The organism is Rouxiella sp. WC2420 (assembly GCF_041200025.1).
GTDB lineage: Bacteria > Pseudomonadota > Gammaproteobacteria > Enterobacterales > Enterobacteriaceae > Rouxiella.
Genome location: NZ_CP165628.1, coordinates 2185181 through 2646553, shown reverse-complemented (window position 1 = coordinate 2646553; position 461373 = coordinate 2185181). Strand labels below are relative to the sequence as shown.

Here is a 461373-nt window from a genome sequence, read left to right as displayed (position 1 = left end):
GAAGTGTTAATTGTGTTGTTCTCGGCGCCATTGATTCATCGTTTCGGCAAACGCCCGCTGCTGCTGGTGGGGGTGCTGAGTGCCGTAGTTTTTTATGCCGGTATGGCGCTGGTTGATTCACCGCTGGCTTTGATGGCAATACAGATTTTTAACGCATTGTTTATTGGTATCGTTGGCGGAATGGGCATGCTTTATATGCAAGATTTATTGCCCGCGGCCCCTGGTTCTGCCAGCACGCTCTACAGCAACAGCGTTTCCACCGGCGCTATTATTGCCGGACTGCTTCAGGGGCTGGTGAGTGAGAATCTCGGACATCAGCCCGTATATTGGGTGGCAATGGTGATTTCACTGTTGGCGTTGGGTATGGCGTTGAGGGTTAAAAAGGCATAACGACCGTTATAGGGTCTGAAAAATAGAGAGGCTGTCTGGACCTGTGCTAAATATGTTATTTTATTGAATGCCTTTAAATCATCAGACAGACCCATGGACAATATAGAAAATCTCACCGCAATGGTGGTCTTTGCCCGCGTGGTTGAAACGCTAAGCTTTACCGAAGCCGCTAAATCCCTGCGGCTGTCGAAGTCTTCCGTAAGCCGTGAAATTGCCAGCCTCGAAGTTCGCCTTGGCGCGCAGCTACTTAATCGCACCACGCGCAAAATTGCCGTGACTGAAGTCGGGCTGAGCTATTACCAGTATTGCCATCGCATACTCAATGAAATCAAAGGGGCGGAGCACTTCATCCGCCATTTTCATGAGGAGCCGATGGGCAATCTGCGACTGATTGCGCCAGTAACCTTTGGCTGTCAGTGCATCGTGCCAGTGCTGAATACTTTTATTAACAACAATATACACGTCAATGTGGATCTCGACTTGACCGATCGCCCGGTTAATATGGCCGACGATCTGTATGATATTGCGATTGTCATCACTCGCGACAAACCGGACAGCGCACAGCTCAAGCCTTTGATCCCTATTACCTGGGGGCTTTACGCCGCACCGAATTACGTGGCCAGACTGGCCAAAATCAATAAACCGGAAGACTTGCCACGCTACGACTACATACTGTTTCGCGGTCCGGCGCATACCATTTCGCTGCCGTTCTACAAGGACAAGCAAAAGCTGGATATCGAAGTGCACAGTCGTTTTCGCATGAACAACAGCGTGGCTTTGATGAGTTCGGCGATTTCTGGCGGTGGCATTGCTTACTTGCCTGATTACATTGCTCAGGAGTCAGTAAAAGAAGGAAAACTGGTTCGCCTGTTACCCGACTGGCAGATGGATACTTATCATTCGTGGGTAATGTTTAAATCCGAGAATCGTTTGTCGGCGCGAGTGCGGTTGTTTGTCGATGATTTAGAGAAAAAACTGCGTAAGAATTATATGAGCTGAAAACCTAAGTCAGCCCTAATTTCAAGCCTGACTAAGACGAACTCAGATAAATATCAGGTGCATTAACATAAAAAACGGGTGCCACTTAGGCACCCGTTTTGCTGTCTGGCAATGCATTGCGGCTTGGCAATGACAGGACTTAGTAGTAATTACCTTGACGGTAATCCCAAGTCAGGAAAATATCAGACATGATTGACATGATTTTATCAACGTCCAGACCTTTACGGATCAGGATAGGGCATGGAGTCACGCTGCGTTGACCCTTCTGCTCAGGTACCAGAGTACCGTTCTCGTCGACCATGGAAACCATTACACCTTGCTCGTAACGAGTTTTCTCGCTTTCGTTTGGCTGAATTGAAGTCACGTATTCGTTAGCTTCAATGATCAGGTCAGCGTGAGATTCGATACGCTCGCCGATACCTTCAACTTTGCCGCGGTTGCCTTTACCAGATGGATTGGCAGAGCTGGCGAAAGAGAATTTACCGTGGTTTTCCCACAGTTCTTTAGCCAAAATTTCACCCGGCTTACCAAACTTGATAACGAAGCAGCTGGTGTCACGCTTGTCCATCATCATGGTTTTAGAACCATCATCAGGAATACGAGCCTTGGCTTCTTCTTTCCACGGCAGGATACAGCCCAGCAAAATATCTTTGTCCCAGTGCTGCTGGTACATCGCTTCGATTTCTGGATTCAGCTGAGCCAGTGATTTCAGCTGCTCCAAAGAGCCACACAGCACAACGCCCGGCTTGTTGCGGTTACGTTCTTTGGCTTCGAATTTACGGTCAAGACCTTTTGCATCGGAAGTCATGATGATATAGCCAACTTTAGTCGGGCAGACGATCATACCGCCGTCTTTAGACAGGATCTCTACCGCTTCAGGCTGTAAGGCACCATTCCATTGAATTGTTTTGTTAGACATATCTCATACCTTTCGATTGCATTGATTAAGGATATTCGGTGTTCCGAATCAGTGAATTCATCCTACCGTATTTTTTCAAAACCGCGAGCATACAAAGCGAAAATAAGTGATTGTTCCAGTGCTGCAACAAAAGGTACAACAGGAAAGGTAATTTAAATATTGATTGAGAGGGTAAAGTAGAGAGAGCCAGCCCTCTGACTGAGGGCTGGGCAGGTATCTTAAACGGTTGGCCGGTAACCTTTGCAACCGTACCAGGCAATATAGATGTAGCACACCAGTGGAACCACAAACGACACCAGCAGCGAAGCGTGATCGGCAACGGTCGCTTGAATGATTGGCATGATGGCACCACCAACGATACCCATGCACAGCACGCCAGAAGCACGCCCGGTCAAACCACCCAGCCTGTTCAGCGCCAGTGAGAAGATTGTCGGGAACATTATCGAGTTGAACAGGCCTACAGACAGAATCGCCCACATGCTGAACGTGCCCTTGGTGATGATTGCCGCAGCCAGTAATAACACAACAATAGTGGCGTTAAATGCCAGCAGGCGGTTGGCCTTGATACGGGTCATCAACATGCTGCCGAGGAAGCGACCTACCATCGCGCCACCCCAGTAAAGAGAAAGTTTCTGACTGGCATCAACCGCCGACAGTGCAGCGACTTCCGGGCGTTCAAGCAGGCTAATCAAGTAGCTGCCAATCGAAACTTCAGCACCGACGTAGGCAAAAATGCCGATAACGCCCAGCACCAAGTGTTTTCTCTTCCACAGGCTGTGCTCTTTACCATCGTCTTGTTCGATTTCGTTTGTTAACACCGGCAGCTTGCTGAACTTGATGACCAAGGAGATAAGCACCAGTAATGCAGTCAGCACCAGGTAAGGAGTTTGCACAGAGGCAGACTCGCTGGCCAGATAATGTTGAACTTCACCGGCAGGCAGTTGGCTTATTTGATCGGCACTAAGTACCGCCGTCGATAGAATAAACATCCCGCCGAGGATGGGGCCTAAAGTTGTTCCCAGCGAGTTAAATGCCTGAGTCAGATTCAAACGGCTGGCCGCAGTCTCCGCAGTTCCCAGCGAATTGACATAAGGGTTTGCGGCAACCTGCAATAAGGTCAGGCCGGAAGCCAGAATAAACAGAGAGAGTAAAAACAGCGGGTATGAACGCAGAGAAGCCGATGGGTAAAACAGCACGCAGCCAATGGCGGCTACTAATAATCCGATGATAATACCTGACTTATAGCCAAATTTGCTGACCACTTTACCGGCCGGATAAGACATCACAAAGTAGGCGAAGAAAAAGCAGAATTGGACTAATGAGGCCTGAACATAGCTCAATTCAAACAGCGATTTTAAATGCGGGACCAAAATGTCATTAAGAGAAGTAATTAATCCCCACATAAAGAAGAGTGCGGTTAATAGAGCCAAAGGCCCTTTGTAACTTATGGTTTTGTTGTTCATGAAAATTCCTGAAACCTCTGGCTGCCAGATTATTCGCCTCAAGAGGCGCCTCTGGCTTAACGATAAAATGCCGATGCCTGGCTGAGCATCGTTATCCGACCCTGATGACATCTATGTTGTGCCGATCAAAAAAGTGACCTGACGTACATTTTTAGCGTGCGAAAGATTACATAAACTTGAAACGAAGACAAGGGTCTGCAACCCTGGTTAACACTTTTAGACGCGGTGGCCTTTTGACGATAAATCTTTTAAAAAGATAGAGTTACTACGTGGCTGGTGATAATCGGGCGACTGAGCCACAGAGATTAGTACAATATTTGTGATCTAGATCTCACAAAGCCCTCATTTCATGATAATTAACGACATAATAATTATTTAGGCGTATTGTTTGAAAGCTGACTTATGTCAAATATTCCTCATTGTTGAAGCCACTGCCAACTTCAATTTTTTGCCAGATTGCCTCTCTCGATAACCGGTCCTTAAGGACGTGATGCAGAATCGCCAAGTTAGCCGAGTTTTTATATTAATCCTGTGGGTTACAATTATTTTTTTGTCGGGATCAACCTTTGCCTTAAATAACGCTGACTATGCCCGCACCACTGATACTTTTATGGCACACATTCCTTTTATGAACCCGTATATTCCGCTTGCGTGGCAAATGAAAGTGCACTTTCAGCCGATAGGGCAGCTGTTCGAGTTCAGCGTTTACAGCATCATGCTCTATCTCTATGCCAGTATTATTTCATTACTAACCTCATGGTTTGACCTGATGTTAATGGCCTCAATGCTAAAGTTCATCTATCTGCTAGAGCTGTTTGCATTGAGCAAAATATTTTTTGACTATAGTCGTAAGTCACATTATTTTATTTTTACATTGTTCATCATTCCATTGTTTTCTTCATCTATCCTCAGTTTTATAGCTTCCTTCTATCAGGATTCAATCGTTGTCTTCACTTTGCCAATACTGTGTTATGTCCTTTGCAAACCAGTTAAGTACAGTGCTGGTGTGTTGTTTCTACTTGCCAGTGCGATAGCTTGCACAAAAACGCAATACTTTTACCTTCCCTTGGTTATTTTGGTCGGCTTGTGGGTTTTTAATGAAAAAGTAGACAAGAAAAAATATATTGCGTTGTTTTTGTCATTTGTAATGGCATTGATCGTTGTCTCTCATTCCAATAAAACCGTGCCTTTGAATAAATACAATTCGAACTATTTTGGGGCTTATTTATATCAGACGCTGAATCACATTGAATTAGATAGCAGTGTTGAAGCTGAATGTGTTGGCATAGATCCGTGGAATCAAAAATACGATTTCAATTTGGGTAGTGTGGTAAATCCGAAACCAAAAATAGGCTGCTATGCACGTCATCACTCAGATGCAAGTTTTAGTAAAAGTTTTGCTGTCTTCTTTAAAAGACCTGCAAACTTATTAACTCTGCCATTCGATCCCTCTATACAACGACAAATGAAAGAAGAATACTTCAGTTTAGCTTATGCCAATAAATACTTTTCAAGTCATGATCGGTTCATTTCAAAAGTGACAGAGTTGAAAGATGACATCTATGGCCCGTGGCGATATTCAATCGCGGTACTCATTGTCTTATTGTCATTTTTCTTGAAAAGTAATCCTCAAGCAAAACTTATGTTTATTCTTGGCGTCTTCTCTAGTTCTCAACTCTATATTGCTTTCTTTGGTGAAGGCTATCGCGATATGTCGAGACACCTTTTTGCCATGAACTTCTCTTTCGACCTACTCATCTTCATCTGCATGATGATGCTAGCCCAAGCCCTGTTTAAAAGGTGGCAAAACAGGGCGGTTGTATCAATCAAATAGGAATTGGGTAAAGTTTAGGTTAGAGCTTGCGTCGGGTCTTTGATAAGATTTTGCCCTACGGTTGCAACAGATAACCGACGCCGATGAACCCTTTACCCTGATAATGGAATAAATATGTCAATAAAACTGATTGCGGTGGATATGGACGGGACTTTTCTCAACGATGAAAAGAGTTACGACAAATCCCGTTTTCTGGAACAGTACACCAGACTCAAACAGCGCGGCATCCATTTCGTGGTGGCGAGCGGCAATCAGTATTACCAGCTGGTGCATTATTTTCCTGAAATTCATAAGGAAATAGGTTTTGTAGCGGAAAATGGCGCTTACGTGGTCGATGCTGGAGAAGAGATCCACTGTGGTCAATTTGCCAAGGCAGAGATCGCAAGAATTCTAGCGGTGCTTGCGGATGTTCCCGATATCCAGCTGGTTGTCTGCGGAAAAAACAGTGCCTACGCGCATGACTCGATGCCGCACGCGGTAGTCGAGAAAATGTCCAACCATTATCGCCGCCTTAAAAAAGTCGCCGATTTTACTGACGTTGAAGACATTATTTTTAAATTCTCACTGGGTGTGAAAAATGAAGCTATTCCTGCGCTGTTGCAGAAGCTGTCTATTGAGGTCGGTGACATCTCTCAGCCCGTTGGCAGCGGTTTTGGATTTATCGACCTGATCATTCCAGGCCTGCATAAAGCCAACGGCATCAGCCTGTTACAGGCCCGGTGGGGAGTAAAAGATAGTGAAGTGGTGGCTATCGGCGATAGCGACAACGATATCGAAATGCTGCGCCATGCCGGATTCGGCTTTGCGATGGCCAATGCCAGCCCAACGGTGAAGGAAGTTGCCGGTTACTCTACCGAAAGCAACAACTGCCAGGGTGCGTTGAACGTGATATCTCGCGTTCTGGAACAACAAACGCCGTTTTAGTCCAGAGAAAAGTTTTCGATACTAATATTCTGAATTGGTTATATAACAATACTAATTCAAAATAATTATTTTTTCACAATATCGAATTACCCGCCGCGATGAATCATTGCGGCCTTTGGAGAAAGGTCAGATGGAGAAGGGCACAACAATCATTCCTCAGTTACAACAAATCCTGGCTTCGGATCAGTTGTTAATCAGTGAAAATGACAAAGCGTATTACACTAAAGGATTTCGCGTCGGCCAGGGGCAGGCGCTGGCAGTTGCCATTCCCGATTCTCTGCTCCAACTCTGGGAAGTACTAAAAGTCTGCGTAGCCTGTGACAAGATTATTTTGATGCAGGCTGCAAATACTGGGGTAACAGGCGGCTCTACGCCAGACGGTAATAATTATGACCGCGATGTCATCATTATTAGTACACGCCGTCTTAAAGGTGTGCAAGTTATTGACAATGCTCAGCAGGTAATTGCCTTCCCCGGCAGCACGCTCACCGAACTGGAAAAAGCGCTGTATCCCCATCATAAAGAGCCTCATTCGGTTATTGGATCCTCATGTATTGGTGCATCAGTAGTCGGCGGTGTATGCAATAACTCTGGCGGGTCTTTAATTCGACGCGGTCCGGCATTTACCGAGAAATCTCTGTTTGCCCAGATAAACGATGACGGCACACTTTCGCTGATCAATCATTTAGGTATTTTCCTTGGTAATACGCCCGAAGAAATGATCGCTCGCCTTGAGAGCCAGAATTATACTACCGGCAGCGAGCCAGACTGGGAGGGAAGGATCTGGGCTGACGATTATGCACAAGTGATTCGGGATGTTGACGCCGACAGCCCGACCCGTTTCAACGGCAATGTGCAATATCTGCACGACAGCTCAGGCAGCGCAGGCAAAGTTGCGGTATTTGCGGTACGTCTCTCAACCTTTGATCGTGGTGATAACACCCACACCTTTTACATCGGCACCAACGATGAAGTTGAACTTATTGATTTGCGACGCTATTTGCTGAGAAATCTGCAAGAGTTGCCCCAACAGGCGGAATATATTCATCGTAATGCCTTCGACCTGACAGTGCGCTATTCCAAACATGTTTATTGGGCGATTGACAGACTGGGTCCGCAAGCGCTTCCTTCATTGATGGCGAAAAAGGCGCGCTGGGACGTGCGGGTGAAAAAGGCCGGTTTCCTGCCGCTAAATCTGGTAGATAAAGTTTTGCAGAGCGTGAATAATCTGACGCCAAAACGTGTCGCGAAACGCATTCTTGATTATCGTGATCGTTTTGAACATCATCTGATGATCAAGACCGAATCTCGGTATTCTGCCGATTTATTGCGATTGCTAACTGAATTTTTCTCCAACAGAAGTGGAGAGTTTTTTGCCTGTAATGAACGCGAGGAAAAGGATGCATTTTTAGTTCGCTTTGGCGTGGGCGGGTGTACCGTTTCTTATTGCGATTATATGGGAATAGATACCAATCAGCGACTGATGGCTTTCGATGTTGCGTTACGACGCAATGACAGTGAGTGGCGAATTGTATTACCCGCGCATCTTCAGGCACAGGTTCTGGAAGATTCATGCTGCGGGCACTTTTTCTGTTTTGTTAATCACCAGGACTATATCCTCAAACCTGGTGTCGATCCGTTGGCCTTCAAACATGAGGTGCTCGAATACCTCGACAAGCGTGGCGCGAAATATCCCGCTGAGCACAATGTCGGCCACTTGTATCATGCTTCGCCTGAATATGAACAGCATCTGCGGCAGCTTGACCCAACCAATACTTATAATCCAGGCATTGGTAAAACCAGCAAAAATAAACACTGGTCGTAAGCCTTTAAAGCCTGCTGGTTACACGGTCAGCAGGCTTGATGCTTTTACGGCGGATAAAACCGTCTTATATAAAACCTGCCCGTGGATCAAAAGCCTTCTTTTTGCTTCGCTAAAATCTGGTAGGCAGCTTTAACCCGTGCTTCATTGGGATACGATTTATTGGCCAGAATAATAATTGCCATTTTCTTGACCGGCACAAACATCGCATAGGTCGAGAAGCCATTGGTAGAACCGGTTTTATTGTAGATTGCCTGTTCGAGCGGCGGCTGCGGCGGATTGATGGCCTTGGTCGGTTGAGCGTCGGTAATGATCTGCGAGCCGTTATTTTTTAACAGCAGCTCCAGCGGCGAAGGATAGGCATAATTTTCCCACATCAAATCCTGAGTAAATCCGGCAACTCGATAATAACCTCGGTGGGTGGCATCAACCGCGACTTGCCAGCTTGCATCAATGGGCTGTTCATGCAGGTTAATGTCGAGATAGCGAATTAAATCGGCCGAGCTAGATTTCAAGCCATAGGCCTCGGCATCGACAGGGCCGGGCCCGACGCGAACGGGCTTATCCTGCTTGTTGTAACCCTGCGCATACTCGGCCATCTTATCGGCAGGCACTTTAATAAAGGTATTGTACATCCCAAGTTTCGGCAGCAGCTGTTGTTGCATGACATCAATAAACGGCTGATTGAGACTTTTGGCGGCAATAATTCCCAGCAGCCCAATCCCCATGTTGGAATAAACTCGGACACTGCCAACCGGTTGTGTCGGTTTCCATTGCTTATACCAGTCCATCAGTTGTTGCGGAGTATTTACACCCTCGGGTTCGAACAGCGGCAGGCCAGACGTATGAGTCGCCAGATTTAGCAGGCTGACATTATCAAAGGCGCTGTGTTTTAACTGGGGAAGATATTGACTGGCCGCATCGTTAAACGAGATTTTCCCCTGCTGCTGAGCCCAGCTGGCGAGAGTCGCGGTAAAAGTTTTGCTCAACGATCCAATTTCAAACAGTGTGCTGTTAGTTATTGGCTGGCGTGACTGTCTGGAGGCGACTCCGTAATTATAAAACGTTGTTTCGCCATCGATGCTAACGGCAATAGCCATGCCTGGAATTTGATATTGCTGCATTAATGGCTTAATAATTTGGTCAACTTTTTCCTGCTCAGAGGATTTTGCCTGAGCCGTAGAGGCAAAAATCAAACCTATAAGTGTTGCGGTAACAGCCTGTAATTTCATCCTGTTGAAGTCCTTTTAAAATCGGGGGATTAAAGTCTGAGCGGGAAAAAGAGGAACACAAATTCAGGGTTTATACTGCGATCGTAAGCAAAAAATAATGAAATATCAGATAAAAATCAGGAAAACACTTGAGATCTTCCTGATCAAATTAAGACAGAAGGGGCTTTATTGCGATGCTTTTTGCTGTTCGGTAAAGCGTTTAAAAGCTTCAAGAGTTTCATCGCTAACGTGATGCTCAACACCTTCAGAGTCTAAGCGCGCCGTTTCCGGACTAATGCCAAGCGCGACGAAAAATTCTTCAACAATGTTGTGGCGCTCGCGATTTTCTGCTGCCAGTTTTTCACCTTCCGGCGTTAAGAATGTGCCGCGGTAGGGTAACTGCCTGACCAGTCCGGCGCTAGCCAATCTTTTCAGCGTTTTGGCAACGGTAGGCTGGGAAACGCCCAATCTTGCCGCTAAATCTACCTGTCGAGCTTCCCCAAATTCTTGAATCAAATCAGAAATCAGCTCAACGTAATCTTCCATCAATTCCCGACGATGCGCCTCGCGCACCTGTAAAAAACCCTGAGCGTGATCTTCCACATCCAGCAATGGACTAACTTTCTTATTTTTCACTACGCCCACCTTTTTTCTTGCTCAATGGCTTTTTACTTCTCTTCCTTAAGCCACATACTTCGCGACAATGGGGGCATTGTAAACCAAGTATCACCAACCACCAATTTTTGCTGACTTTGCTATGGCTAACTAATATAGCCTGTGCTATACCTGTATAATAAACCTTCACGAATGCGTGGGTATGAAGCAGGAGTCAATTATGGAACAGAGCCTGAGTTTTTGGAAAGTGTATGGCCGTTCACCGTTACGTTTACGGCTCTTTTTGCTGCATATGATCCAGTCCTGGCTGGTGGAGAAACGCCATCCCGAAGAGAAGGGCAAGGCGACTGAACCCGACAATAAGGCCTAATGATGTTTGCCGCTGCGCAAAACGTCGAATCTGCTAAAGATTTTAGGTGATATATTTTCAAGAATGGCGCTTATACTTTAAGCCCTTCAACCCGTGCCGTTTCGCGACAATTCGCTGCCAGCCTGACCTCTTCATGCACGCGCCGGGCCAACGGCCCAGCGGCTTATTCCTCATTTATCTCTTCATAACTGCCTTGACTGCTATCCATAAGTTATCGGTATTACCTTCCGTCAGCTCGTTGCCGCTATTGTGAATTAGCACTCTAATTTGCTGTTAATCAATGATTTTAGCAGCTTGTTTTAGAGTGAATAATGACTTTGTATGCATCAGCCGGGGGAATAATGAAGAAAGTTTCGCTGTTGTTTTTATTGATGGCCGCCAGCAGCAATGTGATGTCTGCACCTGCTGAACTTAGGTTGGGCATAGACCCGACATTTCCTCCTTTTGAATCGAAAAATCCACAGGGGAAAATTGTTGGTTTCGACGCTGATTTAGGGCGGGCGATTTGCGAAAAAATGCAGGTGAAATGTGTGTTCGTTGAAAACACTTTTGATGGACTAATTCCCGCGCTCAAAGCCAAAAAATTCGATGCGATACTTTCTTCGTTATCCATAAACGATGAACGTAGAAAATCCATCGACTTCTCAACGGCACTATTTACCACTCCGGTGTACCTCATCACCCATAAAAACTCGGGGCTAACGGCCACCGCCGAATCACTCAAAGGAAAAAGAGTCGGGGTGCAGCAAGGCTCGGTATTTGAAACCTACGCTAACCAATATTGGCGTGATAAAGGCGTTGATGTGGTGTCGTACGCCTCGCCGGATCAGGTTTATGCCGATCTGGCATTAGGGCGACTAGACGCCACTTTGGATGATGCAGCTTCGGCAACGGCATCATTTTTGGATAAGCCGCAGGGCGCAGATTTTCAGTTAAACGGCAAAGAAGTTTACGACAAAACTTTATTTGGCAAAGGCACCGGATTGGGGTTGCGCAAAGGGGACGACCAGCTCAAAGCTTCGGTCGATCAGGCCATCGCTGAAATCAAATCAGATGGCACTTTCAGTAAGTTGAATAAGCAGTATTTTACCTTTAACGTTTCGCCGAAAAGTTAGGGTTTAATGGGGCTAATAAACGGCAAATAGCCGAAGATCTCTACAGATAATGATCTCTTCGGCTATGATTTCTGACCGCATGTCAAACTATGTTGCATAGCGTCAACACGGGCTCATGCCCCTGCGAGCAACGAATTAGTGCGCCACCACGTCCAGCGCTTTCAGATTTTGTGGCTGCCATGACAGCATCACTTCGCTACCCGCTTTCCAGCCAGGTTGAACCTGAGTGGCCGGCATTTTCACCATAAAATTACCTTGCCCGGCAACTTCAGTCAGCATACGCACGTGATCGCCAAGATAGACAAACTGCTGGATCCGCGCGCTGACTTTTTCACATCCCACAGTCGGATTATTGACGCTGATATGTTCAGGGCGAATGCACAGCATGATTTTTTTGCCCGGCGAGCTAGGGCGTACTTTCAGGGAGGAGAGCAGGGTGCCATCGTCCAAAGAGGTGCTGTAATAATCGCCCTCGGCCTTAACGTTAGTTGCCAGCAAGCTATTATTTTCGCCGATAAACTGTGCAACAAACGAATTAGTGGGCTGCTCGTAAATCTTGCTCGGCGTGTCAAGCTGCTGAATGACTCCATCATTAAACACCGCCACGCGATCTGACATGGTCATCGCCTCGCTTTGATCGTGTGTTACGTAAACGATAGTCAAGTTCAGCATCTCATGTAACTGTTTGATTTCCATCTGCATATGTTCACGAAGCTGCTTGTCCAATGCACCCAGTGGTTCATCCATCAACACCAGTTTTGGCTCAAACACCAGTGCGCGAGCCAAGGCAACCCGCTGTTGCTGGCCGCCGGACATTTGCGCCGGGTAGCGATCGGCCAAGGGTTTAAGTTTTACGATATCCAAAATGCGTTCCACTTTGGCGCGGATATCTGCCTTGCTGAGACGGCGAATCTTAAGCGGGAAAGCCAAGTTTTCTGCGACGGTCATGTGCGGAAAAAGGGCATAGTTTTGGAAAACCATGCCGATATCTCTTTGATGCGGCGGGAGATTGTGCAGCGGTTTGCCACGCAATAAAATCTCTCCCTGGGTCGGCGTTTCAAACCCTGCCAGCATCATCAGACTCGTGGTTTTGCCTGAACCAGAAGGGCCGAGCATGGTTAAAAATTCCCCCTCGTGAACCTCGAGATTGAGATTTTTAACCACCAGTTTTTCACCGTCGTAGCTCTTGACAATATTTTTAAAACTTACGTAGCTCTGCATCAACTTCACTCCCGCTTAATGACTTGTCCCGTTGGATTTATCGATCCGGCAAAATTTGCTCTGCAACCTGGCGATTGATATCGGCATGATTCATGCATGTTGGGTGCTATCGAACACCTCAAGTTGGCGCTATTTAAAATCAGTACCATCTGGAAAAGTGTTCTGGCAAGTTTTTTTTGACAAATTTAAAGCCTGAGAGGAAGCTCGCAGGTTAATGTTTTCTATTGTCTTTTTTATTATTCTGCAACTTTTTAGCGGCTGGCAGTTTCGGCCAAAGAGTCGTAGAAACCCTTCGACCGCTGTTGCACCATAAACTTTCAACCTGCCCTAAGTTGGGATTTCAGGGCGCTTTTCAGGCATGAGACCAGCACGGCGAACGCCGATTCCATGCGCGGAAGCTCAACGCATCCGTACCCCAGAATCAGGCCTCTGCGTTGAGTGTTGCGCATGTAGTACGCTGATAATGCACGGGTTAGCACGCCTTTTTGCTCCAGCTCCGCGCTCAGGGCAACGTCGTCAATTGAGTCTGGCAGTGATAAAATCAGGTGCAGACCTGCATTGCTGTATTCACATAAAAATTCTTTCCCCAACTCCTGTTCGATCATCCTCGCCAGCGCGTTTCGCCGCTTTCCGTAGGCCAAACGCATGCGGCGAATATGTGCGCCGTAATGACCTTCACGAATAAACTCGGCCAGAGTCAACTGGGCTAATCCGTTGCCGCCGCGATACAGTTCGGAATGAGCAATCTTCAGTTTTGCCGCCAGCGCGCGCGGTAACACCACGTAGCTGATGCGCATTCCGGGATACAGCGTTTTGCTGAAAGTACCGATGTAAATTACCGGCGCATCGGGCAGCAGGCCTTGCAGTGCAGGGATCGGGCTGCCGGAATAGCGGAATTCACTGTCGTAGTCATCCTCGATAATCCAGCTACCGTGTTGCACCGCCAGTGACAAAATACGCTGACGTCTGGCCAGGCTCATCACCGATCCCAGCGGATACTGGTGGGAGGGCGTCACGCAAATGATTCGCGGCGGCGTCTCGTCCTGCTCGATGTCAGGCGGGTCCATGCCATTTTCGTCGACGCCAATCGGCTTCATCTCAAGGCCGTTGATGGAGAGAATATTACGGATCCCCCAATAACTCGGTTCCTCAATCCACGCGGTATCACCCTGATCGCAAAGCACTTTTGCCAACAAATCTATTGCCTCGTGAGTCCCTGCGGTGATCAAAATCTGCTCCGGCGTGCAGCTTACCGAGCGCGCAATACGCAGATAATCCGTCAGCACCTGTTGCAGCGGCAAACAACCGCCGTGACGGGAATAGGTCAGAAACTGCGGGTCCAATTTTCGATTTAAACGGTTTTGCAGTTTGCGCCAGATGTCATGGGGAAAACGCGTGACGTCCGGTACGCCGGGCATAAACGCGCCCCACTGGTGCGGTGCGGCTCCGGTGCGACCCAGCAGGCGTGTCCCGCGTTTTGACAGCTGCACCATGCCGCGAACTGGCATTTTGGCTGGGCGCGAGGCGTCAGAGCGGATGCCGTCCTCCGGCAAATCTGCATTGACGAAGGTGCCACTGCCGGTCCGGGTTTGAATATATCCTTCGGCCTGCAACTGTTCGTAGGCTGCGAGCACGGTATTGCGCGAAATGCCCAGCTCCTTGGCCAAATCTCGGCTGGCGGGCAATCTGCTGCTCGGCGAGATGCTGGCATCAAGGATTGCGGTCCTCAGTGACTGGTACAGCCGCTTGTTGAGGTTGCTTCCGGTGGCAGAGTCAAGCCGATGCAAAATCAAATCTGAAAGTAGCGATCTCAATTGGTACCTCAAAATAAATGAAACTGGCTCTGGATTATAGAACCGGTTTAGCGCTAAAAAGCAAGGAGGAAGATTGATGCCGTATTGGTTTTTTAATCATTGAATGATTTAACGCACAGATGAGCCGGAGTAAAAATGGATCACAACGAATTAGAACAACGCCGTAAAGCCGCGACGCCGCGTGGCGTATCAGTGATGTATGACTTCTACGCCAGCAAAGCGGAAAACGCCACGCTGTGGGATGAGCAAGGGCGCGAGTTTATTGATTTTACCGCCGGGATTGCGGTGTTAAATACCGGCCATCGCCATCCTCAAGTCGTGGCAGCCGTGCAAAAACAGCTGGCCGCTTTCACCCATACGGCTTATCAAGTGGTACCTTACGCGAGCTACATTACCCTCGCCGAGCGTATCAATGCGTTGGCTCCCGTACAGGGTGCGGCTAAAACGACGTTTTTCACTACCGGTGCCGAAGCCGTTGAAAACGCGGTAAAAATTGCTCGTGCTGCCACCGGTCGCCCTGGAATTATCACTTTCTCTGGCGCATTTCACGGCCGTACTCTGTTAACCATGGCGCTGACCGGTAAGGTTTTACCGTACAAAAAGGGCTTCGGGCCTTTCCCTGGCTCAGTTTTCCATGCGCGCTATCCTAATGCGCAACAGGGCATCAGTGTAGAAGAATCCCTTGAAAGCATTGAGTATTTATTCCGCAGCGATATCAGCCCGCAGGATGTTGCGGCGATCGTTTTCGAGCCAATTCAGGGCGAGGGCGGTTTTAATATCGCACCAGAAGCATTTGTTAATGGCCTGCGCGCGTTGTGCGACCGTCATGGCATCTTGCTGGTTGCCGACGAAGTGCAAAGCGGTTTTGCGCGTACTGGCAAAATGTTTGCTATGGAATATTACCCGCAGGCGAAAGCAGACTTGATAACCATGGCTAAAAGTCTCGGTGGCGGATTACCGATTTCCGGCGTCACCGGACGCGCCGAAATCATGGATGCGCCTGAACCGGGCGGTTTGGGCGGAACTTACGCCGGTAACCCTTTGGCGGTGGCGGCTTCGCTGGCGGTGCTGGATATCATCGAGCAAGAGCAGCTGTGCTGTCGGGCGCAAACGCTGGGTGCCGAGCTGGTGGAAGTGTTGCAACAGTCAAGGATTCACTGCCCGGCGATTGCCGATATCCGCATGCGCGGTTCGATGGTCGCGGTGGAATTTGACGATCCGGCTACTCAAAAACCCGATGCCAAGTTTACCCGTTTGGTGCAGCGCAAGGCGCTCGATGCCGGTTTAATGCTACTCAGCTGTGGCATTCACGGCAATGTGATCCGTTTCCTGTATCCACTGACTATACCCAATGCACAGTTCAAGCAGGCGCTGGAAATCCTGGCTCAGGCTTTAAAATCATAACCAAAATTAAATGATCACTTTTCTCTTTTCAATTTCAGGAGTCACAGCATGTTCAAAAAAATTGCATTGACCACACTGCTTGCCGGATTGGTATTTCAGGCTCAGGCCGAAACGCTGACTGTGGTTTCCTTTGGCGGCACCAACAAAGACGCGCAAGACAAGGCATTTTATAAACCGTTTGAAGCCGCCGGGCTGGGCACTATCGACTCTGGCGAATATAACGGCGAGATGGCGCGGATCAGGGCGATGGTTCAAACCGGTCAGGTTGGTTGGGACGTGGTCGAAGTCGAAGGCCCGGAACTGGTTCGCGGTTGTGATGAAGGGCTTTTTGAATCGCTGGACTGGAGCAAGCTGGGCGATAAAAACAACTATTTGCCTTCTGCGGTTACCGAATGTGGTGCCGGGATTTTCGTCTGGTCAACCGTGTTGACCTACGATGCGAAGAAGTTGTCAAAAGCGCCGACCAGCTGGGCGGATTTTTGGAATGTGAAAGAATTTCCGGGCAAGCGCGGGCTGCGTAAAAGCGCCAAATACACGCTGGAAATTGCTTTGCTGGCCGACGGGGTAAAACGTGAAGACGTTTATAAAGTATTGGCAACGCCACAAGGTGTTGATCGCGCGTTCAAAAAGCTTGATCAGCTTAAACCGTATATCCAGTGGTGGGAATCTGGCGCGCAGCCTTTGCAGTGGCTGGTATCTGGCGACGTGGTGATGTCCTCGGCCTATAACGGCCGCGTTAGCGCTGCGAACAAAGAAGGCCACGATTTCAAAATGGTCTGGAACGATAGCCTCTATGATCTTGATAATTGGGCAATTGTAAAAGGTTCTAAACACAAAGCGTTGGCCGAACAGTTTATCGCGTTTGCCAACAAGCCTGAAAATCAGAAGGTTTATGCTGAAAACATCCCTTATGGCCCGACGGAGAAATCAGCCACCAGCATGATTGATGCGAAAGATGCGGTTGATTTACCTACTGCGCCGCAAAACATGGCGGATGCTATCCCGGTAAACACTCAGTTCTGGGTCGATCACGGTGAAGATCTTGAACAGCGCTTCAATGCCTGGGCATCGCGATAATCGTTGAGCGCACAGAGAAAGCCGATAACGATCAATAGAAAAAGCAGGAAGAATGCCATGAGCCAGACCGAAATGTTGCCCCGTTCACTTACCGAGCCCAGCGCGAATGACAACGCAACGCTGCGCCAGCAACTGCGCAAGGTGCAATCAGCCTACACGCGGCGATCGCTGCTGCTGATTGCGCCGCTGCTGCTGTTTGTGGTGGTCAGTTTTATTTTCCCCATCGCCTCAATCTTGATGAAAAGCGTCCAGAACCCGGAAATCGGGCAGGCAATGCCGCAAACGGTAAGTAAACTCGCGCACTGGGACGGTAGATCGGTACCCGACGAGGCAACATTTTCGGCTCTGGTTGCCGACCTGCGTGAGGCGCGCAACAGCGGCAAACTGTTTTCCGTCGCCAAACGTCTGAGCTACGAAGACGACAGTTATAGCAGCCTGATATTGAGCACCTTGCGCCACACCCCTGCGGGCAATGTTGCCGTGAAAGAAAAGCTGATTGCAACCATGCCACTGTGGGGGCAGGTCAGCACTTGGCAAAGCCTGCAACGGGCGGCAAAACCGTGGACTTCTTATTACCTGCTGGCGTCCTTTGACCGCAAAGTTAATATCGACAACGGCAAGATTCAGGCTTTACCGGCGGGTCAGGCTCTGTATGTCGATGTGCTGCTGCGAACGCTGTGGATGGCGCTGGTGGTGACCGTGTTCTGCGTTTTACTGGGTTATCCATTGGCCTACTGGTTGGCAAAACAACCAGCAGGGCGCGCCAACCTGTTGATGATTATGGTACTGCTGCCGTTTTGGACCTCGCTTATCGTGCGTACCGCCAGCTGGATTGTGCTGTTGCAGTCCGGCGGCCTGATTAACCGCAGTCTGATGGCAACCGGTATTATCGACCACCCGCTGGTATTGGTGTTTAATCGACTCGGCGTTTATATCTCGATGACTCACATCATGCTGCCATTTATTGTTCTTCCTTTATATGCAGTGATGAAAGGCATTTCACCCGGTTATGTTCGTGCCGCTATTTCACTGGGCGCACATCCTTTCAGCGCGTTTTGGCGAGTTTATGTGCCGCAAACCTACGCGGGCGTCACCGCAGGCGCGCTGCTGGTATTTATGATGGCGATTGGTTACTACATTACGCCTGCATTACTGGGCGGACCGGGCGATCAAATGGTCAGCTATTTTGTTGCCTACTTTACCAACACCACGATGAACTGGGGAATGGCTGCGGCGCTGGGCGCACAGTTGCTGGTGATCGTTATCCTGCTTTATGTGGTTTATGCCCGCGTAACGCGCACCAAAGCCGAAGCTGCGGCCCACTAATTGTAAGGAACTAAACCATGACGACTCATAAAACCCAGGGTTCGACCTTACTGCGACTGTGGCGCTGGGCCTTTAACTGCTATAGCTGGGCGACTTTGCTGTTCCTGATTATCCCGATTTTGGTCATTGTGCCGCTGTCTTTCAATTCCAGCTCATTTCTTAGCTATCCGCTGAGCGGTTTTTCATTGCGCTGGTATCAGAACTTTTTCCATTCCAGTGAATGGTTAGGCTCACTGGGCAACAGCCTCTTAATTGCACCGTTGGCGACTTTACTGGCCACCGTGCTGGGAGTGTTGGCCTCGATGGGGCTGGTGCGCGGCGAATTTCGCGGAAAATCAGTGGTGATGGCCATCATTATTTCGCCGATGATTGCACCGGTTGTGATCATCGCCGTTGGGATGTTCTTCTTCTTTGCCCGAGTGTCGCTGTTAAACAGTTATGTCGGCCTGGTATTGGCACACGCCTTGCTGGGCGTGCCTTTTGTCGTGGTCACCGTCACGGCGGTATTAAAAAGCTATGACAAGAATCTGTCTCGCGCGGCAGCCAATCTTGGTGCAAATCCGTGGTATACCTTCCGCACGGTAACCTTGCCGCTGATCGGCCCGGGCGTGTTTTCTGGGGCGCTGTTTGCTTTTGCGGCCTCTTTCGATGAAGTCGTCGTGACGCTGTTCCTATCAAGCCCCGGCCAGCGCACCTTACCGATTCAGATGTTTGCAGGGATTCGCGAAAACCTCGATCCGACTATCGCCGCCGCCGCGTCAATTATGATTGCTGCTTCGCTTATCCTTTTGATCGTGATGGAGCTATTGCGCCGTCGCGGCGAGCGTCTCAGGCAGTCTATGCCAGCGCATTAAAAACCAGGAGGGCCTGATGGTCCTCTTTCTTAGCCTCATATTTTGGCTGCTTTTTTAATCCGCGTACAATTCTTAAGTACGTACCTAACCTATAACTACGTACCTAACCTATAAATAGGTGCCAGGGACATGGGCTGGCATAGACTAATGCTTTATAAAGTTATTATTCAGATCTGGGGTAATATAATAAATGCAACACCGAGGGAAGTTTATTGCTGAACGTGTTGCACTTGTTAGGCTAATCTAAAGATATTTTTAGTTTCATGTAAGATTAGCTACTCCCTCACCAATATTTCGTTTGTCTCTATTTTTATCTTTGAGCGTTTATATCATAATTAAAGCAAAGTTGCTCACCCGACTTTATATCTCTCATTGAAGAAAAAGCTAAAATTTGCAATTGTTCTTTATCTGATACTCGTTCGACGCGGGCATGATAACAATCTAAATTATTTCTTTCATGATCCATCACCACGCCATAGGTGCCTATTTTTGTCGCTGTATTTAACTTCATGGATATGTCCATTCCTTCAATAAAAGACGTATTTTTGTCGTCACATGAAACTTTGCGGGTGTAATATTTATCGCAGCCTACCAGTTTCCTAATCTTCTCATCATTTTCTTTATCTATTTTTTCGTCCAGAAGCATTCCGCCGAATAGAAAGACTGTGGTATTACTTTTGATATCATTAAGAGCAAAAACGCCTTCTTGGCCAATAAGAACACTTTCATGAGCAGGAACATCTTCTTCTTTAATGGTTCTTACGCATAAGTTTGATTGTGTCCATTTCTTGTGACTTTGATAATCATCAATGATTTTTATTACATCATCGTTAAAAAAAAATTCCTTACTGTCGTCCATGCCTGCGTAAACCCAACAATGTCCGATTGTTTCAATTTCGACTGGTTTCCCTTGTTCATCTATAAGTGGCGATGTCGTTAAAGTATCGGGGTTGTATTGTGTCAGTAAGGTAAATAGTTTTTTATTACTATCGAGGGATAGCTTTTTAGGGATTGTACAATTTTTTAACTTGTGAATTAATGTAGATGAAGTCTCATTCCGTATAGCCTCAAAAAAAACATCAATTTTTTTATTTTTATCATTAATTAACCCTGACTTTGTGCACTCTGCAAGGAATGCGCGATTTTTCGATGGAAGATCTTCCAGCCTATTTTTAAATGCTGAAGTTTCAGGTAGTGCCAACTTTGCATCGTCGGTAAATGTGCTTTCTTTAAGTTGAATATTAGGTTGAATTAAGGTGTTGCTGACATTATCGATCTTTGTCGTATTCGGATTGTTTGTCTTCGAATCATTTGTATTTCTTAATAAGGTACTTCCTTTTACAGCATCTGTAATTTTGGGCATCAGATTCTTCTCCTTTATCTGATTAATCAATGGATGTTGGAAGTAGGGTACTATTTTTGGATATCACTTTATCGATTACTTTGCCAAATTGAGAGGGAAGTCAAAGATAAATCAAAGGCGGGTTTGATAAACGGTTCTATAAGGGGATTTTTATTGTCTGATAATGTGAGCCGGAGAGGGGCGGGAGCTTCTCGTTAAATATAAATGCCAGATTGTCCGTTTTCATACGTGAACCGATGCAACTATCATCTATCAACCAACTATCAGTTATCAGCTATCAGCAACTTTTTAGAAACCTTTCTTCCACTCTCTCGATTTTGATACCTCGCACGGCCATGCACCAATTTTGTGCGCTATGCCACAAATAATAAAATCCGTTACCCCTGCTATCAGGCCTTATTCAATCTGTTAAAAATCCCCTTAAAATCATCCGCCCTTTATTGGTGCGAATGCTGATTCCTTATGGTTATTTTGCACCAAAACAAACAATTAAGTTTGCATTATTCTGCTGAGGTCATAAGAAAATTGAATGGAAAAGATTTTTGCCATTAATAATGTTATCTACATCACAAAACAAACACTCATAAAATTATCTAAACCAATGATTTTAAAAGATTTATAAATTTCAGTGAACGATATATTTAGAGCCTCATAATAATTAAAGTTCGACTGATTTGACCGTTTGGTTTAGAAAAAAAACATTGAACATTTAATTTTTAAAATGATAAAACATTCTCATTCGATAATTGTTTTTCATTTTTAATCCCTACAGAAGGTCTGAGAAAATGGCATTAGAAACCGCAGAAGTTCGTATTGCAGAACGTTGGAAGCGCCCGTCAAGAGAGTGGCTTGATGCTTTTGCTCCTTTCCCGGTTGCCAATATTGGTGACGCCATGGAGCGATTGAGCATGTGTGATGCCGGCATTATTCCATTGACCGCCGACAGCGCTTTCATCGGCTTTGCCTTTCCGGTTCAGGTAACCGCGGGAGACAACGCGGCGGTGATCATTGCCCTGGACTATATCGAAGAGGGCGATGTGATGATGATTAATGGCATGGGGCATGTTGATCGCGCACTGGTTGGCGAGCAGTTAACTCAGCGTTTTCAAAATGCCGGCGCTCGTGGGCAAGTTATCGACGGTGCGGTGCGTGACAAGAAAATTATTGAATCAACCGCGTTTCCAACCTTCTCTCGTGGCACGAGTCCTGCAGGGCCTTACAAGAATGGTCCGGGGGTGATTGGCGAACCGGTGGCCATCGGCGGCGTGGTTTGCTGTGCCGGTGACATTGTGGTTGCCGATCAGGACGGCATCATCATCATTCCTTTCTGGAGAGCAGCAGACGTACTGGAGAAAGTCAAAGAAGTGGCACGACGTGAAGCCGAGATGACCGCAGAAGTCACCGGCCAATACCGCTAAATCACAGCGCACATGACCGGCCCAGTGGCATAAAGGGCCGGATTTCAACACTACTTTAGCAGGGCAGAACAATGAATAAATCTCAGGTTGCATCGATGGACTACGCTTTGCCGGCAAAAGACTCAACACAGAATAATGTGGTCAAACGCGCCTCTCTGGCGGGCGGCGTGGGTTCCTTTGTTGAATGGTACGATTACGGCATTTACGGTTTGCTGGTCAGCACGCTGGTGCTGGTATTTTCCGCCAACGACATGAACACCACCGACGCAGGCCTGATGCTTACGTATCTGGGCTTTACCGTCAGCTTCGTTGTTCGCCCTTTTGGTGGCGTAATTTGTGGGTACCTGGGCGATAAAATGGGCCGCCAGAAATTACTCGCCATCCTGTTATTGATCATCTCTTTGGCGACCGCCGGTATTGGCCTGCTGCCAAGCTATGAAAGCATCGGCTGGGCCGCACCAGCGTTACTGATTTCACTGCGCATTGTGCAAGGTTTTTCTGCTGGTGGCGAAGTTTCCGGTGCCGGATCGTTTGTTGCCGAATACGCCGAGGATCATCGCCGTGCAGTAGTGATGTCGCCGCTGGTGATGGGGTCATTTATTGCATTATTGTTCGGTAGCCTGCTGATTAGCGGCCTGATTAATATCTACGGTGCTGAAGCGATGAGAGCCTGGGTATGGCGCGTGCCGTTCCTGCTGGCTATCCCGATGGCACTGATCGGGGTTTACATTCGTACTCGTATTCAAGACACCCCGCATTTCCAGATGGTAAAACAGAATAAGTCAGTGGTGCGTAATCCAATCCGCGAAGTGCTGACCTCAAAACGTCATCTGAAAGCTATCGCGCTGGCAGTGACCTTACCGGCGGTCAACGGCCCTGGCTACTACGTACTGTTTGTTTACATGCCAACTTATTTGAACAAAGTCATGCATTTCGCTCAGGTACAAAGCCTGATGGTGACCGCTTGCGGCCTGCTGACCATCATCGGCGCCATTCCAATGATGGCCTGGCTTTCCGACCGTCTGGGGCGTAAACCGCTGCTGATTTCCTCGGCGATTGCCATGGCTGTATTGGCCTATCCATGCTTCTGGCTGCTGACGCTGGGCATGATGCCTCTGGCCTGCATGGCCGCCATCTTGCTGGCCTTTGCCTTTGCCGGACACGCCGCGGTTATTCAGTCCACGCTGGCGGAAATGTTCCCGACCAACGTGCGCTACAGCGCCTACAGTATTGGTTTTAACCTTTCTACCGTAATTTTTGGTGGCTCAGCGCCGCTGCTGATGACCTGGCTAATCGGCCTGACCGGTATTGCCAGCATCCCAAGCTATATGGTGATTTTGACCGCCATGCTGACCCTGATTAGCACCTTATTTCTTAAAGAAACAGCCGGTAAGCCGCTGCGTGCGGAATAACCGAACCCTGAATGCGTTCATCGAGCTACTGAAAATCTGTCGAGGGAATTATGAAAAACGCGTCAACATGGCGAATGGGATTTGATATTGGCGGCACCTTTACTGACCTGGTGCTGCTCAACGATGAAACAGGCGTTGCGCTTCGTCATAAAACGTTGACCACGCCGCACGATCCTTCTGAAGGTGCTTATACCGGCCTGACTCAGTTGGTGGAAATGGCGGGGCTGGAAGCCAGTGATATTCACACCATTACTCACGGCACGACCTTGGCAATCAATGCCTTACTGGAAAGACGCGGCGCAAAAACCGCCTTTGTAGTGACCAAAGGTTTCCGCGACGTGCTGGTGCTGGGACGTGAGTATCGTTACGACATCTATGATCTCAACGGTGCACCCGCGGCACCGTTGATCCCTCGCTCGCAGGCTTATGAAATCAATGAGCGCGTGACCAGCAAGGGTGACATTGTCACGCCACTGGAAGAAGGCGAGGTTGTGGATCTGGCCGCGAAGCTGCGAGCTGAAGGCTATGAGGCCGTCGCGGTGCTGTGTATGCATGCTTATGCGTGGCCTGAGCATGAAAATCGTATCGAGGCCATTTTCAGTCGCGAGTTGCCGGGTGTCTCAATCTCGGTTTCACATAAAGTTTCCCGCGAAATTCGTGAATACGATCGCGGCGTGCTGACCGCCATGAATGCCTTTGTCCAGCCCAAAGCCCGACACTATATGGCACGTCTCGAGCATAAATTACGCGAAGGTGGCTTTACCTGCGACTGGCTGGTGATGGGGTCCAACGGCGGGTTGATGGCACCGCAAGTTGCTGCCGATTACCCAACGCGCATCATCGAATCTGGTCCGGCGGGCGGCATTGTAGCCACCGCAGCCTTTGCCCGTAAAAACGGCCATGCTCAGGTGCTGGCGTTTGATATGGGCGGCACCACCGCGAAAGCCTGTGTGGTGCGCGATGGTCAACCTTCGATTACCACTGACTATGAGGTCGGTCGCGCCGATCGCCTGCTGAAAGGCAGTGGTTTGCCGGTAAAACTGCCGGTGGTAGACATGATTGAAATCGGTGCCGGTGGCGGCAGTATCGCTCGCGTTGACTCCCTCGGCCTGCTTGAAATCGGTCCCGAGAGTGCCAGCGCCTATCCTGGCCCAGCCTGTTACGGCCGCGGCGGTGAACTGCCAACCGTGACCGATGCCAACCTGGTTCTCGGCTTGCTGGACCCCGATGCGTTTCTTGGCGGTCGCATGACTCTCGACGTAGAGGCCGCGCGCAGAGCTGTCTCGCGCATTGCCGAACCGCTGGGGTTGAGTATTGAAGACGCTGCCTGGGGCATCCATGAAGTCGCCAACAGCAAAATGGCTGAAGCGCTGCGCACTCACTCAGTTGAGAAAAACGTCAGCCCGCACCAGATGACTATGCTGGCGTTTGGCGGCGCGGGTCCGAGCCATGCCTGGTCGCTGGCCAAGATCCTGTCGGTGAAGAAAGTGTATTTCCCGAACGGTGCCGGGGTGTATTCCGCCTTTGGTTTGCTGACTGCACCGCCAAGTGCCGACTTCGTGCGCAGCGACCGCTGCCGCTTGCAGCCAGGCATTGATATGGCGGCGGTACACAGAAACTTTGCTGAAGGTTTCGACGAAGCTTTTACCACTCTCGCCGCTGCCAATGTCGACTCGGCCACTGCCAGCACGCAGAAACTCGCCGACGTGCGCTATGTGGGTCAGGGGTCGGAACTCACCGTAACACTGCCAACCGCCTTTATCGAAAACGGCGATGTCGCCACGCTGATTGCCGCCTTTGAAGAAGCACACTTTGCCCGTTTTGGTCGCATCCTCAAAGGTCAGGGCGTGGAAGTGGTCAACTGGCGCGGTCGCGTACAAACCACGCCACCGCTGATGAACACCAGCGACAGGCAAGGCATACCGGATGAAGGCGCGCAGGAGAAAACGCTGGCGGTTTATCTTGGGCGCGACAGCGGTTTCAGTGACTGCCGCGTAGTGCCGCGCAGCCTGATGGTCACTGGCGAATGGATTGCCGGACCCGCGTTATTGCAGGAAAAAGAGTGTGCAATTTATGTCGGACCGGGTGCGTCCGCCATGCTTGATGAACAAGGCAACATCCTGATGGAGCTGAAATAATGACAACCTCAACCCCTGACAATCTTCGTTTTCTTAATGATCCGATAAGCCTGCGGATCACCTGGGACCGTCTGGTCAGTATTTCTGAAGAAGCCGCCGCGACGCTGGTCAACATGGCGTTTTCCAGCATTATTCGCGAGGTGGGTGACTATTCCTGTCTGCTGATGGATGCCAAAGGCAACTCTCTGGCCCAGCCGAAAACCAGTGTACCGGTGTTTATCGGCACTTTACCGGCCACTGTGCGCCATTTGCTGGCTAAATATCCGGCTGAAACCTTGAAACCCGGCGATAGCCTGATAACCAATGACCCTTGGCTGGGAACCGGTCACCTTAACGACGTCACTATCGTCACGCCGGTATTCCGTGATGGACAACTGGTCGCCTTTACCGGCTCGGCGGCGCATATGTCTGATATCGGCGGCTCGCTAAACATGGGTTCGTCTCGTGACATGTTCGAGGAAGGGTTCCTGATCCCGCCAAGCAAGCTGATGCTGGAAGGTGAAGTAAACCAACAGCTGCTCGACCTGCTGCTGGCCAACGTTCGCTCGCCGGACCAGGTTGAAGGCGACCTGCACGCCATGCTGGCTGCCAATCAGATCGGTGCCAACGGTCTGCTGGGCCTGATGGATGACCTGAAAATTACCTCGGTAGAGCCGCTGGCCGAGAAGATCCATTCTCTGACTGAAAATGCCATGCGCAAGGCGATTGAAGCCGTGCCGGATGGCCGCTATGAAGCATCGGTGGATATTGGCGATTACGAGGGCGACATTCACCTCAACGTGGCGGTTATCGTTGAAGGCAGCAATATTGTTATCGACTATGCCGGTTCCTCTGCCGAATCACTGTTTGGCAGCAACTGCCCGATGTCGTTTACCTACGCCTACAGCGTGTACCCGCTGAAGTGTTTGCTGGAACCGAACCTGCCGAATAACGAAGGCTGCTTTAAATCGATTACTGTGACTGCGCCGGTCGGCTCAATCGCCAATGCGCGCCCACCTTGTGCGGTAGAAATGCGTAACCGCGTTGGCCACATGGCACACGCCGCAATCTTTACTGCGCTGTCAGAAATTATGCCAGAGCGCGTGATGGGCCACTCAGGCAGCGCGCCAGTGACCTGTGACGTATTCGCCGGGCAGTTCGACGACGGCCGCCGCTTTGTTGAAAGCCTGTGCGTTAACGGCGGCACTGGCGCGCGTCCTTCCGCCGACGGCATCGTGACCGGATTCCCGGGCAATATGTCATCTACGCCGGTTGAACTGATGGAGTCCGCGACACCGTTGCTGTTTACCGAAAAATCCATCGTGCCGGATTCTGGTGGTGCAGGTCGCTATCGTGGCGGCGTGGCCCAGCGCATGGTTATCCGCAACACCAGCAAATTCCCGCTTTCGCACAGTATGTTCTATTCACGGCAGAAGCATCCCGCGCAGGGCGTGCTCGGCGGCGAAGCGGGTGCACCAAACTACATCGCCATCAACGGCAAACCGCTGGAGAAACCGGTGGGTCGTCACGACGTGTTCCCCGGTGATGAAGTCACTATTCAGATGCCAGGCGGCGGCGGTAAAAGCCCGGTTGGCGAGCGCAGCAAAGCGGCCATTCTGTTTGATTTGCAGGAAGGCTATATCACCGAAGAAGGCGCAGTGCGCGACTACGGTGTTTCACTTGAAGATTTAAGAGGTTAGGCATGGATACTTTACAAGGAAAAGTCGTCATCGTTACCGGTGCCGGCAGTGGTATCGGCAAGTGTTCGGCAGAACTGCTGGCCGCTCGCGGGGCGAAGGTAGTACTGGTTGGTCGTCGTAAAGCAGTGCTCGATGAAGTGGCTGCGGGAATTGTGCAGCAGGGTGGTCAGGCGTGGAGCTGCGCCACGCATATCGAGAATAAAGAAGAAGTTCAGGCTCTGGTCAGCTGGGTCAATGCTGAACTCGGCCCGGTTGATATTCTGGTCAACAATGCAGGCAGTGCCAGCAAAACGCTGAACGCGCGCTGGATCGAAGAGGAAGAATGGCAGCAAGTACAGGATGTCAACCTCAAGGCAGTGTTTCTGCTGACTCAGGCGGTATTGCCAGACATGCTGGCCAGCAAGAATGGCACCATTATTACTGTTTCTTCGCTGGCGGCGCTGCGTCCTAATCTTTTGGGCGGTGCAGCCTATGGCGCGGCCAAGGCAGGTGTTCGCAACTTTATGACTTACCTGCATAACACCTTCCGTAACGACGGCATTCGTTCGACCTGCATTCTGCCAGGTGAAGTCAACACGCCGATTATGGATAACCGCGCCAATCCGCCAAGTCAGACTATCCGCGACAACATGGTACAGCCGGAAGATGTCGCCGAGGCGGTGCTGCTGTGTGCTGGTTTGCCGGCCCGCACAGTGATTGAGGAACTGATCGTCGCGCCGACCGTGATGCGTGATATCTCCGGCGACCTCGAAGTCAGTCGCTGGAAGGGCGCGCCAGAAAGCCTGATGGCAGAAAGAGAACGCTCTTGACGGTTACCGTAGCGCTAAATCCTTGTTGATGATTGACCCGAATTAAGGTGAAACATGTCTTCTTTAAATAAAAAGTTTATTGCGGCTGAAGCCGTATTGCGGATTGAACGTACTTCACTGCGCGTGCAGCAACCGGCCTCCAGCGGTGATATGGTTTCGTTGGCGATGGGCGAACCTGATTTTGATACTCCGCCGCGCATTGTTCAGGCTGCGGCTGATGCACTGAAAAATGGCTTCACTCATTACGCGCCACTGCTGGGTGACAAACTGCTGTGCGAAGCGCTGGCCGAAGAGCTTGCCGAGCAGTCCGGTTTCCCGGTCAAACAGGGTGAAGTGCTGGTTACTCATGGTGGTACGGCAGGTCTGGCGGCGGCAATTTTGTCCATAGTTAATCCCGGCGACCGTGTCGTGATCCCTGATCCAACCTATTCACTGTATGCCGATCTGGTTAACATGGCCGGCGGAATTTGTGTGCCGATGCCGTGTAAAGCCGACCTGCATTGGGATCTCGACCGCCTTGCCAACAGCCTGGAAGACGCGAGGCTGTTTGTGTTCTGTAACCCCGGCAATCCCACCGGTATTGTGCATACCCGTGAAGAAATTGAAACACTGGGCCGTCTGGTGAATCAGCATGATGTGCTGGTTATTGCCGATGAGGCCTATAGCGATCTCGTCTTTAACGGTAAACCGTTTACCAGCGTACTTGGCGTGCCGGCTTTTCGCGGGCGTACGCTATTTTGCCAAACCTTTTCAAAGAGCTATGCTATGACAGGCTGGCGCGTGGGTTATCTTGCCGGACCGGCGGAGATGATTGCCGCCGCGGCCCGTGTGCACAACACGGTAAACGGCTCGGTAAACACCGCGGTGCAGCGTGCCGCAGTGGTCGCATTGAAGGAGTGCAAAGATGACGTCAAACGTATGTATGATGTTTATAAAGAACGTCGCATTCTGATGATGGAAGGGCTGTTGTCGATTCCTGGGTTGAAACTCAACGAACCTGAAGGGGCGTTCTACTGCTTCCCGTCCTATTCGTTGCCTATCCCGGCCATTGATATGGTGGCGCTGCTGCGCGAGCAGGGCATTGCAGTGCGTCCGGGGAGTGAGTTTGGCGCGGCGGGAGAAGGGCATCTACGCCTGTCTTACGCGGCAAGCAAAGAGTCGATCGCTGAGGGTGTCAAACGTCTGAAACGCGGTCTGGCTTCGTTGGGCTAGCCAAATTCGGTCAGGTGCATTATTGGAAATTCCAGTAATGCACCTTTTAAAACGTAGCGGATTTCAACAGCGCACCACAGGGTTAATCCTGCGCTACAGAAACAAATTATAGGCAGAGAAACAATGGCAAAAACGATGCGAAGTGATACCGAAAGGAACCGCAAAAACCTGATTCAGGCTGCTGCGCGGCTGTTTGAAGTCGCCGAAGACCCTATCAGTATGACGGAAATCGCCAATGAAGCCGGTGTTTCTGTCGCCACCGCCTACCGTCAGTTTGCCTCGGTTGAAGAGGTTTTAAACACTTACCGTCAGGAAGTCGGCCAACTATTGTTGGAATACAGTGAAAAGCAGACCGGCAGCGGCCTTGAGAAGCTGGAAAAAGTCAGCCGCTACTGGATAAAACTGGTGCGTCAGCGCGGCGCGGCGATGGTGCCAATGCGTAATCGCCGCGGGTATCTCGAACGTTTATGGGAAGGCGCCGAGTATCTGCTGGTGCAGGCCAACGCGGTGCGTCCGCCCCTGCGCGAGGCAATGCAGGAGATGAGTCTTCCTGATATCGGCGACAAGGCAGTGTTTCTGTGGAATATCTTGTTTGACCCGCGTGAGATTTTTGACCTGATCGACACCGTTGGCCTGAGTGAGAAACAGGTCGGCGGGCAGCTAATGTCGGTGCTGTTGGGTGGTCTGCAAGGTTTTGCCCACGTTAATGCGTTCACTGTCGAAGACTTTCGGGTGAAGTAAACGTTTGCCGCTGGCCTTATTAATCTGGCGGCAATATTCTTCCCGACCTAATTAACTCTTATTTATCACCCCCCGGTGAGGAATTTCTTCGCCTAAAATCAGAGGTTTAATAATGACTGCGCTATCTTATGTTTCGGATGAAGCCGATTCGGCCTGGGCGACTTATCTCGCTCAGGTTGAGCGTGTATTGCCTTATCTGGGGGACTTGACCCGTTGGGCAGATACGCTGCGACACCCTAAACGCGCCCTGATCGTCGATATTCCGCTAGAGATGGATGATGGCACCATCCGCCACTTTGAGGGCTTTCGCGTGCAACACAATCTTTCTCGCGGACCGGGAAAAGGCGGTGTGCGTTTTCACCCCGATGTGACGTTGCAAGAAGTGATGGCGCTGTCTGCGTGGATGACCATTAAAAGCGCCGCGCTTAACCTGCCGTTTGGTGGCGCAAAGGGCGGGGTGCGGGTCGATCCGCGTGAATTGTCGATAAAAGAACTTGAACGCCTGACCCGTCGTTATACCAGCGAAATAGGCAACATTATCGGCCCGCAGCAAGATATTCCAGCCCCGGACGTTGGAACCAACGCGCAGGTGATGGCGTGGATGATGGATACCTATTCGATGAATGTTGGCGCAACCACCACGGGTGTGGTGACGGGCAAGCCGGTTCATCTTGGCGGATCTCTCGGGCGTGTCAAGGCCACCGGGCGCGGAGTGTATGTCACGGGCGTGGCGGCGGCTCAACGTATTGGACTGGAAGTGAAGAACAGTCGCGTGGCGGTGCAGGGATTAGGCAACGTTGGCAGTGTGTCTGCCGAGCTTTTCTATCAGGCAGGTGCAAAAGTAGTTGCAGTTCAAGACCATAGCGGCAGCCTGTATCGCGAAGACGGAATCGATATTCCGGCGCTGCTGGCCTGGCAGGTTGAGCACGGCAGCATTGCCGGTTTTGCGCAGGCAACGGGCATTCGTGATGATGAATTTTGGCTTAAATCTTTTGATATTTTGATTCCGGCGGCGCTGGAAGGGCAAATCACCGAACAACGCGCCGGAGCGTTGAGCTGCAAACTGATACTGGAAGGCGCCAACGGCCCGACCTTACCTGCTGCCGACGATATTCTGCGTCAGCGTCAGATTACTGTTGTGCCGGACGTAATTTGTAACGCCGGTGGTGTGACCGTCAGCTATTTCGAATGGGTGCAGGACTTCTCGAGTTTTTACTGGCGTGAAGAAGAGATCAACCAGCGTTTAGACAGCATCATGCAGGATGCGCTGAGCGCGGTATGGAGTAAAGCCGAGACCCTGAACGTGACCTTGCGTACCGCCGCCTATGCGGTAGCCTGCGAGCGAATTTTATTGGCACGTAAAGATCGCGGACTTTATCCATAACAGTATCAATCTATTTATCACTTCCTTTGCTGGCAATATTGCGCTTTCTGTTAATTGCGTAAGACTCACAGCGGAGGCATAACCGAATACTAATAATAATAAATCTGTCTCCTCCCCAGCAGATATCGTCGTATTTTCACCCGCTTGATGGCGGGTTTTTTTGCTTTTTTATGCATAAACAGAGGATGCGCATTTCTCAATTATCTTGAGGTGGAAAGCTTCGCTGTGTATCTCCCAAGGCGTTTAGGGGTATATAGAATTAAATATATTCTGATTGCTATGGAAATAATATGCCTGGTTACGGATATAAAGCTCTGAAAGGGCTGGTTATGTCTAAAAAAGTGTTAAAACCTAAATCTCTGGGGCCAGAACAGACTTCCTCAGCTGTTAATTCGCCCGATAAGCAGTCTCAATTGAGCCACACTCCTCAATACAATACATTTCCCGCTTTTAAAGCAGAAGTCGATTCTATGGCCAAGAAAGCTCTTAACCCTAAGGAAAGAGGATTAACAAATAACAGAATGCTTGATTATGCGAGTTTTGAGAGGATTTCAAAAGTCAATGAAGCACAAGGTGCTTCAAATGTGGCAGAGCAGGAAGATGAAGATATTATTAGAAAATATAGCAAAAGTGCTCATACTACCAATGCGTATTTGAATACGAAATTCTATATTGAGACGGATGAAAAAACGCCCTTGTCGAGTATAAAGACTTTCATGGAAAAAAGAGTTAAAGACTCAGGCGAAAATATTAAAAATATAATTGCACTGGATGCAGCATTAGATGTTTTGCCTGATTATACACTAAAAACCTATCGTGGAGACCGAGCAGGAATTGATGTTTGGACAGGGAAAATTAAAGTTGGCGATCATATTACAAATAATGCATTCCTCTCTACATCGGCATCGAGAGTAGTGGCACAGCAGTTTATTAATGATTCCAAAGTTTCTAAAACTCAGGAACATATTATGTTTAGCGTCATGGGGCGTTCAGGCAAAAATATTAGCCCTGAGTCTCGATTTAAGGGTGATGAAGGTGAATCCGAGGTTCTTTTCAGGCGAGATACGGTTTTCAAAGTACTCTATATTGAAAAAAGAGGCTCGATTCGGTACGTAATCATAAGCGAAATTCCTGAGACCGCTCCAACTCCTGATTCCGTAAAGTATATTTACAACGGCGCATCCATTAATCCGTCTATCTGGCCCGAAGAACAAGCGGCCAGAAAATTCACCAGAAAAGACACTTTAACAAGGCGCGGGCGACAAAAAGCCCTGCTGGAGCAAGGCCTGGAAACAGACCGACTCAATGAAGCTGCAACTCCTAAAGTTAACCTTTAGATCTGGCTGGTTTAACCCACACCTCAACCTGGTGCTGATGCCCATCGTCTTTAATCGGGATCATCATGTCTGGCAAGTTCTGACCATCAAGCATTACGCAACTCTCCAGTTCGGCACGTTTTACGGTTATCTGATACTGGCTGCTACCTTGCTGATAGGTCAGGCTAACCTGCGGCCAATCGGCGGGCAGGCGGGTGTTAATTGAGATAAATTCACCATGACGTTTGATGCCGAGCAACGATTCAGTAATCAGTCGATAAGCCCAACCTGCCGAACCGGTATACCAGCTCCAGCCACCACGGCCAATGTGTGGTGAAACACTATAAATATCAGCAGTCATTACGTAAGGCTCCACTTTATAGCGCTCGACTGCTTCGGGATTCAGACTGTGATTTACCGGATTGATTGCCGCCAGCAGTTGCCAGGCGCGCTCGGTTTCACCCATTTCGGCGAAAGCCATTACCGCCCAAATTGCGCCGTGGGTATATTGCCCACCGTTCTCTCGCACTCCGGGCAAATATCCGCGAATATAACCGGGATTCGGGCCACGATCGTTGAAAGGTGGGGTAAGCAGTTTGATAAGACCAGCACTTTCATCCACTAAATGACTATCCAGCGAGGCCATAGCCTGGCGCGTGCGCTCTGGATCTTCAGCCTCGGCCAACACCGCCCAACTTTGGGCGATGGCGTCAATCTGACATTCTGCATTAAGATGCGATCCCAGCGTTTCTCCGCTATCAAAAAAGCCGCGCAAATACCATCCGCCGTCCCACGCGTTGTCGTGCAGATTTTGTTTTAAGGTCTTGGCCTGCTGGTGGCATAAGGTCGCTATTTCAGGGCGTTGCAGATTTTCTGCCAGGACGGCAAATCGCTGTAAAACATTTAACAGGAAGAAACCGAGCCAGACGCTTTCACCTTTACCCTTAATGCCGACATTGTTCATGCCATCATTCCAGTCCCCGCTACCCATCAGGGGTAATCCGTGTTCACCAAATTTAAGCCCGTGCCTGATGGCGCGCAAGCAGTGCTCGAACAGCGATTCACTGATTGAACTTGGCAGCGGCTGCCCATAGAAAGACTCTTCCTCCGGAGCCAGCAGTCGCGTTTCAATATACGTGACCTGCTGCATGGCAACCTCAGTATCGCCAGTGACGTCTATGTAGTGACACAGCGCCAGCGGCAGCCACAGATAATCGTCCGAACAGCGGGTTCGGACCCCCCGCCCGGTTGGCGGATGCCACCAGTGCTGAACGTCACCTTCAACAAACTGATGGCACGCACAAAGCAGGATCTGTTCGCGCATGCGTTCCGGAGCCGCGTGTGCCAGCGCAAGGGTATCTTGCAGCTGATCGCGAAAACCAAAGGCACCGCCCGACTGATAGTAACCACTGCGGGCCATGATACGGCTGGCGAGGGTCTGATAAATCAGCCAGCCGTTAACCAGCAGATTGACAGCCGGTTCGGGGGTAGTGATTTGGATCTTGTCGAGCTTTTGATGCCAGAAACGGTGCACGTTATCGAGTTCTGCACGTGCGGCCTGCTCGTGCATAAACTGCGCAATCAGCTGCTCGGCCTCATTGGCGTTGTTGCCGACCCCCAGCGCGAAGATAAAAGTGCGCTGATCGCCATCAATGAGTTTGGTGGCTGACTGCACGGCTGCGCAAGAGTCCAGCGCGGCACCGGTTTTATTCGATAGCCGTTCTTGTAACAAAGCGGCAGGTGAGGCTGGAGAACCGTTGCGCCCGAGAAACTCTTTTCGGTCGCCGGTCACTGAGCAGTGAACGCCGGTAACGCCAAAGAAAGCGGTGCGTTCGCTGCCATTGTTGCCGTAATAGTTGGTGGCCAGTACGCCACAGCCTGCGCTGACCTGTGCGGCAGAGGTAGTCACATGCAGGCTTGATTTCGAGCGCAGATCACTGAGCACCCATTCCACGTAACCCGTTGCCGAAAGCTTGCGCGTGCGTCCGGACTGGTTACTCAACGTCAGAATAAACAGTTTTACGGCTGCCTGTTCGGCAACCAATATCGTCAGTTCGCTGTCGATACCTTGATAGCGATGTTCAAATACGCTGTAACCAAAGCCGTGGCGGCAAAGATAATCCTCATCATTGCGGATAGGCAACGGCATTGGCGACCAGACATCTCCGCTTTCTTCATCGCGCAGATAAAATGCCTCGCCGCTGCTGTCGCTTACGGGGTCGTTTTCCCACGGAGTTAGTCGAAATTCGTGGGCATTTTCAAACCAGGTGTAGGCCTGACCGCTTTCTGAAACCACGCTACCAAAGTTGTCATTAGCCAGCACGTTGGCCCAGGGTGCCGGAGTATTTTTTCCTTTGCCCAGCAAAATCTGGTATTCACGGCCGTCTGCGGAGAAACCGCCAAAGCCGTTGAAAAAGCGCAGACTCTGAGTATCAAAAATTCGTGAAGAGGGATTAGGCGGTTGCAGATTGGGCTGAGTCACCAGTCGTGGCAAAACACTTTGCGACGGCTGCATTTTTTTATTCAGCTGATCGATAAGCTCGCCGTTGCGATCGTCTACAGTGACCGCCGCGACGCTCATCAGCAGAGTCAGGTCTTCTGCGGTGATATGTTCACTGGTGCGGACAAAAATACCGCCGTTTTTATCCATCAGGCTGGATTCCGCCCCGGCCGCAACGCGATTGAGGATCTCATTGTGCAGTTCTTGCTGATAACCCTCGTGCGAGTCATTGAGTATCAACAGGTCAACCAGCAGGCCTTTCATCCGCCAGTAGCTGTGGGCCTGAATCAGGGTTGTCACCAGCGCAATACTGTCGTTGCGGGTGATCGAGAGCAGCACGATAGGCAGATCACCAGAAATCGAATGACTCCACAGGGAAGACTGGCCGCGTCGATTGCGGGAAAGAATTTGCGGACAGGGGCGCATTTCCGCACCCGGGAAGATAATGGATCCGGCCAGCTGATTAAATATGTTGGCCTGCTCCTCATTGGCGTTGATTTGTCTTAACGCCACCTGACTGTGGGAACGGGCGATGGTAAATACGCGATCGGCGATATTATGGTCACGATATTTTTCCATCATTTGCAGGCTTTGTTCGCGATGGGAAGAGATGCCATACACCAGATCAATAACCAGCGGCGTGCCGGGTTTGAGTTCGACTAGCTGGCGGATTGCCATGATAGGATCCAGCACCGGACCGGCGTGATTATCCAGTGCGCCGCCGTTTTGCATTGCCTGTGAGTCGGAAATAGTGCGCCCGCGGCCAATAAAACTCGCGCGATCGGTGGCAAATGAGGTTTTCCGCTCTGTTTGTCCATGAATGGCGGTCATGTGGAATAACCACGGGCATTCTTCGTTTTCTTCACGCGGGCGGCGATGGCAAAGAATACCTTCGCTTTCCACTACCAGCTCGGTTTGTACAAACAAATTGCTGAATGCCCGGTGAGCCATGTCATTGGCAAGCGGAGCCAGGACGACTTCAGCGTAGGTGGTTATCTCAATCACGCGCGGCTGGCGTCCGCGATGAGTTAAGGTTAATCGCCGAATTTCAACATCATCTTCTGGCGAAACCACGATTTTAGTCTGTATGCTCAGCGATCCTTCAATGCGCATAAACTCGGCGGCGGCGTCGGTAAATATCGCCTGATAATGTCCACTTTTGCTGCTCAAAGGTTGCAGGGTGTTGCTCAGCACCTGGCCAGTTTGCCCGTCGGCAATAAAGCAAAATGTGCCGTAGTTGTCGCGGGTTGCATCGGCTCGCCAGCGAGTTAATGCCAAATTACGCCAGGTACTGTATCCGCCGCCGGTCTGGGTCAGCATCAGATGATACTGCGTATTGGACAGCAGCTGCACTTCAGGGGTTGGCCCCTCTGCGCGGTTAAACAACCGCAGCTCGACATTCACCGGTTGCAGCGCGTCAACGGTGTCAAACTGGCGGCGCGGACTATACATCGTCGGGGCATCCGGCACCCGTTCCTGCAACAGCGGCAGCGCCGACTGCAACCAGGGATTCGCCACAAACCGCTCGACCATCGGCGCGTTAAGCAAGGTATGCGACAGCGCCAACAGGCTCATTCCCTGATGATGCGCCATGTAGGTGCGCACCAGCGAGAAAATCTCGCCATGATTAAGTCTGGAGCGTGAATAGTCCAACGCCTCGTAAAAACCGTATTTTCCGCGTGCGCCCAGAGAGTCAAGCCGCTCAAGATTGGCTAAAGCGCGCTGAGGTTCAACGACCAGCGCCATCACGGTGGCGTAAGGTGCGATCACCATATCTTCGCCCAACCCGCGTTTTAGCCCTAAACCCGGCACGCCAAATGCACGGTATTGGTAATTTTGGCCCTGATCAAAAGCGGCATACGCCGATTCCGAAACTCCCCACGGCACACCATTCTCTTTGCCCCATGAAATTTGGCGGTCGACGGCTGCCCGACTCATTTGCACCAGTAGTGTGTCAGGATAGGTCGGCATCACTAACTGCGGCATCAGGTATTCAAACATCGAGCCGCTCCACGACATCAGCGACGGCTGATTACCGACCATCGTGAAAAGTCGCCCCAGGGCAAACCAGCTTTTCAACGGCAGCTGGTTCGTTGCGATGGCAAAATAGCTGGTCAGGCGAATCTCCGATGGCAACAGATCATAGCTGCCAACGTCCAGTTTGTTGGTTTCACAGTTGAAGCCGACAGAGAGTAACTGGGTAGTTTTTCGAAACAGGAAGCCAAAATCCATCCGCGCATGTTCTTTAATTCGTTGCTCAAGTTCGTTGATAACCTTCAGCCGCTGTTGGGCGGCGCTGGCACTGCGCGCGATTTTTTGCTGTTCTAGCTCCGGTAATTTGTGCTCAAGACGTGATAAACACAGCAGCGAGGGCAGAACTTTGGTGGAGGGTTCGTGGCTCAGCCAGCCAAACAGCAGAGACCATTCCTGAATGAAGTCTTGCAGCTGGGCGTCAAGCTCTCTCAACCAGCGGCTGGAGGTGGCGAAATGTTCAATAAGCTCATTGTTAATCGGCTGCATGAGGGCAAGTTCATCAACGACCTGATGCAGCGGGGCTTCACTCGCGCGCACCCAGGCTTGCCGCAGTTTGTTTAATCCATCCCCCATCGGCGAGGTCGCTTCTGCTTCGGCTAGCATTAACGTGTCATCAAGGCCGGTTAACAACTGTTTGATATCCATCGCCGGCTGACTGCGTAACTGCGCAATACCGCTGCCCAGAACCAGTAAGTGACCAGCGAGATTGCCACTGTCCACACTGGAAATATAGCGGGGATTCAACGGCATCAGCGTGCGGGTGTCATACCAGTTATAGAGGTGGCCGCGATAATGTTCGAGCTTGTCCAGCGTATCCAAAGTTTGCGAAGTGCGTTGCAATAACCCGCCCTGAGTGAGGTAACCAAAATCCATCGCCGTCATATTGGCCAATAGCGACAGGCCAATATTGGTGGGCGATGTGCGGTGAGCAATCTTGGGTTCGGGAATTTCCTGATAGTTATCCGGCGGCAGCCAGTTTTCTTGCTGATTAACGAAGGTTGAGAAATAGGACCAGGTCTCACGGCTGGTACGCCGCAAAAACAGGCACTGGGTCGTGTCAATCTCAGGCTGTGGCAGGTCAGGTGTTTTACTCATCCAACCAATAATTAGCGGCGCGATGAGCCAAAGCAGCCCCAACGGCGCGGCAACTGCCAGATATTGCGGATTTTGCTGGTCGGTCAGCACAATCACCAGCAACCCGGCAAGCGGATTTGCCCACATCACTCGATAAAGATTCGTTTTCGACAATGAAAAATGCGGTTTATTCAACTCCGCACTGCTGACCCACTCATGTAAATGTTTATGGCTAACGTTGAGACGCCACAGGGTAATGAAGATGGCATGAAGCGTATAGGCGCTATGATGTGGCAGAGTGGCCAGATACAAACCAATGCGCGCAAGGCGATCCAACAGGCCACAGGCGACACATTTTATATGCGGAAATACGTTGACCTGTGCATCTTTGTTAAACAGATTCAGTATCAGCGCCGCGACAGAGGGCAATACTAAAAGTGTCACAATAAACAGTAGCCAATACAGAGGATTAGGCACCAGTAGCAGGGCGCTGAACAGTGCTATCATTAGTGAGGGCGCGGCAAGACTGCGACGTAGGTTATCAAGCAGTTTCCAGCGAGAAAGCATGCTCAGCGGATTTGGGCAGCGCGTGTCATCAGCCTGCCTGACCCTAAGCCGCAGCCAGTTCAATAGCTGCCAGTCACCGCGGATCCAGCGAGTTCTACGCGCGACATCGACCAGATAATTGGCCGGATATTGTTCATACAGCACCACGTCGCTGAGGCCGCCGGACCTGGCATAGCAGCCTTCGAGCAGGTCGTGGCTCAGCACCAGATTTTCCGGGCAGGTGTTATCGTTGGCGAGGGTAAAGGTATCAACATCATAAATCCCTTTCCCCACAAAAGAGCCTTCGCCAAAAATGTCTTGATAAATATCGGAAGACATTGAGGAATAAGGGTCAGTGCCCGGCAGGCTACTGCTAATGGCAGCATAGCGGCTTTGGCCATTGCGCGGAATTTCTTCTGCCAGCCGAGGCTGTAGAATACCGTAGCCTTTGGTGACTCTTTTCAGCGCGGGATCATAGAAGGGGTGATTCAGCGGATGTGCCAGCGTAGCCACCAGCTGGTGGGCGTGGTCGCGTGGCAAAACGGTGTCGCTGTCGAGTGTAATAACATATTTAGTGCCAGACAGTTGCTGCTGTGAGGCACCAACGCAGGTCGTAAAGGTATTTTTATCGCCGCGCAGCCAGCGATTCAGGGCACTCAGCTTGCCACGTTTGCGCTCGTAGCCCATCCATACTCCCTGTGACGGATTGAGCAAACTTTCGCGGTGCAGCAGGGTAAAACGGGAGGGCGCCGAGTCATTTTCTGCGCCATGGCGGCGGTTTAACTGGATAATTTTACTGCTGGCATAGTCGAGCAGGAGATCACTGCTCTCAGAATGGGCGGTATCGCTATCAATAAAATCAGCCACCAGCGAAAAATAAAGGTATTGGTGGGTATTGCCGAGGTAGCAAACCTCAAGGCTGTTGATCAGTTTATCAATGCTGCTGCGGCTGGTTAACAAGCAGGGAATGGCAACCAAAGTGGTTGAGTTTTCAGGAATACCCTGCGAAAAATCCATTCGGGGAAGCGAACGAGGTGTACGACTGCGGCTAGCGGTTTCATTGAGCAGATCCATCACAAACTGGCTACACATAATAATAATCGGCAGCAATAAGAGCCACATTACCCAGTTCATGCCGCTGTCGTGGGTCTCAAACATCAGGTTGGCGGTGAGTGCGGTAGTCAGCAGACTCAGACTGCCCAGCCAGGAAAGTAGCGGCGTTTTATTCATCTGATGGCGAAAATAATTGAGCGGCGAATAGTGGATATCCAACACTCTTTCCAGCTCGCTGCGGCCGGTATCCACCAGGAAATAACCCACGTGGCGCTGCTGACTCTCTGCGGGTGAAGCCGCACTCATGGCGATAACACGGCTGGCAATGTCTTGCTCGGTAAACTGGCAATTGCGCGCCAGTTTCTCAATAACGTGGCGATAGTTATCTCGCGTGGCAAACGACATCGCCGGATACACGCCAGCCGGGTCTTGATGCAGTATTTTCTCGACCTCGCTGACGCTCTCGGCAAAGTCTGCCCAGTTCATCTCATTCAGCTTGCGCAAACCGGCAATGCTGTTGCTCACCGACAGCTGGTTAAGTGCCAGTTGCTGGTTAAAACGGCTGATCAGTTCGGCTGAACTCAATCCTACATCGGCCAGACGCTGCTCAATCCAGGTCAGTGGCAGCGCCAGCATTGAACCGTGGCCCTGTAATCTTCGCACCAATTCTGCGACAAACGCGCTGGTGCGCGGCGGGTTGGTACGCGCCATGTCGGCAATAACGATAATCAGGTTAGCGGGGTCATTTTCGGCGCTGTCCTGGATTTTATTAGCCCAGCTCTCGGCCAGATTACGTTCCTGCTGAGCCTTGGTGACCTCGATACTGATGCGACGCAAATTTTCAATCAACGCTAGGCGCAGCATCCCTGGAAAGGCCCAGAGTTCACCGAGTTTAAGCGGAGTAACTCGCTGATAAGCAGTGATAAAACGCACCAGCGTGTTGGCATCCCAATGGCCGTCACTGTGGGCGATGGCTTCTGCGGCGATGTCATAAATACGTGGGCAACTTTGCGGCTCTATTAGCGTCGGCAGACCTTTACCAAAGTTTTTTGGCAGCAGTTGCCGCACCAGCCTGATGTGTTCTTCAATCAGATAAAAGTTGTCGAGCAGCCATTCGCCAGCCGGAGCAATGCTTTTATCGCCACCGGCACTGAGAATGTTGCAGTTATCCGACAGCAGCTTCTCGCTCTCGGTAAGGCGATTTAACAAATAGTAGGGCGCTTTGCGTGTAGACAGCTTGTGCGATTGGGCGAGTCTTTCACCGTAGCGCTCCATTTGGTCCACGGAAAAAATCTCGGCGGCAATAGGCACTACCTGATGGGTGTCCTTATTAGTCCTGGTTATTGTTCCCTGTGAGGCTTGGGGGTCCTTTAAGTTCTTAATCCATTGAACGAAAGCCATTTTCACGAATAGAAGTCCTCGTGCGTACGCAAGAGGAAGGGCATAAAACGTAAAGAGTACGCACTTAAAGGTTAAATGAGCGCCAGCGATCTGGGTTTCATCGGGCGGCCAGTCTAAAAAATAGCCAGATAGACTAAGTTTAGCAGGGAAAACAGTTTAACCACGGCTTTACGGCGACTGTGGACTCTTCAGTTTGTCTGAAAATGGCTCATAGGCTGAACCAGAATGTTGATAACAGTTTCAGCGTAATTTAAGAACGATAGAGGGATGCGTTAATCGTTAATTTTTCGAAGTTGTTGACGGATAACCTCAGCAAGCTTGATCACCGCTGCAATAATCTGTTGATCGCTAAAACCGCCCAGCCCAAGGATCAGACCGGGGCGGGCAAGGTGCGGGCTAAACATTGGCGAAACCGCACGTACGGAAATACCGGCGGCAATAGCATGATTTACCACCTTTTTATCGTCCAATGCCGGGTTAAGCCATAACACCATGTGCATTCCCTGGTCTCCCGGTTGCAGCCATGCCAGCTCAGGCTCGAAAAATTGCCTGATTGCAGTAATCATCACAGCCCGTTTTTCAGCATAGACACTGCGCATGCGGCGGATATGCCTGTCGAGATGGCCTTCCTCCATAAAAGCAGCGAGCACATATTGGTCGGCAATCGGCGCGTGTCGGTCAATCAACATGCGGGCTCCACAGTAAGCATCTACCAACTTTTCGGGCACGACGACATAACCTATACGCAGCGACGGAAACAGAATCTTGCTGAAAGTACCCAGATAGACCACTCGCTCGGGAGCCAGACCCTGCAATGACGGAAAAGGGTGACCTTCGTAACGCAGCTCGCTGTCATAATCGTCTTCAACAATCCATGACTGCTGAGCTTTAGACCAGTCAATCAACGCCAGCCGCCGTGACATACTCATTGGCATACCCACCGGATACTGATGCGAAGGCGTGACAAATGCGGCTTTCGCAGCCGCAAACAGCTCAATGCCCCGATTCACATCGAGACCTTCTTCATCAAGCGGGACGCGGATCATCTGCGTGCTCCGCCCGGTGCTTTCAAAAATTGAAGTAATGCCATGATAGGCAGGATCCTCTACCCAGGCTTTATCGGCGGAATCGAGCAATACTTGCGTTGAAAGATACAGTCCCTGCTGAGTACCCGCCGTAACAATGACCTGTTGCGCCGAGCAATGCACCGATCGCGACTTTCTGACATATTCCGCGATGGCCTCACGTAAAGGCAGCGCGCCCGCCGGAATGTGGTATCCCGAGGGCGCGCCAGGTCCTTTGGCCCTGATTCTGTTACCGATACGCCGCCAGATATCATCAGGCAGTGTTGGGCCGGCAGGCACTGAGACCGCAAACGGCACGGGTTGCAGAGTGGTTATCCGACTTGCAGCATGAGCATAACGTTCGGCCTGGGCGGAAAGGGGGGGCGCATCGTTTTTATCTCGACTTTCTGAATCGGGCTGGTGGATTTCACCCGCAGGAAGCTGCACAGCCACTCGCGTGCCGGAGCCGCGCACGGCGTCGAAAAAACCTTCAGCGGTCAGCTGTTCAAAGGCTTCAATTACTGTACCTCTCGCCAGCTTAAGCGCTGCGGACAGCGTGCGGGTTGAAGGCAGCAGATCGCCAGACTTGAGTTCCCCGCGCTGTATGGCCTTTTTTAGGGCTTTAGCCAACTGCAGGCTCAGCTGTCCAGCCGGCCTGTCTAATTCTCCGATGGCAGGAATCTCAACAATTTTCGCTTTTCTGGGCATTTTCAGTCTTCTGATTTATAGGAAGATTGACAAAAGTGGCTTATCAATTTTTCATGAAAGTGGCACTTAACATTAAACCACTAACGGCATAATTTACAGCACTGACTGACCCTTTAAATCGATAGCAACAATCACTGGAGACAGACGATGTATATTGCCGCTGCGTTCAAAGAAACGCGCCCTGAAGTGCTGTTTGAACTCATTGAACAATATCCACTGGGGACCTTAATGACTCAGGGGCAGGGTGAGCTCGATGCCATCCATATTCCTTTTGAGGTTGTCAGCCAGCAGCAGGGAGAGACTCGCCTGCGTGGCCATATTGCCCGTGCTAATCCACTTTGGCAGCAGGTTGAACAGGATGCCGACGTGCTGGTGGTTTTTCACGGTGGCGACGCCTATATCTCGCCAAACTGGTACCCAAGCAAGCAGCACACCCATCGTCAGGTGCCGACCTGGAATTACCGCGTGGTTCACGCCCGTGGAAAGATTGCCTTTCATCACGATGCGCAGTTTCTGCGTGAAATATTGGCTGGTCTCACTCATCAGCACGAGGCTTCACAGGCGAATCCATGGAAGATGACTGATTCACCTGACGATTTTATTAACAGCATGCTTAAAGGCGTGGTGGGCATCGAGATTATCATTAAAGACATTATTGGTGCGTTTAAACTCGGACAAAATAAACCGGCTGAAGATCTACAAGGCGCGGGCGAAAACTTGCTTAAGACGGGGAACGAAACTGTAGGGAAGGCGATGCTTAGGCATTTAAAATAAAGCTGGTTATTTATACGAGCTAATGACAAAGCTTAAAACCTGATTAGCTTTTTTAAAAAATACATATAAAAATTAACTTATTTAACTCTGTGAAATTTAATGCATTATAAATAACCCCGCCATTATCTGTTATTTATTTTTACTAATTAACAGGTTATAAGTATTTGGTTAAAATAACGATGCTTTTTTTGACATAATTAAAGGCTGCACTATTATTAGTTTCGAGCATCATGCTCTTAATATAGGCTTATAACAGGATGTTACTTTGCAAATGGAAAGCCTTTAAAAGGACAGAACTTATCCGTTAGGAGGATATTATGGCCGAGCATCGTGGTGGTACCGGTAATGCTGCAGATAATCATGATAAATCTACAGAACCGGACAAAAAAGGCGGTAACAAACATGGCAAAGGGAATTTTGCCGATGACCGTGAGCGTGCCAGTGAAGCAGGTAAAAAAGGTGGCAAAAATAGTCATGGTAGTCACTAATCCAAAATCTATTTGGATAAGTGATTTATGAATTATTGCTATCCGGCCCACGGCACTGTCTGTGGGCCTCGTTATTTTTAAGTCGATGCTAATTTTAAGTCGATAATTTAATGTAATGGTTAAATAATTCACTTAGGTAGGTTTTTAAAACAAGCTCTTTAAATAGATTTGTTTAGAAAGCCATGTTTCTAAAAACAGTTTTTTAAGTAGACATGTTAAGTAGGCTTTTAAATAACATTATGAGACGAGATACGACTTAAGGAGGAGTAAATAAAAATGTGCAAGAATAGCGATCTAGACAAGGCTAATGAAGATTTCAAACGCGTGAAGGATAATCCACAGCCGGATTATGCGAAAGATGACCCGTCTAAAATGCCAGAACCAGGTCAAAAATCGTAAGCGCCTTTAGCCAATTTGTTTTGCGCGCCCAGCCAGCACGGATAACACCATCTGTGACAGGCTAATGGCAAGCAACGCGAACAGCGGCAGTGTCCAGTTGCCGCTGAACTGGTGCAGCATGCCAAAAATCAGCGGGCCAAGAGCCGCAATACCATAACCAACACATTGCCCCATGCCTGAAAGCTGGGCAGCCTGATGGTGATCCGCAGCGCGCAGATTGAACAATGACAGGCAGGTCACCATTGAAGCTCCCGCGCCCAAACCCGCAATAATCAGCCATAGCAGAGCATAATGTGGGGCGAGATAAAGCCCGCCGAGGCCGATAAAAATGGCCAGCGAAGCGCTAAATCCAATCAGCCGCTGATCTTTCATTCTCTTCAACGCTTTCATGCAGGCCAGATTGGCAACAATAGAAATTGCCTGGTAAATAAACAGCAACCATCCCGCAGAAATCTGGCTAAAACCGTTTGCCTGTGCGTAAGGGGTAAACCAGTCAATCAAGGTGTAGAACACCATAGATTGTGCCGCCATAAATAGCGAAACTTGCCAACCTAGTGCCGAACGCCACGGAGATTTCAGCATTTTGCTGGTGGCTGTTTGCGCCGTATGAACATAGGGAAACGTCTTTAGCAGCGGTAACCAAACCAGAGTCGCGACAATCGCAGGAATAATCCAGACCCCCACTGAAAGATGCCAGCCGAGAGAGGTTACCTGTGCCAGAGGTACGGCAATGCCCGATGCCAGACTGGCAGTAATCGCCATGGTTGAGGCATAAAGGCCAATATATTTCGCGGTATGTTGTTTAAAATCACGCTTGATTAAGGGCGGTAACAGCACGTTGGCCGCGGCAATCCCGCCACTCAGCAGCGTAGTTCCCAGCCATAAACCCGATTCACCCAGCGCGATACGCAGTATCGACCCTAATGTAATCAGGCAAACTGCACCAAAGAGACTCTTCTCCAGACCGATTCTATAACTTAGCCATGAGGCGACAGGCGCTACAACCGCGAACATCATCAAAGGAATAAAATTCAGCAATCCTGCCGCTGAGGCACTCAGGCCAAAGGTCACGCGAATATTTTCCAGAATCGGGCCGGGCGCAGTGATCGGTGTACGGAGGTTTGCAGCGGTAATCAAAACGATAAATAGAAAGAAACCGGGGCTGGAAATAACAGAGGAACGTGCAAAAGAAGGTTGGGGCTGAGTCATAAAATCACCGCACAATAAGCAGATCAAGCCTGCAAATGGTGCGTTGGTTAACGTTAACGCTTACGCAAAAGGGTGATTTCCCTGATGTCTGGCCGGGATACTACCGAGTTGTTTATGCTCTGTAAAGTCCCGCCCTTTGAGAAAATGACTCAAGTCAGAAGGTTGGCAATGAGTTAATCAGCTGCTGAGTCCACGGGTGTGCCGGGCGATAAAACACGTTATCAACCTGACCTTGCTCAACCACCACGCCGTCTTTCATTACCGCCACGTGGTCGGCAATATGATGAACCACGCCGAGATCGTGAGAGATAAACAGCAGGGCGGTATGATGTTCAGCCTGCATTTCTGCCAGCAAATCCAGTACTTGTGCCTGTACTGATACGTCCAGTGCGCTCACCGGTTCATCGGCTATCAGCAATGCCGGGTTTGGCGCAAAAGCGCGGGCAATGGCAATACGTTGGCGCTGACCACCGGATAACTCTCGAGGATAGCGGCTCATAAAGCCAGGCCCAAGCTGCACCTCATCCAACAGTTGTCGAATGCGGCGTTTACGCTCGTCGCCGTAAATCTCTACACTGTCGAGGCTTTCACCAATGATTTTTTCCACGTTATAGCGCGGATCGAACGAACTTAGCGGGTCTTGGGCGATTAACTGGATCCCGCGGCGGCGCAGACGACGTTCCGACTCCGGCACCTGGCTCCAGCGCTGGCCCTGAATGCTAATCGTCCCGCTGCCTGGCTCAATTAATCCCATCACCATTTTGGCGACGGTAGATTTCCCTGAGCCAGATTCGCCGACAATCCCTAACGTTTCTCCCGCAGAAAGGGTGAAGCTAACCTGATTAACCACCGTTTTTTTGGCGTATTGTTTAAACAGCCCGCTGGCTTCCAGCACGGGGTCAGCGGTAGAAATCGTTTTTGCCGGTAATGGCTGCCCAGGCTCTCCAGAAAGTTTAAAGCCACGCGTTGCCGGACTGGGTATTGCGGCGAGCAACTGTTTTGTATAAGGATGCTGTGGGGAACGCAGCAGGATTTGCCCATTGCCTTCCTCTACCACCTCGCCGTCTTTCATCACCAGAATACGGTCAGCCAGCTGTCCAACCACGGACAAATCGTGGCTAATCAGCAGCAGGCTTTGCCCGTTATCGCGTCGTTTTTGCAGCAAATCGAGGATCTGCTTTTGTACCGTCATGTCCAGCGCGGTAGTGGGCTCATCGGCAATTAGCAGGCTGGGCTTGCCAGCCAACGCGGTCGCGATTAATGCCCTTTGACGCAGGCCGCCCGACAGTTGGTGCGGATAGGCGCTCAATCGAGCTTCGGCATCGGGCATACCCACCGATTTTAGTAACGCCACTGACTGTGCACGCAGAAAACCGCGCGCGATACTTTGGCTGGCAGTCAGGGCATCACCGAGCTGCTGACCAATCTGGCGCAGCGGATCGAGTGACACCAATGCATCCTGCAACACGTAACCTATTTGTTTGCCGCGAATTTTACGCCAGCGACGTTGGCTGGCCCCAAGCATGTCTTCACCGTTAATCAGAAATCGATCGGCGGTGATACTGGCTTTGGCATCCTGCAAGCCCAACAGGCTGCGTGCCGTTACCGTTTTACCTGAACCGGATTCGCCGACAAAGGCGACGGACTCGCCGTGTTTCAATTGCAGATTTAGCCCCCCGATCACCGTTTTATCGCCAAAGCGAATCCGCAGGTTTTGGATGTCGATAAACAGTTCCTGGCTCATGATTGTTTTCCTTCAAAAGCAGCCTGCCAGTAACGGCCCAGCGTGTTGACCGAAATTACGGTCAGGGTAATGGCGACGCCGGGGAAAGCGGCAATCCACCAGGCATTTCGTAAATAGTTTCTGCCTTCTGCCAGCATCAGACCCCATTCCGCCGTGGGTGGCTGAGGCCCCATTCCTAAAAAGCTCAGGCCGGCAGTGCCAATAATCGCGGTGCCTAACCCTAATGTTGCCAATGCCGGTACGTGAGCGATGGCATGCGGCAGAACGTGTCTCCAGATAAGCACGCGGCGTTTTAGACCAAAGGTGCGTGCCTGTTCAACGTAACCTGATGACATAACAACAAACGTTTGTGCTCTTACTACGCGGGTAAAGCGTGGAATGGAAGCGACGCCGAGAGCAAAAATCAGGTTAATCGTTCCAGGCCCTGTAAAGGCAATCAGCATCAGGGCCAGCAGCAGGTCGGGGAAGGCGGAGATAACATCCACTGTGCGGCTGATAAACTCGTCTACCGGACCTTTTCCCAGACCGGCCAACAGCCCGAGCATGGTGCCAATCGTGACAGCAATCGCCATCGCCGCGAGGCTAATCAGCATCGAATAACGGCTGCCATAAATAATGCGGGTCAGCACGTCACGGCCCAGTTGGTCAGTGCCAAGCAAGTGTTGCCAGGAAGGGGGCAGCATGGAGTTAAGCGGATCGGCACTGAGTGGGTCGTAATGACTGATCAATCCAGGCAACGCCACGGCCAGTAACACTAAAAAGAGATAAAATACGGCCAGACCGTAGCCAAGGGAATATTGACGTTTTACGCCAACGCCAGAAAGAGTCTGGCTCATGACTTTTCCTCGCCTGGAGCATCGCCTTCGCGCAGGCGTGGGTCGATTAGCAGGTAAAGAATGTCGACCAGCGTACTCATCGCGACATACACAAAGGCAGAAAAAATAGCCACGGCCAGCACCACCGGCAGGTCTTTGCCTAACACGGCATCGACGGTGATTTTCCCTAAACCGGGACGGCCAAAGACTTGCTCGGTGATAACCGCACCGCTAAGCAGGCCACCAATCAGCCAGCCCGTCAGAGTTACCGCAGGCAAAGCCGCGTGGCGCAATGCATGACGCAGGCGAATGGTGAGATTGCCAATTCCCCATGCGCGCAGCGTCAGGGCAAAAGGTTCATCGAGTGCGTCTTCCAGCCCGCGACGCAATACTTGTGCAATCACCGCGCCCTGAGCCAGTCCTAAAGACAGTGCCGGAAGCACCAGCGAAGAGAAGCTGCGATCACCGGCTACCGGGAACCAGCGCAGGGTAAAGCTGAAGATAAACAGCAGCACAATCCCCAGCCAGAACGACGGCGTTGAAGCCAGTAACAGCTCCAACGACCCGGCAATGCGACGACCCCAGCGGCGGTGAGCGGTGGCGACTGCCATAATGACGGCAAATACAATGCTTACCACCAGTGCCAGTCCGGTGAGTTTTAACGTTGGCCAAAGTTGGCTTAAAATCAGCCCGGTAACGTCGGTGTTAAGCAAGTAAGAACGACCAAAGTCGCCATGCAGGATGCGCCATAGATAGTGAAAATATTGCATATACAGCGGCTGTGTCAGACCCCATTCGGCGCGAATTGCTGCTTCAATTTCCGGGGTACGAACCTGCTCGCCAATCAACAGACTGACAATATCTCCAGGTGCCAAATAGACGCTAATAAAGGACAGCGTTACCGCCGCCCACAGCACCAGCGCACCGCTCAGAATTCGTTTGGCGATACGGTTTACTAACACAGACTGCCTGCGTGGCTTACGCTCGGACTGCTGCTCGGTCGTGAGCGTGCTGTCAACTGACATTATATAAATCCTCGTGCTGACTTCGTTTATTGCCGATCAATGCCTGTTTTTACTGATCAATGCTGGCTGACCCAAACGTCATAGGTATTTTCCGGCATCTGTTTGAATGGGCGGAAACCAATACCGTGAACGTAGCTGGCGGCGGCAATCTCGTCTTCTGGCTCATAGAGCGGGATAGCCAGCGCCTGCTGGGCAATAGCAAAATTTTGTAATTGCCCGTACAAGGCTTTACGTTTTGCGTTGTCGAGGGTCTGCCAGGCGGCGCGCAGCAATGGTAATATTTCCGGAGCATCGGTACGGCTGTAGTTGATTGATCCGCCTGCATTAATCGGCAGATAATGGTTTTCAATATCGATACCGTCAGTCGGCGTATTGGAGTTGGCAATCGAGCCAAATTTACCGTTTTGACGTACTTCGGTATAGGTGCCGGAATCGACATAGCGAATCTTCAGGTCAATGCCCAGCTTTTGTCTGGCATCGGCCTGCAAGGCCTGTAGCAGCACATCACGCTGGTCGCGGACAGTAGCCTGCGCCTGAATAATTTCTATCGTTAGCGCTTTCCCGTCTTTGGTACGAATGCCGCTGCTGTCTCTTTTCGTCCAACCCGCCTCATCAAGCAGTTTGTTGGCAAGCTGAGGATTATTGCCGTATTTGCCTTCCAGACTGTTGTCATAGAAAGGGTCCAGCGGCGAGGTAATACCCCACACGCGAGTACGATTGCCGCGATAAATCGATTTCAGAATCTGGCCGATATCTAATCCCTGTAATATCGCCTGACGCACTTTCAGCTCCTGAGTGGGGCCATATTTAACATTCAGAAACAGGGAATAAGGAGTGCCGGTGTTTAAAGCATGTTGATAGGTGAAATCGGCATTATTTTCAAACTCGGCTGCGTCATTGCCAGAAATACCTTCAATAACATCAACCTGACCCGACAATAGCGCGCCAGTTCTTACCGAGGATTCAGGCAGGAAACGATAAGTCACGCTATTGAGCCAGGCTGGCCCCTGATGCGCGGCATAAGCTGGAGCCCAGTGATAATCAGGATTGCGCACGAACCGGATTTGCTGACCTTTTTGGTAGCTTTTAAGAATAAATGGACCGGTACCGATGATTTCTGGGCCACCGGATTTTAGCTGCGATGATTTCCACGATGACGGTGACAGCAACCTTAGATAGCTAGAGAATGAAAGGAACGGGCTGTAAACCTCTTTCAAGGTAATGACGACGGTATGGTCATCGGGAGTAGCGATATTGGCAATGCGCGCGCCAAATACGCTTAAACTAGAACCCGCGGTATAAGACGGGTCCTGCAAATGGCGAAAGTTTTCGGCTACCGCCTCGGCATCGAACTTTTCGCCGTTAGAGAATTTGACGTCATCGCGCAGAGTAAAGGTGTAAGTTTTGCCATCGTCGGAGACTTTATAAGCTTTTGCCAACCAGGGAATATAGCTGCCGTCGGGTTTGCGCGCTAGTAGGGACTCGTAGGATTCTCTGAGTAACAGCTCGGTTTTATCTTGTCCGTTTAGCTGCGGATTTAACGTACTTGGCTCAACTTCTACGCCCCAGGTTAAATCGCCGCCCTGTTGTGGTTTTTCAGCAGCATAAAGCGGGTGCGATACAGAAAGTATTAATAGTGTCAGGGCAGAAAAAGAGTGAATCGCGGTAGAAGTCTTCATAAATTTCCCATCGTGGTAAGAATAATTGAAAGCAAAAAATAAAAGCATCCTGCGCCTTCATAAGGTAGAGCGAGACGATTATTAATGGAGGGTTGCGGGGATGTAAAATCACTTTAGTTGCTTAATAATGGAGGGAAATGACTTAGGCCGTTAACGGATGTCGGTTATCTTTTTTATCGCTAATCTATGCTCAAAAATTTGTTTCATCTTCGTCAATTTCTACGGTTTACTCAATTTGGCAGCGGTAATAGCTTCAGATTTTCCTGACATTGATTCTTTAGACACAGCAATATCTTTAGACACAGTAATAGCTGAAAAACGATATGACAAAGAGGGTTCAAAATTAAGGGCATTGATTGCCTTTATTTTGAACCTTTTTTATTGCGTTCTTTTTTAAATAATAAAACAGTAAAAGGAAATCGCCTGATGTCTCTTTATTCTTTGCAACAAGAAGCCAATGAATTACCTCAAGCGTGGCGTTCGCGCGTATTAGGCCGTGTCGGCCACGCTAATATTAAAGTGTTACGGATGGATGAGCGTTCGGTAATTGAAGAGGTCCATGATTATGATGAAGGTTTATTGGTTATCAACGGGCGTCTGCAGCTCGGCATTGCGGGTGAAAAATTCATCGTGGAGGCAGGTGAGCTGTATGTGGCCAAAGCGGGCATTCCTCACACGGTGGAGTCTGGCAGCTTTGGCACACTGGTGATTATCGATTTACCCGAATCGATTTACCCTACGACTAGGACGCTCAAGGCCTAAGTGACCGCGTAACGTATCAGCCTGATACTCACTCCTGAATACGCCTCTTTCCTGTAGGATCGGCACCACTTTGGTAAAGAAATCATCCGAAGCGCCGGGCACATAAGGAGGCATAATCACAAAACCATCCACCGCGCGCTCTTGATACCAGGTAGCGATGCGCTCAGCCAGAGATTCAGCAGTACCCGCCACGATAAAGCCAGAACGAGCGACCCATTTTGCAAACTGACGCAGGGTCATACCGTTTTCACGAGCATGATTTAGCATCGGCTCAAAGCGCTCGCGACGACCCAGCTGGGCAGCAATATCCGGCACGGCCTCGTCCAGCTTATGCTGTCCCCAGTCGTAGTTCATGGTATTGGAAAGGTGACTCAGCGTCGCCAGCGGATGATGTAACTGCGTCAATTCATTCAACAAATCATCAGCTTCTTTTTGAGTCGCACCTATAATCGGTTGCAGACCCGGCAACACTTTGAGGCTGTCCGGCGATCGACCCTGCTCGGCAACCTGTTTTTTCAACTGGGCATAATACTGCTGGGCAGAGGCCAAATTTGGTTTTTCGGCGGCAAAAATAGCGTCAGCCTTACGTGCGGCCAGGGCGGTAAAGGCGCCTGAACCTCCAGCCTGAATAGTCACCGGATGGCCCTGCGGCGAGCGCGGCACGTTTAACGGGCCTTTAACCTTGAACCAGTCATTATCGATATCGGCGTAGCGAATGCGTTCCCCAATGGCGTAAACGCCGTTTTCACGATCGCCGATAATGGCGTTATCGTCCCAGGTATCCCAGAGAGTGCGCACGGCATCAATAAAAGCTTCGGCTTTCAGATAACGCTGGTCATGGCTTAACAACTGTTGTCCAAAATTGCTGGCTTCGGCATCGCTGGTCGAGGTTACAACATTCCACGCTGCGCGCCCGCCGGTAAGATGGTCAAGCGTCGCTAAGGTTCGCGCGGCGGCAAAGGGCTGAATAAACGAACTGGAGACCGTGCCGGCGAGGCCAATTTTTTCTGTTACGGCGCCTAAAGCAGAAAGCACTGAAAAGGGTTCCGGACGCTCTGTAATGCGATGATGGACGGCATCGGCAAAGCTGCGGTTATAGATATCGTCAATTGATAACTTGTCAGCCATAAAGACCATATCAAATTTGGCGGCCTCAGCTTTCAGGGTTAAATCTTTTAACACCGACCATTCAGAGGCTTGTGGGACTTTTTTGGCCGAGGGCATGCGCCAGCCGGCATAGTGGCAGCCGGTAGGGTCAAGAAACAGGGCAAGGTGTAGCGAAGACATGACGATTATCCTTTCGTTGAGCTGGTAGTAGTCGTGGTAGTGGCAGTTACATTGGTAGTGACGGGAGCGGTTGTAGCAGGCGGAGCTGAACTGTTTGAAGGTTTCACACTCAGGTCGCGGTCAAACCACTTTTCAGAAATTTTGCTCAGCGTCCCATCGGCGCGAAGCTGCTCCAGCGCGACATCCACTTTTTTACGCAATGCTTCACCACGCGGATCTTTACGGAATGGCAGAGCCACCTGTTTAACACCAAACGGTTCGCCCACCACTTTTAGCGGAAGGTGGCTGTGCTTGATGCGGCCAAGCAATATCACTTGCCCTGAAACATAGGCATCAACCTTGCCCTGCGCCACGGCGTTAAGCACCACGTCTTGCCCCTCGAAATTCACCAGCTTTATTTGATTTTGCGGGTCGTATTCTTTCAGTACGTTGGCATAGTTAGAACCCAGATCGGCGGCCACGGTTTTACCTTTCATATCCTGCAAGCCGTGGATAGTCTTGTTATTAATGCTGACCGCCAGCTGTGCCGCGCTGTAGTAATAGGGATTGCTAAAGTCATACTTTTGGCGACGCTCCGGCGTATCGGCAAAGTTTCCCACAGTATCTACTTTTCCCGTTTCCAGAGAGCCGAGCACGCCGACCCAGTCCGAGGTGACCCACTGGATTTTATAATGAATTTTATCGCCAATCGCGTTGAGGATATCCACGCTAAAGCCTTTGACCTGACCATTCTCGACAAAATAGTGTGGATAACCGTCTGGAGAAGTACCGACACGTAGTACTGGCGTGTTATCGACCTCTGCCTGAGACGCGGGTTTATCGCAGGCATTAAGCAGAAGTACTGAGCTGGCGATGATCGCCATTTTTAGCAGCTTCATTATCGTATTCCTTGATTAATTTATTAGTGTCTTAGTCTTATTAATGTCTTTTTTATCAATGTCTTTGTCTTATCAATGAAGATAGGGCTTATTCACGAACCTTTCGAGGCGACGCTGTAATTCGCTCAGAATAATGGTCATTGCCCAGTAAATAAGGCCCACCGCAAAGTAGGCTTCAAAATATTTAAGTGATTCGGTGGCGGCTAATTTCCCGGCGGCCAATAGTTCTGTCACGCCAAGCGTAAAGGCCAGCGATGAGTTCTTTATGAGTCCGATATAAACATTTCCCGTAGCCGGTATGGCATTGCGGCAGGCCTGTGGGAAAACGATGCGCCATGAGGCTTGAAACACAGTAAGTCCTGATGCCAGAGAGGCCTCTAGCTGGCCTTTGTCAACGGAATCGATAGCCGCGCGAAATATTTCCGCCAAATACGCCGAGGTGTTCAGGCTAAGGCCAAGCACCACTGCATTAAGCGCGCTCATTGAGTTCAACGCGGGAAATAACTGTGGCAAGCCGAAATAGATAATTAATAGCTGGACTAATACTGGTGTTCCACGAAAGAAAGAAATATACAGATGGGCAAAGGCAGGCAGGAGTTTTAAAACCCCTGAGTGATTTTTGAAACGCAGCAGCAGGGCGAAAATAATCCCCAACACCGTCGCCAGTAGAATAGATAAAAAAGAAATCAGTAGCGTTACCGGCAAATAGCCGAGGATTTGCGGAATAATGCTCAGCATATAGCGAAAATCAAAATTCATGGCAGGACTTTCCGTAAACGATAGATTATAAGATTTGGCAAGCAGATGTAGATTCTTTGCAAACAAGGGTTAGGCTTTGTAAAAAATAATAACCTGGCTCAGGCAAAATCATGCAGAAATGCGCGGGTACGATTCTCGGCAGAAGCGGTAAATATCTGCGAAGGCTTTCCCTGTTCAATGATTTTCCCGTGTTCCATAAAGAATATGCGGTCGGAAACGTCGCGGGCAAAGCTCATCTCATGCGTCACAATCATCATGGTCAAATTACGTTCGGCAAGCCCGGCAATCAGATTAAGCACGTCACGGCGCATCTCGGGGTCGAGAGAAGAGGTCGGTTCATCTAGCAGGATAACCTGGGGATCGACGCTCAGGGCACGGGCAATACCCACACGCTGTTGCTGACCGCCGGAAAGCGTCACCGGATACGCATCGGCTTTATGCGCCAGACCCACCTGTGATAGCAGGTCCATTCCACGCTCGCGTGCCTGTGCTTTATTCAGCTTGTGGGTGCAAGTCAAAATTTCGGTAATGTTTTCAAGCGCAGTTTTATTTTTGAACAGATTGTAATGCTGGAAAACCATTGAGGTTTGACGACGGAAATCGGCGGTTTGTTTACGCGTCAGCGTTTCTGCATTGATCTGCCGATCGCCAATTTGTAGCGTTCCGGTATCGGGTTTGACCAATAAATTGAGGGAGCGCAGCAAAGTCGATTTCCCTGAGCCGGAAGGCCCGATAACTGAAACGACTTCACTGCGTTGTACCGAAAAATTAACGTCCGCGAGGGCGGCGTATTGATTAAAGCTTTTATTTAACCCACTGACATTAATCATGTTGGCTCCGAAGAATTAACGTTTGCTAATCAACGGATTATTATCTGCCTGTTCTTTAACTACAAATGCTTAAAACAGCTTATGTTATGTGATTTTTTAGTCTTTAAAACAGTGGACCAAACGCTCGATAACTTTCACTAATTCAGACTGCGGCAGGGCAAAGTTTAAACGCATAAAACCTTCACCGTTAGCGCCAAATTTCAGCCCATTGTTGAGCAATAGACCGGCTTGTTTAATCAATCGCTGTTGCAGCTCAGCCTGAGTCAGGCCCGTTTTTCGAAAATCCAGCCACGCCAGATAACTCCCTTCAGTGTTAAATAATGTCACGTTAGCCACATTGCGCAGCCCCTCGTCCAGTAGCGCATAATTGACGCGAAGAGTTTCAATCAACGCATCTAGCCAGACTGCACCGTGGCGATAGGCTGCGTCACAGGCAATCATTCCCAGCATGTTCGGCTTGTGGACACTGAACTCTTCAAGCTCACGACCGAGCAGCTCTCTGATCTCGGCATTTTTAATCACCAGATGCGTTATCGGTAATCCGCCAAGGTTGAAGGGTTTACAGGGCGAGGTAAAGGTAAGAGTAAAGTCGGCAAACTGTTGGTCAATTCCCGCAACCGGCGTATAAGGAACCTCTCCAATAGCCAGGTCCTGATGCACATCATCAGACAGCAGCAATAATCCGTGGCGCTGGCAAAACTCGGCAATCTGCGTTAATTCTTCACGGTTCCAGACTTTACCAATCGGATTATGCGGATTACACAACACCAGCATTCGGCTGCGCAGTGTTATGCTCGCTTCAAGGCGGGTAATATCCAGCGAATAATGGCGCTGATTCTCAGTCAATGGCACGTTAATGACTCGGCGACCTGCATGCTTGATGATGCGATTAAACGTCCCGAAACCCGGGGAGAGAATAATGATTTCATCGTCGGGCTGACTGTAGGCGCGAATAATGATGTCCATGGCGCTTATCACTGACTCACAGGGCAATACCCACTGTGGGTCGATAGCCCAGCCGTGCCGCGTTTCCTGCCATTGACAATAAAGCTCGAAGAAATCCTCAGACCATTCACTGTAGCCAAAAATACCGTGCTCGACCGCCTGCTGCAAAGCCTCGCGCACAGCGGGTGGCGATTTGAAATCCATATCGGCAATCCATAGAGGGATAGTTGGCCCGAATGGACTATCCGAGAATTCACTAACCTCCAGCCACTTGGTGGAATGATGAGACTGGCGTTCAATGACCGATTCAAAGTCAAACTTGCTGGTGGCGGCGATAGTCAATTTTTTGTTCCTGTTCTGAGATGTATCTTAGGGCTTGATTCTATCGCAACAGTGTATCAGCAATAATGCTTATACGACTTTTGGAAAGTTGAGTTGAGTCATCGTCATAGATAGTTAGCGGCCTGTAACAACTTTTGTGATTAACAACCTGACGCATCATCTATGTAAGGAAAGTCTGCTGTGTGCCCAGCCTTTGCCAACAGCGGACATTACAAATATAAGTTGTGTCGAAAAGCAGGCGGCAGATCATAACCTTAAAAGTTACTCGTAAAAAGCCGGAGAAAGACGTAACGAGGCCCACTGATCCGTATCATGTCCATAAACTACAAACGCCGCATTTTCTCTTCCTGCAATGTCTGCAATTTTTTGCGTACTTCGCCTGATTCCTGGCTCATCATCCATATCAGTGACAAATATTTGACGCGTAGCAGCATCTGCCATTGAATGATGCATAACAGCGTCAGCGGCAAGTACTACGGCTCCTGTTTCAGAAAGTCGTACTAAAAGAGACTGGTGACCAGGAACATGCCCGCTGGTTTCAAGCAATACGACTCCCGGTAAAAGCTCGTAATCCCCTTCAATCAGACGATAACGTAGAGAGGGATGGTCCCATGTCTCCCGATTGACTTTGAAACGTGGATGCCCACTTTTGGCCAGCTCGTTTCATTCCTTCATGTGTCTGAATCAAATATCCCGGTACAGGTATATCACCAGGCTGCATAGTCCCCAAGTAAAGTAAGTATAAGCGCATTACATTTCCTCATATTTTTAACAGTATTATAAAAATAGATGAGTATATGGCCGCTCACAATACCCACGAATCTCCTTACCTGTTCAGATCTAACTTCCGCTTCACGCTCAAAGCTGCCTGTCAAAGCGGTCAAGCTCTAGCACAGCTCAGAGGTACAAAAAACCACCTTGACGTACAATAATTTTCGATATCCAAACCGACCCCAGTTAATTACTTATCCTCTAAGCCTCGGTTAAGCTATGCCCGATTTAACGACAACAACAAATAAAGCCTCCCTGCAGAGGCTTTATTTGTTGAATAAATGATATATTTTCAAGTGTATCCAGCAAAAAAGTACAAGCAATCCGCACTTCACTCTCGCGAGAAATAAATAAATTTACGATGTTATTGCTTAGTAAATATCATAAAGCAACCCTGTGTTAATAATTCTCTATTGAGAATCGTAGAAACTTGTGGGAGTATTTCACTGTTCTTTATCTAAGTATCATTATTAAAATAAGGTGAATCAAGTTTTTTGCTTTGCGCTATGGTTTGATTGATATATTACTAGCTTGATATTTATTGGTAATCAATGGAAGCTTTAATTATTAAAGGAAAGGTAATGGAAAATATTAACACCGCTCAAGAATCTTCATCTTTTAAACTTATTAATCAGAGCCAGGCTGCAAACGATTTGTCACCAGTAAGTTCTGTTGCTAATTATTTAACCTCAGAGAGACTTACGGCTGTGGGGAATGACTTAAATAGAATCGAGCTTTGGGATACTGAGTCTATGCAACTTGCGCCATTTCTCGCCGTATTTCTCCCGTCAATGGCAATGACTTCGATAGAAATTGAAGATCAAAATGGTCAAAATTTATTGTCAGTTAGCTCTAACTCCCAGGAGGCAGAGAAAAAACTATCTATCCAGATGTATCGCAATGACAATGGGCTTGCTATTTTTAGACCAAGAGTTGGCGATCAATTCGAAAATATACCGGTAGAACAATATGGTGATAGTTTTGTCATTGCTTTAATGTGTAGCCAATATCAGTGTCTTCCTTCAGAGATATCAACCCGAGATATTATTTATTTTCGGCAAGATTTGAGCAGTGCCCTTGAGGAGCCAGATTGTCTGGATTTTATTAACAATCAATTTCAACCGTGGCTGATTCCAGATGAAATGCGAAATGTATTACCTCGCGGTAGAAACGACAGCACTGAAACAGCACTGGTTAATGAGGGATATACTTTTATTGCTCGTGGGCAGGATGTGTATAATCAGTTCCCACAACTTAGAGAATCATTAACTTTAATTGATAATGTACTAACTGATTTATTCAATAATAGTGCAACTTCTCATCAAACAATAAATTACGTTATTGCGGCTCAATTAGGTATCGATATTCATGGCGTTAGTCAACAGATGCTAGATTTAACGCTAGAACGAATGACGGATTATCATACTACGGTGAGGCGTTATCTCAATGAAGATGCGAGTCAGTTTTTACTGTCAAGACCCATTAAACATGGGCCTGGTATCTATGCACAGGCCTTCCCGGACGATGTTAATAGCAGGGTAATGTTCACCACCAATATCCTTAAAACTCCGCAAGTAAAAATTATGCAGACTGTAGCGCATGAAATCAGTCACATGATACCAAAAGGCTGGGGAACTCATGATTACTATTACGTATTAGGATTGGGAATACCTGATGATATCAGGACCAGCTCAGGTCTATTATCTGCGATGATTAATGAAGCTAATCAAGCCACCTCTGCTTTTGGTTTAGAGGAAATGCTATTATCAAACATCATTGACTCTATGAGTCAAACACTTGAGCCTCCAAGTGCGGATATGAGTAAAAACCAACTGACTGCATTAATTGAAGGCGTAAAGTACAATGTCTTGGATGAAGAGAATTGGCAGCGATTTATCGCCAGTTCCTCTACAGAAGGGGTTCCCCTTGAATGGCTAAATGAAATAAAAGATAAAATCGTGAATAAGAGCGTCTGGGGATTTGTTCGTTGGGCCGTTCAAAATAAAAATTTGTCACCAGCACAGTTAGTTGAGGCATTGAGAAATGACAAGCTTGCGATGTTGAGGGTCATTTTATTTAATGCTGATACATTCGTCTTAAATTTATTGGCAACGTCTGAAAGCGAGGTTAACCGTTTTTTTAAACTTCACGGTCTGAAAATGCTTAATCCAGCTCAGTCTGAAGCCAGTGTCGATACGGGCTCACAGGTTAGCTCTACCCCAGAAATCAATTACCTAAGTCTTGCAAATCCTGATCAACTAAGCTCTTATCAAGGCTACCAGGCTCTTGAAGATCTCGCCTATGCACTATCACGCAGTTTAAGAACCGGAGCTAATACCCCTGACTCGGCAGATATCGTTACGCTCAGAAATTTTCTAGCAGATTTTGGTGGCTCAATAGCTAATGGCTTTGGCATTAACGGAAATCATCTCCCTATAAGTTTTACTCTTTATCTGGGTACGCTAAAAAATTTGTTAAGTATTAATCCACAGTATTATCTCAACATTTTAAGTTTAATTGTTCCTGCAAAAGAAAATGATGCAAAGGGGATTCTTGATGAAATGGGCGACAGGTTTTGGGTTGACGGTAAACTTATTGCCTGGCAACAGTTGCTGCACTCTTGTCTGGTGCTCTGTAGCCCAGAAGAGAAAAAGCAATTTTTGCCTCTCTTTACTTCGACACCTGCAGCAGAACGTTTTTTTAATTCTCTCTCGCAACAAATCAATGATCCCACAAGAGCAATTTGTCCGCTAACCAGCTATGCATTAAAAATCATGGTTGATGATGGATTAATACCATCAAATCATCCGATATTTAACATCATAAATAGTCTTAATAATCCTGTTCATGAACCTCGGCAAACAGGATTAGAGGACATTTTAACCTATGCGCAAAACAATCAACTGCAATTTGCCGGGCAATATATTAACAGTCTGAGCCGGGCAGAGTTTCTTTGCAGACTGGCGAGGCAAATGCAAGAGTATATTGTGAGTGAAAATGACGAGCACGATACTGAATTTTATTTTGACCCCGATGGGAATAGTGTTTTAAGTAATCAGCCTGAATTGTCAGGTAATCAAACGGTTATTCTATTAAGAAATAATCAGTTAGCATTGTGGCGGCAAATGGAAACTCGCTTTGAAGTCACGGCCACACATGAATTGGCTACAACCGAAAATATGGAGATTCTTGAAGCCGCTGCACGACTGATTCATGGGGTCGTGCCGGACAGTAATTATAGGTCTACTCTAATTAATGAGTTTGTTAATGTTGCACATAGTGATTTTGTTGAGAATGAGTCTCCTGCACAATCAAGACATTCAACCTCTGAATCTGAAAATAAAAAAGTGTCTGAAAAAATCGCTAATAATACGGGGGAAATTCGTAATCAACTCGATAAGCTTTACCTGAGCCTAACTCAGGATAAAACAACTTTTTTTAATACGCTGAAATCCTCACCGTTGAATAAGATAAAAAACACACTGGTTAGGTTGAACGATCAAAGTAGTGACGTTTTAGACTTTGCGTCTAACTCCGATATTGCATCAATAGTCGGACATGTAAGAAATATAGAAAGCAATATTAGCAGGATTAATAGTAATGCTTCAATCAACGATCAACTGAGTTTATTTTCCTCTTTACCTAATAATTTTCATTTGATTCGTGAACACGCAGGGAACTTAAAACAAAGCATCCATGCTCAAAGAACGGTTAATAGGAAGCGTCGTCATGAAGGCGGTGATACCCGTCAGCTTAAAAAGTTGAGAAAAGCAGCAGAGCAGGGGCTACGGACCACGTTAAGAGCAAAAGGAAAAATACACTCACTGACTAGTAGCTCGATTGACAGACATATAGCGGCTAGTCAAATTAGAGTTATTAGTCAGCAGTTTATGCCTGAACCTGAACCTTCTACTCCCATAGCAACAGGGTTCGGCGCTTTTTTAGCCGCGGGAGCAGCAATGGCTGTTGGATCAGCGATGTTTAACGAAGAGCGTAACTTTGAATATGCGCAAAGAGATGAGATTAAAGCGAGAGAATATCAGGAGCAGTTAGCCGAAAAATATGCCGACCGTGAACAGACAATGGTAGAGAATATTGAAATGTCGCATTATTTGAATATTCTGTTAGAGGAGGATAGGCAAAGGAGTAAAGCTGAAAAAGCAATGCAGGCGAGGGTGATTTATCCTTCTTTGGAAAATGTCAGTGCAGAGGCGGGTAATGAGGCGGTTAACTTAATACCGGCACATCATCTCGACCAGGAGATAACAAAGCCAGTGGATAATGGTGTGGTCGTTCAGGGTGATAATTACGTTGAAGGATCATCAGAAATTGAAGAGCCACACTATGAATATGTTCAGCCAGAGTCAGAATATGTTTACCCAATTTCGACAGGGCGAGGGTATTGTAAGCATACCTGTTTTAGTTCCACGCACTTTTTGAGAGTTCCGGTTTTTCAGCTATCAGCCGGTATTCTTCCGGCGTCAGGTTATTCAGGGATTCATGAGGCCGCTCGCTGTTGTATTCCGTCAGCCAGCGCTCTGTGATTTCCCGTGCTTCATTCAGCGTTCTGAACAGATAAAAATCCAGTATTTCGGTCCGGTACGTTCGGTTAAACCTTTCTATAAACGCGTTCTGTGTTGGCTTACCCGGCTTGATAAATTCCAGCATCACGCCATGCTCTTCGGCCCATTGCGCCAGAGCCAGTGATATCAGTTCCGGTCCGTTATCCATTCGCATCTTCAGCGGATATCCACGATTTGCCGCTATCCTGTCCAGCACCCGCACGACACGCTGTGCCGGGATATTCAGGTCAATTTCGATAGCCAGAGCTTCACGGTTAAAATCATCGACGACATTGAAAGTCCGAAAACGTCGGCCACATGTCAGCGCGTCGTGCATAAAATCGATGGACCAGCTTTGATTGAGCGCTTCCGGCGTTGCCAGCGGAGCCGGATTGCGCACCGGCAGGCGTTGTTTACCCTTGCGACGAAAATTCAGTTTTAACAGACAGTAAATCCGGTGTACCCGCTTGTGATTCCAGACGTGCCCCTGCCTGCGAAGCACCTGAAAAAGCTTCTTAAATCCGTAGCGAGGGTAGCGTTCAGCCGCCTCAGTCAGGCTCTGGATCACTGCTTCATCACGTCGTGTATCCGGTTGATAACGAAACACCGTCCTGCTCAGCGATAACGTCCTGCATGCCTGGCGTAAGCTCATCGAAAACTGCGCGGTCAGATAGTTGACGAGCTCACGCTTTACCGCTGGTTTTAAAGCTTTTTTTCGATGACGTCTTTCAGCGCCCGGCATTCCAGACTCAGATCGGCAAACATCTGCTTCAGACGACGATTCTCGTCTTCAAGATCTTTGATCTTTTTGATATCAGCGGCTTCCATCCCGCCATATTTCGCCTTCCAGTTGTAATAGCTGGCTTCTGAAATAGCGGCCTCGCGGCAGACATCTTTGACGGTTCGTCCGGCTTCGACAGACTTAAGAACGGCGATGATCTGGTGTTCGGTGAATCGAATCTTACGCATGGCGATCTCCTCAGGGGACATAATCAGTATGCCGGAAGATCTCTAAAAGTGAATGGTTCGGTTAAGAGGGATGCTTACAGTATGTAATAAACGATAATGGCAATGGTTCAGTGACCATGACTTTACCGCCGGAAACTTTGCGCGCCAGGGATTTCACGAGAGGGTCGAATTATAGAAGCACTCAAACACCAGTAGAAAGTCATAGTCACCGCGAAAGTAATGCCAATCCAAGAGTTATGACATTATCCGATTTATCTCTTCGGGACGAGGCTGCGGAGGAACGCCGTAGGAGAGAGCAATTCGACCCTAATAGCAGATTTAGGACTGCCGCAGATTTCCAGTTTTTAGAAAGTACATATCATGGTCGAAGCGCAACTGAAAATCCCAGATTTATGACCGCTTCAGACTTGATAGCTCGTGAAAGAGATAAAGTGAAAAAAGAGAGAGAAGATCGAGATATTAATCGATTGGAAACATTGCGGATTACTCCATATAGCTATAGGGAAGACCCTGCCGATCGTCCACGCATTGCACCAGCGCCAATTTCTAGTATTCCGCTGCCATCAACTTCGCGGCTGGCCTTCTCTGCCGAGAACCGTTTAGGCTCAGTAATCAGACCTGCGGATAAATGGCAATCGCCGTCTTCCTCTAAAACTGATGCTTCCAGCCTTGCCCATCAGTCAATGGTTATCCTATCTCAAAGACGAGCGATACACTCGACTCCTGATCAACCCTCTGAATTCAGGCAACGAATTAATGAACAATTAGAAAACATCAGGTCATCCTCGTTAGAACGATCCAGCAATCAAACTGAAAATAACCAAACTCAGCGAATGCAACGAGGGGCATTTATGGCAGAGCAAAGGCAAAAAGAGTTGGCTTCGAAGTTTGGTAAGCACAACAATCAAAAATAGCTTTACAAACCCCTGTCTATTTTTAAGTCTTGTCTTTTAGACGGCAATTTTTCACTACTTTTTTTGTGTAATTGTTTATAAAAGCAAGGCTTATGTGATTATTTAATCACTAAAACAGCTGCCTAAACGCTCGATAACGTTAATCAGTTCCGACCTTGGCAGGGCAAAATTAAGCCGCATAAAGCCTTCACCGTTAATCCCAAATTTGAGCCCGCTGTTAGGTAACAGATCGGCCTTTTTAATCAAAATATTCTGCAGTTCGGAATGAGATAAACCACTTTTTCGAAAATCTATCCACGCCAGATAGCTTCCTTCAGTGCGAAATAGCGTCAAGTTGGGAATTTTCTTTAACCCCTCTTCGAGCAGCGTATAGTTGGCGCGAAGCGTTTCAAGTAGCGCATCAAGCCAAGGGCCGCCGTGGCGATAGGCTGCGTCGCAGGCAATCATGCCTAACATATTCGGTTTATGAACGCTAAGCTCCTCAAGTTCATGGCTCAGCGTTTGTCTAAGCGCATCATTTTTAATGACTAGCTGGGTAATAGGCAACCCGCTGAGATTAAAAGGTTTGCACGGCGAGGTAAACGTGATGGTGAAATCGGCATACTGCGGATCCAGGCTGGCAATCGGGGTATAAGGCTCCTCACCGATAATCAAGTCCTGATGCACATCATCTGAAAGCAATAATAAATTGTGGCGCTTGCACAGCTCGGCAATCTGCCTTAACTCTGTTTTTCTCCAGACTTTACCTATTGGGTTATGTGGATTACACAGGATGATTATCCGGCTGCGTGGCGTAATACTGCCTTCCAGCAGGGCGATATCTAGCGAATAGGTGCATTCGTTCTCGACCAGCGGCACGTCAACAATGCGGCGACCGGTATGATTAATAATGCGGTTAAAGGTGCCGAACCCGGGTGAGAAAATAATCACCTCGTCTTCAGGTTGGCTGTGGGCGCGAATGATTAATTCCATGGAGCTGATTACCGATTCGCAGGGTAATACCCACTGTGGGTCGATTGCCCAGTTGTGTCGCGTAGCTTGCCATTGGCAAAACACTTCAAAAAAGTCCAAGGGCCATTCGCAGTAGCCAAAGATGCCGTGTTCGACGGCTCGCTGTAGTGCCTCAATCACCGCAGGCGGTGATTTGAAATCCATATCGGCTATCCACAATGGAATTATCGGCCCGAGTGGGCTGTCTGCTAATTCGGCGACCTCCAACCATTTTGTGGAGCGCTGTGTGCGGCGATCAATGATTGTTTTAAAGTCGAACTTTTTGGTGGTGGTAGTCAAGGCTCTATTCCTGTACGAATCTAAAATCTCTTGCAACAGTGTAACAGCAATAATGTTTACCCGGCTTTATGGTTGAAAGCGTACCTGGTTATTTTCAAACGCAGCAAAAAGCGCCGGATTGTTCCCGTTCTGAAAATGTTGCCTTAGGCGAGTGACGCTAGTGTCATAATCCGAGACGTAAAACTTGATACCCGCCATGCCAGCGTTTTCCAGGCTGGAGATATATTTCCCCAAGGCTTTATCAATATGTTGAAGTTCGAGTTTCTGCCCGGTCTGGTCGGCAACTCTGTGCACATATTCCAGAAATGGTTTTACATCGCGATTTAGTGCCTGACCACTGGATGAAGGACAAAATGTTACCTCGCAGTCACTTTTTGAATTAAGTGTACATTTTAAAACACCTTCCATCTTAACGACATGATGGCCTGCCGTCAGATGCTGATGAACCTGTATCAACATGTCCTATCCTGATTTATCAGCAACCATTAAATAGATACCGTTGGCCTGTTTAATGTCGTTTACCGGCCTGCCGCGAATCAGCATGCAGTCGGACAGCTCAGAGGCGGCAGCTTCTTGCCCTTCAAGAGGTGAGGGGGGATCAATAGATAAAACGATGCTTGCACCACGAAACTTATCATCGACTGCCAGTGGTGTCGGTCCTGAATTTTGATTGAGGTAAGCCTGCTCGCTGGTAAATGACAGGACGTTTTTTTCGACTTTATCACGAAACTCATTGCGGGACTGCCTGTAGCCGTTTTGTTGGTAGTCCACGTCTATCATTCGCCAATGAATATCGCTATAGCCTGCCTTTTTAAGTTGCTGATTAATAAATTTTTCAGTCAGCAACCCGCCTGATCCCATAGAGACCAATGTCAGCGGGGTGTTTCTTTGTGGAATATTTTCGATAACGTATGAGATGAGTTGATTAATAAACTCGATTCGGCCTGTTAGTGAAGCCACATTTTGGTTTTCTATCCATGAAAGTTCTCCCTTACGCCTGATATTTACCTCCTGCCCGGTGTCGAGATAAGTATCTCGTAGCAGGCTTCGTATTTTCAGCGGTGGCAACACATTAACGGGCTGTTCATCAGTCGATAAACTACCTTTGAGCGCGGTTATGGCTGGGATCATGACTTTTGCTCCGTATGAAAGCGTGAGAACGAATTCGTGGAGCTCAGTCTAGAGTCAATAGAGATAATCAGTCTGAGATTTAATGCCGTTTTGCGAGGCCTCTCGCTGCAATAGATTTTTAGGAGTTGATGGCAGTCAATCAGCGATTTTGTAGAGTATTTTTAATTAAATCTTTAGCAGTTAAGCCGAGTGACGTGAAAACGATTCAATTGTTGGAGACTAAATCCCCTTCGAGTGACTCTACCCGAAGGGGATTAGGCTTAACTCACAAGGTGTTTTAACACTCTTATCGGCAACGATTTATAAGAAGGCGTACCGCTTTCTTTATCAATGTAGTTTAGTGGAATCAATACGTTAGCCTCTGGGTAATAGGCTCCTACTGAACCCGGGGCGATGTTGTAGGCAATGACGGTAATATTTTCCAGTCTCTGATGACTACCCGCGACCAATGTTTCAATATCCACTAAATCGCCATGCTCCAGCCCGCGTGATTCAAGATCCACATCATTCATAAACAGGATATCCCGACGGCCAAATACTCCGCGATAACGGTCATCCATGGCATAAATCGTCGTATTGTACTGGTCGTGACTACGCAAAGTAATCATCCGTAGCATTTCAGGGTCATCAATAGAGATATCTTCTGTGATGCCGTCAAACACAGAGAAAATTGCCTTACCTGTTGGTGTTGGCCACTTGCGCTCTGTCGGAGGCAGAGGCATGCGAAATCCATTGGGCGCTTCGATACGTTGATTGTATTTATCAAAACCCGGAATCGTTTTTTCGATCAAATCACGGATTAGACGATAATCCCCGGCCAGCTCAATCCACTGCACTTTAGTTTGAGGCAGGGTAGCCTTGGCCATGCGCGCGACGATAGCGGGTTCTGAAAGCAGCCATTCAGAGGCGGGTTTTAGCTTACCGGAAGATGCATGGACCATCGACATTGAGTCTTCAACAGTAATTGACTGACGGCCGCTGTCCTGCAAATCCAGTTCGGTACGACCCAAGCACGGGAAAACATAGGTTTCTTTGGCGACTAACAGGTGCGAACGATTAAGCTTGGTGCCTATGTGTACGCTCAAATCGAGATTCTGCATGGCGGGGAAGCATTTTTCCGGGTCGGGAAGCGCAACGGCAAAATTGCCACCCAGACAAATCAGTGCTTTTGCGGTGCCATCGACCATTGCCTCCATCGCTTTAACGGCGTCGTGTCCGTGCTCTTTCGGAGGGGTAAAGCCAAATACTTGCTGAATTTTTTCCAGAAACGCGGCAGACGGTTTTTCGGTAATGCCCACGGTGCGATTGCCCTGAACGTTGGAATGACCACGCAACGGGCAAATTCCCGCACCGGGTTTACCGAAGTTACCTCTTAACAGCAGTAGATCGGCAATTAAGCGAACATTTGCAGTGCCCTTGTTATGCTGAGTAACGCCCATGCCGTAGGTCACAATTGTGGCCTTTGATTTGGCATACAGCGCTGCGACTTTTTGCAAATCATCTCGAGTCAGGCCAGCTTCTTTCTCAATATCATCCCAACGGGTTGCTGCCATATCGGCGGCCAGCAAGTCAAAACCTTGCGTGTGCTCGGCGATAAAATCTTGATCGAGAATATTGCCAATTTCACCCTCTAGCTCTAGCAGAGCTTTAATAATGCCTTTCAATGCCGCAGCATCGCCACCGGCTTTTACCTGATAATAGGTTGAGGCAATATTCGTTGAGCTGTAAGTCGCCATCTCGATAATACTTTGCGGATCGGCAAAACGCTCAAGCGCTCTTTCGCGCAGTGGATTAAACACAATGATGGGCACATTGCGTCTTGCCGCTTCATGCAAAGTACCCATCATGCGAGGGTGGTTAGTGCCAGGGTTGTGGCCAATAGAAATAATCAGATCAGTTTCGTCAAAGTCATCCAATGAAACGGTGCCTTTGCCGATACCGATAGACTGCGGCAGGCCCACACTGGTGGCTTCGTGGCACATGTTGGAACAGTCCGGGAAATTATTGGTGCCAAATTCGCGGGCAAATAACTGGAACAGGTAAGCTGCTTCATTAGAGGCGCGGCCTGAAGTGTAAAATTCGGCCTCATCGGGGGAGTCTAGCCCACGAAGGATTTCTCCAATGCGATTAAACGCCACGTCCCATTCGACTGGGCGCAGGGTGTCGCTATCTCGATCATAAACCATTGGATGAGTTATACGTCCATAGCCTTCCAATTCAAAGTCAGATCTTTCAAGCAATGAGCTAACCGTATTTTGTGCAAAAAACTCCGGTGTCACACGTTTGCTGGTTGCTTCCCAGGTCACGGCTTTAGCGCCATTTTCACAAAACTGGAAGGTTGAATGTTTCTCTTTATCTGGCCATGCGCAGCCAGGACAGTCGAAACCATCTGGCTGGTTAGTGCGTAAAAGCGTAGCGGGAGCTGTCAGATTATCCATTTGAGTACGAACAGCAATCGCCGTGGCTTTGAGAGCCCCCCAGCCGCCTGCGGGGCCATCATAGGGGTGAATGCCAGGCACTGAGCGTCTTTTTGTGGTCATGTTAACTCCTGATTGATAAAAATCACCTTGTAATCAATAAGTGTAATCACTGATGCGCTGGTTGCCGTGGAATTCACCATTAATAATGTAAAAGGGTATATTTAGTTACAACATACAATGTGCCTTTATTAACTACGGCGCACTATTCAAGAATCAATAACGCTTTAATTATGGATATTCTATTATTTAAAGCAGTGTATTTGGGTTTATATTCAATGGGTTAGGTTTATGGCTATTGGTAGAGGACAAAGTAGTGGGAATATTATGGGGCGGCGATAAAAATCCTACAGCACCAATAAAAAAGCCGAAAACAGTTAACTATTTTCGGCCTTTGTTACGTTAAAGCAGAGTATGAAATTAAGCGTTCAGCAACTGCTGTGCGGTCTTGTCTACCAATGCCAACAGAAGCTTGATGTCTTCCAGCGTAACGGTAGGGTTCAACAAAGTCATTTTCAGGCAAGTCACACCGTTAGACTCGGTTACACCCAGGTTAGCGCGGCCAGAGTCCAGCAACGCATCACCAATTTTCTGGTTGAACAGGGCAACAGCAGCATCGCCGCTATTTGCCAACGCTTCAGGACGATAGCGGAACAACACGCTGGCCAGCTGTGGCTGCATGACAAGCTCAAGCTGAGGCTGTTCGCCAACGTACTGGGCAACTTCTTGCGCCAATGTCACGCCGTGGTCAATGATTGCAGCGTATTGCTTCTGACCCAATGCCTCCAGGCCCATCCACAGTTTCAACGCGTCGAAACGGCGAGTCGTCTGCAGAGACTTGGATACCAGGTTTGGCACGCCCTGAGCTTCATCAAACTCTGAGTTCAGGTAGGCCGCCTGATAACGCATCAGCTCATAATGACGTGATTCTTTTAGCAAGAACGCGCCACAGCTGATGGTCTGGAAGAATTGCTTATGGAAGTCCAGAGTGATGGAGTCGACCAGTTCAATTCCGTCCAGATAATCGCGATACTTCTCAGACAGCAACAGCGCGCCGCCCCATGCAGCATCGACATGTACCCAGATCTGGTGTTCTGCGGCCAGAGCGGCAATTTCACGTAGCGGGTCGATTGCGCCAGCATCGGTAGTACCTGCTGTAGCAACGATCGCCAAAATTTGCTCGCCGTTAGCTTTAGCCAACGCCAATTTCTCGGTCAGATCGTTGAGATCCATACGAGCGAAGCGATCGGTTTTGACCAGCGTCACGGACTGATAACCCAGGCCCATCAAAGCCATGTTCTTTTGCACAGAAAAGTGCGCATTTTCAGAACAGAAGACTTTAATCTTTTTCAGGTCGCCAGTCAGGCCATCTTGCTGCACAGAATGTCCCTGGCGCGCGAAGAAGGCGTCACGTGCCAGCATCAGGCCCATCAGATTGCTCTGAGTACCGCCGCTGGTGAATACACCGGCGTCGCCAGGCTGGTAGCCAACCTGAGTACGCAGCCATTCAATCAGCTTGATCTCGATGATGGTCGCTGAAGGGCTTTGGTCCCAGGAGTCCATGCTCTGGTTGGTTGCGTTAATCAACACTTCCGCAGCCTGGCTTATTACAAGACTAGGGCAGTGAAGGTGCGCAACGCACTGTGGGTGATGTACCGACAGGCTATCTTTTAAAAAGTATTCAATCGCACGTTCAATCGCAGCCTGGTTGCCCAGGCCTTGAGGATTGAAGTCCAAAGTAATACGCTCACGCAGTTCAGCAACGCTTTTCCCCTGATACATCTCGGGTTGTTGCAGCCACTGAACAACGGCTGCACTACTTTGGGCGATCGCCTGCTGATAAGCCTCAGTGCTCTGCGCCGAGGCGGCAAGGATCGGGTTTAACTTCGACATCCGGTCTTTAACTCCACTCAAACAGGTTTGATGCCAGCGGCAAGGAACGCCTGCTCAAATTTATCCAGGAAAATACCCAGCTCTTCGTTGGTGATCAGCAGAGAAGGCAACAGGCGCAGTACACAACCGTTACGACCGCCACGTTCGAGAATCAGACCCGCTTCGAAGCATTTTTTCTGCAGCAAAGCAGAAAGCTGGCCATCGGCAGGGTAGCAACCCATGTGATCCTGTGCTTCGTTTGGTTTAACGATCTCGATACCGATCATCAAGCCCAGACCGCGAATGTTACCTATTACTGGATAACGTTTCTGCAGATCTGCCAGTTTGCCTTTCAGCCATTCGCCCTGTGCCGCAACTTTATCTGCAAGATTGTTATCTTTCATATATTGCAGAGTCGTCAGGCCGGTTGCCATAGCCAATTGGTTACCACGGAAAGTACCGGTATGGTGGCCAGGTTCCCACGCATCAAACCGTTTCTTGATACCCAGAACTGCCAGTGGCAAGCCGCCGCCAACTGCTTTGGACATCACGATAATGTCTGGCTCGATACCTGCATGTTCGAAGGCAAAAAGTTTGCCGGTACGGCAGAAACCAGCCTGAACTTCGTCGACAATCAACAGAATGCCGTGTTCCTGAGTCACTTTACGAATGCGCTGTAACCACTCGACAGGAGCCGGGTTAACACCACCTTCGCCCTGAACGGCTTCCAGAATAACAGCCGCAGGTTTACGAACGCCGCTTTCAACGTCGTTGATCAGGTTTTCGAAGTAGTAAGTCAGCGCTTTTACGCCAGCTTCGCCGCCAATGCCCAGCGGGCAGCGGTAAAGATGTGGGTAAGGCATAAACTGTACTTCTGGCATCATCCCGTTGACTGCTTCTTTCGGAGACAGGTTGCCTGTGACCGCCAAAGCACCGTGAGTCATACCGTGATAGCCGCCAGAGAAGCTGATCACGCCAGAACGACCGGTGTATTTCTTCGCCAGCTTCAGTGCAGCTTCAACAGCATCGGCACCAGAAGGGCCGGTGAACTGCAGGCAGTACTCTTTGCCTTTACCCGGCAAAATAGACAGCAAATAGTCTGAAAACTTGTCTTTCAACGGCGTCGTCAGATCAAGCGTATGTAACGGCAAGCCGCTAGTAATGACATTTTGGATGCTTTGAAGAATGTCCGGATGGTTGTGTCCAAGAGCCAGCGTTCCCGCACCGGCCAGGCAGTCAAGATATTGATTATTCTCAACGTCGGTAATCCACACACCCAATGCTTTAGCGATCGCTAAAGGAAGTTTGCGCGGATAACTCCTAACATTCGATTCAAATTCAGCTTGTCTCGCCAAATAGGTTTCATTGTTTTCAGTAAATGAATTAGCACCTAAAGTATCAATACGGACTTTATCCGTCATCATATCTCTCCTACAACCGGGGTTATCACTAACGTCCCAATTGAATAAATGAATTTAAAAGTAATAGCTCTAGTTAAAGCGCGGCCAATATAGGACTTTTTGCGCTATAGCTCAATAATTTATTTTGTGTATAGATGTTTACATTTTCCGGCATGTTATCAATATGTTGTTGATTATATAGATGTTAGCCTTAGAAAAATTGTTATACGTAAAAATTGAGCGGTAACGGGTACTAAAGATTCTCAGATTTTACGTAGCGCAATCAGTTTAGCTCAAAAAACGACCTACTTCCTGGGGTTATTTTCTAATCCATCAGTAAAGGTCTGTCAGGAAAGGTGTGCTTTTCGCGGATTTACTGTGCAATCAAAGGATTTACCCAATGCAGCCTATACAAATGAGGATGTTAAGAAGAGTCATAGTTAAACGAAGACAGGGTGGGATAACCGCAGATTGACTACACAAGGGCCGAAGTCTTATTAACCTGGGCAGGTTAACTTGATACTCGACCCTAAAAAATGCTGGATTTACCAGGCTTTAATAGCATCGCCTTTGTAAACTTCTTTGGCTTTTTCTGCAACTTCAGGGGTCTGGAAAGCTTCTGTCAGCTCATGAAGTTTCTTAGTGTCTTTGTCATCGGCGCGTGCTACCAATGCATTCACGTAAGGTGAGGCTGCACCTTCCATAAACAGGCCATCACGAGAGGCGGAAAGGCCTACCTGTGAGGAGAAGTTAGTGTTGATAATGGATAGGGTGACGTTAGGGTCATCCAGCGTGCGGGTCAACTGAGGGGTATCAACTTCAACCAGTTTAAGTTTCTTGGGGTTCTCGGTAATGTCCAAAGTGGTCGGCAAATAGCCTACGCCATCTTTGAGTTTAATCAGACCCTGGGCTTGCAATAGCAACAGGCTGCGGCCTAATGTGGTTGCCTCGTTAGAGATAGTAATGGTTGCGCCATCAGGTAAATCTTTAACATTTTTGATTTTTTTAGAGTAAGCAGCAATTGGGAAAATAAAGGTCTTGGTCAGAATAGCGAAATGATATCCCCGTTCCTTAGACTGTGCCTCAAGGTAAGGCAGGCTTTGGAATGCATTGGCATCAACATCTTTGCTATTTAAAGACTCGTTCGGCAGAACGTAGTCATTGAAAGGAATGACCTCTACGTTCAGATTATATTTATCTTTAGCCACTTTTTGTACTACCTGCCAGATAGCCTGGTCTGGACCGGTATTGATAGCCACTTTGACATCATTGTCGTCGCCTTGTTTACAGGCAGACAGCATCAAAACCGAGGTGGTTACCAAGGCAGATAACAGCAATTTTTTCATAATTACACTTCTCTATAATTTAAGCTTATATATTCGCTAGAACCCAATTACTACTATACAGAGTTTGATTGCAGCTTATCCATTGATATGTAGTGAAATATGTTCATCTAAATTGATTGTGGAGCACGCCAGTCCATAAGAACTTCCTATGCTTGGCTGATGATAATTCAGCTTGCTTGCGGCATGGATTTTTTTGCTCTAGGGTTTAGTGAATTACCGCGAGGAATCAACAACAATTTATGACATACATCAAGTGGATCGGCCTGGGTTATCTCTGCATTTTGCTTATTTCATTTGGCTACAGTTATGCAAAAGCGTCTCAAACTAAAGAAGATCCGATTGGCCATAATTGGGCAACTACCCGCCGGGATTCGGCATCTCTGGCTCCAGATCCGATTAAGTTCCGTAATACAGCGATCGTTCAAATCTATACTGCGCCCACCTACGGCTGGCGTGGTTTATTTGCCGTACATCCGTGGATTATTTTCAAAAGAGTAGGGGAAACACAGTACACCCGCTATGACGTTATTGGCTGGGGCAGTGGAAATGTTGTCCGTCAAAATTATGCTGTGCCCGATGGCTATTGGTTCGGTTCTAAACCTCGAATTCTGGTTGACCATCGTGGGCCGGAGGCCGAGGCAATGATCCCAGAGATTGAAGCAGCCATTAAAAGTTATCCATTCCCACGCACTTATCATGCTTATCCAGGCCCGAATAGTAATACCTTTATGGCACATATCGGCCGCGCGGTTCCTGAGCTAGGACTCGATTTACCTTCAAATGCAATAGGTAAAGATTACCGCCCGTTGACACGCCCAATCGGGTTACCACCATCCGGAAAGGGAGTGCAAGTTTCACTGCTCGGATTATTAGGATTCACGGTAGGCGCGCAGGAGGGAATTGAGTTCAATATTTTGGGATTAAATCTTGGCGTTGAGTTTACATCACCGGCGCTGCGTTTACCGTTTATTGGCCGAGTGGGTTACGACAGCCACTCAGGTGTCGCGGTTAAAGATATTTAGTAGTCAAGTGCTGGGTCATAGCTCTGGCCCAGCGGAAAACAAACTCTGGTTTCCGTTCATCAAATCTCCGCAGTTTGATAAAGCAGTTTGCACGATATCAGATGGGTAAGGGAGCACATTCCTAATCTAGATATCTCATTTAACATAATATACATTATGCGCACCAAGGTATCGTTACGTGGATTCTGAGGTTTTGGGCTTTATCATGGGCAATATCGTTTCTCTTCGGCATTGCCTTGGTGCACCTAATAGTTGAAATGTCTTGCGGCCTTTATCAAACGACCTATATTGTTGTTGTCTCTCTTAAGGACTCGATTTAAATGAAACGATTAATCATTACCTCGGCTGCGCTGGCATGCCTTGCTCTTCCTGTGCTTGCAATGGCAGAGAACATCGTTTGTCGTGATGGCTGGAACATTGAACGGCATGTAACCGGAGATGCTGACAGTGGCTTTATGAGCTATGGAAAAGATGCTGGTATTATCAAGCTCTTTCATCATGGCAAGTTGATTTCAGAAAAAAGAATTCAGGATGCTATGCAGTCCGTATATCAGACTAACGGCTCCCCACTTGTTAATTATGAATTTGATGTTAGCAAGGATAGCTTCTACATTTTGGCGCTGGATATGAGTACTCAGGGTGCATCAGGTGGTGAGCCAACGATAACACTTTGGGGCGGCGATGCGATGGGTGTTGAATGCATATTACAACAAAGCTCCGAATGAAGCCGTCAAGTCCCCTTGCATTTTCGACTCATAATCCAAAATCATTTAAATAATCAATCAAAGGAATGACGTAATGAAAAAAGAAGTTTTCGCCCTGTCTGTGATTTGTTTGTTTTTCACTGGTCAATCTTTGGCTCAGAGTCAGCCCTCGGCAAGAATCAATGCCATGTGTAATTCCTATGCAAACATGGCAAGAATTGCAAATCCTGACGTTGTTTATAAAGAATGTCTTTATGGTGCCAGGGATGCCAAGTTAAAAGGTGGCGCTATCTGTGAACATAAAAAACAGCAATTTAATGCTCAAGCATCCTCTCTAAATGGAATGAATCGAGCTGAGTTTGTTGAAATTGGTCAAGCTTATCGTGTCGGTTGTAATGCTGGGCGATAACGACTAGGAATTATGAACTTGCTGCACGAGATGCGTTGAGTTGCAGTGCACTGTCATGAGTGCCCTGCGCCTCTATCAAACAACAAACAAGGACGCCAATAGTGAAAACTGCCTATTTAACAAAACTAATCTTAAGAACCCTATTGACAGCTAATATAATTATAACCGTGTTAGTTTGGTTCTATTTTATTGCTGAAAATAGCCTCAATCAGCATGACTTGTTGAATGTTTTTGCTCCTACCGATACCAATAAAATAGTTGCAACAATCCTATGTATTGCATACTTACTAATAAGCATTGTGATGTATGAATTTGTAATTGTTCAGTTCGACCAAGCTGATACCCTTAAGGAAATTCTTAAGGAACTGAAGCTCTCAAGGGAGTTAAAGAAAATGGATGATATGGAATCAGCTAAAGAAGATGCAAGGATAGACTTCAGTAAAGTAAGATAGTAATCATTATTAAATGGGCCTTCACCTCTGTGGAGGTTCTTTTACTTTAATGTTTTATTTGATTTGTTCTTTGTAAGCTCTAGCCGCATGGCTCTCCTGCGGAGGGCTTAAAAGAAGATAAAGTTTATATAAGATTACATAAAGCTTAATCCATCACATAAGACTCAGAGAACGGTACATCATGAGTGAGTCTATCAAGGGATATTAGGGGGATAGAGAATACATAAATAAAGACTAGAAACCCGCAAACCAGTTCGGCGATGCTAGCATGGATATTTATAGCTGTAAATTTATTTTTTTACTTTATCGTATTCAGTGCCCTATCGGGTAAATGCAGTGCCAAGCACGCATCAGACCCAATGCACAGAACGCACACTACACAACTAAATGACACGGGGCAATGCAAAGATATGGCTTACGGCAAAAGCCGCTCAGAGCCACATACAGCGACAACACGGTCACTTAGTAATGAAATTACACGATACTGTATAAATAGCCAGCGGTGCGTTTCCGAGGCACCTGGCCCTTATGCAAGCCATAAGCCCCCTGTCTCTGGCCCTCATTGTGCATAGGAGGCATTTTAAGGGCCCTTTCCCGCATTGCCTTGTACTACAGCGAATTATATTTAGTGTCGCCTGTGGTGCGATATAGACCATATTTTCTTTATTGTCACATTGCCCGACACTTTCTTTTATGCCCGATTAAAACAACACGGTTTTATAATTATTTATTTTAAATAATTTTTTAAATTACATCTCCACGCAGTGAACGCTTGACTGAAGGTCGAAATAAAAAGAGGACCCGCCCCGATTCTTTTTCCCCTTTCCTTCTTTAAGGCCATCACTCAGGAGATATACCATGACGCATTACAATAGTAATATTCGTAACAAACGATAAATACTGTGGCGTAGGATATATTGGAAAGGGTAAGCACTCGATGCTGGAAAATGGACGCTCCCATCAGCGAACAAGGTCTTTCATTCTCTGGCATAACATGCTGGCAAGATGCTACACAATAAATAGTAGAGGCAAGCCATTTTTTAGTGCATATAAAGGGGTAGTGGTTTGTGAACGCTGGCATAATTTCCAGTATTTCTGTGATGACCTGCCATCTTTACATGGATATACACGATGGGTAAACAATCCAGGGGAATATGAGCTGGATAAAGATTACTCTTACCGCCGTATTTATTCACCAGATACAGTTTCCTTCATTAGTACCTCAGAAAATGCCAAGGAGGCAAGACTAAGAAATTCAGCAATAAAAATTCAGCATGAGAATTACCGAAAAATTAACAATGCAAGAGGGAAAATATTTAAGGAGGCAGAAAGTGAATTGAAAAGAAATGAGATAATGTACGAGGTTATTCTTCATGGGAATACAAAGTTAATCATATCTGATACGCCCTATGGAACAGCAGCATTCTGGCCTTTAACGAACAAGATTCTTCGGCATGGTTATATAACCAATGGAGATGTATTCGTTTACCTTCGCTATCTTAATTGGCTCAGACTACAGTGGCAAAGTAGAAACCCCCACATAGATTATATTGCTGCAACCTCATGATAGTGCTATAAAACGTCCAACAGCAGGTAATTCGCATTGCCTGTAAGTTTACTGCTCAAGGCTAAATGACCGCACTACGTGCAGCCATTTAACATGTTCAACACATTATGCGCACCAAGGTATCGTTACGTGGATTCTGAGGTTTTGGGCTTTACTGGGCCCAATATCTGTTATCTTCAGTTTAGGCACTTTTGCTGAACGTTCTCCTTTATCGCGCTTATCCACCTAAAACCCAGTCATTCACTGCTGGCCGCTGGCGTACCCTGATGAAATCGCATTTGCCATTTTTCATCCTCACTGCTCTGTTGCCAGATTGATGTCCGTAATGTTTGCCGTATCTTGCTGCCCGCTTCATCCAAATAGAAACTTTTATAAGTCAGCAACGCCACATTTTCTTCAATCAGACTCAATTTAAAATCAGTGCTGTAAATTTCTGGCTGCTCAGTTTGCTGCTCCAGACTTTTTATCACCGTATGTCTGTCGTAACGGATTCCCGAACGACCAATCTCAATAAACTCCGGGTGCAGCAACCCATTGAGCAACTTGGCGTTTCGCTGGACTTCACGAAGATGCAGTTTTTTTTCCAGCTCGATAATTTTATCCGCCAGCTTTTGCCTATTCATCCATGCTCCTTTTTGACCGCGCTACATGAATCTTACTACATCTTAAGCCATGTCAATTTGCTGTCATTTTGATCAGCTAATATCGAGATTCAAGCGCGCTTATGGGTACCGAAATCAATTTCCCGATTTCTAATTTTCTAATGGAGTTACAATGTCACTTGCAGCCATTATCCCCGCCAAACTTGGGCAAACCGTTATCAACACCAGCGTTCGTATGCGGGAAACGCATATCGGCCGACAGTGCGAAATCCTCGCACACAGTTATCTCGAGTACTGCTCGCTGGGAGATTTTTCTTACGTTGGCGAACACTGTTGTATTGCAGATACCGAAATAGGTCGCTTTACCGCTATCGCTAACCAGGTTCGTATTGGCGCACCGAATCATCCTATGGATCGTGCGTCACAGCATCGTTTTACCTATTGCCCTGAATATTACGATCCTGAAGCCAAGCGCGACCATGGATTTTTTGCTGAACGAAGAGAGGCTCGCGTGGTTATTGGCAATGATGTCTGGATTGGTCACGGAGTTATTGTTCTACCCGGTGTCACGATTGGCGATGGCGCGGTGCTGGCCGCAGGGGCCGTGGTGACGAAAAACGTTGCTCCCTACTCTATCGTTGGCGGCGTTCCGGCTAAACTACTGCGCTCCCGCTTTAGTCCGCAAATCGCAGAAAAGTTGCAACAGATTGCCTGGTGGAACTGGCCATTAGATAAATTGATGGCAAATCTGGCTGATTTCCAGTCAGATAATATCGAGCAATTCTGTAATCGACACGGAAAATAAAAAGCGCTCGTGATTAATGCGATAAAATAAATATTGGATCACTTTTCAAGGTAAGGGATTATGAAAGCATCAGGAGTTACAGCAGTTAATAACAGCGCTAACCATTTTAATCAACAAAATTCAGCATTGCCGACATTAAAACCTCAAGATAGCTATGAACAAAATATCATAAAAGATAATGACGGAAAGCTGTTAATTCGCGGGTTGAATAATTTCACGCCGCAATCAAGAAATAAAATCAATGAAGCCGTAAGTATTGCTCAATATTGGCTTGATGGCGCAATGAACGTACTAAATTCAAGGGCTTCTGATGTCGTGGGATTGGCTGAATTCAATAGTAAAGAACGAAGGTATGAGAAAAAGCAGGTATTTGAACTCTACACCGGTATGTCCGAACTCCTTGATCCTGCTTTCACGCTGTTTAAAATTGATTGTTCCAGCAAAAACTTCATTGTTGCAAGAGTTGATAAACTAGATCCGCAGAAAAGAATATTCATAAACATAGAAGCTTTGGATTCAAGAAGTTCTACCGAAATGGCTATAACAATCATGCATGAACTTTCTCACATTTTTTGTAATACCATGGACTATTTTTATATTAATTTGCCAGAAGATAACGCTGAAGTTATAGCAAAAAAAGCTATAAATTATCTCAACAGTTCTACTGCATCTATTAAGCACATAATAGACACCGATAACGAGATTAATACATCAGAATCCATAATCGAAAATTCTTTAGCAGGCGTAGGCAATGGGTTTAACAGCCATGATGAATTTTTAAGCACGTGGGAAAATGAACGTTACAAAATACTTTTAAATACTGCTGATTATCTTGTCGCCAGGGCAATATATTTAGCCGGGCAAGATACATGCCCATAACACTCAATTAAATTTCCGAATATTAATGCCTCATCAAACCCCCTGCCTAGAACTACAGGGGGTTGCCAACAGATAACACACTGATCCTTAAAGGCTAGGCGCCGTTGGAACCGTGTCTGTCGAAGGTGTCGCAGTCGATGAGCCTGTGCTGCTGGATGGCGTTGTTGTTGTTGTTGTTGTGGAAGGCGTTGTTGTGGTTGACGGTGACGTAGTCGTTGAACCTGACGTTGTGTTTGTGCTGGTAGATGGCGTCGTGGTTGTGGTCGAAGAAGACGTTGCTGTTGACGGCGTCGCGGTGGTGGAAGCTGCTGCCGGAGCTGTGGTTGTCGCTGGGGCTGTGGCCGTTGGAGTCGCGGTTGCTGGCGTCGTCGTGGCCGCTGGCGTTGTCACCGCAGGCGCTGTAACTGCCGGTGCTGCCACTGGCGCTGGTGCTGGCGCGGCAACTGGGGCGACGACAACTTTAGGCGTTGCTGGACGCACGGTAAATGCTGGTGAAGTATTGGTCACCGCATATTGAACATGCTGGTCAGAGTGAGTGCTGGTAGTGACCTCAACCGGCGAAAGCGTGACTCGACCAATCAATGAGCGCGCGTAGCCGCCAACCTTATGCTTACCCGCTTCCACATGCAGTGACACGGTTTGCCCCATGGCAAGAATTCCCGCATCTGTGCCGTCAATGGTGACATACAGCGGCTCGCCGTCGTCACCCAGGGTCGCAACATGTTTCACGGTAACCAAAGTTGGACCGCTAGAAAAATCTGGCGTGTTTGGCAGAGTTGGTATCAGAACAGAGTTTGCGGCAGATTTAGCAGCTGAACCGGCAGCAGTAATCTTGGCACATCCGGTCAACGCAAACGCTGCTGTGAATACAACAAGTGTGAAACGCTTAATCATGTGGCGACGTCTTCCTATCAATTGTTTTGTGACATATCTGACAATATAACTGAAATCAGGTTCAAGATGAATGTCATGCTTATGATATGAAACAAATCACGACTCTCCAAAGAGTCAAAAATCGATCTAATTCCAGACCTGCCGCACCCTTCCAGGCCGATATCAGGCGTATATTCTAATACTGAAAAGCCGTATTACTGTGTAAACAATCTTAAGAGGATATGAGAAATGAACTTTGATCCGAAGACAGATCTCAAGCTGGAGAAAATCCTGGAGGTTCCTCGTTCGTTGATTTGGCAATGCTGGACAACGCCCCGGCACATCAAGAATTTCTTTGTTCCCAGACCGCATAAAGTCACTGAATGCGAAATCAATCTCACCCCCGGCGGGCGTTTTAACACCACTTTTGAGGTGGATGGCAAGGTAATGAACAATAATGGCGTCTATCTGGAAATTATCGAAAATGAAAAACTGGTATTTACTGATGCTTTCAGCGAAGGATGGAAGCCCAGCGAGAACCCATTTATGACAGCGATTCTTCTGCTGGAAGATGCGGGAGAAAACAGCACTAAATACACCGCCGTTGCGCGGCATCGCAGTGCAGAATCTCGCCAGGCTCATGAAGATATGGGATTTTATGTCGGCTGGGGAATTGTCACCGACCAATTGGTTGAATACGCTAAAAAATTGTAATGCGAATAAATGCACACACCAACCATGAAAAAGGCTCCCGAAAGAGAGCCTTTTGATTTTTCTTGAATGAAAGCAACAGTCTTAAAGCGCTAAATCTACCACAATGCGCCCTTCAATTTTGCCGGCATGCATACGGGCAAAGATATCATTGATATTGCTCAGCGGTTCGACGGCAATATTGGCAGCGACCTTGTGGCGACCGGCAAAATCTAACGCCTCTTGCAGATCCTTACGTGTGCCGACAATTGACCCACGAACAGTGATGCCATCGAGCACCATATCAAAAATAGACAGGTCAAATTTACCCGGTGGCAGGCCATTTAACACCATGGTTCCACCGCGACGCATCGTACCAATCGCCTGCTCAAATGCCTTTGGCGATACCGCCGTGACCAGCACGCCGTGAGCCCCGCCAAACTCCTCCTGAAACACTTTGGCCGGATCGACATTTTTGGCGTTGGCCACTACGCTGGCGCCAAGACGTTTGGCAAAAGCGAGTTTGTCATCGTCGATGTCTACCGCGGCAACATTCAGCCCCATCGCAACCGCATACTGAATTGCCATATGGCCAAGGCCGCCAATTCCGGAAACCACGACCCAGTCGCCCGGTTTGGTATCCGTCATTTTCAGACCTTTATAAACCGTAACGCCAGCGCAGAGTATCGGCGCAATTTCATTAAAACCGATATTATCTGGCAAGATGCCGACATAATTAGCGTCTGCCAGGCAATATTCTGCAAAACTGCCGTTAACGGAATAGCCAGAGTTTTGCTGCGAAAGGCACAGGGTTTCCCAATTTTCCAGACAATGATCGCAATGGCCACAGGCGGAGTATAGCCACGGCACGCCGACGCGATCCCCCTCCTGAATATGCTTTACGCCATCACCTACTGCCACCACGTAACCCGCGCCCTCGTGTCCCGGAATAAACGGCGGCTGCGGTTTTATCGGCCAGTCGCCTTCTGCGGCGTGAAGGTCGGTATGACATACACCGGTAGCAACAATTTTCACCAGTACCTGGCCCGGCCCGACTTCAGGGATTGGCACCTGCTCAATCACTAATGGCTCACCAAAGGCTTTAACTACTGCGGCTTTCATCGTTTTCATCTTTATTTTCCTTACAGGTAAAGAGAGTCTTAGAAAAGACCTAACGGTGTAATGTCGTAGCTGACCAACAGGTTTTTAATCTGCTGATATTGGCTTAGCGCCATTTTGTGGGTTTCGCGTCCCACGCCTGACTGCTTGTAGCCACCAAAGGCTGCATGAGCCGGATACATGTGATAGCAGTTGGTCCAGACACGACCCGCTTTTATGTTGCGGCCCATGCGATAAGCCAGGTTAGTGTCACGAGTCCACACCCCTGCGCCGAGACCAAACTGTGTCTGATTAGCGATTTCCAACGCTTCCGCCTCGTCTTTAAAGGTGGTAACGCCGATAACTGGCCCAAATATTTCCTCCTGGAAGGAACGCATCTGGTTTTCGCCCTTGATGAGAGTCGGCTGGATGTAGAAACCGTTGTCGAATCCTGCACCAATCGAGGCGCGTTCACCGCCGGTAAGAATATGACCGCCCTCTTCTTTGGCAATATCAATATAGGAGAGGATTTTGTCGAACTGCTGGCGGGATGCCTGAGCGCCAATCATCGTGTCGGTATCCAGCGGGTCACCACGGCGAATATTTGCCACCTTGGCAATCACGCGCTCCATAAACTCTTCGTAAATAGACTCCTGAATCAGCGCGCGTGAAGGACAGGTACAGACCTCGCCCTGATTGAAGAAGCCCAGCACCAGCCCTTCAACCGCTTTCTCGATAAACTCGGGTTCGGCGTTCATCACGTCGGCAAAGTAGATATTCGGTGATTTACCACCCAGTTCGACGGTGCACGGAATAATATTTTCCGCGGCACAGGCCATGATGTGTCGTCCCACCGGAGTTGAGCCGGTGAAAGCAATTTTGGCGATACGTTTACTGGTTGCCAGCGCTTCGCCTGCCTCTTTACCGTAACCTTGTACTACGTTCAGCACGCCTGCGGGGAACAGATCACCGGCCAATTCGAGCAGCAAGGTAATGCCCAGCGGCGTTTGCTCTGCGGGTTTAAGCACCACACAGTTACCCGCAGCCAGCGCCGGGGCCAGTTTCCACGCAGCCATTAACAGTGGGAAGTTCCAAGGAATGATCTGCCCCACAACCCCCAGCGGTTCATGGAAATGATAAGCAACTGTTTTTTCGTCAATTTCTGCAGCACTGCCTTCTTGCGCACGCAGGCAACCAGCGAAATAGCGGAAATGATCCACCGCCAGTGGCAAGTCAGCATTGAGGGTTTCACGGATAGGCTTACCGTTATCCCAACTTTCCGCCACCGCCAGATATTCAAGGTTTTCTTCAATACGATCGGCTAACTGTAAAAGCAGATTGGAACGATGTTGAACACTGGTTTTCCCCCAGGCGTCAGCGGCTTGATGAGCAGCATCGAGAGCAGCATCAATGTCTTTGGCATCGGAGCGCGGGAACTGACCAATATCACTGCCATCAACGGGTGAAGTGTTCATAAAGTATTGACCGCTTTGCGGTTCTACGAATTTGCCACCGATGTAATTGCCATAGGTTGCTTTGAGAGTAACCAAAGCATCCGGTTTTCCGGGATGTGCGTAACGCATCGCAAACTCCTTGTTTTATGTAGGGTACTACTTTCTGAGATTGGCCATCAGCGCTGCAAACACTCTACAAATTCGCGATGGCATGATGTGTGTAGCATCCATCGTGCCAACAATGATCTAAAGCTGAATTCAATTAAAAGCTGATATAAATCAATAAAATAAATTCATCACTAATTTTCAGATTTTTTCAAGAATAGAAAGTTTTCGTATCTGTGTTGCAAATCGCAACACTTAAAAAACTCATTGGCTACACTATTGAAACACTTTCGATACAAGCATGAGGTTGCCAATGCAGGGAAATTCGTCAGTTGCCAATACCACCGCTCAGGACGCCAATCCGCTGCTCAGTGAATCCTGGTTCCGCAGCCAACTCTATGGCATCGACCGTTTGGCCGACGATTTTCCGCGCATTCAACAAGGTGAACTCGCTGACCTGCTGGCCAATAATGCCGCCTTGCAACGCGTGGCCCAACCCGGCGTAAAAGCGCTGGCCGAAAAGACTGCAGATAAGCAGTCGGTAGTGGTTCTTTCTGATGCCAGCGGGCTGGTGCTAAACACTTTTGGCGATATGCAAGCAATGCAAAAAGCCCAGCGTTTTGCTCTGGAACCCGGAAATTTGTGGAGCGAAGGTGGACGAGGAACCAATGCAATTGGCACTGCGCTGGCCATTGACGATAGCTGCGAAATCTATGCCGATCAGCATTATCTGACCAGTAATCAAGGGCTGTACTGTGCTGCGATGACCCTGCAATCACCCGACGGTCAAATTGCCGGAGTGCTGGATATCTCGGGACCGGCCAACTTTCCCCATCCCAACACGCTGGCCTGGGTGAAAGAAGCGGCGAAACATATTGAATATCTGTGGATGAAACAGAGTTTGCACACTGACCAGTGGCTAATGAGTCTGCACCCGCAGGTGCAAGGTATTGATAATGCTGACGAGATGCTGCTAATTTTTTCAGACAATATTCTAATGGCCGCAAACCGTATGGCGATGAGGGAGCTGAGTCTATGTAGAGAAAATTTTGGCAACACCACTTTCCAGCAACTTTTTCCGCATAATATTCAAAGCGCCAACAGCGTTGCTCAACCGCTCATCACACACAACCTGCAACGCTATTATTTTCGCTTACGCGCACCAACCCGCGTCTATCAGCCATCCAGCGCCACTAACCCCCCCGATTATTCGTACTCGCTGCGCAATGAAAATCAGAAATTGGTGCGTTTGCTAAATGCCGGGATCTCACTGTGTATTTTAGGTGAAACAGGCAGCGGTAAAGAGTATGTCAGTCGCGCTTTGTATCAGCAGAGTCAATGGCATCAAGGGAAGTTTGTGGCGATAAACTGCGCGGCCATTCCCGAGTCATTGATTGAATCTGAGCTGTTCGGCTATCAGGCAGGTGCGTTTACCGGGGCCAGTAAAAATGGCTATGTCGGCAAAATTCGGGAAGCCGACGGCGGCGTGCTGTTTCTCGATGAAATTGGTGATATGCCACTGGCACTGCAAACCCGATTGCTGCGTGTGTTGCAGGAAAAAGAGGTCGCACCGCTGGGATCGAGCCATAGCTGGCCGGTTAATTTTGCCGTGATCTGCGCGACCCACCGTAATCTGACTCAACTGGTTGAGGAAGGTAAATTCCGTGAAGACCTGTTCTATCGGCTGCAAGAATTTTCAATCACTATTCCCCCACTGCGCGAATGGCCTTCGCTACAGTCGTTTATTTTGCAGCTGTGGCGTGAGTTGGGCAGCGAGCAGAGAGATATTCAGCTCGCACCGGCCTTGATAAACCGGCTGGCGAAACACCCATGGCCGGGAAATGTGCGCCAATTGCGTAGCCTGCTTAAGGTACTGATGGCACTGGCTGATGATGGACAACTTCTTGACTGCGACAGCCTGCCCGGTAAATATCAGCTTGAAGACACTGCGCCGCATTCGGCCCTGCAACAACATGATGACCAGTTCATCGCTGAAACCTTGCAGGGTTGCAACGGTAATATTTCCCAGGCGGCGAAAGTACTGGGTGTTGCGCGCAGCACGCTTTATCGCCGTGCGGCACGAGAAAGGCAAGCTGGGTGATTATACAAGTGTACAAAAGAGTGACTTCGACGTTAGTGCAGCCGAGCCTCCTCTCATAATCCAATTAAAAATCAATGGAAAAGCGCCCTATTTCCAACCCCCGATATTGTTCAACAAGCACCGTTAAAAGAAAGTCATAAACCTCACTGGTCCTGTGGGGGGCGAGCCTGTGTGCGATATTAAATATTTTTATTAAATAGAGGCTCTCGACAGCTCAGTGTTCACGGTAATTTTATAAAACATCTTTAAATTAGCATCACGGTGTTAAGTGACTATTCTGAATGTAGGGTTACTGGAAACAGTTAAAAAACACAGCTATCGATAATTAACTATTTGATTTAGAAATTGTTGAGGATTAATGGATGTCGAGTGACAATGTAACGGAAGATCAAGCTCCGGCAGGAACAAAATTGCTGGCACTGGGCGCATTGGGTGTCGTGTTCGGGGATATCGGCACTAGCCCGCTTTATACTTTGAAAACAGTCTTGTATTTGTCAGGTGGCGGCTCCTCCCATGAGGTGGTTCTCGGATTATTATCATTAATAATCTGGACATTAGTGATTGTGACTACATTAAAATATGCCATGTTCGCCATGCGTATGAGCAATAATGGTGAAGGCGGAATACTGGCACTTATGTCTTTGCTGTTTACGCAAAAGAAAAATCGGCCATTGGTTGTTTTCGCCGGCATATTTGGTGCTGCGCTGATTTACGGCGATGGTGCCATCACCCCGGCGATATCTGTCCTCTCAGCCATTGAGGGGGTCAATATAGTCTTGCCGGAATCAAAATCTTATATTGTGCCAGTGACCGTTGCGATTCTAATCGCCCTATTTGCTATCCAAGCAATGGGTACGGCGAAGATTGGCAAACTTTTTGGTCCAATAATGGCGCTGTGGTTTGTGGTCATTGCCGGGCTTGGTATCTGGGGGATTGTGCAGCATCCAGCGGTGTTAGCCGCGGTTAATCCATATTACGCCTTCAAATTTTTATTCTCCCATGGCCTAAGCAGCTTTTTAGTATTAGGAGGCGTATTCCTTTGTGTGACCGGAGCAGAAGCCTTATATGCCGATATGGGCCATTTTGGTAAACGCCCTGTTTGGCTTGCATGGTTTGCTTTGGTTTTCCCCAGCCTACTGCTCAACTACGCCGGGCAATCGGCGTTGATTTTATCCGGCGCTGATGTCACTCAGAATATCTTCTATCGCCTCTGCCCGCCCGGCATGCTTATTCCGCTGGTGATATTAGCCACACTTGCCACTATTATTGCCAGCCAGGCAATTATCAGTGGGGCCTTTTCCATGACTCGACAGGCAATGCAGCTTGGTTGGTTACCACGGCTAAGAATAAAACAGACTTCTGAAGAAAGTTACGGGCAAATATATATTGGCTCGATTAACTGGTTACTCATGATTGCGACCGTTTTCCTCACTATTTTCTTCCAGTCTTCCGACCGCCTGGCCGCTGCCTATGGGATTGCCGTCTCCTTTACCATGATTATGACCAGTGGATTAATCTATGTTTCGATGCGTGAAGTATGGCGCTGGGGAATAGTCATCAGCGGATTGATTGCCGGTTTATTCTTTATCGTAGATTTGAGCTTTTTAACCGCTAACCTGGTCAAGATACTCGAAGGGGGGTATGTTCCACTGCTTATGGCGTTGGCACTTTATAGCGTAATGATGATTTGGCATCATGGCGTCAGAATTGCCACTCTGGTGGTTCGTGAAAAAACCATGCCGGTTAAAGAATTTCTGACTGACATTGAAACTCATCAAATTCCACGGGTACCCGGTACTGCAGTATTTTTAACGCGATCCACGGAGACACCCACTATTATGCGTTGGCACGTCACTCGCAATGGTTCACTGCATGCTCAGGTTATTTCATTGAACATCCAGATTGAAAATATTCCGAGGGTTTCAGCCAAAGAGCGATTAGAGATCGAGGAAATTGCGCCTAACTTTTGGCACGTCATTGCCCACTATGGATTTATCGAAGAACCTAATATTGCGCAATTGCTGGGATATAAGGAGATTGCCGATCTCGACGTCGACAGAGAAAATCTGACCTTCTATGTTGGACATGAAAACATTGTCCGTGGTGAAGGCCGCAAACGCCTGCCTTCGTGGCAGCGGCATATTTTCTCACTTATGGTTCGCAATAACATTCATATTACTGACCATTATCGCCTGCCCAGCGATCGGGTTGTGGAAATCAGCCGTCAGGTTGCGCTATAAAAAAGCCCGGAAAGGCAGCGATATTTTATCGCATGATTTCCGGGCTCCAACTCTTTCAGCAATATTACGTTAACTTCAACTGTTAATAGTCTGGCGGTACGCTTTGATTATCTTGTGGATAATAATCTGGCGGCGCACCTTCACTCTGCTGATTATAATCCGGCGGTACGCCTGCATCAGAAGATTGAGACTGATAGGATTGATTAAATCCTGCTGGCATTGGCACCTTTTCCCCTTTGGCATACATACATTGGACATAAACGTCATTATAACGTTCCTGTATGTCGTCATAGCTGCCCATCGAGGAATCATTACCCATCGCGCTACCGACTAACAAGCCGCTACCCGCACCAATCAGTGCGCCAGAACCGCCATGACCAGAAGCCGCACCTAACAATGCGCCGCCTGCAGCCCCGATTACCGTAGCGGCTGCCGCAGTGTTGACCGCATTATTATTTGCCCGTTGAGAATCCCCATTAACGTTGCCACGAGCATAGCTTTGGCAGGTTGAATCATCTGCCATAAACTGCTCATAAGATTTACCGCTTCCCGGCATCGCTCGGACATCGGGTCCGGATGGCGGGCTGACGCAGCCAGACAGCATGACTGCACCCAGAACAACAGCCACAGGCGCGTAGGCAAAAATTTTCATGTTAACTTGACCTCAAATTGCCGAAATTCTCGTAATGAGTCTTATCTTGGCGCTAATTTTTGCCAGCCTGTCGGACAGCGTGGCACCTGTGGATAATAACCAACCGGATTGTGGCAATAATAACTGGCACTCGCCGTCTGCTTTTCGACATAAACCTGCGGCGCAGGTGGCGTCACATAAACTACCGGCGGCGGAGCATAATAAGGTTGCGGGCCCCAATAGTAAGGATCCGGTCCCCAATAAGGTCCTACGCCAACAAATACGTGTGGGCCGCCCCAACCACCATGATGATAGCCGCCGTGATAACCGCCACCGCCGTGATAACCACCAGGGCCGCCGCCGTGGAAGCCACCGCCGCCTCCATGAGGATAAGGTGCTGCCTGGGAAACGGCAGTTGCGCCTAATCCCACCAACAACGTTGCACAGAGACTCAACAGAGTTAACTTTTTCATCACAAACCTTCAAATGGAGATGAGAAAAATGATTAGTACTAATATACGCCTGCTTAGGCCAAGTGTTATCAGTGGAGGACGTAAAACATTCGTAAAGTTGAGGTGTAAATAATGGAGAGATTGTTTGAAATGATGTCACTTTATAAATGAGTGCCTGCTGCTTTAATTTCTCCACAGGCACTCTTAACACTATTGGCAAGTCACTCAATATAAGGTCTTTGAACAAGCGTGGTTCAGATAAACTTTATAGCTTAATTTATTGACTGTCGGCACCGGTTACCCGCCAGACCGCATTACCTGCATCGTCAGCAATCAGCAGAGCGCCCTGCTTGTCCATTGCCAAACCTACCGGCAATCCACGCACCTGTTTTTGATCATCCGTCAAAAATCCTGTGACCACCGGTTTTGGCTGGCCAACGGGTTTGCCGTCTTTAAACGCCACATAAACTACCTGATAACCGTTGAGCGGTTTGCGATTCCAGCTACCGTGCTCGCTAATAAACGCGCCACCGCGGTATTCAGCCGGGAGATTGGTTCCGGTGTAGAACCACAGGCCCAGAGGTGCGACGTGTGAACTCAGCGCATAGTCCGGTTTGATAGCTTTTTCAACCAAATCAGGCCGCTGCGGCCGCACGCGTTGATCGACATGTTGCCCGTAATAGCTGTATGGCCAGCCATAAAAAGCGTGTTCCTGAACCGAAGTCATATAATCCGGCACCAGATCGGCACCGATTTCGTCACGTTCATTGACCACCGCCCACAGTTTACCGCTTTGCGGCTCCCATTGGAGTCCGGTCGGATTACGCAGGCCGCTGGCAAAAATACGGCTTGCACCGGTCGCTACATCAACCTCAAGAATATCTGCCCGACGATATTCTGCGCCAATGCCATTCTCGGTGATATTACTGTTCGAACCGACGCCAACGTACAACTTAGTACCGTCCGGGCTGGCCAACAGGGACTTGGTCCAGTGATGGTTGATAGGACCACCGGGTAAATCAGCAATTTCAGTGCCCGGAGCAGTTATTTTAGTGTCACCCGTCTGATAGCGATAGCGCATCAGGCCATCGGCATTGGCGACATAGAGTTGGTCGCCGATTAACTGTACGCCGAAAGGCGAATGCAGGTTTTCGAGGAAAATATGTTTCTCCCACGTTTTGCCGTCTCCGTTGGCATTTCTCAGCAGAGTAATTCGGTTGCCGCCCGGCCCACCTTTACCAGAAGCTTTCTGCACCATACCCATAATCACTTCTTTTGGTTTACTGGTAACGCCAGCGGGGCTGTTGGCTTCAACCACCAGCACATCGCCGTTAGGTAATACAGTAATCTGGCGCGGATGCATAAAGCCATCGGCGACTTTCGAAATCTTCAATCCTGCGGCGACCTTTGGCGTTTCTCCATCTTTCCACGGGGTGCCGCTCGGCACTTGCATCGGCGGTAGCAGGAAATTTTTTGCCGCAGGTAATACCGGGTCGCTGCCGGTTTGCTGCTCGGGAGAGATTTTTGCCGCCTCGTCGCAGCCGGTCAGCAATAGCGGCAAAGTTAACGCTAAAATTGATAATCCATAGATATTTTTCATTGTCACTCCTCCTTAAGCCAGGCGTTCGCGCAGCGCGAGTTGCAGATTGGCGAACAACAGTAACAGCACCACGACAGTGGATAAGGTTACGCCAGCGGGAACCACGGCGAAGGCATCGCGGCTGTGAATAAATGCATTGAAAATAGATAAGACGATGGCTAGCGCGCTGGCCCAAAAATGCACTTTTACCGGCGAGCCTTGCGGATATCCAGTGCCGACCCAGACCTGTATCAGGTTGATAATACGGGGGATAATGGCAATAAACAGTCCGAAGACAATCAGCCAGCTTGCGGCCTGAGTCCAGGCAATTTCTGTACTGTAGATATAAATGATATCGAATATCCAGGCTGCGGCGAAAAAGCCGATCGGCAGCGGGTCAAGAAGCGCCACAATACCTACGGCTAACGCCGAATTCTTTGGGGATCGCAGAGAGGTCATTCACAAGCTCCTTATGCAAATAAAAAATCAATGCACCAAAAATGATGCACAATGCAGGATGCACTTGTGAAATATTAGTTAAAATTATGAGTTTATGTGGCTAAGTGTGATAATAAGTTTCTATAACCCGAATTTTAACGCTGCTCAGCACAGCCGTTTTGCAAAACAAACCGCTTCGGCACGGCCATGATAAATGCCGTAATTGTCGATGATTTGGTAACCGTTTGAGAGATAGAAATTTACAGCTCCCTGGTTGATTCGCCTCGTTTCAAGTTGAATCGTTGTATAACCCAGCCCACCCGCTTGCCGTTCTAATTCAGCCAGCAGCTGCCCACCAATCCCTTTGCCTTTCTCAATAGAAAACATGCGTTTGATTTCACAAGTTTGGCGATCAACTGGCCTAAAACCTCCGCAGGCAACGGCATTTTCATCACGCAGGCCAATAACAAACAATGCTCTATGATGCTCAAAATCGGTGAGCACGGCATTTTTACTGCCGCTGGCACCCGTGATGACTTCCAGCGACTGATTCAAATCGTCAATCAACGCCGTTACACGCAGATCTTCTGCAGGATTCTTGATAACAATAAAATTTAAATCCCCTAACTTGTTGTTCATCATCCCTTCAAATACCCAAGCTGTAAAAAAATAAAGTATAAAAGCAAATAAAATAATCTTCAGCAAAACTCACAGCCTGCCCCAACGCACCAGTGTTTTCCCCCATTCTCATCTTACTTTCCAAAGGGCCTCATCATTCCTATATTTATGAGGTTGGTCACTTGGATTATGCATTAGATCTAAAGCACCTATATGGTACAGAAAATGAAATTGCAGCAGTAAGCTCAGTCACGACATATCATATAAAGGGGGCACGTACTTATTTATCCATCAATCAAATACCTAGACCTCAGGGATTTATCACTAATCCAAACTATATTTTATGAGCTATGACTTAAGCGAAATGAGACTGGTTTTCTGTCTCATTTTTTCTCACTACAAGCTACCCGTTATTGTTTAAAGAAATTCCTGAATTCTTTTGCAATGGCCTCTGGTTGCTCTTCCTGAAGAAAATGCCCGCTGTTCTCAATCATAACTCCTTCGACATTTTCAAAGTATGGCCGCAACGGGGTTGCCATATCAGCAATTGAACCCTGTTCAGCGCTGAAAGCCAGAACCGGGGTTGTCAATTTCCCCAAAGTTTTAAAATGTGCATTTTGCCTAGACGATAACCCCAACGCACGGTAATAGGCCATCCCGGCACGAACCGCACCGCTTTGAGTAAAAATACGCAGATATTCGTTAATATCCTCCTCGGTAAAAGCATCGGGAGCAGCGGTTTTTCTTCTCAGGAACCAATTAAGATAAATACGTTCTTTACCGGCAATCAATTCTTCAGGCAAATCAGCAATAGCATGAAACGCAAAATGCCAGGTACGCCAGCTTTTATCACTAGAATGTGGCAGCGCATCAGGTAAAGTTATTCCTGGTATCCCCGCATCCAGAATGGCCAGTTTCTTGATTTCATCACCAAACAACACCGCATAGGGATAAGCTACCCAAGCCCCCACATCATGGGCTGCAAGGTAATAATCTTTCACATCAAGTTGTTGCAACAGGGAATGAACCGCAGTTGCCAGTGATTGAGTGTCATAACCTTCCAGCGGTTTATCTGAATCGCCCTGACCCGGCAAATCAGGGGCAATAATCCAATAGTGATCGGCTAAGGCTGGCATAATTTTGCGCCATGAATACCAGCTTTCAGGAAATCCAGCCAACAGAACCAGCGTTTCCCCATGGGGATTTCCTCCCGCGACATAATGAATTCTTACACCATCAACCACGCGGTAAAAATGGGAGAAACCTTTGGGAGCCAAAGCGTTGGAGATGGAAAAGGTTTGATTTTGCATGGTCATTAAAACCTTATAAGTAATTAGGAAGTGTTCATTTCCTAATTTAACGATAGAATGACCAAAAAGCCACCCATGGTTAACAAAAAATTTATCGATAAGATTTTTACAATCAAAAATGGAGCCGAACCCGACATGACCGGAGAAACTGTTGCCTAGTTATGGGTCCTGTTTCAGGACGAACGCTATGGAGATTGAAGAAAAGCTTAAATGCAAATGAAATAGCCCTCAGCAAAACTCACAACCAACACGCACTAACCTGCTGATAAAAGTTATATTTCTTTAATAAGCTAAACCCGCTCACTGTGTTATTACTCTATTCTCTAATCAGTTGGAGATAGCGAGTGGAAAATTACTGTAAATTGTTGGGGTGCGCTTATTTATTTAAAAATGGCAACCCCGAGCTTCGAGGGTTTATCGCTAATCCAAACTATATTCTATGAGCTGTAATTTATAGAGGCTGAGTAAACGAGGCAAGTCTCCCGCCTCATATATGTCCATTCTCTAAACGAAAAGCTGGCTTTAATTGTTTTTAATTACATTAATTAAATGAATGAGTAATTATAAACAGCATCATTATTTATTTTCGAAAATGTTAAATCAAAAAGGATATTTTTTATGAAAGTTAAATACTTGGCAAGTGTAATAGCATTCACATTAACCTCATCACTGGTAATTGTACCCGTCAGTGCCAAAGTGAATGTTTTCCTCGATGGGAGTACCTTAAAAAATGATTTGAATGGCACACTATCCGGCAGTGTGAAATTTGCTCAAACGCATACCATCAATGCAAAAAACAACAGCCAGCAGGAGATGCCTAGACTAACCAGCACTCGGGACACTCTGGTCATGCTTATCCCTACAGGCGATAGCGTGAAGTCACTGCTTTTACTCGCTAAAAATAAAACTGGAACACTGCTCGGATCGATGTATATGCTTTCTCCGCAACAGCTCCCTCGTGCCGATCGTCCCAGCAACAGTCCAAATCCGGATGTGGTTGATAGCGATAAAGCGTGGAGTCAAATTCTTCCAGCAGACTGGGTGCAGCCTGGGCTGACGCTCGAGTTTGTAACATCAGGCCAACGATCCGGGAAATTAAATACTATTGATATTGGTGGCGAAACACAGGTTGTTTTGCAAAATATTCGTATCGGTATGCTCACAGCCCCTGGCCCAGTGGATAAAAATCCTCTGGAGAAAGAGTCTTTTAAACTCGCGAAAGATTATTATCAGAAGATCCCGGTATCTGAACTTATTGTCGGTAACTATTCAGCTATAACATTAGACCAGGTCATTCTCTCTTCCGGAAAAAAATACACCTACAGTAGTGATGACACTGGCGGTGTTTATAAGGGTGATCTGCGCGAAAATATTGGCAAAGGTATTATTTCAATGGGGATTGATAATGCCAACTTCGGCATTAACTCCTCTAAAGGCGAACAGCAGTGGCAGCCCGGATTATTTCACCAGGTGGCAGTACATCAATCCTGGGGGCGCTATAGTAATGGCGTTGTTCGACATGGTCTTAGTGGCGGTAATGGTATGGCGACGCTCTACGATACTGTTGGCAATGAATTCAGCCATGAACTCGGCCACGGTTATAATATGGGACATTATCCCGGCGGCGGTAAATGGGCTACCCATAATCGTAATTCCGGCTGGGGCTGGGACAGCTTTCAGAATCGTTTTATTGCCAATTTCTTCTGGAATAAGGGAGGTAATAATGAAACCCAAGGCTATGTTACGCCCCCTTTCCTCGGTATTTACCAGTTTAATAATGACACCATGGGGGGCGGTGGACCTAGCTCGCCGCTTTCTAAATATACACTGCATACCGGCTACACCCAAAAACGTATTCAACAATGGCTGGAAGCAAAGGCAGTCATTGCACCGCATTCACCTTCAGGCTATTTGATCTGGAATGAACAGCAGAGAAAAATGATCGAACCAAAAGGCGTGGTATATCGTAAGCCCGATGCTTTTGGTGTCCCTGTGGTGACGCTCGTGGGATATTACGACCCGCGTGGAGAACTGGAAAGTTACATTTATCCGGCACTGCACGGTAGCTATGGTTACACCTATAAGCCACGGCCGCTGAAAACGGGCCAATGCAGGGCGGAGATTAACTATGCCAATGGCAATACCGATAAATTCGGCCTTGATGGCGTGCGTCTGCAAGCGGGACATATGAATAAATTCCATATCAACGTTCTCGAAAGTAAACAGCCAAAATCTGTGCGTATTACTTGCCCACAAAGAGATATGGATGCTGCTTTTACCCAATGGAAACTTAAGAAATTTGCCGTGAATAAGTTTTACGATTGGGGTGATAAAAACGAGCAGCTGGGCTCTATATATTATTACCCAAGTCATGAATTTTATTTCAGCCTGAAAAGCAAACCGTTTGGGTATTTCCCGACCACTCCAGTGGATAACAAGTTCTGGACCTACCTGACTGACGAATCGTCGCTCAGACAAGATTACCAAAACCAGCCGTTGGTACCAGGCAGTGAGTATATTCTGGTTAAGCGGGATATCAAATCTGCCACTGTTGCACCGAGAGCAGCAGCTAAAATAGGCCACTTGTATCTGCCAATTAAAATTAAGAGCGATAGAGTTGTTGCCGCGTGGAATTATCCTCTATCCAAACAGGAATTTTTAAGGCGTGTAGAGGCAACTTCTTTGGAGGGGGCTGTATTTATTGATATGACTGATGATAAATACCTCTCATTATACAAATTACCAGGCCGATATGACGTCCCATTGAAGGCAGGTAGCTATGGTGTAAAAATCATACTTGAAGTAATCAAAGACCCTATTCCACCACTATGAATAGTGGAATTGTATTATCTGCTCTGGCATATTTGACATACCCTAACTAGCATTTTACTGTTTCGCCTAGAAACTAATTTCAAGCCACAACTTTTGAGATAACCATGAAAAACATCACTTTTTTCTCCCGCTTCGAAGCCGACATTCTTGCCGGTCGCAAAACCATTACTCTGCGTGAAAAAAGTGATGCCGATTATCTGGCTGGCGATAAAGTCAGCGTTGCTCGTTACGAAGACAATCATTTCTTTTGCCACCTAAAGGTTATCAGCGTCACCCCAATAATGTATGACCAATTAACTGACGCTGAAGCCCGGCAGGAAAATATGACACTTGCGGAGTTGAAAGCGGTGATCGCCGAAATTTATCCTGGGATCACCGAACTCTACAAGATTGAATTTACGCTTTGCCAATCATCGTCGTAATCATCCCGGTTATGACGGCCAATGAGAGCCACGGATAATCGAGCAGAAATTACCCTTATCAAAATCGGGCTGTTTATCGGCAATCACGTCGGCTTTCACATTACCAAAAGTGGTCTGTGGTTTATCTTTAACGCCCTGATAAAAAGCGTTGATAATATCTTCTTTAAACTGCGGAGTGCGCGGATGCGCTTTGACCACCGCCTCCCGTTCTTGCGAAGAATAGCCTTCATAGTCAATCCCTAATACGTCCATCTCAACCCCCGCCGTTACCAGTGCAATCACCGGGTCCATAAACTCGGGGATCCCTGGCGTGGTGTGCAAAGCAATTGCCGTCCAAACCTTATCAATATCAGCCTGATTAATTTGATGTTGGCGCAGGAAGTCGCGCGCGGCGTTGGCTCCATCAACTTCAAAACGTTTGTCACAGCTGCAGTGATCGTGGGTCAGCCCCATATCATGAAACATACAGCCGATATAAAGCAGCTCGTGATCGACTTTCAACCCGCGCTGTTGACCCGCCAACGCCCCCCAGTAGTAGACGCGGCTCGAGTGATTAAACAACAGTTCTGACTCTGTATCGCGAACCAGTTCCGTTGCCTGGTGCGCCATCTGACTATCCGGTATCTGAATGCCTTTAATGTTAAATGTCATGATTTTTCCCGCGTGTTAAAAGTGATGTTTACTGTTCTGGCATTAACAATAAATCTTGCACCGACTGTCTTCAATCGTAGTATTATGACGATTAGAGACATAATGACGAACTCAGACACCGGAGCATACGAATGATCAAAACTATCCAGATTCTGGCGATCCCAGGCGTGCAACTGCTCGATGTCTCTGGCCCGCTGGACGTATTTGCCGAGGTTAATCAGCAAATGGGGCGTAAAATTTATCAGTTGGAAGTTGTTGCGCTTGAAGAGTTGAAGATTGTCACCTCCTCAGGAATTTGCCTGTTGGCCGAGAAGTGTCTTGAGCAGCCACCACAGCTGGCCATCGATACCTTTTTGGTTGCGGGTGCGCCGGATATGGCAGAGTTTTCCCCCTCCGCATCGCTGTTAATGTCAATTACCGATCGAGCGTTGAACAGCCGCCGTTTTGGTTCAGTGTGCACGGGTGCCCTGCTGCTTGCTGCTACAGGGCTGCTTGAAGGGCATCGCGTGACCACTCATTGGGCGGTGGCGGAAACCTTGGCCAGCCGTTATCCGGGAATTCAGGTCGATGCCGACGCGATTTATATCGCCGAAGGACCATTACGTACCGCGGCTGGCGTGACCTCGGGCCTGGATTTGGCATTAATGATGGTGGAAGAGGATCTAGGCCGTGAAGTTGCGATGGACGTTGCCGCGCAGTTGGTGATGTTCTTCAAGCGCCCCGGCGGGCAGATGCAATTCAGTCGCTCGGGGAAGACTTCACTCAGTGGCCGTTCGGCATTGCAGGATTTACAGCGCTGGGCGACGGGTAATCTGGAAAGTATCAATTCAATCAAGTCTTTGGCGGAGCATTTAGGTGTTAGTACTCGCCACCTTACTCGGATATTTACTCAGGAAATAGGTCTTACGCCAGGGGATTGGCTGGAGCAGGAGAAAATTAATCAGGCGCGCTATCTGCTGGAGTCTTCCGAGCTGTCACCAAAACAGATTGCGGCGAAATGCGGTTATAGCAGTATTGATATACTACGGCGAGCGTTTCAACGGCAGCTTAAAGTTAGCCCTGCTCAGTATCGCAGCTATTTCAAAAACAAAGCTGACTAATGGGTTCCGCATTTATTTCAAAGCTTACGATATTTCCCTTGCTCAAACAGCGTTCATTTAAAATAGACAACAAAGCGCCGATGCCCGCCCGTATCCTTTATTTTCGGGTCACAAAAATAATGATCGTAGCGGGAATGCCAAGCGGTGGAACAGTATTGCTAATTAAGAACAGTAATCAAGTTTGCTTTCAAATCATCAAGCAAAACATAGCGCTTGCGATATTCAGACCTTTTCTTGCTGGTTACCTCTTCAATATCTTTTCTTTTGATCTCAAGCGGTAATTCATAGTCATTTTTAGCATTGCGGTGGCCAGATAATGATTCCCAAAAGCCGTCGTAATCCGCCAGCATCAGGCTCGATTTTCTTTTCTTATAGCGGCCGCTTTGGAAAATGTGTGTTTTATTGCTCACTGCCAGTATTTTTGAACACTCGAACTTGTTGGCGAGAAAACACACTATTTCAATCAATATCCTCTTCGGGAACAGCCCATAGCAAGACTTGGTGGCCTCTTTTATCAGCTCCGGCGTACACAGCTTTTCGCCACCTTGCATAGCGCCGATGAACAAACACGGCATGTCATTCTCAAACACAAAACCAAAAGCACAAGAGGCAAGCGTGATTCCTTCGCTATTTCTTAGATTAAGTACCAGTTCTCCTTCTCGGCTAAACTTATTTTCCATTCCCATCTTGATGGTGTAATCGCCGTTTTTTCCTTCTATTTTCGCCAGCTGTAAACCATCACTCGAGTATATTTTTTTATAAACCGAACTCTCAAGACTTGTGAATATCAGGCGAGACCCTTCACAGATTGACTTGATTTTATCTTTTGTCTTTAAATTGGCCCGCAAATAAGGGCGATGAACCTTGTAAGGCAACGAAGGTTGTCTTGCCATAAGGCGCTTGGCATCTGGATTAGTCGCCAGAAAACCAAGGACTTTGAAGGTTGATTTTGGCATCAGCAAACTGCGAATAATGTATTTCGCTCTATTTGATTTTGAATCCCAATATCTATCGTGCATGACTTCATTCATGACTAATTTTTTAAAAAAAATAGCCTCTGAAATAAGTAAGCTTTCACTGGTGTTCATAATGCCACTTGCCTCAAATGAAAATCGCTACCATGAAAATGGTAAAATTATTCGTCTCATATATGTCTTAAGGTTATTTTAAGTATGGCACCGGAAAATTCTTAACTTTTATTGCTCACGCAGGGAACTTTCCCCGAGTTTTATAAACAAAACCACAACAAAGCATTGAATTGGGTAAAAAATGAGCAGATTTATGACGGCTGTGTGAAATTTTCATGATTTAACGGGGAACTAAAATCAGAAAGTCAGAATGAGGGCTACAGATGACGACGAAAACAGTCAGGATGATGGCTGTTGATAAGTCCGGTCGCTTCCATCCAGGCATAGACAATCACCGGGCCTACAAAGCTGAAACCGCGTTTTTTCAATTGCTTGGAGATATCCTGTGAAAGCTCGCTTTGAGTGGGTATTGGACCGAGATGCTGAATGGGTTTGCCGCCGACTTTTGACCAAATCCATTGTGAAAAATCTTCCCCCTGCTCCTGCATTCGTAGATACGCCCGGGCGTTCTTAATCACCGCGTTAATTTTGGCTCGTGAACGAACAATTTCAGGATTAGTCACCAGACGCTCGACATCTTGTTCAGTGAATTCAGCGACTTTGTAAGGGTCAAATCCGCAAAAAGCCTTTCTGAAAGCGTCTCGCTTATTGAGAATTGTGCGCCATGACAGCCCGGCCTGAAATCCGTCGAGCATGAGCTTTTCCCACAAAGCGCGGCTGTCATATACCGGCACGCCCCATTCGCGGTCGTGATATTGCTGCATGAGAGGATCGTTTTCGCCCCATGCACAGCGTACCGGTTCTTTCATGTGTTTTATCCTTTACGCAGGCGCTGCGGGCGGTAAGGCTCTAACTCAGCGGCGGGTTTGCCTTTGATTTCCTGGGTCACCAGGCGCGCCAGTAAAGGTGACAGCGTCACACCACTGTGAGTCACCACGGTGTAATAACCCGCTAAACCAGGCGTTGGGCCAACAATAGGATATCCATCGACCGGCAAGGCGCGAATACCCATGCGAGCTTTATACTGCTCCGGCCTGATAGCCGCCAGCCTTGGCCAAACCTCGGCAGCCTTGAGGATAATGTCTGCCGCCAGCTCATCAATCCGCGACTGCGGGGTCGATTCATCAATATCGTAAACCCCTTCATTTGGGCAAAGCAGCGTTACACCTTCGCCATCGGGGCGGCAATGAAACATCGGCGTTGCCAAAACGTGGTTAACAGGCACGTATTCGGCAGGAACGCGAATGAGTATCCCGGTCGTCGGCGCAAGCTGGGTAGCTTGCTGGCCAAGATAAGGCGGTTTGTCTGACCAGCGACCACTGGCATTAATGGTGAGACTGGCGCGGTGCAAGGTGCCATCAGCGGTTTTAACTCCAGTGACAGTGTCACCGTCCTGCAAGATTTCCATAACTTTGCTGCCGGTGACGATTTTTGCCCCCTCTGCTGCGCTGGCCTGCAAAAGCAGATGAATATACTGCTGGGTATCAACCCATCCTTCCGACGAGAACCAGCCAATGGCTCCTTGAGTGCCGTCAAGATGCATTTCTGGTTCATGCTGTTGCAACTGCCCTGCGCTGATCCATTCGGCCGGATAATCATAGCTTTGCAAACGTGCGACGTTGTCTTTCATCGCCTGTTGCTCTGCTGGCGCTTGCCATTCAAGACAGCCGGTGAGATTCAGCCATGGAGCCTGTCCAAAACGTTTAGCCAGGTCACGATGGGCTTGCATACCCGAGGCGTTCAGGCGGTGATAGGCTTCGGGTGGCTTGCCGTGAGAGTTAATCCAGGCAAAAGAATTCGCGCTGGTGCCTTTGCCCGCCTCGCTCGCGTCTAGCAGCGTAACCGTAAAACCCGCCTCGGTCAGTTCCCAGGTCAGAGACGCGCCGATCATTCCGGCGCCAATAACGATTATTTTCATTAAAACTCCAGAAAGTGATAGGTCAGAAACGCCAAGTGCCCGATTTAAAAGGCAGATTCACAATTTAATCGTTAACTTAATCAATAAAGTAGCCAACCGTCCTGCTAGGTGCAAGGCTTTTATCCCACCGTTCACCTGCAATCGCACCGTCATATTGGCGTAATAAATCATCATTAGTCTGGCCGAATCAATAAATCCCAAAGAGGATAGCTCCCATGAAACAGCCAGCCAACCGGCCGGTGGTGCCTGCGCGCCTCCATAATTTTGAAACTGTAAAATCAGCAAAAACGCGGGGTGCTTCATGTGCTCTGCGCTAACTGTTCTCCCGCCCGCAATCCAGGTTAAACACGTTACTCATCATTTTGCAGCCAATCGAGTGCTTGACGATATCTGCCTGCAAGTGCCAAAAGGGACCATTATGGCGCTGCTTGGCCCGTCCGGCTGCGGTAAAAGCACCCTTCTTAAACTGCTGGCCGGGCTGTTACACCCCGAGGCAGGCCAAGTGTTTTTTGGTCAGCAAAAGGTGGTAGATGGTCGATTTAGTCTGCCGCCGGAAAAACGTGATTTGGGGATGGTGTTTCAAGACTACGCCCTGTGGCCGCACATGACCGTCGGCCAGAATGTATCGTTTCCGCTGCAAATGCGCAGTGTGCCGGCCAAAGCCCGTCAGCAGCGGGTATTGACGGCGCTTGACCGCGTGGGGCTGGCAGATTTTACTCATCGTCGCCCCTCCGAACTCTCAGGCGGGCAGCAACAGCGCGTGGCTTTGGCCCGTGCCATTGTCGCCGAGCCACAAATTCTGTTATTCGATGAGCCACTATCCAACCTTGACCGCAACCTGCGTGAAACTCTGTGCGAGGAAATGGCCTTACTGCTGCGCCAGCTCGGAACCACTGCAGTGTATGTCACCCATGACCCGCATGAAGCCGAGGCTTTGGCCCACTGTATTGCGCGCATGGAACAAGGTGCCATCAGGCGCATTGACAGCCTCGATTCTTCTGCTCCTGCCATTCTTTCCCGCGTTTCTCCTTTTGTTGCCTAATCGGTGGTGGATTTTAAAAAATGCGTAATTCGAACAGCGTTTCTGTAATCAAAACAGGTTTATTAACTGCAATGACTCTCTCTTTTGCTCTGACAACCGGCGCTGCACAGGCACTGACCGTGTACACTGCCGGCCCCGGCTCGCTGGCTAAAAAACTGGCGGCGGGCTATGAAAAACAGACCGGCGTCAAGGTCGATATTTTTCAGGCGACAACCGGCAAAGTGATGGCGCGTCTCGATGCGGAACAGGCTAACCCGCGCGCCGACGTACTGATTTCTGCTTCATGGGACACGGCAACCAGCCTCGCAAAACGCGACTGGCTGCTGGCATATCAAAGCCCCAATGCTTCCCACGTCCCGGCTGAATTCAAAAATCCTTACTATGTTGCTCAGGGTATTTCGGCGCTGGGTATTGTCTGGAATACTAAAAGCGGCACTCCAGAACCACACGACTGGCAGGACTTGGCACTACCGGCATTCAAAGACAAAGTGACCACGCCGGACCCTTCACTCTCCGGCGCTTCGCTGGATTTGCTGATCGGTCTGCAAAATGCTTATGGCGATCAGGCCTGGAAGCTGTTTGATAATCTTAAGGCTAACGGCATGATAGTCGCCGGTCCTAACGCTCAGGCACTCACCCCAGTATTGCAAGGCGCCAAGGCCGCCGTCTTTGGCGCGGTGGATTATGTTTCGTACAACAGCGTCGAGGCGGGGGAAGCGGTAAAAGTGATTTTCCCAACCAGCGGTACAGTGATTGCGCCACGTCCGATGATGATCCTCAAAAGCAGCAAAGAGCCTGCTCAGGCCAAAGCTTTTGTTGATTATGTTCTGTCGCCGGAGGGTCAGAAACTGGTCGCCGATGCCTGGCTGATGCCCGCGCGCGAAGACATTGACGCCAAACGCCCGCTTTTTAAAACATTAAAAGTTTTACCCGCCGAGACTGCCGGTTCCGTCGATCGTAAACAGGTACTGGACAAGTTTGCGGCCCTGTTTGCAGCACAGTAATGGTGAAAACCTGATCATCGCCCGACAGGGAAACTTGTCGGGCCACGGAGTTTGTGATGAATAAAAATTCCTGGCTACCGATGTTTACCGGTGGCGCGCTGCTGCTTTTGGTGGCAGTGCCGGTCAGTTTTGTACTGTTACAGGCGATTTTTCCACACTTTGCCAGTGGCGTATTTTCTGCACCGTTCAGCACCTTTGGTCGACTGTTGCACGATGCCCAGTTTTCAACCGAGTTGGGCGGAACAGTCAAGCTGGGGTTAGGTGTGGCATTTGGCAGTGCGCTGATCGGCATTCCATTGGGAACATTGCGCGGATTGTTTGTTTTACCCGCCGCTGCGTTTTGGGATGCATTGTTTCTGATCCCTTTCCTTTTCCCCCCTTATCTTGCCGCCCTTTCCTGGATGTTGGCGCTGCAATCTCACGGCTACCTGCAGCAGCTTGTAGGCCTGGATTTAAATAACCTCCTGTTTTCGCTGCCGGGAATGGTGTTCGTCATGACGCTGAACGTCTTCCCGGTGGTCTATTTTGCCGTATCGCGGAGCATGGCCGCCAGCGGGAGCCGCCTCGCCGAGGTGGCAAGAGTTCACGGGGCCGGTCCGTGGCGGGCCTTTGGGCGAATTACTTTACCCCTGGCGCTGCCGTCAATGGCTTCAAGCCTACTGTTGGCCTTTACGCTGGCAATTGAGGAGTACGGCGTTCCTGCAGCTTTGGGGACCCGCAGCGGTATCGCCGTGTTGACCACCGGAATCGAACAGCGGCTGGCGGACTGGCCTATCGATATGCCGGGCGCGGCGGGCATTTCCGTGGTGTTGGTTGCTATCGCCTGTTGTGCCTTCTGTGTGCAGCGGGCCATCACCCAGGGTAAAAATGTTGCAACCACCTCGGGTAAACCGATTGCCGTGGCCCCTCGTCAGCTGGGGATTTGGCGTTTGCCGGTTATGGTAATTTTTTGCTTGATAGCGCTGATTGCCGTGGGCGTTCCTTTAGCGTCAATGCTGGCGACCGCGTTTAGCCGCACGCTCTCTGGCGGGCTGAGCATGAACAATCTGACCTGGCGTCATTTCAATGCATTGTTTGACCTACAGGGCGATGCGGTGAGCGCGCTAACGACCAGTCTTGGTTTGGCGCTCGCCACTGCGCTGATTGTCGGAACGATCGGTTTGCTGGCGTCGTGGCTGGTTGTCTCACAGCGAGTGCGCTTTGCGGCGTGGATTGATGCGTTGTCGCTATTTCCAGCAGCATTACCCGGCATTGTCGTTGGCGTAGGGCTGATTCTGGCGTGGAACCGCAGCTTTTGGCCGGTCACACCTTATAATACCGTGGGGATTTTACTGTTGGCCTATTGCTGTCTGCTGATGCCTTATCCGGTGCGATACGTCAGTGCGGCCATCAAGCAGATTGGCGAAAATCTTCAGTCAGCGGCAAGAGTTCACGGGGCCAGCGCGGCACAGGCGTTGCGGCTGATTCTGCTGCCGCTGGTCTGGCCCAGCCTGCTCGCCTCGATGATGATGGTGTTTGCGGTTGCTTCGCGCGAGTTGGTGACCTCGCTATTGCTTGCTCCCGCCGGAGTGGAAACCGTGTCGGTATTTGTCTGGCGGCAGTTTGAACAGGGTTCGGTGGGCGACGGAATGGCAATGGCCAGCCTGGCGGTGTTACTGACTCTGGCAGTGATGCTGTTGGCTGTCAGGCTGCAAAATCGCCAACTGAATTGAATTATTTATAAACTTCACGATCCACAGTGTCATAGGCCAAGTTCTGCCCGGAAGAGCGCTTTAGCAAGGCCAAAACGTTGGCTTTATCGTGTTCAGTCGCCGGGTTATAGACCACCATGCTGAGATTGGGATTACCATCCACGGCAAATGACGAGTAGTCGAGAGCGATAATGCCGACCTCAGGATGCTGAATCTTCTTGGTGCCTTCGCCGTGATTGCGAACATTTTGATCAAGCCAAAGCGCCTGAAACTCAGGGCTGGCTGCGCTAAGCTCGTCTATCAGCAGGCGAGCCGTGTCACTCATTCCGGCGCGAGCCGTTTCGGCTCTGAAATTTGCCACCAGAAAACCGGCAATATTTTCCCACTCCGGCATCAGCCTGCGCTTTTCCGTATTCAGAAACACCATACGCAACACATTACGCTGCTTAAGCGGCATGGCCGAGTAATCCGCAAGAACGGTAATTGCTGCCCGATTCCAGGCCACCACGGTCCAATCGGCGGTTTTAATAAATGCGGGGATGGTCTCCATCGCGTCGAGCAACCTTTGCAACTGCGGTGATACCGTTGATTCTGGAGGATGCTGCAAGGCTGGCGGCCGATTCTGTGCCAGCAAAAATAAGTATTCGCGCTCAATTTCCGACAACACCAGCGCACGGGCCAAACGCTCCAGCACTTCGCTCGATGGCGCTCCTTCGCGGCCCTGCTCCAACCAGGTGTACCAGGTAGTGCTAACGTTTGCGCGCAGAGCCACCTCTTCGCGGCGCAGTCCCGGCGTGCGCCTTCTTGACGGCGGATACCCCAGGCTGGCGGCATCCAACCGGCTACGACGGTCTTTAAGATAATTGCCGAGCCTGTTTTGGTCTGAACGATTGTCTTCTGACATAACCTTTCGCCTGCACGTTGATCAACGTTTCTGAATAAAGTTTATCTTAGCGCTATTTCACACTGAATACCGAACCGACTTTTGATTTCCAATGCCCGCCGCCGAAAATTTAGATTTCTGACTTGCCTGCTTCTGCACCAGCAGAATATTCAGCAAAATGCGCTACCAACAGATTCATTAATGCCCTTGTACGCAGGCTTAAATGGCGGCGGCTGGGATACAAAAACCAGAAATTGATCTCCCCGTCAATCTGTTCCCCCAGAGAAATCAACCTGCCCGTTTTAACGTCATCGCCAATCATGATAATGGGCAACAAAGCCGCGCCAACACCGTCTAAAACCGCGTCATAAATCATTGCCGGTGATGACAGGCGGATAACTTCACGGGTCGCAATCTGGCTAACCTCGCCATTTAGGATTATTGGTATATGTTGATCACGATAAAGATTGCCCAAAGCGATAAACGGTAAAGGCTCGCCGCTGATTTCAGGCTTGCAGACTAACAGAACGCGGTCGCTGAATACTTTCTTACCCATCAACTCTTCATCATTGGCGGGCTGCGCGCGCAGCACGGCGTCGTAACCTTCGCGGATCGGGTCAACTCGCCGGTCTTCTGCCACCACCTCAAGCTGTACGTCGGGATAAAGGCGGGCGTAGCGGGCCGCCACTGCGCCAAAAGACGAGGTCACCATCAGGGTCGGCACGCTGATTCTAAGTTTGCCGGAAGGTTTTTGCCGACGAGTGCCCAGCGCCTCGGCCAAGTCATTCAGTTCATCGAGCAACGGCTGGGCTTTTTCCAGCATAAAACTGCCCTCTTCAGTTAGCCGAAAGCCGGTTTGCGTGCGTTCCAGCAATCGTACATCGAGCTGGTCTTCAAGCTGACTGACATGACGCGAAAGACTGGATTTAGCCATCCCGGTCTGGCGGCTGGCAGCACCAAATCCGCCCGCCGCCGCGACGGCAATAAAGCTTTTTAATCCGTTGAGATCCATAAAGTGGTCCATTTTTGGAACGACATGTGCCAATCTTGCCATCTATCAAACCATTTTTAAAACCATTATCGTAGCTTTCAACTTAACGGGAGAACAAAAAATGACTATTTCCAATCAGGCAGTGCGTTTCCATCAATACGGTAATCAGCAGGTGGTTAAAATTGAAGATGTCGCCATCCCGGAGGCCACAGGTTCTCAAGTGGTGGTCCGAGTTATCAGTGCGGGGGTTAATCCGGTTGATATGAAGGTTCGCAGCGGATTTTTAAGTGAATTCTTCCCGCTGAAATTCCCCGTCACCTCGGGTAGCGAGTTTATGGGCGTTGTTGATTCAGTTCCTGCCGGATCAACCACGTTTCAAATAGGCGACCGCGTAATGGGTTTGACTGGAAACCATGGCGCTTTTGCACAGTTTATTCTTGTCGAATCAGCCCAGTTGGTTCGAGTGCCAGCCGGAGTCACTGACGAAACAGCCAGCGCGTTGCCAGTAAGCGGGACCACCGCCTGGCAGGGATTATTCGAACAAGGGCAACTTAAAGCAGGCCAGCGGGTGCTTATCCACGGTGCGGCGGGCGGCGTTGGGGCTCTAGCGGTACAGTTGGCGCATCAGGCCGGTGCCGAAATCATTGCCACCGCCTCGGCCAAAAATCACGACTATTTAAGCCATCTCGGAGCCAATAAGGTTATCGATTATCATCATCCGCAAGAATTTGCGTCTATTAAAAACGTTGATTTATTGCTTGATTTGGCCGGTGCGGGTTATGAAAATCTGAGCCCGATGCTAAAACCGCTTGCGCGCGTGGTCAGTGCGGTCAGACCCGATATTGCTGCGTTGATCAGCACGGCTTCTGAGCCAGTATTCCTGCAAATGCATCCTGACAACGCGCTGCTGGAAACACTGGTGCAGCAGCTTGCCGACGGCTTGCTCATGCTGAAAATCGGTAAAGTTTACGAGTTCGCTCAGGCCGCCGAAGCGATTGAGCAACAGCATGGCGGAGTGACCGGACGCGCAATCCTGAAGATTGGCAATGCGAACTAAGCGGTTTATGCCGTCAACTCGGGGCGTTGCGGCAGGTCAGGCGATAATGGCTCATCGCCTGACTCTTTCTAGCGGCCTTCACCCGCCGTGGAATAGGCAGCAATAAACTCTCCGGCGATAGCCACCGCTATTTCTGCCGGAAGTTTACCTTTGACATCGGGTAATCCTACCGGGCAGCGCATCCGTGCCAGACTTTCTTCACTTATTCCCTTGCCAGCAAGCCGATAGTCAAAGCGTTTGCGTTTGGTCTCGGAGCCAATCAGGCCAAAATAGCTGAAATCATTGCGTTTAAGGATTTTTTCGCTCAACGCCAGATCCAGCTGATGGTCGTGAGTCAGCACGATAAAATAACTGTTGGCAGGCATTTGCTGCACCGTCTCTTCTGGATCTTCATCGACCAGGCAGTTTATTTCCGGGCTAACGGTGGCTGGAAACTCACTGGCACGCGAATCTACCCAGCTAATGCGGCACGGCAAGGTTGACAAAATAGCCACCAGAGCGCGTCCGACGTGCCCCGCGCCGTAAACCACCACGTGAGGCTGCTGCTGGCAAAGCGGCTCCAGCAATACCGTCGCCACGCCACCGCAGCACTGCCCCAGTCTGGCTCCGAGATTAAAACGCTCAAGACGACTTTCCTGCGCGCCTTGCTGGATCATTTCCCGTGCGATCGCCGTGGCCTGAAACTCCAGATTGCCGCCACCAAGAGTAAAATACTGATTATCGGCAGTCACCAACATCTTACAGCCGCTGTTACGCGGCGTTGAGCCATGATGTTCGATCAGCGTCAGCATCACGCAGGATTCTTTACGCTGTTGCAACTGACTGAGCTGGGTTATCCAATCATCGGTGCGCATAAGGCCTCCAGAATCAGCGATTGGCGGTTGAAGCCGTGGTTTGGGTAGCTGAAATCAGTGACCCTTGAGTGACAACGTCACTGGAAAGCGCCATCTGATCTTGCAGCAGGGTTACGCCGCGCAGCACGCGTTCTGGAGTCGCTGGCGCATCAAGCTGCGGATGCAGCCGATAATCTGCCACGCTGGCAATAGCGTCTTTCAGCGCGCACCAGACCGAGATCCCCAGCATAAACGGCGGTTCGCCCACGGCTTTGGAATGGAAAACGGTATCCTCGGGATTTTTGCGATTTTCCACCAGTTTAACTCGCAAATCCTGTGGCACGTCGGCAATAGCCGGGATTTTATAGCTGGCCGGGCCGCTGGTTTCCAGCCGCCCTTTGCCGCTCCATACCAATTCTTCACAGGTAAGCCAGCCCATACCCTGCACAAATCCGCCCTCGACCTGCCCAATATCAATGGCCGGATTCAACGAATCACCCACGTCATGCAGAATATCGGCACGCAACAGCTTGTATTCACCGGTTAGGGTATCGATCAACACTTCCGAACAGGCCGCGCCATAAGAAAAGTAATAGAACGGATGCCCGGCCGCCTTGCTGCGATCGTAGAAAATCTTCGGCGTTTTATAAAAGCCTGTGCTCGACAGCGAAACCTGATTCAGCCAGGCTTCCTGTACCACCTGCTGGAAAGTGAAATACTGCTCTTTAACCCTGACTTGGCCATTACTAAAGGCGATTTCCTGCTCTTGCGCCTGATAGTTGCGCATCAGCATTTCAGTCAGGCGGCCTTTAATAATTTCCGCTGCATTTTGCGCGGCCTTACCGTTGAGATCTGCCCCGGAAGAAGCCGCTGTCGGGGAAGTATTCGGCACTTTACCGGTATCGGTGGCGGTGATTTGAATCTGCGACAGCGGAACCTGAAAGACTTCGGCCACCACCTGCGCGACTTTAGTGTTAAGACCCTGACCCATTTCAGTGCCGCCGTGATTGAGCTGAATACTGCCGTCGGTATACACCAGCACCAGCGCTCCGGCCTGATTGAGGAAACTGGCAGTAAACGAGATGCCAAATTTCACCGGCGTGAGTGCCAGCCCTTTCTTCAGATACGGGCTGCGGGCGTTAAATTCTCGAATCGCTTCACGGCGGGCGGCATAGTCGGCGCTTTGTTCGAGATCGGCGGTCATCTCCTGCAACAGATTTTGCTCGACGGTCTGATAATAATGAGTGACGTTACGATCGTGGGTGCCGTAATAGTTCAGTTTGCGCACCGTCAGCGGGTCAAGACCTCGTTCACGGGCAATGTGATCGACAATATGCTCGATTGCCACCATGCCTTGCGGTCCGCCAAAACCGCGATAGGCGGTGTTCGAGGCAATATTGGTTTTGCAGCGATAGCCGGTGATGGTCGCGTCGCCGAGATAATAGGCGTTGTCGGCGTGAAACATGGCACGGTCGATAATCGATCCGGACAAATCCAGTGAATAACCGCAGTTGCCCGCCAGTTTGATTTCGATGCCTTGAATCAATCCTTGATGATTATATCCAACGTCATAGCTGACATAAAACGGATGGCGTTTGCCGGTGATCATCATGTCATCCTGCCGTGACAGGCGCATTTTAACCGGTCGCCCAGTGAGATGCGCCGCCAGCGCCGCCAGACAAGCCGTGCCCGCTGCCTGAGTTTCTTTGCCGCCAAAACCGCCTCCCATGCGACGCATATCCACCACCACTTTATGCATCGGCAGGCCAAGCACCGAAGCGACCAGTTTCTGCACCTCGGTCGGGTGTTGCGTCGAGCTATAGACCAGCATCGCCCCGTCTTCACCAGGCATTACGGTGGCAATTTGCGTCTCGAGATAAAAGTGTTCCTGACCGCCGATTTCCAGTTCGCCCTGCAACCGATGCTCGGCGTTGAGCAGCGCCGTAGCTGAATCTCCGCGCTTGTGAACGTGCGGTTCTTCAACCCAATGCTGCTCCGCCAGAGCCTGCTTAACACTTAATACGGCTTCGAGTTCACGATATTCAATAATTGCCGCTGCCGCCGCCTGACGTGCCGCTTCCTGTGAGGTGGCCGCCACGGCCAGCAGGATTTGCCCGTAATATTCAATCCGATCTTTAGCCAGTAAAGGGTCACCCTCGGTCAAAGGCGCAATATCCAGCTCGCCGGGCACATCGGCGGCAGTGATGACTTTAACCACGCCGGGAATGGCGTAACAAGGTTCGATGTCAATACGCAGAATTTCGGCATGCGCGACGTCACTCAGACGCGGAACGAGATGCAGCTGGTTGGGGAACTCCAGCCGGTCGTCAATGTAAATTGCCTCGCCGCTGACGTGTTTGTCGGCGCTTTCGTGTTTCATGCTCTTGCCGGTGCCGCTGGCCAGACCGGCGCGGAACAGCTCGGCCAGAGTTTCCTGAGTTGGGATAGGTGATGATTTAGACATATTGCGTCACCCGCATCAAAGTTTCAGAAGAGGTCGTTTCGATCAGGCAGCGGCGCAGCAGGTTTTTTGCCACCTGCATGCGGTACTCCTGACTGGCGCGAAAATCGCTAATAGGCTGATAATCGACGGCTAATGCCTGACAGGCCCGCTCAACGGTAGTGCTTTGCCAAACCTGGCCAACCAGTTGCTGCTCACAGTGTGAGGCGCGTTTGGCAATCGCCGCCATGCCGCCATAGGCAATCGAGGCGTGGATCACGATGCCCTCCCGCACTTCAATGTGGAACGCGCCGCACACTGCCGAAATGTCATCGTCGAGGCGTTTGGAAACTTTGTAGACTTTGAGTGTTCTGCTCGAATCCGCCGCCACGCGAGGGATAATAATCTGCTCGATGAACTCACCGGCCTGCAAAGCAGTTTGCTTATAGCCCAGATAAAACTGTTCCAGCGGCAATGTTCGCTGCTCTTTTCCACGGCGCAAAACCAGAGAAGCACCCAGCGCCAACAGCACCGGTCCGCCGTCGCCAATCGGTGAAGCGTTGGCGATATTTCCGCCAAAGGTGCCCTGATTACGAATTTGCTGTGAGGCAAAACGCTCAAGCAGCGCGCCAAAATCCGGAAATTCGTGCTCCAATAGCGGCAAACAGCTGCTCAGCGTCGCTGCTGCGCCAATCAGCAGGCTGTCCGGGGTCACGCTAATCGCCTGAAGTTCGGGGATGTGGCTTAGGGCGATAAGCTGGGTTAAACGCTGATGTCGCTGCGTCACTTCCAACGCCAAATCGGTGCCACCGGCAACCAGTCTAGCCTGTGGATTCGCCAGATAAGCCGCCGCCAGCTCATCAATTGATGACGGCAGCAGGCTGACATCATCCTGCTCACGAGTAACCTGACCGGCAATCGGCGCGATCGCCCTGAGACGTTGCAGGGTCACTTTTTCGCCGCGATCGAACTGATCTTCAGCCTGCAATTCACAAGCGGAATGTGCCGCATCGACAATAGGCCGATAGCCGGTGCAGCGGCAAAGGTTACCCGACAGCGCCTGCAATATTTCTTCGCGCTGTGCGCCACGGCTCGCCAATGCGGCAGATTGCATTTTTTTTTGCGCACTCTTTTGCAGCGCAAACATCGACATGACAAAGCCAGGGGTACAAAAGCCGCACTGCGAGGCGTGGTTGTCTACCATCGCCTGCTGCACACTGTGCAGCTCACCCCGGTGTTTCAGATCTTCTACGGTAATCAGTTGCTTACCCTGCAAGGCCGACATAAATGTCAGGCAGGCGTTGATCGGCGTGTAACGCAGCGTCTCACCCTGCGGTTCAGCAATTACCACCGTACAGGCGCCACAGTCACCCGACGCGCAACCCTCTTTGGTTCCGCACCGTCCTGCATCGCGCCGTAAATACTGTAAAACCGTGGTGTCTGGCGGCAAGGTTGTCTCCTGCTGCAAACGGTCATTCAACAAAAACTGGATCATGGTCGTACCCTGTTCTGATTATCGCTGCCAACAAACCAATCGATTTGTACAACTGGTCAAATTTATAGATAAAACCAAGCAATATTGATGCCAACAATATTGTTAAGGGTATCTATTGATGGGGTTTATTCGCGCTGCTGAAATACCAAGATAGTTTAAGGATAGACCGAAAATGCGAGGGGTTGGGCAAGCCAGGTTACCCAACTGTTTACTCGAAAGAAAACCTAAACGGCGCAACCGCGCAGGATAAGGGTGGTGACTTCATCAATGATGTGTTCGCGATTTTGCTGACTGCTGCTGATATCCCGATACATATGGTTCACCTGTACCGCAAAATCGGCGTAATACTGCGTCACGGCCCAGATATTCATGATAAACAAACGGGCATCAAGCGGGCGGATTAACTTATCGGCAATCCACTGATTGATAAGATTTTCTTTGCAGATAATCTTGTCGATTGCCCCTGGCCAATACTTGTTCAGGTAATGGCCGCCGCTCAACACTTCGCTGGTAAAAATGCGCGACAATTCCGGCTGTTCAAAGGAGAAATTCAGCTTGTTTCTGATATAGCGACTCAGCACCGCTTCGGGTTCAACCAGGCTATCGTCGAACTGAATAATCTCGGCCCAAACGCGAAGTACCTTTTGCAGCAGCTCTTCATATAGCTCTTCTTTACCGGCGATATAATAATGCAGCTGGGTTTTTTTCATCCCTGCTCGCTGCGCAATCGCTTGCGTGGTGGCGCCTTGTAAACCCTTTTCACTGAATTCGGCGATTGCCGCAGCATGGATACTTTCCATGGTACGTTCGCGAGCGAGGCGAACACGACTATTGCTGGTTTCACTGTTCATCATTGGTGCATCTTTCCCGAGTTTTTGCCCTGTTATGGCGCGAGACGGTGATTAAGCCAGAGGTTAAATACTGATCAAATCTTCGCAGAGGATGCCCTTTTCAGCACCCCCTGATATTTATACAGTAGTTTTTAATGAGTACGCTGATAAACCACTTTTCCATCCACCAAAGTGCGATAAATGTTGCGGTCATCACCCAATGTCATCAAAACAAACAACTTTTCAGCCAACGTTTTACTATTACTGCTGCGCAACTGCTGCAACGCCGTGGCTCCAGGGTCGAGCACCACCATATCCGCCTCTTTACCGCTGTCGAAATTACCAATCTTGTCATCAAGATGCAGCGCGCGCGCGCCGCCCAGCGTTGCATGATAAAAGGCTTCAAACGCCGACAATCGATAACGTTGTAGCTGCCCGACCTTATAAGCTTCACCCAGCGTTTGCAGCATATTAAAGGTAGTCCCTGCACCAACGTCAGTCCCCATGCCGAGCCGCACTTTCTTCTCCCACGAAGCCTTGAGATTAAATAATCCGCTGCCTAAAAACAGATTGGACGTCGGGCAAAATGCAATGCTCGAATCAGTCTCGCCGAGACAGTCCCACTCTTCGTCTTCCAGATGCAAACAATGGGCGAACACACAGCGCGAGCCGGTTAAACCGTGATGATGATAAACATCCAGATAGCGTTCATGGGCCGGATACAGAGACTTAACCCACGAAATTTCATCAAGATTTTCGCTGAGATGAGTTTGCAGATAAATATCTGGATAATCATCTTTTATAAGTTTGACCTTATCTAGCAGCTCGGCGGATGAAGTCGGCACAAAGCGCGGGGTCAGGGCGTAGCTCAGGCGTTTATGGTTATGCCAGCGTTTAATCAGGGTCCGAGTGTCGCGCTCGCTGTCTTCAGGTGTTTCGAGCAGTGCCTCGGGCGCGTGTTTATCCATCATGACTTTGCCGGCAATCAGGCGCATGTTCAGCGCTGCGGCGACGGTAAACAGCGCATCGACCGACTGTGGGTGAACGGTACCAAACACCAGTGCGGTAGTGGTGCCGTTATTCAGCAGTTGATCGATAAAGAATTTCGACATTTTCTGAGCATATTCAATGTCATGGTATTGCGCTTCTGTCGGGAAAGTATAGTTGTTCAACCACTCCAGCAGCTGTTCGCCATAGGCACCGATCATCTCGGTTTGCGGGTAATGGATATGGGTATCGATGAATCCGGGCACGATAAGCCTGTCGCTGTAATCATCCAATGGCACGGGGTATGGGGTGTCCAGCAGGCGCTGTTCCCCTTCTTCTCGGCTGCCGAGCCAGCTGATTTTACCGTCGCTCAGAAACATCATGCCATCTTCAATATAACGAGCCATGGACTCAATTTCGGCTGGAGCCTGGGCAATCCCAGTGATATCGAAGAAGTTTCCTCGAATGGCGCGCGTAATACTCTGGTTCATAAATTTACCTGTTTAATGGCAATACCCAGCGTTTGCAACACTGGGGTTATTAATAGGAAGTTTTATAATCTTAAGAGTATAAGCAAGGCTTGTGCCATTAGTTTGACCAATCGGTCAAACCGGAAGGATTTTTTTTGACGTCTATTTTAGCAACACTTCATACTGTGGGTTAAATTCGTCGAAGATGGGTAAAGCAGCCGCGCCGAGTGCCGCGGTGTCCGCGCCGGTCATGCCAAGTCGCAGGCGCATGCTGTCGGGGTAACGGCTGCGCACCGAGCGATACAGCGGTTTGAGTTTTTTCATCAGCCTTTCAACCAGCTGTTGCGGCATCATGCCGCCAATAATCACGCACTGGGCATCAAAGACGCATTCAATAATATTGATCGCCTGACAAGCCGGTTCGATAGCGGTCTCAAGCCATTGATCGAACAGGGCTTCGTCTACCATCAACAGGTCTTCCGGCACCGCTGAAATCGGGTCTAATCCGCAGCCTTCATAAGCCGCCTGCAAAGACAGATATCGTTCGAGGCAGCCATTATTACCGCAGTAACAGGCTCGTCCGCCGGGTTGCACCACCATATGCCCCACTTCGCCCGCGTTGTGTGCATGGCCGGTGTAAATTCGCCCATCGGTAAATATACCCGCGCCTAACCCGGTGCCAATATAAAGATAAACAAATGAGTTAAGCTGCTTGGCGACGCCGTGAAAACGCTCGCCGATGGCTGCCACGGTCGCGTCATTTTCCAACGTTACTGGCCAGCCGGTCATGGCGCCCAAATGGCTTTCGACGTCGATATTGTCCCAGCCGTGCAAAGTGGTTGGCCCTAGAGAGGAAATGCCTTCAACACCAAACGGACCCGGCATCACAATGCCAATCCCCAGCATCTTGCGCCAATCGATTTTATTATTTTCGCCCCCCAATTCTTGGCGCATTTCTTGCAATATCTGCTCAATGCATTGGAAGGTCGGCTCGGGCTGCGGTTTTTGAACTTTAACTAATCGACGAAAGCGCACCCTGCCGGTTAAATCGACCAACACCACCAACAGCGACTGATGATCGAGATGAATGCCAATCGAATAAGCGCTGTCTGGATTGAGGGTCAACGGAGTGGCGGGCTGGCCTCTTCCCCCGACTCGGCGCGGCAGATGGGATGACAGTATCCCGGCCTGTTCCAGCTCGGTGGCAATGTTGGAAACGGTTTGCGGAGTCAGCGAGGTCATGCGCGCCAATTCTGCTCGAGTCAGTTCACCGTTTAGACGAATAGCTTCAATCACCACCCGACGATTGTGCGCTCGCGCATGTTCGAGATTAGTTCCAGAAGTTGTCATAACTGCCTATGCACCAAGGAAAATCGTTAATGCAGTATGCTGCCGGCAATTAAAGCAATCAAATTGATTTTATTAATGGCGCTTGTATCACAACACTTGATGTTAAAAGCATGTTAACTATGCAGCTCTACCCGATTGACCCAGAATTTGTAAAGCAGGCAGCGCAGGGACGCTCGAGGAGATAGCGGACTATTTTTTTATCCGCTATTAAAGCAATCAAATTGATTTAATCACTTAATCACTTAATCACTTAATCACTACCGAGCCTTTACCGGAGAAAGATGATGAGCAAAAGATTACGCCCCGCTACCACCTTATGTGTGTTGTCTGCCCTCGCCTTTGGCTATTCCGCCAATGCCCTGGCCGAAACCACGCTGAGCGCGCTGTTTATGACTCAGGCCGCATACAGTGAAAGTGATATCCGCGCCATGACTGCCGACTTCACCAAGGCGCATCCAGATATCAAAGTGAATCTCGAGTTTGTGCCCTACGAAGCTTTGCATGACAAGATTGTTGCGGCGCGCGGTGCCGGTGACAAAGGCTATGACGTGGTGCTGTTCGACGCCATCTGGCCCGCCGAATTTACCAAGTTTGGCTTACTGCAAGACGTAACCTCACGTATCAGCAGCGACGAAGCAGGCAAAATATTCAACGGCGCAATTTCAACCGTGACTTATAAAGACAAACGTTGGGGTATGCCGTGGATCCTCGATACCAAATACCTGTATTACAACAAAGCAATGCTAGCCAAAGCCGGGATCACCGCCCCGCCAACGACCTGGCAGGAGCTTGAGAAACAGGCTGAGATCCTCAAACAGAAGAACATTGTTAAATATCCGCTGGTGTGGAGTTGGTCGCAGTCAGAGGCGCTAATTTGTGACTACACCACGCTGGTTTCGGCTTTCAAAGGGGATTTTTATCAGGGCGGCAAGCTTAATTTCACTAATCCTGGGGCGATGAAAGCCATGGATTATATGAAAGACACGCTGGATAAAGGCCTGACCAACCCAAATTCCCGTGAATACCTCGAAGAAGACGTGCGTAAGTCATTCTCCAACGGCGACGCGGCTTTTGCTCTTAACTGGACCTACATGTACAACATGGCCAACGATCCCAAGCAGAGCAAAGTGGCTGGCGACGTGGGCGTAGTGCCGGCTCCGGGTGATGTTGCAGGTCAGGCTTCTGGCGTTAACGGCTCGATGGGGCTTGGTATCGCCAAGGCCAGCGCTCATCCAGACCAGGCGTGGGAATACATTACTTACATAACTTCACAGCCGGTTCAGGATAAATACGCCAAACTGAGCCTGCCAATCTGGAAGTCATCTTACGACGATCCGGCAGTGCAAAAAGGCCAGGAAGCGCTGATCGCTGCGGCGAAAACATCATTAAACGTGATGCTGTCACGTCCGGTAACGCCTTCATATTCGCAGCTTTCCACTATTTTGCAGCAAAACGTGCAGAGCGTTTTACAGGGTAAAGCTTCAGCCAAAGATGCGATGGCTGCTGCAACCCAAAGCGCCGATCGTTTACGTTAAGGAATGACTATGCTCAGTTTGCCGCAACGTGAGCGTCGTCAGGCATGGGTGCTGCTGGCACCCATACTGGTGATGATGTTTGTTCTGACCGCCTGGCCATTGGTACGCACTTTTTGGCTCAGCTTTACCGATGCCGGCTTGATTGGCGACGGTACCGCGCCAGCGTGGGTCGGAGCAGATAATTTTCTCTACGCCCTCACCGATCCTGATTTTCGCGCCGCGCTGTGGCGAACTTTATATTTCACCTTTGTGTCGGTGATCAGCGAGGGAATTATCGGCGTGCTGGTCGCCCTGTTGCTTAACCAGCAATTCTGGGGGCGCACCGTGTTACGCGTGCTGGTGATCCTGCCCTGGGCGCTGCCGACCATTGTGAATGCTACGATGTGGCGTCTGAATTTTAATCCTGATTATGGCAGCATCAACGCCCTGCTCACCCAAATTGGCCTGATCGACCACTATCGCAGCTGGCTCGGCTCGCCCGATTCGGCTATTAACGCGGTGATGTTCGCCGATATCTGGAAAAATTATCCACTGGTGACCTTGCTGACGCTGGCGGCGTTACAAACCATTCCGGAAGATTTGTTCGAGGCGGCGCGTCTGGATGGCGCTTCGGCATGGCGACGTTTTCGCGCGATTACCTTTCCGGCCATAGCCGCACCCCTGGCGGTGGCGCTTATTCTTCGCACCATCGATGCCTTCAAGGTGTTTGATATCATCTACGTGATGACCCGCGGTGGCCCGCTGGACAGCACCAAAACCGTGAGCTTTTTTGTCTATCAAGAATCCTTTAGTTACCTGCGTGCCGGCAGCGGCGCAGCCTACGCGGTGTTGATGACCATAATCTGCGCGCTGCTGATTGGCATTTATATGCTGCTGTTGCTGCGTCAGCGCAAACAGGGAGTCAGCGAATGAAACAGCGAATTCGACTGCTATTACGCTATTTTGCCGCGCTGCTGGTTGCGGTATCAATTTTGGCACCCATGCTGTGGCTGTTTTTGATGAGCGTCAGTTCGGCTGGCGATCTGGCGCAAATTCCGCTGCGCTGGTTGCCACGGCACTGGGACTTTAGCCGCTATGCCAGTCTGCTGACTTTACAGCCCGGGCAGCCGGGCGCGCTGTTCTTGCACGCGCTGGCGAACAGCCTTTTGGTGGCCTGCGGTGCGACGATTATCTCGCTATTGCTGGCAATTCCGGCGGCTTACAGCTTCTCGCGCTACCCAGGCCGTGAAGGATGGCTGTATGGCAGTCTGGCAATTTACATGGTGCCGCCGGTCGCGTTCGTACTGCCGCTGTATTTTATCCTCGAGCAAGTCAGCCTGCTTAACACCCATCTAGGGCTAATCCTGGTCTACTGTTCGATGATCCTGCCATTCCTGACCTGGATGCTAAAAAATCAATTCGATGCCCTGCCGCTGGATATCGAGCAAGCTGCGCGACTTGATGGATTGCGTTACTGGCAGGTGTTATTGCGCATTACTCTGCCGCTGGCCAAACCGGCGCTGGGTGCATCGGCGATGTTTGGCTGGCTGCTGGCGTGGGACGAGTTTTTTTATGCCTTGTTGTTTACCAACAATATTGATGCCCAAACCTTGCCGGTGACCATCGCCGGATTTACCGCAGGTCGCGCCACCGACGACGGGTTGATTGCCGCCGTGGGGATCCTGGCCGCCGTCCCGCCGCTCTTTATTGCTCTGTGGCTTCAGAAAACGCTGGTGAGTGGTTTAACCAGCGGAGGAAGCAAAGGCTAAGATCATCCGTACAGGAATAGCAAATAAAATGAAAAAACCTGAAACTCAGGCCCGACTTTACGTGGTGGGAAACCTGAACGTGGATTTAATTATGAGCACCCTTGACCAGTGGCCAGAGAAAGGCACCGAGGCCATGCTCGAAACCAGTTCGCTGCGCCCTGGCGGCTCGGCGGGCAATTGCGCGCTGGCGTTGCAGGCCCTCGGTACGCCTTATCGACTGGTGGCAAATCAGGGCAACGATCAGTTCACTCCCTGGCTCGCCGGGCTATTTACGGGTAGCGCGGCGCACTGGCCGCAGTATGCCTGCGAAACCTCGCTGACTTTTGGCGTGACGCATCCTGACCACGAGCGCACCTTTTTCAGCAATCAGGGACATATTGTTCGCCTGACAATGGCTGATGTACTGAACCAATTGCCGGAGCTGGCAACGCCCGGTGACTGGGTATTGCTGTGCGGTACTTTCCTGTGTACCGCGCTGTATGCCGATTATCCCGCGCTGCTGCAAACGTTGAAACATCGCGGGTATCAGGTTGCGGTTGACAGCGGCTGGCCACCTCAGGGTTGGAGTCTCGAGTTGCGCGAAAAGATCCCCCAGTGGCTGCAATACTGTGATGCTTTGCTGCTGAACGAGGTCGAAACTCAGGGTCTCGGCGACGGCGAAGATTTACAGGCTGCAGCGCAAACTTTATTGGCTTTGATGCCTGTAGAGGGGCGCTGCATCGTGAAATGCGGGCCTAACGGCGCTCACTGCTGGAGCACGTCCCAGCATCGACATATTGCAGCACAGGACATCGAGGTGGTCGATACCATCGGGGCCGGTGACAGTTTTAACGCCGGATATTTATCGGCGCTGCTCTATGGGCAAGACGAGCAAACTGCGCTGCGTTGGGGAGTTCGCGTCGCCAGCGCCGCCATTGGCAGTTCGCCGCGGGTATATCCTACCTGGCAAGCCCTTGTCGCCGATCCTACGTTGGCAAATAATCAGGAGACTCAATAAATGGCACGCGTTGAATTGGTAAAAGTGGCCAAAAGCTATGGCAAACAGCAGGTGCTCAAACCTCTGGACCTGACTATTCAGGACGGCAGTTTTACCGTACTCGTTGGCCCTTCCGGCTGCGGTAAATCCACCTTGCTTCGCCTGTTGGCCGGTCTTGAGTCGGTGTCGGAGGGAGAAATTCTGCTCGACCAGAAACAAATCAACAATCACGATCCGGCCGATCGCGATATTGCCATGGTATTTCAAAGCTATGCGCTTTATCCGCACCTTACAGTGGCCGAAAATATGGCCTTTCACATGCAGGTAAAACGTGTTCCGAAAGCAGAGCAGCAAAGCAAAGTATTGCAGGCCGCCAAAGTGCTGGGTATTGATCACCTGCTGAAACGTTTGCCGAAAGACCTGTCCGGCGGCCAACGTCAGCGCGTTGCCATGGGCCGTGCGCTGGTGCGCAGTCCGAAAGTTTTTCTGTTTGATGAACCGCTGTCTAACCTTGACGCCCAGTTGCGTATGGAGCTTCGCGCCGAGATAAAGTCGGTACACCAGCAGTTTCGAACCACCACGGTGTACGTTACTCACGACCAGATTGAAGCGATGACGCTAGCGGACTGTATTGTGGTAATGAAAGACGGGTTTATCGTGCAGCAAGGCGATCCGCTGGAGATTTATGACCGGCCGGCCAACACTTTTGTGGCGCGTTTTATTGGCTCACCGCCGATGAATCTCTTTAACGGTGTGTTCAGTGAGAGAGCGGGCCTGCCAGGCGTACAGTGTGATGAGCTGTGGTTTCCGTTGCCGAAAAAATGGCATCCAGGCGCGCAAAATTGCGCCGGAAAACCTGTAACCCTGGGTTTGCGACCGCACGATATTTCGCTAACTGACCCCGGCACGCAGCCCGCCGCAACGTTGCGCCTGCTGGAGGTGACCGGTGAAAGCAGTCTGATGCATATTGACTGGTGTGGATTCCCGCTGCACGTACAGTGCGCAGGCCGCGTGAGTGCACACGTCGATACGCCAGTTTATCTCCAGGCACGCAGTGAAGGTATTCATCTGTTTGATGCTCAAAGCGGGCAGCGATTAGCAGAAAGCGACAGTTAATAGATTAATAAATGTGTTGGATTGGTTATTATACTTAACAACAGGCAATACTCTGCCGGGTATTGCCTGAGCGGCATTTTATTGAATCACATCCTTGGGCACTCGCTGATGCAATGACCTTTTTTGAAAGGCCAAAATAATCCTTTTCTCAATCAATGAATAGAATATACAGGCGGCAATCACTGAAACCATTGAAAATATAATGCCATATAAATCATGATTGATATTCATATGGGAGAATAAAATCAGCGCGCAAACTTGAGTGAAGAAATGCGTAATATAAATGCTGTACGAAGCATTGCCTAAATAAACCAGCAAACGGTAAGACCGAGAGCCTGATGCATCCATAAGACTAAATATAATCACTATTGCCATCGCCGGAAGTCCAAAAGAGACAAATCGGGCGATTCCCTTCTCATTTAACCACATCCCAAGTATGAAAAAGGCCAGAATCATAATAGTGGCTAATGGTATTGATATTTTAACCTGATGCAGTTTATTGAAGCATTGGGCATAAAGACAGCCCATTGCAAAGTTGATCATCAGCGGATCGCCTATCATGTAGGAGAAGTTCGACGCCCCTAATTCCGGGCCTTGCAGCGAGAAGCCGTCTATGGTGACGACCATCAATACCAAGAATCCTACAGAAAAAATGACTAGCTGTTTTTTATTTCTTACCAGCATCATGACAACCGCATAGATAATATAAAAAAACATTTCGTAAACCAGCGACCACGAAGGTCCAATAAGCATATGATAGCTTGGATTACTGGTAAAAGACGGTAGCAGGAAAATGTTGCCTATAATTTCATAAATTCTTGCAGGGTGCGTTTGCTTAAGATAAAGCAGCATAAAAGGAATTAATATGATTAAAAAAATTGGATAGATCCTTTCAATTCTCTTTTTTAGAAAATCAATCCCCGTGCTCAATCCCAGCCGTGAATCTTCACGTGTTTTATAACACATGATAAACCCGCTAAGAATAAAGAAGGCATCTACGCCGAAATTACCTATAATATTAAGCCCTAAACTCTGGGTAATTGTTGTGTCGTATTCTCCCCACAAATGGTTTACCACCACAAAGACAGCGGCAAAAGCACGCAGCACCTGCAACGACTCAATTTTGGATTTCATCTTTTGGCTACCGACAAGCAAATAAAGGTTATTTTTTCCTTCGGTATACAAATTAATGAGCCAAACCTATGGCCCGCTGGCTAAAAAATTGATTAATTAATTGATCGATTGATCGGGCTGGCGTTGTGAACTCCCAATATCTGCCTTAACTTTAATGGCGCAATTAGGTAACAAAATTTACACACAATTTTGCAGTTGATCGCCCACCCGAATCGGCTATGCTCAGAGGCAGACTGGCTGTTAATTGCCAGGCCAAATATGAGCTTGCTAATCTATATGCCTGCACTTTACGGCACTTTCCGCTTTGCAAAAACAGGCATAAACTAAGCTAATTTATTGCTTTTATTCAGGGACTTATTGATGTTCAGCACAAGGAACTTCCTTTATATTCAGGCACTATGCCAATGAAAAAACTTACACTTCCATCAGGTTCTGCGCTCCCACTGCTGGTGGCTGGCGCGATGTTTATGGAAAATCTCGATGCCACGGTTATCGTCACTGCTTTGCCAAAAATGGCGCAAGCGTTTGGGGTTCACCCTATCGACCTCAACATTGGCGTTTCTGCCTATATTTTGACTTTAACGGTGTTTATCCCGGCCAGTGGCTGGATAGCCAACCGCTTCGGCACGCGAACTATTTTCTCTTCCGCTATTGTGCTGTTTACCCTGGCGTCAATCCTGTGCGCAATGAGTGTCAGCTTGCCTTCATTTACCGCAGCCCGCATGCTGCAAGGGTTTGCTGGTGCATTAATGGTCCCCGTTGGCAGGCTGGTGGTGCTACGTAATACCGCCAAGGCCGATCTGATAAAAGCCATTGCAACCATTACCTGGCCCGCGCTGGTTGCCCCGATACTCGGACCTCCGCTCGGCGGTTTCATTACGACCTATGCCTCGTGGCACTGGATTTTCATCCTGAATGTCCCATTGGGAGTGATTGCGCTGTTGCTGAGTATAAAGCTTATTCCCAACGAAACAGGTCCAAAGGGCGTGCCTTTCGACATTTTAGGATTTGTGCTGACCGGGGTCGCCTGTCTGGGGCTGATGTTTGGTCTAGACTGGTTTAATAAAGGGGGAGCCTCTTTGTGGCAGCCGACACTGTGTGTGATCGGCAGTTTATTGGTCGGCGCGTTGGCAGTGACTCATTCGTTAAAAACGCCTCATCCCCTGCTGCCAATGATTGCAATGAAGATAAAAAGTTACAATGTCACGGTTATTGGCGGGTCGCTGTTTCGTATCGCAATCGGTGCGTTACCCTTTTTACTGCCGCTGCTGTTCCAGCTTGGCTACGGCATGAACGCCTTTGATGCCGGTTTGCTTGTGCTATCGGTGTTTGCCGGTAATCTGGCGATGAAACCTTTTACCTCGGCAATTTTATTCCGTTTTCCGTTTCGATCCATTCTGGTGGTTAACGGCTTTCTGAATGCACTGACTATTTTTGCCTGTGCCTTTCTCACTCCGGCCGTGCCGACGCCGTTAACCTTTATATTGCTGTTTGTCAGCGGTATGACGCGCTCGATGCAGTTTACCGCCGTGAATACTCTGGCGTTTTCACAGGTGCCGAGTCCGATGATGGGGGGCGCCAACACATTATTTAACACCGCCCAGCAGCTCTCTTCCGGACTCGGTATTGCCATTGGCGCGCTGGCGCTGCGTGTTGCCGAACATTTTGCACCGCTAAGCAGCAACGGCATCTCGCTGGGCAGTTTCCGACTGGCATTTATTATTGTCGGCTGCATCGCTATTTTTGGCATGTTCGATAGTATGACCCTGAGCATCACCGACGGCGACGAGATCCGCCAGAAGAAAAAGAAAGCGGCGGCAAACTCAGTCGAATCCGCAAAGCCAACAGAAAAAACGCCACAAATTTAGAAGATTAACATCCGCTACTAACTACCTATCAATGCAAATCACAGGTAAGGAGACACAAGATGGAATATCGTCAACTTGGCCGTTCAGGACTCAAAGTTTCAAAGCTGAGTCTCGGGACCATGACCTTCGGTGGTCAGGGTAAATTTGCTAAAACCGGTCAGACCGATGTCGCGAATGCGCGACGCCAGATTACGCTCTGTCGCGACGCCGGTATTAACCTGTTTGATACTGCTGATGTTTATTCGGGCGGTATGTCCGAAGAAATTCTTGGCGAGGCCTTGGGCAAGCAGCGAAACGACGTGCTGATCGCGACCAAGGCGCGGTTCCCGATGGGTGAAGGTGTGAATAACGCCGGTTCATCACGCCATCATATTTTGCGCGCATGCGAGGCCAGCCTTAAGCGCCTGAATAGCGATCATATTGATCTTTACCAATTACATCAATGGGATGGCCTGACGCCGTTGGAAGAAACGCTACGCGCGCTGGAAGACTTGGTGAGCAGTGGCAAAGTGCGCTATGTCGGCCTGTCCAACTTTTCGGCCTGGCATCTGATGAAAACGCTGGGCGTGAGTGAAGCCAATCATTGGGTGCGCCCGATTAGCCAGCAAATTCACTACACCCTGCAGGCGCGTGAAGCCGAGTATGAGCTGCTGCCGGTGAGTCACGATCAGGGGCTGGGCGTGCTGGTATGGAGCCCACTGGCGGGCGGTTTACTGTCAGGGAAATATCGCCGCAATCAGCCGCAGCCGGAGGGGACTCGTCATCTGGCTGAATGGGGTGAACCACCCGTGCGTGATGAAGATAAACTCTATGATATTGTTGATGTATTAGTTGAAATCGCCGAGGCGCGAGGTGTTTCGGCAGCGCAGATTTCACTGGCCTGGCTGCTTTCAAAACCGCTGGTGAGTTCGGTGATTGTCGGAGCGCGCAGTGAGCAACAGCTGGAAGATAACCTGAAAGCGGCGCATCTGGAATTGAGCACCGAGGAGCTTGAGCGACTGAATCAGGTCAGCCAGCCTCCGCTGCTTTATCCTTACTGGCATCAGGCGCAGACTGCTTCCGATCGCCTGTCGGATGCCGATTTGTCACTGATTGCGCCCTATTTGAAGCACAACAAATAAGCTCGCGCACGATCGCTCTAGCCGCCTTAGTTAACAATGTGTTATTAGTAAACCCAGCAATTTTTATGGCCTAAACTTTTCCCTGCTCGCAGGGCTTATTATTTTAAGGAACGCAAAGATGATCATTTTCGTAACCGGCGCTACAGCCGGATTTGGCGCCGCTATTGCCCGTAAATTCGTTAGCGCCGGACACCAGGTTATTGCCACCGGTCGTCGTAAAGAACGTCTGGATGATTTGAAAGCCGAACTCGGTGACGCACTGCATGTTGCTCAGCTGGATGTCACCGATCGCGCCTCTATCGAGCAAGCGATGGCTTCACTGCCTGCTGAATGGAAAAAAATTGACGTTCTGGTGAACAACGCTGGTCTGGCACTGGGTATTGAAACGGCTGACAAGGCTTCTTTGGACGACTGGGAAACCATGATCGATACCAATACCAAAGGTTTAGTGTATGTGACCCGCGCCGTTCTGCCGGGGCTGGTTGAGCGCAATACCGGGCACGTCATCAATATCGGCTCTATCGCCGGTAACTGGCCTTATCAGGGCGGTAACGTTTATGGCGCGACCAAGGCGTTTGTACGCCAGTTCAGTCTTAATCTGCGAACCGACCTGTTTGGTACGAAAGTGCGCGTAACCAACATCGAGCCGGGCCTGTGCGGCGGCACTGAGTTCTCTAACGTGCGCTTCAAAGGAGACGACCAGAAAGTTAACCAGACCTATGATAAAACTGATCCGCTCACTGCTGAAGACGTCGCTGAATCCGTGTTCTGGGCAGCAACTTTGCCTGCGCACGTCAACATCAACTCTATTGAGATGATGCCGGTTAATCAGTCCTTCGCCGGTCTGCGCGTTAACCGCGACGAGTAATCGTTAAGCAAACAAGTCACAAAATTTACTCAGGGCATCGCGAAAACGACGCCCTTTTTCATGCCCGAGGCGTATCAGTAAGACTTCCAGCCAGAAATGATAATCAGCATGCCGGCCAGTGCAACCAGTGCACCAATCCAGTCGGTAATCGCCAGTTTTGCGCCGTCTACAAAATGCAGCCACAGCAGCGCAGTCAGGACGTAAACCCCGCCATAAGCGGCATAAACGCGCCCGCTTGCCGCAGGATGCAGGGTGAGCAGCCAGACAAACAGCGCCAGACTTGCAGCCGCAGGAACCAACAACAGGACGCTTCCACCCTTGCGCAGCCAAAGGTAAGGCAGGAAACAGCCGATAATTTCGGCCAGCGCGGTGACAAAGAATAGCAGCGTTGTTTTTAACATTGAGGCGGAGAAACTCCCTAAAATTTTACTATCTAGTTGAATCAAATCTAAACCATCAGCCTGTCATTAGGTGACGTATGCGGTCAGGGTGGTATAATTTTACTAATCGCGTTTGCGATGTGTAAACCTATAAGGAAGAGCTAATGAATACAATAGTGAAGTCTCGACTGCTCCGCCGGATGCTACCAGTCGCCCTGCTGGTTCTTTCAGGCACCTGGCAGATCGCTGCCCATGCTGAAACCAACTGCGCTGGCGGAACTTGCGTATTTGGCGGTAGCGGCAATAACTCCCTGAGCAACGAACAGGCTCAGCAAAGTAAAGAGCAATGGAACGCGACTCGAACACTGCGCCAACAGAGAATCGAAATTCAAGAAAGAGACAACGCCAAGTACGCCAACGCGGAACAGCTGCGCGACAGATGCAACGCCAGCCGCAATCTCAATGCCTATTGGGAACCGACAACCTCGCGCTGCCTTGACCGTCGCACTGGCAATCAGCTGCTGGCACCTTAATCATCAGGTCTTAATCGACCGGTTAGCGTAAACAAAATTTTTGCTCGTTGTTATTGATAACTCAGAACAGACCTACAAACCCAGCTCGATAGATTGTAGTTAGCTGCTAAACTTGGCATACAAGCTATTCATTAAAGGACGAAAATATGAAAAAGACTCTGATGGTTTGCCTGGCTCTAATGACCCTGTCTCCACTGGCTGCAATGGCCTCTTGCGACAGCGTAAAAGCGGATATTTCCAAGAAAATCGTGGCTAATGGCTTACCTGAGTCAGGCTTCAAACTGGATATCGTCGCGAACGATCAGGCAGATCAGGCCGGTGGTCAGGTGGTGGGTCACTGTGATAACGACACACAGAAAATTGTTTACAGCAAGACTTCTGGCGGTGGCGATGACACGACTGCAAGTCCGAAAACTGGAACCAGTCAGGATGCCACAGCACAGTAAGGTGTTGTTAATCCAATGAGTTAAGGCTTAAGCGGGCAACTGTTTAAGCCTTTTTTGTTTTCTCGGCGGATGGTTGCCGGATGCCGTCCATACCGTAACAAGTTCTTTTCCAGTGTTCATCTGGACGATTGGTAAAGCCGATAATTTCCGTTACCGCCGACTCGCCAAAATGCGCGCCCTGCGCATCAACCATGACCTCATTCCAGTTTGCCGAGCAGTGCAGGTAATCTTTGCCGAGTAATGTTAGCTCGTCGTTGCTAAATTCGGCATTTTTTTGTCCATGCCAGACGGCATCTCCCATCGCCAGCGCTTTGCTGAGTAAGGGCGTCAATTCAGGAGGTAACAGTAATTCTTGCTGGGTATCGCTGATAGGATCAAATAAAACCCCCGCCTTTTTCGCTGCATCAACCATGACTCTCAAGACCACTCTTGACCAATCATTTTTAATGATTCGCTCAGGCAAAGCCAACGCCGAGAAACTAAATTTTTGCTCGTTATTATACCGATCCCGCTGATAAGAAATTTTAGACCAGCTTTCGACCAGCACTTTTTGATTGCGTAATATTGGCGTAAGTGTTGGCGCAGACTCTATCGTCTTGCGTTGAGCTAAAGTTTGGCGATATACCCGTGTTTCTGAATCAAGTTGTTGCTTATTGACAGGCTGGCTATAGGGCCTGGTCAGAAAGACATTTTCTTTTTCCAACGGTAAATAGCCACCGCCGATGTCAGAGTGACTGCCAGGCAGCGTGAGTTCGGGCCATGACGGTTGAACACTGTTAAGGGCGAAGTTAAAACGACATTCGTGCTGAGCCGTGATGTGGAATACCTTTTCCGCGACTCCAGGCCGAAGTCTAATATCTACACTGCCAGTATTGGAGCTGTGAGGATTCAAACCATTTGCCACCTCACCTATTGCAGTTACTGTATCGAAAATGCCAATAAATCGTGTTTTTCCGCACGGCTCGCCATGATATTCCAGACAGCCAACTCCGCCTTTTACTGCTTGTATAAGGGCGGGATCTTTATTAAATACTCGGTTGGAAAAATGGCGAGCCGAAGCCGCACCGCGACTAAAACCAAATATATCGAACTGAAGGGATTTAATAATAAAGTTATCTGTGGCCAACACTTTTTTTATCGCAACTATTTCTTGCTGTATAGCTAATGAAATCATGTTTATAGCTACATCTGTCTTGGCAATAATACCCGTTCCTGCAACCCCCAGCGCTGAGCCTAACAAGCTGTCAGGCTTCTCCGATTCAGTTCCAATCCCCTGAATATATAGAGATTTTTGAAAATAATTGTTCGGCGCCGAATAAGTTTGCTTATAGAGATAACTTAACCAGTACACATTCGAGTAATAATTCGTATAACTTAAAGCATGGTTACCCATCAGTTTTTTATGTGTTACGGCATGCTGCCAGAGAAGGGTTTTTGCCTCGAGTGAATACACATTAAAATTATCGTTTTTACAGTCATCAAGCATGTTCCCGACATTAATAGCATTATTTCCGGTGCCGTCGAAAAATAGACCTACTGTCAGGATGATCTCTTGTTGATTTTTATTCATTACTGCACTCACAGGTCAAAAGTAAAATTACGCGTAAAATATCACGCCGAAAATCACCTTTAGACCTGCGAGATCTTATAATAATGTTATTTAAGGACTTTCCTTCTTGGCAGGCCGTTGGCCTTTGGGAATCAAAAACACCGCCGCTAATGCCAGAAATGAAATTACCGCTGCGAGGATAAACACCCAATGCAGCGAAGCTGAAACCTGTGCAATCACCTGGCTTAGCCTGTCATCAGATAAATGTTGTCTTAAGGGTTTGTCCATCAACGTTTGCACCGGATCGTTCATCCCCGGCAGGCGACTTTGCAGATTGAGATTCAGCGTCGCGCCAAGCACCGCAGTTCCCAACGCCGAGCCGAGCATGCGGGTAAAAAGCGTTGACGCGGTGGCAATCCCGCGAATCGACACTGCAACCGAGTTTTGTACCGATACGATGAAGGTGGTGTTACACAATCCCATCCCAACCCCAATCATAAATGCTGCCACGCGCGCCCACCACAGGCCCGATCCCGGAGTTAACAACAGCAAGACCAGACTGCCCAAAATCAGTGAAAGCGTGCCCAGCAAAACGGTAAATCGATAAGACGTGGCCTGCATTAAATTACCGCTGAGGGTACTCGCCAACGGCCAACCGAGTGACATTAAAGCTAATGTTGCCCCCGCCTGCAGCGGGGAACCGCCGAGAACGCCCTGAATATAAGTCGGTAAAAAAGCGCTGATGCCCATCATGCTGGCACCCAGCACCAATCCCCCTATATTGGCGGCAATAACCACGTTATTTTGCCACAGCGACAGCGGGAACAAAGGCTCTGGCGCCCTGCGCTCCTGATAAACCAACAGCAAAATTGCGATAATCGCCGCGCCAAGCAGCAGAAATGAATAATAGCCCAGCTCTTCTGCCTGCAATAATGCCAGCAACAGCGCCGCGACGCCAAAAGACAACAATGCCGTTCCGGCCAGGTCAAGCGCGTGGTTTTTCTTCGCCGCGTCTGGCGGTAAATATCGCGCCAGAATAATCATTGCAACCACGCCAATTGGCAGGTTTATCCAGAACACGATTGACCAGTGGAAATGCTGAACGATAAATGCACCAAGTAATGGCCCAATAATTGCCGAAACGCCCCACACGCTGGCCAGATACCCCTGAGCTTTGGCCCGTTCGTGAGGTCCGTAAATATTGGCGATTAAAGTCGTGGCGACCGGCGTAATCGCTCCTGCTCCCAGACCTTGCAGTGCACGAAAAGCGATCATCCACACCAGTGAAGGTGCAAAGCCGCACAGCACCGACCCGGTCAGAAATAACAGGGTGCCGATGAAAAACATTCGTCGACAGCCATACAAATCGGCCAAACGCCCATAAATAGGTACAGTAATCGCCTGAGTCAGCAAATAAATCGCAAACACCCAACCTAAAAGACTGAAGCCTCCTAAATCGGCAATGATTGTTGGCATGGCGGTAGCAACAATGGTCACTTCAACGGCGGCCATAAACATTGAAAGCATGCAGGCCGTCAACACCAGTGGGCGATGGCGGCTGTCGACGTGGACGTCGGGTAAAGTATTGGTAGCGATATCGATTCTCCTCTACTGGCAGTTGCCCAGTATATCAGCCACTTTACCAACGCATTCTGCTTATCGTAACAATTTGCGAGGCGTATCCAGGCAAAATTATCAGCGTTTCATTTTAACAAATAATCAACATGTGACGCCGTCACTTATGGTTTTCACTATCTCGTGCGGTTTAGCGTTATTATTGAAACCACGGCCACGGGGAGTCTGCTGTAACTTTTAACCTTAAGCCATAGAAATGGCTTCAAGTAAATCGAGGTCAAGAAACTGCGCCATTTCACGCGATTCTGCGCGGGGTAAATAAGGAATCTCGCCTAACAAAGGAGCTGTAATATTCAATTTAATCACTTCAATGGTTTCAGCATAATGCGCCAGACAGGGGTTAATTCGATTCGCTATCCAGCCCAATAATGGCACACCATCATTGATAATTGATTGCGCGGTCATTAGTGCCTGACTGACGCACCCTTGCTGTATCCCGACCACCATAATAACCGGCATATCGCTCTCAATGACCCAATCGGCATACGGCCGTTGTGAAGTTACCAACGTTCGCCATCCGTCACAGCCTTCGACCACAACAATGTCAGCCTCCTGTTGCAGGAAATACAGCCCTTCGCTCATTTGCTCAAAAATATCAACTGGCAGATCGCAGGTGAAAATATCCTCATCAGATAAAGCAAAAGGGGTTATTTTAGCCAGTGGATAAGCCAGCGAGGATGACTTTTGCAGAGTTTCAGCATCTTTATTTTGGACGCCATCGGCTAAATCCTGATTGCCGGTTGCGATAGGTTTATATCCCAACACAATTTTTCCCTGCGCCGCCATGGCCTGTAATAATGCGCGAGAAACAATGGTCTTACCTACACGGGAATCCGATCCCGTTACAAAAATGTGCGTCAACATATGCAGTTCACTCCCGAAAAATTCCATTTAATTCAAATCTCTGTGATAAACACGGAGAGTTGACCACTAAAACGGGTCAAATACGCAATAAGTGTAGGGGAATGAAATGGTCAGTAACTTGCGTTAGCGCAATTTTTCGTCCAACTCTTTAACACCGCTGTTACTATCGGCATACGCATTTTGGAAAGCCGGACGTAACTGCCAGCGCTGCCAGAAGGCATCAAGATGCTCAAAACGCTCATCCAATGGCAAAGCATTAACAGGAAACTTAGAGAAGGCAATGGCGGTTGCCAGCGTGATGTCTGAAAACGTTGGCTGGTCGCCACCCAGTAACCACTGCCGACCGTCGGACAAATGTTGGTTCACCAGCCCGGCATGAGCCAATGCTTCCTTGCGACAGTGTTCACCCCAACCAGGGTTGGTGGTGAGTTCCAGTTTAGGCCCCAGCCCTTGGTACAGAACGTGAAACGCAGTCACAATGCGGTAAAGAATATGCACCCAGATGCGGTTGTCCCACATATTATCCAGCCCCTGCTGCAAAGGCGTTTCTCCCATGATTTTGCGTCCTGGATAAGCCTGATCGAGGTAACGAACGATCGCCGCCGTTTCCGAAATAAAGCTGCCATCTTCTAATTGCAATGTCGGGGTTTCACCCCACGGATTCATTTTCAGATGCGGCCATTGACGCTGTTCGCCAACGGGTGACATATCATAAACGTGTTCTTCAAACTGATCGGCTATCCCCTTCTCGTGCAGGAAAATACGCAGGCGCTGTGGGTTGGGAAAAGCTGATGGCGAAGTAAATAGGCGTAATTTAGTGTTCATCGTATAGGTTCCTAAAATTGAGTAATCTTTCGGCATGCCTTGTTGAAAGCTTCCGCTTAAAGAGTCAGGTAATCCATGGTGAAGGCAAAAGCACAAGACTACCTATCACTTGGTAGGTTTAAGTTAGAGGCAATTGTTTAGAGTGTCAATCAAAAAATCTACCTTCCACTTGGTAGGTTTTAACTTTGCAGATATAATGTGCAGATTATTAGTGTTATGGACAGAATGATGGGAAATCAGAGCAAGACCAATTCTCGGGAAAATATCCTTGAAGCCGCACGAGGTGTGGCGCAGGCGCGTGGTTACGGCGGTTTGAACTTTCGCGATCTTGCCGAGCTGGTCGGTATAAAATCAGCCAGTATGTATCATCATTTTCCCAGTAAGGCTGACCTGGGTGCCGCGGTGGCGAGGCGCTATTGGGAAGGTTCGGCGGCTGATCTCCAGGCCATGTGGTCAGAATCGCAAGACCCATTGAACGGGCTTCGTCAGTACCCGGAGATATTTCGCCGATCGTTGGAAAACGATAATCGGCTGTGTCTCGGCAGCTATATGGCAGCAGAATACAATGAGCTTCCCGAAGCAGTAAAAAAAGAGGTTCAAGCCTATGCCGATGTGCATGTTGCATGGCTCAGCAAGGTATTACTCGCTGCGGGAATAGTCAGTGCAGAACAAAGCGAAAAGCGTGCCCGGGCAATTTACGCCGCAGTGGCAGGCGCCCAGCTCTTGGCAAGAAGTCGTTCTGATCTCGCCTTATTTGATGAATTAATTGAAAATTATCGGGCCGCAGGCCTACTGCCAGCTTAATTACCCCTGCAACAGTTTGACCAGCAAAGAGCCATTATAAAGTGCATCTTTAACCAGTGCGGCACCCGGCATGGTGCCGTGATTGGAAAATAGCGTGGATTCGAGCTGGATATGCTCACTGTAAGCCGGAAGGGATTGCTGCTGGATACAAGACATAATGGCCGGATGCAAGATAGCCTGAGCCTGATTCAACGGCGAGCCAATCAAGATTTTCTCTGGATTAAACAAATTAACCATAATAGCCAAAATTCGCCCGACGTTTTGTCCAACGCCAACAATCACATCTTTTGCCAGCGCGTCACCACGATTGGCGGCGTCACAGAGATTCTCAACGGTAATCTGCTGACCGTTGAGCAACGAATTATTCGCCACGCACAAACGCTGCCTCACCAGCTCAAGAATATTCTCGATGCTGGCCAGTGTTTCCAGGCATCCATGATTGCCGCAATAACAACGTTTGCCGTAGGGATCAACCTGAGTATGACCAATTTCAACAACACTGCTGCTGCTGCCGTGGAGAACCTGCCCGCTGGTGATGACCCCGGCGCCGACATTGTCATCAATCACCACTTGAATCACATTGCGAAAACCACGTGAAGCGCCGTACAGCGATTCGGCTTTAGTCCAGGCGGCGATATCGTGCTGTACGAAAACCGGCAAACCGCTGCGTTCTGCCAGCGCACTGCCCAGCGGAACATCTTCTACCGGATAAAACGGCATTTTTTGAATCACGCCACGGGTGGCGTCGATCATGCCCGGCAATGTAATGGCCATCGCCGTTAGGCGTTCAAGTTTTTGCTGGTGCCTAATGAAGAATTGATCAATATGCGCGATAACGCGCTCAAGGAATGGCACGGCGTCTTCTGCAGGCAGCGGCACCACGTCTTCGGCGACCAGTTTGCTGCTGAGGTCGCGCAGGGTAAGAGTCAAGGTCCCAAGGCTGATGCGCGCAGAAAGATAGTGCCAGGCCTGGGTATCGAGGAGCAGTCCGATTGCAGGACGACCGCGCATGCCCGGTTCCTGATACTCGGTTTCCTGAACCAAATGTGCCTGCACGAGTTCACGGACAATCTTGGTGATACTTGCCGGAGCCAACTGTGCTTTTTTAGACAATTCGATGCGGGAAATTGGACCAAACTGATCTATCAGACGGTAGACCGCACCGGCATTAATTTGCTTGATTTGATCGATATGTCCCGGCTGTCCTTCCACTATCACTCAACTTGCCTCGCTATTTTTTCACGCCTCAAAATAAATAGTAAATCTTATCTGCCTACTTTTGTCAGATATCATCAACTATTTGATTCGATATGTGATTTAGTGCACATATTGCAGTTAATACCTAAGCAAGTTAGCGGTTTTTACCGATTAATCATCTTCTTCCATCATCATTTTTGCCAGCGCCAAAGCAGGTGCCGACAGCGGTCGATGTCGATGGCTAACCAGCCAGACCTCGGTATTGGCCTGCTGATCTTTAAAAGAAAGATACTTCACGCCGTCTACCTGAATCCGCTGATAGGAAGACGGTAAAATGGAAACCCCCAGGCCTGCCGAGATAAGCCCGATGATGGTCAATGCCTCTCCGACTTCCTGGGTAATAAACGGTGTAATTCCAGCCTCGGCCAGACGATTAAGAATATCGTCATAAAGCGAGGTGCCGACATCTTTGGAAAAAAATACGAAGGGCTGATCGGCCAGATGACGGTAAGTAAGCTCGCCGGGAGGCAGTTGGGTAAGTGGATGATTAGAGGGGACCACGGCAATCAGCGGCTCGGAACGCAATAGATGATGCTGTAAAGCATCTGGCAACACGCCATTACGCATAACCCCTAAATCAAGCTTTCCCTCAACCAAAGGGTTCATCTGCTGTTGGCTGTTTAGTTCTTCAATACGGATATTTACCAGCGGATGCGCGGTGCGAAAACGCCGTAATACGCGAGAAACTTTTTTAAGAAAAGGGGCTGACGAGGTTAAACCGATGGTCAATTTGCCCTCTTCTCCCCGATGAATTCGCGCGGCTTGCTGTGAAATATCCTCAACTTTGCCGATAATACTTTTGGCTTCTTTAAGAAACATTTCCCCCGCCTGAGTCAGGTGCACAGTACGGTTGTTCCGATACAATAAAACTGCGCCAATTTGAGCTTCAAGCGACTGAATCTGTTGGCTTAAAGGGGGTTGTGAAATATTGAGCCTCTCCGCAGCACGGCCAAAATGCAGCTCTTCGGCAACGGCAATAAAATAGCGCAAATGTCTTAGTTCTACATTGAGCATTAAACCTCCATTCATATGTTTAAAGTATCAAACCATAGGAATTAATATATTAGAAAAAGTCTGTAAACCTGAGTAAAATTTTTAAACATTCCCATATTTGTCATATTAATTTAATTAAGGATTTCACGTGAATACCACGCGTCGGCAGCCAGCTTCCCACTCGGCAGGCCAATCGGTAAACGATGACGAACTGCACGCTTCCACATCGCAAGTCTCACCGCAGGTTAAAGGTATCTATATCAAGCGCGGCACGCCGCAGTTTATTCGCGTTACGCTGGCGCTGTTCTCTGCCGGTCTGGCGACTTTCGCCCTGCTTTATTGCGTTCAACCGATCATGCCGGTGCTGTCGCAAGATTTCGGCGTTTCTCCGGCGGCAAGCAGTTTGTCACTTTCGGCAGCGACCGGTCTGTTAGCCATTGGATTGCTGTTTACCGGACCCATTTCCGATGCCGTGGGGCGTAAAAACGTGATGGTAGTTGGCCTGATGCTGGCCGCTATTTGCACCCTGATTTGCTCGGTGATGACCAGTTGGCACGCAATTCTGGTGATGCGCGCCTTGGTGGGCCTGTCTTTGAGCGGCGTTGCAGCCGTGGCGATGACCTATCTCAGCGAAGAAATTCACCCAAGTGTCGTGGCGTTCTCGATGGGATTGTATATCAGCGGCAACTCGATTGGCGGCATGAGTGGGCGTCTATTAACCGGTGTGTTAACCGATTTTGTGTCATGGCGTACTGCGGTAGCGGTGATTGGCGTTTTTGCGCTGCTTTCTGCGGCGATGTTCTGGAAAATCCTGCCCGCTTCTGCCCATTTTCGCGCCAGCTCCTTGAGCCCACGCAAGCTATTAATTAATTTCAAACTTCACTGGCGTGACAGCGGTTTGCCGCTGCTGTTTGCCGAAGGTTTCCTGATTATGGGGAGCTTTGTAACCATGTTTAACTACATTGGTTATCGCCTGCTCGGTGCTCCTTACCATCTTAGTCAGGCGATTGTCGGTATTTTATCGATAGCCTACTTGATGGGAACTTATAGCTCTCCGAAAGCCGGTGCCCTCACCGCGGTTTATGGACGTGGACCGGTGCTGATTGGCTCACTGCTGCTGATGCTGGTTGGGATTTTGATCACTGCGCTTTCGCCGGTTTGGCTGGTGTTTATCGGTATGGCGATGGTGACCGGTGGCTTCTTTGCTGCCCACTCGGTCGCCAGCGGCTGGATCGGCAAACGCGCAAGACGCGCTAAAGGACAGGCTTCTTCACTCTATTTATTTAGCTATTATGCCGGTTCCAGCGTTGCCGGGACACTAGGCGGCTTTTTCTGGAACAAGTTTGCCTGGGGTGGGATCACCGCTTACATTTGTGTGATGCTGGCTATAGCGATTGGGATTGGTTATCGACTCATGCGTCTGGCTGAATCGCGCGTTGTACGCAATTAAATCGCAGTGAGATTTACCGGCAAGATTCGTTGCTCTTAGGCTTCGCAATGGAACTGTGTTGAGGTATAGTTCCGCCTTTTGCGGAAAAGATCATGCTGACTCCATCCTCCATTCGTCTGAACAAATACATTAGCGAGAGCGGTATCTGCTCTCGCCGTGATGCCGACCGTTATGTTGAACAGGGCAACGTTTTTATTAACGGTAAGCGCGCCGCCGTTGGCGATCAGGTATTTGCCGGTGATGTGGTCAAAGTTAATGGTCAGCTTATTGAGCCGCGTGACGAAGAAGATTTGGTGCTTATCGCGCTAAATAAGCCGGTAGGCATTATTACCACGATGGAAGAAGGCGAAAAAGACAACATCAGCGATTTCGTCAACCATAGTAAGCGTGTTTTCCCCATTGGCCGCCTGGATAAAGACTCTCAAGGACTTATTTTCCTCACTAATCACGGCGATCTGGTTAATAAAATTCTTCGCGCCGGAAATAATCACGAAAAAGAATACTTAGTGACTGTAAATAAGCCTATCACCGATGAGTTTATTCACGGTATGGGGGCCGGTGTTCCGATGCTTGGCACAGTGACTAAAAAATGCAAAGTGAAGAAAGAAGCACCGTTTGTGTTCCGCATTACGCTGGTGCAAGGGCTAAATCGCCAGATCCGTCGTATGACCAAGCATTTTGGCTTTGAAGTTACCAAACTGGAACGCACACGCATTATGAACGTCAATCTGAAAGGATTGCCGCTGGGTGAATGGCGTGATCTGACCGATGATGAGCTGATCGAGTTATTTAAACTGATTGAAAACTCAAGTTCGGAAGATGCAAAACCAGCGAAAAAAGCGCCTGCCAAAACTTCTGCAGTGAAAAAGCCTATGATTTCAGGCGTAAAAAAACCTGAAAAAACTGACAATAACGCTTCCTCTCGTAAACGCTTTGCCCAGGCTGGGCGTAAAAAGAAAGGCCGTTAAGCCCTCTTTAATATTGAAAACTTCTCAAGGTTGAGAAGCTGCCTTTAGGACGTCATAGACGTAATGTCTGTAGCTGTTATAAAGCGATTTGTCCGCACATTCACTCAGAGCGCCATGGCACAGATGGCGCATGTCGATATTGGCCTGATAAAATGGGGACACCTTCAGCTGCGCATGTTCGAGTAACATCCCTCCCAGAAAGGCAATATCCGTCACCGGACCAAGGTCTGAAACCGAAGGCGTGCTCATGTTATCCCGCAGACTGAACTGCGTCAGGTGCATGGCATCCGCCGAAGAGGACGCATAGCCGTTCTCCCAGCTGATATTTGGCTGATGGTCACCAAAATGCATAAACATCGTGGGTCTTTGGCGCAGGGCGACAAACTGGAAAAAATCTTCAAGCGCCGTTTCAGATGTTTTGATTTTCTCCAAGTAATGGCTGAACTTACCGGCAGATTCTGCATTTTTCACTACCGCGCCTAACTGATAGTCATCGTTATGCTGGCTGTCGTAAGGTCCATGTTCATACATGGTCAACGCGTAGATAAATAACGGTTTGTCAGTGTACGTGGCCAAGACTTCTTTAACATAACCCAGCATATCGGCAGTAGTAATATGCCAAAGGTTATCCTGCAGGCTTCCTGGATAACCTAACTCCTGAGGCTGGATAATTTTATCGACCCCCATCATCTTATAGGCATGGCCCGCATTATAAGCTGACTTATTAAACGGTGTGATGATTACGGTATAATAACCATTGGCTTTCATTTGTTTAAACAGGCTGTCATTAACGTGGTCTATGACCGAATAAAACACCGCATTTTTCATTGCGCCAAAATCATCGCTGCGCAATCCAGTCAGTGCCGAAAACTCCGATAACCAGGTTCCTCCGCCAAAGGTTTGAACTCGCATTAGCGTATGTGCCTTCACCGCTTCTCCTTGTTCAAACATCGAGAAACGTGGCAGCAACGTTGGATCAGGCAGCTTGTAAAGTGTCGGATCAACCGTTGACTCTTGCAGTAGCAAAACAATATCAGGATGCACTCCCGCGGATGACTGAGTCTTCTTGCCAAGAGCAGTGGCGCTGAAGGTAAAATATTCTGCGCTATCAGCGAAAGACGGCGAATCGTAGCGTGCCTTGCTACCTGACATCACCAGGTTAGATAAAACACCTGTCCCTCCCGGTAAACTACCAGCCCACGCGTGCTGATAGCGATTAATACTTTGAGTTAGCAATACACCATTGGCCACCATCACTCCCAGAGCAATGATCAAAGGAATAAAACCTGGTCGCCGGGGTATTGCACGCCATCCGATAATTAGCGTTAAGACAACGAATATAATCAATCCGACGATAGCAAGCCCGGCAGATGGATAATGAATCAGCGTGCCCGCATTTGATAAATCTGACATCAAATAGATGTCGGAAAGGAGTAGCTTATCTTTATAAAAATGCACCTTGAGCTGATTAACAAACTGCAACACGATAACCAGCATACTGCTAACAGTAATGGCAAACATAGCCTTCGCCGTGAGTAAATACATCATCGCGCAGCAAAAGATATAGGCGCTGGCGGCAGTGACGAGAGGATAAACATCACGAGGTGAATTGCTCATTAGAATGATAAAAGCCGCAACTATTAACACTAAAAAATAAATATAGCTTTTAGGCGCATTAACATACTGCGCCAATATGGACGGGTGTTTTTTATCTCTCATGATATGTATTGCCTTATTTATAAGTTATTATTTTTCAAATATCCTGTTCAGGATGTTGTAAAAGAATCAATATGTTGAGCAGTTATCTAAGACAACACACATATTGATTTATGACACCTTTGGAAATTTATTTTCACCCTTCTATTCTTGGCAAATAAACCAGAATCACATGGCATCATGCAGATTAAAATGGACGTTATGCGTGCACGATTTTACCCTTGCGCCCTGATGAGAGATTTTAAATTCCATTAAACACTGCTGAAATTAAAAAACTTCCGCAGCTGATGTGTGCACTGTGAAGGTTAATGAGTTATATTGTATGTTGTAACTAAATGGAGGAGTGATGGCACATTACGATCTAAAATTGCGGATGGGCGAATGTTTCAGAGAATTGGAGCTTTCGACGGCGGACTTAACCCGCTTTCTAGACCAGCTGGAACTCATTGAAGCAAAAGTGTTCTGCTTGCCAGAAATCGAAAAAGGCACCGAGCACAATCCTGCGTCTATCATCGAAGTGACTCCACAGCAGGGAGAAACCGCCCACCAGCTGGCAATGGAACATTTTCAGAAACTTTTTATCCATCACAACGGCCTAAATGCCAGCAGTAAGGCCGCGGTCAGGCTTCCAGGTGCGCTTTGTTATGCCGTCGATCAAGCGGAATATCAGGCAGCTCAGTTGCTTATTCAAGAGGTTAACAAGCTCAAAAGCGAGCTTGAACACATTGTTACCGTTGAGTCGGGCCTGCCCTCTGAGCAGCGTTTTGATTTTGTGCACAGCCAGCTGCGAGGTCTTATCACCCTCAACGCATATCGCTCGATCAATTATCTTTTACAGCCTGACTCCGTGCGCTTTGGCTGGGCCAACAAACACATTATTAAGAACCTGACTCGAGAAGAGTTATTGCAAAAGCTCGAGAAAAGCCTCGTTGCCGGTCGCGCGGTCCCTCCTTTCAGCCGTGAACAGTGGATTGATAACGTGAATCGCGAAATCATGGATGTGAAAAAACTCCCTGCTCACGCGATACTGAAAATTAAACGCCCGGTAAAGGTACAACCCATTGCGCGCGTTTGGTATCGCAATAGCCAAAAGCAAGTGCAGCATCCCTGCCCGTCACCATTTATTACTTTGTGCCCGCGAGAACCCCTTTTACAAACTCCAAAATTGGGCGAGCTCGGTAATTACGATGCCAGTACAGTCAAACATAAGTACAAACCAGAATCTCAGCAGCTTCATTTGTTGATTAAACGCCTGCATTTGTATACCGATCAGCCGGTGTAATTTATCCCGCATTAAATTCCAGGAGAAAACTTGCCTAAGTAATGGCAAGCTTTTCCTGTAGCCGCACATCGATTAGTCACAGGGAAGTTCATCAAACGACAGTTTAAAGCATAAAATTTTTAATGGGATTTAACATAAACTAATTGCTTATATCCTAACCGCCTCCCATTGATAATAAATATATAATTAACTTTTATTATATTACACCAAGAAATAACCCCAGCAAATAAATGCACTGGCTAAAGATTGCTAATCGCTTAACTTATGAGTGTCAAACACTATAGTTTTTAGTGGAAAATATTTCCCTGCGGTTTTTTATCTCTAAAACAGCAATAGGTTACTTATTTTTTTAAATACCCTTTAATAAAAACAAAGTTTGATTCACCTCTCGCCATATTACTCTAAAATAGAGTAAGCTATTCTTTGATAGCTCATTATCTTACTGAGGATATTCCGTATGGATACAAATTCTATAATTCTCCCAAAAATGTTAACGCATACTCTCAATCAGTTACCAACCCCGTTCTGGATTCGAGATAAAAGCACTCGATATATTTATGCCAACATGGCCATGGCAAAGTTAGCCGGATTAAAATCACCTGATTCGATAATAGGTAGGCTCGACAATGAAATTCCCGCTGCCCTCTTTGAGAATGATGACATCGCGAAATTATGGCAGCAACAGGTCCATCACGTTATAAACACTCAGGAAAAATTCACTTTACTTGAAGTGCATCCTGAATCTGTCGATTATCCTTACATTACCAAAAAGACGCCATTTTATAATGAAGATAATGAGTGTGTAGGCATGGCAGTATCCGCAAGATACCTCGAAGTATTCAGTCCTAATGATTTCATCAGAGGAAAGTTGCCAGGCTCGTTGCTGCTAAGTAAGCCTGATGATTTCTTTACCGAGAAAGAGTGTGAAATTATATTTTTTAAGCTTCAAGGCATGAGCAGCAAGGACATCGGTAATGTATTACATCTTTCTCCCAGAACAATTGAAAATAGATTATCAATTATGTATATAAGAGCAGGTGTCAATCATCTCGATGACTTTCGGGACTTTTGCGAAAAACGCAATCTTCATCGTTATCTTCCAAGTAAGTTATTATCAAGTAAAAGAATAGGTTACGAAGGAGATTTCGACGAGGGGATAATGGAATAAAGTTGTCAGCTTGGTTAGAACATTATTTATTTCTGCCAGTTGTTTTTCATATAAATTCATTGTGCCGCTCACTGCAAGGCAAACATTAACCGTTAACTATTATAGTAATTTAGTATTATTAATTAAAATAGCGTATTGGTTATGTGGAGCAATGAGTAATAACTACTCTTTGCCTTGCCTGGTTTGTAGTTTCCTGAAGAATAATAAAGACATCTGAGTTGTTGAAGTACGCACCTCTAATTTAAGTAGCTTGTATGTTGTAACTATAAAGGCCAGCCAGTTAGTTATCCAATCGCGGATAAGGCGCAGTATCTTCGGCACTAACTAATTGCCAAGTTATTACGGCACAAATCGCACTGATGGCAGCAGCCCAAATAAACAGTTGTTGATAACCGGCAGCAAAACTGGCGACGGCAACACGATGCAAAGAGTTGTCATGATTAAACGAAGACAGATTTCCCGCGGCAACATTTCTCGCTATTCCACGCACGCTGTCGAGGTTCAAAGCTGGTAAATCATTGATGAGAGAATGATAAATCTGGCTATAGAGAATCACGCCAAGCGCCGCGAAACCAATCACCATACCACTGAAACGAATCGTTGCCGAGGCACCCGACGCCATTCCGGCCCGCTCAGGAGGCACCACGCTCATCGCCGATTTAGCCGTTTCTCCGTTGAGTATCCCCGCGCCACAGCCTATCAAAAGCAAACCCGCCAGCATCGATAGATAATTTATCCGCGTCGCGGTGATTGCCAGGTAACACAATCCGAGGCTCACGATCAGTAACCCCACGGTCAACAGCGCGCGTCCGCTGTAGCGCGGCGCCAGCAACATGACGACCCCTCGAGGGACGATAAAAAGCGGGAGCGCTACCGGTAACATCAGTAATCCAGCCGATTGCGGGTCCAGACCCAGTGCGGTTTGAAAATACAAAGGCAGGTACGCCAGCATAGTCAGCAGTGTGCAGGCATAGGCCAGCCCAGCAATGCTAGCGCCAATATAGGTTCTATTGTTTAAAAGACGTAAATCCAGCATCGGATGTTCGAGGTTCAGTTCGATAACAATGAACAGGACAAATAACATGAGTGCCGACGATAATTCTGTAACGATAGTAAAACTGTTCCAGCCAAGGTGATTACCTGAAATCAGCGCCAGAGTGAGCATAAGCAGGCTGCTGCTAAAGGTGATGAATCCCCATTTATCGAGGCGACCCGCATGAGGGTTACGCGACTCTTCAGCGACCCGTGCTGTCAGCATGATCATTCCCAGCCCCACTGGCACATTAATATAAAATGCCCATTGCCAGCCAAAATGCTGGGTAATGAATCCGCCAACCACGGGCCCTAAAGTGATAGCAATACCGATTACCGATCCCCAAAACGCAAATGCCTTAGCTCGTTGAGCTCCGCGAAAGGTATGCGAAAGCGTGGCCAACGCAGCGCTGAGCTGCAATGCCCCGCCGATGCCTTGAAACCCACGACAGATATTTAGCAGCAGTACCTGGTGAGATAATCCGCACAGCAAAGAGGCCAGTGTGAATATCGCCAACCCAATCATTAATATGCGCTTTCTGCCAAATCGGTCTGCCAGGGCTCCCGCGGGCATAAGTAACGCCGCAAAAGTTAACGTATAGGCGCTAACCACCCACTCAATATCGGCGAATTCGGCATGTAAGCTCGAAGCGATAGAGGAAAGCGATACCGCGATGATATTGGAGTCAAGGCTTATCATAAATGAGGGAACAGAGACACAAAGCAGGATCAACAATTGTCGTGTTCCGCTAGCGGGTAAGGCAATGGCTGGGGTTGTCATAAAACACCTTATAAATATAACTGAGTCAGTTACATTTTTATCTAAAAAAAATCAACGCACCTTGTCAAGCAAATCGGCGAGCGTTGTTTGGCCTAGTGAAGCAATAACCGCGCTATTTGCAGCATCAAAAATGGGGTCCAGCGACCCCTTCATGCTACGAGCAACCGGGCATCTTTCATTATTCTGTTCGCGCTGGGAGAAAAGCCCCTGCTCCGTTTCTAAAGCCTGATAAACCTGCGCTAAAGTAATATCTTCAACATCGTGAGCCAGCTCTACCCCGCCGTTTCTGCCCTGACGAAGATAGACCAGACCTTGCTGCTCCATGAGTTTCAGAAGCTTGCGCACTACCACAGGATTAGTTTTCAGACTTTTAGCAATCGCTTCCGAATGGGTACTTTGTTCATCGACGTAAGCGATAAAGCACAGGATCTGAATGGCGCTGGCCATTTTCGTATTCATTGTCATAAACAACACCGTATCAGTTACATTATCGAAGTACAAGCTCTGGTCAAATTATTAAGCTGATCGAGCAAGACAAAATCAAGGCATAAAAAAACTCTGCCCGCGAACGAACAGAGTTTGAAGTCAGTCTTTTCCTCTAAAATGGAAAATTAACGACTTATTTTTTCATGCTGCCAACCATGTCTTCCGGACGAACCCACTCATCGAACTGAGTTTCGGTCAGGTAACCCAGTTTCAACGCTGAAGCTTTCAACGTCAGGCCCTCTTTGTGGGCTTTTTTAGCAATTTCGGCTGCTTTATCGTAGCCAATATGGGTGTTCAACGCGGTCACCAGCATTAGGGAATCATTAAGCAACTGTGTAATTCGATCACGGTTTGGCTCAATACCTACCGCACAATGCTCGTTGAAACCTTGCATACCATCGGCCAACAGGCGAATAGATTGCAGATAGTTGTGAATAACCAGCGGACGGAACACGTTCAGCTCGAAGTTACCCGATGCACCGCCGATATTCACGGCAACATCATTACCCATTACCTGAGCACAAAGCATCGTCATCGCTTCACACTGCGTTGGGTTAACTTTACCAGGCATGATCGAGCTGCCCGGTTCATTTTCGGGAATAGAAAGTTCGCCGATGCCGCTGCGTGGGCCGGAAGACAACCAGCGCACGTCGTTGGCAATTTTCATCAGTGACGCAGCCAGACCTTTCAAGGCTCCGTGCCCATGAACCAGTGCATCACAGGTAGCCAGAGATTCAAATTTGTTTGGCGCAGTAACGAACGGCTGACCAGTCAACGCGGCAATTTCTTTTGCTACGCGAACCGCATATTCCGGATGAGTATTCAGGCCGGTGCCCACGGCCGTGCCGCCCAATGCCAGTTCGGCAATGTGAGGCAGGCTCGCTTCAATGTGTACCAGACTGTGAGCCAGCATCGCCGCCCAGCCAGAAATTTCCTGTCCCAGAGTCAGCGGAGTTGCATCCTGCAAATGGGTGCGGCCAATCTTGACGATGTCTTTAAACGCTTCAGCCTTTGAGGTCAGCGTCTTGTGCAACACTTTCAATTCAGGGATCAGGTGTTCGCGAACAGAAACCACCGCTGCAACGTGCATTGCCGTAGGGAATACATCGTTGGAGCTCTGGCTCTTGTTAACGTCATCGTTAGGGTGAATCAAACGACCTTCGCCACGCTCGCCGCCGAGGATTTCACTGCCGCGGTTTGCCAGCACTTCGTTCATGTTCATGTTGGTCTGGGTACCAGAACCGGTCTGCCAGATAGAAAGTGGGAATTCGGTGGCGTGCTTGTCGGCCAATACTTCATCTGCGGCGGCAATGATAGCGTTACCACGGTCGGCCGGGAGCAGGCCTAAATCCATATTTACGCGAGCGGCTGCACGTTTGGTCTGAGCGAGGGCATGAATGAGCGCGGTGGGCATTTTTTCATTGGAAATACGAAAATGCTCTAGTGAACGCTCGGTCTGTGCTCCCCAAAGCTTATCAGCCGGTACTTCTATCGGCCCCATTGAGTCTTTTTCAATGCGATGAGCTGCCATTACTGTCTCCTTACGCGGTTTCTTAAATAAAATTATAAGTTGCAGGGTACCGACGACGCTCCCAATGCCTGTGCCGACGGATAGGCAATTATAACCATAAGGTTAAAGAGTTGTTGTAGGAATTTCTGGATTTGTCTCCCACCGCACTTTTTATTCATTACCCGTTGCTAAACACATGAGACTCGGTGTCTACTTATCAGCAAATTTTCTGTCATTTCAGGATTAATCAATGAAAAAGATGCATAACAATGTACAAAATTATGCCTGGGGTAGCGTTGACGCGCTAACTAACCTGTACGGAATCGAAAATCCACAGCATCAACCCATGGCTGAATTGTGGATGGGGGCGCATCCGAAAAGCAGTTCTTCTGTTGAAGATGAAAGCGGGAATACCGTTTCGCTGCGTGAACTGATCAGTCAGGATTTAACGGCAAATCTGGGTGCAAAAGTCGCCAATCGTTTTGGTGAGCTGCCGTTTCTGTTCAAAGTGCTGTGTGCCGATCAGCCGCTTTCGATTCAGGTACATCCAAGTAAAAGCAATGCGGTTATTGGTTTCGAAAAGGAAAATCAGGCCGGGATCCCGCTTGATGCTGCCGAACGAAACTATAAAGACGCCAACCACAAGCCAGAACTGGTTTTTGCCTTGACGCCATTTGCGGCGATGAACGGTTTTCGCGAGCTGGGCGAGATTCAATCACTGTTACAGCCGGTGTCAGGCGCGCATCCTGATATCGCACATTTTCTGATTAATCCAGACTTTGAACATCTAAAAAACCTGTTTGCCGCCCTGCTTGGTCTTAAGGGAGAGGAAAAATCGCTGGCGCTGGATATTCTTAAAAATGCCTTGCACACCCAGCACGGTGAGCCTTGGGCCACAATCAGCAGTATTGCGCAGCATTATCCCGATGACAGCGGGCTGTTCTCACCTCTATTGCTAAACGTCATCGAGCTTAAGCCGGGCGAAGCCATGTTTCTTTACGCTGAAACGCCCCATGCCTATCTCAAGGGCGTTGCCCTTGAAGTCATGGCTAACTCAGATAACGTTTTGCGTGCAGGGCTGACCCCGAAATACATTGATATTCCCGAGCTGTTTGCCAATCTCAAGTTTGAGGCCAAACCTCATGCTTCTTTGCTGACAACCGGGCAACAGCGCGGCGGCGAACTGAGCTTCCCTATTCCCGTCGAAGATTTTGCCTTCTCGTTGCACGACCTGGGGTCTGCACCACAAACGTTGGCGCAGGACAGCGCGGCAATTATTTTCTGTGTTGAAGGCCAGACGGTGCTTGAAAAAGCACAGCAGCAGGTGGTTTTGCATCCGGGAGAATCCTGTTATATCGCAGCCAGCGAATCACCGGTTGAAGTCAGCGGCAACGGGCGGATTGCTCGGGTGTATAACCAGCTGGCGTAATCTGCGGCGGCAATTCAGCCAGCATTAGTAAACAAACCGACAAAATGATGTTTAAAAACGGCCAATTTTCCTAAATGTATGCCTATTGGCCGTTTTTTCCACCACAATGGAAGCACTAACCCGTTAAGTTTGATAGCTTTAGCTATCTGTAGTTAAGCTGTCTTAAAGATAGTTGTTAAAAGGATGAACAGAACTATGAAAAAATCTTTAGTCGCTGTAAGCGTCATTGTGGTACTGGGTGCAGCCTGGACAGGCGCCTCCTGGTACACCGGGAAACAGCTTGAAGACAACATGGGCGCAGCTATTGACGCGGCAAATGCGCAGATACAAGCGCACTACCCGAATAGCGGAGCGAAAGTTGTTTATCAGGACTATCAGCGCGGGTTATTCAGCAGCCACGTGCGCTTTGTGGTACAGCCTTCCGGCAACTCCACTGAAAATTTACTGAAACCGGGTGAAGAAATTTCCCTGATTGAGACAATCGATCATGGTCCATTCCCCCTTGCGCAGCTTAAAAAGTTCAATCTGATCCCGAGCGCCGCGTCAGTGCATTCCGAATTGGAAAATACGCCAACGGTAAAAAATCTCTTCGACCTGACTCAGGGCAAATCACCGGTTAGCGCCGATACCCGCGTAGGGTATAGCGGAGATACGGCTTCGGTGATTAACGTTCTGCCATTGAGTTACGAGAAAAATAACAGCAAGCTGGAGTTTGCTGGCGGCACCATTAATCTCGACGTCGCCAACGAGATGAAAAAAGTAAATATTGACACTAAAATCGGCAATCTGGCGTTTACCTCGCCTAATCAGCTGGGCCAGCTGGAGAAAGTGGCTATTTCCGGTATTAATGTGAAAAGCGAAACGCATCTCGGACAGTCGCAGCTTTATATCGGTGATGGTGACCTGAGTACCGATAACATTAACGTCAATATTGATGGTAAAGACGCAGCGCAACTTGTCGGCATGAAAGTTCACAGCAACTTTAACGAAGAGCAGCAAAATCTGAAAGGTCAGCTGGATTACAGCGTCGATGCCTTGAAAATTCAGGGCGCGGATTTTGGCTCCGGCAAACTGACCGTCAAGCTTGATAAGCTTAACGAGCAGGCGCTGAAGCAGTTCACAGACACCTACAATCAGCAAGCGATGCAACTGATGCAACAGGCAGACAAGCTGACTCCGGAGATTTACCAGCAGCAGGCCGTAGCACTGTTGGTTTCCAATCTGCCGATTCTGCTCAAAGGCAGTCCGAGCATCACAATTGACCCGCTGAGCTGGAAAAACAGCAAGGGCGAGAGCACCTTCACGCTTAAGCTTGACCTGAAAGACCCGGCGGCAGGCAACGGGCAAGCGCAGACTGAAGACCAGTTGATTTCCCAGCTAGTCAACAATGTTGACGCCAAGTTGACCATTCCTTTGGATATGGCCACTGAAATGACCACTCAAACCGCCAAGGTTGAAGGTTACAGCGGCGATGACGCCGAGAAGCTGGCTAAACAGCAGGTTCAGGGACTGGCAGCTATGGGCCAGATGTTCAAAATCACCACCCTGCAAGACAACGCGATTACCAGCAGCTTCCATTACGCTGACAATCAGGTTGATCTTAATGGCCAGAAAATGACGCTGCAACAGTTTGCCGGTTTGTTTGGCGTGTTCGGTGGACCGCAGATCCCGGCTGAAAATGCACCTGCACAGCCAGAAACACAGGCACAACCAGATGCGCCAATGCCTCCAGTAGTCCCTGCCCAGCCTGCGCAATGATTAATAATTCATAAGTTGTAAGTTGGCCCAAGGGCGTAAAGTGCAGACTTTGCGCCCTTTTTATTTGACCACCTGGTTTACTTAATCAGCAGTCAAACCAACACTCAGTGCCAACGCGGGCCGAAGACGCTATAATACTTTGCACTTTATTGATAATAAAAACAGGTGCTGCCAATGATTGACTCTCGACTTCCTCTTACTGATATTCACCGCCATCTCGACGGCAACATTCGCGCCCAAACCATCCTGGACTTAGGTCGCCAATTTAATATCACTCTGCCTGCCAACGAGCTGGAAGCCTTGCGCCCACACGTTCAGGTAACCAAAACCGAGCCTGATTTAGTGAGTTTCCTGCAGAAACTTGACTGGGGCGTCGCCGTGCTGGGCTCTTTGGACGCCTGTCATCGCATTGCGCAAGAAAACGTCGCCGATGCGGCCAGAGCCGGTATTCATTACGCCGAGCTGCGATTTTCACCTTATTACATGGCAATGAACCATAAGCTGCCCATCGCCGGCGTGGTAGAGGCGGTGATTGATGGCGTGCGTCGCGGCTGTCGCGATCACGATATTGATGTAAACCTCATCGGCATTCTTAGCCGTACCTTCGGTGAGGATGCGTGTCTGCAAGAGCTTGATGGCCTGCTGGCACATAAAGAAGGCATCACGGCGCTGGACTTGGCCGGCGACGAGCTTGGCTTCCCGGGGAGTCTGTTCCTCGATCATTTCAATCGCGGACGTGACGCGGGCTGGCGCATTACTGTACACGCGGGTGAAGCCGCAGGTCCGGAAAGCATTTGGCAGGCCATTCGTGAGCTGGGAGCCGAACGTATCGGTCACGGCGTAAAAGCCGCTGAAGACCCTGAGTTGATGGATTTCCTGGCCAGGCATCAGATTGGTATCGAGTCGTGCCTGACCTCAAATATTCAGACCAGCACCGTTTCTGCGTTGGATAAACACCCGCTGGCAACCTTCTTGCGCCACGGCGTGCTGGCATCGATCAATACCGATGACCCGGCGGTTCAGGGCATCGAGATTGCCCACGAGTACAACGTCGCCGCTCCGGCAGCAGGTTTGACGCCGGCTGAAATTCGTCAGGCACAGGAAAACGGCCTTAAGATGGCTTTCATTAGCGACGCCGACAAACAGCGTATTCGCGTAAAGGTTCAAGGGTAATTCGGGTTTAAAAACGTCAAAGGCCAGAAATTGTCTGGCCTTTTTTATTGCGCAACGGGGCGTTATTTTTTGGCAACCGGCAGCGTTTTTTGCTGCTGTGCAGACTCAATACCCAGTTCAATAAGCTCCATAACGCGGATTGCATGCTCGGCGGTCACCGGATTCGGCCCTAATCCATTAATCGCATCGCGAACCCCGGCGTAATAGGCGGGATAGTTACCCGGGATCGTCAGCAGGCTTTTTTCAGCCAGCACGCCATCATGACTGAGTGTGACGACCCCATCACGCATGTCGTAACCCCAATCCGGCTGCGGCAGGCGTTCACCCGCCTTGAGACGATCTTCCTGCGGATCAAGCCCGTATTTAACGTAGCTGCCCTTTTCACCCTGCAAGATATAACGCGCAGTTTCCGCAGCGGCATAAACCGTGCTGTGCAGCACTACGCGCAGACGCGGATAAGTTAAGACAGTGTTGAAATAGTCAACCGCCCTGGCTCCAGGACGTACCAAGGCCTGATCAGACTGAATCGCCTCTGGCATACCGAACAAATCAAGCGCCTGATCCAGCAAGTGTGAACCCAGGTCATACCAAATACCGCTCCCCAACTCCGCCGATTCACGCCAGCGAGTTTGTACTTCTGGGCGATAACGATCGTAATGGGATTCGAAATAAACGATTTCGCCCAGCGAACCTTCTTTGATCAAGGCTTTCAGAGTCAGGAAGTCGGCGTCCCAGCGGCGGTTATGAAACACCGATAATAGCTTGCCTTGTTCTTCTGCAAGGATGTTTAGCGAGCGTGCTTCACCCAAAGTCACAGTGAAAGGCTTGTCGACAACGACGTGCTTTCCGGCCTCGAGGGCCTGCTGTGCCAGAGGAAAATGCGTAGTGTTAGGCGTTGGAATAACCACCAGATCAATAGTTGGATCGTTGAACACTTGCTCGGGAGAATCGACGACCTTAACCGATGGCCAGTCAGCCTGAACTTTTGCAGCATCGCTGCTAGATATGACGGCCAATTCAAGACCTGAAGTCCCGGAAATCAGCGGCGAATGGAAAGTCTTGCTGGCGAAACCATAACCGATAAGCCCAACGCGTAAGGAGGTTGTCATATTTTTTCCTAAGCTCTGCAAAAAGACGTGCAAAGAGTTTAGCTCAAAAAGAGACTTATCATGCACTTAAATAGCATAAACGGCTGATGTAAAATGACTTGATGAACCTGGCTTTGACTTGTTGCACCTGCTGGCGTTACAGGCTGCGACACAATAACCCCGGCTACTGATTGAGTCAGTTGCCGGGGTTTTGAGTACATTGACGAACAATGCTGCAATTAGAAGCTGTAGGCGGGAGTCACCTCATTTTCCGGCCAGGGATGCGAGCGATAAGGCTTGGCAGGATAGTTAATTTCAAGACTGCGGCGACGAAAATCGCTTGGACTTACCCCGACACGTTTGCGAAATACTCTAGAGAAATACAATTGATCGTCATAGCCAACAACACGGCCAATAGTCGCAATCGACTCCTGAGTGGTTTGCAGCAAAAGCTTGGCGCGGATCACTCGCTGGTCCTCTCGCCAGCGCAAAATATTTATCCCAACCTGCTCACGGAACAGGTGCGCCAGGCGAGACGGAGACAGACAAACGTGGCGTGCAACCTCATCAATGCGCAGTTCACCCGCCAGATTGCCGGTAATAAACTGGCAGGCTTCAATGACTCGCGGATCCATGATTTTTTGCGGGCTCTGCGGATCTTCCTCCATTGCACGCAACAGCAGTCTTTCCAGCAGGTTCATTCCCAGCTCTTCACCAAAGCGGCGTCCCGATTTTTGCGTTTGTTCGATATTCGCAAACATACGGTCAAACTCGAGTAGCAAGGTATTGTTAGGTAACGACAAACGGCCTACTTCACGCGTTTTGCTATGCCACTCCAGCCAGTCAGCCCAGTAAGCCCGCGGGCGGAAATAGACCCAGCGGTGATACCAGCAGTCACTGTTGCTCGAACGGGCATAAAGATGGCGCGCTTTAGGTGGGAACAGCAGCAGATCGCCGGGATTACAGTAAAAGGTATCGTCGCCGTCGAAAACTTTGCCCTGTCCTTTGACAGTAAGATTCAGGATAAAGCCCTTCATGCCGCCGGGCCTGTCGATTGAAAAGTCTAGCGGCCCATCGGCTAAAATGGGGGTCATTCCTGCAACCAGATAGGCATTGAAGCTATATCCGGGAAGTAACGGATTAGACTGCTGATCCTGAATCATGCGGTGATACATCGGGCCTCCTGAATTCATCACGCTGGTCTTACCATTCTATCGGGCCATGGAAATCTTGCCGAATTGTGTTAAAGAAATGTGAAGGAAATACACTTTTCTGGCAATTTTTGCTGTGAAAGGCCCGTTTAAAAAGTTGGAATCGTTTACACCGCCCGCTTGGCCTTCTGTTTGTAACGATCGAAAATCACCGCTGCCAGCAGGATTAACCCACGCACTACGTACTGCGAGAACGGGGAAATGTTCAGCAGGTTCATGGCATTCTCCACGGTGCCCAGAATCAGCACTCCGGCAACCACGTAGGAAATCTTGCCTATGCCGCCTTTCAGTGAAACACCGCCCAGTACACAGGCCGAGATAACGATGAGCTCATAGCCGAGTGAAGTCATCGGCTGGCCGCTGGTCATACGGGAAGCGAGAATAATTCCTGCCGCCGCCGACACCAGCCCCGAGAGTACAAAAATAATAATTTTGGTTCGCACCACCGGCACGCCTGCAAGCCTTGCCGCTTCTTCATTACCGCCGATTGCCAGCGTATTGCGGCCAAAAGTGGTTTTATTGAGCAACAGGCCAAAGGCAATCAGACAGCCGATGGTTATCCAGATAGGCGCAGGCAGACCAAACCAGTTGGCGTAGCCCAGCGCAAAGAAGCGCTCGTCATCGATGCCCACCGCTTTACCATCAGAAATGATGTAAGCCAGTCCGCGAACGATTTGCATGGTTGCAAGGGTAGTGATTAACGCATTGATTTTCAGACGAGCGATCACAAACCCGTTGACCAGCCCCGAAAGCGCGCCCAGCAACAGCCCGGCACCGACGCCAATCCACAGGCTTTCGGTCATGTTGATAACCACCGCGGTGGTAACACCGGCACAGGCAATTACCGAAGCGACTGACAGATCGAAATCGCCGGAGGCCAGGCAGAACAGCATCCCACAGGCCACCATGCCTGACATGGAAATCGCTAACAGCAAACCCTTCATATTAATGAAAGAGCTAAAGTTAGGCACAAAAATAGAACAGGCGATAAACAGCGCGGCGAACACCACCAGCATGCCGTAGCTGTCCCAAATACGCATCAGACTTTGCCCACCGCGTGCGGCAACATTGGGCTGGTCGGGTTTGGTTGAATTAGTGGTCATACTGGACATCGTTAAACTCCTGCTCTGGTCCGCCCACGGGCGGCATACGGGGTTATTTTCAACTTACTTTCGGGGTACGCAGCATCGCCATTGCCAATGTTTTTTCTTCTGTTGCCTGCTCGTGTGTCATCTCGCCGGTTATCTCCCCTTCGCGCATCACCAGGATCCTGTCGGCCAGACCCAGCACCTCGGGCAGGTCGCTGGAAGCGAACAGCACCGCAATCCCCCGATGCGCGAGGGCATAAATCACATTATAAATTTCATGCTTGGCCCCAACGTCAATTCCACGGGTTGGCTCATCGAGCAAAATGACTTTCATCTCTTCTGACAGCCAGCGACCCAGAATGGCCTTTTGCTGATTGCCCCCCGACAGATTCATGATTAATTGTTCTGGCCCGGGGGTTTTAATATTTAACGCCTTGATCTGATGACTTGCGTTTTGCGCCTCCCAGCGATTATTAATCAAGCAACCGGCTTTGATACTCTTGCGACGGGCGCTGATGTTGATGTTGTCGCGCACCGAATGCACTGGAATGATGCCGTCGGCTTTACGGTCTTCCGGGCACAGCATGATCCCCGCGCTTATCGCGTCGATAGGTGAGGTGATTTTTACCTGTTCACCGTCGAGCCACACCTGCCCGCCGGTAATTTTGGTGCCGCCAAACAGCCCTTTCATCAGCTCACTGCGCCCGGCTCCTACCAGCCCGAACAGGCCAACGATTTCGCCCTGCCGCACCGTGAGACTGATGGGCGTTTTCACCCCCGGCGCTTGCACCGCATCCAGCCGCAGGCGCACGTCACCCATCGGCCTGGGTTGATAACCGTAGACATCACCGAGATTACGCCCCACCATCGCCTGCACCAGAATGTCGTGATCAACCTGCTGCATCTCATTAAATGTGCGCACATAGCGGCCATCTTTAAACACCGTGATCGCATCGCTGAGGGCAAAAATTTCCTCCATGCGGTGAGACACGTAAATGATGACCCGACCTTCGGCACGCAGCTCGCGGATCACCCGAAATAGCTGTTCAATTTCACGGGCCGACAGCGAACTGGTCGGTTCATCAAAGGCGATCACCTTGGCGTTGCGCGCCAGCGCTTTGGCGATTTCCACCATTTGCCATTGCCCAATCGACAGATATTTCAGCGGCGTGTCGGGGTCGATATCCAACCCCAGATGCTCCAGCTGCAGTTTGGCTTCATAGTGCAAAAGCTTGCGATCGACCCAGCCACGCTTGCTGGGCAACTGGCCCAGATAGATATTTTCGGCCACTGTCATCTCAGGCACCAAATGCAGTTCCTGATAAATAATGGCGATCCCGGCGTCCAGCGCATCAGTGGTTTGACTGAACACCACCGGCTGACCTTTCACCAGAATCTGCCCTTGAGTTGGTTTGTAGTTACCGCTGAGGATTTTGAGCAGGGTCGATTTCCCTGCACCATTTTCCCCCATCAGGGCGTGAATTTGACCGGCATAGCAGTCGAAACTAATACCATCCAGCGCCTTGACCCCAGGGAAGGTTTTACCAATCTCCTGAAAAGTTAAATACGGCTGGCTGGGATCGAACGCCTCCAGCGAAGGCTCGATCACGGCTGACGATGTAAGAGCTAGCGAAGACATAGCGGTACCTTTATCCAAAATCATGCATTAAAAAACGCGTGGCGTTCAGCGGCGGGCTTATTTACCCCCCAACCCTTTTTTATCCAGTTCGACTTTGAAATTGTCACGAGTGATCAGCACCACGTCGGTGACTTCGGTAAACTTCGGCGGCTCAACGCCTTTGGTCACCCAGTCATTGAGCATCTGAATACTTTTATAGCCGTGTACGTCCGGGCTTGGCAGCAACGAACCGTAGAAACCGGTCTGCTCTTTTTTCGACAATTCGTTTACCGCGTCAACACCGTTAATGCCGATACCAATGACGTTTGGCGCTTTGAAGCCCTGGCCTTCAGTGGCGCGTACACCACCAAGCACAGTGTTATCGTTCATACCGAGGATCAGCCAGTTTTTAACGCCGGGATGCTGCACCAGCAGCGAGTTACCGGCATCGAGTGCCCCAGGAATATCATTGGATTTCGTCGGCACCTGATAAATCTGCGCTGCCGGGAAACCTGCGGCTTTCAGCGCGTCCATTGCGCCAGTGGTGCGGCGACGGGCAGTGTCCAGCTCATCGGCAGTGATTGCCATCACGCCGGTATCTGCCACTTTCCAACCGCGTTTTTGCATCTCTTTATAAAGCTCCTGCCCCTGACGTTCACCGATTTTGCTGGCTGCCATCATCACCAGCGGCACCTCTTCCATCGGTTTACCCTTGGCGTTCACAAATTGGTCGTCAACGGCAATAACCTTCAGGCCATAGCTTTTGGCTTTCGCCATGATAGCCGGCCCCAAACGCGGATCTGGCGTACAGATAACAAAACCCTTGGCCCCGTTGGCCGCCAGACTATCGATAGCATTCAAGGTTTTTTCCCCATCAGGTACGGCAATCTTGATCACCTGGAAGTCATGATCTTTGCCAGCCTTGTCGGCAAATCTCCATTCAGTCTGGAACCACGGTTCTTCCGGCTGCTTGACCAGGAACCCCAGTTTTTCAGTGTCCGCCATAGCCGAATGTGACATAACGGCTGCCAGTGCCACCGCCGTTAGCGCCTTAGTGAATATATGCATGATGCTCTCCGACTTTTTATTGTTGTTACCCGGCTAAATTCACGGTGATCGGGAATATTCGCCAAAGGCATGAAAACGTTATCAGTAGGGGTTTTCCAAAAAAATCCATTAACAAACCCAGCTTTATGGGCAATGCATTAATGGATTGAGATAAGACGAGGTAAGTTTTAGCTGGAATAGTTTCCGAATATGTAGAGCGCTATCACAGTTTAAAATTGCAGCCAATTCGTGCATATATTCAGCAAATTTAACCAACCCTTAACTTTATGACCAGCTTCACACATCCGCGCCAGGAAGCAGAAAAGTACATACTTCCAGCAAATGCCTCCTCACAGAATTAACGCCACTGCTCCTATGGTTGAGTTATCAGCAGCAAGAGTTACCAACAGTAAAAGTAAGCCACGCCGCATCGCTGGCTCATTCAGTTAACTTCAGGGGAGAAAACCATGGCGCAAGGCGCGATTGCTCTTGGTCTGGATTTTGGTAGCGACTCGGTCCGAGTGCTGGCCGTGGACTGCCATAGCGGCAAAGAGATTGATACTGATGTGGTTTATTATCCGCGCTGGCAGCAGGGCCAGTACTGTAACGCGGCTAAAAATCGCTTTCGCCATCACCCACTCGACTATATAGAAGCAATGGAAAGTGCAATTCAAAATTTGGTGCACAGATTAGGGCCAGAACAGAGTGCCAGAATTATCGGTATCGGTGTTGACTCGACGGGTTCTACCCCGGCACCGATTGATAGTCAGGGCCAGGTGCTGGCGTTGCGCCCCGAATTTGCCGATAACCCCAACGCGATGTTTGTTCTATGGAAAGACCACACCGCCATTAACGAAGCCGAAGAAATTAACCGCCTGTGTCGCAGTGGGGATTTTCCTGATTACAGCAAATACATTGGCGGCGTTTATTCTTCGGAATGGTTCTGGGCCAAGATCCTCCACGTCACGCGGGAAGACAGCGCGGTGCGAGCCGCGGCGGCTTCATGGGTTGAGCTGTGTGACTGGGTGCCCGCCCTGCTTTCCGGCACTACCGCACCAGACGCCATCGCGCGCGGGCGTTGCAGCACCGGTCATAAAATGCTCTGGCACCCTTCCTGGGGCGGCTTCCCTCCCCGTGATTTCTTCGCGGCACTGGACCCGTGCCTGATTGAAAATCTGCCTTACCCGCTGTTTCGCGACACACAAACCGCCGAGAAACCGGTAGGCCTGCTGAGTCAGGAATGGGCCGAGCGGCTAGGATTATCCAGCAAAGTGGTAATTTCTGGCGGTGCGTTCGACTGTCATATGGGCGCGGTCGGCGCTGGAGCCCAGCCGTATACGCTGGTTAAGGTGATTGGCACCTCGACCTGCGACATTCTGATTGCAGACAAAGAACGCGTCGGTGACCGCGCGATCGCCGGAATTTGCGGTCAGGTTGACGGCAGCGTAGTGCCCGAAATGGTGGGTATGGAGGCCGGTCAGTCGGCTTTTGGCGATATGTATGCCTGGTTTAGCCAACTGTTGAGCTGGCCATTGGAGCAACTCAGCCTGAATCATCCCGAGCTAAAACCGCAACTCGGCGCGATGAAAAAATCGCTGCTTTCAGACCTTACCGTCGCCTGGGCCAAGGAACCCAATATCGACAGCCTGCCGCTGGTGCTTGACTGGTTTAACGGTCGCCGCACGCCATTTGCCAACCAGCGACTGAAAGGCGTGATTACAGACATCAATCTTGGTACCCGTGCGCCGGAGCTGTTTGGCGGATTTATCGCGGCTACCGCCTTTGGTGCTCGCGCAATTATGGAATGTTTTGAGCAGCAAGATATTCCGGTCGAAAATGTGCTGACCCTCGGCGGTATCGCGCGTAAATCGCCGGTCATCATGCAGGTCTGTGCCGACGTGATGAACCGCCCGCTGCAGATTGTTGCGTCGGATCAGTGCTGTGCGCTGGGCGCGGCAATTTTTGCTGCCTGCGCCGCCGGTGAATTTGCCACCATTCCACAAGCCCAGCAATCGATGGCCTGCCATATTGAAAAAACCCTGTTGCCGGACCCGCAGCGCGCCGAACAGTTCCAGCGACTTTATGAACGCTACCAGCAATGGTGCCAGGCATCAGAACCTTTATTTGGCATTGCTGAGGTTTCTTGAATTTCGCGCTGGTCTCATCTGGCCAGGCGCTTATCGCTAATCGTGCAGGAGTAGAGAAATGGACGTATTTAAACCACTAGAAGTCTGGTTTGTTATCGGCAGTCAGCATCTTTATGGCGAGCAAACGCTGCGTCAGGTGAAAGAAAACGCAGAAAACGTCGTCAACGGACTGAATAATTCTGCCGGACTGCCGGTCAGGCTGGTGTTGAAACCGCTGGCCACCACGCCCGATGAAATAACCACCGTGTGCCGCGAAGCTAACTATCACAAGGACTGTATTGGCATTATCACTTGGCTACACACCTTCTCACCGGCCAAAATGTGGATTGCCGGACTGAGTATTCTGCATAAACCGCTGATGCAGTTTCATACCCAGTTCAACGCCACCATTCCCTGGGATACCATGGACATGGACTTTATGAATCTCAATCAGACCGCACACGGTGGCCGTGAATTCGGCTTTATCGGCGCTCGCATGCGCCAGCAGCACTCGGTGGTTACCGGTCATTGGGAAGATAAAGAAAGTCATCGCCGCATTGCCCAGTGGATGCGCGTGGCGGCGGCCAAAAATGAAAGCCAGCAGCTAAAAGTGGCGCGCTTCGGCGATAATATGCGCCAGGTAGCGGTCACCGAAGGGGATAAAGTCGCGGCACAAATGAAATTCGGCTACACCGTCAGCGCCTTTGGCGTGGGCGATCTCGCAAGTGTGATAGACGAAGTCAGCCGTGGCGATGTTGATACATTAATAGAAGAATACGAGTCCAGCTATCAACTGACCGATGCGGTAAAAATGCACGGCGATAAACGTGAAAACCTGATTGACGCCGCGCGCATTGAGCTCGGCATGACTCGCTTTCTGGAGCAAGGCGGTTTCAAAGCCTTTACCACAAACTTTGAAAATCTTTATGGCATCAAGCAGTTGCCGGGTCTGGCAGTACAACGTTTAATGCAAAAAGGCTATGGGTTTGGCGGTGAAGGCGACTGGAAAACCTCGGCACTGCTGCGCATTTTAAAAGTCATGGCCAGCGGACTCCATGGCGGCACCTCTTTTATGGAGGACTACACCTATAACTTTGAGCAAGGCAACGATCTGGTGGTTGGCTCTCACATGCTGGAAGTCTGCCCGAGTATCGCCAACGATCAGAAGCCGATTCTCGATGCGCAATTCCTCGGCATAGGCGGCAAGGCCGACCCGGCGCGGCTGATTTTTTCAACCCCTGCTGGCCCGGCGGTCAACGTTACGGTTATCGATATGGGCGATCGCTTCCGCATGATGGTGAATCTTGTCGATACTATCGAGCAGCCGAAACCCTTGCCGAAACTGCCGGTCGCCCGCGCCATCTGGAAAACTCAGCCTTCACTGGCTACGGCTGCAGAAGCCTGGATCCTCGGCGGCGGCGCGCACCACACCGTGTTCTCTCAGGCCCTGGACATCGATTACCTGCGCCTTTACGCTGAGCTGCACAACATTGAGCTAGTGGTAATAGATAACCAGACCACGCTTGCCGACTTCAAAAATCAGCTGCGCTGGAATGAAGTTTATTACAAGCTGTGCGCGAGCTAACTGTTTGATCTGTATCGTTGCTTTTATCACACGTTTCCCCCGCTAAAAAAAGTGGGGGAAACGCCAATCAGAGATTTATCCTCACGCGTTTTCCATTCAGCAGGCCCTTTGCTCATAACAATCTTCTGCCTAAACAACCTTCTGCCCGCTAATTGACTAACTAACCAGCACCTTTGCTGATTTTTTTACAAAAAGTGATATTTTTTACGCTGTTGCACCGCAATCACATGATCACGATAGCGACGAATCCTTTCACGCGTTAAGCTATCGCGCCTTGAAGGTCTAAATCTGTTTACGATCACTGGGTCTATGCCCGCTTGAGCGTTTATGGATTGTCATCAACTTGATTAAAATAAGGTTTTTTATGTCTGTAACTTCTGGCTATCAGCGAATTGGCGGCTGGCTACTGGCCCCGTTGGCGTACCTGATCGTCAATTTGGTGAGTGTATTTCTAACGTTGATGCTGTTTTCCATGGCTATTTTTGAACCGGAATCGCGTCATTACCTCATCACCAATTCTCAGGCATTCACCTTGCAGTGGTATTTTTCGGTAGCCACCACTTTGGCGATGGGCGTTTTTACCCTGGTCGTGCTGTGGCAATTTTGTCGTCGAGTTAACATGCTGCCCAAACTTTATATTGTCTGGTTATTAGTGACAGTGTTGCTGGCGGTTAAAGCCTTTGCATTTTCACCAGTTACCGACAATTTAGCGGTACGCAATCTTTTATCGCATCTCTTGGCAACGGCACTTTTGGTGCCTTATTTTAAGCGTTCTCGTCGAGTTAAAGAGACTTTTACACAATAGTTAGGCACCAACATCATGACTTCATACCTCTTACTGTTTATTGGTACCGTACTGGTAAACAATTTTGTTTTGGTCAAGTTTCTTGGGCTTTGCCCCTTTATGGGCGTATCCAAAAAACTGGAATCTGCTATTGGCATGGGATTAGCCACTACCTTCGTCATTACGCTGTCCAATATTTGCTCGTGGATTGTGAACACCTTTGTCCTGATGCCGCTGGGCCTGGTGTATCTGCGTACCATGGCATTTATATTGGTGATAGCCGTGGTGGTGCAGTTCACCGAGATGGTAGTGCGTAAAACCAGCCCGTCACTTTATCGCCTGCTTGGCATCTTTTTGCCGCTTATCACCACCAACTGTGCCGTATTGGGCGTGGCGCTGCTGAACATTAACCAACAGCTGAACTTTATGCAGTCCGCGCTTTATGGCTTCTCGGCTTCGCTCGGTTTTTCACTGGTCATGGTGTTGTTTGCCGCCATTCGTGAACGCCTGGTTGTCGCCAATGTGCCCGCACCGTTCCGTGGTTCCTCCATTGCGTTGGTGACCGCCGGTCTGATGTCTCTGGCCTTTATGGGCTTTACCGGGCTGGTGAAATTCTAATGTTTGAATTGTGGGTTGCTATTGCTGCACTCAGCGCGATGGCGCTGGTGTTCGGTTTACTGCTGGGCTACGCCTCGCGCCGTTTTGCGGTCGAGGGGAATCCAGTTATTGATCAGATTGACGATATCCTGCCGCAAAGCCAGTGTGCACAGTGCGGCTATCCCGGCTGTAAACCTTATGCCGAGGCAGTGGCCAACGGCGACAAGATCAACAAATGCGTACCCGGCGGTGAAGCAGTGATGCTCAAGCTGGCCACGCTGCTCAACGTCGAGCCGCAGCCGATGGGCGAAGAAGTTGAAGTCGTGCCGGTGCGTCGCATTGCCTACATCGATGAGAGCAACTGTATCGGTTGTACCAAATGTATTCAGGCCTGTCCGGTCGATGCCATCGTTGGCGCAACGCGCGCGGTGCATACCGTGGTTACTGACCTGTGTACCGGCTGTGACCTGTGCGTCGCGCCCTGCCCAACCGACTGCATTGAAATGCTGCCGATTAAAACCACCACCGCGAACTGGAAATGGGACATGAACACCATTCCTGTGCAAATTATTCATGCGGAGTAACATGTTCAATCTGTTTGCTACGCTCAAGAAAGAGAAGATTTGGGACTTCGACGGAGGCATTCATCCTCCTGAAATGAAGACTCAGTCGAGCCTGGTGCCTCTGCGCCGGATGCCGCTTCCTGAGCGCTTTATTATTCCTTTACAGCAGCATCTTGGCCCTGAAGGCGAGCTGTGCGTTAAATCCGGTGATCGGGTTGCAAAAGGTCAGCCGCTGACCACCGGGCGCGGCCGCACTGTGCCCGTTCACGCGCCAACTTCAGGCGTGATAAGCGCCATCGAGCCGCACATCACCGCGCATCCTTCAGGTTTGAAAGAGCTGTGTGTGATTATTGACGCCGACGGTGAAGACCGCTGGTGTGAACGCCAGTGGGTTGAAGATTATACCCAGCTTGACGCAGATGCTCTTAACCAGCTGATTCATCAGGCTGGTATTGCCGGTTTGGGTGGTGCAGGTTTCCCGACTGCCAGCAAAATTCAAGGGAGTCTGGATCACACCAAGATTCTTATCCTCAACGCCGCCGAGTGTGAGCCGTACATCACCGCCGATGACCGCCTGATGCAAGAGCACGCGGCTGAAATTTTGCAAGGCACGCGTATTCTCTGCCACATGCTGCATCCTGAGCAGGTCATGATCGGCATTGAAGACAACAAACCGCAAGCCATCGCCGCGCTGAAAAAAGCCATTAAAAACGAAAATCATCCGGGCGTGAAAATTGAGCTGCGCGTCGTGCCGACCAAGTATCCTTCCGGCGGTGCCAAGCAGCTAACTCGCATCCTTACCGGTCGCGAAGTGCCAAAAGGTAAACACTCTTCGGCTATTGGCGTGCTGATGCAAAACGTCGGCACAATATTTGCCATCAAGCGCGCGATTATCGATGCCGAACCACTGATCGAACGCGTGGTGACGTTAACCGGCGAAGCCGTTAAAAAGCCAGGTAACGTGTGGGCAAGATTAGGCACGCCTGTTGCGTACCTGATGCGTGAAGGCGAGTTTCAGCCGCAGAATCAGCAAAAGATGGTGATCATGGGCGGCCCGCTGATGGGCTTTACCCTGCCGTCTCTAGATGTCCCTGTCGTAAAAATCAGCAACTGCCTGCTGGCACCTTCGGTCAGCGAGATGGGCGAACCCGAGCCGGAAGAAGCCTGCATTCGCTGCAGCCTGTGCGCCGACGCTTGCCCGGCGGGTCTGTTACCGCAGCAGTTATACTGGTTTAGTCGTGGTCAGGAACACGAAAAGGCCCGTAATCATAACCTGTTCGACTGTATCGAATGTGGTGCCTGCGCCTATGTTTGCCCAAGCAATATTCCGCTGGTGCAATATTATCGTCAGGAAAAAGCCGAGATCCGCGCGATAGATCTTGAGGCAACCCGCGCCACGGAAGCCAAAGCTCGTTTCGAAGCTAAACAGTTGCGTATGGAACGTGAAAAGCTGGCGCGTGAAGAGAAACACAGTAAATCTGCGGTTAAACTCAGCGATGAAGAGACCGCTGCGCTTAATCCTCGCGTTAGTGCAGCAGCCAAGGCTGAACAGCCGCAAGAGGCCGAAGCGGCAGTCGATCCGCGTCAGGCGGCTCTGGCCGCGGCAATTGCGCGCGCCAAGGCTAAAAAAGCTGCCGTGGTGGCTGATGTTGAAGCCGTACCGGTATCAAATGAGCCGATTAGCACCTTAGCCGACATGCCAATTGAGGGTGACAGCAGAAAAGCCGCCGTCGCTGCCGCCATTGCCCGCGCAAAAGCCAAGAAAGCCGCGGGTGAAGGTGAAGTTAAGGCCGAAGCTGCGGGTGAAGGTGAAAATCCTGCCAAGCCAGACGTTAAAACTGCAACGCCTGTCGCCAGCGAAGAAGCTGCGCCAGAAGCGCCTGAAGATAAACGCAAAGCCGCCGTGGCTGCCGCCATTGCCCGCGCAAAGGCCAAGAAAGCCGCGGGTGAAGGTGAAACTCCTGCCAAGCCAGCAGCAGCCCGCGTTGCAAGCCCCGAGCCAGAGGTTAAAGACCAGCAATCAGTGACACCGTCACCGCAGGCTGCGAAAGAAAAAGAAGTATCACAATCAGAAGGCGATCCACGCAAAGCTGCGGTTGCAGCAGCGATTGCCCGCGTTAAGGCCCGTAAAGCCGCTCAAGCTCACACGTTGTCGAGCGAAATGTCGAACGAGGAATAAATGGCTTTTAGAATCGCGAGTTCTCCTTTTACCCACAATCGGCAGAGCACCAGCTCGATTATGCTGATGGTTGTGTTGGCCTGTATTCCAGGAATAGCAGCCCAAGTCTGGTATTTTGGTTATGGCACATTGGTGCAGATTGCTTTGGCGATAATCATTTCCTTGCTCGCCGAAGGTGCGGTGTTACAGCTGCGAAAAATGCCGGTTGCCAAACGTCTCGGCGATAATACCGCCCTGCTCACGGCAGTCCTGCTGGGCGTCAGCCTGCCACCGCTGGCTCCGTGGTGGATGATAGTAATCGGTATGATTTTTGCCATTATCATTGCCAAACAGCTTTATGGCGGTCTGGGTCAGAACCCTTTCAACCCAGCCATGGTGGGTTATGTCGTGCTGCTGATTTCTTTCCCGGTGCAGATGACTACCTGGCTGCCGCCGGATGCCTTGCAGGCGCATCACATCGGCTTTACCGATACACTGATGACCATTTTTGGCGGTCACGATTCGCAAAATATGACTGCCTACCAGCTGCAACAAAATGTGGACGGCATCACTCAAGCCACCCCGCTTGACGGCTTTAAAACGGGTTTACGCGCGGGTCATACCGCCAGACAAGTACTCGACGGGCCGATGTTCAGCGGTGTGCTTGCCGGTTTGGGCTGGCAGTGGGTTAATCTCAGCTTCCTGGTCGGGGGCCTTTATCTGATGTGGCGACGTATTATCAGCTGGCACATCCCGGTGAGCATGCTGGTCATGATGACCTTCTGCGGCACGCTGGCATGGTGGCTCGCGCCGGGAAGTTACTCGCCGCCGCTGATTGGCCTGTTCTCGGGTGCAACAATGCTTGGCGCGTTCTTTATTGCCACTGACCCGGTTACCGCGTCCACTACGCCGAAAGGCCGCCTTATCTTTGGCGCACTTATTGGCCTGCTGGTTTGGCTGATCCGCGCTTACGGTGGTTATCCTGATGGCGTGGCTTTTGCCGTACTGCTGGCGAATATCACGGTCCCATTGATTGACCATTACACCCAGCCACGCGTTTACGGACATCGTTAAGGAATGAGTATGTTTGCAACAATGCGCCGCTATGGACTGACGCTGGCTTTTTTTGGCGTGCTCATGACCGGTATGACTGCCTTGGTGAATCTGTTGACCAAGCCGACGATTGCCCATCAGGCAATGCTTTCGCAAAAGTCGCTGTTTGATCAGGTTATTCCCGCTAGCGTGTATGACAACATCATGCAGCAAGAGTGTTACAACGTCACCAATGAATCGCTGGGCACCGAGACACCGCATCGCATGTATCTGGCGCGAAAAAATGGCCAGCCGGTGGCGGCAGTGGTTGAAACCACCGCGCCAGACGGCTACTCAGGGGCGATTCAGCTATTGGTTGCCGCCGATTTCCATGGCAAGGTATACGGTACGCGCGTACTGGAACAGCATGAAACGCCGGGCCTCGGTGACAAAATTGAAGTGCGAATTTCCGACTGGATCAAAAGCTTCGCCAATCAAACCATTAACGGTGCCAACGATACTCGCTGGGCGGTTAAAAAAGATGGCGGCATGTTTGACCAATTTACCGGTGCGACTATTACACCTCGGGCCGTGGTCCGCTCTGTAAAACGCACCGCACTGTTTATCGAAACTGTGCCTGCGCAGCTTTCCCACCTCACCCCTTGTGGAGCACGTGATGAGTGAAGCAAAAACATTAATCGTTAACGGGCTGTGGAAAAACAACTCCGCCCTGGTTCAATTACTCGGCCTCTGCCCTTTGCTGGCGGTCACCTCGACGGCAACCAACGCCCTGGGTCTGGGTCTGGCAACCACCATGGTGCTGACCTGCACCAACGCGATGATCTCGGCGTTCCGTCGCTGGGTACCCAACGAGATCCGCATCCCGATTTACGTGCTGATTATCGCCTCGGTAGTCAGTACCGTGCAGATGCTGATCAACGCTTACGCTTTTGCCCTGTACGAAGCGCTGGGGATTTTCATTCCGCTTATTGTCACCAACTGCATTGTGGTGGGCCGTGCCGAAGCGGTGGCGGCCAATAGTCCGATACATTTGGCCGCACTTGACGGCATGATGACCGGCCTTGGTGCCACCGGAGCCATGTTTGTTCTCGGTTCGATGCGTGAAATTCTCGGCTCTGGCGTGCTGTTCAACGGTGCTGACCTGTTGCTTGGCCCGTGGGCCAAAGTGCTGCGCGTTCAGGTTATCCATCTCGATAACCCCTTCTTGCTGGCGATGCTGCCACCGGGGGCGTTTATCGGTCTGGGAATGCTATTGGCAGGAAAATACCTGATCGACCAGCGCATGAAAGCCCGTGCCGAAGCGCGTGCTGCGCATCAGCTTCCGCAAGGCAATACCGAGAAGGCTTGATGAACAAAGAAAAACGCATCAGCATTCTTGAACGTTTGCGCGAAAACAATCCCCATCCGACAACCGAGCTGGTTTATACCACGCCCTTCGAGCTGTTGATTGCGGTGCTGTTATCGGCTCAGGCCACTGACGTCAGTGTCAACAAGGCCACCGCTAAACTGTATCCGGTGGCCAATACGCCGCAGACCCTTTGGGACCTCGGCGTCGACGGTGTTAAGGAATATATCAAGACTATCGGCCTGTTTAATTCCAAAGCCGAGAATGTGATTAAAACCTGCCGTATTCTGCTCGACCAGCACCAAGGGATCGTTCCCGAAGACCGCGCGGCGCTTGAAGCGCTGCCTGGCGTTGGGCGCAAAACTGCAAACGTGGTTTTGAACACGGCATTTGGCTGGCCGACGATTGCCGTCGATACCCACATTTTCCGCGTCTGTAACCGCACGCGTTTTGCTCCCGGCGAAACGGTCGAGAAAGTAGAAGATCGACTGCTGAAAGTGGTTCCCACTGAATTTAAACTCGACTGTCATCACTGGTTTATCTTGCACGGCCGCTATACCTGCGTCGCGCGCAAGCCGCGCTGCGGGTCCTGCATTATTGAGGATTTGTGCGAGAGTAAAGAAAAGGTTTATCCGGAAGGTTAATGCAAACAATTTAGGGCGCACACTGTACGCCCTTTTAACATCGACTAATTGAAATTACAGGAAAGATTTCGCCTGTTTAAGCACCACGTTGCAGGCTTTGGTTTTCACCTTCTCTTTGATCTGCGATAACCCGGCAGTTCCGCCACCTAAACTATTTAAATCCACGTTTTGACCCGTGCCGGTGTGCAAAATACCGTTAATACCGTCCTGATAATCTGCTTTCTGTGTCGTCGAACTATCCTGGATACCGAGTTTGCTTACCAGCTTGTCTTTGACTGATGTCGCACTGGTTGCTGACAGGACATTATTCTGTACGCAATATTGCAGTACGCCAGCCGCATTGGTGCTGCTCTTGGAGGTCAAATTACTGCTGCTACCGTTTAGCAGTGAAGTAAGTTGCCCCATCGAATAACCGCTGCCGCTTGTGCTGCTGCCACTGTTACCGCTGAGTTGCTGAGTCGCGGCGTCAGACAGCTGCCCAAGAAGATTACTAGCCGCCTGCGCGCCCCCTGCAATGAGAAGTCCACCTGCTGCCAGGGCGAGTATGCTGGTATGAAATGCTTTCATCTTTTGCTCCATCCATTTTGCGTTTATTGGGAAACATTTAACTTAATCGAATTTAGCTTGTCGCGAATGCCGGGCTTGCGCAATAGGAATCGACCGCATCATGAGGCTCAAATTCAACGACCTGTGAAATCGACACTTTGCGTTGCCAGCCACTGACTGGCGGCACCAAAGAAGTGCTGGGCCAACGGCGTCGCCCTTCCGGCTTCTGCCACCACCAGCGCGGCGTGGCGGCTCATCGGGGCTATATCAAGAGCGCAACGTTTTAGCGCCGGGGTCATGTCATCAATCAAATGTCCACGAGGCACCAGCGCACAGCCCAGCCCAACAAATACGCCCTGCATCAGTTGGAAAATCGAGCTACTCTCAAGGATCGGATGCAGTTCAAGACCGTTAGTGCGGAAGAAATTGTCGAGATAGCGCCGAAAATAGCGGCTCGGTTCCGAAAGACACAAAGGCAGCTCGGCGACCTGCTGCGCACTCATCTGGCTAAACGCTTGAAGCTGCGGGAAGTGTTCAGGATGATAAATCAGATCCACGCCGCCGTCTTGCAATGGGAAAAGCTGAAATTTCAATTCATTGAGCGTCGAAAACTCAAAAAAACCAATGCCAATATCTACTGAGTGGCTGCTCAACGCCTCAATCAGCTGGTCGGCACTGACCTCAGAAACGCGATATTCAAGCCCGGAATGTTGCTGACCAATACCTTTAAGCAGCGCAGCAAGGGAAATGCTGCACTGAGGCATCACACCAATGCGCAAGGTCCCGCTCAGCCCCTGCTTTAGCGAAGCCACTTCCAGCTTCAATCCTTCATAGACAGAAACAATCTCGCGCGCCCAGCTCAATACTCTGACGCCCTCGGCAGTAAAACCTTCGAAATTATTGCCGCGGTTGATTAAATTAAGATCTAATTCTTTCTCAAGATTCTTTAATCGCATCGACAAGGTGGGCTGGCTGACAAAACTGGCTTCGGCAGCACGTCCAAAATGCTTTTCTCTTTCTAAATTACATAGATATTGAAGTTGCTTTATGTCCATAAAACCGTCAGGCCCATAAGAATTATTGATGAAAGTATATCAGGTATGAAAAATGAGAAAAGTTTATCGCTGAACAGTAAGGACGATCTTTACTTAACTACGTTATAGAGTTAACTTTCAAGTTCCCCTTTTGAGAGTGGTGGAATATGACTACTAACATTAAGCATATTATATTAGGCACATTGCTCATTTCATTTAGCTCTCTTCAGGTTGCACAAGCGGACGATGCGTTAGACAGAACCATCGTTCCCGCTCAGGGAGAGCAAGTCGCAACCGTAACACCAACGATTGGAGATATTTATCGCCAATGTTTTAATGGTGCTGAGTATGTAGGAACCAAAGCTGCCGATGCGCAAAGAGAACTGTGTATTGGATTTATGGCTGCGGCGACACAATCAGCTTCAAATAACGGCAATGGCGTTTGCCCTCCGTTATCATACCGACAAATTCTGGCAGAGGTGAATACTAGAATAGAGAACAATGATGAGTGGAAAAAGCCCGCGCTGCCGTTCCTGGTAGCCTCATTACAGGTTCTTGGCTGTAAAAAGGAAAAATTGCCAGATAATCAACAGGGAGATAAATAACCTGCACTTCAGTACAGGTTATTTATCATTTTGATCAGTTAGATCTTCAACTTGATATAATCGATAGCGCGGCTAACAATGCCGCCTTTTGGCAAATCTTCCAACGCAACCAATGGCACTGTCTTAACGATTTTGCCGTTATCGACAATATTAATGGTCCCTACGTCTTGCCCCTTGGTCAGCGGTGCATCAATCTGTTGATTGTTCAGCACGTACTGCGCTTTAACCTTCTCGCTGTCTGCCTGAGGGATATTTAGATAAACATCACTAAGGCTGCCGACTTTAATCTGTGGTTTATCACCGAACCAGACCTTCTCGGTGGACACGCTCTGACCGGCTTTAAACACCTGCATGCTGGTGAATTCGCGGAAGCCCCAGGTCAGTAGTTTGCGCGCCTGCTCTTCACGCCCTTTCGAGCTTTTGCCGCCCATGACCACCGCGATTAAACGACGGTTGCCTTCGGTCGCAGAGGCAATAATGTTGAAACCTGCAGTTTCGGTATGGCCGGTTTTCAAACCATCGACGTTGAGGCTTTTGTCCCACAGCAGACCATTACGGTTCTGTTGAGTGATATTGTCATAGGTCAGGGATTTCTCGTCATACATATGATATTCCTCAGGTTCTCCGCCGATAATGGCGCGCGAGAGCTTGGCTAGATCGTATGACGTGGTGAACTGACCCGGAGCATCAAGACCGTGAACGGTTTCGAAATGCGAGTTGGTCAAACCGAGTTTTTGCACGTACTGGTTCATGATACCCACGAAAGCATCCTGACTTCCGGCAACATAGTCGGCCATCGCTACGCAGGCATCGTTACCAGAATCGATGATAATGCCCTGAATCAGGTTGCGAACAGTGACGCGATCGCCAGGTTTGAGGAACATCAGTGAAGAACCCGCGAGGACTTTATTACCGGCAACCCAGGCTTCCTGAGGAACGGTAACCACGTCATCCATGGTGATTTTGTGCTGATCCAGAGCACGGTCGATGACATATCCTGTCATCAATTTAGTCAGGCTCGCAGGGTTGCGGCGTTCGTCAGGATTTCCGGAAGCCAGTACATCGCCGGTAGCATAATCCATAAGAACAAAAGAAGCAGCATCAATGCTGGGTGGCACTACCTGAAAATCTATCGGTGCAACAGCCCACGCATTACTGGCAGAGACACAGATTACTCCGGACAAAATACTCAATACTAAACGCTTCACTTAATCATCCTCAAACGCACTTATAATGTCAGCCAAACCCGAATCATTGGGGCAGCCGGGCAAGGTCGAATTGTACCTTTCGCGGCATAGGTTGCATCAAATAATCGAGAAGCTAAACAATAAGACCTTTGCTGAAAGTTTCACAATGAAACCATTTGCTTACAATTTCAGAATTCCCCATTAAAAATAAGCCCATCATTGATGCGCTCTATCCCACTATCACAACATTCGATTAGACGAGTTCTCAAATCGCTCATAAAATTGTGACATAAAATTAACAATCTCAAGTTTAGTGCTGGATGGGATTGTCAGACACTCACCTGCGAAGACCTAATATGAAATTCAAATCCGAGATTAAACCTTATACCGGCGCGGCTGGTGGCTGGGGTTCATTGGAAGCTACCACGCGTTACGTTTTCGACAGTAAAAAAGTCCTTGGCAACCTGCGCAACCTGTTGCGTGTCAACAAAGGTCGCGGCTTCGACTGCCCTGGCTGTGCGTGGGGTGACGATAATCACAGCACCTTCAGTTTCTGCGAAAACGGTGCCAAAGCCGTGAGTTGGGAAGCCACTCGCAAAGCCGTTGAACCCGAGTTTTTTGCCCGGCACAGCGTTGCTACCCTGCGCGAGCAAAGCGACTATTTCCTCGAGTATCAAGGCCGCCTGACGCATCCAATGCGTTATAACCGCACCACCGACCATTACGAACCCATTACCTGGGACGCAGCATTCTCACTGATTGCCAGCCATTTAAACGGACTCGAAAGCCCAAATCAGGCCGATTTTTACACTTCTGGCCGTGCAAGTAATGAAGCTTCATATCTTTATCAGGTCTTTGGCCGCATGTTTGGCACGAATAATTTTCCCGATTGCTCCAATATGTGCCACGAGGCCAGCGGCGTTGGCCTGAAGCAAAGCATCGGTATCGGTAAAGGCACCATTCGTCTTGACGATTTCGAAAAGGCCGACGCCATTTTTGTTTTTGGCCAGAATCCAGGCACTAACCATCCTCGCATGCTGCACAGCCTGCGCCACGCTGCCGATCGCGGCGCAAAAGTGGTGAGCTTCAATACCCTGCGTGAGCGCGGTCTCGAACGTTTTGCCGATCCGCAAAAACCGCTGGAAGTCGTCACACCGAAAGCCGGTCGTATCAGCTCAGCCTACTACCAGCCGAATCTGGGCGGCGATATGGCCGCAGTGCGCGGTATGGTCAAAGTGCTGTTGCAGACTCATCGTCAACGAATTGCTTCCGGGGAGCCTTCCCTGTTTGATCAAGAATTTATTGATGCCAACTGCCACGGCATGGATGAGTATCTGGAGATTGTCGATCAGACCAGCTGGGAACAAATCACCCAGCAGTCTGGGCTGAGTGAGTTCGAAATTCGCGAAGCGGCCACCATTTATATGAACGCTGAACGGGTTATTTGCACCTGGGCCATGGGCATTACGCAGCATAAGCATTCGGTGCCAACCGTGCGCGAAATTACCAACCTGCAACTGCTGTTTGGGCAACTGGGTAAGCCGGGCGCAGGTTTGTGTCCGGTACGTGGCCACAGCAACGTGCAAGGCAACCGCACCATGGGTATCGATGAGAAAGCGCCAAAGCCGCTACTCGATAGCCTGGAGCATCATTTCAAATTTACGCCTCCGCGCGAGCCGGGTCATAACACCGTAGAAGCGTTGGAAGCCATGCTGCGCGGTGACGTTAAAATACTGATTGCACTGGGTGGCAATCTGGCCGCCGCCGCACCGGATACTCCACGTACCGAGCAAGCTCTGAGTAACTGCGATCTGACTGTACAAATCAGCACCAAGCTTAATCGCAGTCATTTGACGCCGGGGCATGAAGCGCTGATATTGCCTACTCTGGGTCGCACCGAGCTCGATATGCAAGCCACCGGCTCACAGTTCATTACCGTTGAGGATTCTTTCAGCATGGTGCACGCCTCGGAGGGTGTAGGCATTCCTCTGTCGAAAGAACAGCGTTCTGAAACTGCTATTGTCTGCGGTATCGCTGACGCCGTTCTCGGCAAGCGCTATCTCGACTTTATGGCGCTGGCGGATGATTACAATCTGATCCGCAATCATATCGAGGCCACCATCCCTGGCTTTAACGATTTCAATAAACGCTGCGATATTAAAGGCGGTTTTTATCTTGGCAATGCGGCGGCGGACCTGAGCTTTAATACGCCAAGCAGAAAAGCTAATTTCAGCGCGGCCCCATTGCCTGAACGGGTGATCCCGATGGAAAATGACGACGCACCGTTTACTCTGCAAACGCTGCGCTCACATGACCAGTACAACACCACTATTTACGGCCTTGATGACCGATATCGCGGTGTCTATGGTCAGCGTGAGGTGTTATTTATCCATCCTCAGGACTTGGCCGATCTCGGCATGAAAGACGGCGATTTGGTTGAGATAGAAACGCTGTGGAGCGACGGTATCGAACGTAAAGTTTCTGGTTTCAAGCTGGTTAGCTACGATATTCCACGCGGTAATCTGGCGGCTTATTATCCGGAAACCAACCCACTGGTTCCGCTGTCGAGCTTTGGCGATCAGACTCATACGCCAACCTCGAAATCTATCCCTGTGGCAATTCGCCGCTGTGAAGCGATTGTCGATACCCGCCGTATTGCCTGAATTTTATCTCAATAACGCGTTAAAACTTCTGACAATTTCCCTGACTCGCAGGCCTACTCTGTGAGTCAGGGAATATACGGCGTAAGATTGCCATAGCGAATGCAGCGATAAACATCGAACTCATTCGCAGCTTCTCCGGGCCAGCCAAGCGGATAACTTATGATGCTGTTATCCGTTCTATCGTCCAAAGCTTGTAGTAAAGAGGTGATTTTACTACCGTGTAGATCGATAATTTCAACTTGCGTTATTGGCGTTATCATCTCTTGCGCATGATATCTTCCTGCTATTCTGCGAATAAACTCATCAGTCTGTGTTAGATAAACCTCATCACGACGATAGATTGTGTAATATAATTCAATACGCTTTCTTTCTTCCCGCCTCATTGATTCAGACGCATTCACATAATTTTGAATTTCATTTTTAAGCATTTTATTATTTTCGAGCAAGTAATGCTGATTAAGATCAACGCTCAAACGCCCGCTAAGCACATCCATTAAGGTGACGCTAATCAGCTGATTATTAATTACATAGCTAAATACCGGTTGTAGAAAATCCTGACGCGCGAAACCATAACGGATCATACGACTGTTAAAAAACAGCTCGGCGGGTAACGTGAAGTATGGCGTAACCAGGGATTTCACCCTGTCGATACCCAACCCTGAAAAAGTATTTTGCTCAATATTGGTATCCCTTTCAGCCATTCTCTGCTCTGCTGAAGCATTAAAATATTGATGCAGTAAAATACAAACATCAGCCGGCGTTTCTGATGAAAACATTAATAGCTTGTTTTTCCTTAGCCATAAAACATCTTCCTGCATCTTTAAAAACAACTCTGCCAACGTCATGACGGTAACATTAAAAGGAGAAAAACCAATCAGCGTTACCTCTAGAAAATTAATATTAATACTTTTGAAATCCTCAAGGTAATAGCGCAGATTCTCTATGCTAAAATTCAAATACTCTTTATTAGTCAACCTTAAAAACTGTATTCGATGCACCCTATTGTATTCATTTACATAGTCAGCAACGGTAGCATTACGATATATTTCAATTAAACACTGAATTTGCCTGTCAATAGAGTTAGGGTAAACTATTTTTATGTTTTTATTTTTATACTTACTAATGGCCTCAATAAGGGGTAAAGTTTCGGCTATATCTCCCGACGATTCATCAGCTAAATTATATTGAGCATTCGACTTCACCGGCCCACAGCGTACTGTGGTATTTTTCAGATCATCATTAAGTTCATGTTTGAAAATAAGTAAGTCTAGAAAATCATTACTCTCCAGAGATAGAGTCCTAAAGTAGTTTACAGCAACAGCAGGTCGTTCAACTGTCAACTCTCGAGCTAATGAGAGAGAAGGCATCTTGCGGTTTGGAAACGGCAACCCTTTCAGCAGACTATTCATAACGATTTTATTAAAGTCTACCGCCAAGCGTGTTTGCTTTCTAAGTACATTGGTATTTATTTTTTCTTCTTTTGGTAAACTTATTAGACCATTCCTCCTTACCTTTCTAGCTTCTTCTGCCGAAAGGGGTATATTATGTGTAACAGTAGAGGCTTTATCCTTGCCATTTTGGTGTATTTCCAATTGAAGCTTTATTTTATCAACAAATTTGAGCTTGAAATCAATAATATTAGTATCTTGATATCCACCATGTTTAGCTTCATTATAAAGTGCGAGAATTGCAGTTTTAAAAACCTCAATGATGGCAATCACCAAAATAGAATAGGCTACCGCTTTAGCTCCACTTTGTGTGGTAACCAGATGAGGAATATTGGCTAACAGTTCATTTGCCGTTTCTCCAAGAATGTTCACTGTTGCATGTATTGACTGCTTTTGCCTGTCTCTGATGCGCCCCTTCATCATATCGAGAAACTGTTTAATATCTTCTTCTTGATCAAAAATTTCATTCTCATTAGGATATTCTTCAAGCCTGTTCATCGTAATACGCCCCGCAAGACTCTCATACGAGCTTGATAAGTCGCTCATACTCGCAGAGCTTTCCAATGCACGGACTGGCGAAGCAGGATTATCCATTAATACTGGGCCGGTTCTTCCAAAATAATATACTGAATCGCTGGAAGAGGAATAGCTGCTGAAAGATTCAACGCTCGATCCGTGTAAACAGGCGATCATTCGCGAAGCTGAAGTTTCTCCCCTTATTCCAGGTAATTCGATTGGCGCTTCGGTGGATAAAATGATCCTCTTGTCTGGAGAAATAAGCAGCGTTCGCGAAGAACTTGTTGTTTGCGTCAAATCAGAGAACAGGTCCTGCGGCCTAAAATAGAGCGTACTCTTAACTGTTTTTATTAACTCGACACTTTTATGTGCCAACAATGACAATGTGGGAACTTCTACACTACAACCAACAAACTTTTCTATTTTATCAAGCTGTGGATTGCCAAGCCCTTCGTAACATCCCCAAAGCGGAATAAAAGAGGCAGCAGACAGCTCATTGTACCAATCTTGCATTCTTGTGAAGAACGTGTTGCCTACCAGCTTATTTTTCCTCGGGGTACTCAGCGCTATTTGATCAACAAAGCTAACGGCTGCCGGTGTAAAGTCGCTATCGAGAGTAAAAGTATCTACATCATCGAGTAAAAGTGTTATACCACCGTCGATTTCACTAAAATTATGTCCTGTTTTCTCAAAAAAAACCTGTTGGATATCATCTTTTTTAAAAAAGATTTTATTATCAAGCAGTGACCTTTTAGCGTCCTCTTCATTTACTCCCAAATAAGAACACTCTGCAGAGTCATCAATATAGAAGAAATATTTATTTTTATTAAACTCAAAAGCAACCACTCCTCCCTGATAAATATCTTTGTTTTTTATTCTTCGGGATACTCCCTTTACCCAACAAGTGTAGTAAATGCTCTGCACGTAAAGCTTGACCTGTTTTATACTCGATTGATAAAACCAGTTTTTCATAATAAACTGTAATGTCAGCTCAACAGCAGTAATCAACGATTGTCTTATAACGTCCACTCTTTGAGTTTTTGACAACTGGTTGTCATTTTTATAAAAAGCATAGAATTGGTCCACTACGGTATAGCTACTAACGGCCAAGAATTTATAGCGCTCAGTGGCTGCCTTATTAAACTCAGACAGTATTTTGATAATTTCTTCATTGTTATCACCAATTAATCTTTCATGTAAAATATCCAGCCCCATGAGCTCTATTAGAAAGCAAATTGGAGGATGAGTTAGCAATCGCATAAATCTCTGCCTGTCAACGGTGGTTACCGAACTACTAGTCATGATGAATATAAACTCATTTATTTTTTCAAGTGGCCTCCCCCTGCTATTTTCCGGGAAATATTGCTCCAGTAACAAACCCAACATTAATTTCCAACCCTGCATTTCGTGAGTGTAATGCCCCATACCCACTACTGCATTAAACGGAAACCCCAACTTGGCGATTATTCTTATCATATGAATATCAATGTATTTACTGCCTGAATCTACTTTTATAAAACGCCCCAACTTACCAGCCAGAGAGAGGTCGAACGGATGAAAGCTATTAAGTAAAGAATAAATCTCCGCAAAATCTTTCGTATCAAAAACACGTTCAACCTTTAACAAATAGAGTATGTATTTTACAAAGCCATTGACTATTAATGCCCGTGACTGTTGGCTCATGTCTAGACTGGCACAGAAATAATAATGGCTTATCGATAACGGGATATTTATTATCTCATCACTTAGCAAATAAGAACGGGTGTTTTCATCGAGCATTTTTTCTACCAGCCTTATCATCGTAAAGCCGGGCTTGTTTTCGTCAAATAGTGGCTGATAACGACGAGTAATCGCGTCGTAGGTATACTCATCAGGAAATATTTGTTCAATATTGGGATTACGATTGAGTTTTGTTTTCTCTGCCTGCTCGCTTCTTTGCTTACGCGCTCGCCAGTCAAATGTTGTTTTTAGCACTGTAGGCTCGCCGTTTACCGTGCGAAAAAAACTCATCATGCCATCAATATCAATCAGCCCTTTCCTAAGCGTTTCAGTCAATGTCTGCGGGGGATTATTGTTTTCGATCACGGCATCGTCGTGGTTTGGCGGCGTCAAATTGCAGTCTGGTGCAACTGCCCATCCCTGCATCGCCCTGGCAAAGGGTATCGATAATGCGTCAATTTTCACCCGTGTCGGGTCAATCGAAAAGTCAGGAAAATGCCCCACTGCTTGCTCACGAGTCTCTATCGCGATACCGCGTAAACCGGTATTAAGGATGTAAACGACTTGATGAGTCTCGGGGAAAACTCGCCCCCAGCCACTGGCACCCGCAAAACTTTTGGCCATGCCGGTGCCGTTTTTCTGCAGGGGTTCTGGGCAATGTCCTTGCGGTAACTGGCGGTAAAATCCTTTAAACGCCGCGCAAGAGTTTGGTGAAATCCAATAATGAACATCTTGTAAAGGCACCCCATTTTTCGGAAACGATAAACCATAGTAAAGAGTGGTGCCCGGCAGTGTTATCGATAGCGAATCGGCAAGATAGTCATCAGTAAACGGTTGTTGGATTGATTCGGCTGTGGATGCCAAGAGCGGGGGATATTTACTGCCACAAGGAAACAATATCAGCACTGGGTTGCAGGTGCCTATATGGTACAACGCCGTGCCTAACCCGGCTTGAAGTAGATCGACGTGTTTTATGAAAGGTAATAGCAAACTTATCAACCACTCGCCGGTAAGATAACGCCCATCACACTGCGAGGATAAAAATTGCAGAATTAGCTTGTCGCGTTGACTTGTCGCATCAGAGATCAATGCTCCGGCTCGGCCTAATATTTTGATTAACTCATTGAGTACCCAAGGGTTTACCTCGGCAGGAATACCCATCGACGACAATCCTGCAAACGCCAGCAATTTGGAGACTTCAAGTTCCATCCTCTGTGGTTGGCTTTCAGGAGGGGGGAAAGGTGATGGGGTATATAATTGCTCCAGCAGCTGTTTATTTTCCGCAATTTGCAAAACAAGCTGTGCTTTCGACTTGTCGAGAACCGTTGCCAGGCGCTTCTCATCAACATTAACAGGGATGTAGCATTTAATAAGTTGCTCAATCCCGTGCCGGGAGGCATTCAGCACATGTGCAATAGTTAAACTGACATGATTCATGCCGTGAATATTATTCACGCCACATATTGAAATCAGCCTTACCGGGGCATTTCTAACCTCGTCGATAAACTGCGTGAATTGGTTGTAGAAAGATAACGCGTCAACAAGCCCGTTTTCAGACCTGCCTTTAACACCAACAGCATTTTGGAGATTCACTAAAGACATGGTTCATACCTCACATGGGAATCTGATATTCCTGGATTTAAGTGAAGTGTTTTTAAACGCTGATTTTTTTCCGCGCTATCATATTACGCTCAACGATTAATTATCAGCCCATGATTCGGGGAGGCTCTCATTTAGACGCTCTCAATAAAGCCAAAATAGACAGATGCTGCTTGCCCACAGTGCCTGATTCGCGTAAAACTGTCTGCCGCTAATCGAACAACTCTAACCTCATTCTCTGGACGATATGTTTCAAGATAACCCGCTGCTCGCACAGCTAAAACAGCAACTTCACTCTCAGACGCCACGTGTCGAAGGCATCGTAAAAGGTACTGAGAAAGGCTTTGGCTTTCTTGAAGTAGACGGTCAAAAGAGCTATTTCATTCCGCCGCCGTACATGAAAAAAGTCATGCATGGCGACCGTGTTATTGCCTCGGTACAGACAGAAAAAGAGCGAGAAATCGTTCAGCCGGAAACGCTGGTCGAACCTTTCCTGAGCCGTTTTGTCGGCCGCGTGATTAAAAAAGACGATCGTCTTTCCATCATGCCTGACCATCCATTACTGCGTGAGGCTATTCAGTGCCGCACCGGTCGTAACTTCAATCATGAAGTTAACGAGGGTGACTGGTGTGTGGCTGAAATGCGTCGCCACCCGTTAAAAGAAGGCGATCGCGGCTTTCAGGCTGAGCTGACAGAGTGGATAACCACTGGCAGCGACGACCTGGCTCCGTGGTGGGTTACGCTGGCACGTCATAATCTGGATCGTGAAGCTCCACAATTTGACGTAACAGAGCTTTTGGAACAAGGCCTTACGCGTGAAGACCTGACCGCCCTGCCTTTCGTAACCATCGACAGCGCCAGCACCAAAGACATGGACGATGCGCTCTATGTTAAAGATAACGGTGATGGCACGCTGCAGTTGAACATCGCGATTGCCGACCCAACGGCTTATGTGACTGAAGGCAGTGATGCCGACAACCTGGCTCGTAAACGCGCTTTCACCAACTACCTTCCGGGCTTCAATATCCCGATGCTGCCCCGCGAGCTGTCTGACAACCTGTGTTCTCTGTTGCCAAACGAACGTCGCCCTGTGCTTGCTTGCAGCGTGACTTTGTCTGCTGACGGTGCGCTGGGTGATGATATTCGTTTCTATGCCGCGTGGATCGAGTCCAATGCCAAACTGGTTTATGACGAAGTTTCCGACTGGCTGGAAGATACTGGCCATTGGCAGCCACAAAACGACACCATTGCTGAACAAATTCGCCTGCTGAAACGCGTTTGCGACCTTCGCAGCGGATGGCGCACCGAGAACGCGTTAGTGTTCAAAGATCGCCCTGACTTCCGCTTCGTGCTTGGTGAGAAAGGCAACGTACTGGAAATTATTGCCGAGCACCGCCGTATCGCCAACCGCATCGTTGAAGAGTGCATGATTGCCGCGAACGTCTGTGCCGCGATTGCCCTGCGCGATAACATTGGTTTTGGCGTGTACAACGTACACAATGGCTTCGACCCGCTGCTGGTTGAAAACGCCGTTGCAGTTCTGCAAGCCAACGATGTTGAAGCCGATGGCGAAACACTGCTGACGCTGCCTGGCTTCTGCGCATTGCGCCGCAAGCTTGACGCGATGCCAACTCAGTTCCTCGACAGCCGTATTCGCCGTTTCCAGACCTTTGCTGAAATCAGCACTGTTCCTGGCCCGCACTTTGGTCTTGGACTGGAAGCTTACGCCACCTGGACGTCACCGATTCGTAAATACGGTGACATGGTCAACCATCGCCTGCTTAAAGCGATGATAACTAACCAGAATGCCGAGAAGCCGCACGACGACATGACGGTTCAGCTGGCTGAACGCCGCCGTCTTGGCCGCATGGCCGAACGCGATGTGGGTGATTGGCTGTATGCCCGCTATCTCGAAGATAAAGTGGGCACTGACGTTAAGTTCAGCGCCGAGATTATCGATGTGACTCGTGGTGGTCTGCGCGTTCGTCTGCAAGATATCGGCGCGGTTGCCTTTATCCCGGCTCCTTTCCTGCACGCGGTTCGTGATGAACTGGTTTGCAGCGTGGATACCGGCACGGTGCTTATCAAAGGCGAAGAAGCCTACCGTCAGAGCGATATTATTGACGTGAACATTGCTGAAGTCCGTATGGAAAACCGCAATGTAATAGCCAAGCCTGCTACCTAATCCTCGACGATAGATAGCAGCAATAAAAAACCTGCCGGTTAACGCCCGCAGGTTTTTTTATGCGCTTATTTCGAATGAAAGTCAGGCTGCGCGATCGTTGGCACGTTCTCCCGTTTTGATAATCCTCTGTTGACTGTCACGGTCAAACAACTGCATACGAGAAGCATCTAATCGCACCCACACTCTGCCGCCCGGTCCTGCCCCCGATCGCACCATGCTATAAACACTCACCGCCTCACCGGCAATTTTGCCGTGGATCAGTTCGCTAAGACCGGTCGGTTCAATAAGCGTTATGTCTAGCGGCAGCGCGCCCGATTCGTTGTGCTGGCAAAGTTCCAGCGCCTCGGGGCGAATACCGTAGGTGACATCGCGTCCCGCAGCTAAATCCCCGTACTGCTCATCCACTGGCAACAACAACTGGTTATTGATCCGCACTCCGCAGCCCTTTTCATGGCGCTCAAGTTCTCCGTCGATGAAATTCATTGCTGGCGATCCGATAAAGCTGGCGACAAAACGATTGGCCGGTGTGTCGTAAAGCTCCAGCGGCGTACCCACCTGTTGTATCAGCCCGTGGTTTAATACCACGATTCGATCCGCTAAGGTCATGGCTTCGACCTGATCGTGAGTCACGTAAACAATGGTGTTTTTCATTCGCTGATGCAGGCTTTTGATTTCGATACGCATCTGTCCGCGCAGCTGGGCATCAAGATTCGATAATGGCTCATCAAACAAAAACACCTGAGGCTCTCGAACAATAGCGCGCCCCATTGCTACTCGCTGTCTTTGTCCTCCCGAAAGCTCCTTGGGCCGCCGCTGTAGCAACGCCGTCAGCCCGAGGATTTCGGCCGCTTTGTTCACCGCAGCGTCAATCTCTGCCTTAGGCTTTTTTTGCACCTCGAGACTGAACCCCATATTACGCGCCACGGTCATATGCGGGTATAACGCGTAGCTTTGAAACACCATCGAGATGTCTCGATCCTTAGGCGCAACCTGATTCATCAGGCGGCTACCAATGTGGATATCGCCGGAGCTCGCGGTTTCCAGTCCGGCAATGGTGCGCAGCAGGGTCGATTTACCGCAGCCTGAGGGCCCCACCAGCACCACAAATTCGCCGTCATGGATTGTCAAATTGATATGGCGCAGCACCTCGACGTTATCGTAACGTTTTTGAAGATCGGTAATTTTTATTTGAGCCATGAGATCATCCTTTCACTGCACCGGCGGTTAAGCCCTGCACTAAATAACGTTGTATAAACGCAAAGAAAACACAGGCGGGGATCATCGCCATGACGGCTGCGGCCATCATGTCTCCCCAGGAAACGGCAAATTTCGAAACAAAACTCAATAACCCAACAGGGAAAGTCATCACTTCGTTTTTGTTAATCAGCATTAGCGAAAACAGCAATTCGCTCCAGGCCGAAGTAAAAACAAAACCTAGCGTTGCCGCCATGCCCGGTAAAGTCAGAGGCACAATAACCTTGCGCAGCGCCATAAATCGGCTGCATCCCTCCAGCATCGCCGACTCCTCGAGATCTTTCGGAATACTGTCAAAAAACGACTGCATCAAAAATGTCGCAAACGGCACGTTGAAGGCGGTATAAATCAGGATCAACCCCAGCAGGCTGTTGGTTAAGCCAAGCGGCGCCATGACCTTATAGATAGGAGCCAGTATCATCACTAGCGGGAACATCTGGGTGAATAACAGCAATGCCGCCATTACAGTTTTGCCGCGAAAGCTGAAACGCGAAAAAGCGAAACCCGCTGCGGCGGCAATCAGCGTCGATAATGCCGCTGTACCGAGTGAAACCACCATGCTGTTAAAGAAATAGAGCGGAAAGTCGCTTTCGCTAAACACGCGTTGAAAATGCACCAACGTCAGCTGGCTGGGCCACATTCTGACCCCCTCGCTGTATAAGAGTTTGTCCGGTGTGACCGAAATTTTAATTAGCCAGTAGACAGGAAACAGCGCAAACAACAGATAGAGCAAAATACCCAACCGATGGCCGCCCTTTCTTAATAATAGGTTCATGGTCGCGCTCCTATTTCAAAAGCTGATGGCGAATGCGCAGCAGCACTAGCGCATAAAGTGTCATTAACACCAGCAGGAAAACCGCCATTGCCGAGGCGTAGCCAAAATCCAGCTTTCGATAGGCGGTAGTGAAGATAAAACTCGACAGTATCGAGGTTGAATTCGCCGGGCCGCCGTCCGTCATTACCACAATCAAATCGGCAAAGTTAGCAATCCAGATAGTGCGCAGCATCACAGTGATAGCGATCATCGGTGCCAGAAACGGCAAAGTCACTTTCCTGAACTGTTGCCAGCCGCTGGCACCGTCCATCGACGCTGCCTCATACAAATCCTTGGGAATAGACTGCAAGGCAGCCAGCAGCGTGATGGCAAAAAAGGGGATTCCAAACCAGACATTGGCCAACACTGGCCCGTACAGCGCCAACTGAGGGTCGGAAAGAATATTATAAGGCTGGCTGATGATATGCAGGCTGGCCATCCAATGCGGCAGAATGCCGATCACTGGATTAAGCAGCCAGGCCCAAGTCAGTCCAGACAAAAAAGCCGGCACTGCCCAAGGCAAAAACACCAGCGCCTGTACCCAGCGTCGCATCGGGAATTCTCGATTCAGCAGCAGCGCCAGCCCTAATCCCAATGCAAACTGTAATACCAGCGAGGTCAGTGTCCAATTGAAAGTATGGCGCAATGCCGCATAGAAATGCCTGTCGGCAAACATAGTGCGAAAGTTATCCAGCCCGACCCAACCGGTATCAAATGGATTCAGCAGCTGAATATTTTGGAAGGCATAAGAAATGCCGATAGCCATGGGCACAAAGATAAACAGGCCGATCAGTATCAGGGTTGGCGTTAAATAAACCCAAGGTTCAAGCAGCGCGCGTAATCGAGGAAAGCGCGGCTCGGCAACAGTGACAGCGGGCGAAGCTTCTAACATCATGACGCATCTCCGTTATTATGAGGCAGCCCCTGCCTGTGAAAGCAGGGGTCGCAGTCAGATCACTTATTTTGATCGGCAAGCCAGGATTTTTGTTCTTTGGTCAGATATTTTGCCCAGTCGGCGACCATGCTTTGGGTATCGTTTTCACCCAAAAGCGTTTCCTGCGAGCTTTCCTTTACGATAACCGAGTTAAAATAACCCCAGCCTTTTAGATGAGTCGGCATGGTCAGTGGCACATAGTCAGGGCTGTTGAGCTCCTGGAACCAACCGGCAAACTGCGGCGCATGGTAGTAAGCGTCCTGTTCGGCGCCCTTATAGATAGGCAAGGTGCCAACAAACTTGGACCAGGTCAGGTTATTTTCTTTATCGCTAAGGAATGAAATAAGCGACCACCCGGCATCCTGATTTTTGCTTTGCTTAAACATCGACCATCCGGTGTAACCTATCGTCGGGAAGGCTTTACCGCTTGGCCCGACCGGCATAGGTGCGACGGCAAAATCGTCTGGATTCATGCTGTTCCGGATGGCGATCAGCGCATCGGGGTCCTGATCGAGCATTGCGCATTTACCGGAGTAGAAGCTGGAGACGATTTCGTTGAAGCCCCAGTTGACGCTATCTTTTGAGGTGTAGCCCTTCTTGTACATATCAACCAGGAACTGCGCACCTTTGACCGCGTTTGGTTGAGTCAGCGTGCTATTACCTTGTTTATCAAAGAATTCCGGCGAGCCGTTCATTGCCGCCATAAACATCATCCAGGCATTTGTGCCACCCACGCCACCGCGCATGCAGTAGCCTGTAATGCCGTTGCCCAGTGCACTGATTTTCTGCGAATCGGCCATAAATTCGTCCATGGTTTTTGGCGCTTCGCTCAGTCCTGCTTCCTTGAACAGTTTTTTGTTCCAAAACATGGCGCGCAAATAAAAACCATAGGGGATCATGGTCGCCGTCCCGCCGGAAGAACGCGCCATGGTTAACGCTTTATCCGTGAGCTCAGGCGTACTGCTCCAGCTTTTTAACCGAGGCTCGAGATTAACCAGCATGCCGTTGCTGGCATACAGTCCCTGCCAGGTGTCAGGCATTTCAACGACATCAGGAATTTGGCCACTCTGGATCATAGTGCCAAGTTTTTCAAACGCCTGTCCCCAGGGCAAAGAAATGACCTCGATAGAAACGTCAGGATGCTGGGTCTTATAAGCGGTTAACATTTTTTGCAGCATTTCAGTCCTGGCCGGACTGGTTATCACTTCGACCAGCGTTAGTTTCGTAGCAGCAAAGCTTGTGGCTGAAAAAAGTGCCAGGCTCAGCGCCAACAAGGTCAATTTCGGGTGTCGCATAATCGTTATTCTCCACTCAAAAAACGGCAAAAGTCAGGGCGAAATATTAAGTATCAGAACGAGTCTTAACGCGCAGATTCGATGGCGTGAGTCAAATCTCGCCACAGGTCGGCAGTCTCTTCCAGGCCCACAGAGATACGGATCACTCGAGGCCCAACGCCAAAGTCGATAGCAGAGTTAAATTCACCGGATTGATTGAGCACAGAAATTGCCGGCATCACCAGACTTTCGAATCCTCCCCAACTGACCCCCATTCGAAACAGCTGTAAGTGATTACAGAAAGTTGGGATATCAACTGCATCATGCAGTTCGAATGAAAACAGGCCGCTATAACCGGTGAGACTGGAATCGCTGAACGGGTGTAAACCCGGATGATTCACCTTGGTGACATAAGGATAATCTTGCAGTTTTTTCGCCAGGGACAGCGCGCTTTCATGATGCTGGCGCATGCGCAATGGCAGTGTTCGTAACCCCCGCAGCAATAGCCAGGCTTCGTTAGCCGACAGTTTGCCCCCAAGGAACGGGCTGATATTGCGACTAATTGTGCTGATACGTTCCTGAGTCGAAATCACTAATCCAGCCACTACATCGCTGTGCCCGCTGATATATTTCGAGGCGGAGTGGATCACCACGTCAATACCATCGTTAAGCGGCTTTTGAAACAGTGGTGAAGCCCAGCTGTTGTCAATCAGCGTGATAACCCCAGCCTGTTTGGCCATTTTGGCAATTGCTTTAAGATTTTGTTCGCCCATCACCCAGCTGTTAGGGCTTTCAAGGTAAAGCATTTTCGCACCGATTATCGCTTGCTCTACGGCCTGCAGGCTGCCGCCGTCAACGAACTCGACGTGAATATTAAAACGGGTACAGAAACCACGTAGAAAACGATAAGTGTCTGGATAGACGTGATTAATACATACCACTTTATCGCCCGGTAAAACGACGCCGAGGATCGCATTGCTGATAGCCGCCATGCCACTGCCAAAAGCCAGGCAAGCTTCACCCCCTTCCAGCTCAGCGACCTTTTTCTGCAGCTCGACCACCGTAGGATTATCGACTCTCGAATATAAAGCATGGTCACTTTCACCACGAAAACGAGAAATCATACTGTCGTAATCGGTAAAGCTAAACAGCGACGATTGATAGATAGGCGGCGAAATTGCGCCACGATCGTGACGGGCATCGTGCACTAACCGGGTCCGCTCACTAAAATCGTTGGGGCCAAAATCTGACTTGGGTGAACCATTCTCATTATTTTCTGGCAGCATTGATTACTTCCTTCATGTCGCGTTCAGTGATATTCAAAATTTCATGGCTGATACGGCGTGCGGTTTCAGGCTCGCGTCTGACAATGGCGTCAAATAACAGGCGGTGCAGAGGAAAAGAGTCGCTAAAAAGCGCTTGCTCGGGTGGTGATTCGAAAAAAGCATGCAGTAAATGGATAATGCCGCCGACCATTTGCAGCAACAATGGATTGTTGGCGGCCTGATAGATTGACGAATGAAAGGCCCAATCCTCAGCGCCGGCTGACCCTTGGCGAAGATGAACCCTTTCCATTTGATCGAGTTTTTGTTCGATATTGCCAAGGTCTTCTGTGGTTGCACGTATCGCCGCAAGTGCAGAAGACTCGCATTCGATAATGCGTCGCACCTCGAGGGCATGCCACATGGTAGCCGAGTCATTTTTGAAACGCAGTGACAGGAAGCTATCATTTGCATTTACTTCAGCATGTAAAAACGTTCCACTTCCCTTTTTGCGGACAATAATCCCCAATGCTTCCCAGCGTTTGAGTGCCTCTCGCACAGTATTGCGACTAACCGCCAAACCTTCCGCCAATACTCTTTCTGGTGGCAGACGTTGCCCGACCAGTGTACCTGACTGCGCAACGTAACGGGTCAAGGCATCCAGGATCAGGGTATCGCTTTGCTGCGGCGCTATAGGTTTAAGTAAATCCAGACCTTTATCGAGGTTAGCCATAGGCACCTTTGTCTCTGAAATATTCGGTTTGATTAATTGGTCCAACAACTCAACCAATGGACCACTTTGCTGAATACGTGCAAAAGCCTTGCCAGTTCTATAACTGCATGTTTCATATGTATTAGATTTGTTTCTGCAGCATTTTTGCACTAACTAGCGAGCCTAGGCTGTGCAAAATACCCCCATCATGCACAGTAAATGCGCAAAGCTTGGCAAGTGCCGACGGAGAGGAGTAAAGTAGCCACACTTAACATTTATCGAATGATTATCATTATCAAAAATTGCTTTGCTAAACGATAACGCCAATAACCCTAAAATAGGAATGCCTGTGACTATGAACACAACCGTCACCCCTTCTCCTTTATCTACAACGTGTTGCATCGTTGGTGGCGGGCCGGCCGGACTGATGCTCGGCTATCTGTTGGCGCTTAAAGGTGTGAACGTTACTGTGCTGGAGAAGCATGCAGACTTTTTGCGCGATTTTCGTGGCGATACCATTCATCCCTCGACGCTGGAAATTATCTGGCAACTGGGGTATCTCGATGAGTTTTTAGCCTTGCCGCACCAGCGCGCCGAAAAATTGATGGGTGAAATTGACGGCAAAGAGGCAACAATGGCAGATTTCAGCCGCCTGCCAACACGCTGCAAGTTTATTGCTTTTATGCCGCAGTGGGATTTTTTGAATTTTATCAATGAGAAAGCTCAGCAACTGCCTAATTTCACCCTTGTTCAGCAGGCCAGCGTTAAAGAATTAATTGAAGAGAATAGCCAAGTTAAAGGCGTTAGATTTATCACCCCGCAGGGCGAACAGCAGATTAGGTCCGAGCTGGTAGTGGGCTGCGATGGTCGTCATTCGATAGTCAGGGAAAAAGCCGGTCTTGAAGTGATGAACTTCGGCGCGCCGCGTGACGTGCTGTGGCTTAGAGTCAGTAAGATTGCCGACGATCCCGAATGGACCACCGGCCACCGCGGGCCGAAAAAAGGCTTTATCATGATCGATCGCGGTGATTACTGGCAATGTGGCTACTCAATAAACAAAGGCAGTTTCGAAAGTCTACAGCATCAGGGCCTTGCTTCATTTCTCATTAATCTGGCTGAAATTTCGCCTTTCGAGGTAACGAGATTGCAGCAAGAAATTACCGATTGGGAGCAAGTCAAACTGCTGAGTATTCGTATCGACAGACTCAAGGAATGGGCTAAACCCGGCCTGCTGTGTATCGGTGATGCAGCTCACGCCATGTCACCCATCGGGGGCGTTGGGGTCAACCTTGCTATTCAAGATGCCGTAGCGACTGCCAATATTATTACTCCTGCATTGCTGAAAGGAAAATTGACCTTGCAGCATTTGAAACGTGTTCAACGCCGCAGGCGCTTCCCGACTTGGGCCACGCAATCGTTACAAGTCATGATCAGCAAGGCGGGTCAAAAGCCTCGACGTAAAGCCCCTTCAGGCATGGAGCTTTGGGTGCGTCAGCGTCCGTTTGTCCCTTTCCTGTTCGGCAGGCTAATAGGAATTGGTTTCTTTAAAGAAAACTTTAAGAGGTAACTTGGTATCGCAATCGGGTAACATTATCGGCAAATAATTGATAACGAGCCTGATATGTCATCCCCGAAAACTTTACTGCGCTTGCAGAATGTGAGCTTTAGCCTTAATCAGCAAGTTTTACTGCGCCCAACTTCGCTCGAGCTAAACTCCGGTGAGTTCTGCCTGCTCACCGGCCCTTCCGGCAGTGGCAAAAGTACCCTGCTCAAAATTGTCGCCTCTCTGCAAAATCCTACCCAGGGACAGATTTTTTTTGAGGGGCAAGACATTACCCAAATGAAACCCGAAATCTATCGCCAGCAGGTTTCCTACTGTTTTCAGACGCCGGTACTTTTCGGACAAACAGTATTGGATAATCTTTATTTGCCCTATGAGATTCGTGGGAAAAAAGCCGACAAATCACTCATGGCCGAATGGCTAACGCGCGTTAATTTACCTGTCGATTTACTCAATAAAAACGTGCAAGAACTCTCGGGCGGTGAGAAGCAGCGCGTTTCATTACTTCGAAATTTGCAGTTTTTGCCCAAAGTACTGTTACTTGACGAGATTACCAGCGCGCTGGATGAAGACAACAAGCAGAACGTTAATGCGATTATTGCCGACTTGGTGAAACAGCAAGGACTGGCGGTAATTTGGGTGACTCACGACACAAACGAAATCCGCCATGCGCAGCGGGTCATCACCTTAAAGCATGATACCGCAGGAGAAAACACCCGTGAATCAGCATAACATTACCAATGAATCACTGGGACTGGCGCTTGTATTAGTGGTCGTCGCCCTGCTGGTCAGTAAAAAAGAAAAGTTAGGTCTGGAAAAAGACATTATTTGGAGCGTAGCACGAGCGATAGTGCAGCTGATTATCGTCGGATACGTGCTCAAATACATTTTCGAAGTCAACAATGCCTGGCTGACCGTGTTGATGGTGCTTTTCATTTGCGTTAATGCTGCGCTGAATGCCAAAAAACGCAGCCGCAATATCGATAACGGGTTTGTGATTTCTTTTATCGCCATCGCTATTGGCACCGCATTGACACTTTCAGTGTTGATCCTGTCCGGTTCAATTGAGTTTCTACCGATGCAGGTGATCCCCATTTCCGGGATGATTGCCGGTAACGCCATGGTGGCTGTGGGCCTTTGTTATAGCAATTTGAACCAACGTTTCGCCGACAATCAGCAAAAAATTCTTGAAATGCTCAGCCTGGGTGCGAGCAGCAAACTGGCTTGCGGTACGATTATCCGCGACAGTATTCGCTCAGCAATGATCCCCACTGTCGATGCGGCTAAAACTGTTGGATTGGTGAGCCTGCCGGGCATGATGTCGGGTCTGATTTTCGCGGGCATTGACCCGGTGAAGGCGATTAAATACCAAATTATGGTGACTTTCATGCTGCTGGCCACTGCCAGTCTGTCGACGATAATTGCTGGCTATCTTTCTTACCGACGGTTCTTTAATGACCGAGCGCAGCTGAAAATTTTGAAATAGTTTAATCGTTCTCGATAAATTCCATTGAGGCCGCCGACCGGTGGCCTTTGGTAGATTTTATCGAACCAACTTTGGCTAACGGGTGAATAATTTAAACTAGATTAGCTGGATCAATGAAATCGCAAGAAACAGAGTTTCGGGAGTCGTTGATCTGAATAGAATGTCCCCAGCAGCAGCTTATTATGACACTGAGGACAATTACAATGTTTATTATCAAAGGGTTAGACGGTAGTGATTTTCAGCATTTATACGAATTATCGGATCACGAGCTAAGTAAACGTGGAGCAGTAAGAATAAAAGTAAACGAATATCCTTCTTATCCCGATAGAATAACTCTTAGAGATATTCCTCTAGGCGAAAATGCAATTTTGCTTAATCATCTTTATCTAAATAGCCATTCGCCGTATCGAGGTTCGCACGCAATCTTTATTTGGGAAGGCAAAATTCAACCCGCAGTGTTGAAAAATACGCTACCTGAAGTAATGCAAACGCGACTGATATCATTACGCGCTTTTGACATAAATGACATGCTGGTTGTAGCCACAATATCGTCAGGTTACGAAATTGAAACCAGCATACAAAACATGTTTAAACAGCCGCAGATTGAATTCATCCTGGCTCACAACGCAAAGCAAGGTTGCTTTTCGTGCAGGATTACTCGCTGCGAGTAAGGCAGTCCACAGGGTATTTGCTTTGGAATACCCGTTGAGGCTGATGTATCCCCACAAAAAAACATAGAAAATTTGATCTGCTGGTTCTACGAAAAACCAGCGAGATATTTCTATACCTACAAAAAAATATGCCAGAACTTTTTCAAAACTGCTTTATCTGATTTTCATCTTTACCGACAATGGGGATCATTCAGTCCTCTGGGTGGTCTGGGTCACAGCCCGGTAAGCAAAGCGCTGAACCTTGACCTTGAAACCAAAATCACTCTTAACCTAGTAAACTCAAAATTAAGAATATTTTTGCCATCACAAAATTACCCCCGCCAATAACGCCGCGAGAAACGCCTTGCCTTCGATGATGAACGCCATGGCGTCATAAGATATTCCAGCAAAATAACTAACAAGAAACTCACCACGCCGAGTAGCGCTAAAAAGGCGATCGCCGAGAAGGTTCCCGCAGTGTTTAAGCGCGAGTTAGCCTGCAACAGATAGGCGCCCAACCCGCCGCTGGTTGAAGCGGTCCATTCGCCGATCACCGCGCCGGTTACGCTAAAGGTGGCTGAGAGCTTAAGAGCCGAAAACAGCGGTGTGTAGGTTGCAGGCAGTTTAACGTGGCGGAAAATACTCCAACGCGAACCGCCCATCGATTTCACCAGATTCAGCATGTCCTTATCGACCGAGTTCAACCCGTCGAGAACGTTAACCACCACCGGAAAGAACACCACCAGCGCAACAATCACCAGTTTAGGTGCCAGTCCAAACCCTAGCCAGATAGTTAATGCCGCCGCTATAGCGATAACCGGCACCGCCTGGCTGGCGATCAGAATCGGATAAAGAATGCTGCGGATCCACGGCGTCGCGTCCATTAGCACGGCAAAAACAAAACCCGCTCCAGCCCCAAGAATGAAACCCATTAAAAAGGTGACAAAAGTAATGCGGAATCCCTGCAACAAAACCGGTAAATCGTCAAGAATATGGTCCCAGGTTTGCTCGGGTGATGGCAAAACGTAAGCCGGAATCTGATAAATACGAACCGCCAAATCCCAAATTATCAGCACCAAAATTAATGCAGCCAGCGGACCACCAAGAGGCAGCAGCAGTTTTCGCGCCAATGGCGCACTACTTTCAAGAGCCATGGGCAAGAGATTCCTGAGTGTCGTGATGTTCAGAGCTGCTGTCTTGCAAAAACACCAGATCGAGGATTTTCCTTTTCAGGGCAGTAAATTCAGGGCTGGTCAGGCAAGACAAAGGCCGTGGACGAGGAATATCTACCGTCAGAATTTCACGGATCCTCCCCGGCCGTGGCGACATCACCACCACTCGGTCAGCCAAAAACACGGCCTCGTCAATGTCATGGGTGACAAAAATCACTGTGCGCTTTTGTTCTGACCACACCGTCAGCAACCATTGCTGCATCGAAAGCCGAGTCTGCGAGTCCAGCGCACCGAACGGCTCGTCCAAAAGCATGATTTCGTGTTGCATGGCCAGAGTACGCATCAGCGCCACACGTTGACGCATTCCTCCTGAAAGCGCCGCAGGATAATGGTTGATAAACTCCCCTAACCCATAGCGTTTCGCCAGCGCCACGCCAGCCGCACGCTGCGCCTTGCTCGCCCCGCCCTTGAGGATAGCGCCGAGTACGATATTGTCGATTACCGTCATCCACGGCAGCAGCAGGTCTTTTTGCAACATATAACCAACGTGGCCACTGCTGCCGGTCACATCCTGATTATCAATCAAAATAGTGCCAGAGTCTGGTTTCAGCACGCCAGAAATCAGGTTAAAAAGGGTACTCTTTCCGCACCCCGAAGGCCCAACCACGCAGACGAACTCGCCTTCCTGGACGAGTAAATCTGTAGGCGCCAACGCAGTCATACTGCCAAAACGACGTGTCACATTTTGCAGCGACAGCTTAGGATAACTCATTAATTTCTATCTCCTTCTGGTCTGGCAAAGTTTGGCGACTCGGTGGTGATTGATGCTAAAGAGTCTCGCAGCCATCGCGGCCGAACCAGACTACATCCTCAACTTTCACTGCTACCTCACCGCGCTGTGCAAAGGGTTCGATAGCCCAGGCTCCCCACATCGGCGTAATGTTTCCGGCATCAATGAACCCGTGAGTGTAGGCCGCACCGGCCGTCAGTGAATGACCGATGTTGCCCAGCAGATCCAACAGAATAAAGCCCTCTGCCGTCAACCTTTCATGAGACAGGCCAAACAACTCACTGGCAGGCATTCCCGGCCGACACTGTGCCAGCGTTTCATAATGGATGCGTTCCAGGTCTTTCAGCGCCTGCGCAGCCTCCGGATAATCACCCATTACCGCACAACGAGTACAGTCCCCCCAAGAGCCATCGGCGGTGATCGGATGCACGTCAACCATCAACACATCTTGAGCAGCGGCCTGCTGCGTACCGGGTCCCTGGGTCGGAAAACAGACGCGTGTGTTTTCACCTAACCCGACATTAGTGATGGTCCAGATCCCTTGTGCGCCCTGGCTTAGCAGGTAGTCATGCACCTGCTGTTCAACCTCTGTCTCGCTAATTCCGGTTCGCGCTGCGTTAACGCCGACCATTGCAGCCTGCTTTGCCAGCTTCTGGGCAGCACGCAGTCCGGCTGGCGCGTGAAAAGCAATGTCCGGCCCGGGACGATAAGCCCAGGCCGGTTTCAAAGAAGAAGATGGAGAGCTCATCAAGCCCCCTTAAGGCAAATACTGATTGGTAAAATACTGGTCCGCCGGGAGCGGGTCTTTGACAATGCCTTCGGCTTTAATTGCTGTCAGCAGGCTCTGCCAGGTTACCGCTTCCTGCGCCAGTGATTTACTGTCGGCCGGTGCCAGAAGTGGGATGGTGTCCGCCCACTGCTGTTTGATATAGACCGGGTCATAGGCTTTGCTGTAGGCGGTAGCGAAGGCCTGCACGCCCTCATCAGGGTGATCGACAGCATATTTAATACTTTTCACCGTGGCACGCATAAAGGCTTTAGCTAATTCAGGGTTGGCTTTCAGCCACTGCTGATTGCCTGCCAGCATAAAGATTGGCGTATTCGGCACGCCGTGGGCGATAGCCGGCAAGAATTCAGGTTTTTGCTTACCGGTCGTGGTCATCTCAGTGCCTTCGGCATTGGTGATACCCGTTATCACGTCCACACGTTTTTGCAGCAAAAGCGGCACGGTATCATCCGCAGCGGTCACCATTTGTACGTCATTCAACGTCAGGCCTGCGCTTTTAAGCATCAGCGCCAGCTGCGCCTTGGTCCAGGCATCATTATAGATACCCACGGTTTTTCCTTTTAGCTCCGCCACTGTATAAGGCTTGCCCTGCTGACTGATAATGCCCCAGTTATTCTCTTTACCGTAACGGCCAATTGCCTGCACCGGCGCGCCCTGCTCTTTGGCAAATATGATGTCCATTACCGTGGTAAAGGCGACATTGGCGCGACCCGTACCGAGAAACTTCATGGTGTCGGCCACGGTCGGCGGGGCCACAATATCCAGGTCGATACCTTCCTGGGCATAAAATCCTTTTTCTTTACCCAAAATCCATGGGATCCAGAAACCATCGGCCACCGGCCATTCCTGAATAAACGTGACTTTGGTCAACGATGCCGCGGAGGCTGTCGAAATTCCTCCCACTACCGGCAACAGAGTGCTGAGCAACGTGGCCCCAGCCAAAACGGTCCCAGCTAAAAATGTACGTCTCTTCATGTTCATTTCTCCGGCAGTTTTAGAGGAATTATTAGTCGATGCTATTGCATATTGAGGTGGGACAATATTTTATGTCAATAAGTTTAATACCCTTTTTAAGCTTGCAATATAAGTAGATAGGTTAAGTTTGTCATTTGGACAACATCATTGGCGCTGAGTCGGTATCTGACTGCGGTGCAGGGCTATAAACTCGACAAGTTTTGATAAAGATTGTTTCCTAATTCTAGCCCTTTGGTTTATTAATAAATGAATACTAAACAAAACTTGGATTGCCCTTGTCAGCAACAGATAAACATTAAATTTGAAATAACTCCGACCTATAGTGATAGCCGATCGCTCTTTTAAACAAAAACGTGATGAATCCCAGCCCTTTACGGAGAACGTATGACATTTTTGAATATTTTCATTTTGGCAGTTATTCAGGGGCTGGCGGAATTACTGCCGGTATCAAGCTCGGCTCACGTGATCATGGCGGAAAAACTGCTCGGGCTGGACCCTAGCGCGCCGAATATGACTTTGCTTTTAGTGATGCTGCACACGGGTACCATGTTTGCGGTTATCGTATTTTTCTGGAAATCATGGCGTGATTCCTATTTCAGTTCTTTTGCAGCGTTTAAACGCATCGCGCTACACATCGTTTTAGCTACCGTAATGACCGGCATTGTTGGACTATCGTTGCAAAAATTGATCAAGAAATTTTACGCCGGTAATGCTTCCGATTTTCAAATCGAATCGCTATTCAGCAACAGTAAACTTATCGCCTCGGGACTGTTGGCCGCAGGTATCCTGATCCTGATTTCCTCACGCATTAAAGAACGTCAGGCTCCTGGAATGTCGATTTTACAGTCGCTGTCTATCGGTTTTGTTCAAGGTCTTTGCCTGCCATTCCGCGGATTTTCCCGTTCTGGTGCAACCATATCGACCGGTTTATCGATGGGCGTAGCGCGTAAAACGGCGGAAGAGTTCAGTTTTGCACTGGCGGTGGTATTAACCCCGGCGGTCATCGTGAAAGAAGCACTGCGCGTGTATCACCCGGCGGCAGGCGCGGCTCCCGTTGCGGCTTTTAGTGGTATCCTGTTGCCGAGCCTGATGGGAATGGTGTTCAGTTTTATCGCCGGATTGGTCGCGCTGCGCTGGCTGGCCGGATGGCTCGAGCATGGGAAATGGCACCTATTTGGCGGGTATTGTATTTTTGCTGCCTGTGTCGTTCTGTGGATCGGTTAACCTTTTCTGCCAGGCAAGCCACGCTTATCGGTTTGCTGGCAGTGATTTTCTTCAGCTCGGTCGCCGGGCTTATCCGCAGCGTCGCCGAAGGGCTAGGTCCGGTGGGCGGCGCGGCGATGCTCTACAGCCTGGCCTCAGTGTTGTTATTCTTTACCGTCGGCATTCCCAAACTCGGCAGCTTCCCGCGAATTTATCTTTATTTCGGCAGCCTGCTGTTTGTGTCCTATGAAATCTGCCTGTCGCTGTCTTTAGGCTTTGCCCTTAATCACAGCCAGTCTATCGAGGTTGGGATGGTCAACTATCTGTGGCCGAGCATGACTATTCTAATGGCGGTGATTTTCAAACAACAAAAGGCCAACCTGTTGCTGATACCCGGCATGGTGCTTTCGTTTGTGGGTTTATGCTGGGTGCTAAGCGGCAATCGGGGACTTTCGCTGGTGTCGATTGCCGCCAATGTGCAAAGCAATCCGCTGAGTTACGGGCTGGCTTTTGCCGGAGCAATTATCTGGTCGCTGTATTGTATTTTGACCAGCAAAAAAGCCAACGGCAGCAACGGTATCACGCTGTTCTTTATGCTGACCGCTGCAACTTTGTGGATAAAATATGCGACTGGTTCTGCTGCAACCCTGCATTTCACTCCGCACGCTGCTATTAGCCTGGTGCTGGCCGCCGTGGCGTTAGGCTGTGGATATGCGGCGTGGAATATTGGTATTCTGCATGGCAATGTCACAGTGTTGGCGACTGCCTCCTATTTTATTCCTATCTTCTCTTCGGCACTGGCGGCGTTTATTCTTTCCACTCCGCTCGGTATTTCATTTTGGCAGGGAGCAGCAATGGTCAGCCTGGGTTCTTTAATTTGCTGGCGGTCAACGCGAACAAAAGTTAGAACGGTAACCTCCGTCAATCAGCAGCATTTAGATTGAGCTAATACTTTTCCGACCGGCAATGCTTGCCAGTCTGTAAAAACCAGGAGTCAAACTATGGCCTCTTCTCGCAATGAAGCCCCGGTCACCGTGGCTTGTCTTCAGATGGAACCGGTTTTTGGTGAAACCGCGCATAACGTCGCAGCCAGCATTGCCATGATTGAACAGGCAGCCGCCAAGGGTGCCAATCTGCTGGTTCTGCCCGAGCTATGTAATACCGGCTACGTTTTTGCTTCTCGCGAGGAGGCTTTTTCTCTGGCAGAAGTTATCCCGCAGGGTGCGTCAACACAGGCGTGGATTGATTGCGCTGCGCGGTTGAATATTTATCTGGTTGCAGGGATTACCGAACGCGAAAACGAAAGTCTCTATAACTCAGCGGTGATTATCGGGCCGGAAGGACTGATTGGCCGCTATCGGAAAGTGCATTTGTGGGGCGACGAAGCGCTGTTCTTCGAGCCGGGCAATCTGGGCTTCCCAGTATTTAAAACTCGCATTGGCACTCTGGGTTGTCAGATATGCTACGACTGCTGGTTCCCTGAAAGCTTTCGCATGGCGGCATTACAGGGCGCGGATATTGTGTGCGTGCCGACCAATTGGGTACCGATTCCCGGTCAAGACCCAGGCAGAGAGGCAATGGCTAATATTTTGGTGATGGCAGCCTCGCACACCAATTCTCTCTATATTGCTGCCGCCGATCGCGTTGGCATTGAACGCGACCAGCCGTTTATCGGCCAAAGCCTGATTACCAGCTATACCGGCTGGCCGGTGGCTGGTCCCGCCAGCAGCAAAAATCCCGAGATAGTCCTCGCTACGATAAATCTGGCCGATGCCAAACGTCATCGTAACTGGAACGATTTTAATCAGGTATTAAAAGACCGGCGGCCCGATGTCTATACGCTGCCGTAAAAAATGACTAATGGGTGCTCACGCACCCACTGTTTTATTAGGTTAATTGTTTTATCAGGTTAATTTCTGGCGGCTATACCTGAGAGGTCAACGCTGTTTCAAAACAGATTCTCCAGCCACTCATCCACAGAGGATTCTGTTTCCAGCGCCAATGCCTTTGCCCACAACTCATGTGCCTTTGGCAGACTAATCGCTCTGGTTGCCAATGAAATAAACTTGTCTTGTAGCTGCTGATCGCTAACCGGGTTTCCCGGCGCACCCAGCGCGATATCCACGCAGTGACTCAGGCGCTGACCATTTTTAGCGATTAACGTTACTTCCGGCTCGCCATCGGCACTAAAGCTGGCATCAACATTCAACGATATCCGCGAGATGGCGTCCAATAAGGCCGGATCGCGGCGCTGCTGCTCGCCATAGGCGTCTAGTCCCGCATGGCCGTAAATCCAGCGCGCGGCCACCGCATAGCGGATACTCATTTGCGCGGCGGCCAGCGAACTTATTTTTTCATCGCCACACATTTCCTGCAAAAAAGGTGACATCGTCACTTCTATACGCTCAACGTCTTCCGTTTTCATTCCCAAATGCGCAAGCAAAATTCCGGTAGCATCGATTGCCGAATGCGTACCGCGACATGAGGCATAAGGTTTGATTGAACAGCGCATCAGTTTCCACACCAGCCCTAAATCAGCGACCAGCGCCCGTGGCTGTGCAGTGGTCGGTGCCAGCGTTTTTAGAAAACCGCCCCAGTGATCTTCAAACAAACCTGTGGGGCCAGTGATCCCCGCCTGCGCACTTAACGCCGCAAGCACGCCGCCCTCGGCCGCGCGTCCGGCATGCAGTTTTTTACTTTGTGAGCCGTCATGGATAAACGCCCACAGGCCGCCGCTGAAACTTCCCGCGATGCCCAAGGCCGCTGAAATCTGCGCGCTGTTCAGAGCCAATAATCTACCGGCGGCAACCGCAGCACCAAACACGCCGCAGGTTGATGTCGAATGCCAGCCCGCGCCGTTGTGCGCCGAGTAACCGCCACAGGCCTCCAATACTCGCCGCGCCACGTCATACCCCAATACCACGGCAGTAATAAACTCTTCACCACTGACCGGTTTTTCACACAACGGTAAAACTGCCAGCATGGCCGGGATTACCACCGCGCCGGAATGGTCACAGCCACCCGTGTCGTCCAGCTCCAGCGCGTGAGCGGCAATGCCGTTGAGCAAGGCCGCATTGCGCGGTGAGGTTTTTTCCCCTCGTCCCCACAATGCAGCAATCGGGGCTGCACCTTCAGTTAACAATATCGCGGCCATGTCTTTAGCCACCTCACTGGTCGCACCGACTAGACCCGCGCCAAGAGTATCGATAATGTGCCGCTTGGTGCGCGCGACCAGACTGGCAGGTAAATCATCAAATTGGGTATCGCAAACGAAAGCTACCAGTTGCGATTGAAAATCCATGCACTGACTCACGGCTGCACTCCATTCTGTGTATGCTGCTGCCAGATTTGCGCCGGATGCGACGCCTCATTTTGCGGCTGCGTTTGCCGCCACCAGTCAGCGACTTCCCCTGCCGTAGCAACCCAGACATCCGGCTTTGAAGTGATATAATCCAACAGCTCTGCCAGCATGCCAATGCGCCCTGCCGTGCCAATGACCTCTGGATGCAGACGCAGCACATAGCAAAGGCCAAAACGGTAAAAACCGTCGAAATCCATCTTCATATTGCCCAGCGTGTGGCGGTAAGAAGCAATCCGCGACTGCGCCGGAGGTACCGCCGGTGAAAGGTTGAAGGCAAAGTAAGGCTCATCCTCCAGCTCGTAATGCATAGGTAATTCAACCAACTGCGACTGTTCCCCGGTGCTCGTCGGCTGAAAATAAGGCAAATCGTCGCCGCGCCAAGAAGAGCTCCAGTCAATGCCCGCTTCGCTCAGCGCATCGGCAAATCCCGGCGCCCAGTTACCGGCAGGAATTCTAAAACCTCGCGGTTGTTCACCGGTATAAGCCTTTAGCGCCGCCTGCCCGCGTTGCAGGCTGGAAACTTGTTCCTCGAGGCTCAGGTCATCAAATTTGGCAAACTCATAGCCGCTGGTCGCCAGTTCGTGGCCAGCGCGAGCAATCTGGGTGATTTTTTGCGGATGGTCGTCTGCAACAATTCCCGGTACGACCCAACTGCTGCGCAGGTTTTTTTCCGCCAGCATGGCCAGAATGCGATCAATGCCGCGCAGCGTGCCATAACGCCAGACCGACAGCGTTTTTTCGCGCCCGGCCACGGCTGGAACCTGACTGAGAATGCCCTGAATATCATTGAAATCGAAAGTAATCACCACCGCGCAGCGCTTGCCCTGCGGCCATTTTTCCTGCACCGAAGTGCTGTTATTTGACATCGCTGTGCTCCTCTAACCACCACTGGGCGACTTCGCGACAGCGAGCAAACCACACATCTTCACGGCTGCGCAAATGAGTAAAGAATTGGTCCAGCAGCATGATTCGCCCTGGCTTGCCGGTGATTTTTGGATGGAACAAGGTGGTCAGACTCAGCCCCTCGTTCATTGCACCGTCGAATTCGCGGCACCAGTTATCCAGCGTCAGTTCATAGCTGGCGGTGCGGTCAAGGCCTGAAGGGAAATTTGGCTCGCGGGTATAGGCGATTGAGGCGTAGTCATCCATTTCCCAGCGTCCAGGAATTTCCACCAGCGGTTTTTCATGGCCTGGCACCTGAATCAGATACGGGCGATCGTCGCCACGCATACTGCTGGAATAGGTCACCCCGGCTTCGATCAATATCGATGGAGTATCGATGTGCCAGTCACCGGACGGCGTTCGAAAACCCTCGGCGCGAATACCGAGATACTGCCAGAAAATTTCGCGGGATTTTTCCATCACCCAGCGCTGCTGTTGGGCATCAATGGCGAAAAAAGACTCATGACGATAGCCGTGATAAGCCACCTCGTGGCCGCGTTCGACAATCGCCTGGCACTGCTTCGGCCAGTTTTCCACCACCCAGGCGGGAACAAAAAAGGTCGCTGGCAGCTGATAGTCGTCCAGCAAATCCAGCAGCCGAGCCAGCGCGCGATAAGGCCCATAGCCACCAAAAGTAAAATATTCGGGCTTGTGCCACAGCGTGCCGTTGAGCATCGCATCGCCGGTCGGACCATCGAGGTCAAACGCCAGCGCCATGCAACCCTTTTTGCCGTGCGGCCAAAGACTGGCCGCGTTGGAAATCGTCATGAGTTATCCCGCTCCTGTAAATTACTGCCCTTTATTAATGGTCACTTCTTTGATTGCGCCATCTTGCAGACCCCATTTGCTGAGGATCTTCAGGTAGGTACCGTCAGCAATCATGGCTGTCAACGCGCCTTTAACCCCGTCGATCAGTGCGCTGTCATCTTTGCTGATGCCGATACCGGTAACCTGATAGGCAAAGGCTTTGCCCAACGGCTTATAGGTATTTTTCTCGAGATTCATGATGTACGGCAGGGTTTCGCTGCCCTGCACTACGCCTTCAATGCGGCCCTGACGCAGTTGGGTGCGGGCATCGGCAGTGCCTTCCGCGCCGACCACGACGATGGCTGGCTTACCTGCCGGAGTACAGTTTGCAGTGCTCCAGGCAGCAATTTCGGCCGGGAATGTGGTGCGGCGGCTGGTGCCGACTTTCTTGCCGCACAGGTCCAGCATGGTGTTGATTTCTTTATGTGCCACGGTGGTGTAGAACTGCGGGCCGCTGTTGTAATAGTCAACGAAGGTGGCGATATCCTGGCGCGGTTTGGTATCGGTCATGCCGGAGAGGATCATGTCCACGCGCTTGGTTGCAACGGCGTTGACCATCTGCTCGAAGCCAATTTCCTGCCAGCTGATTTTACGGTTCAGGCGCTTGCCGATTTCCATACCCAAATCGTAATCCATGCCGGTAAGCTGGTCGGTAGCGGGATCTTTAAATTCCAGCGGTGGATAGTTCGGCATCATCGCAACTTTGATTTCGTCTTTTTGTTTCAGCGCTTCGGCGGCAGACGCGCCTGGCATCCAGGCGGCGGTGTTGAGCAATACGCCAGCGGTAATCAGTGACAACAGCGTTTTTTTCATCAAAATTTTCCCATGTGTAAAGTTTCTAAATCAGAACCGCGGAAATAAAATTCTGCGTTCTTGGGTTTTGTGGATTCAGCAAGACATCTTCAGGATTACCACTTTCTATAATTCCGCCTTCGTCCATAAAGACCACGCGATTAGCCACTTCTCGCGCAAAACCAAGTTCATGGGTCACGACAATCATCGTCATCCCCTCTGCAGCCAGGCTGCGCATCACCGCCAGCACTTCGCCAACCATTTCGGGGTCAAGCGCCGAAGTCGGCTCATCAAACAGCATCAGTTTTGGCTTCATCGCCAGCGCGCGGGCAATCGCCACCCGCTGCTGCTGGCCGCCAGAAAGCTCCATCGGATAGGCATCACGCTTGTGCGCCAGCCCAACGCGCTCAAGCAGCGCCATCGCCTCCTGTTTCGCCTCTTTCACCGGACGCAGCAGCACCTGACACGGCCCTTCGATGATATTTTCCAGCGCGGTCTTATCCGGGAACAGATTAAAGCGCTGGAAAACCATGCCGGTCTTCAGCCGCTGGCGGGCGATTTGCTTATCATTGAGCGGATACAGTTTTTTGCCATCCATACGGTAGCCGACCAGCTCATCATCGACCCAGATACCGCCGCTATCGATACGCTCCAACTGGTTGATACAGCGTAGAAAAGTGCTTTTTCCGGAACCGCTCGGGCCGATCACACACATCACTTCCCCGTGCCTGACCTCAATATTAATATTCTTAAGTGCCTGAAAATCGCCGAAGTATTTGTTGACGTTGGACGCCGTGATGATGTTTTTCATAAGGAGTCCTTAACTATTGCGGCGGCGAGTACCGCGCCCGAAGTAGCGTTCAAGTCGGTTTTGGCCAATTGACAGCAACGTCACCACCGCCAGATACCAAATCCCGGCCACGAACAGCAGCTCCATGACGCGGGCGTTGGCGAAATAGATGGTTTGCGCGTTATATAACAGCTCGGAATACTGGATCATGCTGGCCAGACTGGTGGTCTTGACCATGCTGATAAATTCGTTGCCGATCGGTGGAATGATCACCCGCATCGCCTGCGGCAAAATAATGCGGCGCAGCGCGTGAATGCGGGTCATGCCGATGGATTTGGCGGCTTCATACTGCCCCTGATCAACAGAAATCAGCCCGGCCCGCACCACTTCCGAGGTGTATGCGCCCTGATTAATACTCAGACCCAGCAGCGCCGCGGTGAACGGCGACATAATGTCAACGGTTTGGAAGCTGAACAGCCCGGGAATACTGATAGTCGGGAAAATCAGCGCCAGGTTGAACCACAGCAACAGTTGCAAAATCAACGGCGTACCGCGAAAAATCCAGGTATAGCCGATAGCCACGCCGCTCAGTACCGGATTGCTCGACATGCGCATCACGGCAATGAGCACCCCGAAAATAACTCCCAGCGCCATTGCCAGAATCGACATCACGATGGTATTGCCCAAGCCCGTGAGGATTGCCTTGGCGGTGAAGAATTGCCCGACAAAACGCCACTCGATTTTGCCGTGGGCAAAGGCGTTGATCAGCAGCGCCAGCAGTACCAAAATCACAATCGAGGCCACAATACGCCCGTAATAGCGCTGCGGAACATACTGATACTCGCTAAGATCAACCGGAGTATTTTTCAACTCGCTGGCTGCGGTGCGTGAATTCTGCATAACAGGCTCCCGAAATTAAAGTGACAGGCCGGTGTAACTCGACACCCAGAGGGACTGTTGTTCCAGCACCGCTTTCAGGCGGGTGATTTGCTCGGCAACGCGCACTGGAGAAGTGCCACCCCAGCCGCTGCGGGCGTGAATTGCCGCGTCCAGCGTCAGGCATTCGCGCACCTGCGGCAGCAAACGAACGTCAACCTGTTGCAGTTGTTCATCGCTGACTTGATGCAGCTCGAGGTCAAACTGTTCGCACACTTGAACCAGCTTGCCGGTTATCTCGTGCGCCTCTTTGAACGGCACTCCGCGACGCGATAGCCAGTCTGCGACCTCGGTTGCCAGCGTAAAACCCTGCGGGGCATCTTCACGCAGGCGCTCGACGTTGACCACCATGGTGTCGATCATCCCGGCCATTGCGGGCAGCACCAGCAGAAGTTGGTCAACGGTATCGATAGCATTGCGTTTGTCTTCGATCAGGTCGCGATTGTAAGACAACGGCAGCCCTTTCATAGTGGTCAACATCGCTGTCACGTTGCCGATTAGCCGACCACTTTTGCCACGGGTCAGCTCGGCGATATCCGGGTTTTTCTTCTGTGGCATGATAGAACTGCCGGTGGCATAGCCATCGTTTAGTTCAACCCAGCGGAACTGGCGTGAAGCCCACAAACATATCTCTTCGCAAATGCGCGAAAGGTTAACGCCCAGCATGCTGCCAGCGAACAAAAACTCCGCCACGTGGTCACGACTGGCAACGGCATCAATCGAGTTTTCACAGGCACCGTCATAGCCGAGGTCTTTGGCAGAAAGTTCTGGATGCATGGCGATAGCCGAACCAGCCATCGCGGCCGCTCCCAGTGGAGAAAGTGCGCAGCGTTTGTCCCAGTCTTGAAAACGCTGCACGTCACGGGCAAAAGACTGCGCATGTGCCATTAATTGGTGACCAAAAACGATAGGCTGCGCCTGTTGCAGATGAGTAAAGCCGGGGGCCAGAGTGTGGAGATGCAGCTCGGCCTGTTTTACCAGCGCCTGCTGTAATTCAAGCAAAGCGGCAACAATCTTGCGGCCGTTGTCGCGCAAATAGAGGCGTAAATCGTTGGCAGTCTGATCGTTACGCGAGCGCCCGGCGCGCAGCTTGCCGCCCAACTCACCCAGACGCTCGGTCAGCATGCGCTCAATGAAGGTGTGAACGTCTTCGTCGTTTTCGATAGGTTCAACCACGCCGGCGCGATAGTCCACCGCCAGCTGGCGAATAGCGGCCACCATAAGCTCGGTTTCTTTGTCATCCAGCAGCCCCGCGCGTTGCAGTTCGAATGCATGAGCACGGCAGCCTTGCAGATCATATTCGGCAAGAGCGAAATAGTAATCCGGGCTGCGTGACAGTGCGCTCAGCGCGGGTGCGGGTGCCTGTTTAAAGCGTGCACCCCATAGACGGTCGACGGGCTGGGACATTCTTAACTCCTTCATGGCATAGATGTTGCAAAACAAGCAGTGAGAAAGCGAAATTTCCGGGTTATTTCCATCAGTTTTTAGAAAATAACCAGGCCACAAAAAATATTGGCAGCCCGTTTTTCGCTCTTGAAAAATATTAATTAAGAAATCTTGGTTAATTCGATGTTGGCGTCATTTGCAGTGGGGGTAAATATTTTTTATGGAAAGTCCACTTTCCAAATCAGGAAACACATTACCCACAAGAAGTGATTTAAATCAGCACGGCATTGGGGTTGCAGACTTAAAACTTTTACGCGTTTTTAAAACCGTGGTGGAAGCAGGAGGATTTACCGCTGCCTGTAATGAATTAAATATTGGCTTAGCGGCGATCAGCAAACAAATCTCAGATCTTGAAGTACGCTTCGGAATGAAACTCTGTACTCGAGGCCGCGAAGGTTTCTTTCTTACCGAGCACGGAAAAGTCACTTATCAGGCCTGCCTGGATTTGTTCGCCTCGATCAATCAGTTTCGCGACAAGCTTAACAATGCCCGCCATGACATGTTTGGCGAGCTGAATATCGGCATCATCGACAACACGATAACTGATGAAAATTCACCTATAATTTATGCGCTTGGAGAAATACACAGCCGTGCCCCCAAGGTCAGTGTTCGCCTGCATGCTACCCAGTTGGACGAGATTGAACGCGGTGTGCTCGACGGGCGTTTTACCTGTGGCATCATGCCGGTATATCAGGAAAAGCCTGAGTTTGATTATTACTATTTATATGAAGAAATAGCGCACCTCTATTGTGCAGACAGGCATGAACTTTATTGCATCTCTAATGAAAAAATAACCCAGCAACAAATCAAATCAGCCGAAATCGTTAATCATTTCTACGCAAACCATAGCGAGAAAAATAACTACCTCGAGTTCTCCTCCTCTAATGCAGTAGCGGTGCAAGTTGAAGCAGTGAGTTTGTTAATCTTGACGGGTAATTATATTGGATTTTTGCCAAAGCATTATGCAACTCATCTTTTCGGCGGTAATAAGCTTAAGGCCTTGCTGCCGGAAGAAATTAAAATCAGCACACCCTTTAGCCTGGTGGTAAAAAAAGGCAGCGCCTTAAATACGGTATTAACGCTTTTCTTAAACGCATTGCAAAATAATCAGCAAGACTCTTCACTGAGACAGGTGAGCTAGATTAAAGCGGTTAATGGCCGGCCCTTCCCGCACCACTTTAGTGCAAAGCGATGCGGGAGATGGTGCAACGAATTTACACCAGAGCCAATTCGTTGGCTACTGACTCAACGCGGGCAAAAGCCGCATACAGTGACTCGGCGGTCACCGGATACGGCATATTGTGCATGTCTGGCGCGTGCAGTGAAGCCTGAATAATCTCTTCAAGCTCAGCTGCGGTAAGTTCGGCAATTTCGCTTAAACGCAGCGGAACGGCGCAGGCGTGAGAAAGTATTACCGCTTCGCGCAGCTCTTCGTCACTGCGTTTCTCCAGCGCCAGCAGGCAAAGATTGCCTAAACCTACCAACAGGCCGTGACCGAATTCGCGGGTTTTGTCACATACGGTGAAACCTTCATAAATGGCGTGTGAAGCAGCCGCATGCGCGCCACTGCTCATTAATGACGTCAGGCCGGCAAACATGAAAATTGCGTCAAGCACCTGATCTAGCTCGGCATTGGCTTTACCTGCGCGCACCGCGTCACAGGCGGCAGCGCCGTAGGAGGCAATCAAGTCAAAGCAAATTCGGCTGTTGGCGCTGGACGAACGAGCAACTCCGGTAAGTTCGGCGTGGTGGCTGCTGATGGCGCGAAATTCGTACCATTTGGCCAGCGTGTCGCCCAATCCTGCTGCCAGCCAACGCAGCGGGGCCTGAGCCAACAATTCACTGTCGATGATCACCGCAGCGGGAGCCTGTGGCAGCGGATAAAGATCGCGAAAATGCCCATCGTCGAAATAGCGGATTGTCAATGGTGTCACCGCTGCGCAGGTTGCTGCAATCGTTGGAACAGTAATCACCGGCACGTTGGTTGCCACGCCCACGGCTTTACCGGTATCGAGAGATTTCCCACCCCCCACACTGATAATCACGTCTGCGGACAGCGCGACAACCTGTTGGGCCAAACGAAGAATATTTCCCTCGCTGGTCTCGCCTCCGAACCATTCCATGGCGACCACGTCAACTGAAGCACCTTCCAGTGAATGACTAATTTTTTCCCCAACAGCCTGTAATGATTGATGGCCGCCAATCACCATGGCGCGTTTGCCAAGCAGAGAGCAAATCTCGCCCAGCTGCGACAAAACCCCCGGACCACGCAAGATTTGTGCGGGGAAAATAATATTTTGAGCTTGCATCTACTGCCTCTCTGTTACTGACATTATTATGATATTAGCAGGCTAAGCATTAACCGCCGTTGCCTAAGATAAGCAAGAATTGCGCCACAGCGCAGGGATTATTTTTATCAGCCGATGCTAACCAGAGAGTTTGGCAGTTATCACGTAAAGGATTGGCTAAAACGACTCTTTTAGCCAGACGACATAATTTGCGTGGCTCGCAAGCTCTTCCATTTCGACGTTTTCTGCGACCAACGAAAAATTATCCATAATTCTCTGAGTTGATTTGCCATTAGGCGTTTGAAAAAAAGCGGAAAACAACTCGTCCCCCTGCTTCCCGCTGGTCATATTAAGAGTGATTTGATTCACCACCCCCTGGCGGATGATTTTCCTTGGCATTACCGCAGAAGACTCAACCCTCTGAGCTACCTGTAAATACTGATATTTGGCAACATCGCTGGCATAGTAATCGAAATTTTTTATCGGCCTGAAATTTTGTTCAAATATCCAGACACCGGCATCATAGCGATTAATAAACACATTAGCGCTTCTGCCAGGCTGACTAATATCGCGAGAATACACTCCTGTTCTATCAACTCGATGAGAAAAGTTACCGACTTTATCAATATATCGCATTGCTCTTTCTGAACGTGCCTGCTCCGTTAAACCCGTTAACTCTCTCAATGGCACAAGTTCTTGATCCACTGCGGATGCGCGCTTGTCGCGGCAAGGCCATACGCCGCTAATGATGCCCCAAAAGTTATTCCCGCCAGCAGGATGCCCAATGCGCCCGATGCAATCCCCAACTTTGCCTGCCAGCTCATATGCCCGCTGGGAGCGGCTCGATTAATCGGGTCGCCCGCACAGTAGACGTAAGGATTAATGCCTCCTTCACCGAAAGGACTCCAGCTAGCTTTTTTTGACGGCATCATTTGTGATTTACTTGCATTCGCGATTAATAAAATACTCACAACCTCATTATTAACCAAGTCACAAAACATCACTTTCATTAAGTGACGATAGTTACTAAAATTCTAATAGCAATAAACTTCTTAGACGATATTTAAAATGACATCACTTAGATGATATTAAATAAAACAGCTTATAATGCAATAATTTGATTTTATTTTTCATAATAACAGAGCTATAAATCATTCTTGATAAATATTCGTACTTACCATAGAGGAATACACATGCTAGCCATAATAATAGAAGAGATAGCCAAATGGCATGAGGGAGACAGACATTTAATATACTCTGCCGCTAGCGCGGTAATAATCTCATTGCTTTTCAGTATTAAAGATAATAAAAGCAACCGTTACATGCTTACCTCAAGCTGTATATGCGCGGTCATCGCGATATGCTTTAACGTTACTCTGGAGCATATGGGGCTAAATGAAACCTATTCTGCTGCTTTTGGCGCTACTATCGGTTTTATTGGAGCAGATAAACTTCGTGAAATAATTTTGTCTTTGGTTAATAAAAAAATAAGCAGTTGAACGTTAATCAATCCCCCTGATGACGAACAGGGGGATTATTTTACGCTTTCCCGTTGAGATTAAGTGACCGCGTCACCTTTTATAGCATGGGCAAATTAAGGTCGTGTTCTTTGGCGCATTCCATTGCCTGCTCATAGCCTGCATCGGCGTGGCGCATAACGCCTGTAGCCGGGTCATTAAATAATACTCTCGCCAGACGAGCATCCGCTTCCAGGGTCCCGTCGCAAACAATCACCATACCTGCATGTTGCGAAAAGCCCATGCCCACTCCGCCCCCGTGGTGCAGGCTGACCCACGTTGCACCGCCCGCGGTGTTTAGCAAGGCATTGAGCAGCGGCCAGTCTGAAACCGCGTCAGATCCATCTTTCATCGCCTCGGTTTCACGATTTGGAGAAGCAACAGAGCCGGTATCCAGATGATCGCGACCAATAACTACCGGCGCTTTGAGCTCGCCGTTGCGCACCATTTCGTTGAATGCCAGACCCGCAATGTGCCGTTCGCCCAGCCCCAACCAGCAAATACGTGCTGGCAGCCCCTGGAAAGCAATACGCTCGCGCGCCATGTCCAGCCAGTTGATAAGGTTAGCGTTATCCGGGAATAACTCTTTAAGCTTGGCATCAGTCTTATAAATATCTTCCGGATCGCCAGACAGCGCCACCCAGCGGAACGGACCTTTGCCCTCGCAGAACAGCGGGCGAATATACGCCGGGACAAATCCAGGGAAATCAAAGGCATTGGTCACACCCTCGTCTTTTGCCACTTGCCTAATATTGTTGCCGTAATCCACGGTCGGAATGCCCATGGCGTGGAAATCCAGCATCGCCTGAACGTGAACTGCCATTGAGGCACGCGCGGCTTTCACCACTGACTGTGGATTGGATTCGCGCGTCTTTTGCCACTGTTCGAGGCTCCAGCCTTCTGGCAGATAGCCGTTGAGCGGATCGTGTGCCGAGGTCTGATCAGTAACGATATCGGGACGTAAACCGCCCTGCTGCGCGCGTTTCACCAACTCCGGCATGATTTCAGCCGCGTTGCCCAGCAAACCGACGGAGATGGCTATGTTCTCGGCACAGGCTTTTTCTATCATCGTCAGCGCCTCTTCGATGGTGTAAGCCTTATAGTCGAGATAACGGGTGCGAATGCGAAAATCGATGCGCGATTCCTGACACTCAATCGCCAACACACAGGCTCCGGCCAGTACACCGGCCAGCGGTTGCGCGCCGCCCATGCCGCCCAGACCCGCTGTCAGGATCCACTTGCCGCGCAGGTTGCTGTCATAATGCTGGCGACCGGCTTCGGCGAAGGTCTCATAAGTCCCCTGCACAATGCCCTGCGCACCGATATAAATCCATGAACCGGCAGTCATTTGGCCATACATCATCAGTCCGGCTTTATCCAGCTCGTGGAAATGGTCCCAGTTGGCCCAGTGCGGTACCAGATTGGAGTTGGCAATCAGCACCCGCGGCGCATCCGTGTGAGTGCGGAATACGCCAACCGGTTTGCCAGATTGAACCAGCAGCGTTTCATCCTCTTTCAGCGTGCGCAGGCTTTGCAAGATCCCTTCAAATGCTGGCCAGTTACGCGCGGCTTTGCCAATCCCGCCGTACACCACCAAATCTTCAGGGCGTTCGGCGACGTCTGGGTCGAGATTGTTTTGAATCATGCGGTAAGCCGCTTCGATCAACCAGTTCTGACAGCTCAACTCTGTGCCACGCGGGGCGCGAACGACACGGGCAACGGCGGTTTTCTGCGGTGAATTCATTGCTCACTCCTTCATGATGAGTTTAATTTTTTCAGATTAAATGAAGCTTGGCAGCAGTGCCTGCACCGCCGCTGGCCAGTTTTCACGGCCTGCCCACAGACGCATGCTTTCGACATCCGGTGCCATCAGGCGGTCTCGCTCAAGGAAGGCCACACGTTCACGCACGGCGCGAATTTCCCCTTCTATAATTGCCGAACTTTGCAGCGGGCGATTGAAATCGATGCCTTGCACTGCGGCCATGGCCTCTATTCCCACCACTACGGCGGTGTTGAAACACATATCACCCAGACGGCGCGCGGCGTAGGTCGCCATCGACACGTGATCTTCCTGATTGGCCGAAGTTGGCAGACTGTCTACGCTGCCTGGATGCGCCAGTGATTTGTTCTCGGAGGCCAGCGCGGCTGCGGTAACCTGCGCTATCATAAAGCCGGAGTTTACGCCGCCGTCATTGACCAGAAATGCCGGTAGCCCTGACAGGCCGGTGTCGAGCAACAATGCCAGGCGACGTTCGGAAATGGCCCCAATCTCGGCTACCGCCAGCGCGATAATATCGGCAGCAAAGGCTACGGGTTCGGCGTGGAAGTTACCGCCGGAAATCACGTCACCGTTTTCGGCAAATACCAGCGGGTTATCCGACGCGGCGTTGGCTTCAATCTGCAATATTTTTGCCGAGTGTTTGAGATTATCCAGACATGCACCCATGACCTGCGGCACGCAGCGGATAGAATACGGGTCTTGCACCCGTCCACAGTGCGTATGAGAAGTGACAATGTCACTACCTTCCAAGAGTGCTGAAACGGCTGCGGCCACGGCGATTTGTCCTTCCTGACCGCGCGCCTCGTGAATACGCGCATCGTAAGGTTTTACCGAACCTTTAATGGCTTCCAAAGACAGCGCCCCCGCCACCAGCCCGGCGGCAAATACGCGCTCGCCTTCGAACAGACCGCGCAGCGCCAGCGAAGTGGAAACCTGGGTGCCGTTCAACAGCGCCAATCCTTCTTTTGGCCCCAATACAAATGGCTTAAGACCCACGGTGGCCAAGCCTTCCACGGCCGAGACTTTCACCCCATTGACGCGGACTTCCCCCTCGCCAATCAGCATTAATGAAAGATGCGCCAGCGGTGCCAAATCCCCAGATGCGCCTACCGAACCTTTCTCCGGGATACACGGCATTACACCGGCGTTGAACAGCGCAATCAACGCCTCGATGACTTCAATACGGATACCTGAATGGCCGCGCGACAGGCTCAGCACCTTGGTGGCCATCACCAGGCGCACCACGTTATCAGGCAAGTCCTCACCAATCCCCACGCTGTGTGACAACACCAGATTGCGCTGCAGTTCTGCCAGTCGTTCTGCCGGGATCATGGTTTGTGCCAGCTTGCCAAAACCGGTGTTGATGCCATACACCACGCGACCCTGACTGACAATCTGCTGCACTATTTCCTGGGAAGCCAGCACCTTGGCGCGAGCGGAATCCGCTAGTTCTATGCGCACATTGCCCTGATAAATCTTACGCAGTGTCGACAGGCCAACCTGACCCGGCTGCAAGTGGCAAAGTGTCAACTCGGTGGATGAAGAAGCCATAATCTATTCCTGTATAGACAAGTTGAGTGAAACAATTTCCCGGCACTACATTCTGCCGGGAAATCAGACCGTGTGCGGGATTACCCCGCCGATAAGTTCCTGCTCAGGCAAGGACTTTGCGCACCTGAGATTCAATTTTTGTGGCTCTGATCGCGGCCACCGATAAATCAATTATTCAAGCTGACAAGACTAATGTTCCTGCGCCTGCAAGGTCTCGACGCGAATTTCTTCAGTCACTGTGGCCTTCAGCGCCATAAACTCTGGCGAGGTTTTCAGCCGATAATCACGCGGATGCGGGAAATCCACCGGCACCTCAGTTTTAATCCGGCCCGGACGCGCGCTGAATATCGCCACTTTATTAGCCATAAAAATGGCTTCATCAATGTCGTGAGTGACAAACAGCACCGTTTTTCGCGACGACTCCCAGATCGACAACAACAGTTCCTGCATCATGACTCGCGTCTGGTTATCCAGCGCGCCAAACGGTTCATCCATCAATAAAACCTTGGGATCATTGGCCAGCGCACGGGCAATCGCCGTGCGTTGCTGCATACCGCCTGAAAGCTGGCGCGGAAAATGATGTTCGAACCCCCGCAGCCCCACTTTATTGATAAAATAGTCACTGCGTTCTTTTTGCGCCGCCTTGGAGACGCCGCGCTCCTGCAACCCGAAGCAAATATTTTGCTGCACGCTAAGCCAGGGAAACAGCGTGTAGCTTTGAAACACCATGCCGCGATCTGCGCCGGGGCCATCGACAAGCTCGCCGTCGAGCCACACTTCGCCGCGCGTCGGCTGATCCAGACCAGCCACAATCCTTAGCAAGGTTGACTTACCACAGCCGGAAGGCCCGAGAATGGTAATAAAATCATTCTCGTTGACCTGATAATCCACCGGCAGCAGCGCCTGAGTTTTTTCGCCCTTCGGGCCGGTAAAAATGCGTTCAACCTGACGAACACTCAGTTTGGGATGAATCATTTGAATGAGCTCCAGATAAACAGGCGGCGGTTGGCCGCTTTAAACAGGAAATCAGACAGCAGGCCGATGCAGCCGATGACGATAATGCCGAAGATCATCTGTCCGGTATTAAGCATCGCCTGACTGTCGACAATCATGTGGCCGATACCGCTGGAGGAGCCGATAAGTTCGGCGACAATCACGTAGGTCCACGCCCAGCCCAGCACCAGGCGCAGCAGCTCGGCAATTTCAGGCGCGGCTCCGGGAATAATCACTCGGCGCACAACGCTTTTGTTTGTCGCCCCAAGGGTATAGGCAGCTTCGACCAGGTCACGTCGCGCCCCACCGACAGTGACCGCCACCATCAAAGTAATCTGGAAAAACGAGCCGATAAAAATCACCAGAATCTTTTGCATTTCACCGATGCCGGCCCAAAGGATCAGCAGTGGCACAAAGGCTGAGGCGGGCAGATAGCGGCAAAACGACACAAACGGCTCGAAAAATGCCTCAATGAGTTTGTAGGAACCCATCAAGATACCCAGTGGAACGGCAATGATCGCAGCCAGAATAAAGCCGCCCAGTACGCGCCACACCGTCATGCCGATATCGCTAGCAAAGTCGAACTGGGTAAACAGCAGCCAACCTTCTTGCAGCATACTGGCCGGATTTGCCAGAAACGTCGGTGAAACCAGACCGGTAAACGTCGCCAGCGCCCAGACGGCAAAAAAGACCACAAAAAAGCAGAAACCGAGGAACCAGCGCTGGCGAGCGGCAACCGGGCGCAACGGCACCATTAACGGATTATGCGAGACCTTTTTGCTTGCCGGCAATGGAGCCGGCTCGCGGCCATCTGTTGCGGACGGGACCCGTGGTGCATCACTGACAGTTCGTTGCATCAAAGCTACCCTCCTGTTAATCGCTATTTCGCTACCGTGGCGTTATTGACGTACTGCGGGTCAAATAAAGTGCTGATATCCGGCGTTTTGCGCAAAATCTTCATTTGCGTCAACAGCGTAGCCGCCTCTTTACTGAAGCTGGTAATTTCTCCGCCAAAGAATTTCTTGTTTTGATCCAGATCCTGCCAGCGCAGATAGCTCGACTCTTCAGCAAACTGCTTGCCGGTTTCTTTCACCGCCGCGCCCATGATTTCGTTGGACTTGTCCGGGTCTTGTTTAATCATCGCCAGCGCGTCGAAATAGCTATTAACCAACGCCTGCGCCGCTGCGGGATTTTTCTCCAGGAAGGCTGGCGTGCAGCCAAGAGTATCCATCACCATCGGGTATTGCAGCGTGGTGGCCAGGATCTTGCCTTTGTCCGGGCTTTGGCGAATCGAAGACAGGTAAGGCTCGTAGGTTACTGCCGCATCGTTTTGACCGGCAATAAAGGCGTGCGCTGCGGCGTCCGGGCCAAGCGTCGCCAGCTTGACGTCTTTCATGGTCATGCCGTTTTTATCCAGCATCCACGCCAGCAGAAAATAAGAGGAGGTTCCCGGAGCATCGACGCTAATCGTCTTACCCTTGAGATCGGAAATCTTGTTGATGCCCTGACGTACCGCGATACCGTCCGCGCCGTAGGATTTATCAAGCTGAACGATTTGCTTGATTGGCACCCCGGCGGCGTTCCAGGTGAGATAAGTCTCGACGGTAGTGGCAGCACATTGCAGCGAACCGGAAGCGATAGCCAGATGGCGCGACTGCTGCGGCACCATTTTTAGCGTAACGTCCAACCCGTTTTTTTTGAAGATGCCGGCTTTATCCGCCAGCGTCAGAGGAGCAAAACCTGTCCAGCCAGAAATACCGATAGCGACCGGGGTGTCTGCCGCCAGCGCAGCGCCCGCACTGGCGCAGCCCAGAGTTACAGCCACACTCAGTAAGGTGAAGGATTTTTTCAGTACGGCTTTGGAAAACACATTGCTCATTTGCCACTCCTGTCGAAAGTACCTGTCTGGAATATTGGACTGTCACATCGTGACCGCGCCACTGTCTATTCTTGTCTATACAAGCTAGCGACTTAATTGACGCAAAGTTTGTGCCAGTTTTAAGTCGCATCAGGAATGCCGCTAAAGTCCGACCGAGCGGCGTAAAATCTATCCTCTTTATGCCGTAGCGGATTAATTGCTGGCCGCAAAGATCCAGCGTCTGGCGCTACGGTTTAATTCAGTGCAGCTGCCGCGCTATTTTGGCGCAGCGAGCGGGATTGCATCAAAAAGCCGGGGTCGCAATAAACCCTCGTATTCATCAGCACCGCAGAAATCAATACAGCGGCAGAATAGCCGCCCATAGCAACAGGCAATCTTTACTTTTAGCGTGCAGCAGCAATTCTAAGGTCACGTCCTGCCCGTTATCCCAGACCACGCCCTGATTGGCAGTGAGTAATTTTTCGCCCTGCAATTCCCATTCGCCTTTTAGAATCAGCAGCACGCCGCCCATTAACAACGGCGCGCAAAAATCGTTATTTTTTGCGCTGACCACTGAACGACAGGTGCCGCGTCGAGTCATGATATTAAAATCAGTGGTGGTGCCGCCGGTAAGCTCTGCGCTCAGCGTCAGGTCACCGGAAAAGGCAAAAGGCTCGGCGGGGGTAGTAAGATAGTGGTCAACCTGGTTTTTGGAAAACAGATGAACCCCCTCACCGGTCAACAAAGTGATTGAACGATCGATGCCGTGGAAGGCTGAAAACGGCCCATCCTGAGCGATGGTGGCAATGCTGGCCCGCCAGTTAAAATCGCTGGCTTCTTCTGGCGTGCTGATGATCTCACGGGTTTCGCCGCCGCCGTTGCGCCAGGGGGTGACAGGTAAATCGTCAATATTAAAAAAGCTCAAAGTGTTGTGAATCGTTGAAGCAAAACTCATAAAGACTCCTACTCCTGACTCAGGAGTTTTAGCAAGGCAAGAAAATCCGCCGCCGCTTCTGTCTGTTGCGCATGGCGGCCTGCAATAATCTTAGCCTCTCCTGCGACCCACACGTCCTGAATCTGCGCCGCTGTGCCTGCAAACAGCCAGCGATTGAGCAATTCGCCGTCCTGCGCTGCGCCTAAATACGGGCATTCTCCGTCCAAAACTAGCCAGTCAGCGCGATAACCCGCTTCCAGCTTGCCAATCATGACGCCGCAGGCCTGTGCTCCGCCTGCCAGAGCCTGACGATAAAGCAGGTCTCCCACCGAAGGCTGCTCGTGAGTTACCAGACGGTTACGACGGGTATCGCGCAGCCGCTGCCCGTACTCCAACCAGCGCAGTTCCTCTACCACGTTTAGGGAAACATGACTGTCGGAACCAATGCCCCACGAGCCGTTCTGCGCCAGATAATCAACCCCGGGGAAAATGCCATCGCCGAGATTGGCTTCCGTGGTTGGACAGAGACCGGCCACCGCCCCGCTCAACGCCAGCTGTTTAAGCTCGTCCTGATCGGGATGGGTCGCGTGAATCAAGCACCAGCGTCCGTTGACCTCAAACTTGTCAAACAGCCAGGCAATGGGCCGCTGGCTGCTCCAGGCTACACAGTCATTAACCTCTTTGACCTGTTCCGAGATATGAATATGTACCGGCAAACTTGCATCGCTGCTGGCCAGCACCTGCTGCATTTGTTGCTGGGAAACGGCGCGCAGGGAGTGGAAACAGAGGCCTTGATTCTGGGTGGTAATGCCTTTGATTTGTTGGGATATAATCTGCTGTTGCTGCAAATAACTGTCGGTATTTTGGATAAAGCGACGCTGGCCGGGCTGCGGCGGCTGTGCGCCAAAACCAGAATAGCTGTAAAGTACTGGCAGCAGGGTCAGGCCAATCCCCGCCTGTTCGGCGGCACGGCTCAGGTAAGCGGTCATCTCTCCTGGATTAGCGTAAGGATTGCCCAACGGGTCGTGGTGCAGATAATGAAACTCCGCGACCTGGGTATAGCCGCCTTTCAGCATTTCGATATACAGCTGACGGGCAATCACCCCGACCTGCTCGGGCGTCAGGCGGCCAACCATACGATACATCAGTTCACGCCAGGTCCAGAAGCTGTCCTGTGGATTACCCGCTACCTCGGCGAGACCCGCCATGACTCGCTGGAAAGCGTGAGAATGCAAATTTGGCATGCCCGGAACCACCGCTCCCGAGAGTAACTGACACCCTTCACTGCTGGCGCTGACCAGTACTTCAGTGATAAAACCCTGTGCGTTGACTTCAAGACGAACGTCGTGGGCCCAACCATGGGGCAGCAAGGCGCGAGAAGCAAAAAATGCAGGCATGGCAAGTTCCCGGTGTAAGTTAATTGATCTAAAAATTGACCTGTGATTAAAAATCTTTCGACTTTTGAGACTTTCCTGAACAGCTTGTCTATACATATACATACGGCAATGAAATCTGTAAACTGCCGATGTTGCTTTTTTTAACAAATAGCGCAGTTAAATTGACTAATAAGTGAGGTGAGTGGCATGTCTGACCAACCGTTGTCCGAACAACAGGTGGTGTCACAACAAATTTTATCGCAGCTCTCGGCGGCGATAAGCGATACACCCGCCCCGATTTATCAGCGCGTAAAACAGGCAATAGTTGGCCAGATCCGCACCGGTGTGTGGCCGCCGCACCAGCGTGTACCTTCAGAAAGCGAGCTGGTCAACGAGCTGGGTGTGAGCCGCATGACCATTAACCGCGCACTGCGGGAGTTGACCAGCGAAGGTTTCCTCATCCGCATGCAGGGGGTCGGCACTTTTGTTGCCGAAGCCAAGGCCTATACCCCGATGCTGGAAGTGCACAATATTGCCGATGAAATTGCCGAACGCGGTCATCGCCACTGCAGCAGGATTGTGGTGTGCGAAGCCCGTGCCGCCGATGCAGAACAGGCGCTACAGCTGGGTATCTCCCGCGGTGAACAGATGTTTTACTCGCAGATTATTCATTACGAAAATGACGTGCCGGTGCAAATTGAAGACCGCTATGTCAATCCCAAAACTGCCCCGGATTATCTGCACAACGTGTTCAGCAACAGAATGCCCTACGACTACCTGATGCAGGTTGCACCGCTGACCAGCGGCGAGCATCGGGTCGAGGCAGTAAGCGCCAGCGCCGAACAAAGTGCCCAGTTACAGTTAAAAGAGCATGAACCCTGCCTGCTTATCCATCGTCGCACCTGGAGCGGCAATCAGGTAGTCACCTCGGCACGGCTGATTTATCCCGGCTCGCGTTACCAGCTGTTTGGCCGCTTCACCAGCCACGGCTAAACACCTGTGGGCCGCAAGCGCCTGCGACGAAAAGTATAAGAAAAAGCTATCGTTGCCGTGCTTGCCGCCTGCGAGGTTATGCGTTAGCTTCCCTGTCGTTGTCTATACAAGATACGTTAAAGCAGGAGATCCTCATGGCGGTACCCTTGCATTCTTCGCCCTCTTTTGACGGCAAAATTCACTGTGACAGCCTGTGGTTTGGGGCCGACTTAGTCACTATGCATGATGGGCATTACAGCATCATCGAAAATGGCACGATCGCGGTCAAAGACGGCAGGATCCTGTGGATCGGTCCACGAAATCAGAGTCCTGACTTTACCGCGCCGCAGCGCACTGATTTTGGCGGCGGCATTGTGACCCCCGGATTTATCGACTGCCATACTCATCTGGTATTTGGCGGTGACCGCAGCGCCGAGTTTGAACAACGCCTGAATGGCGTGAGTTACGCCGCAATCGCGGCTCAGGGCGGCGGGATCCTCTCTACCGTCAATGCCACTCGCGACGCCACTCAGCAGCAACTTTTTGCCGCAGCAGAATTTCGACTGCGCCCGCTGCTGGCCGAAGGCGTCACTTGTATCGAAATCAAATCCGGTTACGGGCTGAGTGAAGAGAGCGAGCTGAAAATGCTGCGGGTGATCCGCGAGCTGGGCGCTACGCAACCGGTCGAGATTAAGTCGACCTGTCTGGCAGCTCACGCGGTTCCTCCCGAATTCAAAGGCAAGGCCGATGACTATATCGACCTGATTTGCGACAGTTTACTGCCTCAGGTTGCCTCTGAGGGCCTAGCCGACGCCGTTGATGCGTTTTGTGAACATCTGGCGTTTTCACCGCAGCAGGTCGAGCGCGTTTTCAATAAGGCTGCTGCGCTGGGCCTGCCGGTAAAACTGCACGCCGAACAGCTTTCCTCCTTGCATGGCAGCACGCTTGCGGCAAAACACCACGCGCTGTCTGCCGATCATCTGGAATACGCTACCGAATCTGATGTCGCGGCGATGGCGGCCAGCGGCACTGTCGCGGTGCTGCTTCCCGGCGCTTACTATCTTTTGCGTGAAACCCAGAGCCCGCCGGTTGAGCTGTTTCGCCACCACGGCGTACCGATGGCGCTGGCCAGCGATGCCAACCCCGGTACTTCTCCGGCACTTTCGCTGCGCCTGATGCTGAATATGGCCTGTACCCTGTTTCGCATGACGCCAGAAGAAGCGCTGGCGGGTATCACCCTGAACGGCGCAAAAGCGCTGGGTCTGGAAAAAACGCACGGCACGCTGGAGGCCGACAAGGTTGCAGACTTCGTGCACTGGCCGTTAAAGCGCCCTGCAGAACTGGTTTACTGGCTGGGCGGTCAACTGCCCTGCACCGTTGTTTATCGTGGAGAAATTCGTTTATGAGCCTTGCAGAACCTTATGAGTTCATTCAGGGGACTGCGCCCCTGTTGATCAGCATCCCGCATGCCGGAACTCACCTGACGCCGGAAGTGGCCAGTGGCCTCACCGATGCCGCCCTGCCATTGTCCGATACCGACTGGCATATTCCCGAACTGTATAATTTCGCCAAGGCGCTGGGCGCGAGCATTATCATCGGCCAGTACTCGCGCTTTGTCATCGACCTTAATCGCCCGGCCGACGACAAACCGCTGTACACCACCGCAACCACCGGGCTTTACCCTGATACCCTGTTCGACGGCCGCCCGACCTTTAAAGAAGGTCAACAACCTAGCGATGAACAGCGTAAAGGCTATCTTGATACCCTGTGGCAGCCGTATCACCAGAAAATTCAGCATGAGCTTGACCGCATTAAGCAGCAGCACGGTTATGCCATGCTGTTTGATGCCCATTCCATTGCCTCGGTGATACCGCGCCTGTTTGAAGGGAAATTGCCTGATTTGAATCTCGGCACCAACAGCGGCCTGAGCTGCGCGCCGGGTTTGATTAGCGTCGTTCAAAGCTGTTGCAGTGCGCAAGAGACCTTTACTCATGTGCTGAACGGCCGTTTTAAAGGCGGTTATATCACCCGCGCCTATGGTCAACCGGATAAACATCAGCACGCAGTGCAGTTGGAGTTGGCACAGTGTAATTATATGGAAGAGATAGAGCCTTATCCTTATGCACCAGCCAAGGCGGAACAGCTACAAACGGTACTAAAACCGCTGCTGGCAAGCATGCTGCAATGGGGAGAAAGTCATTATAAATAATCATAATTAATTTTACGCTGTCTACCGATTATCGTTTTGCTAGACAGCGCTTATCGTGAAGTGGATTTTTAATCGAGGTCCAGCAAGTATTTCATTGCTACCTTGAGCGCTGCCAACGCCGCTGCGGCTGCAAGGACGCACATTGCATTTAGCCAAAGTCATTGCTGTTGCAGCAAGGCGGCAAGTGAAAGAGTCCCGATGAGCTGACGCGGGTCAGTGATGCGGGCGATTAAGCGCTGCCAACGCCGCTGCGGCTGCAAGGACGCACATTACATTTAGCCAATGTCATTGCTGTTGCAGCAAGGCGGCAAGTGAAAGAGTCCCGCTGAGCTGACGCGGGTCAGTGATGCGGGCGATTAAGCGCTGCCAACGCCGCTGCGGCTGTAAGAGCGCACATTGCATTTAGCCAAAGTCATTGCTGTTGCAGCAAGGCGGCAAGTGAAAGAGTCCCGATGAGCTGACGCGGGTCAGTGATTCGGGCGATTAAGCGCTGCCAACGCCGCTGCGGCTGCAAGGACGCAGGCTAAATTTATTCGTTGAACAACCGGTCATAAACATGCTGCAAATGAAGCTGCATTACCCTCTTGGCGGCAACGGGATCTCTTGCCAGAATGGCGTCGGTAATTGCCTGATGATCGGCGTTCATTTGTAGAGGAAAATCAGTCTCGGCATAGTGTGACTCTAAACGAACAAAACGCGCGGACTCACGCTTGTTCCACAAATATTCCATCATATCGCGCAACACTTCATTGCCCGTCATCTCGCTTATTAGCAGATGAAAACGTTTATCCTCGCGCAAAAAATCCTGATTATTGATATTTAACTGCGTAAGTTCGCGATTGATTTCAGCCAGTTTTTCTCGCTGATCATCAGTGCCATTAAGGGCTGCAAGTTCGGCCGTGGTGCACTCATAAATTTGACGTGCCTTAACCAGCGATTGCAGGCTGAACTCTTCTTCAGCGACAACCGGTTGTTGCGATGGCAGCGGATTACTGACGTAGACGCCATTGCCGGTGCGAATTTCCACCCAGCCGGTTATCTCCAGGGCAATCAGCGCCTCGCGAATAGAAGAACGGCTTACGCCGAGCTGCTTTGAGAGATCGCGTTCAGAGGGGATCATCTGGCCGGGTACGAACTGGCCGCTGTTAATGTAATCCTTAAGCAGGTTAGAAATCTGGCGGTAAAGTCGTTCCACTTTGAGTGTAGGTAATTCCATTTCATTCCCCGATGTAATATTGCTATCTCTCTGATTTTACGCGTTCTGACCCGTGGCAAACCGGCTTTAATACACCTTATCATAACGTTTAAAACATCACGACGCCCCGCTGTTGCTGCCCTTGAATCAAGATCAAAAAGGAAGATCAATTGTGCAGGATTGATCACATTATTTTAACTCATACTGCTGAATGATACACAGGCCTGATGGCCTGACCAGCAGACAATTAGGCCAACAGGCGTATTACATCGACCGACCCTATGATAAAAAACATAATTAAGGACACCTTATGCAAGCCTCTTCTCTGGACAGGATACTGCCGGAAACTCTCGCCAGATCGCATAAAATCAAGCGGATACAGACTATTTCACTGTCTTTGCTCTTTATGGCAGGGATCATTAATTTTCTCGACCGCGGCTCGCTGTCGATTGCCAATCAGGCCATTCGCGGTGATTTGGGCCTCTCCGCCACCGAGTTCGGTTTCTTGCTGTCTGCCTTTTCACTTTCCTACGGTATCTCTCAACTACCCAGCGGTATTCTGCTTGACCGTTTTGGGCCTCGCATTGTGCTCGGCGGCGGCCTGTTGTTTTGGTCGCTGATGCAGGCGCTGGCGGGCAGCGTAAACAGTTTTAGCCACTTTATTATGCTGCGCATTGGATTGGGTATCGGCGAAGCGCCGTTTATGCCCAGCGGCGTCAAGGTGGTCAATGACTGGTTCAATGTTAAAAAACGCGGTCTGCCAATGGGGATTTTCAACTCTTCGACCACGCTGGGTCAGGCGTTTGCGCCACCGATTTTGGTCGCACTGATGCTGGCCTTTGGTTGGCGGATGATGTTTCTGATCATTGGTGTTGCCGGTATTGCCGTCGCGCTTTGCTGGTGTGCCTGGTATCGCAATCGCAGTCAAATGGTGCTCAGCGCCGAAGATAGCGCCTATCTCGATCAAGGCAGTAAACCGGTGCTCAAAACCCGTCTCAGCCTCGGTGAATGGGGCTCTTTGTTCAAGCGCCGCAGTGTCTGGGGCATGCTGCTGGGCTTTAGCGGCGTCAACTATACCGCGTGGCTGTATCTGGCCTGGTTACCGGGGTATTTGCAGGCCGAACGGGGTTTGAGCCTCGCCAACACGGGTTGGGTCGCGGCGATCCCGTTTCTGTTTGGTTCACTGGGAATGCTGGTCAACGGCGTTGTCGCCGACCGGTTGGCGCAAAAAGGTTATTCGTTGTTAAACAGCCGCAAGGCGCTGATCTGCTTTGGTTTGGTGTGTTCCGCAGCCTGTACCCTGCTGGTCATTCAATCTGCCAGCACCACAATGGCCGTGGCGTTTATCAGCCTCGCGCTGTTCTTTATCCACTTTGCAGGCACTTCGGCGTGGGGACTGGTGCAGGTAATCGCCCCTTCTCGCATGGTTGCCTCGGTGAGCAGCATTCAGAACTTTGGCAGCTTCATTTTTGCCTCGTTTGCCCCCATCGTCACCGGCTGGGTATTGGATACCACCGGTTCGTTTAACTGGGCATTGGTAGTCTGTTCCTGTGTCACCTTTGCCGGGGCGCTGTCTTATTTCTTTATCGTTAAAGATCCTATTGAATCGGCCGAAGCGGTCTAAATTTTAGTTGCCTGTCTGGGCGAGCTTTATGATTAAACAAGGAGTTATTTATGGAACAAACATGGCGCTGGTATGGTCCCAATGACCCGGTATCCCTGGACGATATTCTTCAGGCTGGTGCAACCGGCGTGGTCACCGCCCTGCATCATATTGCCAACGGCGAAGTCTGGCCGGTGGTACAGATTAAACAACGTCAGGCCGAACTGGCAGAAAAGGGATTGCAGTGGTCGGTGGTGGAAAGCATCCCGGTGCATGAAGAAATCAAAACCCGCAGCGGCAACGTCGAACAGCATATCGCCAATTACCAGCAGTCGTTGCGCAATCTCGCCTCCTGCGGGATCACCACGATTTGCTACAACTTTATGCCCATACTCGACTGGACGCGGACAGATTTGGGCTATTTGCTGCCAGACGGTTCCCGCGCGCTGCGATTTGACCAGACGGCCTTTGCCGCCTTCGAATTACATATTTTGCAGCGTGCCGGGGCAAAAAAAGACTACTCCGCCATTGAACAGCAGCAGGCCGCTGAATACTTTGCCGCTATGTCCCAGCAAGAGAAAGAGACTCTGACCGCCAATATCATCGCCGGTCTGCCGGGCACGGAAGAAGGCTACACGCTGGAGCAATTTCGCGCCAGACTGGCAACCTACGACGGCATTGATAAAGCACGTTTGCGCGAAAACATGGCCTATTTCCTGCGCGCCATCGTGCCGATTGCCGAACAGCACGGGCTGCGACTGGCGGTCCATCCAGATGACCCTCCGCGTCCGATTCTGGGCTTGCCGCGCATTGTTTCAACTATCGAAGACATGCAGTGGCTAAAAGACACTGTCGATAGTCTGCACAATGGATTTACATTCTGCACCGGTTCTTACGGAGTTCGCGAAGATAACGACCTGGTGAAGATGTTCGACACTTTTGCTGACCGGGTTCACTTTATTCACCTACGTGCCACCGCGCGCGAATCAACCCCCGGCAGCTTCCACGAGGCCGACCATCTCGACGGTGACGTGGATATGGTAGCAGTAATCAAATCCATTCTGACCGAGGAGCAGCGTCGCAGGGGATTAAACGATACGCGTCCTATTCCCATGCGGCCCGATCACGGCCATCAGATGCTCGATGATTTGCATAAGAAAACCAATCCAGGATATTCAGCGATTGGCAGGTTAAGAGGATTGGCGGAACTGCGCGGTGTAGAGCGTGCGCTGAAACAAACCCTGTTTTCCTGATTGCTTAAACGCCTGCCGCTTTATTTTCGAAATAGTAGCAGGCGTTTTTATTTGAAAATTACAGTGCGTATTTACTCAGCGAGCTTATTTGCTGCCAGCCAGCTTTTTACTTCGGTTACTTTACTCCCACACGATGCCTCTTCCAGTCACAAAATTGCTGCATTCGCTGTCGTTGATTCAGCGATTCTGGACGCAGTAATACGCGATGAAATTTAACCCGGCCATTACTCGCCCCAGGTCCTTTCAAGCACATTGATCCAGTTTTTGTGGCAGATATTTTCCAGCAGCGTCTGGTTATATCCGGCTTTGCGTAATGCGGCTTCCAGCTTGCGCAGGCCACGCACGTCAACCATATCTGGCGTCAGCGTTACGCCGTCAAAGTCCGAACCAAACCCAACGTTGTTTTCGCCAAGTTTCTCCACCAGATAATCGACGTGGCGCACCATTTCATCCACGGTGGCGTCTGGAGATTTCTTCCCATCTTCACGCAAGAAAGTCATACCAAAGTTTACGCCGACAAAACCATTGCTCTCTTTAATTGCATCCAGCTGTTTGTCGGTGAGATTGCGCGATTGTGCAGACAGCGCGTGAGCATTCGAATGGCTGGCCACCAGCGGCGCATCGCTGTGTTTAGCCACTTGCCAGAAGCCCTTTTCATCCAGATGCGACAGATCCACCATGATACGTTTCTGGTTACATGCTTTCACCAGCTTGATGCCTAAATCGGTCAATCCCGGGCCTAAATCAGGCGAGGACGGGAATTTAAACGGCACGCCGTGACCGAAAATATTCGGGCGGCTCCATACCGGACCTATTGAACGCAAACCCATCTGATAAAACACATCCAACATATAAAGGTCCGGGTCAATCGCCTCGGCCCCTTCGATATGCATAACTACAGCTAATGACTGATTTTTGATCGATTCACGGATCTGATTAGCAGTGCGGCAGATTTTAACTGCGCCCCGAGACGCATTTTCAATACGAATTAAAAAGGCCATCATGCCGATTGTGACGTCGCGCGCAGAATTTAGATCCGGCGTAGGATAAAAATCAGGATGTTTATTAATACCTTCCACTAAAAAACGCGTATCGATACCTGAACCCGGCACGATACTTGCTACTTCTGGTGAGTCAGGAAGTTTTGGCGAAGGTACATAGGCGGCGAAGAGACCTCCCGCGAAACCTGCCTCACGGCAGCGTGGCAGGTCCATCTGACCGCAAGCAGGTCCTTCAAGGAATGCCTGCTCGGGATTTTGATGATGATTTAACCAAAGTTGCATTAAAACATCATTATGACCGTCAAAAACCGGCACTGGGCTTAAATCTTCACTGACTTTGTTATTCATAAAAAGCTCTACCCTTGGTTAAACACGACAGGAATCAATCAGCTTTCGCTCTTAAAAGGTGCAATTCATGATTGAATACGCACCACCGGTGAGCAAATTTCGCATTACTTTTTTTGTGGCGAAAAGTGCTACCTGACGCGGCTGTGATGTTGTTCATTAGAGACAAAGCGCGGCGAACAAGTCAAGGGCAAGAGACTATAAAATTAAATTTTAAGTTTAAATATCAACACGATGGGAGTTATAATGGTCACAAGGCGTAATTTTATTACCGGTTTTTCTGCAATTCCTGTTTTATCTTATCTGAACTTCGAGAAAGTTTTTGCCGCAACGCCAAAATCGATATTGGTTATGGCCATTCAACTGGACATCATTACCAGCCTTGATCCCCACGAAGCCTTTGAATCTGTTGGTGAAGAAGTTACCGGTAACCTCTATCAGCAACTGGTAAAACCTAAGTTGACCGCCGCTGACGAGATTGAAGGCGATCTAGCCTTGTCATGGTCAGTTTCAGACGATAAAAAAACCTTCACCTTTAAAATGGACCCGAAGGCCAAGTTTGCCGATGGGACACCGGTTACTGCCGATGACGCCGCTTTCTCCCTGCAGCGTGTGGTCAAACTCGATAAGAGCCCGGCCTACATCATTAACCAATTTGGTTATACCAAAGATAACGTCGAGCAGTTTATCAGCGCACCAGATAAAGAAACGCTGGTGATTAAAACGGCCGATCCGGCTTCTGAATCCTTCATGCTTTACTGCCTGTCAGCCAACGTCGGCTGTATCGTGCAGAAATCGGCCTGTCTGGCCAACCAGAAAGGCGATGACCTGGGCAATGCGTGGCTGAAAACCAACAGCGCCGGTTCCGGTGCCTTTAAGCTGCGTGCCTGGAAAGTCAGTGAAACCGTAATTCTGGAAAGCAACAAAAACAACCCGCACGCCGGTAAGATTGAGCGCGTGATCATGCGTCATATTGTTGACCCTTCTGCCCAGATGCTGATGCTGCAAAAAGGCGATATCGATATTGCCCGCAACCTGACTACCGAGCAGCTGCGCCCGTTAAAAGACGACAAGAATTTTACCCTGGTACAGAAAGGCATCGCCGGTACGTTGATGGTTTCTGCTAACGTTGCCAACCCAAATCTGGCAAAACCTCAGGTCTGGCAGGCTATTAAATGGGCACTGGATTACGAAAGCATCCAGAAAAACATCATTCCACTGACTCATAAAATCCACCAGAGCTTCCTGCCTGAAGGCTTCCCGGCGGCAGTGAATACCATTATGTACAAACGCGACGTGACTAAAGCCAAAGCGCTGCTGGCAGAAGCCGGTTTCCCGAACGGTTTTGAAATCACCCTCGACCATTATTCTGCCTCTCCGTCTGCTGATATTGCACAGGCAATTCAGGCAAACCTCGGCGAGATCGGTATTAAAGTCACCTTGCTGGCCGCCGAAAGCCGTCAGGTACTGACGAAAATGCGTGCCCGTCAACAACAGCTGGCACTGACTCAGTGGGGCGCGGACTATTTTGATCCCAACTCCAATGCGGAAGCCTTCTGCAGTAACCCGGATAACAGCGATAAAGCCAAGAGCCGCACGCTGGCATGGCGTTGCAGCTGGCAAGACAAGGCCATTTCTGACCTCAGCAGCAAAGCTTTGCACGAGTCTGATCCCGCGACGCGCATCAAGCTTTACGAGCAGCTGCAAACCCAGCATATGGAAAGCAGTCCGTTTATGATCATGTTCCAGCCGACGCTGACTGCCGCCTGCCGCCATGACATCACCGGCGTGGTGTTGACTGTAATGAGTACCAGCCCATACGAGAAGGTTGTTAAAGCGTGAGCAAGAGACTCAAAAGTTTACTGAGTACCTGCATCAGCGTTTGTCTTACTTTGTTTGGTCTGTCGGTGATTACTTTCTTTATCGGAAGAGTCATGCCGACCGACCCGGTACTGGCTGCGGTTGGCGATAATGCCCCGGAGTCAGTTGTCGAACGTGTACGTCATGAAATGGGGCTGGATCAGCCCCTTTGGATGCAGTTTTTACATTATCTCAGCCAATTGGCGCACGGCGACCTCGGTCGCTCTGCGTTAACCTCAAATCTGGTGACTCACGATATTGCGCGCTACTTCCCGGCGACGCTGGAACTTGCCACGGCGGCAATTATTATCGCCGCGCTTATCGGCATACCGCTCGGCGTCTGGGCAGCAACGCGTCAAGGTAGTTGGATTGACCAGACTATTCGCGTGGTCTGTCTGGCCGGTCACTCGCTGCCGGTGTTTGTTCTGGCACTGCTTTCACTGTTGATTTTTTATTCAGTGCTGGGGATTGCGCCAGGGCCTGGCCGTCAGGACATTATCTATCAGGATATGATCCCGCAGGTTACCGGACTGCTCACCGTCGATTCCTTACTGGCCGGTGATATGGGTGCGTTTTGGGATGCGCTGGCGCACATGGTGCAGCCGGTGCTGATTCTGGCCTATTTCAGCATGGCCTATATCACCCGTATGACCCGCACCTTTATGCTCAATGCGTTGGGTGGCGAATACGTTATCACTGCTCGGGCAAAAGGGCTTTCTGCCAGCCGGGTTATCTGGAAACACGCTTTTCCAACTGTGGGCGTTCAGCTGATTACCGTTCTGGCACTGACTTATGCTGGTTTGCTTGAGGGCGCGGTAGTAACCGAAAACGTCTTCTCGTGGCCGGGCCTGGGACAGTATCTGACCGTCTCGCTGATGAATGCCGACATGAACCCGGTTATCGGTTCCACCCTGCTGATTGGCGCAATCTACGTGCTGCTTAATCTGCTTGCCGACCTTCTCTACCGACTTCTGGACCCACGCGTAAAATGACCAGCTTATCTTCACGACCGGGGTCTCGGGCATGGTTGCTCGATGAAACTCCTAAAACACGTACCCAGGCGGTTTGGGGTCGACGCTATCGCATCTGGCTTGGCCTGCGTTCCAATCCACTCGCGCTGATTGGCCTGATCACCGTGTTGGTGGTGTTGGCCATTTCGATTTGCGCCCCGCTGCTGACCCATTATCAGCCCGGCGATCAGGATTTAGCCAACCGTCTTGCCAAGCCTTCTGCCCTGCATTTGTTAGGCACTGACGAGCTGGGTCGCGATACCTACAGCCGCATTCTTTATGGCGGGCGTATTACCCTCGGCATGGTGATCGTGGTGGTGGCGATCGTTGCCCCTCTTGGCCTGCTGATAGGCTGCGTGGCAGGCTACGCGGGCGGACTGGTTGACCGTATTCTGATGCGCATTACTGACGTGTTTCTGGCTTTTCCACGTCTTATTCTGGCATTGGCTTTCGTCGCTGCTCTCAAGCCCGGCGTCGAGAGCGCCATTCTGGCTATCGCCCTCACTGCCTGGCCGCCGTATGCGCGACTGGCGCGAGCGGAAACCATGCAGGTTCGCGGCACAGATTATATCGCCGCCTGTCGCCTGACGGGCGCTACGCCGGCACGTATCGTATTGCGCCATATCATGCCGCTGTGCGTGCCAAGCCTGGTGGTGCGCGTCACGCTGGACATGAGTTCAATCATCATTACCGCTGCCAGCCTCGGATTTTTGGGCATGGGCGCGCAGCCGCCGTCACCAGAATGGGGGGCGATGATCGCAACGGCTCGCCGTTTCCTGTTCAGCGAATGGTGGGTGCCGCTCATCCCGGCTATCGCTATTTTTGTCACCTCATTGGCCTTTAACTTTCTCGGCGATGGTTTACGTGACGTCCTCGATCCCAAGGAACGCTAATGCTGGTCGATATCAAGAATTTGCATATTACGTTTGAAACCCGCAGCGGCAGTTTTGATGCCGTGCGCGGGGTATCTTTACAGTTGGGAAAAGAAAAACTCGGTATCGTTGGCGAAAGCGGTTCGGGTAAATCACTCACTGCCCGATGCCTGATGAACCTGTTGCCGTCCAGCGCTAAATGTCGTGCCGATACCCTTTCGTTCGATGGTATTGATTTGCGCAACGCAAGCGAAAAACAGATGCGCCAAATCCGCGGTAAGCGCGTCGGTTTTATCCTGCAGGATCCGAAATACTCACTGAACCCGGTGATGACCATCGGCAATCAGGTCGCCGAAGCCTGGCGAACTCATAAGGGTGGCAGCAAACGTCAGGCCATGGAAGCCGCCATTGACCTGCTGGATCAAGTCAAGATCCGCGACCCGCATAAAGTCGCCGAACGCTATGCCCACGAGGTTTCCGGTGGTATGGGTCAACGCGTGATGATTGCCATGATGCTGGCTCCCGACCCGGAACTGATGATTGCCGACGAACCCACCAGCGCGCTGGATGCCACAGTGCAGGCCGAAATTCTGCGTCTGCTCGATGACCTGGTTTCCAGCCGCGGCATGGGGTTGATTCTTATAAGCCATGACTTGCCGCTGGTGTCGAGATTCTGCGACCGCGTGGCGGTAATGTACTCCGGACGTATCGTCGAGACCTTGCAGGCCGGCGATCTGCGAAACGCGCAGCATCCTTATACGCGTGGATTACTGGAGTGTCTGCCGTCGTTGACTCACCCTAGAGACCGGCTGCCGATACTGGTTCGTGACGAGGCCTGGAAAACAGCATGATTACTTTAGACCAACTGCGCATTTCATTTGGCGAAACCGAAGTCGTCAAAGGAGTCAGCTTTAACGTTGCCAATGGCGAAAGCTTTGGCATCGTCGGCGAAAGCGGCTCGGGGAAATCCACTATTTTACGCGCGCTCGCGGGGCTAAATCAGCACTGGTCCGGCGGCATGGACATTGGCGGCGAACCCCAGTTACCCAAACGCCCCAAGCGTTTCTATCGCCGGGTGCAAATGGTGTTTCAGGACCCGTACGGCTCGTTGCATCCCCGTCAAACCATCGACCGGATTTTGGCTGAACCTCTTACCGTACACGGCTTTCTGAATGTCGAAAAACGTATTGCCGACGCGCTGAATGAGGTTGCCCTTCCGCAAAGCGTGCGTTTTCGTTTCCCACATCAGCTTTCTGGCGGCCAGCGGCAGCGTGTGGCGATTGCCCGCGCGCTGATTTCCGAACCAGAGGTTTTGCTGCTAGATGAACCGACTTCCGCGCTCGACGTTTCGGTACAGGCGGAAATCCTCAACCTGCTAACCGATATTCGCCAGCAAAAGAAATTAACCTACGTCATGGTGACTCATAATTTAGCCGTCGTAACGCATCTTTGCACCAGAATCGGAGTCATGATCGGTGGTCAAATGGTGGAGCTTGTGAGTGCGAACGATCTACGGGCGGGTAACGTGTCACATCCGCATACTGCCGAGCTCAGAAAATTAAGTCTGGACCTCGAAGAACCGGATATCGACCAGGACATTTAAATTTCAAATTAGCCAATGTCATTGGCGTTGTCGCCAGGCGGTAACTGAGCAAGCCCCGATGAGCTGAAATTAATCAGTGAGTCGGGGGGTTGTAAGCAGCCAACGCCGTGATAACGCCAAAGATGAAGGATAATGAGGACTTCCATCGTGACTTCTATTAACTGGCAAGCGGGAATTTCCGCTGCAAAAAAAGTAACCGATCGCTGGAATCAACCGGGGGAACCGGGGGGTGCCATCACCTTGTTTGATAGCACGTCGTTAAAGGGAGAGGCCTGTGGTGGTCTGGCAAATCTGACCACCAACGAGCCATTCAGCATCGAAAGCGTAGTGCGTTACGCTTCGGTAACCAAGCATATTTTCGCCACACTGGCCCTGCTTCGCAGTGATGCCGGTCTATCAACCGATGACACACTGGGTCAACATCTACCACAGCTGAAAGGTCCGATGGCGAAAGTCACTATCGGACAGGCGCTGGATATGACCGCCGGCCTGCCTGACGTGCGCGAGACCCTTTCCCTGCTGGGGATCTCGGTTTATAACGCCACCGACGCGGATGCGCTGATCGATTTTCTGGCCAGCGACGGTAGCCTTAACTTTGCGGCAGGAAGCGAAATTTCCTATTCGAACACCGGCTACCGTTTGGTAGAAACCATTCTGAAACAGAAAGGCATTTTGTTCGAAGACCTACTGCAACAGCACATCGCCAAACCGCTGGATATTGCTTTCCACGCGCCAGAAACCTGGTTCGATATTGTGCCAAATCTGGTGCCTGGTTATTGGAAATCGCAGACCGGGTGGCAGACATCTGCTGCGGGTTTGCATCTTTCTGCCTCGGGTAGCCTGACAGGAAGTCTGCGGTCGCTCTCTGGCTGGTTACAAAGCCTGTTGGCTGACGTCGGGCCGGGCGAAGGCGTATTGAAACACCTATCCCAACTGCGTTTTCTAACCAATGGTACGCCGACAGCTTACGGGCTGGGCATTACCCATTCGAAAATCGGCGAAAATCAATTGTTGGGTCACGGCGGCTCACATGCCGGTTACAAAACCTATTTCCTGCTTGATCCTCAACGTAAAGTTGGCGTCGCGCTGGTCTCGAATCGCGAAGATACCGCATCTTATTCCGCCCTGCTGGATGTGATGTCTGCCCTGCTGGAAACCCCATTACCGGCGCGAAGCACGGCGCTGGTCGATGGGCTTTACACCAGTCTGGCTGAACCGTATTGGTTATCGGTCGATAACGGCGTGGCCAGTTATCTTGGCGCAAGTGAAAATTTGTATCAGGGCGAGGATGGCAGTTCGGTATCACTATCAGCTCATTTGCCAATGCGTTTGAAAATGAACGGCACGGCGATTGAGGGCGAAATTGGGTTGGCCAGGCGCTATTTTATTCCTGCAGAACCCAACGATTGTCTGCCGATGATCCAGGGGCGTTGGTTTCATCCTGAATCGAAAGCGGCCTTTGATATTGAAGGCGACGAACTGAAAATGGGCATTGGTCCATTGCGCGCCAGCGGTAAGATGGTATCGATTGGTCAAGGTCGCCTGCTGGTTAACATGCCGGATGGCCCGTGGCAAAAATCATTCTGCCTCTATTTCCAGGGCTATGACGTACATGTGATCTCCAACCGCAGTCGCGTATTAATTTTCCGTCGCGACGAATGCCGGATAAGCTGGGAGCCAACGGCCTAACGATGCAAAAAATCGCCTTTGTCTATGAAAATAGGCAGAGGCGTTTTTTGTAAATCAGACAATCCATTGACTGGAAGCCTTCCGCCTTACGTGCCTTGGTTTAATAAATTACAGTATCAAAATTGCCAGTCCATTGAGGCTATTGATAATGTATAAATCGACTGTATTAAAACCTGTAATTAATAAATCGCCCGCCATCAAAAATCTGCCGACTTCCTCTACTAACTCAACGTCCAGCAAGGATAATTCAGCGTTGTCCGCTGTAGGCAGTGTGCAAGCTGCGTTGCAAAAAATGGCTCTAGGTGCAAATGGTCACTCCTCAGGTGGCTCGCAAAACGCTAACTCGGCTTATGATCACATGGTCAGTAACGGAGATGCATGGAAAGAGTTGAATGGTCGTGGAAAAGAGGCAATATCTTTACTCTCTAAGAGTAATATTAATAAATTACAAAGTAGTATACCAAACCCTCTGGAAAGAGAGTTCATTGCTAATTTTAAGCAGCAACCTTTTTATCTTTCACACTTCTCTTCGAAAGACGTGCGCAATAAACAGGGCTCGGCAGAATTCTTATCTCGTAAACAGCTGCAAAAGAAAAAGGTAAGTTTCAATACCAAGAACACGGCACAGCTAGATCTCGATAGTTTTGCGACCGATGACTTTGTGTTTTTTGCTCTGGAAGTCGGAGATAACAATCAAAAAACCTCAAGCAGATTTGGTGATATCAATTATCGTATTCCCCTGGATGCGGTTAAAGATGATATTAAACAATACGGGCATCTTGAGGCTGCCGACTTGGCACAGAATGATCAACGTCCTGGCACCAAAGTACCCGACTGGGTAAGTTATGATGATAAAGATAAGTTTTTCCAAGGCGATGTTATAGATCATGAGATTATAGATTTGGTATTTTACGGCAAAGATATGATCGAGGGACTGGCCTACCGAATTGTGCAGGATCTTAGGGAGTTTTCATCTGCTACACGGGACAAAGCATTAAAAATGAAAGACAGCAAGGAGGTCAATGGTTTAATGAACTCACTATACCGTCCTCAAGTGTTATTCCCACACTCGCTTATTCTTGATCCCAAGCAGTTTAAATATAATGCAGCTTCTAATAAATCCTCGGCCTCTAAAGCCGCGCCGCTTGAAAGAAAAACCGTTCCAGCTGTGCAGCATTTTTATGTTTAAGCTAATGTTCAGCAGACTTGATTTTCCGTCGCGACGAATGCCGGATAAGCTGGGAGCCAACGGCCTAACGACGCAAAAAATCGCCTTAGTCTATGAAAATAGGCAGAGGCGTTTTTTGTACTTAATTTCATTAAATCATTTAGTTATCAAATATTTTGTCAATCAAATAGACGTCTACCATTGACTATGCATGGTAGACCTTCACATCAGGGCTAATAGTTTACTCTATAAGCCTATATATGCCGCACTATGGAAATCGATTTCCCATTGTAGAACCTGCGCATATAAACCTGATAGCTGCACCTGCTCCAATTCACTAAACTGTTCGGCTGATTGGTCTAATTCGTCTTTCAGCCAGCTCGCCTGATCGATAAAGGTTTTCTCCGCATGCATTAAAACCCAATCTTTAATATCCGAGTCAATAATGTCAGCGCGGATAACACGGCTGCACCAGTGGTAATACATCCACTCGGCACCAAACATCAGGATCAGAATTTCTGTATAAGATCCTGATTCCGCGACGCGTAACATGCCTTGACTAAAACGATAGACCCCCGGCGCACCCCGTAAGTAATTTTCCGGCGTGACGTTTCTTTTTACCATCACTCTTTCGAAATAGGCGATTTGCTCATTGGCCAAGGCATCCAAAACGCCAATTAACCAGCGCTGCTGGCGAATATCCGGTGCCTTGATGACTGCGTAAGAAAAAATGCCGATTGCCGTGGCAACAAAATCGCCTTCGAATACCAAGTATTGATTGAACACCTTTTCGGGCAGCTTACCCTGCTCAATATCGGTGACAAAACGATGCTGCTGCATCGCCTCCCATACAACCTGATTTTCCGCCAGCAAGCGATCGGTGAAACTCTGCTGTGCCATGCTCATTCCCCCAGCTCTGCCTGCGCCACAGACATAAAGTGTTTGACCCGTGCAGGGTCAACCTGATTCCACCACACACCGCCGAACTTCAACGTGCTGGCGATAATCACTCCCTGAGTTCGCTGTAAAATCTGACAGATGTTGTCCGGCGTTACGCCAGATCCCACAAGCAGCGGAAGTTCGGTAGCCGCGCTAATTTCGTCGATCTCGTCCATCGTGGCGCTGTCGCCGGTCCGTTGACCGGTAGCAATAACCGCATCGGCCTGGAAGAAATCCACATCGCGAGTTAGCTCGGTTATCGTTCTGTCTGCCACGATCGCGTGGCTGCCGTGCTTGACGTGGCTGTCGGCAAACACCTTGATATGCTCGGCCCGCAGCTGTGAACGATAGCGCAATGCCTTGGCCGCAGCCCCCTCGATAAAACCTTCGTTGGCAATATAGGCATTGGCCCATTGATTAACTCGCACGAAATCTGCCCCCCCGGCCAACGCAGTGGCAAGTGCCGGGATAGCCGCGTTGGCCAGCACATTGATGCCCAGCGGACAGCCAAACTCTTTTTTAATACGGTCGGTAATTACGGACATAAAAGCAGCCGTTTCATAACCAATATCTTCGGGTTTTGAAAAAGGAATATCACCGTGATTTTCAATTATCAGCCCGTGAACGCCACCAGACAAATAAGCTCTGGCATCACTCAAAGCGATATCCATAATTTGATTAATTGATTTTCCACGGTAATTAGGCGAGCCTGGAAAAGGTTCGCAGTGAACTACGCCGATTATTGCCTTTTTCCTTGAAAATATCTCTTGTATCGCACTGGTTTTTTCTGCTGATATAGATGCCATAACATCACTCTCCTAAGGAATATTTCATGCAAGTTTTCGTTGTCGGCAATATTAGCGTGGACGAAACCTATCTAATTAATGAATTGCCGGATAAAGGCGCGTCAATTCATGGAATAAAAACCCATCAAGACCTCGGTGGAAAAGGCGCAAATCAGGCTATTATTCTGTCACGATGCGCTATTAAAACCACCTTGATTGCTGCCATTGGCAATGACAGCCATGGTCATTGGTGCAAAGAAATAATTAATCATGAGCCATTAACCCTGCTTCCAAAAAAACCTGGTGATTGCCGCACTGATACCTCGCTAATATTAAACTGTGCCGATGGAGACAATGCCAACATAACAACCACCACGGCAGCTAACTATTTGCATCTGGACGACATCCAGCAAGCATTTTTATTATCAGCGCCTGAGGACGTGGTATTACAGCAGGGTAATTTCAGCTTTGAAAAAACTGCTGCCGTTTTTACCCTTGCTCGCGAGAAAAAATTAACCACCGTTTTTAATCCCTCACCGGTCAAACCTGCTTTCACCCAACTGTTGCCGCTGGTTGATGTCCTGGTCGTCAATCAGCTCGAAGCCCAGCTTCTTGGTGCTGCCGAAGATATTCCCCTCGCCGCCGCCAATCTGCTCAATGCAGGTGTAAAGCAGGTTATCGTCACCCTTGGCGCACAAGGCTCAATGTTGCTCGATGCCCAAGGGATGCATCAAGTCCCTGCCGAATCAGTCACCGTTACCGACACCACCGGCGCCGGTGACACCTTCCTCGCCGTGATGCTCGCCTGCGCGATACAGCGAGAAAGTCACATCACCCCAGACGACCTGCGCCGTGCCGCACGCGCTTCGGCCATCACCATAAGTAGAACCGGCACGCTGAGCGCCTTTCCGACCCAAAGCGAACTGGCTGAAATTTTGCGCTAACTCCAAACCTGAGCAGTCTTGCCAAACGCCGCTAAAGCCTGGCGTTGTAGCAAGACAGCCAGTGAGCTGAGCCCCAGGAGCTTAGTCAGATAAGTGACTGGGTTCAGCGATTGCGGCCAACTAAATACGGATCAAAGGACAACGGGTAAACAATTACTTAAATTGGGCGCGGAACGCATCCACATTATCCTTGGTTACCACCGTCGCAGGCACATTGATCGTTTTAGCCACCGACTGACCGGCAACCACTTTATTTAGCGCCTTAACTGCTTCAACTCCCATATTTAACGGGTCCTGTTGCAGCACCGCAGTGACATAGCCTTTATCAATGCCAGTAATTGCTTTCGAAGTCAGATCCCAGCCGAACACCTTAATATCATTTTGACGCCCCTGATTCTCTACCGCCGCAATCGCCCCCAATAATGCAGGTTCGCCGGTAGCATAAATCGCGGTCATATTCGGGTTACCAGTAATCAAATTTTCAGCAGCCGTCAGGGCATTATCCTGAATATTCTGGCCATCGACTACGCCAACCACGGAAATACCACTGTGGCCTTTAAGCGTATTTTCAAAACCTTTCTGACGATCGTTTTGAATGGCTGAATTCAATGCGCCAACAATCCCGACTTTGGCTTTATCACCCATGTTGGTTTTCACGTAATGAGTAAAATAGTTACCGAGAATTTCGCCACCCTTGATGTTATCGACACCCACCTGCGCCTTTTGCTGACCGGCCGGCAATACGGCATCGATAGCAATTACCGGAATATTTTTAGCTGCCGCTTCAGCAATGGCTGGCATAATGCCGTTAACATCGATGGCATCGACCATAATGCCTTTCACGCCCTGCTGGATATAATTTTCGATAGCATCATTTTGCGAGACCGGATTATTGTTGGCATTGTAAACCACCAACTTAACACCGGTTTTCTTCGCTTCATCGGCGGCACCTTTATTCATCTGATTAAAAAACAGAGCCTGCTGGTTAATTTGTACCATTGCATAAGTTGGAGCTTCGGCAGCATTAACAGCGCCAGAGAATAACATCGTGAGGGTAACCGCTGCGAGAGCGGTTCGGGTGAAGAGAGCCATTTGTGAAGTAATATTTTTCTTACCGGCATTAATCAACATAATCACATCCTCATGAGTCGAAAAAGACAACGATAAACTCGATCGATAATCGTAGAGAATGCGGCAGGCGCAGCGCTGTTCTCAACCAAGATCGTTCGAATGACTGTTGGCGACTCAAATATCGGGAAGACTGATGACTAACTCGAAAAGCCACGTTCCAAACGAAGCAAATTCGATAAAGCTTTGTGACAGGTAATTGCCGAATACAATTGAACCTGGTGAAAAAAAAGTCAAGAGGAAAGTTTGGCTGCAATCTAAAACGCAGATTACGCGCTCGCTATCTAATGGCGGATCTTCATCTTATTAGCTTGATTTATTGAGAATAGTCCATTTTCATTATCAATAAATTTAAAGGAATTCAAAATTTATACCGATAAACTCCCCGAAAATGATAAATCGAAAATGAGACTTGTAAGGACACGGGCGATTTCGAATCACGGACTTTTACCCTCAACGGGTAGTCGTAAGCACGCCAATCATCGCAAATAATAGAATTTTAAGCCCGCAACAAGCACTCTGCACAATTTAATTGTTCCATGCTTCGGAGTTTGTAATATGCTGTCTATCACTTGGGATTAGTGCGAATCTGGCTGCATTTAGCGGCCCTGACGTAAAGAAAGCAGGGATAAATTATGGCTCATAGAAGGGTTGTGTTATCAGACGTAGCGGAAATGGCAGGGCTTTCGAAAGCTACCGTCTCACGGTATCTGAACAACAGCATTAATTTGCCACAACAAACAGTGCAGCGAATCGAAAACGCGATAAACACCTTGGGTTATCGCGCCAATAGCCTGGCTCGCCGACTGAGCATGGGCGGCAGCGAAACCATCGGTCTGGTGCTGCCTGACATCGCCAATCCCTTCTTTGCCGAATTGGCCGATGCCGCTGAAGAGGCTGCCTCAGAGCATAAATACAGCCTGGTTCTTTGCGTGACCCGCAACAATCTTGAAAAAGAATGCCAGTTTATCCGCTGGCTTGATACCCGCCAGGTTGATGGCCTGCTGTTTGCGACTAACCGACCGGACAACGGCCAATTATATATTGAGCTGAAAGATCAGCGCCACGTGGTGCTAATTGACGAAGATGTGCCCGGTTGCGATATGCCGAAAGTCTTTTCCGACAATGTACGCGGCGGTGAACTTGCCACTCAGGCCCTGATCGACGCTGGACACCAGCACATTGCCTTTGTCGGCGGCCCTGACGAGTTGATGAGCGTGCGCGAACGCCATCAGGGATATCGGCAGGCGTTGCTGAAAAGTAACATTCCCTATGATTCGAGCCGCGTTTTGTATGGTGATTATGACCGCAATTTTGGTCGCCAGGCTCTGGATCATCTCCTTGCCCTGTCTCCTCCACCCAGTGCTATTTTTGCCGCCAGTGATTATCTGGCGCTGGGTCTGCTCGACGGCGTTCGATCAAAAGGCCTTAGCGTACCTGAATCACTTTCGCTGGTAGGTTTTGATGACGCAATCTATTCAGACCTAATCACCCCGAGGCTTTCGACCATTCGCCAGTCAGCCCGAGATCTTGGCCGTACAGCGGTTGAAATGCTGATAAAACTGTTTAACGAAGATACTGACGTTCAGCCGATTTCACGCATTCCGGTGGAATGGGTGTCGCGAGATTCCGTTTCGCCGTGGCATTCCAAAGGTTAAAATTTCGCCCCATTTTGGCTCTATCGCTCAAAAATGGGGCAGACTATTTTTTATCCAAAAGAATTACCCATGTTTACCAGATAGCATTCTTACTGCCTTCGGACAATAATTATTCCTTTTCATAAAACGGTTTAATTAGCTGTTTTATAATGATTTAAAACCTCCTTCTCTTGTCTTGCATCAGCTTGCCTTCACCTACAATTCGATAAATTGGCACGCTTAGTGCAAATTTATTTTTGGCGACTCAGATATCCACACTCATTGGTTTGTTAATCGGTTGAGCGGGAATAGCCGTTTCGCCGTTATTTTTGTCATTTGGGTAAACCGGTTTACAAGGAAAGGGAAATCGGTAATGGCGAATAACGGCGAGGCTAAATGCAGGCAATATCGGCCTTTTTCAGGCCCTGCCAATGTGCTTTCCGCCCGCCTCTTTCGTGATGGAGCAGATTTATGTCCAGAGACCTGTCAGGCCCGCCGAGGGTTGAGATGATTAATATCACCAAAACCTACGGTTCAATCCGCTCTCTTCGCGGCGTTAATCTCAGCCTTGCTCCGGGAGAAGTCCTCGGGCTGGTCGGCGATAACGGCGCGGGTAAATCCACACTCACTAAAATTCTGGCCGGCGCGGTGGTTCCCAGCAGCGGCACACTGCGTATCGACGGTGAAGAGGTTAACTTTAGCAACCCTTCAGATGCTCGTCGTTGTCACATCGAGATGGTTTATCAGGACCTGTCTCTTTGCGACACCGTTAACGTGGCGGGTAACCTGTTTATGGGCCGCGAGCCGCAAACTCGCTTGCTGGGCATTCCTTTTCTTGATGAAAAAAAGATGCATGAACAGGCCCACAAGATGCTGAAAGGTTTGGGGATTTCGATTCCTGATACCCGGCTTCTGGTGCGCAATCTGTCTGGCGGTCAGCGTCAGGCAATCGCCATCGCACGCGCCGCGGCGTTTGAACCCAAAGTGTTGATTATGGACGAACCCACCGCCGCATTGGCCGTTGCCGAGGTTGAGGCCGTGCTCGAACTGGTCAGGCGGGTTAGCGCTCGCGGCGTTTCGGTGATCCTGATAACTCACCGCTTGCAGGACTTGTTCCTGGTCTGCGATCGAATAATGGTGATGTACGAAGGCACTAACGTTGCTGACCGAAAAATTGCCGACACCAGCCTGTCTGACATCGTCAACCTGATTGTCGGGCAAAAATTCGAGGCACATTCGGCTCGTGAAACTGTCCCTCACTGAGTCTTTCATAAGGTAAGCCCATGAGCATTGTGAATATGTCCAGTCCACGACTGATTAAACATTCGCTATCACGCCGCATCCTGCACAATCATTCTGGCGTGGTCAGCATTGCGGTTTTCTTTATTTTTTGCTGCGTGGTTTTCACTTTCGCAACCGATGATTTTCTTTCGAAATACAACTGGCTGAATATTTTACGCCAAAGCGCCCCGCTGTTGATTGTCGCCGCAGCCATGACTCTGGTTATCACCACTGGCGGAATCGACCTCTCGGTAGGATCTACGCTGGCGTTGGTCGGCGCGCTTTCGGCTATCGCGCTAAACAACTGGGGCTGGCCGTGGCCGGTAGTATTGATGGCAGGTCTGGCTTTAGGCGCAGTGATTGGTGCGATTAATGGTTATTTTATCGCTTACGAAGGCATACCGGCATTTATTGTCACGCTGGCAACACTGGCAGTGATTCGCGGCGTTGCGCTGCTGCTGACGCAGGGTTATTCAATTCCAATCCCTGAAAACAGTGACTTTATCTGGCTGGGGCGAGCCTGGCTACTGGGGCTGCCGCTGCCGGCGATCCTTGGCGTGCTCGCACTGCTGGCAGGTCACGTGTTACTGACTCATACCCGTTTTGGTCGCTATGTTACCGCTATCGGTGCTAATGCCGAGGGCGTGCGCCGTGCGGGGGTCAACACACGATCTATCACGCTGTGGGTGTATATGCTGAGCGGCATGGCGGCGGCGCTGGCGGGAATGATTATCACCGCCCGCCTCGGCAGTGGTTCATCGAACCAGGGTGAAGGTTTCGAGCTACAGGTGATTGCGGCTGTGGTGTTAGGCAGCACCAGTCTGTTTGGCGGATTCGGCACTATCATCGGCACGCTGCTCGGCGCGCTGTCGATTGCGGTTATCCAAAACGGTTTGATCCTCTCCCACATGTCGCCGTTTTATACCCAAATCGCCACCGGGTTAATTATTTTACTGGCCATCTGGCTTAACACGCGCATTTTCAATCCCGCTCGAACTAGTAAAGGATAGCGCTCATGACTTCTGGTTCATTATTTCGCCATCCCGACCCGTTTCCGCTGGGTGTTACCAGCGGTCATGTGACTACCGTGCTCGGGCCAATGCCGGTGAGCAGCCTGGGTGTCACGCTGATGCATGAGCATATCCTGCTCGATGCTTCCGGCAAGTGGGTGCCTCCCTGCTGCTGTAGCGATCGCCATATTGCTGAAATGCCGGTCAAAATCGAAAATCTTGGCGAGCTTTCACTAAATCCCCTGGCAAGTCGGGACAATTGCCAGCTTTTTGACGTCGATCTGGCAATTGAAGAGCTGATGAAATTCAAGGCGCAGGGCGGGCAAAGCGTGGTGGATCCAACCAATATCGGCATCGGCCGCGACCCGAAAGCGCTGCAACGGATTTCACGCCTGACCGGGCTAAACATCATTATGGGCACCGGTTTTTATCTGGAACCTTCGCATCCTACCTATGTTAAAACCCATTCTTTGGAAACGCTGACCGATCAGATTATTTATGACGTGGGCGGTTTCACCGACAAGCCGGAAGTCATTGCCGGGCTGATTGGCGAAATCGGGGTCTCAAGCGCCTTTACCGCCAATGAGGAAAAATCGCTGCGCGCCGCAGGACGGGCCAATGCCGCAACCGGCGTGCCCATTGAGGTGCATCTGCCTGGATGGGAGCGTTTGGGCCACAAAGTGCTGGATATTCTGGCGGAAGAAGGGGCTGACCTGCATCACACCGTGCTGTGTCATATGAATCCCAGCTTTGCTGATAAAAATTATCAAAGAACGCTGGCCGAACGCGGCGCTTTTTTGGAGTACGACATGATAGGTATGAACTATTTCTATGCCGATGAGAGTGCCCAGTCTCCTTCAGACGAGGAAAATGCGCAGGCGATTAAATCGCTTATCGACGATGGATTCATTAATCAGGTATTACTTTCTCAAGACGTGTTTCTTAAAACAATGCTGACCCGCTTTGGCGGCCACGGCTATGGTTATATTTTAAAACATTTTGTTCCCCGCCTGCGCCGTCATGGGGTGAGCGGCGAACAGCTGGAACAGCTGCTGATTAACAATCCGCAGCGCGTTTTCGGCACTATTATTGTTTGATACTCGTTTGCCCACACCAGGGAAACCTATGAAATCTGAACTTTCAGTGATTGAACTGACGCAAAAACTGCTGGCTTTTGACACCATCAATCCACCGGGCAATGAGCAAGACTGCCTGCTGTGGCTGAGTGAATATCTTCGCCAGCACGGCTTTGAGGTCGCCGAGCATCCGTTTGGTGAAAAAAGAATGAATATTATCGCCAGTATCCGCGGGAACTCGTCAGGAAAGCCCTTGGCATTTTCGGGACATCTGGACACTGTGCCGCTGGGCAATGCCCCGTGGCAGTATGATCCATTTGGCCGCGACGTGGAAAAGGGTCGGCTGTATGGCCGTGGCAGCAGCGATATGAAAGCGGCCGTGGCGGCGTTCATTGTGGCCTGCATCAACGAATACGAGTCGTGCAAAACCGGCAGTGGCGTAGTGCTGTTACTGACAGGCGGTGAAGAAACCGGTTGTGACGGTGCGCGGGCGTTGATTCAAAACGCCGAAATCGAGCTTCCACTGCCCTCGGCGGTGATTGTCGGCGAGGCTACCGCCAACTATCCGGTGATTGGTCACAAAGGGGCATTATGGCTACGTTGCGAAACTCATGGAAAAACCGCGCACGGCTCAATGCCGGAACTGGGAATCAACGCCATTTATCTGGCGGTGGATGCGATGGGTAAAATTCGCAGCTTCGAACTCGGCCCCGCGCATCCGTTGATGAAAAAGCCCACGCTAAACGTCGGCGTTATTCGTGGCGGGTTAAATATTAACTCAGTACCGGATCGCGCCAGTTTTGACGTCGATATGAGAACCGATCCTACACTAAACCATTCAGATATCAGGAAAAAATTGCAGCATCATTTAAGTGACGCCGTCACTATTTCAACACTGGTTGACCTGCCTGCGGTGTTAACCGATCGCCTGCACGGCTGGGTCCAGCAAACCATCGCACTGTGCCAGCCTTATCACTCCACACCGATAGAGCCGCGTATTGTGCCTTATTTTACCGATGCCGCCCTGCTGCTTGCTGCGCTGGGCAATCCCCCCTGCGTGATCCTCGGACCGGGTGAACCTTCCATGGCTCACCAAACAGATGAATACTGCGAAGTGCAGCGTTTGGAGCAGTGCCTGACAATTTACCAACGGCTTGTCAGGGCGACGACGACGCCTAAATCATAAATCCCAACCTGGGCATGGCAAAACGGATGGGAATTGGCATAAACGTGGTCGCAGTAGCGTTCTTGAATAAACGCTTTTTCACCTTTGCCACTTCAATATCTTTCAACAAAGCCCGATCCCGCGGAACCAATACCATTGGCTTGCCAGTGGCTGCCCGCTTCAGAGTAGAACTTGTGTATATAGTATCGTCTCCATAGGCTATCACTGGGCAATTCAATCTGTTGGCAAGTTTCTGAGCATGAAAATTGCCGTAACAGCTGATTAGGTGCAATGATTTTCCTCGAACGTTCTGCTCAAGGTCAATCTGGAACTTATCTTTCACCTGTGAAACCATGCCACAGGCGTCCACCCCATTACTGCCATCGACAAAAAGATAGTCCGGCTTACCGTGCATGATGACGGCCGGATTGTCCCCTGCCGCGAAATTCCTGATGTAACCATTTTCACCGCTGGCAATTTTTTCCCCATTTGCAGCTATATCAAAATCGTAATAAAAAACGCGTGTTTCTGGATTGGTATCTATATTTTCCACGCTTTCTTCTAAGGTGGCCGAGCCAGCCATTTTGCCAACCAAACTCTCACTGCTTCTCAGCGCCCCTGTAAATCCCGCCCCCATCGATAGAATGCCCGTCGCCATAGACAACCAGCCCAAAGTTGCCGAGGCCTTTGGTTGGCTATCTTGGGTGACTGCGCTGGCGATGCCGGTGATATCTGCTGCCAGAGCACTTCCCCCGACAACCAACGTTACGCTGGAGGCTCCAGCCAAAGCTCCCATGATACTTCCTGCAGCGGCAATTGACGCGCCACCGGTGTAGACGGCCGCCAAAACGCCCACAATACCCAGCCCTATTCCCAACCCGGTTTGCCAGCTCATATGGCCAGAGGGATCGGCACGATTAATCGGGTCACCCTCACAATAGGCATAGGGATTAATTCCCCCGGAACCAAACGGGCTCCAGCTGTCCGGGTTGTTAAAGCGCATCAGTAGCGGACTGTAAGCCCGATATCCATTACCTAAATGGCTTACACAGCCAAGAGGATCGCTGCGTTCGCCGCTAAATCCTAAAATTGTTTCGGTCATAAACTTTCCAATTAAGTAAAAGGCGTATTTATGACCTCTCTACCGGCATATTAGAAATCATATTACATCACAATAATCATACTGTTGGCACTGACCCCGTGGCAGGTCCGTAGACTTAACAAATCCTCAATCCAACCATAATAAAAAGCGGACTTAGTTCACAATTCACGAAAATTCCATTTTAAAATGTATCATTCGGTTCGCAATAGCACTTATTGTATAACCCTAGATAAGACAAGGCTTTGCGCACAATTTTGTGTAAATTATCATCATAAATCGCCTTAACCATTTACTTTAGTTACGAAACTATCTATTCACCCATTAAAAGAAGTGAATTAACATCAGCGAAACATTTAACAATATATCGGTCACATTTAGTCAATGACGTACCTAATGATTCGATATTTTCAAACAATGGCGTTTTTTGCATCACCTTTACATCAGTTTTTTTATACGACAGGGCTCCGAACTAAACGGAATGTTTTAACCGACTGATTTTACGGAAAACCACCATGATCAATCTTTCACGCCGCCGAGTTGTACTTGGTACTGCGAGCGTTCTTGCGGCCGGTTTCGGCAGCCAGTTGCTTGGCAGCAGTGTGTTCACCAATCTGGCGCTGGCAGCGCCGCCTCTGGCCTCGGCGATAACGATGCCAGACAACTTTATGCAACTCTCCAAAAAGCTGACCGCAATGGACAACCTGGAATCCCATTTGGGTCAGGCTCTGTACAGCTGGCTGCATCATGCAGAGTTGGATGCTCAACTTGATGCGTTGACTACCCTGCTTGACGCCCACAGCGATGTGATTGGCGATCCTTTGCATCAGTTGTTGGCACAGCAGCCCGCGGCGTTGGGGCAGCTTTACCAACAGCTGGTTAATGGCTGGTATCTAGGCGTAGTTGGCCAGCCCGGCACTCAGGTCTGTATCGGCTTTGAAAATATTGTGAGCTATGAACTCGTGAAAGACAGTCTATTACCCCCAAGTTATGCGGTTGGCGAACCGAACTTCTGGATCCACAAGCCTGAAAGCGAGGTAGCAACCCATGGCTGAAGCATTGAACGCTGACGTAATCGTCATTGGTGCAGGTATTGCCGGTTCTCTGGCTGCCGAAAAGATGGCTAAAGCCGGAGTTTCCGTGCTGATGCTGGACTCAGGCCCGTTTTTCAAGCGTGATGAAGCGGTTGAGCTGTTCCGCCAGTCGCCGCTGAAAGGCGATTTTACCGAGCCTTATCCGGCAAAGCCGTGGGCACCACAGCCAAAGTTCCAGCCAAAAGATAATAACTATCTGATTCAAAAAGGCCCGGACGTGTATGCAGCACAGTATCTGCGCGGTGTCGGCGGTACTACCTGGCACTGGGCCGGACAGGCTTTCCGTCTGCTGCCTAACGATATGAAAATCAACACCCTTTATGGTGTGGGTCGCGACTGGCCAATCAGCTATGAAGACTTGGAGCCTTATTACTCCGAAGCTGAAATTAAAATGGGCGTTTCAGGTGATGACGATTTAGGGTCACCGCGTTCTCAGCCTTACCCGCTGCCGGGCATCCCATTGTCTTACGGCTTTGAACGAATTAAAGAACGCGTTGCGCCGCTGGGCTACATTGTCGGTATCGGCCCTCAGGCCCGTAACAGTATTCCTTACGACGGTCGTCCTGCCTGCTGCGGTAACAATAACTGTATGCCGGTTTGCCCGATCGACGCGCAGTATCACGGCGGTATCTCTGCTCGCCGCGCCTATGAGGCTGGCGTACGTATCATCGCCAACGCAGTGGTTTACAAAATTGAAGCCGACGACAGCGGTAATATCGTGGCAATCCATTATCTGGATAAAGAAAAGCAGACCCATAAAGTTACGGGTAAACGTTTCGTTCTGACCGCTAACGGGCTGGAAAGTCCAAAGCTGCTGCTGATCTCTACCAGCGACAAGTATCCCAACGGTATCGCCAATAGCTCTGGCATGGTAGGTCGAAACCTGATGGACCACCCAGGCACCTCGGTCGAATTCCTGGCCGACGAGCCGGTTTATTTTGGTCGTGGTCCAATGCGTCCGGGCAGTATTAACAACCTGCGTGACGGCTCTTGGCGTAACGAGCGCTCTGCGCTCCGCGTTGACCTGGCAAACACCTCGCCGGTGCGTTCTCTGACCGAACGTCTGGTGAAACAGGGCTATTACGGCAAGGCACTGAATGACAAGCTGGCCTATCAGGCACCCCGCTACGTGCTACTGAACTGCCTGCTGGAAATGCTGCCAGAGCCGGAGAACCGCGTTGTGCCAAGCAAGACCGAGAAGGACGAATGGGGTATTCCACGCCTCGAGGTGTATTACAAGTTTCCGGAATACGTCAACAAAGGCTATGACCAGTCGATGATTGACTTCAAGAAGATCGCCGAAGCCATGGGCGGAACGGAAGTTGTTTACAGCAAACGCGGCGTTTACAACAACAACCAGCACATTACCGGCACCATGATCATGGGCAGCGATCCTAAGGATTCGGTCGTGGACGGCAACTGTCGCACCCACGATCACCCGAACTTGTTTATCGCCGGTACCGGCATCATGCCTTCTGCTTCAACCGTTAACTCGACGTTAACGGGAACAGCGCTGGCGCTTCGCATGGCGGACTCGGTGCTGAAAAGCCTGGCCTGATTCTTCTGAGGAACTGCGATAACTCACCGGTGGGTATCGTATGAGGATGTGGAAATGAAATTAAAATATTTGCTGGCAGCACTGTTGCCGCTGGCGGCCGCGACCAGTGCTTTTGCCGATGATGCGTCAAACTCTGCTGACATGATTAAACGCGGTGCCTATCTGGCAACAGCGGCGGACTGTACTGCCTGTCATACCGCGCCCAACGCCGATAAAAATGCTCAATTTGGTGGCGGTTATCCGCTAGCATCGCCATTTGGGGTAATTTATGGCACTAACATCTCTTCCGATAAACAGTTTGGTATCGGTAACTGGACAGACGACGAGTTTGTGCGTGCCGTGCAGGACGGCGTAGGTAAAGACGGGCAGCAACTTTATCCGGCAATGCCTTATGACTCCTTCACCAAAATGAAACGTGAAGACGTGCTGGCGATTAAAGCCTATTTGCTGTCATTGCCGGGCGTACATTCCGCTCCGGCTAAAACTGACCTCTCCTTCCCGTTCAACCAACGTTGGGGCATGACCTTCTGGAAATGGTTCAACTTTGATAAAGGCGAGCTTAAGAACGATCCAAGCAAAAGCGATGACTGGAACCGTGGTCGTTATCTGGTGGATGCGATGGAGCACTGCGGCACCTGCCACACTCCGCGTAACTTGACCATGGGTATGGACAACAGCAAAGCCTTTGCCGGTGGCGATTTGGGGTCCTGGGTAGCATTTAACATTACTCCAGACAAAAATGCCGGCATCGGCACTTGGTCACAGCAAGAGCTGGTCACTTACCTGAAAACCGGTGACGTGGCGGGCAAGGCGTCGGCATCCGGTGCCATGTCTGAAGCTATCGAGCACAGCCTGCAACATCTGACCGACAGCGACCTGAACGCGATTGCAACCTATATTCGCTCCGTTCCAGCTATCAGCGACAGCAAGCAGACTCAGCCGCGCGATTCCTGGGGCAAACCGGCAACTAACGTGTTCGCCGACCGCGCCAACGCCGTGCCGTTTGACCAGTCTGCTTCTGCGCTGTTCAACAGCAGCTGCGCAGCCTGTCACGGTCAGTCTGGTGGCGGTATCGGTAAAGGCTTCCACGCCTATCCGTCGCTGTATAACCACACCAGCACCGGTGCAGCTGACAGTCGCAACATGGTTTCTGTGATTCTGGGCGGCGTTCAACGTCACATGGATCAGGGCGAAGTGATGATGCCGTCATTTGCTAACCAGCTGAATGATGAGCAAATTGCTCAGATCAGCAACTATGTCAGCAACCAGTTTGGTAACCCGGCCGGTGCAACCGTCACAGCGAAAGAAGTTGCCAAGATGCGTAAAGCCGCTGACCTGACCTATCCGTCAAAAATTGAAGACGGTACTCAGAAATAAATCAGGGGCTATATTGAGATTGAGACAATCTCAGATAAGATTTAAGGCAATATCAGACTTAAATCAGAAGCAATGCCTTGACTATATCTGAAAAAACCACATAAAGGCCGAACTCACGTTCGGCCTTTTTATTGCCATTGGGCAAGGGAAATAGCACAAGATTATTCGCCGAAGCGGGCGACCAGAGTCGAATTATCAATGGCGTGACCTTTAAGCTTTTCGAACAACTGTTCGTAACTCAGCCCTTTGGGTAACGCATCAGGCGCTAAATCAGTGGCTATCAGCTGCACGATATAGTGATGAGAGCCAGTGCCTACCGGTGGGCAAGGCCCGTTATAATAGCCGTGCTTCATCGTGTTGCTTCCGCCGATAAACCCTTTCCCCTCACTCAACGCGTCGCCAGCAAAACCTGTGGTTGAGGCAGGTATGCCATAAGCCACCAGGTGGTTCACGCCGAGGCCATGATTGGCATCAACATCCCTGATGGTCAGGGTAAAGCTTTTGGTGCCTTTGGGCGCATTCTGCCAGCTAAAAGCCGGTGAAAAGTTATCGCCGACGCAGGCCGGGTTCTCTTTAATGTTACCGGCGTATTTTTTAGCCAATACGCCATTATCGTTAAACGCCGGAGAGCTCAAAGTGAACATCGGCGCCGCGTTGGCCAAGGGTAACCAGGCACACACGGCCAATCCCGCGATGACCTTGTTAATCGAATGAGAGTTTAATAAAGCCATGTTCGACATCCTTGATAAATAAGCATAAGAACCTTAAGGATAGCAGCCAGGATTGCCTACAACGGCGAATAGGTCTTTTAAAATGAAAGTTTATGTTAAAAGTCATAAACATGAGGGTTGAATTGCAGAGCAAAAAAAAGCGTCCTGTTAGCGCTCAGTCTCCTGAACGCTAACGGACGCCTTCATTTTTAAAATGCTGACTAAGCCAGCTCAACTCAATATTGCGCGACTTAGTGCTGTGCCATACTTTCTATCCGAAATTATAAAGCAGTTTACATGCCACTTTTGAACATCAAGATAATAATAATATAAATCATATAATTATAAATTTATGGCATTTTAATCAGCTTCAATAACCGCGCAGCCATGCACCACCAAGGTGTCAGTGCACCTTTTATTGGCAGCCTCACGATGTCAAAACTAAAACTCGGAACGTAAGAATGATAACCCACCAGCAAATTTAATATTTCATTATCATGATTTATTGAAATAAATAATTCATATTGCTAATTTTGATTCAGACTCTGATTTTGAATCATTATTAATAGGTGGATAAACACAATGTTGAAAGTTGCGCTGTTGGGGGCGGGCAGAATTGCCAGGGTTCATGCCAAACACATCGACGATAATCCTGACTCGGTGCTGTTCTCGGTCTCAGGTTCGTCCTCAGGGAATGCCGGGGAATTAGCTGAAAAATATCACGCTAAAGTGCTTGCGGTCACACAGGCGATTAATCATCCCGAAGTCGACATTGTGTTGATCGCCACCCCAAATGATACTCATGCTGATTTTGCTCTGCAGGCAGCGCGGGCGGGCAAAGCTATCTTTTGCGAAAAACCAATCGACTTGAATATCGAGCGGGTACGAGCCTGCGTAGAAGAGATAAATCAGCTAGCCGTGCCGTTTATGATTGGTTTCAACCGACGCTTTGACCCAAACCATGCGGCGCTGCACCGCGCCCTGAGTGCCGGTGAAATTGGCGAGCTTGAGCATTTGCAGATATCTTCCCGCGACCCTTCGCCCCCGCCGCAGGAAAATTATCCGGATTCCGGCGGCATCTTCCGTGATATGACGATTCATGATTTTGATATGGCGCGTTTTCTGCTGCAGGAAGAACCGATTGCTGTTTCAGCCATCGCCGCTGCGCTGGTGAACCCAAAAATCAAGGCTGCCGGTGATGTTGATGTCGTCGTGGTAACACTGCAAACCGCGTCAGGAAAAATTGTGGTTATCAATAACAGCCGCCGCTCAGGCTATGGCTACGATCAGCGCATTGAAGCACACGGCCAGCTGGGCTGTTTGCAGGTCAACAATGTGCCCGCGACTACGCTGGTGAAGTTTACTGAAGACAATGCCGTCCAGTCACAAAAGCCGCTGTATTCTGTGCTTGACCGTTATCACGCGGCTTTCCAACAGCAGTGGCAGGCGTTTGTTACGGCAGTGAAAGAAAATAAAACATTGCCAATTACTGCTGACGATGGCCTCAAGGCCCTAATGCTGGCCGAGGCGGCCATTGAATCTTTGAAAACGCAGAAAGTGGTGACGGTGACGCTTTGACTGCGCTCCATTTATTTAGTGTAAGAGTTCAAATCTTGAGATTAAATATCCCCTTCTATCGATTAAAATCTTTAAAAGGGGATTATCGCAAAAACTTTAAAATCTTTTAGATAGGATTTTTTGAGTTTAATATTTATCAAAATAGAGTGATTAGAGCCAAATTCTTCCCTCATTCAATAATGACTAACTTGATGAAACTACGGATAACTAGCAGACTTTTCACTGATGCTAGTGATAACCTACCGATGAAATTTCAAGTTAAGGAACATTAATGAAGATTCAACAAATTGTCTTGAGTAACTTTCGCCTATTCGAAAAATTCGAATGCAGCTTTGAGTCTGACCTCACAGTGCTGGTCGGGGTGAATGGGCAAGGTAAAACGACTCTCCTCGATGGTATAACTATCGCCCTGGGACAGTTTGTTGGAGGCTTTGGGACCGGTGTTGACAAGGGAATAAACGACAGCGATATCCGTTTAGCAAAAGTAGCGACAGGATGGAATGATGAGACCCGGGAAACGGCAAGCTATGGCGGATATCAAATGGAGCAACAACTCCCTGTTTCTATCATGGCGAAACCTTTTCCAGAACAAAATTTGCTTTTCAAAAAATGGGTACGATCTCGTAACACCTTAAAGGGGCGAACAACTCAGGTAAAAGAGCTCAAAGAATTCGCAGCCAAATTGCAGCAAGCTGTCCAAAAAGGCAAGGAAGTTACCCTACCATTAATCGCTTATTACGGGACAGGTCGCCTATGGGCACAAAAACGACTGAATGAAATAAAAAGTCCTAATAATAAGATCGACAGCCGACTTGATGGCTATAAGAATTGCCTCGATCCCGCATCAAGTTATAGTACTTTTAGCCATTGGCTGCGCAAACAAACTCTGGCTGAACTTGAACATCAGATGGTTGTAAAAGAACGCGGGCTTCCAAAGTCTGCAACACCCAGATCAAACTGGATTGAAAGCATCAGTAATGCCGTAGATATTATTTTAGAGTCAACGGGTTGGCAAAATCTCCGCTACAGCGCCATTCACCAGACTGTTGTCGTTACTCATCCTGAACATGGCGATTACCCGGTAAGCCTCTTAAGCGATGGCTTGCGCAACACGATTGGCATGGTAGCTGACATCGCCTACCGTGCGGTGTTACTGAATCCACATTTTCTGACAGCAGCCACGAAAAAAACGCCTGGGATTGTGCTGATTGATGAAGTCGATATGCACCTTCATCCAGAATGGCAACAAATGATCCTCCCCCAACTAATCAAAGCGTTCCCTAATATTCAGTTCATTGTAACCACTCACAGCCCGCAAGTGCTTAGTACTGTAAAAAGAGAACAAATCCGTTTGATAACGCATAGTGGAGGTTTTGGAGAAGGTACTTTCCCTGTCGGTGAGACTCTTGCCGAAGCCAGTAACGACGTTTTAGAGCGCGTAATGAAGGTCTCCTCTCGCCCTCCATTACCTCAGGTCGAATTATACGAAAAATATATAACTCTGATTGATCGCGGGTCCTATGAATCAGTTGAAGCAATAGCACTGCACGCTGAGCTTTTAAAATTGTTAGGACCTGAACACGAGGATATAAACCCTGTAAATAGAACACATTGCGCCTAAATGTCATTATCCTGCTCAGACCTTTGAATATAAAAACCTTGTTCTTAGTGCTATGGATAGCATAGATCTTAATATCTACGCCAAAGGTGATCAGTTTGGAGGACATCATAAAGGTGATAACTTTGACCCCGCGTTCTTTATTTCGCCTTTGCAGGCCAATTGCAGACAGTTTTTTAACTATTTATCTAATGGATTAATCGAGCCTGCTCAAGACTTATCTCAGCAAGAGATTCTCCAGGCAGAATACACAATTCACTTACTTAATCTAAATGCCGCATATTTGAAGAATAAAAGAAAGGGGTGGATTGAAGAATTAAATAATGAAATTGATAAATTGATGGATGACACCACAGGTTTAGAACATCTTGCTCAATGCGAACTTTGTGAAATAACGCCTTCGAAATTACGCCCTTTCCATTCAGCGGCTCGACAATGCTTTGGAAATTTAGGTGAGCGTATAGTTAATGAGAAATGCCCAAATTGTCTTTAATTCTTTAAAACTCCCACTGTATTTAACAGAGGGAGTTTTTCATCATCAACCCAGCACAAAGCCTTTTGCCATCGCGACGTGCCGGTCACACATGTGGTCAATCACGTCGGCGTCGTGGCTAACCAGAATCATCGTCAACTCACCCGCCTCTTTCAACTCATTGAGCAAGTTGAGGATTTCTGCCTGAACTGACATATCCAGCGCCGAGGTCGGTTCGTCGAGCAGCAGCAGTTTTGGCTTTAGCAACAGCGCACGCACGATCGCCACGCGCTGGCGCTGTCCGCCGGAAAGCTGATGTGGATAACGATGGATAAGCGCCGGGTCGAGACCAACCTGACGAAAACCGTCGGCCACCTTTTGCTCGATATCCTGTTCTTTCAAAAGCTTAAGCGGCTCACTGAGTGTGCGCAGCAGTTTGTGTTTTGGGTGCAGCGACGCATAAGGGTCTTGAAACACCATCTGCACTTCACGGCGCAAGATGCCGGTAAAAGGTTTCCCCGGCGATAATCGATGCCCCAGCAGAGTCATGTTACCGCTCCACTGCGTATTTAATCCCGCCAGCACCCACAGCAGTGAGGATTTACCACAGCCCGATGGGCCAACCAGACCAAAACATTCGCCCTGATGAATAGTCAGGTCCACGTCGTGCACCACCGTGCGAACGTCATAACCTTGGCGATGTGAAACGCTGAGCTGATGCAGCTGGGCAATAATTTCCTGACTCATAACTGCCCCTCTTCACTAAGTTTCGCCAGCAACGCGCGGTCCAACACCGGCAGCATTTCGCCGTGAGTGGCTTTGCTCGGGCGGCATGACCACAGCGTGTGAGTGTAAGGATGCGTGGCGTGAGCCAGCTGGCTTGACGGCAGGCTATCGACAATTTGCCCTTTGTACATCACCATCACCTGCTCGGTATATTCCGCTACCTGCTGTAAATCATGGCTAATCAGAATCAGGCCCATATTGCGCTCATCAACCAGTCGCTCGATCAACTTCAACACTTGCTCGCGCACTGCAAAATCCAGCGCTGAGGTTGGCTCATCGGCAATCAGAAATTGTGGATGATTAATCAGCGCAATCGCCAGCATCACTCTTTGCCCCATACCCCCGGAAAGCTGGTGCGGATAAAGCTTGCTGAGCTGCGCCGGATGCGGCAAACCCACCGCGTTAAGCATGTCGAGCCGCTGCTCTTTGCGCTCACTGCCGCTAAACTTACCGTGCAGGCGCAGCGGTTCCTCAACCTGTTTGCCGATCGGCTGTGCCGGATTCAGCGCATGTTTCGGGTCCTGCATTACCATCGCAATGCGATTGCCACGCAGCTGGTTCCACTGCCTTTCTTTCAAATGAGTTAAATCCTGCTCACCCAACGTCAACTGACTTGCGTGCATTACGCAAGGATTGGGCAGCAGCCCCATCAGCGCACGAGCAGTCATCGACTTGCCCGAGCCTGATTCGCCAACCAGCGCGATTCGCTGCTGACCGACGCTAAAGGAAATCGATTTAACCAGCTCAATCGGCTGCGGTCCCGGAATGTAGACAGTCAAGTCACGAGCAATCAGGCGATCGTTGTGCAAATTTGCCGCGTGGGGCTGAGAATTAGTTACCATGACGGGTATCCATTTTATCGCGCAGGCCATCGCCTATCAGGTTAAACGCCAGACTGGCAAACAAAATCGCGCCACCGGGTGCGGCAGCGACCCACCATTGGTCGAAAATGACTTTGCTACCTTCGGCGACCATCGCCCCCCATTCGGCGGTCGGCGGTTGAATGCCCATGCCGAGAAAGCCTAAACCAGCCGAAGAAAGGATAATACCGCCCAGACTCAGTGCAGCACGAACGACCGCGCTAGGCAGGCATAATGGTAAAATATGGCCAAACATCAGGCGAAAACCACCAATCCCCTGCATCCGCGCTGCAGCCAGATAATCGCTGCGACGCAGAGCCAGTGTCTCGGCTCGCGCCTGACGCGCAAACGACGGCCAACTGGTAAACGCCAGCGCCAGCGCGCCGTTCATCAGGCCCGGCCCGAGGATTGCCACCAGCGCCAGCGCCATCACCAGGCTCGGCAGCGACAACACGATATCGGTGAAACGCATCAGAATACGTTCCACCCAGCCGCCGAGATACCCGGCACTGATGCCAATCAGCAATCCGAAAGGAATGGTCAGCAGCAGGATTAACGACACCAGCAGCAAGGTGGGCCTTGCGCCATAAATCACTCGCGAGAGCAAGTCGCGGCCAAAACCGTCGGTACCAAGCCAGTGCGCCGCAGACGGCGGCATCAGGCGAATTTCAATATGCTGGAGATTGGGATCAAAAGGCGCCAGCCACGGCGCAAACAGCGCCACCAGCAGCAGGATCACCACCAGCAGGGTACCTATCGACAGCGTGGTAATTCGGCGCGGCCCCTTGCCGGGTGCGACGCGGGCCAGTGCCGGTTGTTTAGGAATAAGTTGGGTCATAAAAGCTTACCGGGTTCGCGGATCGAGTAAATAAGTCAGCGCATCAGCCAATGCATTAAGCAAAACAAAACAGGTGCCAATCAGCAGCGTCGAGCCGAGGATCGCCGGAGTATCCGAGGCAAACAGCGCGCTGGTCAGATAACGCCCCACGCCCGGCCAGGCAAATACCGTTTCGGTTAGCACCGCGCCTTCCAACAGGCTGGCATATGACAGGCTGAGTACCGTGATCAATGTGCCCAATACGTTTGGAAAAACGTGGCAAAGCAGCACGCGCGCGCGGCCAGCCCCTTTGGAACGCGCCAGTATCACGTACTCTTTGTTCATTTCGCCGAGCATCGAAGCACGCAACAGGCGGGTGATGCCTGCCATCGAAAGCAGACCCAGCACCGTTACAGGCAGCCACATGTGACGGATAGCGTTAAAGAACATCTCACGATCGCCGGAAAGCCAGGTATCAATCAGCACAAAACCGGTACGCGGCTCCATGGTGTAGAGATAGGCATCGTCGAGCCTGCCCGGCCCTCCTGCCCAGTGTAATACAGCGTAAAACAGCAGCAAACCCAACAGGCTAAGCCAGAAAATCGGCACCGAATAGCCGAGCAGTGAAACCAGACGTACCAGGTTGTCGATCCAGCTGCCGGGCTTGTACACCGACAGTAACGCTAGCGTGATGCCCAATATAGCGCCGAGGATAATCGCGCAGGTTGCAAGCTCAATCGTGGCCGGGAAGGTGTGCATCAGGTCGCTGGCTACCGGCTGACCCGTAATGCTCGACATGCCCATATCGCCGTGGGCGAGATGCTGCAAATAGTGCCAGAACTGCACCGGCATTGGCTTGTCCAGCCCCAGATCTTTGCGCACCTGAGCATAGGTTGCCGCACTGGCATGATCGCCAGCAATCTGGAGTGTCGGATCGACCGGTGCAAGGTGAGAAAGTGCAAAGGTAAAAGCCAGCAGGCCTAACAGAGTCAGCATTAAAGAAACCAGGCCGCCTACCAGGCGGCCTGACCAACGCCAACCCTGTCGGAATAAACCGACCGGGGGAGTGCTATCTATCATTACTTAGTGACCTTGCTGTAGAACACCATGTCAGGGTTGATGCCCTGCACGTAACCTTTGATGTTGTCACGCACGGCAATCAGGCTGCGCGCCTGCAGGCCAATCACGAACGGCGAGTTTTTCTGGACTTCAAGCTGCAACTGGCGGTAGTCCGCAATTCGCTTGGCCTTGTCATTTTCTGCGGTCGCGGCCAGCGTTTGCTTGCTCAGAGCCGGAATGCTCCAGTTTGCGCGCCAGGCCAGCGTGTTGCTGCCGTCTTCCGGGTTGTAAGCAAACGCAGCAGCATTGGTATTCGGATCGAAATAGTCCGGTCCCCATGAAGACAGCGTCGCGTCATAGTTGTGGGCCTTCACGCGCAGAGAGATTTGCGAGCTAACGCCTGGCTCCAGCTTGACGGTAATACCGCCCAGCGCGAAGTTGGCCTGTAGCGCCTGTGCGATATCCAGATAAGGCGGCTGGTTGGTCACGGCGATAGTGAAAGTCACGTTTTTCAGACCGGCTTTGGCCAGAATTTCTTTTGCCTTGGCCGGGTCAAACTTGTAAGGATTGTCGTTCAACGCGCCCAGATAACCGTCCGGCAGGAATGCTTGATGCACCTGGAACTGGCCTTTCAACAGGTCTTTGGCGATACCGTTGTAATCCCACAGATAACGAGCCGCTTCCCACAGTGCCGGATTGCCCAGCGCCGGAGAGGCCTTGGTATTGAAGTACAGGAAATACAGCGAGGCATAAGGTACGGCCAGAGGTTTTACGCCCGGCTTGCCCTGTAGACTAGCCATTTGATCGGCGCCTAGATTACGTGCGATATCGGCATCGCCCTGCTCAATCAGCAGGCTACGCGCCGCAGCATCGGGCACGTTTTTAATCAACACGGTCGGGATCTTCGGTGCGCCCTCTGGCGAGCCTGGATTGGCCTGCAACACCAGTACCTGATGCGGAACATAAGTGCGGATTTTGTAAGGGCCGCTACCGGCGGAGTGGTCACTCAACCACTGGTGTCCGAGATCGTCACCCTTGGCATTCTGCGTAACCAGTTTGGAGTCAACAATCGATGAAACCGGCGCAGAAAGCAGGCTCAACACGAAACTCGGGCTGACATTCTCGGTCCAGCTGATTTTAACGTGCCGGGCATCTACTTTAGTCAGGAAACCATCCACATTTTTGGCATTCCAACCCAGCTGGGTCAGGATAAATGAAGGTTCGAGATTAAGTTTCACCACGCGCGACAGCGAGTAAATGATGTCGTCGGCGGTGAGCGGATTGCCGCTGGCGAAGGTCGCTTTTGGATTCAGAGTAAAAGTCAGGCTCTTGCCGTCACTGCCCGCCTGCCATGAGGAGGCCAGCACTGGTTTCAAATCAATGGGGTTGTTAGGGTCAGACTGAACCAGACGTTGATAAATATTATTAAACGCCTGCACGGTGGTCAGTTCAAAACCCTGCGCCGGGTCGAAGCTAGAGGCATCATCCAAAGATTGTGCAATGACCAGTGTGTTGGCCGGTGTAGCCGCCTGTACGGTAAAAGTTGCAGCAATAGCGGCAAAAAGAACTGAAGGGATCAATTTCATTAGTTGTGCTCTTCAACATAGCGGAATTGCTAATAATTTCGCGAGTGTATGGTAGTTATGAACACACAATAAAGTCATTTGAGGTCTATGGTTATGCAATTTTTGCATAACATAATTTAAATGGATATAACTTGCTCAAAACGGTCAATATACTACCTATCCTCAACCGGCTTGCAGTGGATAAGCAGGAAGGACAAGCTCATTGAGGGGGGTATTGGTGATGAAATATTGTTTGAGTTGTAATCTCTATAAGGGGGTATTCCACCTGTTCGAAGACGTTTCTCCCAATGAATCTCCTTCATATCCATCTTTAAGTGCTGTTGCTTTCATTTCTTCTTTAACTTTCGCCTCTTTATCGGCCTGATCCTTGGCTATCAACTCCCGATTAGCTATAGCGCCAGTTGAAAAATCCGATTCGTCAACAGGGCTTAATTTAGCTATTAAAACACGATTGCTGGCAATAAATTTTTTCGCGCTCTCGTATTTATCCTTTATCACAGCCAGTGTAATTTTAGTTTCAAATGGCATCTTATAGTTCTGGAATTCTTTTATGGCGGAGGTAATGGATGGGGCAATACCGTCATCTGTGGGGCTTAACCTTGATATTGGTAGCTGAACATTTTCATACTCTTTATTAAGAACATCTTCAAGCTGTTCAAATAAATCAACAATCTTGCCCTGCTTATTAATGGATAAGGGCTTTTTGGCTTTGTTTCTTTCATATCCAATTTTATATAAATCAGATAATGGGAGATATTTCAAAACTTTCAAAATAATTTTTAGCTCACCAGAAATAATTGATTTATTAAGTCCTTTTTTAGCATGACCTTCAACACTATTTTTAAATTCTTTGGCATCTATATCAGCACCAAGATAGGCAGAAGCAATGCTGGCACCAATGTCTTTGGTAGAGGGATAAATCCCCTTGGCAGTTTTATTCCACCCCATTTTCTTTCCCAATTCACGTTCAGCGTTTTTATAAACTTTCTTGCCAAAAAAGCCGCCCACCGTCGCCCCTGCTATTCCCCCCATCAATGTTCCTGCTGGTCCGGCAACCATTGTGCCAACACCTCCACCTAATACCATACCGGCATAAGCGCCAGCAGATTTTACTCCGCTAGATACCACGGCTTTGGCCGTTTGAATTTTGAGCGCTTTGGCCAACTTAAGTTCATGCATGAAAGACAAACGAATATTCAAGTCCTCCATTTGAGTATCAGATTCGTCAATTAAATTATAGGCCTGCCGCACAGTATACCGGTCATCGCTATCCCTGGGAGATTGAGGGTGATTTTTGGAAAAGTGCTTTTTTATCGTCTCTCTGTAAAACTGATTATTAGAAAAACCACCAAAATCGCGATCTCTTTCCTCTCTTTCTTGCGTGGTTTGAGGCTGCTGGCGTAATTTATCGCTATAGTGCTTAAACATATAGGTTGATTGAGGCATAGTATTTTTTCCAATGGTTTACTGGATCTTGGCAAACCATTAGATACTGATTGATATTATTAAAAAGGAGGAAGGCTTCCACGCCTAACTTGAAGTCAATATTACCCATATTTGTGAAAAATAACCAATCACACACCGTTCAAGTGTTTTAATAATTAAGTCTTAGTCTTATTCTTTACTTACAACTCCTGATGCCAGTGGTTCTCGATGGCCATAAAAGAGTGGTATCTAGTCAAAGTCGACAAAATACCTTTCTCCTGCTTCGACCTCTCTGGTAGTGATATAAGCCATCAATCGGTTATTTATCTGCACGGCAGCAATATTATTTCCGCTCGGCGCAAACTCTTTAGGTAGATTGTTAGGGGTCATGTTGCGCAAGATGTTACCGCTGGCAAAGGCGTCTGTGCTGAATTTTTCCGAGCTGCTTCCCCAATTATTAACATCGGGGTAAAAGCCCAGCACCGTATTTGCAGCAACCGTATTGGGGCCGGGGTTAAAAACGCCCCTCCTCGAATTTAATTCCTCATCTTTTTTTTGCGACAGGGAATGTGAACCGACATTTTTCATCAGGCTATTCATCCGCTCGCTCTGCTGAGTTCCTTCCATTATTTGTCGATGCAGTTCAGTGATAATTTTTAATTCCAACCTAATGCGATTTTTTTTCGGCATGGTGCCGAAAACGGCCTTCATGCTGCCCCAATCCGTCACTTCGATATCTTTAACCTGTGCATGAGAATCAAGGCCCAGCACCTCATAAATCAGGCTTTTACGGGGATTATCAGGATGATGATAAATAGGCTGGCTATTATTAATCACTGCTTTTTTCGGTAATGGGGATCGCTCAGAAAAAGGATTTCTCGAATCATTGACCGGCTCATTATGCATGATTCCGGCTATTGCCGTTTTCTGTGGCTCGATTGACTTATTTGTCGCAACAAATGGCAGAGCCGTATCGATAACGGGCTGCGGCTGATTTCCTGAACGACGTTTAATTCTTAATATTGATTTGATTAAGGTATTCTCTTTTACCCCACAGCCACGGGCAAATCGTGACAGACTTATTCCTCTAACTTTAAAAAAATATTTATTATCCAACCAGGCAAACACGCTTTTGATGGTATCACATCTGCAACCGTAGCTCTTAATCACGTTATTAATAAATTTTTGGTCATTATTTCCAAAATCTATTATTAGCCGCGGCAGGCCTGTATTTAGCCGTTCTCGAGACTGCAAGCGATTAACGATTACCACCAGCGAGTGCGGAGTTACCTCATTGAGGCGAGCGAACTGAGCCGGGATGATCCCGGCATTCTGCAGCGTGGTTTGATTTGCAATCCACGCCCGAGATGCCTTGCCAGGATCTTTAAAACACTGCGCATCCAAAATGACCTGTTCCACTATGGTTTGCTGAAACAGCGTCAGCGGCAATCGTGCTTTCTTCTCTTGGTTAATATAATTTTGGAATGTCCGATAATTAACATAGCAAAATTCGGAAAAGTCTTTGGGTTTAATATCATGGCTGTCCATGGCTGGCAGGTTATCCATCCAGGCAGTGACGCTTTTGGCGGGTATATTCAGGCATTCAGTATGGTTAACGATGCAGTTCAGTAAGTTATTTTGCTGCGCTGTCAGCCTGCCGATGACCTCTGCTCTCTTCTTTTCAACAGATATTGATGTCTGGATAAACGCATGTCTGAGCATTACGCTACAACTATTCCGTATTGACGATTGATTATCCGGTGTCGTCGCGGGTGGCTGTGAAGCGGGTATTTTAATACTATGACTAACGTCTAATAAATTATTTGAAATTGAATTAGAGCCCGCAGCAGCCTGTGATGTTGAACTACCAGGGGTAATTAATACATTCTCGCCAGTTAGTATTGAAAAATCACTCATTATTATTTAACTCCAATTTAGTTTAATTTTAAAAACCCCATTAACAACCCGCGACGAGCAATAAGATTACAATCTTACTTAAATCTCTAACAAACAACTAAAGTAATATCATAAAATTATCAGTGATATTACTTAATAATTGAATTTTATATAAAAATTAACAACCTTAAATGCTCACTATTATTTTTGTTGAGGAAATAACCTTCGCTACTTCAGCCTTAATCTTATTCCATGCTTAGCGCTGTTAATTTTTGTGATTTTTAATCGCCATAAACGGGTTGGATCTAACACCATAATCGACGAAGTATTCCTCTCCCACCGCGATCTCTCGAAGAGTGACATAAGCCGTCAATTTGGAGTTCACCTGCACCGCTGCAACATTATTTTCGACCAGAAGTGGCTCTTTGGCTAACTTGCCAGTGCTAATGTTGTGCGCGCTGCTGCCCGCAGCCAAGGTGCCTGCGTTGAAACTTTCCAGGCTGCTTCCACCTTTATAAATAACAGTGTTCACTGGACCAGTGTTGTCCACTACTTTCCCCGCAGCCCCTTGTTCTAAAAATATGCCATCATAAAAATCTATTACCGTATTGGCAGCAATTGGCTCCGAGCCGAGATTAAAAACCCCTATCCCCATAATTATAATTTCATTGGCACGGTGTGGCAGAGAGTGCGGTTCAGAATTTTCCATCAAGCAATTAACCTGCCCGCCATTCTGAGATTTATCCTTTATTTGCTGATATAATTCGCTGACAATTTTTGCTTCCAGCTTTATACGGCTTTTAATAGGCATTTGCTGAAAAACCGTCTTCATGCCGCCCCAACTCGTCACCTTACTATTTTTAACCTCATTAGCAGAATCAAGACCCAACACCGCAACACTTGGATTTTGTCGAGGATTTTCAGGATGGTGATAAACAGGCAGGCTATTATCACTCACTGCGGCTTCCTGCAAACGAGGCTGGGTAATAATACGGCATTCCAATTCATTACCCGATTCATCAAGAGTAATTTCGACTATTCCCCTGTTTGACGGATCGATTTCCTTTTTTATCGCAATCATTGGAGTGTCTGGGTTTATGACTGGCTTTATAACTGGGTTCATCTGATGGCGAAGACGGAATTTCACGTAGGCCATAGCCTTACTTAAAGCTTTGGCACTGACCCCACAGCGGCTGGCAAATTGTGACCTGGTTATTCCTCTAGCCTCAAAAGTATGCTGATTAGCCAACCAGGCACGTGCGCTTTCTTTGCTATTTTTGCTGCAATTATGGCTCCTGACAATATTATCAACAAACGGTAAGTCTTTGTGCCTCGGACCTAAGGTTAACTGCGGCAAGTGTCTCTGTGGCTGCAAACATTTGATGAGCACAATCAAGGTTTGCGGAGGGACTTCAGCCAAGCGGGAAAACTGAAACGGGGTGATCCCCACGCCCTGCAGCGTGGTTTGATGCTGAATCCACGCCTGAGTTGCCTTGCGTGGTTCTCTTGCGCACTGTGCATCTCTAACCACCTGCTGACCCAAGGCTTGCTGAGACGCCGTCAGTGGCAATCGTGCCCGTTGCTCGTGAGAGATATAGTTCCTTAATGTATTCTCGTTAACACCACAAAAGTCGGCAAAGTCTTTAAGCTTGATATTATTACTAATCATGGTGGGCAGGTAATCTAGCCAGGCGCAGACAGATCTGGCCTTTGCCCCTAGGCAATCTGCGTGGTGAGTGATTTGGTTCAGTACCTGGTTTTGCTGCACTGTCAGCCTGTTGGTGACTTCCTGCTTTCTCATCTGCAGACACATAAACTCATGTCTGAGCCTTAGGTTGCAATTATCCAGTATTGACGATTGATTATCCGCTGTCGTGCTGGGCGACAGCGATAAGGGCATTTTGGTGCTGTGGCTGAGGTCTAGAATGTTATTTGAAATAGGATTAAAACTAGCGGCAGCCATTGATGTTGAATCGGCAGAGCCAATTAATACGCTTTCGCTACCTAATATAGAAAAATCACTCATTATTATTTAATTAAAATGTAATTGAAAGTTAGCACAATAATAACCTTTGCCGAGTGACTTATCTTTTATTTTTCACTCATCATGTCGAAATAAAAATGAGGCTATTAATTCGGCAATACGTTATTTAACAGACATGGCTTTTTTATTTACAAAATAACCCATTAATATTTAACCCGTATTGTTATTTTTATTATATGAAAAAAGCCCTTCTTCACAGGAAGAAAGGCGTGGGTAATAAAGCTGTCAGAAATTAGACGGTTTTAGAAATCGTAGGTCGCAGAGAGTTTAAACTCACGCGGATCGCCCTGTGTCAGATACCCGCCGGTAGCCGAGGCCCAGTATTTCTCGTTGGTGACATTCTCCATAGTCGCGCGCCAGGTCAGCGTGCTGTCTTTGAGCGGCATGGTATAACGCAAGCCCACGTCCAAACGGGTCCAGGCATCAACCTTCAAGGTGTTTGCTTCATCAGCATACTGGGAACCGGTGCGGATAAGCTTGCTGGTCGCCGTGACGCCGGTTAAGCCTGGTAAATCCCACTCGCCGCCCAATACCCACTGATAACGCGGAACGCCAACAGCGTCATTACCGTTGTAGGTTCCGCTTTGGGTCTTGGTGACATCCGGATTCATCAGCGTTGCGCTACCGTTGATGCGAACGCCCAGCACCGGCTCACCGAAGAAGTTCCACTCAATGCCCCGATTACGCTCTTCGCCGTAGTTGCCAAAGGTATAGCTATCGCCTTCAAGCGTGTACATCCCGATAGGTTTCTTGATTTCAAATAAGGCCAGAGAGGTGGCAACACGGCCAAAGTCGGCCTTCACGCCCACTTCATTTTGTTTGGAGGTTTCAATACCAGAAACTTGACCACCGTTGGTAACCGCTACGCCGCCATAGGTCGTTCCAGCCGTTTCACCCGCCTGTAGCGCTTCTATGTGGTTAGCGTAGAAGGAAATGTGTTCCCACGGCTTGATGACCAATCCAACTGCCGGAGTGACTTTTGTCTGGTCGAACGACGAACTTTCGGAACCGTCGTAGTTGTAGTTCATCACCATCACGTTTTGACGGCGCAACCCGGCTATCAACTGACCGCGACCGTCAAGTACGGACAAGGTATCGGAAAGCATTACCCCCTGCGAGCGCGTGCGGTTGGTAACGCCCGGATCAGACATATTGCCGCCGCTGTAAAGCGTGGTTGGCTGCACGTCGACGGCGATCGGATCATAAAGATTGCTGCTAATCGTGGTGCCGCTCAAGGTGTAGGCAGAACGCGTTTTGCGATACAGCGAGGTTACGCCCAGATTGACATGATGAGTGATAAATCCGGTATCAAATTTACCGCGAATACCCGCCTGCCCCGAAATGCTGTCTGCGCGATACGGCACCGTCATGCGGCTCATTTTAGTATCGCCGCTGTTATCAGTCAGCGTTGGCGAACTGTAGATCCCGTCTTCATGATCGTGATTTGCTCCACCAGCGGCGTAAACGGTCCAGTTATCGGAAAGATCATATTCAGCTTTCAACAGACCAAACTCGTTGGTCATGTCGGTGTAGGCCCACTTTTGGCCATAATTACTGGTGGCCTTGGGCGCGTCCGGGATCTCGGTCGCGCTGCCGAGATAAACTACCGGACGTCCACCGTGAATCGTTTGCCTGGTCACGCCAAAATCAAACGAGGTGCGGAAACGGTCGCTGCGATAGTCCAGGCCAACCGTGCCCATGGTCAGGCGCTTTTTCTCGTTGTCGATGGCCGTGTCGCCTTCGCGGTGTACCATGTTGACCCGCACACCAAACTGATTGTTATCACCAAAACGGCGGCCAACATCCAGCGCGCCGCCAATCTGCGACTTGGCATTGTAATCAACCGACACGCGATTGATTGGCTCGTCGGTGGCGTGTTTCGGTTCAATATTGACACTGCCACCTACGCCAGTGCCGCCGGGAGGAACGCCGTTCAAGAAAGCGCTTGACCCTTTAAGCAGCTCGACGCGCTCAGCCAGCTCCATAGGCACTACCTGCCGAGGCAAGATGCCGTAAAGGCCGCCGTACGCGATATCTTCACCGTCGAGTGGAAAGCCGCGAATCACGAAAGTTTCGGCATAATTGCCGTAACCATAGCCGGTTTGTACCGAGGCATCATTGTTTAACACATCGCCCAGAGTCCGGCTTTGCTGGTCTTGAATCAGTTTTGAGGTATAGCTGACGATACTGAACGGCACGTTTTGCGCGCTCTGCTCTCCCAGTATCCCCAAACGGCCGCCGTTGGCGAAACCGCCATCAAGATAGGCAGGTACCAGCTGGTCGCCGCCGGACTTAAAAGCTGTAGGTGATGCGGTGACTGTAATGGTATCACCGGCGTTGCTTGTCGCAGTTTTCGCAGGCGAAACAGTTTTGGCTATTGGGAAAACCACGGTGGCGGTGTTATCAACGTTGGCAGCCAGCACCGGCACACTGCTTAAGGTTAAGGCAGTAGAAATCGAAATAGATAGCAGCGTGCGTCGAGAAATTTTGCCTCGCGCCGCCTTATTTTGCTCGTGCATAATCAACCCTGGATGAAATGATAATAAGAATAGTTATTAGATCGATTCGGATTATGCTGAGTAAGATGAAAATTGCAAGTCCCTGAGCCGGGATTACACATTCCTTACCTGTTTAAAAGTCGATAAAAAACCCGGAAGCTAAAAGCGTTCCGGGTCAATGAAGGTTGCTATTGCGCTGTTTACGGAGGCTAAACCTTAGATTAGTTGGATATCTGACGAGGTGTTTGCTGAAATACCTAATAACATTCTTACCTGATTGACCAGCTCACTCATGCAGTCATCACTCATGCCGTAAGTTTTTAGCTCTTTCTCTAGCGCAAACAGATATTGCGCATTGGTCCCCAGCGGCCCGCTGGCTTTGGCGATTAGCGGAGCAATAACCTCATAGCGGGTATCAGACTCGAAAAACGGGTGCTTGGGATCCATGATAAACACCAGCGCCGTGACGGTTCGGCCATCAGTCAGTTCAAGCTCACACCAGGTCGGGCAGTAGCTGCCAGTGAGCATTTCACGTTTCCACAGCAGCTCAAGGTCTTCACGCAACTTTTCTTCCGGCAGGCGGAATGCCAGACCGGTAGTCATGCCGCCTTCAGTCAGCGCCAGCATGCGACCAGGTTGGGCATGGGAACCTCGCCCTGCGGTTAAACGAAGACAAAATGCGCGATGAAAACCGTGCAACGTGGCGGGGCAAGATTCTTCGGAGTCAAAGATAGGATTCCACATCAGCGATCCATAGCCGAAAATCCACACTGGGCTTTTGTCCGGTCTTTTCGCCAATGTACAGTCAAGCGAGGCCGAGCGCTGCTCTGCAGTCAGTAAAATTGACTCATCAATGCTGCCGAATGCTGTTTTGCAGTCTGCGTTACGCAGAAAATCTCGAGTTAACACCATTCAATACCTCCACTCATTAACCTTGCCATAGCTTTGTACGCGTCTTCTCCCCTACAAAGGATTCATATAACTTTAAATTTTATGCCCACACATAACTTAGGCTGATAGAACAAACCTTATTCGTTTATTAACCAGCAATCAAGAATGAGTTGGGTCACAAAACGAAAATAAACAATAAAAGTGTAAGAAAATGAGCATTAATTTGAAATAAACGACTCCGCCGCCGTTTCAGCGCCGGAGAGGTGAGAAAAAGATGAGGTTAATTGGTATTTTGCATCTGCTGGGTAAGCAACGTGCGCAGTGGAACGCTGCTTTTAATAATCGGGGATTTGATCACGATGTAGCTAAAATACTTGTCGATACCAATGTTCTTATCCAATAAAGATTCTATGACTTCCTGATAGTGTTCGATGCTGCGAGTGATGAAACGCAGCAGGTAATCATAGCCGCCAGTGATGAGATGGCATTCAATCAGTTCGTCATATTCACGGATACAGTTTTCGAATTTTGAAAACTCTTCGCGGCGATGTCCCTGCAGGGTTACCTCGGTGAACACGGTGACAGAATCAGTGATTTTTGGCAGGTTAACGTGAGCCTCGTAACCGGTTATATAGCCAGCACTTTCCAGCCGTTTTACCCGCTGCAGGCAGGGGCTTGGTGATAACCCTACCGCATCGGCCAAATTGACGTTGCTGATGCGACCGTCTTTTTGCAGTTGAACCAGTATATTGATGTCGATACGATCAAGTTTTAAAAAGCCGTTCATAGCACCTCACTGTCTTCTTGAGCGTCGACCCGGAATAAAGAGCAGGTTTCCCTCTGCGCCTGATTCGACCCTGAATGTCATAAAACCATTACTAGGATATACCACGGTTTTATGGGTAAACACCAGAGCCAGACGCAGAGAGTTCATTAGCCTGTTTTGTAACAAAACCCTATGAAATTTCAGGGGAAAATATTAGTCGAGACGGCCAGTTCCACGCGCCAGTGCGATATCAAAGATATGCATGGCTTCTTCAAGCTGCGCATCGGTGGTCACCAGCGGTGCCAGGAAACGAATCGTGTTGCGATACAGCCCGCATTTAATTAACAGCAGCCCTTCTTCGCAGGCGCAGTTAAGGATCTTTTCAGTCAGGGCCGCGTCCGGTTTGCCGGTATCGTAATCAACGATTTCTACCGCCTGCATAAAGCCAACGCCGCGAACATCACCGATACAGGCATATTTTTCAGCCAGTTGGCGCAGACGGCTTTCCAGCTGTTTGCCAAGCTCGACAGAACGTTCAAGCAAACGCTCGTTTTCCAGCACGTCGAGCACCGCCAATGCCGCAGCACAGGCCAGCGCGTTGCCGCCGTAAGTACCGCCGAGGCCGCCTGGGGTTGGCGAATCCATGATTTCTGCTTTGCCCACAACGCCAGAAATAGGCAATCCACCGCCAAGACTTTTCGCTACGGTTATCAAGTCAGGAGTAATATCCAGATGCTGGAAACCGAACATTTTGCCGGTGCGACCAAAGCCGGTTTGCACTTCATCACAGATTAACAGAATGCCGTGACGCTCGGTCAACTCGCGCAAGGCCTGCATAAAGGCTTTTGGCGCTGGCAAGAAACCGCCGTCGCCCTGCACCGGCTCAATTAAAATAGCCGCAACGCGATCGGGCAAAGTTTGCGTGGCAAATAAAGTATCCAGCGCTTTCAGGGAGTCTTCCGGCGTAATACCGTGGAACGCATTAGGATAAGGGATACGATAAATATCGCCGGGGAAAGGTCCAAAATTCTGCTTATAAGGCTGGCTCATGCCGGTAAGCGCACAACCTAATAACGTTCGACCGTGGAACGCGCCGTCAAATACAATCACGCCGGAACGATTAGTATAAGAACGGGCGATCTTCACGGCATTTTCTACCGCCTCGGCACCCGAGGTAAACAGCACTGACTTATAATGCTCGCCTTTGCCAACTAATTTATTTAAGCGTTTTGCCAATTCAATATATGGAGGATAAGCCACGACCTGGAAACAGGCGTGAGAAACATTTTCCAGCTGACGCTGAACGGCTTTAACTACTTCAGGATGATTGTGCCCAACGTTTAATACGCCGATGCCGCCTACAAAATCGAGATAGCGACGACCGTCGTCACTCCACACTTCCGAGCCTTTGGCCTTGGCGACCACCAGGCTATGTGCTGTCACTACTCCGCGTGGAACATGTTGTTCACGCAGCGCAAGCCAGTCGATATCATCTTCAGTCACAGGTTGTGTGCTTAATACATTGTGCATTGCTATACCTCATCCGGTTAATTCGGGCGCTGTCAGAATTTGAATCAGTATCTCAATACACCGCTTTATTTCGTGCCGTAATGACGGTTCAGAAAAAATATCATGCGGTAATTAGGCGCTGACAGCGCAGGAGGTATCTTTAAATCTCAATCATGCCGGTTTCCACGCTAAATAAGCGCGATTCACCGGCGGCCAATTGCAGCAAAGTCCCTGCTTGCTGCGCTGCAAGAAAGCCTTCCGGGCGACAGGTGGCAGGCAGAACGAATGCCGCAACCTGCTGATCGGCATTATTCAATATCCAACGCGTGGCGTGACTGAACTGCCGAGTATCAAACAGCGTGCTGAAACCATAGCCTAATGGCGAGGAAATACTGAAACTGACCTTTTCGCCATATTGCGGCAGGTTATCGGCAAAAAAAACAATTTCAGGATCGCACATTTCCGGACGATTCATCCCATCAAAGCGGGTCGGTTCCGCCTCAAGCCCGCGGGTATAATCAAGCCATTTCGGGGTTGGGTGGACGTGTCCCGGAATTGAGGTCCGCAGCCTGAAAGCCTCGTCAGGAATCGTTTGGGCAAACACGCCGTCGGCCACCCAGGCATAGTTCATATGACACATATACTGAAGCGGCATCGCATTGCCTGAAAGATTAGTCACCGCCATGTCGATACACAGCCGGGGCCGGTCCGCCAATAGAGTGACTGCCGGATTAGCCCGATAATGGTGCCCAAAACCTTTGATATATTCCACTTCGCCGCGCAGTGAAACACCCTGTTCGTCGAGTTCCAGCCAGGCGCTGTCCATGCGAGCGCAGGCCATTTCGCCGTGCAAGGGATGAGTATCTTCCGCAGCCGGACATCCATTAGCCAGCAAGCCTGAGTGAAAGGCAAAACAGCCGTAAGTATCGACAATATCTTTACCGGTCAGTGGCTGCTTAAAGCCGCTACCCATAGTCAATGAACGACCATCAAAGGTGGCATCCCAGACAATCTGCCCGTAATACGGCAACACAGTCACGGTTCCACGGCTATTGTTCAGCTTTACGGCTTCAATTCCACTAGGATATCGAAATAGCTCGACCTTAAATTTATCGTTAGTCAACAACACCCGCGGCGTGTCGGTAAACATTGCCGTGGTCAACGGTATAGTGGTTTTCATTGTGCTTCCCCGGCCAGATTTCCCTGGGTTGCGGGCTGTTTTTTATGACGCAGCTCGCCCCAGAAGTAAAAACCGACCCAGGCGAAGCACAGCAGCGATACGCCAAACGCCAGCTGCATAGAGCCGGTGCGGTCAGAAACCAGTCCCTGTAATGCAGGTACAAAAGCGGCACCAACGATAGCCATCACGATAAATGCGCCTGCTACTTCTGTGTATTTATTATCAACGGTCGACAGCGTGCCGGCATAAATGGTCGCCCAGCAGGGTCCGAAGAGCACGCTGACGAAGACTGCCGCATAGACTGCCGTGAAGTTGGGTACAAACATCACATAAAGCAGCGTGGCGACGCCGATGATCGAATAAGCAATCAGCACTTTTTCGGCGCGGAAACGGGTCATCAGGAAGTTGGCGACAAACTTGCCGATAAAGAAGCAGATAAAGCTATAAATCATAAAGTTGGAGGCATGGCGCTCGTTAACTGCCCCCAGATTCAGGGCGAGACGAATGGTGAATGACCACACGGCAACCTGCATGCCGACATAGATAAACTGAGTAATAATGCCGCGTTTAAAGTGACGATTTTTCGCCAGATAACTGAAGGTTTCCCCCAGACTCGGCAGCTTTTTCTCGGCACTCTTCGGCTTGCAGCGCGGATAACGCGTCATCAGGAACAACACCATGACCACAACCAGAACCATCACCAGATATTTGTAAGGTGCCAGCGTATGCTCCAGCATCGTCAGGCGAAACTGATGCAACTGTTCTGCGTTGAGACCTGCCATCTGGCTGTGCAGGCTATCACCGTCCTGAAACACCAGATATTTACCCAGCACAATGCCCATCAGCGCGCCAACCGGGTAGAAAGTCTGACTGATGTTCAGGCGCAGCGTGGCGTAATCGCGGTGACCAATCATTGAACTGTAAGTGTTGGCCGCGGTTTCAAGAAAGCTCAGGCCGATGGCAATCGCAAAAATTGCCGCCAGAAACATGGTGTAAGTCGCCATGTGTGAAGCCGGGTAAAACAGCACGCAGCCGACAATGTACAGCGCCAGCCCAAGCAAGATAGCAATCTTGTAGCTACTGCTGCGGATAACCAGCGAAGCCGGGATGGCAATCAGAAAATAGCCGCCGTAGAACGCGCTTTGCACCAGCGCGCTGGCAAAGTCACTAAGCTCGAAAACACTTTTAAACTGGGTGATCAAAATATCATTGAGGCTGGCGGCGCATCCCCACAGCGGGAACAGGCAAGACAGCAGAATAAACTGCAGCAGTGGCGTCTTGTTCAAATAGCCATCGGGTTGTTGAATGATGTTCTGGTGCATGATGAATCCTCAGTTAGCAGTGAGAAAACCATGAAAAGTATCGGCATCGGGGTATGACAGCTGAGTTCCCCGTTGGGTAACGCTGCAGGCGGCATAGGCGGAAGCCGACTGCATGGCTGCGGCAATATCGCCATCTTTGACCAGGTAATGGGCGAAGCAGCCAATGAAGGCATCGCCCGCGCCACTGGTATCCACCGCCTGCACCGGAGTTGGGCTGACACGATGAATTTGATCACCTTGCATCCACACCGAACCACGGTTGCCCAGAGTAATAATCAAGTTTTTCAAGCCGCGTCCCAGCAGCATACGCCCTGCCCTTAGCACTTCTTCTTCCGTCGCCGTGGGTAAACCGGTGAGGATCTCCAGCTCGGTTTCATTGGGCATAAAGAACTCGCACTGGCAGGCATAGTCGATATCAAGGTCGGCGACCGCAGGTGCCGGATTGAGGATCACGGGAATGCCATGCCTGCGGGCAAAATCGATGGCGTAATACACCGTCGGCAGCGGGATTTCCAACTGCAAGACGATAAGACGGCAGGCTTTTAGCGCCTCGGCGGCGGCATCAATATCAGCCGGAGCCAGCTTTGCGTTTGCCCCTTTGATAATCAAAATGCGGTTTTGCGACTGGTCGTCGACAAAAATTGGCGCTACGCCGCTGGAAGTTCCCGCTGCGACCGTGACGTAGCGCGTATCAATGCCAAATTGCTGCAGATTTTTTACCGTATTTTCAGCAAATAAATCTTCACCTACCTTGCTGACCATCATGACTTTGGCACCCAGTTTGGCAGCGGCGACGGCCTGATTGGCCCCCTTTCCCCCACAGCCCAGCGCGAAGTCCGGCGCTTCCAGCGTCTCTCCGGCTTTAGGCATCGAATTGGTGTAAGTAATCAGATCAACCATGTTTGAACCAATGACGGCAATTTCCATCACATCTCCCCTGTAAAATTAAATCTATAAATGTTGTAGAAATAACAATAACAGCGGTTGAATGTTAAATGCGTGACATCAATCCCACTCTTGAGATTACGTTGTACGGGGCTTAACGAGTTAATACCGCTGATGTCAAAATGTTATAATTTTAACAAAATAGGCGTTTTTGACAGAAGAGCTTTGAATTTACGACGCTTTTAAAGTGAATTGAGTAAACCGGATTACTGAGGAGGCGGCGAACGAGAATCAAGCAGAGAGTTCAACAGTAAAACCGGCAACTCATGCTGCCGGATTAAACTGATAGTAAAACGGGAAATTCGAGAGATTAAGCCCCCAATTGACACCTGACTACCTCGGCAAACCAGCGCACGCCGTGAGTAATGATGTTGTCATTGAAGTCATAGCGCGGGTGATGCAGCGGGGCGAGTGGTTTCGCGCTGCCGTCGCCCTGTCCAAGCCACAGATAAGCGCCCGGTTTTTCCTGCAACATAAACGAGAAATCTTCCGATGTCAGCGCCGGTTTTGGGGCCACGCTGGCATCCAGTCCGGCAGCGCGGGCGGCTTTTAGCGCAACTTCGGCTTCTGCCGGTGTATTGATGGTCGCCGGATAGTAGCGGTGATATTTCACGTCGGCGTCGAGGCCGTGCGCGGCGGGAACGTGTTCTGCGATACGGCGCAGGCTGGCTTCGATAATGTCCTGCGCGCGCAGGTCAAAACTGCGCACCGTGCCGGTAATTTTGGCTTCCGCCGGGATCATGTTATGCGAGAATCCGCCCTGCACCTGCGTAACAGTCAGCAACGCCGGATCAGTCGGGTCGATGCAGCGCGAAACGATAGTATTCAGCTGCACCACCAGCTCGCTGGTCGCCAGCATCGTATCTGGTGACAGGTGAGGCTGCGCCGCGTGACCGCCTCCGCCGAAAACGCGAATATCAAACCGGTCAGCTGCCGCCATAATTGGCCCTGAACGTGTCTGCGCTACGCCCTCTGCCAGTTCTGGCCAGTTGTGTACCGCAAATACGCTGTCACAGGGGAAGCGGCGAAATAATCCGTCATCGATCATCGCTTTAGCCCCGGCCTGCCCCTCTTCGGCGGGCTGGAAGATAAAGTTTACCGTGCCGTCAAAATCAGCGGTTTTAGATAATAGCCACGCCGCGCCGAGCAGCATGGTGGTATGTCCGTCATGGCCGCAAGCGTGCATGACGCCGGGATTCTGGCTGATATAGTCCGGCGTGCCTTGCTCGACAATCGGCAACGCGTCCATATCGGCACGCAGCCCAACGCTTTTACCCCCGGTTCCCTTGCGTAATACGCCCACCACGCCGGTTTGGCCGATGCCTTCATGCACTTCAATACCCAATTCACGCAAAAATTCTGCCACCACTTTTGCGGTGCGATGAACCTCGAATCCCAGCTCGGGATGGGCGTGCAAATCGCGGCGAATATCAGTCAGTCGGGAAAGTATTTCTGCGATTAATGATTCGTCGCCAGTGGCGGCAATACTGCTCATATCAATACCCCTTGGTTTTATCTATTTCACCATGCATTGGCTGTCCTTGCGCAAACCGCTGCAGATTGGCCAGCAGCGCGGTCACTGCGGTTTCTGGCTGAGTCTGACTGGCGATATGCGGCGTGATCCACACTTGCGGATGCTGCCACAGCGCCTCTCCCGCCGGTAAGGGTTCGGGATCGAAAACGTCGAGCACCGCCGCGCGCAACTGCCCGCTATCCAGTGCGACGAGCAAATCTTCGGCGACCAGCTGTTGTCCGCGCCCCACCTGAATCAGGCCAGCCCCTTTTGGCAGTTGAGCAAACAGCTCGGCATTAAGCGTTCCGCGCGTTTGCTCGGTCAGCGGCAGTAGGCAAACCAGAATATCACTGTGCGACAAAAATTCACCCAGTTGCTCGACGCCCGCCCAGCCCGTCACTCCTTCAGGCGCATTGCCGGAACGGCTCCAGCCGTGGCACTCAAAGCCGAAATTATTCAGCATCTTAAGTGTAGCCTGACCCAATTCGCCCAGCCCTAAAACGCCAATGCGTCGTTTAGCGGCGCCGAGCACCGGATGACTCTGCCAAAGCTGCTGTTTTTGCTGCTGTAAATACTGTGGAATATCGCGATGCAGCGCCAGGGCGGCAAAAGTAACATACTCCACCATGCCCTGCGTCAGGCCGGGTTCGACCATTCTCACCACCGGCAAAGACGCAGGCAACTGGCGTAAATCAAAATGATCGACACCGGCAGCTACCGAGAATAAAACTTTCAAATTTGGAAAACGATCTGCCAGGTTTTCCGGCGGTATCCAAGACACCAGAAAATCGACCTCAGCGAAAATTGCAGGATCGCCGTCGCTGAAATCCAAATCATTCCACTGAATAAAACGATATTCCGGCGCAATTTCTGCCAGAATTTTTTGCCATACTTTGCCGCGTGCAGGGTCCGATTTATAGAGAAGGGTTTTCACGTTTGCTCCCGAACTTAGCCTTAGGCCAGCGCCTGCGTTGCCAGCACGAAGTTGCACCAACCCTCGGCGGAAACAGGAGGATGGCCGTCTTTGTACATCGTGGTTGGGCGGTCAACACAGGGTAATCCCAGTGTTTCCAGCCACTCTGCCAACCCGGACTCGGCCTCGACGTCAAGGCGCATGAATTTCCCGTTGCTTTCACTCAACAGCTGTTGGATCAACGCCTTGGCATCGTCAAGGCTGGCGGCAATCACGGGCCCGATATTATAGCCACGGCCAAACTTGCGCAGCAGCGCGAAACCGGCGGGCTTGTCGTCGCGCGTCAACAGCAGGCCTTTTTCCATGCAGAACGGGCTCTGCGGGTCCAACAGCGCCTGATAGAGCGCCGGACGCCGCATGCCGCTCGACAACGTATCCAGCTCGCTCAACGTATTGACATCCTCCACGCCCAATGGGCGAAAACGGCAGTTATTTTCCAGCTCTGGAGCAGTAATTACAGGCAGTTCGCGGCTCTGCTGCTGGCGAATACCGCCCGTGGTGACAAAACCGAGCTTCTCATACAACGGCTTGCCTTCAGGCGTGGCGTGCAGGCGAATTTTGCTGCCGTCAAGCTTACCGATAAGAGTGTTAAGCAATGCTTTGCCCACTCCGCGCCCCTGACAGTCTGGGCTGACAATAACCAGTCCCAGCGTCGCGGACTCGCTGCCCCACCGCCAGTAAATCGCGCTGCCCAACACTTGACCGGCGGACTCGGCTACCCAGCCTTTGCCACAGTGAAAAGCAAGCTGCCAGTCTTCGAGACGATGCGACCAGGACACCGCCTGAGATAATCCGTGGCACGCCGTTAAATCAGCGGCCGTCATTTCACGTAAAATAATTTCTGGCAAAATTTTCGCACACTGCTCAGTCATTTACATCATCCCCGGTTTTTTGATATCACTGCCGTCGCTGAAGCGGTCAAGGCGGAAAGGCGCAGGGTCAACCACTGGCGCGCTGCCGGTTACCAAATCAGACATCAGACTGCCCGCGCCCGGACCAATGCCGAAACCGTGTGCGCTGTATCCGGCTGAAATAAACAGTCCTGGCAGTTTATCAACGCTGGAAATCACCGGCACTGCGTCCGGCGTGCTGTCTATCATCCCGCCCCACGACTGCACCACTTTTACTGCGCCCAGCGCCGGATATTCGCGGCGCATGGCTTCGATGCCCTCTTTAACCATGGCGTGGTCCGGCTCAGGGTCAAGCACGCGCACTTTTTCAAATGGCGATCGGCCATCAAATTCCCATGACCCCATGGCTTCCGGGCCTTCGATAAACGCGCCGGGACTGAAATGTACTTTGAGATTTTTTCGCCGCGCCTGAAAGGTCGGATAAAACTTCTTGGCATAACGCAAACCTTGTGGACCGATGGCCACCCTTCCACGTCCAGAAACTGACAGCGTGTAGCTACCGTCGAGCTGCGGGCGGCAGGCGAAACCTTCGGTATACAGCGGCATCTTGATCACCTGTTCGATAGGCGCGGTGCGCATCGCAGTGCCAATCACGTTGCCCAGCGGCAGGTCAATGCCGTGGCGACGACAGAACATTGAGCTCCACGCCCCGCCCGCCACCACCACAGAGCTGGCGCGAATCAGCCCGCGTTCGGTCCACACGCCGCTAACCCGACCGGCCGAAACATCCAGCCCGCGCACGGCGCAATACTGAAACACCAGTGCGCCGAGCTTTTGGGCGGCAATTGCCAGACCCGGTGCGGCAAGTGAAGGTTCGGCGTGGCCGTCAGTCGGGGAATATACGCCGCCGAGCCAGGTCGATACGCTGCCCGCCGTCAGCTCTTTGGCCCGCGCAGCGGTAAGAATTTCGCTATGCATGCCGTAATTTTTCGCCATCTGGCCCCATTTTTCCCAGGCGTCAATCTCTTCCTGCTTTTTGGTCGCATACACCAGGCCGGTGTTGCGGAAACCCAGCTCTTCGCCTGTTTCCTGTTTTAATTCTTTCCAACGTTGCAGCGCGTGGATCGAGAGCGGTAACTCGCGCTCATCGCGATTCTGCTGGCGGCACCAGCCCCAGTTGCGGCTCGACTGCTCCGCGCCAATCAGGCCTTTCTCGAGTAAAACCACCGAAACGCCCTTGCGCGCCAGTTCGTAAGCGGTAGCAGCACCGGCAATGCCTCCGCCAATAACCACCACGTCAACTGCATCGGGAAATAAATGACTGTCTTGTACAAACCTGATCGGTGCTGGCATCGACTGCTGTTCCTTATAAATCGTATAACTTGGTGCAAAGGATTAATTCAATAGAAGTTATTTACTGCCCACTTTCAAGCGTAATATTGAACAAATTTACATCGCTTATTCTGCCTGCTCGGCGTCCTGCTCCTCAAGCCAACCCTGACGCAGCTCCGGCACCGCTCTTTTCAGCCGCTCGTAGTAAAGGCTGCTAGAGGTTTTATCGTAATCTTCACGGCTGACCTGGGTCGCAATTTTGCCGTTATTAACCACGATGATATCGTCGCAAACCGAGCGCACAGCGTGCAAATCATGGCTAATAAACAGGAACGAAACATTCAGCTCGCGGCGCAGTTCGGAAATAAGATCCAAAACGGCAGCAGCGACTACGGAATCCAGCGCAGAAGTGACCTCGTCACAAAGTATCAGATCAGGCTCTGCCGCCAGCGCGCGCGCCAGATTGACGCGCTGCTTTTGACCGCCCGACAGTCCTGAAGGTTTGCGATGCAGAATGCTGTGTGGCAAACGGACGAGATCCAGCAGTTGTTTCAGTCGAGCATCCAGCGCCTTGCCGCGCAGGCCGTGGAAAAACACCAGCGGGCGTTTCAGGATAGTCGCGATAGTCTGGCTCGGGTTTAGCGCGGTATCGGCCATCTGGAATACAAACTGCACGCGGCGCAGCTCGTCAGGACTGCGAGCTGACATATCGCCTTTCAGATAACTGTCGTTAAAAAGAATATAACCTTCGCTCGGAGCAATCATGCCGGCAATTGCTCGCGCCAACGTCGTTTTGCCGGAACCGGATTCACCAATAATGCCGATCGCCTGTCCGGGATAAAGTTTGAAATTAATGTCTTGCAGGATGCTGATTTTTGGCTTGCCGTTGGCATCCAATGGACCATAACCGGCAGAAAGTTCACGGACTTCCAGCAAACATTTAACCGGAGCCTCTTCCGGCTGCCATGGGCTAACGCGCGGTTTATGCTGCGCGGCGGCAAGCAAACTGCGGGTATAAGGCGATTCTGGTCGTTGCAGCAGTGCTTCCGTGGTGCCGTATTCGGCAATCTGGCCTTTTAATAACACCAGAATCTTGTCGGCCATCTGCGCCACTACCGCTAAATCGTGGCTGACGTAAATCGCCGTGGTGCCGCGTTGCTTGACTACGCGACGAAAAGTTTTCAGCACTTCAAGCTGAGTGGTCACATCCAGCGCGGTAGTTGGCTCGTCAAGAATCACGACTTCAGGATCGCCAATCAGCGCCATTGCGGCCATCACGCGCTGTAGCTGCCCGCCCGAAACCTGATGCGGATAGCGATTGCCGATGGTTTCCGGCGACGGCAGTGCCATCTCACGGAACAGGTCAACGGCTTTTTTCTCGGCCTCGGCGCGTTTCATGGTGTGATGAATCAACACCGGTTCGATGACCTGATCCATTAGTCTCATGGCCGGATTAAACGAGGCCGCTGCGCTTTGTGCAATATAGGCCACTTTCGAACCGCGAAACTCGCTAAGCTGGCGCGACGAAAGTTTCGTCACGTCCGTGCCCACAATGTCTAGCTGGCCGTGACTTATTTTACATCCGTGACGCGCATAGCCCATTAGCGCCAGCGCGATAGTGGTTTTGCCGGAACCGGACTCGCCAATCAGCGCCAATACTTCGCCCTTGCGGACTTCGAAACTGATGTCTGAAACGAGAGTCATTATCTCGTCGCTGTCGTTTTTCGCCTGTACCTCAAGCTGGCTGACGTTAACCACCACCGGAGCCTGATTCTGCGTGGCCTGTGTCATATCCTTGATACCCGGCTGTGAATTAATGGGAAATGTATTCATGCCGCCTCCTCTTCCAGTTCGAGTCGAATCACGCGCCGAGACTGCAGGCTGTCAATAAACAAGTTCACGCCAATAGTGAGACTGGCAATCGCCACGGCCGGAACCAGCACCGACGGCGAGCCGTCAAACAGCGCCTGCAGGTTTTCGTGCACCAGCGTGCCCCAGTCGGCGTAAGGCGGTTGCACGCCCAAACCCAGAAAACTCAGGCCGCTGAGCAGCAGCACGATATAGACAAAGCGCAGGCCAAAATCGGTGAGCATCGGGTGCAGCATATTGGGCAGCACGTCGGTTAGCGCGATATAGACTTTGCTTTCTCCACGCAGATGCGCCGCCTGCACGTATTCCATCGAACGCAGATTGGAGGCCATGGCGTAGGCGATACGAAAAGCGCCGGGCCAATAGCTGATTACCGCGGTGAGGATCAGCATCGGCAGTGAAGAGCCGAACACCGCCACCATCAGCAGCGCCATGATCTTGCCGGGCATAATCAGCATCGCGTCATTGATACGGCCTAAAAGTTCTTCGATCCATTTACCTGACATTGCGGCGAGCAACGCGAGCACGGTGCCAAGTACGCTGGCCAGAATTGCAGCGGAAAGTGCCAGTCCAATCGAGTAACGCGCGCCGTAAAGCACGCGGGTCAGCATGTCGCGCCCGAGATAATCCGTGCCGAGCAGGAAGGCGCGACTAAAACCTTCGTTAATACCGCCACCGGCAATATCTTCTATGCTGTACGGCGCAAGCCAGCCGCCAAACAGCGCCATGCATAGCCAAAATAGAGAAATCACCAGGCCAACGCGGCCGGTGGTGGATAACGAACGCCAGAAGTTCAGAGTCGTTTTTAACACCATGACAGTTCTACGCATCACTGAGTCCCCTCTGGTAAATAACTTATTGTTTCAGCTTCGGATTAAAGGCAATGGTGGCGATATCGGCCATCAACAGCAGCAGAAGATAACAGCCGCTGAACAGCATCACGCACAGCTGCACGATGGGCAGGTCGCGGTTGCTCACCGCATCGACCATCTGACTGGCAAGCCCTGGATAGCTGAAAATAGTTTCGATAATAATGACGCCGCCAAACAGGTAGGAAAGGCTCAGCGAGATAGCATTGGCAATCGGCCCTACGGCGTTGGGCAAGGCGTGGCGCAACACGGCGCGCAGCGGGCGGACGCCCTTGAGCAGCGTCATTTCAAGATAAGAACTGTCGAGCTGGTTAATAATCGCTGAACGTGTCATGCGCGCCATTTGCGCCACCAGCACGCAGCACAGGGTAAATACCGGCAGCGCATAGGCCTGCAGGTAACCAAGAAAATCCTGATTGGTGGAACCCAGCGACATCGCCGGGAACCAGTGCAGATGCACCGCAAACACCATTACCGAGACAGTTGCCACCAGGAATTCTGGCACGGCCACCACCGACATGGTGCCTACCACCAGTATGCGGTCAATCAGCGAACCCCGTTTCATCGCCGCCGTAATGCCGATAATCAATGCCAGCGGCACTGACACCAGCGTGGTAATCCCGGCCAGCTCAAAAGTGGCGGGAATACGCTGGGCGACCAGTTTGGTGACCGGCATATTGTTGGCAAACGACGTTCCAAAATCGCCGTGCAACATGCCGCCGAGCCACTCAAAATAGCGCTGCCAAATCGGCAGATTCAGGCCTAGCTCTTTACGCAGAGCGGCAACCGTTTCCGGCGTGGCCGCCTGTCCCAGCAGCTGCTGTGCCGCATCGCCCGGCAACATGCTGGTGATAATAAACACCAGCGCCGAAACGATAAACAGCGTCAAAATGCCCGAACCAATACGACGAAGAATAAGTAACAGGATAAGCTGATTCATGACTACCTCCGGATTATGCTGATAGCCAGACAAGCTCAGTGAAGCGATAGCCCATCATCATGCCCGACGGATAAGACTCTACCCCTTTGACCTTGTTGCTGTAACCATCCAATGAACTGATAAACAACGGAATAATGGTTCCGCAGTGGTTATAGACCAGTTCTTGCATATCGCCGTACATCTGCTTGCGCTTAGCCTGATCGCGCTCACCGCGTGCCGCAGTAACCAGCTGATCAAACTGGGCATTTTTCCAGCCGGACTCGTTCCACGGCGCGTCGGATTTATAAAACTGGCTAAACAGCAGGTCCAGCGTCGGACGCGGGTTGACCGAGCCGTAGGAAATCGGGTGTTTCATCCAGTGTTGCGACCAGTAACCGTCATAAGGCACGCGACGCACTTTCAGGTTCATACCGACCTGTGATCCCAACTGTTGCAGGAACTGCGCGCCTTCAATCGCCCCTTCGATGTTATCGGTGGTCACGATTTCCAGACTCGGCTTCACCAGACCTGACTTCTTGAGGTAAAACCTGGCTTTGTCGAGATCGTTAGGGCGCTGCGGCAGGTCCTTGTTGAAATACGGGTGCCAAGGTGGAACCGGATGGTCATTGGCTACGGTGCCAAAGCCCTGAACCGCCGTTTTCAGCAGGGTCTCGCGAGGTTGCAAATATTTCATCGCCAGGACGAAATCAGGATTGCTGGTGATCGCCGCGTCCTGACGCAGGATCAAATCGCTGTACATCCCGGATTTACTTTCCAGCACCGAACAAGAACCGGAACCATTAATGCGTTTTACATCGCGGGAACTGATAGTCGAAACAAAATGTAGCTCACCGGAGAGCAGCGCATTGACGCGCCCGGCCTGATCGGTCACTCCCAGCAGCTCGACTTCATCAAGATGCGGCAGGCCTGGTTTCCAGAAATTCTTGTTGCGCTCGCCCACGGTGCGGGTGCCGGGGGAAAATTCCTTGCAGGTATAGGGGCCGGTGCCGATGGCTTTGCTGAAATCTTTAGTGCCGTCCTGCAGGATCAGGAAAGCTGGCGTGCCCAGAATCGACGGCAGGTCGAAGTTGGCCTGAGCGAGTATGATTTCAACTTCCATCAGTCCCACGGCTTTCACGCTGGTAAACTGTTTGGCCAACGAGATGGCAGTGGAGGCGACGGCGGGATCTTTATGGCGCGACAACGAGTAAACCACGTCTTGTGCGGTCAACGATTTACCGTCGTGGAAGGTCACCCCCTGACGCAGTTTAATGCTCCAGGTGACACCGTCACTGCTGCTGATGGATTCAGCCAGCCCCATCTGCGGGACAAGCTTGGTGTCCAACTCGGTAAGACCGCTGTAAAACATGTACTGGCGCATATAATCGCCGCTATTGTTGCCCTTGGCAGGGTCCAACGTATCGGCAGCGGACGAGTTAGCCGCCGCAGCGCGCAGTTTTCCGCCTTTAACCGGCGTGGCTTCGGCAGCCCAGGCGCTGTTTGGCAGGCTGATAATGCCGGTGGTTAGTGCGGCACCGGCTGAAAACATTTTCATCACGCCGCGACGTGAAACGTTGATCTCTGGCAGGCCAGAATTCAGCGCTGTTGCAGCAGACTTCGGTGTGGCTGGACCTGATTCTTTACGAAATTTACTCATTGAAATCTCCCCGAATGCGGTATTTACCGAAAAAAGCCATGGATGTTAATGAATTATGCTTTGCCGCTGACTTACGAAACCTTGTCTTTGGCTTTGTAATACAGGCCCGCCACTGGCAAGAACCAGGGTTTGCCAAAGTATCCAGGCATCGCGGCCCAATTGCTGCGCTGCCAAGGATTACTGACCGGTTTGCCGGTAACCAATGCCGCCATCACTTTGCCCATGTACACCGACATCTGCGTGCCGTGCCCGCTGTAGCCCATCGAGTAGAACAGCCCCTCGTGTTCACCGGCGCGCGGCAGGCGATCGGCGGTCATATCCACCAGTCCGCCCCAGCAGTAATCGATATCGACATCGGCAATTTGCGGGAACAATTCACGCAGACCCGATCTCAGTACTGCACCGCTGCGCGCGTCGGAAGTTGGGCTGCTGATGGCGAAACGCGCACGGCCGCCGAAAATCAGTCGGTTATCAGCGGTAGTGCGGAAATAGTTGCCAATATTGAGTGAGGTCACATAGGTGCGATTATTGATAAACGCCTGCTTCAGCTGGGCTGGCGTCAACGGAGCGGTGGCGATAATAAAGCTGCCTACGGGCACGATGCGACGCTGGAACCAGGAGAAAGGCCCTTTGTCGGAGGTGCCGGTCGCCAGCAGGACGCGCCCGGCTTCAATTTCGCCGCGTGCGGTGCTGACTCGATAACGATGGCCGTCGATCTGCTGCAAGCCTGTAACCGCAGTGTGGGCATGGATAACCGCGCCGCTGGCGACTGCCGCCTGAGCCAGGCCGATGCCAAACTTACCCATGTGCATCTGGCCGCCGCCTTTTTGCAGCAGGCCACCGTGGAAGGCGTCGGAGCCGATTTCATTGCGGATATGCGCCGCTTCAATTAATTCGACGTTGCTGTCGACGGTGCGTTTTAGCAGTTCATAGGTCTTGACCAGCGAAGGAAAATGCTTGGCCTTGCTGGCCAGTTTGAGTTTGCCGGTGCGAATAAAATCGCAGTCGATGGCTTCATCTTTAATAATCGACTGCACGTATTCCACGGCATCGGTGTAGGCATGGTAATAAATAGAGGCTTGTTCCAGGCCGATACTTTCTACCAGAGAGGCAAAGTTCTGCGCGACGCCAGTGTTGCAGTGACCGCCGTTGCGACCGGATGCCTGACTCAGCACCTCACCGGCCTCCAGCACCACCACATCGACCCCGGCTTTCGCCAGGTTATAGGCCGCCGACAGCCCGGTAAATCCACCGCCGACCACCACAACCTCGGCCTTTTTCGGGAGTTCTCCCGCTGCCGCGCCGCTGAAAACCGGTGCTGTTGCCTGCCAAAATGATTCAAGTTTCATGCCTGTGCCTCATCCAGTGACTAATCTGTGTATCGCCTGCCTTGCTCTATCTATTCTTCACAACTCGATTCGACTTACAGCCCGACGACGCCCGGCAGTCCGCCAATATCCTTGATTTCTGTGTAGCCATAAGCCGGGTTGGCAGGATCGTGCCCACGGTTCACCCAAACCTTGTTTTTGATGCCCATATCGTGGCAGGTCATCAGGTCATAACGCAGGCTGGAAGAAACGTGCAGAATATCTTCCGGACCACAGCCCAGCTCATCGAGCATGTATTCAAAGCCGCGCATTCTTGGCTTATAGGACTGTGCCTGCTCGGCGGTAAATACGCGGTGGATAGGTGCGCCAAGGCGCGGTACGTGATGGGTGATAAGGTCGTTCATGGTGTTGGAAAGCAGCACCAGCGGGAACTCTTTGGCGACTTTCGCCAGTCCGGCAGGCACGTCTGGATGAGGACCCCAGGTCGCACAGGCTTCCATGATCCCGGCACCATCGCTGTCTTTATATTCCACGCCCCATTTTTTGCAGGTGCGAACCATCGCCTGGCAAACTACGTCGCCGTAAGGTTTCCACGCGCCCAGCACTTCATCCATGCGGTAACGCGCAAAATCGGTGGTGAATGCCAGCATCTGGTCTGCGCTGACGCGATCAGCAAAAATAGCGCTTGCCGCTCCGGCCATGTCGAAATTAATCAGCGTGCCGTAGCAGTCGAAAGTAATGAACTTAGGTTTGAATACCGCCATGATAATCCCCTTCTCCGATAGTGTTTTCGTGTGTTGAAAAGTAGTAGAAAGTATTAAAAATCAATCAGTACACTTTTATAACGCAGGCAGGCTTCGAACGCCTGACGGCCTAAATCTTTACCAATACCGGACCCGTTAAAACCGCCGGTTGGGATAATAAAGTCTCCGGAACGGCCGTAGCGGTTGATCCAAACGGTTCCGGCCGCCAGCCGACGCATGGCACGCAGCGCCCGGTCGATATTCAAGGTGTGAACTCCGGCAGCCAATCCGTAAATCGCGTGGTCGGCCAGCGCTAGCCCCTGTTCTTCAGTTTCAAAGGTTTGAATGGTCAGCACCGGTCCAAAAATTTCTTCCTGCACGGCGGCAGATTCGGCACCAACACCGGCCAGCAGCGTCGGTTTGAAGAAATATCCGGCGTCGGTATTGGCGAAGAATTCGCCACCGGCCAGCAGCTGTGCGCCCTCGTTGATAGCCGCTTGAACAATGGATTGGATTTTGTTTGCCTGACGAGCGTCGATGATTGGCGCATAGCGGCAAGCGCTGTTCCAGGTATTGCCCGCCTCGACGCCTTCGCAAAGTGCAACCAGTTTGGCGACAAGCGCATCGGCAATGCCGGACTGCACCACTAAACGCGTTCCGGCTACGCAGGCCTGTCCGCCGTTGGCGGTAAAGCCACGGAAAATTCGTCCGGCAACCACGTCGATATCACCGGCATCGTCGAACACCAGCTGCGGGCTTTTGCCACCCAGTTCCAGAGTGACCGGTTTCATGCCGTTAAGCGCCGCCTGGCTCATGATTTGCGCGCCGGTAGCCGTCGAGCCGGTAAAGGAAATTTTGCGCACCAACGGATGATTGACTAACGCGCTGCCGCAGCTCAAACCGCGCCCCTGCACAATGTTCAGCACCCCGGCTGGCAGCCCGGCCTCAATCGCCAGTTCCGCTAACATCACGCTGGAAAACGGCGTCAATTCAGAAGGTTTCAACACCACGGCATTTCCTGCTGCCAGCGCCGGACCTAATTTCCACGAAGCCATCGACAGCGGAAAATTCCATGGGGTAATCGCGCCAATCACGCCATACGGTTCCGGCACCAACATGCCGAGGCTGTTAGCGCGAGTCGGCAGCACGTCACCGCTGTATTTGTCACAACACTCGGCGTAAAAACGAATTGCTTCGGCAGTGAACGGGATTTCGTGATTCACCACGTCATAGATAGGACGCGTTGAGCTGATCGCCTCAAGCTGGCCCAGCGTCACGGCGTTTTGCTCAATCAGGTCGGCCCAGCGGCGCAGCACTTTGCCGCGTTCGCGCGGCGGGCGCGTTCCCCAGCCACTTTCCAGCCAGGACTGATGGGCGTTGGTGACTGCCAGATTAACCAGCTCGGCGTCGCCGTCGGGGATTTCACCAAGGAATTGCCCGTCAGACGGACGGTTAACGCTGATACGTTCACCGTTACCGGCGATGATTTTGCCGCCAATCAGGTGCCCGGCAGGTAAAGGCACTTTTTCAGGATCAAAACTCAACATGATCAACAATTCCTCATTCAATACGGATAAAGGGTCGGAAAATATTTATGACTTGCCAATAAAAACGACCATTAAATAAGCAGGCAATGCTTTGACGATTATTTATCGATCAAAATCTGCATATTCAACTCTATGAAGAAAATTAATACTTTGTTCGCGTATTAATTTCCCCGACTGCCGTGCAAGCCACAATAAATAATTCCTCTGATACTAATAAGCATAAAGCGTGCCATATTATTAAAAACGGAAAATGCGGAATCCGTGGTCCAAAAAACGTTTTATGCCGTAGCAGAGGGTAAAAGTTCATAAATCCGTTTTTAAATATTATCTGAAGCCCCAGAGAACAGTTTTTTGCACCAAAAGGATGAATATCACGGTTACTGATGCACCAAAATAACCACGAGTGATTAAGCCAATTTTCCTAACCCACTATTTAATATGGATTTAATAGCATTGCACTTAGAAAGCACCTCAGATAAAGGTCTTGAGTCATTGATATGGCAGAAAAATTCGCGACTCCAAAAAAAAACGGCTACCTATTGTGAGGTAGCCGCTTATCGGCTTAAGTACGATAAAATTTCGGCTGATCGAGGAATATTTAACTTTAGAAATTAATCCAGCCCGCCAATATGAAATGACTTCATTTCTAAATATTCTTCGATACCTGCCTTAGCCCCTTCGCGCCCTATTCCCGAGAGTTTAACCCCGCCGAATGGGGCTATTTCTAAAGAAACAGAACCGGTATTCAAACCTACCATGCCAAATTCAAGTTTCTCGGCGACTCGCCATGAACGACGTAAATTTTCGGTAAAGAAATAGGCCGCTAAACCAAATGGCGTAGCATTGGCCAAATCAATCGCCTGCTGCTCATCATCAAAACAAAATAATGGCGCAACGGGACCAAAAGTTTCTTCATTGGCGATAAGCATCTTGGCGGTGACATCGGCCAGAACCGTAGGCTGGGCAAAATTATTACCGCTTTCGGCGATACCGCCGGTCAGCAGACGAGCGCCTTGGCTTAATGCATCATCGATATGTCGATTGACCTTTTCAACCGCAGCTTTATTAATCAACGGTCCGATTTGCGTTCCGGCCGCAAAACCGTCTCCAACTTTCAGTTTGTTAGTTTCTTCTACCAATCGTGCGGCAAACTTGTCGTAGATACCACGCTGTACCAAAATGCGGTTGGCACAAACACAGGTCTGGCCGCCATTGCGGAATTTACTCACCATCACGCCAGCAATCGCCAACTCGATATCCGCATCATCAAAGACAATAAACGGCGCATTGCCGCCTAACTCAAAACTCAGCCGCTTAACAGAATCTGCACACTGGCGCATCAGCAATTGGCCGACGCGGGTGGAACCGGTAAACGACAGCTTGCGCACCAGCGGATTGCTGGTCAATTCTGCGCCGATACCCTGCGGCATGCCGGTCACGACTTGCAGTACACCGGCGGGAATTCCCGCACGCGACGCCAGCTCGGCCAGCGCCAGCGCGCAAAGCGGCGTCAGGTCAGAAGGTTTGACAATAATCGGACAACCTGCGGCGATAGCGGGCGCACATTTACGAGTGATCATCGCTATCGGAAAATTCCACGGCGTAATCGCAGCAGCAATACCTACCGGCTGTTTCAACACCAAAATGCGGCGATCGCGAGTAGGTGCAGGAATAGTTTCGCCATAAATACGTCGCGCCTCTTCGGCAAACCATTTAACAAAACTGGCACCGTAGCGCACTTCACCGCGCGCCTCTTCCAGTGACTTGCCCTGCTCGGCCGTCATTAATACGGCCAAGTCTTCAGTGTTGTCCAAAATCAGCTGATACCATTTTTCGAGCATCGCGGCACGTTCTGCTGCCGGCGTTTCGGCAAAACTGATGCGCACGTTTTCAGCGGCTGTAATGGCTGCTCGAGTATCTTCTTCATTCATTGCCGGAACACGGGCAATCACTTCTGCCGTCGAGGGATTCACTACCTCTATGGTTTCCTTACTGTTTGCATCGACCCAGCTTCCAGCAATAAACCCTTGCTGGCGGTAAAGTGCTGCGTCTTGTAAAGGTAATGGCGACATATTCTCTCCGATAGATGCGAATGCGTTGAGCGGCTTTCAATAGCCACGGTAAATAGCGATAGATTTACTCTACCGCCGATGGCGAATTTTTTGTGGGGAATGCGCGGTTGGCTACAGCAGAATGTGCGTTATCGGTTTGCGAAAGGAAATTTCATGTCGAGATTGGCTTGCAGCAGTAAAACCTGACGATTGAAGGCTGGTAAAACACCTCAACCTAAGACCGATAGCATTTAAAACCAATAAATTACAAACTTAACTAAAATTCAACACCAACAATAGGACGCTAAATCGATTTATTAGCATAATACAATGCAGATTGGAGATTTAAAGCATTTACTGAGCCTTTGAGCGGTAATTAAAGAGTTACGTCTAAATGGACTACTTTAATCGACGGCAAAATAAGGTCACATTGACTCAATGTATTTAAACGTCCCTGATTCTATTATAAAAAACGCGTTAAAAAACCGGCCGATGCCAGAACCCGCGTAGTTTTCGCATCTTTTAAGACCTGATCTAAAGTTTGTATCAGACCCTGGGTAAACAGATGATCTGTTCGATGACCGCAAGGTACGCCTGAAAGGGTTGGCACCACGTTCTAACCGGAGATCGTTATCATGAAAGAACTCAATATGAATGAATTGGAAATGGTTGCAGGCGGGGCACGTAAAAGTCGTGGAGGTCGTGGATATGGTGGAGATGGTGCCTCTAAGGTTGTTAATGATGTTTCAAAAGATGTAATAGCAGAAACTACCAACGTGGTAACAGACATAGATCAACTCTACGCCGATGCCACTGCAATTCTATAAGAACGGTATATATAGGGGCTAGTCTTACTTATGGAAAAAGTGGTAATAAAATATCGGCCCCTATGCTTTTAGTATATAGGTATTGTATGCAAATTTAATCACTTTATTTCATTGCAGTATAAATGATCATTTATTCCTTGCCCGAGCTTCTCTTAATTGGTCATAAATATCGCCCGGCCTTCATATATTGAAGGCCGATTTAAATGCTCCTTTCATTGATGTCAGTCAGACTAAAATATGCCTCCATTATTCCGCCCGGAAGTCGCCGAAAATAAACAGTCTCAGTGGTTAGGCAAAGCTTTATTGCTTAAGGGCTGGCCGCCGTGGATCACCGCGCTGCTGACTGCCGCATTTATGATTGCCCTGATTATGTTCCTGATTTTTGCCCAGTATGCCAGGCGTATCACGGTAACGGCTGAAGTGATTACTGAGCCGCATACAATAAACCTGTTTTCTCCTGAACAAGGCGTCATCTCACAGCTGTTTGTCAGCAATGGCCAACAGGTCATTTCCGGCACGCCGCTGTATCAACTGGATCTCAGCCGCGTCGGGCAAACGGGTAATGCCAGCACCACCACGTTGGCGGCAATAAATAAACAGCGGCACCAGCTCGACGATATTATTGCTCAGCTTGAAAATAATAAACGTGCCACTTTATCTAATCTGCAAGACCAACTGGATCAATATCAACAGGCGCAAACAGGATTAAACAAGATGGTGGCATCTGCCGCAGACGGTTTAAACGCCATGCGCATTACTCTCGATTCCTACAATATTTCGCTGCGCAAAGGGTTAATTAATACCGATCAGCTGAATAATCAGCGCTATCTCTATTACCAACAACAAAGCTCCTACCAAAATTTGCATGCACAGGCGATACAGCAGTCATTGCAAATCAGCGGTCTGCAAAGCGCCAAAGTGACGAAATCGTCTGATTTTGATAATCAAATTTCACAGTCGCGCTATCAGCAGCAGGGACTGGACCGCGAATTAGCCGAAGCTAACGTTAAAAACTTATTGTTAATCACCGCGCCCGCTGCGGGAAGTATTTCATCTCTCAGCGTGACACCGGGGCAAATGGTCAACGCCGGAGACAGCCTGGTGCAACTGGTGCCGGGAAATAATGAAGTCTTTTTTCTAATCGCCTGGCTGCCCGATGAAAGCCGCCCTTTTGTGACCCTTGGAGAAACGATCAATATTCGCTATGCGGCTTTTCCGGCAGAAAAATATGGCCAGTTTCCCGGCAAGGTCATTTCTGTTGCCGATGCGCCCAGCACTGCGCAAGAAATGAAAGAGTATCTCAGCGCGCCACGCAACAGCAGTGGAATCATCACCGGTTCCTATTTTAAAGCGATCATTGGTCTTAATTCGGCATCGGTCACCTGGCATCAACAACATCTGGCTCTCACTAGCGGCATGCAGGCCGAAACAACGCTGTTTCTCGAGCAGCGTCCGCTATACCAGTGGATGCTCGCACCTTATTACAGCCTCAAAAACAGCATTTCGGGACCGATAAAATGAATAATTTGGAGCTAAAGGCGCTAATGCAAAAACTTCATTTCGGCTTTCGTCGCAAAGTACCGCAAATTATCCAGACTGAAGCGGCGGAATGTGGGTTGGCTTGCGTGGCGATGGTCTGTGGCTTTTATGGATTGCAAACCGATCTTCTTAGCCTTCGCCAGCAGTTTGATGTGTCGACACGAGGCGTGACCTTAAAAACGCTGATGAATATTACCGGCCAATTGCACCTGAAATCCCGGGCTTTACAGGTTGATATCAAGGAGATTAGCGCGCTGAAAACCCCCTGTATTTTGCACTGGGACATGAACCATTTTGTCGTGTTGATACGCTCGAATAAAGGCAGGATCCTCGTTCACGATCCTGCTTTTGGCAAGCGCACGTTAAGTATGCAGGAGGTTTCGGCGCACTTTACTGGGGTAGCGCTTGAGCTATGGCCAGACGCCGAATTTAGTCAGGATAAAAAGCTTAACCGACTGAATCTTCGTAGAATGATTGGCAACGTTAGCGGGCTATTTGCCACGTTGACCAAGCTATTTTGTTTTTCATTATTGATTGAGTCAGTCAATTTATTGTTACCCGTAGGTATGCAACTGGTTATGGACCACGTCATTCCTGCACAGGACGCCAATCTGCTGACTCTCATCTGCCTGGGGCTGTTGTTTTTTGTGTTTTTCCGCACCGGGATAAGCATTCTTAAGTCCTGGACCCAGCTGGTCATGAGCACATTGATTGACGTGCAGTGGAAAGCCCGCCTGTTTGACCATTTGCTGGCGTTGCCTGTTTCTTATTTTGAGAAACGCAAACTCGGCGATATTCAATCCCGTTTTACCTCGCTCGATACCCTGCGCACCACGCTGACTACCAATTTGGTGAATAGCCTGATGGACGGTATTATGTCCGTGGGATTGATTATGATGATGGCGCTTTATGGCGGTTGGCTGGTGTGGATTATTCTTGGATTTACCGTGCTTTATAGCCTGTTTCGACTGGTCACTTACCCGCGTTATCGGCAGATTTCTGAAGAACAACTGGTCAAATCCGCCCGCGCCAGCTCGCATTTTATGGAAACACTTTACGGCATGGGGACCCTAAAGGCGCTGGGTTTGTCATCAAATCGTGCCCAGCGCTGGCTGAACATGAACATTGATACCGCCAACGCCAACGTGAGAAAAACCCGTTTTGATATGTTGTTTGCGGGTGGGAACACCTTAATCTCTACCCTCGATCAAATTTTACTGCTGTGGCTGGGGGCAACTCAGGTAATCGATGGCCATATGACGCTGGGTATGTTTGTGGCTTTTAATACCTATCGTGGCCAGTTTTCGGAAAGAGCGGCCAACCTGCTGAATATGATGTTGCAGCTGCGAATGCTATCGCTGCACTCGGAACGTATTGCCGATATTGCCCTCACCGAGGTTGAACACAACCTGCCTGCTCGCGCACTTTTACAGGCCGGGGAAGCGGCAGCCTTGGAAGTTAACGATGTCTCATTTCAATACGATGTGATGTCTGCACCGCTGATTAAAAATCTGTTTATGACGGTTGCAGCCGGTGAGAGTGTGGCAATCACTGGTCCATCGGGCCAGGGCAAGACAACACTGATGAAATTACTGTCCGGCCTGCTGCCGCCAACTTCAGGAGAGATTCGACTAAACGGCTTGGATATCAGCAAGGTAGGGGTTAATAATTATCGCGCCTGTATTGCCTGTGTGTTGCAGGACGATACGCTGTTCGCGGGTTCCATTGCCGAAAATATTGCAGGCTTTGCAGAGCTGCGAGAACCCGAGCATTTGCTGGATTGTGCTCAACGATGCAGTATTCACGAAGATATTCTGCGCATGCCCATGGGTTATGAGACCTTGATCAGTGAGCTGGGCGGCAGCCTTTCAGGCGGTCAAAAACAGCGTTTGCTGATTGCCCGAGCATTATATCGCCGTCCTGGAATTCTGTTTTTGGATGAAGCCACCAGCCATTTAGATGTAGAAAATGAAGCTCGCATTAATGCCGCCATTTCGGCATTGAAGATCACTCGTATAATTATTGCTCACCGCCCTTCCACCATCGCTTCTGCCGATCGCGTCATTGTTCTTGGCGATTGATATAAAAAAACACTACTTGTAATAATCAGTATTTTATTTAAATAAAAATTTACACATTTAGTTTTTAATAAAAAAACCCCAAAATACAAGCGATCAAAAAACAACCAAAATCATTAAGTCTCTACGTCAATTAATCTTGATGACTTAAAAACATAAAGAAAAATTAATGTTATCCCGCATGGTTTAGGCATAGGAATTTATCTGAATTAGGCGCTAAATCCTTGGTGTTTAATTTTCAAAACAGAATAATAAGCTGCACTAAACTAAACGTAAAGAATCTTACTATTTTCTATCAAAACAATAACCTAAATTCAATCATTTCGTTTAGAGTAAATGCGTAGTTGCAAGGAGCAGCTATGCGGCAAGCTGAAAATTAACCTCAGCTGCCTTTCAAATATTAATCCAGTATTAATTGATAATTTCTCGAGGTTATTATGAAAGTTCTAGACACTATGGAAGTTGAACAAGTTGTAGGTGCTGGTGGTTTTCTTACCGACACATTGGGCACTGTTATTGGCGCTGTAAGTAATGTTGTTAGCCCATTGGTAGGACAAACCGTGCAATCTTTAGACAATGATGTCGATGGACTTTTAAAGTTGTTAATCACCTTTTAAATCCTAGGTCTAACGCTTATTAAATACGCTAATCCTGGAGACTGGCATGAAAGAACTCAATGTTACTGAAATTGATCAAGTTGCCGGGGCCGGTGGCGTTATCACCGATCTGCTGGGAACTGTTCTGGGCAGCACAAATGACGCAATAAGTAACGCGATCAGCCCAGTTGTAGGACAAACCGTACAATTTGCAGAAATTGATGTCGACAGTATTTTAAAATCGTTAATCACCTTCTAAACCGAGGGTTGGACATTTAATAAATACGCTTAATTTGCCTGTGACCAATGATGCTGTTTCATTTAGACGCAGACAGAGTCGCGCCTGCGTATATTATGACTCACGTTGGCAACCCAGCCTTGCTTGCTTAAGTAACATCAGTGACCTGTCAATTACTGTTGAAACCATTAGCCATTGCATATCAATTTTTTAAAATCCTGGAGACTGAGATGAAAGAACTCAATTCTATTGAAACTGAACAAGTTGCTGGCGGCGGTTTAGCTATCAGTGCAGTGAATGATGTTGTTAGTGCTTTGGACCCATTATTACACCAAGTGCTGGCAATCTCTGTTCCGAATGCATTAACCAGTGTTGAAACAGCGGCTACCAGCCTATTTTCAACCTTGGCCTAAAATTTAGTAGCAACGGCATTATGCAACTCAATTAACTGGCTATTAAAACCTCCATTAATAGCTGATATGGGTTATGTCGACCACCTGCTGTTTAACCAGCAGGTGGATTATCTTTATGTCTTAGTTTCCTCCTGCGCAAGTTTGTACCAAGGCGCGCCTTATTCGCCTACATTCTGCCCAAACTACCCTCGAACTCAACTCTGCACTTTTATCGGTAATTTTAGCTTCCTGCCTAACCACATTTCATAACTAACAATGAGTTACATATTTTTTTCAGACCTAGATCACAGAATGCAACCAGATTGCTCAAAAATCACCCACCCTACTTATATACTTAAGTAAAATAGATATCACAAAAATAAAATATAAATTTAATTAATGTTAAAAATTACATTCACTCCCTAGGAGGCCGATCGGCCATTTCGACCAATACGTTGATGATTTGATTATAGATAAAATAAAAAACCATAAATTACAAACCACAAAGAATTTAAAACTTTTATAACGAAATAATATGCCAATTTTAAGAAGATAGTTTAGAGTGATTGAGTGGTCGGAAAGAACCAAACAGCGTAATCCTTACATTGTTTGCAGGATCACAATTAAACTTTTGTTAACTATACCTGAGGTTACTATGAAAGAACTCAATACTATGGAAGTTGAACAGGTTGCTGGTGGCGGTTTAGTGTCAGACCTGTTGGGTGAAGTCGCTAGCACTGTTAACCCACTGGTTAATGAACTGGTTCAAACGACTATTCCTAACGCCGTTTCAAGCGTTGCGACAGGTGTTAACGGTATCCTGACTGCTTTGTTCTAAGAATTGTATCGATGTCATATACTAGTAAATCAGCAAGCCAACGCTTTATTACCAGCATATGACACTGTTCCCCCTGCAGCTTCTTTTGTTGGGGGAACAAAAAGGCCAAATTAGTTCCGCTCAATACTCCCAACTAAATATTTTATTGAACTGCTCTGCCTTGCACTGCTTAAATTCAGTCTGAATAAAAGTGTGATTGCCCGTGCATTTTTAATATCTGAATCACCCATCAATTCCCTACACTTATTAATACAATACGAATCCAACTGTATTTCTCCTGGCAACATCCACTGCATCAATCTGCCGTAGTAGATTTGTCGCTCTACTAAACACCCAGACAATAGTTTCTAACTGAAATAATATTTCAATTTTAACAAAAAGTTACAATAGTTCCCTGCCGCCAATGCTCAATAAATCACCAGCAGAATACCTCCTTTGGCTCATGGCTTATTTACTTAAGCTAAATGGATATCTAATAATTGAAATATAAAGTAAAATTAATGTATTATCTCTACAAGAAAGGTCTAGGAACGCGGCGGGGTTTTCCGTCAAAAGAGTGGCATTAACTTTATAATCAGGCTTAAACACCGCCATTTGAAATTTATAAAGAATTTTTAACTTTTCTTACGATAGAATAAGCCAAATTCAATTAGATAGTTTAGAGTGAATCCAAGGTCGCAAGGGGTTACTTGCTGATGCATGAGGAAATAATCAGCGACTGTAGTTAAGCATCTATTATTAATTTCGGAGATTATTATGAAAGAACTAAACACTATCGAAGTTGAGCAAGTTGCGGGCGGCGGTTTGCTGTCAAGCCTGTTGGGTAATGTTGCGAGCACCGTAGGTGTTGCATTAGGTACAGTAGGAACTGTTGTTACTAGCACTGTTCCTAATATTCTTGGCACCACCGTATCCGATGTTGGCGCAGCTTTGAACGACCTGGGTATTCCTGCTGCAGTTTCAGAGCTGGTTTAATATCTGAAATAAATATATGTCTGTCTCCTACTCGTCAATATTCAAGCCATTTTGAATAACTAGTAAGAGATATTCTTCCACCTGCAGTTCAGGCTGCAGGTGATTTAATCGCTTCTACCAGAGTATTTTGATGTCTGCACTTTTCCGTAAGGAAGTTGCCACTCAGCAACAAACTCAGTGGCTAGGCAAAGCGCTACTGCTTAAAGGCTGGCCACTATGGATTACTTTATCCTTAACCAGTACATTCCTTGTATTGCTGCTGCTATTTCTGACGTTTGCAAACTACACTCGCCGAATTAACGTCAGTGCCGAAGTCATTACCCAGCCCTACACGATTAACCTGTTCTCACCTCAGCAAGGTGTCATTTCCAAACTGCTGGTTAAAAATGGACAACAGGTCGCTGCCGGCACTCCGCTTTATAAAATAGATGTCAGCCAGATTTCACAATCAGGTAATGTCAGTACCTCAACGCTTGATGCTATCAATAAGCAGAAGTTGCAGTTGGACAACATTATCTCTCAGCAACGAAATAATAAGCAGGCCACGTTAGATAATCTCCAGCAGCAGCTTGAGCAATACCAGCAGGCACAGATTGGCCTGAATAAAATGGTCGCCTCCGCCAGGCAAGGGTTAGAGTCGATGGGCAAAAGTCTTGACTCTTATAATGTGTCGCTTAAAAAAGGTCTGATTACTACCGACCAGCTAAATAACCAGCGCTACCTTTATTACCAGCAGCAGAGTTCGTTCCAAAGCCTTACTGCACAGGTTATTCAGCAGTCACTCCAGATTAGCAATCTGCAAAGTCAGAAAGTGACCAAAGCGGCCGAGTTTGATAATCAGATCTCGCAATCGCTTTATCAACAGCAAACGCTGGACCGCGATCTTGCCGAAGCTAATGCAAGAAATCTAATTATCATCACTGCTCCGACGGCAGGAAATATCTCTTCACTGAGCGTAACGCCGGGCCAAATGGTCAATACCGGTGACAGCCTGGTGCAGCTGGTGCCAGAGAGTGAACACGCCTTTTATCTGGTTGCCTGGCTGCCTGATGCAAGCCGCCCTTACGTGCAACTGGGCGAAAAAATTAATGTCAGCTACGCCGCGTTCCCATTCCAAAAATATGGCCAATTCCCTGGAAAGATAATTTCGGTCGCCAGTGCGCCAAGTACGGCAAAAGAAATGTCGGGCTATGTGAGTGCGCCTCGCCAGAATCAGGTTACCGATGGCAGTTATTTCAAGGCCATTGTAGCGCTTGATAAAGGCTCGCTTAGCTGGCACGGACAACCTTTAGCTTTATCCAGCGGCATGCAGGCGGAATCCACGCTGTTCCTCGAAAAACGCCCGCTATATCAATGGATGCTTTCCCCTTATTACAGCTTGAAGAAAAGTATTACCGGACCGGTGAATGAATAATGAATAAAGCGCAGTTAGACGAACTCGTACAAAAATTACATTTCAGCTTTCGCCGCCGAGTGCCACAAATCATTCAGACCGAAGCGGCTGAGTGCGGGCTAGCCTGTGTGGCAATGATTTGTGGTTATCACGGATTACAGACTGACCTGCTCACGCTGCGCCAGCAGTTTGACGTTTCCACTCGCGGCGTCACGCTGAAAACCCTGATGGCGGTGACTCAGCAGCTGAATTTAAAATCTCGTGCGCTACGTTTGGATATCGACGAACTTATCGAGCTTAAGACGCCGTGCATTTTGCACTGGGACATGAATCATTTTGTGGTGCTGCTCTCCGCCAAACGCGGGCGAATTGTGGTGCATGATCCGGCGTTCGGGCGGCGCGTGTTGGGCTTGCAGGAAGTCTCGGCGCACTTTACCGGCGTTGCGCTCGAGCTATGGCCAGATGCCAATTTTAGCCATAAAAAGAACACCAACCGGCTCAATCTGCGCAAGATGGCGAGCAATGTCAGCGGCATTTTTGCTACCTTGACCAAACTGTTTTGTTTCTCGCTGATGATAGAGGCGGTAAATCTGCTGTTACCGGTCGGTATGCAGTTGGTGATGGACCATGTGATCCCGGCGCAGGACCCCAACCTGCTCACGCTTATCTGTCTTGGCCTGCTGCTGTTCGTGATATTTCGCACCGGCATCAGTATTCTAAAATCCTGGACTCAGCTGGTAATGACGACTCTGATAGACGTGCAATGGAAAGCGCGCCTGTTTGATCACCTGCTTGCCCTGCCGCTGGCCTATTTTGAGAAACGTAAACTCGGCGACATTCAATCGCGCTTTGTTTCACTCGACACTTTGCGCACCACGCTGACCTCCAACGTCGTCAATAGCCTGATGGACGGCATAATGTCGGTCGGACTGTTGGTGATGATGATTCTGTACGGCGGCTGGCTGGTGTGGGTTATCCTCGGTTTCACTACCCTTTACTGTTTATTCCGCCTGGCAACCTATCCAACTTATCGCCAGATAGCCGAGGAGCAGTTGGTGAAAAATGCTCGTGCCAGCTCGCACTTTATGGAAACGCTGTACGGCATGGGCACCTTAAAAGCGTTGGGGCTTTCCTCAAACCGCGCGCAGCGTTGGCTGAATATGAATATTGATACCGCCAACGCCACGGTGCGAAAAACGCGTTACGAGATGCTGTTTCAGGGCGGCAATACTTTGATTGCGACTCTCGACCAAATTGCTCTGCTGTGGCTCGGCGCGAGTCAGGTGATTGACGGCCATATGACGCTGGGTATGTTTGTGGCGTTTAACACCTATCGCGGGCAGTTTTCAGACCGCGCCGCCAACCTGCTGGATATGGTGCTACAGCTGCGCATGCTGTCGCTGCATTCCGAGCGTATTGCAGACATTGCTCTCACCGAGGAAGAGCATTATATCCCTGAGCGCCCGCTGCTGCGCGTGGGTGAAGCCGCGGGTCTGGAGGTGCAAAATGTATCCTTCCAGTACGATGTGCTGTCCGCCCCGCTGATTAACAATCTCAACCTTAGCGTGACGGCAGGCGAAAGCGTGGCGATAACCGGCCCGTCGGGGACTGGGAAAACCACCTTGATGAAGCTGTTGTCGGGTCTGTTGTTGCCCACCGCCGGAGAAGTCAAACTCAACGGAATGGATATCAGCAAAGTTGGCGTAAACAATTACCGCGCCTGTATTGCCTGTGTGTTGCAGGAAGATACGCTGTTTGCCGGTTCAATTGCCGAAAACATTGCCAGCTTTGAGGAACAAAACGAGCCTGAGCACCTGCTGGAATGCGCCCGCCGCGCGAATATTCATGACGATATTTTAGCCATGCCAATGGGCTATGAAACGTTGATAAGCGAGCTGGGCGGCAGCCTGTCCGGTGGGCAAAAACAGCGTTTGCTGATTGCCCGGGCACTGTATCGCCGCCCGAGCATTTTGTTCCTCGATGAAGCTACCAGCCATCTTGATGTCGAAAACGAGGCTCATATCAATGCTTCGATTGCGGCGCTAAAAGTGACTCGCATAATCATTGCTCACCGCCCTTCAACGATTGCCTCAGCCGATCGCGTGATTGTGCTGGGGAGCTGATTCAGCCAGCATTTCATCTACCACATCGCCGACGATAGCTATGCCGTCGGCGATGTCTTCCACTTTGATTGATGAAAAACCAATACGCATGTAGTGAGTTGGCCGCGAGGTTAATTTATTGGCAGACTGTAAGAAATAGCTTTCACCGGGCTGAATATAAACGTCTCTCTGGTAAGCTCGTTGCGAAAGCTCACGAGTATTGATCTCCTCGGGAAAGCGCAGCCACACCGAGCTGCCACCTTCAGAACTTGCCACTTCGGCCAGCGGAATATACTGCCTGAGTGCCTGTTGCAGGGTATGCCAGCGCAGTTCGTATTCTTCGTGAAAGCGCTTGAGAAGCGACTCGTAATAGCCCCCTTTCAGAAACAGCGCGACGGTGCGCTGGTTATTTGCCGCCGGGTGACGAATGCTCATCCTGCGCAGCGCGCGGGCCTGTCGAATAAACGGCAGCGGACCGACTAAAAATCCAACTCGCAGGCCGGGCGACAGCAGCTTTGACAGGCTAGTGACATACACCACGCGGCCATCTGTATCGGCAGATTTCAACGCGCTGGAAGGAAAACGGCCAAATCGCGATTCAGTGTCGTAATCATCCTCAATGATAATAAAGTCGTGATCTTTAGCCATTTGCAGCAGCTCACGACGTCGAGAATGTGACAACGTCACGGTTGTCGGTGACTGGTGACTTGGGGTGACGTAAAGAATATCGCAACCCACCAGCGCATCGCCGATAATCAGCCCGTCTTCATCGACCGGCAGCGGTTTAAGCACTGCGCCGTGGAAAATCATCAGGTTACGTACATCGGGGTACGACGGGTCCTCAATGCCAACCACCATTCCCGGGCGGATTAAACATTGGATTGCCAAAAATAGTGCATGCTGGGCGCCCACGGTAACCAGCACTTCCTGGGTATGGGCCGTAAATCCGCGCCTTGGCAAAACGCGACGGCGAAACGCATCCAACAATACAGGGTCATCTTCGTCGACATAATCCACGGTCCAGTCATACATATCATGCAGTGACAGCGAATCGCGGCTGCATTTTCGCCAGCTGGAGATTGGAAAGATCCAGCGGTCATGCTGGCCGTACATAAAGGTATATTTTTTGCTCCGCCAATCCTGTGGATGAGTAATGTGCTCCATCGCGGCAGGATTGATAACCAGCTTGCTGTCCCAGTCAACCGACGGCGAAACCTCCTCCACAGGCCGACTTTGTGGCAACCTTGCCATGGCATCTGGCGCAACGTAAAAACCGCGCCGGTGTTCGGAAATCAAGACGCCTTCCGCCGCCAGCTCTTCGTAGACCAGCGTCACGGTATTGCGAGATATCTTCAGCTGCTCGGCCATAATGCGAGTGGATGGCAGAGTTTGCCCCTGCTCGTAATCCCCTTTAGCTATCGCCTCAGAAATTTTTTCGCGCAGTTTTGACTGTAATGAACCCTGCGACTTGCGATCTATTGCATTGGCAACCGATAAGTTAAGCATCCGCGCCCGTCCTCACTTGAATAACTTACAGCGACTATTACGCGGGTCGTTGGCCGCCAATAGCCGGAAATTTATTCACTAATCCATGCAATATTTCGGCCATCTGTTGAGTCATCGCCTGTTCATCGGCCGGTTTGTCCTGCGCGGCAACGGCTGCGAACACTTGATGCTTAAGGAAGTGTCGCCACACCACGGGCATTGCGGCTAAAAACTCGGTCAGCAAACTGTAGCGCTGGCGAGTCCAGACCTGTTCAAATTCGCGCCGCGCCGTGCCGTAATCGAAATGCTCGTTGCCGGCTTCGGCCATGGTGCTGCGGGTAATTTCAGTTTCAAAGGCATCGATTGCGCCATTGTGGATAACCACGCCGTAATCACGGCGCGCGCCTTCCAGACTCACGAAACCGCATTGCACGTCGCGCAGTACGCTTTGTGGTGAACGCTCGCGCGCCGGGCCGTACCCGCCAGCACCGGGGCCAATCAGCCTAACGATGTCACCCGGTCCGCATTTAATCACGTCAATATTGCCGTGCTCCACTTCCCCAGCGCTGCCGGGATTGGTCTGGAAGCTCGAGTTTTTACCGGCATTACCGCCCGCCGCACCCGCCGAGGCAAACACTGAGCGATTACGGTTCCGCGCGGTAACGACGGTATTTGGCGCGGTGATTTCAAACTCCATCACGGTCGCCATGCCGCCGCGATAGCGCCCTGCGCCGCCGCTGTCAGGCTGCAAGCCGTAACGGCGCACCAGAATCGGCACCTCGGCTTCGTTGATTTCGACTGGAGTATTTTTGAGGAAGGCGGAGAGCCCGCCCGAGCCGTCCGGGCCGTCGTGACGCGGAGTGCCACCTGCGCCACCGCCTACGGGACCAATCGAGGCCACCACGGTCCGGCTTTGGGCGTCCACGGTTCTAATATTCACAATCGAGTTACCGCCAGGAGAGTTGGCCGGTAACCGGTCAGGTACTGCCAGTGAAAACGCCCCCAGCGTGGCAATTTGCGACACCGCGCAGGTCAGCGAACGCATGCCAACCGCCGCCGGTTCTTCACAGTTCATCACCGTGCCGCTGGGTAGAATAGCTCGCGTCGGGCGCAGCGTTCCGGCATTGAGCAGTAGGCGGCTGTCCAGCGTCGACAGCACGTAAGTCACGCCCACCAGCGCCAGCGGATGCCTTTCACGCCCGCCGGTTGGCATATTCAGTGATGACGTGAGCTGCGGATCGCTGCCAGTGTAGTCCAGTTCAAGGGTTTCGCCCGTAACGCGCAGCGTAACCGCAATGCGGCAGGGATAACCGCCATCAGTATCTTCATCGGCGTAATCGGCATAGAAATATTCTCCGTCGGGAATAGTCGCGATGATATTGCGCGCCTGCTGCTCGGCATAGTCGAGAATACCCTCGACCCCCTGCAAGAAATCTTCAATGCCAAAGCGGGCAATAATCTCCTGAACCTTGCGTTCGCCGATATTAACCGAGGCGATCTGGGCATTAAAATCCCCCCAGTTTTGATCCGGCGCGCGAACGTTAAGGCGCATAATCCGTGCCACATCTTCATTCAACTTGCCGCCAGAGATAATTTTTAACGGCGGTATGCGCAGCCCTTCCTGCACTATCTCGGTCAGCGATCGCGACAAAGAAGCAGGCACCGCACCACCAACGTCGGTGTTATGGATATGTCCGACCACAAAACAGGCAATCTGCCCCTGATAAAATACCGGCTTCCAGATATGAATATCAGGCGAATGCGTGGCCACATTGCCAGCATAAGAGTCATTGGTAATGCAAATATCGCCCTCTTGATAGTCGTCGATCAGTTCTAAAACCGGCGCATAATCAATACCGCTGTACCAAGGTGCACCAAAACTGCGCGGAGAAGCGAAGGCCAGCCCCTCGCGAGTGACAATTTGGCAGGAAAAATCCTCGGTTTCTTTAACGAATGTTGAATGCGCGGTGCGCATCAGCGTAAAGGCCATGGCATCGGCAGCAGCAGCGCAGTAGTTGGCCAATATTTGCAGATTGCGTCCATCAATTGCCATGCTGGAAGTCCTCAAATGGGGTAATAATCAAATTGCCAAAACTATCGACGTTGACCTGCATCGCGGTTGGCACACAGGTAGTACAGTCGTCCTGAGCAATAATCGCCGGTCCGTTAAACCTTTGACCCGCCCGTAATTGGTCACGGCGCACGACCATGACGTCGCGCCGAGCCCCGTCCACCCAGGCACTGACCACCGATTGCGCAACCACCGGAGCGTCACTGTGAGCCAGTTTTTGCAGGTCAGGTCGCGCGGTGGGTGAAGTGATAACCAGACGCAGGTTGATTATTTGCATCGCGGCCTGCGCGTCGCTGTGACCAAAAATTTTCAGATGCTGCTGGTTAAACGCCTCGCCGATGGCGGCAAGGCTCTCGGCCTGGGATAATCCCGCCGCCAGCCAGCCGTTTTCCAGCGCCACTTCAATTTCAAATGATTGACCGCGATAGCGCATATCGGCCGAAAATTGCAGGCGATAAGGTAAATCGGCACCGTGTTCGCGCCGCAACCAGCCCTCGGCATCCTGCTGCAGCGCCGTTGCGGCGAGCGCGATTTCCTGTAGGCAGTCGAGAGTTAAATCGCGGTACAGAGTGCGGATAAAATCATTTTTCAGGTCCGCCACCAGCCCGCCCAGTGCCGAGAGCACGCCCGGCGTCGGTGGCACCACCACGCCTTTCATGTTCAGTTCGCGGGCCAGATAGCAGCCCATCATCGGACCCGCACCGCCAAATGCCAGGAAGTAGAATTCGCGCGGATCAATGCCAAAGCGCGACACTAAACCACTGGTATCGGTATACATACTGGATATCGCCAGCTGAATAATGGTTTCGGCGGTCTCTTCAATGGAAATTCCCAACGGCCGAGCCAGTAAACTCACTGCGTCACGCGCGGCTGCAACGTCAACACTCACCGCACTGTAGCCCAACGCGCCGTGGCCTAATAATCCGCAGGCGGCAAAGGCATCAGTCACCGTAGCCTGCTTGCCGCCGCGCCCGTAACACACCGGGCCAGGCAACGATCCGGCGCTGTCAGGCCCGACCTGCAATACGCCAAGCCGGTCTATCCACGCCAGCGAACCGCCGCCCTGTCCCACTGAGGTGACTGAAACGGAAGGAATAAAAATTTGAAACTCGCCGATCACTTCGCCGCTGCCGTATTCCGGCCTGCCGTCAACGATCACCGCCACGTCGGCGCTGGTGCCGCCGATATCTAAACTCAGCAGCTTGCCGAAACCGCATTGGTCGGCGATATATCCGGCACCAATCACTCCAGAGGCAGTACCAGAGAGGATCATCTGCACACATTCGGCCTTGGCTTGAGTCACGCTCATCACGCCGCCGTTGGATTTGGTGATCCTCGGTGGCACCGGCACGCCCATCTCCGCCAGCGCCTTTTCAAAAGCGCCAAGGTAATTAATCACCTTTGGCTGGACGTAGGCGTTGATGGTGGCAGTGATGGTGCGTTCGTATTCGCGAATAATCGGCCAGATTTCAGCAGAGCAGGAGGTCAGCATTTCCGGCGCCAGTTCGGCAACCATCTCACGAACGCGCGCCTCGTTGCTGCCATTGCGATAAGAGTGCAGAAACGCGACCACAATGCCTTCACAGCCCAGCGCTCGCGCCTGTTCGACGGCGGCAATCACTGAATCGGCATCTACGGCTTGCAGAATACGCCCCTGACTGTCGGTACGTTCTTTAATGGCAAACACCCGATCGCGGCTAATCAACGGGTCGGGACGACGAGAAAACAGGTCATGAATGTGCGGAATTTTTAAACGTGCCAGTTCAAGCACGTCCTCAAACGCCTGCGTGGTAAACAGCGCCAGCCTGACCCCTTTGCGCTGAATCACCGCATTGACCCCGACAGTGGTGCCGTGAGTAAAATAATGAACCTCCTGCGGCGCAATGCCGAAGCTGTCGCGCAGCTGGCTCAGTCCGGTAGTAATTTCACTGCCGGGGCTATCGGGCCGAGAGAGCACTTTCAGGGTTCGAATACTGTTATCGCGCTCGTCCAGCACGGCGAAATCGGTGAACGACCCGCCGATGTCTACGCCAATTCGGTAAGTCATTGCGTGCGTTCCTTTACCGTCAGGGGATTAACGGTGATAAGCGTTTCGTTAAGAGATATTGAGATTGGGCCTGCCGGGTTGGCGCGAGTAATCTCCATGATGCTTTCAGGTTGTTTAACCAGATTCCAGCCAGCGCGCTGATATACCGGCTGAGCATCACGGGTGGTCAGCATCCATTTCGACACATTGACAAGGTCCGGATGGCTACGCACCACCGCCGATAACCAGGTGCCGAGACCGCGCCCGCGAAAATCGGCATCAATGAAAATATCCATCACATAGGCAAGGCGGCAAAAATCGGTGACAACGCGAGCAAAGCCAATCTGCTGCCCTTGATAATAAAGTCCCAACGCCATTGAATTGGCTATCGACCGCTCGATAATTTCTCGCGGCAGGCCTCTGGCCCAGTCGGATTGAACGGAAATAAAATCGAAAACTTTATCGAAATCTAGCCGCTGGCGGTCGGTGCTGAGTTCATAACCCTCACGCGACCACTGCACAATTTTATTGTCATTAACCCAAGCCATGCCGTTACCTGTCTGGTTACTGTGAAGTTTCTGCTATCAGTTAAACCACACAACGACACGCGGTGTTAGCGCCAGCGGGCAAAATCTATGGTGCCAGAGAGAGGTTTATGGCAGCGATTTAATTTGGAATGACGATTTACTTTTGCAATGAATAGGCATAGAGCCGGTCACGGGCGAGATTCTTCATTTTGACTTCGCACATAATGTCAAAATCGACAAACGACAGCGCCCAGTCATTTAAGGTGTCGTTAAAATAATAATCGGCATGCGCCCTGAGTTTTGACTTGGAAACGCCTAAGGTTTGCTGATCCGGATAGCCTTGTTCAGGGATCAATCCTTCCTGAGAGATTGAGTAGTGCATTACCGGCCGCACGCCGCGCCACGACGTTTTGATCGCCGCCATACGCGGATCGTCGGGCTGGATAAAGGCGTTCTCTTTAACCCAGTGATGATGAATATCCAGCACTATCGGGCACAGCTCACGAGCTTGCAGCACGTCATCAAGTGAACAGGAAATCTCGTCGTTTTCCACCGTCAGCATTCGCTTTGATTCGTTACTGAGCTGCATAAAAGCGTCTTTAAATCCGCTGAAACCGGCTCTGCCGTTCATATGAATATTGATTTTAAAATCTTGAAAGGTCTTGCCGTAGCCCATCAGCCTGGCGCACAGAGTATGATATTCGACGTCTTCAATGGCCCGCTCGACCACCGCCGGGTTATCCGAGGCCAGTACGGTATATTGTCCGGGATGAAACGACAGCCGAATGTCGTTTTCACGCGCCACTTCACCACAGCGGGCAAATAACGGGTAAAGATCAGCCAGAAAAGACTGATATAAAGGCTTGGCCTCGGGCACGGTATATAAAGGAAGCAAATCGCTGCCGATTCTCATCATCCTCAACGCCGGTAATTCTGTCGCCAAATGTTTGAGATTCAGATACAGGTTATTTAAATTGGTTGCCGAAATTTCAAAAATCAGCTTTATTCTTTGCTCATTATCCAGACTCAAAAATCTTTTACGCGTGGTCGCCCGAAACGGGAAAGGTTGATGCTGCTGTGCATCAAAATATTTACAGGCAAATCCTAACTTCATGCTGCCTCCGGCATAGTTTTTTGCTGATTACTGCCAGCGAACGCTAATGGCGCGCCATTCATCAAGCGATTGTTAATCCAGCTTGACGAGTTTAGTCATCAGCAGGCGGAAAAGTTTTAATCGTAAGCGCATAAAACGCGCCTCGACCTTGAGCACAGCCTGGCCTTCATTACCAAAGCGCAACGTTTTATCTTTACGCGGACGCCAGACCGGCCAGTGTATATCGCCCTCGATATGGGTGCTTTTGCCTGCAACGTGACGGGCAAAATTCAGCCAGTATTCACTGACCTTTTCGGCAAAGGCTTGATCACCCGAGGTAAACCCGCCCCCGATAACCTGTGATTTCTCGATTAAATGCATATTATTCATTACGTAAGGAATTTCACTGCCGTGCCAGGTGCCATTTGGGCACTGCACGCGCGCGTTTTCCGAAACATAGTCAAAATAGTAGCGCCAGCCCGGCGCTCCGGCTTTGTGCTGGCCCAGCATCGCCACATATCCCATGGTGGTAAACGCCATGTCGCGGCTAATCTGTCGCCCCAGTTCCTTGTCATTTTTGACTCCCGGATAAAGGCATTTAATCAGCCTTAATCCCAGCGGGTGCTGCTGTTTAACCCTTCTCACGACCCCCGCCACATTAATATCAAAGTAACTCAACACGCTGGCCTCATCGCTGTTGCTACCGATAATCAATGGCAAAGGATGCTGTTTGCCAGCGGTGAACACCGCGATCATCGGCTCTGGCAGCACGCTGTCACCCGCAATAGGGACTGGCGCGACGCCAAGTTTGCCGCTGAGCGGCCAAAAGCTGTCCTGTGGCAATGCGCGAAGTTGCTCCGCCGTGGCCTGTTGCAGGCCAAAATGATCGGCCAACGCTTTACCGCGACGTAACGCCTTCGAGCGACTGGTGTCAGGTAAGGTATAGGCGCTTTGTACGATGCCTTTATGAAAGAAACCTTTGGCGCGTGGTGATGAAAACAGTGACAACACACTACGAGCCCCGGAGGATTCGCCAAAAATAGTGACATTTTCGGCGTCACCGCCAAAGGCCGAAATATTATTTTGCACCCATTGCAGCGCCGCTATCTGATCCAGCAAGGCAAAATTATTAACGATTTCACCAGGCGGGTACTCTTCATCCAGTGCAGGATGAGCGAAAAATCCCAGATGTCCAAGGCGGTAATTCAAGGTCACCAATACCACGCCGCGTGACGCCAGCGGACCGCCTATATAAGGAGAAAGTCCTCCAGAACCAATGGTATAGCCACCGCCGTGAATCCACACCATAACGGGCCGTTTTTCCCCCACGAAAGGCGAAGCAGTCCAGACATTGAGATAAAGACAGTCTTCGCTGAACACGCCGGGATCGCCACCGCCTACCGCCATGCAGTAATCTCGGTTTTGCCAGCTAGATTGCCCCCAGCGATTAGTTTGTTTGATACCGTGCCATTTTTCCGGCGGCTGGGGTGGCCGCCAGCGCAGTTCACCTATCGGCGGCGCTGCAAAAGGGATCCCTCTGAAAGATGCAATTCCGTTTTCCCAATCTCCCGCTACGGTACCGGCGTCCGTTACTACATGGGGAGCGTGCTGATTCGGCATGCTGGATCCTTTTAATTAAGGCTTTATTTGGGATGCCACTTGTCATCATCCCCTTTTTTATAAGAGTGCTTTACTGCAGCCCAGGCAACTTTATGCGCCGTTTCTTCGCGGCTTTCTTCACCCCGACGATCGCTGGAATCCTTATATTCATCCCAGGCGCTGTTATACGCCTCCTTGTAAATATCCTGCGCGTGAGCAGGAAGCACATGTTTGACCGAGTCTGGCAGGGATGAGCGATTTTGATAAGGCATCAGAGTTTCTCCATGTTCTGGTTTTGCAGTTTACCCTCAACTCTAAGTCTAGCTGCTACGCTTGAAGATAGCCGGATTTAGGAAGATTAAGGCTTTTGCAGTCAATGTGGCTTTTGACATTTAATAAGTAGATTAACAAGCAAGTAAATTTACTTACTTTTTAAAACCAGCAAACATCACCCTGACAACGGGTAATTTACTGTAAATAAATGACATTAATTTTACTACCACTAAACTACTTATGTTATTAAACCTGAGAAATCCCTGATTAAGTTACAAAAACACGGGCTATGCTGTAAAAACCCCACCAATACCATTTTTCCTATACTCTGTATGTTTTATCTGCTATAATGTAACCAGAAATTACCGTTATATTTTATAGAGGTATCGCGCACTCTACAGGATCCACACCCTGCTTTTGTGAGGGCTATTTTCACTTTTTGCCTCCACGCCGAGCATCTTTTATAAGGAAAATCCCCACCATGGTGTCAGCTCAGGACCAACACAAGCAAAAGTCTCGTCACAAAGAGTATTCTCTCGTCTTTCCTATTATTGCGCTGATCGTTTTGATGCTGTGGGGCAACAGCAGCAATTTCGGCTTTGTGGTCGGCATTAACCTAATTGCGCTACTGGGTATTCTCGCCAGTGCATTCAGCGTTGTGCGCCATGCAGACGTACTGGCGCATCGACTGGGCGAACCTTACGGCTCACTGATTTTAAGCCTGTCGGTGGTTATCCTTGAAGTCAGCCTCATTTCGGCCCTCATGGCCACCGGCGATGCCGCTCCGGCACTAATGCGCGATACGCTGTTCTCGATCATCATGATTGTGACGTCGGGCCTGGTGGGTGTTGCCCTGTTGCTTGGCGGCAGAAAATTCGCGACTCAGTATGTCAATCTTGGTGGTATCAAGCAGTATCTGATGGCGATTTTCCCGCTGGCAATCATCGTATTGGTGTTGCCCGCCGCCTTGCCCGGCGGTAACTTCACCACCTTGCAGGCACTGTTTGTGGCCGCAATTTCAGCCGCCATGTACGGGGTTTTCCTGTTGATTCAGACCAAAACGCACCAAAGCCTGTTTGTCTACGAACATGAAGATGAAGACGAAAACACGCCGCACGGCAAGCCGTCATCCCATAAAAGCCTGACCCATGCGCTGTGGCTGGTGGTGCATCTGGTGCTGGTCATTGCAGTGACCAAATTCAACGCCAACCCGCTGGAAACCTTGCTGACCGAGCTTCATGCTCCGGCACAGTTCACCGGCTTTCTGGTCGCGCTGCTGATCCTCTCGCCTGAGGGGCTTGGCGCTTTAAAAGCGGTGTTGAAAAATCAGGTGCAGCGCGCCATGAACCTGTTTTTTGGTTCGGTGCTGGCAACGATTTCTCTTACCGTCCCTGCGGTGACAATTATTGCAACACTAACAGGCCAGCAGCTGATGTTTAGCCTGGATCCGGCCAACATTGTCGTCATGTTGGCGGTGCTTATCCTGTGCCAGATTTCTTTCTCGACTGGCCGCACCAATGTGCTTAATGGTACTGCTCACCTGGCACTGTTCTGCGCTTATATGATGATTATCATGCTTTAATTTAACGGCTATGAGGAAAACACCCGCCTGCAGAAACAACAAAGGCCGCCATAATTGGCGGCCTTGCTTATTTACCGAGACCAGTTAGGTACTCGATGGGTTAAGTTACGGTTCAGGAATAGGCATTCAGCGCATGTTGGCACAAATCTGAACGCACACAGTCCTCTTTGTTAAAGCGAATGATGCCGACCATCTCGTCTTCTTCGAAGCGAGATAATGCATCGCTAAGCCCTGATACCACACCGCGCGGTAAGTCACACTGGGTGATATCCCCGTTAACAATGACCGTCACGTTTTCACCAAGACGGGTCAAAAACATTTTCATCTGAGAGGCGGTGACGTTCTGGGCTTCATCCAGAATAACCACTGCATTTTCAAAAGTACGCCCTCGCATGTAGGCGAATGGCGCAATTTCTACTTTTCCTATTTCCGGTCGCAGACAGTACTGCATGAACGATGAACCCAGGCGACGCACAAGAATGTCGTAAACTGGCCGGAAGTAAGGGGCAAACTTCTCAGAGATATCACCAGGCAGGAAACCGAGATCTTCATCGGCCTGCAATACCGGGCGAGTAACAATAATCCTATCTATTTCTTTGTGAATTAACGCCTCTGCCGCTTTCGCAGCGCTGATAAACGTCTTGCCGCAGCCAGCTTCACCTGTGGCAAAAATCAACTGCTTATTCTCTATGGCTAATAAGTAATGACCTTGAGCTTCCGTACGCGCTTCGATAGCGGAAGTATCGCGTGAATCGCGAGCCATTCCGATAGATTCCAAACCGCCCATTTGTACTAATGAGGTCACAGATTCTTCCTCACGTTGGCGGTGACTGCGTGAGTCACGTCTAATAACACGTTTAGCTTCACGACGAGCCTGGATCACTGCTTTTTGTCTTCCCATAGTGGCACCTTACAGTTTGTTTCACTTAACGCTATAGGCCTGAGGCCCGCACGATTATGTTTCACATACAGATTAGGTTTGGTCTCCTTTTAGACCAAGTTGAGCCAATGAATAACGTGAAGAGGTAAATAAAGTCCCAGGGTTATTAAATAACCTGTTTCTCCATTTATTTTCACGAGGAGGCATTGTCGATATCGACAAACCACTGACCATGACAGTCAATAAGCCAGTAAAAAAACCAATGGAGGAGTTGGGTTCATTCAGTGAGAGTTTTAGGTCAGTTAAAGAACGTGGTCGCTGAGAAGTCTTGGAAAGTGAGAAAAATTTAAAACTAACATCGGTAGATAAAAGAGAGTCGGAGGTCTGACCCTCGCCTGCTGATAAATCAGGACAACGAGTGGAGAATGTTGAAGCGTTATTTTTACCGCCTAGCCCAAACATGGACTTTACCATTCGCTATCCCCGCAGTTGCTGCTAGTTAATTTCAGTATAACGATATCTGGAAACTTCGCTAGCGGTCTAACTCGAATGTAAAAAAAATATTTGCGGGAGTCAATAGGATCAAGGATCCTTTTTTTGATCGAACTATCCGGCAATTTTCCGGATAGTTTTCAGAAAGCTATTGAACGCTTTTTATACAACCAACTTTCGACGATCGCCAGGATCGTTTTAAGCGATCAAATTTTCTTTGCGTTCTTCGATTAAATAACCATGGATACCGCTCGCTAAAGCTTTAGCCATTTTTAGCTGAAAGCTCGGCTGTTGCAGCAGTTTTTCTTCTTGATGGTTAGTAATAAACGAGGTTTCCACCAGCACCGAAGGAATGCGTGGCGATTTAAGCACCACAAAGCCCGCCTGCTCAATATGTTGATTATGCATATGGTGAACGGTAGCAATATTGGCCGCTAGATGTTTGCCAAAATCCAGACTGCGATTGATGGTTTCAGTCTGATCGAGATCAAACAAAGTCTGTTTCAGGTAGGCATCATTGGTCTGTACATCATTGTCATAGATAGCATCGACGCTATTTTCACTTTGCGACAAATAGCGCGCCATGGCACTGCCCGCCCCGTGTTCAGAAAGTGCAAAAACCGACGCTCCAGACACCTGATCGTTGGTAAAACCATCAGCGTGAATTGATACAAACAGGTCAGCTTCATGCTGGTGAGCTAAATTAACGCGGTGGTAGAGAGGAATAAATACGTCATCCTGACGCGTTAATACCGCGTGAACTTTATATTGCCGTTGCAGCTGCTGCTGTAAATGTTTGGCGATATCCAGCACCACGTGTTTTTCATAGGTGCCCTTACCACCAATAGCGCCAGGATCTTTACCGCCGTGGCCGGGATCGATCATCACCAGCAATGGCTTTTCGGCCAATGGCTTTTCAATCGGAACCGGCGACTCTGCTTCAGGAGAAATAGCCTCGGCAACTGCTGGAATGGCAGCCACCGCGCCATGAGCCACGGTAACATTAAATTGTTTTAAACCATCGATGCTGTTCTGATGACTTATTTTAGCTGCCTGATTGAGTTCTAAAACAACACGCGCCGTTTGCGGAGTAAAGTGTGCAATTTTAGCACTGGCTATCCAGGAGAATTTCTGTTTCACCACCACCAATGAATGAGTCAATGAACTTGGAAATGCGGTCATTGAAACGTCAATAACCACACGCTCGGGATTTTCCAGACGAAATACGCGAGCGTGCGGGTCATTAGCCGGCAGCGTAATATGCAAGCTGTCGCTGTTTGATCTGAAATCAAGCAGCGACATTTTTTGTGCAGCAAATATCTTTGGCGACGCTATTGTCATGCCCATTCCAAAGATCAGCAATTTTCTGCGTGATTGATTAACGGTCATAAGTTACTCACTCTCCACCGAGCACATTTACAGACAGGTTTAAGTCGCAATTTTGGCGCAAGTGTTTTTCCTATGCCAGTAACAATCTACTAATAATCCGATTATTTAATCTCTGTTTATGTCCACACTCGCTTATTTACATTAATTAAGCTTTCAAGTATTACTTTCTTGCAACTGGAAGCAATTAATAACAATTACTCAATAGCTAAACCTGCATCCGGATCCATAAGATGCTTATGATAAAGTGCTGAAAATAGCAGCGACATAAAATATGTACTGACTGACTTGCCCTGCTGTTGGTCAGTTTCTCGCCGAATACGCTCGTCCCCCGTATGCAACGGTGTCCCCATAGCATTTTCATAAACGGTGTGGAATAAACCACAGAAAATATCCAAATTATAATAGGCCATGTTAAGTTTTATGTTTGGCTCTGAAAAGAGATATTCCACCAGCGGTGTTATTCTTTTTTTAATATAATCTTGATCCTCTCGAGTAATTGATGTGATGCTATGGCGATCAAGGAAATACTCATAATGTTGGTGCAATGCTTGCTTATGTATAGGGTTTCTCGTATGTGCGTAAAAATGGAGGTAGAAGGCAATAGCATATTTAGTATGTCGAGAAATATAATCTAAAAAAAATGCTTTATTTGACATTAAATGAGCAGCAAATTTAGCAGCCCCCGAGATCTTAAAATTCTTTACAATAGAGCCTGAGTTAAGATAAATCTCTTCCTGAAAAACATAATTAATATCCTCAAACGTTAAATGCCCAAACTCGTGTGATAATGAATATTCGATAAAGTTCGGATCTGTAAGATAATCAAGCAGGTAAACACGTTTGTCGTTTTCACTATTATATACAAAACTATAAGCCCCATCACCATAAATCAGTTTCTCAATCGGTGTTTTTAAACAACCAGAAATTAGCTTTCCTTCCACCAATCTATCCGCAACAACAACAATGTCGCTAATGTTAAATTTACTTACTTTATCCAAGTAAAGTTTTAATTTAATTTTGAAGTTCTCAACTTGAGCAGGAGTGAAACTGCCATTAAAAAACTGATCCAGGCTTTTAGTTAAAAATTTAATTGAGTTTGGTGTATTTAGTTGTAAGGCTATTTCGGAAGACATCGTTTTAAGCCGACTCAGCGCTTGCGTAATACTTTCATGCAGAAAGGGATAGTTTCTCATTATTTTAGCTGGCGTTGCAGCTTTAATAATGTAATCCCCAATAATTTTTCCACCGCGTCCCCGCCCTACAAACCGTCGATTTAGCCAACTATTAGCTTTTAAATTTCTCACGATATAGGTGTCATAATAATATTTTTTAGCTTCCTTAAATTCCTCCTTCGAAATTTTCCCGGTGACCACTGTCTTTTTAATTTTTTCATATTCTTGAAGCAAACCCTGCACGCGAGAGATGAACCTGCTCCTGACCAGCTTACCCCCATCATCTAGTTTTATTGATTTATCAATGACATGGGAATAATTACCCAGTGCTGTTGTAATTAATTCAAAATCATTAAATACTCTAATATTGATATTCCATTCACGAACGTTAATAACGAACTCTCTTATTTTTGGTGGGATGGTTTCCCAGATATCATTATAATCAACACAGATTATTTGAGCTGCCGCAGAGCAATCAACCTTATCCAATATGATGGGTTCAGCCAAACTCATGAATTTTGTCTTCAAATACTCTAGAGCATCTGCTTTTTCTTGAGAATCCACTTTTGGGACGAGGAGATAACCGCACTGGGCCGGAGAAAATATCTCGGCGATTAAATCTGTATTAGCACGATCGTTTCGCCTTGGCCGTGACAATACCTGACAGAAAATATCTCGATGCTTGCTGTCCCAGAGTAGCCACTTTCCCTGATTATCAGGACGCCGGTAGTATAATTCTCCCTGAGAATCCTTCCATGATACGACAATACCTGTACCCGTTTTCTGCTCAACCCATATCGAGTCCAGAGTCCAATGCTGCGGAACATTCTCTAAGGAATTGGCTAAATTGATATAAACGTCATCATCCACTGTTAATTGGGACGCCCGTGTCACTGGCTTAAAATAAATCACGTTATCGCGCCAGTAATGAATCTCATTATTTCTTGCATCAATCACTACTTGTCGATCGACGGGTAAACCCACTGGCGCTATCAAGTACAGGCTATCGGTACTGGTCTGTTTTATCCCAGGATAGTAGCGTGTTCCGCTCTGGGTATGCTCGGTCACTGCTGTGAAAGGTTCAGATATATCAGTAAGGCTTTGCAGCGCATAATGCTCTAAATCACGCATTCGCCCTTGCTGATATATTTCAACGCGCAGCTGTTGTGTAGTGCCTGTATTCAATGTGTTTTTAAGTAATTGAACTTCACGAAAATGAGTTTCGCGCTGAATTAAAGAACGCAATAAATCGGAAGGATTATGTATTAATAACTGATTTATTTCATCTAGCCTGTAAACTCGTAATTCACCTGAACTAATTGTAAGGGTAAAATACAACACGTCGTGCAGTGGGTCCTGCCATACATTCACGGGTTGATACTCTTTAGGTAGCGGATTGACCGCGATAGATTCAAATGGTGCTGGTAAAGTCAATAATGCGGAAAGTTCGGCATTCTTAGTGTAATGATAGCTAACGGGTAACGTTTTTTCTAAACCAGAGTCCAACTGCTGTTCCGCCTCCACTATGGAGCGATCCAGATGTGACAATACCGGCTCTCCTTCAGCAACAATCTCTGTATCGGCCAATCCATTTTTTAACACTCTTTTAATTACATTCGCGACGCTCTTTATTCCCTCTTCTTCTTCACTTCCCGCTGGTGCAAAGGCGTAAAGGCAAAAAGCGCCATCCATAATGAGTGGAGCAATATGCCCCTGCACTATATCGGTAGCTGCATCTTTACAACTTCCCAACGGAGTCAGGTAAATAAGCTGAGAAATTTGGTGACGAAACCAGGTATAAACGCGCCCATACTTACGTTGAGGAGGATTTTCCGGTGCAGTGTGTGATGATATTTCTGGCAAGCTTATCATCGCTAATTGCCGCGTGACAATCTCGCGAGCCAGAATGGTGGCAATCTGAGACCAATTCTTGATGTTTACAGCAACATGCAAGCTGCCGTCATTTTGCAGGTGAAATTGATAACGTGAGGCTTGTACCAGCATATTTTCCGATAGGCGTCCAAGCATCGCTGACTTTCCCTGACCATTAAAAAAGACTTCTCGTTCAGAAATATCCTCTGGCAGGCTGTCGGCAAGTGTAAATAGCAACGGTTGGCTGGTGTCGCTTTGCACTGGAACTAATGAAATAAAATAGTGGTGCTTATCGAGCCGAGGAATTCCGTTATCATCATGACGACGTGAAGTGAGTAAAAAACCGATATACGGGCGAGCAACAGCTGAGCTGTCATGGGTATTTGAAAGCCGAACAAACTGTAAATCAACACCATTAACCGCATGTAGATTGCGTATCATGCTCTGTTGATCACTTTCGTTAAGACTTTCAAGCGCCAGCGCGTAAAGTTGCTGTTTGATAGAGCGAATCTGTTGAAAAACTAACACGCTTGGAGAATCATGGCCGGCTGCTGATTTCAGCGCCGCTGACAGCTTACGTTTAGCTTCAATAAACCGAATTAGCAATACTCCCAGTCGTTTCAACTGATCCGCAGTGTATTTAATGCCGCGCCCGTGGTTATCGGCAACGTTAGTGAATAACAACTCAAGATGGCTAAAATGATCAACTAAGGCATCAGATGAACTGTTGAGCAATAAATCATGACCTAGCCTGATAAGCTGTTGGCGGCTTATCGATGCGATATTTTCACTATTCACCACCCTTCTGACTCCCAGATTAATTAATATCCCAGCCGGTGATAAACAGACTTCATTCCTTAGCTCTTGATTCTTACGCAACAACATGAATGGATAATCGAATTCGATCAATTGTTGATGCCAATAGGCAAGTCGGATTATTTTTTGTGTCGTAATATATTCGGGAAAAATGCCAGTTGGATCCTGAAATGACTGAGTCACTCTGGATATAAATGAATCCTGGATAGCCTGAAAATAGCCTTCTAATCGAGCATAAGTTACCGGTTCGGTCTGATTCATCAATGTTGCCATATGAAAATTGCTGGTCTTTAACAGCTGTATTGTGGAAGGCAAATATTGATCAAGTAACGTTAATAACACCTTCGCCAGCATCACCTCTGCCAGCGGCGAAGCCGTCAATGCCATTTTTAATTCTTCATTATGTTCGAATGGTGATGCGATAAAAAGCTTAGACAGAAAAATGTCTGTTTCAGCATGAGAAACGCCTAAGGTTTGGCTTAGCTCATGGCGACTGGCTAGCCATTCACTGGAAGCGACAATATTCTTTAATTCAGAACTCCGAAGGTCAGGGAATTCTTGTGGAGTAAATATTTGCTTTTCTTGCATAAATCTTTCAACCGCCTGCATTTTTTGCACCAAACCCAGCTCGCTGACCCAAAAAAATGCCTTTTCAATCATATCTTTCATACTGCTGGCACGCACCGGCTCAGCGGGCGTTGGCAGGCAACTCAGACAATCGACAGAACTGTTAGGGGGAGCAAAAAGCGGATACAGCAGACCGTCGGAATCAAGCACATTCATCTGGTAGAGTTGGTCTTCAGTACTTAATGAAGGCTGGTCAACAATGCGTAGACTTAATTTAAGCTCAGTTTTAACTACAGGTTTATTGATAACATTGTTCGGTACCAAGGCAAATAACCCATCATGCACTACACCTCTGCGAACTCTGCTATTCCACGGGACTGTTCTTGCTTCTAATTTTGCCGAGGCGACTTCAGGAAAGCGCAGTGGATCTTTTAAATAAAAGTTCGATGGCGAGTTTTTTGATTCCACTATTGCCAAGGCTGCCTCGGAAAAACGCAGCGGATCGCTTAAGTAAGAAGACGGTAACGCCACCGCAGGCACAGACTGAGGATCGGTGTTAATACTCAGGGTATGGTTGGTGGTGCTAAGGGCATAAATAACCCTGTTTTGCTGGGCTTGTACCCGCAGATAAAACGCTGAGGATGCGCCACTATCGATGATTTGTGTCACGTTATCAGCAGATAACACCGGGCAAAATGCCATCGGGCTATCTTGACCGTCGGCGAAAAAAACAGCCGAGGAAAACTCTGGCAGTCGATATAATTGCTGGCCAGTATTCGGGCCGAACATCGGACGTGTAGCGGGTAATCCTAAAGACAGTTCGTATTCTGCTGGCTGCGAAACACCATTATTTTCACCCAGCTGACTCTGCCAGGTGAGGTTTGCTGTTGCAGCACTTTTTTCGCCACGCTCGAAGGGTTCTTCACAACAGCCTGCAAGTAATCTCGCTAAATTTAAGGTCAGATCTCTCGGCTCGGATTGTTTAATATCGTGATGCAAAAGCCGTGAGATCAATGGATAAAGCAGATAAAAAGTGGCGGCAGGCCCCAACAGTTGCAGCGTTGACAGGGTATAACCGCGTTGTTTCAGCGCATAACTCAGGCTGCTAATCAACGGGTTATCCGCCGAGGCAAACTCAGCCAGGCCAGGATGCCCACTTTGAGACTGTACTTGGCCCATAAACGCAGTCACCAGCTCAAATGCATTATCTCCCGCTTGCCATCCTGTTTGCCATAAATAAGACCCTACAGCAGCAGCGTAAGATGCCGGTAAAAGCATTACATTGTTTAACCGATTAAAGTAAGCGACTCCTGCAGCTTGCTTAACAAGACTGCCATTGTGACAACAGGCCTTTGGTAAAACTGGCTTCTCATTAATAATCACATTAGTCAGTGGCATAGACCCTTCTATTGTTAAAAATTTGTGGCTTTTTATAGCAGATACGTCGCAATGCATACTCTAACGATTCGCTTAACCTGTTAGGTTTTAGCTAAGTTCAATCTTTTAAATTGATGGAGCAATGACAAAACTCTGCGCTATGCTGGGCGCATGTAAATTGATAATGCCGCCATAGATTTGTCAGAGGTTCAGGTGCAAATAGAGCCATTACCGCCATTAAATACCTTAGTCGCCTTCGAATGCGTGGCGCGCTATTGCAGTTTTTCCCGCGCGGCGGACGAGCTCAATCTGACGCAAAGCGCCATCAGTCGACAAATATTGCAGCTTGAAGAGATGCTGGGTTGTAAGCTTTTTACCCGCACTCAGCGACAGGTCAGTCTTACGCCACGCGGCGAAGCTTTTGCGGCAGAGATCCGCAAATCGCTGGCCGAGATCTCTCATTCTACTGCCGAGGTGATGGGCTGGAGTGGGTTACCGCAGGTGACTCTGGCCTGCACCAGCGCGATGGGATCCCTGTGGCTCTCTTCTCGCCTCTCGGCGCTGCGTCAACTACTGCCTGATTTACAGATTCGCCTGAAGATTTCTGACAGTTTTTCTTCGCTCAAAACCTCAGAATTTGATTTAGCGATTTTCTATCTGCGTGAAGCGCCTGAAGGGTTTCACGCCGAGCCGCTGTTTGATGAAATCTGTTATCCAATGTGTTCCCCCGCCTTTGCGAAAAGTCTGCCAGAAAACCTTAGCGCTGAAGAAATCCTTAACCAACGCCTGTTGATTCAGGACGATCCGCAGCGAGAGTGGACCGGTTGGCGCGACTGGTTTAATTCACAGGGGGTCAATCATTTTTCACCACGGCTGACCTGGCGGGCTAATAACTATCCTTTTCTGGTTCAAGCCGCGGTGCAGGGTGACGGAATATTATTAGGCTGGGAGGGGCTGGTGCAGGACTATATTAACTCAGGGCAACTTGTTGCAGCGCATCAGGGGAAATTGGCCGCTGCCGGAAAATGTTATCTGCTGGTGCCGCAGGATAGATATCTGCGGCCGGTTATCCGTAAAGTGAGCGAGTGGCTAAAACAAAATGCGGAATAAAGATAAATATCAGCCGTCACGCTGTTTAATTATTGCCCAACACGGTCATTAATGGGCAATAAAGTATAAAACAACGCGCATAGACAATTTCACGGGGTATTTGACCTTTTAAATAATTATTATTTCTTCGACTTAACTCACAATTTAATAATAAGCATCGGCTTGCTTATACTCTTAATTTAATTAAGATCTACAGGAGGTAGCTTGGTTTTAGCGTTAAACCGACGTTTTCTCGCCGATTTCATGCCAATCAAGGTAAATATTAGCCACATTGACTGTGAGATACATGAAGCCAAATTAAAGTCATGGCTCAATGAATACAGTCCGAACACGCCACCGATTATATTAAGATAAGCATAAAGATCAGCATCAACCGCTAGTTTACGCATTTGAACCAGCGCATAAGCCAATAGATAGCAAAACACCCCAATTAAGCCGACTGCCGTGTGCAATTCCATGCCCTACTCCGTTTTTCTTGCTATTCATTGCTGGCAAATTAAATCTTTTTAGGCTGTCTTGCTGCGCATTTTTCGCATACTCTCATGATAAATTCTCATACATGATTTCGTATCGACTTTGATATAACTCATTCAGGCAGATAATAAAATTGACTATGCCGCTTACTTAACCGGGAGATGATAATGACTGATAAGCACCTGTCCCAATTAATTCATAATGCTCAAATTAGCCGTCGTGGCTTTATTACCAGCGCTGCCGCCGTGGGAATTACTACCGCCTATGGTTTTGCACCATTAAATGCATTTGCTGCACCTAAAAAGGGCGGCGTATTAAAACTTGGCATGTCTGGCGGAAGCACCAGTGATACCATGAGTCCGTTGATACTTAGTGATTGGGTTCCAATGAATCAGGCATATATGTTGATGAATGGCCTGATTGAAATTGATGAAAATAATAAAGCCGTGCCAGAACTTTTCTCAGCCTGGGAGGCAAAACCCGGTGCAACCGAATGGCTATTTACTGTCAGAGACGGCGTGACATTCCATAATGGCAAGAAGCTGACGGTCGAAGATATTATTTACTCGATTAACCTGCATCGTGGCGATAAATCGACCAGCGCAATCAAGACCCAGCTTGCTTCCATTACTGACATTAAAAAGCAGGGTGATAATCAGGTTCTGGTTACCCTTGCAAGCGGCAATGCCGACCTGCCTTATTTGATGGCCGATTATCATTTACTGGTGGTACCGGAGGGCTTCACCGACTGGTTGCATCCGATTGGCACTGGCGGCTTTATCTTCGACCAATATCAGCCCGGCGTGCGCTCCTATTTCAAACGTAATCCGAACTACTGGAAGCCGGACCGCGCTTTCGTAGATGCCGTCGAAGTGTTAGTGATTAATGACCCGACCGCGCGCACCAATGCACTGATTTCGGGTCAGGTTCATGCGATTAACCGCATTGATTTCAAAACCGTCGATTTCCTTAAACGCAGCCCGATGCTCAACATTATTCGCTCATCCGGCGGCCAGCACTTTACCTTCCTGATGGACTGCAGTGTCGCCCCTTTCAACGACAATAATATTCGTATGGCGATTAAAGAAGGTATCGATCGTCAGAAGATCCTCGACACGGTGCTGCGCGGCTACGGCCAACTGGGCAACGACCATCCGATCCCAAAAACCGATCGCTTCTTCAATCATCAGCTTGAGCAACGGACATTTGATCCGGACAAGTCAAAGTTCTACCTGAAAAAAGCCGGTCTTACTGAGCTAAAACTGGAACTGTCTTCCTCAGATGCCGCCTTTGCCGGTGCATTGGATGCGGCTGCGCTTTACCAGCAGGAAGCACAACAAGGTGGCGTACAAATTAGTATCAAACGCCAGCCAGCCGACAGCTACTGGGAAGATGTCTGGATGAAGGCCCCCTTTAGCATGGGTTACTGGGGTGGCCGCCCTACTGCCGACCAGATGTTCTCCACCGCCTATCAGTCCACCGCGAAATGGAATGATACGCACTGGAAAAACGACAAGTTTGATGCACTGCTGATTCAGGCCCGCTCATTGCTCGATGAAAGCAAACGCGCCGAGATTTACGGTGAACTGCAAAGTATTGTCCGTGACGACGGCGGCGCGATGATCCCGCTATTTGGCGACTATCTCGACGCCAGCAACAAAAAAGTCGGCGGCTTCTTGCCTCATCCAATGTTTAACTTTATGGGTGGGCGACTGGCTGAGCGCGTCTGGCTGGAGGCGTAATGACCCAACGTATTTTTTATCGCGTACTGCTGGGAATTATCACGCTGTGGTTGGTATCGGTGCTGATTTTTATTGGCACCGAGATGCTACCGGGCGATGTTGCCACTGCTATCCTCGGTCAAAGCGCCACGCCAGACAATGTGGCGGCATTACGCCAACAGTTAGGGCTGGATCAGGCACCCGTGCTGCGTTATCTGCACTGGCTTTGGTCACTGATGCACGGTGATTTAGGGCATTCTCTGGCCAACGGTCAGCCGATTGGCGACGAACTGCTGCCGCGTCTGGGTAATACACTGTTCCTGGCTGCCTATGCCGCGCTAGTGGCGATTCCCCTGGCGGTCGGACTTGGTATTGCGGCGGCTATCTGGCGCGATTCAATCTTTGACCGCATTGCCAACACCCTCACTTTGCTGAGTATTTCGGTGCCAGAGTTTTTTGTCGGCTACGTGCTGGTGATCCTGTTTGCCATTCGCCTGACCTGGTTCCCGAGTCTGGCGATGGTTGACCCGAGCACCACCTTCTTACAGCGGTTATACGTTTGTACCCTGCCCATGCTGACGCTGACTTTAGTGGTGCTGGCGCACATGTTGCGCATGACCCGCGCCTCGGTAACGGCGGTGATGTCCAGCCCCTACATCGAAAGCGCGGTGCTGAAAGGTATCTCGCGCTGGCGCATCGTGGTTCAGCACGCGTTACCCAATGCGCTGGCACCGATTATCAACGTCGTGGCGTTCAACCTGGCGTATCTGGTGGTCGGCGTGATTTTGGTCGAGGTGGTGTTTGTTTATCCGGGCATTGGCCAGTACATGGTAGATGCGGTAACCAAGCGTGACTTACCCGTGGTACAGGCCTGTGGATTGCTGTTTGGTGGCACTTACATCCTGCTCAATACCACCGCCGACCTGCTGGCCATCTGGTGTAACCCGCGCCTGCGCCACGCCCGCTAATGTTGAAAGGAACGGCTAATTCATGAACAAAAAACTTTCTTTTAGCGCCATACCGATTTCTGCCTGGATAGGCATTGTCATTATCGCTATCAACCTGATTGGCGCACTCTTTGCTCCCTGGCTGGCTCCCCACACGGAAACCGAGCAGGTCGGCGATATCTGGCTGCTGCCTTCTATGCATACGCCATTGGGTACCGACAGTCTGGGGCGCGATATGCTGTCGCGGATTTTGTATGGCGCGCGCACCACGATTTCCATCGCCCTGGTAATCACTTTCAGCGCCTTTATTATCGGCATCATCACTGGCTTTGCGGCGGCGATTTATGGCAAATGGGTTGACGTAATCCTGTCGCGCATTGTGGATACATTGATGTCGATTCCGGTGCTGATTTTCGCGCTGATGGTGTTATCGGTGATGGGCACCTCGGTGCCAGTGCTGGTAATGACTATCGCCCTGCTCGATGCCACTCGCGTATTTCGTCTGGCGCGTCTGGTGGCGCAGGCGATCGTTTGTCAGGAGTATGTCGAGGCCGCTCGCCTGCGCGGTGAAGGCCTGGTTTGGGTATTAAGGAAAGAAATCCTGCCCAACGCCATTCCTCCGCTGCTGGCCGAATTTGGTATGCGTTTTTGCTTTACCTTCCTGTTTATCGCTGGCCTGAGCTTTCTGGGGCTGGGCATTCAACCGCCGTATGCCGACTGGGGCAGCATGGTGCGCGACAATGCACAGGCGATTAACTTTGGACAATTTGCGCCTCTTTATCCTGCGGCGGCGATTGCCCTGCTGACGATTGGCGTCAATCTGGTCGTTGACTGGCTGCTGGCCCGTAACAGCCTGCCACATGGAGATCAGGTATGACCACTAAAACTCTCGACATTCGCGGCCTGTGCGTCGATACCCTCGACGGCTCGCCGCTGGTTAAATCGGTGTCACTACAGCTTGCGCCCGGTGAAGTTCTCGGGCTGATTGGCGAATCTGGAGCCGGGAAATCGACTATTGGACTGGCGGCTCTGGGCTATGCGCGTCAAGGCTGCCGCATCAGCAGCGGTGAAGTGTGGCTCAACGGCACTAATCTGCTGGCTCTGTCCTCGGACGAGAAGAGAAAATGGCGTGGTCGTCGGGTGGCCTACGTGGCGCAGAGTGCTGCGGCGGCATTTAATCCGGCGCTGACCATTGAACGACAGGTTTGTGAAGGTCCGATTCGCCACGGCCTGATGAACAAACAAGAAAGCCGCGCATGGGCAATCACCCTGTTTCGCGCGCTAGACCTGCCGGATCCGGAAAATATTGGCCAACGCTATCCGCATCAGCTGTCCGGCGGGCAGTTGCAACGGGCAATGGCGGCGATGGCGATGTCATGCAAGCCCGACTTGCTGGTGATGGACGAACCCACCACCGCACTGGACGTCACCACGCAAATTGAAGTGCTGGTCATGCTGCGAAAACTGGTGCGCGAGTTCAACACTGCCGCGCTGTATATCACCCATGACTTGGCAGTAGTCGCTCAACTGGCCGATAGAATCATGGTGCTACGTCACGGCAGCGAAGTCGAAACCGGCACCACTGAGGCGATTTTGCACCAGCCGCAGCAGGAATATACCCAGCGACTGGTGTCTGAGCGGGTTCACGGTATGACTGGAGAGGTCGCGAAAACGGTTACCGAATCCGCTGCGCCGCTGTTGACCATTGAACAGCTCAGCACCGGTTACAATGGTAAAACTGTGGTCGAGAATATCAATCTTTCACTTGCGCGTGGTAAAACGCTGGCGGTCATTGGCGAGTCCGGCAGCGGCAAGAGTACTCTGGCTCGTGCCTTGGTTGGCCTTCTTGCCGACACTGCCGGAAAAGTGACTTTTGATGGCGTGACCCTGTCACATAAGTATGCGCAGAGAAATAAAGAGACGCTGCGCCGCATACAGATGATCTACCAGTTACCTGACGTTGCGCTGAATCCTCGGCAGACCATTCTGGAAATTATTGGCCGACCAGTCGCCTTTTATTTCGGGCTGAATAAACGCCAGGTCAGAGCGCGAGTCGAGGAGTTGCTGAAGGTTACTGAATTACCTCTCAAACTGATTGACCGCTTTCCGGGCGAGCTATCCGGCGGACAAAAACAGCGGGTTTGTATTGCACGGGCGCTGGCGGCCAATCCAGATTTGATCATCTGCGACGAAGCCACTTCGGCGCTGGACCCGCTGGTTGCTGAAGAAGTATTGAATCTACTGCGCAAGTTGCAGTCTCAACTTGGCCTTTCTTACCTGTTTATCACTCACGATCTCGGCACGGTGAAGCGCATCGCCCACCAGGTTGCGGTGATGTATCGCGGTAATATTGTTGCCAGCGGTGATACTCACAAAGTCTTCAGCCCGCCGATGCATGAATACACCGAGAAGCTGCTGACGTCGGTGCCGGAGTTGCGCACGGGCTGGCTGGACGAAGTCCTCGATTTACGTCAGGTGACGACAAAAAACGTCGCTTAAGATACGGAAAACAGTATAGCGGAGCAGTATGAAACAGATAATTACCGACTTCCCACACAGCGTGACACAAATAGAACACCTGTGGTTGAAACTCAGCGACGGCACTCGCCTCGCGGTGCGTTTATGGTTACCCGACAGCGCCGCGCAGCAGCCGGTGCCTGCGATCCTCGAATACATCCCCTATCGCAAACGCGACGGCACGCGGACTCGCGATGAGCCGATGCACGGCTATTTTTCTGGTCACGGCTATGCTGTGGTACGGGTGGATATGCGCGGCAGCGGTGAATCGGATGGCCTGCTGGCCGACGAATACTTGCAGCTCGAACAAGACGACGCGCTGGAAGTGATCGACTGGATCGCCTCTCAGCCTTGGTGCAGCGGCAAAGTTGGCATGATGGGCAAATCCTGGGGCGGTTTTAACTCGCTGCAAGTTGCCGCCCGTCGCCCTGATGCGTTGAAAGCGATCATCACTGTCTGCTCGACCGACGACCGCTACAACGACGACATCCACTATAAAGGTGGCTGCCTGCTCAACGACAATCTGTGGTGGGGCGGCATTATGCTGGCCTATCAGAGCCGCCCGGCCGATCCGGCGCTGGTCGGCGACGGCTGGTACAACGAGTGGTTGCACCGGCTGGAAAACATGCCGTTCTTTCCGGCGCTGTGGATGGAGCATCCGCTGCGCGACCGCTACTGGCAGCACGGATCGGTATGCGAAGACTGGTCAGCCATCCAGTGCCCGGTCATGGCTATTGGCGGCTGGGCCGACTCTTACAGCAACGCAATATTCCGCCTGATGGACAACCTCAAAGTGCCGCGCCGGGCGATTATCGGCCCGTGGGCACATATTTATCCTCAGGACGGCACGCCGGAACCGGCGATCGGTTTCCTGCAAGAAGCGCTGCGCTGGTGGGATCATTGGCTGAAAGAGCAAGAAAATGATGTGCTTGAAGGGCCGATGATCCAGGCCTGGTTGCAGGACAGCCAGCCACCGTCGGCTCAACGCCCAACCAGTAAAGGTCAATGGGTTGGTTTTGACGCCGGTACTGCCAGTAATGTCAGCGTCGAAAACTGGTGGCTTTCCCGCGGGCAGCTTAATCAACAATCCGCCACAGAGCCGGCTCAAATGTCGATTTGTTCGCCACAAAGTCACGGGCTGATGGCCGGTGAATGGATGGGCGCGGGCGTGCTGGGCGAGACACCGCCGGACCAAAGGGTTGACGACGGGCAGGCAGAAATCTTTGATAGCGCCCCGCTGGCCGAGCCGCTTTCAATCTTTGGATTTACCGAGTTCAGCGTTGAGCTAAGCTCCGACAAACCGGCCGCCATGCTTTACGTGCGCCTGTCAGACGTCGCCCCTGATGGCGCAGTGAATCGCGTCACTCACGGCTGGATGAACCTCAGTCATCTGCAGGGCCAGCATAAATCCGTGCCGCTGGTTGCCGGTGAAAAGGTGCAGGTTAACGTGCAGCTCGATGGCATTGCGCACCGTTTTGCCAGCGGCCACCGCCTGCGTATTTCCCTCGCTACCACCTACTGGCCAATGGTATGGCCGATGGCCGAGGCGGCTACACTGACGCTGGATCTGCAAACGGCGAAATTGTCGCTGCCGGTTTGTGCGCAACCTTTGGCAATCGACGGGCCGAATCCGCATCCGCAAACGGCGGCGCCGACTCCGCAAACGGTGCTTTCGGCAGGCCGCGTTGACCGCACGCTGGACTATGACTTCCTGCAAGACAGCTGGACTTCAGTCACCAACGGCGTCGGCGGCGTATTTGGCGAAGGGGTTTATCGCTTTGATGACATTGACACCACGGTTGACCACAATCTGCGACGCGAGCTGACGATCACCAATGCAGATCCGCTATCGGCGCGCTATTTACTGACACAAACCATGAAGATGGGCCGTGAAGGATGGTGGATCGAGGCAGAAATCACCCTGGAAATGCGCAGCGATTTGACCCATTTTATCGTCAGTGGCGATATGGTTGTGAGTCTGAACGGTGAAGAGGAATTTACCAAGTACTGGCACGAAAGGATTGAACGTTAATTAACTTGCCTCCTCCACGGCGGAGGAGGCAATTTTTACAGTGTTTTAAATTTGCTTAAACGGTACGGTAAACCGCTTCAGCTTCATTGAAACGTTTTTCAATCGATGCCGAAGGTTTGCGGCCCATCAGGCTTACCACCACAATGGCGATCGCTGCGAATGCAAATCCAGGGATGATTTCATACAGATTAAACCAGGCAAACTGTTTCCACACCAGCACGGTAACTGCGCCAACGATCATACCAGCCAGCGCACCATTGCGGGTCATACGCGACCAGATCAGTGAAATCAGGATAACAGGACCAAATGCAGCACCAAATCCTGCCCATGCATAGCTCACCAGACCCAGTACTTTGTTATTTGGATTAGCAGCCAAAGCAATGGCAATCACGGCAATCAACAGCACCATCAAACGACCAACCCATACCAATTCTTTCTGGCTTGCCCCTTTGCGCAGGAAAGCTTTGTAAAAATCTTCTGTAAGTGCGCTTGAACAGACCAACAGCTGGCAGCTCAGCGTACTCATGACTGCGGCAAGAATGGCTGAAAGCAGAATACCGGCAATCCATGGATTAAACAGAATCTTGGCCAACTCGATAAATACGCGCTCGCTGTTCTGGCTCACGTTGCCGGCTTCGCCAGGATTGGAGGAGAAATAGGCAATACCGAAGAAGCCCACCGCCATGGTGCCAACCAGGCAAAGGATCATCCAGGTCATGCTGATACGACGAGCATTCTTGATGGTGTGATGGGAATCGGCCGCCATAAAGCGCGCCAGGATGTGTGGTTGCCCAAAGTAACCCAGGCCCCAGCCCAACAGAGAAATAATCGCCACAAAGTCCAGATTTTTGAACACATCGGTGTATTCAGGATTTTTGGCATGAATCACCATCATTGAGGTATGTACGCCACCCACGGCCAGAATAACGATCACCGGGGTAAGGATTAGCGCAAAAATCATCAACGAAGCCTGAACGGTATCGGTCCAGCTAATCGCCAGGAATCCGCCGATAAAGGTATAGAGAATGGTTGCTGCAGCACCGGCCCACAGCGCAGTGTCATAGCTCAGTCCAAAGGTGCTTTCAAACAGTCGGGCACCCGCCACCACGCCGGAAGCACAGTAAATGGTGAAGAAGATAAGGATAACCACCGCCGAGATGATTCGCAGCAGTTTGCTTTTGTCTTCAAAACGATGAGTGAAGTAGTCAGGTAACGTTAGCGCATTGTTATTCGCCTCGGTATGCACGCGCAGGCGTCCGGCGACCAGTTTCCAGTTGAAATAGGCACCGACTATCAGGCCGACGGCAATCCAGCCCTCTGAAATCCCGGAAGCGAAAATGGCACCCGGCAAGCCCATCAGCAACCAGCCGCTCATGTCCGAAGCCCCTGCTGAAAGCGCAGTCACTACGCTGCCCAGGCTGCGGCCTCCGAGGATGTAATCGTCAAAGTTTTTCGTGCGCAAATAGGCGATTAGCCCTATTAAAATCATGCCAAAGATATAGACACAAAATGTCACCAACATTGGTGTGTTCATCGTCATGCAAGTTCTCCATGTATGTAGCTTTAATTATTTGATATCACCTTAAAACGCAAAGTTACCCTGTCCGCATTTTTTGGGTTGCCGTGCAAATCTTCGAGCGCCTGTTCCCTTTTGCGTCCCCACGCTGATTCCGGCCTGGGGATACTAGTGGAGCATTTGTTATAGGCCAAGACTTTTAACGTCTTGTATACATCCTGCCAACTCTTTCATTCAAAAGTTGTGACGCCGGGTTGCATCTTTTTTGCCTACTACCTTCAACAAAGTTACACCTAGTGCAACCAACGAATTGATTAAGCAATATCCATGCCGTTATTAAAATGTTAATTAGATCACTAATTTTAAAGTCGGCACATTTCCTGCATTCAACTAAGTTGCACAAAGTTGCAACATCGCAGATAGTATCGAAAATATAGAAGGTTCTACTGACTAATGGAGTTCTTGGGAATGGCAACAACAACGATGGGCGTGAAGCTCGATGAAGCAACACGTGACAGAATTAAAATCGCCGCACAAGGCATTGATCGCACGCCGCACTGGCTAATCAAACAGGCTATCTATTCCTATCTGGAGCAGTTGGAAACGGGGGCTGGTCTGGGTGAGATAGCCGCTAACAATGGCGCGGACAACGAAGACGCGGCGCTGCCATTAGTCGTAGAACATCAGCCATTTTTGGACTTTGCCGAGCATATCCATCCACAGTCAGTAAGTCGCGCAGCTATCACGGCGGCCTATCGCCGACCGGAGCCAGAATCTGTGGCCATGCTGCTGGAGCAGGCACGCCTTAGCGCCCCTGCCGACAGCGCTGCTCACAAGCTGGCCTACGACCTTGCCAACGCACTGAGGCACCAGAAAGGTGCAAATGGCCGCGCCGGAATGGTGCAAAGCCTGCTGCAAGAGTTCTCGCTTTCTTCACAAGAAGGTGTGGCGTTGATGTGCCTGGCGGAAGCGCTGTTGCGTATTCCTGACAAACCAACTCGCGACGCGTTAATCCGCGACAAAATCAGCAACGGTAACTGGCAGTCACATTTAGGCCGTAGCCCTTCTCTGTTTGTCAACGCTGCGACCTGGGGTCTGCTGTTTACCGGCCGTCTGGTATCGACCCACAATGAAGCCAAGCTCTCCAGCTCGTTGAGCCGTGTGATCGGTAAGGGCGGCGAACCGCTGATCCGCAAAGGCGTAGACATGGCAATGCGCCTGATGGGCGAGCAATTTGTAACCGGTGAGACTATCGCGCAGGCGCTGGCCAATGCCCGCAAGCACGAAGACAAAGGCTTCCGCTACTCCTACGACATGCTGGGCGAAGCGGCTTTGACTGAAAAAGATGCTCAGGCTTATCTGGTGTCTTATCAGCAGGCTATCCATGCCATTGGCAAGGCGTCCAACGGCCGTGGTATTTATGAAGGGCCGGGAATTTCAATCAAACTTTCCGCCCTGCACCCGCGCTATAGCCGCGCCCAGTACGACCGTGTGATGGAAGAACTTTACCCACGCCTGCTGTCACTCACCCTGCAAGCGCGCCAGTACGATATCGGGATCAATATTGATGCTGAAGAGGCCGATCGTCTGGAAATTTCCCTCGATCTGCTGGAAAAACTGTGTTTTGAGCCGGAACTGGCTGGTTGGAACGGGATTGGTTTCGTGATTCAGGCTTACCAAAAACGTTGCCCGATGGTGATCGACTATCTGACCGAGCTGGCACAGCGCAGCCGTCGCCGCCTGATGATCCGCCTGGTGAAAGGCGCTTACTGGGACAGCGAAATCAAACGCGCTCAGGTTGAAGGTCTGGAGGATTACCCGGTTTATACTCGCAAGGTCTATACCGACGTCTCTTATCTGGCCTGCGCCCGCAAACTGCTGGCGGTGCCGAACCTGATTTATCCGCAGTTTGCGACCCACAACGCCCACACTTTAGCGGCAATTTATCAGCTGGCCGGTAATAACTATTATCCAGGTCAGTATGAGTTCCAGTGCCTGCACGGCATGGGTGAACCTCTTTACGAACAAGTTGTTGGTAAAGTGGCTGAAGGCAAACTGAACCGCCCTTGCCGTATTTATGCGCCGGTGGGTACTCACGAGACATTGCTGGCGTATCTGGTGCGTCGTTTGTTGGAAAACGGTGCCAACACCTCCTTTGTTAACCGCATCGCCGACGCAACCCTGCCGCTGGACGAGTTGGTTGCCGACCCGGTTAAAGCAGTTGAACAACTGGCCGCCGAGGAGGGTCAGGTTGGGTTGCCGCATCCGCGAATCGCCCTGCCGCGCAATCTGTATGGCACCAAACGCGCCAACTCCGCCGGTATCGATATGTCTAACGAACATCGCCTGGCCTCTCTTTCCAGCGCACTGCTAATGACCGCCGCACAGCCGCTGCGTGCAGAGCCAATGCTGGGTGAAAAGCTGGCCGAAGCCGTTGAGGGTGTGTTCGAAAACGTGATAAACCCGGCCGAGCCTGCCGATATTGTCGGTCAGGTCCGTGAAACCAGCGAAGCTGAAATCAGCGTGGCTCTGGACTGCGCCACTCACGCCGGAGCTATCTGGTTTGCGACGCCTCCCGAAGAGCGTGCTGCAATCTTGCAACGTGCGGGCGAATTAATGGAATCGCAGATGCAAAACCTGCTTGGCGTGCTGGTACGCGAAGCCGGTAAGACCTTTAATAACGCCATCGCCGAAGTGCGCGAGGCGGTAGACTTCCTGCACTATTATGCCGGTCAAATTGAAACCGATTTCAGCAACGACAGTCATCGCCCGCTGGGGCCGGTGGTCTGTATTAGTCCATGGAACTTCCCGCTGGCCATTTTCACGGGTCAGATTGCTGCTGCACTGGCCGCAGGCAACAGCGTGCTGGCAAAACCTGCCGAGCAGACCCCATTAGTGGCTGCCGAAGCCGTTCGTATTCTGCTGGAAGCGGGCGTGCCTGCGGGCGTATTGCAGCTGTTGCCGGGTCGCGGTGAAACCGTGGGTGCGCGCTTGGTCAATGACGAGCGCGTACACGGCGTGCTGTTTACGGGTTCGACAGATGTCGCGGGTATCTTGCAGCGTAATATTGCCGGTCGCCTTGATGCGCAGGGTCGTCCTACGCCGCTGATTGCCGAAACCGGCGGTCTCAACGCGATGATCGTTGACTCATCGGCGCTGACTGAACAGGTGGTTACCGACGTGGTGGCCTCGGCGTTTGACAGCGCGGGCCAGCGTTGCTCGGCGCTGCGAGTGTTGTGCATACAAGACGACGTTGCAGAACATACGTTGCAGATGCTGCGCGGTGCAATGGCCGAGTGCCGCATGGGTAACCCGGAACGTCTGTCGACCGATATCGGTCCGGTTATCGATGCCGAAGCGAAAGCGAATATCGAGAACCATATCGAAGCACTGCGCGCCAAGGGTCGCAAGGTTTACCAGGCTGCTCGGCACAATGCCAATGACAGTAAAGAATGGTTGCGCGGCACCTTTATCAAACCCACGCTTATCGAGCTGGACAGCTTTGACGAGATGAAGAAAGAGATCTTTGGCCCGGTGCTGCACGTTGTGCGCTATAACCGCCAGAATCTTGACGCGTTAATCGATCAGATCAACGAAGCCGGTTACGGCCTGACACTGGGTATCCACACCCGTATCGACGAGACCATTCAACGCGTTACCTCGCGTGCCAAGGTCGGTAACCTGTACGTGAACCGTAACATGGTCGGTGCCGTGGTTGGCGTTCAGCCGTTTGGCGGTGAAGGCCTGTCAGGAACGGGGCCGAAAGCCGGAGGGCCACTGTATCTGTATCGCCTGCTGGCCAGTCGTCCGGATCAGGCAGTCAATGCCCTGCTTAATGGCAGCCATAATCCGCTGCCGTTGGATGCCAGCGTTCGTGAAGCTTTACTGACGCCACACAACGCACTGACCGAGTGGGCAATTAAAGAAGACCAGGATATTGCCGGAGTTTGTAAACAATACGCCGAATGGAGCCAGGGTGGCACGCTGCGTACCTTGCCTGGCCCAACGGGCGAGCGCAACACTTACGCCCTGCTGCCGCGTGAACGCGTATTGGCGCTGGCAGATAACGCGCATGACGCCTTGATTCAGCTGGCTGCGGCAACCTCTACTGGCTGTCGCGTGCTGTGGCCGGAATCAGCCGCCCAGCGAGAGCTGTTCAAGCGCTTGCCGAAAGCAGTACAGGAACGCATCGATTTTGCCGCCGACTGGCAGACCAGCGGTCTGGAATTTGACGCGGTGATTTATCACGGCGATGCCGACCAGCTGCGTGACCTGTGTCAGACGATGGCAAAACGCTCTGGCCCGATTGTTTCGGTGCAAGGTTTTGCCCGTGGCGAAACGGCTATTCTGCTCGAGCGTCTGCTTATCGAACGTTCATTAAGCGTTAATACCGCGGCTGCCGGAGGCAATGCCAGCCTGATGACTATCGGTTAATAATATTCTTAAGCCTATCGTCGATAACACGAGGGTTTACGCGCGGGTATTAATTAATTCGGGTTCTATCTTTTTGGGATAGAGCCCGTTTTTTTTAACATTAGTATGCTAGAAGTTTAACCCATACTCATTTTGTGGCAAAGGGCAAACAATGACGACCCTTATCAATATGTTGATACTGGGGCAAAAGGCTATCAAATCCATAGAGTAATTCAGGTATGACTTATCAACGCCCACGTATAGGGTAGTGATGCGAATTAATAAAAGGAGAATACCTATGAGCAGTCCTATTGATGATGCAGATAAACCTGCAAAACCCATTGTTGAAGCAGACAGAGAAGCAGATGTCGGGAAATGTCCCTTTCATGCGGGCAATAAGAATGAAACTGCAGGCGGCGGGACAAATAATCGAGACTGGTGGCCTAACCAGCTCAGAGTTGACCTGCTGAATCAACACTCCAATCGCTCTAACCCGTTGGGCGAAGATTTCGACTATCGTCATGAATTCTCAAAACTCGATTATCGCGCGCTCAAGTCCGACCTGAGAGCATTACTGACCGAGTCGCAGCCGTGGTGGCCTGCCGACTGGGGTAGTTACATTGGGCTTTTCATCCGTATGGCCTGGCACAGCGCAGGCACCTACCGTTCTGTAGATGGCCGGGGCGGCTCAGGCCGTGGTCAACAACGTTTCGCGCCATTGAACTCGTGGCCTGATAACGTCAGTCTCGATAAGGCGCGTCGTCTTTTATGGCCGGTAAAACAAAAATACGGTCAAAAAATTTCATGGGCCGACCTGTATATCCTCGCCGGTAACGTTGCTCTGGAAAACTCGGGTTTCCGCACCTTTGGCTTTGGTGCCGGGCGCGAGGACGTTTGGGAACCCGATCTTGACGTTAACTGGGGTGACGAAAAAACCTGGCTTGAGCACCGCCATCCGGAAGCGCTGGCAAAATCACCGCTGGGTGCTACGGAAATGGGGCTTATCTACGTCAACCCTGAAGGCCCTGAACACAGCGGCGATCCGCTCTCTGCTGCTCCGGCCATCCGTGCCACTTTCGGCAATATGGGCATGAACGATGAAGAGATCGTGGCCTTGATTGCCGGTGGTCATACGCTGGGTAAAACGCACGGTGCCGGTTCTGCCGATCACGTGGGCGATGACCCGGAAGCCGCGGGTATTGAATCTCAAGGTTTGGGTTGGGCAAGCAGCTATGCTTCCGGCGCGGGTGCCGATGCCATTACTTCCGGTCTGGAAGTCATCTGGTCACAAACGCCAACGCAGTGGAGCCACTATTTCTTTGAAAACCTGTTCAAATACGAGTGGGTTCAGACCCGCAGCCCGGCCGGTGCCATTCAGTTTGAAGCCGCCGATGCGGGAGATATCATCCCTGACCCGTTTGATCATACCAAAAAACGCAAACCTACCATGCTGGTTACCGATCTTACCCTGCGTTTCGACCCGGAGTTTGAGAAAATATCCCGTGGTTTCCTAAACGATCCGCAGTCATTTAATGAAGCCTTTGCCAGAGCCTGGTACAAGCTGACCCACAGAGATATGGGGCCAAAAGCGCGTTATATCGGGCCAGAAGTGCCAGGCGAAGATTTGATTTGGCAAGATCCACTGCCGCAGGCAATCCATAACCCGACAAGCGCAGACGCCGCCTATCTTAAAGAAAAGATTGCTGCTTCGGGACTCAGTGTCAGTGAACTGGTTTCTGTTGCGTGGGCCTCGGCTTCTACCTTCCGCGGTGGTGATAAACGTGGTGGTGCCAACGGTGCAAGACTGGCGCTGCTGCCGCAAAGAGAATGGGAAGTTAACGCTGTTGCCTCGCGCGTATTGCCAACTCTGGAAGCGATTCAGAAAGAATATAACAAGGCTTCTCTGGCCGATGTTATCGTTCTGGCAGGTATTGTTGGCGTTGAGCAAGCGGCTAAAGCTGCGGGTGTCGCCGTTGACGTACCATTCACGCCAGGCCGTGTGGATGCGCGTCAGGATCAGACAGATATCGACTCTTTTGAATGGCTACAGCCTAAAGCTGATGGTTTCCGTAACTATCGCGGCGTTGAAAGCACTACACCGACTGAAAATCTGCTGATCGACAAGGCGCAACAGCTCACTCTGACTGTGCCCGAGTTAACAGTTTTAGTGGGTGGATTAAGGGCGTTGGGGGCAAATTACGACGGCAGCCAGCACGGCGTGTTCACGGATAAAGTCGGCGAATTTACCACTGATTTCTTCTCTAACCTGCTGGATATGCGCAATGAGTGGAAAGCAACTGATGGCTCGGGTGAAATCTTCGAAGGCCGTGACCGTTCAAATGGATCGGTGAAATTCACTGCAACTCGCGCTGACCTGGTATTTGGCTCAAACGCAATATTACGCGCCAACGCCGAAGTTTATGCCAGCAGCGATGCCAAAGAGAAGTTTGTTAAAGACTTCGTGGCGGCATGGACCAAAGTGATGAATCTGGACAGGTTTGATATCTAAGCTGAATAAGTCTAAAACAGTTTCTTAAAGCTCAGGGAACTGGAAAATGACGGGTTCTTTCTACTGGAGAGAACCCGTTTTTATTTCACTTAAAACTGGCTTGCTGGGCAATTGAGGATGAAGCCTGTGCTAGCTGCAGGTTTACCTGTTTTCTTAATTCCAGCAGGAACTCTGCCTGACGCGGATACTGCTTGAAGGTGATGCGCATCCCCGCCAGGCTTGCAATCAGCGCCTCGACCTGGTCGCGGCTGGTTAGCGCCTCCAACAGCTGTAACGCACGTAAATCCTGCAGCGCCTCACGCAGTACCATTAGCCGCAAAGACTCGATCGGCTGGTAGTCCTGGCCGGGATAGACCACAAAAAGATCGCCAGAGGGGAAAGCTCCCTGCCCATCGGTAATGGCAAACGGGTCCAGATGCTCCCGCGAGTGGCCGCTGTTATAGAAATTAAATCCCCAATGCAGAAAGCCGGTAATCGAATACAGGTAGAGCTGCACGCCAATAATCCGGTTGCGGTAAGAAGGCAAGGCAAAGAAACGGTTAGAAACCTCGAGCTTCTGTACGCAGCAGTAATAGGTCCACAGACCGGGAACCTGATTTTCCAGAAACGGCTCCAGATGATCGCTGGCGGTGACAGGATTTTGCACCAGTCCCTGCTGATAAAACTCGTAATCCGACAAAGCGTCCAGCACTGGAAAACCTTCAATCAGCGGGCGGATAAGTTCACTGGCGCGGCGATAGGCATCAATATCCACCATTTTTGGCTCGTCCGAAACGTGGAACCAAGTCTGTTTTTCCAGCCCTTTATTTCGCAGCCAGGCACAAAGCTGTGGCAAGAATGCGTGCAAAAAATCTCGATATTCAGGACCGTGCGCATCCGTTTGCCAGCCGAACGCCTTTACCAGGTTCCCCTCTTTTTCAACCATGATTTTGGGTGCATGATTAGCGCCCCACTGAGTAAACAGGTGCGATATTTCAAAAGTACTGATGCCCTCTTGCAGGCACATTTCTACCCATTGCCCGAGCTTTGAAAAGTCAAAATGGTAACCACCTGCGGCACTTTGCGTGACGCCCACCAGCTGAACCGTGGTGCGTTCGCCGCCAATTGCAGTATCCAACGGCGGGGTGAAAACTGGCGTAAGAATCATATTCACGCCATTTTTGACCGCGCAACGCACAAAATTACCTACCGCACGCCACCACTGCTCGCTGAATACTTCAATGTGATAAACATCGGCCAGACAATCTGTATGTAGCCACTCAGTATGCAGCAAGCGCTGTGTCGGTAATGCCTGAGGTATTACCGTAATGTCAAGGCTCACTTCGCCGAGTAAACTTTCACTTTCGACATCATAAATTCGCAAAGTCAGAGAGGTATTTCCAGCGGGTAAACTTTCTTTTTCGGGGGACAATGTTAACCACAGGCTGCCGTAATAATTGCCGTTAACGAAAAAAGAATTATTGGGCAAAGGCATTAGCGGGTCTGGAAATAATCCTGGTTCGGTGGTCAGATAATCTATATCAGTGGTCTTATAGCAAGGGAAAAGACTGGGCACATGACGAACCTGACGCACTGAAAGACATTCTGATAATTGCCCTTCCAGCGCATAGCGTAATTGCCTGCGCGGTTCATCATCCATTCTATGCAAAAAATATACACATTGAAAGGAGAGGGTTTCATTGTTTAACAATGAAAGATGATTTATTGGTGCAAAGACAGGCAATGACCTCTGATGAAATATCTTTTCTAAACTATGAGTAAAAGACAATGACAGAACCATAATAGTCAGACTCGCAGTAGCGGCTAAAGAATATGAATATTTAGCCTGACACCTTTTTATTAAACACTCAAGGATTAAGACGCTAAATTAACAGGCGCGAGAATGAGATCAGATCTCATTGATAATCGAAGACGGCAATATCACAGGTGCTTAAGGCGACAAAATTTCTTTTTTTTTGTTTATTTGCATCACAAAAATGAAAGATTTATCAGGCTGCACAATAAAAGCTTTTTTATTCCCTATTGTAGTGCAGGGTTTCAGCCACCATAAGCCTGTAAATCTGCCCCTGAAACCCCTTGTTCTCTGGGGCTACTACGGAATCTATTATCGGTAAGTAACAAATAAATCTGCTTTCAACTTTCACTTTAACCCTTTCAGTCTTAACAACATCGAAAGGTGATCGCACTGATTTAGGGCAAAAGCAGCCATATTGACACACCGAAATTTAGAAGATAGAAAGAATGTACGTTACGTAAGTGTTTATTTTTCGAACGACTCAGGGGATATCAATGTCACGAACAAAATGCACTGCCTTCTTATTTGCTCCGACCTTTATTAGCCGAAGCCTGATTGCGTCAGCGTTATTATTACCTGCCCTATTTTCTTTATCTTCGCAGGCAGCGCAGCAGGTGACTTTACGCTATGCGGTATGGGATCGAAACCAATTATCAGCGGAGCAGCAGATTGCTAAAAACTTCGAAAAAGAAAATCCCGATATAAAAATTGATATTGAACTCACCCCTGCCGCGCAATACTTTGTAAAATTAGATGCCGCAGCCGCGGGAAATGTTGCACCGGATATATTCTGGATAAACATGCCTTATTTTATCCAGTATGCGAAAAACGGTTTATTAGAACCTTTAAACAGTGATATTGAGAAAAGCAAACTGGATATGAATAATATCGTCGCCAGTTCAGTTAAAGCTTATCAATATAACGGGCATCAGCTGGCAATTCCTCGTGATGTCGATTCAATAGCCGTATGGTATAACAAAAAACTCTTCGACCAAGCCAAGGTGAGTTACCCGACCAACGACTGGAATTGGGACCAGCTCAAAGCCAAAGCGACCCAGCTTAAAGCCGGTCTAAAAGGTGACGAGTTCCCTCTCGTGATGAATCTCAGCACCGACGGTCAGGAAAGTTATCTTAACTTGCTCTATCAGGCCGGTAATAACGTGGTGCCTACCGACGGTAAACCTACCGACATTGATAATGCCAAGTCAATCTGGGTCTATCAGCAGCTGCAGGAAATGATGAAATCTGGCCTGCTGCCAACGGCTCAACAGATGAGTGAAGTGAATATCGAAAATGTCTTCCAGTCCAATCGCGCGGCAATGGCCTACGCCGGTTCATGGCTCGCCGCGCCATTTGCCAACAATCCACTGATCAACGACCACATTGGCGTGGTGATTATGCCGAAGATTGATCGCCAGTCAGGTGTTGCCCACAGCCTCGGTTTTGCAATCTCTGCCAAGAGTGCGCACAAGGCCGAAGCCTGGCGCTATATCCAGTTTATGAGCTCGGTGCCATCCCAGGAAATTCTTGCCAAGGCAGTGATACCCGCCAATAAAACTGCCGCCAAAGCCTGGGCCGCCAACATCAAGAATGTAGATGTCACGCCTTATATCGATACGCTCAATTTCACCAAGGCCTACCCTACGGCCGGAACCAACACGCCTAAATGGCAGAATATTTGGACGGCCAGTTTAAAACGCATCTTTATGGGGGCCGATGCCAAGCAGGAAATGGATAAATCAGTCAAGAAAATTACCCGCGTGATGAATGAGTAGTGATGACTGAGTAGTAATGACTGACCCGCTATAAATGCAGTTTTGAATGAAAAATCTGTAGCTGTATCGCCAAAATCTCCTCTCCAGCCTGAACAGGCTATCTGGCTGGAGAAGATCTTTGCACACGAACCTGAGGTATTCACCATGTCGCTTGCAGAATCAGTTTCCGTTACGGTAGAACGGCAAAAGCCCGTTAGCGCCAATGTTAACGCTGTCTCCACCGGCAGTTCCCGCAAAACGCTGACTCGTCTGGAGCGCGCCGAACGATTCTGGGGATGGCTGATGGTGCTGCCATTGCTGATTGGGCTGCTGGTGTTTTACTTCATTCCATTTCTACAAAATATCTTTTACAGCTTTACCGACCTCGACCAGTTCATGCACTGGACCACCTTTAATCTAGATAATTATCGTGACCTGATTAGCGATGATGACTTTTATTCGGCCATTTTCAATACGCTGTTCTATGTGCTGATTTGCGTGCCGATCAGTCTGACACTTTCACTACTGCTGGCCATAGGTCTTAATCAGAATATTCGCGGCAAGGCGGTATTTCGCACCCTGCTGTTTTTACCCGCCGTCACCATGCCCGCCGCAGTGGCCATGGTCTGGCAGTGGTTGTTTAACAAAGACTTTGGCCTGATCAATTATCTTTTGCACTTCTTTCACGTATCGCCAATTGGCTGGTTATCTGACCCTGACGTGGTGCGCATCAGCGTATCGGTGATTATCATCTGGTCATCTCTGGCGCTAAAAATCATCATTTTGCTCGCTGGCCTGCAAAATATTCCGAAATCCATTTACGAAGCCGCCGATATTGACGGTATCAGCACCCTGCGCCGTTTTTTCAGCCTGACGTTGCCAATGATGGTGCCGACACTGTTCTTTGTATCCGTCATGAGTTTTATCGAAGTGCTGCAAATCTTTGACGTCATTTTCCTGATGTTCGACCGCTCGATGGTCGAAAGCGACACCATGACCATTACTTATCTTTTCTATAAAAACGCCTTTTATTTGCAGGAAAAAGGCTATGCCTCCGCCATCACCGTGGTGCTGTTTGTGGTCACCATGTTGATAACTCTTGTCCAGATGGCCATTGGCAAACGCCTGAAAGTGGCGTAAAGGAGCCTCCCGTGACGATATTCTCATCCACATCTCAGGACTTGCCGGGCATCTCGCAGGCGGCAAAAAAAATTGATACTCAGAAAATTGCGGTGTACGCCTTTATGGTGCTCGCCAGCTTCGCCTCAGTGATGCCGTTTATCTGGATGCTGATTACTTCACTGAAAACTCAGGCCGAAAGCATTCAGATCCCACTTCAAATGCTGCCGGCGCATCCTGATTTTTCAGCCTATTCGCGCATTTTGCATGAAATCCCTTTTATGCAGTTTTATCTGAACTCGATCCTGTCGACATTTTTTACCGTCACACTGCAAATGATAGTGGCAACAATGGCGGCCTACAGTTTTGCCCGTTTGCATTTTCGCGGACGCAATGTGGTTTTCATCCTGTGTATCTCGATTCTGATGGTGCCGGGGCAAGCGTTTTTGATTCCACAGTTTTTAGTCATCGAGAAACTGGGGCTGATTAACACCCTCACCGGCATGATCCTGCCGGGAATTTTCAGCATTTACGCCACTTTCCTGCTGCGTCAATTTTTCATGGCCGTGCCAAAAGAGATGGAAGAGGCCGCGTTGATGGACGGATACAGTCATTTCGCTATTTTCTGGCGCATCATGCTGCCGCTGGTCCGCCCTGGCATTATCGCCTGCGTCATTATTAACGGCCTGTGGAGCTGGAACAACCTGATGTGGCCGCTGATCGTCAACACCAGCAATGACAAGCTCACGCTGCCGGTAGGTCTGGCTTCGCTTTCAAGCCGTGCGGGAGTGGAATACCCGATGCTGATGGCCGGTGCGCTGATGGCGATTATTCCGATGCTGATGCTGTTTATTCTGTTTCAGCGCTACTTCATTCAGGGCATCGCCAGTTCAGGCGTAAAAGGCTGACCCTGTGTTTCACACCCGGATTAAGGAACTTAGTATGAGCGGAATCCAACTGCACAGCGTCGAGAAAGTCTACCCCAACGGATTCAAGGCGCTGCACGGCATTGATCTTGAGATTCGTGATGGTGAATTCATGGTGTTTGTCGGGCCGTCCGGCTGCGCTAAATCCACCTTGCTGCGCATGATTGCCGGGCTGGAAAGCGTCAGTGAAGGGCAAATTGTTATCCACAATGAGTGCGTGAATGACACCATGCCGAGGGACCGAGGCATCGCGATGGTATTTCAAAACTACGCGCTTTATCCGCACATGACAGTCTACAAAAATATGGCTTTCAGCCTGATAGGCAAAGAAAGCAAGCAGGAAATTGACCGCCGCGTGCGCGAAGCGGCTGAAAAGCTTGAAATAACTAATTTATTGCAACGTAAACCCGGCCAGCTTTCTGGCGGTCAGTGCCAGCGCGTCGCCGTGGGTCGGGCAATTGTTCGCAAACCTAAAGTGTTCCTGTTTGACGAGCCGCTTTCCAACCTTGATGCCAAGCTGCGCGTTTCGATGCGCGTGCAGTTGATCAACCTGCACAACCAACTCAAGCAGGAAGGCGTCGGGGCCACCATGATTTACGTCACCCACGATCAGGTTGAAGCAATGACCATGGGCGACCGTATTTGCGTGCTCAACCGTGGACAGATTATGCAGGTTGATAAACCGGTCAATCTGTATCACTCACCGGCTAACCGTTTTGTCGCCGAATTTATCGGCAGCCCGTCAATGAACCTGCACGACTTGCCCATCAGTCGCCAGGGCTCAATGACCGGCCTGCGGCTTGGCGAACACACAATACTGAATTTGCCGCCGCTGCTCCAAGACCTGCTAAACGGCTATCACGCCAATGAAGTCTGTCTGGGTATCCGCCCTGAATACTTGCGCCTGGTCGATGCAAGCCATCAAAACGCTATTGCAGCCACCATCGTCACCGTTGAGCGGATGGGCAATGAAGAGTTATTACACTGCGACATTGGCAGCTACCGTTTTATTACCCGTGTTGCCACCCGCCACGATTGGGACCCGCTGCTGGGTGAAAAAATCTGGCTCGACTTTGACCTTGGCCGTGCGCATCTGTTCGACAAAGAAACCGGGCTAAATCTAAAACAACATCACTAAAACGCCTGCCCTTTTTGAATGCCTGCAATGTGGAGAACCGCTATGTCGTTTACCTCTGTACCTGCGTCATCGTGCGCAAAACCCGTTAGCGTGTTGGTCGTCGGTGCCGGTGCGCGCGGAGAGATCTACTCCCGCTATGCTCTCGCCCATCCGCAATTAATGCGCGTGGTGGCGGTGGCCGAGCCGCGCGATGCTTACCGTCAACAGTTTGTCGAACAACATGGCATTGCGCCGGAAGGAATATTTAAGGACTGGCGCGACGCCGCCGCGGCCAGCAAAATGGCCGACGCCGTGCTGATTTGCACCCAGGACAGTATGCACCTTGAACCGGCGCTGGCTTTCGCTGCGCAGGGCTACCACATGCTGCTGGAGAAACCGCTGTCGCCAGACAGCCAGGAGTGCAAAGAGATTATTGCGGCGGTTCAGCGCGCCGGCGTTATTTTCTCGGTCGGACACGTTTTGCGCTATACCCGCTATACCCAAAAACTTAAACAGCTGCTGCGCGATAACGTGATTGGTGATGTCGTCAGCATGCAGCATCTTGAACCCGTAGGGTATTGGCATCAGGCGCACTCCTTCGTGCGCGGCAACTGGCGCAATGACCAGCAGTCGGCTTCAATGCTGTTACAGAAGTCCTGCCATGATATTGACTGGATCCGCTACATCATGGATACGCCCTGCGAGCAGGTGAGTTCATTTGGCGGCCTGCGGCATTTTCGCGCCGAAAACCAACCGGCTGGCGCAGCCGATAATTGCCTCGACTGTGGCGTTGAGTCCCAATGCCCCTATTCTGCCAAAAAAATCTATCTTGGCGACCAGCACAAATCTACCCAGGGCTTTCTGCGCGTACTGACCCCGGAAGTCAGCCAGGAGAATTTGCTCACTGCTCTGCGCAATGGTCAATATGGCCGCTGCGTTTATCGCTGTGACAATAATGTGGTCGATCATCAAGTCGTCAACATTCAGTTTAGCGGTGGCAAAACCGCCTCATTTACCATGACGGCCTTTACCCGCCATGAAGACCGCAAGACCCAACTGTTTGGCAGTCACGGTACGCTTGAAGGCGACGGGCGTTTTATTCGCATCACCTCATTTATCGACGACAGTGAAACAATCTATGACGTCGATGACCTGAAAACGGTCGATCCTGCCCAAAGTAGCACCATGAGCGGCCACGGCGGCGGCGATTACTACCTGATGGCGCACTTTATCGACGCCATACGGCGTAACGATGCCAGCCAAATCCTCTCTGGCCCTAAAGAAACGCTGGAAAGTCATTTAATGGTATTCGCGGCCGAGCGTGCCCGTCGCGAAGGCGCAGTCATTGCCGTTCACTCGGCGTAATACCCGTCTGAGAGAGATAAATCATGCGCTACGGATTTGATATTGGCGGTACAAAAATTGAGATGGCGGCCTATGACGACGGGCTTAATCAGGTTTTATGCCAACGGGTCAACACCCCTACCGCTGACTACCAGCAGTTTCTTGGCTGCGTAAAAAAGCTGGTGACGCAGGCAGATTTGAGCCTGCACACCCGCGGCAGCATTGGCATCGGTCTGCCCGGTGTAACTGACCCGGTCAGCCATAAGCAGCTGTCGGTGAATGTGCCCTGCCTGTCGGGACACTGCCTCGAAGACGATCTGGTGCATACGCTTGACCGGCCGGTTGCCATTGAAAACGACTGTCGCTGCTTTGCCCTTTCCGAAGCCAGCACCGAACAAACCCGTTCGCATGACATCGTTTTTGGCGTGATCCTTGGCACCGGTGCGGGCGGCGGGCTGGTGTTAAACAGACATTTACACAAGGGCAAGAACGGACTGGCGGGGGAATGGGGACACATGCCGATTTCAGCCCAGTTGGTGCAACGTTATGATCTGCCGTTGTTTAGCTGTAGCTGCGGGCTGACCGGTTGTTTCGAACGCTATGTTTCTGGCCGTGGGTTGATGGCACTGAGTCAGCATTTCAATCATCAGGCCACCAGCGTGCCTGACCTGTTACTCCACTACCGGCAGGGTTGCCCGCTGGCACAAAACCTGATGCAAATTTATATCGATATTCTCGCCAGTGCTTTGGCCGGTTTGCAACTGATGCTGGACGTCGATGCCTTCGTGTTTGGCGGCGGCTTATCAAATATGCCAGAGCTGTATCAACTATTGCCTCAGGCCATGCGCCGATGGCTTTTTGCACACAGCCAGCCGGCGGCTATTTTATCGCCAGTGTTTGGCGACAGCAGCGGCGTTCGCGGTGCGGCCTTGCTCCAGCATTGACACCCCCTTTCCGGCAAGGTCTCGCCAAGGTTAAAGGTCACAAAAAAATTCGTCGCAAAATATGAAAGATAAAAAGCCAGAGGTTATTTGCCGCCTTTCATTGTTGAAAGAAAGCCCGATAGCAGAAGCCAAAAGAATGGCTGATAAATAACAACTTTGAAGATTCAGACGCTTTCCATCGACCTTTCGGTTTAACGCGAATCGAAAGAAGAGATTAAATTAAATGCATGATATTAAAGGTTTTATTTAAAAAATAACGTTGATTTTCGATGTTCCGTTTGCTGTAATCAAGGCGAAACACCGAAAGCAGCCAGGTAAATACCAGCGGAATGCACCCGCTGCCTCGGGAGAGTAAACGCCAATGATTAATACGCTTAAACGTCGAGAATTAATTATCGACCAGCTTTGTCGTGAAGGTTCTGTGCGGGTTGAAGATCTCAGCGGGCAATACGACGTTTCGAGCGTGACTATTCGTAACGATTTGCGTTATCTGGAAAAAAGCGGCTGTGCGGTACGCGCTTACGGTGGTGCCAAACTTAACAAACAGTTCGTATTTGACCGTCCGCTACAGGACAAAGGCCGTATCAATCGCGATGTTAAATACACCATAGCCTGTACGGCAGCGGCCCTGGTTAACGACGGTGACTCGATCATTCTGGATTCGGGTTCCACCATCAGCCAGATGGTGCCGCAGCTGCAAGGCAAACAGGAACTGGTGGTCATGACCAATGCTTTAAATATTGCGTTTGAGCTGGCCAGCAATGAACAGGTGGATTTGATGGTGATTGGCGGCAGCGTCAGGCGTAAATCCTGGTCTCTCTATGGCCCCTCGGCGGAACAGCACATCCGTCAGTATCGTTTCGACAAACTGTTTTTAGGCGTTGATGGATTTGATTTGGTCAGCGGTATTACCACCCCGAATCCGGGAGAAGCCCAGTTAAACCGCGCAATGTGTGATGTCGCGCGTGAAGTGATTGCCGTGGCCGATGCCAGTAAGTTTGGGCGTACCAGCTTTTGCATGATTAGGGAAATTGGCCAGATCCACAAATTGGTCACCGACAGCGGAATTCCTCATCAATATCGCCGGTCATTAGAGGATTTCGGGGTCGAGGTCATTATCGCCGACCGATAAACGTATCAAGCCAGGCGCATCTGAACATGCTGTCTCTTGAATAACCTGCTAAGGAGTTTTCATGCAACAACTACTTTCGCTGATCCAACGCCATAAGTCCGGTGAACCGGTGGGCGTATTTTCTGTCTGCTCGGCGCATCCCTGGGTCATTGAGGCCGCGCTTCGTCAGGCAATTCAGCGGGATACCTCGGTGTTGATTGAGGCGACATCCAATCAGGTTAATCAGTTTGGCGGTTATACCGGCATGCAGCCCCATGAGTTTCGCGACAAGGTCTGGCAGCAGGCAGATGCGCTGGGCTTACCACGGGAACGGGTGTGGTTAGGAGGCGATCACCTCGGCCCCAATGCCTGGCAGGATAAAACCGCCGAGCAGGCCATGATACTGGCAGAAACGCTGATTGCCGATTATGTCGCCGCGGGTTTTCGTAAAATCCATCTCGATTGTTCCATGTCCTGTGCCGATGACCCTTCGCCACTCGGCGACGAAGAAGTGGCAAAACGCGCGGCCCGTCTGTGTGCCATCGCCGAGAAAAGCTGGCAACAGCACGGCGGTGAGGCTCCGGTGTATGTCATTGGTACTGAGGTTCCGGTGCCAGGCGGCGCACAGGGCGAGCTGGAAGAAGGCATGCACGTGACGACACAAGATGCCGTAGAAACCACGTTGGGCGTGCATCGCAGCGCCTGGATGGCGCAGGGGCTGGCGGCAGTCTGGCCAAGAGTGATCGCCGTAGTTGTTCAGCCGGGCGTCGAGTTTGACAATCACTGCGTCGAGCATTATCAGCCCGAACGCGCGCAACAGCTGACCCGCTTTATCGAAAACTGGCCCACGCTGGTCTATGAAGCACACTCAACCGATTATCAGCCTCCGCTGGCCTATCGTCAGTTGGTTCGTGACCATTTTGCCATCTTAAAAGTGGGACCTGCATTGACCTTCGCCCTGCGTGAAGCGCTTTTTGCCCTCGACTTCATCGAGCGCGAATGGCTGGGAGAGCATCAGGCTTCGCATCTGTGTTCGACGCTGGAACAGGTAATGTGCGAACGCCCCGAGCAATGGCGTCGCTATTATCCCGGCAAGCCACATCAGCAACATCTGCATCGTCAGTACAGCCTCAGTGACCGGGTGCGCTATTACTGGCCGCTGCCAGAGGTGGCGGCGACGGTCGAACGCATGCTTGATAATCTGCGCCAAAATCCAGTGCCTCTGGCGCTGCTCAGTCAATTCTTGCCTGAACAGGCGCGCGCGATTAATGCCGGCACACTTTCTTCCGATCCACAGGATTGGGTTATACACAAAATCAGTGAAGTGCTGACGGACTATGCCGATGCCTGCCAGCCCGCTGCCAAGGAGCATGTATCATGAGCCACTACTTTTCCTATAGCACCGACTGGCTGGAACAGCACAACGCCCTGCACACCGCGCGCGAGATTTGGCAACAGCCTGACTTGTGGCGGCAGTTGCATCAGCAGTTAACTGACACCAGCGCACAGTGGCAACCGTTTCTACAACCGCTGCTGGACAACCCGCGCCTGCAAATTGTGCTTTGCGGTGCAGGCAGCTCGGCATTCGCCGGTCGTGCACTGGCTCCGTGGCTGCGCCAGCAAACCGGCCGTGACGTAGTCGCTTATGGCACGACCGATATTGTCGCCAATCCGCACCAGTATCTTGACCGTTCGCGCCCTACTTTGCTGGTGTCGTTCGCCCGCTCCGGTAATAGCCCTGAAAGCGTAGCCAGCGTTGCCTTGGCCGATCAGCTCTTACCCGAATGCTATCACCTGATGCTGGTCTGCAACCCTGACAGCCAATTGGCGAACTATGCGGCAGGACGCGACAACGTGCTCGCGCTGGTGATGCCTCAAGGGTCCAACGATCAAAGCTTTGCCATGACCTCAAGCTTTAGCTGCATGATGCTTTCCGCCGCACTGCTGCTGGGCCCGCAATCACTGGCAGCAGCCTATCCCCAGCTTAATCGTATGGTCGAGCGCTGCATCCAGCTGCGTGAAAGCCTGCAAACTCAGGTCAAGTCGCTGGCGAGCAGTGGTTTTACCCGTTATATCACTCTCGGAGGTAGCTGCTTTACCGGTCTGGCCGAAGAGGCTTCGCTAAAAATGCTTGAGCTTACCGCCGGGCGCATCGTTACGCGATTCGACTCTCCGCTGGGACTGCGCCACGGGCCGAAATTTATGGTCGACAACCAGACTTTGGTACTGCTGATGTTCTCTGGCGACAGTTACGCGCGGCAATACGATGCAGACCTGTGGCATGAACTTAAACGCGACGGGCTGGTGCAAAAAATGGTCGGTCTGAGTGGCGAACCCAATGATTTCAATGAAGTGCAGACCGTGCACGATGACCACGATGACGTGTGGATGATGTTCCCCTATTTGCTTTTTTCACAGATGCTGGCAATGGAGACCTCGCTGGCCCACGGCCTGACACCGGACAATCCTTGCCCCACCGGAGAGGTTAATCGCGTCGTAAAAGGGGTAACTATTTATCATTATTGCAAACCTGTTGCCTCAGCTAATGCCTCTGCGCTCTAGCTGGCGTTGGACTTTATTATTTTGCCGACAGTGCGCGACAGCCAATAACTGCACTGCCAGCATCAGGGGGTTCTATGTATTTGGTTTCTAACCGCGAAATGTTGCAAAAAGCACAGCGGGAAGGCTACGCAGTTCCTGCGTTCAACGTTCATAACCTTGAAACAGTGCAAGTTGTTGCTGAAACTGCTGCCGAGATGTCTTCGCCAGTGATTATGGCCGGTACGCCGGGAACCTTCAGTTATGCAGGCACTGATTATCTGGTGGGAATATGTCAGGCGGCCGCGCGTCGTTACAACCTGCCGCTGGCGCTGCATCTGGATCATCATGAAGAAATGGATGACATTGAAAGCAAGGTACATCAGGGGATTCGCTCAGTAATGATCGACGGCTCGCACCTGCCTTTTCATCAAAACATCAGTCTTGTCCGCCAGGCGGTAAAGCTTTGTCATCGCTATGGTGCAAGCGTTGAGGCAGAGCTGGGGCGGCTCGGGGGACAGGAGGATGACCTTATAGTGGATTCTACCGACAGTTTCTTTACCGATCCTCTGGCCGCCAGAGAGTTTGTCGAAGTCACGGGAATCGACTCGCTGGCAGTGGCGATTGGCAGCGCGCACGGTTTGTATCAGGGCGAGCCAAAGCTGGACTTTGAGCGACTGGAGAAAATCCGCAATCAGGTGGATATTCCGCTGGTATTACACGGTGCATCTGGCATTCCCGAGGCGATGATAACCCGCGCCATTGCGCTGGGCGTATGCAAGGTTAACGTGGCTACAGAGTTGAAAATAGCCTTTGCCGACGCAGTAAAAGGCTATTTTAATCAACAACCTGATGCCAACGACCCGCGAAAATACATTACTCCCGGTAAACTGGCGATGAAAGCCGTGGTCGCCGACAAGATCCGTATTTGCGGTAGCGCCGGAAAACTGTAGGCCATCTGGATTGCGTGAGCGCCCTATCTCAAAAGCAGAGTTGAAACATTCTCTCCCTAACCCTCACCCACCAAGGGCGAGGGAATAAAGCCAGAAATTTCAGTGATGTTGATGGCGCGCGTCGCACTATGAGCAGGAACTAGTTTTGCAGGAATTTTTCCAGGAACTGCCTGGTGCGCTCCTGTTGCGGCGCAGAGAACAGCTCCATGGCCGGTCCCTGTTCGACAATTTTGCCCTGATCCATAAATATGGCGCGATCGGCGACATCACGGGCGAAACTCATCTCGTGAGTGACGATGACCATAGTCCGGTGCTCTTGCGCCAATGCTTTGATAGTGCTCAAGACTTCGCCCACCAGCTCCGGGTCCAGCGCTGATGTCGGCTCATCGAAAAGAATCACTTCCGGGTTCATGGCCAATGCGCGAGCAATGGCGACACGCTGCTGCTGCCCTCCGGACAGGCGACGAGGGTACGCACTCTCCTTGCCAGCCAGTCCAACCTTTGCCAACAGCTTGCGAGCATTCGCCTCGGCATCGACGCGCCGCTCACCCTTCACAATCACCGGGCCTTCAATGATATTTTCCAGCACCGAGCGATGTGGAAACAGGTTGAAATTCTGGAATACGAAACCGACCTGTTGACGCAGTTGGCGAACCTTGTCTTTCTGTTTGCTGATAGGCACGCTGGCATCAATTTCAATCTTGCCGACGGTTATAGTGCCGGAGTCAGGGATTTCCAGCAGATTGATGCTGCGCAATAACGTGGTTTTACCCGAGCCGCTAGGCCCGATAATCGCCACCACTTCCCCCGCATTCACCTGCAGATCGATACCATGCAGCACCGTCTGACCATGAAATTTTTTAACCAGCTTTTTCACGTCAATGGTACTCATGTTGGCTCCTGATCCTGACGGTTAACACGGTCTTCCAGTCGATTTTGCAAGAATGAAAGCACGGTAGCCAGCACCCAGTAAATTACCGAGGCGGCCAGATACATGGTGAACACTTCCAGAGTACGGGAAGTCACCAGCTGAGCCTGACGGAACAGTTCCGGCACCTGAATAGTCGCCGCAAGCGAGGTGTCTTTCACCAAACCAATAAAGCTATTGCCCAGCGGCGGCAGCGCGGTGCGAGCGGCCTGAGGCAGGATCACCCGACGCAGCGTCTGCCAGGAATTCATGCCGATACTGGCGGCTGCTTCCCATTGTCCTTTTTCGATTGAGGAAATGGCGGCGCGCAGCGTCTCGGAGGTGTAAGCCGCCGTATTAAGCGACAGGCCAATCATTGCCGATGGGATCGGGTCAAGCTCGATGCCAAACTGTGGCAGGCCGTAATAAATCATAAACAGCTGCGCAATCAGTGGCGTACCACGAAAGATAGAGACGTAGAAACGCGAAAACCAAGACAGCGGCCAGAAATGCGACAACCGCATCATTGCCAGCAGGAAGCCGAGCAGTAAACCAAACACCATCCCCCCGAGACTCAGCTCGAGGGTAAACACGGTGCCTTTCAATAAAAATGGTGCTGAATCCAGCACCAGTTGGAGACTTTCTTGCATCAGGTTTAAACCTTACTTGGTAACATCTGCGCCAAACCACTTATCGGAAATCTTGGCCAGTGAACCATCTTTCTGCATATCGGCAATGGCCTTGTTAATCGCAGCCAGCAGTTCTGGGTTGTTTTTACGCAACGCTACGCCTGATTCCTGACGAGAGAAAGGTTTACCGGCAACGGCCATGGTATCACCGGTTTTTTTAACCAGATCCAGCGCTGCCAGACGATCAACCAGAATAGCATCGAGACGGCCTACGCGCAGATCCTGATACTTGGTTGGATCATCATCATAAGTGCGAATATCAACACCAGGTTCGTTTTGACGCAGCCACTGCTCGTAATTACTGCCCAGACCCACGCCGACTTTTTTACCTTTGAGATCATCAGGAGACGAGAATTTGCCTTCATTGCCTTTTTTGGTCAGCACTTGAATACCGGAAACAGTATAAGGAGTGGAGAAATCATATTTTTTCTCGCGCTCAGGCGAGATAGTCACCTGATTGATCACCACATCGATGCGTTTTGACTCCAGCGCGGCCAGCATGCCGTCCCATTTGGTCGGGGCCAGTTTGGCCTTCACGCCCATATGCTGGGCCAGCGAGTCAGCAAATTCGACCTCAAAACCGGTCAGCTTGCCATCATCGCCCTGAAAACTAAACGGCGGATAGGTCCCTTCCAGGCCGACAATCATCGTCCCGCGCTCTTTGATTTTAGCAAGAACGTTTTCAGAAGCTGCGAAGGCGTGAGTCGCCATACCCGCAGACAGTGAAACCGCCACCGCACCCAGCACCAGGCGACGACGCAAATTTGAAAAAGCCATACTCACCTCATTGTTCATTTTGTTGGCAACTATTTTATTAGAGTAAATTATTCACTAGGAAAACGGCAAAATCTTATCATTATAAGATATTTAATCTTATCAGATTATAGCAACATCAGGCGTTACGCTAGGTTGTAAGCAGTTAACCGTGCTAGATAGTCAATGGCGCTCATGGTTGTCAAATGAAAGTACAAAGGATTGGAATAATGGGGAAGTTTTTTGGATATATACATTTAGATATACAAATGAAAGCTGCCCGCAGGCAGCTTTGACTTTAGTTTGGAAGTTCGGAAACTTCTTTAACTTCGGCTTTATTGATTTGCTGTTTTTTACCCCATGCATCGGTATAACCCAGCATACCCGTATCAGTGTCTTTCGGTTTGCCGTCACTGATGATGGTTCGAGCATCATTAGTGTGAATCGCATAACTTGTTCGCGTGCATCCTGTCAAAGCAGCAACAGACAGCAAAGCGGTCAGTGATATAACAAATGCCTTTTTCATACACAACTCCTTGGTTTGGTCAGTTATTCAGTTCACACAGGTTGCCGATCTCATTACTTTTTAGCTGTGACATTACTTTTTAGCTGTGACATTAAAAGTGTAGATGGTTTTTCAGCTTTGTTTTTTTCTTGAACCTTTGCTGCGTGATGACTAACACAGTATTGGGAGAAATTAAGCCGCTCAAATTGGCGCGCTCTTTATTACCGCCGCCCCTAACAGTTCGCTCTTGGTCCTACCAATAGTATTTAAAAGCCAATTAAGATCGCAGAAACCGAATCCCCACCGGCCATCACCTTGCATAATAAGAACAACTCCTTAACAATTTCACTTAATCAAACTACTTCAGTTAATCAAGCTACGCCGCCTGCTTTGGTCTGACCAAGCAGTTACAAAATTCCCAGGAGTCATTGATGTCTGCCCCCCAAGTGCATCACACAGCCAAGCTAGCCGAACGTTTGAATTTATTTATTGCCCGGCAACAGCTTTTACCCGGTGCGCGCTTGCCTGCAGAACGCCAGCTGGCAACTTTGCTCGGGGTATCAAGATCCTCACTGCGGGAGGCTATTTCACAACTTAGCAGTGAGGGCCTGCTATTACGTCGGCCGGGAGGCGGAACTTTTTTACGCGAGCAGCCGCCTCTCTGGGCGCAAACACAAATCGTCGAGCCTTTGCGTAATCTGGTCAATCAGGACCCCGAGTATCGTTACGACATTCTCGAAGCCAGACATTCGATTGAGGCCAGTACCGCATGGCATGCAGCTCTTCGTGCCACCGAGGCCGACAAAGAACTATTGCAGTCCGCTTTTGATGCCACCTTGATGCTAAACGAAAACGAAAATCCTCAATGGGCTGCTCAGGCAGATGTCCGTTTTCATTTGGCCATTGCTGCCGCTTCTCACAACGTGGTGCTGTTACAGACAATGCGCGGATTTTTCGAATTGCTGCAATCCTCGGTAAGACAAAGCCGCCAACGCATGTACAGCCAGCAAACTATTTTTGCCCGATTAACCGAACAGCATCGCGCCTTGCTTGAGGCCATTCTGGATGGTGATGCGGTGCGCGCCCGCGAGGCAGCCATGGAACACATCAGTTTTGTTCATTCGACGTTAAAAACGCTTGATGAAGACGAGGCCAGACAGGCCCGCATTACCCGCCTGCCCGGCCAGGAGAAATAGAGAAAATGGAAATTAAAGGAATTCTGCAATGATTATTTCAGCCTCAAGTGACTATCGCCCTGCGGCACAGCGCATTCTGCCCCCGTTTCTTTTTCACTATATTGACGGCGGTTCTTACACCGAATCGACACTCAGGCATAACGTTGAGGATCTCTCGCAGATTGCCCTGCGCCAGCGCGTACTGAAAAATATGTCGGATCTCAATCTCGAAACCAAACTGTTTAATGAAACGCTGTCGATGCCGATTGCCTTGGCGCCAGTTGGCCTGTGTGGCATGTACGCCAGACGAGGTGAGGTCCAGGCGGCGCGTGCGGCAGCCAACAAAGGTATTCCCTTTACCCTTTCCACCGTATCGGTGTGCCCGATTGAGGAAGTTACCCCGGAAATTAGCCGCCCGATGTGGTTTCAGCTTTATGTGCTGCGCGATCGTGGCTTTATGCGCAATGCGTTAGAACGCGCCAAGGCTGCGGGCTGCTCGACGCTGGTATTTACCGTCGATATGCCAACGCCCGGAGCGCGCTATCGTGATGCCCACTCGGGAATGAGCGGCCCAAACGCGGCAATGCGTCGCTACTGGCAATCGGTAACCCATCCACAGTGGGCATGGGATGTCGGCGTGAACGGTCGGCCACACGATCTCGGCAACATCTCGACTTATCTTGGTAAACCCACCGGACTGGAAGATTACATTGGCTGGCTTGCCAGCAACTTTGACCCTTCGATCTCCTGGAAAGACCTCGAATGGATCCGCGAGTTTTGGGATGGGCCTATGGTTATCAAAGGAATTCTTGACGAAGAAGATGCACGCGATGCCGTGCGTTTTGGGGCCGACGGTATTGTGGTTTCCAACCACGGTGGCCGGCAGCTCGATGGCGTTCCTTCTACTGCGCGGGCGTTACCGGCGATCGCCGACGCGGTAAAGGGCGACATTACTATTCTGGCCGACAGCGGCGTGCGAAACGGATTAGACGTGGTACGCATGATAGCTTTGGGAGCGGACACCGTATTGCTTGGTCGCGCCTACCTTTACGCGCTTGCGACGCACGGTCAGCGTGGAGTCGAAAACCTGCTGACGCTGATTGAAAAAGAAATGAAAGTGGCGATGACGCTGACCGGGGCAAAGACTATCGGAGAAATTAGCGCAGATATGTTGGTACAGGAAAGCAAAGCTTTATTAAAAGGGTAATTCAGCGACTTAGGGCAAAAGTGTAAACGGGCAGTCTCATCGACTGACCGTTTTTTAAGCGAGTGGGGCAATTTTCAATCAATAATGTAACAAGGCCAGTCATTCAAATAATTTGAAAAGTAAAATCAATGAATTTGAACAGCACGACCAATGAATTAGAAAAGAGCCGAATACTTTGTCTCTCTAATTCATTGATCTTAGTTTCAAAGATAAGCAAACAACGCCGGTGAGCCACCCGTATGCACAAATAAAATCGGACCATCTCCAGGAATTATTTGGCGTTCGAGGGCATCTAGCAGCCCTGCCATCGCTTTGCCGGTATAAACCGGATCAAGCAACATCGCCTCCATTTCGGCCAGCAGCTTGATAGCCGCCAGACCTTCCTTGTTAGGCTCGCCGTAGCGCGGTGCAAAATAGTCATCCCAAAGATTGACGGTGGGGACATCTCCTTCAATCTCAAGCAAAGCCATGAGTTCTTTCGAAAGCAATTCAACTTTGGGGCGCTGATCGTCGGCTTTACGTGACACCGTCACGCCTATCAATTGCGTGGTTGGCATCAGCTCACGCATTGCCACGGCCAAGCCCGCGTGAGTTCCCGCACTACCAGAGGCGACGACTACCGCACTGAAATCTACGAAGCCAGCAGAACTTTGCTCGGCAATCTCAATGGCACACTGAACGTAACCCAATGCGCCAAGCGCATTTGAACCGCCCACCGGAATAATGTACGGACGGAATCCCTGAGCTTCGAGCAGCGTTGCCTGTTCGGCCATTTGTGCCATGGGATCATAGAGGCCATCGCACATCACCACTTCGGTATTGAACAAGTCCAGAAGCAGGCGGTTGCCGTTGTTGAGATAGTTTTCAGCATCGGTGCCGATTGGATTTTCCAGTAAAGCCAGGCATTTAAGGCCCAGCTTTGCCGCGACTGCCGCCGTTTGGCGCACGTGGTTTGACTGAATAGCTCCAGCAGTGATCAGTGTATCCGCCCCTTCTTCAATGGCAGCTGCAGCTAAAAACTCAAGTTTTCTCAACTTGTTACCACCAAGCGCCAGCGGCGTGACATCGTCACGTTTAATGTAAATATCGCGCCCTACAAAGTCTGAAAGACGATTTAATCGTTCCAGCGGTGTGCTGTTTCCTACCAAATCAATACGGGAAAAGCTTTCTAATTGATGTTTCAAGACGGCAAGTGAAGATGAGTCAGGCAAAGATGAAGGCACGGTGATCCCCCGAAGCTAAGTTTTAGGCTGATGCATTTCAAAGAAAAAGTATTGTTCTATTATATCAGTTTGCGACACAAAAAAAGCAGGCATCAAAGATACCTGCTTGGTTTAGGAATAACTTTATCTGTAAATCTTACAGGCAATCAAGCCTGTTCGGTATAAATACCGTCTGAAGGCATTTCACTTTGCCAGGCAAGGAACTGGTCATATTTCCTTAAGGCAATCCGGTAGTTATCGGTAACGGCTAAAGGAACATCTTCAACAATTCGCTGGTGTATATTTTTGTCGGCAATTTTATCCTGCGGATAATCACTGGCGGTCAAAATTTCATCCAGCCTGCGCAGGCGAACGACATATTCACGCACCGTGCTGTGGTTCATGTCTGTCTGTTCGAAAAGATACTGCTTAAAGGCGACAATTTCGAAATAGTGATAAGTGCTATTAAAGGAAATCTCACTACAAAAGCGGCACAAGGCCAATAAATCCTTAGAAAGATCGCCCCATAGCTCATCGTCAATAAGTTGATCCATTTTGGAAATCGCGTTTTTGTTAATAATCTGACCACGAAAAACCAAAGCCATTCTGTCCAGCTCTTTTCCACATTGGGAACAGTTCGTCTGGGTATGCTTATAATCTTTAAGATATCGGCTTAAAGGCCGTTTTTTAGATCCCGCTGGCATAATTCACTTCCAAAAATAGTGAAAACTTCGGATGGCCTCTTTGTGCCTTTTGTTCAAAGATTTTCAATCTTTACACCACAGCTTAAACCAGTAGGTAAGTATCGGACAAGCGATGTTTATGCCTAGGCAAACGTTTACGCTGCCAAACTTCCCAAAAAGTTGTGCTTATATTGAAATTTTAACTAAAGTAATTCTGAAACTTATTATTAACATTTTAGTTACTTTGTAAATTTGTGAACATAATCACTTACCAATTGATTGCAAAATGTTAACCGCATAGAATGACCCGCATTCGTTGAGGTTTATTAAAATTAGGAGTTATCGTGCATTTGTGGTGGGAAGCAATTAAAACTATTTACTGGGGTGGATTAGCAATCGGCGCAATTTTCACCTTGCTGGTGAGCCGTGACACAATCAAAATTCGTTTGCTAACCTCAGGAATTATCGGGTTAACCTGGCCAATGAGCCTGCCGGTAGTGATGTTGTTCTCTCTGTTCTAAATGCAGGTCACTGGCTAGTGGGTTATTTTTTAGCGGCTGTTCTGATGCGCATAGAGCCGCTAATTATTACGAATAAGTAAGGTCAAAACTTCATAGTGGGCAGTATGTGGAAACATATCGAACAACTGTACACGTTCAATACGATAGTTTTTTAGCTCGGCTAAATCCTTGGCCATTGTCTGAGCATTACAACTCGAGTAAAGCAATCTTGGCGGTGCCATCTCATCAAGATAGCGACACAATTCACTGCCAATTCCCCTGCGCGGTGGATTAACCAGCACCAACTCCGGCACGGCGTCATGCCCAGTGGCAAAACCGGTAGAGTCCAGCGCTTTAAATTCAACTTGCTTTAATCCCAGACGCTCGGCCGAAATTTTGGCACATACAATCGCCTCGGCGCTGATTTCAATGCCCGTGAGCCTGGTTTCAGGTTTGGCGCAGTGTAATCCAAAGCCACCGACGCCACAGAACAGATCCCACATGCTGGCAATCTCCCTTTCCGCCACCCAATCTCTTGCGGTAGCGTACAGCGCAGCAGCAACCTGTGGATTAGTCTGGAAAAAACTTTGCGGGCGGATAAACAACGGCACCTGATTGAAGTGTTCTTCCAGCGCCTGCTGGCTGGTGAGAGGGATTTCACGATCCCCCTCCAGAATCGCCATGTGTATCGGCTGAATATTTGCCGATATTACCTGCAACGCGGGCACCTGCTGCATCAACCACGGCAGCGCCGCGCGCAGTTGGACCAGCTTGGTTTCAGAACGGAGTACGAAGCGCAGCATCAGCCCGCCGTTGTACTGGCTTTCGGTCAGCAGCAGGTGTTTGAGTTCGCCACGTTTGCGCGCTACGTTGTAAGGCGTTAATCCTGCACGGGCGATAAAGGTTTTAAGATGCTGAAATACGTCACTGAAGCTCGAGGGATATAACGGGCAATCGCATAAATCTACCGGCGTGCCATCACGATGCAGCATGCCCAGCAGTGGCCGCTCAACGCTGCCGCTCACCACCATTTTGGCTTTGTTACGAAATGCCTGCTGCTTGCCTGCGACCGGCTCGCGCCATTCGCCCACAGTAAAATCGGCAAGCAGATCGGCAAGATTTTGCTGTTTATCACTGAGCTGAGTGGCATAGGGTTTTTCCAGCCACTGGCAGGACCGGCAGGTTCCGGCGGTGTATTGCGCGCAATGCATAAATAAGGACCGTTATCGCGATAGCTTGATCGGGCAGTTAAAAAGTTGGCGCGGATTGTAACACCGCGCGCAATCAAAGGCTCATTTATCGCATGGGAAATCTTAAGCGGGAATATTTAATGCCGCGCGGCACGCTGTAAGTCTTTAACCCGCTGCTTTTCGGCGCGATGCATAAACCACCAGGCAATCACGCCGATAATCCCCACCACCAGCAGAATCAGGGTAGCCAGCGCGTTTATTTCCGGATTAGTGCCCAAACGCACGCTGGCGAAAACCAACATCGGCAAGGTGGTCGAACCCGGCCCGGCAACAAAGCTGGCAATCACCAAATCATCCAGCGACAGGGTGAATGCCAGCAGCCAGCCGGATACCAACGCCGGAGCAATCATCGGAATGGTGATGATAAAAAACACTTTTAGCGGTGTCGCGCCGAGGTCCAGTGCCGCCTCTTCGATTGAACGGTCCAGTTCGCGCAATCGCGCCGAGACCACCACTGCGACGTAGGCACTGCAAAAGGTGACGTGCGCCAGCCAGATGGTGAACATCCCGCGCTCGCTCGGCCAGCCTAACGTGTGGCCCATGGCCACAAACAGCAGTAACAGTGCCAGCCCGGTAATCACATCAGGCATCACCAATGGCGCAGTGAGCATAAATGCAAAGCCGGTAGAGCCTTTGAAACGGCCATAGCGCACCATCACCACGGCCGCCAACGTCCCCACCACCACCGCCATGCTGGCTGCCGCGGTGGCAATGGTCAGGCTCATGCTCACCGCGCCAATCATCGCGGAATCGTGAAACAATGCGCTATACCACTGCGTTGACCAACCCGCCCAGACAGTCACCAGTTTTGAGCTGTTAAAAGAATAGATCACCAGAATTAGCATCGGGGCATACAGGAAGGCAAAACCCAGCACCAAAATAAGGATTCGCCACGGTGAGCGCACCACGGGTAACGGATTCATGGTTTATCCCCCAGTTCTTTATTCTGATATTTGTGGAACCAAAGGATCGGCATAATCAGCAGCAATAACATCACCACGGCCACCGCTGAAGCTACAGGCCAGTCGCGATTGTTAAAGAACTCCTGCCACAAAATGCGGCCAATCATGATGCTGTCCGGGCCGCCAAGCAGTTCTGGGATCACGTACTCGCCCACCGCCGGAATAAATACCAGCATTGATCCGGCAATGATCCCGCTCTTGGTCAACGGCACAATCACCTTGATAAAGGTTTTAAAGGGTTTCGCACCGAGATCAAGAGAAGCTTCAACCAGCGAGTAATCTAGGCGGGTTAAGGCGGTGTAAATTGGCAGTACCATAAATGGCAAATATGAATAAACGATGCCGATATAAACCGCCAGATTGGTATGCAAGATAACCAGCGGCTGATCGATAACGCCCAGCCACATCAGAAAATTATTCAACACGCCGTTGTCTTTGAGAATCGCCATCCAGGCATAAACGCGGATCAAAAAGGAAGTCCACGAAGGCAAAATCACCAGCAGCAACAGGATGTTACGCGTCGCCGGTGAACTGTGCGCCACCGCCCACGCCAGCGGGTAACCAATCAACAGACACAGCAGCGTCGAGATAGCGGCCACTTCCAGCGATTGCAGATACGACTCGATATACAGCGCGTCACTGCCGAGTTGAATATAATTGCCAAAATTCAACGCAATATCCAACACGCCATCGGTCCAGGTCATCAGGTCGGTATAAGGCGGAATGGCCCGCGCCATATCGGCAAAACTGATTTTTAGCACAATCAGAAACGGCAAGACGAAGAGCAGAATAAACCACACCAGCGGCAGCATGATCACCAGTTTTCTGCCGTGTGACTGGCGCATTTTTCTCAAAAACAGGTGAATTTTGCCGGGAGGTTTAGCCTCGGGGGTTTGTGTTACCAGGGTCATCGTTATCTCCTCGACTTAAATGGTCAACACCACGCAGCTGTCGGCTTCCCAACACAGGCTGACTTCATCTCCCCACGTCGGCATGCCTTTGCGAAAGCGATGGCCGTTTTGCAATTGAGCGGTGATTAACTGGCCGCTGAGCAGTTTAACGTGGTAAATCGACAGGTCACCCAGGTAGGCAATGTTTACTACCTCTCCCACCGCAAAGTTGCAGCCGTCGGCTGGAACCTCATCACAAAGCATGATTTTTTCAGGGCGCAGCGCCACAAATGCAGGCACGCCGTCGATCACCGAGGCGTCAGAAGAAACTTTTAACGGATGCACCAACCCTGGACTGCGGATCAGCAGTGCATCGTCCTGACGGGATTCAAGCAGCCCTTCGAATACGTTCACCGAACCAATAAACTCGGCGCTAAAACGGCTGTTCGGATGCTCATAAATTTCCTCAGGCTCGCCGATTTGCACAAATTTTCCGCGATTCATAATCGCAATACGACCCGCCATGGTCATCGCCTCTTCCTGATCGTGGGTCACCATGACGCAGGTCGCACCCACGCGCTCGAGGATATCCACCACCTCAAGCTGCATGCGGTCACGGAGCTTTTTATCCAACGCCCCCATGGGTTCGTCAAGCAGCAACAGTTTTGGTCGCTTGGCCAGGCTGCGAGCCAAAGCCACGCGCTGACGCTGCCCGCCAGAGAGCTGGTGCGGTTTGCGTCTGGCATACTCTTGCATGTGTACCAGAGTGAGCATTTCGGCGACCCGCGCTTTAATTTCGGCAGAAGGCAGTTTGTCCTGCTTGAGTCCGAAGGCAATATTTTGCTCAACCGTCATGTGCGGAAAAAGCGCATAGGACTGAAACATCATATTGATTGGTCGCTGATAAGGCGGCACCTGCGACAAATCCTGTCCGTCGAGGACGATTTGCCCTTTCGTGGGCTGTTCAAAACCGGCCAGCATGCGCAACAGGGTCGATTTCCCGCATCCTGACGCACCAAGCAACGCAAATATCTCGCCTTTATAGATGGTTAGATTGACATCATCAACGGCAAGCTGGCCGTCGAATGACTTGGACAAATTGCGAATTTCCAACAGAGGGGAAAAAGCTTTTTGCACTTTTTCACCTTTAAACTGCGGCTGAGGTTGTGGAATTGCATCATTCACTCAGAAATATCTCCGTCAGAAGCGGGTTAAGAAAATCAAGAAAAAGCCAGGCGGCCCCGTGAACCCACTGGAGCCGCCTATTCGCGCTGTCGGCTAAAAGATACATTTGCCTTAATGAACATTTTTCTTAATAAACAACAGCGTCTTTAGATTACGTGTTATTTACCACTTTGTACCTTGGTCCATGAACGGGTGATCAGGCGGTCAATTTTCGGGTCCTGCACTTTCAGGCCGAACAGTTTGGCGCGAACCTCGGCGGAAGGATAAATACCTGGATTATTGCGAATCTCAGGTTTTACCAGCGGAGTCGCGGCCGCATTACCGCTTGCATAAAATACCGCGTTGCTTATCCCCGCCATCACTTCCGGCCTCATCAGATAATTAAGGAACTGGTAGGCTTCATCGGTGTTTTTGGCATCAGCAGGCATTGCAAACACGTCGAAGAAGGCCAAAGCCCCTTCTTTCGGAATGCTATAGGCAATATTGACTCCATTTTTTGCTTCTTTGGCGCGGTTGGATGCCTGGATAACATCGCCCGCCCAGCCTACGGCCACGCAGATATCCCCGTTGGCAAGATCGTTGATGTACTGCGAAGAATGGAAATAACGAATGCTTGGGCGCAGTTTTAACAACAGATCAGTGGCGGCGGTATAATCCTCGGGTTTGGTGCTGTTCGGGTCAAGATGCAGGTAGTTCAACACTGTGGCATAAATTTCAGCCGGTGCATCGAGGAAGGAAACGCCGCAGCCCTTGAGTTTGGCGAGGTTATCGGGATTAAGCACCAGATCCCAGCTGTTAACCGGCGCATCTTTACCCAGCGCGGCCTTCACTTTGTCGACGTTATAGCCGATACCGGTAGTCGCCCAGAGATAGGGAATGGCATATTTGTTGCCCGGATCGTGCTGGGCAACCATTTTCAACAGCTCGGGATCGAGATTTTTGTAATTGGGCAGCTTGCTCTTGTCCAGCGGTTTGAACACGCCGGCGGAGATTTGGCGTTCGAGGAAACTGGCCGAAGGAACCACCAGATCAAAACCGGTGCTGCCTGCCATCAGTTTGCCCTCCAGCACCTCGTTGGAGTCAAACACGTCATACACTACTTTGATGCCCGTTTCTTTCTGGAAATTGGCCACCGTGTCAGGTGCAATGTAATCAGACCAGTTATAAATATGCAGTGTTTTATCATCTGCAGATGCAGCAACTGACGCGGCCATAGCCACACCGGCGATAACGCCCGACAACCACTTTTTACGCAGGGTAAACATCCGTTATTACCTCCAACAGGGGATAAAATTAAACTTGCCTCTGGTCACCGCGCTATAAACCCACTTTGTAAGCAAGCAGGTCTAAAGACCAGTAAGTAATTAGATTAGTAAACATATTACTAATCTGGATAAATTTCTTGCCTACCCTGGCATCGGAGGTAACTGCATAAAAATGCATTCTGCAAACTACGCCACCGTTGAAATAACCATTTGGTTTTTCACAACATCCTTTACTCTTTGTAGAAGAGTCAGCATAACTCTGTGCGCTAAATCACACCATAGCTGGGATGAAAAAACACCATTCATCGAATATTTATGCATTTTTGTCTATAGACTGCGCCATTCACGCTTATGCAAAGTGAAATAAATGGCAACAATGACTCATGTTCAGAATAAAATTTTTTGAAAAACAACAAAAACAGCGCAGCCATCGGAATGGCAACGCTGTCTAAAGTCATGCTAGAGGGAACAGCTGCGCAGGGCGCGAGGGAAAATTAGTGCAGTAGCGGGATGTTCAGGCTTACCGGTGGCGCGCTTTCGTCTTCATCGCCAAGAAATAGCAGATCGTTGGCGTGCGCTTCAAGAATAATCATCGACATTTGCTCTTCTCCCTGTTGCAGGAAATGGGCAAATTGCTCAACAGTAATGCCGACTGCAACACTTATCGACTGGCAAACAATCAGCTTTGGCAGATTGTCATCCTGAATATCCACAAAAGCTTTAACAGTCAGCGAGCTGGCGTTAATCTGGCTGAGATCGGCAACCAAAGGGATAAGCGCGGTGGGTTTCACTTCGGCCAGCGCCGAAAACAAAATCACGCCATCAACCAGATCGACCTTCGCGTCAAATACGCCGTCGAAATTCTGCATGTGCGGCAAGTGAAGAGCCTGACAAGAATCACACTCGAAAAAAGAAATGCCCAGCTGATCCAGCCAGCGTCTTAGCAACGCCAAATCAGGGACGGTGAGTGAATCCATATAATCAGCCTCAGTGAGTCAATAAAGCACGATGACGAATCGTAATAATGTCGGAACTTGAAAATCAGTTTACGCAGAATTTTTACGTAATCGGTCATTTTAAGTCAATGTTCAAGGGCGACAGCTTACGGAAAATTACCCGCCAGCGCCACGATCAATCCTGACATTAACAGTTATTCGCTCAAATTATGGGTACAACTGCCACAAAAAAACCGATCTGCCGAATTATTCGGCACATCGGTCCTAAATATGTTGTGCCAGTGAATTACCCGCCAGATTTCAGCCTGAAGCCGGGTTTGGCGCGTTGCTCGATATAATCAATCATCATGCCGGCAATATCCATTCCGGTGGTGGTTTCAATGCCCTCCAATCCCGGGGATGCATTGACCTCCATGACCAGCGGCCCACGATTGGCTCGAAGGATATCCACCCCGGCAACGTCAAGGCCCAGCGTCATGGCTGCCTTGATGGCAATATCTTTTTCTTGCGCGGTGATTTTGACATTACGCGCCGTGCCACCGCGATGCAGATTGGAACGAAATTCGCCAGGTTTGGCCTGACGTTCAATTGCCGCCACCACCTTTTTACCCACGACCAGACAGCGAATATCGCGGCCTTCGGCTTCGCGAATATACTCCTGCACCAGAATATGGGCGTTAAGTCCGCGAAAGGCATCGATCACGCTTTCTGCGGCCTGTCGCGTTTCGGCGAGCACCACGCCAATACCCTGCGTTCCTTCAACCAATTTCACCACCAGCGGCGCACCGCCAACCAGGGCAATCAGGTCAGAGGTGTCATCCGGCGAATGGGCAAAGCCGGTGATCGGAAGATCAATACCTTCACGAGCCAAAATCTGCATCGAACGCAGTTTGTCACGCGCCCGGGTGATGGCTACCGATTCGTTAAGCGGAAAACTGCCCAGCATCTCAAACTGCCGCAGAACGGCGGTGCCATAAAAGGTAATGGCTGGCCCAATCCTTGGGATAACCGCCTGATACTTTTCCAGCTGACGGCCGCGATAATGCACACTCGGCGCGGCACAGTTGATGTTCATATAGCAAGAAAGAGGGTCGATCACCTCGATTTCGTGACCGCGCGCCTCCCCGGCCTCCTTGAGGCGTTTACACGAATAAAGGCTTCCATCGCGGGAAAGTACGGCAATTTTCATCAGACACTCCGTTGTCTATTAACGCGTTGCCCAACCTTGTTTATGCAAGGCTTCGAGCATAAACGGACGCTGCTCTTTTTTCAGCGTGCGCATAATCAGGTCACTCCAGTTATCCTTGCGGGCGTTGCTGTCGCGTTGAGAAAAATAGGATTCAAGCTCGGCATCATATTCTGCGAGCTGAGTTTTATCTAACGGCTGATAGCTGTTTTCATGCACCAGCATACTCTGTGGCATACGCGGCTTGAAGGCATTGATCTGCGCCGGATAGCCAACACAAAAGCCAAACAGCGGCATCACAAATTTTGGCAGATTAAGCAATGCGACAACGTCTTCGATACGGTTGCGGATCCCGCCGATAAATACGCCGCCCAGACCCAATGATTCAGCGGCAGCCATCGCGTTTTGCGCCATCAGTGCGGTGTCAACGCAGCCAAGCAGCAATTGCTCGGCCAGCCCCAATTCAGCCTCAGGGTTGATTTGCTGATTACGATTAAAATCGGCACAGAATACCCAGAACTCCGCAGCGGTAGCGACATATTTTTGGCCGCCAGTATACTCAACCAGCTTCTCGCGCAGCGCCGGGTCAGTGATGCGGATAATGGATGAACACTGAAGAAAACTTGACGTGGACGCAGCCTGAGCCGCGCCAATAATTGCCTCTCTTTGCTCATCGCCGAGCGCCTGATCGGTAAAAGAGCGTACCGAGCTGTGGGCTCGAAGGAGGTCAATAGTTGGCGTCATAATGCGGATCCTTGGTTTTGAAAGAATGATAAATAATTGAAAATCAACACGGGCAAACGTGCCCTTAAGGCAGCAATGATTCATGTTCGTCAGGCCCATTGCAAGCGCCGCCGCACTAAATGACTGCCCTCTTTTGCTTGAATGACGGGTTTACATTCATTGTCGTATTTTTTCTAAACATAATGGCGCAGATAGGCACAGCACATCAAAGCGACAGGTAATTCCTACTTTTTTTTCTCTGCCGAGACAGGCATAGTAACTCCATGTTGTGAGAGCACTGCGCTAAATTATAAATAATTTCTGCGATTTACATCTCAAATTTGTCAAGTCCTGACTTTCAGGCATTTAAAAATCTAAGGAGTCTCCATGTTTGCAGTAATTTTCGGGCGTCCTGGCTGTCCTTATTGTGTACGTGCAAAAGAGTTGGCGGAAAAACTGACTGAAGAACGTGACGATTTCAATTTCCGTTATGTTGATATTCACGCGGAAGGCATTTCTAAAGCAGATCTGGAAAAGACTGTGGGCAAGCCGGTAGAAACTGTTCCACAGATTTTCCTCGACCAGAAACACATTGGCGGCTGCACCGATTTTGAAGCTTACGCCAAAGAGCATCTGGCGCTGTTTCAGCAATAATCCCATTGCGGGCCAATTGCGGTTCAGAATTAAAAAGCACTCTGAAAAGAGTGCTTTTTTTGTGTTTGCCAAGTCATATTCGCCGCTTTTGCCTGCGCGACTGCTTGCCCCAGACTTGATATAACAATACAAACATTACGCCCAGCATCGACCAGAATACGGCGCTAATCAGGTAGGCAATCTCTTGCCAGTTGCTGCGAATTTCCAACATGAAATAATGGCGAATTAATAAACATACGGGAACGCTAATAATCGCGCCCAACAATAGAGCAATAAAATTCTCACCACGGCTTAATAAACAGGCAATCATTCCAGGCAGCAAATAAAGCAGCATGCATAAATCACTCTGCGGAATAATTCTATTAACAGTTACGACATGACCTTTTAACGAAATAAAAACAATTATAAATAAAATAGCATTTATAGTGCCGTATAAAAGGGGTAAATACCGTTTCATGTCTTCTCTCCATAGTTAATGAACACCTGCACCTTCGGGCCTTGAGTTACAGCAGATAGCAAAAACGTAGACATACAGCCACTGTCCATTTGGCTATACAGTTGTTTTTGTTCTTAAACACTTGCTAACACTGGCTGTAATCCGCAGCAAGGACTAGAATACTGCCCGTCATTTCGGATAAACAGTATCGGATAAACAGTTTCAGCAATTGAGTGCGATCCATTAGCTGCGTGGTTTTCATCAGTAGCATGAATGAATTTATCTCTTGCTGTTATATATTTCAATAAATTGCTGGTAACCAATAAGTAATACTCTGTGAATATAAATGTCGCTAGTTTGTTAAATGGTAACTACATCCTTTTACTTTTTGTGGTGCTGGCGCTCGGCCTGTGTCTGGGGAAAGTACGACTAGGATCGGTACAATTAGGTAATTCCATTGGAGTTTTAGTCGTTTCCCTGCTGCTCGGGCAACAGCATTTCAGCATCAATACCGAGGCACTCAATCTCGGCTTTATGCTGTTTATTTTTTGTGTGGGTGTCGAAGCCGGGCCTAACTTTTTTTCAATTTTCTTCCGCGATGGCAAAAATTATCTGATGCTGGCGCTGGTCATGGTGGGTACCGCCATGCTGCTGGCCTTTGGGCTGGGGCGGCTTTTTGGCTGGGATATCGGGCTAACCGCCGGTATGCTGGCAGGCTCGATGACCTCAACACCGGTGCTGGTCGGCGCGGGGGATACGCTGCGTAATACTCTGGGCAGCACCAAGATTCTTGGGCCGGAGCTCGATAACCTCAGCCTGGGTTATGCTCTAACCTATCTTATTGGTCTGGTAAGTCTCATTTTCGGCGCGCGTTATCTGCCGAAACTACAGCATCAGGATCTGTCCACCAGCGCCCAGCAAATTGCCCGCGAGCGCGGCCTCGACACTGACAGTCAGCGTAAAGTTTACTTGCCGGTGATCCGCGCCTACCGCGTAGGTCAAGAGCTGGTTGCCTGGGCCGACGGTAAAAACTTGCGCGAATTGGGGATTTATCGCCAAACTGGCTGTTATATCGAGCGTATTCGCCGTAATGGCATTCTCGCTACGCCAGACGGCGATGCGGTGCTGCAATACGGTGACGAAATCGCGCTGGTGGGATATCCCGATGCTCATTCACGTCTTGATCCGAGCTTCCGAAATGGCAAGGAAGTGTTCGATCGCGATCTGCTCGACATGCGCATAGTCACTGAAGAAGTGGTGGTAAAAAATAATAACACGGTCGGTAAACGGTTAAGCCAAATCAATCTGACTGACTATGGATGCTTCCTCAACCGCGTTATCCGCAGCCAAATCGAAATGCCGATTGACGATAGCATCGTGCTTAACAAAGGTGATGTGTTGCAGATCAGCGGCGACGCGCGACGCGTTAAAAGCCTGGCTGAACGCATCGGCTTTATCTCAATTCACAGCCAGGTGACAGATTTGCTGGCCTTTTGTGCCTTCTTTATTGTCGGGTTGATGATTGGTTTAATCACCTTCCAGTTTAAAACCATCACGTTTGGTATTGGTAACGCGGCAGGATTGCTGTTTGCCGGCATCATGCTCGGCTTCCTGCGAGCCAACCACCCTACTTTCGGCTATATCCCGCAGGGTGCGTTAAATATGGTGAAAGAATTTGGCCTGATGGTGTTTATGGCCGGAGTTGGGCTAAGTGCCGGAGCCGGTATTAATCACGGTCTCGGTGCAGTAGGTGGCCAGATGCTACTTTCCGGTCTGATAGTCAGCCTGGTGCCGGTTATTATCTGCTTTATCTTTGGTGCTTATGTACTGCGCATGAACCGCGCGTTGCTTTTTGGTGCCATCATGGGAGCACGCACCTGTGCTCCTGCAATGGAAATCATCAGCGACACCGCACGCAGCAATATTCCAGCACTGGGTTATGCGGGGACTTACGCTATCGCTAACGTGTTACTAACCTTAGCAGGGACCTTTATCGTCATCATCTGGCCGGGCAGTTAATGTAACCCATTGACTCGTTTGATAGATTTAGAAAATCAACAAATAATTGTGTTTTTTTTGAACTATCGCGAACTTTCTATCAGAGAAGCAGTCTTAACTATTGCCACTGCTTTTCTTAGAAGTCCCCATATTGGAGAGCCCGTTAACCCCGCCTCTATTAGGTTCAAGGTTACCGGGTTTTTTCTTGCCTGAAATAAAAGAAAGTCATTGAGCAGTAGAATGGTTTGTAACGAGCAATAAAAAACCCACATCTCTGTGGGCTGATTAAAAAGGTAGCTCTTTTTTCTCGATTATCGAGGTATCTGCCACTTGTGACCTTCAATCGGCGGATTGTCAGGATCATTTACGTAGCTCGCTTTAAGCTCATCGATGTAACTTAAAAGTCGTGCCTTAACTTCTTCATCTTCCTCGGCATTAACCTTTTTGGTGACGTTGGTCAGAACTTTCCCTGCGGCAATCACACCAAGACGGTTAAGGATTTCTGATAAAAACAAAACTGTTATTTGGTCGCGGCAAGACTGTTCGAAATCTTTAGTGGTAGTCATGTTATATCCCTTTATAAAAGGTTTTAACCTAAAATATTGATTTTTCAGCTGTGTTTAGCGCCTAGACAGGCAGTAAATTTCAAAATCAAAGGATCCCTACATTTGCTCAATCCAGGTCTCCATTTTTTAATGGTAATCATACTTAATTAAAACTTACCAATACTTAGCATACTAAGGTAAAAACATATTCGATTACAAGGGGTTGGCAAACTATCTTAATCCAGCGTAAATCTTGAAAGTTGGCTCGCAGTGCACAGGAAAGTTTAAAGAGTTCGCCACATAGCAAAGCTCATGCGCTTTATGATGCAAATCCGTTGCCAATTCGATATTCGTCTCTGGCTTTACGGTCACTTCCGGCTTCAACACAATGCGAGTAAATCTACCCTTTTCTCCTTCTACCATGGTTCCCTCTGCGTGATCAACATAAGCCTCAACAATAATTCCAGCCTCGGCACACAGGTGCAAATACCACAATTTATGGCATGCTGATGCGGACGCCACCAGCAAATCTTCAGGATTCCAACGCGTTGCATCCCCGAGGAAGGCGGGATCGGACGATCCTTGGATATCGCTTTTTGAATCCGCACTGATCACATAATCTCGTGCATAAGCTTTGTAAGAAGAGGTGCCAGTGCCTTTATTGCCAATCCACTCGATTGAAACCTGATAATGATGTTCACGCGCTTTCATTTTTTAAACCTCAGAAATAAGGGGCAACAATATTTTCGTCATTAAACGCACGTATCACGGCAGGCCGGGAGACAACCAGATTAAGAAGCTTATTTAAACAGGGTCTGACTCGCGCAGGATAGGCCAGGTCGCTGGTCCAGCGAGAAAGCATCAAGAGCAATAAATCGACAGCGCTGCAATGTTTACCCAAAAAATAAGGACCTGTCGCAAAAGATTGGTATTCTACCAACTGATTTTCAATTAAATCTAGCATGCCGGAGATATTTTCATAGGCACGCACTTTGACCCCTGCCTTATCACTTTCGCTGTAATGCTGCGGGTTGAAATAAATCATCAGCTCAGCTTGTAGATTACTCGTCAGGAAAAATAACCATTTATAGAAGAGGCCGCGCTTTGTGGTTCCCAATGCAGGAGCGAAGTTTTTTTCTGGGTGTTTATCTGAGAGATAAAGGCAGATTGCAGCAGTTTCAGTGATTTTTACATCCAAATCTATCAATAGCGGGATTTGGCCCATAGGATTTAGCGCCAGATATTGCGCAGTTTTATGTTGATTATTTTTTACATCGATAGGGACTAACTGATAGGGGACATCGAGTTCTTCCAAAAGCATATGCGGGGTCAGGCTAGCTTTACCTCGGCAATAATAGAGCTGATACATTCAGACTATATTCTCCATGCTTGCGAACTTAGCCAAACAGCTCGGTGAACTGCGGTTATTGATTTCAGCATAACCTGCCCTTGCGAGCAAGCTAGAAGCTATTTATAGGACACCTTTGTGCGTTCCGCAAAAGTTCGAAAGTCGGAATGTGCTAACGAGCCCCAATCACTACAACTCGGATAGCGATTGCCATCCGCCGCAGGTAATTTGAGTCGTCCCCTTTAGTGAATAAGGATTTAATACCGGCTGAGGTATCAAGGAGATGCAACGCCAAATCCTGAGCGCTGATCCCCTGCTGCTGCCAATGAGTGTCTATGCCAGCCCGAGAAAGCGCATTCGCCAATATTTCCTGCACTTTGGTCTGAAAACGAGTGATCAGATGCCGCTCTTTAGAATGCGCGACAGCCATTAATTCGGCGATATTAGCCGCCGATGAAACAGCGCCTTGCTTTCCACAGAGAACATCAAAAATCTCGGATAAAATATCCTCGATTGCATCGTTTTGATTATCAGCAACATTCTGTATCGCAATCAACAAATCGTGGGTCATAATTTCTAAGGCCGCACGAAAAAGCTGTTCTTTATTACGAAAATAAAGATGAAGCGTCTGCCTTGATACTTTGGCCGCTGTTGCGATGTCCTCCATCGAGCATTTTTTATAGCCAAATTGGTAAAAGACTTTAATGGCTTCGGTGAGAATAGCTTTCGAAAGCGGTTGAAAGTAGGGTTCATTAGCTTGGTACATGAGTTAGTTCTTATTGGCGTAGCCAAGCAGATAAAACGACTGGCGCTCAACGTTAGAGGACCACGAAGCTTTAGAAGGAAAGGTATTTTACTTTACAGTCTCGATTACCTTTGTCAATTTTGTTTATTTTATATTCAAGCCATCAGGGCAGAGCGTTGTACACTGCCCTGATTAACTTGGTTATTCGCGTATTTCGGCGTTTACTTCTGTGTCGGCTGAATTGGATTTATTGCTGGAGTAGATAAAGAATAGCGCAATCCCCAAACAAATTACCGCACCTAAACGCGTCAGCGAGAAGTGAATAGTCTCATTGCCTAACCAGCCAAAATTATCAATCAGCATACTCATCGCCAACTGACCGAAAATTACTGCTACGGTGGCTACCGCCGCACCAATGCGCTGTACCGCCAGCACCATAATGACAATATAAGGCACGCCGCAAAACGCCCCCAACAGCTGCCATTTGGGCACATCCAGCAGGGTCAGATCATGCTTCGGTTCAAAGAAGAAAATTAGCAATGCCGTAACCAAGGCTCCTATTGAAAAAGTCAAAAAAGCGCTGCCAAAGACGCCAACCTTGCTGCCCAGCTGGCCATTGATTGCTGCCTGAATACTTAAAAATGCACCACCGACCACGGCCAGAAGGATCATTAAAACAGTCATGGATTCACCTTAACCTTTGGCCACAAGAACAAGCGCGGCAACAATAAATACCAACGCGATAATGCGTTTATTATCAATTTTTCGGTGAGCGGTACCAAAAAGCCCATAGTGATCAATTACCAGACTTTTAAACACCTGACCGGCGAGAATACCAATCATGGTCATGGCAATACCGATGGCAGGAACGGCAACTGTCAAAATAACCACATACACCGGGCCGAGAATTCCTCCTATTAGTTGCCAGGCTGGCTGGGCGAAAAACGATGGACTATTGCGTGGACTGAAAAATAGCATCTGCAAAAAGGTCAGTGCTGCCCCGACACCAAAGATGCTGAAAGTCGCCCACAGATCCCCGACTTCACTCCCCAGTGGTCCTAATAATCCGGCTTCAACGGATAACCCCATCCCGCCTGCCACGACGAGTAATATAAATAAAAGCTGCATTAAACAGTCTCCAATAATGTAAGTGGAGAATGATAAAGGAATAGAGGTTAGTGAAAAACAGCATAATATAGGAAACACTTGTGCAGAAATTGAGATAGTAACAGTGAAATTTGTTGTGGATTTTGATAAGCGATAAATTTTTTCTTAGCCAAGTAAGTTAAACTGACAGCGTTAACTTCAATTTTTGCGCGCCACAATCCTGCGAATAATTTTCCCGGATGACTGACTCACTACTTTCTCATCCATTAGCAGCTGCGCTCCTACCAAACCATTGATTACGATACGTTCGTCAAAAGCAGCATACAGTCTTCCCTGTTCGTCACGGCGATCTTCTTCCTCCGTCACCCGCCAGCTAAGGTATAAAATACCTTGACTTTTTAACAGATTAAGCAGTTTGTGCACTGAAGGCTCAATAAGGTCTATTGGCAGATGCATGATGACTGTTTCACAAAGCACATTTTCAAAACTTTCTTCCACCACGCCGGTTAATTCCGGCAGTGCTGAATAAAAAAGTGTTAATTCAGGATGGTGTCTATGGGCTTCAAGTAATAGTCCTGTAGAAGCATCGACGCCAACTGTCGGATAACCATTAGCATTTAGCCAGGCAGCATCACGCCCACTGCCGCACCCAACGTCAATAGTTGGGCCTTGAGTAAAGAATGTCTTAATGGTCTCATGCAAATCATTGCCAATCGGCTGTGATTCCCATTCTTCCGCGTAATCAGCTGCTTGCTGATCGTAGGTGGCAAGCGTTCTACTATCCATTTGATACTCGCTCTTTTTAAAAGGTACGGGTTTATCTGCACTCTGCGGGATAATTCACACCGCGTTTCTCAATTGCTTCAGTTTGACTCGCTGGCTAAAAAAATACTCCACTGCGCGTCAACTAAACAGTTTTCACCCAGGCAGAATGTTAACGAATTGTTTCATTCAGTGGTTTTCGTTAAGCCAACGAAGGAATTAATTTATTGACGGCATAATGTCTGGCTGACATATTGATTACATGAATATTTTTAGCGCACTGACTTACACAACCATCACAACGACTACCTTTTACGGTGGGTCGCAGGTTGTTGTGCGCTGGTAAACAACAACCTCAACCCCGCCAACCATGGCAGGGGTTAAGTTAGCTCCTGACATTTGCGGCTCAATCAGGAGAACACCATGCAACCTCACTCTCAAGTAAAAAAAGCCCTGCTAGTTATCGATATGCAGCTGGGCCAATGTTCAGTAGAACCGCTGCCATACCTGCGCGATAATCTGCTGAACAATATCAATCAACTTATTAGCCATTTTCACCAGATTGACCAGCCGGTGTTTTTTATCCGCCATGCGGGTCCAGCCGGATCACCTTTTGCCGCAGGTGAAGCCATTTGGAATGTGATTCCCGAATTAAATATCGACCCGTCACGAGATATTTATATCGATAAGTCGCGCGCCAGCTGTTTTGACGGTACTTCCCTGGCAAATCAGCTCCAGAAAAAAGATGTCCAGGAAGTCGTTATTGTTGGTCTTAAAACTCAATATTGTGTTGATACTGCCTGTCGCTCAGCTCTGGCCTTAGGCTTTAAGCCGATTCTTATCTCTGATGCACACAGCTGCGTTAATACCCAACAACTTGCCGCAGCGGATATCATTGCTCATCACAATGCCTGCCTTAATGGTCCAATCGCACGCGTAATGCCGACTGTGGAATTCTGTCAGCTTTCGATTTAAGAATTAAAATTGAATAATTAAAATGTTAATAAATGGACAAGCTTAAACTTGTCCATGTTTAGCCCTTTGATTTTTCACCAACTGATTGTTTATAATTAAGAATATTCCTGAATATTGGCGATATTAGCAGCAACATTCTACTCCCTTAAGTTTTTCTTAATTTTTATCCTGTATTTTCAAGGGTGTTGGCTAACTATATGAAGGTTAAATAAGGCGCAATTTAAGAGTTTTATACACTTTACTGATGCCCTCGGAAGCCTTAACGTTGAACTGAGTTAATTTTTAACGGTCAGCTTTTTAGTAAACTTGTAGTTAATCTTTTAGTTAATAATTTCCGGCGCCTATTTTGCCGACAATAAGATGAGGATATATATGGAGCAGCTCAATCACCAGCTGTTTACCTGGATTAATGCGACGCCCAACTCGCCAAAATGGCTGTTGGATATCGCCTTGTTCCTGGCAAAAGATATGATTTTAATCGTGCCCGCGTTAATCGTGGGACTTTACCTGTGGGGGCAACACCACAACATCAACCCCCAACGCACTCTGGTGACCAAAATCGGCATTGCATTAGTGTTTGCCATGGCTTTTGCAAGAGCAATATCGGAGCTATTTCCTCATGCTCGTCCGTTTATGGAAGGCTATGGTTATACCTTTATGCATCATTCGTCCGATAGTTCCTTCCCGAGCGATCACGGCACAGCGATCTTTACCTTTGCCCTCGCCTTCCTGTTCTGGCATCGCGTCTGGTCGGGAGCTGTGCTGCTGGTGATCGGTTTGGGTATTGCCTGGTCTCGCGTTTACGTAGGTGTTCACTGGCCGATGGATATGCTCGGCGGCTTCCTGGTTGGCATTCTGGGCTGCCTGTTTTCACAGCTGGTCTGGAACCTGTTCGGTACACAAATCAGCAGCTTGCTGGATAAGTTGTACCGCTTTAGTTTTGCACTGCCGATTCGTAAAGGCTGGGTTCGCGGATAAGCAGGCCTGATAGAAAACAAAAAGGCGAGGATACGATCCTCGCCTTTTTTGCATTCTGCGTTTTAATAAACGTTATGAAGCTGACTTACCAAACACGCTGGCAAATAAACCGCTGACTTTCATCATCACAAAGTCCCAAATGCGGCTAATGAAACCGCCCTCGGGAACATCAGCCTTGGCCACCAGCGGACGCTGCTCGATAACTTTGCCATCAAGTGAGAAGTTGATGGTACCTACAACCTGATTCTTGATGATAGGAGCTTCAAGCTGAGGGCTGTTCAGGGTGAAGCTGGCTTTGAGATTTTTTAGCTGCCCTTTCGGGAAGGTCAGCGAGGCATCTTCAGCTACGCCCAGAGGTACCGTTTTCTCTGCGCCAAACCAGACGCGTTGAGTAGTAAATGCATCCGCGGCTTTGATTGGCGTAATAGTTTCATAGAAACGGAAACCCCAGGTCAGCAGTGATTCGCTTTCGCTAAAACGCACGCGATCGCTAGGGGCTCCCATAACAACCGCGATTAAGCGCATGCCGGTTGAATCCACGGCGGAAGAAACCAGATTATAACCTGCACCCGAGGTGTAACCGGTTTTGATGCCGTCGACGTTTAAGTTCGTGCTCCACAGCAGGCGATTACGGTTAACCTGACGAATGCGGTTAAAAGTGAACTCTTTTTCCTTGTTCATCGCGTATTCTTCAGGCGTATCGTGGATAAGCGCCTTGGATAACAACGCCATGTCTCTCGCCGAGGTGTACTGGCCGTCAGAGTCCAAACCGTGAACCGTTTTAAACTGAGTATTGGTCAGGTTCAACTGCTGTGAATAACGGTTCATCAGGCCGACAAAGGCATCCTGACTGCCGGCAACGTAATCGGCCAGCGCAATGCTGGCATCGTTGCCCGATTGAATCACCACTCCCTGATTCAGTTCGGATACCGGAACCTGATCCCCTGGTTTGAGGAACATCAAAGAAGAGCCGCGCAGCACCGGATTGCCGGTCGCCCAGGCATCTTTACCAATGGTAACCACGTCTGTGGAGTGAATTTTGCCTGATTTTAGCGCCTGCCCTACCACGTAGCTAACCATGATTTTACTCAGGCTGGCGGGGTCCAATCGTGCATCTGGCTGCGACTCGGCAATGATCTTGCCGCTGCCATAATCCATCAGCACCCATGATTTTGCGTTAATTTGAGGGCCAACAGGTGCGGCCGAAGTTGTTGTGGAAGGGGCCGCGATTTCGACAGATTTTGCCGGAGCAGTATCAGCATGCGCAGCAGGAAACGTCAGCAACAAAGCCGTGCCGCTGAACGTACAAAGAAGGTTCCGTTTGGATAAGAAAGAGATTGTCATAGGTTATTAGCGCTTTTGTCCGGGTAACTGAATTTTGTTTATCTTTCAATCAGGTCATGAACTCTACCGGTATAAAAATTACCGTTTTATTCGCAGATAAGAAACTCCCCCAATGTAAAGTTTCTTTGAATAGTAGTCATAATTGCACTTTTGTCTGCTCCTGAAAGCGTAATTATGCGAATTCTGTCGAAAAATCTCGTCTGCACTGCAATGAAGAGCGTTAGCTTAGCGAGAGAGTAGCCCATAAATCTAAATAATTTATCAACATATTAGCGAATATCATATAAATATCAGGATTGGCGGAATTTCACTCCCTTGAAAATGTCGATAAAAATTTTCTTAATTTGCCTTACCCTTCACAAAATTTTCCGCTAACCTAAAATGACATCGTCCTCTATCGCGGGAAGTGGGTTATGGATTTAGCGCTGTTCGATCTCGATAAAACGCTGATTAGTGATGACAGCGCCAGCCTGTGGCTACATTGGCTGGTTTCTCAGGGCTATACCCCGACGGCCAGTTTGCAGTATCACCAACAGCAAATGCACCCTGTCACCCACTATTCTGATACCCCTCCCGACCCCGACATCATTGCCTCTTATTTAAAACTGACTCTGGCACCGATGAGTGGCTACCACTGCCACACCGTGGCCGGTTGGGTCGAGCGATTTGTGCATCGGGATATCATGCCGCGAATCTATCCTCAAGCCCGTCAGCAGATGGCCTGGCATCGGGAAAGAGGCGATGTGATCGCTCTGGTTTCTGCCTCGGGCGATCATCTGGTGGCTCCCATTGCCAGAAGACTTGGCTTCGAGCAGGTATTTGCCTTGCAGGCCGAGATAAATAGTCATCCACGCTGCTTTACCGGCAAAACCACTGGCGATATCACTTTTCATGAGGGCAGTGTTCGACGCCTTGAAGCCTGGTTGTCGCAGAGCGGAACGCCGGCATTTAAAAAAACCTACGCCTATAGTGACTCGATATTTGACCTACCACTGTTGGAGTTTGTTGATAAACCCACCGTGGTCAATGGCTGTAAGGCGTTGCGTGAACACGCCGAAATCAACGGTTGGCCTGACCTCAGCTGGCTGCGTCACCCAGTGCGCCAAACCGCTACCTCGTAGTTCATCATCACTCAATCTACTGATTTACAAATTAAAATCTCGCTCAAAGGCCGCAGCTTCTCTGGCCAGTAGTTCACAGCTGAAATCGATAAATTGGCTGAGTGCGGCAGAACGATGACGCCCAGCCTGAGTCTGAAGCTGTAAGGTGCGATGGCTAAGTTGCTCAATATTAATGGATTTCATTACCAGCCCGTCAGCGCGAGCATTGAACATCACCGAAAAATGGCTGCATGCCACAATCGCCCCCGGCGTATTGAGCATGAAATCATACAGCGTACTAAAACGATTACAGCTCAGTGCTGGCTCAAGGAAAATGCCATTCATACGACACGAGAGGTCAAACAGCTGCCCGATGGTGCTGCTCGGCTCATTCAACGCCAGCGGATAAGCGCGCAAATCACCTAAGCTAACCTCCTGAATAACAAGCGGATGATGGCTAAGCATTGCCAGTCGAACCGTCGCCGGATGCGAGGCCAGCACTTCAACACCGCGCTCCGGCGTCAGGCTAAACTGCAAGGCCAGATCACAATCGCCGCTGCGGATCATCTCCGAAACCTGCAACGCCGTGCCGACATTGAGATAAAACATCACCCCAGGATTGATTGCCCTGAAACGCGCAAACATTTGCGGCAACAGGCTATACGCAGGACCGTCTGTACAGGCCATGCGGATCACCGTCCGGCGCACCGCTTTCAGTCCCTGAATTTCTGCAATCGCAAAATCCATGTCCATCATGCTTTTACGTACATGATTTTCAAGAATTTGTCCGGCATCGTTCAGCACCATTCCCCGCGCGTGCCGCTCAAACAGCGTGGCGCCAATCCTGGTTTCGAGTTGTTGTATTTGTCTACTGATAGCAGAAACGGCAACAAACAGCTGTTTGCTGGCGGCGCTCAGCGATCCGGTATTGGCGACCGCCAGGAAATAGCGAATTTCGTTACTGTGCATTTTTGCCCCTGAATCGTGCATGCCCCGATTTTGTGCATGTCAGCGTTATAATTAAAGCAACGCTTCATTGCAATTATTATTATTGTGGCAACGCTGTGTTTTCTATTAGATAGAACGAGTAGTCAAACAACATAAAAATAATTAACACAACCTCGAGACATTTAATGACAGTGGAAAAAGCAGTTAAACAAGCCATGAGCTGGTTCGATAGCGGCGAATTCAAAGCCGTTTTGGCACGACGCGTCGCGCTGGCGACAGAAAGCCAGTCCACCGAACGCGATGAAGCTATCCAGCGTTACTATCAACAAGAAATCAACCCGGCGCTGCTGGCAATGGGCTTTGAACTGCAATTCATTGATAATCCTCATGCAGTTAATCGCCCTTTCCTTATTGCCACCCGTATTGAAGACCCGGCTTTGCCTACGGTGTTGAGTTATGGCCACGGCGACGTGGTATTTGGCGATGACGAAAACTGGAGCGAAGGGCTGGACCCATGGGTGCTGTTTGAAGACGGCGACCGCTGGTATGGCCGTGGCAGCGCCGACAATAAAGGGCAACACAGCGTCAATCTGGCTGCCATTGAGCAGGTTTTTGCTGCTCGCGGCGGCAGTCTGGGTTTCAACTGCAAACTGTTGTATGAGATGGGTGAAGAAATTAGCTCACCAGGATTGGCCGAGATTTGCCAGACCTATCAGCAGGCCCTGAGCGCCGATGTGTTTCTCGCCTCCGATGGCCCACGCCTGAGCGCCGAACGCCCTACGCTATTCCTCGGCTCGCGCGGCGCGGTGAATTTCCGCCTGTCGGTCAATGCCCGCGACAAAGACTATCACTCCGGTAACTGGGGCGGCCTGTTGCCTAATCCGGGCACTTTGTTAGCTAACGCGATCGCCTGTCTGGTCAATCAACAGGGTCAATTACAGGTCGCAGCGCTCAAGCCACCCGCTGTAAGTGCAGCCATTCGTCAGATTCTCAGCGATATTGAGGTTGGCACTACGCCTGGCGATCCGCAAATCGATGTTGACTGGGGCGAGGCCGGTCTCACCCCGGCCGAGCGACTGTTCGCCTGGAACCAGATGGAAGTGCTGTCGTTCCTGACGGGTAACCCTGCACGCCCGATGAATGCTATCCCGGGCAAAGCCACAGCAGTGTGTCAGCTGCGACACGTGGTAGGAACTGACTGGCAAAACCTGCAACAGCACGTGCGCCAACATCTTGATCAGCATGGATTCCACCGTGTTGAGGTCGAGTTTTTGCGCGGTTCTCCGGCTACCCGTTTTGATCCCACTGACCCATTGGTGAGCTGGGCGCTGGAGGTAATGCAACACAGCAGCGGTAAAAAACCGGCGCTGTTGCCTAATCTTGGTGGCTCGCTGCCCAACGAAGTATTTGCCGATATTCTGGGACTGCCAACGCTGTGGGTGCCGCATTCCTATCCTGCCTGCGGTCAGCACGCCGTCGATGAACACATGCTGATTTCCATTACCCGCGAAGGTCTGCAAATCATGACTCGCCTGTTCTGGGATTTGGGCGAGCGCGGCAACTCGCTGCTTAAAGCTCATCATGAGCACGCGGCTAAAACTGGCGGTGAAGCATGAGCCAGCTCTCCTCTGCAACCACGTCCAGCGGAGCCGCCAGCGCAGTCAAGCCAAGCCTGACCAAAACGCTGTTTGTAACCTGTATCGGCAACGCGCTGGAATGGTTCGATATCGCCGTTTATGGTTTTTTTGCCGCCTATATTGCTCGCGCCTATTTCCCGACGACTGATCAGACCGTTTCACTGCTGCTGGCGTTTGGCAGCTTCGGCGTTTCGTTTCTTATCCGCCCGCTGGGCGCTATCGTACTCGGCGCTTTTGCCGACAGGGCAGGTCGCAAGGCCTCGCTGCTGGCCTCTATCAGCCTGATGATGGTGGGCAGTTTGCTGATTGTTATCACGCCCTCCTACGCCACCATCGGTCTGGCCGCTCCGCTGCTTATTTTGCTGGCACGCCTGATTCAGGGCTTCTCGGCGGGCGGTGAGTTCGGCAGCTCCACCGCGTTTTTGGTGGAACATTTCCCGGAACGCAAAGCCTATATTGCCAGCTGGCAGTTTGCCACCCAAGGTGCCAGTACCCTGCTAGCCTCGGCGTTTGGCCTCGGGCTGTCGCAGTGGCTGTCAGAGTCACAGATTCAGGATTGGGGATGGCGCATTCCTTTCGCCTTCGGCCTGTTGATTGGTCCGGTAGGTTTGTATATTCGTCGCAACATTGAAGAAGCCGAGAGCTTTGTAAAAGCAGACAAAACGGCCAAGCCTTTAAATACTCTGTTTGGCCAGCAAAAAACTCTGCTGTGCATGGCAATTGGCCTGATGGTGGTCTCCACAGCGGTCAATTATATGCTGAACTATGTTCCGACTTACGCCACTAAAACGCTGCATTTTTCAGGTCAAGTGGCTTTCACCGCCACGCTGCTGGCTGGGGTCATCCTTACCGTCGCAACGCCCTTGATGGGGCTGTGGGCTGAAAAAGTGGGTCGATTGCCGCTGATGTGGGGAGCGCTCATCCTGCTGCTGGTGACCATTTATCCGGGTTTTTGGCTGATGATTCACTACAACACCGCCTTCGCACTGGTGGCTTTGGTGTGCTGGATGGCATTACTGAAGTCGGTATATTTCTCGGCGGTACCCTCGATGATGGCGGACCTGTTCCCGGTTACCACCCGCGCCAGCGGCATGGCGATCGGTTATAACATCGCAGTAACGGTGTTTGGCGGCTTCGCGCCGTTTATCTGTACCCTGCTGATTACCGCTACCGGCAGCAAGCTGGCACCGAGCTATTACCTGATGATGGTAGCTTTGCTCAGTCTGTGGGCGCTTATCAAGTCACAGCAATCCCGCCGTTAATATCACACCCTCGCCGATGACAACCGGCGAGGGATTTTATGCTTACTTCGGCGATATCTTTAACAGCTTGCCGTTGCTTTCATCAGTTAATACATACAGATAGCCATCCGGCCCAACCTGTACCTCACGGATACGCAGCCCCAAACCTTCGAGCATCCTGTTCTCTCCCATGACTTTTTTGTCTTTCACATCCAGCTGGATAAGCGTGGTTTCTTTCAATGCGCCAACAAACAGCGAGTTCTGCCACTGTGGGAATTTGCTGTTGTTATAGAAGGCCATGCCGCTGACGGCAGGCGAGATACGCCAATAGTAAACAGGATCTTCCATGCCTGGCAAATGTGAGCCTTTGGCTTCCGGGATTGGCATGCCGGAATAGTCGATGCCGAAAGTTGCGACCGGCCAGCCGTAGTTTTTGCCCGCTGCCAGGATATTAACCTCATCACCCCCACGCGGACCGTGCTCGGTTTCCCACAGATCTTTGGTCCAGGGATTGTAGGCTAAAGCCTGTGGATTTCGATTGCCGTAAGTAAAGATCTCGGGGCGCGCGCCCTTTAATTTCACGAAAGGATTATCGGCAGGAATGCCGCCCTCTGGCGTCAGGCGAATCACCTTGCCGCGCAGCGAGTCGAGCTGCTGCGCCTGAATGCGCTGATTATTATCGCCGAGTGACATTAGAATATTGCCATTCGGATCAAACACTAACCGCCCGCCGAGGTTGATACCGCTTTCCAGCGCCGGTTGTTCAACGAAAATCGTTTTAAAATTTTCAAGATGCAGCCCGTCAGCGGAAAGCGTGCCATAACCTAGCTCGGCGTGCGGCTCTCCCTTGTCATCCTTGGCTGCAAAGCTTAAATAAACGCGCCGACTTTTCGCAAAATCCGGTGCCAGCCGCACATCCCACAACCCGGCCTGTGCTTCTAACCACACTGCGGGTACGCCGGTAATCGCCGCAGACAACGGTTTCCCCGGCTGCCAAAGGCGCAGATTACCGCTGCGCTCGGTGATTAGCGCGCCCTGATTATCAGGCAGAAAGGCCAGCGACCACGGATGATTGAGCCCGGTTAGCTCAGTATGAACATTTACTGCAACTTTTGGCACTGGCTTACTGGCCGGCTGAGCAATAGCCAGCGTGGGTATTGCCAGCGCGCCCGCCAGCAGCAGGAGTTGCCAGGGACGTTTGGATTGCTTGAGCGATAGCGGCATAAGTGGAGGTCCTTTTCTGTCCAATAAAGTCTCATTTTAGACCAGTACTTTCCGCTAAATGTATAGGTTCTGTAAAGGTGCCAATCCCTAACTGCCTGAAAATCGAAGGCTCGCGAATAGATTGCGATCGTTTTTAGTCTGCCCGCTCATCTTCACGATACGCGGGCTTTTATATTAGAGCCCCTTAGCGTCCGGCAAAAGAGACTAAAGCTTCACCGTCAAGGCGGTAGCGCACCCACTCATCCATTGGCTTGGCCCCTATGCCGAGATAAAAATCAATCGCCGGTTTATTCCAGTCGAGCACGCTCCACTCGAGGCGAGCGCAGCGGCGTTCAACCGCCAGTTGTGCAATTTTCTGAATCATCGCCTTGCCCGCCCCCAGCCCACGAGAATCCGGCGAGACGTACAAGTCTTCCAAATAGATACCGTTGCGGCCCATCCAGGTGGAATAGCTGGTAAAGAACACCGCGTAACCCACTGCTTTACCAGCGACTTCACAAATCAGCGCTTCCGTAACACTGCCTTCGCCAAATAGCGTTTCGAGGATCTCCCGAGGGTTGGTTTTAACTTCTACCAACGCTTTTTCATATACGGCAAGTTCAACAATCATGTCGAAGATGGCCTGTGCATCATCGGCCACGGCGGAGCGGATTTTAAAACTCGTCATTGTTTCTGTCCCTGTTTCTGTTTACTTGAATGCCAATAGCATAAACTCTGTTCACTGTTGAAATAAGTGCAATATCATCAATGGAAGTTGAATATTATGCATTCTACCCTGCGCCGACTCGATCTTAATTTGCTGCTGGCATTCGATGCTGTTTACCGCCATCAGTCCGTTACTCTTGCCGCTGATGAATTGGCGATGAGCACTTCGGCGCTGAGCCATGCCCTAACCCGCTTACGAGGCGCGTTAAACGATCCGCTATTTTTCCGTGAGGGGAATCAAATGCGGCCCAGTGTTTATGCCAGTCAACTAGCACAACCCGTGGCAGAATCACTGCGGCAGCTAAACGACCACCTGAAACCTAAACCTCTGTTTGACCCCCTGCAGAGCAAAGTTTGCTTTAAGGTGGCCATTACCGATTACACGGCATTCTGTATTTTCCCGACCCTGATGGCGCATTTGCAGCACAGCGCGCCCGGCGTACAGTTTGAATTACAATATTCAGCACAAAAACTGGCCATCAATGAATTACTCGCCGGTCATCTTGATTTTGCTCTTGGGTTCAGCGATCCCGACGAGAAAGGGCCTGATGAAATTCATGAAATTAGCTGGCTGGAAGACAGCTATATTGCCTTGAGTGGCAAAAATACTGCATCACTCTCAATGCAGGACTATCTCGCCGCACGGCATTTAGTGGTCACGCCCTGGAATGAAACTATGGGGGTCATTGACTATCAACTGCAGAAAATGGGGCTTGCGCGGCACATCGCCATGAAAACTCCGTCTATGCTCAGTGCTCCGTTTATCATTGCACAAAGCGATTTATTGATGACTATTCCCCGTTTCGCAGCACAAAAGTTTACTGACTTGCTTGAGGTAAGAATTCATCCGATTCCTTTTTATGTGCCGCCATACCGGGTAAAAATATACAGTCATCGTTTTAGCGGTAAGCGTGAAGCCAATCAGTGGCTACAAAATGTTTTCACGCTGCTCTCTCCCTCGTTGACCCGGCCGTGATAAATTTTTAGAAACTCTCAATGTGATGCAGGTCACACTAGCGACAAAGAAAATTTAATTGTATGATGAATGAATATTTAGACTAGGGTAAAGGCCATGAGAACTGCACTATCACTACCAATTCAATATATACGGGCATTTGTGCTGATTTATGCCTGCTTATATGCTGGGAACGCGATTTCCGCCCTGTTGCCACTGACCATTCCTGGCAGCATTATCGGCATGCTTATCCTGTTCACCCTGCTTTCAACGCAAATCCTGCCTTATCAATGGGTCAAGCCGGGCTGTAGCGTGTTAATCCGCTACATGGCTCTGCTGTTTGTGCCTATTGGCGTTGGAGTGATGAACTATTACGATCAGCTGCGCACCCAGTTTGGTCCATTGCTGGTTTCATGCGTAGTCAGCACGTTGATTGTTTTAGTGGTGGTGGCATTTTCTTCTCACCTCATTCACGGCGAGCGACCGGTAGCGGGTAAAGCGGAGGATGAAAAATGAGTCAGATCTGGTGGTCCCTGCCGTTAACCCTGCTGGTTTACTTCGCCACCCGCAGGCTGGCAATCAAGCTGCGTATGCCGCTGCTTAACCCTTTGCTGATGTCGATGGTAATCATTATTCCTTTACTGCTGGTCACTCACATTCCGTATGCACGCTATTTTGCCGGCAGTAAGATTCTGAATGACCTGTTACAACCGGCGGTGGTTGCACTGGCTTTTCCACTGTACGAACAGCTGCACCAGATCCGCGCGCGCTGGAAATCCATCATCAGCATCTGCTTTATCGGCAGTGTGGTAGCGATGACCACAGGCACGGCGATCGCTTTATGGATGGGCGCAACGCCGCAAATTGCCGCCTCGGTCCTGCCTAAATCAGTGACAACGCCCATTGCCATGGCCGCCGCGCAGTCGATTAACGGTATTCCGGCGATAAGCGCGGTATGTGTGATTTTCGTTGGTATTCTCGGTGCGGTGTTTGGCCATAGCATTCTGAATTTGCTAAAGATAACCACCAAAGCCTCACGAGGGTTGGCAATGGGCAACGCCTCGCACGCTTTGGGAACCGCTCGCTGTGCCGAGGTCGATTATCAGGAAGGCGCGTACAGCTCTCTGGCGCTGGTGATTTGCGGCATTATTACTTCGCTGCTGGCCCCGTTCCTGTTTCCTATCCTGTTAAAACTGTTTGGTTAATCCTTTATTTACTGCGGCAGGGATTGCCGCACCATTTTCAGTCATTGGGACCCGCCGACACCCGCCCTGATGGATCATTTTAGTTCAACGCTTTAACCTCCCCCATTCTCACGCCGCGCTCCACCAGCCAACCGCTCTCTGTTTTTATAAATTTTAATATTGATAAAATTTTGGCCTCTTTATTGCTTGGTAGATTGCCCTGTATATACAAGCTACTTTCTCCAGCCAATAAGGATTATTGCCATGCAGCCTACCTCCTCGCCAGAATCCCAAGATTCAGTTGATGCTTTGCTCAAGCAAACCTGGGCACTGATCGATGAAAAGAAAGGCATCTTCTGGGACCTCAGCGATCGTATCTGGGAAACGCCTGAGGTTAACTATACCGAGTTCAAATCTTCAAAAGCGCATTTGGAACTGTTGAAACAGCAGGGATTTCGCGTGACCGAAGGCGTGGCAGACTTACCTACGGCGATGATGGGGGAAGCAGGCGCAGGCGGTCCGATAATTGCCATTCTGGGGGAATATGATGCCTTGCCGGGGCTGAGCCAGCAGGCCGATGTTGCTGAACCTTTGCCTCTGCAAGACGGCGCCAACGGTCACGGCTGCGGCCACAATATGCTGGGTTCTTCTGCGCTGCTGGCAGCGACCGCAGTAAAAGATTATCTCGAAGCCAGCGGGCTGCCGGGCCGAGTCCGTTATTACGGCTGCCCGGCGGAGGAAGGCGGCTCCGCCAAAGGATTTATGGTGCGCGCCGGGTTGTTTGACGACGTTGATGTCGCCATCTGCTGGCACCCTGGCGCGTTTAACGGCGTGATGGATGCCAACTCGCTGGCCTGTAACGAGCTTAATTATCACTTTTCTGGCCGTGCTGCCCACGCAGCGGCGACACCGCATCTCGGTCGCAGCGCGCTGGATGCCGTGGAGCTGATGAACGTCGGCATCAACTATTTACGCGAACATATGCCGACCAGCGCGCGCATTCACTATGCGATTACCGACAGCGGCGGTTTCTCGCCCAACGTGGTGCAAGCCAAAGCCACGGTCCGTTATCTGGTGCGCACCCGCACCCTGCCTGAGCTGACCGAACTGCTTAAACGCGTCGATAAAGTCGCTCAGGGCGCTGCGCTGATGACCGAAACGACCATGAAGAGCAACGTCCTCTCCGGTGATGCCAATCTGATCGGCAACCGCGTGCTGGAAGAGCTGATGCAGTCTCATCTTGAACGGCTGGGTGGACCGGGTTTCGACGATGCCGACCGCGCTTACGCCGCGCGTTTTCAGCAGACTATGTCGCAAGAGGAAATCAGCAGCGCCTTCCAGCGCATGGGGCAAGAATATAAGCCGGGTGAGTTGCTGTGCGACTACGTCGTGCCGCTGGATCGTCCTGAAAGCTCGATGATTGGCTCTACAGACGTCGGTTCTGTCAGCTGGGTCGTGCCGACCGTGCAATGTCGCAGCGCAACCTACACCATTGGCACGCCGGGCCACTCGTGGCAGCTGGTAGCCCAGGGTAAATCCTCACTGGCGCACAAAGGACTGACCCACTCTGCCAAGCTGATGGCCAGCACTGCCCTGAATCTGTTTACCCGGCCAGATCTGATTATCGCTGCGAAAGCCGAGCACGATCGCCGACTGGCCGGCACGCCGTTTGTAAATCCTATTCCTGATGATGTACAGCCGCCGTTCCCCGGTAGCCATTGATTGCGCCCCGACTGACAAGGAATAAGAAATGGGTAATCTGGGATTTTTTGAGACGCTGAGCTTTGGCCCCGGAGGTTGGGGGCCGATGCTGTTATCCGGTGCGCTGATGACCGTTGCCCTTTCGCTGTCCGGCTTTTTACTGGCTGCGGTGATTGGCGGAGTATTTTCGTGGGCAAAAATCAGTGGCAATCGGCCAGTGCGTTATTTCGCCGATGCCTACACCACGGTGGTTCGCGGCATCCCCGACCTGCTGATTATCTATCTGCTGTACTTTGGCGGCAGTCAGATCCTGACCAGCCTCGGCAAGCTGTTTGGTGAAGGGCAGTTTATTAGCTTCCCCGGTTTTCTGGCCGGTATGTTAGCCGTGGGAATTGCTGCCGGAGCGCAGCAGACGGAAGTATTTCGCGGCGCTTTCTATGCCATCGCGCCCGGGGAGCTCGAAGCTGCCAAAGCCTTTGGCATGAGTCCGTGGGTGCGCATTCACCGCATCATTATTCCCCTGCTGCTGCGTCACGCGCTGCCAGGCATGGGCAATGTCTGGCAGTTGGTGCTAAAAGCCGCAGCGCTGGTGTCGGTGACCGGTCTGGCCGAACTGATGAACAAAGCGCAAACCGGCGCCGGGTCTACCGGTAAGCCGTTTGACTTTTACTGTGCCGCCGCGCTGCTGTATCTGGTGATCTCGGCCTTTTCCGGCTGGTCGCTGCGTCGAGCGGAAGTACATTATTCTCGCGGGGTTAAACGCTGATGGATTTTCCATTCCTGTGGGACACCTTGCTACAACTGCTGCCCGGTATTCCCCTGACGCTGCAACTGACTTTTTATTCGATAGTGATGGGCTTTTGTCTGGCACTGTTACTGGCTTTTGCCCGCCTCTCGCCCTATCGCTGGCTCAGCGAGCCCGCGCGCTGCTACGTGTTCTGTTTTCGCGGCACGCCATTGCTGGTACAGCTATTTTTGATTTACTACGGGCTGGGTCAATTCGAAAGCGTTCGCCACAGTTTTTTATGGCCAATACTGCGTGAGCCCTACGGCTGCGCGCTGCTATCACTGTCTTTGTGTACTGCGGCCTACGGCAGCGAAATTCTGCGCGGCGGCCTGCTTGCTGTTCCGCACGGAGCCATCGAAGCGGCCCGGGCCTGTGGTATGTCGCGCCTGTTAATGGTGAGGCGAATTATTTTTCCCATTGCCATCCGTCAGGCGTTACCGGCCTACGGCAACGAGCTGATTTCTATGGTTCAGTCCACGTCGCTGTGCTCAATCATCACCCTGATGGATATCACCGGCATTGCCGCGCAGATAATTTCCGACACCTATCGCGCGCTGGAAGTATTTTTGGTGACTGGCCTGATTTATCTGCTGATCAATTTGGTGATAAGCCGCCTGGTGATGCTGGTCGAGTACCGCCTCACTCCCCATTTACGCGCTCCGGTGACCCGCACGGTAAAAAAGCCGGTGGGTGAGGTGCATTAATCAATCCATTTTTTCGTGCCCAATGGCACAACATCCAGCGGTTATTTAATCAATGCTATAAAAAGAGGTTATAAAACATGAAATTGGCAAGACTGGTCAGTGCATTGTGTTTAGCGGCAACGCTGTCTGTGAGTTTTAGCAGCCACGCGGAAGAAGGAAAAAAATGGACCGTAGTAAAAATTGCCACCGAGGGGGCTTTCCGCCCGTTTAACTTCACTAAACCTGACGGCACACTGGACGGCTTCGAAATCGATTTATACAAGGTTTTGTGCCAGAAAATGAACGTCAAATGTGAAATTGTGGTGCAGCCTTTTGCCGGGATCATTCCAGCCCTCAACGCCGGTAAGTTTGACGCCATTATTGACGGCCTGTCAGCCACTGACGCCCGTAAAAAAATCATCGATTTCTCGATCCCCTACAGCAATGCAGGACAGACTTTTGCGGTGCTGAAAGACAGCCCGCTGGCCAAAATGCCAGACCTCGGCAAGCGTTTCTCACTGACCACCGATGAAGCCGGAGCCGAAGCCGAAGTGGCAAAAATCGCACCGCTGCTGAAAGGGAAAATTGTCGGTGTGCAAGGCTCGTCAATTGGCGAACAGTTCCTGCAAAAATATATGAAAGGTATCGTGACCATCCGCCAGTATAAAACCACTGAGGAGCACGATCTGGACCTTAAATCAGGCCGCGTAGATATGGTCTTTGCCTCGGCAACCTATTTGACCGGTGCGAAAGCCAAGCCCGGGAACGAGGATATCCAGCTGGCTGGACCGCAGTTTATTGGCGGGCTGCTCGGCTCGGGTTCCGCAGTGGGTATCCGCAAGAGCGATCCTGAGTTGAAGAAGATGTTTGACGACGCCATCATGCAAACCAAGCAAGACGGCACGCTGAAAAAGCTGGCTCTGAAATGGTTCGGGACGGATACCGTTCCGCAGTAAATTCAAAAATACCTCCCTTGAAGTTTGGGGAGGTATTTTATATTAATAAGTAGATTTTAATTAGCTTAGGGTATTTTTTTAATGTAATGCATTCGCCAGCGTTGATAATAATTAAACCTCGATGCTATCTGTTGTTTTAAGATCACCTCTGCAACAATGATGTAACTTAAAAGCATTTACCCATAGTTAAATAAGAGATTAAATATTAAATTTAATAAAAAACAATTTAGCTTAACAGTTTGAAATCTAATTAATGGCACCTGAATTACTTCAAACCTTAATGTATTTATACAAGAACTTCTTTTTCAGACCTGATGCTGCCACATACTATCATCTCGCTATTAGACATACATGAAGCATATGAAATATCATAACAAGAAGCTGATAATTGATACATTAACCTAAAAAAAGCAACATCAAGGCTCATCAAAAACCCTGAAAATAATGCATCAAGACAAAATAAATGTAATTAAAGAAATATTTAATAAAAAAAGCCCCTACCTTATTATTATGACTATAAATACCTTGTTTAAATGGTTGTTTAACCCATGAGCCTTGACAATGACTCACCGAGCTCACAATATAAATAATCATTACCTTCCATGGTCAACCTATTTATTATAATTTTAAATTTTATAATAAAAGGTTTTTTTATACGAGAAAATACATCCATGAGGCCTTTATCAACACCATCAGCATGTAAAAAAAAGGTTTGCTCCACCGATAGTAACTTGCCGCTTCAGCTTAGCTTTCGTGAAAAAGTACTGCATATTCTTGTTATCAAACTGCGCCACTACGGGGACGTCCTGCTGACAACGCCACTTCTCAGTACGTTACGAATAAATTATCCCCACGCGGTAATTGAAATGCTGGTATACGGGGACACACATACGATAATCAAAGGTTATCCCTATGTCGGCAATGTCTACACCGTAGATCGTACTCTCAAAAACAAAGGCGGCAGGGCACAATATCTCGGTGAGAAAGATTTATGGAAACGACTGCACAGCACCCACTACGACATGATAATCAACCTATCTGACCAATGGCGAGCGGCGCTTTATTGCCGAGCACTAAGACCCACCTATAGTCTTGGGTTCAGATTCCCCAAGCGAAATCATCGATTATGGCAAGCTTGCCATACGCGTTTGGTCGATATGAACGGACACCAACAGCAACATACGGTTCTCAATAACCTCAGTATTCTGGCTCCTCTTGATTTACCTACACGAGTCACCAAGGTTACCCAGAGCTATCAACAATGCGATATCGATGAGGCTCAGAAATTAATTGAGCGTCATCAACTCACTGACTATGTGCTGCTACAACCGACAGCCCGCTGGGCATTTAAAACCTGGTCAGTAGCCAATTTTACAGAAATAGTTAATCATCTCACGGCCACCGGCCGAACGGTCGTGCTGTGCTCAGGGCGATTGACTAGTGAAATCAGCGTTGTCGATGCCATTCAGGCTAACTGTAACCTGCCGCAAAAGGTCATCAATCTGGCAGGCGAGCTGGAACTTTCGACACTTGCAGTAATCATTGAGCGTGCAACGCTATTTATTGGTGTAGATTCGGCCCCGATGCATATGGCCGCTGCGCTGCAAACGCCCTGCGTTGTTCTATTTGGACCGAGTAATCTGGCACAGTGGTCACCCTGGCAGGTTAAACATACTCTACTTTGGGCTGGTGATTATCGCATTTTGCCTACCCCAGAAGAGGTCAATACCAACACTGAAGAACGATATCTCGACGCCATTTCAGTCATTGATGTCATTCAAGCGATTGATCAACAACTTAACAACTTAATGCCGACTTTGTGATTTTTTATAGCAGTACTTTCGATACGCTCATATTAAAAGGTTTAAGTTATGCTAACGTTCACACGGTCTCAAAAAACCAGTGTCATGCATTTAGGTTATCGCTTCCGAGCTTTTATTGCCTTTTTGCTCGGCATTGCAATTCCAACCTCCACGGCTCTGATGAATATTACATTAGGGTTCGTCGTGGTTAGTCTATTATGGCAAAGAGATCTGCGCCTGGTCTTTTCACTGGTTAAAAAACCTATTATCGTGCTACCGCTGCTTATTTTTATCCTGTTGGTTATTTCGCTGTTTTTAACCCACAACTCAGATGGCCTAAAAATGGTCAATAAATATGTTAAATTGTTGTTGATATTGCCACTCGCGATGTTTTTTAGCACCAATGCCAATCTGAAAAACCGGTTTATCTGTGGATTTTTATTCGCCAATTTCATCATCTTAATAATTAGTCTTTTGTTCGGACTTGGAGAAATTACCTTTGGCGGTTTTGATCCTCATAACCCCACGGTTTTTAAACTTCAAATAACACAAAATGTGTTTATTGCTTTCGCTGCACTGATATGGCTGGCAAAAGCTGTGGATGAAAAAGGCCCGCTACGTTGGGCATACAGCCTACTTGTGCTGTTAGCTTGCTGTAACGTGCTTTTAATGGTGCAGGGTCGCACGGGCTATGTTGCTCTTTTTGTCAGTTTTGCTATCTGGTTATATTTGACATTCCCGACTCGACAGAGAATAGCTATTTTGGGATGCGCAGTAGTCGTTATCACTCTTTTGACGATAATCCCCAATCGGGCTGTACAACGGCTTCATCAAGGCATGCAGGAGATTCAAGGCTGTTTACTAGCTTTACCCACTGATGAAAAACAGGCCTGCGATAATTCGATGGGACAACGCACTGCCTTTGCCCGAGAATCATTACGCCTTATAAAACAATCACCTCTATTAGGAAACGGTTCTGGCAGCTTTTACTATTCAAATTTAAATACCGGCTATAGTATTAATAACCCACACAACCAGTACCTACTTGAAACAGTGCAAAATGGACTGCTGGGATTATCAATTTTTTTAGGGTGGATGCTTTGCTGCCTGCACGCAGCATGGAGGCAACAATGGAAAATACGCAATCTATTCATTGCGTTAATCGGTAGTTACTTAGCCTGCAATCTCTTTAATTCTTTTTTACTAGATATATCGGAGGGGTATTTTTTCATTCTGATGGTCGCAATACTTGCAGCGAGTTCAGCAACAATAGAGGGTGAAGAACAATCAGTTGCGCAATCCTCATGATAATTGACTACGGGGTCTTGAAGAGTGCTGATTCCAATTAGCTTGCCTGATTTACACTCTTCCAATTGACATTCTTGCAATAAACTCCGCCGCAAAGGCCGGCATCGGGCCAGGCTCTTCGCCACGCAATTCACAGATCATTCTACGTGCCGCTTCTCTACCCATCTCGTAAACGGGCTGATCAATCACTGACAGCGGCGGCGTAACAATCTCGGTCCACGGAAAATTATCAAACATCACAAATGAAACATCCTGCGGTACCCGCAGCCCGCGATGACCCAACTCGCGTAACAGACTCATGGCAATCACACTGTCCGAGGCGATAATTGCGCTTGGCGGAACTGTTTCATTAAACAACTGCTCGATAATCCCCGCTATCGCCCGCTCGCTGCTGGCAGAACCGCGAATTAGCTCAGGAATAAACGCTAACGCCTGCTCGGCAAAAGCCAGCTCCATGCCCGCAACCCGCTGTGCTACCGGCGTCAGGCCAAGCTCGTCGTAACAGGCAAAAGGCTTGCTGAAGGTCATGCTGGTAAGATAGGCAATACGGCGATGCCCTGCCGCCAGCAGCGCCAGCGTGGCCTGTTTCGCCGAGGCGGTAAAATCAATGACGATGGCCTCAACGTCAAGATCAGGCACCGAACGGTCAAACAGTTTTAACACTCTGCCGTCGGCAACGATCTGCGCCAGATGCTGATTGTCATTGGGAAGCGAGGAGCAAGGCGCAATGATCACACCATCGACCTGCTTATCGAGCATGACTCGCACCGCATCCTGCTCGACCGCCAGCGTTTCGTCGCTGTTGCTCAGCAGCAGGTGAAACCCCGCCTGCCTTGCCACGTCGGAGATGCCGCGCAGCGCCAGCCCAAAGTGCGGATTTTCGATATCACCGACAATCACCCCGAGCGTATTGGACTTGCCAGTATTCATGCTGCGCGCCAGCTCGTTGGGCCGATAAGCCAGCTTTTCTGCCGCAGCCATCACTCGAGTCAATACTTCTTCACTGACCGAACCGTATCCCCCCAGCGCCCTTGCCGCCTGGGCTTTGGAGACCTGAGCTTCGCGGGCGACGTCCGCCACTGTCGGCGCTTTACTGCGCAAGTTGCCTGTTGTCATAAGTTATTCGTATCACACCTTTGGTTAAGGGCAATTGACTGTCGGATAAAGCCGTTGCTAGTATCATCATAACTGATTTGAGACCGGTCTCACAACGATTGAACTCACTGATCAGCACCTGCATTGAGACCGGTATCTAAAAAAATATAAAGAACCGGGAATCAATAGTCGTTGATGTTAAATACAACAAAAACGGACTCACCATGAAATCGCAAAAGACCCTGATTAAGCTGGCTACTGCACTGATCGTTTCAGTTTCACTCTTTTCTCTTTCGGCCCCGTTCGCCTTGGCAGCGGGCAAGCAGGACAACCCTTACGGGCTTATCGAACCCGGCGAACTGCGAGTGGCCAGCCTGGGTGACGCCAAGCCTTACACCTTCACCGACGCCTCGGGCAATTTCACCGGTTTTGATGTCGAATTTTTTACCGATGTTGCTCACCGAATCGGCATTAACAAGGTCAGTTTTATCGGGCAGGATTTCGCTGGCATTTTACCCTCGGTGGCAAACGGTCGCTATGACGCGGGAGTCGCGGCGATTGGTATCACTCCGGCGCGTTCAAAAGTGGTCGATTTCTCCGACGGCTATCTGGCAGGTTATCTCACCGTGCTGACCCGCAAAGATTCCGGCGTGACTGATGTGAAAACGCTGGCGAAACATCGTCTGGCGGTGGTTCAGGGCACATTGCAGGAAAATTACGCGGTGGAGCATTTTACTCAAACCGATCTGGTCCGCTTCCCTGATAACAACGCGGCGATATCAGCGCTGAATAACGGCACGGTTGACGCCGACTTTCTGGATTACGAGGCGGCAAAAGACTACGCCGCGCGTTATGGTTTAGTACACGCAGCCGATATTCCTTCTTTTGATGCACCGGCAGGTTTCGCTATTGCCAAAGGTAATCCGGCATTCAAGGCCGCATTGGACAAGGCAATTCAGGCCTCGATGCAGGACGGCACCTGGAAAAAGCTTTACCAGAAATGGTTCCCTGGCTCACCGATGCCAAAACAATACCTGCCGCATGAGGGTTAATCCCCCCTGTTTCCCGCAGTCTCTTTTCATCCGCTGGTGAGGGCAACCTCACCCCGTTAAAGAGCGAGTCTCTGTATGAGCCTGTTCGAAATGCTTCACCGGACGTTCTTCGATTTCAGCTCGATGGCCGAAGTGCTTCCTCAGCTGTTAAAAGTCGGGCTGATGAATACGCTGATTATCTCGCTGGCGGCGACGCTGCTGGGGACGAGCATCGGGCTGATTCTGGCGTTGATGGGGATCTCCCCCTCACGCTGGTTGCGAGTTCCTTCGCGCATTTATACCGATCTGTTTCGCGGCCTGCCATCGATCCTGACTATTTTGCTGATTGGTCAGGGACTGGCTCGTTACAGCTATGAACTGTTTGGCCCTTCGCCCTACCCGCTGGGGATTTTTGCCCTGAGCCTGATTGCCAGTGCTTACATGGGGGAAATTTTCCGCGCCGGGATCCAAAGCGTGGAGAAAGGCCAGCTTGAAGCCTGTCGCGCGCTGGGCATGAGCTATGGTCGCGCCATGCGGCTGGTGATTGTGCCGCAGGGTATTCGCCGAGTGCTACCGGCGCTGGTGAACCAGTTTATCGCGATTATCAAGGACTCGTCGCTGGTTTATCTGCTCGGCCTGATGGTCAACGAACGCGAGCTTTTTCGCGTCGGCCAGGACGCCGCCGTGCTTACCGGTAATCTGTCGCCGCTGATGCTGGCGGGCCTGTTCTACCTGATGATCACTGTGCCGATGACTCACCTTGTCAACTACGTCGATGAGCGTTTTCGCACCGGTCGGCGCAAAATGACGCGCCCGGTCAGCAGTCTGAAAGAGGTCGATGAGCTGCAACAACTGAATTCACGCACCGCTGCCAGTAATAGCAGCACGCCTTTAACCAGCGAACGGGGGCAATAGTCATGACCTTAGCCACTCCCTCGACTGAAGCAGTGCCGACCTTTCACGGTGCCAGTGTGGAAATAAGCAATCTGACGCTGGCCTTTGGCGATATTCAGGTGCTGCGTAATGTTTCGCTTAAAGTTGCGCCCGGCACCACCACCTGCATCATCGGGCCTTCTGGTTCCGGCAAGTCAACCCTGCTGCGCGGCATTAATCGCCTGCACGAACCGCAGTCCGGCGACGTAATTGTTTCTGGCCGTTCGGTGTTGAAAGACTCGCCCGACGCTCTGCGGCTGCGAATCGGCATGGTGTTCCAGCATTTTAATCTGTTCCCGGATCACACCGCGCTGGAAAACGTTGCGATGGCGCCGTGGAAAATCAAGAAACTGCCCAAGGCACAGGCCTACCGGTTAGCGGCAGAACGGCTTAAAGAAGTCGGACTGGAGCAGCGTGCAGATCATCGCCCCCGCTATCTTTCCGGCGGGCAGCAACAGCGCGTCGCCATTGCCCGTGCGCTGGCGATGGACCCGGAGGTGATGCTGTTCGATGAGGCAACCTCGGCGCTGGACCCTGAACTGGTGAAAGGCGTGCTGAACCTGATGGCCGACCTGTGCCGCCGTGGCATGACAATGATTGTCGTCACGCACGAAATGGGGTTTGCCCGCAAGGTGGCCGATCAGGTGATTTTTATGGATGAAGGCGAAATTGTCGAATCCGGTACTCCGGAGCAAATTTTTGATAACCCGCAGTCTGCGCGGTTGCAGCGCTTCTTATCCGAAGTGCTATGAATTTTAATCACGCCGCTGAAACCGCGTGAGTCATTAAATCAGTTATTAAACAGAAGGTTAATAAATTATGTCATTGGACAACGAGAAAAAAAGCACCGTGGTGCTAGGTGGCGGAATTATTGGTATTTCCACTGCTGTGCATTTGCTTCGCCGTGGGCAACAGGTGACGCTGATTACCGAGGCCGAGCTGGTTTCAGGCGCATCGGGAAGATCCCTTTCCTGGCTCAACTCAGCGGCCGATCGCACGCTGGAGTATCACGCGCTGCGCATGGCCGGAATCGACCGCTATCGTACTCTTTTTGCCCAGGACCCTTCCCGCGACTGGCTGCGTTTTGACGGCGGCCTCTTTTGGGGTGAAAACAAGCAGCAAGAGACGCTGGCTCGCTACAATTACGAGACCGCGCACGGTTATGATTCCCATCTGACAGGAAAACATTCGGTTGAAAAAATCGACCCGCAGGTCGCGGCTTCTGCCGTTGCTGAAACCGCGCTATTTAATCCGGGTGAAGGATGGGTCAGTCTGCCGCATCTGGCTAATTTCCTGATGCAGGAGTTTTATCGCCTCGACGGCCAACTGATTGAACATGCAGGCAAATCTTCTGTAGTCACTGATGCCGGCGGCAAAGCGATTGGCATTAAAACCAACAACGGCGAGACCTTTGGCGGCGAGACTGTGCTGGTCGCCTGTGGCCCACAAACCCCTGACGTCGTTGCTCCGCTGGGTGTCACCATTCCCAACGATTCTCCGCTGTCGATGCTGGTACTGACCAAACCGCTGGAGAAAACCAGTAAAGTGGTGATGAACACTCCACGCGTGGCCATCCGGCCTAATCCGGGTAAAACTCTGGCGCTGGACCATGACTGGTACGAATCTTCAATTACCCGCGACGCCAACGGCGAATATTCCATTCCTGAAACCGTGGTCAATCAACTGGTCGCCGAAGCGGTCAACGTGTTGAATGGCGCAGAGCAACTGCAGGCGGCAAGCTGGAAGATTGGCCTGAAACCTATTCCTGGCGATGGTGAACCTGTGCTCGGCGAACTGGCAGGCGTGCCGGGCTGCTTTGTCGCTTTCACCCACTCTGGCGCCACGCTGGCGCTTATCATTGGCGAACTGCTGGCCAGCGAAATCGCCACCGGCCAAAAACACCCACTGCTCTCGACTTTCCGCCCAGAAAGGTTTGATGCTTGATTGGGATGCAGCGGGCATAGCCAATCAATTGGCCCGTTTGTCGGCGGGCCAATGTTTATTCAACTTGTTTTTATCAAATAAGTGATTGTTAAGCCGGTTGTAAATGACTGGAAATAAATTGCTGAAAACGCGGGGATCCGTTATCGCCAAACAGGTCTTGAGGGGTGCCTTTACAGTCAATTTCGCCCTGATGCAGAAACACGACCTGATTAGACACGCTGCGGGCAAAGCTCATTTCGTGAGTCACCACCAGCATAGTGCGCCCTTCCTCGGCCAGACTACGCATCACCTTTAACACTTCGCCAACCAGCTCAGGGTCCAGCGCCGAAGTCGGTTCGTCGAACAGCATAACGTCTGGGTCCATCGCCAACGCGCGCGCAATCGCCACGCGCTGTTTCTGACCGCCGGAAAGCTGTGACGGATAAAAGTCTTTGCGCTCAAATAACCCAACGCGTGCCAATAAAGCTTCAGCTTTCTCGATGCACTCTTTGCGACTTTTCTTCTGCACGTAGCGCGGGCCTTCCATCACGTTGTCCAGCACCGTCATGTGCGACCACAGATTGAAATCCTGGAACACCATTCCCAGTCGCGAGCGGATCTGTTCGACCTGTTTATGGCTGGCGGCCAACTGATTGCCTTTACTGTCGCGCTTCATCACGATGGTTTCACCGCCGACCGCCACGGTGCCCGAGTCGGGCGTTTCGAGCAAATTGATACAGCGCAGAAAGGTACTTTTACCGGAGCCGCTGGCACCTAAAATGGAAATCACATCGCCCTGACGTGCATCCAGCGAAATACCTTTCAGCACCTCGTGCTCGCCAAAAGATTTGCGGATGTCGATCATCGAAAGCGTGATAGGTGGGATCATGGGCGCGTTGCTCCTGTTAAACACTCCATTAAGTCACAGAAACAAGCAATAACGGGGCCAATATCCTCGCGCTTTGTAATTAAACGCGAGGAGTTTTAAACGTTCACTTTAATTAAGCGGCATGCGGATTGGATCAGGGTAAATATATTCGAACCCGAGCTCTTTCACGATGCGGCTGCCGTCCACCAGTTTGCCCCTTGAATCTTCAGGTTCAGCGGCAAAAGTCGGTTCTGGAAGGCCCAACTGGCGGGCCAGCAGCGGGTAAAATTGCTGTTTTGCCGGATGTGCGGGGGCACAAAGATTAAAGGTATGTCCGCCGCGCGGCAGATTCAGCAGCAGCTGGATGGCCGCCACGACATCATCCTGATGCACCAGATTGACGCCGTGATTTGCCCCTTTAACGCCCGTTTTACCGGCCAGGAATCGCCCTGGATGACGATCGGCGCCGACCAGTCCTGCCAGTCGCAACACATCAACCGAGGTATTGGGCAAATTGTGGAACCACTCTTCCAGCTCTTTAAGCACGACCCCTGCCGAAGTCACAGGTTCCAGCGGTGAGTTTTCACGCACGGTTCCTTTGCCTTCGCCATATACCGAAGTCGAGCTGGTAAACACGATGCGCGCAATATTGTGCGCCAACGCGCTGTCCACCAGCATTTGTACTGACTGGAAATAGAGCTCGCTGCCCTCGGGCGTGCGCCTGGCGGGGAGAGTGATAATTAGCGCATCGACATTTAACAACACTTCCAGATCGTCGGGATCGCACTCCAGAGTCACGCCCGGCGCGAAGTTGAGCTGATAGCATTCGATGCCGCTCATTCGCGCAGCTTCAACGCCGTCGAGAGTCGTTTTACTGCCGACCACTTTATATCCTTTGGCGCTTAGAGCAACTGCCAGCGGCATACCTAGCCAGCCTAAACCAATTATCGATACCTTCTTCATGCTGCTCTCCAGTGTGTTTCTCTGTTTACCACTGACTAAAAACCAGCCGTAGTGATAACCCTGACTGAATTTTTATCAGGCTTTGCCGATCAGTTTAGCAGGCTACCGCGGCCTTCTGCCTTAAACAACGGCCTAATATGTAATGATTTTTAAGCGATTACTGTCATTCGCCCAAAAGGTCCTTACCGGTCTTCTATACAATTCATTCGCAAAGCTCATTAGATACTGAAAGATATTAGATTTATTTATCAGGATAAAAAAAGGTTGCGCAGCTGGGCACGGTGGTTTAGGTTAATTGGCAACTGATTTAGAAACCTATGGCTGAAAGCAGCGGTAGGAATGAAAACCATTACAGAGAAACATAAAATGCTGAACATTCTGATTAACCACCATCATCACCATCATCCTGACTAGTCTTTCAGGCAGATTGGTGCTGGGAGACTTTTAAGATCTTCCAGTGGCGCAGAATGCAGCAGTGAGCCCTCGGAAGATTTCTTCCGGGGGCTTTTTTTTACCCTTAAGATTTTAAAAACGAATTAAATCAAAACTTTAAAGACAGAGGTCATTATGTTAGACAAAAACCGTTTACGTATCGCCATGCAAAAATCCGGTCGCCTTAGCGACGACTCCCGAGAGCTGCTGGCGCGCTGCGGAATTAAAATCAACCTGCAAGAGCAGCGCCTGATTGCCTTTGCCGAGAATATGGAAATCGACATTCTGCGCGTTCGCGATGACGATATCCCGGGTCTGGTGATGGACGGCGTGGTTGACCTCGGTATCATCGGTGAAAACGTGCTGGAAGAAGAGCTGCTGGCCCGTCGCGCTCAGGGTGAAGATCCGCGTTATTTCACGCTGCGCCGTCTGGATTTCGGCGGCTGCCGCCTGTCGCTGGCCACCCCGCTGGACTTCGATTATCAAGGCCCGCAGAGCCTTGGCAACAAACGTATCGCCACTTCTTATCCGCACATCCTCAAGCAGTATTTCGACAACAAGAAACTCGACTTCAAGTCTTGCCTGCTCAACGGTTCAGTCGAAGTGGCACCGCGTGCCGGTCTGGCCGATGCGATTTGCGACCTGGTGTCTACCGGCGCAACGTTAGAAGCCAACGGCCTGAAAGAAGATGAAGTCATTTATCGTTCCAAGGCGTGCCTGATTCAGCGCGACGGCGAAATGCCGCAGTCCAAACAGCTGTTGATCGACAAACTGATGACCCGTATCCAGGGCGTGATTCAGGCTCGCGAATCCAAATACATCATGCTACATGCACCAAGCGCACAGCTGGACGAGATAATCGCCCTGCTGCCTGGAGCCGAGCGCCCTACCATTTTGCCACTGGCCAACGACAAGCAGCGCGTTGCCATGCACATGGTGAGCAGCGAAACCCTGTTCTGGGAAACCATGGAAAAACTGAAAGCGCTGGGTGCCAGTTCAATTCTGGTGCTGCCAATTGAAAAGATGATGGAGTAACAAGATGCAAGCCAACGGTTTCTCTACCCCCATTGACTGGCAACAGTGCGACGAACAGCAGCGCCGCGAGTTACTGACTCGCCCTGCTATCGCCGCATCGGGCAGCATCACCGAGACAGTGACTGAAATTCTGACTCGCGTGCGTAATGAAGGTGATACTGCGCTGCGTGAATACTGTGCGCGTTTCGACAAGACTGACGTCAGCGATATTCGCGTGACCGCCGAGCAAATCGAGCAGGCTTCAGCGCGTTTGGGCGACAACGTCAAGCAGGCAATGGCCGTGGCGGTGCGTAATATCGAGACTTTCCACGTCGCGCAGAAACTGCCGATTGTCGATATTGAAACCCAGCCGGGTGTGCGCTGCCAGCAGATTACTCGCCCTATTGCGTCGGTTGGCCTGTATATTCCAGGCGGTTCAGCTCCGCTGCCGTCTACCGTATTGATGCTGGCGACCCCTGCACGCATCGCGGGCTGCAATAAAGTGATTCTGTGCTCGCCGCCGCCGATTGCCGACGAGATCCTCTATGCTGCAAAACTGTGCGGCGTGACCGAGGTTTACCAGCTCGGCGGCGCGCAGGCGATTGCCGCCATGGCGTTTGGCACCGAAAGTGTACCCAAAGTGGCTAAAATCTTTGGACCGGGCAACGCCTTTGTGACCGAGGCCAAGCGTCAGGTTAGTCAAAGCCTGAACGGTGCGGCGATTGATATGCCAGCTGGCCCGTCCGAGGTGTTGGTGATTGCCGATTCCGGCGCGACGCCAGATTTCGTGGCTTCTGATCTGCTTTCTCAGGCAGAACACGGCCCGGATTCGCAGGTTGTGTTACTGACGCCCGATATTGAAATCGCCAAAGCGGTGGCCGTCGCGGTAGAAAACCAGCTAAAAACACTGTCACGTAGCGAGATTGCCCGTAAAGCGCTGGAAAGCAGCCGCCTGATCGTAGCTAAAGATTTGGCGCAGTGTATCGAAATCAGCAACGCCTACGGCCCCGAGCACTTGATTTTGCAAACCCGTGAGCCAGAAGCGCTGGTCGACAGCATCACCAGCGCCGGTTCGGTGTTCCTGGGTGACTGGTCGCCGGAGTCTGCCGGTGATTACGCCTCGGGTACCAATCACGTGTTACCGACCTATGGCTATACCGCGACCTGTTCCAGCCTGGGTCTGGCGGATTTCCAGAAACGTATGACCGTTCAGCAATTGACCCCTGCCGGCCTGCTGGCTTTGGCACCGACTATTGAAACTCTGGCCCAGGCCGAGCAGCTGACCGCACACAAAAATGCGGTTACCCTGCGCGTTGCCGCCCTGATGGAGCGTAAGTAATGAGTGAGACTTCGAACAAAAGCGTTTCTGTGGTCGCGCTGGCACGTGAAAACGTCCAGCAGCTGACGCCTTATCAGTCGGCTCGTCGTCTTGGCGGCAAAGGTGACGTGTGGCTTAACGCCAACGAGTATGCGCTGGCCCCTGATTTTCAACTCACCGCGCAAACGTTCAACCGCTATCCTGAATGCCAGCCGGTAGAAGTGATCCGTCGCTATGCCGCCTATGCTGGCGTGCAGCCCGAACAGGTTCTGGTGTGTCGCGGAGCCGATGAAAGCATCGAACTGCTGATCCGCGCTTTCTGCGAGCCGGGCAAAGACGCCATCCTTTATTGCCCGCCGACTTATGGCATGTACAGCGTCAGCGCCGAAACTTTTGGCGTGGAAGGCCGTACCGTGATGGCCAAAGAGGACTGGCAGCTGGATTTACCGGCTATCGAACAGGCACTGGACGGCGTTAAGCTGGTGTATGTTTGCAGCCCGAACAATCCGACCGGCAATTTAATCAATCCGCAAGACATCCGTTCGCTGCTGGAAACGACTCGCGGCAAAGCCATTGTTGCGGTTGACGAAGCCTATATCGAGTTTTGCCCGCAGGCGACCGTGGCAGGCTGGTTAAAAGATTATCCGCATCTGGCTATTTTGCGCACGCTGTCAAAAGCCTTTGCGCTGGCCGGTTTGCGCTGTGGCTTTACCCTTGCCAATCCAGAGCTGATTGAAGTGCTGATGAAAGTCATTGCGCCCTACCCGCTGTCAACGCCGGTGGCAGATATCGCCGCGCAGGCGTTGAGTGAGCAAGGTCTCGCCGCGATGCGCCAGCGCGTTGCAGAAGTGACCAGCATTCGTCAGTGGTTAACGCAGGAGCTGGATGCCTGTGACTGCGTCGAGCAGGTATTTACCAGTGAGAGCAACTATTTACTGGTGCGCTTTACCGCGTCGAGCAGCGTGTTTAAAACGTTGTGGGATCAGGGTATTATCCTGCGTGATCAGAACAAGCAACCGAGCCTTTCCGGCTGCTTGCGTATTACCATTGGCACCCGTCAGGAATGCCAGCGCGTCATTGACGCATTACGTCCATTACCGGGCGCCACTTCATCTGTTCTTCAAAACAGCAGCGCCAGCAAGGAGCCTATGTGAGCCAGACCCCTGTAAGTCAAAAAATCCTTTTTATCGATCGTGATGGCACGCTGATTTCTGAGCCGCCGGAAGACTTTCAGGTCGACAGGCTGGATAAACTCGCGTTTGAGCCAGCAGTGATCCCTGCTCTGCTTGCTCTGCAGACCGCCGGTTTTAAATTGGTGATGATAACCAATCAAGACGGTCTGGGCACTTCAAGTTTCCCGCAGGAAACGTTTGACCCGCCGCACAACCTGATGATGCAAGTGCTGACCTCTCAGGGCGTAGTGTTTGACGATGTGCTGATCTGCCCGCACTTGCCTGCCGACAACTGCGACTGCCGCAAGCCTAAAACTCGGCTGGTGCAAAACTATCTTGACAGTGGCGTGCTTGATGTCACTAACAGCTACGTGATTGGCGATCGCGATACCGACATTCAGCTGGCGCAGAACATGGGTATTGCCGGTCTGCGTTATCAGCGCGACACGCTGGGCTGGGCGAAGATTGCCGAGCAGCTGACCAAGCGCGACCGTCATGCCAAAGTAAACCGCGTGACCCGCGAGACGGCTATCGACGTTGACGTTTGGCTCGACCGCGAAGGCGGCAGTAAAATCAAGACCGGCGTCGGCTTCTTCGATCACATGCTGGATCAAATTGCCACTCATGGCGGTTTTCGTATGAACATCGAAGTTAAAGGTGATTTGTATATCGACGATCACCACACGGTAGAAGACACCGGCCTGGCTCTGGGTGAAGCGCTGAACAAGGCGTTGGGTGACAAGCGCGGCATCGGACGTTTCGGTTTCGTATTGCCAATGGACGAATGTCTGGCACGCTGCGCGCTGGATATCTCCGGCCGCCCGCATCTGGAATATAAAGCAGAGTTCAGCTATCAACGCGTGGGCGACCTAAGCACCGAAATGGTTGAGCACTTCTTCAGCTCGCTGTCTTACGCCATGGGTTGCACGCTGCATTTGAAAACCAAAGGCAAAAACGATCACCACCGCGTCGAGAGCCTGTTCAAAGCCTTTGGCCGCACTCTGCGTCAGGCCATCCGCGTTGATGGCAACACCCTGCCGAGCTCGAAGGGAGTGCTCTAATGGACGTCGTTATTCTTGATACCGGCTGCGCCAACCTGTTTTCGGTCAAGGCGGCGGTCAAGCGTTTAGGCTATGAACCGGTGGTTAGCCGCGATTCTGACCTGGTGCTCAAAGCCGACAAACTGTTTCTGCCGGGCGTCGGCACGGCGCAGGCGGCGATGGATAAAATCACCGAGCGCGACTTGGTTGAACTGATCAAGGCCTGCACTCAGCCGGTGCTGGGTATTTGCCTCGGCATGCAGCTGCTGGCCTCATCCAGTGAGGAAAGCGGCGGTATCAATATGTTGGATATTATTGAGACGCCCGTCGCCAAAATGGCCGATCGCGGACTGCCATTACCGCACATGGGCTGGAATCAGGTCGCGGCCAAAGCCGGTCATCATCTATTTCGTGGCATCGACGAAAACGCCTATTTCTATTTTGTGCACAGCTACGCTATGCCGGTATGTGAAAACACTATCGCACAGACGCTTTACGGCGACTCGTTCAGCGCGGCGGTACAGAAAGATAACTTCTTCGGCGTGCAGTTCCACCCTGAGCGTTCAGGTGCCGCAGGCGCACAGTTGTTGAAAAACTTTTTGGAGATGTAAGCAGCATGATTATCCCCGCTTTGGATTTAATCGAGGGCAGCGTGGTGCGTTTGCATCAGGGCGACTACGGACAGCAGCGTGATTACGGCAATTCGCCTTTGCCACGTTTGCAAGATTATCAGGCGCAGGGTGCCGAAGTGCTGCACCTTGTTGATTTGACCGGAGCCAAAGATCCGGCTGCGCGCCAGATTCCTCTGCTTAAACAGTTGGTTGCGGGCGTTAGCGTACCCGTGCAGGTTGGCGGCGGCATTCGTACCGAGCAAGATGTAGAGGCTTTGCTTGATGCGGGTGTTTCTCGCGTAGTGATCGGTTCAACGGCGGTCAAAAGCCCGGAATTGGTGCAGCAGTGGTTCACCCGCTTTGGTGCCGATGCGCTGGTGCTGGCGCTGGACGTGCGCATCGACGACGCCGGCAACAAGCACGTGGCGGTCAGCGGCTGGCAGGAAAATTCAGATTCCACGCTGGAACAGGTTGTTGAACAGTTTCTGCCGTTTGGCCTGAAACACGTACTGTGCACCGACATTTCCCGCGATGGTACTTTAGCGGGTTCCAATGTCGAACTTTATCGCGAAGTTTGCCAACGTTTCCCACAGGTCGCGTTTCAGGCTTCCGGCGGTATCGGCAGTCTGGATGATATTGCCGCCCTGCGCGGCAGCGGCGTAAAAGGGGTGATCGTTGGTCGTGCGCTGCTCGACGGCAAATTTAACGTATCGGAGGCAATCTCATGCTGGCAAAACGGATAATCCCCTGCCTTGACGTCAAAAACGGTCAGGTAGTCAAAGGCGTGCAGTTCCGTAACCACGAAATCATTGGTGATATCGTGCCGCTGGCCAAGCGTTACGCCGAAGAAGGCGCCGACGAGCTGGTGTTCTACGATATCACTGCCTCGTCCGATGGTCGCGTGGTCGATAAAAGTTGGATCTCTCGCGTTGCCGAAGTCATTGATATTCCATTTTGCGTGGCGGGCGGAATTAAAAGCATTGAAGACGCGGGCCGAATTTTAGAGTTCGGCGCGGACAAGATTTCCATCAACTCCCCTGCGCTGGCCGACCCGACGCTGATTAGCCGTCTTGCCGATCGCTACGGCGTACAGTGTATTGTGGTGGGTATCGATACCTGGCACGATGCCGAAACCGGCAGCTATCACGTTCATCAGTTTACCGGCGACGAAGCACGCACCAAAGTGACAACCTGGCAGACAGTTGATTGGGTTAAAGAAGTGCAACAACGCGGCGCGGGTGAAATCGTGTTGAACATGATGAATCAGGACGGCGTGCGCAACGGATACGATCTGCGACAGCTGAATCTGGTCCGCGAAGTGTGCAACGTTCCGCTAATCGCCTCGGGCGGTGCCGGAACTCGCGAGCACTTTTTAGATGCCTTTAAATTGGCGGGCGTAGACGGCGCGCTGGCGGCTTCCGTATTCCATAAACAAATTATTAATATCGGTGAGCTGAAACGCTACCTTGCCGAACAAGGCGTGGAGATCCGCTTGTGAGCATTCCAGAATTTGATGAAGTAAAAACGCTGAAAGAACCTTTGATGCTGACGGCCGAACAGCTGGCTCAGCTTGACTGGGAAAAGACCGATAACATGATGCCGGCCATTGTGCAGCATGCCGTTTCAGGCGAAGTGTTGATGATGGGGTACATGAATCAGCAGGCGCTTGATGTGACGCAAAGCAGCGGCAGGGTGACATTTTTCTCTCGCACCAAGCAGCGCCTGTGGACCAAGGGTGAAAGCTCCGGCAACTTCCTGAACGTGGTGAGTATTACACCGGACTGTGACAACGATTCGCTGCTGATTCTGGTTAATCCAATCGGCCCGACTTGCCACAAAGGCAATAATAGCTGCTTCCACCCTGCCAGCAGCGACTGGGGTTTCCTGTATCAGCTCGAGCAGTTGCTGGCTTCGCGCAAAAGCGCCAGCCCGGACAGCTCTTACACTGCTAGCCTGTACGCCAGCGGCACCAAGCGTATCGCACAAAAAGTAGGTGAAGAAGGCGTTGAAACCGCGCTGGCCGCCACGGTCAATGACCGTTTCGAACTGAAAAACGAAGCTTCGGATCTGGTCTATCACCTGCTGGTGTTGCTACAGGATCAAGATTTAGATTTCAGCACCGTGATCGAGAATCTGCGTCAAAGACATACGAAATAACGTAGTGTGGAAGTGAAAAAATGCCGAGCATTAAGCTCGGCATTCCAATTGAGTCTTCATCGAAAATGGCGAGGCATCTTCAAGCTCAACCACCGTCATCGGGTTGTTATTTTTTTATGATGTACCTTGGTCTGCCCTTGGTTTCAATATAGATCCTGCCAATATACTCCCCAAGAACGCCAATGCCGATCAGTTGAATGCCTCCGAGGAACAGTATGGAGGCCATGATCGAAGCGTAGCCTTTAACAGGGTTACCGAATGCCAAAGTGTCCAAAATTAGCCAGCCGCCATAGACAAACGAAAACGCGGCGACAAACACTCCGAGATAAGTCCACACCCGCAAAGGGAATGTAGAAAAGCTCGTAATCCCCTCGAGAGCAAGGTTCCACAACTTCCATCCATTGAATTTTGAAGTTCCAGCGACTCTCCCCGCTCGACTATATTCAATAATTTCAGTGCGCCCGCCGACCCAACTCAGAATCCCTTTCATAAAAAGATTACGCTCAGGCAACTGCTTGATATTCTCAACCAACTCACGAGAAAGTAAGCGGAAATCACCGACATTTTCTTCAATTTTAGGGTTGCTGATTTTATTGTGTAACTTATAAAACACCAGAGCAGAGTTTCTTTTAAGATGACCATCGCTGGTACGATCTGCCCTTTTTGCCAGAACCATATCGGCACCGGCTTGCCACTTTTCGATCAAACGCGGGATTACTTCAATCGGATCCTGCAAATCGACATCAATGGGGATAACTGCATCGCCCGTTGCATGTTCAAGTCCAGCCAGCAGGGCCGGTTCCTTGCCAAAATTTCTAGTCAAGTTAAGAGCTTGAACATGCTTATCAGCCAATGCCAGGGAGTTGATCATAGCCTCGGTAGCATCTTTACTGCCATCATTGATAAAAACAATCTCTACTTCATGCTCCTTCAGTTCCTCGGATTCACGTACTGCTTGATAGAAAATTTGGATCGTCGCTTCTTCGTTGAAAACAGGCACTACAAGAGAAATTTTCATTATGCTTTAGCCCTGAAGACTACAAAGTTTGAATAGAGGAAACCAATGACTAAGCTGGTGATTGTGAAACCTACCAGCGTGATGTAGGGATTAAACTGCATTTCATCCGCGATGAATCCAAAAGCCAGGGCTACACATCCCATGAATCCAACATAAATAAAATAGCGAAAAGTTGTATGCTCGGCATTGAAAGTCCATTTAGCGTTAACAAAAAAGCTAAAAGTGACTGCGATGCAAAATCCAGCAAGGTTACTCATTGCCTGTGAGGCATGCAAATAGTTGTACACAATGGCAAAAGTTAACCAATGCAACAATGTGTTAAACGCTCCCACCACACAATATTTGAATAATAGTTTTAGCATATGAAGCAATCCATCTTTAATAAAAATAAATAATTCTTAACAAGGTTGATTATTTTCACCTTGAGTAAAGAAAGCCACTTGGGAGCGAACTCCCTCTGTTGCTGATTACTCAATTTCGATTTTCTTTATGCCAAATGCTAATTTTCTGGCATCGCCATCAGAATAGACATCCGAAGCTTTAATTGCATCTGGGAATTCGAATTCAAGTAGTACACTTTCACTTGTACTGTCTGACATGGTCGGTAATACGAAAGACAAATTACTTTCCGTAGGCTGAGAGTTTGTAACATTGGCAAGTATGACGCCATTCACTTTTATAATGACACGTTGCACAGGAGTTTTAGGTGATATGAATGGGTTATATGTTATTTTTATTTTTATTTTTTGATTACCACCCTGTATAGGTAGAAGAAGGGAGGCTTTATTGCTCGCATTCCATACCCCCCAGCCTTCTTGAATTGACCAGCCGTTAGTTAATAAATTAAAACCCTTACCAAGTGATGTAAAATCAAATATCTTAGATTTTTTTATACTAGAAGGATTATAAATCTTTTCACAGGCTAAGCAATTTTTAGCATTGGGTACTAGAACATAAACCCCATCGACTTTTGCATAAACATCACCTTCACGGACGCTAATCATATCGAGCAGATTCTGATCCATCACATATATTGTGTCCGCGGGATAATTTCCATCTAACAATCCTCTCATTACATCCTGATTCATTGACTCGGATTTAAGCACATCAAATCTTGCCATGTAAACATCATTAGTTTTTTTATGTGCATTTAAAGTAATAAACGATAAATCCATCCAATCTTTAGAAGAATTATTAAAAGGCACCCACCTTATTTTGTCATACATTTTAGCATTTACTGCCCAAAAATCACTTTTTAGGTTAGGCGTCCAGCTTGATTTTTTAATATATGAAAATTGATTTTTAATTACACTCCAGCCGTTATGAGTATCATAAATTTGTAGTGCAGTACAAAGTAGCAAGATAATAACAGCATTATTTTTGCTGAAATTTCTCACTGTCAAACTAATAATAAAAATCACAAACAGATAAGTTACAGGCCAGAAGAAGCGACCGGATGCATGGAAAACCGAAGCGATTTTAAGAATAAACGATGGGAGCGGATAATGAATAACATAAGGCCCCAATGCTACTTTATTACTAAATGAAAATAATATAAAAAACACAACCGGCAATATTAAAAATAATTTATTTTTAAGTTTTCCTGAGGAAAAATAACGCGTTATATTTATCACATTCAATGATGCAAGTAAAATAAGTCCCAAACCAAGATAGTTGAAACCCTCTCTTTCACCATCAGAGAAATTATGCGTGCTAAGATAAACAGACCAACCATTTGCCAGAAATGGTGTTAAGACATTAGCGCGCCAATCTCCGAACCCTGCCCCCTCAGCACCATTGGCAACGGTAAAATACCCACTCATTATGCTAACAATAGCAATAGCGATAAAAATAGGTAATACCTTAGATAATATTATTCTCCAAAAATTTTCTTTTTTATCTGAAGATATTTTTATTATTGCACCTATCCAGAACACGCATACCATCAAGGTTAAATATAAATGCACAAGCATTGAACAACATATTAGCAGTCCCCAAAGGAAAGTTTTGTCTCTCTTTTTTTCATCTAAGGTCACTAGTATGGCTGCAAGGATGAAAAAATGAGCCATCAGATTTAAATGTCCCACTCGATTTATCCATGCAGGGATAAACATCAAGAGTAAAGTCCCTGCCAATTTTATTAATGTATTTTCCGAATACCTTGCTACTATTTTCCAGGAAAAAACAGCTTGTAGTATCGAGCAAATAAGAATCCAGATCCCAAAGTACTGAAAATCTACTGGTAACCATCTAGAAATAGATTTAAAAATAATAGCTAAAAGTGGATTTGAGTCGGTATAAACTATTGCGTTACTTACCTCCAATCCAAAATTTGGGGATAAACCAACAATTGGGAAATTCCAAGGGATTTCTCTAAAAAACTCCCACCCTAAATAACTTTGAGCCCAATCACCTCGTCCTAACCAATAAATATGGATCGGATTTAGTATCTCATTACCAAAAACAATAAAATAAAATGCTATCCCAATTAATAACGAAATAATAAAGCCAAAGCATGCATCCTTATTGGTGATTTTTTCCAACATATTACCGCCCTTGAAAACTTATAATAATAATTTATAGGTTTGTAACAAATAATACATAGATCTACCAATGGTGTCCAAAGGTAAATGTCAATAAGACAATTATCATTTAATTTAGGGAGAAAATTAGTTAAAAAAAAACCAGGCTAAAATCAGCCTGGTTTTTATACTAAGTGGAAATATCTATCCACTAAAGCCTATCAAATAAATTTATTCCAACCACTCGGTATGGAACACGCCTTCTTTATCGATGCGTTTGTAAGTATGTGCACCGAAGTAGTCACGCTGTGCCTGGATCAGGTTAGCTGGCAGGAACTCGCTGCGGTAGCTATCGTAGTAGTTGATCGCAGCAGAGAACGTTGGCGTCGGGATGCCGTTCTGAACGGCATAAGACACCACGTCACGCAGCGCTTGCTGGTATTCGTCAGCGATGTTTTTGAAGTAAGGAGCCAACAGCAGGTTAGCGATTGACGCGTTTTCTTCATAAGCATCGGTGATTTTCTGCAGGAACTGAGCACGAATGATGCAGCCCGCACGGAAGATCTTGGCGATTTCGCCGTAATGCAGATCCCAGTTGTTCTCGTCAGATGCCGCTTTCAGCTGTGAGAAGCCCTGAGCATAAGAAACGATTTTACCCAGGTACAGAGCACGACGTACTTTCTCGATGAAGTCTGCTTTCTCGCCTTCATAGGCCTTCACTTTAGGACCAGTAAGCACTTTAGAAGCGGCAACACGCTGATCTTTCAAAGAAGAAAGGTAACGAGCAAATACGGACTCGGTGATCAGAGACAGTGGCTCGCCGAGGTCCAGAGAACTCTGGCTGGTCCACTTACCGGTGCCTTTGTTGGCAGCTTCGTCAAGGATCACATCAACCAGGTATTTGCCGTCTTCGTCTTTCTTGGTGAAGATGTCTTTGGTGATGTCGATCAGGTAGCTGCTCAGCTCGCCCTTGTTCCACTCAACGAAGGTGCTAGCCAGCTCTTCATTGCTCAGGTTCAGGGACTGTTTCAGCAGAGAATAAGCTTCAGCGATCAGCTGCATGTCGCCGTATTCGATGCCGTTGTGAACCATTTTAACGTAGTGGCCAGCACCGTCAGCACCGATATAAGCTACGCAAGCGTCGCCGTCGTCAGCGCGAGCAGCGATCTGCTCAAGGATTGGTGCAACCAGTTCATACGCTTCTTTCTGACCGCCAGGCATGATTGAAGGGCCTTTCAGTGCGCCTTCTTCGCCACCGGAAACACCGGTACCGATAAAGTTGAAGCCTTGGTCAGACAGTTCTTTGTTACGACGGATGGTGTCTTTGTAGAAGGTGTTGCCGCCATCAATGAGGATGTCACCTTTATCAAGGTGTGGTGTGAGGGAGGCGATAGTTTTATCTGTCGCTTCACCTGCTTTCACCATCAGCAGAATACGGCGTGGTTTTTCCAGTGACTCAACAAACGCTTCGACGGTGTGGTGTGGAACGAGATTTTTACCCGGATTTTCAGCGATCACTTCATCAGTCTTGTCGCTTGAACGGTTAAAAATAGCAACGGAATAACCACGGCTTTCAATGTTAAGCGCCAGGTTACGACCCATTACCGCCATACCAACGACGCCGATCTGTTGTTTGGACATTAGCAACTCCTGTCAGAAATAGTTGATAGCCCGGTGAGGCTCAAACCCCTGTTCTTAGTAGGTTTATTTTCACCGCGCCATACAAATGAACCCAAGCATTGTACATCAGAATGACTGAGGGTGTACCTATCGCAGCCATAACTATCGCAACCAAATATTTTGTAGGTGCAATACAGCGTAGTACAGCCTCAATCACTATGCCGAGCACTCATTACTTTACCGGTAACACGAGAAAATTGCAGGTCAAAAAGAGCGATGAAACGATTAAACAACAATTTATTAACCTAATTAATCATCCTCTAATATCACATTCAGTAGATTCAAAACTTCCAGGAAGTACATAAAAGTCAATCACTTCACCTAAACAGGGGGCATCATGCTTTAGAAATCAACTTTTCATAAATCTTAGTATATTGCTCCACCATTTTCTCTGCGGTGAATAATTGTTCAAACCGCTCATTGGCTGCAATACCAAATTGACACGTCTGCTCGGGATTCGACCATATTCTGTCCATTGCAAGCCTCAAGGCGAGCGGGTCTTCAGGCGGTACAACCAACCCGGTGACTTCGTCAATGTTAATATAAGTCGTTCCAGTGCCAATTTCGCAAGAGATTGCAGGCTTGGAATACAGAGAAGCCTCGATAAGCGAGATACCGAAAGCCTCAGAACGCAGGTGTGACGGAAATACCAGACAGGTTGAAAGCTCAAGCAGTGCGGTTTTATCTTCATCCTGTAATGCGCCCAGGAAATGAATATTATCCACACCATATTTTTTGGCCTGGTCTTTTAATTGACTCTCGATTGGTCCGCTGCCGATAAGGACGATGGGATAATCAGAATTCTTTGCCGCTTCGATGAGCGTATGCAGCCCTTTATAATAGCGGAAAGTTCCAACAAACAGGAAAAAACCGCTTGGGAACCTCTGACGCCATTTTTCTTTTATTTCGGCAGATGCGTTATTATAAAATTTCTTATCCAAACCGTAAGGAATAACATAAACTTTATCTTTAAACTTTTGCAGCACGCTGCTGCTTTCAACATAATTAGGTGAAGCTGCAACAATACAGTCAACATCCCCTAAGAATTTATTCATTAATGGAGTATAAAGATTTAACAAAAACTTCTGTTTGACAATATCAGAGTGATAACTCACTACAGTAGGCTTATTGATCCCTGCACCATAATGCAATAAATCCATAAACGGATAGGGGAAATGGTAGTGAATAATATCTGCATCTGCAGCAAGCTTTTTAAATTCACCAAAAGCTTTGAGGGAGAATGGAGTTGAAGCCACTTCGATTTGAGTTTTAACCCGATAGCTAGAATGATTTTCAATGGATGTCGGATTAATTCCAATCTCATTACTGGTAAGAGTAAATACCGTTGAAGAAGTTCCGCGTTGAGCTCCCCCTTCAGAAAGCTGGTAAATAACCTGTTCAATGCCACCAAAAGAATCTGGGTAATAGGTTTTGTAGCAATGTAGAACTTTAATCATAAATTTCTGATACCTGAGTGTAGGCTTGAATGGTTTTTTCGGCACAGTGTTCCCATGAGAATGCTTTAGCCCGTTCAATACCTGCTGATATCATGCGTTGCTCAACATTGAAGTCTTGAATAATGAGATTAATAGATTCAGCGTAGCCCTGAACATCATAGGGTTCGTGCATTAAAGCCGCATGACCAACGACTTCAGGTAACGAACTTGCATTGGAACAAATAACAGGAATACCTGAGGCCATTGCTTCAAGCACCGGCAATCCAAACCCTTCATAAATTGATGGGAACAAAAAGCCTTTAGCAGCAGAATAGAGCAGAGGTAAATCTTCAGAGGCCGTGTAGCCGAGATATTTTAACCATCCCTCGTCGTTACCCTTCTTGAAAAGCCTGAAAAGCTCTTCGTTCTCCCAGCCTTTATAACCGCTAATCACCAAAGGAAAATTGGTTTTTGTTATCAGGTCAAGGCGATCGTAAGCCTGCAATAAAGTCAGAATATTTTTACGCGGCTCAATAGTTCCGGTATATAAAAAGAATTGTTTATAACCAAGCTGGTATTTAGATAACACCGGTTGTACTGCAGACTCCAGTCTTGGAGCGAAAAATCCACTGCTGGCCAAAGGAGCAACAACCACATTATTTAAATCGATATCAAAGTATTCAATTAATTCTTTTTTAGTATATTCAGAATCAGTAATCAATACGTTAGCTCGAGCAACAGTCTTTTTTAATTCTTTCTGCAATAAATGCACCCTGCCAGCAGGGTGAAACTCCGGCCAATGAAATACTGAAAGATCGTGAAACGTTGCTACACTCTTACCGATATTGGGTGGAATATAATAATTGGGACTGTGGAAAATATGCTCTTCCTGTTTACTTAATACATATGATTTTGCATAGGGGTAAGTAATTCTGTACACCTCCCCTACTAGACGACTTTTCTTTAATCGTCTCTTCAATCCTTGTCCTATTTCACCTATTTCACTTGCGACAGGTAATTTTTTAGTGATTGATAAGCCATTAAGGTATGACAATTCAACACACTCACTGCTTTCAAGCTGTTTTGCCAGCTCGAATGCATAGCGCCCAATACCGGTTAAAGGGAACTTTACGCAGTCAGTGGAAAGGATTATTTTCAACATTAGTTATTAAGCATCCAGAGCAAAGTCTCTTCAAGTTTAATCTTTTCAGGTAAAACTTTACACATTGACTGCAAACGATGAGTATCACCGCATAATTCTTTAATTTCATTCTTTCTGACAAATTGAGGATTTACCTGCACGTCAATTTTGTGGCCGGTAATTTTTTCACAAAGAATAATGACATCTCGTAGAGAATACATTTCACCAGAAGCAACGTTAAATGTTCCACCAAATGCCTGAGACTTTATCAGGGCATGATAAACGGCAGTAACGTAACGAACATCAGAGAAATCACGCCATACGTCGATATTACCTAACTCAATAGTCGGTGACCGTCTTTTAAAATGATCTACTATTTTAGGGATCAGGAAATTAGTCGCCTGCCCTTCACCGGTATAATTGAAAGGTCGAGTAATAATAATCGGCAGCTTGTCAGAATACATTTTCGCAACGTATTCCATAGCGATTTTGCTCACTGCATAATCATTGGCTGGATTAAGTTCTGTATCTTCGCTCAACCGCCCTTCTGCAGCATTGCCATAGACGTTAGCACTGCTGGCAATAAGCACGGCCTCTGGCTGATGAGAACATTCAACAAGTGCCTGAAGCAGGTTTCGCGTTCCACAGACATTAACATTATAAAACGCATTAATATCGGCATGGCCTACAAACGCTATTGCAGCCAGGTGCACAACAACATCAGGTTTGATTTTTTCAATGGTGGACTTAGTCGCTTCAGAATTGGTGAGATCTACCGTTTCATAATTGACTAATGATTGGGATGGCTGCGTACCAAGTCCGAAGACCTGGTATCCGGCAGCCGATAGCTCGGCTGCCATGAAATGGCCTGTAAATCCCTTAATCCCAGTGATTAAAGCTATTTTGCCATTTGTAGTCATTAGAAGGAGAAACCTTGTTTATTACGACGCAGATCTTCTTCAACCATCATCTTGCACAGCTGCTCAAGAGTGGTTTTCGGTTCCCAACCCAGAACTTCTTTAGCTTTAGCTGGGTCGCCAATCAGCAGCTCAACTTCTGCAGGGCGATAGAACTTAGGATTAACTTTAACCAGCGTTTTATTGGTCGCAGTATCGATACCCACTTCGTTTTCGTCTTTACCTTCAAAGCGCAGATCAATACCCACTGCTTTAAATGCCATTGAGACGAAGTCGCGAACGGTTTCCGTACGGTTGGTAGCCAGCACGAAAGTATCAGGCGCATCGGCTTGCAGCATACGCCACATGCCTTCAACATATTCTTTAGCGAAGCCCCAGTCGCGCTTGGCATCCATGTTACCTAATTCCAGCACGTCTAGTTTGCCAAGATGGATTTTTGCTACTGAGTCAGTAATTTTACGAGTTACAAACTCTTGACCGCGCAGTGGTGATTCATGGTTGAACAGAATGCCGCTGGAAGCAAAAATGTTGTAGCTTTCGCGATAGTTGATGGTCATCCAGTGAGCGTAAAGCTTAGCCACACCATACGGGCTGCGAGGATAGAAAGGAGTATCTTCTTTCTGAGGAATTGCCTGCACCTGACCAAACATCTCAGAAGTAGAAGCCTGATAGAAACGCACTTTCGGATTAACGATGCGAATAGCTTCCAACAGGTTTACCGCGCCAAGGCCGGTGATTTCGGCAGTGGTGATTGGCTGTTCAAATGACACACCTACAAAGCTCTGCGCTGCAAGGTTATACACCTCGGTAGCACCGGTATTTTGCAGCAAACGAATGCTGGCCGATAAATCGGTCAGGTCATATTCGGTCAAATGCAGATTAGGATTACCTTTAATTCCCAACTCTTCAATACGCCAGAAGTTTACAGAGCTGGTACGACGGTAAGTACCGTAAACGGTATAGCCTTTTTCAAGCAGAAGTTCAGCCAAATACGCGCCATCTTGTCCGGTAACACCAGTAATAATCGCTACTTTATTAGTCATCTTGAAATCCATCTAGTTTACAAATGTTATAGTTTATTGATTATCAATCAAAAGTACATTAATAAGTTGTTGTGTACTTTCAGCCCATGTTTTGGAATTAATTCCTCTGGAACTAGGCACTTCCGAGTTTTGGTCAAGTAGCAACCATTTGTTTAAAGACTCTGCAAGTTCAAAGCCGGTGTTCCCTTTAAAGTAATAGGCATGATCCCCTGCTACCTCACGAAATACAGGAATATCACGGGCTATGATTGGCAAATTATAATGCGCTGCTTCAATAAGCGGTAGACCAAAACCTTCACCCAGGCTGGCTAGAATCAGACAATCCACCGATGAATATACAGTCTCAAGATACTCATCACTGATTCCCTCGAGCCAGATCAAACGTTTACCTAATTCATTATGATCTGCCAGGCGAGATATTAATGCATCTACCATCCACCCTTTTTTACCCACAATGACTAAATTAACATCGACACCTTGTTTCCAGAGTAATTCAAATGCATCAAGAACTTGCGCATGACATTTTCTAGGCTCAATTGTGCTGACCATTAGGAACGATTGGCGACTCGAAATGTTATCAATTGTCGCATCGTGATCATCGTGTCTGCCCGAAGTAGGGACTGAACTTGCCAGATCCGCGCCGAGATGGAAAAAGCCGGTGCTGTATGAGTTGATAATAGATGGCTTGTTTTCACTGATCCATGTTCTCAACTCTGAAGCCACAGTATCCGAAATCGCAACAGCTCCATCGAATTGTGTAATGCAATTTAGCCAGTGGGTATAAGTTTCCTTGGCACCGTTAAAGAACATATTAGACATGGTGACAGGCAGAATGTCATAAACTGCAAATTTAACTTTCACCCCTTTTGCTTTCAGGCTGAGCAAATAGTCTTTTTGGTAAGCAACAACATTTGGCTGTAAATCCAACCCAAAAAATAAATCGCCACGCCAACTTTCGATAGGAGTATCGACCGCCTGATAGTGAGGAATATCAAAGAATTTAGAGGTAAACTCACGAGCATAAAAATAGCCAGGTTCAGAGCTTGTCGCATATACCGGCTCAACATTCCATCCTGCTGGCGGATTGGTAAGCAACTCATTCAAGATTGAACGCACCACCCGCTGAATACCGCTTCGGGCATCTCGCTGTACCAATTCTGAAATATCCAATAGCAGCTGTTTCTTATGAGGTAACGGCTCAAAGTTATTTGAAATAGCTGTTGCGAACTCAACATATTGATTGCTCACATCGTAACGATCGTCATTCACTACGTGATCAATTAGCTCATGATATTTGTTTGAAGGTTTAGCGTATAACTCTTCAATAGTGTTGTAATACTCTTCTGCGCAGTGTCTTGGGTTGTGATACTTATGTATCTGATAACGAGCAGACTCTTGCAGACGAGTCCTTTTTTCATGGTTTTCGTAAAGCTCTGTTAATGCCCCGACCAAATCTTCTTCAGTGAAATTATCTTCTAATTTCCACACGCTATTCTCATCAAGATCTGCCATTGACCCATTGGCATTAACAATTGTTGCAAGTCCGTAGTTCATGCAATCGAGCACGGCAGCTGACGTTTCTCCACGAGAAGAAGTGCGCAACTGAACACCAACATCAGATGCAGAAAGCCAGGATTTATAATCTTCTGCAGAAGCCCATCCGGTAATTTTAACTTTATTCTTGCAGCTAGCTTTGTTTATAACCTGCTGCAAATTATTACCATAAACACCGCTTTCATTTTGTCCTACAAATACCAGGAAACAATCTGATTTATTCGCTAACGGTGATGCGAGCCATGCTGATAACAGTCTATCATTAAGTTTCGTTTTGCCTAATAACCCAAAACTGCTAACGATAAAGCTGTCCTTTTCCATCCGCAGTTTTTTACGAATGTCTGCTTTTTTAATATCAAAGACTGGGGTCTTTAATAATGGGATCGTTGACCATGATTTGAGGGACTGATCGCCATAATAAAAAGCGGCCAGTTTCTTCGAATAATCCGAATGAGCAATAATACCTAATGCATTTTGTAGAACCGAAAGATTGCACGGATAAGCGAAAACGACATCGCCAGTATCGCTAGCTGTATATCTCTCTTTTAATCCCTTCCAACCTATCGATTTTAGCAGCTCTTGATCCCACAACCCTGGTTTCTCATGAGTGATAACATCCATATGGGCGACAATACCCGAGAGATAAAAGTCGTGTAAAACCACAACACCAGGTATGTCTTCTAATAGATCAAACATGTGGGAATGAAAATCGGAATTACCAAAGTGGTAAAGCACGCGATCGTAACTATTGGCGTGGGCCCTTAGCCATGAAATATCTTTGATGGCAAAGTTACTTTTGACGTAAGCATCACTCACTGAGTGGGGCTGATTAACAATAACATCAATATCATAATGAGTGCTCAGCTCGGTCAGCAATTCTGCACTGTAATCACTTATTCCGCTTCTTTCTGGAGGCAGTGGTGATACGAAGGCCAGACTTGGACGAGATTTACTCAATACAACGGACTTTTGAAGCTTTTTGCTTTGTAGTTCATTCAGAGCATTCCAGGCATGGGTCGCGGAAAGTTCCCACGAGAAATTTTCCGCCTGCACCAGTGCATGCTCCTCAAGTGTGGACTTGAAATGCTTATCCGTTAATACTTGAGTTATTTTTTGGGTAATATTATCAATATCAAAAGGGTTAAATAAAGCAGAGTCGAGACCAATAACTTCTGGAATACTCGATAATTCTCCGCCAATCACCGCTTTACCACATTTCATGGCTTCTAGAACCGGCAAACCAAAACCTTCATGCCAGGAAGGGAAAACAAATAATTCGCAGCTGTTGTATAGCTTAACAAGATCGTCATCAGAGACGTAATTAGTGAAAATAATACTACTTTTATTTATTTTTAAGCTTTTAATAAAGCTTGTTAATCTTTCACGTTCACTGTCTTGGATTGAGCAAACAATGGCTAATTGATATTTTGATTTTAAACTTTCATCAAGCTTGGCGTATGCCTTGATCAGTCCTTCAATATTTTTGCGGTGATCGATTCCGCCGGTATACATGATAAATGAGCCGTCGATGCCCAACTTATTACGAAGAATTTCCAGTTCAGACTCTTCAAAAGACTGTTTATGGAAAATTTCTTCGCAAGCAGTCGATATGTTAACTACCTTATCCGCAGGGAACGAAAGATATTTTTCTGCTTCTTTGCCAGATGATTCAGAAATTGATAAAAGAAGATCGGCCCTCTTCAAATTATCAATTTTATTTAAGTACCATCGAGATACAAGCTCATTATCAAGATAAATCTTCTTATGAATAAGAGGAATGAGATCGTATAAGATTACAGCAGTTGGTATAGAAGTTTTATAGTCTCCGATACTCAAAACTGCATCATCTCCCAATCCCTCAAAAAGAGAGGTCACCAGAAGAAGATCAGGTTCTAACCTGTTGATAAAATCTTCGCGAATTTTTTGGGCGGCATTTCTGCGCCCATCGTTAGAAACATCGTGGAAATTAACAGGGCTTACTGCATGCCAAACATAAATATTATCTGAAGAAATTAACCCAGAAAATTCCTTTCTAATATATTCAATGCCATCTACAAACAATCCATTGAGCACGAAAATAACTTCATGCTCCTGGTTTATTTCCAGCATTTTTTTTACAAGCCCTAAAGTATAACGTCCAATCCCTCGCCTGGAGTTAGACGCTTGTAACGCCTGCATATCAATGGCAATCCGCATCAATCATTCCTCTTATTCTTCTTATCATTTTCTTTTTTTAATAAAAATGAATAAACTTTACTAGTACGAGACGACATCTTCAAATTATGCTCTTGATAATTGCTGCTATCAGGCATGGGTGTAGTACCAGGTGTAATGACTGGGCTAATTCTTTTATATCTGTGATAAAAAGAAACAAGCTTATTATAAACACCCAATTTGTGGGCGGTAGAAATAGCAAAGTTTTTCAGCTTCGGTTTTCTTCCCACATAGTTAATACCCGTTTTAGCTGTTTTACGAACGACTCTCTTTATCAGTGTTATTGCTGAATTTTTCAAGCCGCCAGGTTGCTGGCCTGTAATCAGCCTTTTGGCAATCCTGATTGGTGAAGAAACACGCCAGGAAGTGCTTCGATGTATTTCACCAATATGGGCATGAGTATGCTGTAGCTGTATTTCGGCCTGATGCAGCTTTTCTTTAGTCAGAACTAATTCCATTTCAATAGAATCCTCAATTTTCTGGATTCGATCTTTGGTCAGTCGTTCAAAACGATCAAGTTCAACCATTTGTTTTAGCTGTTCTAAATGGTGCAACCTTTCATTTTTTTCTGCATCTGCAATAGGGTTGTTCAGTTCCATCTGCTCGAGCTGCTCAAGCTGTTCATAGCGCTCAATCTGAAATTGTTGTTGATACTGTTCAAGCTGTTGAATTTGAAGCTGCTGCTGTTCGCTAACCTGCTGAAGCTGTTGATATTGCTCCAGCTGATGCGTCTGCTGTGCCTTGAATGAGTGCTGAACTTGTTCAAAATGCTCTAACTTGGCCAATAAAGCGACTTTTTCCAAATCTTCTTGTTCAGTAGCTTGAGTCAGTAGCTGTAAATCTGCTGCCTGTTGTGAATGCTCTAACAGCTGCAGTTCAGATTTAACAACTTGGCTTTCGTTATAAATATATTTTGCGTAGTCAATGCTGGACTGTAAGCCTTCTTCGATGGCGTTCATCCATACGCTGGTCATTGAACTAGCTTCTAATTGACCGTAGCTGAGGTCGTGATTAGAAATACAGTCGTAGATTTTCTTGAAAGACCATTCTTCAGCGGGAACATCCCACAAAGCGCGCAGATAAAGATTATAGGGGCTCGGAAGATTGAAAGTACTGATTGAAACATTACGTAACGGATTAACGTCGTTTTGAATTTTACTAACAACTTCAGACAGTAATATCAAAAATGAAAGATAGATATTGTACGGCCAGAGACAGTCTTTTTTCTCATTGGTTATAGAACCGTAATCAATGATTCTGGCTACGTCATTTTCCTGAAGCAGGATATTCCACGTTCTGATATCGTCATGATAAAGCTGATTTTCCTCAAGAACAATCAGCTGCTCAAGAATAGATAATAATACCTTTTCAGAGTTATAAGAATGATCATTATTAATCGCGTCCAGCAAAAGATCGCCAGGAAGCAATTCCATAACTAACCATGATTCATTTTGAGTATGACCATGAGTAATTAACTTTGGCGTATTAAAACCTTGTGGAGGTGAAGATAAAAACTCAATTTCTCTCTTTAACTCTTTAGAATTTCTGTCTTTAAGTTCAGTGCTTGTATCAAAAAGCTTAACAACATAGTCATCACTGAAAAAATATTTGCGAGTGCCTTTGTGTACGTTATCTGCGAAAGCATGAGGTTCTGATTTCGAAGAGCTAAAACGCTCTAACTTATCTCCAAATATCCAGTAATAATTACTGGCAACATACAGTGGCCTTTCAATTTCAGAAAGATGTGTTGGATATAAGCCAAGTTCATGTACGAAGGCACATTTGGAAATTAGATCTTTAGTCTTATCAGGAAGAGATGCAGCCCAATACAGAGGTTCGCTATTAATAGCCAACTCAAATATCATTACAGCGACTTTCTCGGCCATGTGGCCGATCCATTCTTTGACCGTTTCTAGACCATTCTGGTGAACAATATGATGGAATACACTTAATCCGGTAACGAGATCATATTCATCGTTTTCCAGTTGTGTAATAACTTCTTCGATTCTTCCCTGGGAGAATTTAACGTTTAAATGAGAATTCTCTTCTGCAAGCGCATTACACAGATTGATATTTGCTTCCAGGAAATCGATACCCAATACTGTGGCTCCTCTCTCGGCCAAGCTTAGGCAGAAGAATCCTTGGGCACAACCTAAATCTAGAACGCGTAGTGGCCTACCAAGCTTATCTTCAAGAGCGGAATAAACAATATTGATCTCAGTGAGTCGATCAAAGCATTCTCTTGAAACGACTTGCGATAAATCAGGATGTCCATATATCGTCTGATAAACTTCAGGTAACAAGTCAACCAGTTCTTTAATTTTGTTTTTCATATTACTCCCAGCATTCACTACTTTATAACTTCAAATTTAGATTTAAAATCAACTATTCCCCAGAACTCCATGGTTCGAGAAATATTTAAAATTACAGAATCGTATCTTCTATCTAGCGGTTCAACATCTGCCGGAGGTTTTCCAGACGAGATGCCGAAAGAAACCAGATAATTGCCTACGTTTAAATTTACTGGGAACGAAAATTTGAATACTTTAATCTCACCAGCACTTACAGAAATGCTTTCGCGCCCCTCAGATGCCAGGAATGCGTTTGTTCCATAAAGGAACAACCCTTCTAGACTTTTGATGAGAAATCCAGGTACTACACTTTCATAATCCTTTTCGAACAGAACTTTCATATAGAAATCTGTCGAAGCCTTGCTTTCAATTATGGAAGGATAACTGACGCCCTCAGATTTAACTTCAAAATCAATGATTTTGGCGCCACCCTGACCCCATCTATGCTCTTCTTTACGATATCCAGGGCGTGTTGCGTATACGTCTTCACTTTCAGTATTGATGATGTCTGCAAGTGAGCCTTTGTCATTCGAGACATCTTCAGCTTCTACTTTGGACCTTTTCTTACCGAATAATTCATCCAGGTAGCGGTTAGTCACATCGCGGGAAGAGCCAATACTTTCAATATTGCCATCTTTCAGGAAAATAGCGTGGTTACAGTGCTTGACGATATCACTCGCACTGTGTGATACCAGCAATAATGTCGTACCCGCTTTCCTGAAATTCGAAATACGTTCAAAACACTTAGCCTGAAATTTAACATCACCAACCGACAATGCTTCATCGACAATCAAAATATCAGGGCGCGAAGCTGTAGCAACGGCAAAAGCTAGCCTCATTTGCATGCCACTTGAATAAACTCTCACAGGCTGATCAATATAATCACCGATCTCTGCAAAGTCTTCAATTTCACGAACTAATTGTTCAATATCATGCCTTTTATGCCCCATCAGAAGGCCTGACATGAAGACATTTTGTCTACCGGTAAAGTCAGGGTGGAACCCCATACCAAGTTCTAATAAAGCAGCTACTTTACCGTTGATATGAATCTCACCGGTGGTAGGAATAGTCGTACCTGTCAATAATTTGAGTAAGGTACTTTTTCCTGCTCCATTAACGCCCACGATACCAATCGAGTCACCAGCTTCTATTTCAAAGGAAATGTCTTTTAATACCCATTTCTTTTTATGCAAGCTTGCTTTTCCTGGGATTAATTTTTCGGCAATACGTCCCCATTTAGAAGAGTACTGCTTGTAAGCTTTACCAACGTTCTTAACCGATATACTTATCATTATATTTCATCCACAATATCAGCGGCATGTTTTCTAAACATAGAAAATGCAAAAATGCACAGCAAGATGGAAATAATTGTGATTGGCAACAATGATTCCCAATTAGGCCATTTATGGTATACAAATATACTTTGATAAGACTCAATAATGTTGGTCAGCGGATTATAAGATATTGCACCTCTAACCCATGCTGGCAGTGTGTTGGCAATATAGACGATTGGCGTAAACCAGAACCAAAATTGAAGTAAAATGCCAACGAATTGCCCCACGTCACGCACAAACACGTTCATAACGCCTAATATAACACCCAGGCCAATAGCAAAGAGCATTTGAATAATAACTACCGGAAATAATGCCAGAAAATAAATCCCGGGAAAGTTACCACTTGCTATCAAGAAAATAGTAAACAATGCAAAAATAATTAAGAAATTAATAAACGAAGATAGCGATGCGATAATAGGCAAGCAGATTTTCGGAAAACTTATTTTCTTCAATAAATTGGCGTTGGATAAGAAAACATTCTGTAAATTACTTAACGTTTCTGCGAATAGTCCCCACGTTAGTAATCCTGAGCATAAATAGATACTGTATGAAAACGAGCCTGATACCTCAGGAAGACGTGCTCTCATGACTTGAGAAAATATCAAGGTATAAACAAGAATCATTGCTACAGGTTGCAAAATCAACCAGGCCGCTCCAAGAAAACTTGCCTGATAACGGGACTGAAAGTCCCGTTTTACACTGCCAGTAATAAAATCTCGATACCTATAAATTGCTTGAAGTGTATCTTTCAAAATTACTCCCCGCCCATTAACGCTAATATCTCTGCTGTTTTCTGATTCATCAGCTCAGTATTCCCTTTTGATTCAACGTTCAATCGGATAACAGGCTCGGTATTGGAGCTTCTCAGGTTGAAGCGCCAATCAGCAAACTCGAGGCTGAGGCCATCGGTGAAATCGACATTCAGTGCGTCGGATTCGTAAGTATCGCGAATTCTTTGGATAACCAGCTTGGCATCTTCTACCTTGCGGTTGATTTCTCCAGATGCAGGGAATGCCGCCATGCGATCTTTCACCATGCTGCTCAGCGAGTTACCTTTCACCGAAACCAGTTCGGCCACCAGCAACCACGGGATCATGCCACTGTCGCAGTAGGCGAAATCACGGAAATAGTGGTGGGCGCTCATCTCGCCGCCATACACGGCGTCTTCACTGCGCATGCGTTCTTTAATAAACGCGTGGCCCGTTTTCGACATAATCGCCACGCCGCCAGACTGGCTCACAATATCCTGCGTATTCCAGGTCAGGCGCGGGTCGTGAATTATTTTTTGGCCAGGATTCTTTTCGAGGAATGCCTGTCCCAATAAGCCGACAATATAATAACCCTCGATGAATTCGCCCTGCGCATCAAAGAAGAAGCAGCGGTCGAAGTCACCATCAAAAGCGATACCCATATCTGCATTATGCGCTTTTACTGCGTCAGCGGTATCGGCGCGACATTCTGGCAGCAGTGGATTAGGAATACCGTTAGGGAAATTACCATCGGGCTGATTATGAACTTTGATAAATGTCACTGGGACATTATCTTTTTTGAAGCGGCGTTCAATCTCATCGATAACGTGTCCTGCTGCGCCATTTCCTGAGTTGATCACCAACTTCAGAGGTTTAAGCGCTGAAGGATTAATATAACCCAGAAGGTGATCAACATATTGTTCAAGAATATCGATTTTCTGATAAGTACCGCGTTTGGAGGAATCTACTGCAGCAAATTCGTTTTGCTCGGCCAATCGCTTAATATCAAGCAGCCCGGTATCACCGCTGATAGGCTGGGAATTCTTACGCACCAGTTTCATGCCGTTATAATCCATTGGATTATGACTTGCAGTAACTTCAATACCGCCGTCCATATCTAAATGGAAGGTGGAAAAATAAACTTCTTCAGTACCACTGACACCGATATCATAAACGTCGGTTCCGGCATCCATAAGGCCATTGGCAAGCGCCAATTTCAGCTCTTCGCTGGTTAAGCGGACATCACCACCTAAAACAACTTTTTTCGGCTTGAGGTATTCACCAAATGCACGACCAATACGGTAAGCGATATCTGTATTTAACTCTTTGCCCAGTTTTCCACGGATATCATAAGCTTTGAAACAAGTTAACGTAGTCATGTAAACCTCAAGAATTAATTACGACCGTAGTGATCTTTAATGCGAATAACGTCATCGTTGCCAAGGTAAGAACCAGAGCGAACTTCAAGAATTTCCAATGGGATTTTGCCTGGGTTTTCCAGAGTATGAACTGACCCAATCGGAATAAACGTTGACTGATTTTCCGTCAACAGGAAAGTCTTGTCACTGATAGTGACCTGTGCGGTACCGGCCAGAATAATCCAGTGTTCTGCGCGGTGATGATGCATCTGAGTGGATAATTTACCGCCAGGATTAACCGTTACGCGATTTACATTGAAACGATTCTCGGCAACCACTAAATCGCTTTTACCCCAAGGGCGGTAAATATCGCGATGATGCTTATATTCGCTTCTCAGATTAGTTTTAAGATATTCCACAACTTTCTTAACATCTTGAACTTTTGATTTATCAACAACCAGAAGCGCATCTTTAGTATTTACAATTACCAGATTTTCCACACCAACGGCCGCAACCATTTTCTCATCGGTATTAATATAACAATCATGGGTGTTGTGCAGGAATACGTCGCCCGTGAGCGCATTGTTCTGCTCATCTTTTTCGTTAACTTCCCACAAGGCTGACCAGGAACCAACATCACTCCAGCCTGCATCCAATGGCACAACCATCGCGTTACGGGTTTTTTCCATCACGGCATAGTCGACTGAATCATCAGGACAAAGTGAAAACGCTTCTTTATCTACGGTGATGAAGTCCATGCCATCTGGCAGATCATGCAGTGATTTTTTGCAGGCTTCATAGATATCTGGACGGAATTTCTCTAACTCTTCGAGGTATTTCTTGGCGCGGAACATAAACATGCCGCTGTTCCAGTAATATTCACCGGAAGCGATATAGGTTTCAGCAGTAGCGCTGTCAGGCTTTTCAACAAAGCATTTAACCTGATAGCCTTCATCAAGTTCTCCAATGCTTTCGCCACGTTGAATATAACCGTATCCGGTTTCAGGGCCGGTAGGCACAATACCAAAGGTTACCAGACTGTTTTTACTGGCAAATGGAATCGCCTTTTCAACAACTTCGTGAAACTTTTCAACATCATTAATGACGTGATCGGCAGCTAGTACCAGCATGACCGGGTCATCACCATCTTTTATCGCGTTCAGCGCCGCGAGAGCTATAGCAGGAGCAGTATTGCGTCCAACAGGTTCAAGAATAATGTTATTAGACAGTTTTTTGATCTGTCTTAATTGTTCTGCTACCAGAAAACGATGCTCGTCATTGCAGATCACAACTGGCTCGCGTACTTCAAGATCGTCCAAACGAAGTACAGTCTCTTGCAGCATAGAATTTTTGCTGTGCAACCTTAAAAACTGCTTAGGATAAAGCTCTCTGGACATTGGCCAAAGACGACTGCCGGTACCACCTGCCATGATCACTGGGAGTAACATTTTCTTTCCTTAAGATATCTTACTTTGCAACAGTTTTTTAATTAGAACAATTAGTTAGCATTGAGTCGCTTGACCTTGATGAATGCTACCGCCCTTGGCTTGTAGCAACCAAAGTACTGTTCGTTTTAAGGGTCATTAAGCTTTATTTGAGGGTTGCGTGCCCTGCGGTATTAATCAGGAACTATTTGCCGCCCAGTATAGCTATTGTTAGTAAAAAGTTCTAATCGAGTGCGCAAAATGCTGGCATGAACAAAAATATATTTCTTCCAGATTATTCTCGTAAGTTGATATTGCCAATATTTTCAACTTTGAATGAATAATAATTAAGCTATTTCATAAAATAAACATCAGAAAAATAATTCCAATGATCTCTATTGATAACTTAAGGTTGTTAAAAACACAAAAAGCACCGATCAACGGTGCTTTTTTTTTAATCAATTTTAAAAGTAAAAATCAATCAATCTTCAGTGTTTTCAGCCATTCTTTAAATTGAGCGCCTGAAGCATTATGACGCAGGCTATATTCTACGAAAGCTTTCATATAACCCAATTTGTCGCCGCAGTCGTGCGAACGGCCGGTCATGGTAAAGGCTTCAACGGTTTCTTTCTTCATCAGCAATGCAATTGCATCAGTCAGCTGAATTTCGTTACCCGCACCATAAGGGGTTACTGCCAGCAGAGGCCAGATGTCTTCGTTAAACACATAACGGCCAACAACCGCCAAATTTGATGGCGCGTCTTTGCGGTCCGGCTTCTCAACGATAGCTTTCATTGGAATGCTTTTGCCAGGTTCACCTTCAACACCGTTGCAGTCAACCACGCCATATTTAGAAACGTCTTCTTCTGGTACTTCTTCAACCATTACCTGGCTGTTACCCGTTTCTTCAAAACGCTTAACCATAGCAGCGAGGTTGTCTCTGCGCAGGTCGCAAGAAACTTCGTCCATCAGAACGTCTGGCAAAATAACGGCAAAAGGCGCATCGCCAATCAGCGGACGCGCGCAAAGCACAGCATGCCCGAGGCCTTTAGACTGGCCCTGACGCACGTTCATGATGGTTACGCCTTTCGGGCAGATAGACTGGATCTCTTCCAGCAGCTGGCGCTTAACGCGCGACTCAAGCATGCTTTCAAGCTCGAAAGAGGTGTCAAAATGGTTTTCAATTGCATTTTTGGACGAGTGAGTGACCAGAATGATTTCTTTGATGCCAGCGGCAGCGCATTCATTAACGATGTACTGAATCAGAGGCTTATCAACAATTGGCAGCATTTCTTTCGGAATGGCCTTTGTCGCAGGCAACATACGTGTGCCTAAACCGGCAACAGGGATAACAGCTTTTAACATTGTAAGAGATACTCCTCAACACCATAAGATTAAAATTCAGCCAGCGGTTTTACAGAATTTATCTACCGCTCTACCCACTGAAGATACTTAAGCAATAGCTATTAGCTTTAAAAATCACTTAAGCAAAGTATAGACTCTCGCCATGCTTTTGCAGGCTCATTCAACAATCCCAAATCTGTATAAGATGTTGTCTTTATACCGTGAATCTTTCAGTAGCTTACGTCTAAGCCGTGCAAACGGAAGCCACAAATCACGAGTTCAGTATGACCTTAAGTCAATCATAAAAAAATAAGATTGTTACCCGTAAATTGACTTTTTTTAATATAAAACAATAAAAAACGTATTGCCGGGCCACACGGGTTCTGGGTATGTCGAGCAAATCAACGAATTGTCGAAAAAGTCAACAACAGAGATTTTTGTCAGCCACAAAGCGTAAATGAATTCGTATCAAGCCGTATTTAGAGCACTTTTCTGAAAATTCAGGCAATCAGCGTGAATTACCTAGCTCTCTGATTTTAAATTTGAAATTTCCCGCCCCAACAACCATTATTCATGGTGCGGACTCCTCCGCTTGCACAAAGGTATGAAAGCAATATGGAATGGTTCGCCGATCCGTCGATTTGGGCCGGGCTGGCTACCCTGGTGGTTCTCGAGATTGTACTGGGTATCGATAATCTGATTTTTATCGCTATTCTTGCCGACAAGCTTCCCCGGCATCAGCGTGACCGCGCCCGTGTTACCGGGCTGTTATTTGCTTTAGTAATGAGATTATTATTACTGGCTGCTATTTCCTGGCTCTCGTCTCTCACCCGGCCTTTGCTCACCGTTTTCAGTCACTCTTTCAGCGCACGCGATCTGATTATGCTGGCAGGGGGAGTATTTTTGCTGTTCAAGGCGACAACTGAACTTAACGAAAGACTTGAAGGCAAAGATGAAGAAGACAGCCAACAGGGAAGCCGCGCACGCTTCTGGCCGGTTGTCGCGCAGATTGTCGTGCTGGATGCGGTATTTTCTCTCGACTCGGTGATCACCGCAGTGGGCATGGTCGATCACCTTGCCGTGATGATGGCCGCCGTGTGTATTGCCATCGGCCTGATGCTGCTTGCCAGCCGCCCGCTCACGCGATTTGTTAACGACCACCCTACCATCGTTATTCTGTGTTTAAGTTTCTTGCTGATGATTGGCTTCAGTCTGGTGGCAGACGGGTTTGGCTATAACATCCCTAAAGGCTACCTCTACGCGGCGATTGGTTTCTCGGTGATGATAGAAATGCTGAATCAGCTGGCACAGTTTAACCGTCGGCGCTTTCTCTCCTCCCGCCGTTCACTGCGCGAGCGAACTGCCGAAACTGTGTTGCGAGTGCTGCGCGGCAAGCATGACGACGCCGAACTGGATGCTCACTCTTCAAATATGGTTGCCGATATCAATCCAGAAGAAGACGCGATTTTCAACCAGCAGGAACGCCATATGATTGAACGGGTGCTGGGATTGGCGCAGCGCTCGGTGAGCAGCGTAATGACTTCGCGCCATGACGTGGACAATGTCGAACTTAACGACCCGCCCGAAGCGCTGTTGCAACAGATTGCACACAATCAGCACACCCGCATGCTGGTCACCGAAGACAGCTCTACCGACGCGCCGCTTGGCGTCGTTCACGTTGTCGATTTGCTCAAGCAACAGCTATTGCATAACTCGATGGATATAAAAGCCGTTATCAAACAGCCGCTTATTTTCCCTGAACAACTTTCCCTGCTGGCCGCACTCGAGCAGTTCAAGCAGGCAAAAACGCACTTTGCGTTTGTGGTTGATGAGTTCGGTTCAGTGGAGGGCATCGTCACATTGACTGACGTGATGGAAACGATCGCCGGAAGCATGCCTGAGTCCTCGGCCACTCTCGATGCTCGTCATGACATTGTTCAATTAGAAGACGGCAGCTGGATTGCCAATGGTTATATGCCGCTCGACGATCTGGTGATGTATCTGCCTCTGCTCGTCGACGAAAAACGCGAATACCACACTATTGCCGGTCTGTTGATGGAGTATGCACAAAATATTCCGCAGGAAGGCACTCAGTTGCATATCGATAACTATCTCTTCGAACCCCTCGAGGTTAATAGCCATCGTATATTGAAAGTGAAGATCACGCCGATTAAGGGAGTCATTGAAGAAGACTACGAAGTCTAAAAAGACGCATCAAAATTGCACGATCTTTCAATTACTTGTTCCACTCATTGCGGCGGAAAGGTTCCCCATACATATAACTGACTATTAAAACCTATAGTTTAACCATTCTTAGCGGAGGTTAAATCTACTATGCCCATCAATGACACCGATTCAAAAGCAGAAGAACAGGTTAAAGCAAAACGACCTGTTTTATCTCACAAAAGTCACAATGCCCTATTATTAAGTGCTGGCGACCCGTCAGGTTCTGACCAGCCCTTATCTGGCATACCAGGCAGGGCTAAAAGTGTAATCGATATAGACGGAAATCTTACCCAGAAAGTGAAACAACAAATTGAAGAACGATTAGCAATTTTGGATGAATATGACCAAAAAAAGAGTAACCCAACACTTTATGAGCCTATGTCCCTAAGCAATGATTGGGTCAAAATGAACGCGGTTCAGTTGGAATCCTTTGAGACGTTTATTCAGGATGGCGCGCTCGCAGGTAATATTTTAAGAGTCCCGCCTGACGTATTTCAAGAAGTCAGTCAAGCTCAGCAGTCAATCAATGAATTGATACAAAGCTTTGATAAAGAATGGAAAGGGAGTTTTGACCAATCTAAATCGGGCTACATGCGTGGCAAGATGGCAGCGACCATCAAATCGATGGGTAAAGCCCTTGCAGAAACCATGATGGCCCTGCCGATAAGTGGCGTAAAGCACCCTGCAGAAGACAGTACGCTGCTAAGCACTCAGGAAAATGACGTGCTCAAGGTTTTAGGAGGTAACGTTATAGATCTGCTAGGAATTTCGGGTTCACTCTCGTTATTTAATGACCTTGAATTCAAAGAGATTGAAAATTTCCTGGCCAACACCTCTGCAAATACCAGTGAAATCAATGGTGAGGTGAATAATAAGTTCATTGATTTGATGGCAATTAAATTACAAGACGCCGCGAACAGCGATCCGCAACTAAAAAAAAGTCTAGCCATCCTCACTCAAAAATCGGTTGAACAGTTTCGTGAAACGCGGTCGACTTCACTAATAGTTACGACTGACAACCTTGAGCATGCCATTGATCAGTCGCGTCACATGAGGAAGACAGTTAAAAATCACGGCAGTGCTGAATTAAATTCAAGCTCAAAGAGTCTGATGTCGGCATTGAAACAGGGTGAATCCAGTCTTAAAGCGGCACTTGAAATTATTAAGCCTTCACAGCCCGGCAAAGCAAGGAAAATACTAAATGCCGTTAAAAAAACGCCGGTAATTTATCATGACAGCACCCTGAATAACTACATTAGCAAAAAGTGGACAAGCATTTCGAATGCGGTTCAATCCCTACCGCCGACTATCAATAACAAAATCAAAGAAAGTAACGCTTCCTTGATGAACTCTTTAGATAAGCAATTAAATGTGCATAGCAGTTTAACTGAGGCAGAAATAACGCGCCTCAGCACTTTAAGGATCCCCTTAGATAACGCGGCTGAACAGGTGCAATTTTTCTGCAAGCCTTTGCAGGCAGTTGCCGAGAAGCTTGGGCGAGTGATAACTCGGGATAATAAAAGAATTCCAGACATGCTATCACCGCAGTTCACGAGCAAAAGGCAGACACAATTGCCTGAAATCAGACAACAGGACAGAACGCCACTGGTTCTTAAGGCCTTATTAGATACCTCACTGAACAAAAATAGCGCACGCTTACGTCGTGATGATAAATTAGAAACAGTGGAAAAAGAGTTTTTAGAAATTATTGCCGAACTCATGAAAGCTTTGCCTTATGTCTACAGTCAACTTACTGACAAAGGGAATATGCAATTCAATAACACTGCCAGCGAATTCTCGGATACCAAGGCAAGCAACCTTTATATTGCTAACACAAACTTAATGGCAGAATCCTTCCAGGCTTCAGTGAAACAATTTCAGAACTCTATCTTGAAAAATTTACGCATAACGGGCGGAAATACTTTTAGTGGAGCAGAAAAAATCGCACAAGAAGCTATTAATATGAATGTGCGTATCAATAAACTTTTAACTGAGATTCGCCTTGTTCCATCACCCATGTTTGGGAGCAAGTTTGGCTACAATCGACATGAAAAGGTTTTGGCACGAAATTTAACCAGCCTGGCAAAAGACTTGAGCGGGGGTGATCCCGACAATGAAAAGGCAATTGTCCAGTATCTGCATTCCGCGTTGAGTGATCCATACAGGCTGGCACTGCACAGAAAAAGAGATCCCTATAATGCTCTCCTGGTGGCGGGGATGGCGCAGGAACTCAGTAACATTAATAACGGTACACAGCGGCTGCCACCCACAGTGGATGAACTGATGGCTGCAACCAGCACGATAAAGGATGCGATCATTAGTAAAGCCACCCAAAAAGCCGTTTTCAGCCTGGTGAGTTTGGGTTTGTCAGCGGCCACTGGCAGTGAGGTGGTCGCAGATATACTGTCAGCCGCTGAGAACCTTACCGACCCAAACCGTAGCCTGTTGCGGGTTGGGAATGTGCTAAAAGCACATCAAATTTATGGTTACTACAAAGGAGCAGAAGGCGTTAAAAAAGCCACCCTTCCAGGCCAGCAGTTTCCTTATTATCAACATTACAAAATGCAAGAACGGCAGGCTGTTAACGTGTTATTAAGCATATTAACCCTATTGCCTGGTATATTGTTGTTGCCGATAACGGCTTCGATTGCGATCTATGGTGCAGCCACTCGTCCTCAAGCTTTTCTTAAAAATGTTGCCTCAAATCTGCCAATGAACTTCGCTATCGCCGGGTCCGTTGAAAGCGCTAGAGGCGCGGTATCCACCTCTTCAAGCCTATTCCAGATACTGCAGCAGAGAAGAGCCGAACATCAGCTCATGACTCTGCAGAATGAGCAAATGTCGCAGGATGCCCCGACGCAGGAGCAAGGGTGGTTAGATGAACAAGATGAGCTTGAGGCCAAAAAAATAATCAAAGAGTTAGAAGCCAAATATTCCCAGCAGCTTGCTGAATCCCTTGCTCTGCAACAGAAACGAAAAGAGCAACTGAGCACGCCCCTTCTTAATGAGCAAATGTCGCAGGATGCCCCAGCGCAGGAGCAAACGCTACGCGTTAAGAGAAGCGCCCCTTATTGGGAGGGTTCGCAAAAGAAAGTAGGTAGAGGCCCATACAATCCGACTGAGTATGATCAACTTCCGGTTGAATTTCACGATTCTCGCTCTCAGTCTAACAATGATGTTTTGGCACCACGTGACTGGATGAAAAGAAAATGTCAGGAACTATTGGACGCTCAAAAAAGAAAAAATCCTGCCAAATATCGTGATGTCACATTGAAAACCAGGATATCCATCAAACATCGAGAACTTTCAAATGGAGGATGGGTATGGTACGTCGTGTGGACTTACCCAACGAATGCCCTGACCGGGAATTTCAAACCCGCAATGATGGAAACAGGTAATAGCATTACTCTTGAGGAATATATGCTAGGAGAATATGGTCGGCGGGACTATGGTGCCCTCGGTACCGAAGATATGGAATTTTCGATATCTGGCAGTTCAGACTCATTTCTGGACGAAATAAAAGCAATGGATTTAGAAGCTCAATATCTCAAACAGCTTGATGAATACCTTAATAGAGAAGATGTAAAAGGCCAGCATAAGAGATTTTCCCTGTGGCGTATAAACCAGATAATTGCTAAAAACCTCAATTTGCAGGGCGATGATAAGATTCAAGACCGTCATGCTTATTTCTACGATATTGAAAGAGGGAAGGTTCAAACGGTAACCTTTAGGGGCCATAAAGTAGCTAATATGGTTTGCATTAAAGGCCTTAATGGCAAGGTTCTTTATATTTCATTAACAGATGGGAGAGTCTTTGAGGGAAAAACTCAACCCGGTCAGCCCACTATTGAATTTGCCTCTAAGCTCGCGGCTGAAACCTTCTGTCGGCGAATGAAAGATGGTATTTCTCTTAATGGCTCCAGCATAATTAGTGAGTTAATTTCCAATGGCCGCTACGTGCATACGACATTTAGAACTGACAGCGTCTTAGGCCCTGCATGGCAGCCCGCCATTGCCACACATGATTCCCATGATTTCACCGAAGATATCTTTAACACCAATGCTGATATGGCTCGCGACGACGCGAATTATCTTGTTAAGACGCCAAGCGAGATGAGAAAAGATGTTTATATCAAGATTGCAGCTCGAGCCGGAGCGTTCATCAGCGTTGTAATATTGTCTGTGGGCGGGATTGCGTTGGCCGGGACCGCAGGGGTCGCGGTACGCGTTTTCGGACATGCCTTAACCAGCTTAGCCTCGACAGTCGTTACCTCTACAGTACCCAGCCTATATAAGGCGACAACCGCAGACAGAAGCAGCGAAGCCCGTGATGCCTATATTGATGCAGGGGTTGGTCTTGCATTCGAAGGCATTGGCAATATAGTAGGACAAGGTGCAGCCAAAGCCATGAAACGTGGTTTAAAAAATGTTACAAAACCTGCTGCAAATGCAGCTAAACATTTTGGCGGAGGTGCTACCAATGCAAACGTCGGTTTAGCAGGAAATGCGGCCGGCAACTCTGCTAAAGAATATTTTCAATCTGATCAAGTTGAATCTAACACTTCCCGCTCCACTAACTCAGCATCACCTGAGAATGTTAATCCTGTTAATTCCTTCAGAATTGATTTTTCATTTGCAAACCCGCACGATATGTCGGATGGTGATGCTGTTTCACCCGAACTTAATACAGAGGAATTAGCGAGCCCTTCCGAGACCACGTCTCCCTCTTCACCCGCCACAGGTACACCACCAACCTTCCAGCTAAATATAAATCTGCTAAATGATACCGCAGAGGGTAAAGAGGGCACTCTCTCAAGAGAAACGATTCACTATATGGGTGAAAGAGCAATTAGGGTTAATGGCTTAAGTATCATCGGTTACATTAAAAAATACGGAGACCCCTCCAGACGCGATAATCTTTCTCTAGACCCTTTATCTACAGAATACATCCTGAAAGAGGAACATTTGTTGGTCATTAAAGATGTACTAAAAAAATATGGTACAACTGAATACCCTGAATTTGACCCCTTATCTACATAAACTCTTTCCCGTGGAGGATAAGTCAACTCACTCTCTGGTGGCCTCTGAATCTGCTGAAGCTCCCAAAGATCAGATTGTAGATTTATGAGATGACGCTGCGAAGGGTAAAACGGGAATTTTATCCAAGAAAACGATTCGGTATAGGCTTCGTAAAAGAATCTTAATACCGACTGATCCCGCCGCAGAAAGGGTTTTTCTTTCTACCGCGGGAGATAGGTCGATGAGTAAACAAGTTGTTTACTTGTTATGGGTTCGACTGTCGATCCAGTTCTGAAGCGCGCTGCGGGCGCTTTGCTGCAGCTGCTGGCGCAACACCTGATCCGCATTTAGCTCATAATTAAGCTGTTTCCAAGGTCCAAATACGCGCAGTGGGATGTCCGTTTTTTGCAACGTGGCTATCAGCGGGTTATCACCCTGCCAGCCGCCAGTGACGCGCACCAGCAAATTCATATCGGCCTGCTGCTGTGCAAAATTGACCTTGCCCTCGCCCTTGAAATTCATCATCGGCGATTCTGCGTTAAGGTTATTGAGACTCAACTCTCCGTTGCGCAGCTTACCGCTTGCCTGCATCTGCTGAATTTGGCTGTACATCTGATAACGATCCATACCCTGCACGCGATTACTGCTCCGCGCCACCGCCTGTTGCACCAGTTGTTGAATATTCAGGCCATTAATATGCGCATCCGCCATCGACATTTGCGCATCACCCTGCCAATGGGTGTCGAAGTCTTCCAGCGACAAGCCTTTGCCACCCAGCTTGCCCTGCATAGAGAAGCTTCCGGTCAACGCCTGTGGCAGATTGTAGGCATGCAACAAGTCGCCTAGCTGGATATTGGTCAGCTCGGGAGCGAAACTGACCTCTAGCTGCTGATGGGTTGAGTTCAGGGTGCCTGGGAGCGAGAAAGTTCCCTGCCCCATATTGCCAGTGAGTTTTGATAGCTGGACTTCACCCAGGTGATTAGTTGCCTGAAGATCCAGATTCTCAATAGCCAGCCCGCGATAGGTGACGGCGACCGCCTTCAAGCCCAACTGAGCGTTGAAACCATTTAGCACGCTTAGACCATTCTGCTGCTGATCGATATCGCGAGCAATCACGGGAGCGGACATCACGGCCTGCGCCTGTTGCTGTGTACCGTCGCTTTTGCTACTGCTAGGTTGCCAGCCGGAAATCTCGTCGAGATTCATTTTATCGGCCTGCAAGTTCAGCTGGTAATCAGGCACATCGCTGAGCACCGCCTGACCACTGCCGGTTAGCTGATTATCATTGGCCGACAAAGACAGCTTATTCAGCGTTATGGTATTGGTATTTTGCTGATAACGAGCCTGCAAACTCCCCTGCCCGCTAATTCCTTTAGAAGGAATATCTGCCCCGGTCAGCGTATAGCTCAGGTTGCTGATATCGGCGGAAAACTGGCGAGGATAGTTTTGCATATTCAGATTGGCATCAACGTTTAGCGTCAGGTCACGCTGGTCGCGGTTAATGCGGCTCGACAGGTGAATAGTTGCCTGGCGGGAGCTGCTTTGATCCATCTGCAAATTGATATCACGGACGTTGATTTGATCGCTTTGCGCACGTTGCCAGATAAGCAGGCTATCTTCCACGCTAAGGTGGCCAATATCAAATTTCCAGCCGTTATCTGACTCGCTGACATCCTGATTGCCCGAACCCGCAGGGGCAATCGGCGCATCCGGTTCATTGGCTTCGCTGTCAGGCGTCAGGCGGATGACCGCGCTTTTGAGCATAACCTGTTTGACAGAAAGCTGATGCGAGAGCAAAGGCAAAAGGCGAACATCAAGGCGCATGTTCTGGGCGCTCACCACCGGTTCTTTCGCTCCGGGTGCAGTCAGTGAAGTTTGACCAGCCAAAATGCTTAGCTGAGGCCAGACATGCCAGCGAAGATCGCCGTCAATTGCCAGCTTATAACCGCTTTTCTGCTCAACACGATTGACCATGTAATTACGGAAATCATTCGGGTTAATCAAAAAAACCAGCGAGGTCATACCGGCAATAATTACCACCAGTAAAATAACCAACGTTGTCACTAATCTTTTCATGCCATCCTCTTATATGTTGCCTGCCCCCGCATCCTGCCAGGACCTGTCAGTCTTTATCGATACGGCTGGCAACCGCACTCTGCTGGTCTCGATATTTGGCGTCCTGACGACTGTTGTAAGGACGTGATGCCGAACCAGACAATGGCTCAAAACTCAATGCGCCGATCAGCATTCCAGGACGCAGCGCCAAAGGCAGTTTACCTGAATTATAGAATTCAAGCACGATACGCCCTTGCCAGCCTGGGTCGATACGGTGCGCGGTAACGTGAACCATTAACCCTAGACGTGCAAGCGAAGAACGTCCATCCAGCCAGCCGACCAGATTGTCTGGTAATGTTACTGACTCCAGCGTGACCGCCAGCGCCAATTCGCCGGGATGTAAAAAGAAGGCTTCACCCTCGGGTAAAACAATCTCGTCACTCATGACACGATCCAGCGCCGCACCGACTTCGTGCTTAGGCCCGCTCAGGTCGATAAAACCCGCGTTGTGCCCAAGGAACACGCGAAAACCGTTGCCAAGGCGCACGTCTACCGTCGCGCCGCTGATTCTCTCTACCGGCGGACGCGGTTCAATGCTTAATCGGCCGTCATCCAACCAGGCTTCTATATCAGTATCACAAAGTCTCATGTCTTTTCCTTTCCCCCACTTTTCGACACTGCTTCTGCGTTGGCTTAATCTCATAACCCGAATCATTAGGCCTTGTCAGCCTATCGGAGTTAATCACTTTGCCGACTTGATACGATGTCGAAGAGTTTGGGTAGCAGCTAGGGTTTAGGATTCTCTGATTATTCAAAGAACTGGCTAATTTTCGCTTTTAGAATATCTATAGCGATGCGGTTTTTACCGCCGCGTGGCACGATAATATCGGCATATTGTTTAGAAGGTTCAATGAATTGCAAGAACATTGGACGAACAGTCTTTTGATACTGTGCCATGACCGAATCCATTGAACGGCCGCGCTCGTTGACATCGCGCTTCATGCGGCGCATCAGGCAGATATCCAGCGGAGTATCGACGAAAATCGAGAAATTCAGTTCCTGACGCAAACGCACGTCAGTCAACAGTAGGATCCCTTCAAGGATAATGACTTTTTTAGGCGCTAAGGTCACGGTCTCGTTAAGGCGGGTATGCTCGATAAAGCTGTAGCTTGGCAGTTCGATAGCGTTCCCTGCTTTCATTGCCTGCAAATGCTGGAAAAGCAAATCATGGTCCATCGCGTTCGGATGGTCATAGTTGGTCTTGATACGCTCTTCCATGGTCAGATGACTCTGATCCCGATAATAACAATCTTCCGGGATAACACCGATATGTTCGTCACCGACCTGATCGCGTAATTCACGATACAAAGTGCTGGCAATAAGGCTTTTTCCAGAGGCAGATGCGCCAGCGATACCTACGATGACACACTGATGGAACTTGTCAGACATAAAATTAACGACCTGATTTGGAGTTTGAAGGGCAAGCAGCCTGAAGCCGCTTTGATCGCGCCAATTATAGGGACAACCTGTTGATGAAGCCAGCCATAAAGCCACCAAGCGGCTGGCTTGATTAAATTAATCGGTTAGACGGCGATAATTACACCGCACGGAAGGCAATTTCGGTCGGGATGGCATCTCCTTTCCAGTAAAGCTGCGCGGCGACCTTGGCGGCTAACTGGCGATAGATGGCAGTAAACTCACTTTCGGGGTTGGCAATCACGGTCGGCTCGCCGCGATCCAGATCCTCACGCAACGAGATGTGCAGCGGCATTTGCGCCAGCAGCTCGCAGCGATACTTTTCGGCCAGCTTTTGCGCGCCGCCGGTGCCGAAAATAGCCTCGTGATGTCCGCACTGGCTGCAAATATGCATGCTCATGTTCTCGATAATACCCAACACCGGCACGTTGACTTTCTCAAACATCACAATACCTTTCATGGCATCCAGCAGAGCGATGTCCTGCGGCGTTGTCACCACCAGCGCGCCCGTCACCGGCACACTTTGCGCCAGCGTCAGCTGGATATCACCGGTGCCCGGCGGCATATCGAGGATCAGATAATCGAGATCCGGCCACAGCGTGTCCTGAAGCATTTGCAACAGAGCCTTGCTGGCCATCGGACCGCGCCAGACCATGGCATTTTCATCGGTAACCAGGTAACCGATCGAGTTGGTAGCCAGACCGTGAGCCATGATAGGCGCCATATGCTGACCGTCGGGAGAGGTCGGGCGCTCATCTTCAGTGCCCAGCATATTGGGCACCGAAGGCCCGTAGATATCGGCATCAAGCAGGCCGACCTTCGCACCCTCCGCGGCCAGCGCCAGCGCCAGATTAACCGCCGTGGTCGACTTGCCTACCCCGCCCTTGCCGGAACTGATAGCCAGAATATTGCGCACACCTTTAATACCTGGCCTGTCGTTGGCGCGGCGCAACGTCGCAACATCGTGAGAAAGTTTCCAGTCAACCGAGCGCGCTCCGGTTACGCGAAGCAACTCCGAAGTGGTCAGCAGTTTTAGCTGTTCAAAGCCCGACTTCCAGGCAAAAGGCAGGATCAGTTCAATATGCAGCACATTATCGAGCAGCACGCACTGATGCAGCGCCTTGATGGCGGTCAGGCTTCTTTGTAATGTTGGGTGGCTAAAAGTCGCCAACACCACATTAACAGCGGCGTGAAGCTCGGCGGGAGTAGCGTTCTCAGGGGATTGTGATTTCATCCCGGCTCCTTGAAATACCTATTTATTATGGAATTGAGTCGCAGAATCGACAGGGTTAAAAATCTGCTATCTAGATGTTATAAAAATAGCATACCAGAATCGCCGTTCATTTAGGTGATAGAGCCAACAGCCTGCGCATGATCTGCCTCAACACGCGGGCTTAAGTTACTGTGCTTAAACAAAGAGGCTAACGTACCTGCCGGTTGTAGGATAGCGGGTATTTCGGTTACCATCGATCCCCCAATCTCAATAAAAGAAAGCAAGCTCTTACTATGGCTCAAGTCGCGAAAAAAATTTTGGTAACCTGTGCACTTCCTTATGCTAACGGTTCAATTCACCTCGGACACATGCTCGAGCACATCCAGGCAGATATCTGGGTCCGTTACCAGCGAATGCGCGGCAACCAAACTCACTTCATCTGCGCTGACGATGCGCACGGCACCCCGATCATGCTGAAAGCTCAGCAGATGGGTATTGCGCCGGAGCAAATGATTGAGGAGATGAGCCAGGAGCATCAAAAAGATTTCGCCGGTTTTGGTATCAGCTATGACAACTACCACTCAACGCACAGCGCAGAAAACCGTGAGTTGTCAAACCTGATCTACGGCCGTCTTAAAGAAAACGGCTTTATCAAGAATCGCACTATTTCTCAGCTTTACGATCCCGAGAAAGGCATGTTCCTGCCCGATCGTTTCGTAAAAGGCACCTGTCCAAAATGCAAGGCACCGGACCAGTACGGCGACAACTGTGAAGTTTGTGGTTCAACTTACAGCCCGACTGAACTGATTGACCCTAAATCTGCAGTCTCTGGCGCTACGCCGATCATGCGTGATTCAGAACATTACTTCTTCGACCTGCCAGAATTCAGCGCCATGTTGCAGGCCTGGACTCGTTCCGGCGCGTTGCAGGAGCAAGTCGCTAACAAGATGCAGGAATGGTTCGAATCCGGTCTGCAACAGTGGGATATCAGCCGCGATGCGCCATACTTCGGCTTCGAAATTCCTGATGCGCCGGGTAAATATTTCTACGTCTGGCTCGACGCGCCTATTGGCTACATGGGTTCCTTTAAAAACCTGTGCGATCGTCGCCCGGATCTGGACTTCGACGAGTTCTGGAAAAAAGATTCCACCACCGAGCTGTATCATTTCATCGGTAAAGACATCGTTTATTTCCACAGCCTGTTCTGGCCGGCCATGCTCGAAGGCAGCAACTTCCGCAAGCCGACCAACCTGTTTGTTCACGGTTATGTGACGGTCAATGGCGCGAAGATGTCAAAATCTCGCGGTACCTTTATCAAGGCCAGCACCTACCTGCAACACCTGGATGCCGATTGCCTGCGTTACTATTACGCGGCCAAGCTGTCCTCGCGCATTGACGACATCGACCTTAACCTTGAAGATTTCGTGCAGCGCGTAAACGCCGACATCGTCAACAAAGTCGTCAACCTCGCGTCCCGTAACGCCGGTTTCATCAACAAGCGCTTCGACGGCATGCTGTCTGACAAGCTGGCCGACGAAGCCCTGTTCAAGACCTTCACCGATGCAGCAACCAGCATCGCCGAGGCCTACAGCAGCCGTGAATCTGGTCGTGCAATTCGTGAAATCATGGCGCTGGCTGACCTTGCCAACCGTTACGTCGACGAGCAGGCACCTTGGGTCGTTGCCAAAGAAGAAGGCCGTGATGCTGATCTGCAGGCTATCTGCTCAATGGGTATCAACCTGTTCCGCGTATTAATGACCTACCTCAAGCCGGTTCTGCCTTCACTGGCCGAGCGCACCGAGGCGTTCCTTAATACCGAACTGAGCTGGGACGCGATTGCACAACCGTTGCTAAGCCACAAGGTTAGCCCGTTCAAGGCTCTGTTTAACCGTATTGAAATGGATAAAGTCACTGCTATGGTAGACGCTTCCAAAGAAGATATCGCCGCCACCAAGCCAGCGCTGACCGGTCCTTTGGCCGATGATCCAATCCAGGAAACCATCACCTTTGACGATTTCGCCAAAGTGGATATGCGTATTGCCCTGATTGAAAGCGCCGACTTCGTGGAAGGTTCTGACAAGCTGCTGCGTCTGCAACTGGATTTAGGCGGCGAGAAGCGTCAAATCTTCTCTGGCATTCGTTCTGCTTATCCGGATCCGAAACTACTTGAAGGACGTTTGACCATCATGGTGGCGAATCTGGCCCCACGCAAGATGCGTTTCGGCGTTTCCGAAGGCATGGTGATGGCAGCAGGTCCCGGCGGGAAAGATATCTTCCTGCTTAGCCCGGACAGCGGCGCACAGCCTGGCATGCAGGTTAAGTAATAGCGTTGTTTTAAGGCTATAAAAGAGAGCGAGGAGAAATCCTCGCTTTTTTATTGCTACAAAATCGCCGTTAAAACACCACGGGCGCAAACCTTCCCCACGGCATAATCCTCAATATCCCCAAGACAGATAAGCAGTTTGTGCGGCTGCTACTTTTAAACAGCACCGAACATTATCTTTACCCGCGCTAAGATGATAATCATTGAGCTTAAAGCTAATCAATATCCTTCAGTGTGCTGACATCTATCAGGGGTAATCCATGTTTAATTTCGACTTTTATAACCCAACCCGCGTGCTGTTTGGGGTCGATCGCATTGCCGATATCGATAAATTTATTCCTAAGCAGGCGCGAGTATTAATCACCTATGGCGGCGGCAGTGCCAAAAAATATGGCACGCTGGATGAGGTACACGCAGCATTGGGTGACAGGGCGACGTTTGAATTTGGCGGCATCGAGGTTAATCCGCATTTTGATACGTTGATGAAAGCCGTTGATGTGGTTAAAGATAATAAAATTGATTTCCTGCTGGCGGTTGGCGGCGGTTCAGTCGTTGACGGCACCAAATTTATTGCCGCAGCCGCATTATATGCAGGCGATATCTGGCCACTCTGGTCGCAGCGCCAGCCGCTAAAAGAAGCTATCCCTCTCGGCTGCGTGATGACCCTGCCCGCGACCGGGTCAGAGACCAATCATGTCGCGGTTGTGACCCACACCGCACTCGGGCAGAAATCCGGCTACAGCGATCCGCTGTTGTTTCCACAATTTGCGGTTCTCGATCCGACCAAAACCTATACGTTACCCGCAACCCAGGTGGCAAACGGCGTTGTTGACGCATTTATTCACGTGATTGAGCAGTATCTGACCTACCCGGTGTATGGAAAAGTGCAGGATCGTTTTGCCGAGGGTTTATTGCTGACGCTCATTGAGGAAGGGCCAAAAGCGCTGACCGATCCGCAAAACTATGATGTACGCTCGGCGATCACCTGGTCTGCAACGTTAGCGCTCAATGGCCTGATTGCCGTCGGCGTTCCGCAAGACTGGGCCACGCACCGAATGGGCCACCAGCTGACGGCACTTTATGGCATTGACCACGCACAAACACTGGCGATTCTTTTACCCGGTCTATTGCAGGTTCAGCGCGAAAGTAAAAAGCAGAAGCTGCTGCAATATGCAGAGCGAGTATGGAATATTCATGCCGGGAGTGACGATAGCCGTATCGACGCCGCCATTGCTAAAACCCGTGAATTCTTTGAATTAATGGGCCTTAAGACGCAACTTAGCGCTTACGGGCAGCCAAAAAGCGCGATCGATGAAATTCTGGGCAATCTGCAACGCTTTAATATGCTACCAATGGGCGAACGTTCAGATATCGATTTGGAAAGGGCTAAACAGATTCTGATGCTAAGTTACTAACGTCTAGCGGCGGTCCCGAATAATTACTTCGGCAAGTTTAAGGTATTTTCTAACGATACTTGCTTGCCATCATTTAAAGACAAATATATCTGCACTCTGTCGCCCTGCTGGAGATTAAAGCTTATTCGCGTCAGCGCGACATCCGTGTTGGCCGCTATAGTGACCGCGGATTGCTGAACGCTGGTGCTGGTCCCGGAAATACCGGTTTTAAGCATTTTCAGTCGATAGTCGCACTGACAATCGGTTTGTAAGTGCACCATCGGAGTAACAACATATATTTGCCCATGCTGTTGATTATCAAACCATAATGGCTGAGAAATCGCCGCCGCCAAAAGTATTGAAATCATAATGGCCTCCACAAAAAAAACAGGGCAAAGCCCTGTTTTTATTTCGATAAAAACGATTACTGCTGTGAGGCATAAGCCCGGTTAGCCGTACCAACCTGAACTATATTAGCTAAACTGCCACTGGCACTCTGAGTAGCATTTGCATAGTTGGCTGTACCACTTTGGCTAATCAGCAGTTTGCTCTTATCGCCACTCTGAAGAGCATCGGCACGGTTAAAATTACCTGCCTGATGGATATCTAACAGACTTCTATCGCCCACCTGGTTGGAGCTTGCCACGTTAGCATTGCCGTGTTGATTAACAGTTGTCAGGGAATTTTGCGCCGACGTTTGTGTCGCATTCGCCAGGTTCAAAGAACCTTCCTGATAAATTTGCAATTCCTCATGCCAGTTAGTGGTTTGGAATACCGGCGTACTTGGCCCACCGCCGTAACCGAAACCTGATGCCATCGAACTTCCGCTGAAGACCAGCGCGGATACTGCCATTACTTTCCACAGTTTCATGATGCTACCCCATAGGTTTGAGATCGGATGGTTGAACTTAAAGACCTAACGATTAATGCTGCGTCACTTTTATTGCCATACCGGACGCATTTTGTACGACTGCCGCTGAGCGGTCCGTACCACTTTGGCTTATTTGCGCCACGTTTCTCCGCCCTTTTTGGGTGATAGACGCGGTATTGCCAAAACCTTGCTGCTCAATGGATGCTGAATTTCCACTGTTATCCTGCGAGATATAAGCGTTATTTTCATTGCCGTATTGATTGATATCAGCATTGTTAGCGCTTCCACGCTGGCTTATAGCCGCGGTATTTTCATTACCATGCTGATTAATCATTGCTTTATTACCGTTACCCGCTGCGAGTTGGTCAAATGACATATTACTCATTTCACTCTGATTCGTGAAAGCTTCGGAATAAGCCATATCACTTTGCTGCCCAAAGGTATATGGCGATATTAAGCATGCTAGTAAAACCATTCCAGTTGGTGCTGAACGCAGCAGTTTTGAATAAATATTATTCATTTACTCCCCCTGACCTGAATGATTTCGGGTTAGTGATTACAGTATGCATGGTGGTAAATATAATAAACTCATCGGTTTTTCGTATTTTTTTAAAAAGCCTCATTTCAAAGTATGAGAAGCGCAAAAATCCTAAAATAAATCCACGAAAAAAACCTCATATAATCAAAGATAAAAACCTCAAAAACAGCATAGTCACCCCTTGGAATTAAGTAATATAAATCGGCAATAACTCTTTACCCCTTTTTCATTGTGATCTTCTTCAAAAATACTTACTTAGGAATAATCCGAGCCTATAAATATATTTAAAGATGCTGCTATGGCTAGCACTGAGGTTGTTATTATTCCTGAATACAGAGGTAGCGAGGATAAAATTAAAAAACATAATAAAAACATAGAACAAGAGTAAACTAATAATCCGTGCGCAAACGCTATTGTAATTTTTTAATCGAATATTTCTGATTTGTTCCACAAACAAAGCTTAACTTTCACCCCAGTTCAAGACCCTCCCAGAGTCTTGCTTTCATTCTCACACCAGCTAAATTGATTAGACGGTCAGCGGTTCCTCATTCCGTTGACCGACTATAAGACAGCGTTTCACCAGGGAAATAAAACATAGCATAGGTATTCTATGAGCAACTTTGTTGCCCATGAGCGAATACGCAATAAAGGCAGAATTCATTATGATTTCAGAATATACAAATGCTAATACGACAATACTGCTGGTCACAAAACCTAGTTTACAATCTTCAGTTTTGTTACATCAATTAAATCAACAGCTTTCCATAAAGGTTAAACTGTATAATATCAGTAAACCCTTCGAGACAGCGTTAAACGGCCAGGCACTTATTTTATTTGATATTATTCAAGCCGATAAAAAATTGATTTCTCGATGGCAAGCCTCTGTTGGTCGTTATCGTATTAATCTTAAAACACTACTCATCAATACCCCTGAAGATTATCCCTATCAAGAAATAGAAAGTTGGCCAAAAATAAGCGCCGTATTTCATCCTTCAATGACTGAAGCACAGTTGATAGAAGGAATTGAAAGTGTCATCCGTGGCGAGTGTTACTTTGCACAGCGTTTCGCAAGCTACCTTATTAATCAATCAGGCCAATATCGTTATATGAACTATGAAGACTCTGGGATCACCCAGAGAGAAAGCGAAATTCTGAATAAATTACGCATGGGGGCTTCAAACGTTGAAATCGCTCGCCTGTTATTTATCAGCGAAAACACCGTTAAAACTCACTTATATAATCTATTCAGAAAGATAGCCGTTAAAAACCGCACTCAGGCGGTCTCCTGGGCAAATGACAATCTCAAGCGTTAGCATTATGAAAACGTTAAATAAATCACTAATCGTTTTATTTTTAATCGGCAGTTTCAGTGCTCATGCAGCAAATATCAAAGACATTAAGGACCCTGGGTTAATTACAGACCACACAGTCAGTTCGGTAGGGCACGATTTCTATCGGATGTTTACTGACCGCTGGGAAAAAACTTATCCCGAAACGATTACCATCAGCGAAAGGCCAAGCGCCAGATGGGGAAGCTGGATCACCATAAAAGTTGGGCAAGACCTGCTTTATCAGACCCTGCTGTTCCCGACTCGAAGGAACTTTGGCAAAGAGGTCGATACCGCATTGCAGGGGGTCGGTGAAGCCCTTTCAAGGCGACAAATAGATAAAAAACTTCTGGGCACCGGTGATCTTTCCGGTGATGAATTCTAAGGAGAATAACGTGAAAACTCTTTTGATTATTTTATCAGCAATGCTCTTTTCGCCGCTATCGTGGGGTGGAAATATGGTGTTCCAGTTTATTAACCCTAACTTCGGCGGTAATCCCAATAACGGCTCTTTCTTACTCAATGAGGCAAACGCACAAAACTCTTATAAAGACCCTGATGCCTATGATTTTAATTCCTCAACCCCTAGCGCTCTCGATAATTTCAGTACAGCCATACAGTCCCAGTTGCTTAGCAGTTTGATGGGCAATATTGCCCAGGGCAAGCCAGGGCGTCTGGTGACGCAGGACTTTATCGTTGATGTGCAAAATACAGATGGCCAATTAAATCTGAACGTTACCGATCGTTCAACCGGTAAGGTTTCGACTATTCAGGTTCAGGGGTTAAGCGCGTCTAACTGACGCTACTAAGGGGAAATCAGATTATGCGTACTTCACTTCTTTTCATCGCCGTTTTATTGCTCAGTGGCTGTTTAACCGCCCCACCTAAGCAGGCAGCTAAACCGACACTGTTACCACGTGCCGCGAGTTATAAAGATTTAACACATCTGCCGCCAGCCAAAGGACGTATTTTTGTCTCGGTTTACAACATCCAGGATGAAACGGGTCAGTTTAAACCTTATCCGGCCAGTAACTTTTCAACCGCGGTTCCACAAAGTGCTACAGCCATGTTGGTGACTGCGCTAAAAGATTCGAAGTGGTTTATTCCGCTTGAACGTCAGGGCCTGCAAAATCTGCTAAATGAACGCAAAATCATTCGTGCGGCTCAGGAAAATGGCAGTGTGGCCGTTAACAACGCACGCCCGCTTTCGTCACTGGTGGCGGCAAATATCCTGATTGAAGGCTCTATTATCGGTTATGAAAGTAATGTGAAATCCGGCGGAGCCGGTGCGCGGTATTTCGGCATTGGTGCCAGTACGCAATATGAATTGGATCAGATTGCCGTGAACCTGCGCGCGGTTGATATCAATACCGGCGAGGTGCTGTCATCTGTCAATACCAGCAAAACTATTCTGTCTTATGAGTTTCAAGCTGGCGTATTCCGCTTCATTGACTATCAACGGTTGCTTGAAGGTGAAGTTGGCTATACCAGCAATGAACCGGTCATGCTTTGTCTGATGTCAGCGATTGAAACCGGGGTCATTTATATGATTAACGACGGTATCGATCGCAACCTGTGGCAATTGCAGAACCCAGCAGATATTAACTCACCAATACTTGAACACTATAAAAATATGGAAGTCCCGGTATCATAATGCATGCCGTAAATTATCGATGACTTTTTTAAATTGATACACAGCAATATGAGTAGAGTTATCCCCTGCGGCCTCCAGACTTTTACTTTAATCAGTCTATGCTGATTGCGAGTAGAAAGTCTGGGGGCGCAAATCATGACATGATGAGCCCACCATCGATATTAATGGTTTGCCCGGTTAAATAGCGCGCATCTTCAGAAGCAAGAAAAGCGACCAGCCCGGCGACATCCTGCGGCTGCCCGGCACGTTTAAGCGGAATTCCTTTAACCCATTCCGCCATCAGTTCACCCTTGCCATAACGCTTCTCATCACTACTGAGTATTTCCCCCCAGACGCGATCGTTATAATCCCACATTTCACTTTCGATAATTCCCGGACAAAAAGCATTCACAGTAATGTTATAAGGGGCCAATTCCAGAGCCAGGCTTTGCGTAATGCCAATGACACCCATCTTGCTGGCGGCATAGTGTGGGGTGTAGATAAACCCCTGCCTGCCCTGCCCCGAAGAGGTGTTGATCAGGCTGCCGGACTTTTGTTTGACCATAATTTTTGCCGCCTCACGACAGCACAACCAGACAGCGGTGGTATTCACTGCCAGTATCCTTTCGAAATCGGTTTTTGGCATGCTATCGAAATGATCGATGGTAATGACGCCTGCATTTTGGATAGATACGTCAACAGCTCCAAACTCTTCTACCGCCTGCTGATAAAGGCTCTGCACCTGCGCTTCATCGGTTACGTCCACCTCTAACGGCAAGATTTTGACAGCATATTTTTCACGTAACGCAGCCGCTGTTTCAAACACCCTCTCGGAATTAGACACCATAACCAGATTCGCTCCATCGCGGGCGAAACGCTCAGCAATCCCTGCGCCAATACCGCGACATGCGCCGGTGATCACCACCGTTTTTCCGCTAAAATCTCTGTTCATTATCGAGTCTCCTGTTGTGAAATCGTTATGGACTTTGAAAGAGTATTGGCAACGGCGGCTTTCCAGCCCTGCCATTGAACAAGCAGCGCCTGATGCCGCTCTGGATCGGGGGTAAAAATGTCATGCTGAGGCAGAAGTTGCCGCAGCTGACTTTCGTCAAGGTCATCCATTGCCTTTCGCGCCAAAAGCCCTGCACCGAGTGCTGAAAGCTCCGGTGTATTGCTGCGCATCACGTTGCAACCCAAAAGATCGGCCTGAAACTGCATTAGCCACGGATTACGCGTCGGCCCCCCGTCAACCATCAGCGACGCCAAATGAAAGTCAGGATGCTGCCGCATTGCGTCTATCACATCGGCAATCTGATAGGCGATAGCCTCCAGCGCAGCGCGGATCAGATGCGCGCGATCGACGCCACGGCTTAAACCGCTGATGCTGCCACGCGCTTGCCCATCCCACCAGGGAGCGCCTGCACCCGTTAAAGCAGGGACAAAGTAGACTCCCAGCGTTGACTCCACGCTGGCGGGCAGTTCAGTCAGAGCACGAGCCAGTGTTTCACCTTTTCCGTCGGTCAAACCGGTGATCTGCGCCATCCACGCCACCGCATCGCCGGTATGAGGAATATTGCCCTCCAGCCCGTAAATCACACTTTGCCCATCATGCCATGCCACAGTAGTAGCCAACTGGGTCATGCTGCTCTGCGGTTGCGGGATAGGTGCCATCACTGAAGATCCCGTCCCATAGGTGGCTTTTACACCGCCCGGTTCGCCCAGCCCGTGCCCATAAAGCGCAGCGTGGGAATCACCTATCATCGCCAGAATTGGCAGCCCGTCTGGCACGCCTGCAACGCCCCTTGTTGCGCCAAACCACCCGCTAGAAGGGAGGATCTCCGGCAGAGCCTGACGCGGAATGCCAAACAGGCTGAGCATCCCCTCGTCCCAGTCACCCGTTTGTAGATTCAATAACTGGGTACGGGCGGCATTTGAAGTATCACAACGAAAATATGTTCCCCCGCTGAGATTCCACAGCAGCCAGGCATCGATAGTCCCCAGGCAAATTTCTCCTGCCGCCGCTCTGTGAAACCCATCTGGCACAGTGTCTAGCAACCAGCGCATTTTCGATGCCGAAAATAAAGGGGCGATGGGTAAGCCGGTGACTTCGCGGATCTTCACTTCTTGATGGTCACGGCGCAGCTGTTCACAAAATGACGCACTGCGCGAACACTGCCAGGTGATAGCCGGGCCAATTGGCTCGCCGCTTTCACGTAACCAACCCATGGCCGTTTCACGCTGGTTACTGATTGCCAGTGCGGCGACCCGTTCAGCCCCCACGCTTTCGATCACCTCGCGCAACACCGTCAGCGTGGCCTCAATCAGCACTTCCCCACGCTGCTCGACCCAACCGGCCTGTGGTGTTAATACCTGTAAAGGTCGTGATGACAGAGCAATCACCTTGCCCCTGGCATCTATTGCCACCGCCTTAGCATTACTGGTGCCTTCATCAAGAGCAATAATCAGATTTTTTCCCGCCTGCTGCGCTTCAACCATGGCTCACCTCAGACAGCGGTTGTGCCGCCTGCTGCTTTTTTTCATGACGACGCATCAGAGTGACTTTGCTTTGCAAACGTTGCTGGAACTGATCGATAACTACCGCGGTAACGATAACCAGTCCTTTAATCACCATTTGCCAGAATTCACTGACGCCCAACATGACCAGACCATCGGCCAGAAACACAATAACGAAAGCACCGATGATGGAACCAAAAACGCGTCCACGCCCTCCCGCTAAAGCTGTTCCACCTAAAACCGTGGCTCCGATGGCGTCCATTTCAAACATATTGCCCGTCATTGGATGGGCAGTTTGCAATTGCGATGCCACAACCAGCCCCACCAGCGCGGCACAAAATCCAGAGAAGGCATAAACGAAGATTTTGACTTTCGCAATCGGCACTCCGGCCAGACGTGCAGCGGACTCGTTACCGCCAATCGCGTAAATATAGCGGCCCAGAGGAGTTTTCTTGGTGATATAAATCCCCAACAACACCACCAGCACCATCAGCCAGATCGGGTTATAAATCCCTAAAAAAGTGCCGGATCCTAGCTGCGCGAATCCGGTATTCCCCAGCGCCTCGATACCGTTCAAGTTAGGAAAGGTTTTACCGTCGGTGGTCAGCAATGCCGCACCACGTGCGACATACATCATGCCAAGCGTACAAATAAAGGGGGCAACGCCGAGTTTGGTGATCACCAGCCCGTTAATGGTTCCGATAATAACCCCCGCTATCGCTACCACGAGCATCACTTCGAAAACGTTAAGAAACAGAAGGTTACCCCCCCACAACGGAATACCAAACGAAAGCAGAGCACCGCCTATCATTCCGCAAATTCCCGCTACGGCCCCCACCGACAAATCTATCCCACCGGTGAGAATAACCAGCGTCATACCCACCGCCAGCAGGCCGGTAATAGCGACGTGCTGAGTCATAATCAACAGGTTGGAGGCGGTAATAAAGTTTGGCACCATTGCCGAGAAAAAAGCGACCACGATAAGCAAGGCAATAAAGGTTCTCGCTTTAAGTAAGTACATGTAAACAAGATATTTTTGACTTTGCATAGCCTATCCTCAATCTCAATCGTGGGGTGTCGAAGCGTGGATCAGTTTTTCCCGGTCCACGTCGGCGCGCCGCAGATCGGCAGTGATTTTGCCGTCCGCCATTACAATCACCCGGTCAGCGAGTTGCATCACTTCATCTAGCTCCGATGAGGAGAACATCACTGCCAGCCCCTGCTGCGCCATCGCGCCAATTAAATGATAAACATCGGTTTTTGCACCGACATCGATACCGCGCGTCGGTTCGTCAAGAAATACGACCTGTGGATTGGTCATTAGCGCCTTGGCAATCACCACCTTTTGTTGATTACCGCCGCTCATCGAGGTCACCGGCAGGTCAGAATCGCTAACCTTGATCGACAGCTTGCCGATCATCTGCATTACCGCTTCGTTTTCAGGAGTCTCCCTGATTGGCAGCAGCGTTTTCAGAAAGCTTTTGCTGCATAACCGAGACAAAGTCATATTGATTTTGATCGACAGTAGCTGAATTAATCCCTCCGCCTGGCGGTCCTCCGGCACCAACGCCATGCCATGCTCCAGCCGGTAGGCAAACGGCATGTGCTCCATGCGTTTTCCCTTGAGCACTATCTCGCCAGAATCCTGTTTCATCAGGCCTATCAGCGTCTTAAACAGCTCGGTCCGGCCCGCTCCCAGTAATCCGTAGACTCCCACTACCTCGCCTTGATGTAGCGTAAGGCTGACATCGTTAAGAGAATATCCACCGTTCTGGTGCAGCATGGTGAGCCTCGAAGCCTGCAACACCGCCTGGCCTTTTTCGGCACACTGATAGTCGAAGTGTTTCTCTTTTTCCCCAACCATGCTGGAAATAATCCACGGAATACTGACCTGGCTGACTTCCTGTTCAGCAACAAACTTGCCGTCGCGAAACACCGTGATGTGATCGCCGATCGCCATCAGCTCTTCGAGTCGATGAGAAATATAAATGATGGTGACCCCGCGACGTTTAAGCTGTTCGATCACATTAAACAGCACCTTAACCTCCGACTGGCTTAGCGCCGATGTCGGTTCATCCATGATTAACACGCGGGTGTCTTTCGAAAGCGCACGAGCAATTTCCACCAGTTGCTGATGCCCGATTGCCAGCTCTGCCAACGGGGTTAGCGGGTCAACATTTAGCTCCAGCCGTTCAAGCAATGACTTCGCAAGCTGGTATTGATATTCAACGTTGATGCGTCCACGCTGGAAAAACTCATTGCCAATAAAGATGTTGTCCATTATCGACATATTCGGAAAGAGGTTTAGCTCCTGAAAGATGATGCTGATCCCGTGCTTTTCTGCATCATGGGTAGAACTTAACGAGACAGGCACGCCATCAAGCAGGATCTCGCCGCTGGAAGGCACTTCAACCCCGGCCAGCATCTTCATCATGGTGGACTTACCGGCCCCATTTTCGCCGATCAGTACGTTGACCTTGTTGCGATAAACCCGGTAATTGACATCATCCAGCGCGGTGACGCCTGGGTAGATCCGCGACACGCCGCGCGTTTCAATGATCACCGGATCCCCCTCAAGCAAAGGGTTGGCAAAAGGTTCGGCCTGTACGACGCTGCTGCGTTGTTCAAACATGGCGACTCCTTATTTGTCGGCCGTAATGCGCGCTGGCGTCAGAATAATGGGTGGCTGCGGCGTATCGAAGGCGCTGAAAACGCCGACGACGGTTATCTTGTCGCCCACTTTGAATGTCGGTTTACCCAATGCGGCGATTGCTCTTTGATTGATCGCTTTACCAAAGTCACCAAACATATTCTGATCGTTAAAATCTGAGTAACTCAACCCACGATAGCTGTCGCGCAATTCCGTGCCACGGAAAGTCGGACCGATTTGCACTTTCACTTCACCTACTTTCGGATCGTCACTTTTCACCACAACCTGACCATTGCGAGATTCGGTGTTCACTTCACTGACTGTTCCACTGATGCTGGCGCTAAACACGCACGGATTTTCATCCTGACTGCGATAACCAAACCGCTGGCAGGCACTGTCGAAGTCTTTGGCCTGGTCTATCTGATTCAGCAACCCGGCCAACGGTTTGGCAGAGCTGATAATTTGTGGGGCTATTTTTTGGTCAAACAGCATCGCCGCCTGTGCCATATGGGGATTCGGGGGATTTTTCAGCTCCGCCAGTTTTTTCTCTGAAACGATCCGGCAGCTGCACAATATTAATGACGCCATCACGATCCACACTAAGCGACTAGACATTACGCTTCTCCTCCAAGCCCCGGCCAGCGGGGCTTATCTGCGCATTCGCGGGTTAAGGTTATTTCTGATAATTAAAGTTATTCACTTTGTCAGCGTTGTCTTTCTTAATCAGAATGCCGCGGAACAGGATGCGTTCTTTGCCGGTGTAACTGCCTTTCTGAATATATTGGTCGAGAATTTCCACGCCCTGCGAGGCGATGGCCTGCGCCTGCAGCATCACCGTGGCGTACAAGGCTCCTGATTTCACCGCATCACGCTCGTCGTTACTGCCGTCGATACCCACCACAGTGACATCATTGCGATTAGCCGCTTTCAACGCCGCGATGGCACCCAGTGCAACCGGGCCATTGCCATTAATCACCCCTTTAATATCTGGATGAGCCTGCAGAATGCTGTCCATGATGCGTTTACCGTCAATCAGCGTACCCTTGGCATCCTGGCGGGCGACCATTTTCATTTCCGGGTATTGATCGATAACGTTGTGGAAGGATTTCGAACGGGTAACACAGTTGTTGTCGGCGAGATTACAGGTCATTTCGGCGTAATTGCCCTTTTCACCCATCTTCTCGACAAACTCATTGGCGGCATCAGACCCTGCCTGGAAGTTGTTATGTGAGATTTGCGCCAGGGCAATACCGTCAACCGGGATCTCGCGGTTAATCAACACCACTGGCACACCGGCGTCTTTCGCCTGTTTGACTGCCGCTACGCTGGCCTGAGAGTCGGCATTGTCCAGAATAATGCCCTGAACCTTACGGCCAATTACCAGGCTTATCAGCTCGCCCTGGCGTTTAACATCTTCACCGTGTGATAGAACCAGCGTCTTGTAACCCATTGACTCGGCCTTGGTCTTGGCGCCCTGAGCCTCGGCGGCATAGTAAGGATTATCCAGCGAGTTGACTAAAATGGCCATGGTGCCTTTTTCAACTGCAAAGGCTGGGGGTACGACCAGCGTTGCAAGAACAGTTAACAGGGCAAGATTTCTTTTCATGGTGATGTTCTCTCAATGTTATTGTTTTTTAAGAGCTTTGGCGTTGTGGTTTTGTAGGGTGAACGCCGTTCTTGTACTTCTTTACTGCCTGCTGTCGCTTACCAGATGGTAAAGCCGCCATCAATCATCAGGTCTGCTCCGGTAATCATGTCGCTACCGTTGCTGGAGAAGAACAGGATCGCGGCAGCGATTTCGTCGGTGTAGGCAAAGCGTCCAAGGGGGATGAGCTTTTTCATCTCTTCGCCTTTTTCGCCACGCCAGGCTTTCTCGCCCATCGGGGTGAGTACTACGGTCGGAGAAAGCGTGTTTACATTGATACGAAACGGCGCCCACTCTTTGGCCATTACTTTGGTCATGCCCAACAGTCCGGCTTTCGCCGAGGTATAGGCCAGATGATTATCGATAGCGATAGAAGCAGCTTGCGAAGCGATATTGATAATCTTGCCGCCCTTGCCACGGGCAATCATGCTGCGAGCCGCAGCCTGCGAGCAGAGGAACGGTCCGGTAAGGTTTACCGCCAAATTTTTCTGCCACTGTTCGAAAGAGGTTTCAACCGCCGGTTCAAGGTGCACATAGCCTGCGCAGTTAACCAAAATATCTATCTGCCCGCATTGCCGCTCAACCTGCTGAAATACCTCACTGACCTGAGCAGGATCGGTGACGTCACATTCAAAATAATCGACGTTTTCGCTGCCGAGTTCCTCAAGGACCGTCTTCTGCACCGCGCTTTCGAATGCCGGATACAACAGCGCAAGTCGCGCGCCTTTTTCCAGCATCATGCGGTTGCTGGCCATCGCAATACCGCCCAAACCGCCAGTGACCACCACGACCTTGCCCTCCAGCGACAGGCTGATATCCACGCCGTAGCGCAAATTGACATCGTATTGATTAGTGCTCATTGGCGGCCTCTCTTGCAGCGGCAGTCGATAACCCATTCAGAGCAGCGACCAGTCCTGCGGTATCGATTGAAAATTGGCGACGCAGCGCGGCGCGGCTGCTGCTATGGGTAAACTCGTAGGCCGGGATGCCAAAGGCCTGTAACGGCTGAGTCAGGCGATGTTTAAGGATTAACTCACCGATGATGGTTCCAAGGCCACCGCTCAATGCGTGTTCTTCCATAGTGATCACTTTTTTATGAGATTTAATTAATTCCACCACCGCCAGCTCATCCAACGGCCAAAGAGAAGGCAGCGAAACTACCGTCGGGTTACAGCCGTGATCCCTTGCAGCCAGTGCTTCATGGGCCAGTGTACCGAGGGTAAACACCACGACGTCGTCACCTTCAACCAGCACGTCAGGCTCGCCGGGGATAAAATGATAGTCATCGTGCAGCACCGGCAGCTTGTCGCTGTCCATGCGGATATAAACGGGTCCTTTATGCTTGATGGCATGTTTAACGATCGCCTCTGCCTGGCTGGCATCGGCTGGCGCAAACACCTGTAAATTGCCAAGAGTGCGGGCGATGGCAATATCGTTGGTACAATGATGAGTGGCGCCCAGCGGCCCATAAGCAAATCCGGCATTCAGGCCGAGCATTTTCACATTGGTTTCTGAATAGCAAACGTCGTTTTTCATCTGTTCGTTAGAACGGGCAAACAGGAAAGGTGCTGCGTTGGCGGTAAATACTACGTGACCACTGAGAGCCACGCCTGCCGCCATTCCGACCATGTTTTGCTCGGCGATCCCGACATTGATAACCCGATCGGGATAAGCTTTTTCGAAAGGACCGATTTTCGAGGTGGAAGTTGAGTCAGCCACCATGACCGAAAGGTTCGCGCCCTGCTCTTGCTGGTCAATCAGCGTTGACACCACGGCATCGCGTAAGTCTTGCATATTCACTCCTCCAGCTCTGCCAGCCCTTGGGCCAACTGTTGATCGTTAGGCACCGCGTGATGCCAGGACGGTACGTTTGCCATAAACGAAATCCCGTGACCTTTTTCGGTATTGGCAAGGATCACCCGAGGTTTGCCCTGTGAAGGCTGAGTCACCGCGGTATGAATTGACTCGGGATCGTGGCCGTCGCATTCAAGGACTTCGAAACCGAAAGCGCGCCATTTGTCGGCCAGTGGCTCCAGCGGCATGATATCTTCGGTTTTGCCCGCCAACTGCAGACGATTGCGGTCAACAATGGCAATCAGGTTATCGAGTTTGAATTTGCTGGCAGACATGGCGGCTTCCCAGTTGGAGCCTTCTGCCAGTTCGCCATCACCGAGTAAAACGAAAGCGCGACGATGGGCGCGACCACTGATTTTGTTACCTAGCGCCAGACCCACCGCGATGGGTAAGCCGTGTCCCAGGCCGCCAGAATTGATTTCAATCAGATCAGGTAATTTTTGATGGACGGGATGGCCAGCCAGCAGGGTGTCGTCACCCATAAACTGCTCAAGCACAGCGGGGTCAAGCAGCCCCATCGCCGCCGCGCTGCAATATAATCCCCCTGCACCATGACCTTTCGAGAGAATAAAGCGATCCTGATCCGGGCGTGCTTCACCGCGATCCATGACCGCCATGTATAGGGTGCAGATAATATCGACTTCAGAAAGATCGGCCCCGGTGTGGCCTTTACCCGCATGATGATTCATTTGCAAAACGTAACGGCGCGCCTGCCTGGCGACGGTTTTTATTTCCTGAAACGTTTTCGATTTCTGAGCGTCCATCTTCACCTCGTCTTGAACTTGCCGCTCACTCCCTCCTGCCCCCATGAACAGTTTCGCTAACGGCGCAACTCATTTTCGAATAAAACTATATATTATCGTTTTTGGCTAAAATGAGCCTCAGATCAAATTTTATACAAAAGAAGCAGAGAAAAAATAAACAAATAAAATCAAATAATTAACAAAATACCATTACCGAGATCAGGCCATAACTTACTGTTAATACTGATTTTGTCACAACAATGGTCAAGTTGATTTTCATATGAAAATGTAAAATTAAAAAAATTGAACCTCGCATTTACGGGTGAGCAAGATTAGAATTTTTGTTAAGTCGCGAGACATGCCGCAAATCAGCGGCGAAGATGAATAAATTATGCAAGTTTTAGGGCATTATGGCGGTTAAGATGAAGGCATTGGGCGGCAAAGGAGTATTTCAATTGAAAAGCAAAAGCGAGCAATTGGCCGACATGCAACATCGTCGCGACAAGATATTAGAAATGATCAGGGAAGATGGTACTGTCACAGTGAAAATGCTTACTGATGCTTTTGACCTCACTGAAGCGACTATCCGAACTGATTTACGGGTATTGCAAAAACAGGGACACGTTCAGCGCTTTCACGGCGGTGCCACATTGATGGATGGCAAACAAAATACTCATGCCATGCTGCTTGAGCGCCAGACTCAGCTTCGGGAAAAAGATGCCATTGGGCGTCTGGCGGCGAGTTTTATCGAGCCGGGGGATACGTTAATTCTCGATTCTGGCACTACTACAACAGCAATAGCCAATCATCTGGGACATATCAAAAGGCTATCAGTAATTACCACGGCGGTGAACATTGCCCTGCAACTTGGCGGAGAACCGGGGGTGAATATTTTACTCACCGGCGGGACTTTCAAGTTTCCGACGTTATCAACCTCTGGCGAAAAAGCCGCGAGTTTCTTCGAAAACGTGTTAGCCGAGAAGCTTTTTCTGGCAACTGCCTGCATCTCACCGCGCGCGGGGCTGAGTTTCCCTAGTGAGACCGATATTAAAGTGAAAAGCGCCATGATTCAGTCGGCTAACGTGGTTTATGTGGTCGCTGACTCCAGCAAAATCGACAAAGTTTCGATGTTTGCACTACCTTGTGAATGGTCAAAAATTCATTATTTGATCACCGACAGTGGTATTAGCGCCGAAGCCTGGGCAGCCTTCGAAGCGCTTGGAGTCAGAGTGCTGATAGCGGAGTAAAATTAGATAGTAATCAGGCTACCCAGTCGCCAGTATTGCACCTGGCCATTTTTATAAAGCAGCCTTTCATCGTTACCGAGATTTTTCAAGGTGACATAAAGGGCGACTTTACCGTTGCTGATGGTATGGGCATAGGTGCCGGTTCTTGAGAAGTTCACCACGTCGCGGTCAAAGGCCTGCGCGAAAGTGACTTTGTCCTGAGAGTCATCCGCTTTAATCCCCTCAATTCGCAGTAGATAGAGTTCTGAACCCAGCGTTGAGCTCA

384 protein-coding genes and 1 other annotated feature (2 of these 385 only partly in view) are annotated in these 461373 nt (G+C 49.5%); of the genes, 176 read left to right on the top strand and 208 right to left on the bottom strand.

Features of this window, described 5'->3' with window-relative positions:
* On the top strand, positions 1–390 hold the final stretch of the coding sequence (locus AB3G37_RS12035) for a sugar efflux transporter (protein WP_369787886.1). Its footprint begins 789 nt before the window's first position; 390 of the gene's 1179 nt are visible here — the last part of the coding sequence; its start codon lies off the left edge, out of view; it ends in the stop codon at positions 388–390.
* 93 nt (positions 391–483) lie between these two features.
* Positions 484–1389: a LysR family transcriptional regulator gene (locus tag AB3G37_RS12030; protein WP_369787885.1), complete on the top strand. Its 906-nt coding sequence runs from the start codon at positions 484–486 to the stop codon at positions 1387–1389.
* Between the two features lie 139 nt (positions 1390–1528).
* Here AB3G37_RS12030 and AB3G37_RS12025 read toward each other — a convergent pair whose 3' ends face one another.
* A complete protein-coding gene (locus AB3G37_RS12025) occupies positions 1529–2308 on the bottom strand; it encodes an L-threonylcarbamoyladenylate synthase (protein ID WP_009636161.1) in 780 nt (259 codons plus the stop codon).
* 218 nt (positions 2309–2526) lie between these two features.
* Entirely contained in the window at positions 2527–3771 is a 1245-nt protein-coding gene (fucP, locus tag AB3G37_RS12020) for an L-fucose:H+ symporter permease (RefSeq protein WP_369787884.1), read from the bottom strand.
* A gap of 490 nt (positions 3772–4261) precedes the next feature.
* On the opposite strand from fucP (AB3G37_RS12020), the gene AB3G37_RS12015 reads away from it, so the two are divergent.
* From AB3G37_RS12015 to dld, 3 genes are all read left to right on the top strand, one after another.
* Positions 4262–5605, top strand: coding sequence for a hypothetical protein (locus tag AB3G37_RS12015; RefSeq protein WP_369787883.1), 1344 nt, complete (start codon positions 4262–4264; stop codon positions 5603–5605).
* Between the two features lie 114 nt (positions 5606–5719).
* Entirely contained in the window at positions 5720–6529 is an 810-nt protein-coding gene (locus tag AB3G37_RS12010) for a Cof-type HAD-IIB family hydrolase (protein WP_369787882.1), read from the top strand.
* Positions 6530–6659: 130 nt separating this feature from the next.
* Complete coding sequence (gene dld / locus AB3G37_RS12005; RefSeq protein WP_369787881.1) at positions 6660–8354, top strand: D-lactate dehydrogenase; 1695 nt, start codon at positions 6660–6662, stop codon at positions 8352–8354.
* An 86-nt stretch (positions 8355–8440) separates the two neighbouring features.
* On the opposite strand, the gene ampC is transcribed toward dld, so the two are convergent.
* Together ampC and mntR are read right to left on the bottom strand one after the other, a co-directional pair.
* Entirely contained in the window at positions 8441–9583 is a 1143-nt protein-coding gene (gene ampC, locus AB3G37_RS12000) for a class C beta-lactamase (RefSeq protein ID WP_369790860.1), read from the bottom strand.
* A 165-nt stretch (positions 9584–9748) separates the two neighbouring features.
* Positions 9749–10198: a manganese-binding transcriptional regulator MntR gene (gene mntR / locus AB3G37_RS11995; RefSeq protein ID WP_369790859.1), complete on the bottom strand. Its 450-nt coding sequence runs from the start codon at positions 10196–10198 to the stop codon at positions 9749–9751.
* Positions 10199–10397: 199 nt separating this feature from the next.
* Between mntR and AB3G37_RS11990 the strand changes: the two genes are divergently transcribed.
* A complete protein-coding gene (locus AB3G37_RS11990; protein WP_157135268.1) occupies positions 10398–10547 on the top strand; it encodes a hypothetical protein in 150 nt (49 codons plus the stop codon).
* Between the two features lie 341 nt (positions 10548–10888).
* Positions 10889–11662 (top strand): ABC transporter substrate-binding protein, encoded by a 774-nt coding sequence (locus AB3G37_RS11985; protein ID WP_369790858.1) that lies wholly within the window; start codon positions 10889–10891, stop codon positions 11660–11662.
* A 135-nt stretch (positions 11663–11797) separates the two neighbouring features.
* Here the strand turns inward: AB3G37_RS11985 and AB3G37_RS11980 are convergent, their stop codons facing one another.
* A complete protein-coding gene (locus AB3G37_RS11980) occupies positions 11798–12883 on the bottom strand; it encodes an ABC transporter ATP-binding protein (protein ID WP_369790857.1) in 1086 nt (361 codons plus the stop codon).
* A 317-nt stretch (positions 12884–13200) separates the two neighbouring features.
* Complete coding sequence (locus AB3G37_RS11975; protein WP_009636170.1) at positions 13201–14697, bottom strand: PLP-dependent aminotransferase family protein; 1497 nt, start codon at positions 14695–14697, stop codon at positions 13201–13203.
* A 135-nt stretch (positions 14698–14832) separates the two neighbouring features.
* Here AB3G37_RS11975 and AB3G37_RS11970 point away from each other — a divergent pair, with 135 nt between their 5' ends.
* Genes AB3G37_RS11970 through AB3G37_RS11955 form a run of 4 tightly spaced genes read left to right on the top strand, consistent with a single transcriptional unit; the run spans position 14833 to position 19358 of the window.
* The gene (locus tag AB3G37_RS11970; protein WP_369790856.1) at positions 14833–16101 is read left to right on the top strand and encodes a 4-aminobutyrate--2-oxoglutarate transaminase; all 1269 of its coding nucleotides are present in this window, start codon (positions 14833–14835) and stop codon (positions 16099–16101) included.
* Between the two features lie 48 nt (positions 16102–16149).
* A complete protein-coding gene (locus tag AB3G37_RS11965) occupies positions 16150–17178 on the top strand; it encodes an ABC transporter substrate-binding protein (RefSeq protein ID WP_369790855.1) in 1029 nt (342 codons plus the stop codon).
* Between the two features lie 57 nt (positions 17179–17235).
* Positions 17236–18504 carry an ABC transporter permease gene (locus AB3G37_RS11960; RefSeq protein WP_369790854.1) on the top strand — a complete coding sequence of 423 codons (1269 nt, stop codon included), beginning with the start codon at positions 17236–17238 and terminating at the stop codon, positions 18502–18504.
* A gap of 17 nt (positions 18505–18521) precedes the next feature.
* Positions 18522–19358: an ABC transporter permease gene (locus tag AB3G37_RS11955; protein ID WP_369790853.1), complete on the top strand. Its 837-nt coding sequence runs from the start codon at positions 18522–18524 to the stop codon at positions 19356–19358.
* A 310-nt stretch (positions 19359–19668) separates the two neighbouring features.
* Here AB3G37_RS11955 and AB3G37_RS11950 read toward each other — a convergent pair whose 3' ends face one another.
* A complete protein-coding gene (locus AB3G37_RS11950) occupies positions 19669–20721 on the bottom strand; it encodes an SET domain-containing protein (RefSeq protein ID WP_369790852.1) in 1053 nt (350 codons plus the stop codon).
* Positions 20722–21506: 785 nt separating this feature from the next.
* Here AB3G37_RS11950 and AB3G37_RS11945 point away from each other — a divergent pair.
* The 9 genes from AB3G37_RS11945 to AB3G37_RS11905 all read left to right on the top strand — a co-directional run bounded on the left by AB3G37_RS11945 (position 21507) and on the right by AB3G37_RS11905 (position 32851).
* Positions 21507–22139 carry an RraA family protein gene (locus AB3G37_RS11945; protein WP_369790851.1) on the top strand — a complete coding sequence of 211 codons (633 nt, stop codon included), beginning with the start codon at positions 21507–21509 and terminating at the stop codon, positions 22137–22139.
* 71 nt (positions 22140–22210) lie between these two features.
* The gene (locus AB3G37_RS11940) at positions 22211–23551 is read left to right on the top strand and encodes an MFS transporter (RefSeq protein ID WP_369790850.1); all 1341 of its coding nucleotides are present in this window, start codon (positions 22211–22213) and stop codon (positions 23549–23551) included.
* A 50-nt stretch (positions 23552–23601) separates the two neighbouring features.
* Entirely contained in the window at positions 23602–25689 is a 2088-nt protein-coding gene (locus AB3G37_RS11935; protein ID WP_369790849.1) for a hydantoinase/oxoprolinase family protein, read from the top strand.
* A complete protein-coding gene (locus tag AB3G37_RS11930) occupies positions 25689–27368 on the top strand; it encodes a hydantoinase B/oxoprolinase family protein (RefSeq protein ID WP_369790848.1) in 1680 nt (559 codons plus the stop codon). The genes AB3G37_RS11935 and AB3G37_RS11930 overlap by 1 nt, the downstream gene beginning before the upstream one ends.
* Before the next feature lie 2 nt (positions 27369–27370).
* Positions 27371–28177, top strand: a complete 807-nt coding sequence (locus tag AB3G37_RS11925; RefSeq protein WP_369790847.1) for an SDR family oxidoreductase — start codon at positions 27371–27373, stop codon at positions 28175–28177.
* Positions 28178–28231: 54 nt separating this feature from the next.
* Complete coding sequence (locus AB3G37_RS11920; RefSeq protein ID WP_369790846.1) at positions 28232–29389, top strand: pyridoxal phosphate-dependent aminotransferase; 1158 nt, start codon at positions 28232–28234, stop codon at positions 29387–29389.
* Positions 29390–29524: 135 nt separating this feature from the next.
* Positions 29525–30130 carry a TetR/AcrR family transcriptional regulator gene (locus AB3G37_RS11915; protein ID WP_237712997.1) on the top strand — a complete coding sequence of 202 codons (606 nt, stop codon included), beginning with the start codon at positions 29525–29527 and terminating at the stop codon, positions 30128–30130.
* Positions 30131–30242: 112 nt separating this feature from the next.
* Positions 30243–31514 carry a Glu/Leu/Phe/Val dehydrogenase gene (locus AB3G37_RS11910; protein WP_369790845.1) on the top strand — a complete coding sequence of 424 codons (1272 nt, stop codon included), beginning with the start codon at positions 30243–30245 and terminating at the stop codon, positions 31512–31514.
* A 290-nt stretch (positions 31515–31804) separates the two neighbouring features.
* Positions 31805–32851 carry a hypothetical protein gene (locus AB3G37_RS11905; RefSeq protein WP_369790844.1) on the top strand — a complete coding sequence of 349 codons (1047 nt, stop codon included), beginning with the start codon at positions 31805–31807 and terminating at the stop codon, positions 32849–32851.
* Here AB3G37_RS11905 and AB3G37_RS11900 read toward each other — a convergent pair.
* The gene (locus tag AB3G37_RS11900; protein WP_369790843.1) at positions 32841–41444 is read right to left on the bottom strand and encodes a GH36-type glycosyl hydrolase domain-containing protein; all 8604 of its coding nucleotides are present in this window, start codon (positions 41442–41444) and stop codon (positions 32841–32843) included. The two genes, AB3G37_RS11905 and AB3G37_RS11900, sit on opposite strands and share 11 nt — an antisense overlap.
* Before the next feature lie 266 nt (positions 41445–41710).
* Positions 41711–43210: a PLP-dependent aminotransferase family protein gene (locus AB3G37_RS11895; protein ID WP_369790842.1), complete on the bottom strand. Its 1500-nt coding sequence runs from the start codon at positions 43208–43210 to the stop codon at positions 41711–41713.
* Between the two features lie 147 nt (positions 43211–43357).
* Here AB3G37_RS11895 and AB3G37_RS11890 point away from each other — a divergent pair, with 147 nt between their 5' ends.
* From AB3G37_RS11890 to AB3G37_RS11880, 3 genes are all read left to right on the top strand, one after another.
* Entirely contained in the window at positions 43358–43984 is a 627-nt protein-coding gene (locus AB3G37_RS11890; RefSeq protein ID WP_369790841.1) for an FMN-binding negative transcriptional regulator, read from the top strand.
* Between the two features lie 317 nt (positions 43985–44301).
* Entirely contained in the window at positions 44302–44472 is a 171-nt protein-coding gene (locus AB3G37_RS11885; protein WP_369790840.1) for a KGG domain-containing protein, read from the top strand.
* A gap of 276 nt (positions 44473–44748) precedes the next feature.
* Positions 44749–44871 carry a hypothetical protein gene (locus AB3G37_RS11880; protein ID WP_369790839.1) on the top strand — a complete coding sequence of 41 codons (123 nt, stop codon included), beginning with the start codon at positions 44749–44751 and terminating at the stop codon, positions 44869–44871.
* A gap of 6 nt (positions 44872–44877) precedes the next feature.
* Here AB3G37_RS11880 and AB3G37_RS11875 read toward each other — a convergent pair whose 3' ends face one another.
* The 5 genes from AB3G37_RS11875 to AB3G37_RS11855 form a co-directional block, all read right to left on the bottom strand.
* A complete protein-coding gene (locus AB3G37_RS11875; RefSeq protein WP_369790838.1) occupies positions 44878–46080 on the bottom strand; it encodes a CynX/NimT family MFS transporter in 1203 nt (400 codons plus the stop codon).
* 154 nt (positions 46081–46234) lie between these two features.
* A complete protein-coding gene (locus AB3G37_RS11870) occupies positions 46235–47824 on the bottom strand; it encodes a dipeptide ABC transporter ATP-binding protein (RefSeq protein ID WP_369790837.1) in 1590 nt (529 codons plus the stop codon).
* Entirely contained in the window at positions 47821–48660 is an 840-nt protein-coding gene (locus tag AB3G37_RS11865; protein WP_369790836.1) for an ABC transporter permease, read from the bottom strand. The genes AB3G37_RS11870 and AB3G37_RS11865 overlap by 4 nt, the downstream gene beginning before the upstream one ends.
* Entirely contained in the window at positions 48657–49664 is a 1008-nt protein-coding gene (locus AB3G37_RS11860) for an ABC transporter permease (RefSeq protein ID WP_369790835.1), read from the bottom strand. The genes AB3G37_RS11865 and AB3G37_RS11860 overlap by 4 nt, the downstream gene beginning before the upstream one ends.
* A gap of 56 nt (positions 49665–49720) precedes the next feature.
* Positions 49721–51343: an ABC transporter substrate-binding protein gene (locus AB3G37_RS11855; RefSeq protein WP_369790834.1), complete on the bottom strand. Its 1623-nt coding sequence runs from the start codon at positions 51341–51343 to the stop codon at positions 49721–49723.
* Between the two features lie 426 nt (positions 51344–51769).
* On the opposite strand from AB3G37_RS11855, the gene AB3G37_RS11850 reads away from it, so the two are divergent.
* Positions 51770–52105, top strand: coding sequence for a cupin domain-containing protein (locus tag AB3G37_RS11850; RefSeq protein WP_369790833.1), 336 nt, complete (start codon positions 51770–51772; stop codon positions 52103–52105).
* On the opposite strand, the gene AB3G37_RS11845 is transcribed toward AB3G37_RS11850, so the two are convergent.
* From AB3G37_RS11845 to AB3G37_RS11815, 7 genes are all read right to left on the bottom strand, one after another.
* Positions 52061–53392 carry an NtaA/DmoA family FMN-dependent monooxygenase gene (locus AB3G37_RS11845; protein ID WP_369790832.1) on the bottom strand — a complete coding sequence of 444 codons (1332 nt, stop codon included), beginning with the start codon at positions 53390–53392 and terminating at the stop codon, positions 52061–52063. The genes AB3G37_RS11850 and AB3G37_RS11845 overlap by 45 nt on opposite strands.
* Before the next feature lie 5 nt (positions 53393–53397).
* Positions 53398–54270 carry an amino acid ABC transporter substrate-binding protein gene (locus tag AB3G37_RS11840; protein ID WP_369790831.1) on the bottom strand — a complete coding sequence of 291 codons (873 nt, stop codon included), beginning with the start codon at positions 54268–54270 and terminating at the stop codon, positions 53398–53400.
* A gap of 72 nt (positions 54271–54342) precedes the next feature.
* Positions 54343–55029, bottom strand: coding sequence for an amino acid ABC transporter permease (locus AB3G37_RS11835; RefSeq protein WP_369790830.1), 687 nt, complete (start codon positions 55027–55029; stop codon positions 54343–54345).
* Between the two features lie 98 nt (positions 55030–55127).
* Complete coding sequence (locus AB3G37_RS11830; protein WP_369790829.1) at positions 55128–55859, bottom strand: amino acid ABC transporter ATP-binding protein; 732 nt, start codon at positions 55857–55859, stop codon at positions 55128–55130.
* 96 nt (positions 55860–55955) lie between these two features.
* Entirely contained in the window at positions 55956–57146 is a 1191-nt protein-coding gene (locus AB3G37_RS11825; RefSeq protein WP_369790828.1) for a MalY/PatB family protein, read from the bottom strand.
* 261 nt (positions 57147–57407) lie between these two features.
* On the bottom strand, positions 57408–57692 hold the full coding sequence (locus AB3G37_RS11820) for a hypothetical protein (RefSeq protein WP_369790827.1): 285 nt from the start codon (positions 57690–57692) through the stop codon (positions 57408–57410).
* A 4644-nt stretch (positions 57693–62336) separates the two neighbouring features.
* Positions 62337–63448 (bottom strand): IS3 family transposase gene (locus AB3G37_RS11815; RefSeq protein ID WP_369788505.1). Its coding sequence is split into 2 segments (ribosomal slippage): positions 62337–63187 and positions 63187–63448, totalling 1113 coding nucleotides; the frame shifts between segments, so codons are not numbered across the junction.
* 116 nt (positions 63449–63564) lie between these two features.
* Between AB3G37_RS11815 and AB3G37_RS11810 the strand changes: the two genes are divergently transcribed.
* Complete coding sequence (locus tag AB3G37_RS11810) at positions 63565–64362, top strand: hypothetical protein (RefSeq protein WP_369790826.1); 798 nt, start codon at positions 63565–63567, stop codon at positions 64360–64362.
* A 102-nt stretch (positions 64363–64464) separates the two neighbouring features.
* Here AB3G37_RS11810 and AB3G37_RS11805 read toward each other — a convergent pair whose 3' ends face one another.
* The 7 genes from AB3G37_RS11805 to AB3G37_RS11775 form a co-directional block, all read right to left on the bottom strand.
* Positions 64465–65652 (bottom strand): MalY/PatB family protein, encoded by a 1188-nt coding sequence (locus AB3G37_RS11805; protein WP_369790825.1) that lies wholly within the window; start codon positions 65650–65652, stop codon positions 64465–64467.
* Between the two features lie 66 nt (positions 65653–65718).
* A complete protein-coding gene (locus AB3G37_RS11800) occupies positions 65719–66111 on the bottom strand; it encodes a hypothetical protein (protein ID WP_369790824.1) in 393 nt (130 codons plus the stop codon).
* A gap of 3 nt (positions 66112–66114) precedes the next feature.
* The gene (locus AB3G37_RS11795; RefSeq protein ID WP_369790823.1) at positions 66115–66783 is read right to left on the bottom strand and encodes a hypothetical protein; all 669 of its coding nucleotides are present in this window, start codon (positions 66781–66783) and stop codon (positions 66115–66117) included.
* A gap of 260 nt (positions 66784–67043) precedes the next feature.
* Positions 67044–69323: an FdhF/YdeP family oxidoreductase gene (locus AB3G37_RS11790; protein ID WP_369790822.1), complete on the bottom strand. Its 2280-nt coding sequence runs from the start codon at positions 69321–69323 to the stop codon at positions 67044–67046.
* A gap of 357 nt (positions 69324–69680) precedes the next feature.
* On the bottom strand, positions 69681–71153 hold the full coding sequence (locus AB3G37_RS11785; protein WP_369790821.1) for an aspartate aminotransferase family protein: 1473 nt from the start codon (positions 71151–71153) through the stop codon (positions 69681–69683).
* A 17-nt stretch (positions 71154–71170) separates the two neighbouring features.
* On the bottom strand, positions 71171–72553 hold the full coding sequence (locus AB3G37_RS11780; RefSeq protein ID WP_369790947.1) for a diaminobutyrate--2-oxoglutarate transaminase: 1383 nt from the start codon (positions 72551–72553) through the stop codon (positions 71171–71173).
* A gap of 524 nt (positions 72554–73077) precedes the next feature.
* Complete coding sequence (locus AB3G37_RS11775) at positions 73078–73878, bottom strand: MetQ/NlpA family ABC transporter substrate-binding protein (RefSeq protein WP_369790820.1); 801 nt, start codon at positions 73876–73878, stop codon at positions 73078–73080.
* Between the two features lie 239 nt (positions 73879–74117).
* Between AB3G37_RS11775 and AB3G37_RS11770 the strand changes: the two genes are divergently transcribed.
* From AB3G37_RS11770 to AB3G37_RS11750, 5 genes are all read left to right on the top strand, one after another.
* The gene (locus AB3G37_RS11770) at positions 74118–74900 is read left to right on the top strand and encodes a DUF3750 domain-containing protein (RefSeq protein ID WP_369790819.1); all 783 of its coding nucleotides are present in this window, start codon (positions 74118–74120) and stop codon (positions 74898–74900) included.
* A 320-nt stretch (positions 74901–75220) separates the two neighbouring features.
* A complete protein-coding gene (locus AB3G37_RS11765) occupies positions 75221–75625 on the top strand; it encodes a hypothetical protein (RefSeq protein WP_369790818.1) in 405 nt (134 codons plus the stop codon).
* 73 nt (positions 75626–75698) lie between these two features.
* Positions 75699–76013, top strand: coding sequence for a hypothetical protein (locus tag AB3G37_RS11760; RefSeq protein ID WP_369790817.1), 315 nt, complete (start codon positions 75699–75701; stop codon positions 76011–76013).
* 101 nt (positions 76014–76114) lie between these two features.
* Positions 76115–76465, top strand: a complete 351-nt coding sequence (locus AB3G37_RS11755) for a hypothetical protein (protein WP_369790816.1) — start codon at positions 76115–76117, stop codon at positions 76463–76465.
* A gap of 937 nt (positions 76466–77402) precedes the next feature.
* Positions 77403–78032: a hypothetical protein gene (locus tag AB3G37_RS11750; RefSeq protein ID WP_369790815.1), complete on the top strand. Its 630-nt coding sequence runs from the start codon at positions 77403–77405 to the stop codon at positions 78030–78032.
* A 236-nt stretch (positions 78033–78268) separates the two neighbouring features.
* On the opposite strand, the gene AB3G37_RS11745 is transcribed toward AB3G37_RS11750, so the two are convergent.
* Entirely contained in the window at positions 78269–78655 is a 387-nt protein-coding gene (locus tag AB3G37_RS11745; protein WP_369790814.1) for a DUF4440 domain-containing protein, read from the bottom strand.
* Positions 78656–78806: 151 nt separating this feature from the next.
* Here AB3G37_RS11745 and AB3G37_RS11740 point away from each other — a divergent pair, with 151 nt between their 5' ends.
* The 4 genes from AB3G37_RS11740 (at position 78807) to AB3G37_RS11725 (ending at position 81905) form a co-directional block, all read left to right on the top strand.
* Complete coding sequence (locus AB3G37_RS11740; protein ID WP_369790813.1) at positions 78807–79439, top strand: DapH/DapD/GlmU-related protein; 633 nt, start codon at positions 78807–78809, stop codon at positions 79437–79439.
* 60 nt (positions 79440–79499) lie between these two features.
* Complete coding sequence (locus tag AB3G37_RS11735; RefSeq protein WP_369790812.1) at positions 79500–80318, top strand: hypothetical protein; 819 nt, start codon at positions 79500–79502, stop codon at positions 80316–80318.
* 112 nt (positions 80319–80430) lie between these two features.
* A complete protein-coding gene (locus AB3G37_RS11730; protein WP_369790811.1) occupies positions 80431–80835 on the top strand; it encodes a hypothetical protein in 405 nt (134 codons plus the stop codon).
* A 605-nt stretch (positions 80836–81440) separates the two neighbouring features.
* A complete protein-coding gene (locus AB3G37_RS11725) occupies positions 81441–81905 on the top strand; it encodes an SRPBCC family protein (RefSeq protein ID WP_369790810.1) in 465 nt (154 codons plus the stop codon).
* Between the two features lie 81 nt (positions 81906–81986).
* Here AB3G37_RS11725 and adhP read toward each other — a convergent pair whose 3' ends face one another.
* Complete coding sequence (gene adhP, locus AB3G37_RS11720; RefSeq protein WP_369790809.1) at positions 81987–83012, bottom strand: alcohol dehydrogenase AdhP; 1026 nt, start codon at positions 83010–83012, stop codon at positions 81987–81989.
* Between the two features lie 29 nt (positions 83013–83041).
* Positions 83042–84562 (bottom strand): aldehyde dehydrogenase family protein, encoded by a 1521-nt coding sequence (locus tag AB3G37_RS11715; protein ID WP_009637232.1) that lies wholly within the window; start codon positions 84560–84562, stop codon positions 83042–83044.
* Positions 84563–84851: 289 nt separating this feature from the next.
* Between AB3G37_RS11715 and AB3G37_RS11710 the strand changes: the two genes are divergently transcribed.
* The gene (locus AB3G37_RS11710; RefSeq protein ID WP_369790808.1) at positions 84852–86639 is read left to right on the top strand and encodes a sigma-54-dependent Fis family transcriptional regulator; all 1788 of its coding nucleotides are present in this window, start codon (positions 84852–84854) and stop codon (positions 86637–86639) included.
* Between the two features lie 362 nt (positions 86640–87001).
* Positions 87002–88879, top strand: a complete 1878-nt coding sequence (locus AB3G37_RS11705) for a potassium transporter Kup (RefSeq protein WP_369790807.1) — start codon at positions 87002–87004, stop codon at positions 88877–88879.
* Between the two features lie 82 nt (positions 88880–88961).
* Here AB3G37_RS11705 and AB3G37_RS11700 read toward each other — a convergent pair whose 3' ends face one another.
* The 6 genes from AB3G37_RS11700 to AB3G37_RS11675 all read right to left on the bottom strand — a co-directional run bounded on the left by AB3G37_RS11700 (position 88962) and on the right by AB3G37_RS11675 (position 93907).
* Entirely contained in the window at positions 88962–89531 is a 570-nt protein-coding gene (locus AB3G37_RS11700) for a YMGG-like glycine zipper-containing protein (protein WP_009637229.1), read from the bottom strand.
* 41 nt (positions 89532–89572) lie between these two features.
* Positions 89573–89983 (bottom strand): hypothetical protein, encoded by a 411-nt coding sequence (locus AB3G37_RS11695; protein ID WP_009637228.1) that lies wholly within the window; start codon positions 89981–89983, stop codon positions 89573–89575.
* A 256-nt stretch (positions 89984–90239) separates the two neighbouring features.
* Entirely contained in the window at positions 90240–91562 is a 1323-nt protein-coding gene (locus tag AB3G37_RS11690) for a sorbosone dehydrogenase family protein (RefSeq protein ID WP_369790806.1), read from the bottom strand.
* Between the two features lie 12 nt (positions 91563–91574).
* The gene (locus AB3G37_RS11685) at positions 91575–92000 is read right to left on the bottom strand and encodes a DUF2231 domain-containing protein (RefSeq protein WP_009637225.1); all 426 of its coding nucleotides are present in this window, start codon (positions 91998–92000) and stop codon (positions 91575–91577) included.
* Between the two features lie 144 nt (positions 92001–92144).
* Positions 92145–92684: a GNAT family N-acetyltransferase gene (locus tag AB3G37_RS11680; protein ID WP_369790805.1), complete on the bottom strand. Its 540-nt coding sequence runs from the start codon at positions 92682–92684 to the stop codon at positions 92145–92147.
* A 323-nt stretch (positions 92685–93007) separates the two neighbouring features.
* On the bottom strand, positions 93008–93907 hold the full coding sequence (locus AB3G37_RS11675) for an alpha/beta fold hydrolase (RefSeq protein WP_369790804.1): 900 nt from the start codon (positions 93905–93907) through the stop codon (positions 93008–93010).
* Between the two features lie 618 nt (positions 93908–94525).
* Here AB3G37_RS11675 and AB3G37_RS11670 point away from each other — a divergent pair.
* Entirely contained in the window at positions 94526–96739 is a 2214-nt protein-coding gene (locus AB3G37_RS11670) for a M66 family metalloprotease (RefSeq protein ID WP_369790803.1), read from the top strand.
* Between the two features lie 104 nt (positions 96740–96843).
* Positions 96844–97161, top strand: coding sequence for a N(4)-acetylcytidine aminohydrolase (gene yqfB / locus AB3G37_RS11665; RefSeq protein WP_009637220.1), 318 nt, complete (start codon positions 96844–96846; stop codon positions 97159–97161).
* Between the two features lie 9 nt (positions 97162–97170).
* Here the strand turns inward: yqfB and AB3G37_RS11660 are convergent, their stop codons facing one another.
* On the bottom strand, positions 97171–97812 hold the full coding sequence (locus AB3G37_RS11660; RefSeq protein ID WP_369790802.1) for an HD domain-containing protein: 642 nt from the start codon (positions 97810–97812) through the stop codon (positions 97171–97173).
* 131 nt (positions 97813–97943) lie between these two features.
* Between AB3G37_RS11660 and AB3G37_RS11655 the strand changes: the two genes are divergently transcribed.
* Positions 97944–98912 (top strand): GlxA family transcriptional regulator, encoded by a 969-nt coding sequence (locus AB3G37_RS11655; protein ID WP_369790801.1) that lies wholly within the window; start codon positions 97944–97946, stop codon positions 98910–98912.
* A 158-nt stretch (positions 98913–99070) separates the two neighbouring features.
* Here AB3G37_RS11655 and AB3G37_RS11650 read toward each other — a convergent pair whose 3' ends face one another.
* From AB3G37_RS11650 to AB3G37_RS11635, 4 genes are all read right to left on the bottom strand, one after another.
* A complete protein-coding gene (locus AB3G37_RS11650; RefSeq protein WP_369790800.1) occupies positions 99071–100000 on the bottom strand; it encodes a VirK/YbjX family protein in 930 nt (309 codons plus the stop codon).
* 257 nt (positions 100001–100257) lie between these two features.
* Entirely contained in the window at positions 100258–100809 is a 552-nt protein-coding gene (locus AB3G37_RS11645) for a DNA-3-methyladenine glycosylase I (RefSeq protein ID WP_369790799.1), read from the bottom strand.
* Between the two features lie 5 nt (positions 100810–100814).
* The gene (locus tag AB3G37_RS11640) at positions 100815–101918 is read right to left on the bottom strand and encodes an NAD(P)/FAD-dependent oxidoreductase (protein WP_369790798.1); all 1104 of its coding nucleotides are present in this window, start codon (positions 101916–101918) and stop codon (positions 100815–100817) included.
* Positions 101919–101975: 57 nt separating this feature from the next.
* A complete protein-coding gene (locus AB3G37_RS11635) occupies positions 101976–102221 on the bottom strand; it encodes a hypothetical protein (protein WP_369790797.1) in 246 nt (81 codons plus the stop codon).
* Between AB3G37_RS11635 and AB3G37_RS11630 the strand changes: the two genes are divergently transcribed.
* From AB3G37_RS11630 to AB3G37_RS11620, 3 genes are all read left to right on the top strand, one after another.
* Positions 102220–102960, top strand: a complete 741-nt coding sequence (locus tag AB3G37_RS11630) for an ABC transporter ATP-binding protein (RefSeq protein ID WP_369790796.1) — start codon at positions 102220–102222, stop codon at positions 102958–102960. The genes AB3G37_RS11635 and AB3G37_RS11630 overlap by 2 nt on opposite strands.
* Positions 102961–103031: 71 nt before the next feature.
* Complete coding sequence (locus tag AB3G37_RS11625) at positions 103032–103964, top strand: ABC transporter substrate-binding protein (RefSeq protein ID WP_369790946.1); 933 nt, start codon at positions 103032–103034, stop codon at positions 103962–103964.
* Positions 103965–104020: 56 nt separating this feature from the next.
* Positions 104021–105676 carry an ABC transporter permease gene (locus AB3G37_RS11620; protein ID WP_369790795.1) on the top strand — a complete coding sequence of 552 codons (1656 nt, stop codon included), beginning with the start codon at positions 104021–104023 and terminating at the stop codon, positions 105674–105676.
* Position 105677: 1 nt separating this feature from the next.
* Here AB3G37_RS11620 and AB3G37_RS11615 read toward each other — a convergent pair whose 3' ends face one another.
* Together AB3G37_RS11615 and AB3G37_RS11610 are read right to left on the bottom strand one after the other, a co-directional pair.
* Positions 105678–106559, bottom strand: coding sequence for a helix-turn-helix transcriptional regulator (locus AB3G37_RS11615; protein ID WP_369790794.1), 882 nt, complete (start codon positions 106557–106559; stop codon positions 105678–105680).
* A gap of 109 nt (positions 106560–106668) precedes the next feature.
* Positions 106669–107592 (bottom strand): LysR family transcriptional regulator, encoded by a 924-nt coding sequence (locus AB3G37_RS11610; protein ID WP_369790793.1) that lies wholly within the window; start codon positions 107590–107592, stop codon positions 106669–106671.
* 58 nt (positions 107593–107650) lie between these two features.
* Between AB3G37_RS11610 and AB3G37_RS11605 the strand changes: the two genes are divergently transcribed.
* The gene (locus tag AB3G37_RS11605) at positions 107651–108586 is read left to right on the top strand and encodes an NADP-dependent oxidoreductase (protein ID WP_369790792.1); all 936 of its coding nucleotides are present in this window, start codon (positions 107651–107653) and stop codon (positions 108584–108586) included.
* Between the two features lie 68 nt (positions 108587–108654).
* Here AB3G37_RS11605 and xdhC read toward each other — a convergent pair whose 3' ends face one another.
* The 6 genes from xdhC to AB3G37_RS11575 all read right to left on the bottom strand — a co-directional run bounded on the left by xdhC (position 108655) and on the right by AB3G37_RS11575 (position 116991).
* Positions 108655–109440 carry a xanthine dehydrogenase accessory protein XdhC gene (gene xdhC, locus AB3G37_RS11600; RefSeq protein ID WP_369790791.1) on the bottom strand — a complete coding sequence of 262 codons (786 nt, stop codon included), beginning with the start codon at positions 109438–109440 and terminating at the stop codon, positions 108655–108657.
* A 13-nt stretch (positions 109441–109453) separates the two neighbouring features.
* On the bottom strand, positions 109454–111883 hold the full coding sequence (xdhB, locus tag AB3G37_RS11595) for a xanthine dehydrogenase molybdopterin binding subunit (protein ID WP_369790790.1): 2430 nt from the start codon (positions 111881–111883) through the stop codon (positions 109454–109456).
* The gene (xdhA, locus tag AB3G37_RS11590; protein ID WP_369790789.1) at positions 111876–113354 is read right to left on the bottom strand and encodes a xanthine dehydrogenase small subunit; all 1479 of its coding nucleotides are present in this window, start codon (positions 113352–113354) and stop codon (positions 111876–111878) included. Before xdhA ends, xdhB begins: the two co-directional genes overlap by 8 nt.
* A gap of 224 nt (positions 113355–113578) precedes the next feature.
* A complete protein-coding gene (locus AB3G37_RS11585) occupies positions 113579–114208 on the bottom strand; it encodes a TetR family transcriptional regulator C-terminal domain-containing protein (protein WP_369790788.1) in 630 nt (209 codons plus the stop codon).
* A 128-nt stretch (positions 114209–114336) separates the two neighbouring features.
* Positions 114337–115662, bottom strand: a complete 1326-nt coding sequence (gene guaD / locus AB3G37_RS11580) for a guanine deaminase (RefSeq protein WP_009637203.1) — start codon at positions 115660–115662, stop codon at positions 114337–114339.
* Positions 115663–115803: 141 nt separating this feature from the next.
* A complete protein-coding gene (locus AB3G37_RS11575; RefSeq protein WP_369790787.1) occupies positions 115804–116991 on the bottom strand; it encodes an ROK family protein in 1188 nt (395 codons plus the stop codon).
* Between the two features lie 284 nt (positions 116992–117275).
* Between AB3G37_RS11575 and AB3G37_RS11570 the strand changes: the two genes are divergently transcribed.
* The 5 genes from AB3G37_RS11570 to AB3G37_RS11550 are packed head-to-tail and all read left to right on the top strand — an operon-like array spanning position 117276 to position 122366.
* Positions 117276–118526 (top strand): extracellular solute-binding protein, encoded by a 1251-nt coding sequence (locus tag AB3G37_RS11570; protein ID WP_369790945.1) that lies wholly within the window; start codon positions 117276–117278, stop codon positions 118524–118526.
* Between the two features lie 9 nt (positions 118527–118535).
* Complete coding sequence (locus AB3G37_RS11565) at positions 118536–119438, top strand: carbohydrate ABC transporter permease (RefSeq protein WP_369790786.1); 903 nt, start codon at positions 118536–118538, stop codon at positions 119436–119438.
* On the top strand, positions 119435–120274 hold the full coding sequence (locus AB3G37_RS11560; protein ID WP_369790785.1) for a carbohydrate ABC transporter permease: 840 nt from the start codon (positions 119435–119437) through the stop codon (positions 120272–120274). Before AB3G37_RS11565 ends, AB3G37_RS11560 begins: the two co-directional genes overlap by 4 nt.
* A gap of 28 nt (positions 120275–120302) precedes the next feature.
* The gene (locus AB3G37_RS11555; RefSeq protein ID WP_369790784.1) at positions 120303–121271 is read left to right on the top strand and encodes a carbohydrate kinase family protein; all 969 of its coding nucleotides are present in this window, start codon (positions 120303–120305) and stop codon (positions 121269–121271) included.
* A complete protein-coding gene (locus tag AB3G37_RS11550) occupies positions 121272–122366 on the top strand; it encodes an ABC transporter ATP-binding protein (RefSeq protein WP_369790783.1) in 1095 nt (364 codons plus the stop codon). It abuts the gene before it with no gap.
* Between the two features lie 78 nt (positions 122367–122444).
* Here the strand turns inward: AB3G37_RS11550 and AB3G37_RS11545 are convergent, their stop codons facing one another.
* On the bottom strand, positions 122445–123500 hold the full coding sequence (locus tag AB3G37_RS11545; RefSeq protein ID WP_369790782.1) for an acyltransferase family protein: 1056 nt from the start codon (positions 123498–123500) through the stop codon (positions 122445–122447).
* Positions 123501–123898: 398 nt separating this feature from the next.
* Here AB3G37_RS11545 and AB3G37_RS11540 point away from each other — a divergent pair, with 398 nt between their 5' ends.
* The 3 genes from AB3G37_RS11540 (at position 123899) to ydfG (ending at position 127357) form a co-directional block, all read left to right on the top strand.
* Positions 123899–125368 (top strand): MFS transporter, encoded by a 1470-nt coding sequence (locus AB3G37_RS11540; protein ID WP_369790781.1) that lies wholly within the window; start codon positions 123899–123901, stop codon positions 125366–125368.
* Between the two features lie 59 nt (positions 125369–125427).
* Positions 125428–126489 (top strand): aldo/keto reductase, encoded by a 1062-nt coding sequence (locus AB3G37_RS11535; RefSeq protein WP_369790780.1) that lies wholly within the window; start codon positions 125428–125430, stop codon positions 126487–126489.
* Between the two features lie 118 nt (positions 126490–126607).
* A complete protein-coding gene (gene ydfG / locus AB3G37_RS11530; protein WP_009637192.1) occupies positions 126608–127357 on the top strand; it encodes a bifunctional NADP-dependent 3-hydroxy acid dehydrogenase/3-hydroxypropionate dehydrogenase YdfG in 750 nt (249 codons plus the stop codon).
* 74 nt (positions 127358–127431) lie between these two features.
* Here the strand turns inward: ydfG and AB3G37_RS11525 are convergent, their stop codons facing one another.
* A complete protein-coding gene (locus AB3G37_RS11525) occupies positions 127432–127758 on the bottom strand; it encodes a YnfA family protein (RefSeq protein WP_369790779.1) in 327 nt (108 codons plus the stop codon).
* Between the two features lie 143 nt (positions 127759–127901).
* On the opposite strand from AB3G37_RS11525, the gene AB3G37_RS11520 reads away from it, so the two are divergent.
* Together AB3G37_RS11520 and AB3G37_RS11515 are read left to right on the top strand one after the other, a co-directional pair.
* Positions 127902–128270, top strand: coding sequence for a DUF1283 domain-containing protein (locus AB3G37_RS11520; protein ID WP_009637190.1), 369 nt, complete (start codon positions 127902–127904; stop codon positions 128268–128270).
* Between the two features lie 146 nt (positions 128271–128416).
* Positions 128417–128716, top strand: a complete 300-nt coding sequence (locus AB3G37_RS11515) for a DUF1161 domain-containing protein (RefSeq protein ID WP_009637189.1) — start codon at positions 128417–128419, stop codon at positions 128714–128716.
* Positions 128717–128759: 43 nt separating this feature from the next.
* On the opposite strand, the gene AB3G37_RS11510 is transcribed toward AB3G37_RS11515, so the two are convergent.
* The 4 genes from AB3G37_RS11510 to AB3G37_RS11495 all read right to left on the bottom strand — a co-directional run bounded on the left by AB3G37_RS11510 (position 128760) and on the right by AB3G37_RS11495 (position 133589).
* Positions 128760–130286 carry a DUF2235 domain-containing protein gene (locus AB3G37_RS11510; RefSeq protein WP_369790778.1) on the bottom strand — a complete coding sequence of 509 codons (1527 nt, stop codon included), beginning with the start codon at positions 130284–130286 and terminating at the stop codon, positions 128760–128762.
* A gap of 90 nt (positions 130287–130376) precedes the next feature.
* Positions 130377–131792 (bottom strand): MDR family MFS transporter, encoded by a 1416-nt coding sequence (locus tag AB3G37_RS11505; RefSeq protein ID WP_369790777.1) that lies wholly within the window; start codon positions 131790–131792, stop codon positions 130377–130379.
* Positions 131793–132083: 291 nt separating this feature from the next.
* Complete coding sequence (gene bioD / locus AB3G37_RS11500) at positions 132084–132764, bottom strand: dethiobiotin synthase (protein WP_369790776.1); 681 nt, start codon at positions 132762–132764, stop codon at positions 132084–132086.
* Positions 132765–132887: 123 nt separating this feature from the next.
* The gene (locus AB3G37_RS11495; RefSeq protein ID WP_369790775.1) at positions 132888–133589 is read right to left on the bottom strand and encodes a glutathione S-transferase family protein; all 702 of its coding nucleotides are present in this window, start codon (positions 133587–133589) and stop codon (positions 132888–132890) included.
* 228 nt (positions 133590–133817) lie between these two features.
* On the opposite strand from AB3G37_RS11495, the gene AB3G37_RS11490 reads away from it, so the two are divergent.
* Positions 133818–134393 (top strand): TetR/AcrR family transcriptional regulator, encoded by a 576-nt coding sequence (locus AB3G37_RS11490; RefSeq protein ID WP_369790944.1) that lies wholly within the window; start codon positions 133818–133820, stop codon positions 134391–134393.
* Here AB3G37_RS11490 and AB3G37_RS11485 read toward each other — a convergent pair whose 3' ends face one another.
* Together AB3G37_RS11485 and AB3G37_RS11480 are read right to left on the bottom strand one after the other, a co-directional pair.
* Positions 134394–135611, bottom strand: a complete 1218-nt coding sequence (locus AB3G37_RS11485; protein ID WP_369790774.1) for an ROK family protein — start codon at positions 135609–135611, stop codon at positions 134394–134396.
* Positions 135612–135761: 150 nt separating this feature from the next.
* Positions 135762–136664 (bottom strand): LysR family transcriptional regulator, encoded by a 903-nt coding sequence (locus tag AB3G37_RS11480; RefSeq protein ID WP_369790773.1) that lies wholly within the window; start codon positions 136662–136664, stop codon positions 135762–135764.
* A gap of 127 nt (positions 136665–136791) precedes the next feature.
* Between AB3G37_RS11480 and AB3G37_RS11475 the strand changes: the two genes are divergently transcribed.
* Together AB3G37_RS11475 and rluF are read left to right on the top strand one after the other, a co-directional pair.
* A complete protein-coding gene (locus tag AB3G37_RS11475) occupies positions 136792–138093 on the top strand; it encodes an MFS transporter (protein ID WP_009637181.1) in 1302 nt (433 codons plus the stop codon).
* Between the two features lie 92 nt (positions 138094–138185).
* Positions 138186–139061, top strand: a complete 876-nt coding sequence (rluF, locus tag AB3G37_RS11470; protein ID WP_009637180.1) for a 23S rRNA pseudouridine(2604) synthase RluF — start codon at positions 138186–138188, stop codon at positions 139059–139061.
* Between the two features lie 24 nt (positions 139062–139085).
* Here rluF and AB3G37_RS11465 read toward each other — a convergent pair whose 3' ends face one another.
* Positions 139086–140780, bottom strand: coding sequence for an LTA synthase family protein (locus AB3G37_RS11465; RefSeq protein WP_369790772.1), 1695 nt, complete (start codon positions 140778–140780; stop codon positions 139086–139088).
* A 343-nt stretch (positions 140781–141123) separates the two neighbouring features.
* Between AB3G37_RS11465 and tus the strand changes: the two genes are divergently transcribed.
* Entirely contained in the window at positions 141124–142059 is a 936-nt protein-coding gene (gene tus / locus AB3G37_RS11460; protein WP_369790771.1) for a DNA replication terminus site-binding protein, read from the top strand.
* Positions 142060–142516: 457 nt separating this feature from the next.
* Complete coding sequence (locus AB3G37_RS11455; protein ID WP_369790770.1) at positions 142517–143227, top strand: PAS domain-containing protein; 711 nt, start codon at positions 142517–142519, stop codon at positions 143225–143227.
* A gap of 280 nt (positions 143228–143507) precedes the next feature.
* On the opposite strand, the gene AB3G37_RS11450 is transcribed toward AB3G37_RS11455, so the two are convergent.
* From AB3G37_RS11450 to fumC, 3 genes are all read right to left on the bottom strand, one after another.
* Positions 143508–145040 carry an MFS transporter gene (locus tag AB3G37_RS11450; protein WP_369790769.1) on the bottom strand — a complete coding sequence of 511 codons (1533 nt, stop codon included), beginning with the start codon at positions 145038–145040 and terminating at the stop codon, positions 143508–143510.
* Positions 145041–145091: 51 nt separating this feature from the next.
* Positions 145092–145505 carry an Rrf2 family transcriptional regulator gene (locus AB3G37_RS11445; RefSeq protein WP_369790768.1) on the bottom strand — a complete coding sequence of 138 codons (414 nt, stop codon included), beginning with the start codon at positions 145503–145505 and terminating at the stop codon, positions 145092–145094.
* Between the two features lie 154 nt (positions 145506–145659).
* Positions 145660–147057 (bottom strand): class II fumarate hydratase, encoded by a 1398-nt coding sequence (gene fumC, locus AB3G37_RS11440; RefSeq protein WP_369790767.1) that lies wholly within the window; start codon positions 147055–147057, stop codon positions 145660–145662.
* Positions 147058–147286: 229 nt separating this feature from the next.
* Here fumC and manA point away from each other — a divergent pair, with 229 nt between their 5' ends.
* The 3 genes from manA to add all read left to right on the top strand — a co-directional run bounded on the left by manA (position 147287) and on the right by add (position 151396).
* Positions 147287–148465, top strand: coding sequence for a mannose-6-phosphate isomerase (manA, locus tag AB3G37_RS11435; RefSeq protein WP_369790766.1), 1179 nt, complete (start codon positions 147287–147289; stop codon positions 148463–148465).
* Between the two features lie 195 nt (positions 148466–148660).
* Positions 148661–150223 carry a YdgA family protein gene (locus AB3G37_RS11430; protein ID WP_369790765.1) on the top strand — a complete coding sequence of 521 codons (1563 nt, stop codon included), beginning with the start codon at positions 148661–148663 and terminating at the stop codon, positions 150221–150223.
* Positions 150224–150397: 174 nt separating this feature from the next.
* Positions 150398–151396 carry an adenosine deaminase gene (add, locus tag AB3G37_RS11425; protein ID WP_369790764.1) on the top strand — a complete coding sequence of 333 codons (999 nt, stop codon included), beginning with the start codon at positions 150398–150400 and terminating at the stop codon, positions 151394–151396.
* Positions 151397–151458: 62 nt separating this feature from the next.
* Here add and AB3G37_RS11420 read toward each other — a convergent pair whose 3' ends face one another.
* The 5 genes from AB3G37_RS11420 to AB3G37_RS11400 form a co-directional block, all read right to left on the bottom strand.
* Complete coding sequence (locus AB3G37_RS11420) at positions 151459–152505, bottom strand: oxidoreductase (protein WP_009637169.1); 1047 nt, start codon at positions 152503–152505, stop codon at positions 151459–151461.
* A gap of 218 nt (positions 152506–152723) precedes the next feature.
* Positions 152724–153659: an arabinose operon transcriptional regulator AraC gene (gene araC / locus AB3G37_RS11415; protein WP_009637168.1), complete on the bottom strand. Its 936-nt coding sequence runs from the start codon at positions 153657–153659 to the stop codon at positions 152724–152726.
* Between the two features lie 143 nt (positions 153660–153802).
* Positions 153803–154807: an L-arabinose ABC transporter permease AraH gene (araH, locus tag AB3G37_RS11410; RefSeq protein ID WP_369790763.1), complete on the bottom strand. Its 1005-nt coding sequence runs from the start codon at positions 154805–154807 to the stop codon at positions 153803–153805.
* 49 nt (positions 154808–154856) lie between these two features.
* Entirely contained in the window at positions 154857–156422 is a 1566-nt protein-coding gene (gene araG, locus AB3G37_RS11405; RefSeq protein ID WP_369790762.1) for an L-arabinose ABC transporter ATP-binding protein AraG, read from the bottom strand.
* Between the two features lie 57 nt (positions 156423–156479).
* Positions 156480–157469, bottom strand: coding sequence for an arabinose ABC transporter substrate-binding protein (locus AB3G37_RS11400; RefSeq protein ID WP_369790761.1), 990 nt, complete (start codon positions 157467–157469; stop codon positions 156480–156482).
* Between the two features lie 446 nt (positions 157470–157915).
* On the opposite strand from AB3G37_RS11400, the gene AB3G37_RS11395 reads away from it, so the two are divergent.
* The 10 genes from AB3G37_RS11395 (at position 157916) to nth (ending at position 168303) form a co-directional block, all read left to right on the top strand.
* Positions 157916–159595, top strand: a complete 1680-nt coding sequence (locus AB3G37_RS11395) for a ribulokinase (protein ID WP_369790760.1) — start codon at positions 157916–157918, stop codon at positions 159593–159595.
* 58 nt (positions 159596–159653) lie between these two features.
* Complete coding sequence (gene araA / locus AB3G37_RS11390; RefSeq protein WP_369790759.1) at positions 159654–161159, top strand: L-arabinose isomerase; 1506 nt, start codon at positions 159654–159656, stop codon at positions 161157–161159.
* Positions 161160–161523: 364 nt separating this feature from the next.
* Positions 161524–161964: a DUF2569 domain-containing protein gene (locus AB3G37_RS11385; RefSeq protein WP_009637162.1), complete on the top strand. Its 441-nt coding sequence runs from the start codon at positions 161524–161526 to the stop codon at positions 161962–161964.
* Between the two features lie 15 nt (positions 161965–161979).
* Positions 161980–162561: an electron transport complex subunit RsxA gene (rsxA, locus tag AB3G37_RS11380; protein ID WP_009637161.1), complete on the top strand. Its 582-nt coding sequence runs from the start codon at positions 161980–161982 to the stop codon at positions 162559–162561.
* Entirely contained in the window at positions 162561–163124 is a 564-nt protein-coding gene (gene rsxB, locus AB3G37_RS11375) for an electron transport complex subunit RsxB (RefSeq protein WP_009637159.1), read from the top strand. The genes rsxA and rsxB overlap by 1 nt, the downstream gene beginning before the upstream one ends.
* Position 163125: 1 nt before the next feature.
* Positions 163126–165282: an electron transport complex subunit RsxC gene (gene rsxC / locus AB3G37_RS11370; protein WP_369790758.1), complete on the top strand. Its 2157-nt coding sequence runs from the start codon at positions 163126–163128 to the stop codon at positions 165280–165282.
* The gene (gene rsxD / locus AB3G37_RS11365) at positions 165283–166335 is read left to right on the top strand and encodes an electron transport complex subunit RsxD (RefSeq protein ID WP_369790757.1); all 1053 of its coding nucleotides are present in this window, start codon (positions 165283–165285) and stop codon (positions 166333–166335) included.
* Between the two features lie 9 nt (positions 166336–166344).
* Entirely contained in the window at positions 166345–166977 is a 633-nt protein-coding gene (gene rsxG / locus AB3G37_RS11360) for an electron transport complex subunit RsxG (protein ID WP_369790756.1), read from the top strand.
* Positions 166970–167662, top strand: a complete 693-nt coding sequence (locus AB3G37_RS11355) for an electron transport complex subunit E (protein WP_009637155.1) — start codon at positions 166970–166972, stop codon at positions 167660–167662. The genes rsxG and AB3G37_RS11355 overlap by 8 nt, the downstream gene beginning before the upstream one ends.
* Complete coding sequence (gene nth, locus AB3G37_RS11350) at positions 167662–168303, top strand: endonuclease III (RefSeq protein WP_009637154.1); 642 nt, start codon at positions 167662–167664, stop codon at positions 168301–168303. The genes AB3G37_RS11355 and nth overlap by 1 nt, the downstream gene beginning before the upstream one ends.
* A gap of 54 nt (positions 168304–168357) precedes the next feature.
* Here nth and AB3G37_RS11345 read toward each other — a convergent pair whose 3' ends face one another.
* Together AB3G37_RS11345 and AB3G37_RS11340 are read right to left on the bottom strand one after the other, a co-directional pair.
* The gene (locus tag AB3G37_RS11345) at positions 168358–168870 is read right to left on the bottom strand and encodes a DUF2501 domain-containing protein (protein ID WP_369790755.1); all 513 of its coding nucleotides are present in this window, start codon (positions 168868–168870) and stop codon (positions 168358–168360) included.
* 113 nt (positions 168871–168983) lie between these two features.
* On the bottom strand, positions 168984–169904 hold the full coding sequence (locus AB3G37_RS11340) for a LysR family transcriptional regulator (RefSeq protein WP_369790754.1): 921 nt from the start codon (positions 169902–169904) through the stop codon (positions 168984–168986).
* A 146-nt stretch (positions 169905–170050) separates the two neighbouring features.
* Here AB3G37_RS11340 and AB3G37_RS11335 point away from each other — a divergent pair, with 146 nt between their 5' ends.
* Complete coding sequence (locus AB3G37_RS11335) at positions 170051–170488, top strand: hypothetical protein (protein ID WP_009637151.1); 438 nt, start codon at positions 170051–170053, stop codon at positions 170486–170488.
* 38 nt (positions 170489–170526) lie between these two features.
* On the opposite strand, the gene dacD is transcribed toward AB3G37_RS11335, so the two are convergent.
* Entirely contained in the window at positions 170527–171696 is a 1170-nt protein-coding gene (dacD, locus tag AB3G37_RS11330; protein ID WP_009637150.1) for a serine-type D-Ala-D-Ala carboxypeptidase DacD, read from the bottom strand.
* Between the two features lie 335 nt (positions 171697–172031).
* On the opposite strand from dacD, the gene AB3G37_RS11325 reads away from it, so the two are divergent.
* Positions 172032–174338 (top strand): FdhF/YdeP family oxidoreductase, encoded by a 2307-nt coding sequence (locus AB3G37_RS11325; RefSeq protein ID WP_369790753.1) that lies wholly within the window; start codon positions 172032–172034, stop codon positions 174336–174338.
* A 65-nt stretch (positions 174339–174403) separates the two neighbouring features.
* Here the strand turns inward: AB3G37_RS11325 and AB3G37_RS11320 are convergent, their stop codons facing one another.
* Positions 174404–179623 carry a hypothetical protein gene (locus AB3G37_RS11320; protein WP_369790752.1) on the bottom strand — a complete coding sequence of 1740 codons (5220 nt, stop codon included), beginning with the start codon at positions 179621–179623 and terminating at the stop codon, positions 174404–174406.
* 244 nt (positions 179624–179867) lie between these two features.
* Here AB3G37_RS11320 and AB3G37_RS11315 point away from each other — a divergent pair, with 244 nt between their 5' ends.
* Positions 179868–181805, top strand: coding sequence for an exoribonuclease II (locus AB3G37_RS11315; RefSeq protein WP_369790751.1), 1938 nt, complete (start codon positions 179868–179870; stop codon positions 181803–181805).
* An 81-nt stretch (positions 181806–181886) separates the two neighbouring features.
* On the opposite strand, the gene AB3G37_RS11310 is transcribed toward AB3G37_RS11315, so the two are convergent.
* The 6 genes from AB3G37_RS11310 to AB3G37_RS11285 all read right to left on the bottom strand — a co-directional run bounded on the left by AB3G37_RS11310 (position 181887) and on the right by AB3G37_RS11285 (position 188076).
* Positions 181887–183002 (bottom strand): ABC transporter ATP-binding protein, encoded by a 1116-nt coding sequence (locus AB3G37_RS11310; RefSeq protein WP_369790750.1) that lies wholly within the window; start codon positions 183000–183002, stop codon positions 181887–181889.
* Between the two features lie 4 nt (positions 183003–183006).
* A complete protein-coding gene (locus AB3G37_RS11305; protein ID WP_369790749.1) occupies positions 183007–183834 on the bottom strand; it encodes a carbohydrate ABC transporter permease in 828 nt (275 codons plus the stop codon).
* Positions 183835–183844: 10 nt separating this feature from the next.
* Positions 183845–184768 carry a carbohydrate ABC transporter permease gene (locus tag AB3G37_RS11300; protein ID WP_369790748.1) on the bottom strand — a complete coding sequence of 308 codons (924 nt, stop codon included), beginning with the start codon at positions 184766–184768 and terminating at the stop codon, positions 183845–183847.
* A 59-nt stretch (positions 184769–184827) separates the two neighbouring features.
* Complete coding sequence (locus AB3G37_RS11295) at positions 184828–186102, bottom strand: sugar ABC transporter substrate-binding protein (protein WP_369790747.1); 1275 nt, start codon at positions 186100–186102, stop codon at positions 184828–184830.
* 65 nt (positions 186103–186167) lie between these two features.
* Positions 186168–187367: a PLP-dependent transferase gene (locus AB3G37_RS11290; RefSeq protein WP_369790746.1), complete on the bottom strand. Its 1200-nt coding sequence runs from the start codon at positions 187365–187367 to the stop codon at positions 186168–186170.
* Positions 187351–188076, bottom strand: a complete 726-nt coding sequence (locus AB3G37_RS11285) for a FadR/GntR family transcriptional regulator (protein WP_009639054.1) — start codon at positions 188074–188076, stop codon at positions 187351–187353. Before AB3G37_RS11285 ends, AB3G37_RS11290 begins: the two co-directional genes overlap by 17 nt.
* Before the next feature lie 334 nt (positions 188077–188410).
* Between AB3G37_RS11285 and AB3G37_RS11280 the strand changes: the two genes are divergently transcribed.
* The 4 genes from AB3G37_RS11280 (at position 188411) to AB3G37_RS11265 (ending at position 191773) form a co-directional block, all read left to right on the top strand.
* On the top strand, positions 188411–189622 hold the full coding sequence (locus AB3G37_RS11280) for an FAD-dependent oxidoreductase (RefSeq protein ID WP_369790943.1): 1212 nt from the start codon (positions 188411–188413) through the stop codon (positions 189620–189622).
* Between the two features lie 54 nt (positions 189623–189676).
* The gene (fetA, locus tag AB3G37_RS11275) at positions 189677–190348 is read left to right on the top strand and encodes an iron ABC transporter ATP-binding protein FetA (protein WP_369790745.1); all 672 of its coding nucleotides are present in this window, start codon (positions 189677–189679) and stop codon (positions 190346–190348) included.
* Positions 190335–191102 carry an iron export ABC transporter permease subunit FetB gene (gene fetB, locus AB3G37_RS11270; RefSeq protein ID WP_009639051.1) on the top strand — a complete coding sequence of 256 codons (768 nt, stop codon included), beginning with the start codon at positions 190335–190337 and terminating at the stop codon, positions 191100–191102. The genes fetA and fetB overlap by 14 nt, the downstream gene beginning before the upstream one ends.
* A gap of 203 nt (positions 191103–191305) precedes the next feature.
* Positions 191306–191773: a DUF1203 domain-containing protein gene (locus tag AB3G37_RS11265; protein WP_369790744.1), complete on the top strand. Its 468-nt coding sequence runs from the start codon at positions 191306–191308 to the stop codon at positions 191771–191773.
* Between the two features lie 311 nt (positions 191774–192084).
* Here AB3G37_RS11265 and AB3G37_RS11260 read toward each other — a convergent pair whose 3' ends face one another.
* Genes AB3G37_RS11260 through AB3G37_RS11245 form a run of 4 tightly spaced genes read right to left on the bottom strand, consistent with a single transcriptional unit; the run spans position 192085 to position 195476 of the window.
* Positions 192085–192906, bottom strand: a complete 822-nt coding sequence (locus AB3G37_RS11260) for an ABC transporter permease (RefSeq protein WP_009639049.1) — start codon at positions 192904–192906, stop codon at positions 192085–192087.
* A complete protein-coding gene (locus AB3G37_RS11255) occupies positions 192896–193696 on the bottom strand; it encodes an ABC transporter ATP-binding protein (RefSeq protein ID WP_369790743.1) in 801 nt (266 codons plus the stop codon). Before AB3G37_RS11255 ends, AB3G37_RS11260 begins: the two co-directional genes overlap by 11 nt.
* 55 nt (positions 193697–193751) lie before the next feature.
* On the bottom strand, positions 193752–194462 hold the full coding sequence (locus tag AB3G37_RS11250) for a M24 family metallopeptidase (RefSeq protein WP_369790742.1): 711 nt from the start codon (positions 194460–194462) through the stop codon (positions 193752–193754).
* A 9-nt stretch (positions 194463–194471) separates the two neighbouring features.
* Entirely contained in the window at positions 194472–195476 is a 1005-nt protein-coding gene (locus AB3G37_RS11245; protein WP_369790741.1) for an ABC transporter substrate-binding protein, read from the bottom strand.
* Positions 195477–195860: 384 nt separating this feature from the next.
* Here AB3G37_RS11245 and AB3G37_RS11240 point away from each other — a divergent pair, with 384 nt between their 5' ends.
* Genes AB3G37_RS11240 through AB3G37_RS11230 form a run of 3 tightly spaced genes read left to right on the top strand, consistent with a single transcriptional unit; the run spans position 195861 to position 198529 of the window.
* A complete protein-coding gene (locus AB3G37_RS11240; RefSeq protein WP_009639045.1) occupies positions 195861–196700 on the top strand; it encodes an undecaprenyl-diphosphate phosphatase in 840 nt (279 codons plus the stop codon).
* Entirely contained in the window at positions 196688–197623 is a 936-nt protein-coding gene (gene yddG, locus AB3G37_RS11235; protein WP_369790740.1) for an aromatic amino acid DMT transporter YddG, read from the top strand. Before AB3G37_RS11240 ends, yddG begins: the two co-directional genes overlap by 13 nt.
* A gap of 57 nt (positions 197624–197680) precedes the next feature.
* Positions 197681–198529, top strand: a complete 849-nt coding sequence (locus tag AB3G37_RS11230; protein ID WP_369790739.1) for a nitrilase family protein — start codon at positions 197681–197683, stop codon at positions 198527–198529.
* Between the two features lie 98 nt (positions 198530–198627).
* On the opposite strand, the gene AB3G37_RS11225 is transcribed toward AB3G37_RS11230, so the two are convergent.
* The 7 genes from AB3G37_RS11225 to argH are packed head-to-tail and all read right to left on the bottom strand — an operon-like array spanning position 198628 to position 205714.
* Positions 198628–199980 carry an MmgE/PrpD family protein gene (locus tag AB3G37_RS11225; protein WP_369790942.1) on the bottom strand — a complete coding sequence of 451 codons (1353 nt, stop codon included), beginning with the start codon at positions 199978–199980 and terminating at the stop codon, positions 198628–198630.
* A gap of 8 nt (positions 199981–199988) precedes the next feature.
* The gene (locus AB3G37_RS11220) at positions 199989–200906 is read right to left on the bottom strand and encodes a polysaccharide deacetylase (protein WP_369790738.1); all 918 of its coding nucleotides are present in this window, start codon (positions 200904–200906) and stop codon (positions 199989–199991) included.
* Positions 200896–201750 carry a polysaccharide deacetylase gene (locus AB3G37_RS11215; RefSeq protein ID WP_009639040.1) on the bottom strand — a complete coding sequence of 285 codons (855 nt, stop codon included), beginning with the start codon at positions 201748–201750 and terminating at the stop codon, positions 200896–200898. Before AB3G37_RS11215 ends, AB3G37_RS11220 begins: the two co-directional genes overlap by 11 nt.
* A gap of 21 nt (positions 201751–201771) precedes the next feature.
* Positions 201772–202602 (bottom strand): ABC transporter substrate-binding protein, encoded by an 831-nt coding sequence (locus tag AB3G37_RS11210; RefSeq protein WP_369790737.1) that lies wholly within the window; start codon positions 202600–202602, stop codon positions 201772–201774.
* 25 nt (positions 202603–202627) lie between these two features.
* Positions 202628–203392: an amino acid ABC transporter ATP-binding protein gene (locus AB3G37_RS11205; RefSeq protein WP_009639038.1), complete on the bottom strand. Its 765-nt coding sequence runs from the start codon at positions 203390–203392 to the stop codon at positions 202628–202630.
* Positions 203393–203401: 9 nt separating this feature from the next.
* Positions 203402–204271 (bottom strand): amino acid ABC transporter permease, encoded by an 870-nt coding sequence (locus tag AB3G37_RS11200; protein WP_369790736.1) that lies wholly within the window; start codon positions 204269–204271, stop codon positions 203402–203404.
* A 15-nt stretch (positions 204272–204286) separates the two neighbouring features.
* Positions 204287–205714 carry an argininosuccinate lyase gene (argH, locus tag AB3G37_RS11195; protein ID WP_009639036.1) on the bottom strand — a complete coding sequence of 476 codons (1428 nt, stop codon included), beginning with the start codon at positions 205712–205714 and terminating at the stop codon, positions 204287–204289.
* Positions 205715–205913: 199 nt separating this feature from the next.
* On the opposite strand from argH, the gene AB3G37_RS11190 reads away from it, so the two are divergent.
* Positions 205914–206894 (top strand): LysR family transcriptional regulator, encoded by a 981-nt coding sequence (locus AB3G37_RS11190; protein ID WP_369790735.1) that lies wholly within the window; start codon positions 205914–205916, stop codon positions 206892–206894.
* Between the two features lie 73 nt (positions 206895–206967).
* Here AB3G37_RS11190 and AB3G37_RS11185 read toward each other — a convergent pair whose 3' ends face one another.
* The 3 genes from AB3G37_RS11185 to AB3G37_RS11175 form a co-directional block, all read right to left on the bottom strand.
* Complete coding sequence (locus AB3G37_RS11185) at positions 206968–208062, bottom strand: iron-containing alcohol dehydrogenase family protein (RefSeq protein ID WP_009639034.1); 1095 nt, start codon at positions 208060–208062, stop codon at positions 206968–206970.
* Between the two features lie 156 nt (positions 208063–208218).
* A complete protein-coding gene (locus tag AB3G37_RS11180; RefSeq protein ID WP_369790734.1) occupies positions 208219–208746 on the bottom strand; it encodes a hypothetical protein in 528 nt (175 codons plus the stop codon).
* Complete coding sequence (locus tag AB3G37_RS11175) at positions 208722–208973, bottom strand: hypothetical protein (protein WP_369790733.1); 252 nt, start codon at positions 208971–208973, stop codon at positions 208722–208724. The genes AB3G37_RS11180 and AB3G37_RS11175 overlap by 25 nt, the downstream gene beginning before the upstream one ends.
* 261 nt (positions 208974–209234) lie before the next feature.
* Here AB3G37_RS11175 and AB3G37_RS11170 point away from each other — a divergent pair, with 261 nt between their 5' ends.
* The gene (locus tag AB3G37_RS11170) at positions 209235–209540 is read left to right on the top strand and encodes a phage holin, lambda family (protein ID WP_369790732.1); all 306 of its coding nucleotides are present in this window, start codon (positions 209235–209237) and stop codon (positions 209538–209540) included.
* 79 nt (positions 209541–209619) lie between these two features.
* On the opposite strand, the gene hutU is transcribed toward AB3G37_RS11170, so the two are convergent.
* The 7 genes from hutU to AB3G37_RS11135 all read right to left on the bottom strand — a co-directional run bounded on the left by hutU (position 209620) and on the right by AB3G37_RS11135 (position 218071).
* On the bottom strand, positions 209620–211302 hold the full coding sequence (gene hutU / locus AB3G37_RS11165; protein WP_369790731.1) for a urocanate hydratase: 1683 nt from the start codon (positions 211300–211302) through the stop codon (positions 209620–209622).
* Positions 211303–211338: 36 nt separating this feature from the next.
* Positions 211339–212889 carry a histidine ammonia-lyase gene (gene hutH / locus AB3G37_RS11160; protein ID WP_369790730.1) on the bottom strand — a complete coding sequence of 517 codons (1551 nt, stop codon included), beginning with the start codon at positions 212887–212889 and terminating at the stop codon, positions 211339–211341.
* 189 nt (positions 212890–213078) lie between these two features.
* Positions 213079–213864 (bottom strand): ABC transporter ATP-binding protein, encoded by a 786-nt coding sequence (locus AB3G37_RS11155; RefSeq protein WP_369790729.1) that lies wholly within the window; start codon positions 213862–213864, stop codon positions 213079–213081.
* Entirely contained in the window at positions 213861–214637 is a 777-nt protein-coding gene (locus tag AB3G37_RS11150) for an ABC transporter permease (RefSeq protein WP_369790941.1), read from the bottom strand. The genes AB3G37_RS11155 and AB3G37_RS11150 overlap by 4 nt, the downstream gene beginning before the upstream one ends.
* 125 nt (positions 214638–214762) lie before the next feature.
* A complete protein-coding gene (locus AB3G37_RS11145) occupies positions 214763–215761 on the bottom strand; it encodes an ABC transporter substrate-binding protein (protein WP_369790728.1) in 999 nt (332 codons plus the stop codon).
* 334 nt (positions 215762–216095) lie between these two features.
* Complete coding sequence (locus AB3G37_RS11140; RefSeq protein WP_009639101.1) at positions 216096–216695, bottom strand: HutD family protein; 600 nt, start codon at positions 216693–216695, stop codon at positions 216096–216098.
* Positions 216696–216703: 8 nt separating this feature from the next.
* Entirely contained in the window at positions 216704–218071 is a 1368-nt protein-coding gene (locus AB3G37_RS11135; RefSeq protein WP_369790727.1) for a formimidoylglutamate deiminase, read from the bottom strand.
* Between the two features lie 186 nt (positions 218072–218257).
* Here AB3G37_RS11135 and hutC point away from each other — a divergent pair, with 186 nt between their 5' ends.
* From hutC to hutG, 3 genes are all read left to right on the top strand, one after another.
* Positions 218258–219043, top strand: a complete 786-nt coding sequence (gene hutC / locus AB3G37_RS11130; protein ID WP_369790726.1) for a histidine utilization repressor — start codon at positions 218258–218260, stop codon at positions 219041–219043.
* Between the two features lie 134 nt (positions 219044–219177).
* A complete protein-coding gene (hutI, locus tag AB3G37_RS11125) occupies positions 219178–220428 on the top strand; it encodes an imidazolonepropionase (protein ID WP_369790725.1) in 1251 nt (416 codons plus the stop codon).
* Positions 220425–221231 (top strand): N-formylglutamate deformylase, encoded by an 807-nt coding sequence (gene hutG, locus AB3G37_RS11120; RefSeq protein ID WP_369790724.1) that lies wholly within the window; start codon positions 220425–220427, stop codon positions 221229–221231. Before hutI ends, hutG begins: the two co-directional genes overlap by 4 nt.
* Before the next feature lie 529 nt (positions 221232–221760).
* Here hutG and AB3G37_RS11115 read toward each other — a convergent pair.
* Positions 221761–222447 (bottom strand): FadR/GntR family transcriptional regulator, encoded by a 687-nt coding sequence (locus AB3G37_RS11115; RefSeq protein ID WP_009639106.1) that lies wholly within the window; start codon positions 222445–222447, stop codon positions 221761–221763.
* A 289-nt stretch (positions 222448–222736) separates the two neighbouring features.
* On the opposite strand from AB3G37_RS11115, the gene AB3G37_RS11110 reads away from it, so the two are divergent.
* Entirely contained in the window at positions 222737–224050 is a 1314-nt protein-coding gene (locus tag AB3G37_RS11110) for an MFS transporter (RefSeq protein WP_369790723.1), read from the top strand.
* Positions 224051–224100: 50 nt separating this feature from the next.
* The gene (uxuA, locus tag AB3G37_RS11105) at positions 224101–225282 is read left to right on the top strand and encodes a mannonate dehydratase (protein WP_369790722.1); all 1182 of its coding nucleotides are present in this window, start codon (positions 224101–224103) and stop codon (positions 225280–225282) included.
* A 224-nt stretch (positions 225283–225506) separates the two neighbouring features.
* On the opposite strand, the gene AB3G37_RS11100 is transcribed toward uxuA, so the two are convergent.
* Complete coding sequence (locus AB3G37_RS11100) at positions 225507–226631, bottom strand: dipeptidase (protein WP_009639110.1); 1125 nt, start codon at positions 226629–226631, stop codon at positions 225507–225509.
* 243 nt (positions 226632–226874) lie between these two features.
* Between AB3G37_RS11100 and AB3G37_RS11095 the strand changes: the two genes are divergently transcribed.
* Genes AB3G37_RS11095 through AB3G37_RS11075 form a run of 5 tightly spaced genes read left to right on the top strand, consistent with a single transcriptional unit; the run spans position 226875 to position 231973 of the window.
* A complete protein-coding gene (locus AB3G37_RS11095) occupies positions 226875–228470 on the top strand; it encodes an ABC transporter substrate-binding protein (RefSeq protein WP_009639111.1) in 1596 nt (531 codons plus the stop codon).
* The gene (locus tag AB3G37_RS11090; RefSeq protein ID WP_037379540.1) at positions 228467–229480 is read left to right on the top strand and encodes an ABC transporter permease; all 1014 of its coding nucleotides are present in this window, start codon (positions 228467–228469) and stop codon (positions 229478–229480) included. The genes AB3G37_RS11095 and AB3G37_RS11090 overlap by 4 nt, the downstream gene beginning before the upstream one ends.
* On the top strand, positions 229477–230391 hold the full coding sequence (locus AB3G37_RS11085) for an ABC transporter permease (protein WP_369790721.1): 915 nt from the start codon (positions 229477–229479) through the stop codon (positions 230389–230391). The genes AB3G37_RS11090 and AB3G37_RS11085 overlap by 4 nt, the downstream gene beginning before the upstream one ends.
* The gene (locus AB3G37_RS11080; protein WP_009639114.1) at positions 230391–231221 is read left to right on the top strand and encodes an ABC transporter ATP-binding protein; all 831 of its coding nucleotides are present in this window, start codon (positions 230391–230393) and stop codon (positions 231219–231221) included. The genes AB3G37_RS11085 and AB3G37_RS11080 overlap by 1 nt, the downstream gene beginning before the upstream one ends.
* Complete coding sequence (locus tag AB3G37_RS11075; protein WP_369790720.1) at positions 231218–231973, top strand: ABC transporter ATP-binding protein; 756 nt, start codon at positions 231218–231220, stop codon at positions 231971–231973. The genes AB3G37_RS11080 and AB3G37_RS11075 overlap by 4 nt, the downstream gene beginning before the upstream one ends.
* Before the next feature lie 8 nt (positions 231974–231981).
* Here the strand turns inward: AB3G37_RS11075 and AB3G37_RS11070 are convergent, their stop codons facing one another.
* Positions 231982–232119: a hypothetical protein gene (locus AB3G37_RS11070; RefSeq protein WP_369791033.1), complete on the bottom strand. Its 138-nt coding sequence runs from the start codon at positions 232117–232119 to the stop codon at positions 231982–231984.
* On the opposite strand from AB3G37_RS11070, the gene AB3G37_RS11065 reads away from it, so the two are divergent.
* Together AB3G37_RS11065 and AB3G37_RS11060 are read left to right on the top strand one after the other, a co-directional pair.
* A complete protein-coding gene (locus AB3G37_RS11065) occupies positions 232106–233662 on the top strand; it encodes a serine hydrolase domain-containing protein (protein WP_369790719.1) in 1557 nt (518 codons plus the stop codon). The genes AB3G37_RS11070 and AB3G37_RS11065 overlap by 14 nt on opposite strands.
* Before the next feature lie 148 nt (positions 233663–233810).
* Positions 233811–234851, top strand: coding sequence for a hypothetical protein (locus AB3G37_RS11060; RefSeq protein WP_369790718.1), 1041 nt, complete (start codon positions 233811–233813; stop codon positions 234849–234851).
* A 225-nt stretch (positions 234852–235076) separates the two neighbouring features.
* Here AB3G37_RS11060 and AB3G37_RS11055 read toward each other — a convergent pair whose 3' ends face one another.
* Entirely contained in the window at positions 235077–235730 is a 654-nt protein-coding gene (locus AB3G37_RS11055; protein WP_369790717.1) for a TenA family protein, read from the bottom strand.
* A 2-nt stretch (positions 235731–235732) separates the two neighbouring features.
* Complete coding sequence (locus AB3G37_RS11050; RefSeq protein WP_369790716.1) at positions 235733–236575, bottom strand: BtpA/SgcQ family protein; 843 nt, start codon at positions 236573–236575, stop codon at positions 235733–235735.
* 26 nt (positions 236576–236601) lie between these two features.
* Between AB3G37_RS11050 and AB3G37_RS11045 the strand changes: the two genes are divergently transcribed.
* Positions 236602–237498 (top strand): PfkB family carbohydrate kinase, encoded by an 897-nt coding sequence (locus tag AB3G37_RS11045; RefSeq protein WP_369790715.1) that lies wholly within the window; start codon positions 236602–236604, stop codon positions 237496–237498.
* 153 nt (positions 237499–237651) lie between these two features.
* Here the strand turns inward: AB3G37_RS11045 and AB3G37_RS11040 are convergent, their stop codons facing one another.
* Positions 237652–238590, bottom strand: a complete 939-nt coding sequence (locus AB3G37_RS11040; RefSeq protein WP_369790940.1) for a substrate-binding domain-containing protein — start codon at positions 238588–238590, stop codon at positions 237652–237654.
* Positions 238591–239261: 671 nt separating this feature from the next.
* On the opposite strand from AB3G37_RS11040, the gene AB3G37_RS11035 reads away from it, so the two are divergent.
* From AB3G37_RS11035 to AB3G37_RS11015, 5 genes are all read left to right on the top strand, one after another.
* A complete protein-coding gene (locus AB3G37_RS11035; RefSeq protein ID WP_037379551.1) occupies positions 239262–240284 on the top strand; it encodes a LacI family DNA-binding transcriptional regulator in 1023 nt (340 codons plus the stop codon).
* Between the two features lie 486 nt (positions 240285–240770).
* The gene (locus AB3G37_RS11030) at positions 240771–241526 is read left to right on the top strand and encodes an ATP-binding cassette domain-containing protein (protein WP_369790939.1); all 756 of its coding nucleotides are present in this window, start codon (positions 240771–240773) and stop codon (positions 241524–241526) included.
* A 29-nt stretch (positions 241527–241555) separates the two neighbouring features.
* Entirely contained in the window at positions 241556–242554 is a 999-nt protein-coding gene (locus AB3G37_RS11025) for an ABC transporter permease (protein ID WP_369790938.1), read from the top strand.
* A gap of 5 nt (positions 242555–242559) precedes the next feature.
* Positions 242560–243651 carry a phosphotriesterase gene (locus AB3G37_RS11020; protein ID WP_369790714.1) on the top strand — a complete coding sequence of 364 codons (1092 nt, stop codon included), beginning with the start codon at positions 242560–242562 and terminating at the stop codon, positions 243649–243651.
* A gap of 28 nt (positions 243652–243679) precedes the next feature.
* On the top strand, positions 243680–244816 hold the full coding sequence (locus tag AB3G37_RS11015) for a M20 family metallopeptidase (protein ID WP_369790713.1): 1137 nt from the start codon (positions 243680–243682) through the stop codon (positions 244814–244816).
* Here the strand turns inward: AB3G37_RS11015 and AB3G37_RS11010 are convergent.
* Entirely contained in the window at positions 244806–245897 is a 1092-nt protein-coding gene (locus tag AB3G37_RS11010) for an RHS repeat-associated core domain-containing protein (RefSeq protein ID WP_369790712.1), read from the bottom strand. The two genes, AB3G37_RS11015 and AB3G37_RS11010, sit on opposite strands and share 11 nt — an antisense overlap.
* Positions 245898–246409: 512 nt before the next feature.
* On the opposite strand from AB3G37_RS11010, the gene AB3G37_RS11005 reads away from it, so the two are divergent.
* From AB3G37_RS11005 to AB3G37_RS10995, 3 genes are read left to right on the top strand one after another with little or no spacing between them, the layout of a single operon-like run.
* A complete protein-coding gene (locus AB3G37_RS11005; protein ID WP_009636204.1) occupies positions 246410–246949 on the top strand; it encodes a sugar dehydrogenase complex small subunit in 540 nt (179 codons plus the stop codon).
* On the top strand, positions 246942–248546 hold the full coding sequence (locus tag AB3G37_RS11000; RefSeq protein ID WP_009636205.1) for a GMC family oxidoreductase: 1605 nt from the start codon (positions 246942–246944) through the stop codon (positions 248544–248546). The genes AB3G37_RS11005 and AB3G37_RS11000 overlap by 8 nt, the downstream gene beginning before the upstream one ends.
* 54 nt (positions 248547–248600) lie before the next feature.
* Positions 248601–249923: a cytochrome c gene (locus tag AB3G37_RS10995; RefSeq protein WP_369790711.1), complete on the top strand. Its 1323-nt coding sequence runs from the start codon at positions 248601–248603 to the stop codon at positions 249921–249923.
* Between the two features lie 161 nt (positions 249924–250084).
* Here the strand turns inward: AB3G37_RS10995 and AB3G37_RS10990 are convergent, their stop codons facing one another.
* Positions 250085–250654, bottom strand: a complete 570-nt coding sequence (locus tag AB3G37_RS10990) for a YbhB/YbcL family Raf kinase inhibitor-like protein (RefSeq protein WP_369790710.1) — start codon at positions 250652–250654, stop codon at positions 250085–250087.
* 561 nt (positions 250655–251215) lie between these two features.
* Between AB3G37_RS10990 and iolG the strand changes: the two genes are divergently transcribed.
* From iolG to AB3G37_RS10975, 3 genes are all read left to right on the top strand, one after another.
* Positions 251216–252211 carry an inositol 2-dehydrogenase gene (iolG, locus tag AB3G37_RS10985; RefSeq protein WP_369790709.1) on the top strand — a complete coding sequence of 332 codons (996 nt, stop codon included), beginning with the start codon at positions 251216–251218 and terminating at the stop codon, positions 252209–252211.
* A gap of 271 nt (positions 252212–252482) precedes the next feature.
* Entirely contained in the window at positions 252483–253832 is a 1350-nt protein-coding gene (locus tag AB3G37_RS10980; RefSeq protein WP_369790708.1) for an AAA family ATPase, read from the top strand.
* Positions 253813–254322, top strand: coding sequence for a retron system putative HNH endonuclease (locus AB3G37_RS10975; RefSeq protein WP_369790937.1), 510 nt, complete (start codon positions 253813–253815; stop codon positions 254320–254322). Before AB3G37_RS10980 ends, AB3G37_RS10975 begins: the two co-directional genes overlap by 20 nt.
* 45 nt (positions 254323–254367) lie before the next feature.
* On the opposite strand, the gene AB3G37_RS10970 is transcribed toward AB3G37_RS10975, so the two are convergent.
* From AB3G37_RS10970 to AB3G37_RS10840, 27 genes are all read right to left on the bottom strand, one after another.
* Positions 254368–255048 carry an ABC transporter ATP-binding protein gene (locus AB3G37_RS10970; protein WP_369790707.1) on the bottom strand — a complete coding sequence of 227 codons (681 nt, stop codon included), beginning with the start codon at positions 255046–255048 and terminating at the stop codon, positions 254368–254370.
* Positions 255045–255929, bottom strand: a complete 885-nt coding sequence (locus AB3G37_RS10965) for an ABC transporter ATP-binding protein (RefSeq protein ID WP_009636210.1) — start codon at positions 255927–255929, stop codon at positions 255045–255047. The genes AB3G37_RS10970 and AB3G37_RS10965 overlap by 4 nt, the downstream gene beginning before the upstream one ends.
* Positions 255919–256785, bottom strand: a complete 867-nt coding sequence (locus tag AB3G37_RS10960) for an ABC transporter permease (RefSeq protein WP_369790706.1) — start codon at positions 256783–256785, stop codon at positions 255919–255921. The genes AB3G37_RS10965 and AB3G37_RS10960 overlap by 11 nt, the downstream gene beginning before the upstream one ends.
* Before the next feature lie 6 nt (positions 256786–256791).
* Positions 256792–257844, bottom strand: coding sequence for an ABC transporter permease (locus AB3G37_RS10955; protein ID WP_369790705.1), 1053 nt, complete (start codon positions 257842–257844; stop codon positions 256792–256794).
* Positions 257844–259409: an ABC transporter substrate-binding protein gene (locus tag AB3G37_RS10950; protein WP_369790704.1), complete on the bottom strand. Its 1566-nt coding sequence runs from the start codon at positions 259407–259409 to the stop codon at positions 257844–257846. The genes AB3G37_RS10955 and AB3G37_RS10950 overlap by 1 nt, the downstream gene beginning before the upstream one ends.
* 246 nt (positions 259410–259655) lie before the next feature.
* On the bottom strand, positions 259656–260855 hold the full coding sequence (locus AB3G37_RS10945) for a hypothetical protein (protein ID WP_369790703.1): 1200 nt from the start codon (positions 260853–260855) through the stop codon (positions 259656–259658).
* Positions 260856–261083: 228 nt separating this feature from the next.
* Complete coding sequence (locus AB3G37_RS10940) at positions 261084–262751, bottom strand: hypothetical protein (RefSeq protein WP_369790702.1); 1668 nt, start codon at positions 262749–262751, stop codon at positions 261084–261086.
* Positions 262752–262995: 244 nt separating this feature from the next.
* The gene (locus AB3G37_RS10935; protein WP_369790701.1) at positions 262996–264756 is read right to left on the bottom strand and encodes a hypothetical protein; all 1761 of its coding nucleotides are present in this window, start codon (positions 264754–264756) and stop codon (positions 262996–262998) included.
* Between the two features lie 260 nt (positions 264757–265016).
* Complete coding sequence (locus AB3G37_RS10930) at positions 265017–267293, bottom strand: TonB-dependent receptor (protein ID WP_369790700.1); 2277 nt, start codon at positions 267291–267293, stop codon at positions 265017–265019.
* Positions 267294–267488: 195 nt separating this feature from the next.
* Positions 267489–268181, bottom strand: coding sequence for a gamma-glutamylcyclotransferase (locus AB3G37_RS10925; protein ID WP_369790936.1), 693 nt, complete (start codon positions 268179–268181; stop codon positions 267489–267491).
* 262 nt (positions 268182–268443) lie between these two features.
* Positions 268444–268950, bottom strand: coding sequence for an Lrp/AsnC family transcriptional regulator (locus AB3G37_RS10920; protein ID WP_009636219.1), 507 nt, complete (start codon positions 268948–268950; stop codon positions 268444–268446).
* 192 nt (positions 268951–269142) lie between these two features.
* Positions 269143–270459: a 4-aminobutyrate--2-oxoglutarate transaminase gene (gene gabT / locus AB3G37_RS10915; RefSeq protein WP_009636220.1), complete on the bottom strand. Its 1317-nt coding sequence runs from the start codon at positions 270457–270459 to the stop codon at positions 269143–269145.
* 139 nt (positions 270460–270598) lie between these two features.
* The gene (locus AB3G37_RS10910; RefSeq protein ID WP_369790699.1) at positions 270599–271618 is read right to left on the bottom strand and encodes an aldose 1-epimerase family protein; all 1020 of its coding nucleotides are present in this window, start codon (positions 271616–271618) and stop codon (positions 270599–270601) included.
* Positions 271615–272940, bottom strand: a complete 1326-nt coding sequence (gene fucP, locus AB3G37_RS10905; protein ID WP_369790698.1) for an L-fucose:H+ symporter permease — start codon at positions 272938–272940, stop codon at positions 271615–271617. Before fucP (AB3G37_RS10905) ends, AB3G37_RS10910 begins: the two co-directional genes overlap by 4 nt.
* 9 nt (positions 272941–272949) lie before the next feature.
* Positions 272950–273867 carry a ribokinase gene (gene rbsK, locus AB3G37_RS10900; protein ID WP_369790697.1) on the bottom strand — a complete coding sequence of 306 codons (918 nt, stop codon included), beginning with the start codon at positions 273865–273867 and terminating at the stop codon, positions 272950–272952.
* A 328-nt stretch (positions 273868–274195) separates the two neighbouring features.
* Positions 274196–275380 carry a M20 aminoacylase family protein gene (locus AB3G37_RS10895; protein WP_369790696.1) on the bottom strand — a complete coding sequence of 395 codons (1185 nt, stop codon included), beginning with the start codon at positions 275378–275380 and terminating at the stop codon, positions 274196–274198.
* 1 nt (position 275381) lies between these two features.
* Positions 275382–276332, bottom strand: coding sequence for a 2-hydroxyacid dehydrogenase (locus tag AB3G37_RS10890; protein ID WP_369790695.1), 951 nt, complete (start codon positions 276330–276332; stop codon positions 275382–275384).
* 20 nt (positions 276333–276352) lie between these two features.
* Positions 276353–277243, bottom strand: coding sequence for a GNAT family N-acetyltransferase (locus tag AB3G37_RS10885; protein ID WP_369790694.1), 891 nt, complete (start codon positions 277241–277243; stop codon positions 276353–276355).
* On the bottom strand, positions 277244–278575 hold the full coding sequence (locus AB3G37_RS10880; protein ID WP_369790693.1) for an NAD(P)/FAD-dependent oxidoreductase: 1332 nt from the start codon (positions 278573–278575) through the stop codon (positions 277244–277246).
* A 105-nt stretch (positions 278576–278680) separates the two neighbouring features.
* Positions 278681–280387 (bottom strand): ABC transporter ATP-binding protein, encoded by a 1707-nt coding sequence (locus AB3G37_RS10875; RefSeq protein WP_369790692.1) that lies wholly within the window; start codon positions 280385–280387, stop codon positions 278681–278683.
* Complete coding sequence (locus tag AB3G37_RS10870) at positions 280384–281253, bottom strand: ABC transporter permease (RefSeq protein ID WP_369790691.1); 870 nt, start codon at positions 281251–281253, stop codon at positions 280384–280386. Before AB3G37_RS10870 ends, AB3G37_RS10875 begins: the two co-directional genes overlap by 4 nt.
* A gap of 25 nt (positions 281254–281278) precedes the next feature.
* Positions 281279–282232: an ABC transporter permease gene (locus AB3G37_RS10865; RefSeq protein WP_009636230.1), complete on the bottom strand. Its 954-nt coding sequence runs from the start codon at positions 282230–282232 to the stop codon at positions 281279–281281.
* Positions 282233–282245: 13 nt separating this feature from the next.
* Positions 282246–283868: an ABC transporter substrate-binding protein gene (locus AB3G37_RS10860; RefSeq protein WP_009636231.1), complete on the bottom strand. Its 1623-nt coding sequence runs from the start codon at positions 283866–283868 to the stop codon at positions 282246–282248.
* 71 nt (positions 283869–283939) lie between these two features.
* Positions 283940–285217, bottom strand: a complete 1278-nt coding sequence (locus AB3G37_RS10855; RefSeq protein ID WP_369790690.1) for an NAD(P)/FAD-dependent oxidoreductase — start codon at positions 285215–285217, stop codon at positions 283940–283942.
* Between the two features lie 74 nt (positions 285218–285291).
* Positions 285292–285960 carry a haloacid dehalogenase type II gene (locus AB3G37_RS10850; protein ID WP_369790689.1) on the bottom strand — a complete coding sequence of 223 codons (669 nt, stop codon included), beginning with the start codon at positions 285958–285960 and terminating at the stop codon, positions 285292–285294.
* A 53-nt stretch (positions 285961–286013) separates the two neighbouring features.
* A complete protein-coding gene (locus tag AB3G37_RS10845; protein ID WP_369790688.1) occupies positions 286014–287486 on the bottom strand; it encodes an aldehyde dehydrogenase in 1473 nt (490 codons plus the stop codon).
* Positions 287487–288097: 611 nt separating this feature from the next.
* On the bottom strand, positions 288098–289558 hold the full coding sequence (locus AB3G37_RS10840; protein ID WP_369790687.1) for an NAD-dependent succinate-semialdehyde dehydrogenase: 1461 nt from the start codon (positions 289556–289558) through the stop codon (positions 288098–288100).
* A gap of 614 nt (positions 289559–290172) precedes the next feature.
* Between AB3G37_RS10840 and AB3G37_RS10835 the strand changes: the two genes are divergently transcribed.
* From AB3G37_RS10835 to AB3G37_RS10790, 10 genes are all read left to right on the top strand, one after another.
* Complete coding sequence (locus AB3G37_RS10835; protein ID WP_369790686.1) at positions 290173–290364, top strand: hypothetical protein; 192 nt, start codon at positions 290173–290175, stop codon at positions 290362–290364.
* A gap of 237 nt (positions 290365–290601) precedes the next feature.
* Positions 290602–291885, top strand: coding sequence for an HlyD family secretion protein (locus AB3G37_RS10830; protein WP_369790685.1), 1284 nt, complete (start codon positions 290602–290604; stop codon positions 291883–291885).
* A complete protein-coding gene (locus AB3G37_RS10825) occupies positions 291882–293984 on the top strand; it encodes a peptidase domain-containing ABC transporter (protein WP_369790684.1) in 2103 nt (700 codons plus the stop codon). Before AB3G37_RS10830 ends, AB3G37_RS10825 begins: the two co-directional genes overlap by 4 nt.
* Before the next feature lie 434 nt (positions 293985–294418).
* Positions 294419–294598 (top strand): hypothetical protein, encoded by a 180-nt coding sequence (locus tag AB3G37_RS10820; protein ID WP_037377950.1) that lies wholly within the window; start codon positions 294419–294421, stop codon positions 294596–294598.
* A gap of 46 nt (positions 294599–294644) precedes the next feature.
* Positions 294645–294836 carry a hypothetical protein gene (locus AB3G37_RS10815; protein ID WP_009636242.1) on the top strand — a complete coding sequence of 64 codons (192 nt, stop codon included), beginning with the start codon at positions 294645–294647 and terminating at the stop codon, positions 294834–294836.
* A gap of 209 nt (positions 294837–295045) precedes the next feature.
* Positions 295046–295228, top strand: coding sequence for a hypothetical protein (locus tag AB3G37_RS10810; protein ID WP_009636243.1), 183 nt, complete (start codon positions 295046–295048; stop codon positions 295226–295228).
* Between the two features lie 634 nt (positions 295229–295862).
* Positions 295863–296045 carry a hypothetical protein gene (locus AB3G37_RS10805; protein WP_037377991.1) on the top strand — a complete coding sequence of 61 codons (183 nt, stop codon included), beginning with the start codon at positions 295863–295865 and terminating at the stop codon, positions 296043–296045.
* Between the two features lie 756 nt (positions 296046–296801).
* Positions 296802–297020, top strand: a complete 219-nt coding sequence (locus tag AB3G37_RS10800; RefSeq protein ID WP_009636246.1) for a hypothetical protein — start codon at positions 296802–296804, stop codon at positions 297018–297020.
* Between the two features lie 124 nt (positions 297021–297144).
* Positions 297145–298434 (top strand): HlyD family secretion protein, encoded by a 1290-nt coding sequence (locus tag AB3G37_RS10795; RefSeq protein ID WP_369790935.1) that lies wholly within the window; start codon positions 297145–297147, stop codon positions 298432–298434.
* Positions 298434–300536: a peptidase domain-containing ABC transporter gene (locus AB3G37_RS10790; RefSeq protein ID WP_369790683.1), complete on the top strand. Its 2103-nt coding sequence runs from the start codon at positions 298434–298436 to the stop codon at positions 300534–300536. Before AB3G37_RS10795 ends, AB3G37_RS10790 begins: the two co-directional genes overlap by 1 nt.
* On the opposite strand, the gene AB3G37_RS10785 is transcribed toward AB3G37_RS10790, so the two are convergent.
* From AB3G37_RS10785 to chaB, 7 genes are all read right to left on the bottom strand, one after another.
* Positions 300504–302021 carry a PLP-dependent aminotransferase family protein gene (locus tag AB3G37_RS10785; RefSeq protein ID WP_369790682.1) on the bottom strand — a complete coding sequence of 506 codons (1518 nt, stop codon included), beginning with the start codon at positions 302019–302021 and terminating at the stop codon, positions 300504–300506. The two genes, AB3G37_RS10790 and AB3G37_RS10785, sit on opposite strands and share 33 nt — an antisense overlap.
* A 37-nt stretch (positions 302022–302058) precedes the next feature.
* Complete coding sequence (locus AB3G37_RS10780; RefSeq protein ID WP_369790681.1) at positions 302059–304053, bottom strand: hydantoinase B/oxoprolinase family protein; 1995 nt, start codon at positions 304051–304053, stop codon at positions 302059–302061.
* The gene (locus tag AB3G37_RS10775; RefSeq protein WP_369790680.1) at positions 304043–306118 is read right to left on the bottom strand and encodes a hydantoinase/oxoprolinase family protein; all 2076 of its coding nucleotides are present in this window, start codon (positions 306116–306118) and stop codon (positions 304043–304045) included. The genes AB3G37_RS10780 and AB3G37_RS10775 overlap by 11 nt, the downstream gene beginning before the upstream one ends.
* Positions 306115–306645, bottom strand: a complete 531-nt coding sequence (locus AB3G37_RS10770) for a GNAT family N-acetyltransferase (RefSeq protein ID WP_009636251.1) — start codon at positions 306643–306645, stop codon at positions 306115–306117. Before AB3G37_RS10770 ends, AB3G37_RS10775 begins: the two co-directional genes overlap by 4 nt.
* 136 nt (positions 306646–306781) lie before the next feature.
* Entirely contained in the window at positions 306782–307738 is a 957-nt protein-coding gene (gene uvsE, locus AB3G37_RS10765; protein WP_369790679.1) for a UV DNA damage repair endonuclease UvsE, read from the bottom strand.
* Between the two features lie 72 nt (positions 307739–307810).
* The gene (locus tag AB3G37_RS10760; RefSeq protein ID WP_369790678.1) at positions 307811–309337 is read right to left on the bottom strand and encodes a carboxylesterase/lipase family protein; all 1527 of its coding nucleotides are present in this window, start codon (positions 309335–309337) and stop codon (positions 307811–307813) included.
* Positions 309338–309360: 23 nt separating this feature from the next.
* On the bottom strand, positions 309361–309588 hold the full coding sequence (gene chaB, locus AB3G37_RS10755; protein WP_369790677.1) for a putative cation transport regulator ChaB: 228 nt from the start codon (positions 309586–309588) through the stop codon (positions 309361–309363).
* 482 nt (positions 309589–310070) lie between these two features.
* Here chaB and chaA point away from each other — a divergent pair, with 482 nt between their 5' ends.
* A complete protein-coding gene (gene chaA / locus AB3G37_RS10750) occupies positions 310071–311171 on the top strand; it encodes a sodium-potassium/proton antiporter ChaA (RefSeq protein WP_369790676.1) in 1101 nt (366 codons plus the stop codon).
* 112 nt (positions 311172–311283) lie between these two features.
* On the opposite strand, the gene phoH is transcribed toward chaA, so the two are convergent.
* From phoH to AB3G37_RS10730, 4 genes are all read right to left on the bottom strand, one after another.
* Positions 311284–312072, bottom strand: a complete 789-nt coding sequence (phoH, locus tag AB3G37_RS10745; RefSeq protein ID WP_009636256.1) for a phosphate starvation-inducible protein PhoH — start codon at positions 312070–312072, stop codon at positions 311284–311286.
* 72 nt (positions 312073–312144) lie between these two features.
* The gene (locus AB3G37_RS10740; RefSeq protein ID WP_369790675.1) at positions 312145–312525 is read right to left on the bottom strand and encodes a hypothetical protein; all 381 of its coding nucleotides are present in this window, start codon (positions 312523–312525) and stop codon (positions 312145–312147) included.
* A gap of 216 nt (positions 312526–312741) precedes the next feature.
* Positions 312742–313932, bottom strand: a complete 1191-nt coding sequence (locus AB3G37_RS10735) for an N-acetylmuramoyl-L-alanine amidase (protein ID WP_369790674.1) — start codon at positions 313930–313932, stop codon at positions 312742–312744.
* Positions 313933–314126: 194 nt separating this feature from the next.
* Positions 314127–319757 carry a hypothetical protein gene (locus tag AB3G37_RS10730; RefSeq protein WP_369790673.1) on the bottom strand — a complete coding sequence of 1877 codons (5631 nt, stop codon included), beginning with the start codon at positions 319755–319757 and terminating at the stop codon, positions 314127–314129.
* 192 nt (positions 319758–319949) lie between these two features.
* Here AB3G37_RS10730 and AB3G37_RS10725 point away from each other — a divergent pair, with 192 nt between their 5' ends.
* Entirely contained in the window at positions 319950–320846 is an 897-nt protein-coding gene (locus AB3G37_RS10725) for a LysR substrate-binding domain-containing protein (RefSeq protein WP_369790672.1), read from the top strand.
* 179 nt (positions 320847–321025) lie between these two features.
* Here the strand turns inward: AB3G37_RS10725 and AB3G37_RS10720 are convergent, their stop codons facing one another.
* The gene (locus AB3G37_RS10720; RefSeq protein WP_369790671.1) at positions 321026–321304 is read right to left on the bottom strand and encodes a cyclic nucleotide-binding protein; all 279 of its coding nucleotides are present in this window, start codon (positions 321302–321304) and stop codon (positions 321026–321028) included.
* 183 nt (positions 321305–321487) lie between these two features.
* On the opposite strand from AB3G37_RS10720, the gene AB3G37_RS10715 reads away from it, so the two are divergent.
* From AB3G37_RS10715 to AB3G37_RS10695, 5 genes are read left to right on the top strand one after another with little or no spacing between them, the layout of a single operon-like run.
* Positions 321488–323062, top strand: coding sequence for an ABC transporter substrate-binding protein (locus AB3G37_RS10715; protein WP_369790670.1), 1575 nt, complete (start codon positions 321488–321490; stop codon positions 323060–323062).
* Positions 323062–324009 carry an ABC transporter permease gene (locus AB3G37_RS10710; protein WP_369790669.1) on the top strand — a complete coding sequence of 316 codons (948 nt, stop codon included), beginning with the start codon at positions 323062–323064 and terminating at the stop codon, positions 324007–324009. Before AB3G37_RS10715 ends, AB3G37_RS10710 begins: the two co-directional genes overlap by 1 nt.
* A 22-nt stretch (positions 324010–324031) precedes the next feature.
* A complete protein-coding gene (locus AB3G37_RS10705) occupies positions 324032–324865 on the top strand; it encodes an ABC transporter permease (protein WP_369790668.1) in 834 nt (277 codons plus the stop codon).
* On the top strand, positions 324862–326487 hold the full coding sequence (locus AB3G37_RS10700) for an ABC transporter ATP-binding protein (protein ID WP_369790667.1): 1626 nt from the start codon (positions 324862–324864) through the stop codon (positions 326485–326487). Before AB3G37_RS10705 ends, AB3G37_RS10700 begins: the two co-directional genes overlap by 4 nt.
* 28 nt (positions 326488–326515) lie before the next feature.
* Positions 326516–328537: a CocE/NonD family hydrolase gene (locus AB3G37_RS10695; RefSeq protein WP_369790666.1), complete on the top strand. Its 2022-nt coding sequence runs from the start codon at positions 326516–326518 to the stop codon at positions 328535–328537.
* A gap of 55 nt (positions 328538–328592) precedes the next feature.
* On the opposite strand, the gene putP is transcribed toward AB3G37_RS10695, so the two are convergent.
* Complete coding sequence (gene putP, locus AB3G37_RS10690) at positions 328593–330077, bottom strand: sodium/proline symporter PutP (RefSeq protein ID WP_369790665.1); 1485 nt, start codon at positions 330075–330077, stop codon at positions 328593–328595.
* Between the two features lie 444 nt (positions 330078–330521).
* Here putP and putA point away from each other — a divergent pair, with 444 nt between their 5' ends.
* Both putA and katG read left to right on the top strand, forming a co-directional pair.
* The gene (gene putA, locus AB3G37_RS10685; protein WP_369790664.1) at positions 330522–334487 is read left to right on the top strand and encodes a trifunctional transcriptional regulator/proline dehydrogenase/L-glutamate gamma-semialdehyde dehydrogenase; all 3966 of its coding nucleotides are present in this window, start codon (positions 330522–330524) and stop codon (positions 334485–334487) included.
* A gap of 277 nt (positions 334488–334764) precedes the next feature.
* Positions 334765–336975 carry a catalase/peroxidase HPI gene (gene katG / locus AB3G37_RS10680; RefSeq protein WP_369790663.1) on the top strand — a complete coding sequence of 737 codons (2211 nt, stop codon included), beginning with the start codon at positions 334765–334767 and terminating at the stop codon, positions 336973–336975.
* An 85-nt stretch (positions 336976–337060) separates the two neighbouring features.
* On the opposite strand, the gene AB3G37_RS10675 is transcribed toward katG, so the two are convergent.
* The gene (locus AB3G37_RS10675) at positions 337061–338614 is read right to left on the bottom strand and encodes a DUF4091 domain-containing protein (protein WP_369790662.1); all 1554 of its coding nucleotides are present in this window, start codon (positions 338612–338614) and stop codon (positions 337061–337063) included.
* A gap of 650 nt (positions 338615–339264) precedes the next feature.
* Here AB3G37_RS10675 and AB3G37_RS10670 point away from each other — a divergent pair.
* The 10 genes from AB3G37_RS10670 to AB3G37_RS10625 all read left to right on the top strand — a co-directional run bounded on the left by AB3G37_RS10670 (position 339265) and on the right by AB3G37_RS10625 (position 350576).
* On the top strand, positions 339265–340545 hold the full coding sequence (locus AB3G37_RS10670) for a sugar ABC transporter substrate-binding protein (RefSeq protein ID WP_369790661.1): 1281 nt from the start codon (positions 339265–339267) through the stop codon (positions 340543–340545).
* A gap of 144 nt (positions 340546–340689) precedes the next feature.
* Entirely contained in the window at positions 340690–341664 is a 975-nt protein-coding gene (locus AB3G37_RS10665) for a carbohydrate ABC transporter permease (RefSeq protein WP_009636271.1), read from the top strand.
* Between the two features lie 104 nt (positions 341665–341768).
* On the top strand, positions 341769–342551 hold the full coding sequence (locus AB3G37_RS10660; protein ID WP_369790934.1) for a carbohydrate ABC transporter permease: 783 nt from the start codon (positions 341769–341771) through the stop codon (positions 342549–342551).
* A 34-nt stretch (positions 342552–342585) separates the two neighbouring features.
* Entirely contained in the window at positions 342586–343707 is a 1122-nt protein-coding gene (locus tag AB3G37_RS10655) for an ABC transporter ATP-binding protein (protein ID WP_369790660.1), read from the top strand.
* A gap of 42 nt (positions 343708–343749) precedes the next feature.
* Entirely contained in the window at positions 343750–345051 is a 1302-nt protein-coding gene (locus AB3G37_RS10650) for a Gfo/Idh/MocA family protein (protein ID WP_369790659.1), read from the top strand.
* Between the two features lie 23 nt (positions 345052–345074).
* Entirely contained in the window at positions 345075–345974 is a 900-nt protein-coding gene (locus AB3G37_RS10645; protein ID WP_369790658.1) for an ROK family protein, read from the top strand.
* A 361-nt stretch (positions 345975–346335) separates the two neighbouring features.
* Complete coding sequence (gene agaR / locus AB3G37_RS10640; RefSeq protein ID WP_369790657.1) at positions 346336–347106, top strand: transcriptional repressor AgaR; 771 nt, start codon at positions 346336–346338, stop codon at positions 347104–347106.
* Between the two features lie 61 nt (positions 347107–347167).
* Entirely contained in the window at positions 347168–348466 is a 1299-nt protein-coding gene (locus tag AB3G37_RS10635) for a D-tagatose-bisphosphate aldolase, class II, non-catalytic subunit (protein WP_369790656.1), read from the top strand.
* Entirely contained in the window at positions 348463–349647 is a 1185-nt protein-coding gene (locus AB3G37_RS10630; RefSeq protein WP_369790655.1) for an SIS domain-containing protein, read from the top strand. The genes AB3G37_RS10635 and AB3G37_RS10630 overlap by 4 nt, the downstream gene beginning before the upstream one ends.
* A 74-nt stretch (positions 349648–349721) precedes the next feature.
* On the top strand, positions 349722–350576 hold the full coding sequence (locus AB3G37_RS10625; RefSeq protein WP_369790654.1) for a tagatose bisphosphate family class II aldolase: 855 nt from the start codon (positions 349722–349724) through the stop codon (positions 350574–350576).
* A 139-nt stretch (positions 350577–350715) separates the two neighbouring features.
* Here the strand turns inward: AB3G37_RS10625 and tcyN are convergent, their stop codons facing one another.
* From tcyN to AB3G37_RS10605, 4 genes are all read right to left on the bottom strand, one after another.
* On the bottom strand, positions 350716–351468 hold the full coding sequence (gene tcyN / locus AB3G37_RS10620; RefSeq protein WP_369790653.1) for an L-cystine ABC transporter ATP-binding protein TcyN: 753 nt from the start codon (positions 351466–351468) through the stop codon (positions 350716–350718).
* The gene (gene tcyL, locus AB3G37_RS10615) at positions 351465–352133 is read right to left on the bottom strand and encodes a cystine ABC transporter permease (RefSeq protein ID WP_009636280.1); all 669 of its coding nucleotides are present in this window, start codon (positions 352131–352133) and stop codon (positions 351465–351467) included. The genes tcyN and tcyL overlap by 4 nt, the downstream gene beginning before the upstream one ends.
* A 12-nt stretch (positions 352134–352145) precedes the next feature.
* Positions 352146–352949 (bottom strand): cystine ABC transporter substrate-binding protein, encoded by an 804-nt coding sequence (gene tcyJ / locus AB3G37_RS10610; protein WP_369790652.1) that lies wholly within the window; start codon positions 352947–352949, stop codon positions 352146–352148.
* Positions 352950–353223: 274 nt separating this feature from the next.
* Positions 353224–353451, bottom strand: a complete 228-nt coding sequence (locus AB3G37_RS10605) for a YgdI/YgdR family lipoprotein (protein ID WP_009636282.1) — start codon at positions 353449–353451, stop codon at positions 353224–353226.
* Positions 353452–353861: 410 nt separating this feature from the next.
* Between AB3G37_RS10605 and lldR the strand changes: the two genes are divergently transcribed.
* Both lldR and lldD read left to right on the top strand, forming a co-directional pair.
* Positions 353862–354626, top strand: coding sequence for a transcriptional regulator LldR (gene lldR, locus AB3G37_RS10600; RefSeq protein ID WP_009636284.1), 765 nt, complete (start codon positions 353862–353864; stop codon positions 354624–354626).
* A 28-nt stretch (positions 354627–354654) separates the two neighbouring features.
* Positions 354655–355812 carry an FMN-dependent L-lactate dehydrogenase LldD gene (gene lldD / locus AB3G37_RS10595; protein ID WP_369790651.1) on the top strand — a complete coding sequence of 386 codons (1158 nt, stop codon included), beginning with the start codon at positions 354655–354657 and terminating at the stop codon, positions 355810–355812.
* Between the two features lie 203 nt (positions 355813–356015).
* On the opposite strand, the gene AB3G37_RS10590 is transcribed toward lldD, so the two are convergent.
* On the bottom strand, positions 356016–356996 hold the full coding sequence (locus tag AB3G37_RS10590; RefSeq protein WP_037378000.1) for a D-cysteine desulfhydrase: 981 nt from the start codon (positions 356994–356996) through the stop codon (positions 356016–356018).
* A 185-nt stretch (positions 356997–357181) separates the two neighbouring features.
* Positions 357182–357718, bottom strand: a complete 537-nt coding sequence (gene fliZ, locus AB3G37_RS10585) for a flagella biosynthesis regulatory protein FliZ (protein WP_369790650.1) — start codon at positions 357716–357718, stop codon at positions 357182–357184.
* Positions 357719–358041: 323 nt separating this feature from the next.
* Between fliZ and AB3G37_RS10580 the strand changes: the two genes are divergently transcribed.
* Positions 358042–358218, top strand: a complete 177-nt coding sequence (locus AB3G37_RS10580) for a GhoT/OrtT family toxin (RefSeq protein WP_009636288.1) — start codon at positions 358042–358044, stop codon at positions 358216–358218.
* A gap of 59 nt (positions 358219–358277) precedes the next feature.
* Here AB3G37_RS10580 and rlmC read toward each other — a convergent pair whose 3' ends face one another.
* From rlmC to nfsA, 8 genes are all read right to left on the bottom strand, one after another.
* On the bottom strand, positions 358278–359408 hold the full coding sequence (gene rlmC, locus AB3G37_RS10575) for a 23S rRNA (uracil(747)-C(5))-methyltransferase RlmC (protein ID WP_369790649.1): 1131 nt from the start codon (positions 359406–359408) through the stop codon (positions 358278–358280).
* A 116-nt stretch (positions 359409–359524) separates the two neighbouring features.
* A complete protein-coding gene (gene potI, locus AB3G37_RS10570) occupies positions 359525–360370 on the bottom strand; it encodes a putrescine ABC transporter permease PotI (RefSeq protein WP_009636290.1) in 846 nt (281 codons plus the stop codon).
* Positions 360367–361320: a putrescine ABC transporter permease PotH gene (gene potH / locus AB3G37_RS10565; protein ID WP_009636291.1), complete on the bottom strand. Its 954-nt coding sequence runs from the start codon at positions 361318–361320 to the stop codon at positions 360367–360369. Before potH ends, potI begins: the two co-directional genes overlap by 4 nt.
* Before the next feature lie 15 nt (positions 361321–361335).
* A complete protein-coding gene (gene potG, locus AB3G37_RS10560) occupies positions 361336–362484 on the bottom strand; it encodes a putrescine ABC transporter ATP-binding subunit PotG (protein ID WP_369790648.1) in 1149 nt (382 codons plus the stop codon).
* A 158-nt stretch (positions 362485–362642) separates the two neighbouring features.
* The gene (gene potF, locus AB3G37_RS10555) at positions 362643–363749 is read right to left on the bottom strand and encodes a spermidine/putrescine ABC transporter substrate-binding protein PotF (protein ID WP_009636293.1); all 1107 of its coding nucleotides are present in this window, start codon (positions 363747–363749) and stop codon (positions 362643–362645) included.
* 494 nt (positions 363750–364243) lie between these two features.
* Positions 364244–364726, bottom strand: coding sequence for a YbjN domain-containing protein (locus tag AB3G37_RS10550; RefSeq protein ID WP_009636294.1), 483 nt, complete (start codon positions 364724–364726; stop codon positions 364244–364246).
* Positions 364727–364991: 265 nt separating this feature from the next.
* Positions 364992–365894 (bottom strand): 30S ribosomal protein S6--L-glutamate ligase, encoded by a 903-nt coding sequence (gene rimK, locus AB3G37_RS10545; RefSeq protein WP_009636295.1) that lies wholly within the window; start codon positions 365892–365894, stop codon positions 364992–364994.
* A gap of 18 nt (positions 365895–365912) precedes the next feature.
* Positions 365913–366635 (bottom strand): oxygen-insensitive NADPH nitroreductase, encoded by a 723-nt coding sequence (gene nfsA / locus AB3G37_RS10540; protein ID WP_369790647.1) that lies wholly within the window; start codon positions 366633–366635, stop codon positions 365913–365915.
* Between the two features lie 366 nt (positions 366636–367001).
* Here nfsA and AB3G37_RS10535 point away from each other — a divergent pair, with 366 nt between their 5' ends.
* On the top strand, positions 367002–367268 hold the full coding sequence (locus tag AB3G37_RS10535; protein ID WP_009636297.1) for a GrxA family glutaredoxin: 267 nt from the start codon (positions 367002–367004) through the stop codon (positions 367266–367268).
* Positions 367269–367341: 73 nt separating this feature from the next.
* On the opposite strand, the gene ybjM is transcribed toward AB3G37_RS10535, so the two are convergent.
* Complete coding sequence (gene ybjM / locus AB3G37_RS10530) at positions 367342–367725, bottom strand: inner membrane protein YbjM (RefSeq protein WP_369790646.1); 384 nt, start codon at positions 367723–367725, stop codon at positions 367342–367344.
* 315 nt (positions 367726–368040) lie between these two features.
* On the opposite strand from ybjM, the gene AB3G37_RS10525 reads away from it, so the two are divergent.
* A complete protein-coding gene (locus AB3G37_RS10525; protein WP_009636299.1) occupies positions 368041–369723 on the top strand; it encodes an aspartate:alanine antiporter in 1683 nt (560 codons plus the stop codon).
* A gap of 290 nt (positions 369724–370013) precedes the next feature.
* On the opposite strand, the gene AB3G37_RS10520 is transcribed toward AB3G37_RS10525, so the two are convergent.
* The 7 genes from AB3G37_RS10520 to AB3G37_RS10490 form a co-directional block, all read right to left on the bottom strand.
* Entirely contained in the window at positions 370014–370268 is a 255-nt protein-coding gene (locus tag AB3G37_RS10520) for a hypothetical protein (protein ID WP_009636300.1), read from the bottom strand.
* A gap of 210 nt (positions 370269–370478) precedes the next feature.
* Positions 370479–370958 (bottom strand): OsmC family protein, encoded by a 480-nt coding sequence (locus tag AB3G37_RS10515; RefSeq protein ID WP_369790645.1) that lies wholly within the window; start codon positions 370956–370958, stop codon positions 370479–370481.
* A gap of 10 nt (positions 370959–370968) precedes the next feature.
* Positions 370969–371616 carry a glutathione S-transferase family protein gene (locus AB3G37_RS10510; protein ID WP_369790644.1) on the bottom strand — a complete coding sequence of 216 codons (648 nt, stop codon included), beginning with the start codon at positions 371614–371616 and terminating at the stop codon, positions 370969–370971.
* A 151-nt stretch (positions 371617–371767) separates the two neighbouring features.
* Positions 371768–372361 (bottom strand): TetR/AcrR family transcriptional regulator, encoded by a 594-nt coding sequence (locus AB3G37_RS10505; RefSeq protein WP_369790643.1) that lies wholly within the window; start codon positions 372359–372361, stop codon positions 371768–371770.
* Positions 372362–372541: 180 nt separating this feature from the next.
* Positions 372542–373024 (bottom strand): DMT family transporter, encoded by a 483-nt coding sequence (locus AB3G37_RS10500; RefSeq protein ID WP_369790642.1) that lies wholly within the window; start codon positions 373022–373024, stop codon positions 372542–372544.
* 9 nt (positions 373025–373033) lie between these two features.
* Positions 373034–373468, bottom strand: a complete 435-nt coding sequence (locus AB3G37_RS10495) for a DMT family transporter (RefSeq protein WP_369790641.1) — start codon at positions 373466–373468, stop codon at positions 373034–373036.
* A gap of 177 nt (positions 373469–373645) precedes the next feature.
* A complete protein-coding gene (locus tag AB3G37_RS10490; RefSeq protein WP_369790640.1) occupies positions 373646–374233 on the bottom strand; it encodes a class I SAM-dependent methyltransferase in 588 nt (195 codons plus the stop codon).
* A 399-nt stretch (positions 374234–374632) separates the two neighbouring features.
* On the opposite strand from AB3G37_RS10490, the gene AB3G37_RS10485 reads away from it, so the two are divergent.
* The gene (locus AB3G37_RS10485) at positions 374633–375184 is read left to right on the top strand and encodes a cysteine hydrolase family protein (protein ID WP_369790639.1); all 552 of its coding nucleotides are present in this window, start codon (positions 374633–374635) and stop codon (positions 375182–375184) included.
* Between the two features lie 372 nt (positions 375185–375556).
* Complete coding sequence (gene ybjG, locus AB3G37_RS10480; protein ID WP_369790638.1) at positions 375557–376162, top strand: undecaprenyl-diphosphate phosphatase; 606 nt, start codon at positions 375557–375559, stop codon at positions 376160–376162.
* 72 nt (positions 376163–376234) lie between these two features.
* Here ybjG and AB3G37_RS10475 read toward each other — a convergent pair whose 3' ends face one another.
* Positions 376235–377506, bottom strand: a complete 1272-nt coding sequence (locus AB3G37_RS10475) for a serine hydrolase (protein WP_369790637.1) — start codon at positions 377504–377506, stop codon at positions 376235–376237.
* A 413-nt stretch (positions 377507–377919) separates the two neighbouring features.
* Between AB3G37_RS10475 and AB3G37_RS10470 the strand changes: the two genes are divergently transcribed.
* Positions 377920–378627, top strand: coding sequence for an HAD family hydrolase (locus AB3G37_RS10470; RefSeq protein WP_369790636.1), 708 nt, complete (start codon positions 377920–377922; stop codon positions 378625–378627).
* Between the two features lie 24 nt (positions 378628–378651).
* Here AB3G37_RS10470 and AB3G37_RS10465 read toward each other — a convergent pair whose 3' ends face one another.
* Positions 378652–379575: a LysR family transcriptional regulator gene (locus AB3G37_RS10465; protein ID WP_369790635.1), complete on the bottom strand. Its 924-nt coding sequence runs from the start codon at positions 379573–379575 to the stop codon at positions 378652–378654.
* Positions 379576–379739: 164 nt separating this feature from the next.
* Between AB3G37_RS10465 and AB3G37_RS10460 the strand changes: the two genes are divergently transcribed.
* Complete coding sequence (locus tag AB3G37_RS10460; RefSeq protein WP_369790634.1) at positions 379740–381170, top strand: M20 family metallopeptidase; 1431 nt, start codon at positions 379740–379742, stop codon at positions 381168–381170.
* Positions 381167–382453, top strand: a complete 1287-nt coding sequence (locus AB3G37_RS10455; RefSeq protein WP_369790633.1) for an MFS transporter — start codon at positions 381167–381169, stop codon at positions 382451–382453. Before AB3G37_RS10460 ends, AB3G37_RS10455 begins: the two co-directional genes overlap by 4 nt.
* A 42-nt stretch (positions 382454–382495) precedes the next feature.
* Here the strand turns inward: AB3G37_RS10455 and AB3G37_RS10450 are convergent, their stop codons facing one another.
* Positions 382496–383656 carry a PQQ-dependent sugar dehydrogenase gene (locus AB3G37_RS10450; protein WP_369790632.1) on the bottom strand — a complete coding sequence of 387 codons (1161 nt, stop codon included), beginning with the start codon at positions 383654–383656 and terminating at the stop codon, positions 382496–382498.
* A 184-nt stretch (positions 383657–383840) separates the two neighbouring features.
* Positions 383841–384323: a GNAT family N-acetyltransferase gene (locus tag AB3G37_RS10445; protein ID WP_009636315.1), complete on the bottom strand. Its 483-nt coding sequence runs from the start codon at positions 384321–384323 to the stop codon at positions 383841–383843.
* Positions 384324–384419: 96 nt separating this feature from the next.
* Between AB3G37_RS10445 and AB3G37_RS10440 the strand changes: the two genes are divergently transcribed.
* The 9 genes from AB3G37_RS10440 (at position 384420) to AB3G37_RS10400 (ending at position 393737) form a co-directional block, all read left to right on the top strand.
* Complete coding sequence (locus AB3G37_RS10440; protein ID WP_369790631.1) at positions 384420–385337, top strand: LysR family transcriptional regulator; 918 nt, start codon at positions 384420–384422, stop codon at positions 385335–385337.
* Positions 385338–385433: 96 nt separating this feature from the next.
* Positions 385434–385832, top strand: coding sequence for a CidA/LrgA family protein (locus tag AB3G37_RS10435; RefSeq protein ID WP_369790630.1), 399 nt, complete (start codon positions 385434–385436; stop codon positions 385830–385832).
* Positions 385829–386521, top strand: coding sequence for a CidB/LrgB family autolysis modulator (locus AB3G37_RS10430; RefSeq protein WP_009636318.1), 693 nt, complete (start codon positions 385829–385831; stop codon positions 386519–386521). The genes AB3G37_RS10435 and AB3G37_RS10430 overlap by 4 nt, the downstream gene beginning before the upstream one ends.
* A 243-nt stretch (positions 386522–386764) precedes the next feature.
* Positions 386765–388222, top strand: coding sequence for a M20 family metallopeptidase (locus AB3G37_RS10425; protein ID WP_369790629.1), 1458 nt, complete (start codon positions 386765–386767; stop codon positions 388220–388222).
* Between the two features lie 28 nt (positions 388223–388250).
* Positions 388251–388967, top strand: coding sequence for an ABC transporter permease (locus AB3G37_RS10420; protein WP_009636320.1), 717 nt, complete (start codon positions 388251–388253; stop codon positions 388965–388967).
* On the top strand, positions 388967–389692 hold the full coding sequence (locus AB3G37_RS10415) for an ABC transporter permease (protein ID WP_369790628.1): 726 nt from the start codon (positions 388967–388969) through the stop codon (positions 389690–389692). The genes AB3G37_RS10420 and AB3G37_RS10415 overlap by 1 nt, the downstream gene beginning before the upstream one ends.
* 77 nt (positions 389693–389769) lie before the next feature.
* On the top strand, positions 389770–390627 hold the full coding sequence (locus AB3G37_RS10410; protein WP_369790627.1) for a transporter substrate-binding domain-containing protein: 858 nt from the start codon (positions 389770–389772) through the stop codon (positions 390625–390627).
* A gap of 602 nt (positions 390628–391229) precedes the next feature.
* Positions 391230–392450 carry a putative lipopolysaccharide heptosyltransferase III gene (gene rfaQ, locus AB3G37_RS10405; protein ID WP_369790626.1) on the top strand — a complete coding sequence of 407 codons (1221 nt, stop codon included), beginning with the start codon at positions 391230–391232 and terminating at the stop codon, positions 392448–392450.
* Between the two features lie 48 nt (positions 392451–392498).
* Positions 392499–393737 carry an O-antigen ligase family protein gene (locus tag AB3G37_RS10400; protein WP_369790625.1) on the top strand — a complete coding sequence of 413 codons (1239 nt, stop codon included), beginning with the start codon at positions 392499–392501 and terminating at the stop codon, positions 393735–393737.
* A 51-nt stretch (positions 393738–393788) separates the two neighbouring features.
* Here AB3G37_RS10400 and AB3G37_RS10395 read toward each other — a convergent pair whose 3' ends face one another.
* Positions 393789–394853, bottom strand: a complete 1065-nt coding sequence (locus tag AB3G37_RS10395) for a LacI family DNA-binding transcriptional regulator (RefSeq protein ID WP_369790624.1) — start codon at positions 394851–394853, stop codon at positions 393789–393791.
* A gap of 203 nt (positions 394854–395056) precedes the next feature.
* Between AB3G37_RS10395 and AB3G37_RS10390 the strand changes: the two genes are divergently transcribed.
* The 4 genes from AB3G37_RS10390 (at position 395057) to AB3G37_RS10375 (ending at position 398740) form a co-directional block, all read left to right on the top strand.
* On the top strand, positions 395057–395884 hold the full coding sequence (locus AB3G37_RS10390) for an ABC transporter substrate-binding protein (RefSeq protein ID WP_369790623.1): 828 nt from the start codon (positions 395057–395059) through the stop codon (positions 395882–395884).
* Between the two features lie 75 nt (positions 395885–395959).
* Positions 395960–396778 carry an amino acid ABC transporter permease gene (locus AB3G37_RS10385; protein ID WP_369790622.1) on the top strand — a complete coding sequence of 273 codons (819 nt, stop codon included), beginning with the start codon at positions 395960–395962 and terminating at the stop codon, positions 396776–396778.
* 2 nt (positions 396779–396780) lie between these two features.
* On the top strand, positions 396781–397548 hold the full coding sequence (locus tag AB3G37_RS10380) for an amino acid ABC transporter ATP-binding protein (protein WP_009636327.1): 768 nt from the start codon (positions 396781–396783) through the stop codon (positions 397546–397548).
* A gap of 67 nt (positions 397549–397615) precedes the next feature.
* Positions 397616–398740, top strand: coding sequence for an NAD(P)/FAD-dependent oxidoreductase (locus AB3G37_RS10375; RefSeq protein WP_369790621.1), 1125 nt, complete (start codon positions 397616–397618; stop codon positions 398738–398740).
* 88 nt (positions 398741–398828) lie between these two features.
* Here AB3G37_RS10375 and AB3G37_RS10370 read toward each other — a convergent pair whose 3' ends face one another.
* Positions 398829–399608, bottom strand: a complete 780-nt coding sequence (locus tag AB3G37_RS10370) for an ABC transporter ATP-binding protein (RefSeq protein WP_369790620.1) — start codon at positions 399606–399608, stop codon at positions 398829–398831.
* A gap of 108 nt (positions 399609–399716) precedes the next feature.
* The gene (locus AB3G37_RS10365) at positions 399717–400550 is read right to left on the bottom strand and encodes an SDR family oxidoreductase (RefSeq protein ID WP_369790619.1); all 834 of its coding nucleotides are present in this window, start codon (positions 400548–400550) and stop codon (positions 399717–399719) included.
* Positions 400551–400939: 389 nt separating this feature from the next.
* Positions 400940–401063 (top strand) — a sequence feature (His leader region).
* Positions 401064–401117: 54 nt separating this feature from the next.
* Between AB3G37_RS10365 and hisG the strand changes: the two genes are divergently transcribed.
* From hisG to hisIE, 8 genes are read left to right on the top strand one after another with little or no spacing between them, the layout of a single operon-like run.
* Positions 401118–402017, top strand: coding sequence for an ATP phosphoribosyltransferase (gene hisG, locus AB3G37_RS10360; protein ID WP_009636331.1), 900 nt, complete (start codon positions 401118–401120; stop codon positions 402015–402017).
* A 4-nt stretch (positions 402018–402021) separates the two neighbouring features.
* The gene (gene hisD, locus AB3G37_RS10355; RefSeq protein WP_369790618.1) at positions 402022–403335 is read left to right on the top strand and encodes a histidinol dehydrogenase; all 1314 of its coding nucleotides are present in this window, start codon (positions 402022–402024) and stop codon (positions 403333–403335) included.
* The gene (gene hisC, locus AB3G37_RS10350; protein WP_369790617.1) at positions 403335–404468 is read left to right on the top strand and encodes a histidinol-phosphate transaminase; all 1134 of its coding nucleotides are present in this window, start codon (positions 403335–403337) and stop codon (positions 404466–404468) included. Before hisD ends, hisC begins: the two co-directional genes overlap by 1 nt.
* A complete protein-coding gene (gene hisB, locus AB3G37_RS10345; RefSeq protein WP_369790616.1) occupies positions 404465–405547 on the top strand; it encodes a bifunctional histidinol-phosphatase/imidazoleglycerol-phosphate dehydratase HisB in 1083 nt (360 codons plus the stop codon). The genes hisC and hisB overlap by 4 nt, the downstream gene beginning before the upstream one ends.
* A complete protein-coding gene (gene hisH, locus AB3G37_RS10340; protein WP_009636335.1) occupies positions 405547–406137 on the top strand; it encodes an imidazole glycerol phosphate synthase subunit HisH in 591 nt (196 codons plus the stop codon). Before hisB ends, hisH begins: the two co-directional genes overlap by 1 nt.
* A gap of 5 nt (positions 406138–406142) precedes the next feature.
* A complete protein-coding gene (gene hisA / locus AB3G37_RS10335; RefSeq protein WP_369790615.1) occupies positions 406143–406880 on the top strand; it encodes a 1-(5-phosphoribosyl)-5-[(5-phosphoribosylamino)methylideneamino]imidazole-4-carboxamide isomerase in 738 nt (245 codons plus the stop codon).
* On the top strand, positions 406862–407635 hold the full coding sequence (hisF, locus tag AB3G37_RS10330; RefSeq protein ID WP_009636337.1) for an imidazole glycerol phosphate synthase subunit HisF: 774 nt from the start codon (positions 406862–406864) through the stop codon (positions 407633–407635). Before hisA ends, hisF begins: the two co-directional genes overlap by 19 nt.
* 44 nt (positions 407636–407679) lie before the next feature.
* Complete coding sequence (hisIE, locus tag AB3G37_RS10325) at positions 407680–408294, top strand: bifunctional phosphoribosyl-AMP cyclohydrolase/phosphoribosyl-ATP diphosphatase HisIE (protein ID WP_369790933.1); 615 nt, start codon at positions 407680–407682, stop codon at positions 408292–408294.
* Positions 408295–408400: 106 nt separating this feature from the next.
* Here the strand turns inward: hisIE and AB3G37_RS10320 are convergent, their stop codons facing one another.
* The 15 genes from AB3G37_RS10320 to galU form a co-directional block, all read right to left on the bottom strand.
* Complete coding sequence (locus AB3G37_RS10320) at positions 408401–409312, bottom strand: glycosyltransferase family 2 protein (RefSeq protein ID WP_369790614.1); 912 nt, start codon at positions 409310–409312, stop codon at positions 408401–408403.
* Positions 409312–409674 (bottom strand): GtrA family protein, encoded by a 363-nt coding sequence (locus AB3G37_RS10315; RefSeq protein WP_369790613.1) that lies wholly within the window; start codon positions 409672–409674, stop codon positions 409312–409314. Before AB3G37_RS10315 ends, AB3G37_RS10320 begins: the two co-directional genes overlap by 1 nt.
* Before the next feature lie 105 nt (positions 409675–409779).
* Positions 409780–411858: a DUF6311 domain-containing protein gene (locus tag AB3G37_RS10310; RefSeq protein WP_369790612.1), complete on the bottom strand. Its 2079-nt coding sequence runs from the start codon at positions 411856–411858 to the stop codon at positions 409780–409782.
* Between the two features lie 207 nt (positions 411859–412065).
* The gene (gene gndA, locus AB3G37_RS10305; protein ID WP_369790611.1) at positions 412066–413475 is read right to left on the bottom strand and encodes an NADP-dependent phosphogluconate dehydrogenase; all 1410 of its coding nucleotides are present in this window, start codon (positions 413473–413475) and stop codon (positions 412066–412068) included.
* 374 nt (positions 413476–413849) lie between these two features.
* The gene (locus tag AB3G37_RS10300) at positions 413850–414971 is read right to left on the bottom strand and encodes a glycosyltransferase family 4 protein (protein ID WP_369790610.1); all 1122 of its coding nucleotides are present in this window, start codon (positions 414969–414971) and stop codon (positions 413850–413852) included.
* Positions 414964–416112: a glycosyltransferase family 4 protein gene (locus AB3G37_RS10295; protein WP_369790609.1), complete on the bottom strand. Its 1149-nt coding sequence runs from the start codon at positions 416110–416112 to the stop codon at positions 414964–414966. The genes AB3G37_RS10300 and AB3G37_RS10295 overlap by 8 nt, the downstream gene beginning before the upstream one ends.
* The gene (locus AB3G37_RS10290; protein ID WP_369790608.1) at positions 416112–417011 is read right to left on the bottom strand and encodes a GDP-mannose 4,6-dehydratase; all 900 of its coding nucleotides are present in this window, start codon (positions 417009–417011) and stop codon (positions 416112–416114) included. Before AB3G37_RS10290 ends, AB3G37_RS10295 begins: the two co-directional genes overlap by 1 nt.
* Positions 417011–418051 carry a GDP-mannose 4,6-dehydratase gene (gmd, locus tag AB3G37_RS10285; RefSeq protein ID WP_369790607.1) on the bottom strand — a complete coding sequence of 347 codons (1041 nt, stop codon included), beginning with the start codon at positions 418049–418051 and terminating at the stop codon, positions 417011–417013. The genes AB3G37_RS10290 and gmd overlap by 1 nt, the downstream gene beginning before the upstream one ends.
* A 33-nt stretch (positions 418052–418084) precedes the next feature.
* Positions 418085–421801, bottom strand: a complete 3717-nt coding sequence (locus AB3G37_RS10280) for a glycosyltransferase (protein WP_369790606.1) — start codon at positions 421799–421801, stop codon at positions 418085–418087.
* On the bottom strand, positions 421801–424152 hold the full coding sequence (locus AB3G37_RS10275; protein ID WP_369790605.1) for a methyltransferase domain-containing protein: 2352 nt from the start codon (positions 424150–424152) through the stop codon (positions 421801–421803). Before AB3G37_RS10275 ends, AB3G37_RS10280 begins: the two co-directional genes overlap by 1 nt.
* Before the next feature lie 17 nt (positions 424153–424169).
* On the bottom strand, positions 424170–425459 hold the full coding sequence (locus AB3G37_RS10270; protein ID WP_369790932.1) for an ABC transporter ATP-binding protein: 1290 nt from the start codon (positions 425457–425459) through the stop codon (positions 424170–424172).
* A 2-nt stretch (positions 425460–425461) separates the two neighbouring features.
* Positions 425462–426256 carry an ABC transporter permease gene (locus AB3G37_RS10265; protein WP_369790604.1) on the bottom strand — a complete coding sequence of 265 codons (795 nt, stop codon included), beginning with the start codon at positions 426254–426256 and terminating at the stop codon, positions 425462–425464.
* A gap of 2 nt (positions 426257–426258) precedes the next feature.
* Complete coding sequence (cpsG, locus tag AB3G37_RS10260; protein WP_369790603.1) at positions 426259–427632, bottom strand: phosphomannomutase CpsG; 1374 nt, start codon at positions 427630–427632, stop codon at positions 426259–426261.
* 14 nt (positions 427633–427646) lie between these two features.
* Positions 427647–429059 (bottom strand): mannose-1-phosphate guanylyltransferase/mannose-6-phosphate isomerase, encoded by a 1413-nt coding sequence (locus tag AB3G37_RS10255; protein WP_369790602.1) that lies wholly within the window; start codon positions 429057–429059, stop codon positions 427647–427649.
* Between the two features lie 453 nt (positions 429060–429512).
* Entirely contained in the window at positions 429513–430400 is an 888-nt protein-coding gene (galU, locus tag AB3G37_RS10250; RefSeq protein ID WP_009636353.1) for a UTP--glucose-1-phosphate uridylyltransferase GalU, read from the bottom strand.
* Positions 430401–430994: 594 nt separating this feature from the next.
* Here galU and AB3G37_RS10245 point away from each other — a divergent pair.
* Both AB3G37_RS10245 and AB3G37_RS10240 read left to right on the top strand, forming a co-directional pair.
* Positions 430995–432584 carry a TerC family protein gene (locus AB3G37_RS10245; RefSeq protein WP_369790601.1) on the top strand — a complete coding sequence of 530 codons (1590 nt, stop codon included), beginning with the start codon at positions 430995–430997 and terminating at the stop codon, positions 432582–432584.
* A 129-nt stretch (positions 432585–432713) separates the two neighbouring features.
* Positions 432714–437645: a hypothetical protein gene (locus AB3G37_RS10240; protein WP_369790600.1), complete on the top strand. Its 4932-nt coding sequence runs from the start codon at positions 432714–432716 to the stop codon at positions 437643–437645.
* Between the two features lie 237 nt (positions 437646–437882).
* Here the strand turns inward: AB3G37_RS10240 and asmA are convergent, their stop codons facing one another.
* The 4 genes from asmA to apbC all read right to left on the bottom strand — a co-directional run bounded on the left by asmA (position 437883) and on the right by apbC (position 442389).
* Positions 437883–439700 carry an outer membrane assembly protein AsmA gene (gene asmA / locus AB3G37_RS10235; RefSeq protein WP_369790599.1) on the bottom strand — a complete coding sequence of 606 codons (1818 nt, stop codon included), beginning with the start codon at positions 439698–439700 and terminating at the stop codon, positions 437883–437885.
* A 46-nt stretch (positions 439701–439746) separates the two neighbouring features.
* A complete protein-coding gene (dcd, locus tag AB3G37_RS10230) occupies positions 439747–440328 on the bottom strand; it encodes a dCTP deaminase (RefSeq protein ID WP_369790598.1) in 582 nt (193 codons plus the stop codon).
* Between the two features lie 158 nt (positions 440329–440486).
* Entirely contained in the window at positions 440487–441128 is a 642-nt protein-coding gene (gene udk, locus AB3G37_RS10225; protein WP_369790597.1) for a uridine kinase, read from the bottom strand.
* Between the two features lie 148 nt (positions 441129–441276).
* Positions 441277–442389: an iron-sulfur cluster carrier protein ApbC gene (gene apbC, locus AB3G37_RS10220; protein WP_369790596.1), complete on the bottom strand. Its 1113-nt coding sequence runs from the start codon at positions 442387–442389 to the stop codon at positions 441277–441279.
* Positions 442390–442661: 272 nt separating this feature from the next.
* On the opposite strand from apbC, the gene metG reads away from it, so the two are divergent.
* On the top strand, positions 442662–444692 hold the full coding sequence (gene metG / locus AB3G37_RS10215) for a methionine--tRNA ligase (RefSeq protein WP_369790595.1): 2031 nt from the start codon (positions 442662–442664) through the stop codon (positions 444690–444692).
* A 259-nt stretch (positions 444693–444951) separates the two neighbouring features.
* Entirely contained in the window at positions 444952–446106 is a 1155-nt protein-coding gene (locus AB3G37_RS10210; RefSeq protein ID WP_369790594.1) for an iron-containing alcohol dehydrogenase, read from the top strand.
* A 23-nt stretch (positions 446107–446129) separates the two neighbouring features.
* Here the strand turns inward: AB3G37_RS10210 and csgC are convergent, their stop codons facing one another.
* Genes csgC through AB3G37_RS10195 form a run of 3 tightly spaced genes read right to left on the bottom strand, consistent with a single transcriptional unit; the run spans position 446130 to position 447476 of the window.
* The gene (gene csgC / locus AB3G37_RS10205) at positions 446130–446453 is read right to left on the bottom strand and encodes a curli assembly chaperone CsgC (protein ID WP_369790593.1); all 324 of its coding nucleotides are present in this window, start codon (positions 446451–446453) and stop codon (positions 446130–446132) included.
* 56 nt (positions 446454–446509) lie between these two features.
* Positions 446510–446956, bottom strand: coding sequence for a curli major subunit CsgA (gene csgA, locus AB3G37_RS10200; RefSeq protein WP_369790592.1), 447 nt, complete (start codon positions 446954–446956; stop codon positions 446510–446512).
* Between the two features lie 52 nt (positions 446957–447008).
* Entirely contained in the window at positions 447009–447476 is a 468-nt protein-coding gene (locus tag AB3G37_RS10195) for a curlin (RefSeq protein WP_369790591.1), read from the bottom strand.
* A gap of 680 nt (positions 447477–448156) precedes the next feature.
* On the opposite strand from AB3G37_RS10195, the gene csgD reads away from it, so the two are divergent.
* From csgD to csgG, 4 genes are read left to right on the top strand one after another with little or no spacing between them, the layout of a single operon-like run.
* Positions 448157–448807 carry a biofilm master transcriptional regulator CsgD gene (csgD, locus tag AB3G37_RS10190; RefSeq protein ID WP_369790931.1) on the top strand — a complete coding sequence of 217 codons (651 nt, stop codon included), beginning with the start codon at positions 448157–448159 and terminating at the stop codon, positions 448805–448807.
* Positions 448808–448811: 4 nt separating this feature from the next.
* A complete protein-coding gene (gene csgE, locus AB3G37_RS10185; RefSeq protein ID WP_369790590.1) occupies positions 448812–449207 on the top strand; it encodes a curli production assembly/transport protein CsgE in 396 nt (131 codons plus the stop codon).
* A gap of 40 nt (positions 449208–449247) precedes the next feature.
* Positions 449248–449622 carry a curli production assembly/transport protein CsgF gene (gene csgF / locus AB3G37_RS10180; RefSeq protein WP_369790930.1) on the top strand — a complete coding sequence of 125 codons (375 nt, stop codon included), beginning with the start codon at positions 449248–449250 and terminating at the stop codon, positions 449620–449622.
* A gap of 23 nt (positions 449623–449645) precedes the next feature.
* On the top strand, positions 449646–450476 hold the full coding sequence (gene csgG, locus AB3G37_RS10175; RefSeq protein ID WP_369790589.1) for a curli production assembly/transport protein CsgG: 831 nt from the start codon (positions 449646–449648) through the stop codon (positions 450474–450476).
* 133 nt (positions 450477–450609) lie between these two features.
* On the opposite strand, the gene AB3G37_RS10170 is transcribed toward csgG, so the two are convergent.
* From AB3G37_RS10170 to AB3G37_RS10130, 9 genes are all read right to left on the bottom strand, one after another.
* On the bottom strand, positions 450610–451407 hold the full coding sequence (locus tag AB3G37_RS10170; protein ID WP_369790588.1) for an SDR family oxidoreductase: 798 nt from the start codon (positions 451405–451407) through the stop codon (positions 450610–450612).
* Positions 451407–452951: an FGGY family carbohydrate kinase gene (locus AB3G37_RS10165; RefSeq protein ID WP_369790587.1), complete on the bottom strand. Its 1545-nt coding sequence runs from the start codon at positions 452949–452951 to the stop codon at positions 451407–451409. Before AB3G37_RS10165 ends, AB3G37_RS10170 begins: the two co-directional genes overlap by 1 nt.
* A complete protein-coding gene (locus AB3G37_RS10160) occupies positions 452944–454017 on the bottom strand; it encodes an ABC transporter permease (protein WP_369790586.1) in 1074 nt (357 codons plus the stop codon). The genes AB3G37_RS10165 and AB3G37_RS10160 overlap by 8 nt, the downstream gene beginning before the upstream one ends.
* 15 nt (positions 454018–454032) lie before the next feature.
* The gene (locus AB3G37_RS10155; RefSeq protein WP_369790585.1) at positions 454033–455601 is read right to left on the bottom strand and encodes a sugar ABC transporter ATP-binding protein; all 1569 of its coding nucleotides are present in this window, start codon (positions 455599–455601) and stop codon (positions 454033–454035) included.
* A 9-nt stretch (positions 455602–455610) separates the two neighbouring features.
* Positions 455611–456234, bottom strand: coding sequence for a DUF2291 family protein (locus AB3G37_RS10150; RefSeq protein ID WP_369790584.1), 624 nt, complete (start codon positions 456232–456234; stop codon positions 455611–455613).
* A 58-nt stretch (positions 456235–456292) separates the two neighbouring features.
* A complete protein-coding gene (locus tag AB3G37_RS10145) occupies positions 456293–457225 on the bottom strand; it encodes a D-ribose ABC transporter substrate-binding protein (RefSeq protein WP_369790583.1) in 933 nt (310 codons plus the stop codon).
* Between the two features lie 98 nt (positions 457226–457323).
* Positions 457324–458124, bottom strand: coding sequence for a GolD/DthD family dehydrogenase (locus tag AB3G37_RS10140; RefSeq protein WP_369790582.1), 801 nt, complete (start codon positions 458122–458124; stop codon positions 457324–457326).
* The gene (locus AB3G37_RS10135) at positions 458114–459058 is read right to left on the bottom strand and encodes a transketolase family protein (protein WP_369790581.1); all 945 of its coding nucleotides are present in this window, start codon (positions 459056–459058) and stop codon (positions 458114–458116) included. The genes AB3G37_RS10140 and AB3G37_RS10135 overlap by 11 nt, the downstream gene beginning before the upstream one ends.
* Positions 459059–459060: 2 nt before the next feature.
* The gene (locus tag AB3G37_RS10130) at positions 459061–459882 is read right to left on the bottom strand and encodes a transketolase (RefSeq protein ID WP_369790580.1); all 822 of its coding nucleotides are present in this window, start codon (positions 459880–459882) and stop codon (positions 459061–459063) included.
* Between the two features lie 434 nt (positions 459883–460316).
* On the opposite strand from AB3G37_RS10130, the gene AB3G37_RS10125 reads away from it, so the two are divergent.
* Positions 460317–461108 carry a DeoR/GlpR family DNA-binding transcription regulator gene (locus AB3G37_RS10125; protein ID WP_369790579.1) on the top strand — a complete coding sequence of 264 codons (792 nt, stop codon included), beginning with the start codon at positions 460317–460319 and terminating at the stop codon, positions 461106–461108.
* A 2-nt stretch (positions 461109–461110) separates the two neighbouring features.
* Here AB3G37_RS10125 and AB3G37_RS10120 read toward each other — a convergent pair whose 3' ends face one another.
* Positions 461111–461373, bottom strand: the end of a protein-coding gene (locus AB3G37_RS10120; protein WP_369790578.1) for a hypothetical protein. The gene runs 655 nt beyond the window's last position; the window shows 263 of its 918 coding nt (coding positions 656–918); the start codon falls outside the window, past its right edge — the gene reads right to left on this strand; the stop codon is at positions 461111–461113.

What these genes read in the sequence shown, in the direction of transcription:
- fucP (WP_369787884.1), bottom strand. Translation starts at nt 3,771, where the DNA reads ATGAACAACAAAACCATAAGTTACAAAGGGCCTTTGGCTCTATTAACC.
- AB3G37_RS10380 (WP_009636327.1), top strand. Translation starts at nt 396,781, where the DNA reads ATGACCTTAGCCACTCCCTCGACTGAAGCAGTGCCGACCTTTCACGGT.
- AB3G37_RS10880 (WP_369790693.1), bottom strand. Translation starts at nt 278,575, where the DNA reads ATGCCAGCACCGATCAGGTTTGTACAAGACAGTCATTTATTTCCCGAT.
- AB3G37_RS10410 (WP_369790627.1), top strand. Translation starts at nt 389,770, where the DNA reads ATGAAATTGGCAAGACTGGTCAGTGCATTGTGTTTAGCGGCAACGCTG.
- AB3G37_RS10320 (WP_369790614.1), bottom strand. Translation starts at nt 409,312, where the DNA reads ATGAAAATTTCTCTTGTAGTGCCTGTTTTCAACGAAGAAGCGACGATC.
- AB3G37_RS11985 (WP_369790858.1), top strand. Translation starts at nt 10,889, where the DNA reads ATGAAGAAAGTTTCGCTGTTGTTTTTATTGATGGCCGCCAGCAGCAAT.
- AB3G37_RS10895 (WP_369790696.1), bottom strand. Translation starts at nt 275,380, where the DNA reads ATGAGCAGTATTGCCGCCACTGGCGACGAATCATTAATCGCAGAAATA.
- AB3G37_RS10490 (WP_369790640.1), bottom strand. Translation starts at nt 374,233, where the DNA reads ATGGATAGTAGAACGCTTGCCACCTACGATCAGCAAGCAGCTGATTAC.
- AB3G37_RS10820 (WP_037377950.1), top strand. Translation starts at nt 294,419, where the DNA reads ATGAAAGTTCTAGACACTATGGAAGTTGAACAAGTTGTAGGTGCTGGT.
- AB3G37_RS10395 (WP_369790624.1), bottom strand. Translation starts at nt 394,853, where the DNA reads ATGACAACAGGCAACTTGCGCAGTAAAGCGCCGACAGTGGCGGACGTC.
- dcd (WP_369790598.1), bottom strand. Translation starts at nt 440,328, where the DNA reads ATGAGACTTTGTGATACTGATATAGAAGCCTGGTTGGATGACGGCCGA.
- rsxC (WP_369790758.1), top strand. Translation starts at nt 163,126, where the DNA reads ATGTTCAATCTGTTTGCTACGCTCAAGAAAGAGAAGATTTGGGACTTC.
- gmd (WP_369790607.1), bottom strand. Translation starts at nt 418,051, where the DNA reads ATGACTAATAAAGTAGCGATTATTACTGGTGTTACCGGACAAGATGGC.
- potH (WP_009636291.1), bottom strand. Translation starts at nt 361,320, where the DNA reads ATGACCCTGGTAACACAAACCCCCGAGGCTAAACCTCCCGGCAAAATT.
- AB3G37_RS11555 (WP_369790784.1), top strand. Translation starts at nt 120,303, where the DNA reads ATGAAAAAACCTGAAACTCAGGCCCGACTTTACGTGGTGGGAAACCTG.
- AB3G37_RS10660 (WP_369790934.1), top strand. Translation starts at nt 341,769, where the DNA reads ATGGTGCTCGCCAGCTTCGCCTCAGTGATGCCGTTTATCTGGATGCTG.
- AB3G37_RS11030 (WP_369790939.1), top strand. Translation starts at nt 240,771, where the DNA reads ATGATTAATATCACCAAAACCTACGGTTCAATCCGCTCTCTTCGCGGC.
- rimK (WP_009636295.1), bottom strand. Translation starts at nt 365,894, where the DNA reads ATGAAAATTGCCGTACTTTCCCGCGATGGAAGCCTTTATTCGTGTAAA.
- AB3G37_RS11630 (WP_369790796.1), top strand. Translation starts at nt 102,220, where the DNA reads ATGTGCTCTGCGCTAACTGTTCTCCCGCCCGCAATCCAGGTTAAACAC.
- AB3G37_RS11215 (WP_009639040.1), bottom strand. Translation starts at nt 201,750, where the DNA reads ATGACGATTTCCAACGCGGCCAGTCTTTGGCCGCACGGCAAAAAGGGT.
- AB3G37_RS11035 (WP_037379551.1), top strand. Translation starts at nt 239,262, where the DNA reads ATGGCTCATAGAAGGGTTGTGTTATCAGACGTAGCGGAAATGGCAGGG.
- AB3G37_RS11325 (WP_369790753.1), top strand. Translation starts at nt 172,032, where the DNA reads ATGAAATTCAAATCCGAGATTAAACCTTATACCGGCGCGGCTGGTGGC.
- argH (WP_009639036.1), bottom strand. Translation starts at nt 205,714, where the DNA reads ATGTCCCAGCCCGTCGACCGTCTATGGGGTGCACGCTTTAAACAGGCA.
- AB3G37_RS11955 (WP_369790853.1), top strand. Translation starts at nt 18,522, where the DNA reads ATGACGACTCATAAAACCCAGGGTTCGACCTTACTGCGACTGTGGCGC.
- AB3G37_RS10945 (WP_369790703.1), bottom strand. Translation starts at nt 260,855, where the DNA reads ATGCCTCAATCAACCTATATGTTTAAGCACTATAGCGATAAATTACGC.
- AB3G37_RS11710 (WP_369790808.1), top strand. Translation starts at nt 84,852, where the DNA reads ATGCAGGGAAATTCGTCAGTTGCCAATACCACCGCTCAGGACGCCAAT.
- AB3G37_RS11280 (WP_369790943.1), top strand. Translation starts at nt 188,411, where the DNA reads ATGAACACAACCGTCACCCCTTCTCCTTTATCTACAACGTGTTGCATC.
- AB3G37_RS11575 (WP_369790787.1), bottom strand. Translation starts at nt 116,991, where the DNA reads ATGACAACTTCTGGAACTAATCTCGAACATGCGCGAGCGCACAATCGT.
- AB3G37_RS11455 (WP_369790770.1), top strand. Translation starts at nt 142,517, where the DNA reads ATGGATACAAATTCTATAATTCTCCCAAAAATGTTAACGCATACTCTC.
- AB3G37_RS11320 (WP_369790752.1), bottom strand. Translation starts at nt 179,623, where the DNA reads ATGTCTTTAGTGAATCTCCAAAATGCTGTTGGTGTTAAAGGCAGGTCT.
- AB3G37_RS10860 (WP_009636231.1), bottom strand. Translation starts at nt 283,868, where the DNA reads ATGAGTAAATTTCGTAAAGAATCAGGTCCAGCCACACCGAAGTCTGCT.
- AB3G37_RS10135 (WP_369790581.1), bottom strand. Translation starts at nt 459,058, where the DNA reads ATGCAAGACTTACGCGATGCCGTGGTGTCAACGCTGATTGACCAGCAA.
- lldD (WP_369790651.1), top strand. Translation starts at nt 354,655, where the DNA reads ATGATTATTTCAGCCTCAAGTGACTATCGCCCTGCGGCACAGCGCATT.
- AB3G37_RS10940 (WP_369790702.1), bottom strand. Translation starts at nt 262,751, where the DNA reads ATGAGTGATTTTTCAATACTAACTGGCGAGAATGTATTAATTACCCCT.
- potI (WP_009636290.1), bottom strand. Translation starts at nt 360,370, where the DNA reads ATGAATCCGTTACCCGTGGTGCGCTCACCGTGGCGAATCCTTATTTTG.
- tcyL (WP_009636280.1), bottom strand. Translation starts at nt 352,133, where the DNA reads ATGCAAGAAAGTCTCCAACTGGTGCTGGATTCAGCACCATTTTTATTG.
- AB3G37_RS11465 (WP_369790772.1), bottom strand. Translation starts at nt 140,780, where the DNA reads ATGAGAGATAAAAAACACCCGTCCATATTGGCGCAGTATGTTAATGCG.
- AB3G37_RS11915 (WP_237712997.1), top strand. Translation starts at nt 29,525, where the DNA reads ATGCGAAGTGATACCGAAAGGAACCGCAAAAACCTGATTCAGGCTGCT.
- AB3G37_RS11880 (WP_369790839.1), top strand. Translation starts at nt 44,749, where the DNA reads ATGTGCAAGAATAGCGATCTAGACAAGGCTAATGAAGATTTCAAACGC.
- AB3G37_RS11015 (WP_369790713.1), top strand. Translation starts at nt 243,680, where the DNA reads ATGAAATCTGAACTTTCAGTGATTGAACTGACGCAAAAACTGCTGGCT.
- AB3G37_RS11785 (WP_369790821.1), bottom strand. Translation starts at nt 71,153, where the DNA reads ATGTCGAAGTTAAACCCGATCCTTGCCGCCTCGGCGCAGAGCACTGAG.
- AB3G37_RS10825 (WP_369790684.1), top strand. Translation starts at nt 291,882, where the DNA reads ATGAATAATTTGGAGCTAAAGGCGCTAATGCAAAAACTTCATTTCGGC.
- AB3G37_RS10955 (WP_369790705.1), bottom strand. Translation starts at nt 257,844, where the DNA reads ATGATAGATAGCACTCCCCCGGTCGGTTTATTCCGACAGGGTTGGCGT.
- chaB (WP_369790677.1), bottom strand. Translation starts at nt 309,588, where the DNA reads ATGCCTTATCAAAATCGCTCATCCCTGCCAGACTCGGTCAAACATGTG.
- AB3G37_RS10160 (WP_369790586.1), bottom strand. Translation starts at nt 454,017, where the DNA reads ATGCAAAGTCAAAAATATCTTGTTTACATGTACTTACTTAAAGCGAGA.
- AB3G37_RS11750 (WP_369790815.1), top strand. Translation starts at nt 77,403, where the DNA reads ATGCTGGAAAATGGACGCTCCCATCAGCGAACAAGGTCTTTCATTCTC.
- AB3G37_RS10715 (WP_369790670.1), top strand. Translation starts at nt 321,488, where the DNA reads ATGACTGATAAGCACCTGTCCCAATTAATTCATAATGCTCAAATTAGC.
- hutG (WP_369790724.1), top strand. Translation starts at nt 220,425, where the DNA reads ATGAGCCTTGCAGAACCTTATGAGTTCATTCAGGGGACTGCGCCCCTG.
- AB3G37_RS10505 (WP_369790643.1), bottom strand. Translation starts at nt 372,361, where the DNA reads ATGTACCAAGCTAATGAACCCTACTTTCAACCGCTTTCGAAAGCTATT.
- AB3G37_RS11140 (WP_009639101.1), bottom strand. Translation starts at nt 216,695, where the DNA reads ATGAGTTTTGCTTCAACGATTCACAACACTTTGAGCTTTTTTAATATT.
- yqfB (WP_009637220.1), top strand. Translation starts at nt 96,844, where the DNA reads ATGAAAAACATCACTTTTTTCTCCCGCTTCGAAGCCGACATTCTTGCC.
- araC (WP_009637168.1), bottom strand. Translation starts at nt 153,659, where the DNA reads ATGTATCACCGCATGATTCAGGATCAGCAGTCTAATCCGTTACTTCCC.
- AB3G37_RS10130 (WP_369790580.1), bottom strand. Translation starts at nt 459,882, where the DNA reads ATGGACGCTCAGAAATCGAAAACGTTTCAGGAAATAAAAACCGTCGCC.
- AB3G37_RS11965 (WP_369790855.1), top strand. Translation starts at nt 16,150, where the DNA reads ATGTTCAAAAAAATTGCATTGACCACACTGCTTGCCGGATTGGTATTT.
- AB3G37_RS10280 (WP_369790606.1), bottom strand. Translation starts at nt 421,801, where the DNA reads ATGCGGATTGCCATTGATATGCAGGCGTTACAAGCGTCTAACTCCAGG.
- AB3G37_RS11525 (WP_369790779.1), bottom strand. Translation starts at nt 127,758, where the DNA reads ATGTTAAAAACAACGCTGCTATTCTTTGTCACCGCGCTGGCCGAAATT.
- manA (WP_369790766.1), top strand. Translation starts at nt 147,287, where the DNA reads ATGAAAAAGATGCATAACAATGTACAAAATTATGCCTGGGGTAGCGTT.
- AB3G37_RS10855 (WP_369790690.1), bottom strand. Translation starts at nt 285,217, where the DNA reads ATGAAACTTGAATCATTTTGGCAGGCAACAGCACCGGTTTTCAGCGGC.
- AB3G37_RS10970 (WP_369790707.1), bottom strand. Translation starts at nt 255,048, where the DNA reads ATGAGTCAGGAAATTATTGCCCAGCTGCATCAGCTCAGCGTTTCACAT.
- AB3G37_RS11690 (WP_369790806.1), bottom strand. Translation starts at nt 91,562, where the DNA reads ATGAAAAATATCTATGGATTATCAATTTTAGCGTTAACTTTGCCGCTA.
- AB3G37_RS11055 (WP_369790717.1), bottom strand. Translation starts at nt 235,730, where the DNA reads ATGGCACAGCAGAGTTTCACCGATCGCTTGCTGGCGGAAAATCAGGTT.
- AB3G37_RS11645 (WP_369790799.1), bottom strand. Translation starts at nt 100,809, where the DNA reads ATGAAAGAACCGGTACGCTGTGCATGGGGCGAAAACGATCCTCTCATG.
- katG (WP_369790663.1), top strand. Translation starts at nt 334,765, where the DNA reads ATGAGCAGTCCTATTGATGATGCAGATAAACCTGCAAAACCCATTGTT.
- AB3G37_RS11075 (WP_369790720.1), top strand. Translation starts at nt 231,218, where the DNA reads ATGATTACTTTAGACCAACTGCGCATTTCATTTGGCGAAACCGAAGTC.
- AB3G37_RS11990 (WP_157135268.1), top strand. Translation starts at nt 10,398, where the DNA reads ATGGAACAGAGCCTGAGTTTTTGGAAAGTGTATGGCCGTTCACCGTTA.
- AB3G37_RS10665 (WP_009636271.1), top strand. Translation starts at nt 340,690, where the DNA reads ATGTCGCTTGCAGAATCAGTTTCCGTTACGGTAGAACGGCAAAAGCCC.
- AB3G37_RS11675 (WP_369790804.1), bottom strand. Translation starts at nt 93,907, where the DNA reads ATGCAAAATCAAACCTTTTCCATCTCCAACGCTTTGGCTCCCAAAGGT.
- AB3G37_RS10245 (WP_369790601.1), top strand. Translation starts at nt 430,995, where the DNA reads ATGGAATGGTTCGCCGATCCGTCGATTTGGGCCGGGCTGGCTACCCTG.
- cpsG (WP_369790603.1), bottom strand. Translation starts at nt 427,632, where the DNA reads ATGACTACGTTAACTTGTTTCAAAGCTTATGATATCCGTGGAAAACTG.
- AB3G37_RS11100 (WP_009639110.1), bottom strand. Translation starts at nt 226,631, where the DNA reads ATGAATAACAAAGTCAGTGAAGATTTAAGCCCAGTGCCGGTTTTTGAC.
- AB3G37_RS11495 (WP_369790775.1), bottom strand. Translation starts at nt 133,589, where the DNA reads ATGAACACTAAATTACGCCTATTTACTTCGCCATCAGCTTTTCCCAAC.
- AB3G37_RS11835 (WP_369790830.1), bottom strand. Translation starts at nt 55,029, where the DNA reads ATGAATTTTGATTTTCGCTATATGCTGAGCATTATTCCGCAAATCCTC.
- AB3G37_RS10460 (WP_369790634.1), top strand. Translation starts at nt 379,740, where the DNA reads ATGACAGTGGAAAAAGCAGTTAAACAAGCCATGAGCTGGTTCGATAGC.
- AB3G37_RS10415 (WP_369790628.1), top strand. Translation starts at nt 388,967, where the DNA reads ATGGATTTTCCATTCCTGTGGGACACCTTGCTACAACTGCTGCCCGGT.
- AB3G37_RS11505 (WP_369790777.1), bottom strand. Translation starts at nt 131,792, where the DNA reads ATGCTTTCAATGTTTATGGCCGCCGTTGAAGTGACCATTGTTGCTACC.
- fucP (WP_369790698.1), bottom strand. Translation starts at nt 272,940, where the DNA reads ATGCACCAGAACATCATTCAACAACCCGATGGCTATTTGAACAAGACG.
- csgA (WP_369790592.1), bottom strand. Translation starts at nt 446,956, where the DNA reads ATGAAACTGTGGAAAGTAATGGCAGTATCCGCGCTGGTCTTCAGCGGA.
- AB3G37_RS10485 (WP_369790639.1), top strand. Translation starts at nt 374,633, where the DNA reads ATGCAACCTCACTCTCAAGTAAAAAAAGCCCTGCTAGTTATCGATATG.
- bioD (WP_369790776.1), bottom strand. Translation starts at nt 132,764, where the DNA reads ATGTTGACGCACATTTTTGTAACGGGATCGGATTCCCGTGTAGGTAAG.
- AB3G37_RS11705 (WP_369790807.1), top strand. Translation starts at nt 87,002, where the DNA reads ATGTCGAGTGACAATGTAACGGAAGATCAAGCTCCGGCAGGAACAAAA.
- rsxA (WP_009637161.1), top strand. Translation starts at nt 161,980, where the DNA reads ATGACTTCATACCTCTTACTGTTTATTGGTACCGTACTGGTAAACAAT.
- AB3G37_RS10390 (WP_369790623.1), top strand. Translation starts at nt 395,057, where the DNA reads ATGAAATCGCAAAAGACCCTGATTAAGCTGGCTACTGCACTGATCGTT.
- araA (WP_369790759.1), top strand. Translation starts at nt 159,654, where the DNA reads ATGGACGTATTTAAACCACTAGAAGTCTGGTTTGTTATCGGCAGTCAG.
- AB3G37_RS11450 (WP_369790769.1), bottom strand. Translation starts at nt 145,040, where the DNA reads ATGACAACCCCAGCCATTGCCTTACCCGCTAGCGGAACACGACAATTG.
- AB3G37_RS10875 (WP_369790692.1), bottom strand. Translation starts at nt 280,387, where the DNA reads ATGAATACATTTCCCATTAATTCACAGCCGGGTATCAAGGATATGACA.
- AB3G37_RS10315 (WP_369790613.1), bottom strand. Translation starts at nt 409,674, where the DNA reads ATGCTAAAACTATTATTCAAATATTGTGTGGTGGGAGCGTTTAACACA.
- adhP (WP_369790809.1), bottom strand. Translation starts at nt 83,012, where the DNA reads ATGAAAACGATGAAAGCCGCAGTAGTTAAAGCCTTTGGTGAGCCATTA.
- AB3G37_RS11005 (WP_009636204.1), top strand. Translation starts at nt 246,410, where the DNA reads ATGATCAATCTTTCACGCCGCCGAGTTGTACTTGGTACTGCGAGCGTT.
- AB3G37_RS11520 (WP_009637190.1), top strand. Translation starts at nt 127,902, where the DNA reads ATGAATACAATAGTGAAGTCTCGACTGCTCCGCCGGATGCTACCAGTC.
- AB3G37_RS10965 (WP_009636210.1), bottom strand. Translation starts at nt 255,929, where the DNA reads ATGGTAACTAATTCTCAGCCCCACGCGGCAAATTTGCACAACGATCGC.
- AB3G37_RS11210 (WP_369790737.1), bottom strand. Translation starts at nt 202,602, where the DNA reads ATGAAAAAAACGCTGTTGTCACTGATTACCGCTGGCGTATTGCTCAAC.
- araG (WP_369790762.1), bottom strand. Translation starts at nt 156,422, where the DNA reads ATGTCTTCGCTAGCTCTTACATCGTCAGCCGTGATCGAGCCTTCGCTG.
- ampC (WP_369790860.1), bottom strand. Translation starts at nt 9,583, where the DNA reads ATGAAATTACAGGCTGTTACCGCAACACTTATAGGTTTGATTTTTGCC.
- apbC (WP_369790596.1), bottom strand. Translation starts at nt 442,389, where the DNA reads ATGAAATCACAATCCCCTGAGAACGCTACTCCCGCCGAGCTTCACGCC.
- AB3G37_RS11625 (WP_369790946.1), top strand. Translation starts at nt 103,032, where the DNA reads ATGACTCTCTCTTTTGCTCTGACAACCGGCGCTGCACAGGCACTGACC.
- AB3G37_RS10785 (WP_369790682.1), bottom strand. Translation starts at nt 302,021, where the DNA reads ATGCTTAACTTATCGGTTGCCAATGCAATAGATCGCAAGTCGCAGGGT.
- AB3G37_RS10500 (WP_369790642.1), bottom strand. Translation starts at nt 373,024, where the DNA reads ATGACTGTTTTAATGATCCTTCTGGCCGTGGTCGGTGGTGCATTTTTA.
- AB3G37_RS11385 (WP_009637162.1), top strand. Translation starts at nt 161,524, where the DNA reads ATGTCTGTAACTTCTGGCTATCAGCGAATTGGCGGCTGGCTACTGGCC.
- hisG (WP_009636331.1), top strand. Translation starts at nt 401,118, where the DNA reads ATGTTAGACAAAAACCGTTTACGTATCGCCATGCAAAAATCCGGTCGC.
- AB3G37_RS10290 (WP_369790608.1), bottom strand. Translation starts at nt 417,011, where the DNA reads ATGACTACAAATGGCAAAATAGCTTTAATCACTGGGATTAAGGGATTT.
- uvsE (WP_369790679.1), bottom strand. Translation starts at nt 307,738, where the DNA reads ATGAAGTTAGGATTTGCCTGTAAATATTTTGATGCACAGCAGCATCAA.
- AB3G37_RS10210 (WP_369790594.1), top strand. Translation starts at nt 444,952, where the DNA reads ATGTTTAATTTCGACTTTTATAACCCAACCCGCGTGCTGTTTGGGGTC.
- araH (WP_369790763.1), bottom strand. Translation starts at nt 154,807, where the DNA reads ATGTCCAGTATGACCACTAATTCAACCAAACCCGACCAGCCCAATGTT.
- rfaQ (WP_369790626.1), top strand. Translation starts at nt 391,230, where the DNA reads ATGGTCAACCTATTTATTATAATTTTAAATTTTATAATAAAAGGTTTT.
- AB3G37_RS10675 (WP_369790662.1), bottom strand. Translation starts at nt 338,614, where the DNA reads ATGGATGATGAACCGCGCAGGCAATTACGCTATGCGCTGGAAGGGCAA.
- AB3G37_RS10455 (WP_369790633.1), top strand. Translation starts at nt 381,167, where the DNA reads ATGAGCCAGCTCTCCTCTGCAACCACGTCCAGCGGAGCCGCCAGCGCA.
- AB3G37_RS11700 (WP_009637229.1), bottom strand. Translation starts at nt 89,531, where the DNA reads ATGAAAATTTTTGCCTACGCGCCTGTGGCTGTTGTTCTGGGTGCAGTC.
- AB3G37_RS11295 (WP_369790747.1), bottom strand. Translation starts at nt 186,102, where the DNA reads ATGCGACACCCGAAATTGACCTTGTTGGCGCTGAGCCTGGCACTTTTT.
- AB3G37_RS11335 (WP_009637151.1), top strand. Translation starts at nt 170,051, where the DNA reads ATGACTACTAACATTAAGCATATTATATTAGGCACATTGCTCATTTCA.
- AB3G37_RS10995 (WP_369790711.1), top strand. Translation starts at nt 248,601, where the DNA reads ATGAAATTAAAATATTTGCTGGCAGCACTGTTGCCGCTGGCGGCCGCG.
- AB3G37_RS10475 (WP_369790637.1), bottom strand. Translation starts at nt 377,506, where the DNA reads ATGACAATCTCTTTCTTATCCAAACGGAACCTTCTTTGTACGTTCAGC.
- AB3G37_RS11340 (WP_369790754.1), bottom strand. Translation starts at nt 169,904, where the DNA reads ATGGACATAAAGCAACTTCAATATCTATGTAATTTAGAAAGAGAAAAG.
- gabT (WP_009636220.1), bottom strand. Translation starts at nt 270,459, where the DNA reads ATGCACAATGTATTAAGCACACAACCTGTGACTGAAGATGATATCGAC.
- AB3G37_RS11745 (WP_369790814.1), bottom strand. Translation starts at nt 78,655, where the DNA reads ATGAATAGGCAAAAGCTGGCGGATAAAATTATCGAGCTGGAAAAAAAA.
- AB3G37_RS11775 (WP_369790820.1), bottom strand. Translation starts at nt 73,878, where the DNA reads ATGAAAAAATTGCTGTTATCTGCCTTGGTAACCACCTCGGTTTTGATG.
- AB3G37_RS11890 (WP_369790841.1), top strand. Translation starts at nt 43,358, where the DNA reads ATGTATATTGCCGCTGCGTTCAAAGAAACGCGCCCTGAAGTGCTGTTT.
- AB3G37_RS10655 (WP_369790660.1), top strand. Translation starts at nt 342,586, where the DNA reads ATGAGCGGAATCCAACTGCACAGCGTCGAGAAAGTCTACCCCAACGGA.
- AB3G37_RS11925 (WP_369790847.1), top strand. Translation starts at nt 27,371, where the DNA reads ATGGATACTTTACAAGGAAAAGTCGTCATCGTTACCGGTGCCGGCAGT.
- AB3G37_RS10960 (WP_369790706.1), bottom strand. Translation starts at nt 256,785, where the DNA reads ATGACCCAACTTATTCCTAAACAACCGGCACTGGCCCGCGTCGCACCC.
- AB3G37_RS10605 (WP_009636282.1), bottom strand. Translation starts at nt 353,451, where the DNA reads ATGAAAAAGGCATTTGTTATATCACTGACCGCTTTGCTGTCTGTTGCT.
- AB3G37_RS10700 (WP_369790667.1), top strand. Translation starts at nt 324,862, where the DNA reads ATGACCACTAAAACTCTCGACATTCGCGGCCTGTGCGTCGATACCCTC.
- AB3G37_RS10400 (WP_369790625.1), top strand. Translation starts at nt 392,499, where the DNA reads ATGCTAACGTTCACACGGTCTCAAAAAACCAGTGTCATGCATTTAGGT.
- AB3G37_RS11950 (WP_369790852.1), bottom strand. Translation starts at nt 20,721, where the DNA reads ATGCCCAAAATTACAGATGCTGTAAAAGGAAGTACCTTATTAAGAAAT.
- AB3G37_RS11095 (WP_009639111.1), top strand. Translation starts at nt 226,875, where the DNA reads ATGGTCACAAGGCGTAATTTTATTACCGGTTTTTCTGCAATTCCTGTT.
- AB3G37_RS10645 (WP_369790658.1), top strand. Translation starts at nt 345,075, where the DNA reads ATGCGCTACGGATTTGATATTGGCGGTACAAAAATTGAGATGGCGGCC.
- AB3G37_RS11395 (WP_369790760.1), top strand. Translation starts at nt 157,916, where the DNA reads ATGGCGCAAGGCGCGATTGCTCTTGGTCTGGATTTTGGTAGCGACTCG.
- fetA (WP_369790745.1), top strand. Translation starts at nt 189,677, where the DNA reads ATGTCATCCCCGAAAACTTTACTGCGCTTGCAGAATGTGAGCTTTAGC.
- AB3G37_RS10625 (WP_369790654.1), top strand. Translation starts at nt 349,722, where the DNA reads ATGTATTTGGTTTCTAACCGCGAAATGTTGCAAAAAGCACAGCGGGAA.
- AB3G37_RS10170 (WP_369790588.1), bottom strand. Translation starts at nt 451,407, where the DNA reads ATGAACAGAGATTTTAGCGGAAAAACGGTGGTGATCACCGGCGCATGT.
- AB3G37_RS10515 (WP_369790645.1), bottom strand. Translation starts at nt 370,958, where the DNA reads ATGAAAGCGCGTGAACATCATTATCAGGTTTCAATCGAGTGGATTGGC.
- AB3G37_RS10850 (WP_369790689.1), bottom strand. Translation starts at nt 285,960, where the DNA reads ATGGCGGTATTCAAACCTAAGTTCATTACTTTCGACTGCTACGGCACG.
- add (WP_369790764.1), top strand. Translation starts at nt 150,398, where the DNA reads ATGATTGACTCTCGACTTCCTCTTACTGATATTCACCGCCATCTCGAC.
- AB3G37_RS11050 (WP_369790716.1), bottom strand. Translation starts at nt 236,575, where the DNA reads ATGGCATCTATATCAGCAGAAAAAACCAGTGCGATACAAGAGATATTT.
- AB3G37_RS11770 (WP_369790819.1), top strand. Translation starts at nt 74,118, where the DNA reads ATGACATACATCAAGTGGATCGGCCTGGGTTATCTCTGCATTTTGCTT.
- uxuA (WP_369790722.1), top strand. Translation starts at nt 224,101, where the DNA reads ATGGAACAAACATGGCGCTGGTATGGTCCCAATGACCCGGTATCCCTG.
- AB3G37_RS10835 (WP_369790686.1), top strand. Translation starts at nt 290,173, where the DNA reads ATGAAAGAACTCAATATGAATGAATTGGAAATGGTTGCAGGCGGGGCA.
- csgF (WP_369790930.1), top strand. Translation starts at nt 449,248, where the DNA reads ATGCTCTTTTCGCCGCTATCGTGGGGTGGAAATATGGTGTTCCAGTTT.
- AB3G37_RS11735 (WP_369790812.1), top strand. Translation starts at nt 79,500, where the DNA reads ATGAAAGCATCAGGAGTTACAGCAGTTAATAACAGCGCTAACCATTTT.
- AB3G37_RS10770 (WP_009636251.1), bottom strand. Translation starts at nt 306,645, where the DNA reads ATGGCTTGGGTTAATGACAATAAAATTGTGCAGTGGTCGCGTGAGGGT.
- AB3G37_RS11855 (WP_369790834.1), bottom strand. Translation starts at nt 51,343, where the DNA reads ATGAAGACTTCTACCGCGATTCACTCTTTTTCTGCCCTGACACTATTA.
- AB3G37_RS10375 (WP_369790621.1), top strand. Translation starts at nt 397,616, where the DNA reads ATGTCATTGGACAACGAGAAAAAAAGCACCGTGGTGCTAGGTGGCGGA.
- AB3G37_RS10815 (WP_009636242.1), top strand. Translation starts at nt 294,645, where the DNA reads ATGAAAGAACTCAATGTTACTGAAATTGATCAAGTTGCCGGGGCCGGT.
- AB3G37_RS10195 (WP_369790591.1), bottom strand. Translation starts at nt 447,476, where the DNA reads ATGAATAATATTTATTCAAAACTGCTGCGTTCAGCACCAACTGGAATG.
- AB3G37_RS11535 (WP_369790780.1), top strand. Translation starts at nt 125,428, where the DNA reads ATGGAATATCGTCAACTTGGCCGTTCAGGACTCAAAGTTTCAAAGCTG.
- tcyJ (WP_369790652.1), bottom strand. Translation starts at nt 352,949, where the DNA reads ATGGCTTTTTCAAATTTGCGTCGTCGCCTGGTGCTGGGTGCGGTGGCG.
- AB3G37_RS11970 (WP_369790856.1), top strand. Translation starts at nt 14,833, where the DNA reads ATGGATCACAACGAATTAGAACAACGCCGTAAAGCCGCGACGCCGCGT.
- AB3G37_RS11480 (WP_369790773.1), bottom strand. Translation starts at nt 136,664, where the DNA reads ATGCTCAATGTAGAACTAAGACATTTGCGCTATTTTATTGCCGTTGCC.
- AB3G37_RS10520 (WP_009636300.1), bottom strand. Translation starts at nt 370,268, where the DNA reads ATGACTACCACTAAAGATTTCGAACAGTCTTGCCGCGACCAAATAACA.
- AB3G37_RS10695 (WP_369790666.1), top strand. Translation starts at nt 326,516, where the DNA reads ATGAAACAGATAATTACCGACTTCCCACACAGCGTGACACAAATAGAA.
- AB3G37_RS11185 (WP_009639034.1), bottom strand. Translation starts at nt 208,062, where the DNA reads ATGCAAGCTCAAAATATTATTTTCCCCGCACAAATCTTGCGTGGTCCG.
- AB3G37_RS11725 (WP_369790810.1), top strand. Translation starts at nt 81,441, where the DNA reads ATGAACTTTGATCCGAAGACAGATCTCAAGCTGGAGAAAATCCTGGAG.
- AB3G37_RS10650 (WP_369790659.1), top strand. Translation starts at nt 343,750, where the DNA reads ATGTCGTTTACCTCTGTACCTGCGTCATCGTGCGCAAAACCCGTTAGC.
- agaR (WP_369790657.1), top strand. Translation starts at nt 346,336, where the DNA reads ATGATTAATACGCTTAAACGTCGAGAATTAATTATCGACCAGCTTTGT.
- AB3G37_RS11920 (WP_369790846.1), top strand. Translation starts at nt 28,232, where the DNA reads ATGTCTTCTTTAAATAAAAAGTTTATTGCGGCTGAAGCCGTATTGCGG.
- AB3G37_RS11570 (WP_369790945.1), top strand. Translation starts at nt 117,276, where the DNA reads ATGAGCAAAAGATTACGCCCCGCTACCACCTTATGTGTGTTGTCTGCC.
- AB3G37_RS11615 (WP_369790794.1), bottom strand. Translation starts at nt 106,559, where the DNA reads ATGTCAGAAGACAATCGTTCAGACCAAAACAGGCTCGGCAATTATCTT.
- AB3G37_RS11225 (WP_369790942.1), bottom strand. Translation starts at nt 199,980, where the DNA reads ATGGATTTTCAATCGCAACTGGTAGCTTTCGTTTGCGATACCCAATTT.
- putA (WP_369790664.1), top strand. Translation starts at nt 330,522, where the DNA reads ATGGCAACAACAACGATGGGCGTGAAGCTCGATGAAGCAACACGTGAC.
- AB3G37_RS11830 (WP_369790829.1), bottom strand. Translation starts at nt 55,859, where the DNA reads ATGATTAATGTCAGTGGGTTAAATAAAAGCTTTAATCAATACGCCGCC.
- AB3G37_RS11790 (WP_369790822.1), bottom strand. Translation starts at nt 69,323, where the DNA reads ATGACCACAAAAAGACGCTCAGTGCCTGGCATTCACCCCTATGATGGC.
- AB3G37_RS10730 (WP_369790673.1), bottom strand. Translation starts at nt 319,757, where the DNA reads ATGCCACTGACTAATGTGATTATTAATGAGAAGCCAGTTTTACCAAAG.
- asmA (WP_369790599.1), bottom strand. Translation starts at nt 439,700, where the DNA reads ATGAAAAGATTAGTGACAACGTTGGTTATTTTACTGGTGGTAATTATT.
- AB3G37_RS11310 (WP_369790750.1), bottom strand. Translation starts at nt 183,002, where the DNA reads ATGGCTCAAATAAAAATTACCGATCTTCAAAAACGTTACGATAACGTC.
- hutI (WP_369790725.1), top strand. Translation starts at nt 219,178, where the DNA reads ATGGCGGTACCCTTGCATTCTTCGCCCTCTTTTGACGGCAAAATTCAC.
- rsxG (WP_369790756.1), top strand. Translation starts at nt 166,345, where the DNA reads ATGTTTGCAACAATGCGCCGCTATGGACTGACGCTGGCTTTTTTTGGC.
- AB3G37_RS11850 (WP_369790833.1), top strand. Translation starts at nt 51,770, where the DNA reads ATGTCTCTTTATTCTTTGCAACAAGAAGCCAATGAATTACCTCAAGCG.
- ybjM (WP_369790646.1), bottom strand. Translation starts at nt 367,725, where the DNA reads ATGAAACGGTATTTACCCCTTTTATACGGCACTATAAATGCTATTTTA.
- csgD (WP_369790931.1), top strand. Translation starts at nt 448,157, where the DNA reads ATGATTTCAGAATATACAAATGCTAATACGACAATACTGCTGGTCACA.
- AB3G37_RS10845 (WP_369790688.1), bottom strand. Translation starts at nt 287,486, where the DNA reads ATGTTGAGTTTTGATCCTGAAAAAGTGCCTTTACCTGCCGGGCACCTG.
- AB3G37_RS10885 (WP_369790694.1), bottom strand. Translation starts at nt 277,243, where the DNA reads ATGACTGAGCAGTGTGCGAAAATTTTGCCAGAAATTATTTTACGTGAA.
- xdhA (WP_369790789.1), bottom strand. Translation starts at nt 113,354, where the DNA reads ATGATCCAGTTTTTGTTGAATGACCGTTTGCAGCAGGAGACAACCTTG.
- AB3G37_RS11285 (WP_009639054.1), bottom strand. Translation starts at nt 188,076, where the DNA reads ATGGCTAACCTCGATAAAGGTCTGGATTTACTTAAACCTATAGCGCCG.
- AB3G37_RS10800 (WP_009636246.1), top strand. Translation starts at nt 296,802, where the DNA reads ATGAAAGAACTAAACACTATCGAAGTTGAGCAAGTTGCGGGCGGCGGT.
- AB3G37_RS10495 (WP_369790641.1), bottom strand. Translation starts at nt 373,468, where the DNA reads ATGCAGCTTTTATTTATATTACTCGTCGTGGCAGGCGGGATGGGGTTA.
- AB3G37_RS10145 (WP_369790583.1), bottom strand. Translation starts at nt 457,225, where the DNA reads ATGAAAAGAAATCTTGCCCTGTTAACTGTTCTTGCAACGCTGGTCGTA.
- AB3G37_RS11980 (WP_369790857.1), bottom strand. Translation starts at nt 12,883, where the DNA reads ATGCAGAGCTACGTAAGTTTTAAAAATATTGTCAAGAGCTACGACGGT.
- AB3G37_RS10370 (WP_369790620.1), bottom strand. Translation starts at nt 399,608, where the DNA reads ATGATCCCACCTATCACGCTTTCGATGATCGACATCCGCAAATCTTTT.
- hisH (WP_009636335.1), top strand. Translation starts at nt 405,547, where the DNA reads ATGGACGTCGTTATTCTTGATACCGGCTGCGCCAACCTGTTTTCGGTC.
- AB3G37_RS10295 (WP_369790609.1), bottom strand. Translation starts at nt 416,112, where the DNA reads ATGTTGAAAATAATCCTTTCCACTGACTGCGTAAAGTTCCCTTTAACC.
- phoH (WP_009636256.1), bottom strand. Translation starts at nt 312,072, where the DNA reads ATGGGAAGACAAAAAGCAGTGATCCAGGCTCGTCGTGAAGCTAAACGT.
- AB3G37_RS11065 (WP_369790719.1), top strand. Translation starts at nt 232,106, where the DNA reads ATGAGGACTTCCATCGTGACTTCTATTAACTGGCAAGCGGGAATTTCC.
- AB3G37_RS11655 (WP_369790801.1), top strand. Translation starts at nt 97,944, where the DNA reads ATGATCAAAACTATCCAGATTCTGGCGATCCCAGGCGTGCAACTGCTC.
- AB3G37_RS11345 (WP_369790755.1), bottom strand. Translation starts at nt 168,870, where the DNA reads ATGAAAGCATTTCATACCAGCATACTCGCCCTGGCAGCAGGTGGACTT.
- AB3G37_RS11150 (WP_369790941.1), bottom strand. Translation starts at nt 214,637, where the DNA reads ATGGTGCCGTTGCGCCCGGTTGCCGCTCGCCAGCGCTGGTTCCTCGGT.
- AB3G37_RS11220 (WP_369790738.1), bottom strand. Translation starts at nt 200,906, where the DNA reads ATGTCAAATAACAGCACTTCGGTGCAGGAAAAATGGCCGCAGGGCAAG.
- AB3G37_RS11490 (WP_369790944.1), top strand. Translation starts at nt 133,818, where the DNA reads ATGGGAAATCAGAGCAAGACCAATTCTCGGGAAAATATCCTTGAAGCC.
- AB3G37_RS11110 (WP_369790723.1), top strand. Translation starts at nt 222,737, where the DNA reads ATGCAAGCCTCTTCTCTGGACAGGATACTGCCGGAAACTCTCGCCAGA.
- AB3G37_RS10805 (WP_037377991.1), top strand. Translation starts at nt 295,863, where the DNA reads ATGAAAGAACTCAATACTATGGAAGTTGAACAGGTTGCTGGTGGCGGT.
- AB3G37_RS11170 (WP_369790732.1), top strand. Translation starts at nt 209,235, where the DNA reads ATGCTAGCCATAATAATAGAAGAGATAGCCAAATGGCATGAGGGAGAC.
- fumC (WP_369790767.1), bottom strand. Translation starts at nt 147,057, where the DNA reads ATGGCAGCTCATCGCATTGAAAAAGACTCAATGGGGCCGATAGAAGTA.
- AB3G37_RS11540 (WP_369790781.1), top strand. Translation starts at nt 123,899, where the DNA reads ATGCCAATGAAAAAACTTACACTTCCATCAGGTTCTGCGCTCCCACTG.
- hisD (WP_369790618.1), top strand. Translation starts at nt 402,022, where the DNA reads ATGCAAGCCAACGGTTTCTCTACCCCCATTGACTGGCAACAGTGCGAC.
- AB3G37_RS11780 (WP_369790947.1), bottom strand. Translation starts at nt 72,553, where the DNA reads ATGACGGATAAAGTCCGTATTGATACTTTAGGTGCTAATTCATTTACT.
- AB3G37_RS10310 (WP_369790612.1), bottom strand. Translation starts at nt 411,858, where the DNA reads ATGTTGGAAAAAATCACCAATAAGGATGCATGCTTTGGCTTTATTATT.
- iolG (WP_369790709.1), top strand. Translation starts at nt 251,216, where the DNA reads ATGTTGAAAGTTGCGCTGTTGGGGGCGGGCAGAATTGCCAGGGTTCAT.
- rbsK (WP_369790697.1), bottom strand. Translation starts at nt 273,867, where the DNA reads ATGGAAATTGCCGTCATTGGTTCAAACATGGTTGATCTGATTACTTAC.
- guaD (WP_009637203.1), bottom strand. Translation starts at nt 115,662, where the DNA reads ATGAACCAGAGTATTACGCGCGCCATTCGAGGAAACTTCTTCGATATC.
- galU (WP_009636353.1), bottom strand. Translation starts at nt 430,400, where the DNA reads ATGTTAAAAGCTGTTATCCCTGTTGCCGGTTTAGGCACACGTATGTTG.
- AB3G37_RS10420 (WP_009636320.1), top strand. Translation starts at nt 388,251, where the DNA reads ATGGGTAATCTGGGATTTTTTGAGACGCTGAGCTTTGGCCCCGGAGGT.
- AB3G37_RS11545 (WP_369790782.1), bottom strand. Translation starts at nt 123,500, where the DNA reads ATGAAATCCAAAATTGAGTCGTTGCAGGTGCTGCGTGCTTTTGCCGCT.
- rlmC (WP_369790649.1), bottom strand. Translation starts at nt 359,408, where the DNA reads ATGCATTGCGCGCAATACACCGCCGGAACCTGCCGGTCCTGCCAGTGG.
- AB3G37_RS11765 (WP_369790818.1), top strand. Translation starts at nt 75,221, where the DNA reads ATGAAACGATTAATCATTACCTCGGCTGCGCTGGCATGCCTTGCTCTT.
- csgG (WP_369790589.1), top strand. Translation starts at nt 449,646, where the DNA reads ATGCGTACTTCACTTCTTTTCATCGCCGTTTTATTGCTCAGTGGCTGT.
- AB3G37_RS10430 (WP_009636318.1), top strand. Translation starts at nt 385,829, where the DNA reads ATGAGTCAGATCTGGTGGTCCCTGCCGTTAACCCTGCTGGTTTACTTC.
- AB3G37_RS11420 (WP_009637169.1), bottom strand. Translation starts at nt 152,505, where the DNA reads ATGACAACCTCCTTACGCGTTGGGCTTATCGGTTATGGTTTCGCCAGC.
- AB3G37_RS10790 (WP_369790683.1), top strand. Translation starts at nt 298,434, where the DNA reads ATGAATAAAGCGCAGTTAGACGAACTCGTACAAAAATTACATTTCAGC.
- AB3G37_RS10550 (WP_009636294.1), bottom strand. Translation starts at nt 364,726, where the DNA reads ATGGATTCACTCACCGTCCCTGATTTGGCGTTGCTAAGACGCTGGCTG.
- AB3G37_RS11260 (WP_009639049.1), bottom strand. Translation starts at nt 192,906, where the DNA reads ATGGCTCTTGAAAGTAGTGCGCCATTGGCGCGAAAACTGCTGCTGCCT.
- AB3G37_RS11290 (WP_369790746.1), bottom strand. Translation starts at nt 187,367, where the DNA reads ATGCTGCCAGAAAATAATGAGAATGGTTCACCCAAGTCAGATTTTGGC.
- AB3G37_RS10425 (WP_369790629.1), top strand. Translation starts at nt 386,765, where the DNA reads ATGCAGCCTACCTCCTCGCCAGAATCCCAAGATTCAGTTGATGCTTTG.
- AB3G37_RS10840 (WP_369790687.1), bottom strand. Translation starts at nt 289,558, where the DNA reads ATGTCGCCATTACCTTTACAAGACGCAGCACTTTACCGCCAGCAAGGG.
- AB3G37_RS10930 (WP_369790700.1), bottom strand. Translation starts at nt 267,293, where the DNA reads ATGCACGAGCAAAATAAGGCGGCGCGAGGCAAAATTTCTCGACGCACG.
- AB3G37_RS10710 (WP_369790669.1), top strand. Translation starts at nt 323,062, where the DNA reads ATGACCCAACGTATTTTTTATCGCGTACTGCTGGGAATTATCACGCTG.
- AB3G37_RS11175 (WP_369790733.1), bottom strand. Translation starts at nt 208,973, where the DNA reads ATGATGCCGTCAAAAAAAGCTAGCTGGAGTCCTTTCGGTGAAGGAGGC.
- putP (WP_369790665.1), bottom strand. Translation starts at nt 330,077, where the DNA reads ATGACGATGAACACACCAATGTTGGTGACATTTTGTGTCTATATCTTT.
- AB3G37_RS11800 (WP_369790824.1), bottom strand. Translation starts at nt 66,111, where the DNA reads ATGTTGATACAGGTTCATCAGCATCTGACGGCAGGCCATCATGTCGTT.
- AB3G37_RS11000 (WP_009636205.1), top strand. Translation starts at nt 246,942, where the DNA reads ATGGCTGAAGCATTGAACGCTGACGTAATCGTCATTGGTGCAGGTATT.
- AB3G37_RS11255 (WP_369790743.1), bottom strand. Translation starts at nt 193,696, where the DNA reads ATGAGTTATCCTAAGCTGTCGCTGCAAAATGTGACACGTCGTTTTGGC.
- rluF (WP_009637180.1), top strand. Translation starts at nt 138,186, where the DNA reads ATGCTGACTCCATCCTCCATTCGTCTGAACAAATACATTAGCGAGAGC.
- AB3G37_RS10990 (WP_369790710.1), bottom strand. Translation starts at nt 250,654, where the DNA reads ATGGCTTTATTAAACTCTCATTCGATTAACAAGGTCATCGCGGGATTG.
- AB3G37_RS11840 (WP_369790831.1), bottom strand. Translation starts at nt 54,270, where the DNA reads ATGAAGCTGCTAAAAATGGCGATCATCGCCAGCTCAGTACTTCTGCTT.
- AB3G37_RS10780 (WP_369790681.1), bottom strand. Translation starts at nt 304,053, where the DNA reads ATGGCAATTGATGGACGCAATCTGCAAATATTGGCCAACTACTGCGCT.
- AB3G37_RS11635 (WP_369790797.1), bottom strand. Translation starts at nt 102,221, where the DNA reads ATGAAGCACCCCGCGTTTTTGCTGATTTTACAGTTTCAAAATTATGGA.
- AB3G37_RS11430 (WP_369790765.1), top strand. Translation starts at nt 148,661, where the DNA reads ATGAAAAAATCTTTAGTCGCTGTAAGCGTCATTGTGGTACTGGGTGCA.
- AB3G37_RS12015 (WP_369787883.1), top strand. Translation starts at nt 4,262, where the DNA reads ATGCAGAATCGCCAAGTTAGCCGAGTTTTTATATTAATCCTGTGGGTT.
- AB3G37_RS11940 (WP_369790850.1), top strand. Translation starts at nt 22,211, where the DNA reads ATGAATAAATCTCAGGTTGCATCGATGGACTACGCTTTGCCGGCAAAA.
- AB3G37_RS10950 (WP_369790704.1), bottom strand. Translation starts at nt 259,409, where the DNA reads ATGAAATTGATCCCTTCAGTTCTTTTTGCCGCTATTGCTGCAACTTTT.
- AB3G37_RS11190 (WP_369790735.1), top strand. Translation starts at nt 205,914, where the DNA reads ATGGAAAGTCCACTTTCCAAATCAGGAAACACATTACCCACAAGAAGT.
- AB3G37_RS11910 (WP_369790845.1), top strand. Translation starts at nt 30,243, where the DNA reads ATGACTGCGCTATCTTATGTTTCGGATGAAGCCGATTCGGCCTGGGCG.
- AB3G37_RS10275 (WP_369790605.1), bottom strand. Translation starts at nt 424,152, where the DNA reads ATGAAAAACAAAATTAAAGAACTGGTTGACTTGTTACCTGAAGTTTAT.
- AB3G37_RS11695 (WP_009637228.1), bottom strand. Translation starts at nt 89,983, where the DNA reads ATGAAAAAGTTAACTCTGTTGAGTCTCTGTGCAACGTTGTTGGTGGGA.
- fliZ (WP_369790650.1), bottom strand. Translation starts at nt 357,718, where the DNA reads ATGCCAGCGGGATCTAAAAAACGGCCTTTAAGCCGATATCTTAAAGAT.
- AB3G37_RS11670 (WP_369790803.1), top strand. Translation starts at nt 94,526, where the DNA reads ATGAAAGTTAAATACTTGGCAAGTGTAATAGCATTCACATTAACCTCA.
- AB3G37_RS11445 (WP_369790768.1), bottom strand. Translation starts at nt 145,505, where the DNA reads ATGACAATGAATACGAAAATGGCCAGCGCCATTCAGATCCTGTGCTTT.
- hisF (WP_009636337.1), top strand. Translation starts at nt 406,862, where the DNA reads ATGCTGGCAAAACGGATAATCCCCTGCCTTGACGTCAAAAACGGTCAG.
- AB3G37_RS10735 (WP_369790674.1), bottom strand. Translation starts at nt 313,932, where the DNA reads ATGACCGTTAATCAATCACGCAGAAAATTGCTGATCTTTGGAATGGGC.
- potF (WP_009636293.1), bottom strand. Translation starts at nt 363,749, where the DNA reads ATGTTTACCCTGCGTAAAAAGTGGTTGTCGGGCGTTATCGCCGGTGTG.
- AB3G37_RS11845 (WP_369790832.1), bottom strand. Translation starts at nt 53,392, where the DNA reads ATGTCTTCGCTACACCTTGCCCTGTTTCTTGACCCTACCGGCTGCCAC.
- AB3G37_RS10760 (WP_369790678.1), bottom strand. Translation starts at nt 309,337, where the DNA reads ATGCCGAATCAGCACGCTCCCCATGTAGTAACGGACGCCGGTACCGTA.
- hutH (WP_369790730.1), bottom strand. Translation starts at nt 212,889, where the DNA reads ATGGCTTCTTCATCCACCGAGTTGACACTTTGCCACTTGCAGCCGGGT.
- AB3G37_RS11265 (WP_369790744.1), top strand. Translation starts at nt 191,306, where the DNA reads ATGTTTATTATCAAAGGGTTAGACGGTAGTGATTTTCAGCATTTATAC.
- AB3G37_RS11945 (WP_369790851.1), top strand. Translation starts at nt 21,507, where the DNA reads ATGGCATTAGAAACCGCAGAAGTTCGTATTGCAGAACGTTGGAAGCGC.
- AB3G37_RS10635 (WP_369790656.1), top strand. Translation starts at nt 347,168, where the DNA reads ATGCAACAACTACTTTCGCTGATCCAACGCCATAAGTCCGGTGAACCG.
- AB3G37_RS11885 (WP_369790840.1), top strand. Translation starts at nt 44,302, where the DNA reads ATGGCCGAGCATCGTGGTGGTACCGGTAATGCTGCAGATAATCATGAT.
- hutC (WP_369790726.1), top strand. Translation starts at nt 218,258, where the DNA reads ATGTCTGACCAACCGTTGTCCGAACAACAGGTGGTGTCACAACAAATT.
- AB3G37_RS11935 (WP_369790849.1), top strand. Translation starts at nt 23,602, where the DNA reads ATGAAAAACGCGTCAACATGGCGAATGGGATTTGATATTGGCGGCACC.
- AB3G37_RS11740 (WP_369790813.1), top strand. Translation starts at nt 78,807, where the DNA reads ATGTCACTTGCAGCCATTATCCCCGCCAAACTTGGGCAAACCGTTATC.
- AB3G37_RS11930 (WP_369790848.1), top strand. Translation starts at nt 25,689, where the DNA reads ATGACAACCTCAACCCCTGACAATCTTCGTTTTCTTAATGATCCGATA.
- AB3G37_RS11550 (WP_369790783.1), top strand. Translation starts at nt 121,272, where the DNA reads ATGGCACGCGTTGAATTGGTAAAAGTGGCCAAAAGCTATGGCAAACAG.
- AB3G37_RS10870 (WP_369790691.1), bottom strand. Translation starts at nt 281,253, where the DNA reads ATGCGTAGAACTGTCATGGTGTTAAAAACGACTCTGAACTTCTGGCGT.
- AB3G37_RS11620 (WP_369790795.1), top strand. Translation starts at nt 104,021, where the DNA reads ATGAATAAAAATTCCTGGCTACCGATGTTTACCGGTGGCGCGCTGCTG.
- hisA (WP_369790615.1), top strand. Translation starts at nt 406,143, where the DNA reads ATGATTATCCCCGCTTTGGATTTAATCGAGGGCAGCGTGGTGCGTTTG.
- hisIE (WP_369790933.1), top strand. Translation starts at nt 407,680, where the DNA reads ATGCTGACGGCCGAACAGCTGGCTCAGCTTGACTGGGAAAAGACCGAT.
- AB3G37_RS10385 (WP_369790622.1), top strand. Translation starts at nt 395,960, where the DNA reads ATGAGCCTGTTCGAAATGCTTCACCGGACGTTCTTCGATTTCAGCTCG.
- AB3G37_RS10440 (WP_369790631.1), top strand. Translation starts at nt 384,420, where the DNA reads ATGCATTCTACCCTGCGCCGACTCGATCTTAATTTGCTGCTGGCATTC.
- AB3G37_RS11200 (WP_369790736.1), bottom strand. Translation starts at nt 204,271, where the DNA reads ATGCAGAATTCACGCACCGCAGCCAGCGAGTTGAAAAATACTCCGGTT.
- AB3G37_RS11040 (WP_369790940.1), bottom strand. Translation starts at nt 238,590, where the DNA reads ATGGCTCTCTTCACCCGAACCGCTCTCGCAGCGGTTACCCTCACGATG.
- chaA (WP_369790676.1), top strand. Translation starts at nt 310,071, where the DNA reads ATGGTGTCAGCTCAGGACCAACACAAGCAAAAGTCTCGTCACAAAGAG.
- AB3G37_RS10775 (WP_369790680.1), bottom strand. Translation starts at nt 306,118, where the DNA reads ATGACTTACCGAATTGGCGTAGACATCGGCGGGTCGTTCACCGATTTC.
- AB3G37_RS12030 (WP_369787885.1), top strand. Translation starts at nt 484, where the DNA reads ATGGACAATATAGAAAATCTCACCGCAATGGTGGTCTTTGCCCGCGTG.
- AB3G37_RS11060 (WP_369790718.1), top strand. Translation starts at nt 233,811, where the DNA reads ATGTATAAATCGACTGTATTAAAACCTGTAATTAATAAATCGCCCGCC.
- AB3G37_RS10705 (WP_369790668.1), top strand. Translation starts at nt 324,032, where the DNA reads ATGAACAAAAAACTTTCTTTTAGCGCCATACCGATTTCTGCCTGGATA.
- AB3G37_RS11230 (WP_369790739.1), top strand. Translation starts at nt 197,681, where the DNA reads ATGGCCTCTTCTCGCAATGAAGCCCCGGTCACCGTGGCTTGTCTTCAG.
- AB3G37_RS11145 (WP_369790728.1), bottom strand. Translation starts at nt 215,761, where the DNA reads ATGAGCAATGTGTTTTCCAAAGCCGTACTGAAAAAATCCTTCACCTTA.
- AB3G37_RS11810 (WP_369790826.1), top strand. Translation starts at nt 63,565, where the DNA reads ATGACTTTACCGCCGGAAACTTTGCGCGCCAGGGATTTCACGAGAGGG.
- gndA (WP_369790611.1), bottom strand. Translation starts at nt 413,475, where the DNA reads ATGTCCAAACAACAGATCGGCGTCGTTGGTATGGCGGTAATGGGTCGT.
- AB3G37_RS11795 (WP_369790823.1), bottom strand. Translation starts at nt 66,783, where the DNA reads ATGATCCCAGCCATAACCGCGCTCAAAGGTAGTTTATCGACTGATGAA.
- tcyN (WP_369790653.1), bottom strand. Translation starts at nt 351,468, where the DNA reads ATGAGTACCATTGACGTGAAAAAGCTGGTTAAAAAATTTCATGGTCAG.
- AB3G37_RS10150 (WP_369790584.1), bottom strand. Translation starts at nt 456,234, where the DNA reads ATGTCTAGTCGCTTAGTGTGGATCGTGATGGCGTCATTAATATTGTGC.
- AB3G37_RS10300 (WP_369790610.1), bottom strand. Translation starts at nt 414,971, where the DNA reads ATGATTAAAGTTCTACATTGCTACAAAACCTATTACCCAGATTCTTTT.
- AB3G37_RS11565 (WP_369790786.1), top strand. Translation starts at nt 118,536, where the DNA reads ATGCTCAGTTTGCCGCAACGTGAGCGTCGTCAGGCATGGGTGCTGCTG.
- AB3G37_RS11400 (WP_369790761.1), bottom strand. Translation starts at nt 157,469, where the DNA reads ATGCATATATTCACTAAGGCGCTAACGGCGGTGGCACTGGCAGCCGTT.
- AB3G37_RS11640 (WP_369790798.1), bottom strand. Translation starts at nt 101,918, where the DNA reads ATGAAAATAATCGTTATTGGCGCCGGAATGATCGGCGCGTCTCTGACC.
- AB3G37_RS11650 (WP_369790800.1), bottom strand. Translation starts at nt 100,000, where the DNA reads ATGAACACCAGTGAAAGCTTACTTATTTCAGAGGCTATTTTTTTTAAA.
- tus (WP_369790771.1), top strand. Translation starts at nt 141,124, where the DNA reads ATGGCACATTACGATCTAAAATTGCGGATGGGCGAATGTTTCAGAGAA.
- AB3G37_RS11610 (WP_369790793.1), bottom strand. Translation starts at nt 107,592, where the DNA reads ATGGCAAGATTGGCACATGTCGTTCCAAAAATGGACCACTTTATGGAT.
- nth (WP_009637154.1), top strand. Translation starts at nt 167,662, where the DNA reads ATGAACAAAGAAAAACGCATCAGCATTCTTGAACGTTTGCGCGAAAAC.
- AB3G37_RS10155 (WP_369790585.1), bottom strand. Translation starts at nt 455,601, where the DNA reads ATGTTTGAACAACGCAGCAGCGTCGTACAGGCCGAACCTTTTGCCAAC.
- AB3G37_RS10140 (WP_369790582.1), bottom strand. Translation starts at nt 458,124, where the DNA reads ATGAGCACTAATCAATACGATGTCAATTTGCGCTACGGCGTGGATATC.
- ydfG (WP_009637192.1), top strand. Translation starts at nt 126,608, where the DNA reads ATGATCATTTTCGTAACCGGCGCTACAGCCGGATTTGGCGCCGCTATT.
- AB3G37_RS11135 (WP_369790727.1), bottom strand. Translation starts at nt 218,071, where the DNA reads ATGCCTGCATTTTTTGCTTCTCGCGCCTTGCTGCCCCATGGTTGGGCC.
- AB3G37_RS11300 (WP_369790748.1), bottom strand. Translation starts at nt 184,768, where the DNA reads ATGATGTTAGAAGCTTCGCCCGCTGTCACTGTTGCCGAGCCGCGCTTT.
- AB3G37_RS11865 (WP_369790836.1), bottom strand. Translation starts at nt 48,660, where the DNA reads ATGAGCCAGACTCTTTCTGGCGTTGGCGTAAAACGTCAATATTCCCTT.
- AB3G37_RS11155 (WP_369790729.1), bottom strand. Translation starts at nt 213,864, where the DNA reads ATGATTCATCCCAAACTGAGTGTTCGTCAGGTTGAACGCATTTTTACC.
- AB3G37_RS10670 (WP_369790661.1), top strand. Translation starts at nt 339,265, where the DNA reads ATGTCACGAACAAAATGCACTGCCTTCTTATTTGCTCCGACCTTTATT.
- AB3G37_RS11045 (WP_369790715.1), top strand. Translation starts at nt 236,602, where the DNA reads ATGCAAGTTTTCGTTGTCGGCAATATTAGCGTGGACGAAACCTATCTA.
- AB3G37_RS10240 (WP_369790600.1), top strand. Translation starts at nt 432,714, where the DNA reads ATGCCCATCAATGACACCGATTCAAAAGCAGAAGAACAGGTTAAAGCA.
- AB3G37_RS11960 (WP_369790854.1), top strand. Translation starts at nt 17,236, where the DNA reads ATGAGCCAGACCGAAATGTTGCCCCGTTCACTTACCGAGCCCAGCGCG.
- AB3G37_RS10445 (WP_009636315.1), bottom strand. Translation starts at nt 384,323, where the DNA reads ATGACGAGTTTTAAAATCCGCTCCGCCGTGGCCGATGATGCACAGGCC.
- ybjG (WP_369790638.1), top strand. Translation starts at nt 375,557, where the DNA reads ATGGAGCAGCTCAATCACCAGCTGTTTACCTGGATTAATGCGACGCCC.
- xdhB (WP_369790790.1), bottom strand. Translation starts at nt 111,883, where the DNA reads ATGTCTAAATCATCACCTATCCCAACTCAGGAAACTCTGGCCGAGCTG.
- AB3G37_RS10810 (WP_009636243.1), top strand. Translation starts at nt 295,046, where the DNA reads ATGAAAGAACTCAATTCTATTGAAACTGAACAAGTTGCTGGCGGCGGT.
- AB3G37_RS11760 (WP_369790817.1), top strand. Translation starts at nt 75,699, where the DNA reads ATGAAAAAAGAAGTTTTCGCCCTGTCTGTGATTTGTTTGTTTTTCACT.
- nfsA (WP_369790647.1), bottom strand. Translation starts at nt 366,635, where the DNA reads ATGACGCCAACTATTGACCTCCTTCGAGCCCACAGCTCGGTACGCTCT.
- hisC (WP_369790617.1), top strand. Translation starts at nt 403,335, where the DNA reads ATGAGTGAGACTTCGAACAAAAGCGTTTCTGTGGTCGCGCTGGCACGT.
- AB3G37_RS10255 (WP_369790602.1), bottom strand. Translation starts at nt 429,059, where the DNA reads ATGTTACTCCCAGTGATCATGGCAGGTGGTACCGGCAGTCGTCTTTGG.
- AB3G37_RS11515 (WP_009637189.1), top strand. Translation starts at nt 128,417, where the DNA reads ATGAAAAAGACTCTGATGGTTTGCCTGGCTCTAATGACCCTGTCTCCA.
- AB3G37_RS11080 (WP_009639114.1), top strand. Translation starts at nt 230,391, where the DNA reads ATGCTGGTCGATATCAAGAATTTGCATATTACGTTTGAAACCCGCAGC.
- AB3G37_RS11115 (WP_009639106.1), bottom strand. Translation starts at nt 222,447, where the DNA reads ATGGAATTACCTACACTCAAAGTGGAACGACTTTACCGCCAGATTTCT.
- AB3G37_RS12010 (WP_369787882.1), top strand. Translation starts at nt 5,720, where the DNA reads ATGTCAATAAAACTGATTGCGGTGGATATGGACGGGACTTTTCTCAAC.
- lldR (WP_009636284.1), top strand. Translation starts at nt 353,862, where the DNA reads ATGTCTGCCCCCCAAGTGCATCACACAGCCAAGCTAGCCGAACGTTTG.
- AB3G37_RS12025 (WP_009636161.1), bottom strand. Translation starts at nt 2,308, where the DNA reads ATGTCTAACAAAACAATTCAATGGAATGGTGCCTTACAGCCTGAAGCG.
- AB3G37_RS10165 (WP_369790587.1), bottom strand. Translation starts at nt 452,951, where the DNA reads ATGGTTGAAGCGCAGCAGGCGGGAAAAAATCTGATTATTGCTCTTGAT.
- AB3G37_RS10720 (WP_369790671.1), bottom strand. Translation starts at nt 321,304, where the DNA reads ATGGAATTGCACACGGCAGTCGGCTTAATTGGGGTGTTTTGCTATCTA.
- AB3G37_RS11205 (WP_009639038.1), bottom strand. Translation starts at nt 203,392, where the DNA reads ATGAAAAACATCATCACGGCGTCCAACGTCAACAAATACTTCGGCGAT.
- csgE (WP_369790590.1), top strand. Translation starts at nt 448,812, where the DNA reads ATGAAAACGTTAAATAAATCACTAATCGTTTTATTTTTAATCGGCAGT.
- udk (WP_369790597.1), bottom strand. Translation starts at nt 441,128, where the DNA reads ATGTCTGACAAGTTCCATCAGTGTGTCATCGTAGGTATCGCTGGCGCA.
- AB3G37_RS11875 (WP_369790838.1), bottom strand. Translation starts at nt 46,080, where the DNA reads ATGACTCAGCCCCAACCTTCTTTTGCACGTTCCTCTGTTATTTCCAGC.
- AB3G37_RS10630 (WP_369790655.1), top strand. Translation starts at nt 348,463, where the DNA reads ATGAGCCACTACTTTTCCTATAGCACCGACTGGCTGGAACAGCACAAC.
- AB3G37_RS11605 (WP_369790792.1), top strand. Translation starts at nt 107,651, where the DNA reads ATGACTATTTCCAATCAGGCAGTGCGTTTCCATCAATACGGTAATCAG.
- AB3G37_RS11085 (WP_369790721.1), top strand. Translation starts at nt 229,477, where the DNA reads ATGACCAGCTTATCTTCACGACCGGGGTCTCGGGCATGGTTGCTCGAT.
- AB3G37_RS10910 (WP_369790699.1), bottom strand. Translation starts at nt 271,618, where the DNA reads ATGAAAACCACTATACCGTTGACCACGGCAATGTTTACCGACACGCCG.
- AB3G37_RS10935 (WP_369790701.1), bottom strand. Translation starts at nt 264,756, where the DNA reads ATGAGTGATTTTTCTATATTAGGTAGCGAAAGCGTATTAATTGGCTCT.
- AB3G37_RS10470 (WP_369790636.1), top strand. Translation starts at nt 377,920, where the DNA reads ATGGATTTAGCGCTGTTCGATCTCGATAAAACGCTGATTAGTGATGAC.
- AB3G37_RS10435 (WP_369790630.1), top strand. Translation starts at nt 385,434, where the DNA reads ATGAGAACTGCACTATCACTACCAATTCAATATATACGGGCATTTGTG.
- AB3G37_RS11715 (WP_009637232.1), bottom strand. Translation starts at nt 84,562, where the DNA reads ATGCGTTACGCACATCCCGGAAAACCGGATGCTTTGGTTACTCTCAAA.
- AB3G37_RS11860 (WP_369790835.1), bottom strand. Translation starts at nt 49,664, where the DNA reads ATGTCAGTTGACAGCACGCTCACGACCGAGCAGCAGTCCGAGCGTAAG.
- csgC (WP_369790593.1), bottom strand. Translation starts at nt 446,453, where the DNA reads ATGATTTCAATACTTTTGGCGGCGGCGATTTCTCAGCCATTATGGTTT.
- AB3G37_RS11010 (WP_369790712.1), bottom strand. Translation starts at nt 245,897, where the DNA reads ATGACCGAAACAATTTTAGGATTTAGCGGCGAACGCAGCGATCCTCTT.
- AB3G37_RS11250 (WP_369790742.1), bottom strand. Translation starts at nt 194,462, where the DNA reads ATGAGCTCTCCATCTTCTTCTTTGAAACCGGCCTGGGCTTATCGTCCC.
- AB3G37_RS11585 (WP_369790788.1), bottom strand. Translation starts at nt 114,208, where the DNA reads ATGATGAACAGTGAAACCAGCAATAGTCGTGTTCGCCTCGCTCGCGAA.
- dld (WP_369787881.1), top strand. Translation starts at nt 6,660, where the DNA reads ATGGAGAAGGGCACAACAATCATTCCTCAGTTACAACAAATCCTGGCT.
- AB3G37_RS10740 (WP_369790675.1), bottom strand. Translation starts at nt 312,525, where the DNA reads ATGGTAAAGTCCATGTTTGGGCTAGGCGGTAAAAATAACGCTTCAACA.
- AB3G37_RS10510 (WP_369790644.1), bottom strand. Translation starts at nt 371,616, where the DNA reads ATGTATCAGCTCTATTATTGCCGAGGTAAAGCTAGCCTGACCCCGCAT.
- xdhC (WP_369790791.1), bottom strand. Translation starts at nt 109,440, where the DNA reads ATGCGCACCGATGATTGGATAACCCAGCTCAGTCAGTTGCAACAGCGT.
- AB3G37_RS11685 (WP_009637225.1), bottom strand. Translation starts at nt 92,000, where the DNA reads ATGACCTCTCTGCGATCCCCAAAGAATTCGGCGTTAGCCGTAGGTATT.
- AB3G37_RS11240 (WP_009639045.1), top strand. Translation starts at nt 195,861, where the DNA reads ATGACATTTTTGAATATTTTCATTTTGGCAGTTATTCAGGGGCTGGCG.
- AB3G37_RS10830 (WP_369790685.1), top strand. Translation starts at nt 290,602, where the DNA reads ATGCCTCCATTATTCCGCCCGGAAGTCGCCGAAAATAAACAGTCTCAG.
- AB3G37_RS10450 (WP_369790632.1), bottom strand. Translation starts at nt 383,656, where the DNA reads ATGCCGCTATCGCTCAAGCAATCCAAACGTCCCTGGCAACTCCTGCTG.
- AB3G37_RS11020 (WP_369790714.1), top strand. Translation starts at nt 242,560, where the DNA reads ATGACTTCTGGTTCATTATTTCGCCATCCCGACCCGTTTCCGCTGGGT.
- rsxB (WP_009637159.1), top strand. Translation starts at nt 162,561, where the DNA reads ATGTTTGAATTGTGGGTTGCTATTGCTGCACTCAGCGCGATGGCGCTG.
- AB3G37_RS11905 (WP_369790844.1), top strand. Translation starts at nt 31,805, where the DNA reads ATGCCTGGTTACGGATATAAAGCTCTGAAAGGGCTGGTTATGTCTAAA.
- AB3G37_RS11305 (WP_369790749.1), bottom strand. Translation starts at nt 183,834, where the DNA reads ATGAACCTATTATTAAGAAAGGGCGGCCATCGGTTGGGTATTTTGCTC.
- rsxD (WP_369790757.1), top strand. Translation starts at nt 165,283, where the DNA reads ATGGCTTTTAGAATCGCGAGTTCTCCTTTTACCCACAATCGGCAGAGC.
- AB3G37_RS10920 (WP_009636219.1), bottom strand. Translation starts at nt 268,950, where the DNA reads ATGAACGGCTTTTTAAAACTTGATCGTATCGACATCAATATACTGGTT.
- AB3G37_RS11315 (WP_369790751.1), top strand. Translation starts at nt 179,868, where the DNA reads ATGTTTCAAGATAACCCGCTGCTCGCACAGCTAAAACAGCAACTTCAC.
- AB3G37_RS11510 (WP_369790778.1), bottom strand. Translation starts at nt 130,286, where the DNA reads ATGAATAAAAATCAACAAGAGATCATCCTGACAGTAGGTCTATTTTTC.
- AB3G37_RS10865 (WP_009636230.1), bottom strand. Translation starts at nt 282,232, where the DNA reads ATGAATCAGCTTATCCTGTTACTTATTCTTCGTCGTATTGGTTCGGGC.
- AB3G37_RS10465 (WP_369790635.1), bottom strand. Translation starts at nt 379,575, where the DNA reads ATGCACAGTAACGAAATTCGCTATTTCCTGGCGGTCGCCAATACCGGA.
- AB3G37_RS10535 (WP_009636297.1), top strand. Translation starts at nt 367,002, where the DNA reads ATGTTTGCAGTAATTTTCGGGCGTCCTGGCTGTCCTTATTGTGTACGT.
- AB3G37_RS11070 (WP_369791033.1), bottom strand. Translation starts at nt 232,119, where the DNA reads ATGGAAGTCCTCATTATCCTTCATCTTTGGCGTTATCACGGCGTTGGC.
- AB3G37_RS10980 (WP_369790708.1), top strand. Translation starts at nt 252,483, where the DNA reads ATGAAGATTCAACAAATTGTCTTGAGTAACTTTCGCCTATTCGAAAAA.
- hutU (WP_369790731.1), bottom strand. Translation starts at nt 211,302, where the DNA reads ATGAATTCACCGCAGAAAACCGCCGTTGCCCGTGTCGTTCGCGCCCCG.
- metG (WP_369790595.1), top strand. Translation starts at nt 442,662, where the DNA reads ATGGCTCAAGTCGCGAAAAAAATTTTGGTAACCTGTGCACTTCCTTAT.
- AB3G37_RS11355 (WP_009637155.1), top strand. Translation starts at nt 166,970, where the DNA reads ATGAGTGAAGCAAAAACATTAATCGTTAACGGGCTGTGGAAAAACAAC.
- AB3G37_RS11660 (WP_369790802.1), bottom strand. Translation starts at nt 97,812, where the DNA reads ATGACATTTAACATTAAAGGCATTCAGATACCGGATAGTCAGATGGCG.
- AB3G37_RS11245 (WP_369790741.1), bottom strand. Translation starts at nt 195,476, where the DNA reads ATGAAGAGACGTACATTTTTAGCTGGGACCGTTTTGGCTGGGGCCACG.
- AB3G37_RS11870 (WP_369790837.1), bottom strand. Translation starts at nt 47,824, where the DNA reads ATGAGCCAGGAACTGTTTATCGACATCCAAAACCTGCGGATTCGCTTT.
- AB3G37_RS11560 (WP_369790785.1), top strand. Translation starts at nt 119,435, where the DNA reads ATGAAACAGCGAATTCGACTGCTATTACGCTATTTTGCCGCGCTGCTG.
- AB3G37_RS10365 (WP_369790619.1), bottom strand. Translation starts at nt 400,550, where the DNA reads ATGAAGAAGGTATCGATAATTGGTTTAGGCTGGCTAGGTATGCCGCTG.
- AB3G37_RS11895 (WP_369790842.1), bottom strand. Translation starts at nt 43,210, where the DNA reads ATGCCCAGAAAAGCGAAAATTGTTGAGATTCCTGCCATCGGAGAATTA.